Genomic DNA, 347,623 nt, shown 5'->3' with positions numbered 1-347,623 from the left:
AGGAAATCTCCAGGTAGCCGATATTGGGACTAAGATGATCGACCTTTTCCACGCCAAGGTTTGATGCAAGAACCCTTTCAAGCACGGCAGGCGGCACTTGTTTTTCCCATTCCGCCCGCGTCTGTGGCGGCGGCGGCATTGCATCATCGGGCGGCACCGGGTGGGCACTGACATCGATGAACATATGCTTGTCGTGGATAACGCCATCAATGTCATCGAATAGCTGTTTGGCGAGTTGTTGACCGTCCGTGACCCTATCGTATTTGCCCTCGCGCTGATGCTGGCGCAAGACAACCTCGACTTGTTTGGCTTTGTCTGGAAAAACGTAGTGGGCATTGAGCTTGGCAATCAGCGTATCGATGACCTCCAACCGGACTGCCCGACTGACCTCCACTGTCGGCGCCACCGGGGGGGGCGCTGCGATTGCCCCTGTCACGGTCAGCAATAACAAAGCCAGGGAGACTATCCATTTATTTATCATTATTTTCCTTTTTTTAATATGATTAAATGATTCACTTCGAACTGAACCAACAAATCCGCCGTCGTCACGAAGGCGGCCAATCGGCAGGGAGTCTTTAACATCCCTGCTACATCTGGCGGAACTGCTTGGTAAATCCCTCACTAACGGTCAGGCGCTCGGTCCGGCCTTTCAGGATGACCTCCAGCCCAGGGCCGCTGCGCACCCCGGATTCAATGCGTTCAATCCGGTCAATGGCCTGCAGATTGACGACGGCACTGCGGTGGATTTGCGTGAACAACTGCGGGTCCAGTTGATCGAGCAGGGACTTGAGAGGCAACCGAATCAGCGAATCGCCGTTGTCCGTCACCACCCGCGTGTACTTTTCGTTCGACTGGAAGTACAGCACTTCGCTCACCATCACCAGCCGCACCGAATTGCCGCTTGAGGCCTTGATCCACTTGAGGTACACCGGTGCGCTCTCCTGTTCAAAAAGCTGTTCCCACACGGCCGGCGGCGGGCTTGCGGCCGTGCGCGACTTCAAACGACGGATCGTCTGCAGCAGGCGTGAGGTCGTCACCGGCTTGACCAGATAGTCGGACGCGCCGGTATCGAACGCGGCCAAGGCATAGTCCGCATACGCTGTAACGAACACTACCTGGCACGACTCGGGAATATGGCGCGCCACCTCCATGCCGTTCAGGCCGGGCATCTGTATGTCCAGGAATACGATGTCCGGTTTCAGTACGTCGATGCTTGCCACCGCGTCGATGCCGTTTTCGACCTGGCCGGCGATTTGCAGTTCGGGCCACAAGGCGTACAGCTGGTCCACCAGCTCCGCCCTTAGCAAAGGCTCGTCTTCGACGATCAGAGCGCTTGGCATCAGGCGTGGCTCCCGACAATAGGCACCGTCAACACTGCACATACGCCTTGTCCGTCGCCCGGCTCCACAAAAAGGCTAGCCTTCCGTCCATATAGCAGCAGCAAGCGCTCTGTAATATTCGCCAATCCCGTTCCTTGCCCGGATTGTTCGGTCAAGCCGACCCCGTCGTCGACAACAGACACGCTCAGCAGCCCGTCCGTGCTGTCGCTTTCGTGCCTTACGCTGATGGTAATCAGGCCCGGTCGGCTGGCCCGCTCCAAGCCGTGTTTGACGGCGTTCTCCACAAGCGAGATCAGCATCGCCGGCGGGAACGGCAGGCTGCGCAATTCTTCGGCCACTTCGACAGCGTAGCGTAGGCGCGTGCCCATGCGGATGCGCATCACCGCCAGGTAGTCGCTAACAAGATCCATTTCTCGTCCCAAGGTCGAGGACACCGAGCGCATATCGGGCATCGCGTTTTGCAGGTAGCCGACCAGATGGTCGAGCATCTCTTGCGCGGCCCGCTGGTCGGTGCGGATCAGATACTTTAGATTTGCCAGGGTATTGAACAGGAAGTGCGGCTCTACCTGGGCCTGCAAGGCTGAAAGACGTGCCTGCAGAGAGGTGCGTTCCAGCTCGCGCTCACGCCGAGCCGCATTTAGTGCGCTTGCATGGCGCGCGAGGTGCTGTTGCAGTTGGGTAGACACCATCTCGGCAGTCTTTAGCGACTCACCCTGCTGGATCGCGAACCAAGCCAGGCCAGGTCGGCAGCGCAACTCAATGTCGCAGCTGGGGCCCAAATCGGACGATATTCTCACGTCGACATGGCGCCCCAGCACCAACGGGCGCCAGCGACCCAGCACGATCCGGCCCTTGAAAGGGTCGTGAAAAAACGCAGGCGGACCGGAGTAGCCAAGTGCCATGCCGAGCGCCAGCCCCGATAGGGACTCGGTGCACAGGTCAAAGGTGGTGTAGGGATTGAACGGCGCATGGATACGACGCGTAACCATGGAAGCCATCGCCTCGACACTCAGCGCCTTGCCCTCTTCGCTCAGCCGCGCTAGAAAGCTGCGTGCGATCCCATTAGACATCAGCGCGAGCCAGACCATCACCGCCGCCACAACGCCGCTGACAATGTACGGAGTCAGCTTGCGGGTCTCCATTTCGCCCGGCGCGGCCGGGGTGTGGTTCAGCCAGAGCGGAAGCAGCGCGATTGCCAGCGACAGGAACAAGAGTGAACCGGCGTTTAAGCGCAGCGCAGACTGCAGCAAGTAGCGGCGCACAAGGTGGCGGTCGTGCTTGACTTCCGATACGGGAGGCGCGTTGAATGGCAAAAATGGGGGAGAACTCATTAAATTCCTTGTGTTTAACTCGCCCCCATTCTAGCGGCACGGACGCCCGTATTTTCTCCCATGCGACGAACGCCTACAAATCGCGGAGGAAACCGGCGCTGGCGGGATGGACGCCGCCGATAGAGTCGCTGCCGGGCTTAGCGATTTAGAAGGACATATGCATGAACCCAGATGGGTGGAGCGGTGCAACAGGAATAACCGACTCCATTTCAGTGTCCACAGTAGTTCCCGCCAAAAAGTAATGGGAACTACTTTGGCAGACGCTACTTGCCACGACCAGACGGTGCAGGGCCGACGCTTACGATGCATCTTAGTTTTTTTCTATGTGACGCAATAGCGATTCGCATATCAACGTCCGATTCGCCTCACTCATTCCTAACAGTGGCCGCTCCCGGTACTTGTACAGTGGCCCTTTTTTCGACAAACGGTCTTGCTGGCCAAACTGATGCACATGCGCCACGCGCGCCACCCAGCCAAAGAACCCGACCTCGATCTGGTCGCCGGTCGCCTTCACCTTCAGGTGTTTTGCAGTACGAATCTTGGCGAACATGGCCGCCTTCTGCCGCTTGATGCGTCCATTCTTGCCTTTGAATTCCTTGCGCCGCTTGCGCGCCGTATAGGCCGTGCCATCCGGCCCCTGCTGCGCCTTGATGCGCTGCGCCTGGCTGCGGCGCAGGTCGATGGCTACCTTGTGATTGATGGCGCGGCGCTGGGCTGGCTGCAGCTTGGCCAGCAGGGCGCCGGCCCAGGTTGCCAAAGTGTGCAGGTCGTCGCTCATGCCGTCGCCTCGGGCGTGCGCCATTCGGCCAGAAGGGTCTCGCCGTCATACAGCTTCCAGAACTCATCCGCGTAGGCTGGCATGTGCTGTATCTCGGCCAGGTGTTTGATGTCGAGGCGGCCCGCTTCGCCAGCCTTGACGGCCACGCGCTCGGTCAGGTCCAGCTTGATGGAAATGTCGACCGTTTCATGATTATTAAAATCCACCTCGAAGGCGATGCCGTGCTTGCGCGTTTCCTCGTTGGCCATCAGGTCGAGCTGGTGGACTTTCAGCCAGGCGATCAGGGCCACCATGATGGCGTCGGCGTCGCCCGCGTAATCGGTGACGATCAGGTTGAGCTTGAAGCGGTATTCGAAGGAGAGGGACGCGGTGGCACTGGCCACCACGTTCCCTTCATCTGCGAAGACCAGCAGGCGGTCGGGATCGCGCTGCAGCTGGGGAATCGCGGCGGCCAGGTGCTGGCGCAGGCTATTCGGTTTGTACATGGTAGGTGTCTCGTACTAGGTTGTAGGCGTCGATGCAGGCGTTCAGCTGGCGGGTGGCGTCGTCGCCGTCGCCGGCAATGGCGTCAAGAGCTGCCGCAGTCGCTGGGTCAAGTTCGGCTCGCGTTTGGTGCCGATGGCTTGCGGCAGCGGCGGAATCTGCGCTTGTGGCGCAGTGGCCGCTGGCGACGGGGATTGACAGGCGCACAGCGCCGCTGCGCACGTCATCGTTAAAACGGTCACGTTCAGTTTTCGCATGGGTTTGTTCCTGATTGAGGTGGTCGGCGCGCTGCGCCAGGGCGGCGCCAGCGGCGCGCTCCAGCGTCAGCACGCGGGCGGTGGCCTGGGCCAGTGCGGTGGCGGCGGTGCTTTTGCTGGTGGCCGCCGCCCGCTGCAGTTCGGCGATGCTGGCATCCTTACGCCAGCCCTGCGCCGTCCAGCCCGCGATGGCGCCGCACAGGAGGCAGGCGGCCAGAGGGCGCCAGGTGGTCGCAATCACATGGCCACCCGTTCCTTGATCCAGCCGAACAGAAAACGGCGCTGGGTCTTGTTGGCCTCGGTGATTTCCAGGTAGCGTGCCGCCTGCAGGCCGTTCAAGGCGCGCAGCAGCACCGTGGCGCCGTCCTGGCCGCGCCATTTCAGGAAAGCGTCCAGCGCGTCCAGCGACTGCGTGCCCAGGCGGCCATCGACGAACAGGGCGGGATAGCGGGCGCCCGTGTCATTGAAACCGTTTAGCCAGCGCTGCAGGAACTCGGCCGCGCGGTGCGGCCCCATGTTCACGCCCGTGTCGATCACTTCGGCGCCGATGCTGGCATGCAGGGCCAGCACCTGGTCGAACTTGGGTTCCGTGATGTAGCGGGCCGTGTAGATGGCGCGGGCCATTGCCACGGGCAGCTCGCGCATCGGCCCCGTGTAGCCGTTGGCGCGCGCCACCGCCACGGTGATACCGTAGTTGGTTTCGCCGCCTTTGTCTTGCGGGTCGTTCACATAGCCGCCTTCGGCGCACAGGATGGCGTCGATGGTGCGCGCGATCAGGGGATTTTCCATGGTGGCCATCAGTGTTCCTTTGCGTCTTTGACCAGCTCGGCGATGTCCTTGTCGCTGCGGCGCTGGAACCACAGGGCCACGGCGCGCGATACCCACCAGCCGGGCGCGCCGACGATCAAGTCGATGGCGGAGGCGTTGACCATGGCGCCGATGGCGGGGAGCTGCGCGCACAGCAGCTGGTACACGGTGCCGCCCAGGAGGCACGAGAACACGCCGGCGCAGGCCAGACGGGCGACGAATTCGCCCTTGTTGAAGGTGCCGTCGCTGTTCAGCGGCGGCAGCACGATGTACAGCATGGCGGCGCCGACCATGCCCAGCGCCGCCTTGAAGCCGTACAGTTTGACCAGGGTGGCGAAACCACCAAACGATTCTGCGGACATTGCTTGATACTCCGGGGTGAAGTTAGATAGATTTTTCATGACGGTAAAAATGGTGGATTGCTGCGTTAATCCCATAGCTGCACAAGATCGGCTGCGGCCACCTGGCCCGTGCTGGGCGCCGGCTCGGGCAGGGTGACGACCAGGCCGGCCGGCAGCACGGCGCCGTGGCACGCCAGTGCGGGATTCATTTCCAGGGTGTGCTCGACGTATCCCGCGCCGTCGCCCAGGTAGCGCCACACCATGGCGTCCACCGTGTCGTGCTGCCGCGTGCGTACCTGCATCAGATCAATTCCACGGTGAGGTGCGTGCGCCCGACCATATCGGCGATGGCCCATTGCGCATTACGCCGCTGCGCGCCGGGGGCCTCGTCCAGCCACTCCGTGCTTTTCTTGTCGCTCACGGAGGTGGCCGTGCTGTCGTAGTCGCGGTAACGCTCAATCAGATCGGCTTTCGCCGTGCTGTAGACGGCGCGCCGGTACTGCGCCAGCAAGCGGGACTCGCGGTTGATGCGCGCGGCCGGCACGTCGGCCAGCGCGGCGATGCCGGTGGCCGCATGCACGCTTTGCCAGCCGGCCAGCTCGCGGTTGACCTGCAGAATGGCATCGACCACGGCTTGCACCAGGCGCGCGTCGGTGACGGTGCCGTCCAGGCGCATGGCGTCGCGCATGTCGGCCAGCGCAATATCGGGAAACCAGCCGTCGTTCTCGATGATGCCGGCGGCCGGCGCTGGCGGCGCGGGCGTGGTGCCGGGCGGGATGGACGGGGGCAGGGCCATGAAGGACATACGGGGCGCTTTCAAAATGGGGCGGTGGACGGGGTTCATCAGGTCGCTGGTTTGGCCAGAATCCCCCCGTGCCGCCGTGCTGCGGGGGATGCTCTTTACGTGGAACCGGCCGTGCGCTTGAGGCGCCGTTCCAGCCGTTCCATATCTTTCTTGACGCCGCACGACTCGGACAGGGCGCGGGCGCGCTTTAACTGGCCCATGGCCGTTTCCGCCTGCGCCACCAGCGCCGGGGCGATGTCCGTGTCGTCGGCTTGATCCAGCACGGCGATCATGGCCAGGCCGATGGCCTTGTGCAGCTTGGCGCGCGCCTGGTCGGGCGCATCGCTGGCGGCCGTCATCGCCTCGACGGTGCCCAACACGGCCACGGCATGCTGCGAATCGTCGCCCAGCTTGCCTTGCAGGTAGGCGGCGGAAAATTCGTCCAGCATCATGGTCGGAATGTCGCGGCTGTAGCCATCGGGCAAGGTGAACTTATGTTCCATGCAGTAGGCGGCAATGACCAGGGCGCGGTCATATTCGCCCGTGTCGATGTGCCATACCAGCAAGGTGGCCACGACATCGTCTTGCGCACCCTTGCCGCCGGCCAACACGCCGTCGATCCACTGCGCATAGGTCGCCAGCATGGTGGCCTTGACCTCGATCTTGCGTTGGACCGACTGGATGGATTTCAGCTGGCGTCGATCATCGGACAGCTTATAGAGCATCAGCTCATAGGCACTGCCAGTGGTGACGCCTTGCGGCGCGGCGGCGCCGGCCGTGCGCTCGGCCAGCATGCGCGCGCGGTGGCGCAGGGCGGGGGATTGGTTGCTCATCACTTGTCTTTCAGCTCGATGTTTTCCACCAGCGCGGCCAGGCCGAGGTCTTCGATCACATAGGCGTCGTTCGACGACTCGTAATTTTCGATGCGGTCGCGCTTGGGCACGTCCTCGACGCGGCGGCGGCGCGCGCCTTCCTGGAAGTAGATCGACAGATTGTCGAAACGCGTGATGAGGATGGCGTTATCCGGGAAGAAGGGCACGCGCGCCGCCGGCAAGCCGCCAATGCGTTTCTGGCTGATGATGATGTCGGCCGCCAGCGTTTCCGTGGGTGCCTGCTTGGTGTTGACCAGCGGGAAATACTTGTCGTTCAACAGCTTGCGCCCGACGATGGCCACCAGGTTGGTGTCTTCCTGATACCACGGGTCCAGCAGGTTGACGGCATCGGTAACGGCCGCGTCCAGGTTGGCATAGTCGGCGTCGGCCACGTCGCCGATGATGACCTTGCCCGGCATGCCAGCGGCCACCAGGCCCAGCACGCGCTCTGGTGCAAGCTCGCGCAGGTGCTGCAGCCAGCCTTTATTGACGTCCTGCAGCAGCGGATTGGCGTCCAGGTCGGTGTCAGCCATGGCTTTCACGCCATTGAAGCCGATGACGATGCGATCTAACGCTTGACGCGTCAGGATGGCATTGGCCACGCGCGACTGGAAGTCGGGGAACTTGGCCCAAGCGTCCAGCTTGGCATAGTTCAAATGCGTATCGAAATTGGTTTGCTCGCAGCGGTATTTGGTGCCGTCCAGGGTGGACAGGTCGCGCGTCTTGCGTTCCTTGTCCTTGGTGTTGGTGCGGCCGGCAATCGGGCCGGATACGCCCAGGCCCAGCTTTTCGCCTTCCTGCTCGGTCACGCCGATGATGTTGACCTTCGACAAAAACTCGCTCGATTCCTGCATCTTGTTTTCCAGCTTTTGCTGCACGCTGGGCGTGACGCTGAATGTCTTGGCCACGTTGTCCGTGTCGTTCAGTTGGCCCAGGCGGGTTTCATATTGGCCAAAGACCTGGCGCGTTTGCTTTTTCATAAATCATTGCTCCGTTGTTGAATGGGGGAAGAAAGGGCGAGGGCGCTTAAAACTCGGTCTGCACGGCACCGTCGTTGCCGGTGGCGGCCGGGCGGCGCGGGCCGTTGCCGGGTGCTTCATCCATCTGCGCCTTGAAGGCGGCCAGCTCGTCCTGCGTGGCTTTCAATGCCGTCTCGGTTTTCTCCAGGCGGGTCACGGCGTCCGCGTAGTTGTCGTTGGCGGTGACGACGTGGCCGGCCAGTTCCTGCACGGCTTCGCTGATGTCGGCGAACTGCGCGGCGTCGGCGCCGGATTTGTTCGAAAAGCGCGACAACAGGTTTTTCACGGCGTCGGCCAGCCTGGTGCCCTGCGGCTCGTCAAACTCCAGCGTCACCTCGACGGCGGAAGTAAACAGGTTGGCGCTTTGCTGCTTGCGGCCGGCGGAGAACTTCAGCGCCTCGGTGCCCAGGCTGGCCGGACTGTCGGTCACACCCAGGCCGACCAGGTAGGGCTGCGATGAGTCGGCAAAGTCGGGCTGAATTTCCAGGCTGGTGTACAGCTTCTGTTTCGCCTTGTTGATGGCCACCAGTTCCGGCGTAGGCTCGATCTGCGCGAACAGGGCCAGTTTCTTGCCGTTGTCGGTGTCTACTTCCTCGGCTTTCACCGCGATCACGTCGCCGTAAGCCTTGAATTGGCTGTCGGGCAGGATGCCGCGAATGTGTTCGAGCCAGATGCGCGCGCCGTAGGTTTTCGGGTTGTAGGTGGCGGCGATTTGCTCGATGGTGGCGCGGTCGATGTTACGGCCGTCCGTGGTGGCGCCTTCGGTGGCGACGCGGAAGAATTGGGATTTAGGCATGGTGGCGTGTCTCGGTTGATCGGATAACGCCATGGTCAACGTCTTGGCGCCGCGATTCAATGCGCTGCGGGTTGCTATGGGCTATAGCGACTTTTGCCTTTCCCCGCTCCGCGCGCGCGCGGCCTACGCTGGCGGCATGCTGACAATCGAGAAAATAAGCGAACAAACTCCCGACGAGAAAATCGCCGAATTGGCCGTGCCTGAGTCCGAGCCGCGCCGTGCCGCGCGCGCCCTGTACTGGAAGGGCTGGCGCATTTCGTCCATCGCCCGCCACCTGGGGATCAAGCGCAGCACCATCAATAGCTGGAAAGAGCGCGACGAGTGGGACAAGGCGCAGGCCATCGAGCACGTGGAAGCGTCGGCCGAGCTGCGCCTGGTGAAACTGATCGAAAAAGAGGTCAAGAGCGGCAGCGACTACAAGGAAATCGACTTGCTGGCGCGCACCATCGTGCAGATGGCGCGCGTGCGCCGCTACGAGCAGCCGGGCGGCAATGAGGTCGATCTCAATCCCAAGCTGGCGAACCGCAATGCTGGCCCGAAGAAGAAGCCGACGCGCAATGACTTCAGCGAAGAGCAGAAAATCCAGCTGCTCGACGCCTTCCAGGACTCGCTCTTCGACTATCAAAAGGTCTGGTATCGCAACGGCGACCAGCGCACGCGCGCCATCCTCAAGTCCCGTCAGATCGGCGCCACCTGGTACTTCGCCCGCGAGGCGCTGGCCGACGCCATGGCGACGGGCCGCAATCAAATCTTCCTGTCCGCTTCAAAAAGCCAGGCGCACGTCTTCAAGCAATACATCGTGCAATTCGCCCGCGAGGCAGCGGGCATCGAGCTGACGGGCGATCCCATCGTGCTGCCGAACGGCGCCCACTTGTATTTCCTGGGCACCAACGCGCGCACGGCGCAGGGCTACCACGGCAATTTCTACTTCGATGAATTTTTCTGGACACAGAATTTCCAGGAGTTGAACAAGGTGGCCTCGGGCATGGCCATCCACAAGAAATGGCGCAAAACGTATTTCTCGACGCCATCCTCGACCACGCACCAGGCCTATCCATTCTGGACGGGCGAGCTGTTCAACAAGCGCCGCGCCAAGGCGGACCAGGTGAATATCGATGTGAGCCATGGCCGCCTCTCGTCGGGTTTCACGGGCGAGGACAAGATCTGGCGCCAGATCGTCACCATCCTGGACGCCGAGCGCGGCGGCTGCAACCTGTTCGACATCGACGAGCTGCGCAACTTCGAATACAGCCCGGACCAGTTCGACAACCTGCTGATGTGCAACTTTATCGACGACTCGGCCTCGGTCTTTCCGCTGGCCGAGCTGCAGCGCTGCATGGTCGATTCCTGGGTGGAGTGGGACGACTACAAGCCCTTGCTGGGCCTGCGCCCGTTCGGCAACCGGCCCGTGTGGATCGGCTACGACCCGGCCTTGAACGGCGACAGCGCCGGCTGCGTGGTGCTGGCGCCACCGATGACGGCCGGCGGCAAGTTCCGCATCCTGGAGCGCCACCAGTGGCGCGGGCAGAGCTTCGAAGACCACGCAGACGCCATCCGCCAGATGACGCAGCGCTACAACGTCGAGTACATCGGCATCGACACGACCGGCATGGGCATCGGCGTGCTGCCGATCGTGCGCGGCTTCTTCCCGGCGGTCACGCCGCTGAACTACTCGCCCGAAGTCAAAACCCGCATGGTCTTGAAAGCCAAAAACATCATCAGCAAGGGCCGGCTGGAATTTGACGCCGGCTGGACCGACATTGCGCAGTCCTTCATGGCCATCCACAAGACCCTGACCCCCAGCGGGCGGCACGTGACCTATGTCGCCGGCCGCAGCGATGAAACCGGCCACGCCGATCTGGCGTGGGCCTGCATGCACGCCCTCGATCACGAGCCATTCGAAGGCACCACCGACAACCACCAATCTTTCATGGAGATTTATTCTTGAGCAAAGCACGACACTTGCGCGCGCGCGGCCGGCAGGCCCAGGGCGCACCATCAACAGCGGCCATGGCCACGGCGCCGGCCGCCGCCGGTATCGAGGCGTTTTCCTTCGGCGATCCGACGCCCGTGCTCGAGCACGCCGACATTCTCGACTGCTTTGAATGCTGGAAGAACGGCCACTGGTACGAGCCGCCCGTCAACCTGGCGGGCCTGGCCAAGTCGTTCAATGCCGGCGTGCATCACAGCAGCGCGATTCACTTCAAGGCCAACGTGCTGGCGTCCACGCTGATCCCAAGCAAGTACCTGTCGCGCGATGCCTTCAAGCGTATGGCCCTGGACTTCCTGACGTTCGGCAATGCCTACCTGGAAGACCGCCCCAGCCGCAGCGGCAAGGCGCTGGCGTACCAGCATGCGCTGGCCAAGTACATGCGGCGCGGCGTCGACCTGGATACCTATTATTTCGTGAACGGCTACCAGGCCGTGCACCAGTTCGACAAGGGCCGTGTGTTCCACCTGATGGAACCGGACGTGAACCAGGAACTGTACGGCGTGCCGCAGTACCTGAGCGCGCTGCAGTCGGCCTGGCTCAACGAGGCGGCCACCCTGTTCCGCCGCAAGTATTACAAGAACGGTTCGCACGCCGGTTTCGTCTTTTACATGACGGACGCGGCCGCCAACACCCAGGACGTGGACAACCTGCGCCAGGCCATGCGCGACAGCAAGGGACCGGGCAATTTTCGGAATCTGTTCATGTACGCGCCGAACGGCAAGAAGGACGGCATCCAGATTTTGCCAGTGTCGGACGTGGCCGCCAAGGACGAATTTTTCAACATCAAGAGTGTGACGCGCGACGACCAGTTGGCCGCGCACCGCGTGCCGCCGCAGCTCATGGGCATCTTGCCGAACAATGCCGGCGGCTTCGGCGCCGTCGAGCCGGCCGCGCGCGTTTTCGCGCGTAACGAGCTGGTGCCGCTGCAGGCGCAGTTCATGGCCATCAACGAGTGGGCCGGCGTGGAAGTGGTGCGCTTCGCCCCGTATGACCTGGCCACGGGCGGGGAGGGCGCGGCATGAGCGATCACATCGACAACACCGACAAGATCATCTTTGCAGAAGTGGCGCGCGGTCTGGCCGCCGTGCGGCGCCGGTCGGGCATGTTGGCTTACGGCTGCTGCCACTACTGCGACGAGGCGCTGGCTCCCGCGCGGCTGTTCTGTAACGTGGACTGCCGCGACGATTACGAGAAGGAGCAAGCGGCCAAGGCCCGCGCCGGCCGCGCAGGATGACCGCTACGCCGCGATAGCCGGCAGGGCGGGGCAGCGACCACCCAGCCGCGCCAGAGCGCCCCAGTCACCGCACAAGCCGCCCACGAGGCGGCTTTTTCACGTCCTGATGATTGATGTTGCTATGGAGGCAATAAAAATCCCCATTTCGGCCCGGCGCGCGCAGTTGTCCCCCCTCCACACCTGCCCGCTATATAGGGGTCTTTTGACTCAAATTTGCACCATGGCCGAAGGCGCATGAGGACTGGCGCGGAGGGGCGAGGAGGCGGTATGCGATTTGACGCATTTTGACGCACTTTGAACGGTTTTTTGTGCGGCTGGTGGTGGGCGTGAGAAGGGTACTTTTTGAATGCTGTCGGGGCTGTATTGCGGTCCCACGGCGCACTTCTATTCGATGCTGTGACGCAGCGCTGCCGGAGTGTATCATCCATTAACTCTCTCATATTGCCGGCTTGCTGCGGTGCTGGTCGCGCCAAGTAAGAGTGTATGGCAATATCGTACAGACTGGATGAAGAACGACATTTTTTTACTTGTCGCATTCACTCATCCTGAATTTTTATCAAACCGCCTACTCCAAGGAATGCAAATGTTAACAAAACTGGCAAAAGCTCTGGGACTTAAGCAGCCGAACGGCTCTGATGCTGAGCAAGATATCTTAATCTTGGCCCTGAAAGGAAAATGTGCCGGCGACACTTATTACTATGATATGGATCAGTCGGTTTTTGACAGCGCTATGGAAGGCGATGAAGAGGAAGATTTTTATCGTTTCTATGCTTGGCAGAGAGAGATAGGTATTCAAGCGTTCAAAAAAGAAGTGGGAAACGATCTCTCGGCATTGTCTGGATATCAACTTCATGCCATCGCTCAGCATCAAAATTATCATAATGGTATATGGCTTCTAAAACAGGTCATAGCGCATCCAAAGTGTGAATTTGCCACAGCGTTTGGCATCTACTGGGCCAATCAGCCGGGCGATTACTATGCGCGATACGAGACACTCGATCATGCCTGCGATGACATCAATGCCCTATCCCATGCGAATGCCGTGTTGCTCAATGCGATCGAACAGAAGACAAAGCTAGGAACATTTGCACAGACCCTTCCAGCTCCCGACGTTGCTTGTTTCCTGGATCGCAAGCCAGACTATTCAGTGAAACCGATGATAAATATTCCAGTTGAACTCCGTGTATAGTTGTGAAGAGCAGGGCTTGTGCGATAGGAATTTATGCGGAGGGATGTCGATACCCTAGTCTTCGCAAAGTATTTATGCACCGATATTCGGATGTAGGTAGTTTAGTAGGTACGGTTGTCGCTTGACATCTAAAAGTCGCATAAAGCTTAGTTATTCGCATTACACCGCTGCCTTCACTGCGCAGCCTCTCCACGCGCCGAGGGCGCGCGTCTGGAGTATCCTCTAGCGGTCAAATCAGCGATGCAGTCTGTGGGGGCGGTACCGTTTGCCTGAATAGCTCGCTCCACAAACGCAAAATGCACCGCATGGATGGCTGTTTGTACGGCTGCTATAATGTCACCTTTGCGGAGCAGAAACGGGCCGCAAGCCCGCATGGTTGTTGAGTTCCTTGTCGAGCTTCCCAAGCTTACGACGAGGGTTCGATTCCCTTCACCCGCTCCATTTTCGCTGGCGCCTGGCTTTGTGTGGCGCGGCTACTTATTTCTTCACTTCCATGTCTTCTGATACCCCAGCAAACGGCCCGGCGCGGCCGATGATGTACGATCCGACCGAACACCGCATCCGCAGTTTCGTCACCCGCGCGGGACGGCTGTCTGTTGCGCAGGCGCGCGCGCTTGAGACCTTGGGGCCGCAGTTCCTGTTGCCTTTCGCCAAGGAGTCCATGGATTTCGAGCAGGTGTTTGGCCGCAAGGCGCCGGTCATCCTGGAAATCGGTTTTGGCATGGGCGCGACGACGGCGCATATCGCCAAGGCCATGCCGGAGAAGGATTTCATCGGCGTGGAAGTGCACACGCCCGGCGTCGGCAGCCTGTTGAAGCTGATCGGCGAAGAGTCGCTGACGAATCTGCGCCTGCTGCAGCACGATGCCGTGGAAGTGCTCACGCACATGATTCCCGCCAATTCGCTGGCCGGCATCCACGTTTTCTTCCCCGATCCATGGCACAAGGCGCGCCACAACAAGCGCCGCCTGATCCAGTCGCCGTTCGTCAAGCAATTGACCGATCGCCTGGCGCCGGGCGGTTATCTGCATTGCGCTACCGACTGGGAAGATTACGCAGTGCAAATGTTGGAAGTGCTGGGCGCCGAGCCGCAGTTGCACAATAGCGCTGATGGCTATGCGCCGCAACCGGCGTATCGTCCGCTGACCAAGTTTGAAAACCGCGGCTTGAAGCTGGGGCATGGCGTGTGGGACTTGGTGTTCATCAAGAAGTAAGCGCCTGGTCCCGGCTTGCTTGCCGGTATTGATTGCGCGAGGATGAGCCTGCTGCGGTGACGCAGCGGGCTTTTTTATTGTTCGCGTTTTCGTGTGCAGGCTAGGCAAAGCGGGTGAATTACGGTAGTCTTATCTTTTTTGCATTGATTGATATTATGTCCAAGAAAATACTCGTGACCGGCGCATCCGGTTTCATCGGTTCGCATACCTGCGTCGAATTGCTGGCTGCCGGTTTCGAGGTAGTCGCGGTGGATAATCTGTGCAACAGCGCGCGCGAAGCGATGGCGCGTGTGGAGCGCATTGCCGGCAAAAGCGTGCCCTTCTACGAGGCGGACGTGCGCGACCGCACGGCCATGGCCGCCGTCCTGCGCGAGCACGTCATCGATGCCGTGATCCATTTCGCAGGCTTGAAAGCCGTGGGCGAATCCGTGGCGCAGCCACTGATGTATATGGATAACAATGTGTCGGGCACCGTGGCGCTGCTGGAAGTGCTGGCGGCGGCGAACGTGAAGCGTTTTGTGTTCAGCTCGTCAGCCACCGTATATGGCGATCCGGAAGCCCTGCCGATTCTGGAATCGTCGCGCCTGTCCGTGACCAACCCCTACGGCCGCTCCAAGCTGATGGTCGAGCAGATCCTGGGTGATCTCGTGCATGCTGATGCTCAATGGCAAGTCGGCGTGCTGCGCTACTTTAATCCGGTCGGCGCGCATGCCAGCGGCTTGATCGGCGAAGATCCGGCCGGTATTCCGAATAATCTGATGCCCTTCATCGCGCAGGTGGCCGTCGGCCGCCGCGAGCGCCTGGCTGTGTTCGGCAATGACTACGATACGCCGGACGGCACGGGCGTGCGCGACTACATCCACGTGGTCGACCTGGCGCTGGGCCATGTGGCCGCATTGAACCGTTTGTTCTCCGCCGAGGGCGGCTTTACCGTCAACCTGGGCACGGGCCACGGCTACAGCGTGCTCGAGACTGTACGCGCCTTCGAGGCCGCCAGCGGCCGCAAGGTCCCCTACGATATCGTGCCACGCCGCCCCGGCGACATCGCCAGCTGCTACGCCTCGGCCGACAAGGCGAAGCAATTGCTGGGCTGGCAAGCACAGAAAAACATCGACGACATGTGCCGCGACCACTGGCGCTGGCAGCACCAGAATCCGCAAGGCTACGCAGCTTGAAGCAAAGCTGGCGCCCATAAAAAATCCCGCTCACACATCAGTGTGGCGGGATTTTTTTAGAACGCCAGCAACCCAATGGCGCCTGAAAAATGTCTGGGGCCAGGCGCAAAGCCGAAGACAGTACGCTAGTACGACGAGGCGAAGCAACAACGCCCCAGGCATTTTCTCAGGCAGCCATTATGGATACAGACCGCGCACTTCGCGAGCCTGGAGAACACGGGTGCACGCCAGGATGAAGGTGGCGGTACGCATCGACACTTTCTTCTCTTGCGACACTTGCCATACCGAATCGAATGCTTCGCGCATGATGCGGGTCAGGCGGCTGTTGATTTCTTCTTCCGTCCAGAAGAAGCTCGAGAAGTTCTGCGCCCACTCGAAGTAGCTGACGGTCACGCCGCCGGCGTTGGCCAGCACGTCAGGCACGATCAGCACGCCGCGGTCGGTCAGGATGTCGTCCGCTGCCGGCAGGGTCGGGCCGTTGGCGCCTTCCAGGATGATCTTGGCGCGGATGACTTGTGCGCGTTCAGCCGTGATTTGCTGTTCCAGCGCGGCCGGGATCAGGATGTCGCAATCGATGCCCCAGAAATCTTCGCGTGGCACGAATGCCTCGGCGCCCGGGAAGCCTTCGACGCTGCCCACTTCGGCCACGTGTGCCAGCAATTGCGGGATGTTCAAGCCGCCGGAGTGCACGACGGTCGTCTTGTGGTCTTGTACCGCGACCACTTTCGAGCCGGCTTCAGCGAACATGCGTGCGGCGACGCCGCCCACGTTGCCGAAACCTTGCACGATGACTTTTGCGCCTTCGAGCGACATGCCGACCTTGGCGGCCGCATCGCAACCGACGACGAATACGCCGCGGCCCGTCGCATCGCGGCGGCCCAGGCTGCCGCCCAGCGAGATTGGTTTACCCGTCACCACGCCGGTCGACATATTGCCGCCGATCATGGCGTAGCTGTCCATCATCCACGCCATGACTTGTTCATTCGTGTTGACGTCCGGCGCCGGGATATCCTTGTTCGGTCCGATGATCATGCTGATCTCGCTCGTGTAGCGGCGGGTCAGGCGTTGCAGTTCGTTGCGCGACAGGGTCTTCGGATCGACACGGATACCGCCCTTGGCGCCGCCGTATGGCACGTTGACCGCTGCATTCTTGACCGTCATCCAGGCCGACAGGGCCATCACTTCCGACAGGGTCACATCCTGGTGGAAGCGCACGCCGCCTTTGCCCGGACCGCGCGACAGATTGTGCTGCACGCGGTAGCCTTCGTAGTGGGCAATGGTGCCGTCATCGCGCTCGATAGGCACGTCGACCGTCAGGATGCGCTTTGGACGCTTCAGCGTTTCCACCCAGCGCGACAGGTTGCCCAGGTACGGCGTAACGCGGTCGATCTGCTCGAGGTAGACGCCCCATGGGCCCAGGTCTTCAGGATTGAGGTAGGAAGGAAGTGCGTGCTTGCTGGTCATGCTTGATAAGCTCCTGACAATACGAATACGTTAGAGGCACAGCCGAGATGCAGCTGCGCGCAGCGGAACCGCATCGTAGGCGATAGCCTCATGCCCCGGCCAATGCTTTGTGCGCATCCGGTTATGCATTTATTGCATAGTTAGGAGATCAGGAGGGAATTGTGGTGCCAGCTGCGCGCCGGCGTCTTTTCCCGCTGCGCGCCTTGCCATCCTGCGCCTGCACCAGGTACTGCCACAGGCTTTCGACGATCTGTTTGCCCGGACGCAGGCTGGATGGGCGTTCGCGGTACAAGCGGATTTCCAGCTCGATTTCCCAGCCTGGCGCGCCGCCGTCGGCGCGCGCCAGGTGCTTGTATTTGACGTCGCGCATGACGGCCGATTCGGGCAGGAAAGCGATGCCGCGGCCTTCCAGGGCCATCATTTTGAGGCCTTCGGCCATGTCCGTTTCATAGCAGGTTTCCAGGAACAGGGGCGCTTTGGCGTCGGCCAGCAGCAGTTCCACCATGCGTCCCAGGTAGGCGTTGCTGGTGTAGGAAAGGAAGGGCAGCGGCTCCTTGGCGCTGCCGGGCAGGACGAAGTCCGGTACCTTGTCCTGGCCGCAGCGCGCATACGCGCGCAGGGTTTCGCGGCCCATCACCAGCATGTCGTAGCGGCCCGGGTCCAGTTGCACCGGCTGGCGCGGATGGTGGTAGCACAGCAGCAGGTCGCAGCCGCCGTCGACCAGTTGCAGCACGGCGTCGTGCACGTTCAGGGCCATCAGGCGGCTGTTGATCGGTGCAAAACCTTCTTCCAAGGCCGTCAGCCATTTCGGCATGAAGGTCAGCGACAGGGTGTGCGGCACGGCGAAATCGACGCTCGTTTGCGTGGCCGCGCGCTTGCCGCGCAACAGCGCGCGCACGCCGTTGATTTGCCCCAGCATTTCCAGCGCCTGTTCGTAGAACACGGCGCCGGCCGGCGTCAATCGCGTGGGGTACGAAGTGCGGTCGACCAGGTCGATGCCGAGCCAGTTTTCCAGCGACTGGATGCGCCGCGAAAAGGCGGGCTGAGTCACGTGGCGCAGGGCCGCGGAACGGCTGAAGTTATGTGTTTCAGCGAGCGAGATGAAGTCTTCCAGCCATTTGGTTTCCATCGCGGGACCGTTCCGTTATCAAGGGCAAAGGCAAGGTAAAGTGGTCAGGGCGTCTCGGGCGATGCCGCCGGCTGGTACAGCGCGGCGGGCAGGCCGAAGAAAGACGGTGGGCCCAAGGTCGTGCCATCGAGCGAGCCGCCCGCGTCCAGGGCCTTGTTGATGGCCTCCAGCAGGGAGCTGCGGTCGGCCAGATTTTGTATCAGCGCGCGCGGGCCGTTGTGGAAAGTGTGCTGGGCGATATCCGCGGCGACGACAAAGATCGGCTCGCGGCGCAAGGGGAACTCCACCCATTCGCCGTCTTCGTCCTGTGCGCAGAAAGTATCGGGCAGGGTCATGTTTTCGGCGCCGGGAAGATGCGACGCCAGCACCAGGCCGAAGGCTTCCGGCACCACGTCGGCCAGGCGGCGCAAGGTGAGCTCGTCCTGCACCAGGGCGCGTACTTGCGCTTCCACCGCATCGTCGGCGTCGGGCTGGGCGCCCAGAATTTTTACGGCCTGATAGATCAGGTCCGGCGAGAGTGCTTCCATTAAATCATCTCCAGAATCATGGCGACGATTTCGTCGCCGTACGAGGCCAGTTTTTTCTCGCCCACGCCGCTTACGCCGCGCATCTGCTCGAGCGAAGTGGGCTTGGCTTTGGCGATTTCACGCAAGGTGGCATCGACGAAAATCACATAGGCGGGCACGTTGTGCGTGCGCGCCGTCTCCACGCGCCACCAGCGCAGCTTGTCGAAGATCGCCTGTTCGCTGGTGGACAAATCCGTCTCCACATAGCCCTTCGCCACGCTGGTGCTGCGCTTGCTGGTTTTCACCGGTTTCTGGTACTGGCGCAGCTGCACTTTCTGGCCGCCCTTGAGCACGGGGCGCGAAGCGTCCGTCAGTTTCAGCGAGCTGTATTGTTCATGGTCGACCGAGACGAGACCCAGCGCGATGGCCTGGCGCAGAATCGATTTCCATTCCGCTTCGCCCAGGTCCGAGCCGATGCCAAACACCGACAAGGAATCGTGGTGCCAGGTCTTGATGCGTTCCGATTCCACGCCGCGCAGCACGTCGATCACGTGGCCGCCGGCAAAGCGTTGGTCGACGCGGTAGATGGCCGACAGCAGTTTTTGCACGGGCACCGTGCCGTCAAAGGACACGGGCGGCACCAAACAGGTATCGCAATTGCCGCACGGCGAAGCCGGTTCGCCGAAGTATTCGAGCAATCGCATGCGGCGGCAGCTGAGCGTTTCGCACAGGCCCAGCATGGCGTCGAGTTTGACGCCCAGCACGCGCTTGAAGGTGTCGTCCGCTTCGGACTCGTCGATCATGCGCCGCTGCAGCACCACGTCCTGCAAGCCGTAGGCCATCCAGGCGTTGGCGGCCATGCCGTCGCGGCCCGCGCGCCCTGTTTCCTGGTAATAGCCCTCGATGCTTTTCGGTAGATCCAGGTGGGCCACGAAGCGCACGTCGGGCTTGTCGATGCCCATGCCGAAGGCAATGGTGGCGACCATGACGATGTTTTCTTCGCGCAGGAAGCGCGCCTGGTTGGCGCTGCGCTTGGCGTACTCCATGCCGGCGTGATAGGGCAGGGCGCGGATGCCGCTCTGGTTCAGAAATTCCGCCGTCTCTTCGACTTTTTTGCGCGACAAACAGTACACGATGCCGCAGTCGCCCGCGTGTTCCGTGTTGATGAAGTCGAGCAGCTGCTTGCGGCCATTCGCCTTTTCCACGATCTGGTAGCGGATGTTCGGGCGGTCGAAGGACGAGACGAACTGGCGCGCGTCTTCCAGCTGCAAACGCAAGGCGATTTCGGCGCGCGTCTGCGGGTCGGCGGTGGCCGTGAGCGCGATGCGCGGCACGTCCGGGAACTGCTCGTGCAGCACCGACAGCTTGATGTATTCGGGACGGAAGTCGTGACCCCACTGGGCCACGCAGTGCGCCTCGTCGATGGCGAACAGGGAGATCTTCGAGGCCTGGAACAGGTCCAGGCAGCGCTGCGTCATCAGGCGCTCGGGCGCTACGTAGACGACGTCGATGCCGCCCGTGCGCACCAGGCGCTCGATGCGGCTCGCTTCTTCGTAGGTTTGCGTGGAATTGAGGAAAGCGGCGCGCACGCCGACTTCGGCCAAAGCGTCCACCTGGTCCTGCATCAACGCGATCAGCGGCGAGACGACGACGCCGACGCCATCGCGCAGCAGCGCGGGAATCTGATAGCACAGCGACTTGCCGCCGCCGGTGGGCATCAGTACCAGCGCGTCGCCGCCATGGCTGACGTGGTCGACGATGTCGGCTTGCTGGCCGCGGAAGGCCGGGTAGCCGAAAACGGTTTGCAGCAGGTGCAGCGCGCGCTGGTTAAGATCTTGATTCATAGTGCCTTATTCTGCCCAAACAACCCAGCCGTAGTGGGCGCTGGCCAACACCAGCAAGCCGAACACGATGCGGTACCAGGCGAAAAACGTGAAGTCGTGCGAGCTGATATAGCGCAGCAGCCAGCGCACGCACAGGAAGGCGGAGATGAAGGCGGACACGGTGCCCAGGCCGAACAGGGGCACGTCGGTGGCCGACAGGATGTCGCGCGCCTTGTACAGCGAGTAGAAGGTGGCCGCCAGCAAGGTGGGGATGGCCAGGAAGAACGAGAATTCCGTGGCCGTCTTGCGCGACAGGCCCAGCAGCATACCGCCGATGATGGTCGAGCCGGAGCGGCTGGTGCCGGGAATCAGCGCGAACGCCTGGGCACAGCCCACTTTCAGGGCGTCGAACGGCGTCATCTCATCGACCGAGTTGACGCGCACGGTGACGGGATTGGTGCGCGCGCGGCGCTCCACCAGCAAAATCACGATGCCGCCGATGATGAAGGCCATGGCCACGGGTACTGGCTTGAACAGCGCATGCTTGATCATCTTGCCAATCGCCAGACCGATGACGGCCAGCGGCAGGAAGGCGATGGCCACGTTCAGCACGAACTTGCGCGACTTCGCTTCGCTGCCAAAGGTGGTCAGCACGCTGCCGATGCGCTGGCGGTATTCCCAGCACACGGCCAGGATGGCGCCGGCCTGGATGGCGATCTCGAAGACCCCCATGACTTCTTTGGATACATCCTGTGTAAAGTCGAGCAGGCTGCCGGCCAGGATCAGATGTCCCGTGGACGAAATCGGCAAGAATTCGGTAAAACCTTCGACCAGCCCCATGATGATGGCTTTTAACGCAAGAATGAGATCCATAGATGTATAAAAGGGTATAAGTACGGGTATAAGTGGCAGGATGGGGTGAGTGTGCGGCGCCCGCAATGTGTGCGGGGTCGAAGCTTACCATGCCGCAGGCCCGGCTAGCCGATTTGGGCGCTGGCGGACAGCGGTTTTTTGCCGCTACCAGCCAGGCAAGGGGAGGACTCAGGGAGCCTGTTTTGCCGACGCCACCAGGCGCGCGCTGGCCGCCACCAGCAGCAGGGCGGCGCCCAGCATGGCGAAGGCGATATTCAGACTGGTGGCGTGCGCCACGAAGCCGATCACGGCTGGCCCGGCCAGGATGCCCGCATAGCCGATGGTCGTGATGGCTGCCACTGCCAGACTGGCCGGCATCGCATGTTGCTGGCCTGCCGCCGTAAACAGAATGGGCACGATGTTCGCCGCGCCCAGGCCGATCAGCACGAAGCCAAGCATGGCCAGGCTGGCATGCGGCGCCAGCACGGCCAGGAAGAAGCCTGCCGCCGCGCACAAGCCGCCCAAAGTAAGCACCCGCTTGCCGCCAAAGCGGCTGACCACCTTGTCGCCCGTGAAGCGGCCCACCGTCATGGCGATGGCGAAGGCGGCGTAGCCGAGGCCCCCCTTGGCTTCTTCCACGCCGCGCGTGGTGGTGAGGAACAGGGCGCTCCAGTCGAGGATCGCGCCTTCGGCCAGGAAGACGATAAAGCACAGCAAGCCGATGAAAATGACGGCGCCATGCGGCATGACGAACAGCGGCGTCTTTTCGCCGGTTGCGGACGCCGTCGGCAGCAGATGGCCCTGCGCCGCACCCAGCACGCCGCACAGCAGCAGCATCACCACGACGCAGGACCAGGCCGGCGTCAGGCCCAGCCACAGCAGCAGGGCCATACAGGCCGCGCCGGCGAAGCCGCCCACGCTGAATAGCGCATGAAAGCCCGACATCATGGCGCCGCCGTTGGCTTTTTCGATGATCACGGCCTGGATATTGATGGCCACGTCAAACGTGCCCATGGCCGCGCCGAACACCAGCAGCACCAGGCCCAGCTGCAGCGGCGTGGCCGCCAGCGCCAGGCCGGGCAGCACGGCGGTCAGCAGCAGGCCGGCGCAGACGATGACCTTGCGACAGCCGAAGCGTGCCGTGAGCATGCCCGTAAACGGCATCGCGCACAGCGAGCCGGCGCCCAGGCACAGCAGCAGGATGCCGAGCGTGGCTTCATCGAGTCCCAGGCGCGACTTGGCGTAGGGGACCAGCGGGGCCCAGGCGGCCATGCCGAGGCCGGCGGCAAAGAAAACCAGGCGCGTGGCGCGTTGTTGCAGGGTTCCTGTGAGATGCATGGGAGAGCTTTTCAAGAATAGGGTGGATAAAGTCAGGCGCGGGCACGCAACACTTGCACGCCCAGCCGTTCAAAGGCGGCCAGGTGGGCCGCATCGGCATCGGCTTCCAGCACCAGGTGCTGCAGCAAGCCCGTAGCCAGCACGCCGAACGGTGCGGCCGTGCCCAGCTTGTCGCTGGTGACGGCCACCACTACCGCCTTGCTGGCACCGGCGATGCTGCGCTTGAACTCGGCCTCGTCATAGTTGAACGCCGTCACGCCCGCGTCCGCATCGGCGCCGCAGGCACCGAGGAAACACAGGTCGGGATGCATGCGCTCGACCGTGCGCAAGGCTTGCGGACCCAGGCTGGCGCCGGCGCGGCGGTCGACCCTGCCGCCAGCCATGATCAGCTCGATTTCCGGGCGTTCCATCAGTGCCATGGCGATCGCGGGGGCATTGGTGATGACAGTGAGCGCCAACTCTGGCAAGGCGCTGGCGATGGCCAAGTTGGTCGAGCCGGCGTCGAGAAACAGCACCTGGCCGGTACGCACGAGCGACACGGCGGCCTGCGCCAGGCGCGCCTTGCGTTCGGGCGCCTCCTGCTTGCGCTGCGTCAGGGTGCCGCCGTCGGGCGCCAGCGGCAGCGCGCCGCCATACACGCGCTGGCACAGGCCGGCGGCCGCCATCTCGCGCAGGTCGCGCCGTATCGTATCTTCGGAAACGTCGAGCTGGCGCGCCAAGTCCAGCGCCAGCACGCGGCCGTCGGCGTGCAATTGTTGCTGGATTAGCGCGTGGCGTTGTTTGAGGAGCAGGGTGGCGGACATGGTGAACTTGTAAACGTGCAGGAATGCGCATAAATATACGCAAACGTGCAGATATGGTCAACCGTTATCTGCCAGCCGCCGCTGCGCCGTTCAGGGCGCCGTCAGCCGCTCCAGCTCGGCGAGCCAGCTAATGGCATGTTCGCGGCTGCTGCCGCACATATCCTCGGATGGCTGCAAGCCGCCGCAAAACGCGGGACGTTCCGGCAGGCCGAAGATCTTGCAGCGATTGTCGTCAGCCAGTTGCACGCAGCGCACGCCCGCCGGTTTTCCATCCGGCATACCGGGAATCGGGCTGGTGATGGACGGGGCGGTGCAGCAGGCGCCGCACGAAGGACGGCATGCCAGGGTGGCAGAGGATGACATGGGATTTCAGGCGAACAGGTGAGGAGCCGACAGTATAGCAAGCCGGCTCCCATGCGTTGCCAGGACGCGTTCAGCGCACGATGCCGCGTTCAGCGCACGATGCTGACGCGCTTGCCCGACAGGGTGCGGCGGGCCGGATCGCCATGCACGGTGATACGGCCGGAACCGCTGGCGCGGGCGTTGACTTCATTCTGGACGGTGACATCGATGTCGCCGGAACCGTTGCTCGCCAGATAGGCAACGTCGCTGCGCAGGGCGGCCAGATTGATATCGCCCGAACCATTCACGTTGGCGTCGAGGCGCTGCACGGCGCCGCTGGCGCTGATGCTGCCCGAGCCGTTGACGGCCACGTTGACGCGCTCGCCGCGCACGCTGCCCAGCTGGATGCTGCCCGAACCGTTCTGCACTGCGTCCGTGTTGCCGCTGGCGAGGGCCGCTGCGTTGATGCTGCCGGAACCATTGTTGGCCACGTCGAAGCGTCCCACGGTGCCCGACAGTTCGCTCTTCATCGAACCGTGTTGTTCCAGGCTGAAATCGTCGCCATTGAAACCGCTGGCCACCAGGCGGCCCGAGCCGGAAATGGTGATCTTCTTCAATTGCGGCGTCGTGTAGATGACGTGGATGCCATTGCTGCTACGAATGTTCGTATCGCTCCAGATGCGCAGGGTATTGCCGCTCACTTCGCTATGGATGCGCGGCTGCAGATTGCTGTCCGCTTCGATCACGAGCGATGTTGCCGGCCCGACGCGCACGTCGATCTTGATATCGATGCGCTTCATGCTGTCGATGTCGAGCGTGCTGATGTTGCTGACCTGGCGCACGTCGCGGCTCACTTGCTCGTTGCCCTGGATGGCATTGCCACCCGTGTCTACATGGCGCACTTCGCCATCGTTGGGGTTGATGACGATGGCGCAACCGCCAAGGGCAAGGGCACAGCACAGGGCCAGCAAGGTACGCATGGTGTTTCCTTTATGATTGTTTTAATTTGGGACAGGAAAAAGCCGGCTGCCGCGCCGCGGCTGCCGTGCTGTCGATGGCAAGGTAGCAAATCCGACACGTTTATTGAGTGGAAATGCGATGAACTGCGCAAAATGGGGGCTGAAACGCATTCTGCTTCACCCGGCGCGGCAGGCCCGACGTCGGCACGGAGCGTACAATGCTTGTGTTCGGTGTGCCGGGCGGTGCCTCGCGCTTGACCTTGACGGTAGACAGGACTACTATTAATGACTCAAAAGTAAGTTACTTGGAAAGACACATGCAAGCCCCGATTGATACCAAGCCCCGCTGGGAGCGGCGCAAGGATGCCCGCCCGCAGGAATTGCTCGCCGCCGCCCTCGACCTGTTTGTCGAGCGGGGCTTCGCATCGACGCGTCTGGAGGATGTGGCCAAGCGGGCTGGCGTGTCGAAAGGCACCCTGTACCTGTACTTTGAGAATAAACAAGAGCTGTTCAAGGCCGTGGTGCGCGACAATATCGTGCAGTCGATCGGCGAGGCGGAAGACAGCATGGCCGCCTCGGACAGCAGCAGCGCCGAGTTGTTGCGCAGCATGATGATGCAATGGTGGGAAGAGTTCGGCGCTACCAAGCTGGCCGGTTTGACCAAGCTGATGCTGGCCGAAGCGAACAATTTCCCGGAATTGGCGCAGTTTTACAACGAAGAAGTGGTCACGCGTGGGAATGCGCTGATTGCCACCCTGGTCGAACGGGGCATTCAGCGCGGTGAATTCCGCCAGGTCGATCCCGTCTTGGTCAGCACTATCCTCAGCGCGCCCGTCACCATGCTCATGATGTGGACGCATTCCTTCCTGCCGTGCGAGGTCAAGAATATCGATCCGATCGCCTATATGGATGCGTTTATCGACATGAGCTTGCGCAGCCTGCAGGTGGAGGCGCCCGGGAAAAGTTGACGCGCCGTGTCCTCTGCTACCGTTCAGTTGCCCCTTTTCCAAGGTTCGCCCCCCCAAATCTGCAGATCGTCGCAAATTCCCTCCATTCCCCGCCTTTATGGTTAACATGTGCTTTCAGCCAGTTCAACGATAAAATGGCGGATTATTACTTCACTTACCGAGTCCAAAGATGAATATCGAACAAGCCCGCTTCAATATGATCGAACAGCAAATCCGTCCATGGGACGTACTGGATATCGACGTGCTGGAGCTGTTGAACGTGGTCAAGCGTGAAGATTTCGTGCCGGCCGCCTATAAAAACCTGGCCTTCGTCGATACCGAAATTCCACTGGGCGGCGGCGAATGCATGTTCACGCCGAAGCTGGAAGCGCGCATTTTGCAAGACGTAGCCGTCAAGAAACATGAAAATGTGCTGGAAATCGGCACCGGCAGCGGCTATATGGCCGCCTTGCTGGCACACAAGGCGCGTCATGTGACGAGCGTGGAAATCGTTCCCCAATTGAAAACCCTGGCTGAGCAGAACCTGGCCGCCAACGGCGTGACGAACGTCACCGTGGAACTGGGCGATGGCGCCCAGGGCTGGAGCAAGGGCGCGCCGTACGACGTGATCGTCGTCTCCGGCGCCCTGTCGGTCCTGCCGGAAGCGCTGTTGCAACAAGTAAAAGTGGGCGGCCGCATCCTGGCCATCATCGGCGAAGCGCCGATCATGTCCGCGCATCTGATCACGCGCAGCTCGGACAAGGCCTACGACACGCGCAAGCTGTTTGAAACCAATGTCACGCCGCTGCAAGCCGTTGCACCGTCGCATTTCCAGTTCTGAGGCGACCGATTCGATGGAGCATTTGAGTGCACCGCAGCTGGCCGCCTGGCTGGCTGACCCTTCCCGCCCGCGTCCGTTCCTGCTGGACGTGCGGGAACAGTGGGAGTTCGACCTGTGCCACCTCGACGGTGCCACCCTGATGCAGATGAACTCGATTCCTGCCCGCATCGATGACCTCGATGAAGACGCCGAGATCGTTTGCATCTGCCATCACGGCATGCGCAGCATGCAAGTGGCGGCCTTCCTGGAGCGCAATGGTTTTGGCAAGATCAGTAATTTGACGGGCGGCGTGCATGCCTGGGCGCTGCAAGTCGACAGCGCGATGCCTAAATACTAAGTTATTTTGCAGTAGATGCACCCAGGCATGTTTTCCTGCATGCCTGCGGAGGCCTGTACCCCGCTCATCCGGCGGGCGCAAGGCAAGCGGTAGCAGATTTTTGATTCCATCAACTTTTGACGACTCCAACGGAGAAATGCAATGCGGAAACCCCTTATCGCCGTGCTGATGACCAGCGCCTTTGTCTCGATGACATGCTCGCTGCAAGCGCAGGCGGCCGATCTCATCCAGGTGTACCAGCAGGCGCTGGCCAATGACGCGCAGTATGCGAGCGCGCGTGCGGCCCTGTCGGCCGGGATGGAGCGGGTTCCGCAGGGGCTGGCAGGCTTGCTGCCGCAAGTGTCGGCGTCGGGCACGAATACACGTGGCAATCAGGAGCAGATCGCCCAGAACAATGGCGGCAACAAGATCACCTCGCCGTCCGTGAACGTGCGCACGAACAGCTACAACCTGACCCTGGCCCAACCGCTGTTCCGCTGGGACCGTTGGGAAACCTATCAGCAAAGCAAGCTGGCGCAGGCGATTGCTGAAGCGCAATTTGCGCAAGTCCAGCAAGACCTGATCACGCGCGTAGCGCAGGCGTATTTTGACGTGCTGAGCGCGCAGGACAACCTGGGCGCCACGCAGGCGCAAAAAGTGGCCACGACGGAGCAGTTGGCATCGGCCAAGCGCAATTTCGAAGTCGGCACGCAAACGATTACCGACACGCACGAAGCGCAAGCGGCGTACGATCTGGTGGTGGCGCAGGAATTTGCCGCCATCAATGACCTGGCCAACAAGCGCAGCGCCTTGCAAACGATCATCGGCGAAGCGCCAACGTCGCTGGCGCCGATGCGCACGGGCGTGGTCATCAGCGCGCCGGAACCGGCCTCCATCGAGCCGTGGGTGAGCTCGGCGGAAGAACAGAACTACGGTGTCGTCACGGCCCAGTTCAACGTGGAATCGGCCAAGCGCGACATCGGCCGCAACCGCGCCGGCCATTACCCGACCCTGGACCTGATCGCCAATACGGGCCATAGCTACACCTCCGGTGGCGGCAACGGCAGCGGCAATAACAACAATGCCATCGGCGTGCAGTGGAGCATCCCGATCTTCAGCGGCTTTGCCGTCACCAGCAAGGTGCGCGAATCGATCGCGTTGGAAAACAAGGCCCGCAACGACCTGGAAACGGCACGCCGCACGGCATCGCAAGGCGCGCGCCAAGCTTTCCTCGGCGTCAACAGCGGTCTGGCGCAAGTCAAGGCGCTGGAAGCGGCGGAAGTGTCGAGCAAATCGGCACTGGAATCGAACCAGCTCGGCTATCAAGTGGGCGTGCGCATCAATATCGACGTCTTGAATGCGCAAAAACAACTGTTCTCAACACAAAAAGACCTGTCGAAAGCCCGCTACGACACCATCATGAACGGCTTGCGCCTGAAGGCGGCGGCTGGCACGTTGAAGGAAACGGATTTGATGCCCGTCAACGCCTTGCTCGACAAGTAATCTTTTTTCTGCAGATTCAGATGAAAAACCAGCACCGGCGGCGGCGCTGGTTTTTTTTCGTCTTGACGTGTTTTTATACAGTGCGGCTGTTGGCTATTTGCGTGAGGATCACCCCCGCCACCACCAGCCCCGCACCGGCCCAGTGCAGCGGAGAAATGTGCTTGACGGCAAAGCCCAGCAAACCGTAGCGGTCGATGGCCAGCGCGGCCAGCATTTGTCCGCCGATGACGGCCGCCATGAAGGGGCCGGAACCCATGCGCGGCGCCAGCATCAGCGCGGCCGTAATGTAAAACACGCCGGCCGCGCCGCCCAGCCAGGACCAGCCCGGTCCCCGCATGGCGAGACTGACATCGGGCGCCGGCACCCGCCAGACCAGCATCACGAGCGAGGCGAGCACGGCACTGACGGCCAGCGAGGCGAGCGTGGCCCACAGCGGGTGGCCCAGGTTGCGGCCCAGCGCGGCATTCGCGCCCGCCTGAAACGGGACGACGGCGCCGGCCAGCATGGCCAGCGGGGCAAATACGGTAATCCATCCATGCATGTGTGACTCCATCACGTTGAGTTGATGGGGTCATCGTATTATGCTGTCATCATTAAATCCAATTCGTAATTTGTCAGCCAACTATGCATGAAATGAATAATCTGCGGGCCGTCGATTTGAACTTGCTGGTGATCCTGGAAGCGCTGCTCAGTGAGCGCCACCTGTCGCGCGCGGCCGAGCGCTTGCACATGAGCCAGCCCGCCGTCAGCCATGCGCTGGCCCGCTTGCGCCATCTGCTCGGCGATCCGCTGCTGTTGCGCGGCAAAGGTGGCTTCCAGCCGACGGCGCGCGCTTTGGAGCTGGCGCGGCCGCTGGCCGAAGCCTTGCAAAGCGTGCGTTCCGTGCTCGGCGGCGCCGTCTTCGAGGCGGCCACGGCGCAGCGCGTGTTTCGCCTGGCCATGTCGGATTATGGCGCGGCGCTGATCTTGCCGCGTTTGCTGCGCCGCTTGCGCGTGGATGCGCCCGGCATCGACCTGGCCATCAGCTATGCCAGCCGATCAGCTGTGATCGCTGGCGTGCAGGATGGCGAGATCGATCTGGCGCTGGGCGTGTTCCCGCAATTGCCCGAGCAGTTGCGCCGTGAAACCCTGTTCGAGGAAACATTCGTGTGCGCGCTCGACCCGGCCAGCCTGGCGCCCGGTGAAATGCTGAGCCTGGAAACCTATCTGGCGCGCCCGCATGTGCTGGTGGCGTCCAGCGAGGACGGCATGGCGGCCGAAGTCGATGCGGCCCTGGCCCAGTTGGGCCAGACGCGCCGCATCGCCGTGCGTGTGCCGTACTGGACGGTCGCACCGGATGTTGTGAGGGGGACGGACTTGATCCTGACGGTGGCGCAGCGTGCCTTGCAGGGAAGTGCGGCGCAGGGGCTGGCGCTGTACGCTGCGCCATTTGCCATCGCGCCGTTTGCGTTTGAAACGATACGGCACCGCCGCACGGACGGCGATGCGGGCATCGCCTGGCTGCGCGCGGCCATTGCACAGGCCGCCGAGCCAGGCTGAGCTATTACAGGCCGCCGCCCTGGCCGTCGAACTTGCGTTCGATCAATTCGATCTTGTAGCCGTCCGGGTCGGTGATGAAGGCGATGACCGTGTTGCCGCCTTTCACGGGCCCCGGTTCGCGCGTGACGTTGCCGCCATTCGCGCGTGCCGCCTCGCAGGCGGCGACGATGTCGTCGGCCGAGATGGCGATGTGGCCATACGCCGTACCCAGCTCGTAGCTGGTGGTGCCATAGTTATACGTCAGTTCCAGTTCCGCATGGTCGGGATTCGAGCCATAGCCGACGAAGGCCAGGGTGTACTGGTATTCCGGATTGTCGCTGGTGCGCAGCAGCGTCATGCCCAGGACCTTGGTGTAAAAATCGATGGAGCGCTGCAGGTCGCCGACCCGTAACATGGTGTGCAAAATACGCATCGTAAATCCTTGAGGGTGTAGGGGAATGGCAGGATTTTATGCGTTTTACGGCTTTCTTGCCGAGACCGTCCATGCCGCCCGCAGCTACCGGGGCGGCGGACGGTGGCGTGCTTACTCCAGATGGGCGTCCAAGGTGATTTCCGTGGCCAGCAACTTCGATACGGGGCAACCGAGCTTGGCGCGCAGGGCGGCGTCCTGGAACGCTTCGTCGGTGGCGCCGGGAATGGTCGCCACCAATGTCAGGTGCACGGCCGTAACGGCATAGCTGCCATCGATTTTTTCCAGGCTGACGTCGGCCGTGGTTTTCAGGGCCGTGGCGCGCAGGCCCGCCTCGTCCAGCTGCCCGGACAGGGCCATGGTAAAGCAAGCCGCATGGGCCGCGCCGATCAGTTCTTCCGGATTGCTGCCGGGACCGTCTTCGAAGCGCGTATTGAAACCATAGGCAACATTGTCGAGCGCGCCGCTTTGGGTGGAAATAAACCCTTTGCCATCTTTAAGGCCGCCACTCCAGACGGCTGATCCTGTTTTTTTCATGATGTACTCCTTGCGTGGTTCGAGCGCCCATCATGCGCGTGCCACCCTTGCCCTTCCGTTCGTTGCGCCACACAGGGGGCGCATGCGCGCGCCGGGCATCGCCGTTCACGGCGCCGGCGTCACGCGCCAGATGACATTGCCCACGTCGTCCGCCACCAGCAACGCGCCTGCCTTGTCGACGGCTACGCCGACGGGGCGCCCCTGCGCCTTGCCATTGCTGTCGAGGAAACCGGCGATGACGTCCTGCGGCGGCCCGCTGGGCACGCCATTCGCGAAGGGTACGAAGATGACTTTATAGCCGCTGAAAGGTTTGCGGTTCCATGAGCCGTGCTGGCCGATGAAGGCGCCGCCCCGGTAGCGTTCGGGCAGCAAAGTGCCGTCATAAAATGCCAGTCCCATCGAGGCCGTGTGTGCGCCCAGCGCGTAGTCGGGCGCGATGGCGGTGGCCACCAATTCGGGACGTGGCGGCTTGACCCGCGCATCGACGTGCTGGCCGAAATAACTGTAGGGCCAGCCATAGAAGGCGCCGTCCTTGACGGACGTCATGTAGTCGGGCACCAGGTCGTTGCCCAGCTCGTCGCGTTCATTGACGGCCGTCCATAGTGCCCCGCTGTGCGGCTGCCAGGCCAGGCCGACGGGGTTGCGCAAACCCGTCGCATACACGCGTGCCTTGCCCGTCGCGCGCGTGACTTGCCAGATGGCGGCGCGGCCGTCTTCGGCCGACAGACCGTTCTCGCCCACGTTGCTGTTCGAGCCGACGGAAACGTAGAGAAATTTGCCGTCGGCACTGGCGATGACGTTCTTGGTCCAGTGGTGATTGATGGGGCCGCCCGGTAAATCCACTACCTTCACGCCAGGCGCCGTGATGCTCGTCTGGCCTTCCTTGTAGGGAAAACGCATCAAGGCGTCGGCATTGGCGACATACAACTCGTTACCGACCAGTGCCATGCCAAATGGCGAATTCAATCCTTGCAGGAACACGCTGCGCGTCTGCGCCATGCCGTTTGCATCGACGCCGCGCAGCAAGGTGATGCGGTTGGCGCTGGGTGTGGCGGCACCCGCCTTTTTCATCTGCATTTGCATGATGGCGCCCTTGATGCCTTTGTTATCCTCGGGCTTCGGCGGGGCGTTCGTTTCCGCCACCAGAACGTCGCCATTTGGCAGTACGTACAGCCAGCGCGGATGGTCGAGGTCGCGCGCATACGCATGGATGGCCAGGCCGGGCGCGACCACGGGGCGCTGCGCCGCCGTCCAGCGCTGCACGGGCGCCACGTTGACGGTGGGAATCAGCTGCTTGTCCGGCGCGGGCAGCACGGGCTGCGGGCCGAAGCCGACGGGCATGGCAGGCGCCTGGGCATGGGCGGTAGTGGTGCCGCAGGCAGCGGCCAGCAGGAATGAACAGACGTAACGGTGCATGGCGTACTCCGGAAAAGTAGCGGTGCCTGACAGTTCGATTCAGCGCGCTTTCTTTGGTTCCAGCTGCGGGTCGGGACGGGCCTGTTTCGGCTCGGTGGGCTTGACCTTTTCCACGCCGGGCTGGGCGCGGCGGTCCGTGTCGACCAGGCCCTGTTCCAGGTCGCTGGCCGCCTGTTGCATGATCTTGCGCGGGCGCACGTTTTGCGCATCGGGCGATTCATCGCGCTCGTGCGGCAGACGGTCGACGCCGTCATTCTTGACCTTTTCGTCGGTATTGATCTTGCGTTCGCTATGCTGGGTAACCATATGGCCTCCTGACAGTAAAAGTAACGTGAAATCAGTGTCCTGCCGCGGCAGGCCATCTGCAAGCGGATTTGTCCATGCAGGGAGCGCTGGCGCACGCATGGACGATTCTTTTTCTGCGCTACACTGCGTGCAACACCAAGAACGCCCCTTGCGGGCACACGGCAGCCGCACTATACTGTGGATATATACAGTATCATGCGATGCCGGCGTGCGACGCGACAGCCTGGGGCGGCTTGCCACCGAATTCACTACCGAGACTCTTATGCCCGTCGATACACACGCCGAACAGCGCGCCGAACAGCCAGCCGCGACCTTGCCAGCCCCGGGCGAACGCTTCAACCTGGGCGCCAAGACCATCGCCCTGGTCGTGCGCCAGAATACGGATGGCATTGCCGAACCCGTAAAAAGCATCGTCGATTTCCTGCAAGTGCTGGGCCACACGGTGGTCTTCGAGGCGGAGACGGCCGCGCACCTGAACCTGGCGTTTCCCGGCGTGCACGCCATGTCGCCGGCCGAGATCGGCGCCGCCGCCGATTGCGCCATCGTCATGGGCGGCGACGGCACCATGCTGGGCATTGCGCGACAGCTGGCGCCATTTGACGTACCGTTGATCGGCATCAATCAAGGACGATTGGGTTTCATGACCGACATCCCGCTCGAGCGCATGCTGCCCGTGCTGGCGCAAATTCTTGGCGGCCGCTTCAAGGCTGAGCGCCGCACCTTGCTTGAGGGCAGCGTGTTGCGCGATGGTGAGTCGATCCACGTGGGCATGGCCGTCAACGATGTCGTCGTCTCGCGCGGCGCCGGCGCCGGCATGGCCGAATTGCGCGTCGAGGTCGATGGCCACTTCATGTACAACCAGCGTTCGGATGGCTTGATCATATCCACGCCCACGGGCTCGACCGCGTACTCGCTGTCGGCCGGCGGCCCGCTGCTGCACCCGACCTTGGGCGGCATCGTGCTCGTGCCGATCGCCCCGCATGCGCTGTCGAACCGCCCCATCGTCTTGCCCGACTCGAGCCAGATCGTCGTGGAAATCGTGCGCGGGCGCGATATCAGCGTCAATTTCGACATGCAGACCTTTGCCAGCCTGGTGCAGCAAGACCGCATCCTCATCCGCCGTTCGCCGCACACGATTACCTTCCTGCATCCGGAAGGGTGGAGCTACTACAACACCCTGCGTGAAAAATTGCACTGGAATGAGTACCCGTCGGGCGAGGGCAAGCTCAGCTAACTTTTTCTCCACCTCAACCCGCGGTGCGCCGCCCAACCACAGAAGCCATGCTCCATACACTGTCCATTCGCGATTTTGTCATTGTCGATACCATTGAACTGGAATTTTCCGCCGGCTTCAGCGTGCTGACGGGCGAGACGGGCGCCGGCAAGTCCATCCTCATCGATGCGCTGACCCTGGCGCTGGGCGGGCGAGGCGACGCCAGCGTGGTGCGCGAAGGCGCGGCCAAGGCCGACATCACGGCCGATTTCTCCGTCAGCGACGTGGCGCAAGCCTGGCTGGTAGCGCATGAATTCGCCAACGACGATGGCGGCGCCCTGCTGCGCCGCGTGATCGACAATGCGGGCCGCTCGAAAGCGTACATCAACGGCATTCCCGCCACGGCCGCGCAGTTGCGCGAGCTCGGTGACATGCTGGTCGACATCCACGGCCAGCACGCGCATCAGTCCTTGCTGAAAAGCGAAGCGCAGCGCGCCTTGCTCGACGGCCAGGCGACGGCGCGCGAAGCGGGTGCGGAACAGGATGCGCGGCAAGTGGCGGCCCTGCACAAGCGCTGGCGCGCCCTCGTGCGCCAGCGCGAGGAATTCGAAACGAATGCGGCCAACGTGCTGTACGAGCGTGAACGCCTGGAATGGCAAGTGGGCGAACTGGAAAAGCTGGCCGCCAAGCCCGGCGAGTGGACGGAGATCACGAACGAGCACAGCCGTCTGTCGCACGCGGCCAGCCTGCTGGAAGGGGCGCAGGAAGCCTTGTCGCTCATTTCCGAGTCGGAAGACCATCCTATCGTGTCGCAACTGTCGGCCCTGAACCAGAAGCTGGGCAAGCTCGTGTCCGTCGATGCGGAATTGCAGCCGATTGTCGACCTGATCGAATCGTCGCGCATCCAGCTGCAGGAATCTGTGTACGCGCTGAACAATTACCTGGACCGGGTGGAACTGGACCCGGAGCGCCTGCACCAGCTCGACGCGCGCATGGAAGCCATGCATAGCACGGCCCGCAAATTCCGCGTCACGCCCGAAGAATTACCGGAGGAACACGCGAAGCTGTCGGAAAAGCTGCAGCATCTGGCCGACGCTTCCGACATCGAAGGCTTGCTGAGCCAGGAAGCGAAGATCGAGGCCGAGTACCGCGCCGTGGCCGAGCGCCTGTCCGCCACGCGCCGCGCCGCAGCCCTGGAACTGGGGCAAGCCGTCACGCGCGCCATGCAGGAACTGAGCATGACGGGCGGCAGCTTTGAAATCGCCCTGCACCCGTGCGAACCGGCCGCCCACGGACTCGAGCAAGTCGAGTTCCTCGTCGCCGGCCATGCGGGCACGGCGCCACGTTCCCTGGCCAAGGTGGCGTCCGGCGGCGAACTGGCGCGCATCGCGCTGGCCATTTCCGTCATCACCTCGCACGCCACCACCACGCCGACCCTGATCTTCGACGAGGTCGACAGCGGCATCGGCGGCGCCGTCGCCGAAGTCGTGGGGCGGCTATTGAAACGCCTGGGGCAGGGACGCCAGGTGCTGTGCGTGACCCACTTGCCGCAGGTGGCCAGCCAGGCGAATCAGCATTTCCAGGTGGCGAAAAGCACCCTGGACAATGGCAAGACGGCCTCGCGCATCGACATGCTCGACGCCAAGGCCAGGGTGGAAGAAGTGGCGCGCATGCTGGGCGGCCTGGAAATCACGGCCACCACGCGCAAGCATGCGCGTGAACTGCTGGCAATTTAAACGCAGGGCTTAAATCCGGGGTCAGCCCCCCGGATGCGTTAGCGCTGAGCTTGACGTTAGCGGCATTGAGGGTCTGACCCTGGTGCCTCGCTATTAACTCAATGCAACTATAATAACTGGCTAATCCATCCAACGCCTTCGAAGAGCCTTCATGTCATTTCAAACAGAACCGCCGTACACGCATGGCAGCATCGACCGCAGCGCCGTGGTGCTGGTCAACCTGGGCACGCCCGATGCGCCGACCTCGTCGGCCGTGCGGCGTTACCTGAAGCAATTCTTGTCGGATCCGCGCGTGGTGGAGATTCCTCGCATCGTCTGGTGGTTCATCCTGAACCTGATCATCTTGCCTTTCCGCTCTGGCCAGTCGGCGAAGAAATACGCGTCGATCTGGACGCGTGAAGGTTCGCCTTTGAAAGTGCATACGCAAAAGCAGGCCAAGTTGCTGGCCGGCGCCCTGGCTGAGCGCGGCCATGACGGCGTGACGGTGGCCATGGCCATGCGCTACGGTTCGCCTTCCTTGCCGGAAGTGCTGGCCAAGCTGAAAAGCGAAGGCTGCGAGCGCATCGCCATCCTGCCGGCCTATCCGCAATACTCGGGTACGACGACGGGATCCATCTACGACGCCGTGTTTGCCCATTACGCCTCCGTGCGCAATGTGCCGGAATTGCGCTTCATTAAGCAATATCACGAGCACGACACGTATATCGACGCCTTGCGCGATTCGGTGCTGAACCACTGGGAAGCGCATGGCCGTCCGGAAAAACTGGTGATGAGTTTTCACGGCGTGCCCAAGCGTACCTTGCTGCTGGGCGACCCCTACCACTGCCAATGCCTGAAAACGGCGCGCCTGCTGGCGGAAAAGTTAAAATTGAGCAAAGAGCAATACGTGGTGACCTTCCAGTCGCGCTTCGGCAAGGCTGAATGGCTGCAGCCGTACACGGCGCCCACCTTGGTGGCGCTGGCCCAGCAGGGTATCAAGCGCGTCGACTTGCTGTGCCCGGGTTTTACCAGCGATTGCCTGGAAACCCTGGAAGAGATCGCCATGGAAGCCAAGCATGATTTCGAGACGGCCGGCGGCCAGCAGTTTCACTACATCGATTGCCTGAACGAAACACCGGCCTGGATCGCGGGCATGGCGGAAATTGCGGAACAGCACATGATTGGCTGGCCGACGATGAAGACGGCGGCGCAGCGCGAAGCGGACAAGAAGGCGGGCGAGCAGGCGCGCGCGGCAGCGCTGGCCCTGGGGGCGACGAATTAAGGATTATAAATTTTTGACAACAAAAAGCCGCGCTTGCGCGGCTTTGTCATGTCTGGCGCGGCCAAGCAGCTTTCCAAATAGCAACACCGCCAGTGGCGATGGCGGCGGCGGGGCTGGTAGAATGCCCGCTTTGCCGTGGGAAGCCTGGAAAATCAAGGGATGCGCGCACGGATCGCTGGCCGAAATGGATAGCGTTTTGTAATACGCTGTAACATGGACCGATGTAATTCTGGTTTTGCCACGAATACCCCTTGAAACAATAGGATATAGCCCCATCTGCCCGTTAGTGTTGTAAAGATAGTTAGACTAACTCATTTAAGTCATTGATTGTAGGAGCTTTTCAGATGCAAGATCAGGAAAACCAAGCTGTACCTAATCCGCAAGCGGACGCCGCGGCGACTGCCCCATCGACTCCCGCAGAGCCTACTTTGGAAGAGCAGCTGGCGAGTACCGAAGCGCGTCTTGCAGAGATGCACGATGCCTTCATGCGCGCCAAGGCTGATGGCGAAAATATCCGTCGCCGCGCGCAGGAAGATGTTGCTAAAGCGCATAAATTCGCAGTCGAGAGCTTTGCCGAAGCCATGGTGCCGGTCAAAGACAGCCTGGAAACGGCGCTGACGGTGGAAGCACCGACCATCGAATCGCTGAAAGAAGGCGTCGAGATGACCTTGAAGCAACTGAACGCCGCGTTTGAGCGCAACCGTCTGGTGGAAGTATTGCCAGTGCAGGGCGAAAAGCTCGATCCGATGAAACACCAGGCTGTTGCCGTGGTGCCAGCGGACCAGGAAGCCAATACCATCGTGTCAGTCCTGCAAAAGGGCTATATGATTGCGGACCGCCTGCTGCGTCCAGCCATTGTAACGACCGCGCAAGCAAAATAATCAGAGGGCGGCATCAAGCAAGCCTTGAAAACATGCCGCTTTGCCACATATAAGAACCATCTGAAATCTAGCAAATAAAAGGAAATAAATCATGGGTAGAATTATCGGTATCGATCTGGGAACCACGAATTCCTGCGTTTCCATCATGGAAAACGGTCAACCAAAGGTAATCGAAAACGCTGAAGGCGCACGCACGACGCCGTCGATTATTGCTTATCAAGAAGATGGCGAAATTCTCGTCGGCGCGCCAGCGAAACGCCAGGCCGTGACCAATCCGAAAAACACGCTGTACGCAGTCAAGCGTCTGATCGGTCGCAAGTTCGACGAAAAAGAAGTCCAAAAAGACATCGCGCTGATGCCATACCAGATCATGAAAGCCGACAACGGCGATGCATGGATCGGCGTACGCGACAAAAAACTGGCTCCGCCGCAAATTTCGGCTGAAGTCCTGCGCAAGATGAAAAAAACGGCAGAAGACTACCTCGGTGAAGAAGTCACCGAAGCCGTCATCACCGTACCTGCGTACTTCAACGACTCGCAGCGCCAAGCCACCAAGGATGCCGGCCGTATCGCTGGCCTGGACGTCAAGCGCATCATCAACGAGCCAACCGCGGCAGCGCTGGCGTTCGGCCTGGACAAGACCGAAAAAGGTGACCGTAAAATCGCCGTGTATGACTTGGGCGGCGGTACGTTCGACGTGTCGATCATCGAAATCGCGGATGTTGATGGCGAGAAACAATTTGAAGTGCTGTCGACCAACGGCGACACCTTCCTGGGCGGCGAAGACTTCGACCAGCGCGTTATCGATTACATCATCGACGAGTTCAAGAAGATCAACGGCATCGACCTGAAAAAAGATCCGATCGCTCTGCAGCGCATCAAGGCTTCGGCCGAGCGCGCGAAGATCGAATTGTCGTCGTCGCAGCAAACCGAGATCAACGAGCCGTACATCGCCATGGCGAACGGCGCGCCGGTCCACTTGAACCTGAAGATGACCCGCGCCAAGCTGGAATCGCTGGTGGAAGAGCTGATTACGGCCACGATGGAACCATGCCGCATCGCTATCAAGGATGCAGGCGTGAAAGTGTCGGACATCGATGACATCATCCTGGTCGGCGGTATGACCCGTATGCCGAAGGTGCAGGAAAAAGTGAAGGAATTCTTCGGCAAGGATCCACGCAAGGACGTGAACCCGGACGAAGCCGTCGCCGTGGGCGCAGCGATTCAAGGTTCGGTCCTGTCGGGCGAACGCAAGGACTTGCTGTTGCTGGACGTTACTCCTCTGTCCCTGGGTATCGAAACCCTGGGCGGCGTGATGACCAAGATGATCCACAAAAACACGACGATTCCGACCAAGTTCAGCCAAGTGTTCTCGACGGCCGACGACAACCAGCCAGCGGTGACCATCAAGGTCTTCCAGGGTGAGCGCGAAATCGCCGCCGGCAACAAGGGTCTGGGCGAATTCAATCTGGAAGGCATCCCGCCAGCATCGCGCGGCACGCCACAGATCGAAGTGACCTTCGACATCGACGCCAACGGCATCTTGCATGTCGGCGCGAAAGACAAGGCTACCGGCAAGGAAAACAAGATCACGATCAAGGCCAATTCCGGCTTGACCGAGGCTGAAATCCAGAAGATGGTCAAGGATGCCGAGCTGAACGCGGAAGAAGACAAAAAGGTCAAAGAATTGGCCGAGTCGCGCAACCAGGCCGATGCTCTGGTACACTCGACCCGGAAATCCTTGACCGAATACGGCGACAAGCTGGATGCGGGCGAGAAAGAGAAGATCGAAGCGGCGATCACCGACCTGGAAGCAAGCATCAAGGCGGGCGACAAGGCTGAGATCGACGCCAAGGTGGAAGCACTGTCGAGCGCATCGCAGAAACTGGGCGAAAAAATGTATGCCGACATGCAAGCGCAGCAAGCTGCCGGCGGCGCGGAAGGTGCACAGCAAGCTGCTGGCGCATCGGACGCAGGCGCCAAGCAAGACGACGTTGTTGACGCTGACTTCAAAGAAGTCAAAGACAGCAAGTAATGTCTTGCGCTCCCATGAACTGGGGGCAGCCGGGCTGAACGCTACATCGCGGGATTAGCCGCGAAGACCGGCCGAGCCGAGTCGTTGCCCAGTGCAGCACTCGACTCGGCTTTTTCGTGTAATTTTTACATCAGTAGATAGACTGCAAGGTGCCGACAACATGGCAAAGCGTGATTTTTACGAGACACTCGGTGTCGCAAAAAATGCTTCGGAAGAAGAGATCAAAAAGTCTTACCGTAAACTGGCGATGAAATACCATCCGGACCGCAATCCGGATAGCAAGGAATCGGAAGAAAAGTTTAAGGAAGTCAAAGAAGCCTACGAGATGCTGACCAATCCGGAAAAGCGCGATGCGTATGACCGTTATGGTCACGCTGGCGTGGACCCGAACATGGGCGGCGGTGGCGGCTTCGGCGGCGGTGCTGGCGGCTTTGCCGACAGCTTCGGCGATATCTTCGGCGACATCTTTGGCGGTGGCGGTGGACGCAGCCGCAATGCGGGGCCACAGGTATACCGTGGCGCCGACTTGCGCTACAACCTGGAAATTACACTGGAGCAAGCTGCTCACGGCTTCGACACGACCATCCGCGTGCCGAGCTGGGACAAGTGCGACACTTGCCACGGTAGCGGCGCCAAGCCGGGCACTTCGCCCACCACCTGCGGTACCTGCGGTGGTCACGGCCAGGTGCGCATGCAGCAAGGCTTCTTCAGCATCCAGCAAACCTGCCCGAAATGCCATGGTAGCGGCAAGGTCATCACCGACCCGTGCACGCCATGCGGCGGCGCCGGTCGCATCAAGCGCAACAAGACCCTGGAAGTGAAAATTCCAGTCGGTATCGACAACGGCATGCGTATCCGTTCGTCCGGCAACGGCGAACCGGGCACGAATGGCGGTCCGTCGGGCGACCTGTATGTGGAAATCCACATCAAGCCGCACGCCGTGTTCCAGCGCGAAGGCGACGACCTGCATTGCGAAATGCCGATCTCGTTCACCAAGGCAGCTTTGGGCGGCGAAATCGAAGTGCCTACCCTGAACGGCAAAGTGTCGTTCACGATCCCGGAAGGCACCCAGTCGGGCAAAACCTTCCGCCTGAAAGGCAAGGGCATCAAGGGCGTGCGCTCCGGTTACGCGGGCGACCTGTTCTGCCACGTGGCCATCGAAACGCCCGTGAAACTGACGGAAAAACAGAAAGACCTGCTGCGCGACTTTGAAAAGTCGACGACCGAGGGCGGTGCCAAGCACAGTCCGCAAAGCAAGACCTGGAAAGACAAGGTCAAGGATTTTTTTGAATAAGCACACGTAATACCATGCGCCGGGATGCTTCAACATCCCGGCGTTTTTTTCATCACGACTGAATAATGTGCGCGCATCGCCGGCCTATGGGCGCGATCTGCCGCCAATTCAGTCGTACGTACACAATGGGAGCGATATGACCGAACAGAAAAATGGCCCGGCCCTGGCGGAACTGCTGCAGCGTAACCGCCGCTGGGCCGACTCGATGGTGGCGAAGGACCCGAACTTCTTCAAGAATCTGGAAGCACAAACGTCGCCTGAATACCTGTGGATCGGCTGCTCCGACAGCCGCGTACCAGCGAATGAACTGCTGGGCATGGCGCCAGGCGACGTGTTTGTACACCGTAATATTGCCAATGTGGTCGTGCATTCCGACCTCAATTGCCTGTCCGTCCTGCAATTTGCCGTGGACGTGCTGAAAGTCAAACACGTGATCATCGTCGGCCATTACGGCTGCAAGGGCGTGCATGCGGCCATGACGGGCACGCGCATCGGCCTGGTCGACAACTGGCTGCGCCACGTGCAGGACGTGGGCCAGAAGCACGAACGCTATCTGGGCGACGTGCTGACGAGCCGCCAGCGCGGCGACCGTCTGTGCGAACTGAACGTCGTGGAGCAAGTCTTGAACGTGTGCCAGACCACCGTCGTGCAAGATGCGTGGGAACGGGGCCAGGAACTCAGCGTGCACGGCTGGGTCTATGGCTTGAAGGATGGCTTGCTGAACGACCTGGAAGTGACCGTCACGGCTGGCCACGAACTGGCGCCGCGCATGGCGACGCGCCTGGCCCGCTACGAAGCCATCGCGTAATAGATGCCGGCGCCGTGCTTACGGCGCCGCATTGTCCAGGCGGCCCAGGTAATCGGCCGCCTCCCGCACGCCCTCCTGCGCCGCCTGGCGCAGCCAGATTCTGGCCTGGGGAATGTCTTGCGGCGTGCCCCGGCCTTCGGCCAGCGCCACGCCATAGTGGTAGCGCGCCAGCCGAGCATAGGCGGCGTCATCATTCGTATGTGCGCCGCGCCGCATCAGCGCCGTCGCCTGTTGCAAGTCCTTCGGTACGCCGATGCCCGTTTCATACAACTGGGCCAGCCAAATCATCGAATACACATCGTTCCAGCGCCGGATGCAGTCTTCAAAGATGGCCACGGCGGCTGCATGGTCGCCCGTCTTGTCGGCCGCATAGCCGTACAAGCACTTGATGCGCTTGTCGCTGTGCACATAGGCTTTGTAGCTGAGATCGCTTTCACCCTCGCTATCCTGGGCGTGGGCGGAAGCGCTGAACAGCAAGGCGAGCAGCAGGGCGTAGGTGGGCATGGATTTCCTGGTCTATGGTTGAGAATTGGTAGGTAAGCAAATTGCGTGCTTGCCCCATTCCCGGGCAACGCTCCTGCTGCTGCGCCATTGCGTGACAGTGCCTGTTGCAGCGTGGCGCAGCGCGCCGCGCATATCCATATAGTAAATGCTTCGTTTGCAAGCAAGGCTGGCCGGCATACAGTGGACTTCCCCAGACTCTTGGCGAACTCCCATGTCGGCCGTCCTGAAACCCGTGCAATCCACCAGCCACTTCCATATCGAGACTTTCGATGCGCCGCTCGGCGCGCAAGTGCTGGGGCTGGACCTGGCGCAGCCGCTGTCGCAGGGCGATTTCCAGCGCCTGCACCACGCCCACCTCGACCATCACGTGCTGGTGTTTCGCGACCAGCGCATCACGCCGCAGCAGCAAGTCGATTTCAGCCGCCGCTTCGGCCCGCTGCAAATCCACGTGCTGCGCCAGTTCCAGCTGCCATCGCAGCCGGAAGTGCTGATCATCTCGAATATCGTCGAAAACGGCCAGCCTATCGGCCTCGGCGATGCCGGCCATTTCTGGCATTCCGACCTGTCCTACAAGGAGGTGCCCAGCCTCGGCTCCATGCTGCATGCGCAAGAGTTGCCAGATGAGGGCGGCGATACCGTGTTCGCGAATATGCACCTGGCCTGGGAAAGCTTGCCGGCCGCGCTGCGCCACGCCGTGCGCGGCGCCCGTGCCGAGCATAGCTATTTGAGCCAGTATGAGGAATTGCGCCGCCGCAACCCATGGCGGCCCGCCCTGACGCAGGCGCAGATCGATGAAGTCCAACCCGTTACCCATCCCGTCGTGCGCGTGCATCCGGAAACGGGACGCCGCGCCCTGTTCGTCAGCGAACATTTCACCACGCGCATCGTCGGCTTGCCCGACGATGAAAGCCGCGCCCTGCTCGATGAACTGTTTGCCCACAGCGTGCGCCCGGAGCACCTGTACGTGCACCGCTGGCAACCGCACGACCTGGTGTTCTGGGACAACCGCTCCCTGATGCATCTGGCCACCGGTTGCCCACCCGACCAGCGCCGCAAGCTGTACCGCACCACCATCGAAGGCGATGCGCCGTACTGATTTTTTGAACGTAGTTGACCAAGGAGTGTCCATGTTGCCGATCTTGACCTTTACCCGCCGCCTGCTTGCCACCATTGCCGTGCTGTGCATGGCCATGCCCATGGCCCGGGCCGAAGGGCAGATCCGCATCGCGGGCCAGCATGGCATCACCTTCTTGCTGCTCAATATTGCGCAGGAACAAAAGCTGATTGAAAAGCATGGCAAGCAGCAGGGCGTCGATGTGAAAGTCGAGTGGATTACCCTGTCCGGCGGCCCGGCCATCAACGATGCTTTGTTGTCCGGCAATATCGATATCGCAGGCGCTGGGCTGGGACCGCTCTTGACCATCTGGGACCGGACCAAAGGCCGGCAGAATGTGCGCGGCGTGGCTTCGCTGGGCAATTTCCCCTACTACCTGGTCAGCAACAATCCCAAGGTAAAAACCCTGGCGGACTTGACGGACAAGGACCGCATCGCCTTGCCTGCCGTCTCCGTCTCCGTGCAGGCGCGCATCTTGCAAATGGCCGTGGCGAAACAGTGGGGCGACAAGGAATTTTCCCGCCTCGACAAGATCACGCAAACCTTGCCGCACCCGGATGCGGCCGCCGCCATCATCGCCGGCGGCACGGAGCTCAGCGGCCACTTCGGCAATTCGCCGTTCCAGGAGCAGGAACTGGCGCAAAAACCGAACGCCCACATCATCCTGAACTCGTATGACGTACAGGGCGGACCGAGCTCGTCGACCTTGCTGTATGCGACGGAAAAATACCGCAAGGACAATCCGAAAACCTACCGTGCCTTCATCGCCGCCCTGGCGGAAGCGGCGCAGTATGCGAGCAGCAATCCGCAAGGCGCGGCCGACATCTACATCAAGGTCAACAAGAGCAAGGTGGACCGCAATCTGCTGCTGAAAATCTTTGCCAATCCACAGGTGCAATTCAAGATCGCGCCGCAAAACACCTATGGCCTGGCGCAATTCCTGCACCGCGTGAGCGCGATCCGCAACTTGCCCGACAGCTGGCGCGATTATTTCTTTGACGACCCTGCCATCACGCAAGGAGGCTGACATGAACGCACCCGCTTTTCACCTGGTACGTCCTCCCGTTGCGCTGCAGCCATTGCTCAGCGTCAAACATGTCAGCCTGGAATACCGCACGGAGCAGCGCACCGTGCGCGCCACGCATGACGTCAGTTTCGACGTGTTTCGCGGCGACCGTTTCGTGCTGCTGGGACCATCGGGCTGCGGCAAGTCGTCACTGCTGAAAGCCGTGGCCGGCTTCATCGCGCCGCGCGCGGGCAGCATCGCCATGCAGGGCCAGCCCATCCATAAGCCGGGGCCGGACCGTGTCGTCGTGTTCCAGGAGTTCGACCAGTTGCCGCCGTGGAAAACGGTGCTGGAAAACGTCATGTTCCCCTTGCTGGCCAGCAAGCGCCTGGACAAGCAGGCGGCCTGCGAGCGCGCCCATCACTGGATCGCCAAGGTGGGCTTGGCCGGCTTCGAGGATGCCCATCCGCACACCTTGTCGGGCGGCATGAAGCAGCGGGTGGCCATCGCCCGCGCCCTGGCCATGCAGCCGGAAGTACTGCTGATGGACGAGCCGTTTGCCGCCCTCGATGCCTTGACCCGGCGCAAGATGCAGGAAGAACTGAGCCGCCTGTGGGAAGAGCTGCGCTTTACGCTTGTGTTCGTTACGCATTCGATCGAGGAAGCGCTGGTCGTGGGCAACCGTATCCTGCTGCTGTCGCCCCATCCGGGCCGGGTGCGTGCCGAATTGAACAGTCACCAGTTCGGCCTGCACAGCGCGGGCAGTGTGGAATTCCAGGCCGCCAGCAGTCGCATCCATGGCTTGCTGTTCGATGAGGAAGTCGCTCCCGTCCCGCAAGCAGTTAATGCGCAGCGGGAGGCCGTATGAGTACGCTGCTGGAACCATCGATCCGCCAGGAATTCGTTTACGCGGCACCGCCGCCAGCCGGCGTCACGGTCGAGCAGCCGCTGTCGCACTGGCAGCGTGTGAGCCAGCACGCGCTGTGGCGCAAGGCTCTCATTTTGCTCAGCCTGGCCCTGCTGTGGGAAGGCGCGGCGCGCTGGACGCAGAACGATTTATTGCTGCCCAGTTTTCTGCAGACGGCGCAGGCGTTTATCGGCGGCATCGCCAGCGGTGAATTGCTCACGCGCACGGCTGCGTCCCTGGTGGTGTTGCTGCAAGGCTATGCGGTGGGCGTGCTGGCCGCCTTCTTGCTGACCTTGCTGGCCGTGTCGAGCCGGATCGGGCGCGATCTGCTGGAAATCCTGACGGCCATGCTCAATCCCTTGCCGGCGATTGCCTTGCTGCCGCTGGCCCTGCTGTGGTTCGGCCTTGGGCGCGCCAGCCTGATCTTCGTCATCGTTCATTCCGTCATGTGGCCGTTGGCCCTGAATACGTATGCGGGCTTCCAGGGTGTGCCCGAGACCCTGCGCATGGCGGGCCGCAATTATGGCTTGAACGGCTTGCGCCTGGTGCTGCACATCCTCGTGCCGGGCGCTCTGCCGTCCATCGTCTCGGGCTTGAAGATAGGCTGGGCGTTTGCCTGGCGTACCCTGATCGCGGCCGAGCTGGTGTTCGGCACGACGTCGGGGCAGGGCGGCCTGGGCTGGTACATCTTCCAGAACCGCAACGAGCTGTACACGGACAAGGTGTTTGCCGGCTTGGCGGCCGTCATCGTGATTGGTTTGCTGGTGGAAAACATCGGCTTTCGCAGCCTGGAGCGCGTCACCTTGAAACGCTGGGGCATGCAACGATAGTTATTTCAGCATGGAGCGCGCCGCCGCGATGATTTGCCGCGACAGCTGCTCCATGCGCGGCGACTGCACCTTCCACGTGTGCCAGTACAGGGCCACGTCGGCCGGGGTCTTGGGCGTGAGCATTTCCACCAGTTCGCCATCCGTGTTTGCTTTCAGCAGCAGTTCGGGCACCATGCCGTAGCCGAGGCCGTAGCGGATGGCGTTGAAGTGCGAGGTGGCGCCCGGCACGTAATGGCAGGGGTAGGCCCCTTCGGGCAGGCCCAGCGCCTCTTGCAGGAACGACGATTGCAGGGTGTCCTTGCGCGTGTAGGCGACGACGGGCGCCGTGCGCGCCGCCTTGCGCGTCAGCCCGTGCGCAAACCACTGCTGGCGGAACGCGGGCGTGGCCACCAGCCAGTAGCGCATCACGCCCAGCGGCTCGGCCGTGCAGCCGCGCATGGGTTTTGGCTCCGTGCTGATGCAGCCGATCGCCATGCCCGTTTCCAGCAAGGTGTACGTGTGGTCCTGGTCTTCCACGGTCAGGTCCAGCAGCACGCGCTCGCGTATCAGCACCTCGGACAGGGCCGGGAAGAACCAGGTGCCCATCGAATCGGCGTTCAGCGCCAGCACCAGGGTCAGCGGGGCATCCTGCTGCACCGCCAGTTCCGCCTGCAAATCCGCTTCCAGCAGCTTGGCCCGTTTCAGATACTGCATCAGCCGCTGGCCCATGCGTGTGGCGCGCGCGGGGCGGCTGCGCACGATCAGCGCATTGCCCAGCTGGCTTTCCAGTGCCCGCACCCTCTGGGAAATAGCGGGGGAGGTCAGGTGCAGCCGCAGCGCCGCCTGTTCGAAACTGCCCGTTTCGACGACGGCGCGAAACGCTTCCGTATGTTTGGGATTGAGATCCATGGTCATCGCCTGCATAAGAAAAATTTATCAATACTAAATAATACTTACTTTTCATAAGGATGAGTGTGTTGCAGTGCACAATGCCTCTTTGATGGAGTGCCGCGCGCCAGCGTGCGGCCTCCTGGCAGCAAGGAATACCACCATGGAAGCACAAGCGAACGACAGCAGCACCCGCAAGCCCCAGTCGAAGCTGGCGCGCAATCTGAAATTCGGCCTGGGATTGACCCTGGGCCTGGGCATGGCCGCCGCGCTGGCGGGCGGCTGGTGGCTGCGCCAGGCGTGGCAGGATTTGCCGGCCGTCGAACACTTGGCCCAGTACAAGCCCGCACTGCCGCTACGCATTTTCTCGAGCGAAGGCGAGCTGCTGGCCGAATACGGCGAAGAACGCCGCGAATTCCTGCCCCTGAAAGATATCCCGCTGCGCATGCGCCAGGCCTTGCTGGCCATCGAGGATGCGCGTTTCTACGAGCATGGCGCCGTCGATTTCTATGGCTTGACGCGCGCGACCCTGGCCAACGTCGTCACGGGCCACCATGCGCAGGGCGCCAGCACCATCACCATGCAAGTGGCGCGCGACTTCTTCCTGTCGCGCGAAAAGACCGTGCAGCGCAAGCTCACGGAGATGCTGCTCGCCTACAAGCTGGAACAGCATTACGGCAAGGACAAGCTGCTGGAACTGTATATGAACCAGATTTACCTGGGCGAGCGTTCCTACGGTTTTTCCGCCGCCTCGAACGTTTACTTTGACAAGCCGCTGGCGGACGTCAGCATCGCGGAGGCGGCCATGCTGGCCGGCTTGCCGAAAGCGCCATCGGCCTACAACCCCGTCGCCAATCCCCAGCGCGCCACCGTGCGCCAGCATTACATCCTGCAGCGCATGCGCGAACTCGGCTACATCACGCCGGCCGAGTACGACGCGGCCGTGGCGGAAAAGCTGGCCCTGAACAAGGACCGCAACAGCTCCGTGCATGCGGCCGCATATGCGGTCGAGGAAGCGCGCCAGCTGATCCTGCAAAGCTATCCCGAAGGCGCTTACAGCATGGGCCTGGACGTGACGACCACCATCCGCATGGCGCCGCAGCGGGCGGCCGACAAGTCGCTGCGCGATGGGCTGTTGAATGCGCAGGCGCGCCGTGGCTACCGTGGCCCGGAAGCGCGCCTGGCCGCTTCCGAAGACAGCGTGGCGCGCCAGCTGGCTCCCTACCCGGACAGCGGAGAATTGCGCGCCGCCCTCGTGCGCAAGGTGGAGACCACGGCCAAGCGCCAGGTGACGGCGCAGCTGCGCAATGGCGACGAGATCGTGCTGACGGCATCGGAAGCGCGCCTGGGCGGCAAGCTGGCCTGGGACGGCAAGCGCGCCATCGCCGAGGGCAGCGTGATCCGCGTGGTGCGCGATGCGGCCAAGAAGGGCTGGCTGGTGAGCCAGCTGCCCGAAATGGAAGGCGCGCTCATTTCCGTCGAGGCGCACAGCGGCGAAATCGTCGCCATGGCGGGCGGCTTCGATTTCTACCGCAACCACTACAACCACGCCATGCAGGCCTATCGCCAGCCCGGCTCCAGCTTCAAGCCCTTCGTGTATTCGGCGGCGCTGGAAAAGGGATATTTTCCCGGCACGGCCGTCGATGACACGCAGCGCCTGCTGCTGCCGCAGGAAACGGGCGCACGGCCCTGGCGTCCGCGCAATTACGGCAACAACTATGAAGGCTTCATCAGCGTGCGGCGTGGCCTCGTGCGTTCGAAAAACCTCGTGGCCGTGAGCCTGATGCAGGCGGCCGGCCCCGGCTACGTGCAGCACTACGCCACGCGCTTCGGCTTCGAGGGCGCGCGCAATCCCGTGTCCCTGCCGCTGGCGCTGGGCGCGGGCGCCGTCACGCCGCTGCAGCTGGCGCAGTCGTATGCCGTGTTCGCCAACGGCGGCATGCAGATGCCGCCGAAACTGATCAAGGAAGTGCGCAGCCGCAGCGGAGAAGTGCTGTTCAGCGATGCGGCGCCACGCGCCAAGGGCGAGCCGGCGCCGGGCACGCAAGTGATCTCCACGCGCAACGCCTACGTCATGGACAGCATGCTGCGCGACGTCGTCAAGAGCGGCACGGGCCGCGGCGCGCTGGCGCTGGGGCGTGGCGACGCGGCCGGCAAGACGGGCACGTCGAACAACGCCTACGACGCCTGGTTCGCCGGCTACTCGTCCGGCCTCGTCTCCGTAGTCTGGCTCGGCTACGACCAGCCGAAAAGCCTGGGCAACGCCACGGGGGGGACCTTGGCGCTGCCCGTCTGGCGCGACTACATGCAGGTGGCCGTGCAGGGCCGCCGCGAGCAGGTATTGGCCGAACCGCCTGGCTTGGCCCTGCTCGACGGCGATTACGTGTATGCCGAATATCTGGCCGGCGACTGCCTGAAGGATAACTTTGCCTTTATCCACAGCAGCGTCGGCTGCGGCAGCGGCGATGCGGATACGCGCATGGCGCACGGTGAGGCTGGCGCCGGCGATGGCGGCTCGAGCACGGGCACGAACGAAGCGCGCACCCTGAGCGAAGCGCGCGAACGCGAACAAATTCTCAAATCATTTTCGGAAGAGTAAGAGCATGCTGCTATATACGATTTACCTGGTGGCGATCGTCGCCGAAGCGATGTCCGGCGCCATCATGGGCATGCGGCGCGGCATGGACTTGTTCGGCATCTGCATGATCGGCACCGTCACGGCACTCGGCGGCGGTACCGTACGCGACGTGCTGCTGGGGCACTATCCGCTGGGCTGGATCGCGCATCCCGAATACCTGCTGTTTACCATCGGCGCGGCCATCGTGACGGCCTTCGTCGCCCGCTATCTGCACCATCTGCGCGCCATCTTCCTGCTGGTCGATGGACTGGGTCTGGTGGCGTTTTGCGTGATCGGCTGCGACATCGCCATGTCGGCCAAGATGCATCCGGCCATTGTCGTGCTGGCGGGGATGATCACGGGTGTCTTTGGCGGCCTGCTGCGCGATATCCTGTGCAACCAGATTCCCCTCGTGCTGCAGCGCGAAGTGTATGCCACCGTGGCGCTGTTCACGGGCAGCCTGTACGTGGGCTTGCTGTACTTCAAGGTCGACAGCTCCGTGGCGCAGCTGGCGTCCATCGGCGCCGGTTTCCTGTTCCGCTTCCTGGCACTGCACTTCGAGTGGCGGCTGCCGAATTTCAATGGCGACCGCATACGGGGTTTTGAATAAGGTAAAACGCTGCGTGATTATTTTCACGCGCGTTTAACCCCTTTTTCTGCGCCGCTGCGTTTCATGTTGGACACCCCAGCCAACCGGAGAAGAAGCGATGTCCAGCGCCCTCAAGATCACATTGACACTGTCCCTGCTGCTGTCGGCAGGCAGCCACGCCGCCGGCACGGCGCCGCGCAAGACCCTGGCGCCGTTCGCCAGCGAACAGGCCTTGAGCAGCTACCTGCAGCAGTTGCAGGCGCGCCAGGCGGCCTTGCTGCGGGAGCAGCAGAAACTGCAGCGCGCCACGGCGCAGTCCATGTCTGCTCCACCCGCTCCTCCCGCGCCGATGGCGGCCAAGGCTGCTCCCGCGCCATCGGCAGAAGCTGCGGAATCCGTCACCAATGTGCAGACGGCGGGCGTGGACGAAGGCGGCATCGTCAAACTGCATGGCAAGCACCTGGTGATGCTCCGGCGGGGCAAGCTGTTCACCGTGCAGGTGGGGGGCAATGCCTTGCAGCCCGTGTCCTCGCTCGACGCGTTCGCGCCGGGCAGCGACCCGTCCGGCAGCTGGTATGACGAGATGCTGATCGATGGCGATACGGTCGTGGTGATCGGCTACAGCTACAGCCGTGGCGGCACGGAGATCGGCCTGTTCGACATCGATGCGAACGGCAAGCTGGCCTACCGCTCCACCTATCACTTGCGCTCCAACGATTATTACTCGTCGCGCAATTACGCGAGCCGCCTGGTCGGTGGAAAACTGGTGTTCTATTCGCCCCTGTCGCTGAACCTGCGCCGTGGCGACCCGTTCGGCGGCTTTCCTGCGCTGCGCCGCTGGCGCCCTGACGCCGTGCCGTCCGACTTCAAGCGCATCGCCCCGGCCACGCGCATCTACCGCACCGATGAAGAACCCGAAACGGGCTTCGGCCTGACCCTGCATACGGTCACCGTGTGCGACCTGGCGCAGCGCGACATGCGCTGCGAAGCGACGGCCGTGATGGGGCCGCAGGGCCGCGTGTTTTATGTGTCGGGCGAATCAGTCTTCGTGTGGACGACGCGGCGCGGCAGCGACTCGGGCGTGTTCCGCATTCCTCTCGACGGCAGCGCGCCCAGCGCCCTGAAGGTGGCCGGTGCGCCCGTCGACCAGTTCTCGTTCCTGGAAAGTGGCGATGGCCACCTGAACGTGCTGCTGCGCGCTGAAGGCCAGGGCGACGCCATGTGGGATGGCGCGCGTGGCCGCGGCGACATGGCCCTGCTGCGCGTGCCATTGGCGTCGTTTTCCGATGGCCGCGACAGCGCGCCCGCCAGCAGCTACAGGGCGCTGCCCGGTGGTGGCGGCTACGGCTTGCAGAACCGCTATGTGGGGTCCTATCTGTTGTACGGCAATCCGGGCAATCCGGGACGCCGCAAGGCGGACCAGGCTTGGCCGCGCCAGCCCCTGTACGCCGTGCGCTGGGCCGATGCGGGCAGCGTGCAAGCCTTGTCCCTGCCGCATGGCGTGGAGCGCATCGAGGCGCTGGGCAATGACGCCGTGGTGATCGGCGCGCAGGGCAGGGATCTGCACTTCAGCACCATCGGCCTGGGGGCGCAGGCGGCGATCGCCACGCGCTACATCCGCACCGACGCGGCGCAGGGCGAGTCGCGCAGCCACGGCTTTTTCTACAAGCCGCAAGCGGCCGGCGAGGGCATGATCGGCTTGCCGATCCTGGGCGCGGACGAGCGGCCTGGCCTCAACAAGCCAGCGGCCTCCGTGCTCTACTTGCGCAACAGCGGTTTGACATTGACGGAACTGGGCGCGCTGGCGGCGCGGCCGGGCCAAATGCCGGACGACGGCTGCCGCGCGTCCTGCGTGGACTGGTATGGCAATGCGCGGCCCCTGTTCCTGCAGGGCCGGGTCTTCGCCCTGCTCGGCTATGAACTGGTGGAAGGGGCGCTCAGGGATGGACAGATACGCGAAGTGCGCCGCATCAGCTATGCACCCACTGCACGTTGACGGCATAGTGAAATTGCCGCTGCCGCGTAGTTCGGCTACACTGGTCCGCATGCCAGATACCCTGATGACCGCGACGGATGAAAACCTGATGCTGCGCTACGGCGCCGGCGACCTGCCGTCGTTTCGCGAACTGTACCGGCGCCATAGCCATGGCCTGTACCGCTTCGTGGCCTGGCGTTCGCCGCGCCGCGCGTGGGTGGACGAGATCGTGCAGGACGCATGGGCCAGTCTGCATGCGGCGCGCGCCGGCTACCAGCCGCAAGCGGCATTCCGCACCTATCTGTACCAGATCGCGCGCAACCGCCTGATCGACCTCCTGCGCCAGCGCGAAGGACAGGAATATGATGACGCGGGCGAACGGGCGGACGAGGGCGCGTCGCCGCCGCAATCGCTGGAGCAGAAACAGCAGCACGCGCGGCTGCATGCGGCCATCGCCGCGCTGCCGGTGGAGCAGAAGGAAGCGCTGGTGCTGCAGCAGTTCAGCGGCATGAGCATCCTCGAGATCGCCGTCGTGACGGGGGCGGAAGCGGAAACCGTCAAGAGCCGGCTGCGCTACGCCATGCAGAAATTGCGCACGGGCTTGGACAGCGCCGCTGGCGCGGGAGGACAGGCATGAATACGCACGATCAAGATAACGACGAACCGAACGACGCACCGATTGACGAGGAGTTGAACGCGCTGCTGGCCAGCCTGCCGCAGCCCGCGCCTTCCAGCGCGCTCGATGCGGCCATTCTGGCGGACGCGGAAAAAGCCTTGCAAAAACCGGCAGCCGCGAACGACAGCGCCGACGGCGTGCAGCGCACCTTGCCGGCCAAGAAATCGCCGGACTACCTGCAGCGCTGGCGCGTTCCGCTGGGACTGGCCGCGGCCGTGCTGCTGACGGTGAATCTGATCGGCGTGGACTGGTTCGGCTCGAAGCCGGCGCAATTTCCCGTGGTGGGGGAACCGGTCACGCAGGAGGTGATGCGGGAAGCCGCACCGGCCGCCGCACCTGCGACTGAGTTTGCGCCACTACCGCCAGCACCGCGCGTCATGGCCAAGGCGGCACCGAGGCCGCCGGCGCAAGCCGAGCCAGTGCCAGCACCCGTGTCAGCACCCGTTCCTCCGCCAGCGCCACCGGCCCCGCCACCACCTCCGGCAATGCGGGAGGCGATGGAGCAGCAAGCGGCCATGCAGGCCGAAGCCAGCCTGCAGCGCCAGGCGCCGGCACAGCGGGCGCTGGCCATGCCCGCTCCCATCGTGGCAAAGTCGGCGCCGTTGCCACCAGCGGCCAGGCTCGATGCTTCCGTGTGGCTGGTGAAGATCGACGCCCTGCTCAGGGCGGGCGAAGGTGCGCTGGCGCAGGAGGAGTGGTCAGCCTTCCGGCAGGCGTATCCCGATTATCCGGTGGCCGAGGAACTGCGGCAGCGGCTAGAAAAGCAGAAGCAATAGCGAGTTGATGCGCTGCCTTAACCCGCAGGCAAAGAGCTGGGGTCAGACCCGGCGGGTCTGACCCCGGAATTGAAGGCTCGATCTGCTGGGCTACACGATCCCCTTCCTGCGCTCCCACACGGCGCTGCCGACGAAAATGGCGGCGCATACCCACATCACGGCCGGCAGGGCGTTCACGCCCACGGACTGCATCAGGACGCCCGTCAGCAGGGGGCCGCCGCCGCTGGTCACGCCCCAGGTGGCGTTGACGATGGCACTGGCGCTGGTCAGCGACAGGCCCGTAAACCGCTCGCCGCAGGCCACCAGCGCCAGCATGTAGATGCCGCCCGCCGCCGCGCCCAGCAACAGCAGCAAGGTCCACCACAGCCATGGCGTGCCGACGGCAAACGGCAGCAGCGGCAGCAGCAGGCAGACGGCCACGCCGCAGCCCGCGTGGACTTTGGCGCGGCCGTAGCGGTCGGCCATCCATCCCAGCGCGAATTGCAGGCCCGTGTCGCCCACCAGCACCACGGTGGCCGACAGCAGGGCCAGGTCCGTGCCGATGCCGTGCTCCATCGCGTACAGCGGCAGCAAGCTCAATGCCAGCGTGTCGAACAGGGCGAAGAAGGCGGCGCCGAGCACGATCATCGGCATGCGCGGCAGGATCAGGGGCCACTTCACGCCATGTTCTTCCGGCTCCCTTTCCGGGCCGCTGTTCGAGATCAGCATCAGTCCCGGCACGGCCAGCAAGAACAGCAGGCCGCAGGCGGCGAAACTCCAGCTGATCTTGTCGTTGAACAGCGCCACGAGGGCAGGACCGATCAGCTGGAAAAACGTAAAACTGGTGGTGTACATGGCCACTACGCGGCCCCGCGAATTGTCGGGCGCCAGCCGGTTGACCCACGCCTCGCCGATGGTAAACAGCACGCCCATGGCGCCGCCGAACAGGAAGCGCAGCACGCTCCACGCCAGCAGGTGGTCGGTGCACTGCATGGCGATCGTCGCCAGCGACGCCACCCACACGGCGCCCAGCATGGTGGCGCGCGCGCCGAAACGCCCCACCCAGCGCGAAACGAATGGCGAGGCGGCCAGGATGCCGAGGGCGCTGACGGCCGTGATCATGCCGATGATGTCCGTGCCCACGCCGCGCTGGTGCAGGGTCAATGCGGTGAGCGGCATGGTGGCGCCCAGGCCCAGGCCGACCACGCCGATGCTGACCACGAGGGCGAAGAAGTCGCGCCATGGCATGGTCTTCATGGCTGCCCCCTCGGGGTGAAAAAGGTGCTTGAAAAGGCTGAAAAACGGTGTGGATGCATGGGAAAGTAAGGGACTTTGCCTGCGGCGCTGGTGTTTGGCGCCGGACGGGCATATGATGATTTTATCAAGAGCAATATTGCAAAGCCGTAGTGTAGGCGATGTGTGCCATCGCTGGCCATGCCCATCGGTGTGGCCGCCCCTGCCGGCTCTGCTGTACAGTGAAGCGAGCGGCAGCGCTGTCATGGCGCTGTCATTGGATCGTTACGCCAGCGAGGAAGCTCTATGCGCCGTCCCGTCGTTCTCGTTCCCGCCTGCCAGCGCCAGCTTGGAAGCCATGCCTGGCACATGGCGCAGGACAAATACCTGCACGCCGTGCTGCGCGGCGCCGGCTGCATGCCGCTGCTGCTGCCCGCCTTGGGCGCGGACGCGGACCTGGAAGCGGCGCTGCACGTCGCCGACGGCGTCATGCTGACCGGTTCCGCCTCGAACGTCGACGCCCGCCTGTATGGCGAAGACATCCTGCATCCCGGCCTGCCGCAAGACCCCGCGCGCGACGCCACCACCTTGCCCCTGATCCGCGCCGCGCTGGCGCGCCAGTTGCCCCTGCTCGCCATTTGCCGCGGCTTCCAGGAAGTCAACGTGGCCCTGGGCGGCAGCCTGCACCAGGCCGTGCACGCGGTGCCGGGCATGCAGGACCACCGTGAGAACGTGCTCGATCCCCTGGCGCGCCAGTACGGGCCCGCGCACCGCATCAAGCTGATGCCCGACGGCCTGCTGTCGCGCCTCTTGGGCGGCGAGAGCGAAATGATGGTCAATTCCCTGCATGGCCAGGGCGTGGCGCGGCTGGCCGATGGCTTGCTGGTGGAAGCGCTGGCCGACGACGGCCTGGTGGAAGCGTATAGCGTGGCCAGCGCCGCCGGTTTTACGCTGGCCGTGCAATGGCACCCCGAGTGGCAGGTGGAAGACAATCCGCAGTCCATGCGCCTGTTTGGCGCCTTCGGCCAGGCATGCCGCGATTACCAGGAACAGCAGCACCGAAAGAAAGAATGACCGGCGCGCCGCACGAGTAGCACGCGGCGTTTGATCAAGACCAGCGAGAGGGAAACATGGCAATACGCGAAAATTTCACTTATACGGACATGGATTTGTGGCTCAATGAAAAGCGCGTCACGGAAATCGAATGCCTGGTCCCCGATTTGACGGGCGTGGCGCGGGGGAAGATCCTGCCGCGCGGGAAATTCACCCAGGAGCGCGGCATGCGCATCCCGGAAGCGGTACTGGGCATGACGGTGACGGGCAATTATCCGGTCGACGATGGCGGCTATGACCGCGCCATTTCCAGCACCGACCGCGACATGATCTTGAAGGCTGATCCCACCACCATCACCATGGTGCCGTGGGCAACCGATCCCACGGCGCAAGTCATCCACGACTGCTATTTTTCCGACGGCGCGCTGGTCGATTTCGCCCCGCGCTCCGTGCTGCGGCGCGTGCTGAAACTGTATGCGGACAAGGGCTGGAAACCCGTGGTGGCGCCGGAGCTGGAGTTCTACCTGACGGCGAAAAACATGGACCCCGACCTGCCCTTGAAGCCGCCCATCGGGCGCAGCGGCCGGGCCGAGACGAGCCGCCAGGTGTACAGCATCGACGCCGTCAACGAGTTCGACCCCCTGTTCGAAGATATCTACGATTACTGCGAATTGATGAACCTTGACGTCGATACCCTGATCCACGAGATCGGCGCGGGGCAGATGGAAATCAACTTCCTGCACGGCGATCCGCTGGGCCTGGCCGACAAGGTCTTCTTCTTCAAGCGCACCCTGCGCGAAGCGGCCTTGAAACACGATATGTACGCCACCTTCATGGCCAAGCCCATGGCGGGCGAGCCGGGTTCCGCCATGCACGTGCACCAGAGCGTCGTCGATGCGAAGACGGGCCTGAACATTTTCAGCAACGAGGACGGTTCGGCCGCGCCCATCTTCAAGCATTACATCGCGGGCTTGCAGCGCTACATGCCGTCGGCCATGGCCATCGTCGCGCCCTATGTGAATTCCTACCGCCGCATCGTGCGCCACACGGCCGCGCCGATCAACATCCAGTGGGGCCTGGACAACCGCACTGTGGGCTTCCGCGTGCCCGAGTCGGGCGTGCAGGACCGGCGCGTGGAAAACCGCATCATCGGCGCCGACGCGAATCCCTACCTGGCCCTGGCCGTCACCCTGGCCTGCGGCTACCTGGGCATGACGGAGCAGCTGGAAGCGACGCCGATGATGGTGGGCAGCGCCTACGACATGAAGTTCGAACTGCCGCAAGGCTTGCCCGAGGCCCTGCAGCTGCTGCGCGCGGAAGACAAGCTGCGCACGGTGCTGGGCGAGCGCTTCATCGACGTGTACGCGGCCATCAAGGACCTGGAACACCAGGAGTTCATGACGGTCATCAGCCCCTGGGAGCGCGAACACCTGTTACTGCACGTATAAAGGATCATCTATGAGCACATCCAACAATCCGCTGGCGCCAAGCGCCGCCCTGGTTGCGTCCGTGGCGCAGAAAAACGCGGCGCCGCAGGTGTACGATACAAACGCCATCCAGCAGATGGACTCGGCCCACTACCTGCATCCATTCACCGATTTCCAGGACCTGGCAGCCAAGGGTGCGCGCGTGATGGTGCGCGGCGATGGCGTCTACCTGTGGGATAGCCAGGGCAGGAAGATCGTCGACGGCATGTCGGGCCTGTGGTGTGTGAACGTGGGCTACGGCCGCACGTCGATCTCGCAAGCCGTGTACAAACAGATGGAAACGCTGCCGTTCTATAACAGCTTCTTTGGCACGACGAACGTACCGGCCGCGCAGCTGGCCGCCAAGCTGGCGCAGATATCGCCGCCGCAGTTCCAGCACGTATTCTTCACCAGTTCCGGTTCCGAAGGGAACGACACGAATTTGCGCATGGTGCGCCGCTACTGGGACATCCTCGGCTACAAGGAGCGCCACACCATCATCAGCCGCCACAACGCCTATCACGGCAGCACGGTGGCGGGAGCGTCGCTGGGCGGCATGGATGGCATGCATGCGCAGGGCGGCATGCCGATACCGGGCATCGTGCATATCGGTCAGCCCAATTACCTGGAGTCGGGCCAAGGCTTGACACCGGAAGCGTTCGGCCTGAAGGCGGCCGGCTGGCTGGAAGACAAAATCCTGGAAATCGGCGCCGACAAGGTGGCCGCCTTTATCGGCGAACCGGTGCAGGGCGCGGGCGGCGTCATCATCCCGCCATCGACGTATTGGCCCGAGATCCAGCGCATCTGCGACAAGTACGGCATCTTGCTGATCGCCGATGAAGTCATCTGCGGCTTCGGCCGCCTGGGGCGCTGGTTCGGTTCCGAACTGTTCGGCATCAAGCCCGACCTGATCACGTTCGCCAAGGGCGTCACCTCGGGCTATGTGCCGCTGGGCGGCGTGCTGGTGGGAGACCGTGTCGCCAAGGTGCTGATCGAGCAGGGTGGCGAATTCACGCACGGCTTTACGTATTCGGGCCACCCCGTCGCCTGCGCGGCGGCGCTGGAAAACATCCGCATCATCGAGGAAGAGCGGCTGGTGGCCAAGGTGGCCGAGGATACGGGACCGTACCTGCAGCAGTGCTTCGCCAGCCTGGGCGAACATCCGCTGGTCGGCTATGCGGACAGCTGCGGCCTGGTCGCGGGCCTGAACCTGGTGCGCAAGAAGGGCGCCACCGTGCACGAGAACGAGCTGTTCGACGAGGGCCAGGGCGTGGGCATGATCTGCCGCGGCCACATGTTCGACAATGGCGTCATCATGCGCGCCGTGGGCGAACGCATGATCGTCGCCCCGCCATTGGTCATGACGCGCGCGCAGATCGATGAAATGGTGGGCTTGATACGGCTGTGCCTGGACAAGACGTATGCGGATGTACAGGCGAAGGGGTGGGTTTAAGCGTTCGCTGGACAGCAGCCGAATGCTGGGGTCAGACCCGCCGGGTCTGACCCCGGATTTCTGCTGAATGTGCCACAGAAATCACAATTTTCGCAGCACATACGGGTGAGTTCCGCTAAACTTCCATCCTGGCCGCTCTTTGTAGCGGCCAGTTTTTCATTTTGACAGCCACTTACCCAAAGCCTCCACATGACGATAGCAACACCAGCCGCGTCGGCCAGCGACGCCCCAGCGCCTTTCTTGCTGATTGATCAACTGGTCAAGGAATTCGATGGCGTGCGCGCCGTCAATGATATTTCCGTGACGATCAACAAGGGCGAGATTTTCGCCCTGCTGGGCAGTTCAGGTTGCGGCAAGTCGACCCTGCTGCGCATGCTGGCCGGTTTCGAGACGCCGACGTCGGGGCGCATCGCCCTGGCGGGCAACAGCATCGTCGATGTGCCGCCGCACCAGCGTCCCATCAACATGATGTTCCAGTCGTACGCGCTGTTCCCGCATTTGTCCGTGTGGGACAACATCGCCTTCGGCCTGCGCCGCGACGGTTTGCCGAAAGCGGAAGTGGCGGCGCGCGTCGAGCAAATGCTGGCGCTGGTGCAGCTGGGCCAATACGCGAAGCGCAAGCCGCACCAGTTGTCGGGCGGGCAGCAGCAGCGCGTTGCGCTGGCACGCAGCCTGGCCAAGCGGCCGCAATTGCTGCTGCTCGACGAGCCGCTGGGTGCACTGGACAAGAAACTGCGCGAGCGCACGCAGATGGAGCTGGTCAACATCATCGAGCAAGTGGGCGTCACCTGCGTGATGGTCACGCACGACCAGGACGAGGCCATGAGCATGGCCACGCGCATCGCCGTCATGAGCGAAGGGCGCATCCTGCAGGTGGGCGCTCCTGGCGAAATCTACGAGACGCCGAATTGCCGTTTCGTGGCCGATTTCATCGGCAGCGTCAACCTGTTCGACGGCCGCATCACGCAGGATGAAGCCGATCACGTGGTGATAGCCACGCCCGATGGCGAGCATTATGTTTCGCACGGCATCACGGGCAACCTGGGCATGGATGTTTCGGTGGCCGTGCGCCCCGAAAAAATCGGCATCCAGATCGCGCCACCCGCCCTGGAAGAGCGCGCGTCACCAAAGGAACACGGCTACAACTGCGCCCAGGGCGTGATCGTCGCCATGGCGTATTTTGGCAATGAAACCAGCTACCATGTGCGGCTCGACAGCGGCACCGTGGTGAAAGTGTCGCGCACCAACGCGGCCCGCCACGACGCCGCGCGCCTCGAGCGCGAACAGCGCGTGTGGGTGTGGTGGGATGGCGCCGACATCGTCGTGCTGACCAGCTGAGGCCATCATGACGTCCCTCCTGCAATCGCTGCGTAACCTGGTCACCCTGCGTTGGGTCACCGGGCGCAACGCCGTCATCGCCGTGCCGTCGCTGTTCCTGGCGGCCGCCTTCCTCGTGCCCTTCCTGATCGTGCTGCGTATCAGCCTGTCCGACATGGACACGGCGGGCAGTCCGTTCGGCGGCTTGCTGTCGTACGTTGACGGCATCGTCGTGCTGAAGGTGAAAATCGCCAACTACCTGTTCATCGCCGCCGATGAACTGTATCTGCTTACCTACCTCAGTTCCATCAAATACGCGGCGATTACCACGGCCATTTGCCTCTTCATCGGCTACCCGTTCGCCTACTTCATGGCGCGCGCCAAACCGTCGATCCGCCCCGTGCTGATGATGCTGGTGATGCTGCCGTTCTGGACCTCGTTCCTGCTGCGCGTGTATGCGTGGAAGGGCATCCTGGCCAACCACGGCTTGCTCAACGATCTCTTGATCGCGCTCGGTGTCGTTCAAGAACCGCTGCACATGATGAACACCTCGTTTTCGCTGGTCGTCGGCATGGTGTACGCCTATCTGCCCTTCATGATCCTGCCCCTGTATGCGAACCTGGTGAAAATGGACATGCGCTACCTGGAGGCGGCGGCCGACCTGGGCGCCACGCCCTTGCAGGCGTTCTGGCGCATCACCGTGCCCCTGTCGAAGTCGGGCATCATCGCCGGCGCCATGCTGGTGTTCATTCCGTCCGTGGGCGAATACGTGATTCCCGAGCTGCTGGGCGGCCCGGAAACCCTGATGATCGGCCGCGTGCTGTGGGATGAATACTTCACCAATAACGACTGGGCCATGGCGTCGTCGGTGACGGTGCTGGTGGTCTTGCTGATCCTCGTGCCGATGGCGATTTTTAACAAATACAAGACGGAGCAGGACGCGGAGGAGCGCACATGAACGGACGTACTTTCCTGCAGCGCTGGTTCGGCCGCGGCTGGCTCTCGCTCGGCTATCTGTTCCTTTACCTGCCCATCATCGTGCTGATCGTCTTTTCCTTCAACAGCTCGCGCCAGGACATGGTGTGGAGCGGCTTTTCGCTGCGCTGGTACAGCGAGTTGATGAGTGATACGGAAATCATTTCGGGCTTCGGTTTGTCCCTGAAGATCGCTTTCATGTCGGCTACATCATCCGTCATCCTCGGCACGTTTGCCGCCTTTGCCTTGACCAGCTACCAGCGCTTCCGTGGGCGCACCTTGTTCTCGTCCATGGTCAGCGCGCCCTTGGTGATGCCGGAAGTGATCATCGGCCTGTCCCTGCTGCTGATGCTCGTGTCCATGCAAAAGGTCTTCGGTTTTCCCGAGCGGGGCGTGCTGACCATCTGGCTCGGCCACACCTTGCTGGGCATGGCGTATGCGGCCGTGGTGGTGCAATCGCGCCTGCAGGAGATGAGTAAATCCCTGGCCGAAGCGGCCATGGACCTGGGCTGCCGCGCACACCAGGTGTTCTTCCTCGTGACCCTGCCGAACATCACGCAAGCGCTGGCGTCCGCCTGGCTGTTGACCTTTACCCTGTCGCTCGACGATGTGGTGCTCTCGGCTTTCCTGTCCGGCCCCGGTTCGACGACGATGCCGCTGGTGATCTTCTCGCGCGCGCGCCTGGGGCTCGACCCGCGCGTGAACGCCATCGCTGCGCTGACGATCCTCGTCGTGACGATTGCCGTGATCGCGTACGCCGTGATGCTGGCGCGCGCCGACCGCAGACGGCGCAAGCAACTGTCCGCAGCGTATTTGGGGGACTAAGTAGGTCGTGGGAAATTATTGTGAAGTTATGACGAACAGAACCGGATGCTCTGCAAGGCGCCCGCTGCGACGCAGTGCGAGCACTGCTAGCGGCGGGCAACGCCGCAGAGCGCCGGGTATGGAAGTCAGAAATAACAATAATTTATTACGCCCTACTTAGGAGTAAGCTGGCGTTTTCACCTTGCAGGAGACGACCATGACGGAAAACACCAGCTGGCATGCGCGGGCCGCAGCGCTCACGATCGATGGCCGCGCCTTCATCAACGGCGAGCGTGCCTGGGCCACGTCTGGCCAGACTTTCGACAATCTGTCGCCCATCGACGGGCGCTTGCTGGGGCAGGTGGCCCGCTGCGATGGCGCGGACGTGGATGCGGCCGTGCAGGCCGCCCGCGCCGCCTTCGACGACCGCCGCTGGGCAGGCAAGTCGCCGGCGCAGCGCAAGCGCGTGCTGATCAAGTTCGCCGACCTGGTGCAGAAATACGGTTCCGAGCTGGCCCTGCTGGAAACCCTGGACATGGGCAAACCGATCAAGTACAGCCAGAGCGTGGACGTGGGCGCCACGGCCAACTGCCTGCGCTGGTATGGCGAGGCGATCGACAAGGTCTACGATGAAATCGCACCGACCCCCGCCAACAGCCTGGCTTTGATCACGCGCGAACCGGTGGGCGTCGTGGCCGCCATCGTGCCGTGGAATTATCCGATGATCATGGCCGCCTGGAAGATCGCACCCGCCCTCGCGGCCGGTAACAGCGTGATCTTGAAACCGTCCGAAAAGTCACCGCTGACGGCCTTGCGCCTGGCCGACATCGCGCTGGAAGCGGGCGTGCCGGTGGGCGTTTTCAACGTGCTGCCCGGTTACGGTAACGAGGCCGGCGCCGCGCTGGCGCTGCACATGGACGTCGATTGCATCGGTTTTACGGGTTCCACGCGCACGGGGAAATTGATCGTGCAAATGGCGGGCCAGTCGAACCTGAAACGGGCGTGGACGGAATTGGGCGGCAAGTCCGCCAACATCGTGTGCGCCGATTGCCCGGACCTGGACAAGGCCGTGGCGGCCGCCGTCGGTTCCATCTTCTTCAACCAGGGCGAAAGCTGTAACGCGCCCTCGCGTCTGTTCGTGGAAGAATCGATCAGGGAAGAATTTATCGCCAAGGCGCAGGCCATGCTGCCCCGCTTCCAGCCGGGCGACCCGCTCGACGAAGCCACGGTCATGGGCGCCATCGTCGACGCCACGCAGATGAAGACCGTGATGGGCTACATCGCTTCCGGCAAGCAGGAGGGTGCGCAGCTGCTGGGCGGCGGCGACGCCGTGCGCGCGGAGACGGGCGGCTACTATGTGCAGCCGACCATCTTCGCCGTGGACGCAGGCATGACAATCGCGCGCGAAGAGATCTTCGGCCCCGTCCTGTCCGTGCTCGGTTTTACGGATATCGCCGAAGCGGTGAAGCAGGCCAACGCCACGCCGTACGGCTTGCAGGCGGCCGTGTGGACGTCGGACATCACCAAAGCCATCCAGACGGCGCGCGCCCTGCGTGCGGGCACCGTGCACGTCAACCAGTACGACGGCGACGACATCACCGTGCCATTTGGCGGCTACAAGCAGTCGGGCAACGGGCGTGACAAGTCACTGCACGCGCTGGACAAGTACACGGAATTGAAGACGACCTGGATACAGGTGGGATAATTTTTAAAATAGAACTTAAAAGGACTAATTTATGGTATTAATGGCTTAAAATAGTTCTTTTAGGAGCCATTAAAGTTTTCATGGCGATGTATTTTTTAAAAATTTGGATCGTATAAGTGCTAATTTAAGGATAAACTGAACACAATTAGCTACTATAAGATCCAATTGGAGCCGTCATGCCCTGCCATTTTCAAATTTTTCATGATGATGCGTGGCACGATTGCGCATCGCTGACTTTGCTTGAACCTGCAGGCGGCAACCCACGCACCGGTGCGCTGTTCGAGTATGACCTCGATTATGCCTTCTTCAAGCTTGAGAGTGGACCTGTCTCGCTGCGGTTCCCCGTCACGGCAGAAATGCAGAAGCTGGCGCAATGGCCAGCTTTTATCTTTGACCTGATTCCCCAGGGAAGCGGCCGGACATATCTGCTTGGGCAGCTTCAACTGGCCGATGGTCCGGCTGCCGATTTTCCGCTGGTGTGTGCCGGTGCATTCAATCCAGTCGGGCGCGTGCGCATCGCCGAGGCCGTGCAGTACTACGCACAACATATGAATCGCCACGACAAGGGTAAGCCGCTGACCGGCTTTTCACTGGACGAGATTATAGGTCGCGGCGATGCCTTCAATGAGCGCATGCTGATGCATAGCATGCTGGCCGCCGGCAGTCTTGGGGTACAAGGAGCGGCACCGAAATATCTGCTGACTACCGACCATGCTGGCCTCTGGCATGCCGATGGCGCCCTGCCGGACCAGAACGCGGCTGTGCATTTCATTGTCAAGCGTCCGCGTGGAAAGACCGCCAGTGACGCCAAGGTATTGAGAAATGAAGCCGCGTACATGACTGTGGCGCGTGCGGTGGGCTTGCGCACCGGAGGCCAACTGCGCTACCAGGACGATACCTTGTTCATTCCCCGTTTTGACCGGATCGTCCAGGATGGCAAGGTACTTCGCCTGCATCAGGAAAGTGCCGCTTCGCTGGCAGGTATCGTTGGCTTTGAAGCCACGCCCAGTCAGTTTGTACTATTGCAGGCGCTGCGCGCCGTCGTCAGCGACAAGACTGCGGAAACCATTGAATTTCTCAAACGCGATATCTTGAACCTGGCCATGCGCAATACCGATAATCACGCACGTAATACGGCGGTACAGCAAGTTGGTGCCGAGGTGCGGCTCACGCCGCTGTTCGATTTTGCGCCGATGTACCTGGACCCGGATGGCATACCACGCGCGGCGCGCTGGTATCACCCGGATACCAAAAACGAGCTGCATGACTGGACGACGATACTGGCTACGATCGGCATGCCGGACGTCGAGCGCCAGCAGGTTCGCCTCGCGCTATACGGATTTGCCCAGCAACTGGCTGCGCTGGAACAGCATATGCAGGAGGCAGGCGTGGATGATGACATCATTGCTTTCCTTCGGCCACATATTGCCGGGCAGCTCGAACAGCTCAAGACATTGGGAGAGCACTGACATGGCGCGTACGAAAAAGACCGTTGACAAGGAGGAGTTGCGGCAGCGCAGGGCGGTGCTTTACGAAGCCATTGAAGCAGGAGCCATCACGCTACAGCACGCCGTCAAGGAAATGCGCGCTATCGCGCGCATGACGCAGGCAGAGTTTGCGACGCACCGGGGCGTGAGCACAAAGGTCATCAAGGAAATCGAGAGCGGCAAGGGTAATCCGACCATCCAGACGCTGAATCGCATCGGACAGTTTTTTGGACTGGAGGTGGCGTTTGTACGGACAGAAACGCTGCGCGAAAAAAAAATCGCCCCGGCAAGTACCGGGGCGATATCGCCTCAATAGGCTAAGTAATCCTCAGGAAATTATTGTGAAATTATGACGAACATAGCCGGATGCTATGCAAGGCGTCCGCCGCGACGCAGTGCGAGCACTGCGAGCGGTGGGCAACGCCGCAGAGTGCCGGTTATGGAGGTCAGAAATCACAATAATTTATGGGGGGTACTTGGATCAGAAGCAGTGTTCCAGCGCCGGGAAGCTGCCATCCTTGACGGCTTTCACATAGCCGGTGACGGCGTCGTCGATGCTGGCGGCGCCTTCCATGAAGTTGCGCACGAAGCGCGCCTTGCGGCCTGGGAACACGCCCAGCATGTCGTGCATGACGAGGACCTGGCCCGAGCAGTCGGGACCTGCGCCGATGCCGATCGTCGGTATCGTCAGCATGTCCGTCACTTCCTTGCCCAGCTGCGTCGGCATCGCTTCCATCAGCACGATGGCGGCGCCCGCGTTTTGCAGCGCCAGCGCGTCGTTCTTCAGTTCGGCCGCGCTTTCCGTGCTCTTGCCCTGTACTTTATAGCCGCCCAGCTGGTGCACGGATTGCGGCGTCAGGCCGATGTGCGCGCAGATGGGGATGCCGCGCTCGGTGAGGAAACGCACGGTCTCGGCCAGCCAGGCGCCGCCTTCGATTTTGATCATGTGCGCGCCCGCCTGCATCAGGATGACAGCGTTCGCATAGGCTGTTTCAGGCGTGCCGTACGCGCCGAACGGCAGGTCGGACATGATCATGGCCGACTTGCTGCCGCGCGCGACGGACGCCGTGTGGTAGGCCAGTTCGGCCACGGTGACGGGCAGGGTGGAATTGTGGCCATTGCAGACCATGCCGAGCGAATCGCCGATCAGCAGGATCTCCACGCCGCAGCGGTCCATCAGGGACGCGAAGCTGGCGTCATAGCAGGTCAGCATGGTGATCTTTTCGCCGGCGGCGCGCAGCGTGGCCAGGGTATGGATGGTCACGGCCTTGTTGGCGACAGGCTTGGCTGGCGCCGGCGCCGGTGTGGCGGCCTTGTCTTTGGCTGCCAGATCTGTTCCTTGCAAATAAGCGGACATAGGTATTCTCTAGAGTGAAAGGGGGTGATGCGATTGCGACGCCGCTAGTGTAGTACTTTATGCGGCGTGCTGCAGGGGCGGCATTGTAGTGTATGTCTGGCGCCGTGGCTCAGAGCTGGCTGATGGCCTGGTCGGCGACGCTTGCCAGGAATGCTTGCGCCGGCCCGAGCCCGGGCACGACGATGGCGGGCGCCAGGGCCAGCAGCGGCACCAGCACGAAGGCGCGCTCGGTGAGGCGTGGATGCGGCACCGTCAGGGTGGCGCTGGCGATCTGCTCTTCGCCGTACAGCAGCAAGTCCAGGTCCAGGGTACGCGGGGCGTTGCGATAGGGCCGCTCGCGTCCGTGCGCCGCCTCGATGGCGTGCAGCGCCAGCAGCAGTTCTTCAGCCGGCAAGGTGGTTGTGATGCGCGCCACGGCGTTGATGTAGTCGTCGCCGCTCGAATCGATGGGCGCCGTGCGGTAGCTGGCCGAGGCGTCAACGAGGGATGCGCCAGGCAGGCGCGCCAGACGCGCGATCGCATCCTGCACATTCGCGCGCGCGTCGCCCAGGTTGGCCCCGATGCCGATGTAGGCGGTGACCGTCATTCGCCGCTGGTGCTGCCGGTGGTCGAGCCGCCGCCCGTGCTGGTCTTGCTGCGCGTGCTGCGGCGTGGCGGGCGCTTCTTCTTGACGGCCCCCGGTGCGGCATTGGCGCTGACAAGCAGCGCTTCGCGCGTTTCCTCGTCGCCTTCATAAAAGGCCGTCCACCATTCGCCGATGTCCATGTCGATCTCGCCCGAGGCGCAGCGCAGCAACAGGAAGTCGTAGCCGGCGCGGAAGCGCAGGTGCTCGAGCAGTTTGTACGGCGCCTTGCCGACGCGGCGCTCGAAGCGCGGCTGCATCGACCAGATGTCGCGCATGTCGGAACCGATCTTGCGCTGCAAGGCCAGTTTTTCCGTTTGCGAGTCGAGCACGTCGTCGGCCGCCAGGTGCAGCGCGGGGATCGTCGACTCGCCAGCGGCACGGTAGGCCGTCCATTTTTCCAGCACCTGGTGCCACAGCAGCGAGGCAAACAAGAAGCCTGGCGAGACGGTCTTGCCGGCGGCGATGCGCTGGTCCGTGGCGTCCAGCGCCAGGGTGACGAATTTCGCGCCCAGAGGCTGTTCCAGCACCACGTCGAGCAGCGGCAGCAGGCCGTGATGCAAGCCTTCCTTGCGCAGCTGCTGCAGGCAAGCCAGCGCGTGGCCGCTCATCAGGAGTTTCAGCATTTCGTCGAACACGCGCGGCGCGGGCACGTTGTTGATCAGCGGCGCCATGACGGCAATCGGCGCGGCCGTATGCGGCTCGATGGTGAATTTCAGCTTGGCGGCGAAGCGCACGACGCGCAGCATGCGCACGGGATCTTCACGGTAGCGTTCTTCCGGTTTGCCGATCATGCGCAAGGTCTTGGCGCGGATGTCTTCCACGCCGCCATGGTAGTCGAGCACTTCCTGCGTGGCCGGGTTGTAGTACATGGCGTTGATGGTGAAGTCGCGGCGCAGCGCGTCTTCGTGCTGCAGACCGAAGGTGTTGTCGCGCAGGACGCGGCCATGTTCATCCTTGGGCGCGGAGTCGGCGCCGGCGCCGCGGAAAGTCGTCACTTCCAGCAAATCCTGGCCGAACATCACGTGCACGATCTGGAAGCGCTTGCCGATGATGAAGGCGCGGCGGAACAAACGCTTGACCTGTTCCGGCGTGGCGTTGGTGGCGATGTCGAAGTCTTTGGGTTTCACGCCCAGCAGCAGGTCGCGCACGGCGCCGCCGACGACGAAGGCCTCGAAGCCTGCTTCCTGCAGGCTGCTGGTGACGCGGATGGCATTCGACGACACCAGTTTCGGGTCGATTCCGTGTTGCGCAGGACCGAGCACGATGGGGGCCGTGGTGTCGCGCGCTGCCTCTTTTTTAACGCCGAGGATCTTGCGGATGAATTTTTTAATCATTGAATAAGTGGAGTGATGGCCAGCCGTGGAGGGATGCGTGTGCGCTCAAAGCGGTGTTGGGATTGGTCGCGACAGGGTGGGTCACGACCGACAGCAGGGGAATGTCGTTGTGCGAATCGCTGTAAAAATAGCTGCGCTCGAACTGCCCCAGTTCCTTGCCCATCTTTTCCAGCCAGGCGTGGGTGTGGGTCAGCTTGCCCGCGCCCAGGGTCGGCGTGCCGACCAGCTTGCCCGTGACGTTGCCTGCGTCGTCATATTCGGGCATGGCGGCCAGCAGATGCTCGACGCCCAGCGCATCGGCGATGGGTTTGGTGATGAAATGGTTGGTGGCCGTGACGATGGCCAGCAGGTCGCCCGCGTCCTGGTGCTGTTTCAGCAGGGCCACGACTTCCGGACGGATGGCCGGCATGACCACTTCGGCCATGAATTGCCGGTGCAGCGCTTCCAGGCGCTCGCGCGGGAATTGCGCCAGTGTGCCGAGCGAGAATTCCAGGTATTCCACCGGATCGAGCGTGCCGGCCTGGTATTGCGCGAAAAATTCGTCGTTCCGGCGGGTGAATTCGGCGGCGTCCACGGCACCGATGCGTACCAGGAATTCGCCCCACTCGTGATCCGAGTCGATGGGCAGCAGGGTGTGGTCGAGGTCAAACAGGGCCAGATTCATCATTCTTTCGCTTCCGCCTGCAGCAACTCGCGCAACAATGGCAAGGTGATCGGGCGTTGGGTTTCAAGGGAGTAGAGGTCGAGAGAGTCCAGCATCGTCGACAGCGAACGCATGTCGCGCCGGAAATGGGACAGCAGATAGGGTAACACGCCGGGCGACAAGGTCAAGCCGCGGGTGGTGGCCGCCTGGGTCAGGGCGGCGATTTTTTCATCGTCGGTCAAGCCGTGGATCTGGTAGATCAGGCCCCAGCCCATGCGCGTGCGCAAGTCTTCGCGCACGGGCAGCACGGCGGGCGGCACGGCGCCGCTGCAGACCATGAACGCCTTGTTGGCGCGGATTTCATTGAACAGGGCAAAAGCGTCGATCTGCGCCAGCGGCGACAGTTTTTCGCAGTCGTCGAGCAGGTACAGGTCGACGTCAGGCGAATACACGAATTCGGACTCGATCGAGAATGGCGAAATGTAGCGCGCGCGCTCGGTGCTGGCCAGGGCCTTGAGCAGGTGGCTCTTGCCGGCGGCCAGTTCGCCCCACAAGTAGGCAAAATGTTCGCGCGACGTGCGCGCGGCGAACTGGCGCATCAGCTGCGCCACTTCGGCATTTTGTCCCACCTCGAAGGTATCGAGGCTGTGCGCCTGGTCTGTGCCTAAATCGAGCACCAGTTGTTTCATGGCGTACGCCTTGTCCTGTTTTTCATTACTGCATGTGCATCGTGGTATTGCTAGGTTGATATGATATCCGCTTTTACTAGGTATTATAGAAGCTGCTGGAGAGGTAGTGGCGTCTTAGATGCTTAAAAGCGACCATCAGGACGGCAGAAGCGGGTAAAGCAAGCAAAACGCCGACGAAACCGAACAATTGTCCGAAAGCCAGCAAGGCAAAGATCACGGCCAGCGGATTTAAACCGATGCGCTCGCCCACCAGGCGCGGCGTGAGGAAAAAGCCTTCGATGACCTGGCCGCAGCCGTAGATGACGGCCACGGCGATGAGGCCGCTCCAGTCGGCAAACTGCAGCAGGGCGGCGATCAGCGCCAGCATCAGGCCCAGTCCGAAGCCCAGGTAGGGGATGAACACCAGCAAGCCCGTGATGATGCCCACGGGCAATGCCACTTCAAAACCGGCGATGGCCAGTGCCACCGAGTAATACGTGGCCAGCACCAGCATGACGAGCAACTGGCCGCGCAGGTATTGCGCCAGCAGGGTGTCGACTTCCTGCGCCATGCCCACCGTGCGGCCGACCCAGCGGCGCGGCACGGCGCCGGCGATGCGCGCCAGCATCGGATGCCAGTCCAGCAACAGGTAGAACAGCACCACGGGAATCAGCACCACGGTGGCCAGCCAGCCCAGCACGGCCGTGCCGCCGATGCGGGCCGAGGCGAGCACGGTGCTCCAGATTTCATCGCCGCTGGTGGCCATCTGCTGGCTCAGCATGCGCTTGATGCCCGTGCCGTCCAGGCGCACGCGGATACCGAGGTCGCGCAGTTTCGGCGCCAGGAACTCGTTCGCCTTGCTGAGGAATTGCGGGATTTGCGCCTGCAGCAGCGGGATTTCCTTCTGCAACACGGGCACAACGATCAGCACCAGCGCCGTAATGGCGAGGAAAAACAACACTACGACGACCAGCACGGCCAGCGGACGGGGCACGTAAAAGCGCTTGTAATGGAGGCGCTGCAAGCGGTCGACGCCGGGATTGAGCACGTAGGCGAGGATGGCGGCGGCCAGGAAGGGCGTCAGGATGGGGCCGAGGCTGACGAGCAGCAGCAAAAATGCCAGCCAGACCGCGATCCAAAATGCTGTTTGCTTCTGTTCGGCGGTGATGGCGAATGGCATGTAGTTTGTACTGTTGCGTTAAAAAAAGGCAGTTAATTACGAAATAGCGGGGCAGTTTGATAAAATAGCGACTTGATCGACCGAATTCACCCGCTGGCGCCCTGCCGCACGATGTTGAAAAACATGCTTGCGCGCGCGTGCCGGCGGGTATCCGCCTTCTATTTTACCGCCTCCGCTGCCACCACACCATGAACCAGACTTCTAATGTTTCCCTTTCCTACCGTGACGCTGGCGTCGATATCGACGCAGGCGACGCTTTAGTCGAAGCAATCAAGCCGTTTGCCAAGCGCACCCTGCGCGAAGGCGTGATGGGCGGCCTGGGCGGTTTTGGCGCCATGTTTGAAATCAGCAAGAAGTACAAGGAACCGGTGCTGGTCTCGGGTACCGACGGCGTCGGCACCAAATTGCGCCTGGCGTTCGAACTGAACCGCCATGACACGGTCGGCATCGACCTGGTCGCCATGAGCGTCAACGACATCCTGGTGCAAGGCGCCGAGCCGCTGTTCTTCCTCGACTACTTCGCTTGCGGCAAGCTGGACGTGGCCATTGCCACCGACGTCATCAAGGGCATCGCCCAGGGTTGCGAACAAGCCGGTTGCGCGCTGATCGGCGGCGAAACGGCGGAAATGCCGAGCATGTACCCGGCCGGCGAATACGATCTGGCAGGTTTTGCCGTCGGCGCCGTGGAAAAGTCGAAAATCATCGACGGCACCAAGATCGCCCCGGGCGACGTGGTGCTGGGCCTGGCCTCGTCGGGCGTGCACTCGAACGGTTACTCGCTGGTGCGCAAGATCATCGAAGTGGCGAAACCTGACCTGGAAGGCGACTTCCACGGCCGCAAGCTCGCCGACGTGCTGATGCAGCCGACGCGCATCTACGTCAAGCCGCTGCTGGCGCTGATGGATGCCATGGAAGTCAAGGGCATGGTGCACATCACCGGTGGCGGTTTGGTGGAAAACATCCCGCGCGTGCTGCAGCCTGGCCTGGTCGCTGAGCTGGATTCGAAGGCATGGACCATGCCGCCGCTGTTCACGTGGCTGCAACAGCACGGCGGCGTGGCTGACGCCGAGATGCACCGCGTCTTCAACTGCGGCATCGGCATGACCGTCATCGTCTCGCAAGAGAACGCGGACGCCGCCATCGCCCAGCTGCAAGCGGCCGGCGAAACTGTGTCGCGCATCGGCACGATCCGCGCGCGTAACGGCGACGAGCACCAGACTATCGTCATCTAAGCTGTAGCTTGAATGGAAAAGGCAGGCACTCGCGAGAGGCCTGCTTTTTTTACGTCCGGATGTCTTACCTTGCGTGCGCCGTCTTCATGCGGCCATCCGGCTGCGAGCCTCCTTTTCCGATCATGGCCACGCTGACGGCCGAGACGAGCGAGGCGAACAGGATGTAGCCGACGATGTGCCATGGCTCGCCATTGCCCGTTTTCAGCAGGTAGGTGGCGATGATGGGCGTCAGGCCGCTGGCGAAGATGCCCGAGAACTGGTAGACGAAGGAGATGCCCGTGTAGCGTACCTTGGCGTCGAACAGGTCGCAGAACAGGGCCGCTTCCGGGCCGTACACGGCCGAATACAGCACGCCCAGCGGGATGATCACGGAACACCACAGCAGCAAGGGATTGTCGGCATGGTTGAGCATGATCCAGAACGCGGGAATCGACGACACGCCCGTGATCAATGAACCCCAGAAAAAAACCTTGGTGCGGCCGATGCGGTCCGACAGCCTGCCGAAGAACGGAATGCAGAAGCACATCACGACGGCCGATGCCATCACGCCCATCAGCGCTTCCGTGCGGTCTATCTTGATGGTGTTGGTCAGGTAGGTGATGGAAAACACGCCAAAGATATTGAAGAACACGCCGTCGATATAGCGCGCGCCCATACCCTTCAAGACATTGCCCGGATAGCGTTTCAGCAGGTCGAAGAATGGAATCTGCGTCTCCGCGTTCTTCTCCTTGACGGCCTGGAATTCGGGCGTTTCCATCACGTTCAGGCGTATCCACATGCCGATGAAGACGAGGGCCGCCGACAGGATGAAGGCGACGCGCCAGCCCCAGGACAGGAATTGCGTATCCGTCAAGGTATACGACAGGATCGCCACCACGCCCGAAGCGAGGCACAGGCCGATGGCCAGGCCGATCTGCGGTAGGCTGGCATAGAAGCCGCGCTCTTTGGGGGGCGCATATTCATACGCCATCAGCACGGCGCCGCCCCATTCGCCACCGAGGCCGATGCCCTGCAGCACGCGCAGGAACAGCAGCAGGCCAGGGGCCCAGTAGCCGATATGGTCGTAGGTCGGCAGCACGCCGATCAGGAAAGTGGAGATCCCCATGATCATCAGGGTCATCACCAGCATGCTCTTGCGGCCGATCTTGTCGCCGAAGTGGCCGAAGATCACGCCGCCGATGGGGCGCGACAGAAAACCTACGGCAAAGGTGCCGTAGGCCAGCATGGTCGAGACGAGCGGATCGCCGCCCGGGAAATACAGTTTGCTGAACACGATGCCGGCCACGACGCCGTATAAAAAGAAGTCATACCATTCGATGGTGGCGCCGATCACGCTGGCCATCACGACTTTCCGTAGCTCTTTGGCCTTTTTCGGATTGCTCGTATTGTTATCCATAATATCTAGTCTCCTATCGATATCGATTATGTGTTTTTTTCTGATGCCTGGCTGATTGCCAAGTCATTGAGGGGCGGGCCACTCTGCCCGCCGCTGGCATCCTCCTTTGGGAACGGAATGGGGTAGAGTCAGGCCGCCTTGGGCAGGCGCACGGCGTCCGCCAAAATCATGTCGGCCGCTTTTTCGGCGATCATGATGGTGGGCGCGTTCGTATTGCCCGAGACGATTTCCGGCATGATCGACGCGTCGACCACGCGCAGGTTCTGCATGCCGTGCACGCGCAGACGCTCGTCGACGACGGCCATGGCGTCATGCCCCATCTTGCAGGTCCCGCTCGGGTGGTAGATCGACTGGCTGAAGCGCCGCGCCGCGTCCAGCAGTTCCTCATCGCTCTGGAACTGCGGGCCGGGCACGAACTCGGAAATGATGTGCGGCGCCAGCGATGGGGCGGCAGCGATTTTTCGGGCCACGCGCAGGGCGGCGATTGCCGTTTGCTGGTCGCGCGGGTCGGACAGGTAATTCGGGTAGATGCCCGGATAGGCGAGTGGATCGGCGGACTTGATCGACACGTGGCCGCGGCTGTGCGGGCGCAGCTGGCACACGGACGACGTGAACGCGGAAAACGGATGCGCGCCTTCGCCCGGCTTGTCGGCGCTCAGCGGCTGCATGTGGAACTGGATGTCGGGCCGTTCCACGTCGGGCGACGACTTGGTAAACACTGTCACCTGGCTGGCCGCCAGGGTCAATGGCCCCGAGCGGGAAAATACATATTGCATGCCCACCCACAGCTTGCCCCACAGGCTGTTGACTTCATCGTTCAGGGTTTTCAGCCGCGTCTTGAAGACGAGGCGGATTTGCAGATGGTCTTGCAAATTCTGTCCCACGCCGGGCAAGTCGTGCACGAGCGGCACGCCCACTTCATCGAGCAGGGCGCGCGGTCCCACGCCCGAGCATTGCAGGATTTGCGGCGAGCCGATGGCGCCCGCGCATAAAATCACTTCGCCGCTGGCGCGCGCCTGGCGCAACTGGCCATCCTGCTGATATTCGATGCCGACGGCGCGCTTGCCCTCGAACAGCACGCGTGTGATTTGCGCGCGCACTTCCACGCGCAGGTTGGCGCGCTTGCGGGCGGGGCGCAAAAAGGCTTTCGCCGTGCTCCAGCGCAAGCCCTTGCTGGCCGTCTGCTGGAAATAGCCGACACCTTCCTGCGTGGCGCCGTTGTAGTCGGCATTGAAGGGGATGCCGCTTTCCGTGGCGCCCGCAATAAAATGCTCGGCGATGGGGCGGCGCAGCCGCAGGTCCGACACTTTTAACGGGCCGCCCACGCCGTGATAATCGCTGGCGCCGCGTTCCTGGTCTTCCGATTTCTTGAAGTAGGGCAGCACCTCGGCATAGCTCCAGCCTGCATTGCCCAGCTCGGCCCAGCGGTCGTAATCTTCCTTTTGGCCCCGCACGTACAGCAAGCCGTTGAGCGAGCTGGAGCCGCCCAGTACCTTGCCGCGCGGCCATTGCAGCTGGCGCCCGGCGATGCCGGCGTCCGCTTCCGTGCGGTAGCACCAGTCGAGCTTGGGATCGTGCATGGTCTTGAAATAGCCGACCGGCACGTGTATCCAGGGATTGTTGTCCTTGCCGCCCGCTTCCAGCAGCAATACCTGGTTGTTGCGGTCGTGCGACAGGCGGTTGGCCAGCACGCAGCCGGCGGAACCGGCGCCGACAACGATGTAATCGTAGTGTGTTTGCAACATTGCTCTTGTCTCCTGCGTTGCGGTATCGCGCCGCCTCGGCGGGCGTTTTTTGCGATACACTGGTCTTTATTGGTTATTTTTGGAACGTCTAGTTCCATTTATAAAAGACGTGCAGCACCGGGACAAGCGGAAACAGCCGCATACGCGAGAGGTGAAACAGAACATGCATGATGCGTTTCAAAAACGGCCGGGCGAGGCCGAAGAAGGTGGTCAAGTGGAGACCGGCACAACGGCGAGCCATGGCGACGAGGCGCGGGGATTGCGCGTGCTGCGCCTGATCGAGCACCTGGCCAGCGCCAGCCAGCCCTTGACCCTGTCGCAGCTGGCCGCGCGCATGCAGGTGCCCAAGGCCAGCATGATGCGCTTGCTCGATACCCTGGAGCAGCATGGCTATGTGCTGCGCACGCCCGTGGGACGCGGCTATGTGCCCGGCGCCGCCTCGACCAACCTGGCGCTGGCGACCCTGCGCAACAATGCCCTGATCCGCGTCAGCCGCAGCATCCTGGGCAGCCTGGTGGCGGCCACGGGCGAGACGTGCAACCTGGCGATTCCCGAGGGCAATGCGATCGTCTACGTGGACCGCGTGGAAACGCAGGAACCGCTGCGCCTGCACCTGGTGCTGGGCACGCGGGCGCCCATGCATTGCACGGCCAGCGGAAAGTTATTCCTTGCGCATATGAGTTTGCTGGAGCGGCGCGAGCTGCTGGCCATGCTGACCTTGGAAGCGCGCACGCCGAAAAGCATTACCGACCCCGTGTTGCTCGAGCGCGAGATCGTGCGCATCGCCAGGCTGGGCATCGGCATCGACGATGAGGAATTCGTGCACGGCATGGTGGCCGTGGCCGTGCCCATCTGCGCGGCCGACGGACGCATCGTGGCGGCCGTCGCCTGCCACGCGCCCGTGGCACGCAAATCCGTGGAGCAACTGATGCAGCACGTGCCGCAGCTCAAGGAGGCGGCCGTGAAACTGCGGCCGCTGTTGCTTGCGGAAAACAGCTAAGGTTTCAAGACCTTCGCCACTTTCGCCGCCCGCAGGCGGAAGGCATCGGGCATGCCCGAGCCCAGCAGCGGACGCAGATATAACCGGAAAGCATCGGTCACGTCCGTGCCGCTGGCGCTGATGAACTCGTCTTCCATGGTGCGTGTCTTGCCCGCGACCTCGGTGAGCGGCAGCAATTCATAATCGACGGAATAAAAGCCCGTGCGCTTGATGGCGACGGAACCGTCGCGGTCGCCCCACATGGCGAACTGCACGGCCTTTTCGCCCACTTCGCGGGCCTCGCGTTGATCTACATCAGAGACGCAGCCGATGAAGGAGCGCTGCAGATAGCCGAAGGTATCGCCGCGCACGCGCTTGATGCCGAGCTTGGCCTTGATTTCGTCGCACAGCAGGTCGGCCAGCGCGCCCGTGCCCGATAATTGCACATTGCCGTGCGCATCGCGCTCGACCTCATTGCCCACCTGCTTGGCCAGCAGGCTGGCGATCGGTTCGCCCGAGGCGTCGTGGATGCCTTCCGAGACAGCGATCACGCAGCGGCCATATTTTTCATACGTCGCCTTTACGTCGGCAAGAAACTGTTCCAGCACAAAAACGCGCTCGGGCAGGTAGATCAGGTGCGGGCCATCGTCGGGGAACTTCTTGCCCAGCGCCGAGGCGGCCGTCAAGAAGCCCGCGTGGCGGCCCATCACCACGCCCACGTAGACGCCGGGCAAGGCTGCGTTGTCGAGGTTGGCGCCGGCGAACGCTTGCGCGACGAAGCGCGCGGCCGAGGGGAAACCTGGCGTGTGGTCGCTGCCCACCAGGTCGTTGTCGATGGTTTTCGGGATGTGGATGCAGCGCAGCGGATAGCCGGCCTTGTGCGCTTCCTCGCTGACGATGCGCACCGTGTCGGACGAGTCATTGCCGCCGATATAAAAGAAATGTTCGATCTCGTGCGCGCGCAGCACTTCGAAGATTTGCTGGCAGTAGGCGATGTCGGGCTTGTCGCGCGTGGAACCGAGGGCCGACGACGGCGTGGCGGCCACCAGTTCCAGGTTGTGGCTGGTTTCCTGCGTCAGATCGACGAATTCTTCATTGACGATGCCGCGCACGCCGTGCAGCGCGCCATACACGCGCGTGACATGCTGAAAGCGCCGCGATTCGAGCACCACGCCCACCAGCGACTGGTTGATGACGGCGGTCGGGCCGCCTCCCTGGGCAACAAGAATTTTTCCAGACGGCATGGGTTTTCCTCGTAAGTGGAACGGCCCTCCAGCCTACTCCTTTTTTGCGGCCGTGCTATTTTTTCCGATATGCCTGTCAAGGAATTTTTCGCTCTGCTGCCAGAAGTCGACATGGGTTTGAGGCAGGACCCAGTCGTGCCCTTCCTCGCCGTACTCCATCCATAGCGCATGCGCATTGGTCTTGTGGATGGCGTCAAATAGCGCGCGCGCATCGGACATGGGCACGATATGGTCGGTGTAGCCGTGGGCCATCAGCAGTGGGGCGCTGATGCGGGCAGGCAGGTGGCGTGGTGAATTCTCGCGCAGCAAGGCCTTGTCCTTGTCCGCGTCGCCCAGCAACATGGCCAGCGTATATTGCTCATTGCTGTTGCGTAAATCGTCATCGAGCCACCAGTTGACTTCGTCCTTGAGTTCCCGCAAGTCGGGGATGCTGGACCAAGCGATGCCGCAGCGGAACAGGGCCGGATCGCGCCCCAGTCCCATCAGGGTGGCATAGCCGCCGTAGCCGCCACCGGCCAGGCAAATGCGCTGCGGATCGGCGATGCCTTCCGTAATGGCCCAGCGCGCCGCATCGGCGATATCGTCCTGCATGGCCAGGCCCCATTGTTTCCAGCCGGCGCGGAAATGGCGCGCGCCCAGTCCCGTGCTGCCCCGGTAATCGGGTTCCAGGACGGCATAGCCGCGCGATGCAAGAAATTGGCTGGCCGGATCCCATCCCCAGTCGCCGCGCTGCCACGGACCATCATGGATTAGCACCACCAGCGGCAGCTGGCGGCCGCTGCCTTTGGGCAAGGTCAGCCAGGCGGGTAGGGTCAGGCCGTCGCGGGCTTTGACGTGCAGCAATTGTCTTGACGCCATGGGCTCGGCGGCAACGCCGGGATAGGCTTTGCCCAAGGGTATCAGCTTGCCGCTGGTCCGCTCAAACAAGCGATAGATGGGGGGCTGTACATCGGACCAGCTCGACACGAGCACATACGGCGCATCCGTGCGTTGCGCCACGCTCAGCGTATTGACCGTGGCGGGCAGGCGCGCATTGACGGCTTGCTGCATGGCCTGCATGTCCGCATCGAGCCACAAGGTGGTTTCCGCATCGGTCCTGTAGCGTATGCCCAGCAGCTTGGCATCGTTATGCACCATGGTGGCCTGGATATCATAGTCGGGCGATGCGAGCAGCGGTGCGCCATCGAGCCGCTGGCCTTGCTGGTCAAAACGGTACAACGCCACCTTGTCGCCGCCATTGCGCGCATACACATACAACTGGCCGTCTGGTGCCAGGAAGGCGGGGGCAATGGCTTCGCCGGCCGCGTCCGCTGGTAACACCTGGGCCAGCTTGCGCCAGGTACCGGCTGGCCGGTCGAAGGTGTACGCCATGTTGCGCTTGCCCGCAAACTCCTTGTCCATGCGCCAAGCCACACCCGAGTCGCTCATCCAGTACAGCAGGTCCGGCGGCATGTTGACGGTTTCGTAGCCACCCGTCAGCGTGTTGAGACGGCCTGTCGAAGTGTCGGCGATCGAGTTCAGGGGGCTCAGGTGGGTGCGCCAGACGTAGACGAAGTTACCGGTCTGCGCACTGATATTGTCGATCAGGAAGGTCGACCATGGCTGCAGCAACATGCCAGGTTTGTCGCGTACGATGCCTTCGCGGGTGGCCAATTGGCGGTAGCCGCTGCCATCCTTGTTGACGGCGAACATGCCGGATGCAAACCGCTGCCTTCCCTGGCCCCGTTGCCGGTCCACCAGGCTGTAGGCCAGGCGTTCGTTATTAACCCACTGGAAATTGGCGATATCCGCATCGTTGAAATAGGCCACGACCTTGGCTTGCATGCTTGCCAGGTCCAGCACGCTCAGGCGCACCCGCTGCCGCTCGCCGGCCGGCAGGACGCGCATCGCCAGGAAGCGTCCATCGGGCGACAGCACGGCACCGCCCAGCGAACGGGGAGCAAAGAACAGGCTCGCCGGCAGCGCGGATGCGGCAGGGGCCGCCTGCGTTTCCTGGACTTGTGCCTGCGCAAACGGCAGGGGCGCCAGCGCAAGCATCAGGAGGGGTAATAGCGCGCAGCGGGATAATTTTGGCAACATTGACCACAACATTCTTTATATCCTTTGGTGATTTATAACAACTGCATGGCATGGGTACAGGCGCAACAACGCCAAGTTCTTGATTTCGCCAGGGCGCGTAAATTCGGCTTGGGCGACGCACACGGCCAGGCGGGCGTCGGGCGAAAGGATGGCGCCGCTGAAGGAACAGTTCTTGAAAAAACTTTCGATGGGAATCAGTGTGTCCGCTGCGACCGCTGGCGAGGCTGCCGCAGGAGGTATGGCATCGGTCGCCCGTGCGGCTGGTGCCGTGCTCAACATGCTCAATGATCCGAGTAGCGCAACTCCGCTATGCTTGGTAAACATGTTTTCCTTTTGGAAATTATCTTAAGGCAACATATTATCATTGGATTAATATGAATCAAAGTGTACTGTTGTGGCGCCGGAGACTATACGTTATTCACTCCGGCGCCCGGATATGCTCAACCAGCCCCGTGCTGCGGCGTCCCGGCGCCGGCGTCAGCCAGCTGACGAGGATGGCGGCGGCCAGGCCGGCTGGCACGCCGAAGATGCCGGCCGAGATGGGCGCGATGTGGAACCATTGACCGCTGGCATTGCCGCCCAGCATGGTGCTCGTGTGCAGCATGTAATACAGGCATATGCCAAAGCCCGTCAGCATGCCGGCTAGCGCGCCTTGATAGTTGGCGCGTTGCCAGAAGACGCCCAGCACCAGCGGCGGGAACAGGGTCGAGGCGGCCAGGGAAAAGGCCACGCCCACCAGCGACAAAATGTCCGCCGGCTTTTGCGAGGCCGCATAGGCGGCGATGAAGGCCACGGCCAGCAGCAGCAATTTTGAAATCGTCACGCGCTTTTGCGTGGAAGCCGTGGGATCGACCACCTTGTAATAGACGTCGTGCGACAGGGCGTTCGAGATGGCCAGCAGCAAGCCATCGGCCGTCGACAGGGCGGCGGCCAGGCCGCCTGCCGCCACCAGGCCGGAAATCACGTAGGGCAAGCCGGCGATCTCTGGCGTGGCCAGCACCAGCACGTCGGCATCAATGGAAATTTCCGCCAGTTGCACGATGCCGTCGCGGTTGACATCGACGATGCTGATCAGGGGACTGAGTTTGTCCACGTTGGCCCAGTACGACACCCAGGTGGGCAGGTTCGCGTATTGCGTGCCCACGAGCGCCGAGTAAATATCGTACTTGACCAGCACGGCCAGCGCGGGAATCGTGAGATAGATCAACAAGATGAAGAACAGGGTCCAGAACACGGAGACGCGCGTTTCGTGCACGGAGGGGGTGGTGTACGATCGCATGAGGATATGCGGCAGGGCGGCCGTGCCCAGCATCATGCAAAACACGAGTGCCAGGAAATTGTTGCGCTTGATGTCGGACTGTTCGCGGTCCGCAGCGGGAAACGGCTGCGCGTGCGGAATGATCGGCTCGGCGCGTTTCTGGTTCTGTGCCTGCGCTGCCTGCCACAGCACGCGCGCCTCGTCCGGGCTTTTCGGATAGGCGATCAGGTAGCGCTCTGCGTTGCGGATGTCGAACAGCGAGGTATTGCGCTGGCGCAAACTATCGAGCTGGCGCTGGGCCGTCAGGCGGCCTTGTTCCCAGGAACCGGGCAAGCCGTCAATGCGCGCCTGGTAGCTTTGCGCGCGCTGGCGGAAGATGGCGCGCACTTCGTTTTCTTTCGGGTCCGCTTCCAGCACGTGTTCGCGCGCGCTCAGTTGCGTCAGCACCTTGCCGTAGGCGATCTGCGGCACGGGATTGTCCGCATGCTTGACCGACAGCCACATGGCGGGAATCAGAAAGGCGACGAGGATGATGATGTACTGCGCCACCTGTGTCCAGGTGATGGCGCGCATGCCGCCCAGAAAGGAGCACACGAGAATGCTGGCCAGGCCCAGGAAGATGCCGACGGAAAAATCCACGCCCGTGAAGCGCGAGGCGATCAGGCCGACGGCGTAGATCTGCGCCACCACATAGGTAAACGATACGATGATGGTGGCGGCCACGGCCACCACGCGCACGCTGGCGCCCCGTTTGTCGGTACCGCTGCCGTAGCGGGCGGCGAGGAAATCGGGAATCGTGTACTGGCTGAATTTGCGCAGGTAGGGCGCGATCAATAGCGCCACCAGGCAATAGCCGCCCGTCCAGCCCATGATGAAGGCCAGGCCGTCGAAGCCGTTCAGGTACAGGCCGCCGGCCAGGCTGATGAAGCTGGCCGCCGAGATCCAGTCGGCGGCCGTGGCCATGCCGTTGAACATGGCTGGCACCCGGCGCCCCGCCACATAGTATTCGGTGACGTTCGAGGTGCGGCTGATGACGCCGATGGTGGCGTACAGGGTGATGGTGACGAGCATGAACAGGTAGCCGATCCACGCGCGCGGCATGCCTTCCTGTTCCAGCACGGACAGGGCCAGCAGGAAGGCGGCGAAACCGGCCGTAAACAGCAGGTAGTAGCGGCTCAGCCGGGCAAAGAAGCTGCGCTGGCCGCTCATGCGTGCTCCTCGGCATGGAAGTCCCGGTCGAGGCGCCGCATGCGCCACGCATAGAAGGCGATGATGGCCAGGTACACGAGCGAGGCGCCCTGGGCCGCCATATAGAAGGGCAGCGGCCAGCCGAACAGGTTCAGGTGCAGCAGCTCGCGCGCATAGAACACGGTCAGGAAGCCCGTCAGCAGCCACACCAGCAGCAGGATGGCCGTCAGGCGCCGCGTCTTGCGCCAGTGCATATCGCGGCGCGCCTGCAGCTCGGGGCTGGGCGTGCGCGCCGGCCGCGTCGGGGCAACGGGTGGGCTCGGCTTATCCATACGTGACGTCATCCTCTTCTGGCGCGTCCGGCAACAGCAGGGCGATGCTCAGGCGCAGCAGGGTGCCCGGCAGCTTCGGCGACTGTGCGCGCGGATTGTTAAAAATATCGACTTCGGCGCCGTGCTGCTGCGCAATTTCTCGCACGATGGCCAGGCCCAGGCCGCTACCGTCGACATTGCTGCCGAGAATGCGGTAAAAGCGCTCGAACACGTGCGCCCGCTCGGCCGGCGCAATGCCTGGCCCCGTATCTTCCACCTCCAGAATGGCCAGTTCCAGGGTGCTGCGCACGCGCACCGTGACGCTGCCACCGGACGGCGTGTAGCGCAGGGCGTTGTCGATCAGATTGCTCAGCAGCTCGCGCAGCATCATGGGATTGCCGGAAATCATGATCGAATAGGCAGGCTGTTCGAAGCCCAGGTCGATATGCTGGGCAAACGAGGCTTGCACCCAGTCCTGCACCACGCCGCGCGCCAGTTCGCTCAGTTCGATCGGTTCGAACGCCGTGCCCGCCTGCGGCTGGTTTTCCGCGCGCGCCAGGGCCAGCAACTGGTTGACGAGGCGCGTGGCCGCTTCCGAACTTTTCGCCAGCTGCAGCAGCGAGCGGTGGATCTCGTCGTGGTCGGTCTGGCGCAGGGCCAGCTCCGATTGCATGCGCATGCCGGCCAGCGGTGTCTTCATCTGGTGCGCTGCATCGGCGATGAAGCGTTTCTGCATGTCGATCGACAGCGACAGCCGCGAGAGCATTTCGTTGAGCGAACCGACCAGCGGCGTGATTTCCTCGGGTACCTGGCCCGATTCGATCGGAGATAAATCGTCAGGTGGACGGGCGCGTATGCGTTCCTGCAATTGCGCCAGCGGCGACAGGCCGCGCGCCAGGGCAAACCAGACGAGAGCCAGGATCACGGGCAGGATGATGAACTGCGGCAAAATCACGCCCTTGATGATTTCATTGGCCAGCTGGGCGCGTTTTTCCAGCGTCTCGGCCACTTGCACCAGCGCGCGGTTTTGCTCATCGTCGTTGCTGGAAGGAATATCGAGATAGCTGAACGCCACGCGCACGGGCGTGCCGTGGATGGTGTCGTTGCGAAACAGCACCATGCCGCTGCGGTATTTGTCGGCGTCCTGCGGCGGCGGCAAATCGCGGTCGCCGGCCAGGTATTCGCCGCGCGGGCCCACCACCAGGTAATACAGGGTGTCGACATCGTCGCCGCGCAGCAAGTCGCGGCCGTTATTATTGCTGCTGTTCTTGTCCGGCGCGCGGCGCAGCATGGCGCCATCGGCCTGCTTGACCTGCTGCGTGAGCACCGTCACGCTGTCTTCCAGCGCATGGTCGAATGGTTGATTGGCGATGCTCTTGGCCACCAGATAGGTGATGGCGATGCTCATCGGCCACAGCAGCAGCAGGGGGGCCAGCATCCAGTCGAGGATTTCGCCGAACAGCGAATGCTCGATCGTGTCGTCCTGCTCCGTGGTGGGCGGCTCGAACCAGTCGTCGTCGTCCGGCTCGTCCGCTGGCGCCTCGCGCGCCTTCACTTGCTGGCGGGTCCGCTGGCCGGGCTTGCCGACTCGCCCGCTTCGGCGTTCAGGCGCGCCGCTTCCGAGTATTTTTCCAGGCAATAGCCGAGGCCGCGCACGGTGGCGATGCGCACGCCGCCCACTTCGATCTTCTTGCGCAGGCGGTGCACATACACTTCGATGGCGTTGTTCGACACTTCCTCGCCCCATTCGCACAGATGGTCGACCAGCTGCTCTTTCGAGACGAGGCGGCCGGTGCGGCCCAGCAAGATTTCCAGCAAGCCCAGTTCGCGCGCCGACAGGTCGAGCATCTGGTCGTTGATGTAGGCGCTGCGCCCCACCTGGTCGTAGCTGAGGGGGCCGTGCTTGATGATGGTGGCGCCGCCGCCGGCGCCGCGGCGCGTCAGGGCGCGCACTCTTGCCTCCAGTTCCGACAAGGCGAACGGCTTGGCCATATAATCATCGGCACCGAGGTCGAGGCCATTTACGCGTTGTTCGATGGAATCGGCGGCCGTCAGGATCAGCACCGGCAGCAGCGAGGCGCGCGCGCGCAGGCGGCGCAGCACTTCCAGGCCGGACATTTTCGGCAGGCCCAGGTCGAGAATCAGCAAGTCGAATTCCTGGGTGGACAGGGCCGTATCGGCTTCCTGGCCCGTCTTGACGTAGTCGATCGCATAACCGGACTGGCGCAGCGAGCGGGTCAGGCCATCGGCCAGCACGCTGTCATCTTCGGCAAGTAAAATACGCATGGTGCACTTCCTATGCTTTGCGGCGGTAGAAGCTTGTATTGTGTTTCATTTTCCGCAAGGTGGCGAATTTTTATGAAAATCCGCGGTTGTATTGATCTGTTTCAAAACAAATCCACGTTCCGCTTGCATTGATCACTGTTTTTTTATACAGTACTGTCTGTGTAAAGAATTTAACCCACTGGCGCTATCGCAGGCTGCACGGTTCACGTAGATGCGTCACGTGAATCCGCAACTGTAGAACGGCTGAAAGAACATATGGACGATAAAAAAGCTGTAGTACCCGCATCGGAAAAAGCCAAGGCGCTCGCCGCCGCACTGGCGCAGATCGAGAAGCAGTTTGGCAAAGGTTCGGTCATGCGCATGGATGCCAGCGCACCGATCGAAGAAGTGCAAGTCGTGTCGACCGGTTCGCTCGGCCTCGATATCGCGCTGGGCGTGGGCGGCTTGCCGCGCGGCCGCGTGGTGGAAATCTACGGTCCGGAATCGTCGGGTAAAACCACCTTGACCCTGCAAACCATCGCCGAAATGCAAAAACTGGGCGGCACGTGCGCCTTTATCGATGCCGAGCACGCGCTCGACGTCGGCTACGCGCAAAAGCTGGGCGTGAACCTGCACGAATTGCTGATCTCGCAACCGGACACGGGCGAGCAGGCGCTGGAAATCTGCGACGCCCTCGTGCGTTCGGGCAGTGTCGACCTCGTCGTCATCGACTCCGTGGCCGCACTGACGCCACGCGCCGAGATCGAAGGCGACATGGGTGATTCCCTGCCAGGCCTGCAAGCGCGTCTGATGTCGCAAGCCCTGCGCAAGCTGACCGGTTCCATCAACCGCACCAATACCCTGGTCATCTTCATCAACCAGATCCGCATGAAGATCGGCGTGATGTTCGGCAGCCCGGAAACAACCACGGGCGGCAATGCGCTGAAATTCTACGCCTCCGTGCGTCTGGACATCCGCCGCACCGGCTCGATCAAGTCCGGCGATGAAGTGATCGGCAACGAAACCAAGGTCAAGGTCGTCAAGAACAAGATCGCGCCACCGTTCAAGGAAGCGCACTTCGACATTCTGTACGGCGCAGGCACCTCGCGCGAAGGCGAAATCCTGGACCTGGGCTCGGATGCCAAGATCGTGGAAAAATCCGGTTCGTGGTACAGCTACAACGGCGAACGCATCGGCCAGGGCAAGGACAACGCCCGCGCCTTCCTGCAAGAGCGTCCTGCGCTGGCCCGCGAAATCGAAAACAAGGTCCGCGCTTCGCTGGGCGTGCGCGAACTGCCGCCGCTGGCTGCTGAAAAGCCGGAAAAAGCGGACAAAGCCGCCGACAAGGCTGCCAAGGCTGCGGAAGCCAAGGCAGAGTAGGCCGGATTAGCGCGGCAAAGCCGCGCGTAATCCGACAACACTACAGACGCCAACAATGTTGTCGGATTACGGCCCAAGGGGCCTAATCCGACTTACGCATGGCTTGCCGCAAGGTGTGACCAAGATCGCCGTCCCGCGCTGTTGCGCCGGGCGGCGATTGTGTTTGGGTGATGTGATCGTGGAATGAAAGACAAGGTGGGTGTATGGCCGCAGTACAACTAAGCCTGAAGGGCAGGGCGCTACGCTTTTTGTCGATGCGTGAACATAGCCGCATGGAATTGCGGCGCAAGCTGCAGCGCCATGCGCAAGAGGGCGATGATGTGGAAGCCTTGCTCGACAGCCTGGAACAAGCCAACTGGCTGTCGCAGGAGCGCTTTTCCGAGTCGCTGATCCACCGCCGCTCGGCCCGCTTCGGCAATAGCCGCATCATGGCCGAATTGCAAAGCCATGGCATCGGTGGCGAAGCGCTGCAGGAACTCAAGGCGGGCCTGGCCGAAGGGGAAGTTGCGCGCGCCTGCGAAGTGTGGCGCCGCAAGTTTGGCGAGGTGGCGCAGGATGCCGAGCAGCGCAACAAACAGATGCGCTTCCTGATGCAGCGCGGCTTTTCCCAGCGCGCCGTGCAGGCGGCCTTGAAGGGGCTGGATCCCGACGAAGAGTGAGGCCGGCCAGGGCGCGCCGGCCGCCTCCGCCGTGCCGCCATGAACTGCGCTTTCAAATGCCGTCTGTTTCCAGTATGGCGAGGCCGCGCGATAAGGTATTCTGGCGCTCGAACGCTGTGCGATGCGCGCAGCACCACTGACCGTGACAGGATCGAGATGAGCAACTGGAATGCCGGCTATATGGCCGAAATTGCCTATACCTATGGCTACTACGAAGAATTGAATCCTCTGCGCCTGCGGCTGCCCCTGCTGGCCGCCGGCCTGGCCTTGCCGGCCAGCGGCACGGCTTGCGAGCTGGGTTTTGGCCAGGGCGTCAGCGCCAACATCCATGCGGCGGCGTCCGCCACGCGCTGGCATGGCAATGATTTCAATCCGTCCCAGGCCGCCTTTGCGCAGGAGCTGGCCAGCGTGGCCGGCGCCGGCGCACAGTTCACGGACGAATCGTTCGCGCAGTTTTGCCGCCGTGACGACTTGCCCGATTTCGACTTTATCTGCCTGCATGGGATATGGAGCTGGGTCTCCGCAGAAAATCGCGCCTTGATCGTCGATTTCCTGCAGCGCAAGCTGAAAGTGGGGGGCGTCGCCTATATCAGCTATAACACGCAGCCGGGCTGGAGTGCCATGATGCCGATGCGCGACTTGCTGGCCGAGCATAGCCGCATCATGAGCGCGCCCGGCGTGGGCGTGCTGGCACGAGTCGACGGCGCCATCGATTTTGTCGACAGGATGATCGCCGTGCAACCGCGCTATCTGGAGGCCAATCCCCTGCTGGCGGACCGTTTCGAGAAGCTGAAAGCGCTGGACCGCAACTATATTGCACACGAATATTTCAATGCGGATTGGCAGCCGATGGCCTTTTCCAGCGTTGCGGCCATGCTGGGCGAGGCCAAGCTGGAGTTCGCCTCGTCCGCCAACTATACCGCTCTGGTCGACATGCTGAACCTGACGGCCGAACACCAGCAATTCCTGGCCGAGATACCCGATCCCGTCTTCCGCGAGACGACGCGTGCCTTTCTTGTCAACGAGCAATTCCGAAAGGATTACTGGGTCAAGGGCGCGCGCAGGCTGACGCCGTTGGCCCAGATCAGCGCCGTGCGGGCCGTGCGCGTGATACTGGCCGTGCCCCGCGACGAAGTGGTGTTGAGCGTGCATGGGGTGCTGGGCGACGCGGATATGGACGAGCGCGTGTATGCGCCCGTGCTCGACGCCATGGCCGACCATCGCGTGTACACGATAGGCGAACTGGAGCTGCAACTGGCGGGTAGCGAAGCCGGCCTGGCCGCCTTGCTGCAGATCATATTGGTGCTGGTCAGCAAGGGTAGCGTGCTTGCCGTCCAGGACGAGGTCGACATCGCCGTGGCGCGGCCGCGGACGGCGCGGCTGAATGCGCACTTGCTGGAGCAGGCGCTTGCAAGAACCGACTTGCACAGCCTCGCCAGCCCCCTGACGGGCGGCGGCGTGGTTGTATCGCATTTACAACAACTGTTCCTGTGGGCAAAACAGCAAGGTTGTCCAACGCCGCAAGAATGGGTGCGCGCGACGTGGCCGGTACTGCTGCGCCTGGAGCAACTGCTGACGAAGGACGGGCAGCCCTTGTTGACGGAAGAGGAAAACCTGGCCGAACTGCTGGCGCGCGCGGAATATTTTTCCGCGCGCACCTTGCCCGTTTTACGCGCACTGTGTGTAGCTGACTGAGGCGCGGCGCCGGCCAGTGCGCCGGTGCCGCAGGCCTGCTTTCAAGTTATTTGCATTGTGAATAATTGTCATTGATTTTGCGATTTTCGTTAATGATTTGCGGCAGACGGCACGACCAATAAAAAATTATGTTGCGGCGCAACTAGCGCCCTGTGTGCTACACTTTTAGGGTTTTTGCGGCGCCGCAGGTGCGGTTGCTGTTCGTAGAAGCTGCGAACAGAGTGCTTTAGGCACATGGCTGCTTACTAATTATGGCCGCGCAAGCGGCATCGGTCTTATGCCCCTGTCAACTCCCGTATCCCGGCGCGCCCTACGGCACTCCCGCGTTATCGACGTCCAAGCGTATGTGCGCGACGACGGCCTGTGGGATATTGACGCCCATATCACCGACATCAAAAGCTATGACGCGACCCTGGCCTCCGGCCTCCGTCCCGCCGGCGCCCCTCTGCATGACCTCCACTTGCGCATTACCGTCGATCGCGAACTGACCATTGTCGAGGCCGAAGCTGCCTCCGATGCCGTGCCCTATCCCGGTTTTTGCGATACCATCGGCCCCGCTTACAGGGCGCTGATCGGTTTGAATTTATTGAAGAATTTCCGCCGCGACTTGAAACAGCGCCTGGCGGGAATCGCTGGCTGTACCCATTTGACCGAACTGGCGCAAGTCTTGCCGACTGCGACGGTTCAGGCATTTGCCGGCGATGTCTGGTCGACCCGTGACGGTGAGAATGCTGACTTGTCGCATGAAAAGCCGTTTCAACTCGACAAATGCCACGCCCTGCGCACCGATGGCGGGGCAGTTGCACAGTATTACCCGCGCTGGGTAGCCAAAGCGTGACCCCGGCGCTCTGTTTTTCCTGTTTTTTTTGCACCACTAACCGTATTTTTACAAATCAGTATCAGAAGGGAAGCCAGCATGAAAATCCATGAGTATCAAGCCAAAGAAATCCTCCGGCAGCACGGAGTGACGGTACCACGCGGTATTCCGTGCATGTCCGTCGAAGAAGCCGTCAAGGCTGCGGAAACCCTGGGCGGCCCGGTATGGGTTGTCAAGGCGCAGATCCACGCAGGTGGTCGCGGCAAGGGCGGCGGCGTGAAAGTGGCAAAATCGATCGAACAGGTCAAGGAATACGCTGACCAGATCATGGGCATGCAGCTGATCACGCACCAGACCAGCGCCGAAGGCCAGAAAGTCAACCGCCTGCTGGTGGAAGAAGGCGCCGACATCAAACAAGAACTGTACGTTTCGCTGGTCACCGACCGCGTTACCCAGAAAATCGTCCTGATGGCGTCGTCCGAAGGCGGCATGGACATCGAAGAAGTGGCCGAGAGCCACCCTGAGAAGATCCACCACGTCACCATCGATCCAGGCACCGGCCTGACCGATGCCCAGGCGGACGACATCGCCGCCAAGATCGGCGTGCCTGCCGGCTCCATCGCCGACGCCCGCGTCAACCTGCAAGGCCTGTACAAAGCGTACTGGGAAACCGATTGCTCGCTGGCCGAGATCAACCCGCTGATCGTCACCGGCAGCGGCAAAGTCATCGCCCTGGACGCCAAGTTCAACTTTGACCCGAACGCCCTGTTCCGTCATCCGGAAATCGTCGCCCTGCGCGATCTGGACGAAGAAGATCCAGCTGAAATCGAAGCGTCGAAATTTGACCTGGCCTACATTTCGCTCGACGGCAACATCGGTTGCCTGGTGAACGGCGCCGGTCTGGCCATGGCTACCATGGACACCATCAAGCTGTTCGGCGGCGAGCCAGCCAACTTCCTGGACGTCGGCGGCGGCGCCACGGCAGAAAAAGTCACCGAAGCGTTCAAGATCATGCTGAAAAACCCAGGCCTGAAAGCCATCCTGGTGAACATTTTCGGCGGCATCATGCGTTGCGACGTGATCGCTGAAGGCGTGATCGCCGCAGTGAAAGCCGTCTCGCTGAACGTACCGCTGGTCGTGCGCATGAAGGGCACCAACGAAGACCTGGGCAAAAAGATGCTGGCCGATTCCGGTCTGCCTATCATCGCAGCCGACACCATGGAAGATGCAGCCAAGAGCGTCGTTGCCGCTGCTGCCGGTCAAGCTTAATTAAGGAATCAACATGTCCATTCTGATCAATAAAGATACCAAAGTCGTTACCCAAGGGATTACCGGCAAGACCGGCCAGTTCCACACCCGCGGTTGCCGCGACTACGCGAACGGCAAAGCTGCCTTCGTGGCAGGCGTGAACCCGAAGAAAGCCGGCGAAGATTTCGAAGGCATTCCTATTTTCGCTAACGTGACCGAAGCGAAAAAAGAAACCGGCGCCAACGTTTCCGTGATCTACGTACCGCCAGCAGGCGCTGCAGCGGCGATCTGGGAAGCTGTCGAAGCTGAAATGGATCTGGCCATTTGCATCACCGAAGGCATTCCTGTCCGTGACATGATGGCCCTGAAAGACCGCATGGCCAAAGCCAACAGCAAAACCTTGCTGCTGGGCCCTAACTGCCCAGGCTTGATCACGCCAGACGAAATCAAGATCGGCATCATGCCAGGCCACATCCACAAGAAAGGCCGTATCGGCGTGGTGTCGCGTTCGGGCACCCTGACCTATGAAGCAGTGGGTCAATTGACCGCACTGGGCCTGGGCCAATCGTCGGCAGTCGGCATCGGCGGCGACCCGATCAACGGTCTGAAGCACATCGACATCATGAAGATGTTCAATGATGATCCAGATACCGACGCGGTCATCATGATCGGCGAAATCGGTGGTCCGGACGAAGCCAACGCGGCTTATTGGATCAAAGACAACATGAAAAAACCGGTCGTTGGCTTCATCGCTGGCGTCACCGCTCCTCCAGGCAAGCGCATGGGCCACGCCGGCGCGCTGATCTCGGGCGGTGCCGATACGGCACAAGCCAAGCTGGAAATCATGGAAGCTTGCGGCATCACCGTGACCAAAAACCCGTCGGAAATGGCGCGTCTGCTGAAAGCCATGCTGTAATTTTCAGCCTGGTTCATGCAGTACAAAAAAGGAGCTTCGGCTCCTTTTTTTTGTCCGCAAGACAGGCCGATTCCCGACCTGGGCGGACGGCGCTGGTCCGAACCCGCCCAAATGTGTCGCTTTTCTTTCCACGCGTACCGCCGCTGCCCGGGCGCGCCGCTGGCATGGCGCTTGCACCATGCATGGGGTGAGCAATGCACAATGGGAGAATACGATGCGCGCGCAAAGCGGTTTTACCCTGATAGAACTGATGATCGTGGTGGCCATCGCCAGCATCCTGGCGGCCGTGGCCATTCCCCAGTACGGCGACTATACGATGCGGGCCAAGGTCAGCAATGTGCTGGCGGCCGCTGCGCCGCTGAAGACTGCCGTGGCCCTGTGCGTGCAGGAAAATGGCGGCGAGGCGGCCGCCTGCAGCACGCCGACCGCGGCCGTGCCCAGCGCCATCCCCGTGTTCAGCGCCACGCGCGAAGTGGCTAGTGCCAAGGTCGACAAGGGCGATATCGAGCTGACCCTGGCGGGCGACCTGGGCAGCGGCTTGGGCGGCCAGACGGTGAACATGGAGTTGCAGCTCGGTACCAGCAGCCTGAGCTGGTTTAACAGCACCAGCGTGACGAATGCGGCGGCCAAGGAAGCCATTACCCGCACGAATATTCCCAAGGTGGTGGCGACGCAGTAAGCGGCGCCTGCCGCGCCGGTATCAGACGATTTTTTGCCGGTCCGCGATCAGCGCTTCATAGGTGAGGTTTTGCAGCAGCGTGTAATGGGTCGGTTCCAGGTCGATGAATTGCACGCCGTACGTATAGATTTCCGCTACCTCGGCGGCGTGGCCATTCGACGGCTTGCCCACGCTGACGTTCTGGATGCGGGCGCGCGTGTTGACGCGCATCTGATGCCTGTTCGGCTGCACCAGCAGGGTAAAACTCAGCGCCACGCCTTCGTCATCGGGCGTGAGCATGCTGGGCGCCTCGATCAGCGCGCCCGAGACGCTGAGATTGACGATGAACACGGGCACGGCCGCCACGTCGCGGTAGCTCAGCTGCGCCGGAATGTCCACCTTGACGCGCATGGCCGTGCGCAGGCTGGTGCCCTGGATGGCATCGGGAAAGCTCAGGTGGACATAGTTGAGCGGGCGGCCGAAGATGCGCAGCACGCTGCAGGAAAACGAACAGACGGTGACACCGGAAAACACGCGGATGGTCAGCTTGTCACCCTCGTTGAGCATGATGGATGCGCCGTTTTCCATGGGAATCTTGACGATCAGGTACTCGTCTTTCACATAGCCGATCACGGTCGAGAAATGCTGGATGGGTTTGATGGTGCGGTGCGTGATGAACTGGATGCGTCCCTCCACCTGCAGATTCATGGCCTCGAATTCGAAGTCCTGGAGCTTGCTTTCCGCGGCGGGTCTGTTGCTTGTCATGCGATGCTCATCTGGATATGGACGACTCGCAGTATGCATGATTTCTTGATGAAAAAACATTTATATCAATGAAATTCATTTTTGCATCGAAAGTGCCATGGGCACGAGCCGGTGCGCGGTGCAGGCTTTACAATGGGATCAATATTGACGAATGTAAATCTTATGCCGCGCAGCTACTTCTGGACCATGTTGTTCCTGATCTTGCATCAAATCGACGCTGCCTACTGGAAAGAGTGGGAGATGTTTCATTTGCCGGGCGGCGTGCAGGGTTTTCTCGTGTTTAACCTGGCGGCGATTGCCCTGGTGCTGGCCGGTTACCGGCACGTGCTGCTGGCCACCGCGCGGGCACCCCTGTACGCTTGTGTCTGCGCCGCGCTGGGCGTGGGAACGTTCCTGATCCATGCAGGCTTTGCGCTGGCAGGGCTGGAACAATTCCACTTGCCCCTGTCCATGGCCATCATCGTACTGTGCCTGGCCAGTGCCGTCTGGCTGCTGCGCGACTTGCGCCGCGTCCAGGGCCATCTTGCGCGCCAGGCAAAATAATTACACCTCGGCGTGCCAATCGCCCGACTTGCCGCCATGCTTTTCCAGCACGCGCACATTCGTCATGACCATGCCGCGGTCGACGGCCTTGCACATGTCGTAGATCGTCAACAAGCCGATTTGCACGGACGTGAGCGCTTCCATTTCCACGCCGGTTTTTCCTGTCGTATCGACCTGGGCGCGGCAGTGCACGCTGTTGGCCGCTTCGTCCACTTCAAAATCGACGGTGACGCGCGTGAGGGCCAGCGGGTGGCACAGGGGAATCAGGTCGCTCGTGCGCTTGGCGCCCATGATGGCGGCGATGCGGGCGATGCCCAGCACGTCGCCTTTCTTGGCGTTGCCGGAAATAATCAATGCCAGGGTGGCGGGCTGCATGCGGATGGTGCCGGCGGCCACGGCGCTGCGGCGCGTGTCTTCCTTGCTGCCCACATCGACCATATGGGCCTGGCCCGTGGCGTCGAAATGGGTCAGTTCCCCGGCGGGGGCTTGCTTGTCTGCTGTTGTCATGGCGTCAAAATAGGTGAGAAAAGGGAAGCGCGGCACGCCCTGTCACGACCTCATGCCACTGGCATGACGCGTGGGAATGGGCGCCGCTAACAAGGTATGATAGCACCCGTGAATTCAAAAACTCCCCTTCCGATCATCGTTGAAAATGCCGCTGCGCCATGGCTGCGCGGCTCACGGCGCGCAGCCATGCTGGCCGCATTATGGCTGGCGGCGCCCTGTGCGCTGGCGCAAACCTATACGTCCGCGCCTGCTGCGCCAGCCGCCAATGTAGCGGCCAAGCCGGCCGGTGGCTGGACGCCGCTGGCCGTGCCGCCGGCGCCGAACCTGCCGAACCTGGGTGACACGTCGCGCGAAGACCTGTCGCCGGCGATGGAGCGCAAGATCGGCGAGGAAATCATGCGCGGTATCCGCGGCGACCGCGACTACCTCGACGACGCGCCCTTGCTCGAATACCTGAATACCTTCGGCAACGCGCTCGTGGCGGCGCGCCCCAGCGTGCGTGGTGAAACGAATTACGACTATTTCTTCTTTGCCGTGCGCGATCCCCAGTTGAACGCGTTTGCCTTGCCGGGCGGCTTCATCGGCGTGCACTCGGCCCTGGTGCTGGCGGCGCAAACGGAGGCGGAACTGGCGTCCGTGCTGTCGCACGAGATCGGCCACGTGGCGCAGCGCCATATCGCGCGCATGCTGGGCCAGCAGCGCCAGGATGCCCTGATGCCGCTGGCGGCCATGCTGCTGGCGGCGCTCGCTTCGCGCGCGGGCGGCGACGTGGCCATGGGCGTGTTTGCCGCCGGCCAGGGCCTGGCCATCCAGCGCCAGCTCAATTTCGGCCGCGACGCCGAACGCGAGGCGGACCGCATCGGTTTCCAGATCATGGGCGAAGCCGGTTTCGACACCACCGGCATGGTGGCCTTCTTCGGCCGCATGCAGGCAGCGAGCCGCTCGTACAGCGACTTGATGCCCGCCTATCTGCAGACCCACCCGCTGACGACGGAACGCATTGCCGACATCCAGGCGCGCATCCGCGAGCAGCCGTACAAGCAGCGGGCGGACAGCCTGAGTTTTCACCTGGCCCGGGCGCGCGCCCGCGTGCTGCAGGATGAAAGCGTGCAAGGCCTGTTGAACGCCAAGGCCGTCTTCAAGACGCAGCTGGAACAGCAAAGCCGCTTCCAGGTGACGGCCGCCCATTACGGCTTGTCCTTTGTCGCCGTCAAGCAGGGCAAGCCGGCGGAGGCGCAAAAGGAACTCGACGCGGCCAATGCGGCCCTGCACCAGCCGGCCGGGCCGAATGTGTTTACCTCGGGCGGCACGCAGGCGCCCAATTCCCTGCTGGCGGCGATGGCGCTGGAAGTGCTGTTGATGCCGGCGCAAAAGAAGGAAGTGGCGCAGCAAGCCCTGAAGGCGGCGGACGCTGCGCGCCAGCAATTCCCCCTCTCGCGCGGCATTGCCCATCAGTATGCGGAAGCGCTGATGGCTGCCGGCAAGCTGGAGCAATCGACCTTGTATCTGCGCGAGCAGGTGCAGCTCTACAAGGAAGAGCCGGAACTGTACGATTTACTGGCGAAAGCCTATGCGGACCAGGGCAAGATGACCTTGCAGCACATGGCGCTGGCCGAATCCTATGTGCTGCAGGGAGCCACCATGGCCGCGCTGGACCAGCTGACGATCGCCCGAAAATCGACGGACGCGACCTTTTATGACCAGGCCGTGATCGATGCGCGCGAGCGCGAGCTGCAGGAAAAGCGCCGCGAACAGATCAAGGACCAGAAGGGTTAGTCCTGATCGGCTTGCGGCACCGGCTGGAAGCCGAAGGTTTGCGGCACGTCATCGTAGCGCAGCGGCTGCACGGCAATCTCCTTGCCGTCATGCAATAAAGTCAGCTTGCCCCTGCGTTCTTGCAGCCAGGTCAGCAAGTCGTCGTCGCTGGCCAGCTGTCCATCGAAGTACAGCGCGTCCAGCACTTGCGAAATGTCGCGGTCGTCGACCTGCGCCACGATATCGCCATGGCGCAAGATCAGCATGCCGTCGTCGCACCAATACACTTGCTCGATCTGTTCCAGCGGCGCGCCTGTCTGCAAGACAAAACCGTGCTGCGGGTCGCTGCGGGCGATATACGGCGTCGCCTCCAGATTCACATACACGCGCTGCGGACCATTCTGGAAAAACCAGCAACCGCGTTCGTCCTGGGCGTAATTGCGGTTGATGAAATTCAACAGGGCCGCATGGACGATCTTGTCGCCGGGCAGTTGTTGCTGTTGCGCCTGCTGGTCGCGCATGCGCCAGTGGCCGCGCGCGTCCAGCCCCAGCCAGCCGTAGCAGTGGGGTACGTTCGGCCATTTGGCCAGGGCTTGCTTGACGAGTTCATCCATGTGTAGCGTTTTCCATGTGAGTGCGCGCACCGCCAGCGTGCCAGCTTTGCGGCGCAGACGGCGCCATGTTGCCGTTTTCAAAGAAGGAGAGCAGCCGTTGCGGCAGCCAATGCAAGCTTCCCGGCAACTTGCCGGCGGCAAAGCCGACGTGGCCGCCGTGGCGCGGATACTCGAGTGTGACGTTCAGCGCGGCGCTGCGCGGCAGGTAGCGCCCGGGCAGGAAGGGATCGTTCTGTGCATTGAGCACCAGGGTGGGCACGGTGATGTCCTGCAAGACGTGCTTGGCGCTGGCACGGTGCCAGTAATCGTCGGCGTCGCGGTAGCCGTGCAGCGGCGCCGTGACGACATTGTCGAAGGCGTGCAAGTCGCGCGCGGCCAGCATGGCGTCGCGCGCGAACAGGCCGGGAAACTGCTCGAGCTTGGCAAGGCATTTCGGTTTCAAGGTGTTCAGGAACATGCGCGTGTAGAGCCGGTTGGCGCCCGAAGACAGGGCCTTGCCCCCTTGCGCCAGGTCCAGCGGCGCGGACACGGCCGCGGCCGCATCGATGAAATCGGCCTGGTGCTGCGACTGGCCCAGCCAGCACAGCAGGGCGTTGCCGCCCAGCGAGACGCCGGCCGCATACAATTTTCCCGTGGCGCGCGGGCGCAGGCGCTGCACGATCCAGTCCACTTCCTGCGCATCGCCCGAATGGTAAAAACGGGGCGCCAGGTTCGCTTCGCCCGAGCAGCCGCGAAAATGCGGCACGGCGCCCGACCAGCCGCGCGCGGCCACCTCGGCCATCAAGGAGCGCGCGTAATGGCTGTTCGACGAGCCTTCCAGGCCGTGGAACAGCACGACAAAGGGCTGGCCTGGCTGGCCATCGACCAGGTCAACGTCGACGAAATCGCCATCGGGCGCTTGCCAGCGTTCGCGGCGGAAGGCCACGGCCGGCTTGGCGAGGCATACGGCCGGATAAATCGTTTGCGCGTGGCCGCCAGGCAGCCACAGCGGAGCGGTGTAGGAAAGAGACAAAGCCATCAGTGCAGGATCTGCGTCCCCGCGGCGTCGGCCGGTGCGCCACCGGGGGCGATGGAAGCGTGGTGCAGCACGATGCGCCAGCCGCGCGGCGTTTTTACATACACATTCGTGGCCAGCAGATGCGCCGGGCCGCCTTCTTCCTGGGTCACGCCTTCGATCACCGTGTGCACCGAACTCATCAGATTGTGCGTTTCATGCAGCTGCGCCGGCACAATGTGCAGGCCGCCGCCGGCCAGAATGGTTTCCCACGAGGCGCGGATGGCGGCATGGCCGATCAGGCGCGCGCCGCCCGGGTGGATACAGACGATCTCTTCATCGTCGGCCCACAGCGCCATCAGCGCTTCGAGGTCGGCGCGGTGCAAGGCATCGTAGAACGCCGCTTCGACTTCGGCGGCGCTGCCATTGAGTTCTTTCAGACGTTTCATGACGACTCCGGGCTGAACGGTATAACTTGATGCAAATAAAAACGGCGCGCTGGGGGCGCGCCGCTGGGCAGTTTAATGGTGGCCGGCGCTGGCGCCTTCCTTCAGGGTGTAGGCCGTGCCGCAGTACGGGCACTTGGCGACGCCGTCCTTGTTGAATTCCAGGAACACGCGCGGATGCGACGACCACAGCGGCATGGCCGGGTTAGGGCAGTGGGCTGGCAAGTCTTTACTGTCGAGTTCGACCGCTGGCTGGGTGGTTTTTGTCATCTTGTCATGCTCCGTGAGGCTGTATGGAAGGAAGTCGGCTGCTGCCAAAAGCACGATTTTAACGGATTCAGGCAGACAGCAAAAATCATGGCTAAAATGTCGGCTTGATCATCTTCGGCTGCGGCGCGGTTTTTCGCGACAATATGGCTGCCGTAGCGCCACCCTGACTGGATTTGCCTTGCCGGTATCACCGTTGCGGAGCCGTTCTCCGCGCACCATTGTTGTGCAGTTACCACACTACCTCGGCCGGAGCGCCGCGTGAACGCCGCCCCGGCCGCCAAGGACGACGCCCTGCTGAAAGACGCCTGGCGCGCCGGCCTGAACCTGGGGGCGCCCACCCTGCTGGGCATTGCCGCCTGGGGCATGGTGGTGGGCGTGGCCATGGTGAAAAGCGGCCTGACTGTCGGGCAGGCGGGGGCCATGACCCTGTTTGTCTTTGCCGGCTCGGCCCAGCTCGCGTCCTTGCCCCTGCTGGCCGCGCAGGCGCCCGTGTGGGTGATCTTTGCCACGGCCCTCGTCGTCAATTTGCGTTTTGTTATCTTTTCCGTGCTGCTGGCCCCCCATTTTTCCCATCTGCCGTGGCGCCAGCGCTTTGCGCTCGGCTATGTGGCCGGCGACATCACGGTGGGCCTGTTCCTGCAACGCTACCCCCATGAAACGCCGGACCCGGCCAAGCTGCCTTTCCTGAAAGGCTTGATCTACCCCAACTGGCTGGCCTGGCAAATCGGTTCCTTCATCGGCATCGTGCTGGGCGCCGTCGTGCCGGCCGAATGGGGGCTGGGTTTTGCCGGCACCCTGGCGATCCTGTGCGTGACGGTGCCGCTGATCCTCAGCCGCGCCGCCCTGTGCGGCGTGCTGGTGGCGGGCGCGGTGGCCGTGCTGGCCTTTGGCCTGCCGTATAAGCTGGGCTTGCTGGTGGCCGTCGTGGTGGGCATGGTCAGCGCCATGGCCGTGGAAGAATTGGCAGAAAAATGGACAAAACGCCATGATTGACGGCATCGACTTGGGCAGGGCCGACGTGTGGATCGCCATCGCCGTGCTGGTGGTGGCGACGGCGGCCACGCGCAGCACCTTCTGGCTGATCGGCCATCACATCACCATCCCGCGCCGCGTGGGCGAGATGCTGCGCTATGCGCCGGCCTGCGCGCTGGCGGCCATCATCGCGCCCGACCTGCTGATGGAAGGGCAGCAAGTGCACTTCGACTTATCGAATTTGAAACTCTTGTCGGGTATTGCCGCCACGCTCTTTTTCGTGATTCGCCGCAATATGCTGCAAACCATCGTCTTCGGCATGCTGGTTTTCACGGGCTTGCGACTGTTGCATGTTTTTCAGTAAAGCAGGACAAATCGGCGATTTGCGCTGGTCCTTGCGGTAAAATAGCGCACTTCCTTCCACTCGTCATCTGGATCGCCATGTCAGCTGTTCTCAACTTCATCCGTCTGCAAGATTTGATCGCCCAAAATGCACTGCAAGGCAAGCGCGTGTTTATCCGCGCCGACCTGAACGTCCCGCAAGATGACAGTGGCAAGATCACCGAAGATACGCGCATCCGCGCCTCGGTACCGGCCATCCGCGCCGCCCTGGACGCTGGCGCCGCCGTCATGGTGACGTCGCACCTGGGCCGTCCGACGGAAGGCGAATTCAAACCAGCCGACAGCCTGGCGCCCGTCGCCGCCCGCCTGTCCGAGCTGCTGGGCCAGGAAGTTGCACTGAAACAGAACTGGATCGATGGCGCCGGCCTGGAATCCCTGGCCGCCGGCCAAGTGGTCTTGCTGGAAAACGTGCGCGTCAACAAGGGCGAAAAGAAAAACAGCGATGAGCTGGCGCAAAAAATGGCCAAATTGTGCGATATCTACGTCAATGACGCGTTCGGCACGGCCCACCGCGCCGAAGCGTCCACGCACGGCATCGCCAAGTTCGCCCCCGTCGCCTGCGCCGGCCCGCTGCTGGCCGCCGAACTCGACGCGCTGGGGAAGGCTTTGCACGCACCGGCCCGCCCACTGCTGGCCATCGTTGCCGGTTCGAAAGTATCGAGCAAGCTGACCATTTTGAAAGCCCTGTCCGACAAGGTCGATAACCTGATCGTCGGCGGCGGCATCGCCAACACCTTCATGAAAGCCGTCGGCTTGAATGTCGGCAAATCGCTGGTGGAAGCGGAACTCGTCGAGGAAGCCAAGGCGATCATCGACATCATGGCCAAGCGCGGTGCGCAAGTACCGATTCCCGTCGACGTCGTGTGCGCCAAGGAATTCTCGCCAACGGCAGCCGCCACCGTCAAGGACGTGGCCGACGTGGCGGACGACGACATGATCCTCGATATCGGCCCGAAAACGGCCGCCCTGCTGGCGCAGCAGATCGCCGCCGCCGGTACCATCGTCTGGAACGGTCCCGTCGGTGTGTTCGAGTTCGACCAGTTCGGCAACGGCACCAAGACCCTGGCCCTGGCTATTGCCGATTCGAAAGCTTTCTCGATTGCCGGCGGTGGCGACACCCTGGCGGCGATTGCCAAATACGATATTACCGATAAAATCAGCTATATCTCGACCGGCGGCGGCGCTTTCCTGGAATTCCTGGAAGGCAAGACGCTCCCAGCAGTTGAGATCCTGATGCAACGCGCAGGCTGATCCGGCCTGACTGTAGTGCCACCAAGCGCAGCCTGACCGCTGCGCTTTTACCTTGCCGGGCGGCTCAGCCGCCAGGTCTTGCTCACTTTCGCTCGCGCACAAGGACTCCTATGCCACGCGGTACAAAAATCGTAGCAACAATCGGCCCCGCTTCCACTGACTTCGATATCCTGGTCAAAATGATACGTGCGGGCGTCGACGTGGTGCGCTTGAATTTTTCCCACGGCAAGGCGCAAGACCATATCGACCGCGCGGCGCTGGTGCGCCTGGCGGCGGCCGAGTGCGGCCGCGAAGTGGCCATCATGGCCGATATGCAAGGCCCGAAGATTCGCGTCGGCAAGTTTGAAAACACGCGCATCCAGCTCGAAGCGGGCGAGCGCTTCATCCTCGACGCCAAGTGGGGCGAAAACGGCGAACTGGGCAACCAGGAACGTGTCGGCCTCGATTACAAGGCCTTGCCGCGCGACTTGCACAAGGGCGACGTGCTGCTGCTGAACGACGGCCTCATCGTGCTGATCGTCGAGCGCATCCACGGCAGCGAAATCCACACGACCGTCAAGATCGGTGGCGAGTTGTCGAACAACAAGGGCATCAACCGCCAGGGCGGCGGCCTGTCCGCGCCGGCCCTGACGGCCAAGGATATGGAAGATATCAAGACGGCCATGAGTTTCCAGGCCGACTATCTGGCCATTTCCTTCCCGAAATGCGCGACCGACATGGAAATGGCGCGCCAGCTGGCCAATATCGCCGGCGAACCGTATCACCACAAGCCGATGATGATCGCCAAGATCGAGCGCGCGGAAGCCATTCCTGCGCTGCAGGAAATTCTCGACGCTTCCGACGGCATCATGGTGGCCCGTGGCGACCTGGCGGTCGAGGTGGGCAATGCGGCCGTGCCGGCCTTGCAAAAGCGCATGATCAAGATGGCGCGCGCATCGAACAAGCTGGCGATTACGGCCACGCAGATGATGGAATCGATGATCGTCAACGCCGTGCCGACCCGCGCGGAAGTGTCCGATGTGGCCAATGCCGTGTTGGACGGCACGGACGCCGTGATGACCTCGGCCGAAACGGCCTCGGGCAAGTACCCGATCGAGACGGTGGAAATGATGGCCGCCATCTGCGTGGAAGCGGAACAGTCCGAATACAACAAGCTCGATGCCGATTTCCTCAACGTCACGTTTACCCGCATCGACCAGTCGATCGCGTACGGCGCGCTGTTTACGGCCCACCATTTGCGCGTCAAAGCCATCGTGGCGCTGACGGAATCCGGTTCCACCGCCTTGTGGATGAGCCGCCACAGTATCGACACGCCGATCTACGCGCTCACGCCGAGCGTCACGACTTTGCGCAAAGCCGCGCTGTACCGCAATGTTCGGGCGTATCATCTGATGCAGAACGCCCCCAGCGCGCAAGTGCTGAAGCAGGCCGAAGAGCTGCTGGTGGCGCAGGGCATCGTTCGCAAGGGCGACATGATCGTCGTCACCTGGGGCGAGCCGATGGGGCAGGTGGGCGGCACGAATGCCCTGAAGATCGTCACGGTCGGCGAATTCGAGTAAGAACCCCCACAAACCGCCCAGGGCGTTGTTGCATTGCCTCGCCGTACTAGTCGTACTGCCTTCGGCAACGCGCCTAGCCCTGAGCAGTTTGCTGGACGTTCTGGTTTTGTTGAAAGAATTCAGGCGCCGCCGCGGTCATTGACCGCGAAGCGCCGCAACGGTTTCTATTGTTATCTGGAGTATTACCATGTCTCTCGTATCCATGCGTCAACTGCTGGACCATGCCGCCGAAAACGGCTATGGCATTCCTGCTTTCAACGTCAACAACCTGGAGCAAGTACAAGCCATCATGGCCGCCGCCGATGCGCTCAACAGCCCGGTGATCATGCAAGCGTCCGCTGGCGCGCGCAAGTACGCCGGTGAAGCGTTCCTGCGCCACCTGATCGACGCCGCCGTCGAAGCGTATCCGCACATTCCCGTCGTCATGCACCAGGATCACGGCCAGTCGCCGGCCGTCTGCATGGCCGCCATCCGCTCGGGTTTTACTTCCGTGATGATGGACGGTTCGCTGGAAGCGGACGGCAAGTCGGTCGCTTCCTACGAATACAACGTGGAAGTGTCGCGTGAAGTCGTGAAATTCTCGCACGCGATCGGCGTGACGGTGGAAGCGGAACTGGGCGTGCTCGGTTCGCTGGAAACCATGAAGGGCGACAAGGAAGACGGCCACGGCGCCGACGGCACCATGACCCGCGAGCAACTGCTGACGGACGTGGCGCAAGCGGCCGACTTCGTGCAGCGCACCCAGTGCGACGCCCTGGCGATCGCCATCGGCACCTCGCACGGCGCCTACAAATTCACGCGCAAGCCGACGGGCGACATCCTGGCCATCGACCGCATCAAGGAAATCCACGCGCGCATCCCGAACACCCACCTGGTGATGCACGGTTCCTCGTCGGTGCCGCAGGAATTGCTGGCCATCATCCGCGAATTCGGCGGCGACATGAAGGAAACCTACGGCGTGCCAGTCGAGGAAATCCAGGAAGGCATCCGTCACGGCGTGCGCAAGATCAACATCGACACCGACATCCGCCTGGCAATGACGGCCGCGATCCGCAAATACCTGTTTGAAAACCCGTCGAAATTCGACCCGCGCGACTACCTGAAACCAGCCCGTCTTGCTGCAGAGCAAATCGTGCGCGCCCGCATGCAGGCATTCGGCTGCGAAGGCCAGGCGTCGAAAATCAAGGCCATGCCACTGGAAAAAATGGCCGAGCGCTACAAGGCCGGCGAGCTGTCGCAAATTGTGAAGTAAAATTCTGTCTGGAACGGGCCGGAAGCAATGCTCCGTGCCCGATTTTCTCGACCGGCAGGCACCCCTTGCCTGCCGGTTTCGTTTCATCCAACTATTCCCCCGCTATGAACAGCCTCTATCAGACTTCCATCCACTCCCTGCCATTGCTGGGCCACGGCAAGGTCCGCGACAATTACGCCGTTGGCGACGACAAGATCCTGATCGTCACCACGGACCGCCTGTCGGCCTTCGATGTCGTCATGAACGAGCCTATCCCCGGCAAGGGCAAGGTCCTTAACCAGATGAGCGATTTCTGGTTCGAGAAACTGGGCCATATCGTGCCGAACCACCTGACCGGCGTGGCGCCGGAATCCGTGGTGGCGCCCGAGGAAGTGGAGCAAGTGCAAGGCCGTGCCGTCGTGGCAAAGCGCTTGCAACCGATCATGGTCGAGGCAGTCGTGCGCGGCTACATCATCGGTTCGGGCTGGAAAGATTACCAGGACACGGGCAGCATTTGCGGCATCCAGTTGCCAGCGGGCCTGAAACAGGCGGAAAAACTGCCGGAGCCGATCTTCACGCCGGCTGCCAAAGCCGAGCTGGGCGAGCATGACGAAAACATCAGCTTTGCTGAAATGGAAGAGCGCATCGGCGCGGAACTGGCCGCCAAGATGCGCGACGTGGCCATTCAACTTTACAAGACGGCCGCCGAATACGCGGCCACGCGCGGCATCATCATCGCCGACACCAAGTTCGAATTCGGCTTGGACGACAATGGCGTCATGCATTTGATGGATGAAGTGCTGACGGCCGACTCGTCGCGCTTCTGGCCTGCGGATTCCTACCAGCCTGGCATTTCGCCACCGTCGTTCGACAAGCAATTCGTGCGCGATTACCTGGAAACGCTGACCTGGGGCAAGACCGCACCGGCGCCAGCACTGCCAGCCGACGTCATCGAAAAAACCCAGGCCAAGTATTTTGAAGCCATCGAACGCCTGACGGGCGAGAAGCTGAAGGCCTGAGATGACTGAGCAAAACAAGCCGCTGGTCGGCGTCATCATGGGCTCGTCCTCGGACTGGGACGTGATGCAGAACGCGGTCGCCATGCTGAAACAGTTTGGCGTGCCATACGAAGCGCAAGTCATTTCCGCGCACCGCATGCCCGACGAGATGTATGCGTACGCGAAAAGCGCGCGCGCGCGCGGCTTGCGCGCCATCATCGCCGGCGCCGGCGGTGCGGCCCACCTGCCTGGCATGGTAGCGGCGATGACCATCGTGCCCGTGCTGGGCGTGCCCGTGCCATCGAAATACCTGCGCGGCGAAGATTCCATGCTGTCCATCCTGCAAATGCCCAAGGGCGTGCCGGTGGCCACCTTCGCCATCGGCGAAGCGGGCGCGGCGAATGCGGCGCTGACGGCCGTGGCCATGCTTGCCGCCAACGACGACGCCCTGGCCGAGCGCCTGGAAGCGTTCCGTGCCACGCAAACGGCCGCCGCCAAGGCCATGGTCTTGCCTGACTAATGTGTTTGAGAAATAATGAATAGTAAATCGACTTCCCCATTGCTGCCTGCCGCCCATCCACCGGCGTGGCTGGGCGTGATGGGCGGCGGCCAGCTCGGCCGCATGTTTGCCCAGGCCGCCCAGAGCATCGGTTATCAAGTAGCCGTACTGGAACCGTCCGACGCCTGCCCTGCGGGGCAGGTGGCGCAGCGCCTCATCAATGCCGGCTACAGCGATGTGGCCGGTCTCGACGCCCTGGCCGCGCAATGCCTGGCCGTCACCACGGAATTTGAAAACGTGCCGGCCGACAGCCTGTCGCGCCTGGCCGAACGCGTGTTCGTGGCGCCGAACGCCCATGGCGTATCGGTGGCGCAGGACCGCATCGCGGAAAAGCGTTTCTTTGTCGACTGCGCCTCGAAATCGGGCGTGCTGCCGGCGCCGCACATGGTGATTGCCACGCAGCTTGACATCGATGCCATCGGTGACGACTTGCTGCCAGGCATCCTGAAAACCGTACGCATGGGCTATGACGGCAAGGGCCAGTTCCGCGTGCGCACACGCGACGATGTGCGCGCCGCGTTTGCGGAAATGGGACAAGTAACTTGCTTGCTGGAAAAGATGCTGCCGCTGGCGTATGAAGTGTCGGTGCTGACGGCGCGCGGCGTGGATGGCGAATCGGTCGTCTATCCGATCGCCGAGAACGTGCACCGCGACGGCGTCTTGTTTACCACCACCGTGCCGGGCCCGAACGTGTCCGACGATTGCGCCGCCAAGGCGCAGCGGGCGGCGCAAGCCATGGTGGCAGAACTCGGTTACGTCGGCGTGCTGTGCATCGAATTTTTTGTGCTGGAAGACGGCAGCCTGGTGGTCAATGAAATGGCGCCGCGCCCGCACAACAGCGGCCATTACACGATGGATGCCTGCGTTACGAGCCAGTTCGCGCAGCAGGTGCGGGCCATGGCGCGCTTGCCGCTGGGCGACGTGCGCCAGCATTCGCCGGCCGTGATGCTCAACATCCTAGGCGACGCCTGGTTTGCCGACGACAGCGATGTGGTCACCGAACCGGCGTGGGACCAGGTGCTGGCGCTGCCGGGCGCTTGCCTGCACCTGTATGGCAAGGACGATCCGCGCCGTGGCCGCAAGATGGGCCATTTGACCTTCATCGCCGCCACGTTGCCGCAGGCGCAGCAGCGCCTGCGCGACGCTTGTTTGATCCTGGGAATCGCGCCGTGAGCGTGCCCGCACAAGACCTGGCGGCGGCCGCCGCCGTGCTGGAAGAGGGCGGCCTCGTCGCCTTCCCGACGGAAACCGTGTATGGCCTGGGCGCCGATGCGGAAAACCCGGCCGCCGTGGCGCGCATCTACGAAGCCAAGGGCCGTCCCTCTGACCATCCCGTGATCGTGCACGTGGCGCCCGGCGCCGACCTGGCGCACTGGTCCGACGATATCCCGCAGGAAGCGCAGCAACTGGTAGCCGCTTTCTGGCCCGGTCCGCTGACCCTGATCGTCAAGCGTGCCGCGCATATTCCCGATGCCGTTTCCGGCGGCCAGGATACGGTGGGTCTGCGTTGCCCGTCGCACCCAGTGGCTATCGCATTGCTACGCACTTTCAAGGGGGGCAAGGGCGGCCTGGCAGCACCGTCGGCGAACAAATTCGGCAACGTCAGCCCGACGACGGCGCAGCACGTGCGCGATGAATTCGCGGCGGAACTCGACAGCGGCTTGCTGGGCCTGGTGCTCGACGGCGGACAGAGCGACGTGGGCATCGAGTCGACCATCGTCGACCTGTCGCGCCTGGCCACACATGGTCCCGTGCTGTTGCGTCCTGGCCATATCAGCAGCGAGCAGATCGCCGCCGTCATTGGCCGCGCACCGGCTGTTGCCGATGCGGCCGCGCCGCGTGCCTCGGGCACGCTGGAATCGCATTACGCACCGCATACGCCTGTTGCGATGCAGCACAGCGATGACGTGAGCGCCACCTTGAACCGCCTGCTCAACGACGGGCGCCGCGTGGCCCTGATCCACTACTCGGATCTGCCGCCGGCCAGCGCCAGCGTACGCCTGGCCGCCAACCCGGAAAACTACGCACATGCGCTGTATGCCTCGCTGCGCACGATGGACCAGGTCGGCGCCGAGCTGATACTCGTCGAAGCGCCACCGACCGGTCCTGCGTGGCTGGGTGTCAACGACCGTTTGCGGCGCGCCGCTTTCGGCTCAAGTGGTATCTTGCAGCAATTCCTGTCCGTCTGAAAAAAGCCCCGCAAGGGGCTTTTTATTGATGCAGCGCAATAGCAATGCTTGCCACGAAACATAGTAAATCCTCCATAATTCAGCGGATCGGCCGGTCATGACAGGGCGCCGGCGATGTTGTTATTTCGTTGATTTTTAAAACATATTTTCTATACAAGCCTGAGGAACGATGGCATATTAGTTGGGTAGCGAATAGCACGCCCGTTCGTTTAGAAACCAGAAAAAAGACCGAGGAGACAAAATGCATCAAACAAAATTCGCGCTGGCTGTGCTGGCTGCGGCTGTCCTGGCAGGTTGCGGCGGCGCCAGTGGCGGTGATCAAGCCTTGAAAGTCAAATACACGGCGCAGGTGTCGTTCGGCGACAGCCTGTCCGATGTCGGTTCGTATGCCGTGGGTACGGTGCAGGCGAAAGGTGGCGGCAAGTTCACCATCAATGGCGACAATACCAAGATCAATCCTGAACTGACGGGCAAGAACTGGACCGAGCACCTGGCCGCGCAATTCGGCCTGGCCGCGCCATGCGCCGCCGAGACGGGTCTGGAGGGGAATGCCGCGCAAGGCCTTTCCGTTCCGCGCGTCAAGCATGCTGGCTGCTACGGCTACGCCATGGGCGGTTCGCGCGTGACCAACCCCGTCGGTCCGAACAATAAATTGACGGGCAGTCCGTTGGGCGCCCTGACCGTGCCCGTGGTGACGCAGATCGCGAACCACCTGGCCGTTTCCGGCGGCAAGTTCAGCGGCACGGAAGCCGTTTTCGTGATGGCCGGTGGCAATGACGTGCTGTTCCAGCTGGGCGTATTGCAAGCGGGCGCGACCGCTGCTGGCAAGGCTGCCGGCGCGGCCGCCGGCGCCCAGGCTTTCGCCACCAATTTGACCATGGCCCTGGCGGCCGGCGCCCCCAACCCCACCACGGCAGCAGCTGCCATCGGCGCCGCCATCAAGGCGGCCAGCGCTGCGCCGGGCGCCACATCGGAGACCATCGTCGGTGCCGCCGTGCAAGCCGCGGTCACTGCTGGCAATACGGCGGTCGCTTCGGCTAGCGTGTATGGTCCGCTGGTCGTCAAGGCGCAGGCCGATGCGACGGTGACGGGCAACGCGGCCGGCGCCAAGGCCGGTGCCGATTACGCCGTGGCCCAAGGGCCTACACTGGTTGCCGCCATGAAACAAGCGGGTACCGAACTGGTGGCGCTGGTCAAGGACCAGATCATCGCCAAGGGCGCCAACTATGTCATCGTCAACAATCTGCCGGACGTGGCCGGTACGCCATCGGGCCTGAGCAAGGACGCTAATACCAAGGCGCTCATCAATGCCATGGTCAGCGCCTTCAATGGCGAACTGAGCGGCGGCCTGAGCGCCAACGCGAAAGTCTTGCTGGTCGACGTGTTTGCCGTCAGCCATGACCAGGCCACCAACCCTGGCCCGTATGGCTTGACCAACGTCAGCGAGACGGCGTGCGACTTGAGCGCGCCAGGCAATATTCTGGGCAGCTCGCTGGTCTGCAATGGCTCGAATCTGAAAGCGGGCGACGTCAGCCATTACTCGTATGCCGACGATGTACACCCTACGCCGTTCAACAACCTGTTGCTGGCCCGTTATGTAGCCAAGGACATGGTTGTGCGGGGCTGGCTGTAAGGAATCGCCGCGCCAGCTGCGTCCCCTGGGCGTGGCTGGCGCTGGCAGCGACAAGACTGGATAGCCCGGCTATCCGCACATAATGATCAGGAGACAAGATGAAAAATCGTTTGAATACCGCTGTACGCGTGCTGGCCGCCGCCGCCGCGATGGCCATGGCGACGGGCGCTTCGGCGCAAAGCGCAGGTACCTGGATGGTCAAGGCTGGCCTCAACAAGATTACGCCGCACGTGGACAGTGGCGACATTTCCGCGCCGGCGCTGCCGAACACCAAGGCCGACGTCAAGTCGGATACCAAGCCCATCCTGACCTTTGCCTACATGATCACGGACAATATTTCCGCTGAAATGATCCTGGGCGTGCCGTACAAGCATGACTTGATCGGCGATGGTTCCATCAAGGGTACGGGCAAGCTGGGGACGGCGGAAGCCTTGCCGCCGACGGCTTTCATCCAGTACCGTTTCTTCCAGCCCAATGCGATGATCCGCCCTTACGTGGGCGCGGGCTTGACCTATGCCTATTTCCAGAAGGAAAAAGGCTCGGGCCAGATGACGGCCTTGCTGGATCCGGGTGGATCGCCCGTCACCTACCGCCTGGACAACAAGCTGGCGGGCAGCCTGGTGGTCGGCAGCACCCTGGCCTTCAACGAGCGCTGGTTTGCCGACGTGGCCGTGGTCAAGACCTTCCTGAAAACCAAGGCGAAATTCTCGACGGGGCAGACGCAGAGCATCACGCTCGATCCGCTCGCCGTGAGTGTCAGCATCGGGTATAACTTTACCCTGTAAAACAAAAAATCCGCCTCGGCGGATTTTTTTTGTCCCGCTCAGGCTGGCGGTGTATTGAACTTTCCATTGTGGAAGATCAAGGGCGGCTGCGCGGCAAACGCGCATTGTTCCACTTCGCCCACGAAAATGACGTGGTCGCCTTCCGGATAGCGGCTGCGGTTGTGGCATTCGAACCAGGCCGACGCGCCTTTCAGGATGGGCTGGCCCGTGCGCGACAGCTCGTATTCGACGTCGTCGAACGGGTTCGGCGTGCGGCGTGAAAAGCGCGTGGCCAGTTCCGCCTGCTCGGCGCCCAGCACGTTGATGACGTAATGCGAGTTGCCGCTGAAGATGGGCATGCTGTTCGCCACGGAACCGAGGCTCCACAGCACCAGTGGCGGCGACAGCGAGACGGAATTGAAGGAACTGGCCGTCAAGCCGCGGAAACTGCCGTCGGCCAGGCGCGTCGTAATGACCGTCACGCCGGTGGCAAACTGCGACAGCGCCTGGCGGAAATGTGCCGTATCGAATTCTTGCGCGGGTGCGCGGGGAGAGCGTGTGTTCATGGGTGACCTGTCTATTTGCTGACATTATGCCAAAAATCGGCCGCGCCAGCGCAATCGTGGCCGGCATGCCCCTTATGTGCGGTGCACCACGCACCGTTTCAAGCGGCACTGCAGGCCATGGCGCTTTGCGTTACAGTAATGAAATGATACGTCGCAGAGGCGTTGCGGGAGGACATCATGCATCAACAGACGGAAGTGGCGGTATTCGGTGGTGGCTGTTTCTGGTGCCTCGATGCCGTGTACGGGGAAGTGCGCGGCGTGACGCGCGTCGAGGCCGGCTACACGGGTGGCAGCGTACCCGATCCCACATATGAACAGGTGTGCACGGGCGAGACGGGCCACGCGGAAGTGGTGCGCCTGGAGTTCGATCCCGCCGTCATCAGTTATCACGACTTGCTGGAAATCTTTTTTACCCTGCACGACCCCACCACCGTGAACCGGCAAGGCAACGATGTCGGCACGCAATTTCGCTCCGTCATCCATTACCAGTCGGCGGAACAGGAAAAGGTGGCGCGCAAGGTGCTCGCCGAGATGGCCTGCGTGTGGGATGCGCCCATCGTCACGCAACTGGCGCCGGCAGCAAGCTTTTATCCGGCCGAGGAGTGCCACCAGAATTATGTCGAGCAGCATCCCTTGCAGGGCTATTGCGCGCTGGTCGTCGCGCCCAAGGTGGAGAAATTCCGTGCCATGTATGCGGGGCGCTTGAAGTAGGCGCCCCGCGCGCCTGTCAGTTCGCCAGCACGGGCGCCGGCCTGGCATCCTGCGCATACATGTAGTTGCGCGACCAGGGCAGTGTGGAAGAACGCCGGCCCGCCTTCACGCAGACGATCTGGTACAGACTGATCAAATCTTGCTCGAAGGCATAGGCGCAGCCGGCCAGGTAGACGTGCCAGATGCGGAAGCGCCGTTCGCCCGCCAATGGACGGATCTGCTCGGCATGGGCTTCGAAATTTTCCGTCCACAGGGCGCACGTGCGCGCATAGTGGCGCCGCAGGTTTTCCACGTCCAGCACTTCCAGTCCACCCTGCTGCATGGTTTTCAGGACATTGCCGATGTGCGCCAGCTCACCATGCGGGAACACATATTTTTCGATAAATTCGCCGCCGCCATATGGCGTTTCGCCATTGTCCGGATCGGTCGAGGTGATGCCGTGATTCATCGCCATGCCGTCGGGCGCCAGCAGTTTGTTGATGATGGAAAAGTAGTTGGGCAAATGCTTCAATCCCACGTGCTCGAACATGCCCACGCTGGTGATGCGGTCGAACTGGCCCGTCACGTCGCGGTAATCTTGCAGGCGGATGTCGATCAGGTGCGCCAGGCCGGCCGCCGCCACGCGCTCGCGCGCCAGCGCGTACTGGTTTTCCGACAGGGTCACGCCCACGCAGCGGGCGCCATATTGCTGCGCGGCACGAATCACGAGCGCGCCCCAGCCGCAGCCGATGTCGAGCAGGGTCTGGCCCGGCTGCAACTGGATTTTCTTCAGGATATGGTCGATCTTCTTGACTTGCGCCTGTGCCAGAGTTTCATCGCCCTGTTCGAAATAGGCGCAGGAATACACGAGGCCGGGGTCGAGAAACTGTTCATAAAACGCATTCGACACGTCGTAGTGGTAGCGGATGGCTTCCGCATCCTTGCTCTTGTCGTGCGTAAAGCTGCGCACGATGCGGGCCAGCTTGCCTTCCGGTTTCAAGGTATTGCGCGCCAGGGCATTGCAGATGGAAATCATGTCCTGGGCCGTGCCCTTGACCTCGATATTGCCTTCCACATAAGCCGAACCGAGATTGGCCAGCGAGGGGTTCAGCAGATAGCGGGCCGAGGCGACGGTCGGCAGGCGGATGGTGACTCTGGGCGCTTCGCTGGACAGGTCGACGTGCTGGCCATTCCACAATTCTATGCGTAGCGGCAAGGCGGTCTTGCTGCGGATGCTGGCGATCCAGGACTTGAGTTGGTTTTGTACAAACAAAATGGCCTCCAATGAAGCGGCCCCAGCCGGGGCTGCAAATTGAGAAACAATGTTATTTAGTAACTTCTACCTTCATAGCCTACACCTATATTGACCAGCTTGCTTTGCGCCGCCCTGCTTATTCTGCTTATGGTTGCAAGCGTTGCATGCTCCATTGCCCGTCAGCACCGCGCGTAAACACGATGCGGTCATGGAAGCGCGAACGGCGCCCCTGCCAGAATTCGATGCGCTCCGGCTGCAAGCGGTAGCCGCCCCAGTGGGCCGGGCGCGGCGGCTGCGCGTCGCCGACGGCGGCCGCCACGGCTTCGTAATTGCTTTCCAGCGCAGCACGGTCGGCGATGGGGGCGCTTTGTTGCGAGGCAATCGCCGACAGCCGGCTTTGCAGGGGACGCACATTGAAATACTCGTCGCTCTCGGCCGCCGTGGTTTTCACCACCGTGCCCTCGATGCGTACTTGCCGCTCCAGCTCGCGCCAGAAGAACAGCAGGGCCGCGTTTGGATTGTGTTGCAGATGCTGGCCCTTGTCGCTGTTGTAATTCGTGTACCAGGTAAAGCCCCGCTCATCGAACTGCTTGATCAGCACGATGCGCGAGCTGGGCTTGCCGTCAGGGGTGACGGTGGACAAGTCCATGGCGTTCGGCTCCATCACCTGTGCGTTGACGGCCTCGGCAAACCATTTCTGGAACTGGGCGATGGGATCGCCCAGCACATCCGTCTCGCTCAGGCTCGATTGCACGTAATCGGTGCGCATGGCGGCCAGCACGGCGGCCGCGTCCGGCACTTCGGCAGCTTCTGGCACATCGGGCGCGATGCCGCGGCGGCGCTGCATCGCCGTACCCAGCTGCTCCATTTGTTGCGCGCTGAACAGGCGCTTGGCCATGGGCGCCAGCTGGCCCTCTTCCTTGCTCATGTGAGCCTGGTAGGCGGCAACGTAGGCGGCCACGCCATCGGCGGACAGCTGCTTGCCCGTGCCGGCCGCGATGGCGTCCAGTTCCGGGCGCAGGGTCAGCCAGGCCTGGTCCATGCGCTGGTGGTCGGCCAGGATTTCCGGTACCAGGGTCGCCAGCAGGGCGGCATCGTCGCCCGTGGCAGTCGCTTGCAGCATCGGCATTAAGTCCTGCTCTTCATCGTCATGGTGCAGATGGGCGGCTTTATTGAAATATTGCAACACCGCCTTGGCCGCCTGCTGCGCGTCCATCGTGTTGCCGTGCTGTGCCAAATGGCCCAGCAGGTTTTGCAGGGTCGTCAGCTGCTTGCGGATTTTGTCGTGGCAATGCTTGAGCACGGCGATGGGCTGGTCAAAGCCGGGAACGGAGTCGAACAGGGGAGAGGTCATGGCGAGTTCTCGTGATGGGCAGTGTGGGGGCGCGGCGACAGTGCTGCTTGTCGCTGTGTCAATTCGGCTATTTTAGAATATCCGTCAGCGCAGTGTCCGTTAAAATGGCGCCATGCATACCTCCACCAATGAACTAATTTCCATGGACTTGACCGAGATCGATTTTGAGCGGCGTTTCGGCGGCATCGCCCGCCTGTACGGCGCGCCCGCGCTGGAGTGTTTCCGCGCCGCCCATGTGTGTGTGATCGGCGTGGGCGGCGTCGGTTCCTGGATCGTCGAAGCGCTGGCGCGCAGCGCCATCGGCCGCCTGACCCTGATCGATCTCGATAATGTTGCCGAATCGAACATCAACCGCCAGATCCAGGCCATGAGCGACACCATTGGCCAGGCCAAGATCACGGCCCTGGCCGAACGCATCGAACTGATCAACCCGTTTTGCCAGGTCACGCAGATCGAGGATTTTATTACCCCCGATAATCTGGACCAATTGCTGGGTGGGCGCGATTTCGACTACCTCGTTGATGCCATCGACAATGCCAAGGCGAAAGCGGCCGTGATCGCATATTGCCGCGCGCGCAACATTCCCATGCTGACCATCGGCAGCGCGGGCGGGCAGACGGACCCGACCCTGATCGCCGTGCGCGACCTGTCGAAAACGGAACAGGAGCCGCTGCTCAAGCGAGTACGCAAACTGTTGCGTACCGAATATGGTTTCCCCCGTGGCGTGAAAAACAAATTCAATGTCGACGCCGTGTTTTCCATGGAACCGTTGAGCACGCCCGAGAGCGCCGAAGCGTGCGCCATCGATGGCGGCGCGCCCGCCGGCGTCACTGGCCTGAACTGCGCCGGCTTCGGTTCCAGCGTGGTGGTGACGGCCAGCTTCGGCATGGTGGCGGCCGCGCATGCGCTGAAAAGCTTGCGCCAGGACAAATTGGCCGAGGTGCCCGTGTCGATACCGGACGCCGCCTAGCTTAATTTCCTGCTGGCCAGGATGCGGTAGTCGCCGCTGCTCTTGAGCGATTCCACCAGCACCAGCTCGTCCGCCAGCCAGGCGATGGGCGCGAAGTCCCCGATGGCCGGCGGCGGCGCCTGACGCGCCAGGGTCACGTGCGGCGTAAAACGGTCGTGCTCGAAGCGGGGCGCCAGCCCCTGTTCCACCAGGCGCTGCATGCAGGCCGCGCGCAAGTCCAGCAAGGCCGGCGAAGGCTGCGCCAGGGCGGCCCAGGCCAGCGCCAGCTTCGTAAAATGGCTGGCGTGATCGAACAGCAGGGGCATGGGATGCGCCGGTGTGTGCGCCAGAATGTCCAGCAGGGCCGGCAGGTCGCTGGCTGGGCGCTGGCCCAGGAAGGCCAGGGTCAGGTGCAGCTTGTCCGGACGCACGGGTTTGCCTTCCAGGCGCGCCTGCCAGGCGGCCAGGGCCGCGCGCGTGGCCGCATCGGGCCACAGCGCGTAAAACAGGCGGGGGCAGTGTGTATCGGGCGACAAGTTTTTCCTATCGTTGCGGCGGTTTGCTATTATTGGCGTTCCCTGCTCACTTGCACTGGCAGGGATCTTACCGAAACTCACTGAAAGAATACATCATGACGCGTAGCTCCGTTTTGTTTGCCCTGATCTGCTCCGTCGCCGCGTCGCTGGCGCAGGCACAGGCGCCAGCGCCTGTTCCCGCCTCCGCCGTCTCGCTGAGCCCAGGCCCTGTCGCCGATAAATTGATTCTGATCGACAACAAGGTCGGCACGGGCAAGGAAGCGTCCGTCGGCAGTAACGTCACCGTGCACTACACGGGCTGGCTGTACCGTCCGCTGGCGAAAGATTCGCGCGGCAAGAAGTTCGACAGCTCCGTCGGTCGTGGCCCGTTTGACTTCCCGCTCGGCAAGGGCATGGTCATCAAGGGTTGGGACCAGGGCGTGGCCGGCATGAAAGTGGGCGGCAAGCGCACCCTGATTATTCCAGGCGAACTGGCCTACGGCCCGCGCGGCGCCGGCAATGGCGACATTCCGCCGAACTCGGCACTGATCTTCGACGTGGAATTGCTGGACGTGAAGTAATTGTTCAGTTTGGCGGCGGCGCATGCCCGCGCCACCGCCATTTACGCTCTGAAACGCGGTAGACTGGGTTCTTCTGAAATTGCTGTGGAGACCACACCCATGAACATCGCCAACGACGTCACTGAACTGATCGGCAATACCCCCCTGGTGCGCATTAACCGCATCGCTGCCGGCAGTGTGGCCACCATCCTGGCCAAACTCGAATTCTACAATCCCGCGCACAGCGTCAAGGACCGCATCGGCCTGGCCATGATCGTCGCCGCGGAAGCCGCAGGCAAGATCCACTCCGATACCGTCATCGTCGAGCCCACCAGCGGCAACACGGGCATCGCGCTGGCCATGGTGTGCGCCGCGCGCGGCTACCGCTGCACCCTCGTCATGCCCGACACCATGAGCCGCGAACGCCGCATCCTGCTGCGCGCCTATGGCGCCGAGCTGGTGCTCACGCCCGGCAGCGAAGGCATGCTGGGCGCCATCCGCAAGGCCGAAGAACTGGTGGCGGCCGACCCGCGCTATCTGATGCTGCAGCAATTCAACAATCCCGCCAATCCCGCCATCCACCGCGCCACGACGGCCGAGGAAATCTGGCGCGATACGGATGGGCAAGTGGACATCGTCGTTGCTGGCGTGGGCACGGGCGGCACGATTACCGGCATCGGCGAAGTGCTGAAGGAACGCAAGCCCGGCCTGCAAGTGATCGCCGTGGAACCGGAAGCGTCGCCGATGCTGTCGAAGGGCACCAAGGGACCGCACCCGATCCAGGGCATCGGCGCCGGTTTCGTACCGCAGATTTTGAACACGGCCATCTACGACGAAATCATTTGCGTCAAGAACGACGACGCCTTCGCCACAGCGCGCCTGGCCGCCAGCGATGAAGGCTTGTTGGTCGGCATCTCGTCGGGTGCCGCCCTGTGGGCTGCCCTGCAAGTGGCGCGCCGTCCGGAAAACGCGGGCAAGCATATCGTCACCATCATTCCATCGTTCGGCGAGCGTTACCTGAGCACGGCTTTGTACGCAGGCCTGGGCGACTAGGAACGCCGAACCAAACCTACTGCGCGTCGTAATTTGCGGCCTGCGATGCTCACTGTACCTTCGTACAGTTGCGCTTCTCGACCACAACTTCCTTCCGCTCGCTACGGTTTTGTTCGGCGTTGTAAAGCCAGTTACGGCTGCCGCGCTGGCAACAGTAGGGACATGTCGATCGCCTCGGCCAGCGCCCGGTTGCCTGCGTCGCCCGGGTGCAGGTGGTCGCCCGAGTCATAGGCGGGCAGCAGGCGCAGCGGGTGCGCGGGGTCGCGCGCCAGCGCGTCGAAGTCGAGCACGGCATCAAAGCTGCCGCTGGCGCGTATCCACGCATTCAATTGCTGGCGCAGCGCATCTTTTTCTGGCTGGTAATAGTTGCTCAACGGTGTACCGGGCAGGGCGCCTTCGAATGGCGTCAGGGTGGCAGCGATCACGCGCACGCCGCGGCTGCGCGCCTGGGCGACCAGCTGGGTGTAGCCGTTTGTTAACTCCTCCAATGCCGACCGTTTTTGCCGTGGCGCAAACGCCGTGCCGGGCCAGCTGATGTCATTGATCCCCAACAGGACGATCACCGTGCGCACGCCAGGCTGCGCCAGCACGTCGCGCTCGAAACGGGCCAGGGCATTGTCTCCCATGCCGTCGGACAATAGCCGCGCACCGGAAATGCCCGCATTGATCACGGCCACGCCGTGCGGCGCCAGGCGCTTGGCCAGGAAATCGGGCCAGCGCGCATCCATCCCCAGGCTGGCGGTGGCGCCATCGCTAATCGAATCGCCGAGGATGGCCACAGTTTGCGCTCCCTGCGCCCCCGGCGCCGCTTCCACCTGGATGGCACTCAGTAAAAGGCGGGCCGTGGTGGTCTGCACGCCGGGCATGTCATCGATGCGCGCGGCCCGCGTCTGGTCCTGCGGGGCGATCCACGCCGTCTCGCGGCCATCCCAGTGAAACGTGGCGACGGGACTGGCCTGCGGCAGGTGGATGCTCACCGTCAGCCGGGCCAGGTCCGGCACGGACAGCTCGACGGGATCGCTGACGAGCGGCGCGCCCGGCGCCATGTTGGCCGCCGGCTGGCCGGAAAACGTCAGCGTGCGCAGGCTGCCCGCTTCGATGGCGGAACCGGCCGCGGCCAGGGCCACGGTGGCCGCGCCGATGCGCAGCGGCGCCTTGCCATACGCATTCGACAGCACGATGCGCACGCGCGGGCCGCCCACGCTGAGGCGCGCCACCTGGCGCACGGTCTGCCCGTGCAGCACGGCGGGCACATTGCTGGGGAACAGGAAATCGCTGCGCCACACGGCTTGGGGGCTGGCCGTCCAGCTGGCCAGCCAGGAGGTTGCGGGATCGACCGCATGCGCGGCGGGAGCACTCAGCGCCAGGCTCAGCAGGATGGCGGGGAAGAGGGACAATCGTTGCATGGCGGCTCGCTTCATCAAGGGGAATGCCAGCATGATGAAAGCAAAGCCATTTATGCACTAGACTATCTCATCGAAGAACATTTATGAGTTGAATTCACAATGGCCAGACTAGAAGTGAACCGCTCCGGCGAGCTGGAAGTGTTTGTGCGCGTGGTCGAGCTCGGTGGCTTTTCCGCTGCCGCGCGCGCTTGCGGCATGACGCCATCGGCCGTCAGCAAGCTCGTCTCGCGCCTGGAAGAGCGCCTGGGCGCGCGCCTGCTGAACCGCTCCACGCGCCAGCTACAGCTGACGGTCGAGGGGTGCGGCCTGTACGAACGGGGACAGCAAGTGCTGGCGGCGCTGGACGAGGCCGAGCGCTGCGCCGGCGTGCAGGACGTGCCGCGCGGCAAAATCAAGGTCAATGCGAACGTACCGTTCGGCCAGCATTTCTTGTTGCCGCTGGCGCCGTTGTTTCTCGAACGTTATCCCGAGGTGACGCTCGACATCGTGCTCACGGACGCCGTCGTCGATATCCTCGAGCAGCGCACGGACGTGGCCGTGCGGGCGGGGCCATTGAAAAGCTCTAGCCTGCTGGCGCGCAAGCTGGGCCAGACGCGCATGGCGATCGTGGCATCGCCAGCCTACCTGGCGCGGCGCGGCACGCCGTTGACTGCCACCGAGCTGGCCGCACACAATCTGCTCGACGCCAACTACGCGCGCGCCCGCTCGGGCTGGCCGCTGCGCCTGCCCGAGGGCGACATCGTCGTGCCCGTCACGGGTAATGTACAGGCCAGCGATGGCGAAGCCTTGCGGCAACTGGCGCTGGCGGGATTGGGACTGGCGCGCCTGGCCGCCTTCCAGGTGCGCGCCGATATTGCGGCCGGCCGGCTGCAGGCCGTGCTGGAAGAGTTCAACCCGGGCGACAGCGAGGAAGTGCATGCCGTGTTCGTGGGGCAAGGCGGGCATGTGCCGCTGCGCGTGCGCGTCTTTCTCGACTTCCTGGCGCAGCACGTCGAGCTGGAGTGATGCGATAGGCTGCATCCGGACACGGCCGCGCAGTACAATATCGGACGGGCCGCAATGGTTCGGCCCGTATTGTGCCTTTGAATGGAAATATGTTCCTGGTAAAACCTGAACGCCGCCGCCTGCTGCAGGTGGGCGCAACCGTGGCTGTCATCGCGCTGGGCCTGGCTTCGCGCGCCTTTCCCCAATTCGTCCCTGCCGCGCTCGGCAAGTATCCGGGCGACGCCCTGTGGGCCATGATGATCGTCTTTGCGCTGGGCATCGTCGCCACGCGCATGCGCACGTGGCAGCTGGCGCTGACGGCCTTGCTGATCTGCTTTGCCGTCGAATTCGGCCAGCTATACCAGGCGCCGTGGATAGTCGCGTTGCGCGCGCATCCGCTGGGACACCTGGTGCTGGGTTCCGCCTTCGGCTGGGTCGACCTGATCGCCTACGCGGCGGGCGTGGCGATCGCGGCGCTGGTCGATAAAGCGGCGCTGTTCAAGCGCCGCTAATCCTGATTACTTGACGTTACCCTCCGCATCGCGCAATTCAACGGGCGCCAGCTTCAGCTTCGACAATTGCGGGGCGATCTTCGCCTTGTCGCCCACGCCGATGACGATCAGCTTTTCCGGCTGCAGGTATTTTTTCGCCACCTGCTGCACCTGCTTGTCCGTCACGCTGGCAAAGCGCTGCGGCAAGGTCGTGTAATAGTCGAGGCCCAGGCCGTAGATATACGTGTTGGCCATGCTGGCGCTGATGCTGGCATTCGTCTCGAACTGGCCCGGCAAGGACAGCACTTGCGAGTTGCGCGCATTCGCCAGTTCTTGGCGAGGCAAGGGCTTGGCGATCATGGCGCGGATTTCCCTGACGGTTTCTGACACGGCCGGGCCCGTCACATCGGTGCGCACGCTGGCAGCAATCGAGAACGGTCCAGGCTGATTGCGGTACTGGAATTGCGAGCGCACGCCATACGTGTACCCCTTTTCTTCGCGCAAGTTGGTGTTCAGGCGGCTGGTAAACAAGCCGCCCAGCGCCGCGTTCATCACTTGCAGCGGTGCGTAATCGGGCGTGGCGCGCGGCACGGCGATGGTCGACAGGCGCACGGCCGTTTGCGGCGCCCCCGGCTTGTCGACCAAAATCAATTTTGCCTTCGTCGTCTGCGGCGCGGCGGCCACGGACGGCGCCACCGTGCCTGCCTTCCAGCTGCCGAACTTCGCTTCGGCCAGCGCCTTCAATTCCGCCTCGCCGATATCACCTGAAACGATCAGCGCCGCATTGTTCGGCAGGTAATGCTGCTGCCAGAAACCTTGCAGGTCGGCGCGGCTGGCCGCTTTCAAGGCTGCTTCCGTGCCCAGCTGGATGTAGCCATATGGATGCTGCGGGCCGTACAGGGCCGCCGCCTCCACGCGGGCTGCCACGGCGCCCGCGTTTTCGCGCTGCTGCGCCAGTTCGCCGATGCGGCTGGCGCGCTGGCGCTCGACTTCTTCTTGCGGGAATTGCGGGTGCAGCACCACGTCGGCCAGCACGTCGAGCGCTTGCGGGAACGTGGCTTTGAGCGACGTCAGCTGGGCAAACGAGGCATCCACGCCGGAACCGGTATTGAGCAGGGCGCCCAGCTGCGCCACGTCGTCGGCGATTTGCGGCGCGCTGCGCGTAGCCGTGCCTTCCTGCAGCAATTGCGCCGTAAAGCTCGACAAGCCCGGCTGCGCCAGCGGATTGGCGCCCGAGCCGCTCTTGATGACCAGCTGGCTGGACACGAGCGGCACGGCGCCGTTGTAGTGGTGGATCACGGTCAGGCCGTTCGCCAGGGTGAACGATTTTCCTTGCGGTAAAACAATCTTCGGTGCGGGACCGGCCTTCGGCACGGCATTGCGCCATGGCTCGTCCGCATTGATGGCCGTGCCTGGCGCAGGCTTGACCTTGCCCGGCGCTGGCGTCGGCACTTCCGCGCCCAGGTCCGGCGTGCCGGGCACGCCATAGACGACCACGCGCGACTGGTTCTTCAGGTACTGGTCGACGGCGCGCTGCACGCCGGCCGCCGTCACCTGGCGGTAGCGTTCGATATCCTTGGCCAGGTAGCCGGGGTCGCCCACGTACTGGTTGTATTCGTTGAGCAAGTTGGCCACACCATGGCCGCCCATCTTTTCCACCTGGCTCAGCATGCTTGTCTCGATGCTGTTGCGCGCGCGCTCCAGTTCTTTCTCGGTCGGGCCCTTGGCGCGCAATTGTTCCAGCTCCGCCTGCAAGGCTTGCTCGATTTCCTCGGGCTTGCGGCCCGGGCGCGCCGTCGCGTCGATGGTGAAAATCGACGTGAGGGCGTTCGAGCCCTGACTGGCGCCCACGTCCTGGGCGATCTGCTTGTCGTACACGAGCGATTTATATAAACGGCTGGACTTGCCGCCGGCCAGGATGTGCGCGGCCATCGACAGTTCCGCGTCATCCTTGGTGTAGGCGGACGGCGTCAGCCAGGCCATGAATACGCGCGGCAATTCCACCCGGTCCTGCACCATGACGCGGCGTTCCTGCGTGATGGGCGGCGTCACGACATCGGGTTTCGGCACGGCCGGGCCGCTCTTGAAGCTGCCAAAATACTTGTTGACCAGTTCCTTGGTCTTCGCCTTGTCGATGTCGCCCGCGATCACCAGGCTGGCGTTGTTGGGACCATAGTATTTGGTGAAGAAATCCTTGATGTCGGCCAGCTTCGCGTTCTGGATGTCCGCATGCGAACCGATGACGCTGGCGTAATACGGGTGGGTCTTGGGAAACAGCTGGTGGTACAAGGCTTCCTGCACGATGCCGTATGGCGCATTCTCCACGCTCTGGCGGCGCTCGTTGCGCACCACGTCCTGCTGGTTGGTCAGCGCCGTCTGGTCGAGCACGTCGAGCAGATAGCCCATGCGGTCGGAATGCGTCCACAGCGCCAATTCCAGCTGGTTCGACGGTACCGTGTCGAAATAATTGGTACGGTCGAAATCCGTGCTGCCGTTCGAATCGGTAGCACCCGCGCCCTCGAGCAATTGGTCGGCCATGCCGCGCGGCACGTGCTTGGTGGCGGCAAACATCATGTGCTCGAACAAATGCGCAAAGCCTGTCAGGCCTGGCGCTTCATTGGCCGGACCCACGTGGTACCAGATGTTGACGGCCGTGACGGGCAATTTATGGTCTTCCACGAGAATGACGTCGAGGCCGTTTGGCAGGGTGTATTTTTCGTAGGCAATGTTTGGCACGGCCGTGGCACCCGTCGTGACGGCCGCATCGGCGGCGTGGGCGAGGGTGAGCGGGGCGCCGTACAGCGACAGCAACAGGGCGGGAATGGCCAGCAGTTTGATCGGTTTCATGCATGCTTCCAGGGATGGGTGGAGAAGACGCTGCGGCTCGCTCGTGGCTGGCGCAGCGCGACGTTACTACGGCCGGTGCTACGGTCGGTGCTACAGTGTATACAGCAGGGCCGCCCCGCCCAGTACCAGCAGCGCGCTGGCGATGGAGACGATGGCGGCCGCGCCCAGCAAGCGCCATTCGCGCGGAGAAAACCAAGCGGTGGGCAGGGGCGCTTGCGGCACAGGCTGGGGCACGGCCGCAGGCAAGCCGCCCGCCGCGCGCGCCTGGGCCGCCAGCGCCTGCGTGGCAGAATCCAGCAGGGCCAGCTGGCGCTCGACGGTTTCCGCCAGCACGGCTTCGTTCAGCGCCACGAGGGCGAATATCGGGTCATCGACATCGACCTTGATGCCCGTCTTGTCGAACACGTGGCTGCGCAGTTTGTGCTGATCCATCTACCACTGCACCTTGTCGAGCTGTTCGAAGATGTCGCGGTAGACGACCTTGATGCGCTGCTTTTCCATGATGTTGAACTTGTCGTTCTGCAGCACTTCCTGCATCGTCAGGCGCGCCGTGTTCATTTTCTTGACGTCCGCGCCAAAGGTGTCGGGATTGCGCTGGCTCAAGGTGATGCTGCCTTTCACGCGCGCGCGGTTGTCGCTGTACGACTGCGATTCGACGAATTGCTTGCCGGATGCCGATTGCAGCAGGCCGAAGTGTTCGTTTTGCCACAGCACCAGCGGCACTTTCGTCGATTGGGCTGTCGCGACAAAGCCCGTGGCCGTGTCGTGCAGGGTGTCGCCGCCGCCGACGATGGTGTGGATGTAGACCTTGCGGCCCGATTCTTCCAGCAGCGAAAAACAGTCGTTTTCCAGCAAGTAGCCCATCAGCGGCGAAAACGTGTTCGCGCCATTGTCGATCACGCAGTTGCCGTCCGTGTCGAGAATGTCGATCATCAGCGCGTCGAAACGTTTCGGGTCGATGTTGCGCGCATCCGTCATCACGGGCACATGCTTGACCTGCATCGCCTTGTAGCGCGAGAACGTGGCGTTTTCCTGATCGGTGTCATAGCAGCGCAAAGGCGTGTCGTCCTTACCGCCTATCCACTGGGCCAGCAGGGTCGAGACGAGGGTCTTGCCGATGCCGCCCTTGCCCTGCAGGATGAAATGTACCGTGTTTTGCATTGCGACTACTCCAAGTTGTTGCGTCAGTGACAATCAAAGATCCGTGACAGCGGCGACTGGCATTTTTACCACAATCCTTTGCAAATATGCCATGCGGAACAGCGAATCTGGTTATGATGTTAATCAGGATACCATTGATGTAGAGCAAGTTTTGTGTGAAAAATGCACCCCAGCGTGTGAATGAGGACGCAGTGCCGATCTCCAGTCTCGATAAAGCCGACATTGACCGTCTGAATCAGCAGGCCCTGTCTTGCCTGGTCGGCAACCGCCGCCAGGCGCGCCGGCTGGCGCAGATGGCGCTGGCGGCGGCACAACGGCAACAGTATGCGCGCGGCGGCGCGTATGCGGAACTCAATCATTGCTGGCTCGCGTATTACGCGGGCGAAGCCGAACCGTCATGCGAGCGCCTGGGCGCGTATTTCCAGCACAGCGGCGACCTGGAAGGGGGCATGGAAGTGGCCGCCCTGCAGGGCGCGTATGCGAGCCGGCGCGGCGATTTTGCCGATGCCGAGCAGCATTTCCTGCAAGCGCGCAGCCAGGCCGCGCAGATACCGGACTCGCTGCACAAATTCATGCTGTACGCGCGCCTGGGCGTCGATGCCCTGAACCGTGGCGATACGCAGGACGGCCCGCGCAATTTCCTGCTGGCGCTCGACATCGCCGAGCGTTTCGGCAGCCCCGCGCACCGGGTCAACAGCCTGTCGAACCTGGCGTCGTCGCAGCATGACCTGGGCAACGATGAAGACGCGATTCCCCTGCTGGTCGAGGCGCTCGAAATCATCGGCACGCAAAAGCTCAAATACCAGCAAACCATCGTCTCGGCCAACCTGGCCATGTGTTTATTGGCCACTGGCAAGCCGGCCGAGGCGCTGGCGCTGGTGGAACCGTTTTACGAGTGGCCGGAAGAAGACCTGGCCGTGCGCGCCTTTCTGTTCTGCATCGCCGCTCACGCGGCCATCCTGTTGCACCAGCCCGACAGTGCCCTGCAACTGCTGTTGCGGGCCGAAGAGTACGCGCGCCGGGGCCAGGACCTGGAAGAGCAGATGCATGCGTGGCTGGTGCGCGGCAAGCTCGACTTGCACGCGGGTCAGACGGCGCAGGCGCTGGCGTCGCTGACGCAGGCGCACAGCCTGCTGAGCTGGACGCGCAATCCGTTTCACCAGCAGCAGATCCTGCGGGGACTGGCCGACATCAACGCCCAGCTGGGCGAATGGCAGGCCGCGTATGGCTTCCTGCAGCAATATCAGGCCGCCTACGAAGCCAGCAGCAAGTCGGCGCGCGCCTCGCGCAGCCTGATGCGCAACCTGGAAAAGGAAATGCACAGCTTGAAGGCCGAGCGCGACAAGGCGCTGGAACTGCAGGCGGCGCGCGAATCGGAAAACGTCAAGCTCGAGCACCTGAACCGCGAACTGGCGCACCAGATCCTGCACGTCAATTCCCTGCAGGACAGCCTGAAGGAACAGGCCATGCGCGACCACCTGACGGGCTTGTACAACCGCCGCCATTTTGAAACCTGCCTCAATGCCATCCTGCACGAGGCCGATGCGGATGCGCCCGTGGCCATCGCCATCATCGACCTGGATTTTTTCAAGCGCGTCAACGATACCTACGGGCATAATTTTGGCGATGAAGTGCTGATTCAGTTCGCGCGCCTGGTGGAAGGCCAGCTGCGCGGCACCGATATGGTCTGCCGCTATGGCGGCGAGGAATTCTGCCTGCTGTTGCGCGAAGCCGACAGCCTTATCGCCGCGTACAAAATCGACGATATCGCCGCGCGCTACCGCCAGTTGCTGATCCACCAGGCGCCGCACAGCTTGACGGGCTGCACCTTTTCGGCCGGCATCGCCGAGTATCCGCGCCACGGCGCCGGCCGCCACGAATTGCTGATGCGCGCCGACAGCGCGCTGTACGCGGCCAAGCAGGCGGGCCGCGACCGCGCCTGCATCGCCGACGCTACTGAATAAAGCGCAGCAGTTCGCGCAGCGCGTGCGCCACGGCCTGCTCGCGCACGGCCTGGCGGTCGCCCGCGAATACCAGCCGCTGTGTCTGCACGCGCCCGTCCATGGCCCAGCCGAAGCAGACGGTGCCGACGGGCTTGCCCGGCACGCCGCCCGTGGGGCCGGCGATGCCTGTGGTCGAGACGGCCACCTGCGCTTCGCTGTGGGCCAGGGTGCCTTGCGCCATGGCGGCGGCCACTTCCTCGCTGACGGCGCCGTGCGCGGCGATCAGTTCGGCGGGCACGCCCAGCATGCTGCTCTTGGCGCCGTTGGAATAGGTGACGAAGCCCCGTTCGAACCAGGCGCTCGAGCCCGAGATATCGGTGACGGCCTGCGCCACGCCGCCGCCCGTGCACGATTCGGCCGTGGCCAGCAGCAGGCCTTTCGCCTGCAAGGCCAGGCCGAGCGCGGTGGAGAGGGGGACGAGTTCGTTGCTCATGGATGACTCCTGCATGCGGTGAAAATGGTGGCAAGACTGTAGCATGGCCAATGGTAAAAGAAACTTTCCCCGGTAACAGCGAAAATGCGTACACTCTTTTATACATTTGCTACCACTTCGGGCCGGCAGGCGCTCTGTCGCTACGCCACCCTGGTGCGCATCGCCCGAACCGGCAAGCGGCATGGTGCCGCGCCTTCGTATGCATTATCTTTACTCGGTTGTCATGGCAATTCTGAACTGGACCTGGTGGCATCATCCTGGCCCCTTGCGCCGCCCCGCGCGCGGCGCCGCTCGCCGCTCCCTGCGCTGGGGCTGGCTATTGCTGCTTCTGGGCGTGCTGTGTGCCGATGCGCGATCGCAGGTGCCGGGGGAGCTGGAACGCCAGGTCAAGGCCGCGTATCTGTACAAGTTTGCCGGCTATGTCGAGTGGCCAGACGGCAGCTTTGCCCGGCCCGACTCGCCGCTGGTGATCGGCGTGGCGGGCGCCGACGCGCTGGCCGAGCAGCTCGAGCAGAGCGTGGCCGGGCATAGTGTCCACGGCCGCGTCGTGCAGGTGAAAAAAGTGCGCCGCGGCGAAGCGCTGGCCGGGCTGCACGTGCTGTACCTGGGCGCGCTGGAGAAAACGGCGCTGCAGGAGATGCTGGCCGCCAGCCGTGGCCTGGCGTTGCTGACGGTGTCCGATTCGGATGAGGTCTACGCGATGGGCAGCATGATCAATTTTGTGATGGCCGAAGACAAGGTCCGCTTCGACGTGGCCTTGAAACCCGTGGCGCAGGCGCATATCCGCATCAGCGCGCGCATGCTGCTGGCCGCCTACCGCGTGCAGACTGGGGGCGCCTAGATGATCAGACTGCGTTCCATCCGCCACAAGCTGATGTCGGTGGTCTTGCTGACCACCCTGGTGGCGCTCGTCATTTCGCTGGGCACCATCGTCGTCTACGACTTGCGCGCCTACCACCGCAATCTGGTGGCCGACATCAGTACCCAGGCCGAGCTGCTCGGGCACATGAGCTCGGCCGCGCTGGCCTTCGACGACGAGCGCCTGGCGCTGGAAAACCTCAATTTGATGCGCATCCGTCCGCGCGTGACGGCCGGCGCCCTGTACAAGGCCGACGGCAGCCTGTTTGCCAGCTACCGCGCGCATCAGCACGTGGGCGAGCTGCCGGCGAAGGCGGGCAAGGAAGGCGTCAGCATCGCGGGCAAATCCGTCGAATTGTTCAAGCCCATCGTCGACAATGGCGAATTGCTGGGCACCGTGTATCTGCGCGCCGATTACGAGCTGGCCGGCCGCACGGCCGATTACCTGGCCATCGCGCTGAGCGTGACGGTGCTGGCGCTGCTGGTGGCCTTGCTGCTGCTGCGCCGCCTCGATTTCGTCATCACGCAACCGATCCTCGACATCGCCGACGTGGCGCGCGAAGTGATCGAGACGGGCGACTACTCGCGCCGCGCGCGCAAGCTCAGCGTCGACGAAGTGGCGCAGCTGGTCGATTCCTTCAACAAGATGCTGGCCGAGATCGAGCTGCGCACGCAGGCGCTGGAGCGCTCGAACGGCGAGCTGGCGCGCGAAGGCGAGCAGCGCACCGAGGCGCAGCAGGAAGTCATGCGCCTGAACCAGGAACTGGAAGTGCGCGTGCACGAGCGCACGATGCAGCTGGAAATGACGAATGGCGAACTGGCCATGGCGATGGAAGAGGCGCGCAGCGCCAACTACGCCAAGTCGGCGTTTTTGTCGTCGATGAGCCATGAATTGCGCACGCCGCTCAACGCCATCCTGGGCTTCGCGCAAATCCTCAGTTCCGACCGCCTGCCGTCGACCCTGGAGCAAAAGAAGGAGTTCGCCGGCCATATCCTGAAATCGGGGCGCCACCTGCTGACACTGATCAATGAAATCCTCGACCTGGCGAAGGTGGAGTCAGGCACGGTCAGCCTGTCGCTCGAACCGGTGGGCCTGGACGCCATCTTGCAGGAATGCCGCGACATGATCGCGCCGCTGGCCAGCCAGCGCGGCATCGGCATGACCTTTCCCGACGCCTGCCCCCTGAACGTGCTGGCAGACCGCACGCGCCTCAAGCAAATCCTGTTGAACCTGTTGTCGAATGCGCTCAAGTACAACCGCGAGCAGGGGCAGGTAGCCATCGATTGCGCGCCGCAGGCGGGCGGGCGGGTGCGCATCAGCGTGCGCGATACGGGCGTGGGCCTCGACGGCGAACAGGTGGCGCTGCTGTTCCAGCCTTTCAACCGGCTGGGACAGGAGGGCGGCACGGAAGAAGGCAGCGGCATCGGCCTGGTGGTCACCAAGCGCCTGGTGGAGCTGATGGATGGCAGCATCGGCGTGACCAGCGCGCCCGGCGAGGGCAGCACCTTCTGGATCGAGCTGCGCGTGGTCGACGCCTTGCCCATGCCTGCGGCTCCCGCCTTGCCGCGGCCTGACCTGGCCGGGGCGCTGCTCGATCACAGCGCCCCCGTGACCTTGCTGTACGTGGAAGACAATCCCGCCAACCTGACCCTGGTCGAGGAAATCGTGCGCTACTGCCCGCAATTGCAGCTGTTGACGGCCACCGATGGCCGCCTGGGCGTGGAAATGGCGCGCACGCACCTGCCGCAGCTGATCCTGATGGACATCAACCTGCCGAACGTGAACGGCACGGATGCGCTGAAACTGCTGCGCGCCGATCCCCGCACGGCGCACATTCCCGTCATCGCCCTGACGGCCAACGCCATGCCGGGCGACGTCGAGCGCAGCATGGCGCTGGGCTTCTACCGCTACCTGACCAAGCCGATCAACCTCGATGAATTTACCGAGGCGATCAACAGCACCCTGGCCTATGTGGCGCAGCAGCGCCGGCAGAAGGGAACAGGCGCGCCATGATCAGCCAGGCCGATATCTACGCGGCGAAAATTCTCCTCGTCGACGACCAGGAAGTCAATCTGCGCCTGCTCGAGCATTTGCTGCAAAGCGGCGGCTACACGGCCATCACCAGCACCCTCGATGCGCGCGCCGTGGCCGGCCTGCACCAGCGCCACCAGTTCGATCTGATCATCCTCGACCTGGTGATGCCCGGCATGAGCGGCTACGAGGTGATGGATGCCCTGCGTCCGCTGGAGCTGGAAGGCTACCTGCCCGTGCTGGTGATCGCCGCCGACCCGGACGCCAAGCTGGCGGCGCTGGAAGCGGGCGCGCGCGACTTCATCAGCAAGCCCTTCGACGCGCTCGAGGTGCTCACGCGCATCCGCAACATGCTCGAAGTGCGGCTGCTGCACCGCGCCGCGCGCCACTACAACACCCTGCTCGAACGCACGGTGGGCCAGCGCACGGCCGAACTGCAGCGCTTTCGCGGCGCCATGGACGCCACCACGGACGCCATCTTCCTCGTCGACGTGGTGGGCATGACCCTGGTCGACGTGAACGACGGCGCTTGCCGCCTGCTCGGCTATGCGCGCAACGAATTGCTGGCGCTGGCGCCGGGCACCTTGCTGCCATCGCCGCCGGCCCCGCCGCTGGCCGCGCTGCCGGGCGGCCCGGCCCATCTGGCCACGGAAGTGACGGAGTGCGAACTGGTGCGGCGCGACCTGAGCCTGATCCCCGTGGAACTGGGCTGGCACTGGTATGCGCAAGCGCCCGTGACGGGCGGCTATTCTGGCACCCCTGGCGCGGGCGGCCTGCTGCTGATCGCCGTGGCGCGCGACATCAGCGAGCGGCGCCAGGCGCAGGAGCGCCTCAAGCACCTGGCCCATTACGATGGCTTGACGGGGCTGCCGAACCGCAGCCTGTTCTACCAGACCCTGGCCCAGGCCGTGGAACTGGCGCAGGAAAAAAGCTGGCGCATCGTGGTGCTGTTCATCGCGCTCGACCGTTTTAAAAGCATCAACGACACCCTGGGCGCGGCGCTGGGCGACGAGCTGCTGCGCCAGTTCAGCAACCGCCTGGTCGAATGCGTGCGCTTGCGCGACACGGTGGGGCGATTGGGCAACGACGAATTCGCGCTGATACTGACGATGAGCCGCAACCAGCAGGAAGCCGTGGCCGTGGCCAACCAGGTGCGCGAAGCCTTGAGGGCGCCATTCGACTTGCGCGGCCATGCGGCGACCCTGACGGCCAGCATCGGCATCGCCATGTATCCGGACGACGCCACCGACCCGGAAACCCTGATCAAATACGCGAATACGGCCATGGGCGGCGCCAAGCAGGCGGGCCGCGACGGCTACCGCTTTTTCACGGCCGGCATGAACGTGCAGGTGCTGGCGCGCCTGGACCTGGAACTGGCGCTGCGCCATGCGCTCGAACACGACCAGTTCATCCTGTACTACCAGCCCAAGGTGGATTTGCGCACGGGCCGCATCAGCGGCGTGGAAGCGCTGCTGCGCTGGCGCCGTCCCGGCTACGGCCTGGTGGCGCCCGCCGAATTCGTGCCCGTGCTGGAAGACACGGGCCTGATCGTGCGCGTGGGCGCCTGGGTGATCCAGGCCGCCTGCCGCCAGATCGCCGAGTGGCGCGACAGCGAAGTGGGGCCAGTGCACGTGGCCGTGAACGTGTCGAGCCGCCAGTTTGCCGAAGGCGACCTGGAAGGCGAAGTGACGCGCGCGCTGGCGCATCACAACGTGGCGCCGGAATTGCTGGAACTGGAACTGACGGAAACGGCGCTGATGTCGAACGCCGAGCGCACCATCGTCGTGCTGGGCAAACTGAAGAAAATCGGCGTGAAGGTGGCCATCGACGATTTCGGCACCGGCTATTCGAGCCTCGCGTATCTGCAGCGCTTCCCCATCGACAAGCTGAAGATAGACATCGCCTTCGTGCGCAACATCACCAGCAACCCGAACGACGCGGCCATCGCGCTGGCCATCGTCAGCATGGCGCACAGCCTGAAACTGAGCGTCGTGGCCGAGGGCGTGGAGTCGCGCCCGCAGCTCGAATACCTGCGGCGCAACCGCTGCGACGAGATCCAGGGCTTTTATTTCAGCCGCGCCCTGCCGGCGCTGGAACTGGGGCAGATGATCGTCGCCGGCGCCGGCCTGCCGCCCGGCCACGACCCGGCCGCGCAGCCGGCGCAGACGCTGCTCATCGTCGATGACGACGTCAACGTGCTGTCGTCATTGCACCGCCTGTTCCGTCCCGAGGGCTATCAGATTCTGACGGCCAGCACGCCGGCCGAAGGGTTTGAAATGCTGGCCCTGCACAGGGTGCACGTGATCGTCTGCGACCAGCGCATGCCGAGCATGAGCGGCACGGAATTTTTGAGCAAGGTGAAAGAGCTGTACCCGGAAACCATCCGCATCATCCTGTCCGGCTACACGGGCCTGGAAGCCGTGCTCGACTCGATCAACCGCGGCGCCATCTACCGTTTCTATACGAAACCGTGGGACGACACCCAGCTGCGCGACAACATCCGCCTGGCCTTCCAGCACTACTGGATGGTGAACCAGCCGGGGCTGGCGCGGGTGGCGGTACGCTAGCTCAATCGGTGAAGTGGTCGAAGGAAGACAGCTGCAGATCGAGCGGCTGTCCTGCCGCATCCACCAGCCGCAAGCCCGCTTTGGCCTCGATGCTGCCCACGCGCGTGACTGGTGTGGCGCAGCTGGCCGCCAGGGCGGCGATGGCGTCGCGCGAAGAGGCGGGCGCCGTGAAGCACAATTCATAATCGTCGCCGCCGGCGGCCGTATAGCGGCGGCGCAAGCCTGTTTCCTGCCGTGCCAGCACTGGGCCGGCAGGCAGGGCGTCGACGTCGAGCGTGGCGCCCACCTGCGACGCTTTCAAGATGTGACCGAGGTCTCCCACCAGGCCGTCCGAGATGTCGATGGCCGCATGCGCGAGGCCCGCTTCGGCCAGCGCGCAGCCGAGCGCCACGCGCGGCGTCGGCGTGTGCATGCGCGCGCCTGCCATGGCCAGGTCGGCTGGCGGCAATGCCTGTTCCTTGCGGTAGCCGGCCAAGGCCAGGCGCGCGTCGCCCAGGGTGCCGCTGACCCAGATATCGTCGCCCGCCACGGCCGCGCTGCGGCGCAGGGCCTGGCCCGGCGCCAGCTCGCCGAACACGGTGATGCAGATATTCAAAGGGCCCTTGGTGGTGTCGCCGCCGATCAATTCGCAGCCGTAGGCGTCGGCCAGCGCAAACAGGCCGTCGGCAAAGCCGGCCAGCCAGCTGCGCTCCGCTTGCGGCAGGGCCAGGGCCAGGGTAAATGCCACGGGACGCGCGCCCATGGCGGCCAGGTCGGACAGGTTCACGGCCAGGCTTTTGTGGCCGAGCATGCGGGCGTCGGCGCCGGCAAAGAAGTGCCGGTCCTCGACCAGCATGTCCGACGAGATGGCGATCTGCTTGCCCGAGCCGGGCGTGATCAGCGCGCAATCGTCGCCGATGCCCAGGGTGGCGCGGCCGGGGCGCTGGCGCACAAAATATTGTTTGATCAGGTCGAATTCGGAAAGCGCGTCGTGTGGGGCCATGGCGTGGTCAGTTCGTTGAGTGAGGGTGTGGCCCGGCTATTATAGGCTGGCATACAATAGGCGCCTTTGCCACTGCCGATCCGCTTGCCATGCCCATCCTCGATATTCACTTCTTGCTGCAATCCTGGCTCGACCACGGCTGGCTGCGCGATCCGCAAGCCGTCGGCTTGCGCACCTTCGAAGCGCAGGAGCTGGCGGAGCGCGGCTTCGACGCCATCAGCGACGGCGGCCAGCTGTGCCTGTACGAAGATGCGCGCCTGTTCCGCCGCGCCGGCCGTCCCGTGCCGGCATCGTTCAAAGTGTATCTGCAGCGCGGCCAGCTGGGCGCGAATGGCCTGGAACTCGGCTATCAGGTACACCTGGCCGGTTTCCTGCGCGCGGCGCGGCAGCCCTTGCCGGCGTGTCGCGTGCTGCTGGAACAAGGTGGCCGCAGCGGCGCCCTGCTGTTCGACAACGGCCTGGTGCTGCAGTTTTGCGCCAACTTGCGTGGCAAGCCGCGCCATTACTACCTGACCCTCGTCGAGGGACATGTGGCCGATGCCCAGCTGCCGGACCGCGACAGCGATATCGACTTGCGCGCGGCCAGCGCGCGCCATGTCCAGGCCATTTACGACAGCCGCGACCCTGCCGAACTGCGGCGCCTGGCCCGGCGCGGCAATGCGGCGCTGCGCGAACTGGCGAGTCTGCTCGCCTAGCCTTTCTTCGCCTGCGCCATGCCGTGCAGCAGCTTGGCCAGCAACTGGTCGAGCTGGCGCTGTTCGTCCGCATCGAGCGCCGACAGCATGGCGCGCTCGTTCTCCACGTGCAGCAGCACGAGCTTTTCTATCAGTTCCAATCCCTTTTGTGTCAGGGCCACCAGCACGCCGCGCCGGTCCGTCGGATGTTTCTGGCGTTCGATCCAGCCGGCCGCTTCCAGCCGGTCGATGCGGTTGGTCATGCCGCCCGAAGACAGCATGGCCGCTTCGTACAGGGCCGTCGGCGTCAGGCTGTAGGGCACGCCCGAGCGGCGCAATGTCGCCAGCACATCGAATTCGCCAGGCTGCAAGCCGTGTTCGGCGAACAGCGGATTGAGCCAGTCGCGCGCCATCAGCTGCGCCACCGTGCCCAGCTGGCCTACCAGCTGCATGGCGCGCGTGTCCATCTGCGGCAGCTCACGCTGCCATTGTGCGGCGGCAAATTGCGCGCGTGTGTGTTCTTGCGGGGTAGTTGTCATCGGTCATCCATTTATCTTGACCTCAAGATAGATTTCTATCTTTATGTTAAGATACTTTTCATCGAGTCATATTTGATGACGCATTAAACCATGTGCCTCCCAGCGAGGCAAGGACTATCCCATGCCTTCCGCCCGACCTGCCGCATCCCTTTCTGCTTCATCGTCTTCGGCCCTGCTGGTGGCCGCCATCATCCTGCTGGGCCTGAACCTGCGGCCCATCCTGGCCGCTATCGGCCCCTTGCTCGACAGCATCCAGGCCGGCACGGGCCTCAGCAATGCCGATGCGGGCTTGCTGACCACCGTGCCCGTGTTCGCCATGGGCGTATGTGCGCTGGCGGGCGCGCAGCTGCAGCGCCGGCTGGGCGTGGCGCGCGGCATCTCGCTGGGCATCGCCATCATCGCCGCCGCTTGCGCGCTGCGCTGGCCCCTGCATGGCAGCGGCGGCCTGATCGCCACGGCGGCCCTGGGCGGCCTGGGCATCGCGCTGGTGCAGGCGCTGCTGCCCGCCTTCATCAAGCGCCATTTCCCCGATCGGGCAGGCCAGTTGATGGGTTTTTATACGACGGGCATCATGGGCGGCGCGGCCATTGCCGCCGCGTCCGCTTCACCGCTGGCGCAAGTGCTGGGCTGGCAGGCGCTGCTGGCCCTGTGGGCGCTGCCGGCCGTGGCCGCCGCGCTGCTGTGGCGCCGGGCAGCCGCTTCGCGCGTGGAGGTGCCAGGCGGCGCGGGCGCCAGCCTGCCCGTGGGCAGTGGCCGCGCCTGGCTGCTGATGGTGTTCTTTGGTATCGGCACCGGCGCCTACACCCTGGTGCTGGCCTGGCTGCCGCCGTTTTATACGGAACTGGGCTGGAGCGCGGCCGACAGCGGCTTGCTGCTCGGTGGCCTGACCCTGGTGGAAGTGCTGGCGGGACTGGTGATTTCCAGCGTCATCCACCGTTTTCCCGACCGCCGCATCCTGTTGCTGTCGGTGCTGCTGGCCGTGCTGGGCGGCCTGGCCTGCCTGATTGTGGCGCCCGCGCAACTGGCGTTGCCCGCCGTGATATTACTGGGCTGCGGCATCGGCGCTTTGTTCCCCTTGTCGCTGATCGTCAGCATGGACCACGTGCGTGATCCGGCCGGCGCCGGCGCACTGCTCGGTTTCGTGCAGGGCGGCGGCTACATCATCGCCAGCAGCATGCCGTTCATCGCCGGCCTGATCCGCCAGCACTCGTCCAGCCTGGCCCAGGCGTGGATGGTGATGGCCGGTGGCGTCGTGGTGCTGCTGCTGATCGCCGTGCGCTTCGCGCCGGGGGCGCGGCTGGCCAATGCCCGCTAAGGTGCGCGTGCCGTGTGCCGGCAGCTGATATATTTCGCCCATGCACATCGTCGACCACTATTTGGCAGGATTGCGCCAGGCCTTGCCACCGGAGCCGCTGGCGGAGCTGGCGCTGGCCAGCGGCGCCAGCGCGGCACAACTGGCCAGCTTGCGCCACGCGTATCCGCTGTGCCCGGACAGCCTGCTGCGCTTGCTGGGCCAGTACAACGGCACCTATTATCAGGAGTACGCGGGCGGCATGGTGCTGGTGTACATGCTGGGTTCGGACGTGTTCGAGTATCCGTATTACCTGAGTTCCGTCGAGCAGATCCTGCAGGACGGGCAGGCGAACCAGCGCAGCATCGCCGATATCTATGGCCATTACCTGGAGGAAGATCCCGGTATCGTCGACGCCCGCATCGACGCCGGTATCCGGCAAGGCCAGCGCCTGTGTTTTTCGCATTGCATGAACAATGGCGGCTCTTCGCGGCTGTATATCGATTTCACGCCCACGGCGTCGGGCAAGGTCGGGCAGGTCGTGCGCTTCCTGCATGACCCCGACAATTACCAGGTCATCGCCGACAGCTTCGACGCTTATCTGCAAATGCTGATCGATGACGATTATGCATTCCTGATCGAGGACTATTTTGAATAGTCGCGCTACGCCGCCATCCCTGCTGCCCGCCAACCGCCGCATCGTGCTGTCCGGCGAGGATGCGCTGCGCATCCTGCGCGAGATCGAATTCCTGCTGCAGTCGCTGCAGCACATCGGCCGCCATTATTATCCCGACGGCGACGATGACGGCGCCGATGCCCAGCGCCGTGCGCAGTATTGCGCGGAGACGACCCGCTTCATCGACGCGCAGCAGGCGACGACGCGCCTGGCGCTGATGCGCCGCATTTTGTCCGCCCAATTCGACACCACTCTTGGGGACGACGAGATGGACGATATCGAGCGCGCCGTCGCCGCGCTGCCGCTGTGGCGTGCCCCCGGTCAGTGATCACAAAAACTAATTGAAATCTAAAATTTGATAGTTTTTCCTGTTGAGGACGTTTGTGCCGCCGGACGGCCTTACAATGCTAGGTTATGCGTTTTCGTGATATCAGACTGTGGCTAGCGGAAAATACCTAGCTAATTGAAAGAATCGGTCTGATAAAATCCGGAACACCCGATCGACCAAACAGGAAGGCAGCACAGCATGGATTCGTCATCTGATAAAAAAGAAGAATTGCGTCAACAATTGCGCTTGGCCGCACTCGAGTATCACGAGTGCCCGCGCCCCGGCAAAATCAGCGTGACGCCGACCAAACAACTGACCAACCAGCGCGACCTGGCACTGGCCTACTCGCCAGGCGTGGCGGCACCGTGCGAAGAAATCGTCATCGATCCGGCCAATGCCTATAAATATACGGCGCGCGGCAACCTGGTGGCCGTCATCACCAACGGCACGGCCGTGCTGGGACTGGGCAATATCGGTCCGCTGGCCGCCAAGCCGGTGATGGAAGGCAAGGGCGTGCTGTTCAAGAAATTCGCCGGCATCGACGTCTTCGACATCGAGATCAACGAATCGGACCCGGACAAACTGGTCGACATCATCGCTTCGCTGGAACCGACCTTCGGCGGCGTGAACCTGGAAGACATCAAAGCCCCTGAATGCTTCTACATCGAGCGCCAGCTGCGCGACCGCATGAAGATTCCCGTCTTCCATGACGACCAGCACGGCACCGCCATCATCGTCGGCGCGGCCATCCTGAACGGCCTGAAAGCCGTCGGCAAGAAAATCGAGGACTGCAAGCTGGTCGTGTCGGGCGCGGGCGCCGCGGCGCTGGCCTGCCTGGACCTGATCGTCGACTTGGGCTTCCCGCTCAAAAACATCTATGTCACCGACCTGGCCGGCGTCGTCTACAAGGGCCGCACGGAACTGATGGACCCGGACAAGGAACGCTTCGCGCAAGACACGCCGCTGCGCACCCTGGCCGAGATCATCCCGGACGCCGACATTTTCCTCGGCGTCTCCGCCGGCGGCGTGCTGAAGCAAGACATGGTGCGCAAGATGGCGCCGAACCCGTTGATCCTGGCGCTGGCCAACCCGAATCCGGAAATCCTGCCGGAAGAAGTCAAGGCCGTGCGCAGCGACGCCATCATCGCCACGGGCCGTTCGGACTATCCGAACCAGGTCAACAACGTGCTGTGCTTCCCGTACATCTTCCGCGGCGCCCTCGATTGCGGCGCGACGACGATCACGCGTGAAATGGAAATCGCCGTCGTGCACGCGATCGCCGACCTGGCGCATGCGGAGCAGTCCGACATCGTGGCCACCACGTACGGCATCAGCAACCTGTCGTTCGGTCCTGAATACCTGATCCCGATGCCGTTCGATCCGCGTCTGCTGATCAAGATCGCGCCAGCGGTGGCCAAGGCGGCCGAGGATTCCGGCGTCGCCACGCGTCCGATCAAGGACTTGCAAGCGTACGCGGACAGCCTGCAGCAATTCGTCTACCGCAGCGGCACCTTCATGAAGCCGCTGTTCCTGATGGCCAAATCCACGCCGGCCGAACTCAAACGCATCGTCTACGCCGAAGGCGAAGAAGAGCGCGTGCTGCGTGCCGTGCAAGTGGTGGTCGATGAAAAACTGGCGCGTCCTATCCTGGTCGGCCGTCCACCGGTGCTCGAAGCGCGCATCCAGAAATTCGGCCTGCGCCTCAAGCAAGGCGTCGACTTCGACGTCATCAACCCGGACTTCGACGAGCGCTATCGCGATTACTGGAACACGTATTACGCGATGACGAGCCGCAAGGGCGTCACCGAGGAATACGCGAAGCTGGAAATGCGCCGCCGCCACACCCTGATCGGTTCGATGATGATCCACAAGGGCGACGCCGACGGCATGATTTGCGGCACCTTCGGCACCACCCAGCTGCACCTGAAATACATCGACCAGGTGCTGGGCAAGCGCGCCGGCAGCAATGTGTATGCGGCCATGAACGTCCTGATCATGCCGGAGCGCCAGCTGGTGATGGTCGACACGCACGTCAATGAAAATCCGGACGCCGAGCAGCTGGCCGAGATCACCATCATGGCTGCCGAAGAGATGACCCGTTTCGGCCTGTCGCCGCGCGCGGCCCTGCTGTCGCACTCGAACTTCGGTTCGAGCGACAGCGCTTCGGCGCAAAAGATGCGCGCCGCCCTGGCCATCGTCAAGGACCGCGCGCCGGACCTGGAAATCGACGGCGAAATGCACGGCGATACGGCCCTCGACAGCAAGCTGCGTCACAAACTGATGCCAAATTCGGCACTGAAGAACGACGCCAACCTGCTCGTCATGCCGAATATCGAATCGGCCAACATCGCCTACAACCTGGTGAAAACGGCGGCCGGCAACGGCATCGCCGTGGGCCCGATCCTGCTCGGCTGCGCCAAGCCCGTGCACATCCTGACGCCATCGGCCACCGTGCGCCGCATCGTCAACATGACGGCGCTGTGTGTCGTTGACGCCGTCGCCCAGCGCAAAGTCTAAGGCTGTCGCTGTCAGTTAAAAGCCGCGCCATCCGCAAGGGTGGCGCGGCTTTTTGACGTCAGTGCGCCATCAGCACCGGTAGCGTCATCTGGTGCAAGACCGTTTCCGTCACGCCGCCCAGTAAAATTTCGCGGAAGCGCGCATGGCCGTAGCCGCCCATCACCAGCAAGTCCGCATGCACTTCGGCGGCCATGGCCAGCAGGGCCGCGCCGACGTCGCCCGTGGTGACGGCGGGACGCACTTCGACGGGCACGCCATGGCGGCTCAGGTAGGCGGCGATGTCGGCACCCGGGTGGCGGGCCGGCTGCGCATGGCCGGCCGGCGGGTGCAGCAGGGCCAGCACCACCAGGCGCGCCGCGCGCAAGAGGGGCAGGGCGTGGCCGATGGCGCGCGTCGCTTCCATGCTGCCATCCCAGGCCACCACGACGGTATTGTCGATTTGCGCAAACTGGCCGCTGCGCGGCACGATCAGCACGGGACGGGCCGCGTTGAGCATCACGTAGGGCACCAGGTCGCTCATGGCGCCGGGCAGCGCTTCGCTGTCGTCGTGCTGGCTCAGTACCGTCAAGTCGCTGTAGCGGGCGCTGACGGCCATGCCGCCATCTTCATCGTCTTCGATCAGGCGCCGCTCGAGCGAGACGGCGCTGGCCTGGCGCGCCAGTTTTTCAAACTGGTCGAGCGCCTGTTCCGCCTGCCCGTGCAGGGCGTTGATCTGCGCCGCCGCGGCGCCGCCGCGCATGCCGCGGTTGTTTTCCAGGGTAAAGCGCGACACGCCCGTCATGGCGGCGCCGATTAGGTGCGCCTGGTGCGCGTGCGCCAGCCGTGCCGCGATGGCGATGCGCTGCGGCGCATGGCGCGACAGGTCGGCGTGGACGAGGATGGATTTATAAGCCATGTTGTCATTCTCTAGTCAGGATGGCAACAAGGCTAGAACGGCAACACGGGCAAGTCCAGCATTGCCGTGCTGGCGGGCGTTTTTCTTATGCAGCGCTTGATGTGGGTCAAAAAAACGCGGGCGGTGGCCATCTGCAAGGCCGTCGCCAGGAAATTGCGAGCTGTTTGATGTGCATCAAAATGTTCGACTCGCTGCCGGCCATAATGGCATCGAACTCCTTGCCCTTCCAGTGGTCTGCATCGGCGCCGGCGCCATCTGTCCGGCACTTCCTTGTGTGACGCAACAACGCTGGCTGTGGCGGGAGTTCACTTTTCAGGCGGCCGCGTGGCTTCCTCTTTCTCTGCCCAGCGCAGCCGGATGGCGTCGATGGCGGGCAGTTCCTTGACAAACAGCTCGACCAGCCGCGCATCGAAATGGCTGCCTTGTTGCGCTTGTAAGTAGCCCACGGCGTCCGTCACCGACCACGCGCGCTTGTACGGGCGCACCGAGGTCAGCGCGTCGAAGACGTCGGCCACGGCGATGATGCGTCCCGCCAGCGGGATCGCCTCGCCCGCCGAGCCGTTCGGGTAGCCGCTGCCGTCCCATTTTTCATGGTGCGACAGGGCGATCTCGCGGGCCAGCGCCAGCATGCCGCCTGCGGCATGTTCGCCGATGATGTCGGCGCCGATGCGCGCGTGCGTCTGCATGACGGCCCATTCGTCCGCGTCAAGCTTGCCCGGCTTTTGCAGGATGCGGTCGGGGATGCCGATCTTGCCCACGTCGTGCATGGGCGCCGCGTGCAGCAGATCGTCCGCGGCGGCCTCGTCCATGCCGGCGGCCACGCCCAGCAGGCGCGCGTAATGGCTCATGCGGATCACGTGCAAGCCCGTTTCATTGTCCTTGTACTCGGCCGCCAGGCCCAGGCGCTGGACGATCTGCAGCCGCGTTTCCTTCAGTTCGTCGATGCGCACCAGCGACAGATGCGTGCGCACGCGGGCCCGCACGATGGCAGGGCTGAGCGGCTTGGTGATGTAATCGACGGCGCCCGCTTCAAAACCGCTCAGTTCGTCGCGCATGTCGTTCAGGGCCGTGACGAAAATGACGGGGATGGCGGCCGTCAGCGGCGCCGCTTTCAGCTGGCGGCAGGTGTCGTGGCCGCTCATGCCCGGCATCATCACGTCGAGCAGGATCAGAGCCGGGCGTTCCTGCTGCGCCAGTTCCAGAGCCCGCGCGCCATCCTTGGCGAACAGCAGCGCGTAGTCGTTCTGCAAGATCTGGCGCAGCAATTGCAAATTGGCCGCTTCATCGTCGACGACGAGAATCACGGGCCTGGCTCGTGCATTCATGGGGACTCCGGGGAGAAGGTGGGCAGCAGGCCGTGCAGGAGCGACTGTGCCAGGGGGAAATCAAAGTCGTCGATGGCGTGCAGCAGCGGCGCCAGCGCATCCGCTTGCGCGCCCATGGCGTGCTGCAATTGTGCTTGCGCCGCGTCATCGAGTTCGCCGCGCTGCAAGGCCTGCAGCAGGGCGCTGGCCGCTTGCCGGGCGGCGGGCGCGTCGATGGCGCCCGCCGTTGCCGCTGGTAATGCAGGCGGCGCCAGCCGGGCGATGGCGGCCAGGGCCGCCGGCCATTGCGTCAGCAGCTTGCCCAGCGCCTCATCGAGCTGCGGCGCCGTGGCGGGGCCAGGGCTGGCGCACGCTTGTTCCAAAGTCGCCAGGCTGGCGGCCAGCTGTTCCAAGCCGAGGTTGGCCGCCGCGCCGCGCAGCCGGTGGCTTTGCGGCAGGAGCGCTAGATGGTCGCGTGCCTCGATGGCGGCCAGCAGGGCAGGCGGCACGCGCGGATGCTCGCGTCCGAAACGGGCCAGTGCCGCGCGGTAGGCGCTGTCGTTGCCGGCCCAGCGCTGCAGGGCGCCCGCATGGTGCAGCACTCTTCCTCCAGCGGGCGCGGGGCTGTCATCGGCCGGCTCCGCCGTCAGGCCCAGCACGCGGGCGATTTCCCGCGACAGCGCCTGCCATTCGACGGGCTTGGTGGCGAAACCGTCCATGCCGGCCGCCTGCGCCGCCTTGCGGTGCGCATCGAGCACGCTGGCCGTCATGGCGATCACGGGCACGCGCGGGCGGCCATCGCGCAGGGCGGCGGCACGGATGGCTTGCGTGGCGGCCAGGCCATCCATGCGCGGCATTTGCAAGTCCAGCAGCAGAATGTCGAAGTCATCCTGCTGCGTCAGTTGCAAGGCTTGCACGCCATCGCCTGCCGTGATCACCGTGTGGCCGCGCTTGCCCAGCAGCAGACTCAGCAGTTCCAGGTTTTGCGGCACGTCGTCGGCGGCCAGCACGCGCAGGGGCGGCAGGCGCACGCTGCGGCGTTCGCTGGCGGGCAGCGCCGCCTGGCGTGCCGGCAGCAAGGGCAGCATGACGTGGAATACGCTGCCGTGCGGCACGCTGGCGTCGGCCCAGATGCGCCCCTGCATCAGGGTCACCAGCTGCCTGCTGATGGTGGTGCCCAGGCCCGTGCCGCCAAAGCGCCGCGTGGTCGAAGCGTCCGCTTGCACGAAGGGATCAAAAATGGCATCGCGCCGTTCCGCGGCGATACCGATGCCGCTGTCCCGCACCAGCAGGTGCAGCTGGCCACCGTCGAGGCGCGCCGCCAGGCTGACACCGCCGCTGGCCGTGAACTTGATGGCGTTGTCGAGCAGGTTGCCCAGCACCTGCCGCATGCGCAATTCGTCACCATGCAGCACGGCCGGCAGTTGCGGATCGTACTGCACCTCCATGCGCAAACCCTTGTTGCGTGCATGGATGCCATACGTGGACGCCAGTTCATCGACCAGCGCCAGCAGGCTGTAGTCGCGCATTTCCAGCGCCACGGCGCCTCTGTCCAGCTTGGCCGTATCGAGCACTTCGTTGAGCAGGCGCAACAGCGAGCGTCCGGACTGCCGCACGGTATTGAGGTGGCGCCGCTGCTCCGGCGCCAGCGGCGAGTCGAGCAGCACATCGGTGAAACCGAGGATGGAATTCATCGGCGTGCGGATTTCATGGCTCATGTTGGCGACAAAGCTGGCCCGCGTGGCGGCCGCCAGCTCCGCCTTTTCCTTGGCCTTGCGCAAGTCTTCCTCCATCTGCCGCCGTTCGCTGATATCGAGGATGACGCCGTCGACCCAGCGCACGGCGCCTGCCGCATCGTGCACGACGGTGCCCCGCTCCCACAGCCAGCGGGCCGTGCCGTCGGCATGCAGCAGCCGGTATTCCAGCAGGTAGGGCTCGCCGCTGGCCACGCTGCGGTTGAAGACGTCGACGACGTAGGCGCGCTCTTCGCTGGCAATCAGGCCCGTGATGCTGCGGCGCGGTGTTGCGCCGAGAAAGTCGGCGGGCGGATAGCCGGTGACGGCTTCCACGCCATCGCTGATGAACAGCATGGGCTGGTTTTCCGCCGTGGTACAGCGGAAGGCGATGCCGGGAATATTGCCGATCAGCGAGCGCAATTGTTGCTCGCTTTCGCGCAGGGCGGCCAGCATGGCGCGCCGTTCGCTGATGTCCGTAATGAACAGCACATACAAATCCTGGTCGGCCAGACGCGCGCTGGCCACCGAACGCTGCACGGCGACCGGTATGCCATCCTTGCGCAGGTAGACGATTTCCTCGCTGGACTGGAAAGTGCCAGCCTCGCCCGTGCGCAGGTAATGGAGCAGGCCGTGCCGTTCCGACTGGCGCACGTCGCTGACCAGCACGCTGACATGGCGGCCGACAATTTCCGCCGACCGCCAGCCGAGGATGCGCTCGGCCGCGCCGTTGAAGTCGATGATGCTGCCGTGCCGGTCGATGGTGATGACGCCGTCGACCGTGCTTGTCAGCAGTGAACGGGTCCAGTGTTCGCTCTGGTTCAGGTGACGAAACAGTTCGCGGTAGCGCAAGATGCCTACGGCCGAGGCGACCAGTATCGTCAGGGCAATGGTCAGCAAGGTCACGCTGATCACCAGCATGGGCCGGTTGGCATCGGCATCATTTCCTGGGGGAATCGTTCCCACGAAGCGGGCCGCCTGCATGCCCATGTAATGCATCCCGGCAATCGCGCAACCCATGACGCAGGCGCTGATCAGCGTGCGTTGCGACGAGGGCACGCGGCTGCTCCAGCCGCGCAAGCCGAAACGTATCCACAGGGCCAGGGTGGCCAGCGCCACGGCAACGATGAGCGACAGCGCGAACAGCAGCGGATCGTAGCGCAGCGACAAACCCACACGCATGGCCTGCATGCCCGTGTAATGCATGGCGCCGATGCCCAGGCCCACCAGCAAGCCGCTGCGCAGCAGCAGCGACGCCGTGACGGCGCGCCGGCTGATGGTGGCCAGGGCCACGAACGAGGCCGCCACGCTGGGCACGATGGACAGCAAGGTCAGGCCCGGATCGTAGGCAACGCTGGTGCCCAGCTCGAAGGCCAGCATGCCGATGAAATGCATGGCCCACACGCCGCAACCCAGCGCCAGGCTGCCGGCCAGCAGGCACAGCAAGTGCAAGCGGCGGCTGATGCTCGCCTGCGCGCGGCTGTACGCCGTCATCTGGAAAGCCATCCACGACGTGAAAATGGCGATCACGAGCGACAGCAGCACCAGACCCGGCGCATGCTGGCCGTGGTGCAGCTGGGCCGGATCGGCGGGAAGGTGGAACAGGTGCTGGACGCTGGCCGGTATCATCGTAGGCAAACAGGTGACGCGTTTGGCGCCGGCATGGACGCCTGCCGCCACTGCGGGTGATCGATGCGAATTACCTTACCAGATTTCAGGAAACAAATATCTTAATTGTAATTATTTTCCCTGTCGTGCAAGCGATTCCCGAGCAGGACAGGTGGGCCGCGGACTTGTCGTGCCCGTGGAATGGCGATGCTGGCGAGGAAGTTGCCATCAAGAATTGTGTGGTTTTTTTGCAAGGTGCGACGCCTTGCCGGGTGTCATGCTACATTCGCGTCCTGTTTTTTCTGAAAGGATGACGATGCCCGTACCGAGCAACTTCTTGCGGCATAATCAGCAAGCCTGGGATGCCCAGGCTGCACAGAACAGCCCGTGGTCGCAGCCTGTCGACCGCGCCACCATCGCCGCGGCGCGCGCCGGGCAGTGGCAAATCCATTTGACGCCCGGCCCCTTGCCGGCCGGCTGGCTGGGCGATGTGCAAGGCAAGCGTATCCTGTGCCTGGCCGGTGCTGGCGGGCAGCAGGCGCCCGTGCTGGCCGCCGCCGGCGCACACGTGACCGTCTTCGATTTATCTGGGCAGCAACTGGCGAAAGACCGCATGGTGGCTGATCGCGACGGCTTGCACCTGGCCACCGTGCAGGGTGACATGCGCGACCTGCGCCGCTTTGCCGACGCCAGTTTCGATGTCATCGTGCACCCCGTGTCGAACCAGTACGTGCCCGACATTGCTCCCGTGTGGCGCGAATGCGCGCGCGTGCTGGCGGACGGTGGCGTGCTGCTGAGCAGTTTCTTCAATCCGGCCGTGTTCATCGGCGACCGCGATCCGCAATGGGCAAAACAGGGCTTGATACGTCCCCGTTTTGTGCTGCCGTATTCGGATGTGGAGGATATGCCAGCCGATGCGCTGGCAGCGCGCATGGACAGGGGCGAGGCGCTGATCTTCGGCCACGGCCTGGACAGCCAGATCGGCGGCCAGCTGGCGGCTGGTTTCGTGCTGGCAGGCTACCACGAGGAAATGCATCCCCACCCGCGCTTTGAAATTGAAAAATACCTGCCCAGCTTTATCGCCACGCGCGCCGTCAGGCTGGCGCGCGCGATAGCTTAGTTATAGGGCTGCAGATCGAGCCATACGGCATACGCAAGGCGCTTGCCATTCCACAGACCGCCGCCGCGGATGACGGCGTCGCATGAGGTCAGCTGGCCGACCAGGTCCATGCGGCCCAGGTTGCGGCGCAGGCGCAGGGCGTCGTTGTGCGACAGGTAGCCGACCAGCAGGCCATCGATGAAGACGGCGATGGCCTTGTCCTGGAAAGGATTGGCGTCGTCGCAGACGAGCAGGGCCAGGCATTTCTCTTCCGCATTGCCGGGACCGTGCTCGCCGGCCAGCTTGGCGATGGCGGGCTGGTACATCGATTCGTTTTCCACTTCCGACGCAAAGCGTCCCTCATCGCTCCAGTGGTGCGCGGGTGCGCCGGGAGGAATCGCCGGCACGTACTGGCGCACCGAGACGAGCGGCTTGTGCAGCGGTTTGACGGGCGTGCGGCCGCTGAAGACGTAGTACAGCAGGGCGGTGACGATCACGATGGCAAGCAGGTAAAGCATGGTATCTCTCTGATTTCGAAGGGGGGAGCCGGGCTCGCGGGCGCGCCGCGCGGCGTTGCCGCTACTATAGCAAGTTCGCCGCCTGGTCCCGCGTAAATCTGCCCATGATTTGCCGCCGGCGCCGCAGTGCCAGCGGGTCGCTCAGCACGATGGGCGAGGCACCAGTCAAGCCCGAATAATACTGGCCGTGCTGGCGCAGCACGATGGCATAGTCGCGCAGCGCGTGGCCGTGCGCCAGCATGCGCGCGTCGCAATCGACCTCGATGGCAAAGCGCAGCCGGTGCAGTTGCCACCACACGGGCAGGTTCCAGGGCATGAGGATGATCAAGGCGTACGCCACGGCCAGCAGCAGTGGATCGCGCGCAGCCAGCCGGCATTGTTCGTGCGCCAGCAGCAGCGCCTGTTGCGGCGGCAGAATCAATCGCAGCCAGACGGGCATCACGATGCGGGGCCGCAGCAGTCCCGCCACGCAGGGACCGATGCCGCCGCTCAGGAAGACGGGCGTGCCCAGCAAGGTGCTCTTTTGCCAGCGGCGCTGGTGCGACAGCAGCCAGACGCTGCGCATCGCCAATATCAACAGCATGCCCGTCGACAAGACAAACCAGCCCAGCTTCAGCTGCGCCTGTTCCGCCGGCATGGCCGCCAGCACGCCGGGCAGCCATGCCAGCGGCAAGAGGACGGACGCGGCGATGGCCGCCAGCCACAGCCAGCGCGTCGTGCGGCCGCGCCGCTGCAGCAGGCGCTCGGCGCCCCAGGCGGCAGCGCTCAACAGCAGCGCCAGCGCCATGCTGCAAACCAGCCAGACCGGCACTAGCGTGTCAACGCCATGCCGACGGAGGCGGGCGCCGTGTGCTTGAAACCGAATTGCGCGTACAAGTCTTGCGCCTGGCCGTCGGCGATCAGGCTGACGTACGCGCTTTCCGGCACCTCCGTCTCGATGAATTGCATGATCTCGCCCATGATGCGTTTGCCCAGGCCCTTGCCCTGGTGGGCCGGCAGCACGGCGATATCGGTGACCTGGAAGAAGCAGCCGCCATCGCCGATGACGCGGCCGATGCCCACCACCTCGTCGCCATGCAGGATTTGCACGGCAAACAGCGAGTTCGGCAAGCCCTTGGCGGCCGCTGCCGTGCTTTTCGCGCTCATGCCGGCGGCGACGCGCAGGTGCTGGTAGGTGGCGCTGGAGGGGATGGCCAGGCGGGTGGTGTAGGACGATGCTGCGGTCAAGGCGGTCTCCTGTGCAATATGGATGGAATGGCCATTATAGGCGGCACGCTTTATTCGCCGCGCGCTATGTTGTCCGCAGCGCTTTTACGCTATGGTGGCGTCATCCATCCATTTGTTGAAAGCACGCCATGTCCGCAGGATTTACCGCCACCGAGTTGTCCGTCATTAATGAAGACGACGCCCTGATCACCACCCTGGCCGCGTCAGCCGGCAAAGGCGAACCCGTCTACCTGATGCTGCAGCGCGCCGACGAGTACGACGAGCAGGACGTGGCCATGGGCATGGACGAGCCCTACATCGAATACTGCGGCCAGGAATTCGCCTGGTATGGCCACATGCACGCCGTGATTTTGCATCCGAACCGATTGTCCGTGCAGATGGATGCCGAGGCCGCCATGCAGATGGATGACGACGGCCAGATCGACGTACGTTTCAATTTGACGCCCGAACGCTACGCCCAGCTGCAGCAGGCGCTGCGCACCACGTTCGAGGGCTGCGATTATTATCGCGAAGAACGTTGATCTGCGGGGACCGCGCCGGCTTGCTGCCCATGCGGGCGCTGGCGTAAAAAAACCCGCAGCATCGGGCGATGGGCGGGTTTGATCAGGTGCGACTAAAGTGTTCTGTGGTGCCGGGAGCCGGAATCGAACCGGCACGCTGTTTCCAGCGCGGGATTTTGAGTCCCGTGCGTCTACCTATTCCGCCATCCCGGCAACGCGAGACGCATTATCACTGATTTGTCACAATCTGGCAAGTTTTATGCTTGGCGTGCGTTTGCACAGGCATTGAGAATCCTTGATGGCGCCGATTCCAGCGCAAGAAGCGGAGTGCCGCGCCTGGCTTGCCGTCCTATCGTGTCCCTTCATTCACCTGGAGGGATATCCCATGAAGCAACTGGAAAACAAGGTCGCCATCATCACGGGCGCCAGCTCGGGCATCGGTCATGCGGCGGCGCGGCTGTTTGCCCGCCATGGCGCGCGGCTGGTGCTGGTGGCGCGGCGGCGGACGGAACTCGATGCGCTCGTGGCGCAACTGGCGGACGGCGGCGCGCAAGCCGTGGCTTGCGTGGGCGATGTGGGCGACGCGGCGTGTGCGCAAGGGGCCGTGGCGCTGGCGCTGCAGCGCTTTGGTGGCCTCGATATCGCTTTTAATAATGCGGGCACCCTGGGGCCCATGGGGCCCACGCAGGAAGTTGCCCTGGAAGACTGGCGGGCGACGGTCGATACCAATCTCACGAGCGCCTTCCTGGCGGCCAAGTACCAGTTGCCTGCCATGGCGGCGCGCGGCGGCGGCTCGCTGATTTTCACCTCGACCTTCGTCGGCCATACTTTGGGCATGCCCGGCATGGCGGCGTATGCGGCCAGCAAGGCGGGCGTGATCGGCTTGACGAAGGCCCTGGCGGCCGAATATGGCGCGGCGGGCATCCGCGTGAATGCCCTGCTGCCGGGAGGGACAGATACACCATTGGGGCGGCAAGTGGCCAATACGCCCGAGACGCAGGCCTTCGTGGCGGGACTGCACGCATTGAAACGCCTGGCCACGCCGGACGAGATCGCCCGCTCGGCGCTGTACCTGGCGTCCGATGCATCGAGCTTTACCACGGGCACGGCGCTGCTGGCCGACGGTGGCGTATCCATCGTACGGGCATAACGGGGCGCCGAAAACGCCGACGGCCCGGGGATGAGCCGGGCCGTCGGTGCTGTGCTGCTAGATCAAGCTCAGTTGTGAGCCGAGTTCAACTGGCGCGCGATGATGTCGTGGTTGAGCCAGACGACCGGTGCTGGCGGTTCCGACATGGTGTGGAACATCAGCGGGCCCGTGCCTTCCAGAACCAGCGAGCTCAGGTGGTCGGTGATCAGTTCCTTGCGGTCCTTGTGCAGCTTGGTGATGTCGTCCGAGGTACCGATCATGACGTCGGCCAGTTCCGGCGTGTTGTCCATCGGCCAGGCGGCGAAGTTGCGGAACTGCACGCTGGTCGCGTCGCCATTGTAGGCGGCGATACGGTCGAGCAAGTCTTGCAGCGAGACGCCGTCTTCCAGCAAGCCCTGGCAGATTTTCCATTGCTCTTCGGCCCAGGCGCTGCCGCCTTCTTTTTTCAGTGCGTCGAGCAGCGGGAACAGCGACAGTTCCACGCCGACGAAAATGTCGGACGAGTTCGTGCGGATTTCCGGGCAATTGAAGACGGTGGCCTTGATGCCTTTGTCCCACGCGGCCTTGGCCACGTTTTCCAGGCGCATCTTCGCCAGGCCTTGCGTGTAGTTGCTGTAGGTTTGCCACTGGTACTTGCCGTCGATCAGGATCTCGGTGCCGTGGTAGCCGTAGGCGCTGTAGCGCACCTGGCCGCCCGTTTGCTCGATGCGGGCGCGGATGGCGGCGCTGCCGTCGATCAGGTGCTGCAGGGTGTTGGCCGTGACTTCGTCGAAGTTCATCAGGATCAGCTTGCCCAGGTCGCTGTCGAGCAGGGCGCGCGAGGACATGAAGCGCTCGCCGCGGCCTTTGTAGATGCGGTTGGCGATCGCCAGGAAGACCTTGACCTTTGGAATGCCGCCAGCCATGGTGTGGGCGAAATACACATTGCTGCCGTCAGGAATCAGGCTGTCCAGCTCGGCCATGGCTTTGGCCACGGAAGCGCTGAAGCGGGCGATGCCGGCTTCGCGGCAGCGTTCGATCTGCGCCCAGTCCAGCTTGTCTTCTTGCCAGCTTTTCAGGGTCATGTCGGCCAGCAGTGCCGTCGGCGTCGGTTCGCCGGCTGGCGCGTCGAGGTCGAAACCGGCCATCAGCGGCACATTGATGATGCGGCCGCCCAGGTTGGCTTCCGCTTCGGCCAGCTCTTCCGCGTTCAGCGGACGCAGCGCCATGTTTTCATCGCGGCGGCCGACCGTCATGCCGACGATATTCATGCCCGCCTTGCGCGCTTCGTCCAGCAAGCCATTTACATAGCCGCGGCCGAACAGCTCGCCGAACAGCACAAAGGTGTCGCCCTTGCGGAAGATATTTTTTTGCGGGATGTCTCTTAAGGACGTGATCTCGGTCATGGTGTCAATTCATTCTAAAATTAGCAGGGCAGATGGCTGGTGCGACTGCCCGCTGGTTCAACATAGTTGTAAATTATGCGCCATTTCAGCGAGGAAAATTCTGTTGCGAACGATTCTCGTCTGGAATGGCATCTTCTTCTGCATGCAGCTCTTATTCTTTCGCCATGGCGTATTTTACGCTGCCACGGCGCACAGCGCCTGCGGACAGGGTCAGATAAGCCCGGAAGGCGCCGATATTACCTCAGCTTGGCCGCCCAGGTCAGCAAAATTGATCTAAAACAAATCCTGCTGGCCCGACACGAGGCGCGAAAAATCGTCGCCCAGGAAGGGCAGGATGGCGTCGGCCACCGGCTGCAGCTGGCGCGTCAGGTAATGGTGATAGTCGATGGGCGAGCGCTGCGTTTCCAGCGGTTCCGGCCCCGCCACCGTGATCACATAGCTGATCCAGCCGCCGTTCTGGTATTGCAGCGGCCGGCCCTGCGCCAGGTTATAGGCATCGGCCGTGCGCGCCGCGCGCACGTGGGGCGGCACATTGCGCTGGTAATCGTCGAGCGGACGGCGCAATCGCTTGCGGTAGACCAATAAAGCGTCGAACTCGCCGCGTACGGTGCGCGCCACGTAGTCGCGCACATAGTCCTGGTAGGCGGCGCGCTGGAAGATGCGCCGGTACAAATCCTGCTGGAATTGCTGCGCCAGCGGCGTCCAGTCGCTGCGCACGGTTTCCAGGCCCTTGTAGACCATCTCCTCGCTGCCATCGGGTTTGCCGACCAGGCCCGCATAGCGCTTCTTGCTGCCTTCTTCCGAGCCGCGGATGGTGGGCATCAGGAAACGCCGGTAATGCGTCTCGAATTCGAGCTCCAGCGCATTCTCGAGGCCAAATTCGTCGCGCAAGTATGTATTCCACCAGGCATTCACGTGCGCCACCAGGGCGCGGCCGATCTTGCCCGCCTCTTCATCCGTATGCGCCGTTTTCAGCCACACAAACGTGGAATCTGTGTCGCCATAGATCACCTGATAACCGTGCCCGGTGATCAATTCGCGCGTGCGGTGCATGATGTCGTGGCCGCGCAGGGTGATCGACGACGCCAGGCGCGGATCGAAAAAGCGGCATCCGCTCGATCCCAGCACGCCATAAAACGCGTTCATGATGATTTTTAGCGCTTGCGACAGTGGCGCGTTGCGTTCGCGCTTGGCCGTTTCACGCCCCTGCCACACCTGCTTCACGATGGCCGGCAGGCAATGTTTAACCCTTGAAAATTGCGCGCCCCGGTAGCCGGGCACGGTATCGGCTTCATCGCCGCTCGTGCCCACCACCAGGCCCACGGGATCGATGAGGAAGGTGCGGATGATGGACGGGTACAGGCTTTTGTAGTCGAGCACGAGCACGGAATCGTACAGGCCCGACTGCGAATCCATGACGAAGCCGCCGGGGCTGTTTTCGCCGGAGACGTCGCCCAGGTTGGGCGCCACGTAACCTTGCCGGTGCATCAGCGGCAAGTACAGATGTTCGAAGGCGGCCACGGAGCCGCCGCTGCGGTCGGCCGCCAGGCCCGTCACGCTGGCCCGTTCCAGCAAGAAGGTCAGCAGCTCGGTCTTGGCGAAGATGCGCGTGACCAGCTCGCAATCCTTGAGGTTGTAGCGGGCCAGCGCCGGTTTGTCTTCACGGAAACGCCTGTCGATCTCGGCCATGCGCTGGTAGGGATTGTCGATGGACTTGCCTTCGCCCAAGAGCGTTTGCGCCACGTTTTCCAGGCTGAACGAGGAAAAATTCCATGTCGCCGATTTCAAGGCTTCGATGCCGTCAATGATCAACCGTCCCGCAGCGGCCGCAAAATAATGCTCCTGCTTGCCGCCGTGTTCGCGCCATTCCATGACGGCGCCGCCGCGTCCCAGTTTCAATGGCACCTGGTAGCGCTCGGCGTGTTGGCGCAGCACGCGCAAGTCGAACTGCACCAGGTTCCAGCCGATGATGGCGTCGGGATCGTGGCGCTCCATCCACGTGTTCAGGCGTTCGAGGATCTGTGCGCGGCTGTCGCAGTATTCGAGGTCGAAGTTGAGCGTCTCGTCACCACCGTTTGGCGGCCCCAGCATGTACACTTGGCGCTGGCCGCAGCCTTCCAGGGCCAGCGAATACAGCTCGCCATGGGCCGTCGTTTCAATGTCGAGCGATACCAGTTTTAATGTGGGGCGGTAGCCGGGCGCCGGTTTCAGCTGCACTTCCGTTTCTCCGCTGAACGTGACCGGCGCCGTGATGAAACGCTCCATCAGGTAGCGCTCGGGTGGACGGATGTCGGCTTCGTACACGTCGACGCCGTGCGCGCGCAGCTGCTTTTCCAGCTTCAGCAAATGCCGGTATTGCTTGCAGTACAGGCCCAGTACGGGACGGTGGTGGAAATCGCACAGCGACAGGGGCCGCAGCTCCGCATGGCGCTCGCCGCGCAGCAGCTGTTGTGCCTGTTCCTGCTGCTCCATGGGAAGGAAGGCGACGGCCGTCTGCACAGGCAGGCGCACGTGGCGGGGCCCGGCATCTGTTGCCAGCCAGAAATCGACTTCCGTGCCGGCGCTCGTGTCGCGCCAGTGGCGGGTCAGGATGAAGCCCTGTTCGGGCGTGTGCTCGGTGTTGCCTGTCATGGTGCCGTGAGTGTCGGATGTGCTGGCCTGCACATTACAGCAAGCTGACGCAGGGCGGGGGCGGTTGCGGCTATAATTTTCTGCATCGAAGACGATAACAAGAGCGCGCCGCGCCGCCCAACCCGGAGACAGCATGCAAGCAATCAGTTATGTACACGGCGCCCACGAGACGCCGTTGATCGGCGAAACCATCGGTGCTTATCTGGACGGCATCGCCGCCCGCTACGGCCAGCACGACGCCCTCATCGTGGCGCACCAGAACGTGCGCTGGACCTACCTTGAATTCCAGCAGCGCGTGCACCGGCTGGCCGCCGGCTTGCTGAAACTGGGCTTGCAGCCAGGCGACCGGGTCGGTATCTGGTCGCAGAACTGCGCCGAATGGGTATTGACCCAGTTTGCCACGGCGAAAGCTGGCTTGATTATGGTCAACATCAACCCCGCCTACCGGCGCTCGGAACTCGAATACGTGCTCGACAAGGTGCAATGCAGCGCGCTGATCCTGTCGCCCAGCTTCAAGTCCAGCGATTATCTGGCCATCGTGCAAGACGTGGTGCCGGAAATCGCCCGTTCGCGCGCCGGCGCCCTGCAATCGCCGCGCCTGCCGCAATTGCGCCACGTCATCCGCCTGGGCGCGGCCGCCACGCCGGGCATGCACAACTTCGACGCCCTGATGGAGGGCATCACGGATACCGACCTGGCGCACCTGGAAGAAGTGAGCGCTGGCTTGCAGTTTGACGACGCCGTCAACATTCAGTTCACGTCCGGCACCACGGGCGCGCCGAAAGGCGCCACCTTGACGCATCACAATATCCTGAACAACGGCTTTTTCATTGGCGAAGCCATGCGCCTCACCGAACAGGACCGCTTGTGCATACCCGTGCCCCTGTACCACTGCTTCGGCATGGTGCTGGGCAACCTGGCCTGCGTCACGCATGGCGCGGCCATGGTGTTTCCCGGCGAAGGCTTCGATCCGAAAGCCGTGCTGGAAACCGTGCAAGCGGAGCGCTGCACGGGCTTGCATGGCGTGCCGACCATGTTCATCGCCATCCTCGATCATCCCGATTTCAAGCAATACGATCTGTCGAACTTGCGTACCGGCATCATGGCCGGTTCGCCATGCCCGATGGAAGTCATGACGCGGGTCATCGAATTGATGCACATGGCCGAGATCACGATTGCGTATGGCATGACGGAAACGTCGCCCGTCAGCTTCCAGACGTCGATCGATGACCCGCGCGAAATGCGCGTATCGTCCATCGGCCGGGTCCACCCGCACCTGGAAGTGAAAATCATCGATGCGGAAGGCCGGATCGTGCCGCGCGGCGAGAAGGGCGAATTGCTCACGCGCGGCTATTCCGTGATGCAGGGCTACTGGGGCGATCCGGAAAAAACCAGCGAGGCCATCGACGCGGCGCGCTGGATGCACACGGGCGACCTGGCCGTGATCGACGCCAACGGCTTTTGCAGCATCGTCGGCCGTTCGAAGGACATGGTGATACGCGGCGGCGAAAACATCTACCCGCGCGAAGTCGAGGAATTCCTGTACCGCCATCCGAGCGTGCTCGACGTGCAATGCGTGGGCGTGCCCGATGCCAAGTATGGCGAAGAGTTATGCGCCTGCATCGTCTTGCGGCCCGGCACGCAGGCCACCAGCGACGACATCCGCGCCTTCTGCGATGGGCAGATCGCTTATTACAAGATTCCCCGCTATGTGCGTTTCGTCGAGGAATTTCCCATGACGGTGACGGGCAAGATCCAGAAATATGTCTTGCGCAAGCAGGTGGCGACGGATTTGGGCTTGAGCACGGAATAGGGTTTTCGCCCAGTGCATAAAAAAACACCGGGACGCTCGCGCGGCCCGGTGTTTTTTATTGGATTCAGCGTAAAGCTCAGGCCATCGCGGCTTGCGGTGCGCGCGCTGGCGTGCGGCGGCGCAGGAATGCCAGCAGGCCCAGGCCGGCCAGCAGCATGGCGTAGGTGCCTGGTTCCGGCACGGCCGACACGTTGACCGTGTTGAAGCCGGCGCCGTTCATCGCGACGTGGCCATAATTGATCGAGCTGACCGAATTGGCGATCAGCGTGCCGTTCATGTCGCCCGAACCCGAGAACGCGCTGTTCGGCGCCAGGATGCTGCCGTTGATGCCGACGTTCTGCAGGTTGGTGGTGGTGGCGTTGGCGAAGTTGAACAGCGTGCGGTTGGCGAAGCTGGCGAAATTGTCGAAGCCGCCGCTCATGGTGATGTTGGTGGCCGTGCCGTTGATGATGATGCTGGCCGTGCTTTTCAGCGAGGACAGGTCCAGGGTCAGGTTATGCAGGTTCGACGCATCGATGTTGAAAATATTCACGTCGGCGTTGACATTGCCTACCAGGGTCATGTTGCCGTACTGCGAGATCACGGTGCCGTTCGATTGCAGCTTGGCCACGTCACCCGACAGGGTTGTCAATTGCTGCTTGGCGCCCGCGAAGTCCAGGGTGGACGCGTTGCCTTTGCTGATGTTGTTGGTTGGGAACCATTGTGGCGCCGTCAGAGTGGCGTTGGGGTTGCTGACGCCGTACACGGCCGAGCCGCCGAGCGTGCCCCAGCCCGTGTTCAGGTTGCCGCCAGCAACGACGGAATTGACGGCGTTGCCTGGCTTTTTGTTCGTGCCAACGTTGTAGTTGTCGAGGTAGATATTGCCGCCAGCGGCGATGCTGCCACCGACGCTGGTAAAGCCGCTGGCGCCGCTGCTGCCGATGTTGCCGAAGATGAAAGCCGAGTAGCCATTGGCGACGCCAAGGTCAACCACGGTGGCCTGGGCCGACGCGCTGAAGGAGAAAGCGAACAGGGCGGCGCTGATGAGCGGCAAGGTGCGGGTAGCAAATAATTTCATGGACAATCTCATAGTAAATTGGGGACGATTAGGGCGGGAAAGCAAGACACCGCCATCGCGCAGTCCGCTATTATAATATAAAAAGCAATTCTAGTTCAATTTAGGTAATTAACTATATTTTAAGGCAACACTTTTCCTGCGGGTAGCAATTGTCTGGCGGACATAAAAAAACCGGGCTATGAACTGGCCCGGTTTTTTGCTGCTTACCTGACGCGCTGGTACAGGCGGAAGCGTTCCACGTCATCCGTGGGGCGGCGCCCTTCCCACAGCTTGATCCAGTCCGCGCCGTGATGCTCGGGCAGCTTTTCCTTGTTGTCGGGAACCTTGATGCTGTCTTGCAACAAGAAAACATCGCATTCCTGCTGCCCTACGCTGGCAAACGGCAGGTGGCCGAAGTAGGCGAACGAGGCGCGCTGGGCGGCGCCGACGTTGCTGTTGATGCACTTGCTGCCTGGCGGCAGGTGGACGGAAATCTGGTGCGCCACGCTGGCGTAGCTCTTGCTGTAGTTCAGCGGCGGCAGGAACAAGGTCATGATCAGCACCCAGATCAGGATCAGGCCGCCGGACGACAGCACCACGGCGCGCCACAGCACGGCCGGCTGGCGCGAGATGCGCCAGTGCACGAGTGCCACCCAGCCCGCGCTGGCGCAGGCGGCGACGAAGAAGGCCAGCAAGTCCAGCTCGGGCTTGAAGCCGGGCATGAGTTTCAGGGCGTTATGCGACAGTTTCGGCGGCCAGCCCGTCAGGATGGCGAACCAGAACAGCCACAGCGCGAGGGCGCAGATGGTCAGCACCATCACGGAGAACCAGTCGATGGCGTTGATGGCGCCCCGTTTCATGGTCAGCAAGCCGAACGCGGCCATCACGGCCAGCGGCGGCAGCAGCGGCAGCAGCTGGCTCGGGTCGGGATCGGGATGGCACAGGCCCAGGATGGCCAGCATGGCGACAAAGGTCAGCGGCACGACGATGTGCAGTACGTGGTGCTGGCGGCGCCAGGCATATACGGCCCAGGCGGCGAAAGGCCAGGCGGGCCAGAAGAACCAGATGCCAACACGCAAGAAATACTGCACGCTGATCAGGCTCGGAGCGCTGAGCTGGCGCCAATTCCATTCCATCCACGCTTGCAGCGGCGAATGGCCGTAAGGACGCAGCCATTCGCCCGGCAGCAGCCAGACGAGGGTCAGCGCGGCGCCGATCACGATGGCCAGCGCCAGGTGGCGCACGCTGCGCAGCAGTGGCAGGCGCAGGAAGACGGTGCACAGCAGCAGGGAGATGCTCAGCGCCGCCGGCGTGATCCAGCCACGCGCGAGGGTCAGGCCGCCCAGCGCCAGGCCCAGCAGGGCCGCATTGCGCACGGACGGGCCTTCCACGTAGCGCACGGCGCGGTACAGCAAATACGCCATCAGGGACACGTACAGCGCTTCGGCCGTGATGTCGTGGCTGTGCTGCAGCAAACCCAGGCAGCCCAGGTAGATGAGGACGGCGGCATCGGCCAGGGTGCGGCCGAAGTCGTCCGGCTCGGGCTGGCCGCCGAAGGCCAGGCGTAGCGGCTGGGCGTCGTTGCGGCGGCCCAGGTTGAAGGCCGTGTACCAGACGGACAGGGTGCTGACGACGAAGATGCCGATGGTCGACATGCGCGCGCCGAAGACGTCGCCGTCGATCCAGCCGAACAGTTTGATGAAGATGGCGCCCAGCCAGAAGGCCAGCGGGCCTTCATCGGGCTGCGACAGGCCGGCGATATTGGGCCACAGCCAGTCGTTCAGGCCGCCATGCGCCATGGTCCACATGATGCCGAAACTGGCGGCATCATCGTTCTTCCACGGTTCGCGGCCGATCAGGCCAGGCAGGATGTACAGCAGGCCGAGCGCAAACAAGGCCCATCGTGGCAGCGCGAGTGTGGCAGCGGCGGGAAGGCGGACTGGCTTCATCGATAGTTGTATCAGAATAGTGGCAAGACGCGACGAATGGCGTCGGGTATGCGCGAGTATAAAGTAAAGCGGCCAAAGACAAAAAAGGCAGCCGTGGCTGCCTTTTCTCTGGTAGCCGAAGCTGCCCTTTTTTGCCGCAAAGCGGCAAAAATTAGCCTGCTGCGACTGCGGTTTTCGAACCAACCGAACCGAACTTCTGACGGAACTTCTCGACGCGACCAGCGGTATCGACGATTTTGTGCTTGCCCGTGAAGAATGGGTGCGATTCAGCCGAAACCTCGATCTTTACCAGTGGGTATTCTTTACCGTCGTGGGTGATTTTTTCGCGGGTTTGGATGGTCGAGCGGGTAACGAATTTGAAATCGCACGACAGATCGTGGAAAACAACTTCGCGGTATTCTGGATGGGTATCGACTTTCATGGGATTCTCTCTAAGTAGGTAGCCAAACAGCACTTCGTCGGTCGTCTTGCTTCTTGACCCGATTGCCGATCACTTGCCAGGGTTTAAAATAATGCAACCGTCGATTATATAGCGCTTTCGGGTTGGCGGCAATAAAAAAGCCGCTCAATGAGCGGCTTTGCATGATCGCGTGTGGCCAGCGTGGCGCAATCCGACAACACCGCCGCCTTCGCCAACAACGTTGTCGGATTACGGCCCTGCGGGCCTCGGCGGCCCCACCTAATCCGACCTACGTCTTTGGTGGCAGCATGTTGCCACCGGGGAGGGAGAAACCGTAACGAGCAGGCCGCAGTTGCGATCGAGTAGCGCAACCGTACAAAAGTACGGTGAGCAACGGAGATCGCAAATGTGGCCGCGCAGTAGGTTTATCCCCCCCGGCGCATCATGTCGAAGAACTCGGCGTTGTTTTTCGTCGCCTTCATCTTGTCCAGAATGAACTCCATCGCCTCGATCTCGTCCATCGAGTACAGCAACTTGCGCAGAATCCAGATTTTTTGCAGTTCGTTCGGCTTGATCAGCAGTTCTTCGCGGCGGGTACCCGATTTGTTCAGGTTGATTGCCGGGTAGACGCGTTTTTCGGCCAGACGGCGTTCCAGATGCACTTCCATGTTGCCGGTACCCTTGAATTCTTCAAAGATCACGTCATCCATGCGGGAACCCGTTTCGATCAGCGCCGTGGCGATGATGGTCAGCGAGCCGCCTTCTTCGATATTGCGCGCGGCGCCGAAGAAGCGTTTTGGGCGTTGCAGCGCGTTCGCGTCGACGCCACCGGTCAGGACCTTGCCCGAGGCAGGGATGACGGTGTTGTAGGCGCGGGCCAGACGGGTGATCGAGTCGAGCAGGATGACCACGTCTTTTTTCATTTCGACCAGGCGCTTGGCTTTTTCCAGCACCATCTCGGCCACTTGCACGTGGCGCGTGGCCGGCTCGTCGAAGGTCGAGGCGACGACTTCGCCGCGCACGGAACGTTGCATCTCGGTCACTTCTTCCGGACGTTCGTCGATCAGCAGCACGATCAGGGTGATATCCGGGTGATTTGCCGTGATCGCATGCGCGATGTGCTGCAGGATCACGGATTTACCGGATTTCGGCGACGCCACCAGCAAGCCGCGCTGGCCTTTGCCGATCGGGGCGATCAGGTCGATGATGCGGCCGGTGATGTTTTCCTGGCCATTCATTTCACGTTCCAGGCGCAGCGGCTCGTTCGGGTGCAGCGGTGTCAGGTTTTCAAACAGGATGCGGTGTTTCGACATCTCCGGCGATTCGCCGTTGACCTTGTCGACTTTGACCAATGCGAAATAGCGTTCGCCATCTTTCGGGGTCCGTACCTCGCCTTCGATCGAATCGCCGGTGTGCAGATTGAAGCGGCGGATTTGCGAAGGGGAGATGTAAATGTCGTCGGTGGACGCCATGTAGCTGGCGTCGGGCGAGCGCAGGAAGCCGAAGCCGTCAGGCAGCACTTCCAGGGCGCCATCGCCAAAAATCTGTTCGCCGGACTTGGCGCGTTTTTTCAGGATAGCGAACATCAGCTCCTGTTTGCGCAAGCGGGCTGCGTTGTCAATGTCAAGACCGATCGCCATCTCAAGCAGGGCGGATACGTGTAGGGCCTTTAGTTCGGATAAATGCATATGTGTTGAGTGTCCCGAGACGGGATGTAAAGGTAGGGGAGGGGACTGCGTGGCGTTGATTAATTATTGGGGAAGGCTGTGCACGAATGAGGGCAAAGCCGCTTCCCGGTTGTTCAGTCAGGCGGCGCTGCGGGCGCAGCGCTGCCCATCATACATTAAATGTTGCTGTCGACGAAAGCGGTCAACTGGCCCTTGGCCATGGCGCCTACTTTTTGAGCAGCTGCAACACCATCCTTGAACAGGATCAGGGTCGGGATGCCGCGGATGCCGAACTTGGCAGGCACTGCCTGGTTGGCGTCCACGTCCATCTTGGCGATCTGGATGCGGCCGGCGTATTCCTTGGCTACTTCTTCCAGGATCGGAGCGATGGCCTTGCAGGGACCGCACCATTCTGCCCAGAAGTCGACCAGTACTGGCAACTCGGATTGCAGGACGTCTGCTTCAAAAGATGCATCGCTAATGTGTTTGATATTTTCGCTCATATTTTCCTCAAATGAGGGTGGGATCAATAATGCCTGGAATTAACCATACGCTGGTTCGCCATCCATGCTTCCTGGAATGCAATTAGAAGATGGGGACAATGGGCACGAATTCAATGTTCTTGGAAGGTGCGACCAGAGGTATGCAGGCGGGGATGGCTGAAATAATAACCCATTTTTTCAAAGCGTGGCGATTATTGCAGAAAAACTTGAGGCATATCGCCAGCATATCGCTTCCGCAGGCGCCTGCAGGGCGGCAAAGCCGCATGCCTGCTGGCCTGCAGCGCCGTGCCCGCCCCTTCGGCCTGGCCTTGAGATCAGGCTTGCGCGTTGGCTTGACGCGCCGTGTGTTGCAGTTGCAAGTTCACCATCAGCTGCAATTCCGCGCTTTCCATCGGCTTGCGGAAGGTGCCCAATATATGCAGGCCGTTGGCCATGGCCAGGCGCTCGGCCGCCAGGCGCACGGCCGAATGCAGGCCCGACAGCAGGACCACGCCGCCGCGGAAGCCGTTTTCAGCCGCCATGCGCAAGAATTCGATGCCGTCGATATCGGGCATGGACAGGTCGCAGATCAGCAGGTCGGGCTGGTGCTGCTTCAGGGTCGACAGCGCCTGTTCGCTGTGCGACTCGCAGCGGATGTCGAACGGGCCCATCTGCTCGAGCATGTCGCTGAGCACGTCGAGCATGAAAACGTCGTCGTCCAGCAGCAGCACGCGCAACGGCGCCAGACCTGCTTCATTGTGTTCCCCGCTTGTTTGGTTTGGTGCAGTGTTCATCGTCATGTCTTTCTGTTGATATGCATCGCTGTCGATGCCGATACCTTGCCATAGCGTCATTTGGCGGTAGCTAATCGTCATTGGCAAAGCTGGTGTTATTCATGATTTGTTCGGTAATCTGTTCCAGCAGGGGCCACAGGCGCGCGACGATGCGCCGTGCCCGCTCCGCCTCGTCGGCCGGTTCGCCCGGCGCCAGGGTTTCCAGGTTGTGGCACAGCTCGGCCAATCCCAGGGCGCCCACGGTGCGCGCCGACGATTTGATGCGGTGCCCCAGTTCGCGCACCTGGTGCACGTCGCCGCGCGCCAGGGCCGCATCGATGTCGCCAAAGCCATCTTGCGTGGTCTGCAGGAACTTGAAGGCGAACTTGCGCACCTTTTCCGGGTTGTAGCCCAGCAACTTTGCCAGGATGGACAGGTCGATCACCTGCGGGTCGCCGGCCAGGGTGGTCTTGAAGGCGGGCGCGGCACGGCTGCGCGCCGGTGGCGGCGGCGTCTCGCGGGCCGGCAGCCAGCTGGCGATGGTCTGGTACATCATGGCCGGCTGGATGGGCTTGGAAATGAAATCGTCCATGCCCGCGTCCAGGCAGCGCACGCGGTCTTCGCTCGTGGCCGTGGCCGTCATGGCCAGTACGCGCAAATGCGCCAGCTGCGGGTCGGCGCGGATGTGGCGCGTCGCTTGCAAGCCATCCATCAGCGGCATCTGCACGTCCATCAGTACGCAGTCGAACTGCGTCTGGCGCAGCAAATCGAGCGCTTCCTCGCCATTGTTGGCCAGGCAGACGGAAGCGCCCGCTTCTTCCAGCAATTCCAGCGCCACTTGCTGGTTGAATGTATTGTCCTCCACCAGCAGGATGCGCGCATGCTTGAGCGTGCGCATCACCAGGGCCGCGTCGGCGCTGGCGCGCATGGCGGCCGCCGTCTGCACCATGCTGTCGAGCATGGCCGGTGCCGCCTGGTCGGAAATGCCCAGGTTGGCCGTGAACCAGAAGGTGCTGCCGGCGCCGGGACGGCTGTCGACACCCACGTCGCCGCCCATCAGCTGCGCCAGCTGCTTGCAGATGGCCAGGCCCAGGCCCGTGCCGCCATATTCGCGCGTGGTGGACGTGTCCGCCTGCTGGAAGGACTGGAAAAGCTTGCTCATTTCATCCTGCGACAGGCCGATGCCGTGGTCGCACACTTCAAAGCGCACCAGGCAGTGTTTCGCGTCCGCCACGACCTTGCGCACTTTCACGGTAATGCTGCCCTGTTCGCTGAACTTGATGGCGTTATTGGCGTAGTTGATCAGCACTTGCCCCAGGCGCAGCGGGTCGCCCACGAGCACGGCCGGCAATTGCGGGTCGATTTCAAACAGCAATTCCAGGTTCTTGCCGGCGGCGCGCGGCGCCACCACCGTCATCAGGGTTTGCACGACATGGTCGAAACTGAAGTTGACGCGCTCGATCTCCAGCTTGCCCGCCTCGATTTTCGAGATGTCGAGGATGTCGTCTATGATGCCCAGCAAGTGTTCTCCGGCAAAACGGATTTTTTCCAGATAATCGCGCTGGCGCGGTTCCAGGTCTGTTTTCAGGGCCAGATACGCCATGCCGATCACGCCATTCATCGGCGTGCGGATTTCATGACTCATGTTGGCCAGGAATTGTCCCTTCGCCAGGCTCGCTTCTTCGGCCACCTGCTTGGCCTGGTCGAGCTGCTCGGTGCGCTGCGCCACGCGTTCTTCCAGATGCTCATTGAGTTCGCGCAAGGCGCTTTCGCTGCGCTTGTGATACGTGATGTCCGTCAGGCTGGCCACCACCATGCCCACCTTGCCGTATTCATCGCGGATGGCCTCGGTATTTACGGACAGCCACGACAGGCTGCCGTCCGGCTGCTGCACGCCCATCAGCACGTCGCGCATGGCGACACCCGTCGACAGGGTGATGTGCACGGGATGGCTGCGCTGGTCGAAGGGGGAACCGTCCTCGTGGATGGCTTGCCACAGGCTGTTGCCGGCAGGACTGGCCGCCAGCATGCGTTCGGCGGCGGCGTTGCTTTCCAGGATGTGGCCGTGGCTATCCTGCACCACGAGGCCATTCGTCACGGCGCCGAAGACGGACGCCATGCGCTGGCTCGAGTTCGACAGCGCGATCGACGCCTGGCGCCGTTCCGTGATGTCGGTGATCATCGCCAGGGTACCGCCCGGCTCGCCGTTGTCCGACTGGATGCTGGTGCTCGACAGCAAGCCCCACAGGCTGGACTGGTCCTTGCGGAAGAAGCGGAAATCGACCTGGTCCGGCTGGCTGGCGAAGCTGCCGTGGCTGGCCAGGCGGCGCTGCATCAGCAGCTGGCTGTCGCGGTCCATGAAGTCGAGCAGGGGGCGGCCGAGCATTTCCTGCACCGTGTAGCCGAGCATGTGCGCCATCTTCGGATTGACGAAGGTGGTCTTGCCGTCCGCACCCGTCATCCAGATGCCTTCGGCGGCCGTCTGCACGATCAGGCGGTAGCGTTCCGAACTCGCGTGCAGCGCTTCCTCGGCGCGTTGCCGCTGCGTCATGTCGCGCAGCGAGACGATGGAAAACACCTGGCCGGCCATGCGCAGCGGCGACAGGCTGACCTTGGCCGGAAAATGCGTGCCGTCGCGGCGGCGCGCCATCATCACCCGGCCCGGCAGGCTATGCCGCGCTTGCGGGTCGCCCACGGAATGGCTGGCCGTGCTTTCCGGTACCAATTGCTCCAGCGACATGCCCGTCAATTCGGCCAGCGGATAGCCGAAGCAGCGCGCGCCGATCTGGTTGGCGTAATGCACCTTGCCCTCGACGTCGGCCACCAGCATGGCTTCGGGCGCCGCTTCCAGCATCGAGCGCATGCGCGATTGCTCGTCCTGCTTGCGTTCGCTGATATCGCAGATGATGCCGCTGGCCTGCGTGGCGGCGCCATCCGAGGCGCGTGTCAGCACGGCGCCGCGCGCCAGCAGCCAGCGCCAGTGGCCGTCGCTGTGGCGCAAACGGAATTCGCAATTGAAAGTGCCGGGTGCCTGGCCATCCAGATGCTGGCGAAATGCCAGGCTCAGGCGCGCGCGGTCGTCGCGGTGCACTTCGGCCAGCCACTCGTCCAGTGTATGGTCGAGTTTGGCGCTCTTGTCGCCCAGCACGTCCTGGTACTGGGGCGCGAACTGCAGCCGCCCGGACTGGCGCCGCCAGGTCCAGCCAGCCAGGGCCGCGCCGCGCAAGGCTTGCCCGGCATCCTGTTCGGCCAGGGCGTGCGCGGGCAGGAGCAGGCGGCGCAACTGTTGCCGCAGCCGCCATGCTTGCCAGCAAGCCACTCCCGCCAGGGCGGTGGCGCTGGCGGCAGCGTACGGCCACAGCACCGTTGGCGCCATGCCGTGTACCGCCGCCTGCACCGGCAACGAAAGCGCCATGCCTGCCGCCAGCATCGTATGAGCGAGCCGGTGCAGCGCAGGGCGCCGGGGGCGTGATGCGCTGAAACTCGTGTGGCTGCAATACGACAAATGCATCCCTTTCTGGGGCATGATGGAACTGGGCTGACAGTGCATGATGCGCGCTCAAATAAACGCCTGCGGCGCTTTCTGGCGGCAACTATAGCATCGAATATTTGCTCGCAGTAGTTAAGTTCAGAAACGGCCAAAACGGGATTTTTTTTGCCCCGGAATGGCTGTTTTTTTCGCGATTTGGTGAGAATCTGAGAGAAAGTTGGCGCGAAATCGTGCTACGGAATCAGCGATCTGTAGAACACCTGATAAAACCGTAGCGAGCGGTAGCGAGGCTCGGCGCCCCCTTGTGGCCAAGAAGCGCAGCTGTGCTGAAGCACAGCGAGCATCACAGGCCGCAAAGCGCGACGCGCAGTAGGTTTTTCCAGGTGTTCTTAAGTGAAACTGCCGGCGAACTGATATCGGTGTCCGGGATGCCACATGGTGGCGATCGAGGCGATCTTGCCGCCCGAGCGCGTCTGGCGGCGCAGCACCAGGCATGGCTGTTTCGTGTCGATGGCCAGCATTTCGGCGATGTCGCGCGGCGCCGACAGCGCTTCGATGCTGTAGGTGGCGCCTTGCAGGGGCGCGGCCGCCATCAGGTATTCGTTCGGCGTGATGCTGGAAAAATCCTGCGTCATGTAGTCTGGCGCGCACTCGGGATTGACCCAGCGGTCTTCCACCTGGATCGGCACGCCGTTTTCAAAATGCACGATCAGCGAGTGGAACAGCGGGTGCTCGGGCGGCAGGCCGAATTGCTTGGCCAGCAAGTCGGACGCCTTGGTGCGTTCCAGCAATTGCAAGCTGCTGCGGTGGATATGGCCGCGCGCGCGCACTTCATCGGCGATACTCTTGATTTCCAACAAGGTCGCCTGGTATTTTTGCTGCGCGACATAAGTGCCGGAACCCTGGCGCCGGGTCAGCACCTGTTCGCTGGTCAGTTCGCGCACGGCGCGGTTGACCGTCATGCGCGAGACGCCGAATTGTTTTACGAGGGCTTGCTCGGATGGAATCACGTCGCCTTCCTTCCAGCGTCCGGCGGCGATGCCGGCCAGCAGAAAATCCTTGATGCGCTGGAAAATGGGCGTATTTTCTTGTGTGTTGTGATCGTCCAATGCGGTTTCTCCGAGGCGCGGGCAGGGCGCGCCGCCGGCTGGAGGCGCGATGGCCGATTTTAGCACCGAGCACGATGCCTGCCGCCAGCCTTTTTTGAATTCAAAAGCAAGCGCCGGAGTGTGGCGCGCGCGCGTGCTGGCTATGCTGGTGACTTGGAGCCTATCCCAGTAGGGGATGTATTCATCTACTGGGATAGGCTCTTAATATTGACTTGCACGGAGTTCGCCATGGAACACGCTTACCTGACTGACGATGAACGCTGGGATGCCCTGCAGCGGCGCGCGCTTGATGCCGACGGCGTCTTTTATTACTCGGTACGCACGACGGGCGTGTATTGCCGGCCTTCCTGCGCCGCGCGTCCCGCCTTGCGCCGCAACGTGGCTTTCCACGCCACGTGCGAGCAGGCGGAGGCGGCCGGCTTTCGCCCCTGTTTGCGCTGCAAGCCGAATTTGCCGCCGCTGGCCCAGCGCCAGGCGGCCATCGTGGCCGACATCTGCCGGCTGATCGATGCCAGCGACGAGCTGCCCGACCTGGACAGCCTTGCCAGGGCCGCCGGCATGAGCCGCTTTCACTTCCACCGCGTCTTCAAGGCGCACACGGGCATCACGCCGAAAGCGTACGCGGCGGCGCGGCGCGGCGAGCGCCTCAAGGCCGGCTTGCAGGGCGCGGCAAACGTCACGGAAACCTTGTATGCGGCCGGCTTCAATTCCAGCGGCCGCCTGTATGCGGCAACGCCGGGCTTGCTGGGCATGACGCCGGGTGCGTTTCGCGCCGGCGGCAGCGGCGCCGTGATCCGCTTTGCCATCGGCGCCTGCTCGCTGGGCGCCATCCTCGTGGCCAGCACGGACAAGGGCATTTGCGCGATTCTTATTGATGACGACCCGGAAGTGCTGCTGCGCGACTTGCAGGACCGCTTCCCGCAAGCCGAACTGCGCGGCGCGGAAGCCGACTATGAACAGACGGTGGCGCAGGTCGTCGGCCTGGTCGAGGCGCCGGGCCTGGGACTGGACTTGCCGCTCGACGTGCGCGGCACGGTGTTCCAGCAGCGCGTGTGGCAAGCCTTGCGCGAGATTCCCGCCGGCAGCACGGTCAGCTATGCCGAGCTGGCGCGGCGCATCGGCGCCCCGCAAGGCGCGCGCGCCGTGGCCGGTGCCTGCGCGGCCAATGCGCTGGCCGTCGCCATCCCCTGCCACCGGGTGGTGCGCAACGATGGCGCCTTGTCCGGCTACCGCTGGGGCGTGGAGCGCAAGCAGGCGCTGCTCGAGCGCGAGGGCGAGCGGTGAGGGCGCTCGATTGGCAGCGGATCGAAGATGAGCTGAATGCGCATGGCTGCGCCGTCGTGCCGGGCTTGCTCAATCCCGCGCAGTGCGCGGCGCTGGCGGCCCAGTACGACGACGCGTCGCGCTTTCGCAGCAAGGTCGTGATGCAGCGCCACGGTTTTGGCCAGGGCGAGTACCAGTATTGGGCGCATCCGCTGCCCGATATCGTGGCTGCCTTGCGCACGGGCTTGTATTCCCCCTTGGCGGCGATTGCCAACCGCTGGCACGCCGCCATGGGCATCGGGACGCGCTTTCCAGCCAGCCACGCCGATTTCCTCGCGCGCTGCCATGCGGCCGGGCAAACCCGGCCCACGCCTCTGCTGCTGCGCTACCGCGAAGGCGATTACAACTGTCTGCACCAGGATCTGTATGGCGAGCACGTGTTTCCGCTGCAGCTGGCCGTGCTGCTGTCGCGCCCGCAAGACGATTTCACGGGTGGCGAGTTCGTGCTGACGGAGCAGCGCCCGCGCATGCAGTCGCGCGCCGAGGTCGTGCCGCTGGCGCAAGGCGACGCCGTCCTCTTTCCCGTCGCGCTGCGCCCCGTGAACGGCACGCGGGGCACTTACCGCGTCAACATGCGCCACGGCGTGTCGCGCCTGCGTTCGGGCTTGCGTCACACCCTGGGCATCATTTTCCATGATGCGAGCTGAGCAGTACGTGTGATCCTTGAGTTTCCAGGATTACATGGCATGATGGCTACTCCTTGTCACTCTTTCATTTCCGCCATGTCCGCGTTGCTCCGCCTGTTGTGCCTGTTGACCATTTTCCTGCTGCCCGCAGCCCATGCGGACGATGGCGTGCCCGCGCTCGTTGCGGAGGCCGGGACCGTCGTGGCGCCATCGCAGCTTGCGGCGGCCAGGACGGCGCCGCTGATGTTCGCCAATCGCAAGGTATTTGTCTTCCGCGCCGCGCTGGCCGGCTATCCGCCCGATGAGCGGGCCATTGGAGCGCAGCGCCGTCTGGAAAGCGTGCTGGCGAAAAACGGTCCCTTGCAGGCGAGCACGCGCATGATTCCCGAAGGCACGCAAGTGCTGCTCGATGGCGTGCAGCTGTTCGTCGTCGTGCCCGGCGACGTCAACCTGCTGGCGGGCGACACGACGGAAAGCGTGGCGAAAGCGGCGGCCGCCGAGTTGAGCAAGGCTGTGTTTGACTATCGCGAGCAGAGCAGCTGGCGCTACCTGGCGATCGCCGCCGCCGTGTGCGCGGCCGCCACCCTCGTATTCTGGCTCGTGTGGATGGGCTTGACGCGCTTTTACCGCTGGGCCAAGCGCCGCAGCGGCATCCTGCTGGCTTCGCGCCTGCGCGACGTGCGCCTGAAAAACGTGCGCGTGCTCGACGCCGAGCACTACATCGCCTTCGCGTATCAGCTGCTGAGCGCCGTGCTGTGGGGCTTGCGCCTGATGGCCACGTATCTGTGGGCCGCCTTCGTGCTGGGCCGCTTGCCCTACACGCGCTCCTGGGGCGAAAGCCTGAGCGGCTATCTGTTCGACGTGGCCGCCGACGTCTTCCACGCCATCATCGGCGCCTTGCCGGGGCTGGTGCTGGTCTGCGTGATCTTTGCCATCGCGCGCCTGATCGCCGCCACGGCCGCCTCGCTGTTCAAGCGCGTGGAAAGCGGCGAACTGCAAATCGGCTGGCTGGACAAGGACACGGCCCTGCCGACGCGCCGCATCGCCAGCGTGGTGATCTGGCTGTTCGCGCTGGCCATGGCGTATCCATATCTGCCCGGCTCGCACACGGCCGCCTTCCAGGGCCTGTCCGTGCTGGTCGGCCTGATGGTGTCGATCGGCGCGTCGAGCATCGTGGGCCAGGGCGCCAGCGGCCTGATCCTGATGTACACGCGCGCCCTGCGCAAGGGGGAATATGTGCGCGTGGGCGACAGCGAGGGCACGGTGGTCGACGTGGGCATGTTCGAGACGCGCTTGCGCACGGGCCTGGGCGAGGAAGTTGCCTTGCCGAACGCGTGGGTGATGTCGCAAACGACAAAGAACTATTCGCGCGCCCAGCCCGGCGGCGGCTTCGTGCTCGACTCCACCGTCACCATCGGCTACGCGACGCCGTGGCGGCAAGTGCACGCCATGCTGGAACTGGCCGCGTCGCGCACGCCGGAACTGTCCACTTCGCCGAAACCGTACGTGATGCAGCTGGCCCTGCAAGACTATTATGTGCAATACCGCCTCGTCGCCTACGCCAGCGCCGAAGTCCCCCGCCAGCGCGCCGAAGTGCTGAACCGATTGCACCAGAACATCATCGACGTCTTCAACGAGTTCGACGTGCAGATTACCTCGCCGCATTACATCGATGACCCGAAAGAGTCGCAGGTGGTGCCGCCGGAGGAGTGGTTCAGGGCGCCGGCGAAGCGGGGGGAAGAATCGATTTAATTGGCTCCGCCCAAGCCTTGAAGGCCAGCAGTGGTCTGATCGTGATGGGGGAAATCCACACGCGCTATTGTGGTTTTCCCTTGGGCGCGCTTTAGGCTCTTCGCACGTGCAATAATGATAAACTTTTCACGCTGTTATTCCTGTAGCCAACTGAAGATTATGATACGTCAACGACTTAAACGGCTGGCTATAACAATCGCTCTAACATCACTTGTTGGCTTTGGCGTTTGGTCGGGATATAGCTACTACCAATATCAAAAGCTTTCAGAATACATTGCGTCCGAAGCGAAAAATTCGATTGAGATGGGCCGTCAGTGCCTCGATCCGAATGAACCCGATTTTCAAAAACCTATCCTATGCGGAAGCATGAGAGATTCACGCGAAACCATCGACCGACTAATTCCTATTCGGGCGAGCCGTTTGGAAGATACGTATCTAGCCTTACGGCTGGCACTCGGACTACCGCTCACATCGTTTTTCCTCTTCTATGTGGGTAACTGGGTAATGTATGGAAAACTAAAAGGCAGCTCGAAGTAGATTTGCCTAATACCCTTGCCAGGTGTTGCTGCTATGGAGTTTTATGCGCCTTTACCACATGACTACCCTTAAAAACGCCGTTGACTACATTTTGCCAGAACGCCGTATGCGGTTTTCACGATTCGATAATCTCAACGATCCTTTCGAGTTGAAAAGCATAAAGTTTGAAGGGCGTGATGGACGATACATTTTTAAAAAGGTGCTCGAACACTACATCAAAAACGTAGGCCTCCTATGTATGGTCGAACACTGGAAAAGCCCGCTTATGTGGGCACACTATACCCAGAATCATCAGGGCGTATGTTTGGGATTTGATGTGACGGATGAGGACATGCCAACTCAGATCACATACACCGAAGAACGGACGACTCACATCTTGGTCCCCAACGACCCGCACGGCGGCGTCACGTTTGACATGATGAAGGGACTTTCGACTACAAAGGCAAAAGGTTGGTCTTACGAAGAAGAGTGGCGGCTTCTTGGAGAGTTGAAAGAACCAGATCCTATCAATGGAAGTTTTTATCTACCGTTTAGTGAAACGTTTGTTCTTAGGGAAATCATTGTGGGATCACGATGTGACGCTACAGTTGAGTCATTTCGAAAATATGTCGGTAAAGTGGACAAGTTCGTCACGATCATCCAGTCCCGGCCAGCGTTCAAGACGTTCACAATCGTGCAGAAAAATGACGTTCCAGCTGTAGTCGTGATGCCGGAGGGCGACAAATAAGGCAGATAGCTTCGAGGTAGATCTCATGAAGCGCGCGCCCAGGCTTTTCTTCTGGTGGGCCACGAGCTTGAAGAACACGTCGCATGCGGTGGTGCTGATGACATGGTGGCTGGCCATGGGGACTCCGCGATAAAACGCCAGCGTAGGCCAGCGGAGCCTTGCCGATATTGACTGGGCGCAAGGCCTGCGCGCTTGCGCTAAGATGCCGGGCGTTTCCACAAAAAGAAAGAGAACCATGTCCAGCCCATCGCCCGCCGAAACCTCCCGCACCGCCCACAGCCTGGCCGCCGCCCTGATCGGCGACCCGTTTTACCGCACCGTCACGGTGGCGTGCGGCGAGGACGAAACGGCGCGTCTGGCCATGCTGGAAGCGTACTTCGCGCTGGCGCTGGCCGAGGGTGAGCAGGCGGGCCGCGTCGACCTGGCTGACGAGGTGTGCAATGAAGCGGGCAATGGCGCTGCCATCTGGACGACGGACACGCCGGTGCCACTGCGCCAGGCCGCGTATGCGCAGCGCGAAGCAGCGTTGCGCGCGCTGCTGGGGGAGTGCGGCTTCGCCCATTTCACGGCCATCGTCGAGAATATGGAACATGCGCTGGCGCCGCATGGTCTGCAGGATGCGTGGTATCTGTCGATCGCCGGCATCGATCCCGCCGCACAGGGCCGGGGGCTGGGCGCATCCGTGCTGGCGCCTGGCCTGGCGGCCGTCGATGCGGCCGGTGCCGCGTGCTTCCTGGAGACGTACAACGAACGCAGCCTGCCGTTCTATGCCCGCCTGGGCTTCGTGGTGGCGGGGCGGTATGGGGAAGCCGTCACGGGCTGCGATTACTGGCTGATGGTACGGGAACCTCACGCTGCCTGATTGACCATTTTGCCAATTTCTATACACTCGTCTTTTCATTCAAGACTTGGAGATGGAAATGCCGATCCCGCGCCGTACCTTGCTCGTTCTCGCCTGCCTGGGCGCCCTGACCCACGTTTACGCCCACGCCGATACCGTCATCGATAACGCCAACGGCTACACGCTCGATGCAAACGGCAAGGTGGTGCGCTTCACGGCGCTGGCCTTTGACGACGCTGGAAAACTGCTCGCCGTCGGCAGCGCCGCGCAGGTGAAACGCAAGGCGGCCAAGGGCGCCCTGCACGTCGACGTGCAGGGAAAAACCGTGCTGCCGGGCCTGATCGATGCGCACGGCCACGTGTTCGGTCTGGGGACCATCGCCAGTGGCGTGATGTTGTACGGTTCGTCCTCGCTGCCGGCCGCCGTGCAGGCCGTGGGCGACTTCGCGCGCGCGCACCCGGAGCGCAGCTGGGTCGTCGGCAATGGCTGGAACCAGGAAATCTGGAAGCTGGGGCGCTTCCCCACGGCGGCGGAACTCGATGCGGCGGAAAGCGCGCGGCCCGTGTGGCTGCGCCGGGTCGATGGCCACGCGGGTTGGGCCAACAGCCGCGCGCTGGCGCTGGCCGGCATCACGCGCGATACGCTGGATCCTGCCGGCGGCAAGATCGAACGCGACGCACAGGGCAACGCCACCGGCGTGCTGGTCGACAGTGCCATGGACTTGATGGATGCCGTGCTGCCCAAGCCGGGCGACGTGGAAAACCGCGCCGCCCTCGATGGCGCGCTGGCGCAGCTGTCGCAAGTGGGGCTGACCAGCGTGCACGATGCGGGCATCGGCCAGATGCAGGACCGGCTGTTCCGCGACTATGCGGACCACGGCAAGCTGACGGTGCGCGTGTACGGCATGATTGCCGATACGACGGAAGACTTCGACGCGCTGTCGAAAAATGGTCCCTTGACCAGCTATGCGCGCGACATGTACGCCTTGCGCGCCGTGAAACTGCTGTCCGACGGCGCCCTGGGCAGCCGCGGCGCGGCTTTGCTGGCGCCGTACAGCGACGATCCGACTACCAGCGGCCTGTTGTTCTTTAAAGATGACGCCATGCGCGCAAAGATGGAAAAAGCCATGCGCGCCGGCTATCAGGTGAACGTGCATGCCATTGGCGACGCTGGCAACCATCAAATCCTCGACGGCTACGCAGCCTTGACCGCGCAATACCGCAGCGTGGGCCTGCGCCACCGCATGGAACACGCGCAGGTGGTGAAACTGAGCGACATCCCCCGTTTCAAGGCGCTGGGCATCGTCCCTTCGATGCAGCCGACGCACGCCACCTCGGACCAGAACATGGCGGAGCAGCGCGTGGGGCACGAACGCATCAAGGGCGCGTATGCGTGGCGCACCTTCCTCAAACAGGGTTCGCGCATCGCCTGCGGCTCCGACTTCCCCATCGAGTCGCCGAACCCGTTCGAGGGTATCCACGCGGCCGTCACGCGGCAGAACAGCGAGGGTTTCCCGGCCGGCGGCTGGTACCCGCAGCAAGCCATGACGGTGACGGAAGCGTTGCGCTGCTTTACCTTGGACGCGGCCTGGGCGGCGCACCAGGAAAAAGTCATCGGCACGCTGGAAGCGGGAAAATGGGCGGACTTCATCGTCGTCGACCAGGACCTGTTCACCGTGGCGCCAGCGGCCATCGGCAAGACGCAAGTGCTGCAGACGTGGGTGGCGGGCAAGCGCGTGTTCGAGAAAAAATAGCCTGTTTTCACTTGCAAAAACCTGTTGACTTGGTTGTATAGACAACCTATGCTGGGAGCACCAGAGCGGACCACGCATGTCCGCTCGCACCCTACGAGGAGACAGCATGAACAGCACAATGGACACCGATCCACGCTTTGATGCCAGCCGTACCATCCGCGCCCCGCGCGGCACGGTCATGGCTTGCAAGAGTTGGCAGGCCGAAGCGGCCTACCGCATGTTGCAAAACAACCTGGACCCGGAAGTGGCGGAAAATCCGCAGCATCTGGTCGTCTACGGCGGCATCGGCCGCGCTGCCCGCAACTGGGCCTGTTTCGACCAGATCCTCGCGTCCTTGCGCGAACTGGAAGACGACCAGACCTTGCTGATCCAGTCCGGCAAGCCGGTGGGCGTGTTCCAGACTCACGCTGATGCGCCGCGCGTGCTGATCGCCAATTCCAACCTGGTGCCGAAATGGGCGAACTGGGAACACTTCAACGAACTCGATCGGCAAGGCCTGTTCATGTACGGCCAGATGACGGCCGGCAGCTGGATCTATATCGGCACGCAGGGCATCGTGCAAGGCACGTATGAAACCTTCGCCGAGGCGGGCCGCCAGCATTTCGGCGGCGACTGGGGCGGGCGCTGGATCCTGACGGCGGGCCTGGGCGGCATGGGCGGCGCACAGCCGCTGGCCGCCACGATGGCGGGCGCCGTCTCGCTCAATATCGAATGCCAGCAAAGCAGCATCGACTTCCGTCTGCGCACGCGCTACCTGGACAAGCAGGCGGCCAGCCTGGATGAAGCGCTGGAACTGGTCAAATACCATACCGAACGCAAGGAAGCGATTTCCATAGGCCTCTTGGGCAACGCGGCCGAAGTGCTGCCGGAACTGGTGCGCCGCGCGAAAGCGGGCGGCCTGGTGCCGGACCTGGTGACGGACCAGACGTCCGCGCATGACCTGGTCAACGGCTATCTGCCGCGCGGCTGGAGCGTATCGGACTGGAAGGCGGCGCAGCAGGACCCGCAGCGCCATGCGCGCCTGACGGTGGCCGCCGCCGACTCCTGCGCCGCCCACGTGCAAGCCATGCTCGATTTCCACGCCATGGGCGTGCACACGGTCGACTACGGCAACAACATCCGCCAAGTGGCGTTCGACCAGGGCGTGCAGAACGCCTTCGACTTCCCCGGCTTCGTGCCCGCCTACATTCGCCCGCAATTTTGCGAAGGGCGCGGGCCGTTCCGCTGGGTGGCGTTGTCGGGCGACCCGGAAGACATCTATAAAACGGATGCGAAGATCAAGGAACTGTTCCCGCACCACAAGCAGGTGCACCACTGGCTGGACATGGCACGCGAGCGCATCGCCTTCCAGGGCCTGCCGGCGCGCATCTGCTGGCTGGGGCTGGGCGAGCGCCACATCGCCGGCCTGGCCTTCAACGAGATGGTGCGCACGGGCGAGCTGAAGGCCCCCATCGTCATCGGCCGCGACCACCTCGATACGGGTTCCGTGGCCAGCCCGAACCGCGAGACGGAAAGCATGAAGGATGGCACGGACGCCGTCTCAGACTGGCCGCTGCTGAACGCCATGCTGAACACGGCCGGCGGCGCCACCTGGGTCTCGCTGCACCATGGCGGCGGCGTGGGAATGGGGTATTCTCAGCATGCGGGCATGGTCATCGTGGCCGATGGCAGTGAAGCGGCGGCGAAACGCCTGGCTAGAGTGCTGGTCAACGACAGCGGCTCGGGCGTGATGCGCCATGCCGATGCCGGCTACGAAACAGCGGCCGCCTGCGCCAAGCGTAACAATCTGAACCTGCCGATGCTTAATACGAAGTGAAAGCAAACATGACACAGCACTCCAAAAGTTGGACCCTGAAACCGGGCGCGATGACCCTGGGCGACCTGCGCGCCGTCTGGGCCGCACCCGCGAAACTGATCCTCGCCGCCGAGGCCTATCCCGTCATCGAAGCGTCGGCCGCCGCCGTGCAAGCCATCGTCGCCAAGGGTGATGCGGCCTACGGCATCAACACGGGTTTCGGCCTGCTGGCCAAGACGCGCATCCCCGATGAAAAGCTCGAGCAATTGCAGCGCAACCTGATCCTGTCGCACTCGGTCGGCACGGGCGAACTGCTGTCGGACGCCGTCGTGCGCCTGATCATGCTGATGAAGATCGGCAGCCTGGCACGCGGCTTTTCCGGCGTGCGCCCGCTGATCGTCGACACCCTGATCGCGCTGTACAACGCGGGCATCATGCCGGCCATTCCCGCCAAGGGTTCCGTCGGCGCCTCGGGCGACCTGGCACCGCTGTCGCACATGACCCTGGCCATGCTGGGCGTGGGCGAGGTGCGCGTCAACGGCGAATTGATGGCGGCGCCCGAAGCGCTGGCGCAGGCGGGCATCGCGCCCGTCGTGCTGGCGGCGAAAGAGGGCCTGGCGCTGATCAACGGCACGCAAGTGTCGAACGCGCTGGCGCTGCATGGCCTGTTCATGGCCGAGCGCCTGCTGGAAGCGGCCATGGTCACGGGGGCGCTGTCGCTCGACGCGGCCAAGGGCAGCGACTCGCCGTTCGACGCGCGCGTGCATGCCGTGCGCGGGCAGCCGGGGCAGATCCTGGCCGCGCAGATGTACCGCCAGCTGGTGGCGCACAGCGCCATCCGCGCCTCGCACCTGGAAGGCGACGAGCGCGTGCAGGATCCGTACAGCCTGCGCTGCCAGCCGCAAGTCATGGGCGCCTGCCTGGACCTGATCGGCAACGTCGGCCGCACCCTGCTGATCGAAGCCAATGCCGTCACGGACAATCCGCTGATCTTCCAGAATGGCCTGAACGGGCAGGCGGAGATCGTCTCCGGTGGGAATTTCCACGCCGAGCCGGTGGCTTTTGCGGCCGACACGCTGGCGCTGGCGATTGCTGAAATCGGCGCGCTGGCCGAGCGCCGCATCGCGCTGCTGATCGACGCCACGCTTTCCGGCTTGCCGCCATTTCTCGTGCGCGACCCGGGCGTCAATTCCGGCTTCATGATCGCCCACGTGACGGCGGCCGCGCTGGCGTCGGAAAACAAGTCGCTCGCCCATCCGGCCAGCGTCGACAGCCTGCCCACTTCCGCCAACCAGGAAGACCACGTGAGCATGGCCACGTTCGCCGGGCGCCGCCTGGACGACATGGCGCACAACACGGCCGTCATCGTCGGCATCGAGCTGCTGGCCGCTGCGCAGGGCATCGATTTCCACCGCCCGCTGAAAACCTCGCCGCACCTCGAGCATGTGCATCATCAGTTGCGCCAGAAAGTGCCGTTCTTCGACGCCGACCGTTTCTTCGCGCCCGATATCGAGGCGGCCAAGCAGATGGTGCTGCATGGTGAGTTGAGCAGCACGTGCAAGAATTTGTTCGCCCCGCTGTACGCCTGAGCGGGCGCAAGGAGACAAGCATGGATTTCCGCTTCAACGAAGGCAGCATTCCGCTGCTCGTGTCGATGCCCCATGTGGGCACCGACATACCGGACGATATCGCCGCGCGCATGACGCCGCAGGCCTTGATCAAGGCCGATACGGACTGGCATCTGCGCGAACTGTATGGCTTTTTGCAGGAGATGGATGCGTCCGTGCTGTCGGCGCGCTGGTCGCGCTACACCATCGACTTGAATCGCCCGCAGGAGGACACGAATCTGTATCCAGGCCAGGATACGACGGGTTTGCTGCCCAGCGATACCTTCCACCGCGAGCCGCTGTACCTGGCCGGCAAGGAGCCCGATGCGGCCGATGTGCAGCGCCGGCTGCGGCGCTACTGGGCGCCGTACCATGCGCAGCTGCGCGCGGAACTGGACCGTCTGCTGCGCGTGCATGGCGCCGTGGTGCTGTGGGACGCCCATTCCATCGCCTCGCATGTGCCGCGCTTCTTTGACGGCAAGCTGCCCGACCTGAACTTCGGCACGGCCGATGGCGCCAGCTGCGATGGCGGCCTGACGTCCGCCGTGGTCGATATCGCGCGCGCGCAGGATACATTTACCGTGGCCTTGAATGGCCGCTTCAAGGGCGGGCATATCACGCGCCATTACGGCCAGCCGGCAAGCCGCGTGCATGCGATCCAGCTGGAGATGTGCCAGTGTCTGTACATGGACGAGACGGCGCCTTTCGGCTACCGGCCCGACCTGGCGGCACAGGTACAGCCGCTGCTGCGCCAGATGATGGAAGCGGCCGTGGCATGGGTGGCGCGTTGAGCGGCTGCTTGTTTGCGCGCCACGCGCTGCTGCCGCAAGGCTGGCGCCGCGACGTGCTGCTGGAGTGGGACGCGGCCGGCGATCTGACGGTGGTGGCGGACAACGCCGCGCCGCCGCCCGGCGCGGAAGTGGCCGAATACGTCTTGCCCGGCATGGTCAACCTGCATTCGCACGCGTTCCAGCGGGCGCTGGGCGGCATGACGGAAGTCGCCGGTGATGGCCCTGACAGCTTCTGGACCTGGCGCGAGCTGATGTACCGTTTCGCGCACCACATCACGCCGCAGCAGATGGAAAGCATCGCCGCGCAGCTGTTTGCCGAATGCCTGCGCCATGGCTACACGGCTGTCTGCGAATTTCACTACCTGCAGCGCGATGCGGCCGGCGCGCTGTATGCGCGTCCCGCCGAAACGGCCGAACGGGTGCTGGCCGCGGCGCGCCTCAGCGGCATCGGCGTGACCATGCTGCCCGTGCTGTACAGCCATGCGGGTTTTGGCGAACAACCGTTGAAACCCGAGCAGGCGCGCTTTCGCACCGGTGCGGACGATGTCTTGCGCATCGTCGAAGCGCTGGCGCCGCAGCGTGGCGGGCAGGTGGAGGTGGGCTTTGCGCCCCATTCCCTGCGCGCGGCCGGCGTGGCGCAGATACGTGAAGTGGCGCAAGCGCTGCCCGCGGACCGCCCCATCCACATCCATATCGCCGAGCAGCAGGGCGAAGTGCGCCAGAGTCTCGATGTCACCGGCCTGCGCCCGGTGCAGTATTTGTACGATCAGATCGACGTCGATGCGCGCTGGTGCCTCGTGCATGCCACGCATGTGCAGCCCGATGAAGTGGCGTTGATGGCGGCCAGCGGCGCCGTGGCAGGCCTGTGCCCGACGACGGAAGCGAACCTGGGCGACGGCCTGTTTCCGCTGGCCGAATTCGTCGCCGCCGGCGGGCGTTTCGGCGTCGGCAGCGACAGCCACGTGTCCCAGTCGCCGGTGGAGGAATTGCGCTGGCTCGAATATGGCCAGCGCTTGCAGCGCCAGCAGCGCAATGTGGCCGCTACGCCCGAAGAACGCCATGTGGGCGACTACCTGTGGCAAACGGCCTTGCAGGGCGGCGCGCAGGCGGCCGGGCGCAAGCTCGGTGCCCTGGCGCCGGGCTGCCGTGCCGACTTGCTGGTGCTCGACGACGCGCATGTGAACCTGTGCGGCGTGGCCATCGCCGATGTGCTGGGCAGCGTACTTTTCTGCGGCAACGACAATCTGGTGCGCGACGTGCTGTGCGGCGGCCAGTGGCAGGTGCGCGATGGGCGCCACGTGGCGCAGGACGCCATCGCCACCGCCTACAAGCGCACGCTGGCGCAACTGAGGGCACTCTGATGGCAACCTTCATCCCGCAGGAATACCTGCGCGCCGCGCCGTGGAAAAACGGCGGCGGCAGCACGACGGAAATCGCGATTGCTCCCCCGGGTGCCGGCTTCGACGATTTCGACTGGCGCATCAGCCTGGCGACGATCACGGCCAGTGGGCCATTTTCCAGCTTTCCCGGCATCGACCGCAGCCTGATGCTGGTCGATGGCGACAGCGTGCAACTGACGCTCGACGGCGCGCGCAAGGTGACCTTGAGCGCGGCGCAACCGATGCTGTGGTTTCCCGGCGAAGCGGCCGTGGTTGCGCAGGTCAAGGGGCCGACGACGGATTTCAATGTGATGACGCGGCGCGACCGCTGCCGCCATCAGCTGGAAAAAATCACGGCGCCGGGCAAGCTGGCGCGGCGCAGCGCGGCGACCCTGCTGTTCGTCGCCGGCGAAGGCCACGTGCTGGCACGCGGTGGCGAGCAGCAGTTCGCGCTGTCCCGTCATGACGCGCTGCTGCTCGACGCCGACGATGCGCCGGACTGGCGGCTCGACGCCTTGCAGCGCACGGCCGTGTTCCGTGTCGACCTGTTCATCTAGGAGGGCAAACACATGCAAGACTGGGATATGGTCATCCACAACGTTCACCTGGCTACCATGGAGCACGGCTATGGCGAACTGCTGGACGCGGCTATCGCCGTCAAGGATGGCCGCATCGCGTGGTTCGGCCCCGGCGACGAGCTGCCGGCCAGCGGCGCGGCGCTGCACGACGGCCAGGGCTGCTGGCTGACGCCCGGCCTGATCGACTGCCACACGCACATCGTCCACGCGGGCAATCGCAGCGACGAATTCGAGGCGCGCCTGAATGGCGCCAGCTATGAAGACATCAGCCGCGCCGGCGGCGGCATCATGTCCACCGTGCGCGCCACGCGCGCGGCCAGCGACGACGAATTGCTGCGGCAAAGCTTGCCCCGCGTGCTGGCGCTGCTGGCCGAGGGCGTGACGACCCTGGAGATCAAGTCCGGCTACGGTCTTGACGCGGATAGCGAGGCGAAGATGCTGCGTGTGGCGCGCAGGATAGGGGAACAGCTGCCGCTCACTGTGCGCACCACCTTCCTCGGCGCGCACGCGCTGCCACCCGAATATGCGGGCCGCCCCGACGCCTATATCGAGCTGCTGTGCGCGCGGATGCTGCCCCAGTTGGCGAACGATGGACTGGTCGACGCCGTCGACGCGTTTTGCGAACGCATCGGCTTTACGCCGGCGCAAACGCAGCGCATGTTTGACGCGGCACGGGCGCTGGGGCTACCCGTCAAATTGCATGCGGAGCAGCTGTCGGACCTGGGCGGCGCGGCGCTGGTGGCCCGTTACGATGGCCTGTCGGCCGATCACTTGGAATTCCTGTCGGAAGAGGGCGTCGCCGCCATGGCGCAACACGGCACGGTGGCCGTGCTGCTGCCGGGCGCGTATTACTTTTTGCGTGAGACGCAGCCGCCGCCTGTCGCGGCATTGCGCGCGGCTGGCGTGCCGATGGCCGTGTCCACCGATTGCAACCCGGGCACGTCGCCGATGACGTCCTTGCTGCTGGCGATGAACATGGCGTGCACCCTGTGGCGGCTGACGCCGCAGGAAGCGCTGGCCGGCTGCACGATCCATGCGGCGCGCGCGCTGGGTTTGCAGGATCGGACGGGCAGCCTGGTGGTGGGCAAGCGCGCCGATTTCGCCCTGTGGCGCATCGCGCGCCCGGCAGACCTGGCGTATGCGCTGGGCCTGAACCCGTGCGCGGGCGTGGTGCATGGCGGTGTCTGGCGCGCGCCGGTGGTAAGCTTGCCGGATTGATCATCCGTCCTGGAGCGCCGCGTGCGTGTTGTTTACCTGTTGTTGTTGCTTGTTTTTGCCGCCGCACCCATGTCCTCCCTTGCCCAGGATGGTGGCACCTTGAAGGTGGGCTCGAAGCGCTTCACGGAATCGTACATCCTCGGCGAAATCCTCCAGCAGAGCGCCGCGCCGCACGTCAAGGCGCAGCACCGCCAGGGCCTGGGCAACACGGCCATCGTGCTGGCCGCGCTGCAGGCGGGCAGCATCGACGTGTATGCCGAATACATGGGCACCATCGGCAGCGAAATCCTCAAGCACGACAAAGCCATCGACCTGGCGCAGATGCGGCGCGAGCTGGCGGCGCTGGGACTGGGCGTGGCCGTGCCGCTGGGCTTTAACAATACGTATGCGCTGGCCGTGCGCGCTGATGAAAAATCCATCGCCAGCCTGGCGCAGCTGGCCCAGCACCCGGCCCTGAAATTCGGCCTGTCGCATGAATTCATCGGCCGGGTCGACGGCTGGCCAGGCCTGGCCACGCGTTATGGCTTGCCGCAGCGCCCGCGCGGCCTCGATCACGGCATCGCCTATGAAGCGCTGGCGCAGCGCCAGGTCGATGTGATCGACATCTATTCGACGGATGCGAAGATACGCCAGTACGGCTTGCGTGTGCTGGCCGACACGCAGCAGTATTTTCCCCGCTATGACGCCATGCTCCTGTACCGGCTCGACGTGCCGAAGCGTTTCCCCGCCGCCTGGCTGGCGTTGCAAGGGTTGCAGGGACGCATCAGCGAGAGCGACATGATCGCCATGAATGCGGCCGTGGAAATCGACGGCAAGCGTTTTTCCGACGTGGCGCGCCAGTGGCTGGCTTCCGGCACGCAGGCGAATCAACCGGCCGCCGCGCGCGGCAAGCTGCTCGATAAAATTATCGGCGACGACTTGTGGACCCTGACGCGCCAGCATGTGACCCTGGTATTGTTGTCGGTGGCTTTGGCATGTCTGATCGGCATTCCGCTGGGCGTGCTGGCGGCGTTTTCAGCGCCGCTGCGGCAAACGGTGCTGGCCTTCGTCGGCGTGCTGCAGACGGTGCCTTCTCTGGCCTTGCTGGCGATATTGATCCCGGTGCTGGGCATGATCGGCACCGTGCCGGCGCTGGTGGCGCTATTCGTGTACGCGCTGCTGCCCATCGTGCGCAACACGTGCACGGGCATCTTGCAGGTGCCGCAAGGCTTGCGCATGGCGGCGCTGGCGCTGGGCTTGAGCCGGCGCGACCGCCTGCTGCACGTGGACTTGCCCCTGGCCTTGCCCGTGATGCTGGCGGGCGTGAAAACGGCGGCCGTGATGAGCGTGGGCACGGCCACCATCGCCGCCTTTATCGGCGCGGGCGGCTATGGCGAACGCATCACCATCGGCCTGGCGCTCAATGACAACGACATGCTGCTGGCCGGCGCGATCCCCGCAGCCGTGCTGGCCCTGTTGACGCAAGGCTTGTTCGAGCTGGTGGAGCGCTGGGCCGTGGCCGGCCGGCAGCGCTGACGGCATCACGGTTACAGCGAGTGCAGTTTGGAGCGCACCGAGACGACGGCCTGGTGCAGGATGCGTTCGGCCTGGAAGTCGTTTTCGCGCTGTTCGGCGATGGCTTGCAAGTCGCGTGTGTAGCGCTCCAGGCGGGAGCGCAGGTAGGCGCGGTAGATTTTCATGACGAGCGGTTTGGCAGAAACATTCATGATGTGGCTCCCGTATGCGATTCGTTCATTGATTCGTTCATTGTGTGTGAGCGCATTGCCGCCATTTTGCGTCGCATCAAACGCCAGCGTGCCGTCACTTTGGCGCGTTTGATCTTCCGCAATGTCCCCCAGGCCGAAGATGCCACACTGAATTTCCCTGTTCGCCTGGTCATCATCAGCCGCAGGCCTGATTCCCTCAAGCATACTCAAGGAGCGTCGCATGGTCATTTTTGCCGTGGTTGCTGGCTGCATCGCCTGCCTGACAGTGTATCAAATCTATAGAAAATCGCAGGGTGGCAGTGGGGTTGCGCAACAACATATTGGCTTGCACGGCACATTGATTGAACCACGGAAATAATCAGTGGCATCCGGGCGACACTGGGTGACACTTGGTTAGCGGATTTAAGTCAAATGTAAGGCCCGGTAAGCAAATGTAAAGGTCTGCGCCATCGCAAGCGGCAGCGTTTATATTGATAACCGTTGATTGCATTCTCCCCCTCCCACTTGACAATGGGTTCTGCCCCGCGGTGCCGCTAGCCCGCGGGGATTTTTTTTGGAACTTGCGCTGACAGTTCCCCCATCAGGCCGATGTTGGCGTGCCTGCCGACAATTGCATCAAGGCATCGCCAGCGACCCGGCAGATGCGCCAGTCCGGCATCACGTCCGCGCCCATGCCCTTGTAGAAGTTGATCGCATTTTCATTCCAGTCCAGCACCGACCATTCGAAGCGGCCGCAATCGCGTTCGACGGCCAGTTGCGCCAGCGCCACGAGCATCTGTTTTCCATAACCCTTGCCGCGCATCGATTGCTTCACGTACAGGTCTTCCAGGTACAGTCCCTTGCGGCACAGGAAGGTGGAAAAATTATGGAAGAACAGGGCGAAGGTCACTACTTCACCATTTTCCTCGCCGACCAGCGCTTCGCATGCGGGATGGGCGCCGAACAGGCTGTCGTGCAACATGGATTCCTTGGCGATCATCATGTGTTCGAGTTTTTCAAACACGGCCAGTTCGTGGATCATGCCGAAGATGGCGGCCACGTCGGATGCGGCTGCGGGACGGATGGCGAGGGAGGAAGAGGTGCTCATGTTGCCTTTGCTGATGGAGTGGTGGAAAGGGAAGCAATGGTATTCGTCTTGCGCGCGCCCGACGTCAGGGCCCAGGCCACGCTGGACAGGCACAGCACCATGCCCACCCATTCGATGGCTGCGGGCCGGTAGTGTTCGAATTGTACCGACAGCAGCACGGAAATGACGGGCGTGACGACGCCGATATACACGGTCTTTTGCGTGCCGATGCGGGCGATTAACGTGAAATACGCGCTGAAGGCGATCACCGAGCCGAAGATGGCCAGGTACACCAATCCCATCCAGTAACTGGGGCGCGTGGGCAGCTGCCAGGACTGGCCCGTGGCGATGGCCCAGGCGGCCACCATCAAGGTGCCCCACAGCATGGTCCAGGCCATGGTCAGCATCACGTTGCCCGAATGTTCGCGCACTTTCATGACGAGGGCATTGCCTGCCGTGCTCGACACGGTAGCCACCAGCGCCAGGATAAAGCCCAGCAGAAAATGGCCATTGCCGCCGCCCAGAATATCTTGCAGCGCCGCGCCGATGGACTGGTAAAACAGCAGCACGATGCCGCAGATGGCGACGAATGCCGCGCAGCAGGTGCTCAAGGTGATCGGTGTGCCGAAGGCGATGCGGTTGAGCAACGGCGTCCAGAACACCATCAGCGCGAACAGCACGCTGACGAGGGCCGATACCAGGTATTGCTCCGAGCTGTAGGTGCACACATAGCTGAGGGCAAACGAGGCCAGGCCTTGCAGCAGCATCCATTTTTGCGCGCGCCACGGCAGACGCAGGCGGTCGCCGCGCACGGCGCACCAGGCAAACAGGGTGGCGGACGCGAGACCGAAGCGGTAGACCACGGAAACGGCGGGGGCGACGTCGCCCAGCTGCAAGGTGATGGCCCAGAAGGTGGAGCCCCAGATCAGGCAGGCAATGATGAACAGGAGAGGAGATGACATCGCGCAAGTATACGGGCATCGCGCGGGGATGGCGAGTGCGGTCGAGTTTGCTCAATGTGCCGTCAGGAGACAGCCGGGATTGAGCCAGCGCAGTGCTTCTGGAAAATATTGAATTTATGAAAATATTTACTTTATTATCAAGTAAATATTTTCCGGATTGCATCTTTGAAAGGGGAGCGCCATGTCAGCCTCACTGCAGATCAAAGTATGGAGCGTACTTGTGTATGTCGTCGTGACGGCTGCGATTGCCATCTGGCTGCACCCTTCAGTCTTGCTCGCTGCCGGCGCATTCGGCTGAGCGCCTGCGCCGGCAAGCGGATCAGTGCGTGACGCGGGTCTTGCGGCCGTCCGACAGCAGGCGCACACGCTCGCCCGGGCGGAACAGCTCGTCGGCATCTTGCACGATGGCGCGCATGTCGCCATTGTCCAGGCGCACGGTGATTTCCAGGCCGGGCTTGTTCGAGGCATTCGCTTCGATGCTCTTGCCGGCCATGCCGCCAGCGACGGCGCCGAGGATGCTGGCCGCGATGGCGCCCTTGCCGCCACCGACTGTCGAGCCGGCCACGCCGCCCAGCGCCGCGCCTGCCAGCACGCCCGTGCCCGTTTCGCCCTTGTCGATGGTCACCTGGCGTACGGATTCAACCGTACCCATGCGGACCGATTGTTCATTCTGCGCCTGGCGCGCGTTGTAGACATTTGCCGAGTTCGGTTGTACGGCGCAGCCGGCCAGGGTGGCGAGCAATGCCACTGCAATAATTGGTGCTTTCATGTGGAACTCCCTTGGACAAAAGTTGGTTGCCGATTGCGTCGACCGGCAGATGATGACTTATCATAAGGACACTTGCTGCAGATACCTAGTTGCGAATAGTAAAAATCTGTTACCGGCCCCACGTAACCACCGAACCACGTGACCGTTTGCCGCTCAATACGCCAGCCGCAGGCGCCGGTACAAAAATCCCAGCACGAACAGCGGCCCCACCAGCAAAAAGCGCAAGTCGTCGAGGAACGACGGTTTCTTGCCTTCGATCTGGTGGCCGATGAACTGGCCTATCCAGGCCAGCACGAACAGCGCCAGCGACACGGGCAGGATGGTCAGCGGCGGCATGAGCAACAGCAGGCCCAGCATGGCGGCCAGCATCGCCAGCATGCCCGCCGCAAACGGGCGCGACAGCTTGTAATAATAGTATAAGGCCAGAACACTGCCGAGCAGCGCCACGCTGGGATGCACGCTCCACAGCAGCCCCAGCAGGCTGAAAACGATCAGCGGCACGCACACGATGTGCACCCATTCATTGACGTGATTGCGGTGGCTTTCGCCATACTGAGCCAGCAGGGTGTCGATGGTGCGCATGGGCGGTCTCGTGGGCAGGAAGGTTGTGCGGGAATTCTACACCGTCGCGTGGCCGGGTAAAATGGTCCTTCGTTTTCCCTTCCGGACCGCCCATTGAATAGCCCAGTCAATAGCCCAGTCATCCTGCCAGAGCAAGCCGCAGATGCGCGCAAGCGCTGTTTCGATCCCGTCGTCGACGCCGGCACGCGCTTGCTGATACTGGGCAGCCTGCCCGGCGAAAAATCGCTGGCGCACAGCCAGTACTATGCGCATCCGCAAAACAGGTTCTGGATGCTGCTGGGCGAGGTGCTGGGGGTAGATTTGAAAAGCCAGCCCTATGAGGAACGTCTGGCGACCTTGTTGGCGCATGGCGTGGGCCTGTGGGATGTGGTGGCGCAGGCGCAGCGCACGGGCAGCCTGGACAGCAATATCCGCGCCCGTGACGACAACGACCTGGTGGCCCTGGCAGCCAGCCTGCCGCAGCTGCAGACGATCGCCTTCAACGGTGGCACGGCCGCGAAGCTGGGCATCAAGGTGCTGGGCGAACACGCGCAGCGCTACCGCATCGTCAGCTTGCCGTCGAGCAGCCCGGCTTACACGCTCGCGTATGGCGCCAAGTTGCTGCAGTGGAAAACACTACAGCCCTTGTAAAGCTTACGCCGGCGCGTATGGCTGCGCTTCCAGCGGCTGTCCCTTGGCATCGAATTTCAGCGCCACGGACAGTTGCGTCACGCCGATGGTGGCCAGCGCGTCGCAGATGTCGTCGACTTCGTCCTGCAGGTCGGCGGCCAGGTCCAGCGGCTTGTCGGCGCTGTGCAATAGTTGGCCGTTCGCCGTGCTGACATTGACACGCAACAACATTTCGCCATGTTCATCGGCCGGGCCGACGACCACGGAGACGTCGCCGGCGTCTACCTTGTTTTCCGCCAATGCGTGGTTGATGCCGGACATCATCTGCAGCATCGCGTACTCGCTCATGCCTTGTTCTTTGCCGCCGTGGAACAGATCCTGGTAGAGGAAGCTCACTTCCAGGGCGCTGCCGGCCGGCGCCAGGCAACGCTTGACGAGCTCGCCGACTTCCGTTGTCCACTGCTGGTAGCGGGCCATGCGCGCATCGAACCAGGCGTCGAGCGCCGCTTCGTCCTTCGGTTCCGCATAGAACGGGTCGTCCACGCGTTTCAAGGCAAAGCCCAGCAGGAAGCGCAGTTCGACGGCCGTGTCCTGCGGGCCGAAGGCCGTCTCGCTCCAGCCGACGATGCTGCTTTCCAGTCCCGGCGTGGCGACGATCTTCTTGTCCGTCATCGAGCTATACGCATCGCGCACCATCTCGTGCAGATGGCTATAGGTGATGCGATCGATCTCGTCGAGGTCGTAGGCATGGCTCATCAGGACCACCTTGGCCTTGGCGCTTTCCAGTTCTGCCTGCTGGAAACTTTTCACCAGCGCTTCGAAAGCGTCCTGGTCCTGGAAGCTGTCCGCTTCCTTCAAGCCGCCCGTGCTTTGCACCAGCAGGGGCACGACGAAGGCGTTGATTTCCATGGCCGGGGCATTGTCGCGGCGGATCACGGAAATGGATGCCGCTTCCTCGATGTGGCTGCGCAGGTACTGGTAGGCGCCCACGTCTTCGTACTTGGCGCGCTCGATGGCGTCGTACAGGATTTCATCCTTCTTTTGATTCAAGGCCTTGCGGATCAGGCGGCCAAACTCGACGGCTTGCTCGGCCAGCACCGTGCCCTGCGATTCGCTGTCTTCCTGCTCCGCCAGGTTCAGGGCCATCGTGCACAGCATGCGCGTGACGGATTCATCCTTGTCTTCAGGCGTGTTGGCGGATTTACGGAGGACAGGGCGCTTATTTTTGGGCATGGCGATCAACAGGTTAAGAAATACGGGTCAGGCAAACGGGAACGGGCGCCATGGCTCAGGCCAGGCGCCGGGACAGATCATACAGGCGGCCGCGGCCGCCTGATACCTCAATGGTCGGTATCGAACATCTCGTGCAATTCGTCGAGCAGGTCGGCGGCTTCTTCCTGCGACAGGCCGAGATGCTGGCAGGCAAGTTCGCCACCCTTGTCCCACTCGAGCGAAGTACTGTTGCCATGGTAGCGCTGAATGCCCTTTTCGGCCAGCAGCGACAGGGCGACGAGCGAGCGGATGGCGTCGTCCGTGGACGGGTCGGCCAGCACCGTGTAGTCGTGGTGATGCAAAATCGCCCAGGAGACGTCGGAGGACAGGCCCCAGTTGCGCGCCAGCAGGCAGCCGATGGCCGCGTGGTTGGTCTGGTGGCGCGCGTCTTCCAGTGTCGTAAAACAATTGTGCGCATCGTTGGCCGCCGCCGCGTACGTGTTGACGTAGTCGGGGAAGCGGTTCATCAGCAGGGGCACGCCGATGTCGCAGAACAGGCCGAAGGTGTGGGCGATGTCGGGCGGGGCGATGCGCAGCTTGCGCGAGGTAAATACCAGGGCGCGCGCGCGCTTGGCCGACACATCCCAGAAGTTGGTCAGTTCCACGCCTTCCGCTTCCAGCGCCTGGCGTGCCAGCAAGCCCGTCATCATGGCGCTGCACTGGTTGATCCCAAGAAAGTTGATGCCTTGCTCGACGGACTTGGCCTTGCGCGCGGCGCCATAGAATGGCGAATTGGCCAATTTCAGCAGGGCGCCGGACATGCCGACGTCATCGGCGATGATGCGCGCGATGCGGCGCGGCGACGGGTCTTGTTCCGCCAGTTCGCGCTGCAAGTCGACCAGCAGGCTGGGACGCGGCGGGATACGGATGGAACGCATCAGGGCGTCAACCGGATCTTCCTGCACTACCTGCTTTTGCGCTGCCGCTCTCATCATTACGCTTTCATCATCATTTTTGTGCCCGGTGCTTATTCTGTGCGCGCTGCCGCTGCCCGCTGCATGAGCGTCTGGCGCAGTGCCCGACGATTATCGCTGTTTATGCGCGGCAATAGTTCATCTCTGCAATATTTTGTCGCAAAAATCCCCGTTTGGGCCTGCTCCAGCTGCGATTTTCGTCATTTTACGACGCTGCTCATCGCGATATTTGTGATGGAAAGGTCAAGTTTTATTTGTTTTCAAGACGAAGCGAGGCGTGTGGCGCGATGCGCAGCGGTACAATTGCCCGATGAAAAAAATCCTCGCGGGTATCGATTTTGCGGATGATTCCAGCAGCGTGGCGCGCCAGCTGATCGGCGTGACCGTGCTGGTCGACGGTGTGGGCGGGCGCATCGTGGAAACGGAAGCGTATGACCGGCTGGACCCGGCTTCGCACACGTATGGTGGGATGACGCCGCGCAATGCGGCCATGTTCGGCCCGCCCGCGCACGCCTATGTCTACCGCTCGTACGGCATCCACTGGTGCCTGAACTTTGTGTGCCGCGAAGCGGGGCATGGGGCGGGCGTGCTGATCCGGGCGATCGAACCGCTCCTGGGGCTCGATGCCATGCGCGAACGGCGCGGCGTCGAGGATGCGCGGCTGCTGTGCTCGGGGCCGGGCAAGGTGTGCCAGGCGCTCGGTGTCACGCATATGCACAACCGGCTGGCGCTCGATGCGCCGCCATTCATGCTGCTGGCGCGCGAGGAAGAGGTGACGGTACACGCTGGCCCGCGCATCGGTATTTCCAAGGCGATGGAGACGCCGTGGCGCTTCGTGCTGGCCGGTTCGCCTCACTTGAGCAAACCGATGCGCGCGCCGGCCAGCTAGCTGCGCCGGCGCTGTGGCGCCGTGTTTGCGCCGTGCAAGCCGGGCATGCCGCGCAGCGGGCTATGCAGTGCGCGCCGCTCCTGCTGTGCACTGGCCGGATGCCGGAACGTTTCCTCGTCCGGCGAGGCGGGCTGCGCGGGCGCCAGCGGGTCGAGGGTGAACACGGCCACGGCCGCCGACAATTTGACGGCCTGGTCCTGCAAACTGGCCGCCGCTGCCGCCGCCTGTTCCACGAGGGCCGCATTTTGCTGGGTGACGTCATCCATTTGCGTGACGGCCTGGTTCACTTCCGTGATGCCCGACGCCTGCTCCGCGCTCGCTTCTTTCACGCGCTGGATGATTTCATTGACTTGCTGCACCGAGGCCACGATGGCGCCCATGCTGTCGCCCGCTTGCTGCACGGCCACGCTGCCGCCATCGATGGTGGTGACCGAGGTGGCAATCAGGGTCTTGATTTCTTTGGCCGCTTGGGCCGAGCGCTGCGCCAGGGTGCGCACTTCGGACGCCACGACGGCAAAGCCGCGGCCCTGTTCGCCCGCGCGCGCCGCTTCCACTGCCGCGTTCAGCGCGAGGATATTGGTCTGGAAGGAAATACCGTCGATCACACCGATAATATCCACGATCTGACGCGAATTGGCGCGTATCGTCGCCATCGTCGTCACCGCTTGCTGCATCGACGCGCCCCCTTGCACGGCCAGGGTCGATGCTTGACCCGCCAGCTCGCAGGCCAGCTGGGCGTTGTCGGCATTGTCATTGACGGCTTGCGTCAGTGCTTCCATGGCGCTCGACGTTTCTTCCAGCGAACTGGCCTGCATTTCCGTGCGCGCCGATAAATCCAGATTGCCGGTGGCAATTTCGCGCGAGGCCGTGTCGATCGATTGCACGGCGTTCATGATGGTGCGCAAGGTCTGGTTCAGGTGGGCGATGGTCTGGTCCAGCACGCGCGACGTGGCGGCGATTTCGTCATTGCCCTGCTTGGGCGCGCCCGCCATCAGCTTGCCCGCCGCCAGGTCTTGCACGGCGTCGGCAATACCGCGGATTTCCACCAGCATGGCACGCCGCACCAGCATGGTCACGACGATGGAAACGAGGATAGACAGCAGTACCGTCAGCAGCAAGCTCCAGCCCAGGCTGCGGAACTCGGCGCTGGCCGTCGCATGGGCCTCGCTGCTGAGGCTTGTTTCCAGGGCCGACAGTTGCGCCAGCTGCGTGTTGAGCTGGACGAATTGGGTTTCCGCCTTGAGCATGGAATTGGTGGCGATCGACTGGTCCATCTGCGCCATTTCCATGGTTTCCAGCACGGCCTTGCGATAGCCGGCCAGCGCCGTGATGGCCGCATCGACGAGGGTGCGCTCGGCACCCGTGGCCGTGGCGCGCAGCGTGGCCAGCTGCGCGCCGATGGCCGCGTGGCGTGCCTTGATCTGTTGCTCCAATGTATCGAGGCGGGCCTTGGCGAAGCTGCCATTCGTCCACGACAGCAACTGGTACATATTGCCGTGCACCTGCTTGGCCTCTCCTAGTACGTCGGCGGCCGCCTTCAAATGCGTGATGCGTACCCGCACCATGTTTTCCAGCGAGGCATTTTGCCGCACCATGCCATACCAGGCGCCGCTCGAGCTGAGTATCAGCAGCAGCAAGACCAGGGTGGGCGCCAGCAATAATTTTGGTCCGATGCGTAATTGATTGAGCATGCTTGACTCCTGGCGATGGCTGTTCAAACCGCAGGCGGCGCACGGCGTGCGTGCGCGCCGCCCCCGTCTTATTTTTTGTAGATGCCCGCTTCCAGCACCACATCATTGACGCGCAGAATGTAGGTGGTCTTCGGCTCGATCTTGCCGCTGACGGGATTCTTGTACTGGTAATCGACCCAGCCCTTGCCCTGCTTTTGTGCCAGCTCAATGATTTCACGGCGATATTTCTTGCCGTTCGCATCGGGCACATCCGTCAAATCCTTGCCCACGATGGAAGGATTGATGGGGTGGGCCAGCACGATGCCCGTCTTGATGTCGCGCATGTCCACATACAGCGAGCCCTGCACGAAGTCCGGGTCTTTCGCCGTGATTTTCTTCATCATTTCTTCCTTGCCATGCGCCTTCATGAAGGCGGCGCCCCGTTCGGCCATGGCGATTGCATCTTTTTCCGTTGGTTCGACCGCGGCACTGACGCTGCCGCCGGCAAATGCCAGGCACAGCAGGCTACCCGTGAATAAGCGTTTCATGAAAGCTCCTTGTGATATCGATGGAAGTGTTGCCAAGACGTAATTTACGTCGCCGAAGTTCGTCTCAGCTTGCGTTGGAACAAACTAAGGTGTTGCTTGTAGGCAGCATGCAACGTATCGACGGCTTGTTGATATGCAGCAATTTAGTTCCGAACGGCAAGAATTATGATGACTTTCACAGCATGCCAGGGTGGCTTGGCATGCGGGAGAAAAAGGCTGGGATTGGCCGATATACGGCCGATTTCATGACAGTTATCGCTATTTACAGGCAAGGAGCCGATCGTGTCCGCACTCATTACCGAGCCGTTTTCACCCAAGTTCAAGCCGTATACGCGGCAAACCATTCAGCAGGCGCGGCAGTGGGAATGGCTGCCGGAAGAGCAGCGTGTAGCCGTGCAAGTGGTGTCGCACGTCTTGCCGTTTCGCACCAATGAATATGTGCTCGATCAACTGATCGACTGGAACAACATCCCTGACGACCCCATCTACCGTCTCGTCTTTCCCCACCGCGACATGCTGCCACCCGAGCAGTACGCGCACTTGCGCGACCTGGTGCTGGTGCAGCGCGACAAGGCGGCCATCGATGCCTATGTGCATGGCTTGCGTCTGGGCATGAATCCCCATCCGGCCGGCCAGATGACGCATAACGTGCCCCGGGTCAACGACGCGCCCGTGCGCGGCCTGCAGCATAAATATGCGCAAACAGTGCTGTTCTTCCCCAGCGCAGGCCAGACCTGCCACGCGTATTGCACTTTCTGCTTCCGCTGGCCCCAGTTCGTCGGCATGGACGACATGAAGTTCGATGCGCGAGAGTCGCATGAGCTGGTTGCCTACCTGAAACTGCATCCGGAAGTGACGGACGTGCTGATCACGGGCGGCGACCCGATGATCATGAACACGCGGCAACTGGCCGCCTACCTGGAGCCGCTGCTGGCGCCGGGCCTGGAACACATCCAGAACATTCGCATCGGCACCAAGGCGGTGGCGTATTGGCCGCAGCGCTTCGTCTCCGACCGCGATGCGGATGACTTGATGCGCCTGTTCGAGCGCATCGTCAAGGCGGGCAAGAACCTGGCCGTGATGGGCCATTACAGCCATGCCGTTGAGTTGCGCCAGAACATTGCCCAGCAAGCCGTGAAACGCATCGTCTCCACAGGCGCCACCTTGCGCATGCAGGGGCCGCTGATCCGTCACATCAACGAAGACCCGGCAAGCTGGGCCGAGCTGTGGCAGACGGGCACGCGCCTGGGGGCGATTCCGTATTACATGTTCGTCGAACGGGACACGGGTCCGCGCGGCTATTTCGAGTTGCCCTTGGCAAAGGCGCACGAGATTTTCCAGGCCGCCTACCAGATGGTGTCGGGCCTGTCGCGCACGGTGCGCGGACCGTCCATGAGCGCCTTCCCCGGCAAGGTCGTCATCGACGGCATCGTCACCATCAATGGCGAAAAACTGTTTGCTTTGCAATTTTTGCAGGCGCGCAACCCGGACTGGGTGCGCCGGCCGTTTTATGCCAAGTTCGATGCGGAAGCAACGTGGCTGGATCATTTGAAGCCGGCATTTGGCCACGACAAGTTTTTCTTTGAAATGGATGAGCCCGTGCCGCAGCTGCCGCATAAAATCATCCGCCTGGCACAGGCCGCCTGAGCATGCACGCGGCCGTTGCGCCTGCCCGCTCCGGCGTGGCCGTGTTTTGCCTGGTATTCCTGCCGTTCGCGCTCGGGCATTATCTGTCGTGTCTGCTGCGCGGCGTCAATGCCGTGCTGACGGCCGAGTTGCTGGGCGCCATCGCCCTGACACCCGCCCAGCTGGGCCTGCTGACCAGTGCCTTTTTTCTCGCCTTTGCGCTGGTGCAACTGCCGATCGGCATGGCGCTCGACCGCTACGGTCCCCGCGCGGTGCAACTGTGGCTGCTGGCGCTGGCCGCCCTGGGCGTATGGCTGTTCAGCCGGGGCCACAGCTTTGCCGAGCTGATGTGGGCGCGCGCCTTGATGGGAGCGGGCCTGGGCGGCTGTTTCATGGCCGCCGTGAAAGCGGTCTCGTGCGCCATCGCCCCATCGCGCCTGCCGTCCGTGCACGGCTATCTGATCGCCGTGGGCGGCCTCGGTGCGGCCACGGCCACCATGCCTGTCAAGCGGGTCCTGCATTACACGGATTGGCGTGGTGTGTTCCTGGGCCTGGCGCTGGCGGCGCTGGCCATAGCCTTGCTGATCCGCCTGCTGTCGCCGGCCATGCCCGCGCCTGCCGCGGCCAAGAGCAAGGTCAGCGTCTGGAGCGTGTACCGCGATCCTGGTTTTCGCCGCACCATCGCGCTGATCTTGCTGCCGCACACGGTGTTCTTTGGCGTGCAGGGCTTGTGGATAGGCCGCTGGCTGGCCGACGTGGGCGGCTTGTCTGACGATAACGTCGCGTATTTGTTGTACCTGGGCATGGCGGCCGTCATCTTCGGCGCCATCGGCATGGGCATGCTGACGGAGTGGGCCGGGCGGCGCGCGATTGAACCGATGCAGGTGGCGGGCGCCGGCATCGTCCTGTTTGTCGGCGTGCAAGTGGCGATGGCCTGCAATGTGACGCCCAGCCTGCCTTTGCTGTCCGTGCTGTTTACCTTGCTGGGCACGGTGACGGGCCTCGAGTATGCGATCGTCGCGCAAAGCATGCCGGCCAGCCTGACGGGCAGGGCGGCCACCTGCCTGAATTTGCTCATTTTCACGGGCGCCTTCCTGGTGCAGGCGGGCTTTGGCCTGATCCTCGGCTGCTGGCCCCTGAACAGCCAGCAGCAGTATCCGCCGCAGGCCTACCAGGCGGCGTTTGGCGTACTGGCGGCCTTGCAACTGCCGGGACTTGCGATGTTTTTCATAGACCGCTACAGGCGTGCCGGGGCATCCGGTAAAATGGCAGCCTGCACAGCGGCAATGATCAACTCCAAGGAAGACTATGAAACTCGTTCGTTATGGACGTCCAGGCAAGGAAAAACCGGGCCTGATCGATGAAGAAGGCAAACTGCGCGACCTGTCCGGCGTGATTGCCGATATTGACGGCGCACAACTGTCCGACAAGGCCCTGCGCAAGCTGGCCAAACTCGACGAAAAGACCTTGCCTTTGGTGCGCGGCAATCCACGCTTCGGCGTGCCGCTGGCGAAAGTCGGCAAGTTCATCGGCATCGGCCTCAATTATGCGGATCACGCAGCCGAGTCCGGCATGGCTATTCCCGCCGAACCGATCGTGTTCATGAAGGCCATTACTTGCCTGAATGGCCCGGACGACAATGTCGTGCTGCCAAAAGGCTCGAAAAAGACGGACTGGGAAGTGGAATTGGGCGTGATCATCGGTACGCGCGCGCAATACGTGAGCGAAGAGGACGCCTTGAAATACGTGGCCGGCTATTGCGTCGTCAACGACATTTCCGAACGCTCGTTCCAGCTGGAACGGGGCGGCCAGTGGGACAAGGGCAAGGGCTGCGACACCTTCGGCCCCGTCGGCCCGTGGCTGGTGACGCGCGATGAAGTCATCGACGAGCAGGAGCTTGACCTGTACCTGGAAGTCAACGGCAAGCGCATGCAGACCGGCAATACGCAAACCATGATCTTCACGGTGGCGCAGATCGTCAGCTATTTGTCGCAATTCATGACCCTGGAACCGGGCGACGTCATCGCCACGGGCACGCCGCCGGGCGTAGGCCAGGGCCGCAAGCCGCAGCGCTTCCTGAAAAAAGGCGACAGCATGCGCCTGGGTATCGCCGGCCTCGGCGAACAGCAGCAGGACGTGGTCGCCTGGACCGCCTGATGGCCGGTTGCGATATCGACCGTTTGCCGCCGCTGCCGCTGGACCAGCTGGACCCGCAGCAGCGCGCGGCCGCGCAAGCCATCATCGATGGCCCGCGCGGGGCGCTGTACGGCCCCTTCGTGCCGCTGATCCGCAGCCCCGAGCTGATGGAAACGGCGCAGCGCATGGGAGAGTACTTGCGCTACCGCAGCGCCATCGGCACGCGGTTGTCGGAACTGGCGATCCTCGTGACGGCGCGCCAGTGGGACCAGCGAGTCGAGTGGGCCATCCACGCGCCGCTGGCCGTGCAGAACGGCATCGCGCAAGCAGCCGTGGACGCCATTGCGGAACGGCGCTTGCCGCTTGCCCTGAAAGAAGACGAGCAAGCCGTGCACGACTTTTGCATCGAGCTGCAGCAGAACAAGCGGATCAGCGACGCTACCTATGCGCGGGCGCTGGCGCTGTTCGGCGAGCACGGCGTGGTTGACTTGATGGGCATCAATGGCTACTACACCTTCCTGGCCATGGTGATGAATGGGGCGCAGACGGCCGTACCGGCGTTGGGCGTGCCGCCCTTGCCCGCCTGATGAGAGGAGTGTAGAGGAGTTCTTCGGCAAAGATGGACAAAGTGTAATGAAGTTGCAATTATTCAATATATAATTTTACTTCCCTTCCATTGCCAACAAGCTCAATGAAAACTCGTCCGTGCTTCACCCTGATGGGCCGCGCCTTCCTGGCGCTGGCCCTTTCTTTTTGCCCCTTGATGACGGTGCGTGCGCTTGCCGCCGAGACGGCCGCCAGCGCCAGCGCTTCCGCCCTGGAAAACTCCGTCGTCAAGGTGTTTTCCACCCTGCGCGGACCTGATCCGTACAAGCCGTGGAGCAAGGCCGCGCCGCAAGAGGTGACGGGTTCCGGCGTCGTCATCGAAGGCCGTCGCATCCTCACCAATGCGCACGTGGTCGGCTATGCCAGCCAGGTGCAGATCCAGGCCAACGGCGCCGGCGACAAGATTCCGGCGACCGTGCTGGCCATCTCGCGCGGCATGGACCTGGCCTTGCTGAAAATCGACGACGACAGTTTTTTCGCCAGCCACAAAGCCGTGCCGCGCGCCAATGTCTTGCCGGACGTGCGCGATGCCGTGCTCGCGTATGGCTATCCGACGGGCGGCACGTCGCTGTCGATCACCAAGGGCATCGTTTCGCGCATCGAATTCGTGCGCTACAACTTCCCCGTCTCCGGCCTGCGCATCCAGATCGATGCGGCCATCAACCCGGGCAATAGCGGCGGCCCCGTGATTGCCGGCGACAAGATGATCGGCCTGGCCTTTGCCGGCATGCTCAATGCGCAAAACATCGGCTACATCATCCCCAACGAGGAAATCGAGCTGTTCCTGCGCGACCAGGAAAGTGGCGCACCCAAGGGCAAGCCGGCCATGCGCGACGTGACGCAAACGCTGGAAAACCCCGCGCTGCGCACCTATCTGAAGCTGGCCAAGGGCGTCGAGGGCGCCGTCGTGATGTCGCCGGCCAGCAAGGATGCGGCCTATCCGCTCAAGGAGTGGGATGTCATCACGCATATCGGCGATTTTCCCATCGACAACCAGGGCATGGTCAAGCTGAATGCCAACAGCCGCGTGCGCTTCCAGTACCGCGTGCAGCAGCTGGCGAAAGACGGCGAATTGCCGTTGACGGTGGTGCGCCAGGGCGCACCCCTGAAAATCAAGGTAGCCGTCTCGGCCGCGCATCCGATGCTGATCGCCGGGCTGCAGGGCAATTACCCGTCCTATTTCATCTTCGGCCCGATGGTGTTTTCGCGCGCCACCACGGAATTCATGGCGGTGCCAAATGGCAACCCGGCGATCCTGGGCGGCATGGCGTTTGCCGGCAATCCGCTGGCGACGCGGCGCGGCGATGCGCCCGATAGCGAGCGCGATGAGCTGGTGGTGATCGCCGCGCCCTTCTTCCCGCACAAGCTGATGAATGGCTACAGCACCCGTTTCTTCTCGGTCGTCGATTCCGTCAATGGCGTGCGCGTGCGCAGCCTGGCGCACCTGGTGGCCTTGCTGCGCGACCAGACCGATGACTTGCTGACCTTCCGTTTCCAGCAGCGCGATGCGGAAATGGTCGTCGTGCCCCGCAAGGACATGCTGGCAGCGACGGAATCGATACTGACGGACAACGGCATCCGCTCGGAAGCGTCGCCCGACATGCTGAAAATCTGGAATGAAAAAACGCCGGCGAACTGATCGTTCCCGGCGTTCCGCAAGACAACAGGCGCGGCGCACACCGCGCCTGTTTTATTTTAGGCCAGCACTTTTTTCAGCCACGCGCCGATGGCGTCGATTTCTTCCTGGCACAGCGAGTGCTGCATCATGTACTCGTGCCATTCCACCTTGTAACCCATGCCGGTGAGCAAGTCGCGCGACTGCTGTGCGCGGCCGATCGGCACCACGGGGTCGGCCGTGCCGTGCGCCATGAAGACCGGCGTCTGCAGGCTTGCCGGCGTGCGCTCGGCTGCCGTCTTGTCGGCCAGCGGCAGATAGCCGGACAGGCACATCAGGCCGGCCAGCGGTTCCGCGTGGCGCAAGCCCGTTTGCAAGGTCATGGCGCAGCCTTGCGAGAAGCCTGCCAGGATGATGCGGCTGGCGGGAATGCCGCGCGCCTTTTCGCGCGCGATCAGCGCTTCGATCTGCGCCTGCGAGGCGCGCAAGCCGCCCTCATCTTCGCGGCGCACGAGGTCGTTCACGAGAATGTCGTACCAGGCGCGCATCACATAACCGTTGTTGATGGTGACGGGCATGGTGCCGGCGCTGGGGAAAATGAAGCGGATGGCGGGGCAGCCGCGCAAATCGAGTTCTTTTACCAGGGGAACGAAGTCGTTGCCGTCGGCACCCAGGCCGTGCATCCAGATGATGGCGACGGTAGGATTCGGTGCGCTGTCGAGTTCTATGGTTTCCAGCAAGTTGCTCATGTGTTTTCCTCTGGTAATGGTTGCGCCGGACGCAGCGCTGATTTGGGGCGGAAGGCCTTGCAGATGACCGGATCGGTTTCCATGTAGGGGCCACCGATGAGGTCGATGCAATATGGCACGGCGGCAAAGATGCCGTTCACCAGTTGCACGCCAGCGGCGTCTTTCAAGCCTTCCAGGGTTTCCTTGATGGCTTTCGGCTGGCCCGGCAAGTTCATGATCAGGGCGGCGCGCTCGGGCGTTTCGCGGATCACGGCCACCTGGCGCGACAGGATCGCCGTCGGCACGAATTGCAGGCTGATCTGGCGCATCTGTTCGCCGAAACCGGGCATTTCCTTGGTCCCCACGGACAAGGTGGCGTCCGGCGTGACGTCGCGCCGCGCCGGCCCCGTGCCGCCCGTCGTCAGGATCAGATGGCAGTGGCTCAGGTCGACCATGTCGATCAGGGTGTTTTCAATCTGCGAGCGCTCGTCCGGGATCAACCGCTTTTCCAGGCGGAAAGGCGTGCGGATGGCGGCGGACAGCCAGCTTTCCAGGGCGGGGATACCCAGGTCTTCATATACGCCGCCGCTGGCGCGGTCCGAGATCGACACGAGGCCGATAATCAATTCGTCTTCTATCGTGGTCATGGGGCACCTGTCTATGTCGTAAAAAAACCGGGCTGATCCCGGTTTTTCGTCAATGCTGGGGTCAGACCCCAGTTTTTTACTCGTCGTCTTCGCCTTCAACGTCATCTTCGTCGGCATCTTTCTTGCCGCCGTTTTTCTTCTTGGCGATCTCTTTCAAGATCTGGAAGATTTCACGGTAGGCTTTTGGCGGCTTGTTCTCGGCCTGCTCCTTGCGGGCATTGCGGATCAGGGTGCGCAGGTGCTGCACGTCCAGTTCCGGGTTTTCCGACAGCAAGACGGTCAACGCCTTGTCGTCCGTCAACAGCTTGTCGCGGCGGCGTTCCATCGCGTGCATATTGGCCGTGTCGGCTTTCGACAAGCCTTTCCAGCTATCGATGGTGCGTTGGATGGCGGCAACTTCTTCTTCATCCAGGGTGCGCATCTTCTTGCCCACGTATTGCAGCTGGCGGCGGCGGCCTTCGTGATCCTTGATTTGCTGGCATTCGAGAATGGCGTCGCGCACGTCTTCCGGCATCGGGACGCGCTTGACGCGGTCGCGTGCTTCATTGACGAGTTCTTCGCCCAGCTTTTGCAGGACGGTCATCTGGCGTTTGAGTTCCGATTTCGACGGACGTTCATATTCCTGTTCGAATTCGGTCGATTGGAAGCCGCAAGCTCCCCGGTTTGGATTTGGCATGATATATAAGGCGGGAGAGGACTTGTGGACCGCTCCTGTAAACTGTAAACGACTGCTATGATAACCTTTTTAGCGGCTTTCCGAAGAAAACAGCGCATGAACGACTCCGTATTTACCCATAGTCAAGAGCAATTGCAGCAACTGGCCCGTGATGTGTTGTCTTTTGCGCGGGAAGCGGGCGGCACCGACGCTGCCGTCGAAGTCAGCGAAGGCGGTGGCCTGTCCGTTTCTGTACGAAAAGGCAAGATCGAGACGATCGAGCAAAACAAGGACAAGGGCATGGGCGTGACCGTGTTTGTCGGCAAGAAGCGCGGCAATGCCAGCACTTCCGACTTTTCGCCGTCCGCACTGCGCGCCACGGTGGACGCCGCCTACAACATCGCCCGCTTCACTGCCGAGGACGATTGCGCCGGCCTGGCCGACGCCGACATGCTGGAAATGTCCCCCCGCGACTTGCAACTGTTCTATCCGTGGCTCATTTCCACCGAGGAAGCCGTCGCGCTGGCCCAGCGGGCCGAAGCGGCCGCGTTTGCCGTCGACCCGCGCATCACCAACAGCGAGGGCGCCAGCGTGCACGTGCAGCAATCGCATTTTGTGTCCGCCAATTCGCGCGGCTTCATCGGCGGCTACCCGTTTTCGCGCCACACCCTGTCCGTGGCGCCCATCGCCGGCAAGGGCGCCAAGATGCAGCGCGACGACTGGTATTCATCCGTGCGCGACGCCGCCAAAATGGCTAGCCCGGAAGCCATCGGCCGTTACGCCGCCGAGCGCGCCCTGTCGCGCCTGAATGCGCGCAAACTCGGCACGCGCACTTGCCCCGTGCTGTTCGAGGCGCCGCTGGCGGCCGGTTTGCTCGGTACCTATGTGCAAGCGACCTCGGGCGGCGCCCTGTACCGCAAGTCCACGTTCCTGAACGACTCGCTGGGCACGCAAGTGCTGCCGTCGCACGTGCAGATCTTCGAAGACCCGCACGTGATCGGCGGCGTCGGTTCGGCGCCGTTCGATGAAGAAGGCGTGAAAACCGTCAGCCGCGACGTCGTCAAGGATGGCGTGGTGCAAGGCTATTTCCTGTCGACTTACACGGCCCGCAAGCTGGGCATGCAGACGACAGGCAACGCGGGCGGTTCGCACAATCTGTACCTGACCTCGAAGCTGACGGCCGCCAGCGACGATTTTGTCGCCATGTTGAAAAAGCTGGGTACGGGCTTGCTGGTGACGGAACTGATGGGGCAAGGAACCAATTACGTGACGGGCGACTATTCGCGCGGCGCGTCCGGTTTCTGGGTAGAAAATGGCGTCATTCAATACCCGGTGGAAGAAATCACCATCGCCGGCAACATGAAGGACATGCTGCGCAACATCGTGGCCGTGGGCGCCGACGCCTTGCGCCGCGGCACCAAAGAGACGGGGTCCATCCTCATCGAGAGCATGGTGGTGGCCGGCGGCTGACGTCGTTATGTGCTTCACTCAAGGCGCCGCTGGCGCCTTTTTTCATGGGCGGGCGGTTTTTCCAGCAGTGATCAGCTCGTCATACGGATGAAATATTGCCTTCGTATGATGTCGCCATCGGACGTTATTGGCGCAATTTAGATGCTTTTAATGTAAGTAAGCCGAACTTCGTGATATTTCATGCAAGATGCGTATCTTGCTGTGACGCGTTGTTGTTGATCAAACCTGCATAGTGAACTCTCCATGACCGACTCCCGTACCCGCATCGCCCGCGCGGTGGCCCTGATGTGTGCCATGACCGCCGTGTTCGCCAATCAGGCACAAGCCCATGGCGACGCGCTCGCTGCCCCTGTTTCCGCCAGCGACGCTATTGATACCCCGCAAGCCGTGATCGTCACTGGCACGCGGGGCAGCAACCGTACGCAATTCGACACCATGGCGCCCGTGGATGTCTTCAACCGCGAAGATATCGGCGCCGTCGAGTCGTCGGATTTGAACGACGTACTGGCGCAACTGGTTCCTTCGTACGTGGTGCAGCGCTTGCCGATGGCTGACGGGCAAGTCTTCGTGCGTCCCGCTACCCTGCGCGGCCTGTCTCCGGACCAGACTTTGGTGCTGATTAACGGCAAGCGTTTCCACCGCAGCGCCCTGCTGGGTGCGCGCGGCGCGCAGGCGCCCGACCTGGCGCAGATTCCCGTGTCCGCCATCAAGCGCATCGAAGTGCTGCGTGACGGCGCCTCGGCGCAGTACGGTTCCGACGCGATCGCCGGCGTGATCAACATCATTCTCGACGATACGCCCGGTACGGAAATCTCCGTGCACCACTCGCAATATTCGGAAGGCGATGGCAAGGGCAATGAGATCAACCTGAAGACGGGCTTTGCCTTTGGCGAGACGGGCAAGGCGACGATTTTCGGCGCGCTGGCCCAGTCCGACCCTACGTCGCGCACGCGCCAGCGGGCCGACGCCATCGCTTTCCAGAACGCCCATCCGGAACTGAAGGTGCCCAATCCCGTGCAGCGCTGGGGCCAGCCTGAACTCGACAGCAAGCGCATCGGCTTCAATGCCAGCATGGCCCTGTCCGACACGATGGAACTGTACGGTTTCGGCCTGTTCAGCCGCAGCGACGGCACCTCGGATTTCAATTGGCGGAATCCCGACACCAGCACGGGCGCCTATAAAACCAGCAGCTTGTTCCCCGGCTGGGATTTGCGCAGGCTGTATCCGCTCGGCTTCAGCCCCAGCTATTCGAACGACCAGGATGACTTGCAATTGGTCGCCGGTGTGCGTGGTCACTTCAATGATCGCTTCGGCTGGGATGTGAGCGCTTCCTACGGCCGTAACCGCATTGATTACAACTTGGCCAATTCCATCAATGCCTCGATGGGGCCGGCCAGCCCGACGGCCTTCTACCTGGGCCAGTTGTCGCAGGCGGAAAAGATTCTCAACGCCAACTTCAACTATGAATTCCCCGTGGCTTCCTTGCCGCAACCGGTCAACATCGCCTTCGGCGCGGAAGCGCGTAACGAAACGTATGGCGTGAAGGCGGGCGATGCGGCATCCTGGACGGTGGGGCCGGGCGCGGCCATCGGTCTCGACGCGAACGCCAACGGCGCCCCCGGTTTCAGCGACCGCCAGGCGGGCAGCTGGGGCCAGGATAGCTATGCGGCCTATCTGGACGTGGAAGTGCCCGTCACGAAGGCCCTGAGTCTGGGCGGCGCGGCCCGCTATGAGCATTTCTCGGAATTTGGCAGTACCGTCAACGGCAAGTTGTCCGCCCGCTACGCACTGAGCGAAGACCTGGCCTTGCGCGGCTCCTACTCGACGGGTTTCCGTGCCCCAACACCTGGCCAGTCGAACACCAACAGCACGAACCAGGGCCTCGACACCAAGACCCTGCTGTTGTTTACTAGCGGCCGCCTGGCCAACAACGATCCACTGGCCATCCTGCTCGGTGCGCAGGCGCTGAAGCCGGAAAAATCGAAGAACCTGTCGCTGGGTTTTACCTGGAAGACGCCGGCCGGTTTCTCCGGTTCCGTCGACGTGTATGACATCAAGGTCAGCGACCGCTTCAGCACGTCCGCCGCATTCGCCGTGCCGGCCGGCGTGGCCAATCCCTTGCGTTACACCTCGGTCAGTTATTTTACGAATGACTTCGATACCACCACGCGCGGCATCGATATCGTGGGCAGCCACCTGAGCCGTATCGGCGACGGCAAGTTGAACTTGACCCTGGCGTATAACTACAACACGACGAAAGTCGATGGCGGCAAGTCCAGCCTGGTGACCAATCCAGCCCAGCGCCAGGTGTTCGAAGAGCGCCTGCCGCGGCAGAAAGCCACCATCAGCGGCAACTATGACCTCGGCAGCTGGAATACGCTGGCCCGCGTGCGCTACTACGGCGCGTGGACGGACAATTCCGGCAATGCCACGGGCGATATCTTCCAGCGCTTTGGCGCCATGCAATTTCTCGACCTGGCCGTCAGCTACAAGATCAACGACAAGCAATCGATCCGTGCTGGCGTCGACAACGTGCTGGACAAGTATCCTGATGAGGCCAGCTTCCAGGCCAGCCGCGGTCTGATCTATTCGCGCAACGCACCCTACGACACGGACGGCCGCAATCTGTACGTCGAGTACAAAGTGAAATTTTAAGGGGAGATGACGATGAATCCACAACGCCGCGCCCTGTTGCGCGCGGGTACACTGGCGGCGGCGCTGCCTTTGACGGTGGGCGCAGGATCGACTGCTGCGTCCGGCTTGGCTCCACCTTTGCCAGCGGTGCCGGCCGGCACCTCGCCGGAAGCCTTGGCCAGCAACCAGGCTTATTGGCAGGCGGTCGCCGCGCAATACGACACGGCGGATGCCATCGTGCAACTCGACAATGCCTACTGGGGTTCGATGGCCAGGCCCGTGCTGCGTCATTACGAGCAGCAACTGGCCATGGTCAACCGCGATAACGCCTGGTATGCGCGCATGCGTTTTCCGGCCGACTTCGAGGCGGCGCGCGCGGCGGCGGCCAGGGCGCTGGGCGTGGCCATCGATGAAATCGTGCTGACGCGGGGTGCCACGGAAGCGCTGCAAGTCTTGATCGCCGGCTATAACCGCTTGCAGCCCGGCGATGCGGTGTTATACGCGGACATTGATTACGACAATATGATCACCGTCACGCGCTGGTTGCAGCAGCGGCGCGGCGCCCAGGTGGTCCATATCGCCATGCCGGAACCGTTTACGCATGACAACGTCGTTGCCGCCTATGTTGCCGCCATGGAGCGTCATCCGGCCTTGAAACTGATGCTGCTGACACATGTCAATCACCGTAACGGCATGGTCTTGCCCGTGGCCGAGATCAGCCGTCTGGCGCGCGCGCGCGGTATCGATGTCATCGTCGATACGGCGCACGGTTTTGGCCAGCTGGACATGACGATCCCCGATTTGCAGGCGGACTTTGCCGGCATCAACTTGCACAAATGGATAGGCGCACCCGTCGGCGTGGGCGCTGCCTACATCAAGCGGGCCAGGGTGGCCGATATCGATCCCTGGCTGGGAGAAAAGGCGGGCGACGATATCCGCACCCGCGTGCACACGGGCACGGTGAATTTCGCCGCCTACCTGAGCTTGCCAGCGGCGCTGGACTTGCATGCGCAGATCGGCGTGGCCAACAAGCAGGCGCGGCTGCGGCTGCTGCGCAACCGCTGGGTGGAAGCCGCACGCGGCATTGATGGCATCGAGGTGCTGGCATCGAGCGATCCGCGCCTGACGAGCGCCATCGCCTCGTTCCGCTTGAAAGGCAAGACCAGCGTGGCCGACAGTTATGCCCTGTCGAAAAAGCTGGTGCAGGAACACGGCATCTTTGCCGTGCCGCGCGACGGTCTTGCCAGCGGTGCATGCGTGCGCGTCACGCCAGGCATCTTTACACCGGAGTCGCATCTGGACCGGCTGGTCGATGCCTTGCGCAAGGTGGCCAAGGGCTGAGTTTGCTTCGGCAGGGGGGATGGTCTCAGTACTCTTCCCAATCGGTATCGGCGACCACGGCCAGTGCCCCCGCCTTGCCTGCTTTCCTGGCGGGGACGGCAGTGGCCGTGGCGCGTGGCGCGGCGGCAAGCTTGACTGGCGCGCGTGCCGGAGCGCGGATGGCTTGCACCTGCACCTGCGCCGGTGGCAGCGCCTGCGTGCCGTCGAGCTTGAACACGCTGACGGCTTCGGCCAGGATGCCGGCCTGATCCTGCAGGGCTTCGGACGCGGCAGCGGCCTCTTCCACGAGGGCCGCATTTTGCTGTGTCACGGCATCCATTTCCGTGATGGCCTGGTTGATCTGTTCAATGCCCGCTTCCTGCTCGTTGCTGGCGGACGTGATCTCGGCCATGATGTCCGTGACGCGCCGCACGCTGCTGACGATCTCTTCCATGGTGCTGCCCGCCTGGTTCACGAGGCTGCTGCCAAGGTTGACCTGGTGCACGGAGTCGTCGATGAGGATCTTGATTTCCTTCGCGGCGGAGGCGGAGCGGTGGGCCAGGTTGCGCACTTCCGTGGCGACCACGGCAAAGCCCTGTCCCTGCTCGCCCGCCCTGGCCGCTTCCACGGCCGCATTCAGGGCCAGGATATTGGTCTGGAAGGCAATGCCGTCGATGACACCGATGATGTCGGCGATTTTCTTCGACGAGGCATTGATGGAATCCATGGTCGTGATCACTTCGGCCACTACCTGGCCGCCCTTGCTGGCCACGCTGGAAGCCGATTGCGCCATCTGGTTGGCCTGGCGCGCATTTTCGCCATTCTGCTTGACGGTCGACGTCAGTTCCTCCATCGATGAGGCCGTTTCTTCCAGCGAGCTGGCTTGCTGTTCCGTGCGCGACGACAGATCCATATTGCCGGAGGCGATTTCACGCGAGCCGTGGGCGATGGCATCCGTGCCATGGCGCACGCGGGCCACGATGCCTTGCAGATTGTCATTCATCTCTTTCAAGGCCCGCAGCAGCAGGCCCGTTTCATCGTTGCCGCGCGCATCGATGGTGACCGACAAGTCGCCGGCTGCCACCCGTTGCGCCACCTTGACGGCTTCGCCGATGGGGCGGCTGATCGAGCGGCTGATCAGCATGGCCAGTGCAATGGCAATGGCCGTCGCGGCGACCGACAGGGACAGGGACAGGATGATGGCCATGCGCCCATCGGCGGCGGCTTGCTTGCCTTCGCTTTCCATCAGCAATTCCTGGAAGCTGGCCATGGCCGCCAGTGCAGTCAGGAATTTTTCTTGCGGATAACGCAGCTGCGTCAGCAGGAAAATGCCCGCCGTTTCCGATTTGCCTTCTTGTAACAGCTTGATATTCGCATCGCGCGTCTTGCCATAGGCTTCGTGGCCGTTCGCCACGGCCTGGAACAGCTCCTGGCCTTTGGGCGTGTTGACCAGGACTTTCAGGCGCGCCAGCAGTTCCACGTTCTTTTTGACCGACGCCTGTACCTTGGTTATGGAACTGCTGACTTCGTCAGCATCGTTGGCGCCGATGATGGCGATGCCCAAGATACGGGCCTGGACATTGACCTCGGACTGTATCGCATTGGACAGCATGACCTTGGCATAGCGGTCATTGAGGATTTTTTCCGTCGAGGCATTGATGTTGCGGATACGGCTGATGGAAACAAATGCCACCATGATAAGCAGGACAATGATCAGGCCGAAACTGAAGGCCAGGCGGGTACTGATTTTAAGCTTGGACATAAGTCATTCATCCTTGGCGGAAAGCGGAAAGCGTGCGCTGGGCATCGTCCTGCGGACAGGCGGCGTCCGTCCGTGACGATGCTGATGCGGTCAGTTTTGCGTTACAGAGAGCTAGCTCGGCAGGTATGGGGCCGTGATGTCAAGGGCAATGCCATGGATGCGCATTGCAGAGCGCCGGCGACGGGGCCAGCGGCGTATTCTTGAGGGTCCGCGCAGAATGGCACGGTCCGATTTTGTTGTTTAGTGTAGGACGATAATTTCTGACAGGCAAGATGTTCGCGCAAAAAATCACCGGGCCAGCAACGCTTGCCGCGCGGGCAAAAAAAATGCCCCGGCGAGCGGGGCATGGGGTCAAGCGGACCGGTGTGGCCCTGGCGCTCAGGCGCGCAAGGTGGACAGGATAGGCTGCAGCACGGCCGCGCCCAGGGCGGCGCTGCGAGCGCCGCTCCAGCCCGTTTGCGGGTCGGGATCGTTGGCGTTGTCCTTGAACGGCAATTCCAGGGTCAGCGACAGGCAGCCGAAGGCGTGGGTGATGTGGGGCGAACCCATGGTCAGCACTTCCGGCGTGAACGGGCCGTCTTCGTAGCCGTGCTCATCCTGGAAGTCGGGGCTGGCCACCTTGAAGTCGGCGATGAAGCGGTCTTGCTCGGCTTTTTGTGCTGGCGTGAAATTTTCCAGCGCGTCGCTGCCGGCCACAAAGACGTAAGGCAAGCCTTCGTCGCCATGCACGTCGAGGAACAGGTCGCAACCGATTTCATGCATTTTTTGTTTCACCAGGAATACTTCCGGGCTGCGCTCCATCGTCGGCGTCATCCATTCGCGGTTCAGGTTGGCGCCGGCCGCGTTGGTGCGCAGGTTGCCATGCACGGAGCCGTCAGGATTCATGTTCGGCACCACGTAGAAGACGGCGTCCTGCAGGCACTGGCGGGCAAACGGATTGGCCTGGTCCAGCAAGGCTTCGAGCATGCCTTCGACAAACCATTCGGCCATCGTTTCACCGGGATGCTGGCGCGCGATGACCCAGACTTTTTTCTCGGCATCGGCGTCGCCGACGACCAGCAGATTCATGTCGCGGCCTTCGACGGTGCTGCCCAGGTCGATCAGGCGCACCAGCGGCGACGCTTGCGCGCTGTCGATCAGGGCCAGGTGGCGGTCCCATGGATACGGCTCGAAGTAGGCGTAGTACACGCTTTCTTCTTCGGGCGTATGTTCGATCGTCATCACCGTGCCGTCAAAGCTGGTCGGCACGCGGAACCAGGTTTCGCGGTCGTAGCTGGCGACAGCCTGGTAATCTTTCCAGCCGTCCGGGTAGGCCGACTTGCCTGCGTTCATGAAGCGGATCGTGCACGCTTCGCCTTGCGCGCCTTGCAGGCGGAAGTAAAACCACTGCGTGATGTCGGCGTGGGAATCCTTGCGGATGTTCAGCTCGATGGATTGGGCATCGTCGGCGCGCAGCACCTCGATCGCGCCGGCGTCGAATTGCTGGCTGATTTTAATGGTCATGAGTGTTCCTGATAAAAACGTATGGGTTTTGCATCGTGTGCAATGGCGCGATGATACCTGTTTTGCGGTGGCCTTTGTGCTGGCGCAAGCGATGACGGACATGCTTTGCTAACGTGGAAGCTCCAACACGGGGAGATCATCATGGATGACAACGGCAAACACATACGCGAACTGGAAAAGAAAGTCAGCGCCCTCAGCGACGCCCTGGCGCATCTGGGCAAGGGCACGACCTTGCAGGAATTGCTGCGCATCATACGTTTCCCCGGCTATACGACGCCGGCCGAATACACGTTCAACGTCGCCATCCTCGACACCATGCTGGTGCAGGTCAATGCGCTGGAAAAGCTGGGGCAGGATTTGTTGGCGGGGGCCAAGCAAGTAGTGGCGAAGCAGTGAACGCCTGAGAAAATGCCCATGGCGGCGTTGCGTGGCCTTGGCGTACTAGTCGTACTGCCTGCGGCCACGCGCCTGGCCCTGAACATTTTTCAGACGTTCAAGTAGTCAGGCCGCCAAAACGTTCAAAAAACCACGGCTCGACGTCCGGCGCCTGCGCATCCTCGCGCCGCAATGTTGCCAGGATATGTTCCTCTGCAGGTGCATACGTGATGCGGTACAGGTCGCGCGCCAGCACATACGCTTGCGTGCCGGGCCACGGTTCGGGCAGCAGTTCGACGGGCAGTTGCGGGTCGTGCAATTGCACGCGGCGGTAGGCGTGCGTCAGCAGCGAGCGGATGACGAACGCCTGCTCCGCATCGAACACGGGTTCTTCCTGCAGCAGGGTCAGCAGGGGCTGGAAGCTGGCGATGAATTTTTCGTAGCCGGCCATCACTTCCGACAAGTCCCAGCAGTCGCCCACCATGTCGCGCAGGGGACGCGTGCTCACGCCCGGCAATTCCGTGGTGTGGCAGACGTACAGCTTGCCCTGCACCTCGTTGCGTACGAGGATATCTTCCAGCGCTTCCGCATTGCTGGCGGGGTGGCCAAAGATGCCGGGAGAAATCAAACCATAGCCGGCCCACAATAATTCCTTGCGCAGCGCCCCCCGCTCGGCCGCGCCGATACTGCCGGCCGGCCCGATCACCAGGGTCCAGCTGCCATCCCAATGCACGACCAGCGGCGCATAGATGCGGCGGTAGGCGCGTTCGAAGCGGGCCAGCGCCTCTGGGCGTATCGTATAGGCACTGCGGCGGCCGTCGCGCTGCGAGCTGAGCCAGCCTTCCTGCGCCAGGCGGAACACGCTGGTGCGCAATAGCCGGTCATTGACGCCGAATGGCGCCAGCAGTTCGATCAGGCTGCCCAGCCAGATGGCGCCGCCGCGCGGCACGATGGCGTCGCCAAAGATGGTCATCACCAGGGACTTCGAGCGCGGTGGGTCGCTTTCCAGGAAATCGGCTATCCATGCCGTGCAGCGGGTGTTCTTCATGTGGTTCCGGTCTGGCCGTGTTGCGGTCGAATCAATAAAAGCAGCAGTTTACTTGGCTGCGCGGGTAGCGCGGCAATAATTTGCCGGAAGCGCTGGTGGCGCTCCATGGTGTTTTCTCATAAGCAATATCATACGCACAAAAAAGCTGCACAAGATACGATTTTTTAAAATGATTCATATCAAGTGTATGCAAATCGATTTTTGTATCGTATTATCTGTTTATCGCACCGCGTTGCTGCGCAAAATCAAAGACATGGGAGACACATCATGTACGCACAAATGGTTGAAACCGGCCTCAAGAACGTCCGTTCCCTCGACGACATGGGTCAAGAAGAGCGCGCTTTCCAGGCGCGCATCGACGAAGGCATCAAGATCGAGGCCAAGGACTGGATGCCGGATGCCTACCGCAAGACCCTGATCCGCCAGATTTCGCAGCACGCACACTCGGAAATCGTCGGCCAATTGCCCGAAGGTAACTGGGTCACGCGCGCGCCGACCCTGAAACGCAAATCGATCCTGCTGGCGAAGATCCAGGACGAAGCGGGCCACGGCCTGTACCTGTACAGCGCCGCGGAAACCCTGGGCGTATCGCGCGACGACTTGCTGGCCGCCTTGCACTCGGGCAAAGCCAAGTATTCCAGCATCTTCAACTATCCGACCCTGTCGTGGGCCGACATGGGCGCCATCGGCTGGCTCGTCGACGGCTCGGCCATCATCAACCAGATTCCCCTGTGTCGCTGCTCGTATGGTCCATATGCGCGCGCCATGATCCGCGTCTGCAAGGAAGAATCGTTCCATGCGCGCCAGGGCTACGACATCATGATGTCGCTGTGCAAGGGCACGCCCGAGCAGAAAGCCATGGCGCAGGATGCGCTGAACCGCTGGTGGTGGCCATCCTTGATGATGTTCGGCCCGTCCGACGCCGCCTCCGTCAACAGCGCCCAGTCGGCGCAATGGCGCATCAAGCTGTTCTCGAACGACGAACTGCGCCAGCGCATGGTCGACCAGACCGTGCCGCAAATCGAATACCTGGGCTTGACCGTGCCCGATCCCGACCTGAAGTTCAATGCGGAAACGGGCCATTATGAATTCGGCGAGATCGACTGGTCCGAGTTCAACAACGTCCTGAAGGGCAATGGCCCGTGCAACCGCGAACGCCTGCAAACGCGCGTAAAAGCGTATGAAGACGGCGCATGGTTCCGCGATGCCTTGGTCGCGTATGCAGACAAGCAGGCTGCTAACAAAGCGGCAGCGTAAATACACAAGACAGATAGGGGATAGCAACATGAGCAAAGAATGGCCATTGTGGGAAGTTTTCATCCGCAGCCAGCACGGCCTGGCGCACAAGCATGTGGGTAGCCTGCACGCTTCCGACGCCACCATGGCGGTCAACCATGCGCGCGACGTCTACACGCGTCGCAATGAAGGCGTCAGCATCTGGGTGGTGCGCGCGGCCGATATCGTCGCCAGCAGCCCCGGCGACAAGGGCGCCCTGTTCGAACCGTCGAACAGCAAGGTGTACCGCCATCCCACCTTCTTCCCGATGCCGGAAGAAGTCAAGAATCTGTGATGGGAGCGCCTGCAATGGATGATAAGGTCAATTACCTCTTGCGCCTGGGCGACAACGCCCTGATCCTCAGCCAGCAGCTGTCGCAGCTGTGCGGCAAGGGTCCGGCGCTGGAAGAAGACATGGCGCTGACCAATGTGGCGCTGGACTTGCTGGGCCAGACGCGCTTGTGGTTCAGCTATGCGGCCGAGCTGGAAAACGCGGGCCGCGACGAGGACGACATCGCCTTTTTGCGCGACGCCCACGACTTCAAGAACTGCCTGCTGGTCGAACAGCCGAACGGCAATTACGCCGACACCATGATGCGTCAGTTCTTTTTCGACAGCTGGCACTACTTCCAGCTGCTGGAACTGACGAAATCGGCGGATGTGCGCATCGTCGAAGTGGCGCAAAAGTCGATCAAGGAAGTCACGTATCACTTGCGCCGCAGCGGCGACCTGATCGTGCGCCTCGGCGACGGTACGGCCGACAGCCATGCGAAAACGCAGGCCGCCGCCGACAAGCTGTGGATGTACACGGGCGAGATGTTCACGTACGACGCCGTCGACCAGGCCATGGTCGCCGCCGGCATCGCGCCGCCGTCGGACGTGCTGCGCCGCGCTTTCCTCGAACACGTGGCCGAGATCTTCGCCGAAGCCACCTTGACCATGCCGGCGCCCGACGCCTGGATGCAAAAGGGCGGCAAGCAGGGCACGCACACGGAGCACCTGGGTTTTATCCTGGCCGAGATGCAGTTCCTGCAGCGCGCCTATCCCGGGGCGGAGTGGTAATGAACACGGCTACGGCAGCGCTGGACGCCGCCCAGGTCTGGGCCTGGCTCGGCGACGTGCCGGACCCGGAAATCCCCGTCATTTCGGTGGTGGACCTGGGCATCGTGCGCGCCGTCGAAGTCACGGATGGCGATGCGTGCATCGTGACGATCACGCCCACGTATTCGGGCTGCCCGGCCATGCAGGTGATCGCCGACGCCGTCACGGATGCCTTGCGCAGCCATGGCGTGGCCAAGGTGACCTTGGTGAACCAGCTGGCGCCCGCCTGGACGACGGACTGGATGAGCGAAGCGGGCAAGGCCAAGCTGAAAGGCTATGGCATCGCCCCGCCGCAGCAGCAGGTGATCGACATCAGCGGTTTGCGTGGCGGCGTCAAGCGCCAGGCGATGCCCAAGCTGGACGTGATCTGCCCGAACTGCGGCTCGACGCACACGCAGCTGACCAGCCAGTTCGGCTCCACGCCGTGCAAGGCCCTGTATAAATGCATGGATTGCCGCGAACCGTTTGACTACTTCAAGTGCCACTAAAAAAATCAGGCACACGTTCCGAAGAAACTGGAGATGAAGCATGAGTAAATTTTATCCGCTGTCCGTGGCCAACGTGCGCAACGAAACGCGCGACACCATCGCCGTCACGTTCGACGTGCCATTTGAGTTGCAGCAGCAGTTCCGCTTCCATCAAGGCCAGCACCTGACCCTGCGCGCCAATATCAATGCGGAAGACGTGCGCCGCTCGTACTCGATCTGTTCGGCGGTGCAGGACGGCACCCTGCGCGTGGCCATCAAGCGCACGCCCGGCGGCGCCTTCTCGACCTGGGCGAACGACACCCTGAAAGCTGGCGCCACCATCGAGGTGATGCCGCCCATGGGTCACTTCAACGTGCCGCTCGATTGTGTCAACCGCAAGCACTACCTGGCCTTTGCGGCCGGCAGCGGCATCACGCCCATCCTCTCCATCATCAAGACGACTCTGCTGACGGAACCCCTGAGCCGCTTTACCCTGTTCTACGGCAACCGCGCCTCGTCATCCGTCATCTTCAAGGAAGAATTGACGGACTTGAAAGACGTGTACCTCGAGCGTCTGAACCTCGTCTACGTGATGAGTCGCGAGCAGCAGGACATCGAATTGTTCAACGGCCGCATCACGCAGGAAAAATGCGAGCAGTTCCTGCAGCACTGGATCAAGGTGGAAGACTACGACAATGCGTTTATCTGCGGCCCGGAAGACATGATGCTCGGTGTCTCCGCCGCCCTGCAGGCGGCCGGCATGCCGAAGCAGAACATCAAGATCGAACTGTTCGCCGCCAGCATTCCGAAAAATGCCCACAAGCCGCGCGCCCAGCTGGCCGCCGATACTGTGCAGGAAACGGAAGTGACCGTCATCATGGACGGCAACCACACCACCTTCACGATGGACAAGGACAAGGAATCCATCCTCGACGCGGGCCTGCGCGCCGGGCTGGACATGCGCTACTCGTGCAAGGGCGGCGTATGCTCGACCTGCCGCTGCAAGATCCTCGACGGCAAGGTCGAAATGGACGTCAACTACGCGTTGGAAGACTACGAAGTGGCGCGCGGTTTTGTGCTGAGCTGCCAGAGTTTTCCTGTCACCGACAAGGTGATTGTCGATTTCGACCAGGCAGAGTAAACGCAGACCCCAAACAACATCTGGGGTCAGACCTTAAGGTCTGACCCCGGCACTGGCACCTGGGTTAAAAATAAACGTAGACGAGACACGCCATGACCTACCAAAACATCCTCTTCACCATCGAGCAGGGTATCGCCACCCTGACCCTGAACCGTCCCGACAAGCTCAATAGCTTTACGCAAGCCATGCACGAGGAAGTGCGCGACGCGATTGCGAAAGTCAATGCGGACAGTACCGTGCGCGTCTTCGTGCTGACGGGCGCGGGCCGCGGTTTTTGCGCGGGCCAGGATTTGTCCGACCGCGCCGTGGAACCGGGTTCGAAAGGCGTGGACCTGGGCGAATCGGTGGAAAAGAACTATGCGCCGCTGGTGCTGGCCTTGAAGGCTTTGCCCATGCCCGTGATTTGCGCCGTCAACGGCGTGGCGGCCGGCGCGGGCGCCAATCTGGCGCTGGCCTGCGACATCGTCATCGCCGGCAAATCGGCCAGTTTCGTCGAAGTGTTTTGCAAGCTGGGCCTGATCCCGGACACGGGCGGCACCTTCTTCCTGCCACGTTTGATCGGTTCCGCGCGCGCCATGGGCCTGGCCATGCTCGGTGAAAAACTGACGGCGGAAAAAGCGGAAGACTGGGGCCTGATCTGGAAATGCGTGGACGACGCGCAGCTGGCCGAAGAAACGCGCAAGCTGGCCGTGCACTTTTCCACGGCGCCGACCAAGGGTCTGGCCTGCACCAAGCAGGCGCTGGCCGCCAGCGGAGCCAATACCCTGCCGCAGCAGCTTACGCTGGAAGCGCGCATGATGAGCGATCTCGGTAACAGCGACGATTACCGCGAAGGCGTGGCCGCCTTCATGGAAAAGCGCGCACCGCAATTCAAGGGACGTTGATATGGCAGCTTTGGACAACAACAATATCGTCGCCGTCATCGGCAGCGGCGCCATGGGCGCCGGCATCGCGCAGGTGGCGGCCGCCGCCGGCTACCGCGTCAAGTTGTACGACACGCGGGCGGAAGCCGTCAGCAAGGCACTGGCCGACATTGGCAAGATGTATGCGAAGCTGGCTGAGAAGGGCCGCATGACGGCGGATGAAGCCAGCGCCGCCACGGCGCGCCTGCAGGCGGCCGGCAGCCTGGCCGATGTGAGCGATTGCGCCCTGGTGGTGGAAGCCATCGTGGAAAACCTCGACGTCAAGCGTGGCCTGTTCGCCGAACTGGAAGCGCTGGTCAGCGACGACTGCATCCTGGCGACGAACACGTCGTCGATTTCCGTCACGGCGATTGCCGCCAAACTGCGCCGCCCGGAGCGCCTGGTCGGCATGCATTTCTTTAATCCCGTGCCCCTGATGGCGCTGGTTGAAGTGATCAGTGGCCTGGCCACCAGCGAGCAGGTCGCCGCCACCGTCTATGACACGTCCATCGCCTGGGGCAAGAACCCCGTGCATGCGAAATCGACGCCCGGCTTCATCGTCAACCGTGTCGCCCGTCCATTCTATGCGGAAGGCTGGCGCCTGTTGAACGAACAGGCGGGCGATGCCGCCACCATCGATGCGGTGCTGCGCGAAGCGGGCGGTTTCCGCATGGGGCCCTTCGAATTGATGGACCTGATTGGCCACGACGTGAATTTCTCCGTCACGCAATCCGTGTTCGGCGCCTATTTCAACGACCCGCGCTTCACGCCTTCCGTGCTGCAACAGGAAATGGTCAACGCCGGTTTCCTCGGCCGTAAATCGGGCCGCGGCTTCTACCCGTATGGCGAAGGCGCCAGCGCGCCTGTGGCGCAGGCGGAGAGCGCGCAGCCGACACCGGAATTCATCGCCCTGTCGGCCGCCATCGGCGGCGATGGCCGTGGCCACAGCGGCATCATCCACAGCCTGGTGCAGCGGCTGGAGCAGGCCGGTATCACCGTCAGCCGCCGCGTGATGCAGGAAGGCCAGGCGCACGACGAAGCGCCGGCCCTGCATTGCCATGGCGCCGCGATTTACCTCACCGATGGCCGCAGCGCCACCCAGCGCGCGCACGACAACCAGCATCCGGACACGGTGCTGTTCGACCTGGCGCTCGATTACGCCGGTGCCAAACGCATCGCAGTGGCCCGTGCCGACCAGTGCAGCGATGCCGCCTACGCGGCCGTCGTCGGCCTGTTCCAGGCCGCCGGTTTCATCGTCACGCGCCTGGACGACGTGCCTGGCCTGGCCGTCATGCGCACGGTCGCCATGCTGGCCAATGAAGCGGCCGACGCCGTCAACCAGGGCGTGTGCACGGTGGCCGCCGTCGATATCGCCATGCAGAAGGGCGTTAACTATCCGCGCGGACCGCTGGCCTGGGCCGATGCCGTCGGCGTCCAGCACATCGTCACCGTATTGCAGCACCTGGCGCTGGGCTATGGCGAAGACCGCTACCGGGTCTCGCCGCTGCTGCGCCGCAAACTCGCCAATGGAGCACCGTTTCATGCCGAATGATATGTCAAATAAGGACCACAACATGAGCGCGCAAGCCCTGGCCGAAGCGGCTGCCGCCTCGATGCTGTCGCGCGATAACGCCACCGCCGCCATGGGCATCGCCCTGGCCGACGTGGGCCCCGGTCATGCGCGCATGACGATGACGGTGCGCGCCGACATGCTCAACGGCCACCAGACCTGCCACGGCGGTTTCATCTTCGCCCTGGCCGACAGCGCCTTCGCCTTTGCATGCAACAGCTACAACATGAACACCGTGGGCGCCGGCTGCACCATCGACTACCTGGCGCCGGGCCGCGAAGGCGACGTGCTGACGGCGCACGCCGTCGAGCAGGCGCTGGCTGGCAAGAGCGGCGTCTATGACGTCAAGGTCAGCAACCAGGAAGGCCGCGCCATTGCGCTCTTCCGCGGCAAGTCGATCCGCGTGGCCGGTGAAGTGATCAGCAATTGAAGTGACAAGAGCAGGTTTGAACTGCCAGTACCGATTGAACAGTTAAAGAATTAAACAGGAGACAATGATGGTCCAACGTACGCCTTCCCCGAATGACCTCGAGCCGATCGAGCGCGCCAGCAAGGATGAACTGCAGGCGCTGCAGCTCGAACGCATGAAATGGACGCTCAAGCACGCGTATGACAACGTGCCCCATTACCGCGCCGCTTTTGACGAAGCGGGCGTGCATCCGGACGACCTCAAATCCCTGGCGGACCTGGCCAAATTCCCGTTCACCGATAAAAAAGTCTTGCGCGACAATTACCCGTTCGGCCTGTTCGCCGTGCCGCGCGAGCAAGTGGTGCGCATCCACGCGTCGAGCGGCACCACGGGCAAGGCCACGGTGGTCGGCTACACGCAGAACGATATCGATACCTGGGCCAACGTGGTGGCGCGTTCGATCCGCGCAGGCGGCGGGCGCGCGGGCGACATGGTGCATATCTCCTACGGCTACGGCCTGTTCACGGGCGGCCTGGGCGCGCACTACGGCGCCGAACGCCTGGGTTGCACGGTCATCCCGATGTCGGGCGGGCAGACGGAAAAGCAGGTGCAATTGATCCAGGATTTCAAGCCATCGATCATCATGGTCACGCCATCGTACATGCTCAACATCATCGAGGAATTCACGCGCCAGGGCCTGGACCCGGCCGAATCGTCGCTGAAAGTGGGCATCTTCGGCGCCGAGCCGTGGACGGACGCCATGCGTTCGGAAATCGAGGCGCGCGCCGGCATCGACGCCGTCGACATCTACGGCTTGTCCGAAGTGATGGGCCCTGGCGTGGCATCCGAATGCATCGAGAGCAAGGATGGTCCCGTCATCTGGGAAGACCATTTCTACCCGGAGATCATCGATCCAGAAACGGGCGAGGTGCTGCCGGACGGCGCGGAGGGCGAACTGGTGTTTACCTCCTTGTCGAAAGAAGCGCTGCCCATCATCCGCTACCGCACGCGCGACCTGACCCGTTTGCTGCCGCCGACGTCGCGCTCGATGCGCCGCATCGGCAAGATCACAGGCCGTTCCGACGACATGCTGATCATCCGTGGCGTGAACGTCTTCCCCACGCAGATCGAAGAGCTGATCCTCAAGATGCCGCGTCTGGCGCCGCAATACCAGCTGGTGGTCACGCGCGACGGCCACCTCGACAAACTGGAAGTGATCGCCGAGCTGCGCATCGACCTGACCGCCACCATCTCGGCCAGCGAAACGGACGCGCTGGCGCGCGAACTGGAACACCGCATCAAGACGCATGTGGGGGTGAGCACGCGCGTGCGCCTGGTGGCCGCCGCCGGCATCGAACGCACCTTGACGGGCAAGGCCCGCCGCGTGGTCGACCAGCGCCCGAAAATTTTCTCCTGATAGCCCGAACAAGGAAGCAAACATGAACGAAGCCTTTATCTGTGACGCCGTACGCACTCCTTTCGGCCGCTACGGCGGCGCCCTGGCCAGCGTGCGCGCGGACGACCTGGGCGCGCTGCCGATCGCCTCGCTGATCGCCCGCAACCCTTCCGTCGACTGGTCCGCCATCGACGACGTGTTTTACGGCTGCGCCAACCAGGCGGGCGAAGACAACCGCAACGTGGGCCGCATGGCCGCGCTGCTGGCCGGCTTGCCGGCGGCAGTGCCGGCCAATACCATCAACCGCCTGTGCGGTTCCAGCCTGGACGCCGTGGGCATGGCTGCCCGCTCCATCAAGGCCGGAGAAGCGGAACTGATCATCGCCGGCGGCGTCGAAAGCATGACGCGCGCGCCTTTCGTGATGGGCAAGGCCGACAGCGCGTTTTCGCGCGCGGCGAAAATCGAGGACACGACCCTGGGCTGGCGTTTTGTGAACGGCAAGATGAAGGCGCAGTACGGCATCGACACCATGCCGGAAACGGCGGAAAACGTGGCCGTGGAGTTCGGCATCAGCCGCGCCGACCAGGATGCCCTGGCCTTGCGCAGCCAGCAGCGCTGGGCCGCCGCCCACGCGGCCGGCGTGTTCGAGCGCGAAATCGTGCCCGTCGCCGTGCCGCAAAAAAAGGGCGATCCGAAAATGGTCACCAGCGATGAACATCCGCGTCCCGATACCTCGCTGGAGATGCTGGCAAAGCTCAAGGGCGTGGTCAAGGCTGACGGCACCGTCACGGCCGGCAATGCCTCGGGCTTGAATGATGGCGCCTGCGCCATCCTGCTGGCGTCCGCCGCCGCCGTCGATAAATACAAATTGACGCCGCGCGCAAAAGTGCTGGGCATGGCCACGGCCGGCCTGGCGCCGCGCATCATGGGCTTTGGCCCATCGCCCGCGTCGCGCAAGGTGCTGGCGCAAACGGGATTGAGCATCGAGCAGATGGACGTCATCGAACTCAATGAAGCGTTTGCGGCACAGGCGCTGGCCGTCACGCGCGACCTGGGCCTGGCGGACGATGCGGCCCACGTGAACCCGAATGGCGGCGCGATCGCCATCGGCCACCCGCTGGGCGCATCGGGCGCGCGCCTGGTGATGGCAGCCCTGAACCAGTTGGAGCGCACGGGCGGGCGCTATGCGCTGTGCACCATGTGCATCGGCGTGGGGCAGGGGATTGCTGTCGTGATTGAACGCGTATAAACGCGTAAAGCTAAGTAAAAACAAAAGGCGCAGGCTTGTAAGAAAAGCGCCAGCCAAAATTGACCGTAGTGCCAACCTGGTGGAGACCATAATGATTGCCAATATCTTCAAGAAAACCCTGATCGCCGGCGTGCTGGCCATGTCCGCCGCGGGCGCATATGCGGCCGAGAACATCAAGATCGGTTCCGTGCTGTCCGTCACGGGCCCTGCCGCCTTCCTGGGCGACCCTGAACTGAAAACCCTGCAGCTGTACATCGAGAAGATCAATGCGGCCGGCGGCGTCCTGGGACGCAAGCTGGAACTCGTGCATTACGACGACGGCAGCGATGCGGCCAAGGCCAACGGCTTTACCAAGCGTTTGATCGAGTCGGACAAAGTCGATGTGCTGATCGGCGGCACGACCACCGGCGCGACGATGGCGATGGCGCCGCTGGTGGAGCGCGCCAGCATGCCGTTCATCTCGCTGGCGGGCGCCGTGGTGATCATCGACCCGGTCAAGAAATGGGTCTTCAAGACACCGCATACGGACCGCATGGCGGCCGAGAAGGTGTTCGAGGACATGAAGAAGCGCGGCATCAGCAAGGTGGGCCTGCTGTCGGAAACGAGCGGCTTTGGCGCCTCGGGCCGCAAGGAATCGCAAATCGTCGCCTCGAAATACGGCATCACCCTGGTGGCTGACGAAACCTACGGCCCGAAAGATACGGACATCACGGCGCAGCTGACCCGCATCAAGAACACCAAGGGCGTGCAAGCCGTGTTCGTGTTTGGCTTGGGCCAGGGACCGGCCGTCGTGACCAAGAACTATGGCCAGCTGGGCATGGCCGCGCTGCCGCTGTACCAGTCGCATGGCGTGGCGTCCGACGAATACCTGAAACTGTCAGGCAAGTCCGCTGAAGGCGTGCGCCTGCCAACGCCGGCGCTCTTGATCGGCGCCATGCTGCCGGACAGCGACGCACAGAAGGCCGTCGTCGTCGGCTACGACAAGACGTATAAAGACCGCTACAAGATCGATCCATCGACCTTTGGCGGCTATGCGCTCGACGCCCTGAACCTGTCGGTCGACGCCATCAAGCGTGCCGGCGGCACGGACCGCGAAAAAGTGCGCGCGGCGCTGGAATCGACCAAGGGTTTTGTAGGGACGACGGGCGTGTTCAACATGTCGGCGAAAGACCACATGGGCCTGGACCTGTCGGCGTTCCGCATGGTGGAAGTGAAGAACGGTGAATGGCAATTGTCGAAGTGATGTTCGAAACAAGGTAAGCCAGAAGTACCTGCGCGAGGCCGCCCCCGAAGCGGCCCGCGCATCGCCGAACATATTGGAGACACCATGGAAGTCGCACAATTTCTACAATTTCTGTATTCCGGGATGACGGTCGGTTCCGCCTATGCGCTGGCGGCGCTGGGCTTTACCATCATCTACAACACCAGCGGCGTGATCAACTTCGCCCAGGGCGAATTCATCATGCTGGGCGGGATGCTGGCCGCCGTGATGTCGGCCGCCGGCGTGCCGCTGCCAGTAGCCATCATTGTGGCCGTCATCGCCACCGGCATCATTGGCCTGCTGATGGAAAAAACCGTGATCGAGCCGGCGCAAAACGCGCAGGTCATCACGCTGTTGATCATCACCATCGGCGCCTCGCTCGTGCTGCGCGGCCTCGTGCAAATCTGGCTGGGCAAGGACACGCATTCGCTGCCAGCATTTTCCGGCGACGCGCCGATCGAATTTTTGGGCGCCAGCCTGCTGCCGCAAAGCCTGTGGGTGCTGGGCGTGACGGTCGTCATCGTGCTGGTGCTGGGCTGGTTCTTCGGCCGTACCCTGATGGGCAAGGCCATGCTGGCCACCTCGCACAACAAGCTGGCCGCGCAACTGGTGGGCATCAACACGCGCAAGGTGTTGCTGTTCTCGTTCGGCCTGTCGGCACTGCTGGGTGCTGCCGGCGGCATCCTCGTCGCACCGATCACTTACACGTCCTACGACGCGGGCATCATGCTGGGCCTGAAAGGCTTTGTCGCCGCTGTTCTCGGTGGCCTCGGTGGCGGCGCGGGCGCGATTGCCGGCGGTCTGATCCTCGGCATTGCCGAAGCCATGACGGCCGGCTACATCTCGTCTGCGTATAAAGATGCCGTGCCCTTCGTGCTGATCCTGCTGATCCTGTTCTTCCTGCCGCAAGGCTTGTTTGGCGCTAAAAATTCGGAGCGTGTATGAAGAATTTATTTACCCGCTCGCGCCACGGTGGCCTGCTGGTGCTGGCGCTGATCCTGGCCATCCTGCCCCTGTTCCTTACCAACGCGTTCTACTATGACGTGGCGATCCGCATCGCCCTGAACGCCATCGTCGTCATCGGCCTCAATCTGCTGATGGGCTATACGGGCCAGATCAGTCTCGGTCACGCGGGTTTCTATGGCCTGGGCGCGTATGCGTCGGCCGTGCTGACCACGCACTACGGCTGGCCGCCGCTGGCCGCCCTGGCCGCAGGCGCCGTCGCCACGGGCCTGCTGGCGCTGCTGCTGGCGCGCCCCGTCTTGAAGCTCAAGGGTCATACGCTGGCCATGGCCACCTTGGGCCTGGGCATCATCATTTCCATCGTCATCAACAACGAGACGCAGTGGACGGGCGGTCCGGACGGCATCGGCGTGTCCGCCTTCAGTGTCGCCGGCCTGGAAATCGCCGGTGAAAAATCGTGGTATCTGGTGTGCGCCGTGCTGCTGTTGCTGGTCACGTGGCTGGCCCTGAACCTGATCGACTCGCCCGTCGGCCGCGCGCTGCAAGCGATTCACGGTTCGGAAGTGGCGGCCCGCGTGGTCGGCGTCGATACGACCCGCTTCAAGGTGCGCGTGTTCGTGCTGTCGGCCGTCATTGCCAGCATCGCGGGCAGCATCAGCGCCCATTACATCGGTTTCATCACGCCCAACCTGGCCGGCTTCTTCCACTCGATCGAGCTGGTGACGATGGTGGTGGTGGGCGGCATGGCGTCGATCTTCGGCTCCATCATCGGCGCGGCGCTGCTGACGATCCTGCCGCAACTGCTGTCCAGTTTCGAAGGCTGGGAAACGGTGGTGTTTGGCGTGATCCTGATGGCGACCATGATCTTCATGCCGAAAGGCCTGGTGCCGAGCCTGGCCAGCCGTTCGCGCAAGCGGGCAGCCACGCCGAAAGCACCCGTTAAATCCGCACAGGAGGTCTGAGATGTTGACGATTAACAAGCTGAGCAAGAGCTTCGGCGGTGTGCACGCGGTGCAGGACGTCAGCTTTACCGTCAAGGAAGGCAATATCCATTCCGTGATCGGGCCGAACGGGGCCGGCAAGACGACCTTGTTCAACCTGATCACCGGCGTCTACACGCCGACCAAGGGCGAGATTTTGCTCAATGGCGAGAACGTGGCCGCCATGTCGCCCGATGCGCTGGCGCGGCGCGGCATGAGCCGCACCTTCCAGAACCTGCAGGTGTGCATGAACATGACGGCCATCGACAACGTGATGGTGGGCGCGCATCTGCGCCTGAACCAGAACCTGTTCGCTTCCATGCTGCGCCTGCCATCCGTGCGCCGCGCCGATGCGGCTTGCCGCGACGAGGCGGCGGGCCTGATGGAATTTGTCGGCGTGGGCCGGCATGTCGATGACGAGGCGGGGCAGATGTCGTATGGCGCCTTGAAACGCCTGGAAATCGCCCGCGCACTGGCGGCCAAGCCGAAAGTGCTGCTGCTCGATGAACCGGCGGCCGGCTTGAACCACACGGAAACGGGCGAGATCGAAGCCTTGATCCGCAAGGTGGCGCAATCGGGCGTGACGGTGGTGCTGGTCGAGCATGACATGAAACTGGTGATGAATCTGTCGGACCATATCCTGGTACTCGACTATGGCAAGAAGCTGGCCGAAGGGACCGCCGCCGAAGTGCGCGCGAACCCCGACGTGGTGGCGGCGTATCTGGGAGTGGCGGCATGATGAAGATGGAAAAACCTCAGACACCGCTGGTGCTCGACATCCAGGGATTGACTAGCCACTATGGCCGCATCCAGGCCTTGCACGGCATCGACCTGCAAGTGCGCCAGGGCCAGCTGGTGGCGCTGGTGGGCGCGAATGGCGCCGGCAAGACGACCCTGCTGCGGGCCATCTCCGGCGTGCAGTCGATCAGCGCCGGCAGCATCGTTTTCGCCAGCCAGGATGTCAGCCGCATGAGCGCCGACAAGCGCGTGCGCGCGGGCATCTGCCAGGTGCCGGAAGGGCGCCAAGTATTCGGCCCCATGACGGTGGAAGACAATCTGCGCCTGGGCGCGTTTACCCGTCCGCCGCAAGACGTGGGCGGTGACATGGAGCGCATGTACGGCCTGTTCCCCATCTTGAAGGAAAAGCGCTTGCTGCTGGCCGGGACGCTGTCGGGCGGACAGCAGCAGATGCTGGCCATGGCGCGCGCGCTGATGGGCCGTCCGCAACTGCTGCTGCTCGACGAACCGAGCATGGGCCTGGCGCCGCTCCTGATCGCGGAAATCTTCCGCATCGTGGCCGAACTGCGCGACCAGGGCATCACCATCTTCCTCGTCGAGCAGAACGCGCATGCGGCCCTGTCGATTGCCGACGTGGGTTATGTGATCGAGACGGGCGCGATTACCTTGTCCGGTCCCGGTCCTGAATTGCTGCATAACGAGCAGGTGCAGAGCGCCTACTTGGGTATGTGACCCGAAGGGAAAATACTGGGGTCGGACCCTCAGGGTCCGACCCCGGCAGTGCAAGGTTTTGGGACGCAAGGAAGCAGCGGAGGGCCGGGGTCAGACCCGCCGGGACTTGGCGTCCCCGTCTCACCCCAGTTTTCCGCTGCGTCTAGTAATGGCGTGCATGGCGCGCAGATGAATAGGAGTTTGTATGGTCAAAGTCTACGAAATCAACGGCGTCACCCCCGTCGTCCACCCCAGCGCCTATGTGCACCCGTCGGCCGTGCTGATCGGCGACGTGATCGTCGGGCCGCGCTGCTATATCGGCCCGCTGGCCTCGATCCGCGGCGACTTTGGCCGCCTGATCCTGGAAGAGGGCGCCAACCTGCAGGACACCTGCGTCATGCACGGTTTTCCCGGCTGCGACACGGTGGTTGAAGTCGACGGCCATGTGGGCCATGGCGCCGTGCTGCACGGCTGCCGCATCGGCCGCAACGCGCTTGTCGGCATGAACGCCGTGGTGATGGACAATGCCGTCATCGGCGAGGAATCCATCGTCGCGGCCATGAGTTTCGTCAAGGCGGGCATGATCGTCGCGCCGCGCAGCATGGTGGTGGGCACGCCCGCCAGGATCATCCGCGCGTTGACCGACGATGAAATCCAATGGAAAAGCTCGGGCACGGGCCAGTACCACGAACTGGCCGTGCGTTCCATGCAGACGATGCGCGAAGTGGAAGCCCTGACGCAAGTCGAGGCGAACCGCCAGCGCCTGAATTTCGAATCCGCATTGCCGCTGCACCTGCACAAGAACGCCGCCGCGCAATAAGCAGTATGGGCGTAGGTCGGATTAGCGGGGCCAAGCCCCGCGTAATCCGACGCCACCGCCAACATCATTTATGGAGAAAAAAATGGCTCAAATATCCACCCTGCAAAGCCTGATCGCCGGCCGCTGGCTGGGCGAAAGCGCCGCCGTGCCCCTGCACAGCGCCTTGAACAACCGCGTCATCTATCACACGCATGCGGAAAAGATCGACTTCGACGAAGCCGTCACATATGCGCGCAAGACGGGTGTGCCGGGCCTGATGGCGCTGGACTTCCAGCAGCGCGCCGCGCGCCTGAGGGCGCTGGCCCTGTACCTGGTCGAGCGCAAGGAAGAGCTGTATGCGATCTCGCATTTGTCGGGCGCCACGCGCGCCGACAGCTGGGTCGACATCGAAGGCGGCACGGGCACCCTGTTCGCCTACGCCAGCATGGGCAGCCACGAACTGCCGTCATCGAACGTGCTGCACGAAGGCCCGGCCATCGCGCTTGGTAAAAAAGGCGGTTTCGCCGGCACGCACATCCTGGTGCCGCGCGGCGGCCTGGCCGTGCATATCAACGCCTTCAATTTCCCCATCTGGGGCTTGCTGGAAAAATTCGCGCCCAGCTTCCTGGCGGCCATGCCCTGCATCGCCAAGCCGGCCACGGCGACCAGCTATCTGACGCAAGCAGTCGTGCGCATGATGCATGAATCGGGCTTGCTGCCGGCCGGCAGCCTGCAGCTGGTGATCGGCTCCACGGGCGACTTGCTGGACCGCCTGAACGGCCAGGATTTCGTGACATTCACGGGATCGGCCGCGACGGCCGCCAAGCTGCGCACCAATCCGAACCTGATCGCCCAGTCGGTGCCCTTCAATGGCGAAGCCGATTCGCTCAATTGCGCCATCCTGGCGCCGGACGTCACGCCAGACGACGTGGAATTCGACCTGTTCGTCAAGGAAGTCGTGCGCGAGATGACGGGCAAGTCGGGCCAGAAGTGCACGGCCATCCGCCGCATCATCGTGCCCGAGCACCTGATGGATGCCGTCGGCACGCGCTTGCGCGAGCGCCTGGCCAAGGTGGTGGTGGGCGATCCGTCCATCGAAGGTGTGCGCATGGGCGCGCTGGCGTCGAAAGAGCAGCAGAACGACGTGGCCGAACGTGTCGCTACCCTGTCGCACGGTAATGAAGTGGTGTTCGGCGCGGCCGACGGCTTCAATCCGCTCGGCGATGGCGCGCAGGACGGCAGCTTCTTCTCGCCGACCTTGCTGATGTGCCGCGACGCCTTCGGCAACGACGCCGTACATGACGTGGAAGCGTTCGGCCCCGTCAGCACCATGATGGGCTATCACGATATCGACGAAGCGCTGGCCCTGGCTGCGCGCGGCAAGGGCAGCCTGGTGAGCACTCTGGTGACGCGCGATCCGAAGATCGCCGCGCGCGTGGTGCCGCAAGTGGCGGCCACGCATGGCCGCGTGCACGTGCTCGAGCGCGTGGCGTCCGTCGATTCGACGGGCCATGGTTCGCCCCTGCCGCAGCTGAAGCACGGCGGTCCTGGCCGCGCGGGCGGCGGCGAAGAGCTGGGCGGCGTGCGCGCCGTGCGCCACTACCTGCAACGGGCGGCCGTGCAAGGCTCGCCGACCATGCTGGCGGCCATCACCGGCGAGTACGTGCGCGGCGCGGACGTCAATGAAAGCCCGATCCACCCGTTCCGCAAGCACTTCGAGGACTTGAAGACGGGCGACTCGCTGCTCACGCACCGCCGCACCGTCAGCGAAGCGGACATCGTCGCCTTCGGCGGCATCTCGGGCGACTTCTTCTACATGCACTTCGACGAAATCGCGGCCAAGGAATCGCAGTTCGGCAAGCGCATCGCCCACGGCTACTTCGTGCTGTCGGCCGCCGCCGGCCTGTTCGTTTCGCCTGGCGTCGGTCCCGTGCTGGCCAACTATGGCCTGGACAACCTGCGCTTCGTCGCGCCGGTGGCGATTGGCGACACCATCCGCGCCCGCCTGACGTGCAAGCGCAAGGTCGACCGCAACCGCAAGGACGTCTTTGGCGTAGGCCAGGGCGTGGTCGCGTGGGACGTGCAGGTGACGAACCAGAACGAGGAACTGGTGGCCAGCTACGATATTCTGACCCTGGTGTCGAAGCGCGAGTAAGCGTCTGCCGCAGCACTGGTGTGAACGGCGCCGCCCGCGATCTTCGCGCGGGCGGCGCTTTTTTTATTCCAGTTCTTTTCGTCTTGAATTATCCATAAGTGTATGAAAAATATAGCGTAAGTGTGGTTTTGCACGGCGTGCTATTTAGATAAACCCCTCTAGAACGCGTGCTTTTTTCGTGAAAAGAGGCGAATTCGCTCATTGCCTCAAGAAAACTTTCCAACGTAAAACCTTTTCTCTGTAGCATGGTTTTACTCACTGGTCACGCCGCCATGCACGCTCCCCGAAGCGATGGCGGCGCGAAAAAACGGACCCGGCCTTTTACGGCCGGTGAGCCATCGACCTCGAGCCCAACTCCACGTTCACCGCTACGGGTATTTAATTACTATGAATAAACACGTCCTGCTTTTCCTGCTGGCCATGCCCTTGGCCATCAGCCATGCCTATGCCGAAGAACCCACCGGCCCCGCGGTCAAGATCAGCGGTTACGGCACTGCCGCCCTGACCATGGCCGATACCGACAATGCGCAGTTCGCGCGCCCGAACCAGGCTGCCGGCGCCGGCCGCACTGCCCGCACGGGCGTCGATTCCAACCTGGGATTGCAGGCCAATGTCACCGTCAATCCATGGCTGTCGGCCACCGTGCAGGGCCTGGCGCGCAAGGACGGCGAGGACGATTTCGGCGCCGAACTGGCATGGGCCTTCGCCAAGGCCAAGGTATCGGACAGCTTCAGCGTGCGCGTCGGCCGCATGGGCCTGCCCGTCTTCATGATTTCCGATTACCGCAACGTCGGCTATGCCAACACCATGCTGCGCCCGCCCGGCGAAATGTATTCGCAGGTTCCCCTCAACAGCATCGATGGCATCGACGGCACCTACCAGTTCAGCGCGGGCGACACCAGCGTCACGACGCAGCTGGCGCTGGGCCGCACCAAGGCCACCCTGGCCACAGGTCCCGCTTCGACCGTGCAGGTGGAAGGCAAGTCCATCGTCGCCCTCAACGTGGTGGCCGAACACGGCCCCGTCACCGTGCGCTTCGGCCGTGCGGAGACCAAGCTGACGATCAACGATTCTCCCAGCTTGAATGCCCTGATGGGCAGCTTGCGCGCGGCCGGCAGCGGCTACAGGATCGCCCAGCTGGGCGCCCTGGCCGATGCGCTGGAAGTCAAGGACAAGAAGGCGTCCTTCACGTCCGTGGGCCTGGGCCTGGACTGGAACAACGTGCTGCTGCAGTCCGAATATGCGAAGCGCAAGACGGACAGCTATGTCAGCGACAGCACCTCGTGGTACGTGATGGGCGGCTACCGCATCGGCGCCTTTTTGCCCTACTACAGCCACGCCAGCCTGAAGGCCGATGGCCGCGTGAACAATACCGTGCCCGCATCTTGCCCGGCCGGCTATCCGGCCGCCTGCACGCCGACCCTGCGCGCCCTGTCGGCGGGCGTCGACACGCTCGCTTATACGCGCAACCAGCTCGAGCAATCGACGGACAGCATCGGCGTGCGCTGGGATTTCCACCGTTCGGCCGCGCTGAAAGTGCAGATCGACCGCATCAAGCCGAAGAATGGTCCGGGTCTGTTCGTGCAAGCCAAGCCAGGCTTCCATGGCCCCGTCACGGTGGCTGCCGCCGCCATCGATTTTGTTTTCTAGGGAGCGCCGCATGAAACCTTACATTTTTGCGGCTGCCTTGCTGGCGCTGTCGACCGCTGTTCCCGCCATGGCCGAAGTGGTCGTGGTGGTCAATGCTAAGAGCGCCGCCGGCGCCATGACGAATGAACAGGTGGCGCAATTCTTCCTCGGCAAATCGACGGCCATGACGCCGATCGACCAGCCGGAAAGCGCGCCCGTGCGCGCCGAGTTCTACAAGAAGGTGACGGACAAGGAACCGTCGCAGGCGAAGGCCCTGTGGTCCAAGCTGGTCTTCACGGGCAAGGCCACCTTGCCGAAGGAAGTGGCCAATAGCGCCGACGTGAAGAAGGCCGTGGCCGCCGATCCGAAAGCCATCGGCTATATCGAAAAGAGCGCCGTCGACGCCAGCGTCAAAGTGGTGCTGACGGCGCCATAAAGCCGGCCCGGGCCGCCCGCCATGCGGCGGCCCGGTACACATACATCAGGAGACAGCAATGAGCATCAAACGCAAGATATGGGCGCTGCCTGTCGTCTCGGCCGTGATTTTCGGACTGGGCCTGGCCGTCAGCGCCTACCTGTCCACGGCCACGCTCAATTCCATCCACGCCACGGAAAGCGCCGACTATCCCGTGCTCGACATGGCCAAGTCGCTGACCCTGGACGTGGCCGCCGTGGGTGACGCCCTGCGCGACGCCGTCAGCGAAGGCGACAAGGAGCGCATCGGGCAAGTCGGCGGCCAGGCCGCCAAGCTGCGCGAAAAACTGGCCGCCTTTGCGGCGATTCCCGGCCAGCGCGAGCAGGGCCAGCGCCTGACCCGGGAATTCGATGCCTACTATGCGCCGGCATTGAGCGCGGCGCGCATCATGCTGGAAATGGAAGAGGGCGACCCGCAGGCGACCGTGGCGCGCATGCAGGGCGCGCTGGCGGTGCTCAACACGGATCTGGCCAAGACCAACGAACAGGCGCAATTGCAGTTCAAGCAGGGCATCGAGCGCAGCGCGGCCAATGTGCGCAATGCGCTCAATACCAGCATCGCCGTGGCGCTGGCCGTCATCGTCTGTCTGGTGGCCGTCTCGCATTTCGTGGTGCGCGCCATCTGGCAGCAGCTGGGTGGCGAGCCCGAATACGCGCGCCAGATCGCGCGCGCCGTGGCCGATGGCGACCTCTCGATGCACATTGTGACCGAGGCGGGCGACCAGGACAGCCTGCTGGCGGCGCTGAAGGAGATGCGTGGCCGGCTGGCCGGCATGGTGTCCGGTATCAAGGCGTCGGCCGAAACCATTCAGGTGGCCAGCGCGGAAATCGCCCAGGGCAATGCGGATCTGGCCGCGCGCACGGAATCGCAGGCGGGCAGCCTGGATCAGACGGCGCGCAGCATGGACAGCCTGACTTCCACCGTGCGCGACAACGCCGCCAACGCGGGCCAGGCGCACGAACTGGTGGTGTCGGCATCGTCCGTGGCCGTGAAGGGCGGGCAAGTGGTCAGCCAAGTGGTCACCACCATGGGTGAGATCAACGATTCCTCGAAACGCATCGTCGACATCATCGGCGTCATCGACGGCATCGCCTTCCAGACGAACATCCTGGCCTTGAATGCGGCCGTGGAAGCGGCGCGCGCCGGAGAGCAGGGACGCGGCTTTGCCGTGGTGGCGTCCGAAGTGCGTAGTCTGGCGCAGCGCAGCGCGGCAGCGGCGCGCGAGATCAAGCAACTGATCGGCGACTCGGTGGCCAAGGTCAATGTGGGATCGAAGCTGGTCGACGAAGCGGGGCTGACCATGGGCCAGATCGTCGACTCCGTGAAAAAGGTGGCCGACATCATGGCCGAGATCAGCGCCGCCAGCCAAGCGCAAAGCGCCGGCATCGGCGACATCGGCGTGGCCATCGGCAGCATGGACCAGATGACGCAGCAAAACTCCGCGCTGGTGGAAGAAGCGTCGGCGGCGGCAGAGTCGCTGCAGGAGCAGGCCGTGCAGCTGAGCACGGCGCTGGCCGTGTTCAAGCTGGCGCAGGGCAGCGCGTCGGCGATCACCACCGTACCGACGGCACGGCGGTTGGCGTTGGCGAAGACGTAGGTTGGATTAGCGCAGCGTAATCCAACACCCGGCTTAAGCCTGCAGCCCGAACGGATCGTCGATGCTGTGCGCCGGCTGCGTGAACCAGCGCGGACCGTTTTCCGTCATGTAAAAATGGTCTTCGTGGCGGATGCCGAATTCGCCGGGGATGCAGATCATCGGTTCGTTCGAGAAGCACATGCCCACGTCGAGCGGCGTCGTGTCATTGCCCACCAGGTAAGGCCACTCGTGGATATCGAGGCCGATGCCGTGGCCCGTACGGTGCGGCAGGCCTGGCAGCTTGTAGCCGGGGCCGTAGCCATCGGCTTCGAGCGACACGCGCGCGGCGCGGTCCACGTCGCCGCAGGGCACGCCCAGCCGGGCGGTGGCGAATGCGGCGGCCTGCGCGGCCTTTTCGCTGTTCCACACGCTGCGCTGGCGTTCGCTGATGGCGCCAAACACATAGGTGCGCGTGATGTCGGAGATGTAGTTCATCACCTGGCAACCCGTGTCGATCAGCACCGTGTCGCCCGCTTTCAGGGTTTGCACGTAGTTGACGCCATGCGGATAAGCCGTCGCCTCGCCGAACAGCACGATGCAGAAATACGAGCGGGGCGCGCCTACCTTGCGGTGCGCGCGCTGGATGAATTCTTCCACTTCCACCGTCGTGATGCCTTCGACCAGCATGCTGGCCGTGGCCACGTGCACGGCCAGGGTCATGTCCATCACGCGCTGCATCAGGGCGATTTCCGCTGGCGACTTGCGGCTGCGGCAGTAGGCCGTGACGGCGCGCGCGTTTTCCAGCGCATAGCCGGGGGCCAGCGGCTTGATGCCGTCGTAGATGAAGAAGGCGGCGCTTTCGCAGATGCCCACGCGCGGCGGCGCAGCCGCATCCTGAGCCACGCCCATGCGCGCCAGCACGTCGACGAACAGCTGGTACGGGCTTTCATGCTCTTCCCAGCAATTGACACGGCCTTCGATGAGCATGAAGCCTTGCAAGGTGCTTTCCTCGAAGGCGGGGGCGATGTATTCGATGTCGCCGCTGGCCGGCAGGATGGCGCCCACCATGCGTTCGCTGGCATACCATTTGGTGCCCGTGAAATAGGTGAGGTTGGCGCCCGCGTTCAGGTAGATCGCGGCGATGCCCTGCTGGCGCATGAACGCTTGCGCCTTGGCGATGCGTTGCGCATGTTCGTCCTTGCCGATGGCGACCATGCCGCCCGTCATGTCCGACAGCGATGCCAATGCCTGTTCGATGAAAGTGCCACCTATGCTCATGCCTGCTCCTTTGTTCGATGCTGAATATGGAATGCGGGCATGATATCAGTTCGCGCCTTTCGGCTTGAGCCCGGGCGCGCCGCCGGCCGCATCGGGCGGGGCCAGCACCAGGTCGTGCGGATACGTGAAGTGCCAGTCCGCGTAGCGCTGCTTGCGGCGCAGGCTGGCGTCTTCGTCGAGAAAATTGTCCTGCTTGATGGGCAGCTGCGGCGACAGCGAATGGATGCCGACGATGCGTCCCTCCTGCCGCAGCAGCCCCCATTCCGCCCTGCCCGTGACGGGATCCGCATACAGGCGGCGCAGATGCCGCCGGGCGTTGGCAAAGCGCGGGTCGCGCAGCAATTCCTGCAGGGTCAATGGATAGCGGGGCCGCCCGTCGCCTGGCGTGCTGTCGTAGTAGCGGCCCAGCGCATTGCGGAATTCATGGCCGATGAACAGCAGCTCGCGCTCCTTGTCGCGCCGTGCGGCCGTGGCATGCAATTCGCTGGCCAGCACCAGGCCCACGCCCATGAAGGCCACCAGCATCAGGGTCCAGATATACGCGAAGCCCCGTGCGCGGCGCCGAAAATCAGAGCTGCTCAAAGGGGATGCCCTCGCGCGTCTTGCCCTTGGCGCCGCTGCGCACGTCGGCCACGCCGCCGATCTCGCCATTCGGCGAAGGGATCAATTGCCAGGTGGCGGCGGACTCCGTGACGGGATCGAGCGGCACGCTGCGGAAGTAATGGTGGGTCACCAGGTCGTCCAGCGCGGCCGGATATTCTCCCTTGTCGGCATAGTATTTATCGAGGCCGCTCCTGAGCACCTGCAGGTTTTCCTTCAGTGCGACTTCCTTCGACTTTTCCACGGAACCGAAATAGCGGGGGATGGCGATCGTCAGCAGCAGCGAGATGATCGCCAGCACTACCAGCAGTTCGACCAGGGTAAAGCCGCGGCGTAGAGAAGAGGCAGGCATCGGGTTCACCATTGATTGAGCGGCACGCCGTTCAGGCCCACCTTGGTCGAGCGCGAGGCGACGTCGAACACGTCCTCTCCTTCGCTGGGGTTGTCGGGCGGCGAGGCATAGGCGCGCTTGCTCCAGCTGTCGGCCGCGCTGCCTTCTTCCCTGGGCTGGAACGGGTCGCGCGGCAAGCGGCGAAGGAAATAGATGTTCTGCTTCGATGGGCTGCGCTGGTCGGGGACGCCCTCGACCAGTTCATCGAGCTTTTTCGGATAGCCGGATGAACCCAGCGACAGCTTGATGCGGCCATTGTCCGACGCGCGCTTGTAGGCATCGATCGCTTCGCGCATCTCGATCAGGGCGCTGCGCAATTGCTGCTCCTTGGACCGTTGCAAGGCCACCTGCGCCATCGGCACGGCCACCGTGGCCAGGGTCGCCATGATGGCCAGGGTGATCATCAGCTCGATGAAGGTAAATCCCCTTGGCTTCACTGGCCACCCTTGCCTGATTTTTCGCCGGCGGCGGGCGCCTCGTCGCCGCCCGTCATGGGCGAGCCGCTGCGCGCCGGGGCTTGCTCGGGTGCGGCGATGACCTCGGGGGCGCCGCCCACGCTGGCGCGTCCGCCCACGGATGCTTCGGTGCCCGAGTTGAATTCGGCCGTCATCAGGTCCGGGCGGCGGATGCTGCGCAGCAGGCGCGGCGTGATCGACAGCACGATCTCGCTGCGCATGGCGTCGTCCTTCTGGCTGCCGAACAAACGGTTCAGCACGGGCAGTTCGCCCACGCCCGGCACCTTGTTGGCCGTGCCACGGTCCTCGTCGCTGATCAGGCCCGCCAGCACCTGCGTCTCGCCATCCTTCAGGCGCAACACGGTGGACGCGCTGCGCGTGCCGATCTGGTATGCCTGCGTGCCCGTCTTGCTGATCACTTCCTTGACGACGTTCGACACTTCCAGGTTGATCTTGATGGCTACTTCGTCGTCCAGGTAGACGTTTGGTTCCACGTCGAGTTTCAGGCCCACGTCGATGTAGTTGACGCTGTCGGAACTGACGCCGTTATTCGTCGTGACGGTAATGACGGGCACGCGGTCGCCGATGAGGATCTTGGCTTTTTCCTTGTTGCGCACGCGGATGCGCGGGTTGGCCAGGATATTGCTGTCGCTGTCCGTCTTGTTGGCGTTCAAGGTGACGCCGCCGATGCCCAGGTTGATATTGTCGCCATTGATGCGGTGCAGGTCCGCCACTTTCAGGCCGCCCAGGCCTCCCGTGCTGCCTGCGACGCCGGCCAAGGTCAGGCTGGCCTGGTCCGGCCAGCGCACGCCCAGCTCCATCAGGCGCGTACGCTTGACTTCCAGCACCTCGACTTCCAGCATCACTTCCGGATCGGCCAGGTCCTGCACATTGATGATACGCTCGGCCATGCGCACCATTTCCGGCGTATCGCGCAGCATGATGATGCCCAGGCGTTCATCGGTGACGACGTCCTTGGCCTTGAGCAGGGTCTTGATGGAAAACGCCACCGTCTTGACGTCGGCATTGGCGAGGAAAAAAGTACGCACCACGAGCTGCTGGTAATCCTTCACCTTTTGCGGCGTGTTCGGGTAGATCGTGATCGATTTGTCGCTGGTGACGCTTTGTTCCAGCTGGTTGGCGCCCAGCAGCATGGCGATCGCTTCTTCGATGCTGGTGTCGCGCACGGAGATCGTGGCGCGCAGGGCCGGGTCGATTTCCTTGTCGAAGACGAAGTTCAGGCCCGACACCTTGCTGATGAAATCGAACACGGAGCGCAGCGGAGCGTCGCGAAACTCGAGGGTGACGGGTTTCCTGTAGGCGGCCGCCAGCTTGCCGCCGGCCGGCAGGCTTTTCGACTGCGCTTCGCCGATGCGGCTTTTCAGTGCCAGCGCCTCGCGCTGCGCGGGGCGTTCCTGCAGCACCTGGCGCAAGGCTTCCTGCGCCTGCGCGACATTCGCTTCGCCACCGCGCTGGTAGCTGGCCTGCGCTTCCTGCACCAGCTTGCGGTGCCGTTCATCCTGCGCCACGCCAGCCAGGCCCCGCTGCGCCACATCGTTGCTGGCGTCCAGCGCCAAGGCCTGCTGGTACAGCGCCTGTGCTTCGGGCAGCTTGCCCTGCTGGCGCAGCGCCTCGGCGCGGCCATTCAGATTGTTCAGCGCGCGCATCCTGCCGTTGGTGACGGCGATGCGGTACTTGGCGTTGGTCGGTTCGGCCTGCGCCGCCTGTTCTAGCAGGGCCAGTCCCTGTTCCGTGCGCCCCGCGCCCAGCATGGCCTGGCCATCGTTATAGGCCTGGTTGCCGGCGCAGGCGGCCAGCAGGGACAGCACCGGCAGCAGGGTGATGAGATGACGAGACATACGTGCGGCGCATCGTTTCAATTGAGGTCCCCTACGGCGAGTGTCTGTTTCTGGTTGAGCGGCAGATAGGTAAATTGCAGGGCGCCTTGCACCACGCCGTCGAAGCGGTAACGCTCTTCGAGCGTGTCGCCGGGGCGCGCCACCACGTTGCGTTCGCCCGCTTGCAGGAAGTAGGCCGCCTTGCCTTCATCGACAAAGCGGCCGAGGAATTGAAATGGCAGCGGTGGCGGCGCATTCGCATCGACGCGGGCGGCGGGCAGCGCGGCCTGGGCCGCCTGCTGGTCGAGCATGATCTTTTTCGGCGTCTCCGGCTGCCAGCTTTGCTTGGCGAACAGGGTGGCCGCTTCCTCGTCGTCGAGGCCCCGGCGCGGTTCGATGGCCAGTGCGCGATTGGTTTGCGCAGCAGCAGCAGCAGTGGCGGCGACGAGGGGGGGCGGCGCCACCCGCTCCACCTGGCGCGTGGTGGCCGTGGCCGGTCCCACGATGCTGCCTTCGTCCTCGGGGGCGAAGAGGGCGGCCAGCAAGGTCGCCACGGCGGCGCCTCCCAGTACGGCTTTTTTCATCGGCGCACCTCCGCCTTCTTCACCAGCAGGATGAACTGGATGCGCGCGTCGATTTCGCCCGCCTCGATCTGCTCGCGCTTGAAGAGCACGGAGTCCAGGGTCAGGGTGGGCAGCGCTTGCAGGGCGTCGACGATAAAGGTTTGCAGCTGCGCGTATTCGGCCTTGACGGGCAGGGTGATCTGGTAGCGCAAAAAGGCCGTGTTGCCGTCTTCCTGCGGCTTGTAGTCGGCCTTGGCCAGGGTGACGCCGCTCTTTTGCGCCACTTCCAGCAAGGCCTTCAACTGGTCGGGAATGCTGTCATGCGCGGGCAGGTAGGCGTGAAAGGCGGCCAGGCTGTCGGCATCCGCATCGAGCGTGACGGGGGCCGGCGGCAGCGCCGCCTGTCTGGCGGCAGTGGCCAGTTGCGCCGCCAGTTGCTGCTGGCGCGTGCCCAAGGCATCGCCCTGCTGCACGGCAAAAGCGGCCAGCGCCAGGCAGGCCGCGCCGATGGCACTGGGCCAGCCCAGCATGCGCCACAGCCGCTGCGCTTCCCACGCCAGGCGCGGCGGCATATGCAGCTGCAGGCGCGCGCGGGGCACGGGCGTGCCGGCTTTTAACACGGGTTTTATTGCCGCCATTGCGCCTCCAGCTGAAAACGGTAAGGGTGTTCGGGGGCGTTCGCATTCATCTCGTGCTTGAGCAGATACACGGAGCTGAACATCGGTTGCTGGTTCAGGAAGGCCAGGTAATTGAGCATATCCTGCGGCGTTTCCGCTTCGGCGGCGATCTTCAGGACGCTGGCGCCATCCTGTCCCTGCTGTGCGTTCAGGTCCAGTCCCAGCAAGGCCACGCGCACGTCGCGCGGCGCCTGCACTGTCTTGACCAGGCGTGTGACGGGCAGGTTGAGCTGGCGCACGGCGGCAGCTACCTGTTTCAGTTCGAGGTCGCGTTCGCGCTGCTGGCTCGCCGACAGGGGCACGCGCACGGGACGCGCGGGCTGCAGCTGCGCCAGTTGCGCTTCCAGGCGCCGCGTTTCCTGCGCTTGCACCAGCCAGTACACGGCGGCCGGCAGCAGCATCAAGCTGCCCGCCAGGCACAGGGCCAGGCGCCAGCCCTTGAAGGTCTGCGCCGCTCCAGGTGGCAGGAATTCCAGGCGGCTCAGGCCCATGCGGCCTCCCGCATCAGGTGGGCACCGCTGGCCACGGCGACGGGCACGAAGCGTTCGGGCACGTTCGTTTGCGGCACGCCGCTCAAGTCGATCAGCGCCACCTGGTCGATGGCGTCGAGCTGCGGCGCGCGCAAGTTCCAGCGCCGCCACGCCCGGTCCAGTTCATCACCCCAGTCCGCGGCGCAGGGCTGGCTGTGCAGGGCCGTGATGCGCCCGGAGCTCGCCGTTGCCAGTAGCAGCCGGCCCGCTTCCACCAGGGCGAAGGCGGCCGGTTTGCTACCGGCGATGCTGCGCCAGGCCGGTCCGGCGATCGGTTCGATGGACAGGCAGCGCCGGCCATGCGCGGCCGCCGCGTCCTGCACGCCTTGCAGCAGGGCCGCATCGATGCCGCAGGCCAGGCGCGGCTTGCCATAGGGCGCGTCGTCGGCGGCCAGGCTCCAGGCGCGCGCGCCCTCGCCATACACGGCGCTGAACTGGCTGTGCAGGAAGCGCTGTGCGCTGGCCCTGTCGAGCAGGGCGCCGCTCCACGGCACCATTTGCATGGCGCACCAGCGGCTGGCCAGGCTGACGGCCAGCGGCAGTTTTTTGCCACCATCCTGTTCGAGCCAGCCACGCAGGGCGGCCAGCGCCACTTCCCAGCTGGCGTCGGGATTCGCAATGGGCAGGTGGAAGGCGCTGTCCTCCACGGGACGGCCGGCGCGGCGCAGCACGCCGTGCAGCCCGTGCGGCGCCAGATGCAGGCACACGGTGGCGCGGGCAAGGCGTTCAATAAGTAACACGATTGAGCTCCGCTAAAGTGGTTTCGCCGCGCCGCACCAGGTCCAGGCCCGCTTCGCGCGCCAGACGGAAACCGTTGCGCGCCGCTTCTTCCTTCATCTGGCTCAGGGGCGCCCGCGTGCAGATCATTTCGCGCATCGCGTCGCTGAGCATCAAGACTTCGGCGACGGCCTTGCGGCCCTTGTAGCCGGTGCCGCGGCAGTGGCCGCAGCCCTTGCCGGCCATGAACTGCCAGTCCTGCACCTGGTGCAGGGCCAGGCCGCTGTCGCGCAATTGCTGCGCATCGGCCAGCACTTCGGCGCTGGCGTCGACGGCGCAATGGGCGCAATTGAGGCGCAGCAGGCGCTGCGCCACGATGCCGTTCAGGGCGGCCGCAAAGCTGTAGGCGTCGACGCCCATGTGCAGGAAGCGGCCCACCACATCAAAGACGTTGTTCGCATGCACGGTGGTAAACACCAGGTGACCCGTGAGCGCGGCCTGCACGGCGATCTGCGCCGTTTCATCGTCGCGGATTTCGCCGATCATGATCTTGTCGGGGTCATGGCGCAGGATGGAACGCAGGCCGCGCGCAAACGTCAGCCCCTTCTTTTCGTTGACGGGAATCTGCAGCACGCGCGGCAAGCGGTATTCGACGGGGTCTTCGATGGTGACGATCTTGTCGCGCCCCGTGTTGATTTCCGTGATGGCCGCGTACAGGGTGGTGGTCTTGCCGGAACCCGTGGGTCCCGTCACCAGCAGCATGCCGTGGGGCTTGGCGGCCAGGCGGCGTATTTGCTCGATGGCGTCCTCGTTCAGGCCCAGGCTTTCCAGGCGCAGCGCCTGCGCCGCTTCCGTCAGCGCGCGCCGGTCCAGCAGGCGCAGCACGGCGTCCTCGCCAAAGATATTGGGCATGATAGAAACGCGAAAATCGATCTCCGCCCCTTTCACGCGCACCTTGAAGCGGCCATCCTGGGGGATGCGCCGCTCGGCGATGTCGAGATCGGCCATGACCTTGATGCGCGAGATGATCTGTTCGGCCATCGCCAGCCCCTGCGCCTGGCCCGCCTGCACCAGCACGCCGTCGACGCGGTATTTGATGACCAGGCTGGCCACGTCGCATTCGAGGTGGATGTCGCTGGCCTGGAATTTCAGGGCGTCATAGATGGTGGAGTTCACCAGTTTGACCACCGGGCTGCTGTCCTCGCTGATGCGGATCAGCGAGATGTCCTCGATGCTCTGGTCCAGCCCTGGAATGTCATCCCCATGCTGCATTTCCTGCATCGCCTGCTGCACGCTTTCCTGCTGCAGCAGATAGGCGGCCAGGTCGTCCGGATGCGCCAGCGCCACCGTGAAGGGCGTGGACAGGGCGAAGTCGGCCCACTGCAGCAAGTCTTCGGCAAACGGGTTGCCGATGACGAGCACGGGCGGCGCGCCGGGAACGCCAGGTTGCAGCAGCACGCAGTCGCGCTGGGCGCAATCCGTGTAGGGCAGCAGGTCAAAGGCGGGCAAGGCGGCCTGCATCTCGGCCATCGTCCAGGCCGGGTAGCGGAACAGGGCGGCCAGCTGGCGCAAAAAGACTTCGGGCGGCAGGGCCGCCGTTTCCTGCAGCACGGCCATCTGCGGGCGGCCCTGTTCCAGCGCGCTGGCGTGGGCGCGGCGCAGCATGGCGGCATCGAGCACGGCCCGTTCTTCGTCGCGTGCGTTCATGTCATGACCCTCACGATAAGCTCCCGGCCAGTTCAAAGATCGGCATGTACATCAGCACCACCACGCCGCCGATGACGACGCCGATGATGGTCATCAAGAGCGGCTCGAGCAGGCGCGACGCCCAGTCCACCCAGCGGGCGAATTCCTCGTCGTGGAACTTGGCCGAGCGTTCCAGCATGTCGCCCAGTCGGCCCGTGTTCTCTCCCACTTTCAGCAGCGATTGCGCCACCGGCGTGGCCATGCCGGCTTGTTCCAGCGCAGTGGAAAACGGCATGCCTTCCTGCACCGAACGGCGGGCCTGCGCCAGCTGCTCCTGCTGCGCCGGCAGCAGCATGGGGCCGACCATGGCCAGCGCCTTGTGCAGCGGGATGCCGGCGTGCAGCAGCAGGCTCAGGGCGCGGTAGAAGCGGGCCAGGCGAAATTCCGCCGCCTTCCCGGCCAGCACGGGCAGGCGCAAGAGACGCAACACCAGCGCCATGCGCATGGCGCGGTTGGCGATGCCGAAGACCACGGCGCCGACCACGGCGGCCAGCGCGCCGGCGCACAGCAACGGATGCGCGGCCAGGGTCTGGCCAAAGCCGAGCAGCATTTGCGACATCCACGGAATCTCGCGGCCCGAGCTTTCGTAGACAACGCTGAACTTCGGCACCACGTAGCCGAGCAGGAACAGGGTCACGAGGCCGCCGACGACGAGCAGCATGCACGGGTAGATGGCGGCGGAAATGAGTTTTTTGCGGATGGCGTCGAACTGCAGCTGGTAGGCGACGAAGCGCGCCAGCGCCTCGGGCAGGTTGCCCGAGCGTTCGGCCGCGTGCACGGTGGCGATGTAAATATCGGGGAAGATGTCGGGAAAACCGGCCAGGGTGTCGGAAAAGCTTAGGCCCTGCTGCAGGGTGAGCACGATGGCGGCCAGGGTGGCCTTGGCGCCCGCGCGCGTTTCCTTGGTGTGCAGGGTGGCCATGGCCTCGCCCAGGTTCAGGCCCGCTTCGAGCAGGGCCAGCAGCTCCTGGCTGAATTGCAGCAGGGGCAGGCCCTGTTTGCCGGGACGCAGCGCGGCGCCCGTATCCGACGTGGCGCCAGCGTCGACGGCCAGCACGCGCCAGCCGCCGCGCACGGCCGCGCGGATCGCCTCGGCCTCGCTGGCGGCGTCGATGGCCAGCGCCTGGCTGCCCGCCGGGCCCTGCACCTGGAGATGGAACTGCATCGTCGGCTCAGGCGAGCATGATGATGGCCTGGGGCGTGAAAATGGGGTGATGTGAAAAGGGGACGGCGCGTGCGGACAAGGTCGAAGTAGGCATCGGTCAGGAACAATCCAAAAAAAAGTTCAATTCGTCGCGGGTACCGGCAGCAGGCAAGAGGCAATCACTGCCTCAGGGTAGACTGGAATTGCCAGGAAATCAATCGTGCCGTGCGGGCAAGCCTTGTATCGATGGCTTGCCCGCATGTTCAGCCGCTTACTGGGTAACCAGGCTGACCTTGTCGATCACGAACGAGGTTTGCAGCGATGCATCCTCGGTTGCGGCAAACGAGATCTGCACGGTCTGGCCCTTGTAGGCGATCAGGTCGAAGGTGCGGATCTGGTAGCCGGCGGCCTTGTTCACGTTCGAGTACGAAGCCAGGGTGCCCAGCACCGTACCGGCGCTGTTCTTCACGGTGACGACCAGCTTGTCGTACACGGTGCTGCCCGTTTCGGCCGTGTCGATATGCAGCGCGAAGCTCAAGCTGGCGGACGTGGCGGCGGCGGGAATGGCCACGCTTTGCGTCAGCGATTCGCTGGCCGTGGTGCCATTGCCGCCCAGCCAGGCGTACTTCGTGCCTTCGTACGCGGTTTGGCCCGTGAAGGTGCCGATGGCGCCCGTGGTGCCGCTCCAGCCCGTGGCGCCGGACTCGAAGCCGCCGTTCGTCACGCGCTCGGTGGCGCTGCTCGTGCCGACCGTCAGGGTGGCGTTGTTCGACGTGGCCGTCACGGCAGGCGACGAGGAATCCGTCACCGTGGCTTTGAAGACGGCGCCGCTGTCGGCCGCCACGGCCGTGAAGCTGTAGGCTGGCGATGTGGCGCCGCTGATCACGGCGCCGTTGCGGAACCACTTGTAGGTGTACGGTGCCGTGCCGCCGCCCGCGCCCACGGCGAACGAGGCGGTGGCGCCCGGTGCGACGGTGATGCTGGCCGGCTGGCTGGTGATCGTCACCGCGCCGCCCGTCGTCGATTCATCGACGTCGGTGCCCACGTTGATGGCCGCATACGCACGCTTGACGGCGATAGACTCGGCGCTGCCCACGCCATACAGTTCCTCGGCCGCCTGCAGCACCTTGTTGCGCGCGTCGGCATAGTTGGTCGACGAGGTGAACTTGGTGGTGGCTGCCTTGAACCAGATGCGGTAAGCCTTGTCGCTGCCGATACCGGTCATGGCCAGCGGGCTCTTGTTCAGGTAGGAACTGTAGTAGTCGCTGCTGGACGTGGAGTTCGAACCTTGCGACAGGAAGTAGAACATGCGGTTGTTCGGGCCGCTGCTGTAGTGGACGTCGAGGTTCTTGATGGAGCTGCTCCACGCATTCGGGCTGCTGCCATCCTTGCTCGGCTTGTACAGCCAACGCAGCGGCTGGCCATTCTTGGCGATTTCCTTGCCCGTCATCCAATCGTTGCCCGTGTTGGGAATCGTGGTGCCCGTGCCGCCGGCGCGCGCATACGCTTCCACCATTTCGCCGGCGATGTCCGAGCTCGATTCGTTCAAGCCGCCCGACTCCTGCGAGTAGATCAGGCCCGAGGTGGCGTCCGTGATGCCGTGGCCCATTTCATGGCCGATCACGTCGATGGAACCGAGGTTGTTGAACGAGCTGCCGCCGTCGCCGATGTACATGCACTTGCAGCTGCTGTCGTAATAGGCGTTGTCGTAGGCCGTATTGACGTGGGCGGCGATGTGGGTGGCCGTGTTGTTGCCATCCAGGCTGGACCAGCCCAGCACATTTTTGTGCGTGTCGTAGGTGTTCATCAAGCCCCACATCGCGTTCACGGCCGCCGTCTGGCCGTTGGCGTTGGTGGTGCTGCCGCCGTTGATGTATTGCTGGCCGTCGCCCCAGGTATTGCTGGTGCTGCTGTACACGCTGCCCGAGGTGGTGCCGTGGTTGGCATTCGTGATGGCCATGCCGCCGAAGCTGCCGCCCGTGCCGCGGCTGGGGTCCTTCATGGTGTAGGTGCTGCCCGTGAGCGTGGTGTTGAGCGGCACCTGGCCGTTGTACTGGCTGTTGCCGATGCCGGCCACGGTTTTCAGGGCCTTCCATTGACGCAGGATGCGGCCATCCTTGGCGCTGACGACGGTGTCGTAGTAGACCGGCTTGCTGCCGCTGATCATGCGCGTCTGCACCAGGTAGGCCAGCTCGTAGTGGTCGACCACGTCCTGCACGTCAAGGGCGTTCAGCGCGGCTTCCGATTTATTTTCGGCACCGGCCACGCGCACGGTTTTCATGACGGGGTAGATCAGCAACTGGGCATGCGGCGGCACGTGGTCGACGCCTCGCACGCCGATGTTATTCACGGCGGCGGCGATGGCGGCGGCGGCGCTGACGGCCGGCGTGGTGTCGATATCGGTGGTGGCGCTGCGGGTGACGGAATTGACGCCACCGCTACCGAGGCCGGACGCGCGGTCCGACACGGATTCGCTGACGATGTCGCCGGCGCTGTTGCTGACCACGACCGTTTCGGAACCGAAGACAGGCAAGCCCTTGTAGGTGTGCTGTACGCGGCTCACGCGCGTGCCGCTGACGCCAGGATGCTGGGCGCCGACGGCAAAGCCATGTTCGGTATTCAGGCCACGGCTGCGCGCTTGCGCGGCCAGCTTGTTGACCAGGCTGGCGGTCTCTTGTGGAGAAGCCAGGGCGACCGGGGCGGCCATCAGGGTCTGTGGCAGCGGCGTGGCGGCGTCTGCCGTGGTGGCCATCAGCGGCAGGGCGGCGATGGATGCGGCAACTATTGTCAAACGTAAATTCATTTCTGCTCCAGGGTATCGGTTAAGGAAATGGTGAATGAGCTGGCCGCGATGCCTGATGGCCACCCCGGCGTGCCTGGCGGCGGGCGGATAGCCTGCCGTTTTGTGGTGGCATGACGCCGGGTAGGGGGACACTAAACTTGTCGAGATCGCCATGTCAAAAAATTCAAGAAATGGGTCACTCCGCGATTTTTTGTTAAGAATTGAACATTTACCGGCGTCGCATCGTTGGAAAGTTTGATCTACCACAAGCTGCAACTTTTGTTATGGACTACTTCCCCTAATGGAGCGTTCTGTTGGAAAAACACTGTTGCCTTTTCTAAATGTTGCGATCTACACTAGCTCTTCGCGTTGTTCCCTGCGGACCACGCGAAGACAAAAAAAGCGCACGCGGCAATGACCGCGTCCAGATACAGCGCATCGGGAAAAAAAATCGGGAGTTTCACATGACGTCAGTTCTGTTTTCTGCTGTTGGTTTCAGCCATTTCCCCTCTGGAGCGGCATTCATGCTGCATCCGCCTTCCTAGCCGCCGCCAGCCGGCTCTTCCCCCTCGCGAGGGGGTTCTTTTCCGCGAGTCCGACCGCGCCGCCCGGCGTGGCCGCTGGCGCAGTGCATCCTTTTTTCAGGAAGGGTTGCCGGCTCCTGGTGCGTGCACCGGAATCACCGGCCCGAAGAACTATGCTTTCGATAGCGACCAAAGTGGAACAGATCGTGATGGAATCGGCCTTTCTCAGCGAGGGATTGGGCCGTGGTTTGCTGAACCTGTCGGAACTGGCGCGCCAGCTGCAACCGCAATTGCAGAGCGACCTGTGGAAACCGGTGGGGCAGGCCGCCGTGGTGATGGCGCTGCGCCGCCTGGCCGAGCGGATGCCGCAGCAGAAAAGCGGCGAGATCGTGCTGGCGCACCGCGCGGGAGAGCTGTCCACACGCAGCGAATTGATGATTTTTACCTACCGCTATTCCGACCAGACCTATGACTGCCAGCGCCAGTTGCTGGCGCTGGCCGCACCCCAGCGCGGCACCTTCATTACCGTCACGCGCGGCGTCAACGAGGTGATGGTGATCTGCAGCCGTTCGCTGCATGCGCTGGTGGAAGAGGTGTTCGGCGAAGAGCAGGAACTGGCGCGCCTGGAGCGGGTGACGGCCGTGACCCTGCACCTGGCGCCAGAGACCTGCTATACGCCGGGCGTGTATCACGCCATCCTCAAGCGCCTGGCGTGGGAGCGGATTAACCTGATCAACATCATCTGCACGTATACGGAACTGACCTTGCTGCTGGAGGCATCGCAGACGGGGGCGGCTTTTTCCGTGCTGTCGAAAATCGTCGCCCAATGAAAAAGGCTCTGTCTCCGCTAAGTAGGGGAAGTCCAGGAATCTTCCTGTGTCCCTGCTGTCTGACTGTGTATACCAGACAAACGGGAGCCGTCCATGCAGCCAGCCCAATGGAAAACGTTCATCGCCCAGTTCGCCGAATTGAACCGCCGCCAGCGCCTGGCGGGCATCACCCTGCTGCGCGGGGTCGCACCGCAAGACGTCATCGTGGCACTGGTCGAAAGCGTGGCCCGGCAGCGATTGCACTGTCCTGCCTGCAACAGCAACCATGCTCACCGGCATGGCCATGCACACGGGTTGCAGCGATACCGTTGCGTGCCGTGCGGGCGCACCTTCAATGCGCTCACCGGCACGCCGCTGGCGCGCCTGCGTCACAAGACCTTGTGGCTCGCCTATGCCGATTGCCTGCTGGCATCGGATTCCGTGCGCAAGGCGGCCAGTCAGCTAGGAGTGCACCGCAACACCACGTTTCGCTGGCGCCACCGTTTTTTGTCGTTGGCAAAGACAGACCGGCCGCATGGCTTGCACGGCATCGCCGAGGCCGACGAGTTATATCTGCTGGAATCGGAAAAGGGAGCGCGGCAGATGACGCGTCCGGCGCGCCGCCGGGGCGGCCATGCCCACAAGCGCGGCATTTCCAATGAACAGGTCTGTATCCTGGTGGCGCGCGACCGCACGGGCCAGACCCTCGATTTCGTCACGGGCAAAGGGGCGTTGACCAAGGCGCAGCTGCATCATTGCCTGTTACCCGTTATCGACAAGGACGTGTTGCTGGTCACCGATGGTCATGCGGCCTATCGGGCCTTTGCCAGGGAAGCGGGTATCAGCCACCAGGCCGTCAACTTGCGCGCCGGCATCCGCGTGCAGGGCGCCGCTCACGTGCAGAACGTCAACGCTTATCACAGCCGCTTGCGGGAATGGCTACGGCCGTTTCACGGCGTAGCGACGCGCTACCTATCGAATTACCTGGGCTGGCGCTGGATACTCGACGCCGGGCGTATCCGCTCCCCTGAAACGTTATTGAAGGCAACGCTGGGCGCCTTCCCACATTTGACGGTGACATAGCCATGAAAAACGCCCCGCTGCAGCGATGCAGCGGGGCGTCCGAAGGCGCAGGCGCCGTTTATTTTTCCAGCTGCGTACGCACGCGGGCGATCGCAGCGCGTACCTGGCGCGGCGCAGTGCCGCCTACGTGGTCACGCGCGGCAACGGAGCCTTCCAGGGTCAGCACGGCAAACACGTCTTCGTCCGTCAACGGGGAAAACGCGCGCAGCTGCTCGAGCGACAGGTCGGCCAGGTCGCAGCCGGCGTCGACGCAGGCGCGCACGGCCAGGGCCACTGCTTCATGGGCGTCGCGGAACGGCAAGCCTTTCTTGACCAGGTAGTCGGCCAGGTCGGTCGCCGTCGCGTAGCCCTGCAGGGCGGCCGCGCGCATCGCTTCCGGTTTCACCGTGATGCCGCCAGCCATATCGGCGAAGATGCGCAAGGTGTCAATGACGGTGTCGACGGTGTCGAACAGCGGTTCCTTGTCTTCCTGGTTGTCCTTGTTGTAGGCCAGCGGCTGGCCTTTCATCAGGGTCAAGAGGCCAGTCAGGTGACCGTAGACGCGGCCCGTCTTGCCACGCGCCAGTTCCGGCACGTCCGGGTTTTTCTTTTGCGGCATGATCGACGAGCCGGTGCAGAAGCGGTCGGCGATGTCGATGAAGCCGATGCGTGGGCTCATCCAGATCACCAGTTCTTCGGCCATGCGCGACACGTGCATCATCAGCACGGCGGAGGCGGCGCAAAATTCGATGGCGAAGTCGCGGTCCGACACGGCGTCGAGCGAGTTGTGGCACACGTCGTCAAAGCCCAGCGTTTTTGCCACGCGCAAGCGGTCGATGGGGAAGGTGGTGCCGGCCAGGGCGGCGGCGCCCAGCGGCAGGCGGTTGACGCGCTTGCGGCAGTCGGCCATGCGCTCGGCGTCGCGGCCGAACATTTCGACATACGCCAGCATGTGGTGGCCGAAGGTGATCGGCTGGGCCACCTGCATGTGGGTAAAGCCCGGCATGATGGTGTCGGCATGCTGCTCGGCCAGGTCCGTCAGCGCGCTGCGGAACGTCGCCAGCAGGGCGGTGATGTCATCGATGGCGGAGCGCACATACAGGCGGATATCGGTGGCCACCTGGTCGTTGCGCGAACGGCCCGTGTGCAATCGCTTGCCCGCATCGCCTACCAGTTCGGTCAGGCGTTTTTCAATATTCAGGTGGACGTCTTCCAGGTCCAGCAGCCATTCGAACTGGCCGCTGGCGATTTCCTGCGAGATTTGCGCCATGCCGCGCTGGATTTCCGCGTAGTCGGCCGGGCTGATGATGGCTTGCGCATGCAGCATTTCCGCATGGGCCAGCGAACCTTCGATGTCGAACAGCGCCAGGCGCTTGTCAAAAAATACAGAAGCTGTGTAGCGCTTGACGAGGTCCGAGACCGGTTCGGAAAACCGGGCCGACCAGGCTTCGCCCTTTTTGGAGAATTGATCAGTCATGAAAGAAGTCCTTTAGTGTACGGCGATTATAAACAAGGTTGGCCGGCGGTAGGGCTTTTAGGGGCTTGCAAGGCGCTGAAATGGCCAGGAATGGGGCCGGCAAGCCTCAAATGCCACGGCGATGGCCCGTTGCGCGTTTCATCCGGGCTGTTTGTATTCTGTCCCGCAAATCGTGCGTTTGGTCGCAATCCGATGGCAGTTCAGGGGGGATCGGCCTACAGTTCAATCATCGCAGCACACAACCAGCCACTCAAAGGACACCATCATGAACATCGCTAAAAACATGGAAGCCATCTTCGTTGCCATCATCGCCGTCGTCGCCGCCACCAGCCTGGCCACCGCCGCCGTGCCGAAGTTCCGCGCCGCGCCAGCCGCTTCCGCCGCCCTTGTCGCCAGCGCCGATCAAGCCACCATGCACACCGTGTACGTCAGCGCCAAGCGTTTGAGCGCGGAAGAAAAAGCCGCCCTGTAAGCGCGGCCATGCATTGTCTGCAGTATCAGTAAGCCATACCAGTAGCGCCATCAGCTTCAGCAATACAGCATCATCGGCAGTCACCCCGCTTCTTGCCAGCCCACGTGACAGCAACGTCAATACAGCGAACATTGTCCCCTAGTACCATCAGCGCGGCTCGGTGGCATGGGCATCCCGTTGGCATCCGTGCAGCGTGCGATCAACCATCGCTTGTGTTCTGGTGCTAGTGTCCTTTCAGGTTCTAAAGAATATCAACATCCGCGTATTACTTTGTAAGTAATTGATTATTATATTTTTTCGGCATAGAATCAAAAAATAGATAAATGTACCGAGGAGCCTAGCCATGCGAGAACGGCCTGCCGACGCCACGCGACAATATATTGATGCGGTCGCCACTTTTGAGGCCTATGAAGATGCTCTTGCCGAGGCCGCCAAAGTGCGAGGGGGTATGTATTGGCATAAGGGGCCTGCCTCAGCGCCTGACGATGCCTATCTGGTACGTACCAGTGCCTCCGGCAGTGAGAAGAGTCTGGGGCGGCGCTCGCCGGAAACGGAAGCAATGTACGCCAGTTTCCGTCAGAGAAAGGAAATGGCTGCCGAGCGGCGAGATGGTCTGAAGGCTTCATTGCTCAAGCATAAACGCATGAACCGTGCACTTCGCGTTGGACGCGTCGCGCCGATTATTGTGGATATTTTGAACCGCCTGGCGGCTACCAGGCTCGGTGAGCACTTTCGCGTGGTTGGTACGCACGCGCTGTATGCCTATGAATCGGCTGCAGGCATGACCTTTGAAGACGATGCGGTAGCAACACGCGATATTGATCTGCTGTGGGATGTACGAAAACGCGTCGCATTCGCTACCGCCTTGAGCAAAGTTGACGTTTCCATGCTGGGCGTGCTTCAGAAAGTGGACCCGACGTTCCGGATCCGGGACGCGCAGAAATATACCGCCGTCAATAAAGATGGATTCGAAGTGGATATTATCCGCCGCGTGCAGGTCGGTGATGATCCGCATCCCATTCGCTTAAGCGATGAGGACGACGATTTCTGGGTGGCGCAAGCACCGCGTGCCCAGGAGTTGCTCGATTCAGCGCAATTCTCTGCGGTCATCGTCGCCACCAACGGTGCTATGGCCAGGATGAATACGCTCGAGCCGATGGCCTTTGTCCGTTTCAAACAATGGATGAGTGCATTGCCCGAGCGCGATCCGCTCAAGCGTCGCCGAGATGCACTGCAGGCGAGTTCAGTCGAGGATGTTGTGCAAGAGTACCTACCGCAGTGGAGCCAGAACTGAGTTGGCAGTGTATGCGCGCAGTAGGGCAGGGCGTCTGGCATCGACGCTGATCATCGCAATCCGGTGGAGACGGTGGGCCATTCACAGCATTTTTCAGCCTGCCATCGGCATTGGCCAATGGCGTGCTCCGTTTTACTGCCAGTGTATCAGGCACGGTGGTATCAATAGCAGCAGCGCCAGCACCAGATAGATCAGCTGCAGCGGGATCATCCACTTGGCCCACGTGATCCACGGTACGCGCGCCAGCGCCAGCACGCCGACGGTGATGCCGGACGTGGGGATCATCGGCGTGGTAAATTCGCCGAACTGGAAAGCCAGGATGGCCGTCTGGCGCGTCACGCCCACCAGGTCGGCCAGCGGCGCCATGATCGGCATGGTCAGCGCCGCCTGGCCGCTGCCGGAATGGATGAAGAAGTTGATCACCGACTGCATGAAAAACATCTTTTGCGCGGCGAAGACGGGGCTGGACGAGGCTACCAGCGGCGTCAATGCATGCAGCATGGTGTCGATGATCTGCGCGTCGCGCGCCAGGATCATGGTGCCGCGCGCCAGCGCAATCACCAGCGCCACGCTGACCATATCGCGCGCACCCTGCACGAAGGACGCCACCAGGCTGTCCATGTCGAGCCGGCCAACCAGGCCGACGACGATGGCCATCACCAGGAACAGGGCGGCGATTTCATCGATGAACCAGTCGTACTTGACGACGCCGACGACCATCGTCAGCAAGGTCGCCATGAAAATCCACAGCACCGCGCGGTGCGTGCGCGTCATGCCGGCAAAGCTGTCCAGGTCCATCGAGTGCTCGCTGCGCTTCTCGATATCGAGCAGGTAGGTCGGGCTTTTTTCCGGATGGCGCTTGATGCGCGCCGCGTACCACATCAAGAACACGATGCTGACCGCCGTGGCGATGGCCCACACGATCAGGCGATATCCGATGCCGGAAAAGATCGGCACGCCCGCGATACCTTGCGCGATGCCGACGTTGAACGGGTTCAAAAAGGCGGCGGAAAAGCCCACCTGCGAGCCGATGAAGGGAATCGACACGCCCGTGATGGTGTCATAGCCCAGGGCCAGGGCCAGCGGCACGAAGATCAGGATGAAGGGGATCGCTTCCTCGTTCATGCCGAAGGTGGCGCCTCCCAGCGAGAACATGGTGAAAAAGACGGGGATGATGGCGGCGCGCACGAAGCGCGAACTGGTGTGCGCCTTGGCGATGGCCTTGATCAGCGAATCGAAGGCTTCCGTTTTTTGCAGCACGGCGAAGGCGCCGCCGACGATCAGCACGAAGCCGATGATCAGACTGGCGTCGACGAAGCCCTTGATGGGCGCCATCATCAGCGCGGCGAGGCCCTGGGGCTTGTTGTCGACGTAATGAAACGTGCCGGGGATGATCAACTGCTTGCCGTTCACCAGCTGGGTGTCGAATTTCCCGCCCGGCACCAGCCACGTGGCCATGGCGATCATGGCCAGGATGCCGCACAGCAGGACGAAGGTATTGGGGAGCTTGAATTTTCTCATGGGTGTCACTTATTGGCTCAGCAGGCTGCCGCCGCGGTAGGCGACGGCGCCTGCGACCTTGCCGACGTTCATGCCGCGCAGGACGTGGCGGTGGGCACTGCGCGCAAAAAAGACACCGGCGACCGTGCAGCGCAAGGTCGTCGTCTCGCCGCTGACGGGGTCGATCAGGTCGGCCACCGCATCGCCGGCGGCCAGCACCTCGCCCATTTCGCGCAGGTAGACCAGCACACCGTGATGCGGCGCGAGGATCGGCTCCACGCCGGCCAGCGGCGTCGGCTCGCATTGCGGCGCGGGCAGGTTGTCGCCTGCACCATCGATCTCCAGCACGCCCTCGATGGCGAGAAAACGCAGCAGGGCGGCGGCGTCGCGTTCGGCCAGGGCGTAGCTCACTTCCACTTCGCCGCGCAGTTCGACGGTGGTCGACAGGCAGGCGGCGGGAATCGGATAGCGGCCGCCGAAGTGCGTATCGAGATCCCACCACAAGCGGCTGCACGCTTCATCGAACGGCTCTTCGCCGGCCGCCAGTTCCAGCAGCACGGCGCGCGCGCCCAGGAGCGCGGACAGGGGCGCGATCTGCGCCGCCAGCGGCGTGCCCGTATAGATGTGCAGGGCCGCCTCGTTATCGCAGTGCAGGTCGAGCACGATGTCGGCGTCGATGGCCATGCCCAGCAGGGTTTTCTTCAAGGTTTCCGCATCCGTGCCTGGCCGCCAGGCGGCGACGGCGGCGCGCGCATGCTCGCGTATCAGCGCCACGTTGGCCTGCGCATCCTGCCCCAGCTGGCCAGCCAGCGTGGTTTTCAGTTCATCGGCCACGTGGCGGTAGGCGCGGTTGAAATTGATGCCCGTGGTCAGGTCGAAGCGGCCGAATGGCGCGCCATGGATGGCTTGCGCCAGGCCGATCGGGTTGGCAGCCGGCACCAGGATGATTTCGCCGTGGATCTTGCCGGCCGCTTCCAGCGCCAGCAGTTCGCGGCGCAAAAACTGCGACACCAGCATGCCAGGCACCTCGTCCGCGTGCAGGGCCGCCTGGATGTAGACCTTCTTGCCGCTGCGGCTAGTGGCGGCCGCGGTGCCGAAGTGGAAGCTGCTCAATTGGCAGGACATGCTGGCGTGCGCGGTGGAGATGGGATGCTGTTGTACTTGCATGGTGGGCGCCCCGGAAAGGTGCATGGTTGATGGATTCCGGTCGATTATGTAGCAATATTTTCACGAAGTAAATCAATGAAAATCCTTTTACAAATATTTGTTGAGTTTTCTTTTTGATATGAGTACAGTAAGTTCCAGCGACCCGATTTCGCCTTCCGCCAGTGATCCGCAGTACCCAAGAATACAGGCCGCCAGTGATATGAGAGCATCCGCCAGTCCTGCCCGCAGCAGCACCGCCACGCCACTTGCCACCACGCTGGCGTCGCCCGACGCCGCGTTCGCGCAATCGCCGCTGGGGCAGGCGCTGATGCACGTGCTGGCCAGCGGCTCGGCTTCGCAGCGGCAGATCGCCGATTACCTGCTGCGCAACCAGATGCGCGTGACGGCGCTGGGCATCGAGGAACTGGCCGACAGCTGCCAGGTGTCGACGGCCACCATCAGCCGCTTCGCGCGCGATATCGGCCAGAAGAATTATTCGGCCATGCGCGGCGCCATGGCGGAGACCTTGCAGGCGCTGTTGCAGCCGGTCGACAAACTGCGCCGCACGATAGAACGGCGCGCGCGCGCCACCTCGCCCATCACGCAAAGCCTGGAATATGCGGCCGCGAACATCGCCGCCACGTCCGACGCCCTGTCGCCGCCCGCCATGCAGGCCGTGGTGCGCCGCCTGACGCGCGCCAGGGTCGTGTATGTGATGGGCTTTGGCCTGTCGGCCAACCTGGCGGGCATGCTGGTGCAGCATCTGCAGCCGTTTTGTCCGCATGTGGTGGAAGTGGCGGGCATCGGTGGCTCGGAAGTGGCGGCTGGCCACCTGGTCAACCTGACGGCGCACGACGTGCTGGTGGTGATCGCGTTTCCCCGCTACACGCTCGACTGCATCGGCCTTGCCAGCTTCGCGCGCGACCGCGGCGCCTGCATCGTGGCGCTCACCGACTCGCCCGCCTCGCCGCTGGCCGAACTGGCCGACCACGCGCTGTACGCGCAGAGCACGCATCCCGTCCTGCCCAGCAGCGCCAGCACGGCGCTGGCCATGATCGAGGCGCTTGCCGTGGCGCTGATGGTATCGAACAAAAAGAACGTAGAAAAAGCGGGCCGCTTGAGCGAAGTCATCGCCGCCTATCTGTATGGCGGCGAACATGGCGTGCCGGGGCCGCGCAAAGCAGCTTCAAAGCAGCGCAAGGCAGTCCCAAAATCATTATAAGAATCAGGCATCAACATCAGGGGAGAGTGACAATGCACATGAAAAGACGGGACGACGCCTTGCCACGCGAGCGGGTGCTGGCGCAAGGCGTGCGCGTGGCGCTGGGCGCCCTGAGCGTGACGGCGGCGCTGGGCATGCTGGGCAATGGTGCGCAGGCGCAGGAGAAGGAGCAGGAGACAGAACCTGCGCCGAAAAAAATGCAGCGCGTGGAGATCACGGGTTCGGCCATCAAGCGCCTGGAGTCGGAAACGGCGCTGCCCGTGCAGATCATCACGCGCGCCGAGATCGAAAAGGCGGGCGTGACGACGGCGGCCGAGCTGATGGCGCGCGTGTCGGCCAACGTGGGGGGCTTGACGGACGGCGCCAGCATCAACGTGGGCGGCGACCAGCGCGGCTTCAACAGCGCCAACCTGCGCGGCGTGGGCACCTCGTCGACCCTGGTGCTGCTCAATGGCCGGCGCATGGCCAACTTTGCCTCGCCCGGCGACGATGCGGGCGTGGACCTGAATAACATTCCCGCCGCCGCCCTGCAGCGCGTGGAAGTGCTGCTCGACGGCGCTTCGGCCCTGTACGGCACGGATGCCATCGGCGGCGTCATCAATTTCATTACGCGCAAGGATTACCAGGGCGTGGAGCTGAACGTCTATGGCAGCCGCACCGATGAAGGCGGCGCGGGCAAGCGCACGGCCAGCATCACTGCCGGCACGGGCGACCTGGCTGCGGATGGCTACAATATCTTCGCCGTGGTCGACCTGCAAAAAACGGACGGTCTGCGCTCCTCGCAGCGCAAGTTCATCCCGAACCTGCAGATTCCGCAGCGCCTCGGGCATTTGCTGTCGAACTTTACCAGCCCGGCGAATATCCGCCTGTCCAGCGCCCAGCGCGAGCACCTGCAGGACAATGGCTTCCTGCTCAATGGCCAGCCGATCACCAACCGCCAGATCAATTTTGGGATTCCGAACTGCGCGCCGCCGGCCAATTTGTACCTGCCGGCGGGCACGGGCGGCGTCGATGCCTGTACCTACGACTACATGGGCGACACGGAGCTGTATCCGAAGACGGACAAGCAGAACCTGCTCACGCGCGGCGTGCTGAAACTGAATAACGATCACCAGCTGTACGCGGAAGTGGCGCTGAGCCGCTCGCGCAGCCATTACGTGGGGTCATCGGCGCGCGTGATCGGCTACCTCGATTACAGCAAGGTGCCGCAGTTGGCCAATGCGGGCTTCGACACGCTGCTCGATGACGATGGCAAGCAGGTGGAGCGCGAACTGGAACTGCGCATGCGGCTGAACGAGGCGGGCATGCGCACCAGCGAGCTGACCAGCGAGAGCCAGCGCTTCGTCGTGGGCGCCACCGGCACGCTCGCCGGCTGGGATTACGACGTGGGTTTCAATCACAGCGTCAATGTGGTGAAAGACCGCGATACCCACGGCTACGTCCTGTACGACAAGCTGCAGGCAGGGATCGCCGCCGGCGACATCAATCCCTTCGGGCCCTCTAGCGCGAAAGGCCGGGCGCTGCTCGACAGCATCCAGGTCGACGACGAGGTGCGCCATGCGCGCGGCGTCATGGACTCGCTCGACTTCAAGGTGTCGCGCGCCTTGATGCCCATGGGCGGCGGCGACATGGCGCTGGCCGTGGGCGGCGAAGTGCGGCGCGAACGCACCGAATTCCGTCCATCGGCACTGCTGATGAGCGACAACATCAACAACGATGCGGCGCCGGAAGGCGGCAAGGGCACCAGCGACAGCCGCAATGTACAAGCCGTCTACGGCGAACTGTTGCTGCCGTTGACCAGGCAATGGCAGGCGCAGCTGTCTGGCCGCTACGACCATTACGAGCAGGTGGGCGGCGCCCTCAGTCCCAAGGTCGGCCTGACCTACATGCCCAGCAAGCAGGTGCTGCTGCGGGCCTCCGCCGGCAAGGGCTTCCGCGCGCCGTCGATGTCGGACTTGCATCGTCCCACCGTCTACAGCAGCACGGCGACCTTGCCCGACCCCGTGTTGTGCGCCACCGTGGACAACAATTATGCCGATTGCGCGCAGAACTGGGATACGCGCCGCTACAGCAACGACAAGCTGAAACCGGAGCGCAGCCGCCAGTTCTCGGCCGGCCTGGTGCTCGAACCGAGCCAGCACTGGACCTTCAGCTTCGACTACTGGAACATCAGGCGCACGGACCTGATCAGCGAAATTGGCGACGACATCATCCTGGGCAACCTGTCCAAGTACGGCGACCTCGTGCACCGCAACGAGGACGATGAAATCGACTACATCGAACTGCGCAAGGAAAACCGCGGCGCGCAAAAAGCCTCGGGCATCGATATCACGGCCGACCTGCATGGCGTGAAAACGGCATGGGGACGCTTTGGCGGCCACCTGAGCGGCACGTATGTGCTGGGTTCAAAAATCCAGACCAGCCCTGGCGACACCTTTGTCAGCAATCTCAATCGCTTCGTCACGGACGGCGTGGTGCAGCGCTGGCGCCACACGATCACACTCGATTGGGACAGCGGCCCGTATTCGGCCAGCCTGTCGAACACGTATTCGAGCGGCTACGATGACCAGAACTCGGCCATCAACACGGACGATGGCAGCGTGGTCAAGCCGAACCGGGTGAAGGCGTACACCTTGTGGGACATGTCGGCGGCATATGCGGTCAGCCAGCAGTTCAAGCTGCGCGCGGGCATACAGAATCTGTTCAATACCAGTCCGCCATACTCGAACCAGGCCTATTTTTTCCTGTCCGGCTATGACCCCAGCTACACGGACCCGCGCGGCCGGCGCTTTTATGCGAGCGCCAATTACAGCTTCAAGTAAGCAGTTTTACATAGAAACCCGGGGATGCCGCAACAACGCTGTCATATGCGGCAGGTAGTATCGTCGTTCGGTGGAGTTGGGTTGCAAGCAGCAGTGTTGGCAGCAAGGGCGCGCGCCTGTATCGACAAGTGTGCGCCACTTTCATTGTATTCGAAAGGCACCATGAAATCATCTTCAAACCTGTATCACACCTTCCGCGCCGCGCTGCTGTTCGTGCTGGCATTGTGCAGCGTCCATGCCGTGGCGGCGCCCGCAGGCAGTGCCATCGGCAGCGCGCCGCAGGGCACCCTCGTCATCATTGGCGGCGGCCTGCGCGCCGACAATGCCGAAGTCTGGCAGCGCATCGTCAAGCTGTCGGGCGGGCCGGGCGCGCGCATCGCCGTGCTGGCGTCGGCCGCGATGAACCCGGAAAAATCCGGTGAAAACATCATCAGGAAACTCAATCAATATGGCGCCGAGGCCTTTTTCGTGCCGCTGGCTGTCAAGCTGGCCAACCGCGATTACCGCAAGGCGGCCGAAGACCCTGCCATCGTCACGCAGATCAAGTCGGCCACCGGCATTTATTTTGCCGGCGGCGACCAGGGGCGCATCACGCAAGCCTTGCTGCGCCCGGACGGCAGCCGCACTGCCGCGCTGGAAGCTATCTGGTCGGTCTACCGCAACGGCGGCGTGATCGCCGGTTCCAGCGCCGGCGCGGCCATCATGAGCACGACCATGTTCTACGACGCCAAACCCGTGCTCGACATGCTCAAGATGGGCGTCACGGATGGCCGCGAGATCGCGCCGGGCCTGGGCTTCATCGGCAGCGACGTGTTCGTCGACCAGCATCTGCTGGTGCGCGGGCGCTTTGCCCGCATGATCCCCGTGATGCTGAAAAAAGGCTACCACCTGGGGCTGGGCATCGATGAAAACAGCGCCATGGTGGTCGACGCCATGCGCGACGTGGAAGTCATCGGCTACAGCGGCGCCCTGCTGATCGACCTGTCGGGCGCCATCAGCGACCGCGGTGTGAAAAATTTCAATATCAGCAATGCGGCCATCAGCTATCTGGACCGTGGCGACAAATTCAATCTCGTCACGCGCGTGTTTACGCCGTCGCCGGACAAGGCCGACAACAAGCTTGATCCGAACCAGCCCGACATGCGCGAACCTGTCTTCACCAACGATATCCTCGGCAACAACGCCGTGCTCGACCTGATGGGCAATTTGATCGACAACGCGCAGCAGGAAGCCATCGGCATCGCCTTCGGCAACCCGCGCGACCCGTACCCGGACCTGGGCTTCGAGTTCCGCTTCAGTAAAACCGTCAACAGCGTCGGCTACAGCTCGACCGAGGCGGAAGCATATTCCGTGCTGAAGCTGCGCCTCGACATCCGCCCGATCCAGCTGCGCCAGCCGCTGTACCGCTACAAGTAAGCGGAGCGCTACCTCCGCCAGCGCGGCCACGCGGCGATCGTCAGGGCCCGCAGCAGCCACTCGACGGGGCCGTAAGCGTGGCCGCGCAGCCACCAGCGGCTCAATGGCAGCTGCGCGCAAAAGATGATGGCGGCCAGCGCCAGCGCGCCGAGCGGCGAGACGCTGCCCATCAGCCGCGCGCCATACGCGAGGAACAGCACGGCGCAGATGGCCGACTGCAGCAGGTAGTTCGACAAGGCCATGCGACCCGTGTCGGCCAGCAGCGCAAACAGCGTGCCGTCGCGCAGGCGCTCGAACAGAGATAGCGCCAATGCCAGGTAGGCGCCCGCCAGCAGCGGTGCGGTGGCCAGGCCCACGGCCAGCCCCGCCACCTGCCATGTCTGGCTGTCGCCATACACGGAAGTCCACGCATAGAAGGCGGCCCCGGGCAATCCCGCCAGCGTGCCGGCCCGCAGCAGGCGGCGGCGCAGCGGCAGATAGTCACTCGCATGCAGCAGCATCTCGCGCTTGCCGGCGGCCAGGCCGCACAGGAACATGGCCAGCGCGCACGGGGCCTGCACCAGCAGCAGGACGAGCCAGATGTCACTGAGTTCGCGCAGATGCTGATGGATGACGGCGGCCGGCGTGGCGCGGTAGGCGGCCAGCGCGCTTGCCGCCTTTTGCGCCATGTCCACGGCCAGCTGCGCGGCGTCGCCCGCCGGCTGCAGGCTTTGCAGCCAGGCCATGCCCGCCCAGAACGCCACGCAGACGGCGACGAGCGTCAACGCCAGGGACAATGCCTGGCGTTCGCCGCAGCGGTGCAGCGCCAGCAGCACGATGCCCAGCACGGCGTAGGTTGTCAGTATGTCGCCATGAAACAGGAACACGGCGTGCAGGGCGCCGATCAGCCACAGGCCCGCTTGCCGGCGCAGCATGCGCGGCACGAACGGTGCGCCAGCGCGCGCGGCCGCCTGCATCTGCAGGGTGAAGCTGTAGCCGAACAAAAAGGAAAATAGCAGGTAGAACTTGGTTTCGAACAGCAGGGCGACGAGAAAATGCGTGGCGCGGTCCACGCCGCCGTGGAAGGCGGGATCGGTCAGGCCCAGGCCGAACCAGGGCGTGGCGAAGGCGCCGATATTGACGACCAAAATGCCGAACAGGGCGCAGCCGCGCAGGGCGTCGACGTCGGCGATGCGCGCGGGCTGGTTTTTCATGGCGGCGCTCATGCCAGGGCAGGGCGCAGGAAGCGCGCCAATAACAGATGCAGGCTGGCACGCTGCGCCAGCGGCGCGTAATCGGGATCGACGGCGACCCGGTTGAAGATGCCGTCGATCAGCGCGGCGATCCAGCTGGCCGTTTGCGCGGGGTCCAGCGCGGCGTCGACCTGGCCTCCTGCTGCCGCTTCTTCCAGCAAGGTTTGCAGGCCGCCGCGCAGGCTGGCGTCGTTGCGCGCCACCCTGGCCGCGATGTCCGTATCGCGCATCGCTTCGGCGGCAATGTCCAGCGCCAGTCCCGCAAAGTCCGCGTCGGCCGCCAGTGCCAGCACCAGGTCCATGAAATCGAGCAGGGCGCCGTAGGCATCGGCGCTGCCTTGCACGCCGGCGAAATAGGCGGCCGTTTCGCTGCCTTCCTGGTCGACGATGGCGGCGATGATCGCTTGCTTGGTGGGGAAGTAATGGAACAGGTTGCCGGGACTCATGCCCGCCTGCGCGCAGATGGCGGCGGTGCTGGTCTGGTGAAAGCCCTTGCGCGCGAAGCAGTGGCGCGCGGCGGCGAGAATGGCGTCGCGGCGTGCCGCGTGTTTGTCGGGATCGATGGTGCGCATGGATTTACCTCTAATTAATCGACTGGTCAGTCTAATATAGGCCGATTGCCTTGCCGGGTCAAGCTGGCCGCTTTGCACGCCTGCTTCCTGTCGCTACAATGTGCCGCAGCGGTTTTTCCCGCGCCTGCCGGCAGGCCCGCCGATTGTTTGGAAAACCGATCCCTTCACCTGTTTTTCTACCGTTTTAGGAATGACATGCAGCAGACCCCGATTCGATCCTTCCTTTGCGCGCTGGCGCTGGCCGCCGGCATTACCCCTGCCGCGCAGGCAGCCAGTGCCGCCCAGCCGGCCACCATGCGCCTCGATTACCAGCACAGCGGCAATGCGCTGGGCGAGCATTACGCGGTCGAGCGCGTGCTGGTCGAGCCCCTGCCATGGCCGGGCAACCTGGCGCGCCCCATCGATGACAGCAACCGCGGCAACAATATGCTGGAAGTGGTCGACATCAAGTCGGGCAAGGTGCTGTATTCGCGCGGTTTTTCCACCATCTTCGGCGAGTGGGCCAGCACCGATGAAGCGAAAACCACCACGCGCGCGTTCCAGGAATCCGTGCGCTTCCCGCAGCCCGAGCAGCCCGTGCGCGTGCGCATTCTCAAGCGCGACGAGCGCGGCCTGTTTTCCATTGTGTGGAGCACGGACGTTGATCCGGCCGCGCAGGAGGTGAGCCGCAAGCAGCCGCCGGCGCCCGTCAAGCCGATCCCGATCCGCATCAGCGGTCCATCGTCCGGCAAGGTCGACCTCTTGATCATGGGCGATGGCTATACGGCGGCTGAAATGGGCAAGTTCGAAGCGACGGCGCGCAAGCTGGCCGAGCATCTTTTCACGGTGTCGCCGTTCCGCGAGCGGGCCAGTGACTTCAATGTGTGGGCCATGGCCGCGCCGACGCCGGAGTCGGGCGTGTCGCGTCCCTCGACGGGCGTGCACCATGCCTCGCCGCTGGGCACGCGCTACGACATCTTCGGCAGCGAGCGCTATGTGCTGACGACGGACAACCGCGCATTGCGCGACCTGGCGCAGTACGCGCCGTATGAATTCATCGAAATCCTCGTCAATAACGATACCTACGGCGGTGGCGGCATCTTCGGCCAATTCAGCACGGCGGCGGCCAACAGCGACTGGGCCAATTACCTGTTCGTGCATGAATTCGGCCACCATTTCGCCGGCCTGGCCGACGAGTACTACACTTCGCCCGTGGCCTATCAATCGAACGGCGAGCGCCAGGAACCGTGGGAACCGAACGCCACGGCGCTGCGCGATCCGGCCAAGCTGAAATGGAAAAACCATGTGAAGGCGGGCACGCCGCTGCCGACGCCATGGCCGAAGGAGGCGTACGACAGCCATGCGCGCGAATACCAGAAGCAGCGCGCGGCTTTGCGCGCGGCCAACCGCCCGGAAAGCGAAATGAGCACCTTGTTCAAGGCCGACCTGGCGTACACGCAGCAGCTGTTCTCGAAAGCGCCGCAGCGCCATGCGGTGGGCGCCTTCGAAGGAGCGCACTACGAGTCGTCCGGCTACTACCGGCCCGAGATGCAGTGCATCATGTTCGACCGCAGCGAGACGTTCTGCTCCGTTTGCCAGGATGGCATCAGCACCATCATCGACCTGTATTCGCGTCCGGCCCCGGCGCCAGGCAAATAAGGCCGCTCATGTCATTCCAGTAGTGCATGGGGGCCATGTTGCATCGCAATAGCATGGCCCCGATTTTTCCCGCTCCCCGCCTGGCGCCGCGCGCCAAGTCGCCCCACCGCTTGTTTTCCAGGCAATCTCCCTTTCTTTTTGCACGGCTGCTTTTCTGTGCGCCAGCCCCACGGAGTTATCAAACAGACACTGCGATTCGCTTGCTTGTCAATTAGTTCATTTAAATAATATTGATGTAGAATTTGATGTATATCAATGTTGCATTGCCGCAATCGCACTTATAGTTGACCTAGCTCAAAACGATAAGCATGCGGACCGGACTCATCGCGAATCACGTATCTAAATGCTGTAGAGTAATTTTCGCCCTGCACCAGTTCCCCGAGAATGCACTGGTGCCGGCCTCGAATTTCAGTGACGGAAGCCGATTCATGAAGATGCAGACCCCCGCGCCTGACGCGTGCAGTACCCTCCATCCCCACACTCCGATTGCCTTGCCGTATGCGCGTGCTGGCGGCGTTACCCTGGCCATGTGCGCCGCCGCCATGCGCGCCGGCGCCGTGCGTAGCGTGCATGCGGCCACGCCGTGGCCCGCCCTGCGTCCAGTCCCGGCATGACGGCCCCCTTGCCGCACCTGCCCTTGCAGGGCAAGCGGGGGCTGGTGGTGGGCATCGCCAACGCGCAAAGCATCGCCTGGGGCTGCGCCAGCGCCCTGCGTGCGGCCGGCGCGGAACTGGCCGTCACCTGGCTCAATGACAAGGCGAGAACGCACGTGGAACCGCTGGCGCAGCAAGTGCAGGCGTCCATCATGGCGCCGCTCGACGTGGCCGTGCCGGGGCAATTGGAGGCGCTGTTCGCGCAGATCGAACGGCAATGGGGACGCATCGACTTCGTCGTCCATTCCATCGCCTATGCGCCGAAACACGATTTGCATGGCCGCGTGACGGACAGCTCGGCCGACGGCTTTGCGCAGGCGATGGATGTCTCCTGCCACTCCTTCATGCGCATGGCGAAACTGGCCGAACCGCTGATGCCGGACGGCGGCAGTTTGATGACCATGAGTTACCTGGGCGCCGAGGAAGTCATCGCCGACTATGGCCTGATGGGGCCCGTGAAGGCGGCGCTGGAAGCGTCCGTGCGTTACCTGGCCGCCGAACTGGGCCCGCAAGGCATCAGAGTCAACGCCATTTCGCCGGGGCCACTGGAAACGCGGGCCGCTTCCGGCATCGCCCATTTCGACCGCCTGATGGCCGACGCCATCGAACGTTCGCCCATGCGCCGCCTGGCCACCATCGAGGACGTGGGCGCGCTGTGCGCCTTCCTCGCCGGCGACGGCGCGCGCGCCATCACGGGCGGCACCCTGTACGTCGATGGCGGCTACAACATTCTGAATTGACTGGAAGATGATGACCATGGCTGTTTTTACCTTGCCACACCGCGCCATGCTGGCCGCCCTGGCAGCCACGCTGGCCCTGGCCGGCTGCGCCTCGATGGCGCCGGCGTATGCGCCACCGCCGCTGCCCGTGGCGGCGCAGTATCCGGAAACCGATCCGGCCGGCGCGCACGCGCCCGACGTCGCCTGGCAAAGCTACTTTGCCGATCCGCGCCTGCAGGCGCTCATTGCGCAGGCGCTGGCCAGCAACCGCGACATCCGCATCGCCGCGTTGCGCGTGGAAGAGGCGCGCGCCGCGTATGGCATCCAGCGCGCGGAGCAATTTCCCACCATCGCGCTGGGCGCCTCGGGCAGCCGCGCACGCGTGCCAGATGACCTGAGTCCGACGGGCCGCGCCATGACCAGCGCGCAATACCAGGCGGGCTTGAACGTGAGCGCCTGGGAACTCGATTTCTGGGGCCGGGTACGCAGCCTGAAAGACAGCGCGCTGCAAACCCTGCTGGCCAGCGACGAGGCGCGCCGCGCCGTCGGCGTGGCCCTCGTGGCGCAGGTGGCCAATGGCTACCTGGGCTTGCGTGAACTCGACGAAAGGGTGGAGCTGGCGCGCGCCACCGTCGACAGCCGCGCCGAATCGCTGCGCATCTTCACCCGCCGCTTTGAGGTAGGGTCGATTTCCAAGCTGGACCTGACGCAGGTGGAAACCCTGCTCAGCCAGGCCCTCTCGCTGTCGGCACAGCTGGAACAGGCGCGCGCCGTGCAGGCGCACGCGCTGGCCCAGCTGGTGGGCGGCCCCGTCGATCTGACGCCGGTGGCTGAGGTGCGCCGTTTCGACGACGCCAGCGTGCTGCAGCCGCTGCATGCGGGCTTGCCATCGGCCTTGCTCACGCAGCGTCCCGACCTGATCGCGGCCGAACACCAGTTGCGTGCCGCGCAAGCCAATATCGGCGCCGCGCGCGCCGCCTTCTTCCCGACGATTTCACTGACGGCCGCCTACGGCACGGCCAGCGCGGAATTGAACGGTTTGTTCGACTCGGGCAGCGGCGCCTGGAATCTCGCGCCGCGCCTGGTGCTGCCGATCTTTGACGCGGGCCGCCTGCGCGCCAATATGGACCTTGCCGAGGTGCGCCGCGATGTGGCCGTGGCCAATTATGAAAAGAGCGTGCAGGGCGCGTTCCGCGAAGTGGCCGACGCGCTGTCGAACCGGCGCTGGCTGGCGCTGCAGGTCGACATCGGCAAGACGACGTTGGCCGCGCAGAGCGAACGGGCGCGCCTGGCCAAGCTGCGCTACGACAATGGCGCCGCGCCCTACCTGGAAGTGCTCGACGCGCAGCGCGACTTGCTGACGGTGGAGCAGCAGCTGGTGCAGACGCGCCGCGCGCTGCTCTCGAGTCAGGTCAGCCTGTATGCAGCCCTGGGCGGCGGCGCGCCCGTCGCCTCCGCCGCCGCTTCCACCCACTAATTTGATCGCCCCGATATCATGAATGCTCAACTGAAGAAAAAACTCATCCCCGCGGCGCTCGTCGTGGCCGTTCTCGTGCTCGGCTATGTGGCCTGGCAAAAAATGCGTCCCACCGGTCCTGGCGAAGGTTTTGTCAGCGGCAATGGCCGCATCGAAGCGACGGAAATCGACGTTGCCACCAAGCTGGCCGGCAGGGTCAAGGAGATCCTCGTGCGCGAGGGCGACTTCGTCAAGGCGGGCCAGCCGCTGGCCACCATGCAGGTGGACTCGCTGGCGGCCCAGCGCGACGAGGCGCGCGCGCGCCAGCAGCAGGCATCCGATGCGGTGGTCGGCGCGCAGGCGCAGGTGGCCGTGCGCGAGAGCGACAAGGCGGCCGCGCTGGCCATGGTGGCGCAGCGCGAAAGCGAACTCGATGCGGCCAAGCGCCGCCTGGCCCGCTCCGAGACCCTGTCGAAAGAGGGCGCGTCCTCGGTGCAGGAACTCGATGACGACCGTGCCCGCGTGCGCAGCGTGGCCGCCGCCCTGAATGCGGCCAGGGCGCAGGTGACGGCGGCGCAGGCGGCCATCGACGCAGCCAAGGCGCAGGTGGTCGGCTCGCGTTCCGCCGTCGTGGCGGCCGAGGCGACGACGGCGCGCATCGATGCCGACCTAGCCGATGGCCAGCTGGCGGCGCCGCGCGACGGCCGTGTGCAATACCTGGTGGCGCAGCAGGGCGAAGTGCTGGCCGGCGGCGGCAAGGTGCTCAACCTGGTCGACCTGTCCGACGTCTACATGACTTTCTTCCTGCCCGAAACGGCGGCCGGCAAGGTGGCGCTGGGCGGCGAAGTGCGCATCATCCTCGACGCGGCGCCCCAGTACGTGATACCGGCGACGATCTCGTTTGTTGCCGCCAGCGCGCAGTTCACGCCGAAGACCGTGGAAACGGCCAGCGAACGCCAGAAGCTGATGTTCCGCGTGAAAGCGCAGATCAGCCGCGAACTGCTGCAAAAGCATCTGGCCCTCGTCAAAGTGGGCTTGCCCGGCGTGGCCTGGGTGCGTCTCGATACCAAGCAGGCCTGGCCCGCTGAATTGACGGCGAAGGTTCCGCAGTGACCATGGACGTGAACAATTCTGTCGTCAGCATTCGCGGCGTCAGCCAGCATTACGGCAAGACGGTGGCGCTGGACGGCATCGACCTCGACGTGCCGGCCGGCCGCATGGTGGGCTTGATCGGTCCCGATGGCGTGGGCAAATCGAGTTTGCTGTCGCTGGTGGCGGGCGCGCGCGCTGTGCAGCAGGGCACAGTGATGGCGCTGGGTGGCGACATGCGCGATGCGCGCCACCGCGACGACGTCTGCCCGCGCATCGCCTACATGCCGCAAGGCCTGGGCAAGAATCTGTATCCGACCCTGTCGGTCGAGGAAAACCTGCAGTTTTTCGCGCGCCTGTTCGGCCACGACGCGGCCGAGCGCCGCCGCCGCATCGACCAGCTGACCCGCAGTACGGGTTTGCAATCGTTCCTCGCGCGCCCGGCCGGCAAGCTGTCGGGCGGCATGAAGCAGAAGCTGGGCCTGTGCTGCGCGCTGATCCACGATCCCGACCTGCTGATTCTCGACGAGCCGACCACCGGCGTCGATCCGCTGGCGCGTGCCCAGTTCTGGGACCTGATCGCCGGCATCCGCGTGCAGCGCCCGCAAATGAGCGTGATGGTGGCCACGGCCTACATGGACGAGGCGCAGCGCTTCGATTGGCTCGTGGCCATGGATGACGGCAAGGTGCTCGATACGGGCACACCGGCCGAACTGCTGGCGCGCACGGACAGCGGCAATCTGGAAGCGGCTTTCATCAAGCTGCTGCCGGAAGCGAAGCGCGCGGGCCACCAGCCCGTCGTCATCACGCCGCTGGACGCCGCCAGCGCGCAGGACGTCGCCATCGAGGCGCAAGACCTGACCATGCGCTTCGGCGATTTTACGGCCGTCGACCATGTGAATTTCCGCATCGGCCGCGGCGAAATCTTCGGCTTCCTGGGCTCGAACGGCTGCGGCAAGTCGACCACCATGAAGATGCTCACGGGCTTGCTGCCGGCCACGGAAGGCAAGGCCTGGCTGTTCGGCAAGCAGGTCGATTCCAGCGATATCGACACGCGCCGCCGGGTCGGCTACATGTCGCAGGCGTTCTCACTGTACAGCGAACTGACGGTGCGCCAGAACCTGGTGCTGCATGCGCGCCTGTTCCACGTGCCAGAGGGCGAGATACCTGCGCGCATCGACGAAATGGCGCAGCGCTTCGACCTGCGCGCGGTGATGGACGACTTGCCCGACAGCCTGCCGCTGGGCATACGCCAGCGCCTGTCTTTGGCCGTGGCCATGGTGCACAAGCCGGAAATGCTGATCCTCGACGAACCGACGTCCGGCGTCGACCCGATCGCGCGCGACAATTTCTGGCGCCTGATGATCGAGCTGGCGCGGCGCGACCACGTCACCATTTTCATTTCCACCCACTTCATGAACGAGGCCGAGCGCTGCGACCGCATCTCGCTGATGCATGCGGGGAAAGTGCTGGTCAGCGATGCGCCGGCCGAACTGGTGCGCAAGAAGGGCGCGCCTTCGCTGGAAGCGGCTTTCATCGCCTACCTGGAAGAGGCGGGCGGCGGCACGGCGCCGGCGGCGCAGGAAAGCGAGGCGCCCGCGCAGAAGGCGGAAGCGGTCGCACCGCAACAGGAACACCGGCGCAGCCGCTTCAGCCTGGGCCGCATGCTCAGCTACATGTGGCGCGAAACGCTGGAATTGCGCCGCGATCCCGTGCGCCTGACCCTGGCGCTGGGCGGCTCCGTGCTGCTGCTGTTCGTCATCGGCTTCGGCATCAGCCTCGATGTGGAAGACTTGAGTTATGCGGTGCTCGACCACGACCAGACGACGTTGAGCCAGAATTACACGAACAACCTGGCCGGCTCGCGCTATTTCATCGAGCGAGCGCCGTTGCGCGACTATGCCGATATCGACAAGCGCATGCGCAGCGGAGAACTGTCGCTGGCCATCGAGATCCCGCCCGGCTTCGCGCGCGACGTGCAGCGCGGCGCGCCGGCTCAGGTGGGCGCGTGGATCGACGGCGCCATGCCGATGCGCGCGGAAACCGTGCAAGGCTACGTGCAGGGCATGCATCAGCTGTGGCTGGCCGACCAGGCCTTGCACCGCTATGGCATCACGATGAGCAACCCCGTCGCCATCCAGACGCGCTACCGCTACAACCCCGACGTGAAAAGCCTGCCGGCCATGGTGCCGGCCGTGATTCCCCTGCTGCTGCTGATGCTGCCGGCCATGCTGGCGGCGCTGTCCGTCGTGCGTGAAAAGGAACTCGGCTCCATCATCAACCTGTACGTGACGCCCGTCACGCGCCTGGAATTCTTGCTCGGCAAGCAGGTGCCCTACGTCGTGCTGGCCATGTTCAACTTCCTTCTCATGGCGCTGCTGGCCGTCACCGCTTTCGGCGTGCCGGTCAAGGGGAGCCTGGCGACCCTGATCGGCGCCACCTTCATCTTCAATATCTGCGCTACCGGCATCGGCCTGTTCGCCTCGACCTTTACGCGCAGCCAGATCGCGGCCCTGTTCGTGACCATGATCGGCACCATGATCCCGGCCATCCAGTTTTCCGGCCTGCTCAATCCCGTTTCGTCGATGGAAGGCGTGGGCAAGGCCATCGGCCTGATGTACCCGGCCACGCACATGCTCAATATCAGCCGCGGCGTGTTCAACAAGGCGCTGGGACTGGGCGACCTGCACGCTTCGTTCTGGCCGTTGATCGTGGCGATCCCCGTGATCCTCGGCGTGACCGTGGCGCTGCTGAAGAAGCAGGAGAGCTGATATGCGCCACCTTGAAAACATCTACCGCCTGGGCGTGAAGGAAATCTGGAGCCTGATCCGCGATCCGATGATGCTGATCCTGATCCTCTACACGTTCACGCTGGCCATCTACGTGGCCGCCACGGCCAAGCCGGAAACCCTGCACATGGCGTCGATCGCCATCGTCGACGAGGATGGCTCGCCCCTGTCCGGGCGCATCGCCTCGGCCTTCTTCCCGCCTCAGTTCACGCCGCCGGCCATGATCAACCAGAGCCAGGTCGATGCGGGCCTGGACGCGGGCCAGTACACGTTCGTGCTGACGATCCCGCCCAAGCTGCAGGCCGACGTGCTGGGCGGACGCCAGGCGGAACTGCAGCTGAACGTGGACGCCACGCGCATGAGCCAGGCTTTCAGCGGCAGCGGCTACATCCAGCAGATCGTCGCCGGCGAGATATCGGAATTCGCCAAGCGCTACCGGGGCGCAACCGTCTCGCCCGTGGAGCTGGTGATGCGCGCGCGCTTCAACCCGTCGCTGAGCCAGGCCTGGTTTGGCTCGCTGATGGAGCTCATCAACCAAGTGACGATGCTGTCGATCATTTTGACGGGCGCGGCGCTGATACGCGAGCGTGAACACGGCACCATCGAGCATTTGCTGGTGATGCCCGTGACGCCTGCCGAAATCATGCTGGGCAAGGTATGGTCGATGGGCCTCGTGGTGCTGCTGGCCGCCGCCTTGTCGCTGAACCTCGTGGTGCGCGGCATGCTGCACGTGCCCATCGAAGGCTCGATCGCGCTGTTCCTGTGCGGCGCCGCGCTGCACCTGTTCGCCACCACGTCGATGGGTATTTTCCTCGCCACCGTGGCGCGCAGCATGCCGCAGTTCGGCATGCTCCTGATCCTCGTGCTGCTGCCGCTGCAGATGCTCTCGGGCGGCAGCACGCCGCGCGAAAGCATGCCTGAACTGGTGCAGAACATCATGCTGATCGCCCCGACCACGCATTTCGTCGAATTGAGCCAGGCGATCCTGTACCGGGGCGCCGGCATCGACGTGGTGTGGAAACCGTTCCTGGCCCTGCTGGCCATCGGCACGGCCCTGTTCACGTTTGCCCTTGCCCGTTTTCGCAAGACCATCAGCCAGATGGCGTAGCTCCCGCGCCGGAATGGTCCGGCGTTTTTTGCATGAAAAGGATAGCCATGAAAACCGAAGCTGCACCATTTTTCTCCACCGGCGGCTTGCCGTCGCTGGGCGTGCTGGGCGACTATACGCGCGATTCGTGGCAGCGCATCGTGCTGTACGCGGACGTGATGCGCCGGCGCGGTAACCAGTATCAGGAACACATGGCCGAGGAAGTGCCGAACGTGCTGGACTTCCCCGCCGAACTGGTGATGTCGGGCCTGGAGCTGGCGCGTCCCGTCAACTACGGCCTGGCGCGCATCCTGACGCCCGATGCGCCCGAACCTGATCCATCGAAACGCCCGTTCGTCGTCGTCGATCCGCGCGCCGGCCATGGTCCCGGCATCGGCGGCTTCAAGGCCGAGAGCGAGATCGGCGTGGCCCTGCGCGCCGGCCACCCATGCTACTTCATCGGCTTCCTTCCCGATCCCGTGCCGGGACAGACGGTGGAAGACGTGATGCACGCCGAAGCGGCCTTCCTGGAAAAAGTCATCGCCCTGCATCCGCACAGCGAGGGTAAACCCGTCGTCATCGGCAATTGCCAGGCGGGCTGGCAAATCCTCATGACGGCGGCCATGCGCCCGGAATTGTTCGGCCCCATCATCGTGGCCGGCGCGCCCGTGTCGTATTGGGCCGGCTGGCATGGCCGCAATCCGATGCGCTACGCGGGCGGCCTGATGGGCGGCAGCTGGGCCACGGCCCTGGCGGGCGACCTGGGCAACGGCCGCTTCGATGGCGCCAGCCTGGTGCAAAATTTCGAGAAGCTCAACCCGGCCAACACGCTGTGGAGCAAGCAGTACAACTTGTACGCGAACATCGACACGGAAGCGCCCCGTTACCTGGAATTTGAAAAATACTGGGGCGGCCACGTTTTCCTCAATGACGTCGAGATGCAATACATCGTCGACAATCTGTTCATCGGCAACCGCCTGGCCACGGCCGAATTGATCACCTCCGACGGCGTGCGCCTGGACTTGCGCAATATCCGTTCGCCCATCGTCGTGTTCTGCTCGAATGGCGACAACATCACGCCGCCGCCGCAGGCCCTGGGCTGGATCACGGACCTGTACCGCGACGACAAGGACGTGCTGATGCACGACCAGACCATCGTCTACGCCGTGCATGACAGCATCGGCCACCTGGGCATCTTCGTGTCGGCCAAGGTGGGGCACAAGGAACACCAGAAATTCGCCAGCAATATCGACCTGATCAACCTGCTGCCGGCCGGCATCTACGAAGCGCGGATCGTCGACAAGACGCCCGATACGCCGAACGCCGACCTGGCCAGCGGCGACTACGTGCTGCAGGTCGAGCACCGCGGCATCGACGACGTACGCGCCATCGTGCAGCCGAGCGTGGAAAACGACCGCAAGTTCGCCGCCGCCGCGCGCGTGTCCGAGGTGAACCTGGCCTTGTACCGCACGTTTGCGCAGCCATGGGTGCGCGCCATGGTCACGCCGCAGACGGCGCGCTTCCTGCAGCTGGCGCACCCGCTGCGCGTGTCGTACGAGCGCTGGACCGACCACAATCCGCTGGCCAGGCTGGTGGCCAAGGAAGCGGAGAAAGTGCGCGCCCAGCGCCAGCCCGTATCACCCGACAATCCGCTGCTGGCCATGCAGGAAGCGATCTCCGGCGCCATCACGGCCGGCTTGAATGGCTGGCGCGACTGGCGCGACACGGTGCAGGAAACGACCTTCGACCTGGTGTACGGTTCGCCGCTGGTGCAGGCGCTGACGGGACAAGCCATCGGCGATACGACGCCGCCGCGCCCGCATCCCGGCATCTCGCCCGAGCATTGCGAATACGTGCGCTGCGAAACGCGCAAGATGGACGAGGACATGCAGCGGGGTGGCCTGGTGGAAGCGGCCGTGCGCGCGCTGTTCTATATCTACCGCTTCCGCATGATCGCCGACGAGCGCAGGGTCAACCTGGCCCTCAAACTGATCAAGCCGCAATACCGGCAGGATGTCGGCATGGAGGAATTCCGCGGTATCGTGCGCCAGCAGGCGCGCCTGATGCTGCATGATTTCGATGCGGCCATCGCCGCGTTGCCGGCCTTGCTGTCGCGCGCCGACCCTGACGACATCGGTGCGTTGGCCGAGTGGCTGCAGCAAGTGCTGCAAGTGCCCGAGGCGCCGACGCCGGACGAGGAAGCGAGCCTGCAGCAGATGCTCGATGTTTTCGACCGCGCGGTCAAGGCACAGGCGAAGGCGCTGCCGCCAGACGCGCGCACATCCGCTGTCGGCCCCAAAGCCAAACCGGCCAAACACATTACCCCTGTATAGAAGACCACGATGACTACTCCCCAAGACGATGATTTGAATATCGTACGCAACCGCACCTTCGACCAGATCGCCATCGGCGACACGGCCAGCATCACGCGCACCCTGAGCATGGACGATATCGCCCTGTTCGCGGTGATGTCGGGCGATGACAACCCGCAGCACCTCGATACGGAATTTGCCGCCGCCACCCGCTACCAGGGCGTGATCGCCCACGGCATGTGGGGCGCCTCCCTCATTTCCGCCGTGCTGGGCACGCGCCTGCCCGGCGCCGGCACCGTCTACACGGGCCAGACCCTGCGCTTTTTGCAGCCCGTGCGCGTGGGCGATACCCTGGCCATCAGCGTCACCGTCACGGCGCTGGAACCGCGCAGCCGCCACGTGACCCTGGCTTGCCGCTGCGTCAACCAGCATGGCGCCGTGGTGCTCGAGGGCGAGGCGCAGGTGATCGCGCCCGCCGAGCAGATCGAGCGGGCGCGCGCCACCTTGCCCGAAGTACGCCTGCATAACGGCGACGGCACGCGGCGCCTGCTCGAGCACGCGCGCACCCTGGGGCCGATCAGGGTAGCCGTGATCCATCCTTGCGATGAACTGAGCCTGTCCGGCGCGCTTGACGCGCATGCGGCCGGCCTGATCACCCCCGTGCTGGTGGCGCCGCGCGCGCGCCTGGAAGCGGTGGCGTTGGAGGCTGGCCTGAGCCTGGACGGTATCGCCATTGCCGACGTCGAGCATAGCCATGCGGCCGCCGCGCGCGGCGCCGAACTGGCGGGCAAGGGCGAAGTGGAAGCCTTGATGAAGGGCAGCCTGCACACGGATGAACTGATGTCGGCCGTGCTGTCGGCCAGCGCCGGCCTGCGCACCAAGCGCCGCATCAGCCACTGCTTCCTGATGCAGACGCCCGCGTATCCGCGTCCCTTCATCATCACGGACGCGGCCATCAATATCGCACCTAACCTGGCCATGAAGGCCGACATCGTGCGCAACGCCATCGACCTGGCCCACGTGATCGGCGTGGCCTGTCCGCGCGTGGCCATCCTGGCCGCCGTGGAAACGGTGAACGCGGACATGCCGGCCACCCTGGACGCGGCCGCCCTGTGCAAGATGGCCGACCGTGGCCAGATCACGGGCGCCATCCTCGACGGTCCGCTGGCTTTCGACAATGCCGTGTCGATCGCCGCTGCCACCGTCAAGGGCATCGTCTCCGAGGTGGCGGGCCGCGCCGATATCCTGCTGGTGCCGGATCTGGAAAGCGGCAACATGCTGGCCAAGCAGCTTGAGTACATGGGCGACGCGGACAGCGCCGGCATCGTGCTGGGCGCGAAAATCCCCGTCATCCTCACCAGCCGCGCCGACTCGCGCGCCAGCCGCATCGCTTCGTGTGCCATCGCCGTGATGCTGGCCAACCATTACCGGAGCACGCCGCCATGAACGCAGCAGTCCAACATGCCGATGGCACCCTGATCCTCGTGCTCAATTGCGGTTCGTCGAGCATCAAGTTCGCCCTGTTCGAGCAGACGGGCGGCGTGCTGCCGCAGCAGGCGCAATGGAGCGGCAAGGTCGAAGGCATCGGCCGCGAAAACGCCACCTACCGCGCCGGCGGCCTGCCGGCCGTCGCCCTGCAGCTCGATCCGCAGCAGCCGCATCACGCGGCACTCGAATACATCCGCGCGCAAGTGGTGGCGCAGCTGGACGGGCGTCCGCTGCGCGCCGTGGCGCACCGCGTCGTGCATGGCGGCAGCAAATATTTCGCCCCCGTGCGCATCGATTTTGCCGTGCTGGCCGACCTGAAAAGTTATGTGCCGCTCGCGCCCCTGCACCAGCCGTTCGCGCTGGAAGCGATCGAGGTGCTGCTCGAATCACGGCCCGACATCGCCCAGGTGGCGTGCTTCGACACGGCCTTCCATCACACGGTGCCGCAGGTCGAGCAGATGCTGGCCCTGCCTTACGATGCGTGGGAGCGGGGCTTGCGCCGCTATGGCTTCCACGGCCTGTCATACGAATATCAGTCGCTGGTGCTGGAGCAGCGTTTTGGCGCTGTCGCGCGCGGCAAGGTCATCGTGGCCCACCTGGGCAGCGGCGCCAGCCTGTGCGCCATGGAGAATTTGCACAGCGTGGCCACCACCATGGGCTTTTCGGCGCTCGATGGCCTGATGATGGGCACGCGCTGCGGTTCGCTCGATCCGGGCGCCGTTATCTACCTGATGGAGATCGAAAAACTGTCGCTGGAAAAAGTGGCGCACGTGCTGTACCACGAGTCGGGCTTGCTGGGCGTATCGGGCGTGTCGGCCGACCCGCCGGTCTTGCTGGCGCAGCAGGACCGGCAGGATGCCACGGGAGAACGCATCCGCGCCGCGCTGGACTTGTATATCCGCCGCATCGTGCGCGAGATCGGCGCCCTGACGGCCGTGCTCGGTGGGCTGGACATGCTGGTGTTTACGGCCGGTATCGGCGAACACAGCGCCGAGCTGCGCCAGCGCATCTGCGACGAGCTGGGGTTTATCGGCCCCGTGCTTGACGGGGAGGCCAATGCGCGCAACGCCAGCTGTATCTCCACCGATGCCAGCCGCATCGTCGTGGGCGTGGAGCCGGCCAACGAGGAATGGGTGGCTGCCCGCCACGCGGCGCTGGCCGTGGGCGCATGAGGCTATGAGGCCTGCATCGCACCCAATGGGAAATTTGCTGATTTGCACATATTTTCCGTTGAGTGCGCTAACGCACTGTGTGGTTTGCCCGTTATCTTTACTATGAAGTCATGCCATTGCGCTACATCAAGAAACAGCGCGATGCCTGGCAAATTTTGAACATTTTGCCCGCCTTTAGTAAGAATAAAATTAAACCATATTGAAAGGTCTCATCATGAACAAATTACTCGCCACCCTGATCGCTACCCTGTTTGCCACCGCTGCCATCGCGCAAACGGCGCCAGCTACCCCAGCCGTTGCCAGCGCCCAGGCGTCTGCGCAGCATGACATCAACAAGGCCGCCAACAAGGAAGCCAAAGTCGATGCCAAGGCTGACGCCAACGTCGCCAAGGCCGAAATGAAGGCCGACGAAAAGAAAGCCGACGCCCAGCACAAGGCCAATAAAACCAAGGCCAAGGCCCACGACAAAGTGGTCGACGCCGATCCGGAAGACAAGATGAAGGCGCAAGCCAAGGCTGACAAAGCTGCCGCCAAGGCCGATGCGAAAGCGCACAAGGCCAGCGTGAATGCGGACGCCAAAGTGGCCAAGGAAAAAGTGGAAGCGAACCAGGATAAAGCCATCGCCGCCACCAAAACGGAAGAAGCCAAGGCCAAGGCCGACGCTGAAGTCAAGGCCGCCGCCGCCAAATAATGCACCGTTTGCGGGCTTCGGCCTGCAAGCCAAAAAGACAGCTTCGGCTGTCTTTTTTTTCGTCCGCCACTTTTCCCTGGCGTCGCTTGCCAGTCTTGATCTCGCGCAAGTGCTCCTCTTTTCGCCGTGCCATAGTGAATTGGCACATAGACGAAGGAGACATCATGAGCACCGCTAAAACGAAAAAATCGCCGGCCACCAGCTCGGCCGAAGACATGCCTGCCATGCCGGTCGAGGGCGATGTGCAGGCCGATGCCCGGGTGGCGGATGCCATGCCGGGGCCGCGCCTGGGCGTGTCGTACGCGGACCAGGCGGCGCTCACCCAGGGCGCGGCCGCCGTGAATGCCGGCGACATGCCGGGCGGCGGCATGCAGCAGGCGCCGCAGGGCATGGCGGGCGCCAGTTGCATGCAGGTGGGCGTTGGCGGTGGCATGGGAGGCGATGGTGGCGGCATGGGCGGCGGCGGTGATGGAGGGCAGGGCGGCGGGCAGGGCGGCACCCCGCAGAAGCGCACCTGCGCCACGATGGACGTGCATCGCCGCCTGCTCACCGAAGATCCGTCGTACGCGAACGTGCGCGCCGATATCGAGAATCTGGCGGGGCTCTACGAGGGCGACGCCAGCATTGCCGGGCGTTCCGGCGTGACGCACATTCCGGTGGTCGTGCACGTGGTGTGGAATACGGCCGAGCAGAATATCTCGGATGCGCAGATCGCCAGCCAGATCGATGTGCTCAATCGCGACTTCCGGCGCGTCAATCCCGATGTGAACAGCACGCCGGCGCCATTCCTGCCGTTGACGGCCGATGCGCGCGTGGAGTTCGCGCTGGCCACGACCGATCCGCATGGCGCGGCCACCAGCGGCATCGAGCGGCGCCAGACGACGGTGGCCTCGTTTGGCGCGGACGATGCCGTCAAGTCGCAGGCGACGGGCGGCATGGATGCCTGGCCAGCCGACAGTTACCTGAATATCTGGGTCTGCCAGCTCGGTAGCGGCTTGCTCGGTTACGCGCAGTTTCCCGGCGGCCCGGCCGTCACCGATGGCGTGGTGATCCTGCAATCGGCCTTTGGCACGAGCGGCACGGCGGCGCCGCCGTTCCACCTGGGGCGCACGGCCACGCATGAAATCGGCCACTGGCTGAATTTGAACCATATCTGGGGCGACGACGGCACCGGCTGCTCGGGCACGGACAACGTGGCCGACACCCCGAACCAGGGCGGGCCGAACATGGGCCAGCCTTCGTTTCCCCAGGTGTCGTGCAGTAACGGGCCGAATGGCGACATGTTCATGAACTACATGGATTACGTCGACGATCCCGCCATGTTCATGTTCACGGCAGGCCAGGTGGCGCGCATGCAGGCTTGCCTCGATGGCCCGCGCGCCAGCATCGGCACGGGGGGCGCAGGTACGGGCGCCACGCCGCGCCAGAGTTCCTCTCCCGTCGTGGCCTGGGGCGCGAACCGGCTCGACGTGTTCGTGGTAGGCACCGACCGCGCCCTGTACCACAAGGCCTGGAATGGCACGGCCTGGGCGCCGTCCGTCAGCGGCTATGAAGCCCAGGGCGGCATCTGCACCAGTGCGCCGCAAGTGGTGTCGTGGGGGCCGAACCGGCTCGATGTGTTCGTCACGGGCACCGACAGCGGCTTGTTCCATAAATGGTGGAACGGCACGGCCTGGGGACCGTCGCTGACCGGCTATGAAGCGATGGGCGGCCTGTGCGTGGGTGACCCGCGTGCCGTCGCCTGGGGCACGAACCGCCTCGACGTATTTGTCGTCGGCACGGACCGTGGCCTGTATCACAAGTGGTGGAACGGGTCCGCCTGGGGGCCGTCGCTGACCGGTTACGAAGCCATGGGCGGCATTTGCCTGGGCCAGCCGGAAGCCGTGGCATGGGGGCCGAACCGCCTCGATGTCTTCGTCGTCGGCACGGACCGTGCCCTGTACCACAAGTGGTGGGACGGCACTGCCTGGGGACCGTCGCTGACGGGCTATGAACGTCTGGGCGGCATCTGCACCTCGTCGCCGAAGGCCGTGGCATGGGGGCCGGACCGCCTCGACGTCTTCGTCACGGGCACCGATGGCGCGCTGTACCACAAGTGGTGGGATGGGTCGAAATGGGGGCCTTCCAACGATGGTTTCGAACGGCTGGGCGGTATCTGCGTGGGCGAGGTGGAAGCCGTGTCGTGGGCACCGGACCGGCTCGACCTGTTCGTCATCGGCACGGACAGCGCCCTGTATCACAAGGCCTGGAATGGCACGGCCTGGTCGCCTTCCCTGACGGGCTTTGACAACCTGGGTGGCGTGTGTACTTCGCGTCCGCGCGTCACGGCCTGGGCGCCGGACCGCCTCGACGTGTTTGTCACGGGCACGAATGGCGCGCTGTTCCACAAGGCGTGGAACGGCACGGCCTGGTCGCCCTCCGTGAGCGGCTATGAAAACCTGGGCGGCGTGGTATCGTGCTTCTGAGGGAGGGATCGCCATGCATGGCATGACAACGGCACTGCCCAGCGGCAGCTGGACGCACTCGTTCGAGGAAGATGCGGACGGTATCGAGGTGTACCGGCCCACGGCCACGTTTGTCTTTCCTCCCAGCCGCAAGGGGCGCAAGGTGCTGGAATTCGGCGCGCCCGCCGGCGCCATGGCGCAAGGGGCGGCGACCTTGACGCCGATGGCGCCCGGCCCCGACGACCGGCCCCGCGCCGGCCCCGTGACCCGGCTCGTGCCCCTGGGCATGGGCCGTTATGCGCTCGGTGATGGCGCCGGGGCGCAAGACGTGATCGATATCGTCGAAGCGACGCCCGACGTGCTGCGCCTGTCGCGGCGCTAAGGCTGGCCGCGCAGCTTGTGCGCAAGCGCCGTGCGGTTACCCACGTCCAGCTTCTGATAGATCGCGTGTAGCTGGTTGCGCACGGTGGCCGGCGACTTGCCCAGTTCCCTGGCGATGCTTTTGTAGGGCAAGCCTTCGGCCGCCATGGCCGCGACCAGCCGCTCGGCCGGGGTCAAACGCTGCATGGCGACCTGCCTGAAACGTTGTTTGTCATCGCTGTTCTCCTGTCCGTGGACGGCATGCCGGTGGCATGCCTGCAGGGATAACGAAAACGCGGCGCGTATTTGTAAAACTATTTTTCCCGCGGTGATAGGCGAAAAAAAAGACAGGCGAACCTGTCTTTTTTGTATGGCGCGATGCCGGTCAGCCGATGGCCGCCATCGACACCGGTTTCAGCTTGGCTGCCAGCGCCTTGCCCTTCTTGGCGCGCTTGCCGAAGTGGTCGGCCAGGGCCGTGGCGCCCAGCGACGCATCCTGCGGTTTCGACGCCCGGCCGATGCCGGAGACGACCACGCCACGCTGGGTGATCGGCTGCACGGCCAGCAGCTTGTCCTTGGCATCGAGGTCGATCAGCTTGACACCGGTGCCGCCCTTGGACAGGGTTTTCATTTCATCGAGGCCGAACACCAGCAAGCGCGCGCCTTCCGTCAGGCAGGCCAGGGCGCTGGCCGCTTCGGCGATGACCTTCGGTTCGAGCGGCACGTCGCCGTCATCGAGGGTGATGAAGGCCTTGCCGCCTTTCAGGCGGCTGACCATGTCGCCCGCCTTGGCGATGAAGCCGTAGCCGGCGCTCGACGCCAGCAGCAAATTGGTGGCGCCATTGCCCGCAAAGTAGTGCAAGATGCGCACGGCGTTGCCCGGGGTGCCGCCGCTCAGGTCGCACAAGGTCGTGATCGGCACGCCGTCGCCGCGTGCGTTGGGCAGGGCCGAGACGGGAACCGAGTAAATCTTGCCGTTGTTGCCAAAGCCCAGCAGGGTGTCGACCGTGCGGCACTCGAAGGCACCATGCAGGCTGTCACCGGCCTTGAACGTGAATTGCGCCGCATCGTGGCCGATGCCGGTACGCGCGCGCACCCAGCCTTTTTCCGAAATGATGACGGTGACCGGTTCATCGACCACCTTCTGTTCCGCCACGGCTTTCTGCGCTTCCTCGATCAGGGTACGGCGCGCGTCGCCGAACTGCTTGGCGTCCGCTTCGATTTCGCGGATGATGGCGCGCTTCATCGAGCCTGGATTGTCGAGCAGGTCTTGCAGGGACTTTTCTTCCTTGCGCAGCTCGGCCAGTTCCTGCTGGATCTTGATCGTTTCCAGGCGCGCCAGCTGGCGCAGACGGATTTCCAGGATGTCGTCGGCCTGGCGCTCGGACAGTTTGAACGCGTCGATCAGGGCCGCCTTCGGTTCATCCGAATTGCGGATGATCTGGATCACCTTGTCGATATTGAGCAGGATCGCTTCGCGCCCTTCCAGGATATGGATGCGGTCCTTGACCTTGCCCAGTTTGTAGCCGGTGCGGCGCGTGACGGTCTCGAAGCGGAAGTCGATCCACTCGCGCAGGATGTCGCCCAGGCCTTTCTGGCGCGGACGGCCGTCGCCGCCTATCATCACCAGGTTGATCGAGGTCGACGATTCCAGCGACGTGTGCGCCAGCAGCATCAGCATGAATTCCGTCTGATCCTGGTTCTTCGACTTCGGTTCGAACACGAGGCGCACGGGCGCGGCGCGGCCCGATTCGTCGCGGATGGTGTCGAGCGAATTGAGGATCAGCGCTTTCAGGGCCACCTGGTCCGGCGACAGCGCCTTCTTGCCCAGCTTGATCTTCGGATTCGTCAGTTCCTCGATTTCTTCCAGCACCTTTTGCGAGGAAGTACCGGGCGGCAGTTCCGTCACGACGGCTTGCCACTGGCCGCGCGCCAGCTCTTCGATCTTCCAGCGCGCGCGCACCTTCATGCTGCCACGGCCGCTCGCATACATGTCCTGGATTTGCGATGGCGGCGTAATGATCTGGCCGCCGCCGGGGAAGTCGGGGCCGGGAATGATGGCCATCAGCTCGGCGTGCGTCATCTTCGGATCGCGGATCATGGCGACGGCCGCTTTCGCCACTTCCGCCAGATTGTGCGACGGGATTTCCGTCGCCAGGCCCACGGCGATGCCGGAGGCGCCGTTCAGCAGCACCATCGGCAGGCGCGCCGGCAGCAGCTTCGGTTCTTCCGTCGAACCGTCGTAATTGGGCTGAAAATCCACCGTGCCCATGCCGATTTCATCCATCAGCAGTTTGGCGATCGGCGTCAGACGCGCTTCCGTGTAACGCATGGCCGCCGCGCCGTCGCCGTCGCGCGAGCCGAAGTTGCCCTGGCCGTCGATCAGCGGGTAGCGCAAGGAGAAATCCTGCGCCATGCGCACCAGCGCGTCGTACACGGACTGGTCGCCGTGCGGATGCAATTTACCGAGCACGTCGCCGACCACGGCTGCCGATTTGCGCGGCTTCGCCGTGGAGTTGAGCCCCAGCTCGTTCATCGCATACAGGATGCGGCGCTGCACGGGCTTTTGGCCGTCGCACACGTCGGGCAGGGCGCGGCCCTTGACGACGGAGATGGCGTAATCGAGATAGGCGCGCTCGGCAAAGGTGGACAGGGTCAGCGCTTCGCCGTCGAATACCGGTTCATCCGGCTCGATCGGCTCAGGCTGGGCATCGTCAAATAAATTCGTTTGTGTGGACATGGCGCTTGTTTCGGTGTTGAGTGGTTGCGGTTGAATTCGTGGGGCTGATTATGACAGCCGGGATTTGGAAAAGGACTTGCCGTACGTCAGATACATATAGCGCAAGGTCAGATACAGCACGGCCAGGGCCAGTTCGACGCTGTGATGCATCATCGGCATGGCGCGGATGGCCGGGGCGTGGCCGGCCAGCACGACGCTGGCGAGGGACGGCACCAGCACCACCGGCCAGATCGTCTTCCATTTGAAATCGGTGGGGGAAAACAGCAAGCCGGCGCACGACCAGGCATACAGCGCGGCGCCGACGAGGGCGGCCGGCAGCTGCTGCACATACAGCAAGGACAGCAAGCCCGCGCAGCCGATCAGCCATGCGGTGCGCAGGCGGGGCAAGAGCGCCTCGGGGAAGCCGCAATCGCCATACAGGCCGGTGGCGCAGCGCAGGGCCAGCGCCGCCAGGCAAAACATCAGTGGCATGGCATCGCCGATGGCCAGCGCCGCCTGGCCTTTGCCGCTCATGAACATGGCCGCGAACAGCGACAGGCCCAGGCACAGGAGCAGCAGCATGCCATGCAGCAGCTGGCGGTTCATCGCATACGCGAGCAGGGCCGACGCGCACAAGCCGGCGGCGGTAACGAGGCGCATGGTGTCGCTGCGTTCGGGCAGGAACAGCAGCAAGGCCAGCACGAGGTAGGGCGCGATCCAGCCCAGTTGCCGCAAGCCGGGCCGCTGCCACAGCATGGGCAGGCGTTCCTGCAGCGTTTCTTGCAGCGCTTCCAGGCGCGTGAACAGAGGCTGCGGCCAGCGCAAGGCATGCATGGCCAGCAGGGAAAAGGCCAGCGCCTGGAAGCCCAGCAGGCTGGCATAGGCCGCCATGTCGCCGAGCTTGAAGCCGGCCGCATCGAGCACGCCCGCGAGCATGAAGTGCAGCACGAAACCGAGGCCGCCCGAGGCCAGTGCCGTCTGCTTGAAGTAGCGCTTCGCATGGACGGCGTGTTCCCACCGTTCGAACAAGTCCGTATCGAGTTTGTAAGCGAGCATCTCGCCGTGCTGCCAGCGTATCGTGTGCAGCAGTTCGCGCAGCTGCAGCGTGAATTTTTGGTCGAACAGCTGGCGCGCGTAGGCGCTTGGCGGCTGTTGCGACATGATGCAGTCCAGGCCCGGGTAGCTGTCGCGGTTGTCGCTGAAATGGGCGAACGAACGGTCGGCCCGGTAGCGCTGCACGGCAGCGCGCACCAGATCCCCATGGCTGCGCGCCAGGTAGGAAAAATCGCGGTCCCAGCCCAGCTGCTCGAACAGGGCCTGGCGCAGCGCCAGGTCATAGCCGGCGCTGGCGCAGTAGCGCAGCGCGCACAGCTCGAATTCCTCGCGCACGTCGAGGTTGAGCATGGCGTCGTCCTGCAGGATGCCGGCCAGTACCTCGCTGGCATCCGCACGCCGCGACTGCTCCAGGAATGCCTGCCACAGGCTGGCCGCTTCCTGTGCCGGATCGATGGCGACCACGCCCCATAGTTCCGGCGGCGGTGCGGGCTCCAGGGCAATGACGCCCCACAGTTCTGCAGGTGGCTCCTGCGCTTCCTGCGCGGGTCCGTCGATCACGCCCCACAGCTCGGCCGCTTCCAAGGGCGGCGCTTCTGGCGCTTGCGCCTCTACCGTTTCGGCCTCGGCCGCTTGCGCTTCCGGGAACTCCTCGGCAAACAGGTGCGCATGGCGCAGCGCGTATTCATACGCGTCGCGCAGTTCCTGGAAGGCGGCCGGATCGTCTTCGGGGCGCGTCACCTTCAGGCGCTTTGCATACGCGCGCTTGAGGGCGCGCTCGTCGCCGGTCGGCTCCGTGCCCAGGATTGCCCACAGGCTGCGCTGTCCGTTGTCCATGCCGCCGTCCATTTACAGGAAGCTCTCGCTCTCGACCTGGCGCAGCACCTCGTCGAGTGCCTGGCGCGCCTTGCGGATGGTGTTCGGGTCCTGCGTTTCCAGCGCGGCCTGGAAATTGGCCGTGTGCGCGGCCAGGTACTGGCGCACGTCGCCCAGCGACTGTTCGTACAGGCGGTCGGCGCGTGTGACCAGGGTGCGGTTTTCCAGCTGCTCGCGCGGGTGGATCTTCAGGTCGGCCAGTTCCGCAAAGCGCTGCTCGATCTGTTCCGGCGTCATCACGCCCGCGTTGTCGCTGATGATCATCTTGTGGCGTTCCTGCGTGGCCAGCACCGTCACTTCCGCTTCCAGCACGCCGCTGATGTCATAGGTGAAGCGCACGTCGATGCCGATCTCGCCCGCTTTTTTCGCGGGTATCGGGAAGCTGATCTTGCCGAGGAAGACGTTGTCGGCCACCAGGCGCGACTCGCCCTGGAAGATCGCCACGTTGATTTCCTTCTGGTTGTCGTAGATGGTGGTGATGTTTTCCGTGCGCGAAACGGGCACCACGGAATTGCGCTCGATGATGGGCAGGTAATGCCCGCCTTCATACTGGTTCGCGCCGACCTGGCGCGAAATGGAAATGCCCAGCGAGTATGGCGCCACGTCCGTCATGACCACTTCGTCGAGGGCCGCGTCGCGCATTTTCAGGCCCGCCTGCACGGCGGCGCCCAGCGCCACGGCTTCGTCCGGGTCCAGGTGGATGGCGGGGAAGCGGCCGAACATGCGCGACACGAGTTTGCGCACCAGCGGCATGCGCGTGGCGCCGCCGGCCAGTACCACTTCATTCAATTCCGCGGCGCGGATGGTGGCGTCGCGCAGCGCCCGTTCCACTGGCAGGCGCAGGCGGGCCAGCAGGGGCTCGCACAATTGCGCCAGCTTGTCTTCGCCGATCTCCCAGCTGTATTCCTTGTCCTGGTAGCGCGTAGCCATGCGAACGGACGGCTGGTCCGACAGCAGGCGCTTGACGCGCTCGGCCTCATCGCGCAGCAACTGCTGCTGGCGCGGGTCGAGCAGGCGGCTGCCGACGGCGTCGCGCAGGCCGCTGCCTTCCAGGAAGGCGTCGACCAGCACGGTAACGAAGTCTTCGCCGCCGAGGAAATTGTCACCGGCTGATGCGCGCACCTCCATCACGCCTTCGAACAATTCGAGAATCGACACGTCGAACGTGCCGCCGCCCAGGTCGAAGACGAGAAATTTGCTTTCCTGTTCCTTGTCGCGGATGCCGTAGGCCAGCGCGGCGGCCGTCGGCTCGTTGAGCAGGCGCTCCACGCGCAAGCCCGCCAGCTGGCCGGCGATGCGCGTGGCTTTGCGCTGCGCATCGCTGAAATACGCGGGCACGGTGATGATGGCTTCCTCGACCTTGTGGCCGAGGAAGGCTTCGGCATCTTCCTTCAGCGCGCGCAGCACCATCGACGACAGTTCTTCCGGACGGAATTGCTGCGTGCCGAGGGTGATCTTCTTTTCGCTGCCCATGTAGCGCTTGAAGACGGCCGCCGTCAGCTGCGGGTGCGTCTGCAGGCGCTCGCGCGCGGCGCGGCCCACGAGCACGGTGCCGTCGTCATCGATGCTCACGCATGATGGCGTCAGGTGCTCGCCGAGCGCATTCGGGATGATGGAAGCCTTGCCGTCGCGCCAGATGGCGACCAGGCTGTTGGTGGTGCCCAGGTCGATGCCGATGATCATCAGATATCCGCCTCCGCCTCATTGCCGTGTTCTTCGATCCAGGCGCGGCGTCCTGCCGCTTCGCCCTTGCCCATCAACATATTGAAGCGCAAGGCCGAAGCCATGTGATCGACTTCACCGAGCGTCACGGGCAGCAAACGGCGCGTGTCCGGGTTCATCGTCGTTTCCCACAGCTGCTCGGCGTTCATCTCGCCCAGGCCCTTGAAGCGCGAGATCGACCAGGCGCCCTGTTTCACGCCTTCCTTGCGCAGCTTGTCTTCGATGGCCACCAGTTCGCCGTCGTCGAGCGCGTAGATTTTCTGGATCGGCTTCTTGCCGCGCGCGGGCGCGTCGACCCGGTACAAAGGCGGGCGGGCGATGCAGATGTGGCCCTTGTTGATCAGGACCGGGAAGTGCTTGAAGAACAAGGTCAGCAGCAATACCTGGATGTGCGAGCCATCCACGTCCGCATCGGACAGGATGCAGATCTTGCCGTAGCGCAGGCCGGACAGGTCGGGTGTATCGCCCACGTTGTGCGGGTCGACGCCGATGGCCACGGCGATATCGTGGATCTCGTTATTGGCGAACAGGCGGTCGCGGTCCGTCTCCCACGAGTTCAAAACTTTGCCGCGCAGGGGCAGAATAGCCTGGAATTCCTTGTCGCGGCCCATCTTGGCCGAACCGCCCGCCGAGTCGCCCTCGACGAGGAACAGTTCATTGCGCGCGATGTCCGACGATTCGCAGTCGGTCAGCTTGCCCGGCAAGACGGCGACGCCCGACGATTTTTTCTTTTCCACTTTTTGCAGCGAGCGCTGGCGCGACTGCGCCTGCTTGATCACCAGCTCGGCCAGCTTCTTGCCGTAGTCGACGTGCTGGTTCAGCCACAGTTCCAGCGGCGGCTTGGTGAAGGTCGAGACGAGGCGCACGGCGTCGCGCGAGTTCAGGCGCTCCTTGATCTGGCCCTGGAATTGCGGGTCCAGCACTTTCGCCGACAACACGAACGAGGCGCGCGCGAACACGTCTTCCGGCAGCAGCTTCACGCCTTTCGGCAGCAGCGAGTGCATCTCGACGAAGTTTTTCACGGCGCCGAACAGGCCGTCGCGCAAGCCCGATTCGTGCGTGCCGCCATTCGAGGTGGGGATGAGGTTGACGTACGATTCACGCACGATGGCGCCTTCTTCCGTCCACGCCACCACCCACGCCGCGCCTTCGCCTTCGGCAAAGCCTTCCGAGTCCGGACCCGCGTATTGCGCGCCCTCGAACAGGGGAATCAGGGTTTCGCCATTCGATACCTGCGCCAGCGTTTCGGTCAGGTAGCCGCGCAAGCCTTCCGCGTACTGCCACGTTTGCGTGTCGCCCGTTTTCGCGTTGGTGAGTGTGACGGTGACGCCCGGCAGCAGCACGGCTTTCGAGCGCAGCAGACGTTGCAGCTCCGTTTGCGAGATGTTCGGCGAATCAAAATATTTTGCATCGGGCCAGGCCGTGACGCGCGTGCCCGACTTCTTGCCGTCGCGCGGGGCGGGGCGGGAATTCAATGGCTCGATCACGTCGCCATTCGCAAACACCATGTGGTGCAAGCCGTTGCCGTCGCTTTCCTTGCGCCAGACGGTGATTTCCAGGCGCGTCGACAGCGCATTGGTGACGGACACGCCGACGCCGTGCAGACCGCCCGAGAACGCGTAGGCGCCGCCCGAACCCTTGTCGAACTTGCCGCCCGCGTGCAGCCTTGTAAACACGATTTCCACGGTCGGCACGCCTTCTTCCGGGTGCAGGCCGACGGGAATGCCGCGGCCATTGTCTTCCACGGTGATGCTGCCATCCGTGTTTTGCGTGACGGCGATGTGCGTGCAATGACCGCCCAGGGCCTCGTCGGAGGCATTGTCGATCACTTCCTGAATGATGTGCAGCGGATTTTCAGTGCGGGTGTACATCCCCGGGCGCTGCTTGACGGGTTCCAGTCCTTTCAGGACACGGATGGATGATTCGCTGTAGTCGGATGCTGGTTTTTTAGTGGCCATACGTGTTCAAGCTAAGTAAAGACAGTGGTTGGAACGCCAGGCCAGGGCACTGCGGGCGCAATGACAGCGGCGGCGATAACTGTATGAATATACAGTATATCCCGTCCAGCGTCACTGGGGGAGGGCAGTGCGGCAGGCCAGGCGTCCTTGTGCGGACGCTCGCGCATTCTATCTTGTCCCGCGAGCAATAGCGCTACTCCAGGGCAACAACAGTGCGCCTCAGGCGTGGTTTTGCGCCAATTGTGCTGGATTTTATGCGGTAAAGCCCCCGTTTTTACATCTTGTTTACATGCGCCTCCCCAGTCTTTACGAATTTTTTAGACCCTTTTGGCTAATCTGCTCACTATCAAAACAAACCTGAATGAGGGTGGGAATGGATCTCGTGTATCTCGGCTTGATTGCCGTGTTTTTCGTCCTGGCGGCCGGCTTTGCCGTCGCCTGCGACAAATTAGGGAGCGTCAAATGAACGCGTTTTATGTGCTGGGCGCCGTCGTCTCGGCTGGTTTGCTCGTCTACCTGCTGGTGGCGCTGCTGAAGGCGGAGGAACTGTGATGACGACGCAATCGATACTGTTATTGGTGGCCTTCCTGGCCGTGCTGCTGGCCGCCGGCTATCCGCTGGGCCTGTACATGGCCAAGGTGGCCGGCGATGCGCCCGTGCGCGGCCTGGGCTGGCTGCAAAAGCTGGAAAACCTGCTGTACCGCTGGTCCGGCCTGCCCGCCGACAAGGCCATGGGCTGGAAAAGCTATGCCATCGCCCTGATCGTCTTCAATACCGTGGGCGCCGTCTTCGTCTACGGCCTGCAGCGCCTGCAGGGCTTTTTGCCGTTGAATCCACAGGGCCTGGGCGCCGTCAGCCCCGATTCCTCGTTCAATACCACCGTCAGCTTCGTCGCCAATACCAACTGGCAGGGCTACGGCGGCGAACAGACCATGAGCTACCTGACCCAGATGCTGGGCATGGCATGCCAGAACTTCTTTTCGGCTGCCACCGGAATCGCCGTGATCTTCGCGCTGGTGCGCGGCTTCGCCTCGCGCTCGGGCAAATCGATCGGCAATTTCTGGGTCGACCTCGTGCGCTCGACCCTGTACATCCTGCTGCCGCTGTCGCTGGCCCTGTCCGTCGTCTTCATGGGCGAAGGCATGATCCAGAATTTTTCCGCCTACAAGGAAGTGACCCTGCTCGATCACGTGGCGTATGAAACGCCGAAGGTGACAGCCGACGGCCAGCCCGTGCTGGATGCGGCCGGCAAACCCGTGATGGAAGCGCAAGTGGCGACGACGCAGACGATCGCCATGGGCCCCGTAGCGTCGCAGGAATCGATCAAGCTGCTGGGCACGAATGGCGGCGGCTTCTTCAACGCCAATTCCTCGCACCCGTATGAAAACCCGACCGTCCTGTCGAACTTCCTGCAGATGCTGGCCATCTTCATCATTCCCGCCGGCCTGTGCTTCACCTTCGGCCGCATGGTGGGTGACCTGCGCCAGGGCTGGGCAGTGCTGGCCGCCATGACCCTGATCTTTGTCCTCATGACGGCCGGCGTGATGAGCGCCGAGCAGCAAGCCAATCCATCCTTGCAAGCGCTGGGCGTGGATCAGCAGGCCAGCAGCCTGCAATCGGGCGGCAATATGGAAGGCAAGGAAACGCGCTTCGGCATCAGCTCCTCGACCCTGTTCGCTGCCGTGACGACGGCCGCATCCTGCGGCGCCGTCAATTCCATGCACGACTCCTACATGCCCCTGGGCGGCATGGTGCCGCTGCTGCTGATGCAGTTCGGCGAAGTGATTTTCGGCGGCGTGGGCACGGGCCTGTACGGCATGCTGATGTTCGCCATCCTGGCCGTCTTCATCGCCGGCCTGATGATAGGCCGCACGCCTGAATATCTGGGCAAGAAAATCCAGGCCTATGAAATGAAGATGGTCTCGCTGGCCATCCTGATCACGCCAGCCCTGGTCTTGACGGGCACGGCGATCGCCGTGATGGTCGAACCGGGCAAGATCGGCGTGGCCAACCCGGGCGCGCATGGTTTTTCCGAAATCCTGTACGCGTTCACGTCGGCGGCCAACAACAACGGCAGCGCGTTTGCCGGCCTGTCCGCCAACACGCCGTTCTACAACGTGATGCTGGCGATCGCCATGTGGTTCGGCCGCTTCGGCGTGATCGTGCCCGTGCTGGCGGTGGCCGGTTCGCTGGCGGCCAAGCAGCGCCTGTCGGCCAATGCCGGCACCATGCCCACGCACGGCCCCATGTTCATCGGCCTGCTGATCGGCGTCGTCGTGCTCGTCGGTGTATTGAATTACGTTCCCGCGCTGGCCCTGGGCCCGATCGTCGAACACCTGCAACTTTTCATCAAATAAGAGGCTACCATGTCACGCACAAGCCTGACTTTGTTCGATTCCGCACTGATCGGCCCCGCCGTCGTCGATGCGTTCAAAAAACTCGACCCGCGCACGCAGTGGCGCAGCCCCGTGATGTTCGTCGTCTACGTGGGCAGCATCATCACGAGCCTGCTGGCGACCCAGGCCGGGATCAGCGGCGGCCAGGGTGAAGCGCCATTCGGCTTCATCGTCGCCGTCGCCGTGTGGCTGTGGTTTACCGTGCTGTTCGCGAACTTCGCCGAAGCGCTGGCCGAAGGCCGCAGCAAGGCGCAGGCGGCCTCGCTGCGCGCCCTGAAGCAGACGGTGATGGCAAAGAAAATGCAAACGCCGAAATACGGCACTTCCTGGCTGCCCACGCCGGCCACCGACCTGCGCAAGGGCATGACGGTGCTGGTCGAGGCGGGCGACGTGATTCCCGCCGACGGCGAAGTGACGGCCGGCGTGGCTTCCGTCGATGAAAGCGCCATCACGGGCGAATCGGCGCCCGTCATCCGCGAGTCGGGCGGCGACTTTTCCGCCGTGACGGGCGGCACTCGCGTGCTGTCCGACTGGCTGCTGGTGCGCGTCTCCGTCAACCCCGGCGAAGCCTTCATCGACCGCATGATCGCCATGGTCGAAGGCGCCAAGCGCCAGAAGACACCGAACGAGATCGCCCTGACGATTCTGCTCGTGGCCCTGTCGATCGTCTTCCTGATCGTCACCGTGACCTTGCTGCCGTACTCGCTGTTTTCCGTGGCGGCGGCCGGCAGTGGCACGCCCGTGACGATCACGGTGCTGATCGCGCTGCTCGTCTGCCTGATTCCGACCACCATCGGCGGTTTGTTGTCCGCCATCGGCGTGGCCGGCATGAGCCGCATGATGCAGGCCAATGTGATCGCCACGTCGGGCCGCGCCGTGGAAGCGGCCGGCGACGTGGACGTGCTGCTGCTCGATAAAACGGGCACCATCACCCTGGGCAACCGCCAGGCGTCGAGCTTCGTGCCTGCGCCCGGCGTGACGGAGCAGCAGCTGGCCGACGCGGCGCAGCTGGCCTCGCTGGCCGATGAAACGCCGGAAGGGCGCAGCATCGTCGTGCTGGCCAAGCAGAAGTTCAACATCCGCGAACGCGAGATGGCCAGCCTGCACGCTACCTTCGTGCCCTTTACGGCGCAAACGCGCATGAGCGGCGTCGATATCGCGGGCGAACAGCAGGTGCGCCAGTTGCGCAAGGGCGCGGCCGATTCCATGAAAAAGTATGTGGAAGCGCTGGGCCAACCGTATCCCGATGAAGTGGCGCGTGCCGTCGACGATATCGCGCGCCGCGGCAGCACGCCGCTGGTGGTGGTCGACGATGGCCGTGTCATGGGCGCTGTGGAGCTCAAGGATATCGTCAAGGGCGGCATCAAGGAGCGCTTTGCGGAATTGCGCCGCATGGGCATCAAGACCGTCATGATCACGGGCGACAACAAGCTGACGGCTGCCGCGATTGCGGCCGAGGCGGGCGTGGACGATTTCCTCGCCGAAGCGACGCCGGAAGACAAGCTGAAACTCATTCGCAGCTACCAGTCCGAAGGCCGCCTGGTGGCGATGACGGGCGACGGCACCAACGATGCGCCGGCGCTGGCGCAGGCCGACGTGGCCGTGGCCATGAACTCCGGCACGCAGGCGGCCAAGGAAGCGGGCAATATGGTCGATCTCGATTCGAATCCGACCAAGCTGCTGGAAATCGTTGAAATCGGCAAGCAGATGCTGATGACGCGCGGCTCGCTGACGACGTTCTCGATTTCGAACGACATCGCCAAGTACTTCGCCATCATCCCGGCCGCCTTCGTGGGCACCTATCCACAGCTCAAAGCGCTGGACATCATGCACCTGGCCAGCCCTGCGTCGGCCATCATGTCGGCCGTGATCTTCAATGCCCTGATCATCGTCGTGCTCATTCCGCTGGCCCTGAAAGGCGTGCAATACCGGGCCATCGGCGCGGCGAGCCTGTTGCGCCGCAATCTGCTGATCTATGGCCTGGGCGGCATCGTCCTGCCCTTCATCGGCATCAAGCTGATCGACATGCTGCTGTCCGCACTCAATTTAGTCTAAAGGAACCATCATGAGCACCATCGTACGTCCCGCCCTGGTCCTGTTTGCCGCGCTGACCGTGATCTGCGGCGTCGTCTATCCATTCGCCACGGCCGGCATCGGCCAGCTGGCCTTCAGCGATGAAGTCAACGGCAGCATCGTCGAGCGTGGCGGAAAACCCGTCGGCTCGACCCTGATCGGCCAGTCCTTCACCTCGCCCAAGTACTTCTGGGGCCGTCCATCGGCCACCGCGCCGATGGCGAACAACGGCGCCGGTTCGGGCGGCTCGAACCAGGGACCGACCAATCCGGCCCTGGTGGACGCCGTCAAGGCGCGCATCGCCGCCCTGAAGGAAGCGGATCCCGGCAACACGCGCGCCATTCCCGTCGACCTGGTAACGGCGTCGGGCAGCGGCCTGGATCCGGAAATCAGTCTGGCCGGTGCCTTGTATCAGGCGCCGCGCGTGGCCCGGGTGCGCGCCATGCCGCTGGCGCAGGTGGAAAACGCCATCGCCAAGGTGCAGAAAACCGCGTATATCGGCTTTTTCGGTGAACCGCGCGTGAATGTGCTGGAACTGAACCTGGCGCTCGATGCGGCCGCAAAGTAAGATGATACCGGGGTCAGACCCGTCGGGTCTGACCCCAGCCCTTGTTCTTGGGCTAATCGACAATTAAAAGATGCCCATGCTCCCCAACGACAGCCAACGCCCCGACCCTGATGCCCTGCTGGCGCAAGTGCAGGCGCAGGAAAAGAAAGCCGCGCGCGGCCGGCTGCGCATTTATTTCGGCGCCTCGGCCGGCGTCGGCAAGACCTATGCGATGCTGGCGGCCGCGCGCAAATTGCTGGCCGATGGCCAGGACTTGCTGGTGGGCGTGGTGGAGACGCATGGGCGCCAGGATACGGCGGCCCAGCTTGACGGGCTGCCCGTGCTGCCCCTGAAGGCCATCGAGTACCGGGGCAAGACCCTGTACGAGTTCGACCTCGACGAAGCGCTTCGCCGCGCGCCGCCTTTGATACTGATGGATGAACTGGCCCACTCGAACGTGGCCGGCTCGCGCCATCCGAAGCGCTGGCAGGATGTCGAGGAATTGCTGGCCGCCGGCATCGACGTGCTGTCGACCGTCAACGTGCAGCACCTGGAAAGCCTCAATGACGTGGTGGGGGGGATTACCGGCGTACGCGTGGCCGAAACCCTGCCCGACACGGTATTCGACCGCGCCGATGAAGTGGTGCTGGTCGATATCCCCGCCGATGAACTGCTGCGCCGCCTGAAGCAGGGCAAGGTGTACCAGCCGTTGCAGGCCGAGCGGGCGTCGCAGCATTTTTTCCGCAAGGGCAATCTGATCGCCCTGCGCGAACTGGCCTTGCGCCGCACGGCGGACCGGGTGCAGGACGACGTGCAGGCTTACCGCGTCGAAAAATCGATCAACCCCGTATGGAAGACGGGCGCCGCGCTGCTGGCCTGCGTGGGACCGCACGCGGGGGGCGAACACGTAATCCGCAGCACGGCGCGCCTGGCCAGCCAGTTGAATGCGGAATGGCATGCGCTGTACGTGGAAACGCCGCGTTTGCAGCGCCTGCCGGCGGGCCAGCGCGAACGTATCCTGAAAACCCTGAAACTGGCGCAGGACCTGGGCGCGCGCACGGCCATCGTGCCGTCGGCCGACATCGCCGGCGCCGTGGTCGAGTATGCGCGCAGCGCGAATATCTCGAAAGTCATCGTGGGCCGAGGCCGCGCCAATGCACTGGCGCGCCTGTGGCATGTGCCGCCGGCCGCGCGCATGGCCAGCCTGGCGCCCGATATCGATTTGATCGAAGTGGGCTTGCCGCCAGCCGATGCGGCGCCCCGGCGCGCAAGCGGCGACGATGCGGAAGCGCCGCGCCGGTCCTCGCGCCATTGGCGCTACATCGTGGCCGCCGGCGTCAGCCTGGCCACGGCCCTCGCCTCGGTTCCATTGCAACCGTACCTGGACCTGGCCAATATCGCCATGCTGTCCCTGCTGACTGTGGTGCTGGTGGCCGTGCGCCTGGGGCGTGGGCCGGCGGCGCTGGCCAGCCTGGTGGGCGTGGCCAGCTTCGATTTCATCTTCGTGCCGCCCCGTTTCTCGTTTGCCGTGGGCGATTTCCAGTACGTGATCACGTTTGGCGTGATGCTGGCCGTGGGCCTGATCACGGGCCACCTGACGGCCGGCCTGCGTTTTCAGGCCCGCGTGGCATCGCACCGCGAAGCGCGCGCCCGCGCCCTGTACGAATTTTCGCGCGAGCTGTCCGGCGTGCTGCAGACGGAGCAAATTTTCGACATCACGAAAAGCGCCATCGAACGGGCTTTCCGCGCGCGCGCCACCTTGCTGTTGCCCGATGACGAAGGCAGCTTGCAAGCTCCGAACGGCGGCGAGGCGCTCGATATCGGCATCGCCCAGTGGGCCTTCGACCATGCGCAGGCGGCGGGAACGGGCACCGATACCTTGCCGGCGTCGCCCATTTTCTACTTGCCGCTGATCGCACCGATGCGCACGCGCGGCGTGCTGGCGCTGCTGCCGCTCGAGGGCGCGCAGCGCGGACGCTGGCTGCTGGTGCCGGAACAGCGCCAGCACCTCGATACCTTTGCCGCGCTGGCGGCCATCGCCCTCGAGCGCGTGCACTACATCGACGTGGCCCAGGGCGCGCTGCTGCAGATGGAGTCCGAGCGGCTGCGCAATTCGCTGCTGGCGGCCCTGTCGCACGATTTGCGCACCCCTTTGACGTCGCTGGTGGGCCTGGCCGAATCGCTGGCTTTGTCCCGGCCCGCGCTGTCGCCCGCGCAGCTGGACATGGCGCGCTCGCTGCAGTCCGAAACCGTGCGCATGAGCGCCCTGGTGGCGAACTTGCTGGACATGGCGCGCATCGAGAGCGGCCAGGTGCGGCTGAACCTGCAATGGCAGGCGCTGGAAGAAGTGGTGGGCAGCGCGCTGCGCGCCAGCGGCCCGCAATTGCAGCAGCATGCCGTGCAGACGCAGCTGGCGCCGGATTTGCCGCTGGTGCGCTACGACGCCGTGCTGGTCGAACGCGTGCTGTGCAACCTGCTGGAAAACGCGGCCAAGTATACGCCGCCCGACAGCACTATCACGGTCGCGGCCGGCGTACACGGCCAGTTCCTGCAGGTGACGGTGTTTGACGATGGCCCGGGCTTGCCGCCGGGCCGCGAAGAAGCCATCTTTGAAAAATTCACGCGCGGCGAGCGGGAATCGAACAAGCCGGGTGTCGGCCTGGGGTTGGCCATTTGCCGCGCCATCGTCGAAGCCCACGGTGGCACCATCCACGCGCAGCCGCATGTGCCGGGACAGGGTGCCGCCATCGTCTTCAGCCTGCCGCTGGGCACGCCCCCGGCGGCACCGGAGCTCGAGCTCGATGACGCCAACGACCATGAAACAGGAAAATCAATATGAACGAACCTTCCGCCACCGCCTTGCTGGTCGAGGATGAGCCGCAAATCCGCCGCTTCGTGCGCGCCGCGCTGGAAGACGAGGGCTGGCAGATTTTCGAATCGGCCACCATGCAGCGGGGCTTGATCGATGCCGGCACGCGGCGGCCCGACCTGATCGTGCTGGACCTGGGACTGCCCGATGGTGATGGCATCGATTTCATCGCCGACATCCGCAAATGGTCGGCCGTGCCCATCATCGTGCTGTCGGCGCGGGTTGACGAGCAGGACAAGATCCGCGCGCTCGACGCGGGCGCCGATGACTACTTGACCAAGCCGTTCGGCGTGGGCGAATTGCTGGCCCGCGTGCGCGCCACCTTGCGCCGCCAGCGCCAGCCCGCCGCCAGCGAAGATGGCGTGGTGCAGTTTGGCGACGTGCGGGTCGACCTGAAGGACCGGCTGGTCACGCGCAACAAGCAGCTGGTGCACATGACACCGACGGAATTCCGTTTGCTGTCCGTGCTCGTGAAAAACGCGGGCAGGGTGGTCACCAATCCGCAGCTGCTGCGTGAAGTGTGGGGGCCGTCGAACAGCGAAAACGGCCATTACCTGCGCATCTACATGGGCCATCTGCGCCAGAAGCTGGAAGCCGATCCGGCCCAGCCGCAGTACCTGCTGACGGAAACGGCCGTCGGCTACCGGCTGCTGCTGCCGCTCTAACACCTTTGTGTCCCCTGTTTGAAAACAGGCGCCGCGCGCGCCAGGGGGACGCTTTACTTAAAATTTTTGCAGCGGCGGGCCAGCTGCGCCATGTTGGCAAAGGCCCATACCACCGATGAAGAAGAACAACCATGAACAAAATGCTACTTGCACTTGCCGTCGCCACAGCCTTGACGGGCAGCCTGGCCCACGCGGACGAGGCCAAGCCCGATAATGAAGTGAGCTTCAACGTGGCCGGCGTGTCCGACTACCGTTATCGGGGCATCTCGCAGACGCGTTTGAAACCGGCGCTGCAGGGCGGCGTCGATTATGTCAACAATCCGACGGGCCTGTACGCGGGCGCCTGGGCCTCCACCATCAAGTGGACCAAGGACGCGGGCGGCAGCGGCGACGTGGAAGTGGACCTGTATGCGGGCAAGCGCGGCCAGTTGGGCAGCGATGTTGGCTATGACGTGGGCGTGCTCGCCTATGTGTATGCGGACAACGGCTTGAAGCACGTCGCCGGCCTGGCCGACGCGGACACGCAGGAAGTCTATGGCCAGCTGTCGTATGGCCCCGCCTATATCAAGTATTCGCACGCCGTCTCGAACCTGTTCGGCATCGTCAACAGCAAGAACAGCGGCTACCTGGACATCGGCGCGACTATCGATCTGACGAACGGCTGGACCGGCAACCTGCACGCGGGCCACCAGAAGGTCAAGAACAATGATGCATCGAGCTACACGGACTGGAAAGTGGGCGTCACGCGCGACTTCGGCATTGTTTCGGGCGCGCTGGCCGTGATCGGCACGAACGCGGGCAAATCGGCCTATGCCTCACCCGTGAATGGCAAATTCATGGGCAAGACGGCGCTGCAGCTGACGGTCAGCAAGACGTTTTAATTGACAGAGAAGAGAGGCGGCGCATGCGCCGCCTTTTTTTGCGTGCCCGGCCCGGCTAGGCGGGCAGGTTGAAAACGGCGCAGTACAGCTGCCCCAGGCTGACCACGCGGGCGGCCGGGATCTGCGCGGCCAGCGCATGGGCGGGCGCCGCTTGCGTGTCCGTTGCCAGCAGCACGCGCAGGTCCGGATTGATGCTGCGCGCATGTGCGATGCGGCGCGCCAGGCCTGATTGCGCGGTGGCGTTGACGACACCGTCGAGCGGCACCACCAGCACGCGCGCGGCGACAAGGGCCGAACGGCTGCCCATGGAGTCGCGGCCTTCGCTGTCGATGACGATGTCGTGGTAGCAGTGCACCAGGTGTTCCAGCTCCGGCTGCAAGCCCTTGGCGCTGATTGCGCGTGCCATCAGGCGCGGCCGCGTCAGGCTGCCGTGCATGGCGCCGTCGTGCATGTTCCTCGCCTGCGCCATGGCGCCCTGGCGCGGATCGGCATCGAGCAGCAATACCTTGCGTCCGGCCAGCGCGCGCGAAGCGGCCAGCCGCCCGGCCAGGATGGATTTCTCCATCCCTCCGCGTTCATCCGTGATGGCGATGATCATCTTGGCGCACGGCTGGCATGATGTTGGCAGGGGAAACCAGCTGCAGCAGGCAGCCTTCGCGCGGCTCGTCCCTGTCGCTGGCCGTCCATACGGGCAGTTCCAGCAGGGGCTCGAGGGCCGCGGCCAGGGCGGCCTGGCCGGCGGCCGACATCGGCGTCATCGGCAGGCGCAAGGCGTTGCGCACCTTGCCCTGCATGGCCAGCGCTGCTTTGACGGGAGCGGGATTCGGTTCGGCAAACAGCAGGCGGATGACGGGCAGCATGGTCTTGAACAGGGCGCCGGCGGCGCCGTGGCGGCCCTGCCTGACGAGGTGGTACAGCTGCGCGTACAGGTCGGGGCGCACCTGGGCGGCGGCCGACATGGCGCCATGGCCACCCATGGACAGGCTGGCCAGCAGCAGCGCATCGTCGCCGCACAAGACGTCCAGGCGCGTGTCGAGCAGCAGTTCGCCCAGTTGCTGCAGCTTGCCGCCCGCTTCCTTGATGGCGACGAAGTGCGAGTCGCGCGCCAGCAGGGCGGCCGTCTGCGGTTCGATATTGACGCCGGTGCGGGCCGGCACGTTGTACAGCACGATGGACTGGTCGGTGGCGGCGGCGATGGCCTGGAAGTGGCGCACGATGCCGTCCTGCGACGGGCGCACATAGGCGGGGGCGGAGACCAGCAGGCCCGCCAGCGGATGGTCGTTGTAGCGCTGCACCGTGGCGACGACGCTGCGCGTATCGCTGCCGCCTATCCCCATCACGACGGGGAAGCGGGGGCCGACGGCTTCGAGCACGCTGTCTAACAGCATGGTCTGTTCGGCGGCGCTCAGCATGGCCGCTTCGCCCGTGGTGCCGCACACCACGAGGCCATCGATGCCGCTGGCGGCCAGTTCGCACGCGAGCTGCTGGGCCGCGTCGAAGTCGATGTCGCCATCGCGGAAGGGCGTGACCATCGGCACCCAGATGCCCTGGAAGTGCGCGGTGATGCGCATCGAGGACATCGCCTGCTCGCAGGAATACTGGTTCATAGCGATTTCCCCTGGCTGATGCGGCCAAATTCGGCCGCCGGCAGGAGGCGCATGACGGCGTCCATCGTCAGGCGCAGGGCCGGTTCCGTCACGCACAGCCAGACTTTCATGCGCTCGGCGTGGTCGACCGCCTCGACGCGCATGAACGACAGCATGCCGCCGCACGTCCTGACGACCAGCTGGCGCAGCTCGGCCAGGCAGGCTTTGTCGACCGTGATATGCATGAGGAAAGTGGGCAGGCGCGGGTGGCGGTGGGGCAGGGCTTGACGTGCGGACAGGCGTGAATGGGGTTCCATGGTGGCTTTGCAGCGGTGGTTGAGGTACGTTCAAGATTAGCAGCGGGGGCGTAAAGATTCTCTAAAAAGCGGAGCCGCCAGCGTAAACGGGGCGTATGCGTTTGCCGCCGGCGTGTTGCGTGGATGCCCCGCAGGTATGCTTTTGTTACAAAATTGAATCGTGCTTTTGAAGGCAGGGGTTTATATTGAAACCGTTCTCCGCTTTCAGTCAGCCCCGCCATGTCAGACGAAAAAGATCCCCAGCAGCCCCCGTCCACCGACCCAGCGCCGCCAGAGCCAGCACCGGCGCGGCCCGACAGGGTCGGCCGCCGGGCACCCGATGACGAGCACCGCGCGCGCGACGCCGCCCCCCGCTACCTGAAGGATAACGATACGCCGCTGGCGCTGGCCTGGCGGGTGATCTCGTCGCGCTACCGCTCCATGCGCGACAAGGCCAGCCGCGATTTCATGCGGCGCACCCTGCGCATCGGTATCTCGGCGCGCATTTTCCACCCCGAGCCGGGCGCCACTGGGCTGCGCAGCAAGAACCTGCAATACCTGGAAGAGTCGATCGCGCAGTGGGTCATGTCGCGCGACGTGCTGGTGTTCATGATCCCGACGGTCAATACCAACGGTCAGCTACACCCGAGTAACATCACCCTGCGCCACTATGCACGCCACCTGGACGGCCTGGTGCTGCAGGGCGGCGCCGACGTCTCGCCGCAGACGTATTCCGAGGCGGCCACGCGGCCCGAATGGAACGGCGACCGCGCGCGCGACCTGTACGAACTGGAACTGCTGCACGAATTCGTCGATGCGGGCAAACCCGTGCTGGGCATATGCCGCGGCTGCCAACTGATCAACGTGGGCTTTGGCGGCACCCTGTACCAGGACATCGCTTCGGACGTGGAAGGCGCCGCCTCGCACGTCAACGACCTGTATGACCGTCACCGCCACACCATCGTCTTCCCGAAAGGCTCGTCGCTGGCCGGCATGTTCCCGAAGGCGGGCGAGGCGCTCGTCAATTCCATCCACCACCAGTCGGTCAAGGACCTGGGGCGCGACGTCACCGTGGAAGCGTATTCGCAAGGGGACAACATCGTCGAAGCCATCCGCTACCAGCGGGCCCGTTTCGTCATGGGCTTGCAGTGGCACCCGGAATTCCATTCGGCGGGCGGCGTCGAGCTGCTCGATTGCACGCCCATCCTCGATAATTTCTTGCGCGCGGCGCGGGAGACGCGGTTTTGAGTGCGCACCTGATGCGCCGGCGCATGGTGCTGGCCGGCCTGCTGGCATTGCCCCTGACGGGCTTGCGCGCGGCACCGCGCCCGCATGACGGCCCGCTGCCGTTTGCGCTGACGTCCGCCGCGCGGGCCCGCATGCTCAAGGCGAAGGTGGCGCCGGCCATCGCGGAACAGGTGCTCAAGGCGGCGCGCAAGGATGCGGCGCGGCCCGTGCATCTGATGGCCGAAGTGCGCACGGGCGGCTTGCTGAAGGGCGAGGGCGGGCGCGAGACCAGCCAGCAGGCGCAGGAAGACTGGCGCCAGGCGCGCTTGCAGGCCTTGGCCTGGCGGCTGTCTGGCGAGATGGCGCATTTCGAGGCGGCGCGCCAGCTGCTGCTGGCCTGGAGTGGTAGCTATGCACCCTCTTTCAGTCCCGTCGACGAGACGGAGCTGGCCAGCTTGCTGATGGGCTTTGATCTGGTGCAGGAACGTTTGAACGGCGTCGAGCGCGAGCAGGTGCAGGCGTTTTGCCGCACCCTGGCGAACGGGTATCTGAGTGATCCCATCAAGGTGGGCGGCCCGTCCACGGCGCGCAATAACTGGCATAGCCACCGCATCAAGATCGGCACGGCCGCCGCGTATGTCACGGGCGACGCCTTGCTGATCGCGCGCGCGAAGGAGTGCTTCCTGGCGCACGTGCCGCGCAATATCGGCGCCGGCGGCGTGCCCTTCGACTTCGAGCAGCGCGACGCCCTCCATTACACCACCTACAGCCTGGAGCCGCTGCTGACGACGGCCCTGATGGCGCAGGCGCATGGCGACGACTGGTATGGCGCGCCGGAAGCGAAGCGCCTTGCCGAGGCGCTGGCCTGGCTGTCACCGTATGCGCAGGGCAAAAAAAAGCACGAGGAGTTTGCGAAAAGCGCCGTGCCCTTCGACCGCAAGCGCGTGGCGGCTGGCGAAAAGGGTTTTACGGGGAATTGGGAACCGAAGGGCGCCGCCAATGTATATTTGCTGGCGGCGCGCTTCGATCCCGCTTACCTGTCCCTGGCGCTGGAATTGCGTCCGCCAGCCTGGGCGCTGGCGCTGTACGGCAACTGATTAAAACTTCGTGCGCACGGTGAACATCACATTGCGCGGTTCGCCGTAAAAGCCCGTCTGGAACAGGCCCAGGCCCGTGAAGTACTTTTTACCCGTCAGGTTGTTCACGTTCAGGCTGGCCGTCGTGTTCTTGCTGATTTCATAGCGGGCCAACAGGTTGAGCAGGGCAAAGCCGCCTTGTTCAATGCGCGCATAGTCATTGGCGGCCGGGTTCCAGATATGGCCGTAAAAGCCGCTTTGCCAGTTGACGCCACCACCCACGGTGATTTTATTCAGGCTGGCCGGCAGGCGCCATGTCCCCTGCACGCGCAGCAGGTGCGGCGGCTGCGTCGTTTGCAGCATGGTGGAAAACACTTCCTGCCCATCCTTGTCGCGGATACGCGTATAGGTATAGCCGGCGCTCAGTTTCACATCGTTCAGCACTTCGCCGGTCACTTCCATTTCCAGGCCGCGGCTGGTGACGCCGTCGATGCCTTCATACGCTTCCTCGCCATTGACCTCGCCCACATAGCTGGCCACGTTGCTCTGGCGGATCTGGTACAGCGAGGCGCTGGCGTTGACTTTACCTTCCAGAAATTCGGCTTTCACGCCCGCCTCGAAACCCTTGCCGCGCACGGGGGCGAGGAAGTTGCGGTTCCTGTCGCGGTTGCTTTGCGGCGCGAAGATGCTCGTGTAGCTGCCGAAGAGGGAATAGGTTTTGTCCAGGTCATACACGACGCCCGCATACGGCGTGATGACATTGCTTTCGTCGATGCGCGAGGTGATGCGCGCCGTGCCGCTGTCGAAGAAGGTACGGTCCTGGTCCTGCTTGTAGTTGCTGACGCGCGCGCCGACGATGACGGACAGCGCATCGAGGGGACGCAGGCGCAGTGCGCCATACAGGCCGCTCTGGCGTGTCGTGTCGTTGTCGTTGCCCAGGCGCGTGAATGCCGGTTCCGCGTACTGGCCGCGCCAGTCGAAGTAGCTGCCTTCCACGGGCGGGTAGACGGATTCGTAGACGGGACCGTCCTGCTTCGCGCTGGAGTGGGAATAGCCGATCATCGCTTCGTGGCGGCGGCCGAAGGCCGTGAATGGTCCGCTGGCGTCCAAGTTGACGGTGGTCTGGCGGCGGTCGCCCTTGTATTTACCCATGAAGAAGTAGGCGCCTTCGCCCGTGACGGGATCGGGATTGCCGCCGCTGGCCGAACCGAGCACGCTGTCATGCTTGCTGCGCAGCTGGTTGGCGCTCAATTTCAGTTTCCACTCGTTGGCGAACGTATGTTCGAGCGACGAGAACAGCGTGGTGTTCTGCATGTCGCGGCGGCTCCAGTCCGTGGCCGGGTTCCACGAGGTGGGGAAATCCGTGCGCGAGCCGTCGGCCAGCAGCACGGGGAAACCGGTCCACGTCGAGCCGCGCGGCTTGTAGTCCTGGTGCGTGAAGCCGGCCGTCAGCAGGGTGACGGGCGTCAGGTCCGCCTCGATGATGCCGTAGGCGACGGACTTCTGCTGCGTGTAGCGGTCCAGGTGGGAATGCTTGTCCTGGTAGGCGCCCACCAGGCGGCCGCGCACCGTGCGGCTGTCGTTGAGGGGGCCGGAAACATCGGCTTCGCCGCGGTAGTTGTCCCACGATCCCGCGCCCAGGGTGGCCGAGCCTTCGAAGGCTGCGGTGGGGCGCTTGCGCACCATGTTGACGGTGGCCGACGGGTCGCCCGAGCCGCTCATCAAGCCCGTTGCACCCTTGAGCACTTCGATGCGGTCGTAGATGGCCATGTCGCTGTTCGTCGTGCCCCAGTCGTAGACGCCGTCATAGATGGCCGACACGCCGTCATACTGGAAATTGGTGACGGCAAAGCCGCGCGCCCAGAAGCTCCAGCGGTCGCTGTCATAGTTTTGCACGTTGACGCCATTGACGTTCTTCATGACGTCGGAGACGGCATTGCTGTTCTGGTCATCCATCTGCTGGCGCGTGACGATGGTCAGCGATTGCGGCGTTTCGCGCTGCGTCAGGGCCAGGCCCGTGGCGCCGCTGGCGGGGCCGCCCGTATAGCTGCCCGTGCCGCTGGTGACGGCGCTGCGTTCGGCTGCCGCCACCACGGTGACGCCGCCCATGACGGCCACGCCGCGGCTGTCCGCCGAAGGGGCGCCGGCGCCGGCGGGGATTTTCTGCAGCAGGTAGCCGCCATTCGCCTGCGGCACGGCTTGCAGGCCGCTGCCGGCCAGCAGCACGCGGAAACCATCGTGCACGCCATAGCTGCCTTGCAGGCCGGCGCTGCGCAAGCCTTGCGTGGCATCGCTGGAGAACGACAATAAAATGGCGCTGTCGCTGCCGAAGCGCGTCAGCACGTCGCCCAGCGCACCGGCGGGAATGCTGTAGGTGCGCACTTGCCGGGTTTGCGCCTGGGTCGATGCCGGCAGGGCCAGGGCCATGCCGATCTGCGACAGGGCGCAGGCGAGGACGGTGCGGGTAAGGAGGGAACGCGAAGCGTGGTGCATGGAATAAAACCTTTCGTGGATGCGCAAGATGGAGACTGCCTATCTTCCAGGTCACGCAAGCACGGCGAAACAGCTCACTTTGCAGAAAATATTTTTCAGCGGGCCGCCAGTTCTATCCTGACGACTTGATGGCCCCAGAAGCGCGTGACGGTATGGCGCCGCAGCTGCAGGCTGGCGCCGATGGCGTCGAGGATGGCATCGACATCGGCCAGCGGGTAGGAGCCGGAGACGCGCAGGCCGGCGATGGCAGGCGCGCAGCTCAATGGATGGTCGCTGTAGCGCGACAGCTCGGCGAGGAAATCGGCCAGGCGCATGTCGCGCGCCACCAGCATGCCATTGAGCCACGCGCCGCCATACGGCGCCAGGGCCTGGCGGTGCACGCCCTTGCCGTCGAAATGTGCGCCTTCGCCGGGACGCAGCACCAGGCGCTGCGCGCCATCATCGGCCAGCACGGCGACGGCCCCTTCGAGCACGCCGGCGCTGGCGTATTGCTCGTGCAGGCGCACGGTGAAACGCGTGCCCAGCGCCTGCAGGCTGCCATGCGGCGTGTCGACGAAGAAGGGGCGCTGCGCCGCATCCTTGCCGGTGGCGATAAAGATTTCACCGGCCAGCAGTTCGATGCGGCGCCATGCGCCGTCGTAAGCGATATTGACTGCGCTATTGGTATTGAGCGTGAGCTGCGTGCCGTCATCGAGGGTCACGACGCGGCGCTGGTTGACGGCCGTGCGGTAGTCGGCCATCCAGCCGCGCCATGGGCTGCGGCGTTCGAACGCATACAGCGAGGCACCGCAGGCCAGCAGCAGTGCCAGCGTCTTGACGGCGTGGCGGCGCGGCGCGTTCGCTTGCACGCAGGCGCGCAGCAGGGTCGCGTGCACGGCGGACGGCAGGTGTTCGTGCTGCGTTTGCAGCTGTTGCCACGCCTGCGTGGCGCTGCCGGCGCGCTGCAGATGGCGTTTCACGGTGGCCAGCGAGATGCCGAGCTGGCGCGCGATGTCTTCCTGCGGCAGTTCGTCGAGCTGGCGTAGCAAAAAAGCCCGTTTCACGGGAGGCGGCAAGCCGTCGAGCATGCGGTCGAGTTCAAACACGGTGGACAGCAGCAGCGCCCGATCCTCGGGCGACGGCGCATGCAGGGGCGGCAGCTGCGCCAGCACGTCGAGATAAGCCTGTTCCAGTTTCTGGCGGCGGTAATGGTTGAACAGCACGCGCTGGGCGACGGTGGCGAGAAAGGCGCGCGGCTCGCGCGCGGCGACGGCGTCTTCGCGGTCGAGCAGGCGCATGAAGGTGTCCTGCGCCACATCGGCCGCGCACGCCGTGCTGCCCAGTTTCTTGCGCAGCCAGCCCTGCAGCCAGCCGTGGTGGTCGGCATACAGTGTCGCGATGTCCTGGCGTTGTAACGGCTTTGCCAGCGGCATCGCATTCCCCTTGCAAGCGTGACCGGGCCAGCCAGATCAATTTAGTTAATAAGAATCATTCTCAAATATTGTAGCAAGCGGGGGATAGGGTGTAAATGTGGGGTGTGGTTTTTTAGCGCGTTGCTGGCGTTGTTTAAACCCCAGAAGCAAGATCTGGGGTCGGACCCTGCAGGGTCCGACCCCGGAAGTTCAGGTGTTGGGTTGGACGGGCTAGTCCTTAGTAGTTCATCGGTTCACCACGGAAGCATCTGATCGCCGAATCGACCATGCCCTCGGCACTGCCCTGCAAGCTGTGCTGCTTGCGCAGGTATTGCGCGTCGCTCCATTGCTTGGCCACGTCCGACAGGTGTTTCAGGGCCGGCGTGCTGCCCAGCGCCTCGGCGTGCGGTTCCATCTTGCGCAGCGTCGTCATGATGTCTTCGCGCAGCGACATCGTTTCGTAGGTTTTCGGATGCGTGATGGCGCCATCGAGGCCGAAGCGGCAAGCCTGGAAGCGGTTGTAGTTATACACGAGGTAATCGTCTTCGACCGGCGGCACCTCCTTGCGTTCGAGCAGGTAGCGGCACAGGGCCTGCAGGTAGGCGGCCAGCGCGGCGGCCCGTTCCACCGTCAGCGGCGTGTCGCACACGCGCAGTTCGATGGTGCCGAATTCCGGCTTGGGACGGATATCCCAGTAAAAATCCTTCATGCTCTTGATGATGCCCGTGTTCTCCATCTTGGCGAAATACTCGTTGGAGAACTGGTCCCAGCTCAGGGTGAACGGCGCGCGCCCGCTCATGGGAAACGCGAACACGGAGTTCAGGCGGGCCGAATCGAACAGGGTGTCGCGGCCCTGCACGTAGGGCGAGGAAGCCGACAGGGCGATGAAGTGGGGGATGTAGCGGTTCAGCGAATGCAGCAAAAACATGGCGTCGTCGCCCGAGGCGCAGCCGATGTGCACGTGCTGGCCGAAGATGGTGAACTGCTTGGCCAGGTAGCCGTACAGCTCCGAAATCTCCTGGAAACGGGGCTTGGAAAAGATCTTTTGCGACGACCATTGCTGGAACGGGTGCGTGCCGCCGCCCGCGATGCCGATATTGAGCTTGTCGCCGGCCGTGATCAAGGTGTCGCGGATTTCCTGCAACTGCGCCAGCAGGGGGCCGTGATGCGTGTGCACGCTCGAGTTGATCTCGATCATGCTCTCGGTGATTTCCGGCGTGACGTTGCCGGGGAACGGTTTTTTATTCAGCAGATGCAGCAGGTCGGGGCTGGCGGCCGTCAAGTCATAGTCCGACAGGTTCACCAGTTGCAGTTCGAGTTCGACGCCGAAGGTCAGCGCGGCCGATTGGCCAAAGGGTTCCAGCGGCATTTAGCGCTCCTTGATTTCATGGGTTTCTTTGGCCAGCATCAGCACGCGCTGCACCAGCACGGGGCCGACCAGTTCCAGGCCCAGGGTGATGGCGGCCAGGGCGTTCAATTCGTCGCCGAAGTTCACGCCGTGCTGGCGCGCGTGTTCGAGCAGCAGGATGATGAAGACGGAAACGGGCGTCAGCGCCACGCCCGTCAGCACGCCCTTGCGCCAGGAAATGCCGCTCACGTGCGAAAACGCGGCCACGCCGGCGACCTTCGTCAGCAAGCGTCCGCCGACGACGGCCAGGGCCAAGCCCGCGCCGGCCGTCACGCTGGCCCATTCCAGGGTCGAGGCGGCATACACGAACAGCAGCACCGTCAGCAGCTCGCCCATGGCGCCGAAATTGCGCTGCGCCTGGCTGAAGGCGACACGGCGGTGGCGCGCCACCAGGCCGAAGGTGAGCGTGGCCAGCAGCGGCGACAGGCTGGTGGTGTAGGTCAGGGCGACGAGCAGCATCACCGACAGCGCGAACGCCACGGTGGCGTCCTGCGCCATGTTGCCCAGGCGGCGCAGCATGGCCGGCACGACGATACCGAAGACGGTGCCGGCGGCCACCGAGGCGGCCAGCACGGCGGCGCTGCTGCTGCTCGCCTCGATCAGGTCGGTGGAGCTCTGGAACATCCAGAAGCCGACGATGATGTTGAACGTGAAGACGGCCAGCACGCAATTCAAGGCCGTGAGGTGGACGATGCGTTCCGTGACCTGGCCCGAACTGCGTTCCTCGTTGATGACGCGCATGATGGTGGCCGGCGAGGTGGACATGGCCAGCGACGCCAGCAGCAGCGCCGTCATCGAAGTGCTGCCGAATTCGATGCCGATGAAGTAGACGACGGCAAAGGTCAGCAGGGATTCGACGAGGCCCGTAACGGCGATCCACGGATTGTTCTTCAGCCAGCGCAAGTTGATGCGGTAGCCCACCTCGAACAGGATCAGGCCGAAGGCCACGTCGGCCAGCACCAGCATGGGGCCGGCGTCCGTCTGCGGCAGGATGCCCACCTGCGTCTGCGCGAGGACGAATCCGATCACGCCGTAAAAACTGATGCGCGGCAGGCCCGTCCAGCGGTGGCCGAATTCGCCCACCACCCAGGCCAGGGTAATGGCGAACGGCCAGGACAGGTCGGCGGCGATCGAGATCAGACTTTGCATGCTCATTCCTTTGAAAATGGCGCTGGCACCGGCCGGCAGCACGGAGGCTGGCGCGGCAATGTCGTGGTGCAGCGATGGTGCATTGTTTGCGCAGAGCGATGCGCCGATTCTACCGGAGCAGAAGGCGCGCACGATGTGCGCAATCGAACAGTGTCGCGGCCATGGCGGCCGCGCACAGGATGCAGCAGGTTGGGCAGGGCTGGTATCAGCGTATGGTACCCGCCCGCAGCGGAGATGCTCCGCACGGTAGTGCCGTGTCGCAGTGTACGGCATGGCGGCCCCCTGCCGCCATGGACTTTTTGTTAGGCGCTTTTATTTACTGAGCAGACGCATGCCCCGCTCCAGCCCGTCGATCGACAGGGGGAACATGCGGTTGTTCATCAGCTGCCGCATCACGCCGATCGACTGGCGGTACTGCCACAATCCCTCCGATTCGGGATTGAGCCAGATGAATTTCGGGAACGCCTGGGTAAAGCGCGCCAGCCACGTCGATCCCGCTTCCTCGTTGTTGTACTCGACGCTGCCGCCCGGCTGCAGGATTTCATAGGGGCTCATGGTGGCGTCGCCGACGAAGATCAGCTTGGTGTCGGGCGGGTATTTGCGCAGCACGTCCCAAGTGGGGAAACGCTCGGCGTTGCGGCGCCGGTTGTTCTTCCACAGGTAATCGTAGACGCAGTTATGGAAGTAAAAGAACTCCATGTTCTTGAATTCCGTCTTCGCCGCCGAAAACAGTTCCTCGGTGCGCTCGATATGGTCATCCATGCTGCCGCCCACGTCGAGCAGCATCAGCACCTTGATGCGGTTCTTGCGCTCGGGCCGCATCCTGATGTCGAGGTAGCCCGCGTTGTTGGCCGTGGCGGCGATGGTGGCGTCCAGCGCCAGTTCGTCTTCCGCGCCTTCGCGCGCGAACTTGCGCAGGCGGCGCAAGGCCACCTTGATGTTGCGCGTGCCCAGTTCGCGCTCGCCGTCGTAATCCTTGTAGCTGCGCGCTTCCCACACTTTCACGGCCGTGCGGTTGCCGCCCTTGCCGCCGATGCGGATGCCTTCCGGGTTCGTGCCGCCATTGCCGAACGGCGACGTGCCGCCCGTGCCTATCCACTTGCTGCCGCCTTCGTGGCGCTCCTTCTGCTCCTTCAGCAGCTCGTTCAGGCGGTCCATCAGCTTGTCGTAGCCGAATTTCTCCAGCTGCGCCTTCTGCTCCTCGGACAGCTCGCGCTGCATGCGCTTGAGCAGCCAGTCGAGCGGAATCGCCGCGTTCGTGTCGAAGGCCGCGTTGACGCCCTTGAAGTACTGGGCAAACGCGCGGTCGAACTTGTCGAAATGGGCTTCATCCTTGACCAGGGTCAGGCGCGACAGATAGTAAAAATCATCCATCGAGGCGCCGATGACGTTCTTTTGCAGCGCCTCGAGCAAGGTCAGAAATTCCTTGATCGAGACGGGAATCTTCGCGTCCTTGAGCGTGAAGAAGAAATCGATCAGCATGGCGACCGCTCTCCCGCGCGCGGCAGTGCGGCGATGGGGCGCTGCGCCAGCTTGTAGCGCAAATGGGCGGCAATCTCGGGCCACTCGCCGCGCGTGATGCTGTACATGACGGTGTCGCGCACGGTGCCGTCGCGGCGCAGCGCATGGTGGCGCAGCACGCCATCCTTTTTCGCGCCCAGGCGTTCGATGGCCGCCTGCGAGGCGTGGTTGAAATTATCGGTGCGCAGGCCCACCAGCGCGCAGCCGAGCGTGTCGAAGGCGTGCGCCAGCAACAGCAATTTGCAGGTGGTGTTGACGTGGCTGCGCTGGCAGCGCTTCGCGTACCAGGTGTAGCCGATTTCCAGGCGCCCGATGGCCGGCACCACGTCGTGGTAGCTGGTGGTGCCGAGCACCTCGCCGCTGGCCGCGTCGACGACGGCAAAGGCGAAGCGCGTGGGGCGCATCTCGATGCCTTTGAAAATGTACTGGTCCACCTGGTCCGGTTCGGGCACGGAGGTGACGCGCAGATTCCACAGTTCGCCATCCATGGCCGCCGCGCGCAGGCCGGCCGCATGGTGCGGCGCCAGCGCTTCGAGGCGGATGCCGTGCAGTTCCAGGGGGACGAAGACCTTGTCGGGGCTGATGTCGTTCACCGTCGCTCCTTAGCGGTTGGTGCGCGACATGAACATCAGGCGCTCGAACAGGTGCACGTCCTGCTCGTTTTTCAGCAGCGCGCCGTGCAGCGGCGGCACGACGGCCTTGTTGTCCTTGCTGCGCAAGGCTTCCGCCGGGATGTCCTCGGCCAGCAGGAGTTTCAGCCAGTCGAGGAATTCCGACGTCGACGGTTTTTTCTTCAGTCCCGGCACGTCGCGCACTTCATAGAAGGTTTGCAGCGCCTGCGCCAGCAATTCCTGTTTCAGGTGCGGGTAGTGGACGGCGACGATCTGCTCCATCGTGTCCTTGTCCGGGAATTTGATGTAGTGGAAGAAGCAGCGGCGCAAAAAGGCGTCCGGCAATTCCTTCTCGTTGTTCGAGGTGATGATGACGAGCGGGCGGTGGCGCGCCGTGACCATTTCGCGCGTTTCATACACATAGAATTCCATGCGGTCCAGTTCGCGCAGCAGGTCGTTCGGGAATTCGATGTCGGCCTTGTCGATCTCGTCGATCAGCAGCACCACCGGTTCGGGCGCCGTGAACGCTTGCCACAGCACGCCCTTGACGATGTAGTTCTGGATGTCGCGCACGCGCTCGTCGCCCAGCTGCGAATCGCGCAGGCGCGAGACGGCGTCATATTCGTACAGGCCCTGCTGCGCCTTGGTGGTCGATTTGATATGCCATTGCATCAGCGGCATGTTCAGCGCGGCGGCCACTTCCTCGGCCAGCATGGTCTTGCCCGTGCCCGGTTCGCCCTTGATCAGCAGTGGGCGTTGCAGGGTCAGCGCCGCATTCACGGCCAGTTTCAGGTCGGCGGTGGCGACATAGCTGTCGGAACCTTCGAAGCGTTGGCCTTGCTGGGTGTGCTGTGCTTGCATGAGCGGTCTGCCAAAGTGGGGAAATGGTGAGTATAAACAGAACTGTGGCCCAGCGTCACGCGGACGGCCTGTGCCCGCATGCCTACAATGCGGGTTTTATAGGTGGACTTGCAAGAATATCTTGGCTAGAATCGGCAAGCAGCAGATTAATTGGCAACCTTAATTGTCAACACATAAAATCAAAAAAAACCAGCTCTGGCGTTTCTCCGATTACCTTTGTTCACATTGCCACTATGAAAAAAATATTTGCACTTCTCGTGCTTGCCGGCATAGCAAATGCCGTCACAGCGGCTGACATTGTAGGAAACGCCAAGGCAGCCCCTGCCAAGGTGGAAATGTGTATCGGCTGCCACGGCATCCCCGGTTACAAGGCAACCTTCCCTGAAGTATTCCAGGTGCCGATGATCGGCGGCCAGCCGGCAAAATATATCGAGAATGCGCTGCAAGCCTACAAGAAGGGCGACCGCAAGCACCCCAGCATGAAGGGCATCGCCAGCAGCCTGTCGGACCAGGATATCGCCGATGTCGCCGCGTATTATGCGCAACAAGCCAAGACGAACTGAGGACCAGCCTGATGAAAAAACTACTCGCCGCCCTCGTTTGCGCCACCATTTCGTTTTCCGCCAGCGCCGCCGGCAATATCAACACGGGCAAGGCCTTGGCCGAAAAATACAGCTGCGCCACCTGCCACGGCAAGGATTACAGTTCGCCCATCGACCCGTCGTACCCCAAACTGGCGGGCCAGCACAAGGATTACCTGGAACATGCGCTGATCGCGTATAAACGGGGCGACAAGGCCAACGGCCGCAACAACGCCATCATGACGGGCCAGGTGAAACCGCTGAGCAACCAGGACATCAAGGACCTGGCCGCTTACCTGCACAGCTTGCCGAGCAGCCTGGTCACTCATCGCTGAGCGGTAACGCCGGCTCAGGCTTTCAGCCCCACCCGGCGAGCAAGTTTATGCAGATTGCTGGCGTCGAGTCCCAGCTGCCGCGCCGCAGCGGCCCAGTTATCCTGATGCAGCACCAGCGCTTGCCGGATGGCCTGGCGCTGGCTCGCTTCCACGATCTGATGCATCGATAGCAGCGGCGCCGCCGGCGTGCCGCATGCGGCTGGCGCCAGCGGCAGCGCTTCCGTGCCGGCCGGCGCTTCCAGCGCATCGAGATCGAGCATATCCGTTTCCAGGGTCACGATGTCCTTGCGGTCCGCGCCGCGTATCACGGCTTTCAGCGCGGCCCGGCTGATCACATGTTCCAGTTCGCGCACATTGCCCGGCCAGCGGTAGTGGCACAAGGCGTTTTCCGCCGCGGCGGACAGGCGCAGGCTGCGCAGGCCCAGGCGCGCGCGGTTCAGTTCCAGGAATCCCCCGGCCAGCAGCAGCACGTCATTGCCCCGCTCGCGCAGCGGCGGAATCGGCACGGGATACACGGATAAACGATGATACAGATCGGCGCGGAACGAGCCGTCGCGCACATGTTCGCGCAAGCTTCGGTTGGTGGCGGCGATCACGCGCACGTTGACCCGGCGCGGCCGGTCCGCGCCCAGGCGCTGGATTTCCCCATTTTGCAAGGTGCGCAGCAGCTTGGCCTGTATCGACAATGGCAGTTCGCCCACTTCATCGAGAAACAGGGTGCCCCCTTCGGCCGCCTCGAAACGCCCGGGCCGGTCGCTGACGGCGCCGGAAAACGCACCGCGCACGTGGCCGAACAATTCGCTTTCGGCCAGGGACTCGGGCAAGGCCGCGCAATTGACGTGGATCAAAGGCTTGCCCGCGCGGCGCGACAGCCGGTGCAGGCGGTGCGCGCACAATTCCTTGCCCACGCCCGTCTCGCCCAGCAGCAGCACGGGCAGTTCGGAATCGGCCACCACCTGCAATTCGTGCAGCAAGTGCGTGATGGCGCTGCTCTGGCCCACGAAATCGTGTTCCTCGCGCGGCGCTTGGGCATCGGCCAGCATGGCCCCGCCCGACAGGCGCAGGGCGCGGATTTCCGTTTCCAGGCGCGTCACGCGCACGGCCGCCTCGATGGCGCAGGCCAGTTCGCCCAGGTCGCGCTGCGCCTGCGTATCGAAGGTGCCCACCTGCAGCGCGTCGAGCGTGATCACGCCCCAGCGTTCGCCTTCCAGGTCCAGCGCCATGCCCATGCAGTCGTGCACGGGCAGCGGCTCGCCGGCCCGCTCGGCGATCAGGCCATCGTAGGGATCGGGCAGCGAGCTGTCGTGATGGAAGCACAGCACGCCGCGCCGCTGCAGGATGGCGGCCAGGCGCGGATGGTCGGCGACGGCGAAGCGGCGTCCCAGCGCGTCGTTGGCCAGGCCGGCCATCGCCACGGGGCGCAAGTGCTCGCCGTCGAGCTTGAGCAAGGCCACGGCCTCGCAGCCGAAGTGGGCGCGCAGGCTGCCGACGAGGCGCTGCAGGCGCACGGCCACGGGCAGGTCGGCGACCAGGTCGGTGAGTAACAGCAGGTGGATGGCAGTGGTGGTCATAAGTACCATGCAGGGTACAACGGACCATGCTTGAACAGGGTCATATCGACCCTGCATTTTTCAAATCGTTGATTTAAAACAAGTTTTTCCTGGCACACGGATTGCCTAGGTAAGAGTGCCGAACCGGCATACAAGACCAAGGAAAGCTTGATGAAAACGACTCCCTCCCTCCGCGCCATTGCCGCCGCTGTCTGCGTACTGGCCATGCCCCTGTCCGTGCAAGCTCAGGCCAGCCTGCCGGCCGGCGCCGCCGCCACCGCCAAACCCGCTACCGCCGCAGTCAAGCGCTATGAACTGCAAACCAATATCGTCGACGGCAAGATGGTGTTCATCGACGCCAAGGGCCAGGTCAACCCCGTGCTGGCGGCCAAGGTAGGCGACACGGTGGAACTCGTGCTGAAAAGCGGCGAAGGCGCCGAGCACGATCTGCTGATCCCGGAACTGAATGTGGCCTCGGCCAAGTTCAGCGCCAACAGCGGCAGCACCACCGTGCGCTTCAAGGTCACGCGCGCCGGCACGTTCACCTATTACTGCTCGATCCCCGGCCACCGCCAGATCGGCATGGAAGGCAAGCTGGAAGTGACCGGCACCTCGCTGGCCGAAGCCGGAACACCGAAGGCCGCTGGCGCCGGCAGCGCTGCCAGCGAATCGAGCCAGGCCGCCGCGCTGGCCCTGTACACGCCCGCGCCGTCGCCGATGCGCGGCCCCGATCCCTCGGCCGTCAGCGTGGCGGCCAATCCCGCCTCCGTGCCGAACGCCATCGGCGCGCGCGCGCCGCAAACCCTGAAATACCGGATGGAGACGGTAGAACTGCCGGGCAAGCTCGATGACGGCACCAGTTTTACCTACTGGACCTTCAACCGGCAAGTGCCCGGCCCGATGCTGCGCGCGAAGGTGGGCGACACGGTGGAGCTGACCCTGTTCAACGCCAAGGACAGCAAGATGATCCACTCGATCGACCTGCACGCCGTGACGGGCGGCCATGGCGGCGGACAGCACACGCAGGTGGCGCCGGGGCAGGAAAAAACCGTCACTTTCAAGGCGCTCAATCCGGGCCTGTATGTGTACCACTGCGCCACGCCGCTGGTGCCGCAGCATATCGCGGCCGGCATGTACGGCATGATCCTGGTCGAACCGGAAGGCGGCCTGTCAAAAGTCGACCGCGAGTACTACGTCATGCAGGGCGAGATGTACACGGGCCGTCCGCACGGCGCGCCCGTGCATCAGGAACCGAACCTGGAAAAAATGGCCAATGAGCTGCCCGACTACTACGTCTTCAACGGCGAAGTGGGCGCCCTGAGCAAGACGCACAAACTGCAGGCGAAAGTCGGCGAGACCGTGCGCATCTACTTCGGTGTCGGCGGCCCGAACAAGATTTCATCATTCCACATCATCGGCGAGATCTTCGACAAGGTGTACAGCGAAGGCTCGATCAGCAGCCCGAAACACGACGTGCAAACGACGCTTGTGGCACCGGGCGGCGCGACCATCGTCGAACTCAAGGTACAGCATCCTGGCAGCTATCTGCTGGTCGACCATGCGCTGTCGCGCGCCGGCAAGGGCGCCGTGGGCGTGCTGGAAGTGACTGGCGAACCCGTGCCCGGCGTCTACCACGCCGGCGCCCGTCAATAAACCCCATTCATCCTCAAGGAACCATTATGGAAATGATCGACCAATCCCTGGGCCAGCTGGCCCGCCGCATCCCCGGCGCCACGCGCCTGTTCGATGCCCACCGCCTGGATTTCTGCTGCGGCGGCAACAAGACCCTGCGCGCGGCGGCCGAAGCGGCCGGCGTGGACACGGCGCCCATCGTCAAGGAACTGCAAGCGCTGGCCGGACGGACTGACGCCAGCGGCGAGCGTGACTGGCAGGAAGCTTCGGCCACCGAGCTGGTGGAACACATCCTGGCGCGCTACCACGCCGTGCACCGCGAGCAGCTGCCCGAGCTGATACGCCTGGCGCGCAAGGTCGAGCAGGTGCATGGCGACCGCGCCGACTGTCCGCACGGGCTGGCGGAACACCTGTCGGCCATGGCGCAGGAACTGGAAAGCCATATGCGCAAGGAAGAAGACGTGCTGTTCCCCATGATCGTGCGCGGCCAGGGCCCCCGGGCCGGCGCGCCCATCAACGTGATGCGCATGGAGCACGACGACCATGGCGTGGCCTTGCGCGCGATGGAGGAAATGACGAACGACATCACCGCGCCGGCCGGCGCCTGCACCACCTGGCGCGCGCTGTACACGGGCTTGCGCACCTTCCGCGAAGACCTGATGGCGCACATCCATACTGAAAACAATATCCTGTTCGAGCGCTTTGCGCCGGCCGTGGTGCACTGACAAAGGAAAGACCCATGGGTCCCTACAAAAAACTCTGGTTCACCCTGATCGGTGTGCTGATCGTGACGTTTTCGCTGCTCGGCTACTACGGCGCCGAAGTGTACCGGCAGGCGCCGCCCATCCCCGCGCAGGTGCTAGCGCAGGATGGCCGGCAACTGTTCGACCGCGAGGGCATCCTCGATGGCCAGACGGCCTGGCAATCGGTCGGCGGCATGCAGCTCGGCTCCATCTGGGGCCACGGCGCCTACCAGGCGCCCGACTGGACGGCCGACTGGCTGCACCGCGAACTGACGGCCTGGCTGGAACTGGCCGCGCAAGAGCAGCATGGCAAGGCGTACGCGGCGCTCGACGGCCCCGCGCAGGCGGCGCTGCGCGAAGCGCTCAAGCTCGAATACCGCGGCAACCGCACCGATGATGCGCAAGTGCTGCGCCTGTCGCCGCGCCGCGTGCAAGCGATCGCCAACACGGCGCACTATTACGACCAGCTGTTCTCCGACGCGCCGGCGCTGCAAAAAAGCCGCGAACACTTCGCCATGAAGGAAAACACTTTGCCCAGCGCCGAGCGGCGCGCGCAGATGACGCAGTTCTTCTTCTGGACGGCATGGGCCGCCGCCACCGAGCGTCCTGGCCAGAAAGTGACCTATACGAACAACTGGCCGCATGAACCGCTGATCGACAACCAGCCCAGCGGCGAAAACCTCGTCTGGTCGGTCGCCAGCGTGGTGGTGCTGCTGGCCGGCGTGGGCTTCCTCGTCTGGGGCTGGGCCTTCTTGCGCGACCATGACGAGGCGCTGCCGGCGGCCGGTCCGCGCGACCCGCTCACCACGTTCGCGCTGACGCCTTCGCAGCGGGGACTGGGAAAATACCTGTTCCTCGTGGTGGCGCTGTTCATCTTCCAGGTCTTCATCGGCGGCTTCACGGCGCACTACACGGTGGAAGGGCAGCAGTTCTACGGCATCGACGTGTCGCGCTGGTTCCCGTATGCGCTTACGCGCACCTGGCATATCCAGGCCGCGCTGTTCTGGATCGCCACGGGCTTCCTGGCCGCCGGCCTGTTCCTCGCGCCCCTGATCAATGGCGGCAAGGACCCCAAGTGGCAGCGCCTCGGTGTCGACGTGCTGTTCTGGGCCCTCGTCGCGGTCGTTGTCGGCTCCTTCATCGGCAACTACCTGGCCATCGCGCAAGTGATGCCGCCCGAGTGGAATTTCTGGCTCGGCCACCAGGGTTATGAATATGTGGACCTGGGACGCTTGTGGCAGATCGGTAAATACATCGGCATCCTGCTGTGGCTCGTCTTGATGCTGCGCGGCGTCGTGCCGGCCCTGCGCAAGCCGGGCGGCGACAAGAACCTGCTGGCGCTGTTGACCGCATCCGTCGGCGCCATCGGCCTGTTCTACGGCGCCGGCCTGTTCTACGGCGAGCGCACGCACTTGTCGGTGATGGAATACTGGCGCTGGTGGGTGGTGCACCTGTGGGTGGAAGGTTTCTTTGAAGTCTTCGCCACGACGGCGCTGGCCTTCATCTTCTCGACCCTGGGCCTGGTGTCGGTGCGCATGGCCACGGCGGCCAGCCTGGCCTCTGCCTCGCTGTTCATGCTGGGCGGGATACCCGGTACTTTCCACCACCTGTACTTCGCCGGCACCACCACGCCCGTGATGGCCATCGGCGCGAGCTTCAGTGCGCTGGAAGTGGTGCCGCTGATCGTGCTGGGACATGAAGCGTGGGAAAACTGGCGTCTGAAGGAGCGCGCGCCATGGATGGAAAACCTGCGCTGGCCGCTGATGTGCTTTGTCGCCGTCGCCTTCTGGAACATGCTGGGCGCTGGCGTGCTGGGCTTCATGATCAATCCGCCCGTCGCCCTGTACTACATCCAGGGCCTTAACACGACCCCCGTGCATGCGCATGCGGCGCTGTTCGGCGTGTACGGTTTCCTGGCGCTGGGCTTTACCTTGCTGGTGCTGCGCTATCTGCGTCCCGACTACCGCTTCAGCCCTGCCTTGATGAAGACGGCGTTCTGGGGCTTGAATGTGGGCCTGGTGCTGATGATCTTTACCAGCTTGCTGCCGATAGGCATCATCCAGTTCCACGCCAGCGTGACGGAAGGCCTGTGGTATGCGCGCAGCGAGGCATTCATGCAGCAGCCGCTGCTGCAAAACCTGCGCTGGATACGCACCTTCGGCGACGTGGTCTTCATCGGCGGCGCCATCGCCATGGCGCTGCAGGTGGTGCTGGGATTGATGGACAAGGCGAAGGCACCCGCGCTGCCACAGGCGGTACGGCCAGCCTGATCGGTTGCTGCACCGCCGAGTGTTGTTGATCGATCTCCCGAAGCCGTGCTAGCCACGGCTTTTTTCATATAGAGCCAGGAAGACGAGGCCGGCGACCAGCGGGATATTTTTCGTCAGCGGCCCGAAAGGGTGTATCAGGAATTCCGGCAGGAAGACGGCGATCACCAGTGTATAGCCGGCCACCAGCGCGCACTGCGTCCACCATAGCAACGGCCTGGCATGGAACAGCGAGGCGATGCCCATGGCCAGGTCGGCCAGGCAGGAGGCGGCAAACACGTGTTCCGTATGCAGTGTGATGCCGCTGCGGCGCAGCCATGCGAGCGATTCGGCATGCGGATACAGATACCAGGACACAAACGCCGTCCATAGCCAGATAAAGGCCATGCCGAGGCGCATGGCCCAGTACAGCCCTTGCAGCTTGGCTGGCGTCATGGCGCGGGCTTGGCAACCATCAGCCAGTAGACCAGCATGAGTGCGGCAAATGCGGGCACGCCAAGCCAGAACCAGCAGCGCGCATAGAACCAGTAAAGGCGCGGCAGCGGTGTGCCCGTGTCGTCAGCCAGGCGGGCCAGGCTGCGCATGCGGATCTGCAGCCATACCACGGGTAGCCAGCAGGCGCCGGCCACCGCATACAGCAGCATCGAGGCGAGGACCCAGCCGGACAGGATCGGATAGCCGGCCAGGTGCGCCAGGGCCAGTCCGGACAGCGGCTGGACAATGACGGCCGGCGTGGTGAACAGCCAGTCGGCCAGCACGGTCTTTTCGGCCGACAGGCGGATCGTACGCACCTCGCCACCCCGGTCGTTGACCCACTTGAAGAAAGCGATGCCGATGCCGGTGCCAAACAGGATGGTGGCGCTGAGGATATGCAGCCATTTGACGAACAGGTACCAGCTCATGCCGGTACCTCGGTCACGTCATGGCCTTGCAGCGCGGCCAGGTAATTTTCCACCGTGAGCAGGCCGACGCAGGGCATTGCGCCGCGCGGTAGCGGCACGCCACCGGTGCTGGCGCTGGCCAACCGGTTCGCCAGCGCGATCGACGCGCCGCACGGGATATGCGGGCCGTGGTTTTGCGCCGCCAGCAATTGCCAGGTCAGCGTCAGCGGCAGGCCATCGAGTCCCGTGCCTTCCAGCGTCACGAACATCGCGCCTTTGTCGCTGACCACCGGTTCCACCAATTGGCTGATGGCGTGCAATGGCCTGACCAGTGGCAGCAGGCTGCGCAACAGGCCCAGGCGCACCAGTTGCGCGGCGGCCCAGACGAACATATGGCCGGGCGCACCGGCAAAACCGGCGTGAAAAGTGACGGTCTCGAGGCCCGGATAGCGTTGCGGGAACAGCGCCAGGTCGGGCACGTCGCAGCTGCCCAGCAAGCGCCGTCCCACTGGCGCGGCAAAGCGGTGGCGCTTCAGGTCGAGCCAGCCGTGCGTGGTCTGCTGGCTGCCGGCAACCAGGCGCTGGAACGGTTTGCCACAGTACGAGAAGATGCCGGCCATGGTGGCGATGCCCGGCGCGCGGGCGCCGGAGGCGATGCCGTGGCGGATCGATGTGAGCTGGCGAAAGCGCGGCAGGTAGCGGTCCACTACGGCCGAGGACAGCGCTGGCAGCGAGCTGGCGCCGCTGGTGACGAACACGCCGCGCTGGCGCGCCAGGTCGTCGAGGCTGGCGATGCCGGCGACAAAATCGCGGCCGTCGGCCAGGTCGATATAGTTGGCGCCGGCCTCGATCACCGCACGGGCGACGCGGTAATCCTGGCCCTGGAACGGGCCGGCGGTATGGATCAGTGTATCGACGCCCAGTTCGGCCAGGCGCCGCGCCAGATCAGGTGCATCGGCATCGAGCGCCAGTGCTTGCCGCGGCGGCAAGCCCAATTGCGCCGCCAGTGCCCGGGCCCTGGCGGCGTCGCGCCCGGTCACCAGCAGATTGATATTCTGATTGCCGGCTAGCGCCTGGCAAATGCGCGTGCCGAAAAAACCGTAACCGCCGAGTACGAGAATGGTGTGATGGGCCAAGATATCCTTCAGTGGCTGAGTTTCTTGGCAACATGATACTACCTGATCAGCGGCGCCGCACGCAGTCGATATACGCGTCCGTATCCGGCGGCAAGCCCGAGCGCTGCGAAGCCCAGATCATCTGGCCCAGGCATTCCATCACTTCGTGCTGGGCGGCATGGGCCGAATCGAGGCGCTGGGTCAGCTGCTGGACGGCCGGGCGGATGCCGCGCGGCTGGTCCACCTGCACCTGCTCCGTGATCGACAGATGCATGGACAGGTGCAGGAAGGGGTTGGCCTGGCCCCCTTCGACGGAGTAGTCGCGCGCCAGCGCCGCTTCGACGTCGGAGAGCTCGTTTTCATACTCGGGGTGTTCGAGTATCCAGTCGAGCGCGATGGCTTCCATCGGCGTGAGGATTTCATGGGCGCGGTGCTTGCGCAAGGTGTCGCAAAAGAAGCGGCGCACGTCGTCGGAAGAGGGGTTGAACATGGCTGAATGGCTATGGCTAAAGGGCAGCCGGCATTGTACCGCGTACGTCAACGAAGGGCATCGAGGATGCCCTTTTTGCCGTCTGGCGCCCGCTTTCATGACCCGATAGTCACCGAAATTTAATACCCTGCAGTAAGTATTATCCACTACCGCCACGGCCCGGTGGCGCCAAATAACGGTGATAAAATCGCCGCTCTTGATATTTGCTCTGGACACGATGACGATTTTGTTGTCATTCCGTGCTTCCATTGCCCGCACCTTTGCCACCAGATCTTGCTCCTGGTTTATCCCGGAGCGCGGCAGCATGCCTATCACCATCGACTTGACCTGTCCGGCCGCCCTGGCGTTCCGGCTGGCGGGCTGTTTGCATTCCATGCAGCGATGGTGCCGTCACGGTGGCGCGCAAGAATCATCCTTCAGTATTCATAAACGGAGTTACGTATGCGTAAATCGCTATTACTTTTGATGTCGTGCCTGATCCTGGCGGCATGTAACAAGACCCCTCCGGCCTCGTCCGAAAAACCGGTCGACGTGCTGCTGATCGGCGCTGGCACCATGAGCGCCACCCTGGGCAGCATGCTCAAGGAACTCGATCCGTCGCTGACGATGGAAATGGTCGAGCGCCTCGATTCCGTGGCCGCCGAAAGCTCGGACGCGATGAACAACGCGGGCACGGGCCACTCGGCGTTTGCCGAACTGAACTACACGCCGGAAGCGGCCGATGGCAGCATCGAGACCAAGAAAGCCGTTGCCATCAACGAGCAATTCGAAATTTCCAAGCAATTCTGGGCCTATCAGGTGGCCAACAAGCACCTGGGCGCGCCGCAAACCTTCATCAACAACGTGCCGCACATGGCCTTTGTCTGGGGCGACGACAATATTGCCTTCTTGAAGAAGCGCTATGCCGCGCTGCAAAAGGAAAACCTGTTCAAGGGCATGCTGTTCTCGGAAGACCAGGCGCAGATCGAGCAGTGGGCACCGCTCGTCATGCAAGGCCGTGACAAGAGCCAGAAAGTGGCCGCGACGCGCATGGAAATCGGTACCGACGTCAATTTCGGCAACCTCACGCGCGGTCTCGTGAAATACCTGACGGACAGCCACGGCATGGTCCTGCACCTGCGCCACCAGGTGGAAGACATCCAGCGCGGCGCCGATGGCGTGTGGAACGTGACGGTGAAAGACCTGGCCGCTGGCAAGGAAAAGACCATGCGCGCCAAGTTCGTCTTCATCGGCGCCGGCGGCGGTTCGCTGCCGCTGCTGGAAAAATCGGGCATTCCTGAAGCCAAGGGCTACGGCGGCGTGCCGGTCGGCGGCCAATGGCTGGTGACGACCAATCCGGAACTGGTGGCGGCGCATGCGGCCAAGGTCTACGGCAAGGCATCCGTTGGTTCGCCGCCGATGTCCGTGCCGCATCTGGACACGCGCATCATCGATGGCAAGAAAGCCCTGCTGTTTGGCCCGTTTGCCACCTTCTCGACCAAGTTCCTGAAAAACGGTTCGTGGATCGACTTGCCTGCCTCGATCGGCACGGGCAATGTAAAACCGATGCTGCAAGCCGGCTACGACAATATTCCGCTGACTAAATACCTGGTGGAACAGGTCATGAACTCGCCGGAAGACCGTTTGAATACCCTGCGCGAATACCTGCCGAACGCCAAGATGGAAGACTGGACCTTGCAAAACGCGGGTCAGCGCGTGCAGATCGTCAAGGATGACCCTGTCAAAGGCGGCTTGCTGCAGTTCGGCACCGAAGTCGTCGGCGCCGCCGATGGCAGCATCGTCGCCCTGCTGGGCGCATCGCCAGGCGCTTCGACCGCGCCGCCGATCATGATCAAGGTGCTGCAAACGGCATTCAAGAGCCGCCTGGCCACGCCGGAATGGCAAGCGAAGATGGTGGAAATGGTGCCGTCGTACGGCCAAAAGCTGAACAACGACCCGGCCCTGGCCAATAAGATCCGCCACTACAGCAGCAATATCCTGGGCCTCAAAGCCATCACCCTGGATGTTCCCGCCGCTGCGCCAGCTGCGGCAGCAAACTAAGTCAGCCTGCCCGGCAGGGTGTTCCTGTCGGCATGAAAAAAGGGGCAGCCTGTTCAGGCTGCCCCTTTTGCGTGGGAGAGTGCGTTCATTGCGGCGGACTACTCCTTGCCCGGCAGAATCAACTCCGGCGTACACCCTTCGGCGGCAATGCCGTCGCAAGGCTTGGCCACAGCCGTACCGTCCGGTGCCCGTGGCGCATGGGGCTGGCGCAGGTAGCGCGACGTGTGGCGGTGCGCTTGCTGTGCGTTGCCATGCACGGGCCAGGTCAGGAAGCGGGACAGCTCCTGCAAGGCGCGCTGGTACACATCGCGTTTAAATTCAATGACGACATCGAGCGGGACCCAGTATTCATGCCAGCGCCAGGCGTCGAACTCGGGATGGTCGGTCAAGCGCAGATTGACGTCGTTATCGCGCGCGCACATTCTCAGCAGAAACCAAATCTGCTTCTGGCCACGGTAATGGCCGCGAATCTCGCGCTTGATGAAGTGGTCTGGCACTTCATAGCGCAGCCAGTCGCGGGTGCGGCCGACAATTTTGACGTGTTCCTGTCTGAGTCCGATTTCCTCTTCAAGTTCGCGAAACATGGCTTGTTCCGGTGTTTCGCCATATTTGATACCGCCTTGCGGAAACTGCCATGAGTGCTCGCGCACCCGCTTGCCCCACCACACCTCGTTCTGGGCGTTTAGCAGGATGATGCCGACGTTGGGCCGAAACCCTTCACGGTCGAGCATAATGCACCTCAAACTTTCTGCGACAGTGCGTCCTTTTTTACATAATTACCCACAACTTCGCAAGCCGGTGACCTTTTCGGGGTGCGAAAAGCGCCGGAATCGCACCAATTGAGCGCATTTGTGTAAAGTATGGACGCATCAGCCAGCTAATCCTTTAAAATTAGGTTGATTATAACCCTCTCTTTTTAAAAAGAATTCACCGTTATGCGCGCCTCCCGTTTTTTTATTTCCACACTTAAAGATGCACCTTCTGACGCGGAAATCGTCAGCCACCAATTGATGATGCGTGCAGGCATGATCAAACGCCTCGGTTCCGGCATCTATACCTACATGCCGATGGGCTTGCGCGTGATCCGCAAGGTGGAAGCCATCATCCGTGACGAGATGAACAAAGCCGCCGCCATCGAACTGCTGATGCCGCTCGTGCAGCCGGCCGAACTGTGGCAAGAGACGGGCCGCTGGACCAAGATGGGCGACGAACTGATGCGCGTGAAAGACCGCCACGGCCGCGAATACGCGATCCAGCCGACGTCGGAAGAAGTCATCACGGACGTCGTGCGCACGGAAATCAAGTCCTACCGCCAGTTGCCGTTGAATTTTTATCATATCCAGACCAAGTTCCGCGACGAGCGCCGCCCACGCTTCGGCCTGATGCGCGGCCGCGAATTCACGATGAAGGACGCCTACTCGTTCGACCGCGACCTGGCCGGCATGCAAGCGTCGTACAAGGTCATGTTTGACGCCTACACGCGCATCTTCACGCGTTTCGGCCTGAAATTCCGCGCCGTGGCCGCCGACAACGGCGCCATCGGCGGTTCCGGTTCGCATGAATTCCACGTCATCGCCCACACGGGTGAAGACGCGCTCGTGTACTGCCCGACGTCCGACTACGCGGCCAACATGGAAGCGGCCGAAGCGCTGCCGCCAGCGGGCGAGCGCCCGGCTGCCGCCCAGGCACTGACGAAAACGGCCACGCCGGATACCGTCAAGTGCGAAACCGTGGCTACCCTGCTCGGTATCGAGCTGTCGCGCACCGTGAAAACCATCGCCCTGACGGTGGAAACGACGGGCAAGGACGAGAAAGTCACGAAACAGCATTTCATGCTGCTGCTGCGCGGCGACCATGAATTGAACGAAATCAAGGTGGGCAAGGTTGCCGGCCTGGCCGGTCACCGTTTCTCGACGGAAGCGGAAATCCTGGAAGTCTACGGCACGATTCCTGGCTACCTGGGTCCGATCGGCACCAAGGCCCCCGTCACCGTGGTGGCGGACCGCACGGTTGCCCACATGAGCGACTTCGTTTGCGGCGCGAATGACGCCGGTTTCCACTACACGGGCGCCAACTGGGGCCGCGACGTGGCCGAGCCAGCCATCGTGGCCGATTTGCGCAATGTCGTCGCCGGCGACGCTTCGCCGGACGGCCAGGGCGCACTGGCGATCGAGCGCGGCATCGAAGTGGGCCACGTGTTCCAGCTGGGTACGGCGTACTCGGAAAGCATGAAAGCCACTTTCCTCGATGAAAACGGCAAACCTGCGCCGCTGCAGATGGGCTGCTACGGCATCGGCGTGACGCGCATCCTGGGCGCCGCCATCGAACAGAACTTCGACGACAAGGGCATCATCTGGCCCGCATCGATCGCACCGTTCGAGGTTGTGCTGTGCCCGATGGGCATGGACCGCAGCGAACTGGTCAAGGAAGAGACGGAGAAGCTGTACGCGGCCCTGCAAGGCGCTGGCGTGGACGTTATCGTCGACGACCGCGGCTTGCGTCCAGGCGCCATGTTCGCCGACTGGGAGCTGATCGGCGTGCCGCACCGCATCGTCATCGGCGAGCGCGGCCTGAAAGAAGGCAAGCTGGAATACCAGGGCCGCCGCGACGCGGAAGCGACCGGCGTGGCGCCGGACGAGATCGTCGCCTTCATCCAGGGCAAAATGGCGCAGTGAAGCGTCTATCAGTAAGCAAGACGGCTGGCGCGCTCGCGCTGGCCGCCTGCCTGGCCTGCGTCTCTCCGGCGCAGGCCGGCAACCAGAAGGAGGAGGCGCTGGCCGACTCCGTCCGCCTGGCCCTGTCGCATGCGATCCGCGACGAACGCCCGCCGCAACCCAAATTTGCCACGCCCGCCGACTTGCAGCGCTACCAGCAATGGCTGGCGCAGATGTCGTCGCGCCTGCAGCGCAAGCTGCCGGACGCCCAGCTGCGCACGGAATTCCTGGAAACCGTATGGTATGAATCGCGCCGCGCGGGCCTCGAGCCGGCCCTCGTGCTGGGCCTGATACAGGTGGAGTCGGCCTACCGCAAGTACGCCGTCTCGCTGGCCGGCGCGCGCGGCTACATGCAGGTGATGCCATTCTGGACGGGCGTCATCGGCGACCATGACCGCAGCAAGCTGTTTCACATGCAGACGAATCTGCGCTACGGCTGCGCGATCCTGCGCATGTACCTGGACATGGAAAAGGGCGATCTATACCTGGCGCTGGGGCGGTATAACGGCAGCCGGGGACGGGCCGAGTATCCGAATGCGGTGCGGGCGGCTTGGAAACAATGGGAATTCAAGCCGGCCGGGTGATGGGTTGGGTCGGACCCTGCGGGTCCGACCCCGGTATTTGCCGGGTTTCATGTTTTTTAAACCCCACCGCAACGGCCGGGGTCAGGCCCGACAGGGTCTGACCCCAAAAAAAATGCCCCGCTCGCGGATGCGGCGGGGCACTCACACGGCGTAGACGCCCTGTGCGTATCTGATTATTTCAAATGATCGGAGATCAGTTTGGTCATTTCAAACATGGAGACTTGGGCTTTGCCGCCGAAAACTGCTTTCAGCTTGTCGTCCGCATTGATCATGCGGCGGTTGGCCGGATCTTGCAGATCGAGTTTTTTGATGTAATCCCATACCTTTTTGGTCACTTCCGTGCGCGGCAGTGGTGCTGCGCCAACAACGGCGGCCAGATCTTTCGATGGCGTCATTGCTTTCATGAATGCTGCGTTTGGCTTGCGTGGTGTTGCCGGTGCTGCCGCTTTCTTCGCCGCTGCAGGTTTAGCTGCCGCTTTGGCTGCGGGTGCTGCTTTCTTGGCGGCTGCAGGCTTGGCTGCTGCTGCTTTGGCTGGCGCTGCTACTGGGGTTTTTTTGGCTGTTGCCATCTTCGAGCCTCCTTAACAAACACATGGGAAATTGCGCAATTAATCGCACGGCTAATATTGGTGTGGATTTACCTAGTATGCAAGTGTTTTTCACGTTTTCACGAGGAAAAAGCAGGGAAATGGCAATGCTGTCGCCCGGGCGCACCGCTTGGGGGCGCGGATTGGCGTTTTTGCCCGTAAATGGCATGGTTGCTGGCTATGCGGGGAGGGGCGCTGCGGAGGGAGGGAACAGTGATGCCGGACACATGAAAATGCAATCCGGCATTATTTAGAACGATGTTTTTACTTGGGTGTGCGGCGCAATGAATGCCGTCGAAATCCCCGCGAGCGGGGATTCTGACTCCTTACCTCATCCCAGGCATCATGCCCTTCATGGAGCGCATCATCTTCATCATGCCGCCACCCGACAATTTCTTCATCATCGTCTGCATTTGCTCGAATTGCGTCAGCATGCGGTTTACTTCCTGTACTTGCACGCCGGCGCCGGCGGCGATGCGGCGCTTGCGCGTGGCCTTGATCAGTTCAGGCTTGGCGCGTTCCTGTGGCGTCATCGAATCGATGATGCCGCACATGCGGCGCACCTGTTTGTCGGCTTGATCCATGTTCTTGCCGCCTGCCGCCTGCTGGAACTGGGCCGGCAGCTTGTCCATCAGGTTGGCCATGCCGCCCATTTTCTTCATCTGGCCCAGTTGCGCCTTGAAGTCGTTCATGTCGAACTTGCCGCCAACCTTGATCTTCTGCGCCAGATCGGCCGCCGCCTTGCTGTCGACGCCCTTGCGCGCTTCTTCCACCAGGGCGAGGATGTCGCCCATGCCGAGGATACGATTGGCCATGCGGGTCGGGTCGAACGCTTCCAGGCCGTCGAGTTTTTCCGAGACACCGGCAAACTTGATCGGTTTGCCCGTGATGTGGCGCACGGACAGGGCCGCACCGCCGCGCGCATCGCCATCGAGCTTGGTCAGCACGATACCGGTCAGCGGCAGCGCATCGTTAAAGGCTTTGGCCGTGTTGATGGCGTCCTGGCCCAGCATGGCGTCGACGACAAACAGGGTTTCGATCGGTTTCACGGCGCCGTGGACGGCGGCGATTTCGCGCATCATCTCTTCGTCGATACCGAGACGGCCAGCCGTATCGATGATCAGCACGTCGTGGTAATGCTTTTTCGCCCAGTCCAGCGCGGCCAGCGCGATATCGACAGGCTTGTCCGTGCTGGTGGACGGGAAGAAGTCGGCGCCCACCTGGGTGGTGACCGATTGCAGCTGGGCGATCGCGGCTGGACGGTACACGTCGGCCGAGACGGTCAGCACTTTCTTCTTCTTTTCTTCCTTCAGGTATTTCGCCAGCTTGCCGACGGTGGTGGTTTTACCCACACCCTGCAGACCGGCCATCAGGATGATGGCGGGCGGCTGCTGGGCAAAGCTGATCTGCGACGCTTCCGGTCCCAGGTCGGCGCCCATCAGGGCGGCCAGCTCGCGCTGCACCACGCCCACCAGGGCCTGGCCCGGCGTGAGCGAGGAAATGACATCCTCGCCCATGGCTTTTTCTTTGACTTTGGCGATGAATTCGCGCACGGCGGGCAAGGCGACGTCGGCTTCGAGCAGCGCCAGGCGCACTTCGCGCAGCATGTCGGCGGTGTTCGCTTCGGTCAGGCGCGCCTCGCCGCGCATGGTCTTGACGACTTTGGCAAGCCGTTGGGTGAGATTATCTAGCATGATGAACCTGCAATGAAAAGCTTGGGAGTGGGCGGCGCAAGCCGGACGATGGGCGCCATTTTACCCCATCGCGGGTGGCTGGCGGTCCCGCGCTGCGCCGCCTGGCGGTTGGCCTGCTTTTGAATTACTTGGTATTTCTGGCAATGCCGCGATTGCATGAATGGCAGGAACGCGGTTAGAATGAGAATAATTCTTATTTACATTCTCGGGCGCCGCACGTCCGGGCGGAAAGGGATGCCATGTCGGCCGCCGATTTTGCACAGCAACAAGACCTGCACGCGCTCTACAGCAGCCATCACGGCTGGCTGCAGGGCTGGCTGCGGCATAAGCTAGGCAATGCGGGCGAGGCGGCGGACCTGGCGCAAGACACCTTCGTCAGCGTGCTGACTGCTGATGCCGCACCGCAGATTCGCGAAGCGCGGCCTTTTCTGGCCACCATCGCGCGCCGCCTGGTAGCGCACCGCCACCGCCGGCAAGTGCTGGAAGACGCCTATCTGGAAGCGCTGGCTTGCCTGCCGCCCGAAGTGGCGCCCGCGCCGGAAGAGCGGCTGCTGGCGCTGGAAGCCTTGCAGGAAATCGACCAGGCCCTGGCTGGCCTGCCCGCGCCCGTGCGCACGGCGTTCCTGCTGGCGCAACTGGAAGGGCTCAGCTATGCCGAGATCGCCGCGCGCCTGAACGTGTCGGCCAGCTCGGTCAAGCAATACCTGACGCGCGCCAACCGCCAGGTGTTTTTCTCGCTGCCGGCATGAGCAAGGTGGGCAATGCTGCGGCCCCGGCGGCCATCCGCGAGGACGTGCAGCAGCAGGCGGCCGAGTGGCTGACCATGCTGATGTCGGGCGAGATGGACGCGGCGCAACAGGCCGCCTGGCAGCGCTGGCGCGAGGCGGACCCGGAACATGAGCGGGCCTGGCGGCATATCGAAGCCGTGTCGCAGCGCTTCAACGGCTTGCACCGCGGTGCGGCTGCGCAGGCACTGGCCGGCACGCAGCAGAAAGCCGTCAGCGGCAAGCGGCGCCAGTTGCTGGCGTGGCTGGGCGTGGCGGCCGGCGGCGGCATGCTGGCCGCGCAGACGGATGCCTGGGATGGCGTGCGCGTCTTGCGCGCCGACTACCGCACGGCCACGGGCGAGCGGCGCGAGGTGGCGCTGGACGATGGCAGTGTGCTCAGCCTGAATACGGGATCGGCCGTGAACGTGCGTTTCGATGCCAGCCGCCGCCTGATCGAGCTGCTGGCTGGCGAAATCCTCGTCACCAGCGGCCATGGCGCCGGCAGCGGTGCACCGCTGGAAGTGGTCACGCGCGAAGGCCTGGTGCGCGCGCTGGGCACGCGCTTTGCCGTGCGCCAGCAGGATGACTACAGCACCGTGGACGTGTTTGACAGCGCCGTTGAAATCCGTCCCCGCGACGGCGGCGGCGCACCCTTGCTGCTGGCGGCCGGGCGCGGCGTGGCATTTTCCCGCCATGCGCTGGATGCGCCGCACGCCCTCGGTGCGTATGCGGACGCCTGGTCGCGCGGGCAGTTGATCGTCGACGACGTGACCTTGGGCGATTTCCTGGCCGACCTGGCCCGCTACCGCCCCGGCGTGATCGACTGCGCGCCGCAAGTGGCCCAGCTGCGCCTGTCGGGCGTGTTCCCGCTGGCCGACACCCAGCGCATTTTGAACATGCTGCCCAACTCCCTGCCCGTGCAGGTGCGCAGCCGCACGCGCTACTGGGTGACGGTCGAACCGGCCATGTCATTAAAAAATATTTAGCCATCCGGCTGCCCGTTTTTTGTTTTCGCGGCACCTACAGAGTAGGGCGCCTGTTTTTCACCGTCTGATGACGCCACTACTATCAGGAACTTGCATGTCTCACGCTTTGAATTTTGTCAGTTTGCCATCTCCTCATTCCGCATTGCGTCCGCTGGCGCAAGCGGCTGCGGCCCTGTGCCTGGCCGCCAGCCTGCCGGCCATCGCGCAGCAGGCGCCAGCCACTCCCGCCGCCGAACAGACCATGCTCGGCGTGTCCGTCACGGCGGGGCGCGACGCGACAACGGAAGGCAGCGGCTCGTACACGACGGGCGTGAGCAACACGGCAACCAAGCTGAACCTGTCGCTGCGCGAAACGCCGCAGTCGGTCAGCGTGCTGACGCGCCAGCAGATCGACGACCTGGGCATCACGACCCTGGACGACGCCGTGCAGTCGATCACGGGGCTGGTCATGCAAAAGGGCAACTTTACGGGCGATTCGGGCAGTTTCAGCGCACGCGGCTTTCCAATCGATAACATCCTGTTCGATGGCTTGCCTACCAGCCTGGGCGCGAACGGCACCTTCAATGGCGATAATGACGACCTGGCCATCTATGACCGCATCGAGGTGGTGCGCGGTGCCACGGGCTTGATGACGGGCAGCGGCACGCCCAGCGCGGCCATCAACATGGTGCGCAAGCGCCCGACGGCCACGCCGCAAGCGTCATTCTCGGCCAGCGTGGGCAGCTGGAGCAACTACCGCCTGGAAGCCGATGCGGCCAACGCGCTCAATGAAGCGAAGACCCTGCGCGGGCGCATCGTCGTGACGGTGCAGGACAAGAAGGATTTTGTCGACGTGCTGCATGGCCGCAACCACCAGCTGTACGGCATCATCGAAGCGGACCTGCGCCCCGACACCACCTTGACGGTGGGCGCGCATTACCGCAAGACGGACAACGACGGCGTCTCGACGGGCGTGGTGACGGCCGCCGACGGCCGTTTTTTGAATTTGCCCCGCTCGACTTACCTAGGCAGCGACTTCGATGGCTGGCGCCAGACGGATAAAACCATTTTCGCGGAACTGGAACACCGCTTTGCCAATGGCTGGAAGGCCAAGCTGGCAGCCACGCGCAAGACGCCCGAGATCGACACGACGTTTTCCGGCATCAACCGCCGCGGCGACACCCTGCGCTTCAATTCGCAAAGCTACCGCGCCGAGCTGGCCAACACCAGCTATGACGCGTATGCGAGCGGCAGCTACAGCCTGTTCGGCCGCGAGCACGAGCTGACCGTCGGCGCCAGCCACCGCCGTTCGTCGAAAAACAGCTATGGCGGCTGGGCGCCGTACAGCTGGGGCGCGGCGGCACCGGTGCTCGACCCGTTCAACTGGGATGCGGGCAGCGTGGCGCGCCCCGTCATCAACTACGCGCAGTGGCGCACGGCCAGCATCACCGAGCAAAGCGGCGTGTATGCGGGCACGCGCATGCGCCTGGCCGACCCGCTGTCGCTGGTGCTGGGCGGTCGCGTGAGCTGGTACAAGGACGATGCCGGCTACTCGGTGGCGCGCGAATTCACGCCGTATGCCGGCGTTGTGTATGACCTCGACAAGCAGCATTCCGTGTACGCCAGCTGGACCGAAATCTTCCAGCCGCAGGCGGCCACCGACGCCAATGCGCAGCCATTGAAGCCGATCAGCGGCACCAACTATGAAGCGGGCGTGAAGGGCGAATACTTCGGCGGCGCCCTCAATGCCAGCGCGGCCGTGTTCCAGATCCGCCAGCAAAACCGTGGCGTGGACGATCTGGCCGGCCCGCTTCCCTGCCCGGGCAGCACCTGGGGCTATTGCCAGCGCGCGTCGGGCGAAGTGCGCAGCGAAGGCGTGGAGCTGGATCTGGCGGGCGCGCTGACGCCCGACTGGCAGCTGTCGGCCGGTTTTACCTATGTGAAGGCGCAATTCAAGCGCGACAGCGACCCGGCCAATATCGGCAAGGATTTCAACAGCCGCTATCCGCGCCAGCAGCTCAAGCTGGCCACCAGCTACCGCCTGTCCGGCGCGGCGCAGGGCTGGCGCGTCGGTGCTTCCGTATACGGGCAGGGCGCGACGGAATCAAACGAGGGCGCCTACCATCTGCGCCAGGGCCGCTACGCGATCGTGGGCTTGAACGCGGCGTGGCAGATCGACAGCCGCGCCGAGCTGCGCCTGAACGTGAACAATGCGCTCGACAAACACTATTACCAGAGCATCTATTCCGATGTCTTCGGCAACATGGTGGGAGCGCCGCGCAACCTGATGCTGACCTTGAACTACAAACTGTAAATAACCGCTTTTGAATGATCTATCTTGATGAAGGATGCATGGCTTATGGAAGTGCAGTTGAATCTGGCCCGCGACGGTGTGAGCCAGCGTATGCCACAGGGAGCGCCGCGATGATGAAATCGGCCCACATGATGTTGTTCTCGCGCGTGCTCGCCGCCATCTTTGGCGGCTATGCACTGACGTCCGGCGTGGCCGTGCTGCTGGCGGCCGTGCTGCCGCTGTCGCGCGCCGAAGCCGTGCTGACGGCTACCCTGAGCGCCTTCGTCGTCTATACCTGCGCTGTCATCTGGGTCTTTGCGGTGCAGGACCTGCGCCGCGCCTGGCTCGGCATGCTGCTGCCGGCCATCGCCTGCGGCGGCATCGGGCTGCTGCTGTCGCGGGGTGCCGCATGAACGCCGTCAAGGTAGACAAAGTGGTGAAAACGCCGCAGCAGGGCGGCTTGCGCCAGGCCATGGCCTGGCTGCATACGTGGAGCGGGCTGTGGATTTCCTGGCTGCTGTTCGCCATTTTCCTGACCGGCACCCTGGCCGTCTTCGACGAACCGATCACCCACTGGATGACGCCCGAACATGCACTGGAAGAGGCGGCGCATGCGAACGATCCGCCGCTGCCGAAGGTGACGGACCGTGGGCACCGCCTGGAACTGGCGCTCGACTTCATGGCGAAGGAACACCCGAAGGCGGACATGTGGGAAATCTGGCCCGTGCAGCGTCCCGGCCACGGCCTGTCCGCCTACTGGTTCCAGCCCGCCGGCGGCTATGGCTCGGCGGACCTCGATCCGCTGACGGGCGCCGTCATCGAACATGCGCGCGAGGCAACGGAGCGCGAAACCATCGGCGGCCACCATTTCGTCGATTTCCACTACGAGCTGCACGCGGGACGCATCGGCGTGTGGGTCGTCGCCATCACCACCATGATCATGCTGGTGGCGCTGGTGAGCGGCGTCATCACGCACAAGCGCATCTTCAAGGATTTCTTCACCTTCCGCCCGGCCAAGGGCCAGCGTTCGTGGCTCGACGCGCACAACGCGGTGGCCGTGCTGACCTTGCCGTTCCAGTTCATGATCGCCTACACGGGCCTGGCGTTCTTCAGCGATGACTATGTGCCGGCCCCCGTGGTGGCGCAATACGGCATGGACAATGCCAAGAAGGCCTTCCTGGCCGACTGGAACGATGTGGGCAAGCCCGCGAAGACAGGCCAGCCGCTGGCCATTCCCGCGCTGGAACCGTTCGCGCTGCGCGCCGAACAGGCCATCGGCCAGGAAATCCGCGCCGTGGTGCTGGACAATCCGAACGACGCCTCCATGCGCGTGTGCATGTATGGCTGGAATGAAGAGACGGACACGATGGAACGCATCAGCGCCAACACGGGCAGGGCTTGCTATGCGCTGGCCACCGGTGAGCAGGTCGCCTTGCGCCGTCCCGGCGAGTCGGATACGGGCGGCGCGGGCCTGACGCGCGCCGTCATGTCGAACCTGCACATGGTGGGCTTTGGCGGCACGCCGATGCGCTGGTTGTACTTCTTCTGCGGTCTGGCCGGCACGGCCATGATGGGCACGGGCGCCATCCTGTTCATGGTCAAGCGCCGCCAGAAGTCCGGCGGCGAGTTCGGCGCCTATACGCAGCGCGTGTACCGCATCGTCGCCTGCCTGAACGTGGCGGCGATTGCCGGCCTGTCCATCGCCTGCGTGGGCTTCCTGTGGGCCAACCGCCTGATTCCCGTCGGCGTCGAACACCGCGCCGGCTGGGAATTGCGCGCCTTCTTCGGCGTGTGGTTTGTGATGCTGGCGCACGCCTGCCTGCGCGCGGAAAAGCGCGCGTGGATCGAGCAACTGGGCTTGCTGGCGGCCCTGTGCCTGCTGCTGCCGGTGCTCAATGTACTGAGCACGGGCGACAACCTGGCGGCGCAGGTCGCGCGTGGCGACTGGGAAAGCGCCGGCGTGGAACTGGGCAGCATGGCCTTCGGCCTGCTGGCCGCCTGGGGCGCGTGGAAAGTCCACAAGCGCAAGGAAAAACCGGTCAGCAAGGCCGCCGCCAGGGAAAGCGCCGCGCCCTCGGCCAGCCTGCACGTCACTACGGAAGGACAGTCATGATCCCTACCATCCTGTGCGCGCTGGGCCTGTCGTATGCGGGCATGGCCAGCCTCTCCTTGGCGATGGACCGCCACCATGGCCAGGTCTGGGGCAGGGATGCGGCGCCGAACGTGCGGCGCGCGCTGCAACTGGCGGGCGCGGTGTTGCTGGCGCTGGCCATCTGGCCCTGCGTGGCCGGCTGGAGTGCCACCGTCGGCGTCGTCGCCTGGCTCGGTTTCATATCGGCCGGCGCGCTGCTGGTGGCCATGCTGCTGCCGTATGCCCCCCGCTTGCTGTTTCGTAGTTCCCTGCTGGCAGCCGTCGCCGCGCTGGCAGGTCTTGTGACGTTCCTGCGGTGATATTCACCGCCATTTTCAAGGATAGACCGATGCACTTTTCACGTTTGGCGACACCGACTGATGTTGTGACTATATTGAAAGCGGCTGCCTGATGGCGGCCCGCCTGCCTTCCCGCCGCGCCCGCATCCTGGGCGGCGTGGTCTTGCTGGCGCTGTTCGGCGCCGGCGCCCTGTGGGCCACGCGCGGCCCGAGCACCGTGTTCGACACGGCGCCCGTCAAGCGCGGCAACATCGAAGCCAGCGTCACGGCCATCGGCACCCTGCAGCCGCAAACCTACGTCGACGTGGGCGCGCAGGTGTCGGGCCAGATCACGCGGCTGCACGTGCAGCCGGGCAGCGACGTGGATAAAGGCCAGCTGCTGGCCGAGATCGACCCCAGCGTGCAGCAAGCCACGGTCGATGCGGGCCGCGCCGCGCTGGCGGGCTTGCGCGCGCAGCTGGCCGACCAGCAGGCGCAGCACCGCCTGGCGGGCCAGCAGCACGTGCGCCAGAAGCAGATGGCCAAGTTTGACTCGACGCCTTTGGCCGACCTGGAAACGGCCGAAGCCACCCTGGCCTCGGCCGGCGCCAAGATCGACCACCTGAAGGCGCAGATCGACCAGACCCAGGCCAGCCTGAAGGCGGACGAGGCGCGCCTCGGCTACACGCGCATCTATGCGCCGATGGCAGGCAAGGTGGTGGGCCTGGACGCGAAGGAAGGGCAAACCCTGAACGCCACGTACCAGACGCCGAACATCCTGCGCATCGCTGATTTGTCGGCCATGACGGTGTGGACGGAAGTGTCGGAAGCGGACGTGCGTCGCGTGCGCCCGGACATGCCCGTGTATTTCACCACCCTGGGCGGCGACCAGCGGCGCTGGAGCGGCAAGGTGCGCCAAGTGTTGCCGGCGCCGCCGGTGCCCGGTGGTTCCGCCGCCGGCACGGCCCTGGCACCGTCGACCAGCAAGGTGATCTTGTATACAGTGCTGTTCGACGTCGATAACGCCGATGGCGAACTGATGCCACAGATGACGGCGCAAGTGGTGTTTGTTACGGCGGCGGCGAACAATGTGCTGGCCGTGCCCTTGCCGGCCCTGAAACCGTCGACGGAAGAAGGCGCCAAGCCGGGGCAGTTCACGGCCCGCGTGATGGATGCGGACGGCAAGGTCGATACGCGCGCCGTCACCGTCGGTGTGCGCAACCGCCTCAGCGCGGAAGTGCTGCAAGGCTTGCGCGAAGGCGAATTGCTGGTCACAGGCGAGCAGCCATCGAACAGCGGCGCCAGCAGGTTCCAGCTGTGAGCGCGATGAGCGAGGCCAGGTCGCTGGGACAAGCAGGAGAACCTGGCCAGCCGGCGCCATTGATTGAACTTGCCGGCATCCGCAAGCGCTACGGCGGCCACGATGGCGCGCCGGCCGTGGAAGTGCTGCGCGGCCTGACCTTGTCGATTGGCGCCGGCGAATTCGTCGCCATCGTCGGCGCCTCCGGTTCCGGCAAGTCGACCCTGATGCATTTGCTGGGATGCCTCGACCGCCCCAGCGACGGCACGTACCGCTTCGCCGGCCAGGACGTGGCCAGCCTGAACCCCGATGAACTGGCGTGGCTGCGGCGCGAGGCGTTCGGCTTCGTCTTCCAGGGGTATCACCTGATCGCCACGGAATCGGCGCGCGAAAACGTGGAAGTGCCGGCCCTGTACGCGGGCATGCCGGCAGCGGCCCGCCATGCGCGTTCCGCAGCGCTGCTCAAGCGCCTGGGTCTCGGTGAACGCCTTGATCATCGGCCGAATCAATTGTCGGGCGGGCAGCAGCAGCGCGTGTCGATCGCGCGCGCGCTGATGAATGGCGGGCGCATCATCCTCGCCGATGAACCGACGGGAGCGTTAGATAGCAGCAGCGGCGCCGAAGTCATGGCCCTGCTGGGCGAACTGGCCGACGCGGGCCACACCATCATCCTCATTACGCATGACCGCAAGGTGGCGGCCCAGGCGCGCCGCGTGATCGAGATCAGCGATGGCGAAATCGTCGAAGACTCGGGCGCCATCGCCATCCCCGCCACGTCGACGGCCCTGCCGCCGCTGGACATGTCGCGCGCCGCCCACGACACGGGCGCGTCGCTGGGCACGGAACTGCTCGACGCGGCGCGCGCGGCCTGGCGCGTGCTGTGGATCAACCGCTTCCGCACGGGCTTGACCCTGCTCGGCATCGTCATCGGCGTCGCTTCCGTGATCGTCATGCTGGCCATCGGCCTGGGCACACGCCAGCAAGTGATGGCGCAATTGGGCGCGTTTGGCTCGAACCTGCTGTACATGGCGTCGCGCGGCGAAAGTTCGCGCATCCCCGGGCGCAGCATCACCCTGGCCGACCTCGATGCGCTCAAGGACGTGCCGGGCATTTCCCACGTGTTGCCTAACGTCACGGGCAACAAGGTGATACGGCACGGCAACCTCGACGTGCAGACCTATGTACGCGGCACGGGGCCGGCCCTGCCGCAGATCCAGACCTGGCCCGTGGCCAAGGGCGGCTTCTTTACCGAAGAAGACGAGCGCGAGATGGCCACCGTGGCCGTGCTGGGCGCGCACCTGGCGGAAAAACTGATGCCCGACGTGGCCAATCCCGTCGGGCAGAGCATTCTGATCGGCAACGTGCCGTTCCAGGTGATCGGCGTGATGAGCGCGAAAGGCGCGCTGACGGGCGAGAAGGATGAAGACGACGTGCTGCTGCTGCCGTTTTCCACAGCCGGCATCCGCGTCTTCGGCCAGCGCGAGCCCACCTACACGGTGATGGCGGTGGACGACGTCAAGCGCGTGACGGAGGTGGAGGCGGCAGTCGACGCCACCATGTTCGAGCGCCACCGTATCCGCGACTACGGCATCAGCAACGCGGCCGCGTCGATCGCCGCCGAAGCGAAGACGCAGGACAATATGACCATGATGCTCAGCCTGATCGCGGCCGTCTCGCTGGTGGTGGGCGGCATCGGCGTCATGAACGTGATGCTGATGACGGTGCGCGAGCGCACGCGCGAAATCGGCATCCGCATGGCGACGGGCGCGCGCCGGCGCGACATCCTGCGCCAGTTCCTCACCGAAGCCGTGCTGGTATCGGTGGTGGGCGGCGTGGCCGGCATCGTGGTCGGCGTGACGGTGGCCGGCTTGCTGCTGGTGTGGGATGTACCGGTGATCTTTTCCCTGAGCGCCATCGCCGGCGCGTTTGCCTGCGCCGTGGTGACGGGGCTGGTATTTGGCTTCATGCCGGCGCGCAAGGCGTCGGGACTTGATCCGGTCGTGGCGCTGGCGGGGCAGTAATAACAGGCAGTAATAACAACGCCGGCAGCGTGGCTGCCGGCAAAAAAATGTTGCCCTGGCTCCAACACGCGGTACTATCTCCTGATAATAAAAGCAGTGTTTCGCGTAGTTTTGCCCTTGCGGGCACACACCAACCACCACAGGAGAACCCGATGCAGAAAAAATCAACCCTGAAGACCGGTATCGCCGCCGCCCTCATGCTGGCCTTCGGCATGGGCGCCGTGCAGGCGCAGGAAGTCGTGCGCCTGGGCAATTTGAAATTCGCCCATTACGGCGCCGTGTCGTACATCAAGGAAATCGCGCCCAAGTGCGGCATCAAGGTCGAAGAGCATATCTTCGCCAAGGGCCTCGACGTGATGCAGGCGATTATCGCGGGCGAGCTGGACGTGGGTGCGACGGCATCCGAAGCAGCTATTTCCGGCCGTGCCGGCGGCGCGCCCATCTACGTGGTGGCCGGCTTTGCCAAGGGCGGCGCGCGTCTGGTGGGCGGGGCGGGGCAAAAGATCACCAGCGTCAAGGAACTCAAGGGCAAGCGTGTGGGCGTGACGCGCGGCGGCATCCAGGAAGTGCTGCTGCTGGCCGAGCTGTCGCAGGCGGGCCTGACGTACTCGGAAACCAAGGGCAAGGACGTGCAACTGGTGTTCCTCGCCTACGCCGACTTGAACCAGGCGCTGATGGGCAAGAATATCGACGCCATGATGCAGTCCGAACCGCAATCGTCGCAGGCGATCAACAAGGGTTTCGGCACCGAGGTCATCAAACCGTACGACACGCCGATCGGCGAGCCCGTGCGGACCATGGTGATGACGGAAAAGTTCTACAAGGAACGCCGTCCCGTGGCGGAAAAATTCATGCGCTGCTTCGTCGAAGCGACCAAGACCTTTATCGACAACAAGGCGACGGCGGAAAAATATGTGCGCGAAGTCGTGTTCCGCGGCCAGATCACGAAGGATGACTTCGACGACGCGATCAGCAATTCGCCGTACTCGTACGACATCTCGCCCGAGCATATCCAGATCACCACGGACGTGATGGTGAAAACGGGCGTGGGCCGCATGACGAAACCGCCCGTGGCCAAGGACTGGGTCAAGACGGACTTGCTGGAGCAGGCGAAAAAGAGCCTGAACGTGAAGTAAATCAGGCAACCGTAAAAAAACCTCCGCACCAGCGATGGCGCGGAGGTTTTTTTGTGGAGGAATGGCCTTAGCGGGCGTTAAAACCCATCCAGCCTTTTTCCGTCTGGCGGAAGCTCAGCGTGTAGATGCGGGTCAGCTCATCGCCTTTCTTCAGCTGGCGGCTGATGATGGCACCGTAATTGTCTTGCACGAGCTGGTCCGACCATTGCATCAGGTTGTCGAAACGCTCGGCCGTCATCGCCGCCTGGCGCGCCAGCAGCGGCGCGGGAATCGTCTTCTTTTCCAGTTGCTGCACCCAGAATTCGCGGAAGACCTTGTTTTCGCCGCCCATGCCGCGCGCCATCAGGCCCAGGCCCATGGTCATGCCCACGGTGCCGTCCGTTTTCGCCTCAGCCTCGAGCTTGTCGGCCACGTCGGCCAGCAATTCCAGGTAGCCCACCTTGGCGCGCAGCACGGCCGAGCCCTTGATTTCGTACTGTTCGTTCTCTTTCCAGCCGTTCAGCTTTTCCAGCTTCGCGATGTCGAAGTACTCCTTGTACAGGTCATAGCTTTGGATGGACGTGCGGAAATACTCCTCGTATGTGGATTGGGAAGGCGCATCTTTCATGCAACCGCTTAATACGGTGCAGGCGGCCAGCAGGAGACAGGTCCAGGAAATTTTTTTGAAAGAAAACATGGCGGTGGTGGGCGAGTGGCGAAAAGTGAAAGATTGTTGCTCTATGGACATAATTATAGGGCTGGCTCATCCAGATGGCAACGTGGCCGTGACGCGGCGGCAGTGCGCCGCAGGAAAGATTGCCAAAATCTTGAGGGTGCGCCACCCCGCCGCGCCCGAGGCGCGATATCATGGCAGGCTTGCGGTGTCGGCTGGCGGCGAATTGCCTGCAGCCCATACTGTCGCTTGAATCGCGCTTGCCGGCTATGGTGTAAACTTAAACTATGCAGATCTATTTCTTTTTCATCGCCGCCCTGTTGTATGCGGCATGCGCGGTGCTTCCCTCGTCCCGTGCCCGGCTCATTGCCGGCCTGACCGGCGTCGCCTGGCTGGCGCACGCCGCTACCCTGTGGTTCGACCTGATGGCGCCGGGCACCTTGCGCTTCGGTTTTTCCGCCATGCTGTCGGCCGCGCTGTGGGTCTCCGTGGGCGCCTACTGGATAGAGAACCGCAATTTCAGCCTGGACGGACTGCGCCGCATGGTCATGCCCAGCGCCGTCCTCGCCATCGGCCTGGCCTGGGCCTTTCCTGGCAGCCAGGTCAGCATGGAAGGCAAGTCGGCCGTTTTCGGCTGGCATATTGCCGTGGCCGTGCTCGCCTACAGCACCCTGACGATTGCCGCTTTTCACGCCGTGCTGATGGCGCTGCAGGAATCGCGTCTGCATACGCGCAGCGAAAGCCGCGGCTTCATCGGCACGGCGCTGGACCAGCTGCCAGCCCTGCTGACGATGGAAAAACTGCTGTTCCGCATGATCGGCCTGGGTTTTATTTTGCTCAGCCTGACCGTGCTGTCGGGCATCGTGTTTTCTGAGCAACTGTTTGGCAAGGCGCTCAACTGGGATCACAAATCCGTGTTTACCATGCTGTCGTGGCTGCTGTTTGCCTCGCTGCTGGCAGGCCGGCGCTTCCGCGGCTGGCGCGGTAAGACGGCCCTGAGCTTTACCCTGGCCGGTTTCGCCACCTTGCTGCTGGCCTATGTCGGCAGCCGTTTTGTACTGGAAGTGGTTTTACACCGAGGATTCGCATGACACGTGTTTTATTCTGGCTGGCGCTGGTGTTCCTGGTGCTGTTTGCTATCCGCAGCAAGATCCGTGGCATGCAGCAGCGCGCCCGCGCGCAGCAGCAACAGCAGCCGAATCCGTTTGCGCCGCCCGGCCGGCCGCAGGAATTGCCCGATGCCGAGCTGATGCTGTGCTGCGCCCATTGCGGCGTGTACTATCCGGCTTCGGAGAACGTGCAGGCCAAGGGCCACGATTACTGCAGCCACGCGCACGCCACCTTGTAAGGGCAGGCCGGTGCGCCGTTGCTCATCCGTATCGTAACGTCTTCCAGCCTCCGTCCGGCGTAGCATCTGCAAGAGGCGGTTCGCCGCCGCCATTGCGGAAAGGCGCGCTTCCATGTCCCGTCCCAGTCCCAGCCAGCATTCTGCCGCCGATATGCCGCCGGCGCCGCAACTGAGCGGCAACTCGCTGCCCATGCAGGCGCTGCGCGCGCAGATCGGCCGAATCGCCCGCTGTGGCGCGCCGGTGGCCATCCGCGGCGAATCGGGCACGGGCAAGGAACTGGCGGCGCGTGCCATCCATGCGCAGGGCGCGCGCGCCAGCTTCCCGTTTATCGCCGTCAACTGCGGCGCCATTCCCGAAGCGCTGATGGAAGCGGAATTTTTCGGCTGCCGCCCGGGCGCCTATACGGGCGCGCTGCACGAACGCCAGGGTTTGTTCCAGGCGGCTCATGGCGGCAGCCTGCTGCTCGATGAAGTGGACGATCTGCCGCTGGCCATGCAGGTAAAACTGTTGCGTGTGCTGCAGGAGCGCCGCGTGCGCAAGCTGGGCGGCAGTAGCGACGAAGCCGTCGACGTGCGCATCCTGTGCGCCAGCCAGCATGGCCTGGCGCGCGGCGTGGCCGCCGGCACGTTTCGCCAGGACCTGTTTTACCGCCTGCATGTGATCGAGCTGGCGCTGCCGCCGCTGCGCGAGCGGCGCGGCGATCTGCAGGTATTATGTGAGGTGATCCTCGCGCGCCTGTCGCCACGCCGGGCCGTGAGCCTGGCGCCGCCCGTGCTGGCGGCCCTGGCCGCGTATGCGTTTCCCGGCAATGTGCGCGAACTGGAAAACGTGCTGGAGCGGGCGCTGGCCTTTGCCGACGGCGGCGTGATCGCGCTCGACGGGCTGGCCTTGCCATCCACGGCGGGCACTATGCCTTTGCGGGCGGCGCCGGCATTGCCGGACTTGCCGGAACGGCAACTATGCCTGCCCGGCATGGCCGCGCATGGCGTGGGCCCCGTCCTGCCGCTCGACGTGTATTTGCGCCAGGCCGAGCGCGACATGATCATGCTGGCGCTGGTGCAGGCGCGCTACCACCGGGCACGGGCGGCGCGCCAGCTGGGCTTGAGCGTGCGCCAGTTGCGTTACCGCATGCAGAAATTGACGATACAGGAAGCTTTACTTGATGAGCGTATGGACGATAGATGAAGACGGCTGGTGCGACGGTGCGCTGCGCTATGACTCGCCGCACCACGATGCGCGCCCGGACGGTACGCAAGTCGACTTGCTGGTGATCCATAACATCAGCTTGCCGGGCGGCCACTTTGGCGGGCCGCATGTGTCGGACTTGTTTACGGGCCGGGTAGATTATAATGCCGATCCTTCTTTCGCCGACCTGCGTGGCTTGCAGGTGTCGGCGCACTTTTTTGTGCGGCGCGATGGTGCGCTGCTGCAATATGTTTCTACTGATCAACGTGCTTGGCATGCGGGCGCGTCCATGTTCGAAGGACGCCCGCAGTGCAATGGCTATTCCATCGGTATCGAAATGGAAGGCGCGGACGATGTGCCCTTCCAGCGGCGGCAATACCATGTGCTGGCGGCGCTGACGGCGGCGCTGGTGGCGCGCTACGGGCTGTCGCAGGTGCGCGGGCACGAGCATATCGCGCCGGGGAGGAAGACGGATCCGGGGCCGTTTTTTGACTGGCATTTTTATCAAAAATGCTGGTTGGAAACCTTGCGCGGGCAGCCTGCGTTAGCGCTTACTTCGCGGGGATTGGGCTTTCCATCCACACCCTGAAAAGTCAACCGAAATCGTATATGAAAATACAAAAAATTACGCCGACGGATGCCGGAAAACTATTGCATCACCCTCCGATGGGTACTACAATTAGTGCAGAAGTTGGATGTAGAGACTATATGTAGTGCCATCACAGACGTTTTCAGAATTATTGTCAAAGCTACCCGGATTGCTGATAAAGCACTGGAACTGGCGGTTTATCACCCTTGATCGTGTTTCGCGCCAGCCGGGCAGTGCGGTGTGGCGAGATGGATACTGAGCTGTTTTATGCACTATGAATTTACTATTTAGCAACAAATACCTGAAGAAACCCTGACCATCGGGCGTTCTATTCAACAACACACGCGGCAGCAAAACTGCAGGCTGACTTTAGCTGACAACGGGAGCTTCAATGCAATCACCACAAGATATTTCCATCCATCCAACGCCAGTATCGCCAGCGCCAGGCGCGGCCAACAGCGTGGCGAGCACGGGCGCGGCATTGGGCGACTATCGCATCATCCGCCGCAACGGCGCAGTGGTGGCATTTGAGCCTTCGAAGATCGCCATCGCCATGACCAAGGCGTTTTTGGCCGTTAACGGCGGCCAGGGCGCCGCCTCGGCGCGCATCCGCGAACTGGTGGAACAACTGACGGACGGCGTCGTCGCCGCGCTGGTGCGCCGCCATCCGGGTGGCGGCACCTTCCATATCGAAGACGTGCAAGACCAGGTGGAACTGTCGCTGATGCGTTCGGGCGAGCACGACGTGGCGCGTGCCTACGTGCTGTACCGCGCCAAGCACATGGAAGAGCGCCGTTTGCAGAAGGAAGCGCAAGGCGCGTCCGCGCAAGTGACCGCGCCCCAGCTGAACGTCACCGACAACGGCGTGCGCCGCCTGCTGGACATGCAGGAAGTGCGCGATCTGATCAACGCCGCCTGCGCCGGCCTGGAAAAGCACGTCGATGCCGACGCCATCCTGGCTGAAACCGTGAAAAACCTGTACGACGGCGTGCCTGTCGAAGAGCTGCACAAGTCGGCCATCCTGGCGGCGCGCGCGCTGATGGAAAAAGATCCGGCCTACAGCCAGGTCACGGCCCGCATCCTGCTGCACACGGTGCGCAAGGAAGTGTTCGGCAAGGAAGTGCCGCAAGCGGCCGCTGCCGCCGAATACCTGACGTATTTCCCGCAATACATTGCCAAGGGTATCGCCGCTGAGCTGCTGAACCCGGTACTTGCCAGTTTCGACCTGGAGCGCCTGGCGAAAGCCATCGTCGCCGACCGCGACTTGCAGTTCGGCTACATCGGCCTGCAAACCCTGTACGACCGCTACTTCCTGCACATCCAGGACGTGCGCATCGAAATGCCGCAGGCGTTCTACATGCGCGTGGCCATGGGCCTGGCGCTGAACGAAGCGGACCGCGAAGCGCGCGCCATCGAGTTCTACAGCCTGCTGTCCTCGTTCGACTTCATGAGCTCGACGCCGACCCTGTTCAATTCGGGCACCCTGCGCTCGCAGCTGTCGTCGTGCTACCTGAGCACCGTCTCCGATGACCTGGAAGGCATCTACGACGCCATCAAGGACAATGCGCTGCTGGCCAAGTTCGCCGGCGGCCTGGGCAACGACTGGACGCCAGTGCGCGCCCTGGGCGCCCACATCAAGGGCACCAACGGCAAGTCGCAAGGCGTGGTGCCGTTCCTGAAAGTGGTCAACGACACGGCCGTGGCAGTCAACCAGGGCGGCAAGCGCAAGGGCGCCGTCTGCGCCTACCTGGAAACCTGGCACATGGATATCGAGGAATTCCTCGACCTGCGCAAGAACACGGGCGACGACCGCCGCCGCACGCACGACATGAACACGGCGAACTGGATTCCCGACATGTTCATGAAGCGCGTCATGGAAAAAGGCGATTGGACCCTGTTCTCGCCATCGGACACGCCAGACCTGCACGACAAGGTCGGCAAGGCGTTTGAACAGGCTTACCTGGGCTACGAAGCCAAGGCCGCCGCCGGCGAAATCCGCGTCTTCAAGAAGATCGCCGCGCTGGACCTGTGGCGCAAGATGCTGTCGATGCTGTTTGAAACGGGCCACCCATGGATCACGTTCAAGGATCCTTGCAACATCCGCAGCCCGCAGTCGCACGTCGGCGTCGTCCACAGCTCGAATCTGTGCACGGAAATCACGCTGAACACGGGTCCTGACGAAATCGCCGTCTGCAACCTCGGTTCCGTCAACATGCCGGCGCACATGAAGGAAGGCAAGCTCGATCACGTCAAGCTGGCCAAGACCATCCGCACCGCCATGCGCATGCTCGACAACGTCATCGACATCAATTACTACGCCGTCGACAAGGCGCGCAATTCGAACATGCGCCACCGTCCGGTCGGCATGGGCGTGATGGGCTTCCAGGACTGCCTGCACATGATGCGCGTGCCGTTCGCCTCGGACGCCGCCGTATCGTTTGCCGACACCTCGATGGAAGCCGTCTGCTACTACGCCTACCTGGCGTCGACGGAACTGGCCGAAGAGCGCGGCCGCTATGAGTCGTACGCCGGTTCGCTGTGGGACCGCGGCATCCTGCCGCAGGATTCGGTGAAACTGCTGGCCGAAGAGCGCGGCGGCTACCTGGAAGTCGATTCCTCGTCGGCCATGGACTGGACCCCGGTGCGCGAACGCATCGCCAAGTTCGGCATGCGCAACTCGAACTGCGTGGCGATCGCCCCGACGGCGACGATTTCGAACATCATCGGCGTGTCGGCCTGTATCGAGCCGACGTTCCAGAACCTGTACGTGAAATCGAACCTGTCGGGCGAATTCACCGAGATCAACGGCTACCTGGTGCGCGACCTGAAGGCGCGCGACCTGTGGGATGAAGTCATGATCTCGGACCTGAAGTACTTCGACGGCTCGCTGGTGAAGATCGACCGCATCCCGCAAGACCTGCGCGATATCTACGCCACCGCCTTTGAAGTGTCGCCAAGCTGGCTGGTGGAAGCGGCTTCGCGTCGCCAGAAGTGGATCGACCAGGCCCAGTCGCTGAACATCTACATGGCTGGCGCATCGGGCAAGAAACTGGACGAAACCTACAAGCTGGCATGGCTGCGTGGCCTGAAAACCACGTACTACCTGCGTACCATCGCCGCTACCCACATGGAGAAATCGACCTCCAAGACGGGCGCCCTGAACGCCGTGGCAGTCGATGGCGGCATGTCGGCCAGCGCGCAAAGCGCCCAGGCAGCGGCCGTGGCGGCAGCAGCGGTGGCCGTGGCGCCAGTGGTGGCAGCGGCAGCGGACGACGCCGATGGCGAAGCCTGCTACCTGCGCCCAGGTGATGACGGTTTCGAAGAGTGCGAAGCCTGCCAATAAGATTTTAGTTGTCAGCCCGGAGCGTCTGGGCTGATTCAATGTTGTCAATGTCCGCATTGTCCGATTCAACGGGCCTGTTGCGGACCGCCGGCTCGCCGGCATGGAAAGGAAGAAGAATATGTCGTTGTCATGGGATGATGAAACCACGTCGGCAGCTGTGCCGCGTCCGGCGCAGCAAGCGCCATTGGGTAATACCGAATTGAACCTGCCGGCAGGTGCCGAGCCGTCCGAAGCGAACGCCGAGCAAGTGGCGCGCCGCGTGAATGCGGACGACAAGCGCATCATCAATGGCAAGACGGACGTCAACCAGCTGGTGCCGTTCAAGTACAAATGGGCGTGGGACAAATACCTGGCCGGCTGCGCCAACCACTGGATGCCGCAGGAAGTGAACATGCAGCGCGATATCGAGCTGTGGAAAAACCCGAACGGCCTGACGGACGACGAGCGCCGCCTGGTCAAGCGCAACCTGGGCTTCTTCGTGACGGCCGACTCGCTGGCTGCCAACAACATCGTGTTGGGTACCTACCGCCACATCACGGCGCCCGAGTGCCGCCAGTACCTGCTGCGCCAGGCGTTCGAGGAAGCGATCCACACGCACGCTTACCAGTACATCGTCGAATCGCTGGGCCTGGACGAAGGCGAGATCTTCAACGCCTACAACGAAGTCAAGTCGATCCGCGACAAGGATGAGTTCCTGATCCCGTTCATCAACACCCTGACCGACCCGGCATTCGTCACCGGCACGGTGGAAAACGATCAGAAGCTGCTCAAATCGCTGATCGTGTTTGCCTGCCTGATGGAAGGCCTGTTCTTCTACGTTGGCTTCACGCAGATCCTGGCGCTGGGCCGCCAGAACAAGATGATGGGCGCGGCGGAACAGTACCAGTACATCCTGCGCGACGAATCGATGCACTGCAACTTCGGCATCGACTTGATCAACACGATCAAGATGGAAAACCCGCAGCTGTGGACGGCCGAATTCCGCGAAGAGATTAAAGTGTTGTTCATGCAGGCCGTGGAACTGGAATACGCATACGCGGAAGACACCATGCCGCGCGGCGTACTGGGTCTGAACGCGCCGATGTTCAAGGGCTATTTGCGCTTCATCGCCAACCGCCGCGCGCAGCAGATCGGCATCGAGCCGCTGTTCGCCCAGGAAGAAAATCCATTCCCGTGGATGAGCGAAATGATCGACATGAAGAAGGAACGCAACTTCTTCGAGACGCGCGTGACGGAATACCAGACCGGCGGCGCGCTGAACTGGGAATAAGCCAGCCAATAGCGTCACAAGCAATATGACAAAGGCCTCGCGGATGCGGGGCCTTTTGCTATCTGGAGAGCTGACTGCACCTGGCTCACATGGTCGGGATGGTGCCGCCCGTGATCAGCACACGCTTGTCCTTGAAATCGGTATTCATGCGCTGATCTCCAGGGTCTGGATGCGGTTGTCGGCGAGCGTGAAGGCAAAGCGCAGCGCCAGCGGGCTGCCGGGGAAACTGCCGCTGACGCTGCCGGTGACCACGCAGCGCGCGCCCTGGGTGTCTGCCGAGATGGGGCTGACGGTGGCGCCGTATTGCTGGCTGCCAGCTTCTTTCCAGGCCTGGATGGCGGCATGGCCCGCGTGGGTCCTGCCTTCGTCGTGAACGGAGCCATCGGCGGCGAAGCACTGCGCCACGGCGTTGCTATCGTGATGGTTGTCGGCGCTAAAGTAGTCGCCGACGATGGCCGGCATGAGGAGAGACATGGTGCTTCCTTTCGGTGGAGAGGTAGGGAGCAACCATCATATGGCGTTCAATTGCAGAGAAAAAGTAGCGTAGGGGTGATAGGCTTTACACTTCAGGTTCATTATTGGCGGCGTGATCGCGCATGAAAAATAACTCTCTCGATGGCATCCGTACCTTTCTTGCGGTCGCCGAGCGCAAAAGTTTCAGCGCCGCGGCACTGCAGCTTGGCGTGACGGTGACGGCCGTCAGCAAGGCGGTCAAGGTGATGGAGCGCCAGCATGGCGTGCTGCTCTTCAAGCGCAATACGCGCAATGTCGCCTTCACCGAAGCCGGCGCTGGCCTGTACGCCAGCCTGGCCGGCGCCACCCGGCAAATCGATGACGCCTTCGCCGCGCTGACCATGTTTCGCGACCGGCCCGCCGGCCATTTGCGGCTGACGGTGCCGCGCGCGCTGGGTGCGCTGGTCATGCGCGCATTGATACCGCGTTTTCGCAGCAGCTATCCTGACGTGACCATCGACCTGTCGCTTGACGATGGCGCCGTCGATCTGCTGGCGCATGGTTACGATGCCGGCATCCGCCTGGGACAGTCGGTGGAGCAGGAGATGGTGGCCGTGCGCCTGACGGGCGACTTGCGCTGGTCCGTGGTTGGCGCGCCCGGCTACCTCGAGCGGAAAGGGCGGCCGCTGATTCCGGAAGACCTGATGCGCCACGACACGCTGGCCTACCGCTTCCACACTTCCGGCGCCTTGCACCGCTGGCGCTTTGTGCGCGATGGCGAAGAATTTCTGGTGGAAACGGGCGCGCCCCTGGTCGTCAACGACACCACGCTGATCGCCGATTTCGCGCGCTCGGGTCTGGGCCTGGCGTATATGCCTGACGTGGAAATCGAAGCTGACCTGGCCAGCGGCAGCTTGCTGCGGGTGCTGGAAAACTACGTGCCGACGACGAGTGGATTGTTCCTGTATTTTCCAGCGCGTACCCAGAGTCAGCCCAAACTGCGCGCCTTCATCGATACGGCGCTGGCGCTCTCCCGGCCCGCGTCTTCCGGCGATACGCGCTAGCCTCGCCTGCTTTTTCCAGCCTGGTGCCATCATCCTGAGTACCGGCTGCGGCATCGCACGCCGCGTTTTTTTCGCGCTGCTTTTTCATGAGGTGCAGTGGCGTGGTGGCGCAGAAAAGTGCGGCCATTTTTTCGCCGCATCGCGCGCGCCGCGACGCATTTTTTTGATGGCGCCAATGCGCGCGGGACGGGGTGTAAATATCGTTTCCGGACACGCTGGCGGCGGCATTTGCCGCGCGATTGTGCGATAGCACGCGTATCGTGCAAAAAAGCGGGCGAAAACATGTCGTGCCGGTTGCGCATTGACAAGGTTTTCGTGTACTTTATGAGATTGCAAATGCGAGCGTTAGAATGCGGGGTTTTTTAACCAGCGCGGTAGCGAAAAAACCTCGCAAAACAGGGATACAGATTTACACGGATATGCACAAAACCACACCGTTTTCGTCTGCCGCCGTGCCCGAATTTTTTCAGGCATGGCGGTTTTTTATTTGACGCATCGGTGTTGTGGCGAGCGCGATGCGAGGAGCGAAAAAACGCACGGCATCGAAAACGAATGACCGAATTCAGACTTTGCCACCAGCTGCGAGATAAAGCAGGGTGGCACCGACGATGGCTGAAGTGCTGCAAACGTGAGGAGTTGCAGCAGTTCAGCTGGTGCCGAATTCATTAGCGCAAACGACCGTTTGCGCCGATGAATAATTCGCCTGGCCTATCCCTGTGGTGGGTCGGACGGGTTTAAATCTTGTAGCTTAAATTTCTCATCTCAGATGAAGGAGAGACAAATGGCAACAGCCGCTAAGAAATCAGAAGTAAAGAAACCAGCCGCCAAGGCTGCTCCTGCCGCGAAGAAGCCGGCAGCCGCAGCGAAGACGGTTGCCGCTAAACCAGCTGCCAAAGCCGCAGCGAAACCAGCAGCGAAACCAGCCGCCAAAGCCGCAGCCAAGCCTGCAGCAAAAGTGGCTGCCAAGCCAGTAGCGAAAGCCGCAGCGAAACCAGCGGCCAAGGCAGCAGCGAAACCGGCAGCCAAGCCAGCAGCGAAAGCCGCAGCGAAACCGGCCGCCAAGGCAGCAGCCAAGCCTGTCGCGAAAAAAGCCGCAGCCAAACCGGCCGCCAAGCCAGCAGCAAAAGCCGCAGCCAAACCAGCGGCAAAAGCAGCAGCCAAGCCAGCAGTGAAAAAAGCCGCAGCGAAACCTGCAGCCAAGGCAGCAGCGAAGCCGGCAGCCAAAGCGGCAGCCAAGCCAGCAGCGAAAAAAGCCGCAGCAAAACCAGCCGCCAAAGCAGCAGCGAAGCCAGCAGCAAAAGCTGCAGCCAAGCCAGCCGTGAAAAAAGCCGCAGCAAAACCTGCAGCCAAGGCAGCAGCGAAGCCGGCCGCCAAAGCGGCAGCCAAGCCAGCAGCGAAAAAAGTCGTCGCCAAGGCAGCAGCGAAGCCAGCAGCCAAAGCGGCAGCGAAGCCAGCAGCAAAAGCAGCAGCGAAGCCAGCGGCCAAGGCAGCAGCCAAGCCAGCAGCAAAAGCCGCAGCCAAGCCAGCGGTCAAGGTAGCAGCGAAGCCTGCAACTAAGGCGGCAGCCAAGCCAGCGGCCAAGGTAGCAGCGAAGCCTGCAACTAAGGCGGCAGCCAAGCCTGCAGCCAAGGTAGCAGCGAAGCCAGCAGCCAAAGCGGCAGCCAAGCCAGCAGCGAAACCTGCTGCCAAGGTCGCAGCAAAACCGGCAGCCAAGCCAGCAGCAAAAGCTGCAGCGAAGCCAGCCGCCAAGCCTGCAGCAAAGCCAGCGGCCAAGGTCGCAGCAAAGCCGGCAGCGAAAGCAGCAGCGAAACCTGCCGCCAAGCCAGCCGCAGCGCCAGTCGTGGCAGCCGCACCAGCAGCAGCGCCGGCAGCAGCTCCAGCGGCACCAGCCGCCGTGGCCGCCAAGCCAGCCGCCAAGAAGGCCGCGCCTAAAAAGGCCGCACCGAAGAAGGCAGCTCCTGTCGCCAAGCCATCGGCACCTATCGCACCTGTAGCAAAAACCGTGTTGGCACCGGCTGCAGCCTGGCCATTCCCAACCAGCACCCGCCCATCGTAATTTCAACGATACGGGTGCCTGGATGAGGCAACACGCCGCTGTGTGACTCAATCACACAGCGGTTTTTTTTTGGAGAATTAGTCGTGCTGATCGTTATCCTTACATTGATCGTTGATACCATCGCTACCTTGCTGGGCGGCGTGCT

General features: G+C 63.3%; 313 protein-coding genes, 1 tRNA gene and 1 pseudogene (1 of these 315 running past the window's edge). 177 read left to right on the top strand and 138 right to left on the bottom strand.

Annotated elements, in window-relative coordinates:
- The 13 genes from MRBLMS1_RS21920 to MRBLMS1_RS21860 form a co-directional block, all read right to left on the bottom strand.
- A partial coding sequence (locus MRBLMS1_RS21920) for a hypothetical protein (protein WP_485881860.1) occupies positions 1-481 on the bottom strand: 481 nt, incomplete at its 3' end.
- 106 nt (positions 482-587) lie between these two features.
- Positions 588-1,340, bottom strand: coding sequence for a LytR/AlgR family response regulator transcription factor (locus tag MRBLMS1_RS21915; RefSeq protein ID WP_485881858.1), 753 nt, complete (start codon positions 1,338-1,340; stop codon positions 588-590).
- Positions 1,340-2,671, bottom strand: coding sequence for a sensor histidine kinase (locus tag MRBLMS1_RS21910; RefSeq protein WP_070300940.1), 1,332 nt, complete (start codon positions 2,669-2,671; stop codon positions 1,340-1,342). Before MRBLMS1_RS21910 ends, MRBLMS1_RS21915 begins: the two co-directional genes overlap by 1 nt.
- Before the next feature lie 310 nt (positions 2,672-2,981).
- A complete protein-coding gene (locus MRBLMS1_RS21905) occupies positions 2,982-3,449 on the bottom strand; it encodes a phage virion morphogenesis protein (RefSeq protein ID WP_485881855.1) in 468 nt (155 codons plus the stop codon).
- On the bottom strand, positions 3,446-3,934 hold the full coding sequence (locus tag MRBLMS1_RS21900; protein ID WP_485881853.1) for a phage tail protein: 489 nt from the start codon (positions 3,932-3,934) through the stop codon (positions 3,446-3,448). Before MRBLMS1_RS21900 ends, MRBLMS1_RS21905 begins: the two co-directional genes overlap by 4 nt.
- Complete coding sequence (locus tag MRBLMS1_RS21895; RefSeq protein ID WP_485881851.1) at positions 3,918-4,430, bottom strand: lysis system i-spanin subunit Rz; 513 nt, start codon at positions 4,428-4,430, stop codon at positions 3,918-3,920. The genes MRBLMS1_RS21900 and MRBLMS1_RS21895 overlap by 17 nt, the downstream gene beginning before the upstream one ends.
- On the bottom strand, positions 4,427-4,987 hold the full coding sequence (locus MRBLMS1_RS21890; RefSeq protein WP_485881849.1) for a glycoside hydrolase family 108 protein: 561 nt from the start codon (positions 4,985-4,987) through the stop codon (positions 4,427-4,429). The genes MRBLMS1_RS21895 and MRBLMS1_RS21890 overlap by 4 nt, the downstream gene beginning before the upstream one ends.
- Positions 4,987-5,358 carry a hypothetical protein gene (locus MRBLMS1_RS21885; protein ID WP_035820867.1) on the bottom strand — a complete coding sequence of 124 codons (372 nt, stop codon included), beginning with the start codon at positions 5,356-5,358 and terminating at the stop codon, positions 4,987-4,989. The genes MRBLMS1_RS21890 and MRBLMS1_RS21885 overlap by 1 nt, the downstream gene beginning before the upstream one ends.
- Positions 5,359-5,423: 65 nt before the next feature.
- Entirely contained in the window at positions 5,424-5,639 is a 216-nt protein-coding gene (locus MRBLMS1_RS21880) for a tail protein X (RefSeq protein WP_485881846.1), read from the bottom strand.
- On the bottom strand, positions 5,639-6,142 hold the full coding sequence (locus MRBLMS1_RS21875) for a head completion/stabilization protein (protein WP_485881844.1): 504 nt from the start codon (positions 6,140-6,142) through the stop codon (positions 5,639-5,641). Before MRBLMS1_RS21875 ends, MRBLMS1_RS21880 begins: the two co-directional genes overlap by 1 nt.
- 95 nt (positions 6,143-6,237) lie before the next feature.
- Positions 6,238-6,954, bottom strand: a complete 717-nt coding sequence (gpM, locus tag MRBLMS1_RS21870) for a phage terminase small subunit (RefSeq protein ID WP_485881842.1) — start codon at positions 6,952-6,954, stop codon at positions 6,238-6,240.
- Positions 6,954-7,973: a phage major capsid protein, P2 family gene (locus tag MRBLMS1_RS21865; protein ID WP_485881840.1), complete on the bottom strand. Its 1,020-nt coding sequence runs from the start codon at positions 7,971-7,973 to the stop codon at positions 6,954-6,956. Before MRBLMS1_RS21865 ends, gpM begins: the two co-directional genes overlap by 1 nt.
- A gap of 46 nt (positions 7,974-8,019) precedes the next feature.
- A complete protein-coding gene (locus MRBLMS1_RS21860; protein ID WP_485881838.1) occupies positions 8,020-8,808 on the bottom strand; it encodes a GPO family capsid scaffolding protein in 789 nt (262 codons plus the stop codon).
- 136 nt (positions 8,809-8,944) lie between these two features.
- Here MRBLMS1_RS21860 and MRBLMS1_RS21855 point away from each other — a divergent pair, with 136 nt between their 5' ends.
- The 6 genes from MRBLMS1_RS21855 to galE all read left to right on the top strand — a co-directional run bounded on the left by MRBLMS1_RS21855 (position 8,945) and on the right by galE (position 15,612).
- Complete coding sequence (locus tag MRBLMS1_RS21855) at positions 8,945-10,756, top strand: terminase ATPase subunit family protein (protein WP_485881836.1); 1,812 nt, start codon at positions 8,945-8,947, stop codon at positions 10,754-10,756.
- A 62-nt stretch (positions 10,757-10,818) separates the two neighbouring features.
- Positions 10,819-11,823, top strand: a complete 1,005-nt coding sequence (locus MRBLMS1_RS21850; protein WP_485881890.1) for a phage portal protein — start codon at positions 10,819-10,821, stop codon at positions 11,821-11,823.
- Positions 11,820-12,035, top strand: coding sequence for a hypothetical protein (locus tag MRBLMS1_RS21845; RefSeq protein ID WP_485881834.1), 216 nt, complete (start codon positions 11,820-11,822; stop codon positions 12,033-12,035). Before MRBLMS1_RS21850 ends, MRBLMS1_RS21845 begins: the two co-directional genes overlap by 4 nt.
- A 505-nt stretch (positions 12,036-12,540) precedes the next feature.
- Positions 12,541-13,224: a DUF4274 domain-containing protein gene (locus tag MRBLMS1_RS21840; RefSeq protein WP_485881832.1), complete on the top strand. Its 684-nt coding sequence runs from the start codon at positions 12,541-12,543 to the stop codon at positions 13,222-13,224.
- A gap of 532 nt (positions 13,225-13,756) precedes the next feature.
- A complete protein-coding gene (gene trmB, locus MRBLMS1_RS21835; protein ID WP_099376327.1) occupies positions 13,757-14,437 on the top strand; it encodes a tRNA (guanosine(46)-N7)-methyltransferase TrmB in 681 nt (226 codons plus the stop codon).
- A gap of 155 nt (positions 14,438-14,592) precedes the next feature.
- Positions 14,593-15,612, top strand: a complete 1,020-nt coding sequence (gene galE, locus MRBLMS1_RS21830; RefSeq protein WP_485881830.1) for a UDP-glucose 4-epimerase GalE — start codon at positions 14,593-14,595, stop codon at positions 15,610-15,612.
- Between the two features lie 177 nt (positions 15,613-15,789).
- Here galE and MRBLMS1_RS21825 read toward each other — a convergent pair whose 3' ends face one another.
- The 9 genes from MRBLMS1_RS21825 to MRBLMS1_RS21785 all read right to left on the bottom strand — a co-directional run bounded on the left by MRBLMS1_RS21825 (position 15,790) and on the right by MRBLMS1_RS21785 (position 24,849).
- The gene (locus MRBLMS1_RS21825) at positions 15,790-17,076 is read right to left on the bottom strand and encodes a Glu/Leu/Phe/Val family dehydrogenase (protein ID WP_034745922.1); all 1,287 of its coding nucleotides are present in this window, start codon (positions 17,074-17,076) and stop codon (positions 15,790-15,792) included.
- 148 nt (positions 17,077-17,224) lie between these two features.
- Positions 17,225-18,205, bottom strand: a complete 981-nt coding sequence (locus MRBLMS1_RS21820; RefSeq protein WP_128141743.1) for a LysR family transcriptional regulator — start codon at positions 18,203-18,205, stop codon at positions 17,225-17,227.
- A 44-nt stretch (positions 18,206-18,249) separates the two neighbouring features.
- Entirely contained in the window at positions 18,250-18,732 is a 483-nt protein-coding gene (locus tag MRBLMS1_RS21815) for a hypothetical protein (protein WP_485881827.1), read from the bottom strand.
- Positions 18,732-20,555 carry a DNA helicase RecQ gene (gene recQ / locus MRBLMS1_RS21810; protein ID WP_046684441.1) on the bottom strand — a complete coding sequence of 608 codons (1,824 nt, stop codon included), beginning with the start codon at positions 20,553-20,555 and terminating at the stop codon, positions 18,732-18,734. Before recQ ends, MRBLMS1_RS21815 begins: the two co-directional genes overlap by 1 nt.
- A gap of 6 nt (positions 20,556-20,561) precedes the next feature.
- Positions 20,562-21,407, bottom strand: a complete 846-nt coding sequence (locus MRBLMS1_RS21805; RefSeq protein ID WP_128141745.1) for an undecaprenyl-diphosphate phosphatase — start codon at positions 21,405-21,407, stop codon at positions 20,562-20,564.
- A 168-nt stretch (positions 21,408-21,575) separates the two neighbouring features.
- Entirely contained in the window at positions 21,576-22,724 is a 1,149-nt protein-coding gene (locus MRBLMS1_RS21800; RefSeq protein ID WP_485881824.1) for an MFS transporter, read from the bottom strand.
- Positions 22,725-22,756: 32 nt separating this feature from the next.
- On the bottom strand, positions 22,757-23,527 hold the full coding sequence (locus MRBLMS1_RS21795) for a DeoR/GlpR family DNA-binding transcription regulator (RefSeq protein ID WP_139090589.1): 771 nt from the start codon (positions 23,525-23,527) through the stop codon (positions 22,757-22,759).
- Between the two features lie 90 nt (positions 23,528-23,617).
- Complete coding sequence (locus MRBLMS1_RS21790; RefSeq protein WP_485881822.1) at positions 23,618-23,890, bottom strand: YkgJ family cysteine cluster protein; 273 nt, start codon at positions 23,888-23,890, stop codon at positions 23,618-23,620.
- Between the two features lie 89 nt (positions 23,891-23,979).
- The gene (locus tag MRBLMS1_RS21785; protein ID WP_485881820.1) at positions 23,980-24,849 is read right to left on the bottom strand and encodes a head GIN domain-containing protein; all 870 of its coding nucleotides are present in this window, start codon (positions 24,847-24,849) and stop codon (positions 23,980-23,982) included.
- Positions 24,850-25,145: 296 nt separating this feature from the next.
- Between MRBLMS1_RS21785 and MRBLMS1_RS21780 the strand changes: the two genes are divergently transcribed.
- From MRBLMS1_RS21780 to MRBLMS1_RS21765, 4 genes are all read left to right on the top strand, one after another.
- Complete coding sequence (locus MRBLMS1_RS21780) at positions 25,146-25,796, top strand: TetR/AcrR family transcriptional regulator (RefSeq protein ID WP_485881818.1); 651 nt, start codon at positions 25,146-25,148, stop codon at positions 25,794-25,796.
- 169 nt (positions 25,797-25,965) lie between these two features.
- Positions 25,966-26,616, top strand: a complete 651-nt coding sequence (locus tag MRBLMS1_RS21775) for a protein-L-isoaspartate O-methyltransferase family protein (protein WP_139090593.1) — start codon at positions 25,966-25,968, stop codon at positions 26,614-26,616.
- Positions 26,617-26,629: 13 nt separating this feature from the next.
- On the top strand, positions 26,630-26,953 hold the full coding sequence (locus MRBLMS1_RS21770) for a rhodanese-like domain-containing protein (protein ID WP_034788759.1): 324 nt from the start codon (positions 26,630-26,632) through the stop codon (positions 26,951-26,953).
- Positions 26,954-27,094: 141 nt separating this feature from the next.
- Positions 27,095-28,435 carry a TolC family outer membrane protein gene (locus MRBLMS1_RS21765; protein WP_485881815.1) on the top strand — a complete coding sequence of 447 codons (1,341 nt, stop codon included), beginning with the start codon at positions 27,095-27,097 and terminating at the stop codon, positions 28,433-28,435.
- A 73-nt stretch (positions 28,436-28,508) separates the two neighbouring features.
- Here MRBLMS1_RS21765 and MRBLMS1_RS21760 read toward each other — a convergent pair whose 3' ends face one another.
- Positions 28,509-28,976 carry a DMT family transporter gene (locus MRBLMS1_RS21760; RefSeq protein ID WP_485881813.1) on the bottom strand — a complete coding sequence of 156 codons (468 nt, stop codon included), beginning with the start codon at positions 28,974-28,976 and terminating at the stop codon, positions 28,509-28,511.
- A gap of 92 nt (positions 28,977-29,068) precedes the next feature.
- Here MRBLMS1_RS21760 and MRBLMS1_RS21755 point away from each other — a divergent pair, with 92 nt between their 5' ends.
- Positions 29,069-29,974: a LysR substrate-binding domain-containing protein gene (locus tag MRBLMS1_RS21755; protein ID WP_485881811.1), complete on the top strand. Its 906-nt coding sequence runs from the start codon at positions 29,069-29,071 to the stop codon at positions 29,972-29,974.
- Positions 29,975-29,978: 4 nt separating this feature from the next.
- On the opposite strand, the gene gloA is transcribed toward MRBLMS1_RS21755, so the two are convergent.
- The 4 genes from gloA to MRBLMS1_RS21735 all read right to left on the bottom strand — a co-directional run bounded on the left by gloA (position 29,979) and on the right by MRBLMS1_RS21735 (position 32,642).
- Complete coding sequence (gene gloA, locus MRBLMS1_RS21750) at positions 29,979-30,386, bottom strand: lactoylglutathione lyase (RefSeq protein ID WP_485881809.1); 408 nt, start codon at positions 30,384-30,386, stop codon at positions 29,979-29,981.
- Positions 30,387-30,497: 111 nt separating this feature from the next.
- The gene (locus MRBLMS1_RS21745) at positions 30,498-30,920 is read right to left on the bottom strand and encodes an OsmC family protein (protein WP_128141753.1); all 423 of its coding nucleotides are present in this window, start codon (positions 30,918-30,920) and stop codon (positions 30,498-30,500) included.
- Between the two features lie 105 nt (positions 30,921-31,025).
- Complete coding sequence (locus MRBLMS1_RS21740) at positions 31,026-32,336, bottom strand: PQQ-dependent sugar dehydrogenase (protein ID WP_485881807.1); 1,311 nt, start codon at positions 32,334-32,336, stop codon at positions 31,026-31,028.
- Between the two features lie 39 nt (positions 32,337-32,375).
- Positions 32,376-32,642 (bottom strand): hypothetical protein, encoded by a 267-nt coding sequence (locus MRBLMS1_RS21735; protein WP_128141755.1) that lies wholly within the window; start codon positions 32,640-32,642, stop codon positions 32,376-32,378.
- A 262-nt stretch (positions 32,643-32,904) separates the two neighbouring features.
- Between MRBLMS1_RS21735 and MRBLMS1_RS21730 the strand changes: the two genes are divergently transcribed.
- From MRBLMS1_RS21730 to can, 7 genes are all read left to right on the top strand, one after another.
- On the top strand, positions 32,905-33,876 hold the full coding sequence (locus MRBLMS1_RS21730) for an NAD kinase (RefSeq protein ID WP_223278865.1): 972 nt from the start codon (positions 32,905-32,907) through the stop codon (positions 33,874-33,876).
- A 47-nt stretch (positions 33,877-33,923) separates the two neighbouring features.
- Positions 33,924-35,591, top strand: a complete 1,668-nt coding sequence (recN, locus tag MRBLMS1_RS21725) for a DNA repair protein RecN (protein ID WP_485881804.1) — start codon at positions 33,924-33,926, stop codon at positions 35,589-35,591.
- A 151-nt stretch (positions 35,592-35,742) separates the two neighbouring features.
- Positions 35,743-36,852, top strand: a complete 1,110-nt coding sequence (gene hemH / locus MRBLMS1_RS21720) for a ferrochelatase (protein ID WP_485881802.1) — start codon at positions 35,743-35,745, stop codon at positions 36,850-36,852.
- A gap of 344 nt (positions 36,853-37,196) precedes the next feature.
- Complete coding sequence (gene grpE / locus MRBLMS1_RS21715; protein ID WP_034745977.1) at positions 37,197-37,733, top strand: nucleotide exchange factor GrpE; 537 nt, start codon at positions 37,197-37,199, stop codon at positions 37,731-37,733.
- A 91-nt stretch (positions 37,734-37,824) separates the two neighbouring features.
- A complete protein-coding gene (dnaK, locus tag MRBLMS1_RS21710) occupies positions 37,825-39,768 on the top strand; it encodes a molecular chaperone DnaK (RefSeq protein ID WP_034745982.1) in 1,944 nt (647 codons plus the stop codon).
- A 160-nt stretch (positions 39,769-39,928) separates the two neighbouring features.
- Positions 39,929-41,062 (top strand): molecular chaperone DnaJ, encoded by a 1,134-nt coding sequence (dnaJ, locus tag MRBLMS1_RS21705; RefSeq protein ID WP_034745985.1) that lies wholly within the window; start codon positions 39,929-39,931, stop codon positions 41,060-41,062.
- Positions 41,063-41,198: 136 nt separating this feature from the next.
- On the top strand, positions 41,199-41,870 hold the full coding sequence (gene can / locus MRBLMS1_RS21700) for a carbonate dehydratase (RefSeq protein WP_035822585.1): 672 nt from the start codon (positions 41,199-41,201) through the stop codon (positions 41,868-41,870).
- 18 nt (positions 41,871-41,888) lie between these two features.
- Here can and MRBLMS1_RS21695 read toward each other — a convergent pair whose 3' ends face one another.
- The gene (locus MRBLMS1_RS21695) at positions 41,889-42,374 is read right to left on the bottom strand and encodes a tetratricopeptide repeat protein (RefSeq protein WP_485881797.1); all 486 of its coding nucleotides are present in this window, start codon (positions 42,372-42,374) and stop codon (positions 41,889-41,891) included.
- Positions 42,375-42,585: 211 nt separating this feature from the next.
- On the opposite strand from MRBLMS1_RS21695, the gene MRBLMS1_RS21690 reads away from it, so the two are divergent.
- Genes MRBLMS1_RS21690 through MRBLMS1_RS21675 form a run of 4 tightly spaced genes read left to right on the top strand, consistent with a single transcriptional unit; the run spans position 42,586 to position 46,231 of the window.
- Positions 42,586-43,470, top strand: a complete 885-nt coding sequence (locus tag MRBLMS1_RS21690) for a TauD/TfdA dioxygenase family protein (protein ID WP_485881795.1) — start codon at positions 42,586-42,588, stop codon at positions 43,468-43,470.
- 31 nt (positions 43,471-43,501) lie between these two features.
- A complete protein-coding gene (locus MRBLMS1_RS21685) occupies positions 43,502-44,515 on the top strand; it encodes an ABC transporter substrate-binding protein (protein WP_485881793.1) in 1,014 nt (337 codons plus the stop codon).
- Position 44,516: 1 nt separating this feature from the next.
- Positions 44,517-45,362: an ABC transporter ATP-binding protein gene (locus MRBLMS1_RS21680; RefSeq protein WP_485881791.1), complete on the top strand. Its 846-nt coding sequence runs from the start codon at positions 44,517-44,519 to the stop codon at positions 45,360-45,362.
- On the top strand, positions 45,359-46,231 hold the full coding sequence (locus tag MRBLMS1_RS21675) for an ABC transporter permease (protein ID WP_485881789.1): 873 nt from the start codon (positions 45,359-45,361) through the stop codon (positions 46,229-46,231). The genes MRBLMS1_RS21680 and MRBLMS1_RS21675 overlap by 4 nt, the downstream gene beginning before the upstream one ends.
- On the opposite strand, the gene MRBLMS1_RS21670 is transcribed toward MRBLMS1_RS21675, so the two are convergent.
- On the bottom strand, positions 46,232-47,125 hold the full coding sequence (locus MRBLMS1_RS21670; protein WP_034747696.1) for an HTH-type transcriptional regulator ArgP: 894 nt from the start codon (positions 47,123-47,125) through the stop codon (positions 46,232-46,234).
- A gap of 136 nt (positions 47,126-47,261) precedes the next feature.
- Here MRBLMS1_RS21670 and MRBLMS1_RS21665 point away from each other — a divergent pair, with 136 nt between their 5' ends.
- The 5 genes from MRBLMS1_RS21665 to MRBLMS1_RS21645 all read left to right on the top strand — a co-directional run bounded on the left by MRBLMS1_RS21665 (position 47,262) and on the right by MRBLMS1_RS21645 (position 53,731).
- Complete coding sequence (locus MRBLMS1_RS21665; RefSeq protein WP_485881787.1) at positions 47,262-49,697, top strand: penicillin-binding protein 1A; 2,436 nt, start codon at positions 47,262-47,264, stop codon at positions 49,695-49,697.
- Between the two features lie 4 nt (positions 49,698-49,701).
- On the top strand, positions 49,702-50,325 hold the full coding sequence (locus MRBLMS1_RS21660) for a trimeric intracellular cation channel family protein (protein WP_034746006.1): 624 nt from the start codon (positions 49,702-49,704) through the stop codon (positions 50,323-50,325).
- 97 nt (positions 50,326-50,422) lie between these two features.
- Positions 50,423-52,300: a beta-propeller domain-containing protein gene (locus tag MRBLMS1_RS21655; protein ID WP_485881784.1), complete on the top strand. Its 1,878-nt coding sequence runs from the start codon at positions 50,423-50,425 to the stop codon at positions 52,298-52,300.
- Between the two features lie 64 nt (positions 52,301-52,364).
- Complete coding sequence (locus tag MRBLMS1_RS21650; RefSeq protein ID WP_485881782.1) at positions 52,365-52,916, top strand: sigma-70 family RNA polymerase sigma factor; 552 nt, start codon at positions 52,365-52,367, stop codon at positions 52,914-52,916.
- Positions 52,913-53,731: a hypothetical protein gene (locus MRBLMS1_RS21645; RefSeq protein WP_485881780.1), complete on the top strand. Its 819-nt coding sequence runs from the start codon at positions 52,913-52,915 to the stop codon at positions 53,729-53,731. The genes MRBLMS1_RS21650 and MRBLMS1_RS21645 overlap by 4 nt, the downstream gene beginning before the upstream one ends.
- A 90-nt stretch (positions 53,732-53,821) precedes the next feature.
- Here the strand turns inward: MRBLMS1_RS21645 and MRBLMS1_RS21640 are convergent, their stop codons facing one another.
- Positions 53,822-54,967, bottom strand: a complete 1,146-nt coding sequence (locus MRBLMS1_RS21640) for an MFS transporter (protein WP_485881778.1) — start codon at positions 54,965-54,967, stop codon at positions 53,822-53,824.
- Positions 54,968-55,249: 282 nt separating this feature from the next.
- On the opposite strand from MRBLMS1_RS21640, the gene MRBLMS1_RS21635 reads away from it, so the two are divergent.
- From MRBLMS1_RS21635 to MRBLMS1_RS21595, 9 genes are all read left to right on the top strand, one after another.
- Positions 55,250-56,017 (top strand): gamma-glutamyl-gamma-aminobutyrate hydrolase family protein, encoded by a 768-nt coding sequence (locus tag MRBLMS1_RS21635; RefSeq protein WP_485881776.1) that lies wholly within the window; start codon positions 55,250-55,252, stop codon positions 56,015-56,017.
- 56 nt (positions 56,018-56,073) lie between these two features.
- On the top strand, positions 56,074-57,444 hold the full coding sequence (locus MRBLMS1_RS21630) for a glutamine synthetase family protein (RefSeq protein WP_034746018.1): 1,371 nt from the start codon (positions 56,074-56,076) through the stop codon (positions 57,442-57,444).
- Positions 57,445-57,454: 10 nt separating this feature from the next.
- Positions 57,455-58,915 (top strand): aspartate aminotransferase family protein, encoded by a 1,461-nt coding sequence (locus MRBLMS1_RS21625; protein WP_485881773.1) that lies wholly within the window; start codon positions 57,455-57,457, stop codon positions 58,913-58,915.
- Between the two features lie 189 nt (positions 58,916-59,104).
- A complete protein-coding gene (locus tag MRBLMS1_RS21620) occupies positions 59,105-60,253 on the top strand; it encodes an ABC transporter ATP-binding protein (protein WP_034746022.1) in 1,149 nt (382 codons plus the stop codon).
- A 7-nt stretch (positions 60,254-60,260) separates the two neighbouring features.
- Complete coding sequence (locus MRBLMS1_RS21615; RefSeq protein ID WP_485881770.1) at positions 60,261-61,190, top strand: ABC transporter permease subunit; 930 nt, start codon at positions 60,261-60,263, stop codon at positions 61,188-61,190.
- Positions 61,187-62,032, top strand: a complete 846-nt coding sequence (locus MRBLMS1_RS21610; protein ID WP_072454915.1) for an ABC transporter permease — start codon at positions 61,187-61,189, stop codon at positions 62,030-62,032. The genes MRBLMS1_RS21615 and MRBLMS1_RS21610 overlap by 4 nt, the downstream gene beginning before the upstream one ends.
- A 196-nt stretch (positions 62,033-62,228) precedes the next feature.
- The gene (locus MRBLMS1_RS21605) at positions 62,229-63,716 is read left to right on the top strand and encodes an aldehyde dehydrogenase (RefSeq protein WP_485881768.1); all 1,488 of its coding nucleotides are present in this window, start codon (positions 62,229-62,231) and stop codon (positions 63,714-63,716) included.
- Between the two features lie 176 nt (positions 63,717-63,892).
- Entirely contained in the window at positions 63,893-65,185 is a 1,293-nt protein-coding gene (locus tag MRBLMS1_RS21600) for a type II toxin-antitoxin system HipA family toxin (RefSeq protein WP_485881766.1), read from the top strand.
- 1 nt (position 65,186) lies between these two features.
- A complete protein-coding gene (locus MRBLMS1_RS21595; protein WP_485881764.1) occupies positions 65,187-65,519 on the top strand; it encodes a helix-turn-helix transcriptional regulator in 333 nt (110 codons plus the stop codon).
- Positions 65,520-65,684: 165 nt separating this feature from the next.
- Here MRBLMS1_RS21595 and panB read toward each other — a convergent pair whose 3' ends face one another.
- The 6 genes from panB to MRBLMS1_RS21565 all read right to left on the bottom strand — a co-directional run bounded on the left by panB (position 65,685) and on the right by MRBLMS1_RS21565 (position 71,010).
- Positions 65,685-66,560: a 3-methyl-2-oxobutanoate hydroxymethyltransferase gene (gene panB, locus MRBLMS1_RS21590; protein WP_181878004.1), complete on the bottom strand. Its 876-nt coding sequence runs from the start codon at positions 66,558-66,560 to the stop codon at positions 65,685-65,687.
- 109 nt (positions 66,561-66,669) lie between these two features.
- The gene (folK, locus tag MRBLMS1_RS21585; protein WP_485881762.1) at positions 66,670-67,146 is read right to left on the bottom strand and encodes a 2-amino-4-hydroxy-6-hydroxymethyldihydropteridine diphosphokinase; all 477 of its coding nucleotides are present in this window, start codon (positions 67,144-67,146) and stop codon (positions 66,670-66,672) included.
- The gene (gene pcnB / locus MRBLMS1_RS21580) at positions 67,143-68,519 is read right to left on the bottom strand and encodes a polynucleotide adenylyltransferase PcnB (protein ID WP_485881760.1); all 1,377 of its coding nucleotides are present in this window, start codon (positions 68,517-68,519) and stop codon (positions 67,143-67,145) included. Before pcnB ends, folK begins: the two co-directional genes overlap by 4 nt.
- On the bottom strand, positions 68,512-69,183 hold the full coding sequence (locus MRBLMS1_RS21575) for a histidinol-phosphatase (RefSeq protein WP_035828308.1): 672 nt from the start codon (positions 69,181-69,183) through the stop codon (positions 68,512-68,514). The genes pcnB and MRBLMS1_RS21575 overlap by 8 nt, the downstream gene beginning before the upstream one ends.
- Positions 69,183-69,851, bottom strand: coding sequence for a DnaA regulatory inactivator Hda (hda, locus tag MRBLMS1_RS21570; protein WP_058048421.1), 669 nt, complete (start codon positions 69,849-69,851; stop codon positions 69,183-69,185). Before hda ends, MRBLMS1_RS21575 begins: the two co-directional genes overlap by 1 nt.
- A 76-nt stretch (positions 69,852-69,927) precedes the next feature.
- Complete coding sequence (locus tag MRBLMS1_RS21565; protein ID WP_092711856.1) at positions 69,928-71,010, bottom strand: AI-2E family transporter; 1,083 nt, start codon at positions 71,008-71,010, stop codon at positions 69,928-69,930.
- 188 nt (positions 71,011-71,198) lie between these two features.
- On the opposite strand from MRBLMS1_RS21565, the gene purM reads away from it, so the two are divergent.
- The gene (purM, locus tag MRBLMS1_RS21560; RefSeq protein ID WP_034746051.1) at positions 71,199-72,242 is read left to right on the top strand and encodes a phosphoribosylformylglycinamidine cyclo-ligase; all 1,044 of its coding nucleotides are present in this window, start codon (positions 71,199-71,201) and stop codon (positions 72,240-72,242) included.
- Between the two features lie 64 nt (positions 72,243-72,306).
- On the opposite strand, the gene MRBLMS1_RS21555 is transcribed toward purM, so the two are convergent.
- Together MRBLMS1_RS21555 and MRBLMS1_RS21550 are read right to left on the bottom strand one after the other, a co-directional pair.
- Positions 72,307-73,638 (bottom strand): MFS transporter, encoded by a 1,332-nt coding sequence (locus MRBLMS1_RS21555; protein ID WP_070301050.1) that lies wholly within the window; start codon positions 73,636-73,638, stop codon positions 72,307-72,309.
- A 128-nt stretch (positions 73,639-73,766) separates the two neighbouring features.
- A complete protein-coding gene (locus MRBLMS1_RS21550; protein WP_485881756.1) occupies positions 73,767-75,383 on the bottom strand; it encodes a GMC family oxidoreductase in 1,617 nt (538 codons plus the stop codon).
- A gap of 214 nt (positions 75,384-75,597) precedes the next feature.
- Here MRBLMS1_RS21550 and MRBLMS1_RS21545 point away from each other — a divergent pair, with 214 nt between their 5' ends.
- Positions 75,598-76,383, top strand: a complete 786-nt coding sequence (locus MRBLMS1_RS21545) for an IclR family transcriptional regulator (RefSeq protein WP_223278868.1) — start codon at positions 75,598-75,600, stop codon at positions 76,381-76,383.
- Here the strand turns inward: MRBLMS1_RS21545 and MRBLMS1_RS21540 are convergent.
- From MRBLMS1_RS21540 to MRBLMS1_RS21515, 6 genes are all read right to left on the bottom strand, one after another.
- Positions 76,380-77,606, bottom strand: coding sequence for a 6-phosphofructokinase (locus MRBLMS1_RS21540; RefSeq protein WP_436479735.1), 1,227 nt, complete (start codon positions 77,604-77,606; stop codon positions 76,380-76,382). The two genes, MRBLMS1_RS21545 and MRBLMS1_RS21540, sit on opposite strands and share 4 nt — an antisense overlap.
- A 33-nt stretch (positions 77,607-77,639) precedes the next feature.
- Entirely contained in the window at positions 77,640-79,685 is a 2,046-nt protein-coding gene (locus tag MRBLMS1_RS21535) for an alpha/beta hydrolase family protein (RefSeq protein ID WP_485881753.1), read from the bottom strand.
- A gap of 418 nt (positions 79,686-80,103) precedes the next feature.
- Entirely contained in the window at positions 80,104-82,152 is a 2,049-nt protein-coding gene (locus tag MRBLMS1_RS21530) for a sodium:solute symporter family protein (protein WP_485881752.1), read from the bottom strand.
- Complete coding sequence (locus MRBLMS1_RS21525; RefSeq protein ID WP_485881751.1) at positions 82,149-82,463, bottom strand: DUF4212 domain-containing protein; 315 nt, start codon at positions 82,461-82,463, stop codon at positions 82,149-82,151. Before MRBLMS1_RS21525 ends, MRBLMS1_RS21530 begins: the two co-directional genes overlap by 4 nt.
- Entirely contained in the window at positions 82,456-83,997 is a 1,542-nt protein-coding gene (locus tag MRBLMS1_RS21520; protein ID WP_485881750.1) for a sensor histidine kinase N-terminal domain-containing protein, read from the bottom strand. The genes MRBLMS1_RS21525 and MRBLMS1_RS21520 overlap by 8 nt, the downstream gene beginning before the upstream one ends.
- Positions 83,994-84,728 carry a response regulator gene (locus tag MRBLMS1_RS21515; RefSeq protein WP_034746066.1) on the bottom strand — a complete coding sequence of 245 codons (735 nt, stop codon included), beginning with the start codon at positions 84,726-84,728 and terminating at the stop codon, positions 83,994-83,996. The genes MRBLMS1_RS21520 and MRBLMS1_RS21515 overlap by 4 nt, the downstream gene beginning before the upstream one ends.
- Before the next feature lie 255 nt (positions 84,729-84,983).
- Between MRBLMS1_RS21515 and recA the strand changes: the two genes are divergently transcribed.
- From recA to MRBLMS1_RS21480, 7 genes are all read left to right on the top strand, one after another.
- Complete coding sequence (gene recA / locus MRBLMS1_RS21510; protein ID WP_076565922.1) at positions 84,984-86,087, top strand: recombinase RecA; 1,104 nt, start codon at positions 84,984-84,986, stop codon at positions 86,085-86,087.
- Between the two features lie 203 nt (positions 86,088-86,290).
- The gene (recX, locus tag MRBLMS1_RS21505) at positions 86,291-86,746 is read left to right on the top strand and encodes a recombination regulator RecX (protein ID WP_034746072.1); all 456 of its coding nucleotides are present in this window, start codon (positions 86,291-86,293) and stop codon (positions 86,744-86,746) included.
- A gap of 156 nt (positions 86,747-86,902) precedes the next feature.
- Complete coding sequence (locus MRBLMS1_RS21500; RefSeq protein WP_485881747.1) at positions 86,903-88,441, top strand: methyltransferase regulatory domain-containing protein; 1,539 nt, start codon at positions 86,903-86,905, stop codon at positions 88,439-88,441.
- A 277-nt stretch (positions 88,442-88,718) separates the two neighbouring features.
- Complete coding sequence (locus MRBLMS1_RS21495; RefSeq protein ID WP_319990571.1) at positions 88,719-89,279, top strand: DUF2889 domain-containing protein; 561 nt, start codon at positions 88,719-88,721, stop codon at positions 89,277-89,279.
- A gap of 78 nt (positions 89,280-89,357) precedes the next feature.
- On the top strand, positions 89,358-90,527 hold the full coding sequence (sucC, locus tag MRBLMS1_RS21490; protein WP_034746081.1) for an ADP-forming succinate--CoA ligase subunit beta: 1,170 nt from the start codon (positions 89,358-89,360) through the stop codon (positions 90,525-90,527).
- Between the two features lie 13 nt (positions 90,528-90,540).
- Positions 90,541-91,422: a succinate--CoA ligase subunit alpha gene (sucD, locus tag MRBLMS1_RS21485; RefSeq protein ID WP_034746085.1), complete on the top strand. Its 882-nt coding sequence runs from the start codon at positions 90,541-90,543 to the stop codon at positions 91,420-91,422.
- 214 nt (positions 91,423-91,636) lie between these two features.
- Positions 91,637-92,101: a pilin gene (locus tag MRBLMS1_RS21480; protein WP_128141778.1), complete on the top strand. Its 465-nt coding sequence runs from the start codon at positions 91,637-91,639 to the stop codon at positions 92,099-92,101.
- 21 nt (positions 92,102-92,122) lie between these two features.
- Here MRBLMS1_RS21480 and MRBLMS1_RS21475 read toward each other — a convergent pair whose 3' ends face one another.
- Positions 92,123-92,845 carry a flagellar brake protein gene (locus MRBLMS1_RS21475; protein WP_485881743.1) on the bottom strand — a complete coding sequence of 241 codons (723 nt, stop codon included), beginning with the start codon at positions 92,843-92,845 and terminating at the stop codon, positions 92,123-92,125.
- A gap of 162 nt (positions 92,846-93,007) precedes the next feature.
- On the opposite strand from MRBLMS1_RS21475, the gene MRBLMS1_RS21470 reads away from it, so the two are divergent.
- Entirely contained in the window at positions 93,008-93,388 is a 381-nt protein-coding gene (locus MRBLMS1_RS21470) for a DUF6713 family protein (protein WP_485881741.1), read from the top strand.
- Here the strand turns inward: MRBLMS1_RS21470 and moaC are convergent, their stop codons facing one another.
- Positions 93,389-93,895, bottom strand: coding sequence for a cyclic pyranopterin monophosphate synthase MoaC (gene moaC, locus MRBLMS1_RS21465; protein ID WP_034746095.1), 507 nt, complete (start codon positions 93,893-93,895; stop codon positions 93,389-93,391).
- A gap of 186 nt (positions 93,896-94,081) precedes the next feature.
- Here moaC and MRBLMS1_RS21460 point away from each other — a divergent pair, with 186 nt between their 5' ends.
- On the top strand, positions 94,082-95,671 hold the full coding sequence (locus MRBLMS1_RS21460) for a beta-barrel assembly-enhancing protease (RefSeq protein ID WP_128143216.1): 1,590 nt from the start codon (positions 94,082-94,084) through the stop codon (positions 95,669-95,671).
- Here the strand turns inward: MRBLMS1_RS21460 and MRBLMS1_RS21455 are convergent.
- From MRBLMS1_RS21455 to MRBLMS1_RS21440, 4 genes are all read right to left on the bottom strand, one after another.
- Entirely contained in the window at positions 95,668-96,264 is a 597-nt protein-coding gene (locus MRBLMS1_RS21455; protein ID WP_128141780.1) for a DUF2946 family protein, read from the bottom strand. The genes MRBLMS1_RS21460 and MRBLMS1_RS21455 overlap by 4 nt on opposite strands.
- Complete coding sequence (locus tag MRBLMS1_RS21450; protein WP_485881737.1) at positions 96,257-97,282, bottom strand: YheT family hydrolase; 1,026 nt, start codon at positions 97,280-97,282, stop codon at positions 96,257-96,259. Before MRBLMS1_RS21450 ends, MRBLMS1_RS21455 begins: the two co-directional genes overlap by 8 nt.
- Complete coding sequence (locus tag MRBLMS1_RS21445; protein ID WP_034746103.1) at positions 97,282-97,707, bottom strand: YybH family protein; 426 nt, start codon at positions 97,705-97,707, stop codon at positions 97,282-97,284. The genes MRBLMS1_RS21450 and MRBLMS1_RS21445 overlap by 1 nt, the downstream gene beginning before the upstream one ends.
- A gap of 72 nt (positions 97,708-97,779) precedes the next feature.
- The gene (locus MRBLMS1_RS21440) at positions 97,780-97,974 is read right to left on the bottom strand and encodes a zinc-finger domain-containing protein (protein ID WP_034746106.1); all 195 of its coding nucleotides are present in this window, start codon (positions 97,972-97,974) and stop codon (positions 97,780-97,782) included.
- Positions 97,975-98,232: 258 nt separating this feature from the next.
- Between MRBLMS1_RS21440 and MRBLMS1_RS21435 the strand changes: the two genes are divergently transcribed.
- The 11 genes from MRBLMS1_RS21435 to MRBLMS1_RS21385 all read left to right on the top strand — a co-directional run bounded on the left by MRBLMS1_RS21435 (position 98,233) and on the right by MRBLMS1_RS21385 (position 109,553).
- A complete protein-coding gene (locus MRBLMS1_RS21435) occupies positions 98,233-98,967 on the top strand; it encodes an AzlC family ABC transporter permease (protein WP_485881735.1) in 735 nt (244 codons plus the stop codon).
- Positions 98,960-99,310 (top strand): AzlD domain-containing protein, encoded by a 351-nt coding sequence (locus tag MRBLMS1_RS21430; RefSeq protein WP_485881733.1) that lies wholly within the window; start codon positions 98,960-98,962, stop codon positions 99,308-99,310. The genes MRBLMS1_RS21435 and MRBLMS1_RS21430 overlap by 8 nt, the downstream gene beginning before the upstream one ends.
- Before the next feature lie 77 nt (positions 99,311-99,387).
- A complete protein-coding gene (locus MRBLMS1_RS21425; RefSeq protein ID WP_128141782.1) occupies positions 99,388-100,599 on the top strand; it encodes a phosphoglycerate kinase in 1,212 nt (403 codons plus the stop codon).
- A gap of 110 nt (positions 100,600-100,709) precedes the next feature.
- The gene (pyk, locus tag MRBLMS1_RS21420; RefSeq protein WP_034780607.1) at positions 100,710-102,158 is read left to right on the top strand and encodes a pyruvate kinase; all 1,449 of its coding nucleotides are present in this window, start codon (positions 100,710-100,712) and stop codon (positions 102,156-102,158) included.
- A gap of 187 nt (positions 102,159-102,345) precedes the next feature.
- Positions 102,346-103,410, top strand: coding sequence for a class II fructose-bisphosphate aldolase (gene fba, locus MRBLMS1_RS21415; RefSeq protein ID WP_034746119.1), 1,065 nt, complete (start codon positions 102,346-102,348; stop codon positions 103,408-103,410).
- A 104-nt stretch (positions 103,411-103,514) separates the two neighbouring features.
- Positions 103,515-104,408 carry a phosphoribosylaminoimidazolesuccinocarboxamide synthase gene (locus MRBLMS1_RS21410; protein ID WP_485881730.1) on the top strand — a complete coding sequence of 298 codons (894 nt, stop codon included), beginning with the start codon at positions 103,515-103,517 and terminating at the stop codon, positions 104,406-104,408.
- 1 nt (position 104,409) lies between these two features.
- Positions 104,410-104,907, top strand: a complete 498-nt coding sequence (purE, locus tag MRBLMS1_RS21405; RefSeq protein ID WP_034746126.1) for a 5-(carboxyamino)imidazole ribonucleotide mutase — start codon at positions 104,410-104,412, stop codon at positions 104,905-104,907.
- Between the two features lie 15 nt (positions 104,908-104,922).
- Complete coding sequence (locus MRBLMS1_RS21400; RefSeq protein WP_485881727.1) at positions 104,923-106,119, top strand: 5-(carboxyamino)imidazole ribonucleotide synthase; 1,197 nt, start codon at positions 104,923-104,925, stop codon at positions 106,117-106,119.
- Positions 106,116-107,135, top strand: a complete 1,020-nt coding sequence (locus MRBLMS1_RS21395; protein WP_128141786.1) for an L-threonylcarbamoyladenylate synthase — start codon at positions 106,116-106,118, stop codon at positions 107,133-107,135. Before MRBLMS1_RS21400 ends, MRBLMS1_RS21395 begins: the two co-directional genes overlap by 4 nt.
- 241 nt (positions 107,136-107,376) lie before the next feature.
- Entirely contained in the window at positions 107,377-108,768 is a 1,392-nt protein-coding gene (locus MRBLMS1_RS21390; RefSeq protein ID WP_485881725.1) for an SGNH/GDSL hydrolase family protein, read from the top strand.
- A 98-nt stretch (positions 108,769-108,866) separates the two neighbouring features.
- On the top strand, positions 108,867-109,553 hold the full coding sequence (locus tag MRBLMS1_RS21385) for an OmpW/AlkL family protein (RefSeq protein ID WP_034746140.1): 687 nt from the start codon (positions 108,867-108,869) through the stop codon (positions 109,551-109,553).
- 38 nt (positions 109,554-109,591) lie between these two features.
- Here MRBLMS1_RS21385 and MRBLMS1_RS21380 read toward each other — a convergent pair whose 3' ends face one another.
- Positions 109,592-110,098 carry a flavin reductase family protein gene (locus tag MRBLMS1_RS21380; RefSeq protein ID WP_034746143.1) on the bottom strand — a complete coding sequence of 169 codons (507 nt, stop codon included), beginning with the start codon at positions 110,096-110,098 and terminating at the stop codon, positions 109,592-109,594.
- 177 nt (positions 110,099-110,275) lie between these two features.
- Between MRBLMS1_RS21380 and msrA the strand changes: the two genes are divergently transcribed.
- Positions 110,276-110,809 carry a peptide-methionine (S)-S-oxide reductase MsrA gene (msrA, locus tag MRBLMS1_RS21375; protein ID WP_128141789.1) on the top strand — a complete coding sequence of 178 codons (534 nt, stop codon included), beginning with the start codon at positions 110,276-110,278 and terminating at the stop codon, positions 110,807-110,809.
- A 16-nt stretch (positions 110,810-110,825) separates the two neighbouring features.
- On the opposite strand, the gene MRBLMS1_RS21370 is transcribed toward msrA, so the two are convergent.
- Both MRBLMS1_RS21370 and pdxH read right to left on the bottom strand, forming a co-directional pair.
- A complete protein-coding gene (locus tag MRBLMS1_RS21370; RefSeq protein ID WP_485881722.1) occupies positions 110,826-112,061 on the bottom strand; it encodes a class I SAM-dependent methyltransferase in 1,236 nt (411 codons plus the stop codon).
- Between the two features lie 127 nt (positions 112,062-112,188).
- Complete coding sequence (gene pdxH, locus MRBLMS1_RS21365) at positions 112,189-113,397, bottom strand: pyridoxamine 5'-phosphate oxidase (RefSeq protein WP_485881720.1); 1,209 nt, start codon at positions 113,395-113,397, stop codon at positions 112,189-112,191.
- 112 nt (positions 113,398-113,509) lie between these two features.
- Here pdxH and MRBLMS1_RS21360 point away from each other — a divergent pair, with 112 nt between their 5' ends.
- Positions 113,510-114,367, top strand: a complete 858-nt coding sequence (locus MRBLMS1_RS21360) for a tRNA threonylcarbamoyladenosine dehydratase (RefSeq protein WP_485881718.1) — start codon at positions 113,510-113,512, stop codon at positions 114,365-114,367.
- On the opposite strand, the gene thpR is transcribed toward MRBLMS1_RS21360, so the two are convergent.
- A complete protein-coding gene (thpR, locus tag MRBLMS1_RS21355) occupies positions 114,364-114,882 on the bottom strand; it encodes an RNA 2',3'-cyclic phosphodiesterase (protein WP_485881716.1) in 519 nt (172 codons plus the stop codon). The two genes, MRBLMS1_RS21360 and thpR, sit on opposite strands and share 4 nt — an antisense overlap.
- A 95-nt stretch (positions 114,883-114,977) precedes the next feature.
- On the opposite strand from thpR, the gene MRBLMS1_RS21350 reads away from it, so the two are divergent.
- Together MRBLMS1_RS21350 and cysK are read left to right on the top strand one after the other, a co-directional pair.
- Entirely contained in the window at positions 114,978-115,442 is a 465-nt protein-coding gene (locus MRBLMS1_RS21350) for an FKBP-type peptidyl-prolyl cis-trans isomerase (protein WP_034746152.1), read from the top strand.
- Between the two features lie 99 nt (positions 115,443-115,541).
- A complete protein-coding gene (gene cysK / locus MRBLMS1_RS21345; protein ID WP_128141793.1) occupies positions 115,542-116,474 on the top strand; it encodes a cysteine synthase A in 933 nt (310 codons plus the stop codon).
- A gap of 131 nt (positions 116,475-116,605) precedes the next feature.
- On the opposite strand, the gene MRBLMS1_RS21340 is transcribed toward cysK, so the two are convergent.
- Positions 116,606-117,880, bottom strand: coding sequence for an SGNH/GDSL hydrolase family protein (locus MRBLMS1_RS21340; RefSeq protein WP_485881713.1), 1,275 nt, complete (start codon positions 117,878-117,880; stop codon positions 116,606-116,608).
- Positions 117,881-117,979: 99 nt separating this feature from the next.
- On the opposite strand from MRBLMS1_RS21340, the gene MRBLMS1_RS21335 reads away from it, so the two are divergent.
- Entirely contained in the window at positions 117,980-118,885 is a 906-nt protein-coding gene (locus tag MRBLMS1_RS21335; protein ID WP_485881711.1) for a LysR family transcriptional regulator, read from the top strand.
- Between the two features lie 89 nt (positions 118,886-118,974).
- The gene (locus tag MRBLMS1_RS21330; RefSeq protein ID WP_072454940.1) at positions 118,975-119,376 is read left to right on the top strand and encodes a ribosomal maturation YjgA family protein; all 402 of its coding nucleotides are present in this window, start codon (positions 118,975-118,977) and stop codon (positions 119,374-119,376) included.
- Positions 119,377-119,382: 6 nt separating this feature from the next.
- Here MRBLMS1_RS21330 and MRBLMS1_RS21325 read toward each other — a convergent pair whose 3' ends face one another.
- From MRBLMS1_RS21325 to MRBLMS1_RS21315, 3 genes are all read right to left on the bottom strand, one after another.
- Positions 119,383-122,202: a M16 family metallopeptidase gene (locus MRBLMS1_RS21325; protein WP_485881709.1), complete on the bottom strand. Its 2,820-nt coding sequence runs from the start codon at positions 122,200-122,202 to the stop codon at positions 119,383-119,385.
- 90 nt (positions 122,203-122,292) lie between these two features.
- Positions 122,293-122,634: a hypothetical protein gene (locus MRBLMS1_RS21320; RefSeq protein WP_128141796.1), complete on the bottom strand. Its 342-nt coding sequence runs from the start codon at positions 122,632-122,634 to the stop codon at positions 122,293-122,295.
- A complete protein-coding gene (locus MRBLMS1_RS21315; RefSeq protein ID WP_099401722.1) occupies positions 122,635-123,363 on the bottom strand; it encodes a P-loop NTPase family protein in 729 nt (242 codons plus the stop codon).
- Between the two features lie 191 nt (positions 123,364-123,554).
- On the opposite strand from MRBLMS1_RS21315, the gene MRBLMS1_RS21310 reads away from it, so the two are divergent.
- Complete coding sequence (locus MRBLMS1_RS21310; RefSeq protein ID WP_485881706.1) at positions 123,555-125,327, top strand: GGDEF domain-containing protein; 1,773 nt, start codon at positions 123,555-123,557, stop codon at positions 125,325-125,327.
- Here the strand turns inward: MRBLMS1_RS21310 and MRBLMS1_RS21305 are convergent.
- Positions 125,317-125,799 carry a CinA family protein gene (locus tag MRBLMS1_RS21305; RefSeq protein WP_485881704.1) on the bottom strand — a complete coding sequence of 161 codons (483 nt, stop codon included), beginning with the start codon at positions 125,797-125,799 and terminating at the stop codon, positions 125,317-125,319. The genes MRBLMS1_RS21310 and MRBLMS1_RS21305 overlap by 11 nt on opposite strands.
- A gap of 223 nt (positions 125,800-126,022) precedes the next feature.
- On the opposite strand from MRBLMS1_RS21305, the gene MRBLMS1_RS21300 reads away from it, so the two are divergent.
- Genes MRBLMS1_RS21300 through MRBLMS1_RS21290 form a run of 3 tightly spaced genes read left to right on the top strand, consistent with a single transcriptional unit; the run spans position 126,023 to position 131,256 of the window.
- Positions 126,023-126,640, top strand: coding sequence for a TOL_0243 family YfiR-like periplasmic protein (locus MRBLMS1_RS21300; protein WP_181878010.1), 618 nt, complete (start codon positions 126,023-126,025; stop codon positions 126,638-126,640).
- Positions 126,641-128,671, top strand: a complete 2,031-nt coding sequence (locus MRBLMS1_RS21295) for a sensor histidine kinase, YfiR-like protein-associated (RefSeq protein ID WP_485881702.1) — start codon at positions 126,641-126,643, stop codon at positions 128,669-128,671. It begins immediately after the preceding gene.
- Positions 128,668-131,256 (top strand): EAL domain-containing protein, encoded by a 2,589-nt coding sequence (locus MRBLMS1_RS21290; protein WP_128141799.1) that lies wholly within the window; start codon positions 128,668-128,670, stop codon positions 131,254-131,256. Before MRBLMS1_RS21295 ends, MRBLMS1_RS21290 begins: the two co-directional genes overlap by 4 nt.
- A gap of 1 nt (position 131,257) precedes the next feature.
- On the opposite strand, the gene thiL is transcribed toward MRBLMS1_RS21290, so the two are convergent.
- Positions 131,258-132,238 (bottom strand): thiamine-phosphate kinase, encoded by a 981-nt coding sequence (gene thiL / locus MRBLMS1_RS21285; RefSeq protein WP_485881700.1) that lies wholly within the window; start codon positions 132,236-132,238, stop codon positions 131,258-131,260.
- Between the two features lie 89 nt (positions 132,239-132,327).
- Here thiL and MRBLMS1_RS21280 point away from each other — a divergent pair, with 89 nt between their 5' ends.
- The gene (locus tag MRBLMS1_RS21280; RefSeq protein WP_485881698.1) at positions 132,328-132,933 is read left to right on the top strand and encodes a hypothetical protein; all 606 of its coding nucleotides are present in this window, start codon (positions 132,328-132,330) and stop codon (positions 132,931-132,933) included.
- Here the strand turns inward: MRBLMS1_RS21280 and MRBLMS1_RS21275 are convergent.
- The gene (locus tag MRBLMS1_RS21275) at positions 132,930-133,451 is read right to left on the bottom strand and encodes a MarR family winged helix-turn-helix transcriptional regulator (protein WP_485881696.1); all 522 of its coding nucleotides are present in this window, start codon (positions 133,449-133,451) and stop codon (positions 132,930-132,932) included. The genes MRBLMS1_RS21280 and MRBLMS1_RS21275 overlap by 4 nt on opposite strands.
- A gap of 121 nt (positions 133,452-133,572) precedes the next feature.
- Between MRBLMS1_RS21275 and MRBLMS1_RS21270 the strand changes: the two genes are divergently transcribed.
- The 4 genes from MRBLMS1_RS21270 (at position 133,573) to MRBLMS1_RS21255 (ending at position 138,263) form a co-directional block, all read left to right on the top strand.
- A complete protein-coding gene (locus MRBLMS1_RS21270; protein ID WP_485881694.1) occupies positions 133,573-134,766 on the top strand; it encodes an MFS transporter in 1,194 nt (397 codons plus the stop codon).
- Between the two features lie 40 nt (positions 134,767-134,806).
- Positions 134,807-135,400 carry an SMI1/KNR4 family protein gene (locus MRBLMS1_RS21265; RefSeq protein ID WP_485881692.1) on the top strand — a complete coding sequence of 198 codons (594 nt, stop codon included), beginning with the start codon at positions 134,807-134,809 and terminating at the stop codon, positions 135,398-135,400.
- A complete protein-coding gene (locus MRBLMS1_RS21260) occupies positions 135,393-135,746 on the top strand; it encodes a hypothetical protein (protein ID WP_223278872.1) in 354 nt (117 codons plus the stop codon). Before MRBLMS1_RS21265 ends, MRBLMS1_RS21260 begins: the two co-directional genes overlap by 8 nt.
- Before the next feature lie 198 nt (positions 135,747-135,944).
- Entirely contained in the window at positions 135,945-138,263 is a 2,319-nt protein-coding gene (locus MRBLMS1_RS21255; protein ID WP_128141805.1) for an NADP-dependent malic enzyme, read from the top strand.
- Between the two features lie 58 nt (positions 138,264-138,321).
- On the opposite strand, the gene MRBLMS1_RS21250 is transcribed toward MRBLMS1_RS21255, so the two are convergent.
- The 3 genes from MRBLMS1_RS21250 to MRBLMS1_RS21240 form a co-directional block, all read right to left on the bottom strand.
- Positions 138,322-139,158, bottom strand: coding sequence for a universal stress protein (locus tag MRBLMS1_RS21250; protein WP_485881690.1), 837 nt, complete (start codon positions 139,156-139,158; stop codon positions 138,322-138,324).
- Between the two features lie 305 nt (positions 139,159-139,463).
- Positions 139,464-140,483, bottom strand: coding sequence for a response regulator (locus MRBLMS1_RS21245; RefSeq protein ID WP_485881687.1), 1,020 nt, complete (start codon positions 140,481-140,483; stop codon positions 139,464-139,466).
- Positions 140,480-143,824 carry an MHYT domain-containing protein gene (locus tag MRBLMS1_RS21240; RefSeq protein WP_485881887.1) on the bottom strand — a complete coding sequence of 1,115 codons (3,345 nt, stop codon included), beginning with the start codon at positions 143,822-143,824 and terminating at the stop codon, positions 140,480-140,482. The genes MRBLMS1_RS21245 and MRBLMS1_RS21240 overlap by 4 nt, the downstream gene beginning before the upstream one ends.
- A 295-nt stretch (positions 143,825-144,119) precedes the next feature.
- Here MRBLMS1_RS21240 and MRBLMS1_RS21235 point away from each other — a divergent pair, with 295 nt between their 5' ends.
- Positions 144,120-144,923 (top strand): class I SAM-dependent methyltransferase, encoded by an 804-nt coding sequence (locus MRBLMS1_RS21235; RefSeq protein WP_485881686.1) that lies wholly within the window; start codon positions 144,120-144,122, stop codon positions 144,921-144,923.
- Here the strand turns inward: MRBLMS1_RS21235 and MRBLMS1_RS21230 are convergent.
- The 3 genes from MRBLMS1_RS21230 to MRBLMS1_RS21220 all read right to left on the bottom strand — a co-directional run bounded on the left by MRBLMS1_RS21230 (position 144,920) and on the right by MRBLMS1_RS21220 (position 146,647).
- On the bottom strand, positions 144,920-145,420 hold the full coding sequence (locus tag MRBLMS1_RS21230; RefSeq protein ID WP_128141809.1) for a hypothetical protein: 501 nt from the start codon (positions 145,418-145,420) through the stop codon (positions 144,920-144,922). The genes MRBLMS1_RS21235 and MRBLMS1_RS21230 overlap by 4 nt on opposite strands.
- Positions 145,421-145,484: 64 nt before the next feature.
- Positions 145,485-146,231: a M56 family metallopeptidase gene (locus tag MRBLMS1_RS21225; protein ID WP_485881683.1), complete on the bottom strand. Its 747-nt coding sequence runs from the start codon at positions 146,229-146,231 to the stop codon at positions 145,485-145,487.
- Positions 146,231-146,647, bottom strand: coding sequence for a GNAT family N-acetyltransferase (locus tag MRBLMS1_RS21220; RefSeq protein WP_070301089.1), 417 nt, complete (start codon positions 146,645-146,647; stop codon positions 146,231-146,233). Before MRBLMS1_RS21220 ends, MRBLMS1_RS21225 begins: the two co-directional genes overlap by 1 nt.
- A 128-nt stretch (positions 146,648-146,775) precedes the next feature.
- On the opposite strand from MRBLMS1_RS21220, the gene MRBLMS1_RS21215 reads away from it, so the two are divergent.
- Complete coding sequence (locus MRBLMS1_RS21215) at positions 146,776-147,168, top strand: Imm10 family immunity protein (RefSeq protein ID WP_485881680.1); 393 nt, start codon at positions 146,776-146,778, stop codon at positions 147,166-147,168.
- A 105-nt stretch (positions 147,169-147,273) separates the two neighbouring features.
- On the opposite strand, the gene MRBLMS1_RS21210 is transcribed toward MRBLMS1_RS21215, so the two are convergent.
- Positions 147,274-147,360, bottom strand: a tRNA-Leu gene (locus tag MRBLMS1_RS21210).
- Positions 147,361-147,532: 172 nt separating this feature from the next.
- Between MRBLMS1_RS21210 and MRBLMS1_RS21205 the strand changes: the two genes are divergently transcribed.
- Entirely contained in the window at positions 147,533-148,297 is a 765-nt protein-coding gene (locus tag MRBLMS1_RS21205; RefSeq protein ID WP_128141811.1) for an SDR family oxidoreductase, read from the top strand.
- A gap of 68 nt (positions 148,298-148,365) precedes the next feature.
- Here MRBLMS1_RS21205 and MRBLMS1_RS21200 read toward each other — a convergent pair whose 3' ends face one another.
- Both MRBLMS1_RS21200 and MRBLMS1_RS21195 read right to left on the bottom strand, forming a co-directional pair.
- A complete protein-coding gene (locus MRBLMS1_RS21200; protein ID WP_070301095.1) occupies positions 148,366-149,682 on the bottom strand; it encodes an enoyl ACP reductase FabMG family protein in 1,317 nt (438 codons plus the stop codon).
- Between the two features lie 273 nt (positions 149,683-149,955).
- A complete protein-coding gene (locus MRBLMS1_RS21195) occupies positions 149,956-152,313 on the bottom strand; it encodes a DNA polymerase II (RefSeq protein ID WP_485881678.1) in 2,358 nt (785 codons plus the stop codon).
- A gap of 133 nt (positions 152,314-152,446) precedes the next feature.
- Here MRBLMS1_RS21195 and MRBLMS1_RS21190 point away from each other — a divergent pair, with 133 nt between their 5' ends.
- Positions 152,447-154,126 (top strand): AMP-binding protein, encoded by a 1,680-nt coding sequence (locus tag MRBLMS1_RS21190; protein WP_485881676.1) that lies wholly within the window; start codon positions 152,447-152,449, stop codon positions 154,124-154,126.
- Between the two features lie 76 nt (positions 154,127-154,202).
- On the opposite strand, the gene MRBLMS1_RS21185 is transcribed toward MRBLMS1_RS21190, so the two are convergent.
- From MRBLMS1_RS21185 to hutC, 8 genes are all read right to left on the bottom strand, one after another.
- Positions 154,203-155,183: a choice-of-anchor A family protein gene (locus MRBLMS1_RS21185; RefSeq protein ID WP_485881674.1), complete on the bottom strand. Its 981-nt coding sequence runs from the start codon at positions 155,181-155,183 to the stop codon at positions 154,203-154,205.
- Positions 155,184-155,386: 203 nt separating this feature from the next.
- Positions 155,387-157,111, bottom strand: a complete 1,725-nt coding sequence (locus tag MRBLMS1_RS21180; protein ID WP_139090661.1) for an ArnT family glycosyltransferase — start codon at positions 157,109-157,111, stop codon at positions 155,387-155,389.
- Between the two features lie 151 nt (positions 157,112-157,262).
- Positions 157,263-157,532, bottom strand: coding sequence for a type B 50S ribosomal protein L31 (locus MRBLMS1_RS21175; protein ID WP_034746247.1), 270 nt, complete (start codon positions 157,530-157,532; stop codon positions 157,263-157,265).
- A 404-nt stretch (positions 157,533-157,936) separates the two neighbouring features.
- Complete coding sequence (gene rho, locus MRBLMS1_RS21170; RefSeq protein ID WP_034746249.1) at positions 157,937-159,199, bottom strand: transcription termination factor Rho; 1,263 nt, start codon at positions 159,197-159,199, stop codon at positions 157,937-157,939.
- Positions 159,200-159,354: 155 nt separating this feature from the next.
- On the bottom strand, positions 159,355-159,681 hold the full coding sequence (gene trxA / locus MRBLMS1_RS21165; RefSeq protein WP_034746251.1) for a thioredoxin TrxA: 327 nt from the start codon (positions 159,679-159,681) through the stop codon (positions 159,355-159,357).
- Between the two features lie 314 nt (positions 159,682-159,995).
- Complete coding sequence (locus tag MRBLMS1_RS21160) at positions 159,996-160,454, bottom strand: response regulator (protein WP_128143223.1); 459 nt, start codon at positions 160,452-160,454, stop codon at positions 159,996-159,998.
- A 70-nt stretch (positions 160,455-160,524) separates the two neighbouring features.
- Positions 160,525-163,848: a PAS domain S-box protein gene (locus MRBLMS1_RS21155; RefSeq protein ID WP_139090662.1), complete on the bottom strand. Its 3,324-nt coding sequence runs from the start codon at positions 163,846-163,848 to the stop codon at positions 160,525-160,527.
- A gap of 464 nt (positions 163,849-164,312) precedes the next feature.
- Complete coding sequence (hutC, locus tag MRBLMS1_RS21150; protein ID WP_034746253.1) at positions 164,313-165,032, bottom strand: histidine utilization transcriptional repressor HutC; 720 nt, start codon at positions 165,030-165,032, stop codon at positions 164,313-164,315.
- 228 nt (positions 165,033-165,260) lie between these two features.
- Between hutC and ada the strand changes: the two genes are divergently transcribed.
- The 13 genes from ada (at position 165,261) to MRBLMS1_RS21085 (ending at position 181,474) form a co-directional block, all read left to right on the top strand.
- Entirely contained in the window at positions 165,261-166,316 is a 1,056-nt protein-coding gene (gene ada / locus MRBLMS1_RS21145; RefSeq protein ID WP_485881669.1) for a bifunctional DNA-binding transcriptional regulator/O6-methylguanine-DNA methyltransferase Ada, read from the top strand.
- Complete coding sequence (locus MRBLMS1_RS21140) at positions 166,313-167,002, top strand: 2OG-Fe(II) oxygenase (protein ID WP_485881667.1); 690 nt, start codon at positions 166,313-166,315, stop codon at positions 167,000-167,002. The genes ada and MRBLMS1_RS21140 overlap by 4 nt, the downstream gene beginning before the upstream one ends.
- A gap of 75 nt (positions 167,003-167,077) precedes the next feature.
- Entirely contained in the window at positions 167,078-168,733 is a 1,656-nt protein-coding gene (locus MRBLMS1_RS21135) for a mechanosensitive ion channel family protein (RefSeq protein WP_485881665.1), read from the top strand.
- Between the two features lie 595 nt (positions 168,734-169,328).
- Positions 169,329-169,997, top strand: a complete 669-nt coding sequence (locus MRBLMS1_RS21130; protein ID WP_485881663.1) for a DUF2971 domain-containing protein — start codon at positions 169,329-169,331, stop codon at positions 169,995-169,997.
- A 235-nt stretch (positions 169,998-170,232) separates the two neighbouring features.
- On the top strand, positions 170,233-170,859 hold the full coding sequence (locus tag MRBLMS1_RS21125) for a GNAT family N-acetyltransferase (protein ID WP_485881661.1): 627 nt from the start codon (positions 170,233-170,235) through the stop codon (positions 170,857-170,859).
- A 52-nt stretch (positions 170,860-170,911) separates the two neighbouring features.
- Complete coding sequence (locus tag MRBLMS1_RS21120) at positions 170,912-172,591, top strand: amidohydrolase (RefSeq protein ID WP_485881659.1); 1,680 nt, start codon at positions 170,912-170,914, stop codon at positions 172,589-172,591.
- A 106-nt stretch (positions 172,592-172,697) separates the two neighbouring features.
- Positions 172,698-174,407, top strand: a complete 1,710-nt coding sequence (hutU, locus tag MRBLMS1_RS21115) for a urocanate hydratase (RefSeq protein ID WP_128141824.1) — start codon at positions 172,698-172,700, stop codon at positions 174,405-174,407.
- 8 nt (positions 174,408-174,415) lie between these two features.
- Positions 174,416-175,975 (top strand): histidine ammonia-lyase, encoded by a 1,560-nt coding sequence (gene hutH / locus MRBLMS1_RS21110; RefSeq protein WP_485881656.1) that lies wholly within the window; start codon positions 174,416-174,418, stop codon positions 175,973-175,975.
- Positions 175,976-175,995: 20 nt separating this feature from the next.
- Positions 175,996-176,784, top strand: a complete 789-nt coding sequence (gene hutG / locus MRBLMS1_RS21105; RefSeq protein WP_485881654.1) for an N-formylglutamate deformylase — start codon at positions 175,996-175,998, stop codon at positions 176,782-176,784.
- Positions 176,769-178,145 (top strand): formimidoylglutamate deiminase, encoded by a 1,377-nt coding sequence (locus MRBLMS1_RS21100; RefSeq protein WP_485881652.1) that lies wholly within the window; start codon positions 176,769-176,771, stop codon positions 178,143-178,145. The genes hutG and MRBLMS1_RS21100 overlap by 16 nt, the downstream gene beginning before the upstream one ends.
- Positions 178,145-178,720 (top strand): HutD/Ves family protein, encoded by a 576-nt coding sequence (locus tag MRBLMS1_RS21095; RefSeq protein ID WP_485881650.1) that lies wholly within the window; start codon positions 178,145-178,147, stop codon positions 178,718-178,720. The genes MRBLMS1_RS21100 and MRBLMS1_RS21095 overlap by 1 nt, the downstream gene beginning before the upstream one ends.
- A 12-nt stretch (positions 178,721-178,732) precedes the next feature.
- Complete coding sequence (gene hutI / locus MRBLMS1_RS21090; protein ID WP_485881648.1) at positions 178,733-179,959, top strand: imidazolonepropionase; 1,227 nt, start codon at positions 178,733-178,735, stop codon at positions 179,957-179,959.
- Between the two features lie 69 nt (positions 179,960-180,028).
- Entirely contained in the window at positions 180,029-181,474 is a 1,446-nt protein-coding gene (locus MRBLMS1_RS21085) for a glycine betaine ABC transporter substrate-binding protein (RefSeq protein ID WP_485881646.1), read from the top strand.
- A gap of 11 nt (positions 181,475-181,485) precedes the next feature.
- Here the strand turns inward: MRBLMS1_RS21085 and MRBLMS1_RS21080 are convergent, their stop codons facing one another.
- Positions 181,486-181,665: a hypothetical protein gene (locus MRBLMS1_RS21080; RefSeq protein WP_034746290.1), complete on the bottom strand. Its 180-nt coding sequence runs from the start codon at positions 181,663-181,665 to the stop codon at positions 181,486-181,488.
- 220 nt (positions 181,666-181,885) lie between these two features.
- Between MRBLMS1_RS21080 and MRBLMS1_RS21075 the strand changes: the two genes are divergently transcribed.
- Positions 181,886-182,023, top strand: coding sequence for a hypothetical protein (locus tag MRBLMS1_RS21075; protein WP_157808830.1), 138 nt, complete (start codon positions 181,886-181,888; stop codon positions 182,021-182,023).
- A 222-nt stretch (positions 182,024-182,245) separates the two neighbouring features.
- On the opposite strand, the gene MRBLMS1_RS21070 is transcribed toward MRBLMS1_RS21075, so the two are convergent.
- The 4 genes from MRBLMS1_RS21070 to MRBLMS1_RS21055 form a co-directional block, all read right to left on the bottom strand.
- A complete protein-coding gene (locus MRBLMS1_RS21070) occupies positions 182,246-182,752 on the bottom strand; it encodes a GNAT family N-acetyltransferase (protein WP_485881643.1) in 507 nt (168 codons plus the stop codon).
- Positions 182,749-183,693 (bottom strand): DMT family transporter, encoded by a 945-nt coding sequence (locus MRBLMS1_RS21065; RefSeq protein WP_485881641.1) that lies wholly within the window; start codon positions 183,691-183,693, stop codon positions 182,749-182,751. Before MRBLMS1_RS21065 ends, MRBLMS1_RS21070 begins: the two co-directional genes overlap by 4 nt.
- 319 nt (positions 183,694-184,012) lie before the next feature.
- Positions 184,013-184,462, bottom strand: a complete 450-nt coding sequence (locus MRBLMS1_RS21060; RefSeq protein ID WP_034780449.1) for an outer membrane lipoprotein — start codon at positions 184,460-184,462, stop codon at positions 184,013-184,015.
- Between the two features lie 153 nt (positions 184,463-184,615).
- Positions 184,616-185,044: an Mpo1 family 2-hydroxy fatty acid dioxygenase gene (locus MRBLMS1_RS21055; RefSeq protein ID WP_139090676.1), complete on the bottom strand. Its 429-nt coding sequence runs from the start codon at positions 185,042-185,044 to the stop codon at positions 184,616-184,618.
- A gap of 93 nt (positions 185,045-185,137) precedes the next feature.
- Here MRBLMS1_RS21055 and MRBLMS1_RS21050 point away from each other — a divergent pair, with 93 nt between their 5' ends.
- The gene (locus tag MRBLMS1_RS21050; RefSeq protein WP_485881639.1) at positions 185,138-185,674 is read left to right on the top strand and encodes a DNA-deoxyinosine glycosylase; all 537 of its coding nucleotides are present in this window, start codon (positions 185,138-185,140) and stop codon (positions 185,672-185,674) included.
- Positions 185,675-185,677: 3 nt separating this feature from the next.
- Here MRBLMS1_RS21050 and MRBLMS1_RS21045 read toward each other — a convergent pair whose 3' ends face one another.
- Entirely contained in the window at positions 185,678-186,886 is a 1,209-nt protein-coding gene (locus MRBLMS1_RS21045; protein WP_485881637.1) for a hypothetical protein, read from the bottom strand.
- A gap of 107 nt (positions 186,887-186,993) precedes the next feature.
- Positions 186,994-187,860: an HDOD domain-containing protein gene (locus MRBLMS1_RS21040; protein WP_070254599.1), complete on the bottom strand. Its 867-nt coding sequence runs from the start codon at positions 187,858-187,860 to the stop codon at positions 186,994-186,996.
- Between the two features lie 289 nt (positions 187,861-188,149).
- On the opposite strand from MRBLMS1_RS21040, the gene MRBLMS1_RS21035 reads away from it, so the two are divergent.
- Positions 188,150-188,728 carry a DNA-3-methyladenine glycosylase gene (locus MRBLMS1_RS21035; RefSeq protein WP_485881634.1) on the top strand — a complete coding sequence of 193 codons (579 nt, stop codon included), beginning with the start codon at positions 188,150-188,152 and terminating at the stop codon, positions 188,726-188,728.
- On the opposite strand, the gene MRBLMS1_RS21030 is transcribed toward MRBLMS1_RS21035, so the two are convergent.
- A complete protein-coding gene (locus MRBLMS1_RS21030; protein ID WP_485881632.1) occupies positions 188,725-190,419 on the bottom strand; it encodes a methyl-accepting chemotaxis protein in 1,695 nt (564 codons plus the stop codon). The genes MRBLMS1_RS21035 and MRBLMS1_RS21030 overlap by 4 nt on opposite strands.
- 68 nt (positions 190,420-190,487) lie before the next feature.
- Complete coding sequence (locus tag MRBLMS1_RS21025; protein WP_070301115.1) at positions 190,488-190,946, bottom strand: cache domain-containing protein; 459 nt, start codon at positions 190,944-190,946, stop codon at positions 190,488-190,490.
- 282 nt (positions 190,947-191,228) lie between these two features.
- Between MRBLMS1_RS21025 and MRBLMS1_RS21020 the strand changes: the two genes are divergently transcribed.
- The 5 genes from MRBLMS1_RS21020 (at position 191,229) to MRBLMS1_RS21000 (ending at position 196,953) form a co-directional block, all read left to right on the top strand.
- The gene (locus MRBLMS1_RS21020; protein ID WP_485881629.1) at positions 191,229-192,593 is read left to right on the top strand and encodes a KamA family radical SAM protein; all 1,365 of its coding nucleotides are present in this window, start codon (positions 191,229-191,231) and stop codon (positions 192,591-192,593) included.
- Positions 192,594-192,595: 2 nt separating this feature from the next.
- Positions 192,596-193,936 carry an MFS transporter gene (locus tag MRBLMS1_RS21015; RefSeq protein WP_485881627.1) on the top strand — a complete coding sequence of 447 codons (1,341 nt, stop codon included), beginning with the start codon at positions 192,596-192,598 and terminating at the stop codon, positions 193,934-193,936.
- Positions 193,881-194,729 (top strand): fumarylacetoacetate hydrolase family protein, encoded by an 849-nt coding sequence (locus MRBLMS1_RS21010; RefSeq protein WP_485881625.1) that lies wholly within the window; start codon positions 193,881-193,883, stop codon positions 194,727-194,729. The genes MRBLMS1_RS21015 and MRBLMS1_RS21010 overlap by 56 nt, the downstream gene beginning before the upstream one ends.
- Positions 194,729-195,295 (top strand): carboxymuconolactone decarboxylase family protein, encoded by a 567-nt coding sequence (locus MRBLMS1_RS21005; RefSeq protein WP_128141838.1) that lies wholly within the window; start codon positions 194,729-194,731, stop codon positions 195,293-195,295. Before MRBLMS1_RS21010 ends, MRBLMS1_RS21005 begins: the two co-directional genes overlap by 1 nt.
- Before the next feature lie 104 nt (positions 195,296-195,399).
- Complete coding sequence (locus MRBLMS1_RS21000; protein ID WP_485881622.1) at positions 195,400-196,953, top strand: S1C family serine protease; 1,554 nt, start codon at positions 195,400-195,402, stop codon at positions 196,951-196,953.
- Between the two features lie 56 nt (positions 196,954-197,009).
- Here MRBLMS1_RS21000 and MRBLMS1_RS20995 read toward each other — a convergent pair whose 3' ends face one another.
- From MRBLMS1_RS20995 to yjgA, 3 genes are all read right to left on the bottom strand, one after another.
- Positions 197,010-197,678, bottom strand: a complete 669-nt coding sequence (locus MRBLMS1_RS20995; protein WP_485881620.1) for an alpha/beta hydrolase — start codon at positions 197,676-197,678, stop codon at positions 197,010-197,012.
- Positions 197,675-198,304 (bottom strand): molybdopterin adenylyltransferase, encoded by a 630-nt coding sequence (gene mog / locus MRBLMS1_RS20990; protein ID WP_485881618.1) that lies wholly within the window; start codon positions 198,302-198,304, stop codon positions 197,675-197,677. Before mog ends, MRBLMS1_RS20995 begins: the two co-directional genes overlap by 4 nt.
- Positions 198,305-198,380: 76 nt before the next feature.
- Complete coding sequence (gene yjgA / locus MRBLMS1_RS20985) at positions 198,381-198,980, bottom strand: ribosome biogenesis factor YjgA (protein WP_034746337.1); 600 nt, start codon at positions 198,978-198,980, stop codon at positions 198,381-198,383.
- Between the two features lie 96 nt (positions 198,981-199,076).
- Here yjgA and pmbA point away from each other — a divergent pair, with 96 nt between their 5' ends.
- From pmbA to MRBLMS1_RS20970, 3 genes are all read left to right on the top strand, one after another.
- On the top strand, positions 199,077-200,429 hold the full coding sequence (pmbA, locus tag MRBLMS1_RS20980; protein ID WP_456147788.1) for a metalloprotease PmbA: 1,353 nt from the start codon (positions 199,077-199,079) through the stop codon (positions 200,427-200,429).
- 243 nt (positions 200,430-200,672) lie between these two features.
- A complete protein-coding gene (locus tag MRBLMS1_RS20975; RefSeq protein ID WP_485881615.1) occupies positions 200,673-203,084 on the top strand; it encodes a TonB-dependent receptor plug domain-containing protein in 2,412 nt (803 codons plus the stop codon).
- Between the two features lie 12 nt (positions 203,085-203,096).
- Entirely contained in the window at positions 203,097-204,404 is a 1,308-nt protein-coding gene (locus MRBLMS1_RS20970; protein ID WP_485881613.1) for an aminotransferase class V-fold PLP-dependent enzyme, read from the top strand.
- 25 nt (positions 204,405-204,429) lie between these two features.
- Here MRBLMS1_RS20970 and MRBLMS1_RS20965 read toward each other — a convergent pair whose 3' ends face one another.
- Positions 204,430-206,145, bottom strand: coding sequence for a methyl-accepting chemotaxis protein (locus MRBLMS1_RS20965; protein WP_485881612.1), 1,716 nt, complete (start codon positions 206,143-206,145; stop codon positions 204,430-204,432).
- A 378-nt stretch (positions 206,146-206,523) separates the two neighbouring features.
- Positions 206,524-207,648 carry a M14 family metallopeptidase gene (locus tag MRBLMS1_RS20960; RefSeq protein ID WP_034746346.1) on the bottom strand — a complete coding sequence of 375 codons (1,125 nt, stop codon included), beginning with the start codon at positions 207,646-207,648 and terminating at the stop codon, positions 206,524-206,526.
- Between the two features lie 141 nt (positions 207,649-207,789).
- On the opposite strand from MRBLMS1_RS20960, the gene MRBLMS1_RS20955 reads away from it, so the two are divergent.
- Complete coding sequence (locus MRBLMS1_RS20955) at positions 207,790-208,044, top strand: hypothetical protein (protein ID WP_485881610.1); 255 nt, start codon at positions 207,790-207,792, stop codon at positions 208,042-208,044.
- Positions 208,045-208,141: 97 nt separating this feature from the next.
- Here the strand turns inward: MRBLMS1_RS20955 and paaX are convergent, their stop codons facing one another.
- On the bottom strand, positions 208,142-209,071 hold the full coding sequence (gene paaX, locus MRBLMS1_RS20950) for a phenylacetic acid degradation operon negative regulatory protein PaaX (protein ID WP_485881608.1): 930 nt from the start codon (positions 209,069-209,071) through the stop codon (positions 208,142-208,144).
- A 267-nt stretch (positions 209,072-209,338) separates the two neighbouring features.
- On the opposite strand from paaX, the gene paaA reads away from it, so the two are divergent.
- The 20 genes from paaA (at position 209,339) to MRBLMS1_RS20850 (ending at position 229,889) form a co-directional block, all read left to right on the top strand.
- Entirely contained in the window at positions 209,339-210,328 is a 990-nt protein-coding gene (paaA, locus tag MRBLMS1_RS20945) for a 1,2-phenylacetyl-CoA epoxidase subunit PaaA (protein WP_034746354.1), read from the top strand.
- A 28-nt stretch (positions 210,329-210,356) separates the two neighbouring features.
- A complete protein-coding gene (gene paaB, locus MRBLMS1_RS20940; RefSeq protein ID WP_034746356.1) occupies positions 210,357-210,641 on the top strand; it encodes a 1,2-phenylacetyl-CoA epoxidase subunit PaaB in 285 nt (94 codons plus the stop codon).
- 14 nt (positions 210,642-210,655) lie between these two features.
- Positions 210,656-211,408, top strand: a complete 753-nt coding sequence (gene paaC, locus MRBLMS1_RS20935; RefSeq protein WP_485881605.1) for a 1,2-phenylacetyl-CoA epoxidase subunit PaaC — start codon at positions 210,656-210,658, stop codon at positions 211,406-211,408.
- Positions 211,408-211,935 carry a 1,2-phenylacetyl-CoA epoxidase subunit PaaD gene (paaD, locus tag MRBLMS1_RS20930; RefSeq protein WP_139090687.1) on the top strand — a complete coding sequence of 176 codons (528 nt, stop codon included), beginning with the start codon at positions 211,408-211,410 and terminating at the stop codon, positions 211,933-211,935. The genes paaC and paaD overlap by 1 nt, the downstream gene beginning before the upstream one ends.
- Positions 211,936-211,975: 40 nt before the next feature.
- On the top strand, positions 211,976-213,055 hold the full coding sequence (gene paaE, locus MRBLMS1_RS20925; RefSeq protein WP_485881603.1) for a 1,2-phenylacetyl-CoA epoxidase subunit PaaE: 1,080 nt from the start codon (positions 211,976-211,978) through the stop codon (positions 213,053-213,055).
- Positions 213,056-213,147: 92 nt separating this feature from the next.
- Positions 213,148-213,939 (top strand): 2-(1,2-epoxy-1,2-dihydrophenyl)acetyl-CoA isomerase PaaG, encoded by a 792-nt coding sequence (paaG, locus tag MRBLMS1_RS20920; protein ID WP_485881601.1) that lies wholly within the window; start codon positions 213,148-213,150, stop codon positions 213,937-213,939.
- A gap of 1 nt (position 213,940) precedes the next feature.
- Positions 213,941-215,509: a 3-hydroxyacyl-CoA dehydrogenase PaaH gene (paaH, locus tag MRBLMS1_RS20915; protein WP_485881599.1), complete on the top strand. Its 1,569-nt coding sequence runs from the start codon at positions 213,941-213,943 to the stop codon at positions 215,507-215,509.
- A 22-nt stretch (positions 215,510-215,531) separates the two neighbouring features.
- Positions 215,532-215,957, top strand: coding sequence for a hydroxyphenylacetyl-CoA thioesterase PaaI (paaI, locus tag MRBLMS1_RS20910; protein ID WP_411268322.1), 426 nt, complete (start codon positions 215,532-215,534; stop codon positions 215,955-215,957).
- A gap of 67 nt (positions 215,958-216,024) precedes the next feature.
- The gene (paaK, locus tag MRBLMS1_RS20905) at positions 216,025-217,353 is read left to right on the top strand and encodes a phenylacetate--CoA ligase PaaK (protein WP_128143227.1); all 1,329 of its coding nucleotides are present in this window, start codon (positions 216,025-216,027) and stop codon (positions 217,351-217,353) included.
- A gap of 22 nt (positions 217,354-217,375) precedes the next feature.
- Positions 217,376-218,581, top strand: coding sequence for a 3-oxoadipyl-CoA thiolase (gene pcaF, locus MRBLMS1_RS20900; protein ID WP_485881596.1), 1,206 nt, complete (start codon positions 217,376-217,378; stop codon positions 218,579-218,581).
- 91 nt (positions 218,582-218,672) lie between these two features.
- Positions 218,673-219,824, top strand: coding sequence for an ABC transporter substrate-binding protein (locus MRBLMS1_RS20895; RefSeq protein ID WP_070301131.1), 1,152 nt, complete (start codon positions 218,673-218,675; stop codon positions 219,822-219,824).
- Positions 219,825-219,908: 84 nt separating this feature from the next.
- The gene (locus tag MRBLMS1_RS20890; protein WP_034746373.1) at positions 219,909-220,787 is read left to right on the top strand and encodes a branched-chain amino acid ABC transporter permease; all 879 of its coding nucleotides are present in this window, start codon (positions 219,909-219,911) and stop codon (positions 220,785-220,787) included.
- Entirely contained in the window at positions 220,784-221,767 is a 984-nt protein-coding gene (locus MRBLMS1_RS20885; RefSeq protein ID WP_128141850.1) for a branched-chain amino acid ABC transporter permease, read from the top strand. The genes MRBLMS1_RS20890 and MRBLMS1_RS20885 overlap by 4 nt, the downstream gene beginning before the upstream one ends.
- A gap of 1 nt (position 221,768) precedes the next feature.
- On the top strand, positions 221,769-222,524 hold the full coding sequence (locus MRBLMS1_RS20880; RefSeq protein WP_072454989.1) for an ABC transporter ATP-binding protein: 756 nt from the start codon (positions 221,769-221,771) through the stop codon (positions 222,522-222,524).
- Positions 222,524-223,255, top strand: a complete 732-nt coding sequence (locus tag MRBLMS1_RS20875; RefSeq protein ID WP_485881884.1) for an ABC transporter ATP-binding protein — start codon at positions 222,524-222,526, stop codon at positions 223,253-223,255. Before MRBLMS1_RS20880 ends, MRBLMS1_RS20875 begins: the two co-directional genes overlap by 1 nt.
- A 184-nt stretch (positions 223,256-223,439) precedes the next feature.
- Positions 223,440-224,054 (top strand): phenylacetic acid degradation protein PaaY, encoded by a 615-nt coding sequence (gene paaY / locus MRBLMS1_RS20870; protein WP_139090696.1) that lies wholly within the window; start codon positions 223,440-223,442, stop codon positions 224,052-224,054.
- Positions 224,055-224,136: 82 nt separating this feature from the next.
- The gene (gene paaZ, locus MRBLMS1_RS20865) at positions 224,137-226,188 is read left to right on the top strand and encodes a phenylacetic acid degradation bifunctional protein PaaZ (RefSeq protein WP_485881592.1); all 2,052 of its coding nucleotides are present in this window, start codon (positions 224,137-224,139) and stop codon (positions 226,186-226,188) included.
- A gap of 387 nt (positions 226,189-226,575) precedes the next feature.
- Entirely contained in the window at positions 226,576-227,838 is a 1,263-nt protein-coding gene (locus MRBLMS1_RS20860) for a hypothetical protein (protein WP_485881590.1), read from the top strand.
- Between the two features lie 10 nt (positions 227,839-227,848).
- Positions 227,849-228,253, top strand: a complete 405-nt coding sequence (locus MRBLMS1_RS20855) for a type 2 periplasmic-binding domain-containing protein (protein WP_485881588.1) — start codon at positions 227,849-227,851, stop codon at positions 228,251-228,253.
- 58 nt (positions 228,254-228,311) lie between these two features.
- The gene (locus tag MRBLMS1_RS20850; protein ID WP_485881586.1) at positions 228,312-229,889 is read left to right on the top strand and encodes a methyl-accepting chemotaxis protein; all 1,578 of its coding nucleotides are present in this window, start codon (positions 228,312-228,314) and stop codon (positions 229,887-229,889) included.
- 33 nt (positions 229,890-229,922) lie between these two features.
- On the opposite strand, the gene MRBLMS1_RS20845 is transcribed toward MRBLMS1_RS20850, so the two are convergent.
- From MRBLMS1_RS20845 to MRBLMS1_RS20790, 12 genes are all read right to left on the bottom strand, one after another.
- Entirely contained in the window at positions 229,923-231,146 is a 1,224-nt protein-coding gene (locus MRBLMS1_RS20845; RefSeq protein WP_485881584.1) for a M24 family metallopeptidase, read from the bottom strand.
- A gap of 45 nt (positions 231,147-231,191) precedes the next feature.
- Positions 231,192-231,728, bottom strand: a complete 537-nt coding sequence (locus MRBLMS1_RS20840) for a type II secretion system protein (protein WP_485881582.1) — start codon at positions 231,726-231,728, stop codon at positions 231,192-231,194.
- Positions 231,715-232,098: a type IV pilin protein gene (locus tag MRBLMS1_RS20835; RefSeq protein ID WP_152988424.1), complete on the bottom strand. Its 384-nt coding sequence runs from the start codon at positions 232,096-232,098 to the stop codon at positions 231,715-231,717. Before MRBLMS1_RS20835 ends, MRBLMS1_RS20840 begins: the two co-directional genes overlap by 14 nt.
- Positions 232,099-232,103: 5 nt before the next feature.
- Positions 232,104-232,574, bottom strand: coding sequence for a type II secretion system protein (locus tag MRBLMS1_RS20830; protein ID WP_485881579.1), 471 nt, complete (start codon positions 232,572-232,574; stop codon positions 232,104-232,106).
- A complete protein-coding gene (locus MRBLMS1_RS20825) occupies positions 232,571-234,451 on the bottom strand; it encodes a hypothetical protein (protein WP_485881577.1) in 1,881 nt (626 codons plus the stop codon). The genes MRBLMS1_RS20830 and MRBLMS1_RS20825 overlap by 4 nt, the downstream gene beginning before the upstream one ends.
- Before the next feature lie 17 nt (positions 234,452-234,468).
- Complete coding sequence (locus tag MRBLMS1_RS20820; protein WP_485881575.1) at positions 234,469-235,014, bottom strand: hypothetical protein; 546 nt, start codon at positions 235,012-235,014, stop codon at positions 234,469-234,471.
- Positions 235,011-235,631, bottom strand: a complete 621-nt coding sequence (gene pilO, locus MRBLMS1_RS20815) for a type 4a pilus biogenesis protein PilO (protein ID WP_485881573.1) — start codon at positions 235,629-235,631, stop codon at positions 235,011-235,013. The genes MRBLMS1_RS20820 and pilO overlap by 4 nt, the downstream gene beginning before the upstream one ends.
- A complete protein-coding gene (locus MRBLMS1_RS20810; protein ID WP_485881571.1) occupies positions 235,619-236,161 on the bottom strand; it encodes a hypothetical protein in 543 nt (180 codons plus the stop codon). Before MRBLMS1_RS20810 ends, pilO begins: the two co-directional genes overlap by 13 nt.
- Positions 236,152-236,940, bottom strand: a complete 789-nt coding sequence (locus tag MRBLMS1_RS20805) for a hypothetical protein (protein ID WP_485881569.1) — start codon at positions 236,938-236,940, stop codon at positions 236,152-236,154. Before MRBLMS1_RS20805 ends, MRBLMS1_RS20810 begins: the two co-directional genes overlap by 10 nt.
- Positions 236,927-238,624, bottom strand: a complete 1,698-nt coding sequence (locus MRBLMS1_RS20800) for a GspE/PulE family protein (protein ID WP_485881567.1) — start codon at positions 238,622-238,624, stop codon at positions 236,927-236,929. Before MRBLMS1_RS20800 ends, MRBLMS1_RS20805 begins: the two co-directional genes overlap by 14 nt.
- A 10-nt stretch (positions 238,625-238,634) precedes the next feature.
- A complete protein-coding gene (locus MRBLMS1_RS20795; protein ID WP_485881565.1) occupies positions 238,635-239,828 on the bottom strand; it encodes a type II secretion system F family protein in 1,194 nt (397 codons plus the stop codon).
- Between the two features lie 250 nt (positions 239,829-240,078).
- A complete protein-coding gene (locus MRBLMS1_RS20790; protein WP_485881563.1) occupies positions 240,079-242,610 on the bottom strand; it encodes a M4 family metallopeptidase in 2,532 nt (843 codons plus the stop codon).
- A gap of 676 nt (positions 242,611-243,286) precedes the next feature.
- Between MRBLMS1_RS20790 and MRBLMS1_RS20785 the strand changes: the two genes are divergently transcribed.
- A complete protein-coding gene (locus MRBLMS1_RS20785; protein ID WP_139090708.1) occupies positions 243,287-243,943 on the top strand; it encodes a hypothetical protein in 657 nt (218 codons plus the stop codon).
- Between the two features lie 93 nt (positions 243,944-244,036).
- Positions 244,037-245,005, top strand: coding sequence for an IS1595 family transposase (locus MRBLMS1_RS20780; RefSeq protein WP_485881560.1), 969 nt, complete (start codon positions 244,037-244,039; stop codon positions 245,003-245,005).
- Between the two features lie 58 nt (positions 245,006-245,063).
- Here MRBLMS1_RS20780 and argH read toward each other — a convergent pair whose 3' ends face one another.
- The gene (gene argH / locus MRBLMS1_RS20775; protein WP_034746418.1) at positions 245,064-246,461 is read right to left on the bottom strand and encodes an argininosuccinate lyase; all 1,398 of its coding nucleotides are present in this window, start codon (positions 246,459-246,461) and stop codon (positions 245,064-245,066) included.
- Between the two features lie 265 nt (positions 246,462-246,726).
- Between argH and MRBLMS1_RS20770 the strand changes: the two genes are divergently transcribed.
- Together MRBLMS1_RS20770 and MRBLMS1_RS20765 are read left to right on the top strand one after the other, a co-directional pair.
- Positions 246,727-246,933, top strand: a complete 207-nt coding sequence (locus MRBLMS1_RS20770; protein WP_485881558.1) for a hypothetical protein — start codon at positions 246,727-246,729, stop codon at positions 246,931-246,933.
- A 343-nt stretch (positions 246,934-247,276) separates the two neighbouring features.
- On the top strand, positions 247,277-248,227 hold the full coding sequence (locus MRBLMS1_RS20765) for a GSU2403 family nucleotidyltransferase fold protein (protein ID WP_034746423.1): 951 nt from the start codon (positions 247,277-247,279) through the stop codon (positions 248,225-248,227).
- Between the two features lie 132 nt (positions 248,228-248,359).
- Here the strand turns inward: MRBLMS1_RS20765 and MRBLMS1_RS20760 are convergent, their stop codons facing one another.
- Both MRBLMS1_RS20760 and MRBLMS1_RS20755 read right to left on the bottom strand, forming a co-directional pair.
- Positions 248,360-249,748 (bottom strand): YfcC family protein, encoded by a 1,389-nt coding sequence (locus MRBLMS1_RS20760; RefSeq protein ID WP_485881556.1) that lies wholly within the window; start codon positions 249,746-249,748, stop codon positions 248,360-248,362.
- Between the two features lie 9 nt (positions 249,749-249,757).
- Positions 249,758-250,894: a succinylglutamate desuccinylase/aspartoacylase family protein gene (locus MRBLMS1_RS20755; protein WP_485881554.1), complete on the bottom strand. Its 1,137-nt coding sequence runs from the start codon at positions 250,892-250,894 to the stop codon at positions 249,758-249,760.
- 199 nt (positions 250,895-251,093) lie between these two features.
- On the opposite strand from MRBLMS1_RS20755, the gene MRBLMS1_RS20750 reads away from it, so the two are divergent.
- From MRBLMS1_RS20750 to MRBLMS1_RS20740, 3 genes are all read left to right on the top strand, one after another.
- Complete coding sequence (locus MRBLMS1_RS20750) at positions 251,094-252,095, top strand: MurR/RpiR family transcriptional regulator (RefSeq protein ID WP_485881552.1); 1,002 nt, start codon at positions 251,094-251,096, stop codon at positions 252,093-252,095.
- A 32-nt stretch (positions 252,096-252,127) separates the two neighbouring features.
- Entirely contained in the window at positions 252,128-254,917 is a 2,790-nt protein-coding gene (locus MRBLMS1_RS20745; RefSeq protein ID WP_485881550.1) for a TonB-dependent receptor, read from the top strand.
- 162 nt (positions 254,918-255,079) lie between these two features.
- Positions 255,080-256,333: a cyanophycinase gene (locus MRBLMS1_RS20740; RefSeq protein ID WP_456147760.1), complete on the top strand. Its 1,254-nt coding sequence runs from the start codon at positions 255,080-255,082 to the stop codon at positions 256,331-256,333.
- An 8-nt stretch (positions 256,334-256,341) separates the two neighbouring features.
- On the opposite strand, the gene MRBLMS1_RS20735 is transcribed toward MRBLMS1_RS20740, so the two are convergent.
- Positions 256,342-257,526, bottom strand: coding sequence for a DUF418 domain-containing protein (locus tag MRBLMS1_RS20735; protein WP_485881547.1), 1,185 nt, complete (start codon positions 257,524-257,526; stop codon positions 256,342-256,344).
- A gap of 8 nt (positions 257,527-257,534) precedes the next feature.
- Positions 257,535-258,137 carry a TetR/AcrR family transcriptional regulator gene (locus MRBLMS1_RS20730; protein WP_485881545.1) on the bottom strand — a complete coding sequence of 201 codons (603 nt, stop codon included), beginning with the start codon at positions 258,135-258,137 and terminating at the stop codon, positions 257,535-257,537.
- 195 nt (positions 258,138-258,332) lie between these two features.
- Here MRBLMS1_RS20730 and MRBLMS1_RS20725 point away from each other — a divergent pair, with 195 nt between their 5' ends.
- The 13 genes from MRBLMS1_RS20725 to MRBLMS1_RS20665 all read left to right on the top strand — a co-directional run bounded on the left by MRBLMS1_RS20725 (position 258,333) and on the right by MRBLMS1_RS20665 (position 276,057).
- Positions 258,333-259,775, top strand: coding sequence for an IgA Peptidase M64 (locus MRBLMS1_RS20725; protein ID WP_485881543.1), 1,443 nt, complete (start codon positions 258,333-258,335; stop codon positions 259,773-259,775).
- A gap of 428 nt (positions 259,776-260,203) precedes the next feature.
- Positions 260,204-260,389 (top strand): hypothetical protein, encoded by a 186-nt coding sequence (locus MRBLMS1_RS20720; protein WP_128141876.1) that lies wholly within the window; start codon positions 260,204-260,206, stop codon positions 260,387-260,389.
- Positions 260,386-261,168: an enoyl-ACP reductase FabI gene (fabI, locus tag MRBLMS1_RS20715; protein WP_485881540.1), complete on the top strand. Its 783-nt coding sequence runs from the start codon at positions 260,386-260,388 to the stop codon at positions 261,166-261,168. Before MRBLMS1_RS20720 ends, fabI begins: the two co-directional genes overlap by 4 nt.
- A 10-nt stretch (positions 261,169-261,178) precedes the next feature.
- Positions 261,179-262,624: an efflux transporter outer membrane subunit gene (locus tag MRBLMS1_RS20710; RefSeq protein ID WP_485881882.1), complete on the top strand. Its 1,446-nt coding sequence runs from the start codon at positions 261,179-261,181 to the stop codon at positions 262,622-262,624.
- An 18-nt stretch (positions 262,625-262,642) separates the two neighbouring features.
- Positions 262,643-263,716: an HlyD family secretion protein gene (locus tag MRBLMS1_RS20705; protein ID WP_128141877.1), complete on the top strand. Its 1,074-nt coding sequence runs from the start codon at positions 262,643-262,645 to the stop codon at positions 263,714-263,716.
- Positions 263,717-263,718: 2 nt separating this feature from the next.
- Positions 263,719-266,463: a ribosome-associated ATPase/putative transporter RbbA gene (gene rbbA / locus MRBLMS1_RS20700; protein ID WP_485881538.1), complete on the top strand. Its 2,745-nt coding sequence runs from the start codon at positions 263,719-263,721 to the stop codon at positions 266,461-266,463.
- 1 nt (position 266,464) lies between these two features.
- Entirely contained in the window at positions 266,465-267,589 is a 1,125-nt protein-coding gene (locus MRBLMS1_RS20695; RefSeq protein WP_034746452.1) for an ABC transporter permease, read from the top strand.
- A gap of 47 nt (positions 267,590-267,636) precedes the next feature.
- Positions 267,637-269,901, top strand: a complete 2,265-nt coding sequence (locus MRBLMS1_RS20690; protein WP_485881535.1) for a DUF3141 domain-containing protein — start codon at positions 267,637-267,639, stop codon at positions 269,899-269,901.
- A gap of 9 nt (positions 269,902-269,910) precedes the next feature.
- Positions 269,911-271,326, top strand: coding sequence for a bifunctional enoyl-CoA hydratase/phosphate acetyltransferase (locus MRBLMS1_RS20685; RefSeq protein ID WP_485881533.1), 1,416 nt, complete (start codon positions 269,911-269,913; stop codon positions 271,324-271,326).
- A complete protein-coding gene (locus MRBLMS1_RS20680; RefSeq protein WP_485881531.1) occupies positions 271,323-272,540 on the top strand; it encodes an acetate/propionate family kinase in 1,218 nt (405 codons plus the stop codon). Before MRBLMS1_RS20685 ends, MRBLMS1_RS20680 begins: the two co-directional genes overlap by 4 nt.
- A 214-nt stretch (positions 272,541-272,754) precedes the next feature.
- Entirely contained in the window at positions 272,755-273,231 is a 477-nt protein-coding gene (locus MRBLMS1_RS20675; RefSeq protein ID WP_128141883.1) for a hypothetical protein, read from the top strand.
- 164 nt (positions 273,232-273,395) lie between these two features.
- Entirely contained in the window at positions 273,396-275,696 is a 2,301-nt protein-coding gene (locus tag MRBLMS1_RS20670; RefSeq protein ID WP_485881528.1) for a DUF8189 domain-containing protein, read from the top strand.
- A gap of 13 nt (positions 275,697-275,709) precedes the next feature.
- Complete coding sequence (locus MRBLMS1_RS20665; RefSeq protein ID WP_034746469.1) at positions 275,710-276,057, top strand: hypothetical protein; 348 nt, start codon at positions 275,710-275,712, stop codon at positions 276,055-276,057.
- Here the strand turns inward: MRBLMS1_RS20665 and MRBLMS1_RS20660 are convergent.
- The 5 genes from MRBLMS1_RS20660 to MRBLMS1_RS20640 all read right to left on the bottom strand — a co-directional run bounded on the left by MRBLMS1_RS20660 (position 276,054) and on the right by MRBLMS1_RS20640 (position 284,363).
- Entirely contained in the window at positions 276,054-276,242 is a 189-nt protein-coding gene (locus MRBLMS1_RS20660; RefSeq protein WP_034746472.1) for a helix-turn-helix domain-containing protein, read from the bottom strand. The two genes, MRBLMS1_RS20665 and MRBLMS1_RS20660, sit on opposite strands and share 4 nt — an antisense overlap.
- 178 nt (positions 276,243-276,420) lie before the next feature.
- Positions 276,421-278,775, bottom strand: coding sequence for a DNA topoisomerase IV subunit A (gene parC / locus MRBLMS1_RS20655; RefSeq protein ID WP_034746475.1), 2,355 nt, complete (start codon positions 278,773-278,775; stop codon positions 276,421-276,423).
- Between the two features lie 48 nt (positions 278,776-278,823).
- On the bottom strand, positions 278,824-280,644 hold the full coding sequence (locus MRBLMS1_RS20650; RefSeq protein ID WP_485881525.1) for a J domain-containing protein: 1,821 nt from the start codon (positions 280,642-280,644) through the stop codon (positions 278,824-278,826).
- 12 nt (positions 280,645-280,656) lie between these two features.
- A complete protein-coding gene (locus MRBLMS1_RS20645; protein ID WP_034746479.1) occupies positions 280,657-282,366 on the bottom strand; it encodes a molecular chaperone HscC in 1,710 nt (569 codons plus the stop codon).
- The gene (locus tag MRBLMS1_RS20640; RefSeq protein ID WP_139090723.1) at positions 282,366-284,363 is read right to left on the bottom strand and encodes a DNA topoisomerase IV subunit B; all 1,998 of its coding nucleotides are present in this window, start codon (positions 284,361-284,363) and stop codon (positions 282,366-282,368) included. Before MRBLMS1_RS20640 ends, MRBLMS1_RS20645 begins: the two co-directional genes overlap by 1 nt.
- Before the next feature lie 462 nt (positions 284,364-284,825).
- Here MRBLMS1_RS20640 and kdpF point away from each other — a divergent pair, with 462 nt between their 5' ends.
- The 7 genes from kdpF (at position 284,826) to MRBLMS1_RS20605 (ending at position 293,794) form a co-directional block, all read left to right on the top strand.
- A complete protein-coding gene (kdpF, locus tag MRBLMS1_RS20635) occupies positions 284,826-284,915 on the top strand; it encodes a K(+)-transporting ATPase subunit F (protein WP_034746483.1) in 90 nt (29 codons plus the stop codon).
- Positions 284,915-286,720: a potassium-transporting ATPase subunit KdpA gene (gene kdpA / locus MRBLMS1_RS20630; RefSeq protein ID WP_485881521.1), complete on the top strand. Its 1,806-nt coding sequence runs from the start codon at positions 284,915-284,917 to the stop codon at positions 286,718-286,720. The genes kdpF and kdpA overlap by 1 nt, the downstream gene beginning before the upstream one ends.
- Positions 286,721-286,729: 9 nt before the next feature.
- The gene (kdpB, locus tag MRBLMS1_RS20625) at positions 286,730-288,814 is read left to right on the top strand and encodes a potassium-transporting ATPase subunit KdpB (RefSeq protein ID WP_485881519.1); all 2,085 of its coding nucleotides are present in this window, start codon (positions 286,730-286,732) and stop codon (positions 288,812-288,814) included.
- A gap of 10 nt (positions 288,815-288,824) precedes the next feature.
- Positions 288,825-289,400 (top strand): potassium-transporting ATPase subunit KdpC, encoded by a 576-nt coding sequence (kdpC, locus tag MRBLMS1_RS20620; protein WP_128141891.1) that lies wholly within the window; start codon positions 288,825-288,827, stop codon positions 289,398-289,400.
- A 76-nt stretch (positions 289,401-289,476) separates the two neighbouring features.
- Positions 289,477-292,218, top strand: coding sequence for a DUF4118 domain-containing protein (locus tag MRBLMS1_RS20615; RefSeq protein WP_485881516.1), 2,742 nt, complete (start codon positions 289,477-289,479; stop codon positions 292,216-292,218).
- Positions 292,215-292,913, top strand: a complete 699-nt coding sequence (gene kdpE, locus MRBLMS1_RS20610; protein ID WP_485881514.1) for a two-component system response regulator KdpE — start codon at positions 292,215-292,217, stop codon at positions 292,911-292,913. The genes MRBLMS1_RS20615 and kdpE overlap by 4 nt, the downstream gene beginning before the upstream one ends.
- Positions 292,914-293,044: 131 nt before the next feature.
- Positions 293,045-293,794: a TorF family putative porin gene (locus MRBLMS1_RS20605; RefSeq protein ID WP_485881512.1), complete on the top strand. Its 750-nt coding sequence runs from the start codon at positions 293,045-293,047 to the stop codon at positions 293,792-293,794.
- A 55-nt stretch (positions 293,795-293,849) separates the two neighbouring features.
- Here the strand turns inward: MRBLMS1_RS20605 and MRBLMS1_RS20600 are convergent, their stop codons facing one another.
- Genes MRBLMS1_RS20600 through MRBLMS1_RS20590 form a run of 3 tightly spaced genes read right to left on the bottom strand, consistent with a single transcriptional unit; the run spans position 293,850 to position 295,697 of the window.
- Entirely contained in the window at positions 293,850-294,392 is a 543-nt protein-coding gene (locus MRBLMS1_RS20600) for a division plane positioning ATPase MipZ (RefSeq protein WP_485881510.1), read from the bottom strand.
- Positions 294,370-295,401: a 4-hydroxy-tetrahydrodipicolinate synthase gene (gene dapA / locus MRBLMS1_RS20595; RefSeq protein ID WP_485881507.1), complete on the bottom strand. Its 1,032-nt coding sequence runs from the start codon at positions 295,399-295,401 to the stop codon at positions 294,370-294,372. Before dapA ends, MRBLMS1_RS20600 begins: the two co-directional genes overlap by 23 nt.
- Positions 295,398-295,697 carry a hypothetical protein gene (locus MRBLMS1_RS20590; RefSeq protein WP_235194154.1) on the bottom strand — a complete coding sequence of 100 codons (300 nt, stop codon included), beginning with the start codon at positions 295,695-295,697 and terminating at the stop codon, positions 295,398-295,400. The genes dapA and MRBLMS1_RS20590 overlap by 4 nt, the downstream gene beginning before the upstream one ends.
- Before the next feature lie 219 nt (positions 295,698-295,916).
- Between MRBLMS1_RS20590 and MRBLMS1_RS20585 the strand changes: the two genes are divergently transcribed.
- Both MRBLMS1_RS20585 and MRBLMS1_RS20580 read left to right on the top strand, forming a co-directional pair.
- On the top strand, positions 295,917-296,924 hold the full coding sequence (locus tag MRBLMS1_RS20585) for a gamma-glutamyl-gamma-aminobutyrate hydrolase family protein (protein ID WP_034746507.1): 1,008 nt from the start codon (positions 295,917-295,919) through the stop codon (positions 296,922-296,924).
- A complete protein-coding gene (locus tag MRBLMS1_RS20580) occupies positions 296,921-298,000 on the top strand; it encodes an alginate lyase family protein (protein WP_485881504.1) in 1,080 nt (359 codons plus the stop codon). The genes MRBLMS1_RS20585 and MRBLMS1_RS20580 overlap by 4 nt, the downstream gene beginning before the upstream one ends.
- Here MRBLMS1_RS20580 and MRBLMS1_RS20575 read toward each other — a convergent pair whose 3' ends face one another.
- From MRBLMS1_RS20575 to MRBLMS1_RS20540, 8 genes and pseudogenes are all read right to left on the bottom strand, one after another.
- Complete coding sequence (locus MRBLMS1_RS20575; protein ID WP_485881502.1) at positions 298,001-300,472, bottom strand: TonB-dependent siderophore receptor; 2,472 nt, start codon at positions 300,470-300,472, stop codon at positions 298,001-298,003. It lies immediately after the preceding gene.
- Between the two features lie 95 nt (positions 300,473-300,567).
- Complete coding sequence (locus tag MRBLMS1_RS20570; RefSeq protein WP_485881880.1) at positions 300,568-301,212, bottom strand: FecR domain-containing protein; 645 nt, start codon at positions 301,210-301,212, stop codon at positions 300,568-300,570.
- Positions 301,213-301,401: 189 nt separating this feature from the next.
- Positions 301,402-301,884, bottom strand: a pseudogene (locus tag MRBLMS1_RS20565) (sigma-70 family RNA polymerase sigma factor); the annotation flags it as partial.
- Between the two features lie 217 nt (positions 301,885-302,101).
- A complete protein-coding gene (locus MRBLMS1_RS20560; protein WP_034746510.1) occupies positions 302,102-303,232 on the bottom strand; it encodes a YbdK family carboxylate-amine ligase in 1,131 nt (376 codons plus the stop codon).
- Positions 303,233-304,420, bottom strand: a complete 1,188-nt coding sequence (locus MRBLMS1_RS20555) for a cation:proton antiporter (protein ID WP_046684256.1) — start codon at positions 304,418-304,420, stop codon at positions 303,233-303,235.
- Between the two features lie 312 nt (positions 304,421-304,732).
- Positions 304,733-305,902, bottom strand: coding sequence for a vWA domain-containing protein (locus MRBLMS1_RS20550; RefSeq protein WP_128141899.1), 1,170 nt, complete (start codon positions 305,900-305,902; stop codon positions 304,733-304,735).
- Positions 305,896-306,534 (bottom strand): GNAT family N-acetyltransferase, encoded by a 639-nt coding sequence (locus tag MRBLMS1_RS20545; RefSeq protein WP_034746520.1) that lies wholly within the window; start codon positions 306,532-306,534, stop codon positions 305,896-305,898. The genes MRBLMS1_RS20550 and MRBLMS1_RS20545 overlap by 7 nt, the downstream gene beginning before the upstream one ends.
- A 9-nt stretch (positions 306,535-306,543) precedes the next feature.
- A complete protein-coding gene (locus MRBLMS1_RS20540; protein WP_034746522.1) occupies positions 306,544-307,413 on the bottom strand; it encodes an AAA family ATPase in 870 nt (289 codons plus the stop codon).
- 233 nt (positions 307,414-307,646) lie between these two features.
- Here MRBLMS1_RS20540 and MRBLMS1_RS20535 point away from each other — a divergent pair, with 233 nt between their 5' ends.
- Positions 307,647-307,976: a c-type cytochrome gene (locus MRBLMS1_RS20535; protein WP_034746524.1), complete on the top strand. Its 330-nt coding sequence runs from the start codon at positions 307,647-307,649 to the stop codon at positions 307,974-307,976.
- A gap of 11 nt (positions 307,977-307,987) precedes the next feature.
- A complete protein-coding gene (locus MRBLMS1_RS20530; RefSeq protein WP_139090736.1) occupies positions 307,988-308,329 on the top strand; it encodes a c-type cytochrome in 342 nt (113 codons plus the stop codon).
- A 14-nt stretch (positions 308,330-308,343) separates the two neighbouring features.
- Here the strand turns inward: MRBLMS1_RS20530 and norR are convergent, their stop codons facing one another.
- Positions 308,344-309,900 (bottom strand): nitric oxide reductase transcriptional regulator NorR, encoded by a 1,557-nt coding sequence (gene norR, locus MRBLMS1_RS20525; RefSeq protein ID WP_485881498.1) that lies wholly within the window; start codon positions 309,898-309,900, stop codon positions 308,344-308,346.
- Between the two features lie 150 nt (positions 309,901-310,050).
- On the opposite strand from norR, the gene nirK reads away from it, so the two are divergent.
- Genes nirK through MRBLMS1_RS20510 form a run of 3 tightly spaced genes read left to right on the top strand, consistent with a single transcriptional unit; the run spans position 310,051 to position 314,524 of the window.
- The gene (gene nirK / locus MRBLMS1_RS20520; RefSeq protein WP_485881496.1) at positions 310,051-311,532 is read left to right on the top strand and encodes a copper-containing nitrite reductase; all 1,482 of its coding nucleotides are present in this window, start codon (positions 310,051-310,053) and stop codon (positions 311,530-311,532) included.
- 26 nt (positions 311,533-311,558) lie between these two features.
- Positions 311,559-312,236, top strand: coding sequence for an iron-sulfur cluster repair protein YtfE (gene ytfE / locus MRBLMS1_RS20515; RefSeq protein WP_485881494.1), 678 nt, complete (start codon positions 311,559-311,561; stop codon positions 312,234-312,236).
- A 14-nt stretch (positions 312,237-312,250) separates the two neighbouring features.
- A complete protein-coding gene (locus MRBLMS1_RS20510) occupies positions 312,251-314,524 on the top strand; it encodes a nitric-oxide reductase large subunit (protein WP_485881492.1) in 2,274 nt (757 codons plus the stop codon).
- 48 nt (positions 314,525-314,572) lie between these two features.
- Here MRBLMS1_RS20510 and MRBLMS1_RS20505 read toward each other — a convergent pair whose 3' ends face one another.
- The 4 genes from MRBLMS1_RS20505 to MRBLMS1_RS20490 are packed head-to-tail and all read right to left on the bottom strand — an operon-like array spanning position 314,573 to position 317,007.
- Positions 314,573-314,956 carry a DoxX-like family protein gene (locus MRBLMS1_RS20505; RefSeq protein WP_052140001.1) on the bottom strand — a complete coding sequence of 128 codons (384 nt, stop codon included), beginning with the start codon at positions 314,954-314,956 and terminating at the stop codon, positions 314,573-314,575.
- Positions 314,953-315,423 (bottom strand): DUF2269 family protein, encoded by a 471-nt coding sequence (locus MRBLMS1_RS20500; RefSeq protein WP_485881490.1) that lies wholly within the window; start codon positions 315,421-315,423, stop codon positions 314,953-314,955. Before MRBLMS1_RS20500 ends, MRBLMS1_RS20505 begins: the two co-directional genes overlap by 4 nt.
- On the bottom strand, positions 315,420-316,538 hold the full coding sequence (locus MRBLMS1_RS20495) for a saccharopine dehydrogenase family protein (protein ID WP_485881488.1): 1,119 nt from the start codon (positions 316,536-316,538) through the stop codon (positions 315,420-315,422). The genes MRBLMS1_RS20500 and MRBLMS1_RS20495 overlap by 4 nt, the downstream gene beginning before the upstream one ends.
- A 46-nt stretch (positions 316,539-316,584) precedes the next feature.
- Positions 316,585-317,007, bottom strand: coding sequence for a DUF1841 family protein (locus tag MRBLMS1_RS20490; protein ID WP_070218599.1), 423 nt, complete (start codon positions 317,005-317,007; stop codon positions 316,585-316,587).
- Between the two features lie 441 nt (positions 317,008-317,448).
- On the opposite strand from MRBLMS1_RS20490, the gene mqo reads away from it, so the two are divergent.
- Positions 317,449-319,047 (top strand): malate dehydrogenase (quinone), encoded by a 1,599-nt coding sequence (gene mqo / locus MRBLMS1_RS20485; protein WP_485881486.1) that lies wholly within the window; start codon positions 317,449-317,451, stop codon positions 319,045-319,047.
- A gap of 98 nt (positions 319,048-319,145) precedes the next feature.
- Here the strand turns inward: mqo and MRBLMS1_RS20480 are convergent, their stop codons facing one another.
- Positions 319,146-319,778, bottom strand: coding sequence for an RNA pyrophosphohydrolase (locus tag MRBLMS1_RS20480; RefSeq protein ID WP_139090741.1), 633 nt, complete (start codon positions 319,776-319,778; stop codon positions 319,146-319,148).
- Between the two features lie 204 nt (positions 319,779-319,982).
- Between MRBLMS1_RS20480 and MRBLMS1_RS20475 the strand changes: the two genes are divergently transcribed.
- Both MRBLMS1_RS20475 and MRBLMS1_RS20470 read left to right on the top strand, forming a co-directional pair.
- The gene (locus tag MRBLMS1_RS20475) at positions 319,983-321,722 is read left to right on the top strand and encodes a proline--tRNA ligase (RefSeq protein WP_485881484.1); all 1,740 of its coding nucleotides are present in this window, start codon (positions 319,983-319,985) and stop codon (positions 321,720-321,722) included.
- Complete coding sequence (locus MRBLMS1_RS20470) at positions 321,719-322,345, top strand: lytic transglycosylase domain-containing protein (protein ID WP_485881482.1); 627 nt, start codon at positions 321,719-321,721, stop codon at positions 322,343-322,345. The genes MRBLMS1_RS20475 and MRBLMS1_RS20470 overlap by 4 nt, the downstream gene beginning before the upstream one ends.
- Before the next feature lie 173 nt (positions 322,346-322,518).
- Here the strand turns inward: MRBLMS1_RS20470 and MRBLMS1_RS20465 are convergent, their stop codons facing one another.
- Positions 322,519-322,914, bottom strand: coding sequence for an SWIB/MDM2 domain-containing protein (locus MRBLMS1_RS20465; protein WP_071650146.1), 396 nt, complete (start codon positions 322,912-322,914; stop codon positions 322,519-322,521).
- A gap of 344 nt (positions 322,915-323,258) precedes the next feature.
- Positions 323,259-324,626: a signal recognition particle protein gene (gene ffh, locus MRBLMS1_RS20460; protein ID WP_485881479.1), complete on the bottom strand. Its 1,368-nt coding sequence runs from the start codon at positions 324,624-324,626 to the stop codon at positions 323,259-323,261.
- A 239-nt stretch (positions 324,627-324,865) separates the two neighbouring features.
- Here ffh and MRBLMS1_RS20455 point away from each other — a divergent pair, with 239 nt between their 5' ends.
- From MRBLMS1_RS20455 to MRBLMS1_RS20415, 9 genes are all read left to right on the top strand, one after another.
- Positions 324,866-325,375 (top strand): sigma-70 family RNA polymerase sigma factor, encoded by a 510-nt coding sequence (locus MRBLMS1_RS20455; RefSeq protein ID WP_072455039.1) that lies wholly within the window; start codon positions 324,866-324,868, stop codon positions 325,373-325,375.
- Complete coding sequence (locus MRBLMS1_RS20450; RefSeq protein ID WP_485881477.1) at positions 325,372-326,379, top strand: FecR domain-containing protein; 1,008 nt, start codon at positions 325,372-325,374, stop codon at positions 326,377-326,379. Before MRBLMS1_RS20455 ends, MRBLMS1_RS20450 begins: the two co-directional genes overlap by 4 nt.
- A 94-nt stretch (positions 326,380-326,473) precedes the next feature.
- Positions 326,474-328,672 (top strand): TonB-dependent siderophore receptor, encoded by a 2,199-nt coding sequence (locus MRBLMS1_RS20445; RefSeq protein WP_485881475.1) that lies wholly within the window; start codon positions 326,474-326,476, stop codon positions 328,670-328,672.
- A gap of 110 nt (positions 328,673-328,782) precedes the next feature.
- Complete coding sequence (locus MRBLMS1_RS20440) at positions 328,783-329,064, top strand: hypothetical protein (protein ID WP_080698408.1); 282 nt, start codon at positions 328,783-328,785, stop codon at positions 329,062-329,064.
- Positions 329,061-330,764, top strand: a complete 1,704-nt coding sequence (locus tag MRBLMS1_RS20435) for a PepSY-associated TM helix domain-containing protein (RefSeq protein ID WP_485881473.1) — start codon at positions 329,061-329,063, stop codon at positions 330,762-330,764. The genes MRBLMS1_RS20440 and MRBLMS1_RS20435 overlap by 4 nt, the downstream gene beginning before the upstream one ends.
- Entirely contained in the window at positions 330,761-331,102 is a 342-nt protein-coding gene (locus tag MRBLMS1_RS20430; RefSeq protein WP_139090746.1) for a DUF3325 domain-containing protein, read from the top strand. Before MRBLMS1_RS20435 ends, MRBLMS1_RS20430 begins: the two co-directional genes overlap by 4 nt.
- Positions 331,103-331,193: 91 nt before the next feature.
- Positions 331,194-332,381, top strand: coding sequence for an efflux RND transporter periplasmic adaptor subunit (locus MRBLMS1_RS20425; RefSeq protein WP_485881471.1), 1,188 nt, complete (start codon positions 331,194-331,196; stop codon positions 332,379-332,381).
- Positions 332,382-332,386: 5 nt separating this feature from the next.
- A complete protein-coding gene (locus MRBLMS1_RS20420) occupies positions 332,387-334,381 on the top strand; it encodes a MacB family efflux pump subunit (protein ID WP_485881469.1) in 1,995 nt (664 codons plus the stop codon).
- Positions 334,382-334,533: 152 nt separating this feature from the next.
- Complete coding sequence (locus tag MRBLMS1_RS20415) at positions 334,534-335,517, top strand: ABC transporter substrate-binding protein (protein WP_034746579.1); 984 nt, start codon at positions 334,534-334,536, stop codon at positions 335,515-335,517.
- A 67-nt stretch (positions 335,518-335,584) separates the two neighbouring features.
- Here MRBLMS1_RS20415 and MRBLMS1_RS20410 read toward each other — a convergent pair whose 3' ends face one another.
- Positions 335,585-336,124, bottom strand: a complete 540-nt coding sequence (locus MRBLMS1_RS20410; RefSeq protein ID WP_485881466.1) for a hypothetical protein — start codon at positions 336,122-336,124, stop codon at positions 335,585-335,587.
- Between MRBLMS1_RS20410 and MRBLMS1_RS20405 the strand changes: the two genes are divergently transcribed.
- From MRBLMS1_RS20405 to MRBLMS1_RS20375, 7 genes are all read left to right on the top strand, one after another.
- On the top strand, positions 336,123-336,422 hold the full coding sequence (locus tag MRBLMS1_RS20405; RefSeq protein WP_034746585.1) for a hypothetical protein: 300 nt from the start codon (positions 336,123-336,125) through the stop codon (positions 336,420-336,422). The two genes, MRBLMS1_RS20410 and MRBLMS1_RS20405, sit on opposite strands and share 2 nt — an antisense overlap.
- A gap of 34 nt (positions 336,423-336,456) precedes the next feature.
- A complete protein-coding gene (locus tag MRBLMS1_RS20400) occupies positions 336,457-337,260 on the top strand; it encodes a cytochrome C assembly family protein (RefSeq protein WP_046684240.1) in 804 nt (267 codons plus the stop codon).
- Positions 337,257-337,517 (top strand): PP0621 family protein, encoded by a 261-nt coding sequence (locus MRBLMS1_RS20395; protein ID WP_034746591.1) that lies wholly within the window; start codon positions 337,257-337,259, stop codon positions 337,515-337,517. The genes MRBLMS1_RS20400 and MRBLMS1_RS20395 overlap by 4 nt, the downstream gene beginning before the upstream one ends.
- 112 nt (positions 337,518-337,629) lie before the next feature.
- Positions 337,630-338,703, top strand: a complete 1,074-nt coding sequence (locus MRBLMS1_RS20390; RefSeq protein ID WP_139090751.1) for a sigma 54-interacting transcriptional regulator — start codon at positions 337,630-337,632, stop codon at positions 338,701-338,703.
- On the top strand, positions 338,681-339,292 hold the full coding sequence (gene ampD / locus MRBLMS1_RS20385) for a 1,6-anhydro-N-acetylmuramyl-L-alanine amidase AmpD (RefSeq protein WP_139090809.1): 612 nt from the start codon (positions 338,681-338,683) through the stop codon (positions 339,290-339,292). Before MRBLMS1_RS20390 ends, ampD begins: the two co-directional genes overlap by 23 nt.
- A 391-nt stretch (positions 339,293-339,683) precedes the next feature.
- On the top strand, positions 339,684-342,635 hold the full coding sequence (locus MRBLMS1_RS20380) for a ribonucleoside-diphosphate reductase subunit alpha (protein ID WP_338679744.1): 2,952 nt from the start codon (positions 339,684-339,686) through the stop codon (positions 342,633-342,635).
- Between the two features lie 118 nt (positions 342,636-342,753).
- Complete coding sequence (locus MRBLMS1_RS20375) at positions 342,754-343,905, top strand: ribonucleotide-diphosphate reductase subunit beta (protein WP_034746600.1); 1,152 nt, start codon at positions 342,754-342,756, stop codon at positions 343,903-343,905.
- Between the two features lie 144 nt (positions 343,906-344,049).
- Here MRBLMS1_RS20375 and MRBLMS1_RS20370 read toward each other — a convergent pair whose 3' ends face one another.
- Positions 344,050-344,379: a nuclear transport factor 2 family protein gene (locus MRBLMS1_RS20370; RefSeq protein ID WP_485881462.1), complete on the bottom strand. Its 330-nt coding sequence runs from the start codon at positions 344,377-344,379 to the stop codon at positions 344,050-344,052.
- Positions 344,380-344,501: 122 nt separating this feature from the next.
- Between MRBLMS1_RS20370 and MRBLMS1_RS20365 the strand changes: the two genes are divergently transcribed.
- A complete protein-coding gene (locus MRBLMS1_RS20365) occupies positions 344,502-345,422 on the top strand; it encodes a LysR family transcriptional regulator (RefSeq protein WP_139090753.1) in 921 nt (306 codons plus the stop codon).
- Positions 345,423-346,300: 878 nt separating this feature from the next.
- Here MRBLMS1_RS20365 and MRBLMS1_RS20360 read toward each other — a convergent pair.
- Positions 346,301-346,930, bottom strand: a complete 630-nt coding sequence (locus tag MRBLMS1_RS20360; RefSeq protein WP_485881460.1) for a hypothetical protein — start codon at positions 346,928-346,930, stop codon at positions 346,301-346,303.
- 93 nt (positions 346,931-347,023) lie between these two features.
- Entirely contained in the window at positions 347,024-347,308 is a 285-nt protein-coding gene (locus MRBLMS1_RS20355) for a hypothetical protein (RefSeq protein ID WP_189396587.1), read from the bottom strand.
- Positions 347,309-347,561: 253 nt separating this feature from the next.
- Between MRBLMS1_RS20355 and MRBLMS1_RS20350 the strand changes: the two genes are divergently transcribed.
- Positions 347,562-347,623, top strand: the beginning of a protein-coding gene (locus MRBLMS1_RS20350) for a YggT family protein (RefSeq protein ID WP_034780256.1). It continues 472 nt past the right edge of the window; 62 of the gene's 534 nt are visible here — the first part of the coding sequence; it begins with the start codon at positions 347,562-347,564; the stop codon falls past the right edge of the window.

The sequence above is a fragment of the Massilia sp. LMS1-1-1.1 genome (genome assembly GCF_040815535.1).
In the GTDB taxonomy this organism is placed as follows: Bacteria; Pseudomonadota; Gammaproteobacteria; order Burkholderiales; family Burkholderiaceae_D; genus Janthinobacterium; species Janthinobacterium aestuarii.
Note: the sequence above shows the minus strand (reverse complement) of the source record. Positions and strands in the feature narration are given on the sequence as shown.

Excerpts from the sequence above, each read along its gene's own strand:
- ffh (WP_485881479.1), bottom strand. The coding sequence starts at position 324,626 with ATGCTAGATAATCTCACCCAACGGCTTGCCAAAGTCGTCAAGACCATG.
- MRBLMS1_RS21330 (WP_072454940.1), top strand. The coding sequence starts at position 118,975 with ATGTTCCTGGTAAAACCTGAACGCCGCCGCCTGCTGCAGGTGGGCGCA.
- MRBLMS1_RS21495 (WP_319990571.1), top strand. The coding sequence starts at position 88,719 with ATGCCCCTGTCAACTCCCGTATCCCGGCGCGCCCTACGGCACTCCCGC.
- MRBLMS1_RS21195 (WP_485881678.1), bottom strand. The coding sequence starts at position 152,313 with ATGACAGGCAACACCGAGCACACGCCCGAACAGGGCTTCATCCTGACC.
- dnaK (WP_034745982.1), top strand. The coding sequence starts at position 37,825 with ATGGGTAGAATTATCGGTATCGATCTGGGAACCACGAATTCCTGCGTT.
- MRBLMS1_RS20425 (WP_485881471.1), top strand. The coding sequence starts at position 331,194 with ATGGCGGCCCGCCTGCCTTCCCGCCGCGCCCGCATCCTGGGCGGCGTG.
- MRBLMS1_RS21390 (WP_485881725.1), top strand. The coding sequence starts at position 107,377 with ATGCATCAAACAAAATTCGCGCTGGCTGTGCTGGCTGCGGCTGTCCTG.
- paaH (WP_485881599.1), top strand. The coding sequence starts at position 213,941 with ATGGCAGCTTTGGACAACAACAATATCGTCGCCGTCATCGGCAGCGGC.
- MRBLMS1_RS21845 (WP_485881834.1), top strand. The coding sequence starts at position 11,820 with ATGAGCGATCACATCGACAACACCGACAAGATCATCTTTGCAGAAGTG.
- MRBLMS1_RS21875 (WP_485881844.1), bottom strand. The coding sequence starts at position 6,142 with ATGTCCTTCATGGCCCTGCCCCCGTCCATCCCGCCCGGCACCACGCCC.
- MRBLMS1_RS21515 (WP_034746066.1), bottom strand. The coding sequence starts at position 84,728 with ATGCGTATTTTACTTGCCGAAGATGACAGCGTGCTGGCCGATGGCCTG.
- MRBLMS1_RS21030 (WP_485881632.1), bottom strand. The coding sequence starts at position 190,419 with ATGCTCAATCAATTACGCATCGGACCAAAATTATTGCTGGCGCCCACC.
- MRBLMS1_RS21815 (WP_485881827.1), bottom strand. The coding sequence starts at position 18,732 with ATGGAAGCACTCTCGCCGGACCTGATCTATCAGGCCGTAAAAATTCTG.
- MRBLMS1_RS21040 (WP_070254599.1), bottom strand. The coding sequence starts at position 187,860 with ATGATGAGAGCGGCAGCGCAAAAGCAGGTAGTGCAGGAAGATCCGGTT.
- MRBLMS1_RS20675 (WP_128141883.1), top strand. The coding sequence starts at position 272,755 with ATGAACAAATTACTCGCCACCCTGATCGCTACCCTGTTTGCCACCGCT.
- ytfE (WP_485881494.1), top strand. The coding sequence starts at position 311,559 with ATGGAAATGATCGACCAATCCCTGGGCCAGCTGGCCCGCCGCATCCCC.
- MRBLMS1_RS21280 (WP_485881698.1), top strand. The coding sequence starts at position 132,328 with ATGCCCATCCTCGATATTCACTTCTTGCTGCAATCCTGGCTCGACCAC.
- hutI (WP_485881648.1), top strand. The coding sequence starts at position 178,733 with ATGCAAGACTGGGATATGGTCATCCACAACGTTCACCTGGCTACCATG.
- MRBLMS1_RS20855 (WP_485881588.1), top strand. The coding sequence starts at position 227,849 with ATGAAACCTTACATTTTTGCGGCTGCCTTGCTGGCGCTGTCGACCGCT.
- MRBLMS1_RS20820 (WP_485881575.1), bottom strand. The coding sequence starts at position 235,014 with ATGAAAAAAGCCGTACTGGGAGGCGCCGCCGTGGCGACCTTGCTGGCC.
- MRBLMS1_RS20585 (WP_034746507.1), top strand. The coding sequence starts at position 295,917 with ATGTCAGACGAAAAAGATCCCCAGCAGCCCCCGTCCACCGACCCAGCG.
- rbbA (WP_485881538.1), top strand. The coding sequence starts at position 263,719 with ATGGACGTGAACAATTCTGTCGTCAGCATTCGCGGCGTCAGCCAGCAT.
- MRBLMS1_RS21340 (WP_485881713.1), bottom strand. The coding sequence starts at position 117,880 with ATGCAACGATTGTCCCTCTTCCCCGCCATCCTGCTGAGCCTGGCGCTG.
- MRBLMS1_RS21425 (WP_128141782.1), top strand. The coding sequence starts at position 99,388 with ATGTCAGCTGTTCTCAACTTCATCCGTCTGCAAGATTTGATCGCCCAA.
- paaD (WP_139090687.1), top strand. The coding sequence starts at position 211,408 with ATGAACACGGCTACGGCAGCGCTGGACGCCGCCCAGGTCTGGGCCTGG.
- MRBLMS1_RS21095 (WP_485881650.1), top strand. The coding sequence starts at position 178,145 with ATGGCAACCTTCATCCCGCAGGAATACCTGCGCGCCGCGCCGTGGAAA.
- MRBLMS1_RS20880 (WP_072454989.1), top strand. The coding sequence starts at position 221,769 with ATGTTGACGATTAACAAGCTGAGCAAGAGCTTCGGCGGTGTGCACGCG.
- MRBLMS1_RS20605 (WP_485881512.1), top strand. The coding sequence starts at position 293,045 with ATGAACAAAATGCTACTTGCACTTGCCGTCGCCACAGCCTTGACGGGC.
- MRBLMS1_RS21575 (WP_035828308.1), bottom strand. The coding sequence starts at position 69,183 with ATGAATCTGGCCCTGTTTGACCTCGACCACACCCTGCTGCCCATCGAC.
- MRBLMS1_RS21070 (WP_485881643.1), bottom strand. The coding sequence starts at position 182,752 with ATGAGCACCTCTTCCTCCCTCGCCATCCGTCCCGCAGCCGCATCCGAC.
- MRBLMS1_RS20755 (WP_485881554.1), bottom strand. The coding sequence starts at position 250,894 with ATGCAAGTACAACAGCATCCCATCTCCACCGCGCACGCCAGCATGTCC.
- pdxH (WP_485881720.1), bottom strand. The coding sequence starts at position 113,397 with ATGACCTCTCCCCTGTTCGACTCCGTTCCCGGCTTTGACCAGCCCATC.
- MRBLMS1_RS21740 (WP_485881807.1), bottom strand. The coding sequence starts at position 32,336 with ATGCACCGTTACGTCTGTTCATTCCTGCTGGCCGCTGCCTGCGGCACC.
- MRBLMS1_RS21000 (WP_485881622.1), top strand. The coding sequence starts at position 195,400 with ATGAAAACTCGTCCGTGCTTCACCCTGATGGGCCGCGCCTTCCTGGCG.
- kdpB (WP_485881519.1), top strand. The coding sequence starts at position 286,730 with ATGTCACGCACAAGCCTGACTTTGTTCGATTCCGCACTGATCGGCCCC.
- MRBLMS1_RS21910 (WP_070300940.1), bottom strand. The coding sequence starts at position 2,671 with ATGAGTTCTCCCCCATTTTTGCCATTCAACGCGCCTCCCGTATCGGAA.
- MRBLMS1_RS21025 (WP_070301115.1), bottom strand. The coding sequence starts at position 190,946 with ATGAAACGCTTATTCACGGGTAGCCTGCTGTGCCTGGCATTTGCCGGC.
- MRBLMS1_RS20660 (WP_034746472.1), bottom strand. The coding sequence starts at position 276,242 with ATGCAGCGTTTGACCCCGGCCGAGCGGCTGGTCGCGGCCATGGCGGCC.
- MRBLMS1_RS21100 (WP_485881652.1), top strand. The coding sequence starts at position 176,769 with ATGGGTGGCGCGTTGAGCGGCTGCTTGTTTGCGCGCCACGCGCTGCTG.
- pyk (WP_034780607.1), top strand. The coding sequence starts at position 100,710 with ATGCCACGCGGTACAAAAATCGTAGCAACAATCGGCCCCGCTTCCACT.
- MRBLMS1_RS21525 (WP_485881751.1), bottom strand. The coding sequence starts at position 82,463 with ATGGATAAGCCGAGCCCACCCGTTGCCCCGACGCGGCCGGCGCGCACG.
- sucD (WP_034746085.1), top strand. The coding sequence starts at position 90,541 with ATGTCCATTCTGATCAATAAAGATACCAAAGTCGTTACCCAAGGGATT.
- MRBLMS1_RS20375 (WP_034746600.1), top strand. The coding sequence starts at position 342,754 with ATGTCGTTGTCATGGGATGATGAAACCACGTCGGCAGCTGTGCCGCGT.
- MRBLMS1_RS21450 (WP_485881737.1), bottom strand. The coding sequence starts at position 97,282 with ATGGCTTTGTCTCTTTCCTACACCGCTCCGCTGTGGCTGCCTGGCGGC.
- MRBLMS1_RS21645 (WP_485881780.1), top strand. The coding sequence starts at position 52,913 with ATGAATACGCACGATCAAGATAACGACGAACCGAACGACGCACCGATT.
- parC (WP_034746475.1), bottom strand. The coding sequence starts at position 278,775 with ATGTCCACACAAACGAATTTATTTGACGATGCCCAGCCTGAGCCGATC.
- panB (WP_181878004.1), bottom strand. The coding sequence starts at position 66,560 with ATGTCCGCTTATTTGCAAGGAACAGATCTGGCAGCCAAAGACAAGGCC.
- MRBLMS1_RS21905 (WP_485881855.1), bottom strand. The coding sequence starts at position 3,449 with ATGAGCGACGACCTGCACACTTTGGCAACCTGGGCCGGCGCCCTGCTG.
- pcnB (WP_485881760.1), bottom strand. The coding sequence starts at position 68,519 with ATGATTAAAAAATTCATCCGCAAGATCCTCGGCGTTAAAAAAGAGGCA.
- sucC (WP_034746081.1), top strand. The coding sequence starts at position 89,358 with ATGAAAATCCATGAGTATCAAGCCAAAGAAATCCTCCGGCAGCACGGA.
- purE (WP_034746126.1), top strand. The coding sequence starts at position 104,410 with ATGACTGAGCAAAACAAGCCGCTGGTCGGCGTCATCATGGGCTCGTCC.
- MRBLMS1_RS21065 (WP_485881641.1), bottom strand. The coding sequence starts at position 183,693 with ATGTCATCTCCTCTCCTGTTCATCATTGCCTGCCTGATCTGGGGCTCC.
- MRBLMS1_RS21315 (WP_099401722.1), bottom strand. The coding sequence starts at position 123,363 with ATGCAAAACACGGTACATTTCATCCTGCAGGGCAAGGGCGGCATCGGC.
- MRBLMS1_RS21880 (WP_485881846.1), bottom strand. The coding sequence starts at position 5,639 with ATGCAGGTACGCACGCGGCAGCACGACACGGTGGACGCCATGGTGTGG.
- MRBLMS1_RS21385 (WP_034746140.1), top strand. The coding sequence starts at position 108,867 with ATGAAAAATCGTTTGAATACCGCTGTACGCGTGCTGGCCGCCGCCGCC.
- recN (WP_485881804.1), top strand. The coding sequence starts at position 33,924 with ATGCTCCATACACTGTCCATTCGCGATTTTGTCATTGTCGATACCATT.
- MRBLMS1_RS20785 (WP_139090708.1), top strand. The coding sequence starts at position 243,287 with ATGCTTTCGATAGCGACCAAAGTGGAACAGATCGTGATGGAATCGGCC.
- MRBLMS1_RS20690 (WP_485881535.1), top strand. The coding sequence starts at position 267,637 with ATGAAAACCGAAGCTGCACCATTTTTCTCCACCGGCGGCTTGCCGTCG.
- MRBLMS1_RS21660 (WP_034746006.1), top strand. The coding sequence starts at position 49,702 with ATGCTGCTATATACGATTTACCTGGTGGCGATCGTCGCCGAAGCGATG.
- MRBLMS1_RS20720 (WP_128141876.1), top strand. The coding sequence starts at position 260,204 with ATGAAGATGCAGACCCCCGCGCCTGACGCGTGCAGTACCCTCCATCCC.
- MRBLMS1_RS20395 (WP_034746591.1), top strand. The coding sequence starts at position 337,257 with ATGACACGTGTTTTATTCTGGCTGGCGCTGGTGTTCCTGGTGCTGTTT.
- MRBLMS1_RS21200 (WP_070301095.1), bottom strand. The coding sequence starts at position 149,682 with ATGACCGAGATCACGTCCTTAAGAGACATCCCGCAAAAAAATATCTTC.
- kdpC (WP_128141891.1), top strand. The coding sequence starts at position 288,825 with ATGAGCACCATCGTACGTCCCGCCCTGGTCCTGTTTGCCGCGCTGACC.
- kdpE (WP_485881514.1), top strand. The coding sequence starts at position 292,215 with ATGAACGAACCTTCCGCCACCGCCTTGCTGGTCGAGGATGAGCCGCAA.
- MRBLMS1_RS21900 (WP_485881853.1), bottom strand. The coding sequence starts at position 3,934 with ATGTACAAACCGAATAGCCTGCGCCAGCACCTGGCCGCCGCGATTCCC.
- MRBLMS1_RS20440 (WP_080698408.1), top strand. The coding sequence starts at position 328,783 with ATGATGAAATCGGCCCACATGATGTTGTTCTCGCGCGTGCTCGCCGCC.
- MRBLMS1_RS21785 (WP_485881820.1), bottom strand. The coding sequence starts at position 24,849 with ATGCGTACCTTGCTGGCCCTGTGCTGTGCCCTTGCCCTTGGCGGTTGC.
- MRBLMS1_RS20450 (WP_485881477.1), top strand. The coding sequence starts at position 325,372 with ATGAGCAAGGTGGGCAATGCTGCGGCCCCGGCGGCCATCCGCGAGGAC.
- MRBLMS1_RS21620 (WP_034746022.1), top strand. The coding sequence starts at position 59,105 with ATGACGATAGCAACACCAGCCGCGTCGGCCAGCGACGCCCCAGCGCCT.
- MRBLMS1_RS20365 (WP_139090753.1), top strand. The coding sequence starts at position 344,502 with ATGAAAAATAACTCTCTCGATGGCATCCGTACCTTTCTTGCGGTCGCC.
- MRBLMS1_RS20445 (WP_485881475.1), top strand. The coding sequence starts at position 326,474 with ATGTCTCACGCTTTGAATTTTGTCAGTTTGCCATCTCCTCATTCCGCA.
- norR (WP_485881498.1), bottom strand. The coding sequence starts at position 309,900 with ATGACCACCACTGCCATCCACCTGCTGTTACTCACCGACCTGGTCGCC.
- MRBLMS1_RS20770 (WP_485881558.1), top strand. The coding sequence starts at position 246,727 with ATGAACATCGCTAAAAACATGGAAGCCATCTTCGTTGCCATCATCGCC.
- MRBLMS1_RS21440 (WP_034746106.1), bottom strand. The coding sequence starts at position 97,974 with ATGACAAAAACCACCCAGCCAGCGGTCGAACTCGACAGTAAAGACTTG.
- MRBLMS1_RS21650 (WP_485881782.1), top strand. The coding sequence starts at position 52,365 with ATGACCGCGACGGATGAAAACCTGATGCTGCGCTACGGCGCCGGCGAC.
- MRBLMS1_RS20410 (WP_485881466.1), bottom strand. The coding sequence starts at position 336,124 with ATGAAAGATGCGCCTTCCCAATCCACATACGAGGAGTATTTCCGCACG.
- MRBLMS1_RS21685 (WP_485881793.1), top strand. The coding sequence starts at position 43,502 with ATGTTGCCGATCTTGACCTTTACCCGCCGCCTGCTTGCCACCATTGCC.
- MRBLMS1_RS20475 (WP_485881484.1), top strand. The coding sequence starts at position 319,983 with ATGCGCGCCTCCCGTTTTTTTATTTCCACACTTAAAGATGCACCTTCT.
- MRBLMS1_RS21325 (WP_485881709.1), bottom strand. The coding sequence starts at position 122,202 with ATGAAACCGATCAAACTGCTGGCCATTCCCGCCCTGTTGCTGTCGCTG.
- MRBLMS1_RS20550 (WP_128141899.1), bottom strand. The coding sequence starts at position 305,902 with ATGCTGATCGATTTCTTCTTCACGCTCAAGGACGCGAAGATTCCCGTC.
- MRBLMS1_RS21535 (WP_485881753.1), bottom strand. The coding sequence starts at position 79,685 with ATGTTGCCAAAATTATCCCGCTGCGCGCTATTACCCCTCCTGATGCTT.
- MRBLMS1_RS21190 (WP_485881676.1), top strand. The coding sequence starts at position 152,447 with ATGCAAGCAATCAGTTATGTACACGGCGCCCACGAGACGCCGTTGATC.
- MRBLMS1_RS21305 (WP_485881704.1), bottom strand. The coding sequence starts at position 125,799 with ATGAGCAACGAACTCGTCCCCCTCTCCACCGCGCTCGGCCTGGCCTTG.
- MRBLMS1_RS21770 (WP_034788759.1), top strand. The coding sequence starts at position 26,630 with ATGGAGCATTTGAGTGCACCGCAGCTGGCCGCCTGGCTGGCTGACCCT.
- MRBLMS1_RS21865 (WP_485881840.1), bottom strand. The coding sequence starts at position 7,973 with ATGAAAAAGCAAACGCGCCAGGTCTTTGGCCAATATGAAACCCGCCTG.
- MRBLMS1_RS21665 (WP_485881787.1), top strand. The coding sequence starts at position 47,262 with ATGGAAGCACAAGCGAACGACAGCAGCACCCGCAAGCCCCAGTCGAAG.
- MRBLMS1_RS21215 (WP_485881680.1), top strand. The coding sequence starts at position 146,776 with ATGTCCGCAGGATTTACCGCCACCGAGTTGTCCGTCATTAATGAAGAC.
- msrA (WP_128141789.1), top strand. The coding sequence starts at position 110,276 with ATGCATCAACAGACGGAAGTGGCGGTATTCGGTGGTGGCTGTTTCTGG.
- kdpA (WP_485881521.1), top strand. The coding sequence starts at position 284,915 with ATGACGACGCAATCGATACTGTTATTGGTGGCCTTCCTGGCCGTGCTG.
- MRBLMS1_RS21675 (WP_485881789.1), top strand. The coding sequence starts at position 45,359 with ATGAGTACGCTGCTGGAACCATCGATCCGCCAGGAATTCGTTTACGCG.
- folK (WP_485881762.1), bottom strand. The coding sequence starts at position 67,146 with ATGACGGTCACCGCCTACATCGGCATCGGGGCCAACCTGGGCGACGCG.
- paaY (WP_139090696.1), top strand. The coding sequence starts at position 223,440 with ATGGTCAAAGTCTACGAAATCAACGGCGTCACCCCCGTCGTCCACCCC.
- MRBLMS1_RS21135 (WP_485881665.1), top strand. The coding sequence starts at position 167,078 with ATGTCCGCGTTGCTCCGCCTGTTGTGCCTGTTGACCATTTTCCTGCTG.
- MRBLMS1_RS21125 (WP_485881661.1), top strand. The coding sequence starts at position 170,233 with ATGTCCAGCCCATCGCCCGCCGAAACCTCCCGCACCGCCCACAGCCTG.
- MRBLMS1_RS21085 (WP_485881646.1), top strand. The coding sequence starts at position 180,029 with ATGTCCTCCCTTGCCCAGGATGGTGGCACCTTGAAGGTGGGCTCGAAG.
- MRBLMS1_RS21825 (WP_034745922.1), bottom strand. The coding sequence starts at position 17,076 with ATGACCAGCAAGCACGCACTTCCTTCCTACCTCAATCCTGAAGACCTG.
- yjgA (WP_034746337.1), bottom strand. The coding sequence starts at position 198,980 with ATGCCAAATCCAAACCGGGGAGCTTGCGGCTTCCAATCGACCGAATTC.
- MRBLMS1_RS20540 (WP_034746522.1), bottom strand. The coding sequence starts at position 307,413 with ATGCAAGCACAGCACACCCAGCAAGGCCAACGCTTCGAAGGTTCCGAC.
- MRBLMS1_RS21605 (WP_485881768.1), top strand. The coding sequence starts at position 62,229 with ATGACGGAAAACACCAGCTGGCATGCGCGGGCCGCAGCGCTCACGATC.
- MRBLMS1_RS21550 (WP_485881756.1), bottom strand. The coding sequence starts at position 75,383 with ATGTTGCAAACACACTACGATTACATCGTTGTCGGCGCCGGTTCCGCC.
- MRBLMS1_RS20680 (WP_485881531.1), top strand. The coding sequence starts at position 271,323 with ATGAACGCAGCAGTCCAACATGCCGATGGCACCCTGATCCTCGTGCTC.
- galE (WP_485881830.1), top strand. The coding sequence starts at position 14,593 with ATGTCCAAGAAAATACTCGTGACCGGCGCATCCGGTTTCATCGGTTCG.
- MRBLMS1_RS21155 (WP_139090662.1), bottom strand. The coding sequence starts at position 163,848 with ATGGCGCTTTCGTTGCCGGTGCAGGCGGCGGTACACGGCATGGCGCCA.
- MRBLMS1_RS20795 (WP_485881565.1), bottom strand. The coding sequence starts at position 239,828 with ATGCAGTTCCATCTCCAGGTGCAGGGCCCGGCGGGCAGCCAGGCGCTG.
- paaK (WP_128143227.1), top strand. The coding sequence starts at position 216,025 with ATGGTCCAACGTACGCCTTCCCCGAATGACCTCGAGCCGATCGAGCGC.
- MRBLMS1_RS21035 (WP_485881634.1), top strand. The coding sequence starts at position 188,150 with ATGAAAAAAATCCTCGCGGGTATCGATTTTGCGGATGATTCCAGCAGC.
- MRBLMS1_RS20835 (WP_152988424.1), bottom strand. The coding sequence starts at position 232,098 with ATGCCTGCCTCTTCTCTACGCCGCGGCTTTACCCTGGTCGAACTGCTG.
- MRBLMS1_RS21755 (WP_485881811.1), top strand. The coding sequence starts at position 29,069 with ATGAATAATCTGCGGGCCGTCGATTTGAACTTGCTGGTGATCCTGGAA.
- MRBLMS1_RS20790 (WP_485881563.1), bottom strand. The coding sequence starts at position 242,610 with ATGAATTTACGTTTGACAATAGTTGCCGCATCCATCGCCGCCCTGCCG.
- MRBLMS1_RS20490 (WP_070218599.1), bottom strand. The coding sequence starts at position 317,007 with ATGTTCAACCCCTCTTCCGACGACGTGCGCCGCTTCTTTTGCGACACC.
- MRBLMS1_RS20710 (WP_485881882.1), top strand. The coding sequence starts at position 261,179 with ATGACCATGGCTGTTTTTACCTTGCCACACCGCGCCATGCTGGCCGCC.
- MRBLMS1_RS20420 (WP_485881469.1), top strand. The coding sequence starts at position 332,387 with ATGAGCGAGGCCAGGTCGCTGGGACAAGCAGGAGAACCTGGCCAGCCG.
- MRBLMS1_RS21360 (WP_485881718.1), top strand. The coding sequence starts at position 113,510 with ATGCATACCTCCACCAATGAACTAATTTCCATGGACTTGACCGAGATC.
- MRBLMS1_RS21265 (WP_485881692.1), top strand. The coding sequence starts at position 134,807 with ATGCACATCGTCGACCACTATTTGGCAGGATTGCGCCAGGCCTTGCCA.
- dapA (WP_485881507.1), bottom strand. The coding sequence starts at position 295,401 with ATGAACCAGTATTCCTGCGAGCAGGCGATGTCCTCGATGCGCATCACC.
- MRBLMS1_RS20995 (WP_485881620.1), bottom strand. The coding sequence starts at position 197,678 with ATGAGCAACTTGCTGGAAACCATAGAACTCGACAGCGCACCGAATCCT.
- MRBLMS1_RS21275 (WP_485881696.1), bottom strand. The coding sequence starts at position 133,451 with ATGACAACTACCCCGCAAGAACACACACGCGCGCAATTTGCCGCCGCA.
- MRBLMS1_RS21765 (WP_485881815.1), top strand. The coding sequence starts at position 27,095 with ATGCGGAAACCCCTTATCGCCGTGCTGATGACCAGCGCCTTTGTCTCG.
- paaZ (WP_485881592.1), top strand. The coding sequence starts at position 224,137 with ATGGCTCAAATATCCACCCTGCAAAGCCTGATCGCCGGCCGCTGGCTG.
- mog (WP_485881618.1), bottom strand. The coding sequence starts at position 198,304 with ATGACCACGATAGAAGACGAATTGATTATCGGCCTCGTGTCGATCTCG.
- MRBLMS1_RS20740 (WP_456147760.1), top strand. The coding sequence starts at position 255,080 with ATGAAATCATCTTCAAACCTGTATCACACCTTCCGCGCCGCGCTGCTG.
- MRBLMS1_RS21320 (WP_128141796.1), bottom strand. The coding sequence starts at position 122,634 with ATGGATCAGCACAAACTGCGCAGCCACGTGTTCGACAAGACGGGCATC.
- MRBLMS1_RS20890 (WP_034746373.1), top strand. The coding sequence starts at position 219,909 with ATGGAAGTCGCACAATTTCTACAATTTCTGTATTCCGGGATGACGGTC.
- MRBLMS1_RS21455 (WP_128141780.1), bottom strand. The coding sequence starts at position 96,264 with ATGGATGAACTCGTCAAGCAAGCCCTGGCCAAATGGCCGAACGTACCC.
- cysK (WP_128141793.1), top strand. The coding sequence starts at position 115,542 with ATGAACATCGCCAACGACGTCACTGAACTGATCGGCAATACCCCCCTG.
- MRBLMS1_RS21430 (WP_485881733.1), top strand. The coding sequence starts at position 98,960 with ATGATTGACGGCATCGACTTGGGCAGGGCCGACGTGTGGATCGCCATC.
- MRBLMS1_RS21800 (WP_485881824.1), bottom strand. The coding sequence starts at position 22,724 with ATGCATCTCACAGGAACCCTGCAACAACGCGCCACGCGCCTGGTTTTC.
- MRBLMS1_RS20760 (WP_485881556.1), bottom strand. The coding sequence starts at position 249,748 with ATGAGAAAATTCAAGCTCCCCAATACCTTCGTCCTGCTGTGCGGCATC.
- MRBLMS1_RS20560 (WP_034746510.1), bottom strand. The coding sequence starts at position 303,232 with ATGCCGCTGGAACCCTTTGGCCAATCGGCCGCGCTGACCTTCGGCGTC.
- MRBLMS1_RS21695 (WP_485881797.1), bottom strand. The coding sequence starts at position 42,374 with ATGCCCACCTACGCCCTGCTGCTCGCCTTGCTGTTCAGCGCTTCCGCC.
- argH (WP_034746418.1), bottom strand. The coding sequence starts at position 246,461 with ATGACTGATCAATTCTCCAAAAAGGGCGAAGCCTGGTCGGCCCGGTTT.
- paaX (WP_485881608.1), bottom strand. The coding sequence starts at position 209,071 with ATGAAGAACACCCGCTGCACGGCATGGATAGCCGATTTCCTGGAAAGC.
- MRBLMS1_RS21885 (WP_035820867.1), bottom strand. The coding sequence starts at position 5,358 with ATGTCCGCAGAATCGTTTGGTGGTTTCGCCACCCTGGTCAAACTGTAC.
- MRBLMS1_RS20390 (WP_139090751.1), top strand. The coding sequence starts at position 337,630 with ATGTCCCGTCCCAGTCCCAGCCAGCATTCTGCCGCCGATATGCCGCCG.
- MRBLMS1_RS21855 (WP_485881836.1), top strand. The coding sequence starts at position 8,945 with ATGCTGACAATCGAGAAAATAAGCGAACAAACTCCCGACGAGAAAATC.
- MRBLMS1_RS21680 (WP_485881791.1), top strand. The coding sequence starts at position 44,517 with ATGAACGCACCCGCTTTTCACCTGGTACGTCCTCCCGTTGCGCTGCAG.
- pilO (WP_485881573.1), bottom strand. The coding sequence starts at position 235,631 with ATGGCGGCAATAAAACCCGTGTTAAAAGCCGGCACGCCCGTGCCCCGC.
- MRBLMS1_RS20725 (WP_485881543.1), top strand. The coding sequence starts at position 258,333 with ATGCAGCAGACCCCGATTCGATCCTTCCTTTGCGCGCTGGCGCTGGCC.
- MRBLMS1_RS21860 (WP_485881838.1), bottom strand. The coding sequence starts at position 8,808 with ATGCCTAAATCCCAATTCTTCCGCGTCGCCACCGAAGGCGCCACCACG.
- MRBLMS1_RS20825 (WP_485881577.1), bottom strand. The coding sequence starts at position 234,451 with ATGTCTCGTCATCTCATCACCCTGCTGCCGGTGCTGTCCCTGCTGGCC.
- MRBLMS1_RS21235 (WP_485881686.1), top strand. The coding sequence starts at position 144,120 with ATGCCCGTACCGAGCAACTTCTTGCGGCATAATCAGCAAGCCTGGGAT.
- dnaJ (WP_034745985.1), top strand. The coding sequence starts at position 39,929 with ATGGCAAAGCGTGATTTTTACGAGACACTCGGTGTCGCAAAAAATGCT.
- MRBLMS1_RS20535 (WP_034746524.1), top strand. The coding sequence starts at position 307,647 with ATGAAAAAAATATTTGCACTTCTCGTGCTTGCCGGCATAGCAAATGCC.
- MRBLMS1_RS20380 (WP_338679744.1), top strand. The coding sequence starts at position 339,684 with ATGCAATCACCACAAGATATTTCCATCCATCCAACGCCAGTATCGCCA.
- hutU (WP_128141824.1), top strand. The coding sequence starts at position 172,698 with ATGAACAGCACAATGGACACCGATCCACGCTTTGATGCCAGCCGTACC.
- MRBLMS1_RS21655 (WP_485881784.1), top strand. The coding sequence starts at position 50,423 with ATGTCCAGCGCCCTCAAGATCACATTGACACTGTCCCTGCTGCTGTCG.
- trxA (WP_034746251.1), bottom strand. The coding sequence starts at position 159,681 with ATGAGCGAAAATATCAAACACATTAGCGATGCATCTTTTGAAGCAGAC.
- MRBLMS1_RS21670 (WP_034747696.1), bottom strand. The coding sequence starts at position 47,125 with ATGACCATGGATCTCAATCCCAAACATACGGAAGCGTTTCGCGCCGTC.
- thiL (WP_485881700.1), bottom strand. The coding sequence starts at position 132,238 with ATGGCCCCACACGACGCGCTTTCCGAATTCGACCTGATCAAACAATAT.
- MRBLMS1_RS20955 (WP_485881610.1), top strand. The coding sequence starts at position 207,790 with ATGGATGACAACGGCAAACACATACGCGAACTGGAAAAGAAAGTCAGC.
- recA (WP_076565922.1), top strand. The coding sequence starts at position 84,984 with ATGGACGATAAAAAAGCTGTAGTACCCGCATCGGAAAAAGCCAAGGCG.
- grpE (WP_034745977.1), top strand. The coding sequence starts at position 37,197 with ATGCAAGATCAGGAAAACCAAGCTGTACCTAATCCGCAAGCGGACGCC.
- MRBLMS1_RS21460 (WP_128143216.1), top strand. The coding sequence starts at position 94,082 with ATGCTGGCCGCATTATGGCTGGCGGCGCCCTGTGCGCTGGCGCAAACC.
- MRBLMS1_RS21255 (WP_128141805.1), top strand. The coding sequence starts at position 135,945 with ATGGATTCGTCATCTGATAAAAAAGAAGAATTGCGTCAACAATTGCGC.
- MRBLMS1_RS20875 (WP_485881884.1), top strand. The coding sequence starts at position 222,524 with ATGAAGATGGAAAAACCTCAGACACCGCTGGTGCTCGACATCCAGGGA.
- nirK (WP_485881496.1), top strand. The coding sequence starts at position 310,051 with ATGAAAACGACTCCCTCCCTCCGCGCCATTGCCGCCGCTGTCTGCGTA.
- MRBLMS1_RS20960 (WP_034746346.1), bottom strand. The coding sequence starts at position 207,648 with ATGACCATTAAAATCAGCCAGCAATTCGACGCCGGCGCGATCGAGGTG.
- MRBLMS1_RS20530 (WP_139090736.1), top strand. The coding sequence starts at position 307,988 with ATGAAAAAACTACTCGCCGCCCTCGTTTGCGCCACCATTTCGTTTTCC.
- MRBLMS1_RS21625 (WP_485881773.1), top strand. The coding sequence starts at position 57,455 with ATGAGCACATCCAACAATCCGCTGGCGCCAAGCGCCGCCCTGGTTGCG.
- MRBLMS1_RS21230 (WP_128141809.1), bottom strand. The coding sequence starts at position 145,420 with ATGCTTTACCTGCTTGCCATCGTGATCGTCACCGCCCTGCTGTACTAC.
- MRBLMS1_RS21180 (WP_139090661.1), bottom strand. The coding sequence starts at position 157,111 with ATGAAGCCAGTCCGCCTTCCCGCCGCTGCCACACTCGCGCTGCCACGA.
- MRBLMS1_RS20505 (WP_052140001.1), bottom strand. The coding sequence starts at position 314,956 with ATGACGCCAGCCAAGCTGCAAGGGCTGTACTGGGCCATGCGCCTCGGC.
- MRBLMS1_RS21775 (WP_139090593.1), top strand. The coding sequence starts at position 25,966 with ATGAATATCGAACAAGCCCGCTTCAATATGATCGAACAGCAAATCCGT.
- MRBLMS1_RS20370 (WP_485881462.1), bottom strand. The coding sequence starts at position 344,379 with ATGTCTCTCCTCATGCCGGCCATCGTCGGCGACTACTTTAGCGCCGAC.
- pmbA (WP_456147788.1), top strand. The coding sequence starts at position 199,077 with ATGAACGACTCCGTATTTACCCATAGTCAAGAGCAATTGCAGCAACTG.
- MRBLMS1_RS21805 (WP_128141745.1), bottom strand. The coding sequence starts at position 21,407 with ATGGATCTCATTCTTGCGTTAAAAGCCATCATCATGGGGCTGGTCGAA.
- MRBLMS1_RS21240 (WP_485881887.1), bottom strand. The coding sequence starts at position 143,824 with ATGATACCGGCCAGCGTCCAGCACCTGTTCCACCTTCCCGCCGATCCG.
- ampD (WP_139090809.1), top strand. The coding sequence starts at position 338,681 with ATGAGCGTATGGACGATAGATGAAGACGGCTGGTGCGACGGTGCGCTG.
- paaC (WP_485881605.1), top strand. The coding sequence starts at position 210,656 with ATGGATGATAAGGTCAATTACCTCTTGCGCCTGGGCGACAACGCCCTG.
- MRBLMS1_RS20430 (WP_139090746.1), top strand. The coding sequence starts at position 330,761 with ATGATCCCTACCATCCTGTGCGCGCTGGGCCTGTCGTATGCGGGCATG.
- MRBLMS1_RS20885 (WP_128141850.1), top strand. The coding sequence starts at position 220,784 with ATGAAGAATTTATTTACCCGCTCGCGCCACGGTGGCCTGCTGGTGCTG.
- MRBLMS1_RS21010 (WP_485881625.1), top strand. The coding sequence starts at position 193,881 with ATGAAACTCGTTCGTTATGGACGTCCAGGCAAGGAAAAACCGGGCCTG.
- MRBLMS1_RS21760 (WP_485881813.1), bottom strand. The coding sequence starts at position 28,976 with ATGCATGGATGGATTACCGTATTTGCCCCGCTGGCCATGCTGGCCGGC.
- MRBLMS1_RS20435 (WP_485881473.1), top strand. The coding sequence starts at position 329,061 with ATGAACGCCGTCAAGGTAGACAAAGTGGTGAAAACGCCGCAGCAGGGC.
- MRBLMS1_RS20970 (WP_485881613.1), top strand. The coding sequence starts at position 203,097 with ATGAATCCACAACGCCGCGCCCTGTTGCGCGCGGGTACACTGGCGGCG.
- MRBLMS1_RS21300 (WP_181878010.1), top strand. The coding sequence starts at position 126,023 with ATGGCAATTCTGAACTGGACCTGGTGGCATCATCCTGGCCCCTTGCGC.
- MRBLMS1_RS20780 (WP_485881560.1), top strand. The coding sequence starts at position 244,037 with ATGCAGCCAGCCCAATGGAAAACGTTCATCGCCCAGTTCGCCGAATTG.
- MRBLMS1_RS21745 (WP_128141753.1), bottom strand. The coding sequence starts at position 30,920 with ATGAAAAAAACAGGATCAGCCGTCTGGAGTGGCGGCCTTAAAGATGGC.
- MRBLMS1_RS21555 (WP_070301050.1), bottom strand. The coding sequence starts at position 73,638 with ATGGATAACAATACGAGCAATCCGAAAAAGGCCAAAGAGCTACGGAAA.
- MRBLMS1_RS20510 (WP_485881492.1), top strand. The coding sequence starts at position 312,251 with ATGGGTCCCTACAAAAAACTCTGGTTCACCCTGATCGGTGTGCTGATC.
- recQ (WP_046684441.1), bottom strand. The coding sequence starts at position 20,555 with ATGAATCAAGATCTTAACCAGCGCGCGCTGCACCTGCTGCAAACCGTT.
- MRBLMS1_RS21840 (WP_485881832.1), top strand. The coding sequence starts at position 12,541 with ATGAAGAACGACATTTTTTTACTTGTCGCATTCACTCATCCTGAATTT.
- mqo (WP_485881486.1), top strand. The coding sequence starts at position 317,449 with ATGCGTAAATCGCTATTACTTTTGATGTCGTGCCTGATCCTGGCGGCA.
- fabI (WP_485881540.1), top strand. The coding sequence starts at position 260,386 with ATGACGGCCCCCTTGCCGCACCTGCCCTTGCAGGGCAAGCGGGGGCTG.
- hemH (WP_485881802.1), top strand. The coding sequence starts at position 35,743 with ATGTCATTTCAAACAGAACCGCCGTACACGCATGGCAGCATCGACCGC.
- MRBLMS1_RS21475 (WP_485881743.1), bottom strand. The coding sequence starts at position 92,845 with ATGACAAGCAACAGACCCGCCGCGGAAAGCAAGCTCCAGGACTTCGAA.
- MRBLMS1_RS21730 (WP_223278865.1), top strand. The coding sequence starts at position 32,905 with ATGCCCGTCGATACACACGCCGAACAGCGCGCCGAACAGCCAGCCGCG.
- paaG (WP_485881601.1), top strand. The coding sequence starts at position 213,148 with ATGACCTACCAAAACATCCTCTTCACCATCGAGCAGGGTATCGCCACC.
- MRBLMS1_RS21790 (WP_485881822.1), bottom strand. The coding sequence starts at position 23,890 with ATGTCATCCTCTGCCACCCTGGCATGCCGTCCTTCGTGCGGCGCCTGC.
- paaA (WP_034746354.1), top strand. The coding sequence starts at position 209,339 with ATGTACGCACAAATGGTTGAAACCGGCCTCAAGAACGTCCGTTCCCTC.
- MRBLMS1_RS20665 (WP_034746469.1), top strand. The coding sequence starts at position 275,710 with ATGCATGGCATGACAACGGCACTGCCCAGCGGCAGCTGGACGCACTCG.
- gloA (WP_485881809.1), bottom strand. The coding sequence starts at position 30,386 with ATGCGTATTTTGCACACCATGTTACGGGTCGGCGACCTGCAGCGCTCC.
- MRBLMS1_RS20405 (WP_034746585.1), top strand. The coding sequence starts at position 336,123 with ATGCAACCGCTTAATACGGTGCAGGCGGCCAGCAGGAGACAGGTCCAG.
- fba (WP_034746119.1), top strand. The coding sequence starts at position 102,346 with ATGTCTCTCGTATCCATGCGTCAACTGCTGGACCATGCCGCCGAAAAC.
- MRBLMS1_RS21445 (WP_034746103.1), bottom strand. The coding sequence starts at position 97,707 with ATGAAACGTCTGAAAGAACTCAATGGCAGCGCCGCCGAAGTCGAAGCG.
- MRBLMS1_RS20745 (WP_485881550.1), top strand. The coding sequence starts at position 252,128 with ATGCACATGAAAAGACGGGACGACGCCTTGCCACGCGAGCGGGTGCTG.
- MRBLMS1_RS20895 (WP_070301131.1), top strand. The coding sequence starts at position 218,673 with ATGATTGCCAATATCTTCAAGAAAACCCTGATCGCCGGCGTGCTGGCC.
- MRBLMS1_RS20480 (WP_139090741.1), bottom strand. The coding sequence starts at position 319,778 with ATGCTCGACCGTGAAGGGTTTCGGCCCAACGTCGGCATCATCCTGCTA.
- MRBLMS1_RS21565 (WP_092711856.1), bottom strand. The coding sequence starts at position 71,010 with ATGCCATTCGCCATCACCGCCGAACAGAAGCAAACAGCATTTTGGATC.
- can (WP_035822585.1), top strand. The coding sequence starts at position 41,199 with ATGACCGAACAGAAAAATGGCCCGGCCCTGGCGGAACTGCTGCAGCGT.
- MRBLMS1_RS21350 (WP_034746152.1), top strand. The coding sequence starts at position 114,978 with ATGACGCGTAGCTCCGTTTTGTTTGCCCTGATCTGCTCCGTCGCCGCG.
- MRBLMS1_RS21245 (WP_485881687.1), bottom strand. The coding sequence starts at position 140,483 with ATGAATGCACGAGCCAGGCCCGTGATTCTCGTCGTCGACGATGAAGCG.
- MRBLMS1_RS21005 (WP_128141838.1), top strand. The coding sequence starts at position 194,729 with ATGGCCGGTTGCGATATCGACCGTTTGCCGCCGCTGCCGCTGGACCAG.
- MRBLMS1_RS21055 (WP_139090676.1), bottom strand. The coding sequence starts at position 185,044 with ATGCGCACCATCGACACCCTGCTGGCTCAGTATGGCGAAAGCCACCGC.
- MRBLMS1_RS21600 (WP_485881766.1), top strand. The coding sequence starts at position 63,893 with ATGCCCTGCCATTTTCAAATTTTTCATGATGATGCGTGGCACGATTGC.
- MRBLMS1_RS21630 (WP_034746018.1), top strand. The coding sequence starts at position 56,074 with ATGGCAATACGCGAAAATTTCACTTATACGGACATGGATTTGTGGCTC.
- hda (WP_058048421.1), bottom strand. The coding sequence starts at position 69,851 with ATGAAACAACTGGTGCTCGATTTAGGCACAGACCAGGCGCACAGCCTC.
- recX (WP_034746072.1), top strand. The coding sequence starts at position 86,291 with ATGGCCGCAGTACAACTAAGCCTGAAGGGCAGGGCGCTACGCTTTTTG.
- MRBLMS1_RS20455 (WP_072455039.1), top strand. The coding sequence starts at position 324,866 with ATGTCGGCCGCCGATTTTGCACAGCAACAAGACCTGCACGCGCTCTAC.
- pcaF (WP_485881596.1), top strand. The coding sequence starts at position 217,376 with ATGAACGAAGCCTTTATCTGTGACGCCGTACGCACTCCTTTCGGCCGC.
- MRBLMS1_RS21470 (WP_485881741.1), top strand. The coding sequence starts at position 93,008 with ATGCCGCGCAGCTACTTCTGGACCATGTTGTTCCTGATCTTGCATCAA.
- MRBLMS1_RS20850 (WP_485881586.1), top strand. The coding sequence starts at position 228,312 with ATGAGCATCAAACGCAAGATATGGGCGCTGCCTGTCGTCTCGGCCGTG.
- MRBLMS1_RS21795 (WP_139090589.1), bottom strand. The coding sequence starts at position 23,527 with ATGTCCGCCACCCTGCTCCTCAAACAACGCCACGCGCTAATCCAGCAA.
- MRBLMS1_RS20500 (WP_485881490.1), bottom strand. The coding sequence starts at position 315,423 with ATGAGCTGGTACCTGTTCGTCAAATGGCTGCATATCCTCAGCGCCACC.
- MRBLMS1_RS20750 (WP_485881552.1), top strand. The coding sequence starts at position 251,094 with ATGAGAGCATCCGCCAGTCCTGCCCGCAGCAGCACCGCCACGCCACTT.
- MRBLMS1_RS20705 (WP_128141877.1), top strand. The coding sequence starts at position 262,643 with ATGAATGCTCAACTGAAGAAAAAACTCATCCCCGCGGCGCTCGTCGTG.
- moaC (WP_034746095.1), bottom strand. The coding sequence starts at position 93,895 with ATGACAACAGCAGACAAGCAAGCCCCCGCCGGGGAACTGACCCATTTC.
- MRBLMS1_RS20735 (WP_485881547.1), bottom strand. The coding sequence starts at position 257,526 with ATGAAAAACCAGCCCGCGCGCATCGCCGACGTCGACGCCCTGCGCGGC.
- MRBLMS1_RS21160 (WP_128143223.1), bottom strand. The coding sequence starts at position 160,454 with ATGAACACTGCACCAAACCAAACAAGCGGGGAACACAATGAAGCAGGT.
- MRBLMS1_RS21060 (WP_034780449.1), bottom strand. The coding sequence starts at position 184,462 with ATGAAAGCACCAATTATTGCAGTGGCATTGCTCGCCACCCTGGCCGGC.
- MRBLMS1_RS21205 (WP_128141811.1), top strand. The coding sequence starts at position 147,533 with ATGAAGCAACTGGAAAACAAGGTCGCCATCATCACGGGCGCCAGCTCG.
- kdpF (WP_034746483.1), top strand. The coding sequence starts at position 284,826 with ATGAACGCGTTTTATGTGCTGGGCGCCGTCGTCTCGGCTGGTTTGCTC.
- MRBLMS1_RS21615 (WP_485881770.1), top strand. The coding sequence starts at position 60,261 with ATGACGTCCCTCCTGCAATCGCTGCGTAACCTGGTCACCCTGCGTTGG.
- MRBLMS1_RS21735 (WP_128141755.1), bottom strand. The coding sequence starts at position 32,642 with ATGGTTACCCAGCATAGCGAACGCAAGATCAATACCGACGAAAAGGTC.
- MRBLMS1_RS21410 (WP_485881730.1), top strand. The coding sequence starts at position 103,515 with ATGAACAGCCTCTATCAGACTTCCATCCACTCCCTGCCATTGCTGGGC.
- MRBLMS1_RS21690 (WP_485881795.1), top strand. The coding sequence starts at position 42,586 with ATGTCGGCCGTCCTGAAACCCGTGCAATCCACCAGCCACTTCCATATC.
- MRBLMS1_RS20555 (WP_046684256.1), bottom strand. The coding sequence starts at position 304,420 with ATGCAAAGTCTGATCTCGATCGCCGCCGACCTGTCCTGGCCGTTCGCC.
- MRBLMS1_RS20685 (WP_485881533.1), top strand. The coding sequence starts at position 269,911 with ATGACTACTCCCCAAGACGATGATTTGAATATCGTACGCAACCGCACC.
- MRBLMS1_RS21635 (WP_485881776.1), top strand. The coding sequence starts at position 55,250 with ATGCGCCGTCCCGTCGTTCTCGTTCCCGCCTGCCAGCGCCAGCTTGGA.
- MRBLMS1_RS21075 (WP_157808830.1), top strand. The coding sequence starts at position 181,886 with ATGGTCATTTTTGCCGTGGTTGCTGGCTGCATCGCCTGCCTGACAGTG.
- MRBLMS1_RS21820 (WP_128141743.1), bottom strand. The coding sequence starts at position 18,205 with ATGGAAACCAAATGGCTGGAAGACTTCATCTCGCTCGCTGAAACACAT.
- paaB (WP_034746356.1), top strand. The coding sequence starts at position 210,357 with ATGAGCAAAGAATGGCCATTGTGGGAAGTTTTCATCCGCAGCCAGCAC.
- MRBLMS1_RS20640 (WP_139090723.1), bottom strand. The coding sequence starts at position 284,363 with ATGGCCACTAAAAAACCAGCATCCGACTACAGCGAATCATCCATCCGT.
- MRBLMS1_RS21250 (WP_485881690.1), bottom strand. The coding sequence starts at position 139,158 with ATGGCTTATAAATCCATCCTCGTCCACGCCGACCTGTCGCGCCATGCG.
- MRBLMS1_RS21080 (WP_034746290.1), bottom strand. The coding sequence starts at position 181,665 with ATGAATGTTTCTGCCAAACCGCTCGTCATGAAAATCTACCGCGCCTAC.
- trmB (WP_099376327.1), top strand. The coding sequence starts at position 13,757 with ATGATGTACGATCCGACCGAACACCGCATCCGCAGTTTCGTCACCCGC.
- MRBLMS1_RS20695 (WP_034746452.1), top strand. The coding sequence starts at position 266,465 with ATGCGCCACCTTGAAAACATCTACCGCCTGGGCGTGAAGGAAATCTGG.
- MRBLMS1_RS21780 (WP_485881818.1), top strand. The coding sequence starts at position 25,146 with ATGCAAGCCCCGATTGATACCAAGCCCCGCTGGGAGCGGCGCAAGGAT.
- MRBLMS1_RS21380 (WP_034746143.1), bottom strand. The coding sequence starts at position 110,098 with ATGAACACACGCTCTCCCCGCGCACCCGCGCAAGAATTCGATACGGCA.
- MRBLMS1_RS21295 (WP_485881702.1), top strand. The coding sequence starts at position 126,641 with ATGATCAGACTGCGTTCCATCCGCCACAAGCTGATGTCGGTGGTCTTG.
- MRBLMS1_RS20415 (WP_034746579.1), top strand. The coding sequence starts at position 334,534 with ATGCAGAAAAAATCAACCCTGAAGACCGGTATCGCCGCCGCCCTCATG.
- MRBLMS1_RS20765 (WP_034746423.1), top strand. The coding sequence starts at position 247,277 with ATGCGAGAACGGCCTGCCGACGCCACGCGACAATATATTGATGCGGTC.
- gpM (WP_485881842.1), bottom strand. The coding sequence starts at position 6,954 with ATGAGCAACCAATCCCCCGCCCTGCGCCACCGCGCGCGCATGCTGGCC.
- MRBLMS1_RS20575 (WP_485881502.1), bottom strand. The coding sequence starts at position 300,472 with ATGCACCACGCTTCGCGTTCCCTCCTTACCCGCACCGTCCTCGCCTGC.
- MRBLMS1_RS20800 (WP_485881567.1), bottom strand. The coding sequence starts at position 238,624 with ATGAACGCACGCGACGAAGAACGGGCCGTGCTCGATGCCGCCATGCTG.
- MRBLMS1_RS21500 (WP_485881747.1), top strand. The coding sequence starts at position 86,903 with ATGAGCAACTGGAATGCCGGCTATATGGCCGAAATTGCCTATACCTAT.
- MRBLMS1_RS20645 (WP_034746479.1), bottom strand. The coding sequence starts at position 282,366 with ATGATCATCGGCATCGACCTGGGCACCACCAACAGCCTGGTCGCCATC.
- MRBLMS1_RS21045 (WP_485881637.1), bottom strand. The coding sequence starts at position 186,886 with ATGCCCAAAAATAAGCGCCCTGTCCTCCGTAAATCCGCCAACACGCCT.
- MRBLMS1_RS21175 (WP_034746247.1), bottom strand. The coding sequence starts at position 157,532 with ATGAAAGTCGATACCCATCCAGAATACCGCGAAGTTGTTTTCCACGAT.
- MRBLMS1_RS21915 (WP_485881858.1), bottom strand. The coding sequence starts at position 1,340 with ATGCCAAGCGCTCTGATCGTCGAAGACGAGCCTTTGCTAAGGGCGGAG.
- MRBLMS1_RS20975 (WP_485881615.1), top strand. The coding sequence starts at position 200,673 with ATGACCGACTCCCGTACCCGCATCGCCCGCGCGGTGGCCCTGATGTGT.
- MRBLMS1_RS20400 (WP_046684240.1), top strand. The coding sequence starts at position 336,457 with ATGCAGATCTATTTCTTTTTCATCGCCGCCCTGTTGTATGCGGCATGC.
- MRBLMS1_RS21640 (WP_485881778.1), bottom strand. The coding sequence starts at position 54,967 with ATGAAGACCATGCCATGGCGCGACTTCTTCGCCCTCGTGGTCAGCATC.
- MRBLMS1_RS21335 (WP_485881711.1), top strand. The coding sequence starts at position 117,980 with ATGGCCAGACTAGAAGTGAACCGCTCCGGCGAGCTGGAAGTGTTTGTG.
- MRBLMS1_RS21595 (WP_485881764.1), top strand. The coding sequence starts at position 65,187 with ATGGCGCGTACGAAAAAGACCGTTGACAAGGAGGAGTTGCGGCAGCGC.
- MRBLMS1_RS20845 (WP_485881584.1), bottom strand. The coding sequence starts at position 231,146 with ATGAGCATAGGTGGCACTTTCATCGAACAGGCATTGGCATCGCTGTCG.
- MRBLMS1_RS20570 (WP_485881880.1), bottom strand. The coding sequence starts at position 301,212 with ATGGCCGACTACCGCACGGCCGTCAACCAGCGCCGCGTCGTGACCCTC.
- MRBLMS1_RS20600 (WP_485881510.1), bottom strand. The coding sequence starts at position 294,392 with ATGATCATCGCCATCACGGATGAACGCGGAGGGATGGAGAAATCCATC.
- MRBLMS1_RS21530 (WP_485881752.1), bottom strand. The coding sequence starts at position 82,152 with ATGAGCGGCCAGCGCAGCTTCTTTGCCCGGCTGAGCCGCTACTACCTG.
- MRBLMS1_RS21270 (WP_485881694.1), top strand. The coding sequence starts at position 133,573 with ATGCCTTCCGCCCGACCTGCCGCATCCCTTTCTGCTTCATCGTCTTCG.
- ada (WP_485881669.1), top strand. The coding sequence starts at position 165,261 with ATGGAACACGCTTACCTGACTGACGATGAACGCTGGGATGCCCTGCAG.
- MRBLMS1_RS20965 (WP_485881612.1), bottom strand. The coding sequence starts at position 206,145 with ATGTCCAAGCTTAAAATCAGTACCCGCCTGGCCTTCAGTTTCGGCCTG.
- MRBLMS1_RS20860 (WP_485881590.1), top strand. The coding sequence starts at position 226,576 with ATGAATAAACACGTCCTGCTTTTCCTGCTGGCCATGCCCTTGGCCATC.
- paaE (WP_485881603.1), top strand. The coding sequence starts at position 211,976 with ATGAGTAAATTTTATCCGCTGTCCGTGGCCAACGTGCGCAACGAAACG.
- MRBLMS1_RS21015 (WP_485881627.1), top strand. The coding sequence starts at position 192,596 with ATGCACGCGGCCGTTGCGCCTGCCCGCTCCGGCGTGGCCGTGTTTTGC.
- MRBLMS1_RS21480 (WP_128141778.1), top strand. The coding sequence starts at position 91,637 with ATGCGCGCGCAAAGCGGTTTTACCCTGATAGAACTGATGATCGTGGTG.
- MRBLMS1_RS20670 (WP_485881528.1), top strand. The coding sequence starts at position 273,396 with ATGAGCACCGCTAAAACGAAAAAATCGCCGGCCACCAGCTCGGCCGAA.
- MRBLMS1_RS21290 (WP_128141799.1), top strand. The coding sequence starts at position 128,668 with ATGATCAGCCAGGCCGATATCTACGCGGCGAAAATTCTCCTCGTCGAC.
- MRBLMS1_RS20615 (WP_485881516.1), top strand. The coding sequence starts at position 289,477 with ATGCTCCCCAACGACAGCCAACGCCCCGACCCTGATGCCCTGCTGGCG.
- paaI (WP_411268322.1), top strand. The coding sequence starts at position 215,532 with ATGAGCGCGCAAGCCCTGGCCGAAGCGGCTGCCGCCTCGATGCTGTCG.
- MRBLMS1_RS21400 (WP_485881727.1), top strand. The coding sequence starts at position 104,923 with ATGAATAGTAAATCGACTTCCCCATTGCTGCCTGCCGCCCATCCACCG.
- hutH (WP_485881656.1), top strand. The coding sequence starts at position 174,416 with ATGACACAGCACTCCAAAAGTTGGACCCTGAAACCGGGCGCGATGACC.
- MRBLMS1_RS21540 (WP_436479735.1), bottom strand. The coding sequence starts at position 77,606 with ATGCCGTCTGGAAAAATTCTTGTTGCCCAGGGAGGCGGCCCGACCGCC.
- MRBLMS1_RS20730 (WP_485881545.1), bottom strand. The coding sequence starts at position 258,137 with ATGCGCACCATCGATCCCGACAAACACGCGGCACGCCGCGACGCCATT.
- purM (WP_034746051.1), top strand. The coding sequence starts at position 71,199 with ATGAACCAGACTTCTAATGTTTCCCTTTCCTACCGTGACGCTGGCGTC.
- rho (WP_034746249.1), bottom strand. The coding sequence starts at position 159,199 with ATGCATTTATCCGAACTAAAGGCCCTACACGTATCCGCCCTGCTTGAG.
- MRBLMS1_RS20465 (WP_071650146.1), bottom strand. The coding sequence starts at position 322,914 with ATGGCAACAGCCAAAAAAACCCCAGTAGCAGCGCCAGCCAAAGCAGCA.
- MRBLMS1_RS20590 (WP_235194154.1), bottom strand. The coding sequence starts at position 295,697 with ATGGAACCCCATTCACGCCTGTCCGCACGTCAAGCCCTGCCCCACCGC.
- MRBLMS1_RS21890 (WP_485881849.1), bottom strand. The coding sequence starts at position 4,987 with ATGGCCACCATGGAAAATCCCCTGATCGCGCGCACCATCGACGCCATC.
- MRBLMS1_RS20650 (WP_485881525.1), bottom strand. The coding sequence starts at position 280,644 with ATGGACAACGGACAGCGCAGCCTGTGGGCAATCCTGGGCACGGAGCCG.
- MRBLMS1_RS21850 (WP_485881890.1), top strand. The coding sequence starts at position 10,819 with ATGGCCACGGCGCCGGCCGCCGCCGGTATCGAGGCGTTTTCCTTCGGC.
- MRBLMS1_RS21610 (WP_072454915.1), top strand. The coding sequence starts at position 61,187 with ATGAACGGACGTACTTTCCTGCAGCGCTGGTTCGGCCGCGGCTGGCTC.
- MRBLMS1_RS20810 (WP_485881571.1), bottom strand. The coding sequence starts at position 236,161 with ATGGGCCTGAGCCGCCTGGAATTCCTGCCACCTGGAGCGGCGCAGACC.
- MRBLMS1_RS21185 (WP_485881674.1), bottom strand. The coding sequence starts at position 155,183 with ATGAAATTATTTGCTACCCGCACCTTGCCGCTCATCAGCGCCGCCCTG.
- MRBLMS1_RS21120 (WP_485881659.1), top strand. The coding sequence starts at position 170,912 with ATGGAAATGCCGATCCCGCGCCGTACCTTGCTCGTTCTCGCCTGCCTG.
- MRBLMS1_RS21130 (WP_485881663.1), top strand. The coding sequence starts at position 169,329 with ATGACTACCCTTAAAAACGCCGTTGACTACATTTTGCCAGAACGCCGT.
- hutG (WP_485881654.1), top strand. The coding sequence starts at position 175,996 with ATGGATTTCCGCTTCAACGAAGGCAGCATTCCGCTGCTCGTGTCGATG.